The sequence below is a fragment of the Enterobacter sp. TMH.L2 genome (genome assembly GCF_050847315.1).
Lineage (GTDB): Bacteria > Pseudomonadota > Gammaproteobacteria > Enterobacterales > Enterobacteriaceae > Cedecea.
The window spans coordinates 3,021,007-3,482,379 of sequence record NZ_CP193791.1; the positions used below are offsets into that span (position 1 = coordinate 3,021,007).

Annotated in this window: 418 protein-coding genes, 14 tRNA genes, 3 other RNA genes, 3 pseudogenes and 1 riboswitch (2 of these 439 cut by a window edge); of the genes and pseudogenes, 199 read left to right on the forward strand and 239 right to left on the reverse strand. The window is 54.8% G+C overall.

The features are described from left to right. On the forward strand, positions 1-1,175 hold the 3' portion of the coding sequence (gene mdtG / locus ACREYP_RS14605) for a multidrug efflux MFS transporter MdtG (RefSeq protein WP_166993734.1). It extends 52 nt beyond the left edge of the window; only the last 1,175 of its 1,227 coding nucleotides appear in the window; its start codon lies beyond the left edge, outside the window; its stop codon occupies positions 1,173-1,175. 94 nt (positions 1,176-1,269) lie between these two features. Continuing rightward, complete coding sequence (locus tag ACREYP_RS14610; protein ID WP_008453535.1) at positions 1,270-1,644, forward strand: MysB family protein; 375 nt, start codon at positions 1,270-1,272, stop codon at positions 1,642-1,644. A 3-nt stretch (positions 1,645-1,647) separates the two neighbouring features. Here the strand turns inward: ACREYP_RS14610 and ACREYP_RS14615 are convergent, their stop codons facing one another. The 3 genes from ACREYP_RS14615 to mdoG all read right to left on the reverse strand — a co-directional run bounded on the left by ACREYP_RS14615 (position 1,648) and on the right by mdoG (position 6,037). Beyond that, positions 1,648-1,854: a YceK/YidQ family lipoprotein gene (locus ACREYP_RS14615; RefSeq protein ID WP_034807286.1), complete on the reverse strand. Its 207-nt coding sequence runs from the start codon at positions 1,852-1,854 to the stop codon at positions 1,648-1,650. A gap of 123 nt (positions 1,855-1,977) precedes the next feature. After that, positions 1,978-4,509, reverse strand: a complete 2,532-nt coding sequence (gene mdoH / locus ACREYP_RS14620; RefSeq protein ID WP_336817769.1) for a glucans biosynthesis glucosyltransferase MdoH — start codon at positions 4,507-4,509, stop codon at positions 1,978-1,980. Next, positions 4,502-6,037: a glucans biosynthesis protein MdoG gene (mdoG, locus tag ACREYP_RS14625; protein WP_166876537.1), complete on the reverse strand. Its 1,536-nt coding sequence runs from the start codon at positions 6,035-6,037 to the stop codon at positions 4,502-4,504. The genes mdoH and mdoG overlap by 8 nt, the downstream gene beginning before the upstream one ends. A 295-nt stretch (positions 6,038-6,332) precedes the next feature. Between mdoG and mdoC the strand changes: the two genes are divergently transcribed. Next, positions 6,333-7,493 carry a glucans biosynthesis protein MdoC gene (gene mdoC / locus ACREYP_RS14630; RefSeq protein ID WP_008453541.1) on the forward strand — a complete coding sequence of 387 codons (1,161 nt, stop codon included), beginning with the start codon at positions 6,333-6,335 and terminating at the stop codon, positions 7,491-7,493. Positions 7,494-7,587: 94 nt separating this feature from the next. Here mdoC and ymdB read toward each other — a convergent pair whose 3' ends face one another. From ymdB to csgB, 9 genes are all read right to left on the reverse strand, one after another. Continuing rightward, a complete protein-coding gene (gene ymdB, locus ACREYP_RS14635; protein ID WP_008453543.1) occupies positions 7,588-8,118 on the reverse strand; it encodes an O-acetyl-ADP-ribose deacetylase in 531 nt (176 codons plus the stop codon). A 150-nt stretch (positions 8,119-8,268) separates the two neighbouring features. After that, positions 8,269-10,485, reverse strand: a complete 2,217-nt coding sequence (locus tag ACREYP_RS14640) for a TonB-dependent receptor (RefSeq protein WP_336817770.1) — start codon at positions 10,483-10,485, stop codon at positions 8,269-8,271. A gap of 190 nt (positions 10,486-10,675) precedes the next feature. After that, positions 10,676-12,673: a Fe(3+)-hydroxamate ABC transporter permease FhuB gene (fhuB, locus tag ACREYP_RS14645; protein WP_336817771.1), complete on the reverse strand. Its 1,998-nt coding sequence runs from the start codon at positions 12,671-12,673 to the stop codon at positions 10,676-10,678. After that, positions 12,604-13,485: a TroA family protein gene (fhuD, locus tag ACREYP_RS14650; protein WP_498880952.1), complete on the reverse strand. Its 882-nt coding sequence runs from the start codon at positions 13,483-13,485 to the stop codon at positions 12,604-12,606. The genes fhuB and fhuD overlap by 70 nt, the downstream gene beginning before the upstream one ends. Positions 13,486-13,582: 97 nt before the next feature. After that, positions 13,583-14,188 (reverse strand): outer membrane lipoprotein carrier protein LolA, encoded by a 606-nt coding sequence (locus ACREYP_RS14655; RefSeq protein ID WP_498880953.1) that lies wholly within the window; start codon positions 14,186-14,188, stop codon positions 13,583-13,585. A gap of 103 nt (positions 14,189-14,291) precedes the next feature. Further along, positions 14,292-14,600, reverse strand: coding sequence for a YmdA family protein (locus ACREYP_RS14660; RefSeq protein ID WP_008453554.1), 309 nt, complete (start codon positions 14,598-14,600; stop codon positions 14,292-14,294). A gap of 120 nt (positions 14,601-14,720) precedes the next feature. Continuing rightward, the gene (gene csgC / locus ACREYP_RS14665) at positions 14,721-15,050 is read right to left on the reverse strand and encodes a curli assembly chaperone CsgC (protein ID WP_008453555.1); all 330 of its coding nucleotides are present in this window, start codon (positions 15,048-15,050) and stop codon (positions 14,721-14,723) included. 58 nt (positions 15,051-15,108) lie between these two features. After that, the gene (gene csgA, locus ACREYP_RS14670) at positions 15,109-15,522 is read right to left on the reverse strand and encodes a curli major subunit CsgA (protein WP_008453557.1); all 414 of its coding nucleotides are present in this window, start codon (positions 15,520-15,522) and stop codon (positions 15,109-15,111) included. 45 nt (positions 15,523-15,567) lie between these two features. Further along, a complete protein-coding gene (gene csgB, locus ACREYP_RS14675) occupies positions 15,568-16,017 on the reverse strand; it encodes a curli minor subunit CsgB (protein ID WP_008453558.1) in 450 nt (149 codons plus the stop codon). Positions 16,018-16,796: 779 nt separating this feature from the next. Between csgB and csgD the strand changes: the two genes are divergently transcribed. The 4 genes from csgD to csgG are packed head-to-tail and all read left to right on the forward strand — an operon-like array spanning position 16,797 to position 19,126. Next, positions 16,797-17,447, forward strand: coding sequence for a LuxR family transcriptional regulator (csgD, locus tag ACREYP_RS14680; protein ID WP_498880954.1), 651 nt, complete (start codon positions 16,797-16,799; stop codon positions 17,445-17,447). Between the two features lie 4 nt (positions 17,448-17,451). Continuing rightward, entirely contained in the window at positions 17,452-17,838 is a 387-nt protein-coding gene (csgE, locus tag ACREYP_RS14685; RefSeq protein ID WP_498880955.1) for a curli production assembly/transport protein CsgE, read from the forward strand. A gap of 9 nt (positions 17,839-17,847) precedes the next feature. After that, positions 17,848-18,264 (forward strand): curli production assembly/transport protein CsgF, encoded by a 417-nt coding sequence (csgF, locus tag ACREYP_RS14690; protein WP_008453564.1) that lies wholly within the window; start codon positions 17,848-17,850, stop codon positions 18,262-18,264. A 28-nt stretch (positions 18,265-18,292) separates the two neighbouring features. Next, a complete protein-coding gene (gene csgG, locus ACREYP_RS14695; RefSeq protein ID WP_008453567.1) occupies positions 18,293-19,126 on the forward strand; it encodes a curli production assembly/transport protein CsgG in 834 nt (277 codons plus the stop codon). A gap of 42 nt (positions 19,127-19,168) precedes the next feature. Here csgG and ACREYP_RS14700 read toward each other — a convergent pair whose 3' ends face one another. From ACREYP_RS14700 to ghrA, 4 genes are all read right to left on the reverse strand, one after another. Continuing rightward, a complete protein-coding gene (locus ACREYP_RS14700; RefSeq protein WP_498880956.1) occupies positions 19,169-19,657 on the reverse strand; it encodes a DUF1097 domain-containing protein in 489 nt (162 codons plus the stop codon). Positions 19,658-19,760: 103 nt separating this feature from the next. After that, complete coding sequence (locus tag ACREYP_RS14705; RefSeq protein ID WP_498532027.1) at positions 19,761-20,315, reverse strand: TorD/DmsD family molecular chaperone; 555 nt, start codon at positions 20,313-20,315, stop codon at positions 19,761-19,763. Between the two features lie 28 nt (positions 20,316-20,343). Further along, positions 20,344-21,081, reverse strand: coding sequence for a phosphatase (locus ACREYP_RS14710; protein WP_008453572.1), 738 nt, complete (start codon positions 21,079-21,081; stop codon positions 20,344-20,346). A gap of 103 nt (positions 21,082-21,184) precedes the next feature. Further along, positions 21,185-22,126 carry a glyoxylate/hydroxypyruvate reductase GhrA gene (gene ghrA / locus ACREYP_RS14715; RefSeq protein ID WP_336817776.1) on the reverse strand — a complete coding sequence of 314 codons (942 nt, stop codon included), beginning with the start codon at positions 22,124-22,126 and terminating at the stop codon, positions 21,185-21,187. 203 nt (positions 22,127-22,329) lie between these two features. Between ghrA and ACREYP_RS14720 the strand changes: the two genes are divergently transcribed. From ACREYP_RS14720 to ACREYP_RS14730, 3 genes are all read left to right on the forward strand, one after another. Further along, a tRNA-Ser gene (locus ACREYP_RS14720) sits at positions 22,330-22,417 on the forward strand. 471 nt (positions 22,418-22,888) lie between these two features. Continuing rightward, on the forward strand, positions 22,889-23,077 hold the full coding sequence (locus tag ACREYP_RS14725; RefSeq protein WP_498880957.1) for an outer membrane channel protein: 189 nt from the start codon (positions 22,889-22,891) through the stop codon (positions 23,075-23,077). Positions 23,078-23,273: 196 nt separating this feature from the next. After that, a tRNA-Ser gene (locus ACREYP_RS14730) sits at positions 23,274-23,361 on the forward strand. A 448-nt stretch (positions 23,362-23,809) separates the two neighbouring features. Here the strand turns inward: ACREYP_RS14730 and ACREYP_RS14735 are convergent. The 13 genes from ACREYP_RS14735 to putP all read right to left on the reverse strand — a co-directional run bounded on the left by ACREYP_RS14735 (position 23,810) and on the right by putP (position 37,141). After that, complete coding sequence (locus ACREYP_RS14735; RefSeq protein ID WP_008455632.1) at positions 23,810-24,268, reverse strand: NUDIX hydrolase; 459 nt, start codon at positions 24,266-24,268, stop codon at positions 23,810-23,812. Between the two features lie 79 nt (positions 24,269-24,347). After that, positions 24,348-24,695: a nitrous oxide-stimulated promoter family protein gene (locus ACREYP_RS14740; protein WP_336817777.1), complete on the reverse strand. Its 348-nt coding sequence runs from the start codon at positions 24,693-24,695 to the stop codon at positions 24,348-24,350. Between the two features lie 101 nt (positions 24,696-24,796). Beyond that, positions 24,797-25,558, reverse strand: a complete 762-nt coding sequence (gene chbG, locus ACREYP_RS14745; RefSeq protein ID WP_336817778.1) for a chitin disaccharide deacetylase — start codon at positions 25,556-25,558, stop codon at positions 24,797-24,799. A gap of 45 nt (positions 25,559-25,603) precedes the next feature. Beyond that, positions 25,604-26,947: a 6-phospho-beta-glucosidase gene (locus ACREYP_RS14750; protein WP_336817779.1), complete on the reverse strand. Its 1,344-nt coding sequence runs from the start codon at positions 26,945-26,947 to the stop codon at positions 25,604-25,606. Between the two features lie 90 nt (positions 26,948-27,037). Continuing rightward, positions 27,038-27,874, reverse strand: coding sequence for a transcriptional regulator ChbR (gene chbR, locus ACREYP_RS14755; RefSeq protein ID WP_034808027.1), 837 nt, complete (start codon positions 27,872-27,874; stop codon positions 27,038-27,040). Positions 27,875-27,885: 11 nt separating this feature from the next. After that, positions 27,886-28,236: a PTS N,N'-diacetylchitobiose transporter subunit IIA gene (gene chbA / locus ACREYP_RS14760; protein WP_008455638.1), complete on the reverse strand. Its 351-nt coding sequence runs from the start codon at positions 28,234-28,236 to the stop codon at positions 27,886-27,888. 55 nt (positions 28,237-28,291) lie between these two features. After that, a complete protein-coding gene (gene chbC, locus ACREYP_RS14765; RefSeq protein WP_008455639.1) occupies positions 28,292-29,650 on the reverse strand; it encodes a PTS N,N'-diacetylchitobiose transporter subunit IIC in 1,359 nt (452 codons plus the stop codon). Positions 29,651-29,740: 90 nt separating this feature from the next. Beyond that, complete coding sequence (locus ACREYP_RS14770; RefSeq protein WP_008455640.1) at positions 29,741-30,064, reverse strand: PTS sugar transporter subunit IIB; 324 nt, start codon at positions 30,062-30,064, stop codon at positions 29,741-29,743. A gap of 265 nt (positions 30,065-30,329) precedes the next feature. Then, positions 30,330-31,118: a phosphate starvation-inducible protein PhoH gene (gene phoH, locus ACREYP_RS14775; protein ID WP_008455641.1), complete on the reverse strand. Its 789-nt coding sequence runs from the start codon at positions 31,116-31,118 to the stop codon at positions 30,330-30,332. 704 nt (positions 31,119-31,822) lie between these two features. Then, positions 31,823-33,109, reverse strand: coding sequence for a deferrochelatase/peroxidase EfeB (gene efeB, locus ACREYP_RS14780; protein ID WP_498880958.1), 1,287 nt, complete (start codon positions 33,107-33,109; stop codon positions 31,823-31,825). A gap of 5 nt (positions 33,110-33,114) precedes the next feature. After that, positions 33,115-34,239 (reverse strand): iron uptake system protein EfeO, encoded by a 1,125-nt coding sequence (gene efeO, locus ACREYP_RS14785; RefSeq protein WP_166875266.1) that lies wholly within the window; start codon positions 34,237-34,239, stop codon positions 33,115-33,117. 64 nt (positions 34,240-34,303) lie between these two features. Beyond that, positions 34,304-35,137 (reverse strand): iron uptake transporter permease EfeU, encoded by an 834-nt coding sequence (gene efeU / locus ACREYP_RS14790; RefSeq protein ID WP_008455644.1) that lies wholly within the window; start codon positions 35,135-35,137, stop codon positions 34,304-34,306. 495 nt (positions 35,138-35,632) lie between these two features. Continuing rightward, a complete protein-coding gene (gene putP, locus ACREYP_RS14795; RefSeq protein ID WP_166875269.1) occupies positions 35,633-37,141 on the reverse strand; it encodes a sodium/proline symporter PutP in 1,509 nt (502 codons plus the stop codon). Between the two features lie 426 nt (positions 37,142-37,567). On the opposite strand from putP, the gene putA reads away from it, so the two are divergent. Then, the gene (gene putA, locus ACREYP_RS14800) at positions 37,568-41,530 is read left to right on the forward strand and encodes a trifunctional transcriptional regulator/proline dehydrogenase/L-glutamate gamma-semialdehyde dehydrogenase (RefSeq protein WP_498880959.1); all 3,963 of its coding nucleotides are present in this window, start codon (positions 37,568-37,570) and stop codon (positions 41,528-41,530) included. Between the two features lie 61 nt (positions 41,531-41,591). Beyond that, a complete protein-coding gene (locus ACREYP_RS14805; RefSeq protein ID WP_008455648.1) occupies positions 41,592-41,984 on the forward strand; it encodes a lysozyme inhibitor LprI family protein in 393 nt (130 codons plus the stop codon). Positions 41,985-41,990: 6 nt separating this feature from the next. Here the strand turns inward: ACREYP_RS14805 and rutR are convergent, their stop codons facing one another. The 3 genes from rutR to ACREYP_RS14820 form a co-directional block, all read right to left on the reverse strand. Further along, positions 41,991-42,629 (reverse strand): HTH-type transcriptional regulator RutR, encoded by a 639-nt coding sequence (rutR, locus tag ACREYP_RS14810; protein WP_498880960.1) that lies wholly within the window; start codon positions 42,627-42,629, stop codon positions 41,991-41,993. A gap of 37 nt (positions 42,630-42,666) precedes the next feature. Beyond that, positions 42,667-43,602, reverse strand: coding sequence for a DMT family transporter (locus tag ACREYP_RS14815; RefSeq protein WP_008455650.1), 936 nt, complete (start codon positions 43,600-43,602; stop codon positions 42,667-42,669). A 154-nt stretch (positions 43,603-43,756) separates the two neighbouring features. Further along, complete coding sequence (locus ACREYP_RS14820) at positions 43,757-43,930, reverse strand: con-10 family general stress protein (protein WP_008455651.1); 174 nt, start codon at positions 43,928-43,930, stop codon at positions 43,757-43,759. A 377-nt stretch (positions 43,931-44,307) separates the two neighbouring features. Between ACREYP_RS14820 and wrbA the strand changes: the two genes are divergently transcribed. After that, entirely contained in the window at positions 44,308-44,904 is a 597-nt protein-coding gene (gene wrbA / locus ACREYP_RS14825) for an NAD(P)H:quinone oxidoreductase (protein ID WP_166993692.1), read from the forward strand. Between the two features lie 10 nt (positions 44,905-44,914). Further along, positions 44,915-45,134 (forward strand): annotated as a pseudogene (locus tag ACREYP_RS14830) (YccJ family protein). 35 nt (positions 45,135-45,169) lie between these two features. Here the strand turns inward: ACREYP_RS14830 and agp are convergent. Beyond that, positions 45,170-46,414 carry a bifunctional glucose-1-phosphatase/inositol phosphatase gene (agp, locus tag ACREYP_RS14835; protein WP_336817782.1) on the reverse strand — a complete coding sequence of 415 codons (1,245 nt, stop codon included), beginning with the start codon at positions 46,412-46,414 and terminating at the stop codon, positions 45,170-45,172. A 95-nt stretch (positions 46,415-46,509) separates the two neighbouring features. After that, on the reverse strand, positions 46,510-47,391 hold the full coding sequence (locus ACREYP_RS14840; protein ID WP_498880961.1) for an MBL fold metallo-hydrolase: 882 nt from the start codon (positions 47,389-47,391) through the stop codon (positions 46,510-46,512). Positions 47,392-47,465: 74 nt separating this feature from the next. Between ACREYP_RS14840 and ACREYP_RS14845 the strand changes: the two genes are divergently transcribed. From ACREYP_RS14845 to ACREYP_RS14860, 4 genes are all read left to right on the forward strand, one after another. Continuing rightward, entirely contained in the window at positions 47,466-48,368 is a 903-nt protein-coding gene (locus ACREYP_RS14845) for a LysR family transcriptional regulator (protein ID WP_336817903.1), read from the forward strand. A 66-nt stretch (positions 48,369-48,434) separates the two neighbouring features. Then, complete coding sequence (locus ACREYP_RS14850) at positions 48,435-48,884, forward strand: winged helix-turn-helix transcriptional regulator (RefSeq protein WP_008455662.1); 450 nt, start codon at positions 48,435-48,437, stop codon at positions 48,882-48,884. Positions 48,885-49,057: 173 nt separating this feature from the next. Next, positions 49,058-49,846 (forward strand): SDR family NAD(P)-dependent oxidoreductase, encoded by a 789-nt coding sequence (locus tag ACREYP_RS14855; protein ID WP_008455663.1) that lies wholly within the window; start codon positions 49,058-49,060, stop codon positions 49,844-49,846. 94 nt (positions 49,847-49,940) lie between these two features. Further along, a complete protein-coding gene (locus ACREYP_RS14860; protein ID WP_157141384.1) occupies positions 49,941-50,090 on the forward strand; it encodes a hypothetical protein in 150 nt (49 codons plus the stop codon). Here the strand turns inward: ACREYP_RS14860 and ACREYP_RS14865 are convergent. The 6 genes from ACREYP_RS14865 to folE2 are packed head-to-tail and all read right to left on the reverse strand — an operon-like array spanning position 50,087 to position 55,715. Then, positions 50,087-51,436 (reverse strand): dihydroorotase, encoded by a 1,350-nt coding sequence (locus ACREYP_RS14865; RefSeq protein WP_336817784.1) that lies wholly within the window; start codon positions 51,434-51,436, stop codon positions 50,087-50,089. The two genes, ACREYP_RS14860 and ACREYP_RS14865, sit on opposite strands and share 4 nt — an antisense overlap. A gap of 31 nt (positions 51,437-51,467) precedes the next feature. Continuing rightward, positions 51,468-52,466 (reverse strand): FecCD family ABC transporter permease, encoded by a 999-nt coding sequence (locus ACREYP_RS14870; protein ID WP_336817785.1) that lies wholly within the window; start codon positions 52,464-52,466, stop codon positions 51,468-51,470. Next, complete coding sequence (locus tag ACREYP_RS14875) at positions 52,466-53,416, reverse strand: ABC transporter substrate-binding protein (RefSeq protein WP_336817904.1); 951 nt, start codon at positions 53,414-53,416, stop codon at positions 52,466-52,468. Before ACREYP_RS14875 ends, ACREYP_RS14870 begins: the two co-directional genes overlap by 1 nt. Positions 53,417-53,435: 19 nt before the next feature. Continuing rightward, positions 53,436-54,233 (reverse strand): ABC transporter ATP-binding protein, encoded by a 798-nt coding sequence (locus ACREYP_RS14880; RefSeq protein ID WP_008455672.1) that lies wholly within the window; start codon positions 54,231-54,233, stop codon positions 53,436-53,438. Between the two features lie 2 nt (positions 54,234-54,235). Next, on the reverse strand, positions 54,236-54,796 hold the full coding sequence (locus tag ACREYP_RS14885) for an LbetaH domain-containing protein (protein WP_166993678.1): 561 nt from the start codon (positions 54,794-54,796) through the stop codon (positions 54,236-54,238). Next, on the reverse strand, positions 54,786-55,715 hold the full coding sequence (gene folE2, locus ACREYP_RS14890) for a GTP cyclohydrolase FolE2 (protein WP_336817786.1): 930 nt from the start codon (positions 55,713-55,715) through the stop codon (positions 54,786-54,788). Before folE2 ends, ACREYP_RS14885 begins: the two co-directional genes overlap by 11 nt. A 247-nt stretch (positions 55,716-55,962) precedes the next feature. Between folE2 and ACREYP_RS14895 the strand changes: the two genes are divergently transcribed. Then, positions 55,963-56,574 (forward strand): methylthioribulose 1-phosphate dehydratase, encoded by a 612-nt coding sequence (locus ACREYP_RS14895; protein WP_336817787.1) that lies wholly within the window; start codon positions 55,963-55,965, stop codon positions 56,572-56,574. Between the two features lie 28 nt (positions 56,575-56,602). Here ACREYP_RS14895 and ACREYP_RS14900 read toward each other — a convergent pair whose 3' ends face one another. Both ACREYP_RS14900 and ACREYP_RS14905 read right to left on the reverse strand, forming a co-directional pair. Next, the gene (locus ACREYP_RS14900) at positions 56,603-57,790 is read right to left on the reverse strand and encodes a sensor histidine kinase (RefSeq protein ID WP_336817788.1); all 1,188 of its coding nucleotides are present in this window, start codon (positions 57,788-57,790) and stop codon (positions 56,603-56,605) included. Beyond that, the gene (locus tag ACREYP_RS14905) at positions 57,787-58,485 is read right to left on the reverse strand and encodes a response regulator (protein ID WP_336817789.1); all 699 of its coding nucleotides are present in this window, start codon (positions 58,483-58,485) and stop codon (positions 57,787-57,789) included. The genes ACREYP_RS14900 and ACREYP_RS14905 overlap by 4 nt, the downstream gene beginning before the upstream one ends. A gap of 126 nt (positions 58,486-58,611) precedes the next feature. On the opposite strand from ACREYP_RS14905, the gene ACREYP_RS14910 reads away from it, so the two are divergent. The 5 genes and pseudogenes from ACREYP_RS14910 to ACREYP_RS14930 form a co-directional block, all read left to right on the forward strand. Beyond that, positions 58,612-59,400: a MipA/OmpV family protein gene (locus ACREYP_RS14910; protein ID WP_336817790.1), complete on the forward strand. Its 789-nt coding sequence runs from the start codon at positions 58,612-58,614 to the stop codon at positions 59,398-59,400. A gap of 359 nt (positions 59,401-59,759) precedes the next feature. Next, a complete protein-coding gene (locus tag ACREYP_RS14915; protein ID WP_336817905.1) occupies positions 59,760-60,098 on the forward strand; it encodes a RamA family antibiotic efflux transcriptional regulator in 339 nt (112 codons plus the stop codon). Between the two features lie 776 nt (positions 60,099-60,874). After that, the gene (locus ACREYP_RS14920; protein ID WP_336817791.1) at positions 60,875-61,378 is read left to right on the forward strand and encodes a GNAT family N-acetyltransferase; all 504 of its coding nucleotides are present in this window, start codon (positions 60,875-60,877) and stop codon (positions 61,376-61,378) included. Positions 61,379-61,814: 436 nt separating this feature from the next. Next, positions 61,815-61,913, forward strand: coding sequence for a YoaK family small membrane protein (locus ACREYP_RS14925; protein WP_034810062.1), 99 nt, complete (start codon positions 61,815-61,817; stop codon positions 61,911-61,913). Between the two features lie 479 nt (positions 61,914-62,392). Continuing rightward, positions 62,393-62,653, forward strand: a pseudogene (locus tag ACREYP_RS14930) (site-specific integrase); the annotation flags it as partial. Between the two features lie 86 nt (positions 62,654-62,739). Here ACREYP_RS14930 and ACREYP_RS14935 read toward each other — a convergent pair. Beyond that, positions 62,740-62,827 (reverse strand) — tRNA-Ser (locus ACREYP_RS14935). A gap of 156 nt (positions 62,828-62,983) precedes the next feature. Further along, positions 62,984-64,609: an ABC transporter substrate-binding protein gene (locus tag ACREYP_RS14940; RefSeq protein ID WP_166875340.1), complete on the reverse strand. Its 1,626-nt coding sequence runs from the start codon at positions 64,607-64,609 to the stop codon at positions 62,984-62,986. 226 nt (positions 64,610-64,835) lie between these two features. Here ACREYP_RS14940 and yccA point away from each other — a divergent pair, with 226 nt between their 5' ends. Beyond that, positions 64,836-65,495 carry an FtsH protease modulator YccA gene (yccA, locus tag ACREYP_RS14945; protein ID WP_039291604.1) on the forward strand — a complete coding sequence of 220 codons (660 nt, stop codon included), beginning with the start codon at positions 64,836-64,838 and terminating at the stop codon, positions 65,493-65,495. A 135-nt stretch (positions 65,496-65,630) separates the two neighbouring features. Further along, a complete protein-coding gene (gene tusE / locus ACREYP_RS14950; protein WP_008461270.1) occupies positions 65,631-65,960 on the forward strand; it encodes a sulfurtransferase TusE in 330 nt (109 codons plus the stop codon). Here the strand turns inward: tusE and yccX are convergent. Beyond that, positions 65,957-66,247 carry an acylphosphatase gene (yccX, locus tag ACREYP_RS14955; protein ID WP_166995548.1) on the reverse strand — a complete coding sequence of 97 codons (291 nt, stop codon included), beginning with the start codon at positions 66,245-66,247 and terminating at the stop codon, positions 65,957-65,959. The two genes, tusE and yccX, sit on opposite strands and share 4 nt — an antisense overlap. Before the next feature lie 161 nt (positions 66,248-66,408). On the opposite strand from yccX, the gene rlmI reads away from it, so the two are divergent. Together rlmI and hspQ are read left to right on the forward strand one after the other, a co-directional pair. Further along, positions 66,409-67,599 (forward strand): 23S rRNA (cytosine(1962)-C(5))-methyltransferase RlmI, encoded by a 1,191-nt coding sequence (gene rlmI / locus ACREYP_RS14960; protein ID WP_008461267.1) that lies wholly within the window; start codon positions 66,409-66,411, stop codon positions 67,597-67,599. A 61-nt stretch (positions 67,600-67,660) separates the two neighbouring features. Continuing rightward, positions 67,661-67,978 (forward strand): heat shock protein HspQ, encoded by a 318-nt coding sequence (gene hspQ, locus ACREYP_RS14965; protein ID WP_008461265.1) that lies wholly within the window; start codon positions 67,661-67,663, stop codon positions 67,976-67,978. A 29-nt stretch (positions 67,979-68,007) separates the two neighbouring features. Here the strand turns inward: hspQ and ACREYP_RS14970 are convergent, their stop codons facing one another. Beyond that, positions 68,008-68,421, reverse strand: coding sequence for a CoA-binding protein (locus ACREYP_RS14970; protein ID WP_008461263.1), 414 nt, complete (start codon positions 68,419-68,421; stop codon positions 68,008-68,010). A 168-nt stretch (positions 68,422-68,589) separates the two neighbouring features. On the opposite strand from ACREYP_RS14970, the gene csgI reads away from it, so the two are divergent. Next, positions 68,590-69,237, forward strand: a complete 648-nt coding sequence (gene csgI / locus ACREYP_RS14975) for a DUF2057 domain-containing protein (protein WP_498880962.1) — start codon at positions 68,590-68,592, stop codon at positions 69,235-69,237. A gap of 99 nt (positions 69,238-69,336) precedes the next feature. Next, positions 69,337-69,795: a methylglyoxal synthase gene (mgsA, locus tag ACREYP_RS14980; RefSeq protein ID WP_008461260.1), complete on the forward strand. Its 459-nt coding sequence runs from the start codon at positions 69,337-69,339 to the stop codon at positions 69,793-69,795. Here the strand turns inward: mgsA and helD are convergent, their stop codons facing one another. Continuing rightward, positions 69,796-71,850, reverse strand: coding sequence for a DNA helicase IV (gene helD, locus ACREYP_RS14985; RefSeq protein WP_336817832.1), 2,055 nt, complete (start codon positions 71,848-71,850; stop codon positions 69,796-69,798). Between the two features lie 130 nt (positions 71,851-71,980). On the opposite strand from helD, the gene ACREYP_RS14990 reads away from it, so the two are divergent. Both ACREYP_RS14990 and yccS read left to right on the forward strand, forming a co-directional pair. Further along, positions 71,981-72,427: a YccF domain-containing protein gene (locus ACREYP_RS14990; protein ID WP_008461256.1), complete on the forward strand. Its 447-nt coding sequence runs from the start codon at positions 71,981-71,983 to the stop codon at positions 72,425-72,427. A gap of 12 nt (positions 72,428-72,439) precedes the next feature. Then, positions 72,440-74,578 carry a YccS family putative transporter gene (yccS, locus tag ACREYP_RS14995; protein ID WP_336817906.1) on the forward strand — a complete coding sequence of 713 codons (2,139 nt, stop codon included), beginning with the start codon at positions 72,440-72,442 and terminating at the stop codon, positions 74,576-74,578. A 2-nt stretch (positions 74,579-74,580) separates the two neighbouring features. Here the strand turns inward: yccS and ACREYP_RS15000 are convergent, their stop codons facing one another. After that, positions 74,581-75,192, reverse strand: coding sequence for a TfoX/Sxy family DNA transformation protein (locus ACREYP_RS15000; protein WP_498880963.1), 612 nt, complete (start codon positions 75,190-75,192; stop codon positions 74,581-74,583). Positions 75,193-75,409: 217 nt separating this feature from the next. Between ACREYP_RS15000 and sulA the strand changes: the two genes are divergently transcribed. Together sulA and ompA are read left to right on the forward strand one after the other, a co-directional pair. After that, entirely contained in the window at positions 75,410-75,919 is a 510-nt protein-coding gene (gene sulA, locus ACREYP_RS15005) for an SOS-induced cell division inhibitor SulA (protein WP_008461253.1), read from the forward strand. 357 nt (positions 75,920-76,276) lie between these two features. Further along, the gene (ompA, locus tag ACREYP_RS15010; protein ID WP_008461252.1) at positions 76,277-77,332 is read left to right on the forward strand and encodes a porin OmpA; all 1,056 of its coding nucleotides are present in this window, start codon (positions 76,277-76,279) and stop codon (positions 77,330-77,332) included. Between the two features lie 91 nt (positions 77,333-77,423). Here the strand turns inward: ompA and matP are convergent, their stop codons facing one another. Then, the gene (gene matP, locus ACREYP_RS15015) at positions 77,424-77,876 is read right to left on the reverse strand and encodes a macrodomain Ter protein MatP (protein WP_008461251.1); all 453 of its coding nucleotides are present in this window, start codon (positions 77,874-77,876) and stop codon (positions 77,424-77,426) included. Positions 77,877-78,052: 176 nt separating this feature from the next. Between matP and ACREYP_RS15020 the strand changes: the two genes are divergently transcribed. The 5 genes from ACREYP_RS15020 to ACREYP_RS15040 all read left to right on the forward strand — a co-directional run bounded on the left by ACREYP_RS15020 (position 78,053) and on the right by ACREYP_RS15040 (position 84,636). Continuing rightward, positions 78,053-79,807 carry an AAA family ATPase gene (locus ACREYP_RS15020; protein ID WP_336817834.1) on the forward strand — a complete coding sequence of 585 codons (1,755 nt, stop codon included), beginning with the start codon at positions 78,053-78,055 and terminating at the stop codon, positions 79,805-79,807. Between the two features lie 68 nt (positions 79,808-79,875). Next, the gene (gene fabA, locus ACREYP_RS15025) at positions 79,876-80,394 is read left to right on the forward strand and encodes a bifunctional 3-hydroxydecanoyl-ACP dehydratase/trans-2-decenoyl-ACP isomerase (protein ID WP_008461248.1); all 519 of its coding nucleotides are present in this window, start codon (positions 79,876-79,878) and stop codon (positions 80,392-80,394) included. 232 nt (positions 80,395-80,626) lie between these two features. Further along, positions 80,627-81,715 carry an ABC transporter substrate-binding protein gene (locus ACREYP_RS15030; protein WP_336817835.1) on the forward strand — a complete coding sequence of 363 codons (1,089 nt, stop codon included), beginning with the start codon at positions 80,627-80,629 and terminating at the stop codon, positions 81,713-81,715. A gap of 88 nt (positions 81,716-81,803) precedes the next feature. Next, the gene (locus ACREYP_RS15035) at positions 81,804-83,573 is read left to right on the forward strand and encodes an ABC transporter permease (protein ID WP_008461246.1); all 1,770 of its coding nucleotides are present in this window, start codon (positions 81,804-81,806) and stop codon (positions 83,571-83,573) included. Next, on the forward strand, positions 83,566-84,636 hold the full coding sequence (locus tag ACREYP_RS15040) for an ABC transporter ATP-binding protein (RefSeq protein WP_312744035.1): 1,071 nt from the start codon (positions 83,566-83,568) through the stop codon (positions 84,634-84,636). The genes ACREYP_RS15035 and ACREYP_RS15040 overlap by 8 nt, the downstream gene beginning before the upstream one ends. 71 nt (positions 84,637-84,707) lie before the next feature. Here ACREYP_RS15040 and rmf read toward each other — a convergent pair whose 3' ends face one another. From rmf to rlmKL, 6 genes are all read right to left on the reverse strand, one after another. Continuing rightward, positions 84,708-84,875 (reverse strand): ribosome modulation factor, encoded by a 168-nt coding sequence (rmf, locus tag ACREYP_RS15045; protein ID WP_008461244.1) that lies wholly within the window; start codon positions 84,873-84,875, stop codon positions 84,708-84,710. 259 nt (positions 84,876-85,134) lie between these two features. After that, positions 85,135-85,701, reverse strand: a complete 567-nt coding sequence (pqiC, locus tag ACREYP_RS15050; RefSeq protein ID WP_008461243.1) for a membrane integrity-associated transporter subunit PqiC — start codon at positions 85,699-85,701, stop codon at positions 85,135-85,137. Next, positions 85,698-87,338: an intermembrane transport protein PqiB gene (pqiB, locus tag ACREYP_RS15055; RefSeq protein WP_008461242.1), complete on the reverse strand. Its 1,641-nt coding sequence runs from the start codon at positions 87,336-87,338 to the stop codon at positions 85,698-85,700. Before pqiB ends, pqiC begins: the two co-directional genes overlap by 4 nt. Next, complete coding sequence (gene pqiA / locus ACREYP_RS15060; RefSeq protein WP_008461241.1) at positions 87,328-88,596, reverse strand: membrane integrity-associated transporter subunit PqiA; 1,269 nt, start codon at positions 88,594-88,596, stop codon at positions 87,328-87,330. The genes pqiB and pqiA overlap by 11 nt, the downstream gene beginning before the upstream one ends. Before the next feature lie 16 nt (positions 88,597-88,612). Beyond that, a complete protein-coding gene (locus tag ACREYP_RS15065) occupies positions 88,613-90,520 on the reverse strand; it encodes an ABC transporter ATP-binding protein (protein WP_336817836.1) in 1,908 nt (635 codons plus the stop codon). Between the two features lie 5 nt (positions 90,521-90,525). Next, entirely contained in the window at positions 90,526-92,649 is a 2,124-nt protein-coding gene (rlmKL, locus tag ACREYP_RS15070) for a bifunctional 23S rRNA (guanine(2069)-N(7))-methyltransferase RlmK/23S rRNA (guanine(2445)-N(2))-methyltransferase RlmL (protein ID WP_336817837.1), read from the reverse strand. Positions 92,650-92,752: 103 nt separating this feature from the next. Between rlmKL and ACREYP_RS15075 the strand changes: the two genes are divergently transcribed. Continuing rightward, on the forward strand, positions 92,753-93,868 hold the full coding sequence (locus ACREYP_RS15075) for a YcbX family protein (protein WP_336817838.1): 1,116 nt from the start codon (positions 92,753-92,755) through the stop codon (positions 93,866-93,868). Here the strand turns inward: ACREYP_RS15075 and zapC are convergent. Next, complete coding sequence (gene zapC / locus ACREYP_RS15080) at positions 93,865-94,407, reverse strand: cell division protein ZapC (protein WP_008461231.1); 543 nt, start codon at positions 94,405-94,407, stop codon at positions 93,865-93,867. The two genes, ACREYP_RS15075 and zapC, sit on opposite strands and share 4 nt — an antisense overlap. 153 nt (positions 94,408-94,560) lie before the next feature. Further along, positions 94,561-95,571, reverse strand: a complete 1,011-nt coding sequence (gene pyrD / locus ACREYP_RS15085) for a quinone-dependent dihydroorotate dehydrogenase (protein ID WP_008461229.1) — start codon at positions 95,569-95,571, stop codon at positions 94,561-94,563. A 247-nt stretch (positions 95,572-95,818) separates the two neighbouring features. On the opposite strand from pyrD, the gene ssuE reads away from it, so the two are divergent. From ssuE to ssuB, 5 genes are read left to right on the forward strand one after another with little or no spacing between them, the layout of a single operon-like run. Beyond that, on the forward strand, positions 95,819-96,394 hold the full coding sequence (ssuE, locus tag ACREYP_RS15090; protein ID WP_008461226.1) for an NADPH-dependent FMN reductase: 576 nt from the start codon (positions 95,819-95,821) through the stop codon (positions 96,392-96,394). Further along, positions 96,387-97,364 carry a sulfonate ABC transporter substrate-binding protein gene (locus ACREYP_RS15095; RefSeq protein WP_008461224.1) on the forward strand — a complete coding sequence of 326 codons (978 nt, stop codon included), beginning with the start codon at positions 96,387-96,389 and terminating at the stop codon, positions 97,362-97,364. The genes ssuE and ACREYP_RS15095 overlap by 8 nt, the downstream gene beginning before the upstream one ends. Then, a complete protein-coding gene (ssuD, locus tag ACREYP_RS15100) occupies positions 97,361-98,506 on the forward strand; it encodes an FMNH2-dependent alkanesulfonate monooxygenase (RefSeq protein ID WP_008461223.1) in 1,146 nt (381 codons plus the stop codon). The genes ACREYP_RS15095 and ssuD overlap by 4 nt, the downstream gene beginning before the upstream one ends. Positions 98,507-98,515: 9 nt before the next feature. Then, positions 98,516-99,307: an aliphatic sulfonate ABC transporter permease SsuC gene (ssuC, locus tag ACREYP_RS15105; protein WP_213715929.1), complete on the forward strand. Its 792-nt coding sequence runs from the start codon at positions 98,516-98,518 to the stop codon at positions 99,305-99,307. Then, positions 99,304-100,074 carry an aliphatic sulfonates ABC transporter ATP-binding protein gene (gene ssuB, locus ACREYP_RS15110; protein WP_166995518.1) on the forward strand — a complete coding sequence of 257 codons (771 nt, stop codon included), beginning with the start codon at positions 99,304-99,306 and terminating at the stop codon, positions 100,072-100,074. The genes ssuC and ssuB overlap by 4 nt, the downstream gene beginning before the upstream one ends. Positions 100,075-100,111: 37 nt before the next feature. Here the strand turns inward: ssuB and pepN are convergent, their stop codons facing one another. Further along, positions 100,112-102,724, reverse strand: coding sequence for an aminopeptidase N (gene pepN / locus ACREYP_RS15115; RefSeq protein WP_336708478.1), 2,613 nt, complete (start codon positions 102,722-102,724; stop codon positions 100,112-100,114). A gap of 214 nt (positions 102,725-102,938) precedes the next feature. On the opposite strand from pepN, the gene ACREYP_RS15120 reads away from it, so the two are divergent. The 5 genes from ACREYP_RS15120 (at position 102,939) to ACREYP_RS15140 (ending at position 110,303) form a co-directional block, all read left to right on the forward strand. Then, positions 102,939-104,183, forward strand: coding sequence for a hypothetical protein (locus ACREYP_RS15120; protein WP_336817839.1), 1,245 nt, complete (start codon positions 102,939-102,941; stop codon positions 104,181-104,183). 263 nt (positions 104,184-104,446) lie between these two features. Next, positions 104,447-105,649 carry a nicotinate phosphoribosyltransferase gene (pncB, locus tag ACREYP_RS15125; protein ID WP_166875399.1) on the forward strand — a complete coding sequence of 401 codons (1,203 nt, stop codon included), beginning with the start codon at positions 104,447-104,449 and terminating at the stop codon, positions 105,647-105,649. Positions 105,650-105,826: 177 nt separating this feature from the next. After that, a complete protein-coding gene (gene asnS, locus ACREYP_RS15130; protein ID WP_336817840.1) occupies positions 105,827-107,227 on the forward strand; it encodes an asparagine--tRNA ligase in 1,401 nt (466 codons plus the stop codon). Between the two features lie 596 nt (positions 107,228-107,823). After that, complete coding sequence (gene ompF, locus ACREYP_RS15135; RefSeq protein ID WP_336817841.1) at positions 107,824-108,927, forward strand: porin OmpF; 1,104 nt, start codon at positions 107,824-107,826, stop codon at positions 108,925-108,927. A 185-nt stretch (positions 108,928-109,112) separates the two neighbouring features. After that, positions 109,113-110,303 (forward strand): amino acid aminotransferase, encoded by a 1,191-nt coding sequence (locus ACREYP_RS15140; RefSeq protein WP_336817842.1) that lies wholly within the window; start codon positions 109,113-109,115, stop codon positions 110,301-110,303. A gap of 57 nt (positions 110,304-110,360) precedes the next feature. Here ACREYP_RS15140 and ACREYP_RS15145 read toward each other — a convergent pair whose 3' ends face one another. The 7 genes from ACREYP_RS15145 to cmoM form a co-directional block, all read right to left on the reverse strand. Beyond that, positions 110,361-111,008 carry an MBL fold metallo-hydrolase gene (locus ACREYP_RS15145; RefSeq protein WP_008461206.1) on the reverse strand — a complete coding sequence of 216 codons (648 nt, stop codon included), beginning with the start codon at positions 111,006-111,008 and terminating at the stop codon, positions 110,361-110,363. A gap of 39 nt (positions 111,009-111,047) precedes the next feature. Continuing rightward, a complete protein-coding gene (gene mepK / locus ACREYP_RS15150; RefSeq protein ID WP_336817843.1) occupies positions 111,048-111,596 on the reverse strand; it encodes a peptidoglycan L,D-endopeptidase MepK in 549 nt (182 codons plus the stop codon). 184 nt (positions 111,597-111,780) lie between these two features. After that, on the reverse strand, positions 111,781-113,619 hold the full coding sequence (gene ldtD / locus ACREYP_RS15155; RefSeq protein ID WP_336817844.1) for a L,D-transpeptidase: 1,839 nt from the start codon (positions 113,617-113,619) through the stop codon (positions 111,781-111,783). Positions 113,620-113,801: 182 nt separating this feature from the next. Then, a complete protein-coding gene (gene mukB / locus ACREYP_RS15160) occupies positions 113,802-118,259 on the reverse strand; it encodes a chromosome partition protein MukB (protein ID WP_336817845.1) in 4,458 nt (1,485 codons plus the stop codon). After that, positions 118,256-118,972 carry a chromosome partition protein MukE gene (gene mukE / locus ACREYP_RS15165; RefSeq protein WP_008461197.1) on the reverse strand — a complete coding sequence of 239 codons (717 nt, stop codon included), beginning with the start codon at positions 118,970-118,972 and terminating at the stop codon, positions 118,256-118,258. The genes mukB and mukE overlap by 4 nt, the downstream gene beginning before the upstream one ends. Further along, a complete protein-coding gene (mukF, locus tag ACREYP_RS15170) occupies positions 118,953-120,275 on the reverse strand; it encodes a chromosome partition protein MukF (RefSeq protein WP_008461196.1) in 1,323 nt (440 codons plus the stop codon). Before mukF ends, mukE begins: the two co-directional genes overlap by 20 nt. Positions 120,276-120,278: 3 nt before the next feature. Further along, positions 120,279-121,055: a tRNA uridine 5-oxyacetic acid(34) methyltransferase CmoM gene (gene cmoM / locus ACREYP_RS15175; protein ID WP_039301582.1), complete on the reverse strand. Its 777-nt coding sequence runs from the start codon at positions 121,053-121,055 to the stop codon at positions 120,279-120,281. Between the two features lie 132 nt (positions 121,056-121,187). Between cmoM and elyC the strand changes: the two genes are divergently transcribed. Continuing rightward, positions 121,188-121,967 (forward strand): envelope biogenesis factor ElyC, encoded by a 780-nt coding sequence (gene elyC, locus ACREYP_RS15180; RefSeq protein ID WP_336817846.1) that lies wholly within the window; start codon positions 121,188-121,190, stop codon positions 121,965-121,967. Here elyC and ACREYP_RS15185 read toward each other — a convergent pair. From ACREYP_RS15185 to serC, 12 genes are all read right to left on the reverse strand, one after another. Further along, the gene (locus tag ACREYP_RS15185; protein ID WP_336817847.1) at positions 121,944-122,837 is read right to left on the reverse strand and encodes a YcbJ family phosphotransferase; all 894 of its coding nucleotides are present in this window, start codon (positions 122,835-122,837) and stop codon (positions 121,944-121,946) included. The two genes, elyC and ACREYP_RS15185, sit on opposite strands and share 24 nt — an antisense overlap. Before the next feature lie 137 nt (positions 122,838-122,974). Beyond that, positions 122,975-123,721, reverse strand: a complete 747-nt coding sequence (gene kdsB, locus ACREYP_RS15190) for a 3-deoxy-manno-octulosonate cytidylyltransferase (RefSeq protein WP_008461192.1) — start codon at positions 123,719-123,721, stop codon at positions 122,975-122,977. Next, a complete protein-coding gene (locus tag ACREYP_RS15195) occupies positions 123,718-123,900 on the reverse strand; it encodes a Trm112 family protein (protein ID WP_336817848.1) in 183 nt (60 codons plus the stop codon). Before ACREYP_RS15195 ends, kdsB begins: the two co-directional genes overlap by 4 nt. Before the next feature lie 48 nt (positions 123,901-123,948). Continuing rightward, positions 123,949-125,181 (reverse strand): winged helix-turn-helix domain-containing protein, encoded by a 1,233-nt coding sequence (locus ACREYP_RS15200; protein ID WP_336817849.1) that lies wholly within the window; start codon positions 125,179-125,181, stop codon positions 123,949-123,951. Positions 125,182-125,224: 43 nt separating this feature from the next. Continuing rightward, entirely contained in the window at positions 125,225-126,208 is a 984-nt protein-coding gene (gene lpxK, locus ACREYP_RS15205; protein ID WP_336817850.1) for a tetraacyldisaccharide 4'-kinase, read from the reverse strand. After that, positions 126,205-127,953, reverse strand: a complete 1,749-nt coding sequence (msbA, locus tag ACREYP_RS15210) for a lipid A ABC transporter ATP-binding protein/permease MsbA (protein WP_166995496.1) — start codon at positions 127,951-127,953, stop codon at positions 126,205-126,207. The genes lpxK and msbA overlap by 4 nt, the downstream gene beginning before the upstream one ends. A 37-nt stretch (positions 127,954-127,990) precedes the next feature. After that, the gene (locus tag ACREYP_RS15215; protein ID WP_498880964.1) at positions 127,991-130,258 is read right to left on the reverse strand and encodes an MBL fold metallo-hydrolase; all 2,268 of its coding nucleotides are present in this window, start codon (positions 130,256-130,258) and stop codon (positions 127,991-127,993) included. Positions 130,259-130,460: 202 nt separating this feature from the next. Continuing rightward, positions 130,461-130,745 carry an integration host factor subunit beta gene (gene ihfB / locus ACREYP_RS15220; RefSeq protein WP_008461182.1) on the reverse strand — a complete coding sequence of 95 codons (285 nt, stop codon included), beginning with the start codon at positions 130,743-130,745 and terminating at the stop codon, positions 130,461-130,463. 115 nt (positions 130,746-130,860) lie between these two features. Continuing rightward, positions 130,861-132,534, reverse strand: a complete 1,674-nt coding sequence (gene rpsA, locus ACREYP_RS15225; RefSeq protein WP_008461180.1) for a 30S ribosomal protein S1 — start codon at positions 132,532-132,534, stop codon at positions 130,861-130,863. A 114-nt stretch (positions 132,535-132,648) separates the two neighbouring features. Beyond that, positions 132,649-133,332, reverse strand: a complete 684-nt coding sequence (gene cmk / locus ACREYP_RS15230; RefSeq protein ID WP_008461178.1) for a (d)CMP kinase — start codon at positions 133,330-133,332, stop codon at positions 132,649-132,651. A 192-nt stretch (positions 133,333-133,524) separates the two neighbouring features. Then, positions 133,525-134,808 carry a 3-phosphoshikimate 1-carboxyvinyltransferase gene (gene aroA / locus ACREYP_RS15235; RefSeq protein WP_498881403.1) on the reverse strand — a complete coding sequence of 428 codons (1,284 nt, stop codon included), beginning with the start codon at positions 134,806-134,808 and terminating at the stop codon, positions 133,525-133,527. Positions 134,809-134,885: 77 nt separating this feature from the next. Then, positions 134,886-135,971, reverse strand: coding sequence for a 3-phosphoserine/phosphohydroxythreonine transaminase (gene serC, locus ACREYP_RS15240; protein ID WP_166995492.1), 1,086 nt, complete (start codon positions 135,969-135,971; stop codon positions 134,886-134,888). Between the two features lie 338 nt (positions 135,972-136,309). On the opposite strand from serC, the gene ycaO reads away from it, so the two are divergent. From ycaO to pflA, 4 genes are all read left to right on the forward strand, one after another. Further along, positions 136,310-138,073: a 30S ribosomal protein S12 methylthiotransferase accessory factor YcaO gene (ycaO, locus tag ACREYP_RS15245; RefSeq protein ID WP_008461170.1), complete on the forward strand. Its 1,764-nt coding sequence runs from the start codon at positions 136,310-136,312 to the stop codon at positions 138,071-138,073. 401 nt (positions 138,074-138,474) lie between these two features. Then, positions 138,475-139,332, forward strand: coding sequence for a formate transporter FocA (focA, locus tag ACREYP_RS15250; RefSeq protein ID WP_008461168.1), 858 nt, complete (start codon positions 138,475-138,477; stop codon positions 139,330-139,332). Positions 139,333-139,382: 50 nt separating this feature from the next. After that, on the forward strand, positions 139,383-141,665 hold the full coding sequence (gene pflB / locus ACREYP_RS15255; RefSeq protein WP_008461167.1) for a formate C-acetyltransferase: 2,283 nt from the start codon (positions 139,383-139,385) through the stop codon (positions 141,663-141,665). Positions 141,666-141,859: 194 nt separating this feature from the next. After that, entirely contained in the window at positions 141,860-142,600 is a 741-nt protein-coding gene (gene pflA / locus ACREYP_RS15260; protein WP_008461164.1) for a pyruvate formate lyase 1-activating protein, read from the forward strand. Between the two features lie 131 nt (positions 142,601-142,731). Here pflA and ACREYP_RS15265 read toward each other — a convergent pair whose 3' ends face one another. The 9 genes from ACREYP_RS15265 to lrp form a co-directional block, all read right to left on the reverse strand. Further along, on the reverse strand, positions 142,732-143,880 hold the full coding sequence (locus tag ACREYP_RS15265) for an MFS transporter (protein ID WP_008461162.1): 1,149 nt from the start codon (positions 143,878-143,880) through the stop codon (positions 142,732-142,734). Between the two features lie 296 nt (positions 143,881-144,176). After that, positions 144,177-145,037 carry a dimethyl sulfoxide reductase anchor subunit family protein gene (locus tag ACREYP_RS15270; protein ID WP_336817851.1) on the reverse strand — a complete coding sequence of 287 codons (861 nt, stop codon included), beginning with the start codon at positions 145,035-145,037 and terminating at the stop codon, positions 144,177-144,179. A gap of 1 nt (position 145,038) precedes the next feature. Beyond that, positions 145,039-145,656 carry a DMSO/selenate family reductase complex B subunit gene (locus ACREYP_RS15275; protein WP_008461158.1) on the reverse strand — a complete coding sequence of 206 codons (618 nt, stop codon included), beginning with the start codon at positions 145,654-145,656 and terminating at the stop codon, positions 145,039-145,041. A gap of 10 nt (positions 145,657-145,666) precedes the next feature. Continuing rightward, positions 145,667-148,108, reverse strand: a complete 2,442-nt coding sequence (gene dmsA / locus ACREYP_RS15280) for a dimethylsulfoxide reductase subunit A (RefSeq protein WP_498880965.1) — start codon at positions 148,106-148,108, stop codon at positions 145,667-145,669. A gap of 345 nt (positions 148,109-148,453) precedes the next feature. Further along, positions 148,454-149,746 (reverse strand): serine--tRNA ligase, encoded by a 1,293-nt coding sequence (serS, locus tag ACREYP_RS15285; RefSeq protein ID WP_008461154.1) that lies wholly within the window; start codon positions 149,744-149,746, stop codon positions 148,454-148,456. 94 nt (positions 149,747-149,840) lie between these two features. Further along, entirely contained in the window at positions 149,841-151,184 is a 1,344-nt protein-coding gene (locus tag ACREYP_RS15290; protein ID WP_336817853.1) for a replication-associated recombination protein A, read from the reverse strand. A gap of 8 nt (positions 151,185-151,192) precedes the next feature. Beyond that, positions 151,193-151,804 carry an outer membrane lipoprotein periplasmic chaperone LolA gene (lolA, locus tag ACREYP_RS15295; RefSeq protein WP_166995483.1) on the reverse strand — a complete coding sequence of 204 codons (612 nt, stop codon included), beginning with the start codon at positions 151,802-151,804 and terminating at the stop codon, positions 151,193-151,195. 176 nt (positions 151,805-151,980) lie between these two features. Then, positions 151,981-155,694 (reverse strand): DNA translocase FtsK 4TM domain-containing protein, encoded by a 3,714-nt coding sequence (locus ACREYP_RS15300; RefSeq protein WP_498880966.1) that lies wholly within the window; start codon positions 155,692-155,694, stop codon positions 151,981-151,983. Between the two features lie 121 nt (positions 155,695-155,815). Beyond that, the gene (gene lrp, locus ACREYP_RS15305; RefSeq protein WP_000228469.1) at positions 155,816-156,310 is read right to left on the reverse strand and encodes a leucine-responsive transcriptional regulator Lrp; all 495 of its coding nucleotides are present in this window, start codon (positions 156,308-156,310) and stop codon (positions 155,816-155,818) included. Between the two features lie 492 nt (positions 156,311-156,802). Between lrp and trxB the strand changes: the two genes are divergently transcribed. The 5 genes from trxB (at position 156,803) to infA (ending at position 162,632) form a co-directional block, all read left to right on the forward strand. Continuing rightward, complete coding sequence (trxB, locus tag ACREYP_RS15310) at positions 156,803-157,771, forward strand: thioredoxin-disulfide reductase (protein ID WP_336817855.1); 969 nt, start codon at positions 156,803-156,805, stop codon at positions 157,769-157,771. A gap of 113 nt (positions 157,772-157,884) precedes the next feature. Beyond that, complete coding sequence (gene cydD / locus ACREYP_RS15315) at positions 157,885-159,651, forward strand: heme ABC transporter permease/ATP-binding protein CydD (protein ID WP_336817856.1); 1,767 nt, start codon at positions 157,885-157,887, stop codon at positions 159,649-159,651. Beyond that, on the forward strand, positions 159,651-161,372 hold the full coding sequence (gene cydC / locus ACREYP_RS15320) for a heme ABC transporter ATP-binding protein/permease CydC (protein WP_336817857.1): 1,722 nt from the start codon (positions 159,651-159,653) through the stop codon (positions 161,370-161,372). Before cydD ends, cydC begins: the two co-directional genes overlap by 1 nt. Before the next feature lie 61 nt (positions 161,373-161,433). Further along, the gene (aat, locus tag ACREYP_RS15325; RefSeq protein ID WP_008461108.1) at positions 161,434-162,135 is read left to right on the forward strand and encodes a leucyl/phenylalanyl-tRNA--protein transferase; all 702 of its coding nucleotides are present in this window, start codon (positions 161,434-161,436) and stop codon (positions 162,133-162,135) included. 278 nt (positions 162,136-162,413) lie between these two features. Further along, on the forward strand, positions 162,414-162,632 hold the full coding sequence (gene infA, locus ACREYP_RS15330; RefSeq protein ID WP_002211347.1) for a translation initiation factor IF-1: 219 nt from the start codon (positions 162,414-162,416) through the stop codon (positions 162,630-162,632). 97 nt (positions 162,633-162,729) lie between these two features. Here the strand turns inward: infA and clpA are convergent, their stop codons facing one another. Next, positions 162,730-165,003, reverse strand: coding sequence for an ATP-dependent Clp protease ATP-binding subunit ClpA (gene clpA / locus ACREYP_RS15335; RefSeq protein WP_166875461.1), 2,274 nt, complete (start codon positions 165,001-165,003; stop codon positions 162,730-162,732). A gap of 27 nt (positions 165,004-165,030) precedes the next feature. Beyond that, positions 165,031-165,351 (reverse strand): ATP-dependent Clp protease adapter ClpS, encoded by a 321-nt coding sequence (gene clpS / locus ACREYP_RS15340; RefSeq protein ID WP_008461103.1) that lies wholly within the window; start codon positions 165,349-165,351, stop codon positions 165,031-165,033. A gap of 323 nt (positions 165,352-165,674) precedes the next feature. Between clpS and cspD the strand changes: the two genes are divergently transcribed. Continuing rightward, complete coding sequence (cspD, locus tag ACREYP_RS15345; RefSeq protein WP_008461102.1) at positions 165,675-165,896, forward strand: cold shock-like protein CspD; 222 nt, start codon at positions 165,675-165,677, stop codon at positions 165,894-165,896. 77 nt (positions 165,897-165,973) lie between these two features. Here the strand turns inward: cspD and macB are convergent, their stop codons facing one another. Beyond that, on the reverse strand, positions 165,974-167,920 hold the full coding sequence (macB, locus tag ACREYP_RS15350; protein ID WP_336817859.1) for a macrolide ABC transporter ATP-binding protein/permease MacB: 1,947 nt from the start codon (positions 167,918-167,920) through the stop codon (positions 165,974-165,976). Continuing rightward, positions 167,917-169,032 (reverse strand): macrolide transporter subunit MacA, encoded by a 1,116-nt coding sequence (gene macA / locus ACREYP_RS15355; RefSeq protein ID WP_336817860.1) that lies wholly within the window; start codon positions 169,030-169,032, stop codon positions 167,917-167,919. Before macA ends, macB begins: the two co-directional genes overlap by 4 nt. Positions 169,033-169,174: 142 nt before the next feature. Between macA and ACREYP_RS15360 the strand changes: the two genes are divergently transcribed. Beyond that, positions 169,175-170,122, forward strand: coding sequence for a VirK/YbjX family protein (locus ACREYP_RS15360; RefSeq protein ID WP_336817861.1), 948 nt, complete (start codon positions 169,175-169,177; stop codon positions 170,120-170,122). A 21-nt stretch (positions 170,123-170,143) separates the two neighbouring features. Here ACREYP_RS15360 and ACREYP_RS15365 read toward each other — a convergent pair whose 3' ends face one another. Continuing rightward, positions 170,144-171,799, reverse strand: coding sequence for an ATP-dependent endonuclease (locus ACREYP_RS15365; RefSeq protein ID WP_008461098.1), 1,656 nt, complete (start codon positions 171,797-171,799; stop codon positions 170,144-170,146). 410 nt (positions 171,800-172,209) lie between these two features. Between ACREYP_RS15365 and aqpZ the strand changes: the two genes are divergently transcribed. From aqpZ to hcr, 4 genes are all read left to right on the forward strand, one after another. Beyond that, entirely contained in the window at positions 172,210-172,905 is a 696-nt protein-coding gene (aqpZ, locus tag ACREYP_RS15370) for an aquaporin Z (protein ID WP_039291469.1), read from the forward strand. A 144-nt stretch (positions 172,906-173,049) separates the two neighbouring features. Continuing rightward, a complete protein-coding gene (locus tag ACREYP_RS15375; protein ID WP_166995472.1) occupies positions 173,050-173,949 on the forward strand; it encodes a LysO family transporter in 900 nt (299 codons plus the stop codon). A gap of 141 nt (positions 173,950-174,090) precedes the next feature. Continuing rightward, on the forward strand, positions 174,091-175,743 hold the full coding sequence (gene hcp, locus ACREYP_RS15380) for a hydroxylamine reductase (protein WP_008461093.1): 1,653 nt from the start codon (positions 174,091-174,093) through the stop codon (positions 175,741-175,743). A gap of 9 nt (positions 175,744-175,752) precedes the next feature. Continuing rightward, on the forward strand, positions 175,753-176,721 hold the full coding sequence (hcr, locus tag ACREYP_RS15385) for an NADH oxidoreductase (RefSeq protein ID WP_336817862.1): 969 nt from the start codon (positions 175,753-175,755) through the stop codon (positions 176,719-176,721). 35 nt (positions 176,722-176,756) lie between these two features. On the opposite strand, the gene ACREYP_RS15390 is transcribed toward hcr, so the two are convergent. Continuing rightward, positions 176,757-177,188, reverse strand: a complete 432-nt coding sequence (locus tag ACREYP_RS15390; protein ID WP_008461090.1) for a DoxX family protein — start codon at positions 177,186-177,188, stop codon at positions 176,757-176,759. A 150-nt stretch (positions 177,189-177,338) separates the two neighbouring features. Between ACREYP_RS15390 and poxB the strand changes: the two genes are divergently transcribed. The 4 genes from poxB to ACREYP_RS15410 all read left to right on the forward strand — a co-directional run bounded on the left by poxB (position 177,339) and on the right by ACREYP_RS15410 (position 182,693). After that, positions 177,339-179,060: a ubiquinone-dependent pyruvate dehydrogenase gene (poxB, locus tag ACREYP_RS15395; RefSeq protein WP_336817863.1), complete on the forward strand. Its 1,722-nt coding sequence runs from the start codon at positions 177,339-177,341 to the stop codon at positions 179,058-179,060. Positions 179,061-179,125: 65 nt separating this feature from the next. Next, positions 179,126-180,127 (forward strand): low-specificity L-threonine aldolase, encoded by a 1,002-nt coding sequence (gene ltaE, locus ACREYP_RS15400; RefSeq protein ID WP_008461087.1) that lies wholly within the window; start codon positions 179,126-179,128, stop codon positions 180,125-180,127. A 15-nt stretch (positions 180,128-180,142) separates the two neighbouring features. Then, positions 180,143-181,594, forward strand: coding sequence for an SDR family oxidoreductase (locus ACREYP_RS15405; protein ID WP_034810039.1), 1,452 nt, complete (start codon positions 180,143-180,145; stop codon positions 181,592-181,594). Between the two features lie 88 nt (positions 181,595-181,682). Further along, positions 181,683-182,693 carry a 3-beta-hydroxysteroid dehydrogenase gene (locus tag ACREYP_RS15410; protein ID WP_008461085.1) on the forward strand — a complete coding sequence of 337 codons (1,011 nt, stop codon included), beginning with the start codon at positions 181,683-181,685 and terminating at the stop codon, positions 182,691-182,693. On the opposite strand, the gene ACREYP_RS15415 is transcribed toward ACREYP_RS15410, so the two are convergent. Together ACREYP_RS15415 and ACREYP_RS15420 are read right to left on the reverse strand one after the other, a co-directional pair. Then, on the reverse strand, positions 182,690-183,520 hold the full coding sequence (locus ACREYP_RS15415; protein WP_008461084.1) for an N-acetylmuramoyl-L-alanine amidase: 831 nt from the start codon (positions 183,518-183,520) through the stop codon (positions 182,690-182,692). The genes ACREYP_RS15410 and ACREYP_RS15415 overlap by 4 nt on opposite strands. Next, positions 183,517-183,840, reverse strand: coding sequence for a heavy metal-binding domain-containing protein (locus tag ACREYP_RS15420; RefSeq protein ID WP_008461083.1), 324 nt, complete (start codon positions 183,838-183,840; stop codon positions 183,517-183,519). Before ACREYP_RS15420 ends, ACREYP_RS15415 begins: the two co-directional genes overlap by 4 nt. Positions 183,841-183,948: 108 nt before the next feature. Between ACREYP_RS15420 and ACREYP_RS15425 the strand changes: the two genes are divergently transcribed. The 6 genes from ACREYP_RS15425 (at position 183,949) to artJ (ACREYP_RS15450) (ending at position 188,461) form a co-directional block, all read left to right on the forward strand. Further along, the gene (locus ACREYP_RS15425; protein ID WP_008461081.1) at positions 183,949-184,473 is read left to right on the forward strand and encodes a lipoprotein; all 525 of its coding nucleotides are present in this window, start codon (positions 183,949-183,951) and stop codon (positions 184,471-184,473) included. 227 nt (positions 184,474-184,700) lie between these two features. Then, positions 184,701-185,429 carry an arginine ABC transporter ATP-binding protein ArtP gene (artP, locus tag ACREYP_RS15430; protein WP_008461079.1) on the forward strand — a complete coding sequence of 243 codons (729 nt, stop codon included), beginning with the start codon at positions 184,701-184,703 and terminating at the stop codon, positions 185,427-185,429. A 20-nt stretch (positions 185,430-185,449) separates the two neighbouring features. Beyond that, positions 185,450-186,181 (forward strand): arginine ABC transporter substrate-binding protein, encoded by a 732-nt coding sequence (gene artJ, locus ACREYP_RS15435; RefSeq protein WP_008461077.1) that lies wholly within the window; start codon positions 185,450-185,452, stop codon positions 186,179-186,181. An 8-nt stretch (positions 186,182-186,189) separates the two neighbouring features. After that, entirely contained in the window at positions 186,190-186,906 is a 717-nt protein-coding gene (gene artQ / locus ACREYP_RS15440; RefSeq protein ID WP_008461075.1) for an arginine ABC transporter permease ArtQ, read from the forward strand. Next, positions 186,906-187,574, forward strand: a complete 669-nt coding sequence (gene artM / locus ACREYP_RS15445) for an arginine ABC transporter permease ArtM (RefSeq protein WP_008461074.1) — start codon at positions 186,906-186,908, stop codon at positions 187,572-187,574. The genes artQ and artM overlap by 1 nt, the downstream gene beginning before the upstream one ends. 155 nt (positions 187,575-187,729) lie before the next feature. Then, positions 187,730-188,461, forward strand: a complete 732-nt coding sequence (artJ, locus tag ACREYP_RS15450) for an arginine ABC transporter substrate-binding protein ArtJ (protein WP_336817864.1) — start codon at positions 187,730-187,732, stop codon at positions 188,459-188,461. 299 nt (positions 188,462-188,760) lie between these two features. Here artJ (ACREYP_RS15450) and ACREYP_RS15455 read toward each other — a convergent pair whose 3' ends face one another. Continuing rightward, positions 188,761-189,510, reverse strand: a complete 750-nt coding sequence (locus ACREYP_RS15455) for a GntR family transcriptional regulator (RefSeq protein WP_336817865.1) — start codon at positions 189,508-189,510, stop codon at positions 188,761-188,763. Between the two features lie 324 nt (positions 189,511-189,834). Between ACREYP_RS15455 and ACREYP_RS15460 the strand changes: the two genes are divergently transcribed. Then, on the forward strand, positions 189,835-190,764 hold the full coding sequence (locus ACREYP_RS15460; RefSeq protein WP_336817908.1) for a DUF7916 family protein: 930 nt from the start codon (positions 189,835-189,837) through the stop codon (positions 190,762-190,764). 71 nt (positions 190,765-190,835) lie between these two features. Further along, positions 190,836-192,689 carry a glycosyltransferase family protein gene (locus ACREYP_RS15465; RefSeq protein WP_336817866.1) on the forward strand — a complete coding sequence of 618 codons (1,854 nt, stop codon included), beginning with the start codon at positions 190,836-190,838 and terminating at the stop codon, positions 192,687-192,689. A 77-nt stretch (positions 192,690-192,766) separates the two neighbouring features. On the opposite strand, the gene rlmC is transcribed toward ACREYP_RS15465, so the two are convergent. The 13 genes from rlmC to ACREYP_RS15530 all read right to left on the reverse strand — a co-directional run bounded on the left by rlmC (position 192,767) and on the right by ACREYP_RS15530 (position 204,862). Next, positions 192,767-193,894: a 23S rRNA (uracil(747)-C(5))-methyltransferase RlmC gene (gene rlmC, locus ACREYP_RS15470; protein ID WP_008461068.1), complete on the reverse strand. Its 1,128-nt coding sequence runs from the start codon at positions 193,892-193,894 to the stop codon at positions 192,767-192,769. Positions 193,895-193,942: 48 nt separating this feature from the next. Further along, positions 193,943-194,356, reverse strand: a complete 414-nt coding sequence (locus ACREYP_RS15475; protein ID WP_498881404.1) for a YbjO family protein — start codon at positions 194,354-194,356, stop codon at positions 193,943-193,945. A 135-nt stretch (positions 194,357-194,491) separates the two neighbouring features. Continuing rightward, the gene (gene potI / locus ACREYP_RS15480) at positions 194,492-195,337 is read right to left on the reverse strand and encodes a putrescine ABC transporter permease PotI (protein WP_008461065.1); all 846 of its coding nucleotides are present in this window, start codon (positions 195,335-195,337) and stop codon (positions 194,492-194,494) included. Beyond that, positions 195,334-196,296: a putrescine ABC transporter permease PotH gene (gene potH, locus ACREYP_RS15485; RefSeq protein ID WP_498880967.1), complete on the reverse strand. Its 963-nt coding sequence runs from the start codon at positions 196,294-196,296 to the stop codon at positions 195,334-195,336. Before potH ends, potI begins: the two co-directional genes overlap by 4 nt. Positions 196,297-196,305: 9 nt before the next feature. After that, positions 196,306-197,439, reverse strand: coding sequence for a putrescine ABC transporter ATP-binding subunit PotG (potG, locus tag ACREYP_RS15490; RefSeq protein ID WP_008461060.1), 1,134 nt, complete (start codon positions 197,437-197,439; stop codon positions 196,306-196,308). Between the two features lie 141 nt (positions 197,440-197,580). Beyond that, positions 197,581-198,693 (reverse strand): type 2 periplasmic-binding domain-containing protein, encoded by a 1,113-nt coding sequence (potF, locus tag ACREYP_RS15495; protein ID WP_498880968.1) that lies wholly within the window; start codon positions 198,691-198,693, stop codon positions 197,581-197,583. 383 nt (positions 198,694-199,076) lie between these two features. After that, positions 199,077-199,556 carry a YbjN domain-containing protein gene (locus ACREYP_RS15500; protein WP_008461058.1) on the reverse strand — a complete coding sequence of 160 codons (480 nt, stop codon included), beginning with the start codon at positions 199,554-199,556 and terminating at the stop codon, positions 199,077-199,079. A 92-nt stretch (positions 199,557-199,648) separates the two neighbouring features. Further along, positions 199,649-200,551 carry a 30S ribosomal protein S6--L-glutamate ligase gene (rimK, locus tag ACREYP_RS15505; protein ID WP_008461057.1) on the reverse strand — a complete coding sequence of 301 codons (903 nt, stop codon included), beginning with the start codon at positions 200,549-200,551 and terminating at the stop codon, positions 199,649-199,651. A 75-nt stretch (positions 200,552-200,626) separates the two neighbouring features. Further along, positions 200,627-201,532, reverse strand: coding sequence for a LysR family transcriptional regulator (locus ACREYP_RS15510; protein WP_336817867.1), 906 nt, complete (start codon positions 201,530-201,532; stop codon positions 200,627-200,629). A gap of 65 nt (positions 201,533-201,597) precedes the next feature. Further along, positions 201,598-202,854 carry a nucleoside permease gene (locus ACREYP_RS15515; RefSeq protein WP_008461055.1) on the reverse strand — a complete coding sequence of 419 codons (1,257 nt, stop codon included), beginning with the start codon at positions 202,852-202,854 and terminating at the stop codon, positions 201,598-201,600. Positions 202,855-202,882: 28 nt separating this feature from the next. Further along, positions 202,883-203,716 (reverse strand): xanthosine phosphorylase, encoded by an 834-nt coding sequence (xapA, locus tag ACREYP_RS15520; protein WP_336708549.1) that lies wholly within the window; start codon positions 203,714-203,716, stop codon positions 202,883-202,885. A gap of 140 nt (positions 203,717-203,856) precedes the next feature. Continuing rightward, the gene (gene nfsA, locus ACREYP_RS15525; RefSeq protein ID WP_498880969.1) at positions 203,857-204,579 is read right to left on the reverse strand and encodes an NADPH-dependent oxidoreductase; all 723 of its coding nucleotides are present in this window, start codon (positions 204,577-204,579) and stop codon (positions 203,857-203,859) included. Continuing rightward, positions 204,563-204,862 (reverse strand): YbjC family protein, encoded by a 300-nt coding sequence (locus ACREYP_RS15530; RefSeq protein ID WP_008461051.1) that lies wholly within the window; start codon positions 204,860-204,862, stop codon positions 204,563-204,565. Before ACREYP_RS15530 ends, nfsA begins: the two co-directional genes overlap by 17 nt. A gap of 175 nt (positions 204,863-205,037) precedes the next feature. On the opposite strand from ACREYP_RS15530, the gene ACREYP_RS15535 reads away from it, so the two are divergent. Continuing rightward, positions 205,038-205,310, forward strand: a complete 273-nt coding sequence (locus ACREYP_RS15535; protein ID WP_008461049.1) for a GrxA family glutaredoxin — start codon at positions 205,038-205,040, stop codon at positions 205,308-205,310. A gap of 26 nt (positions 205,311-205,336) precedes the next feature. On the opposite strand, the gene ybjM is transcribed toward ACREYP_RS15535, so the two are convergent. Beyond that, on the reverse strand, positions 205,337-205,726 hold the full coding sequence (gene ybjM / locus ACREYP_RS15540) for an inner membrane protein YbjM (protein ID WP_008461048.1): 390 nt from the start codon (positions 205,724-205,726) through the stop codon (positions 205,337-205,339). A 297-nt stretch (positions 205,727-206,023) separates the two neighbouring features. Between ybjM and ACREYP_RS15545 the strand changes: the two genes are divergently transcribed. Then, positions 206,024-207,706: an aspartate:alanine antiporter gene (locus ACREYP_RS15545; RefSeq protein WP_008461047.1), complete on the forward strand. Its 1,683-nt coding sequence runs from the start codon at positions 206,024-206,026 to the stop codon at positions 207,704-207,706. 205 nt (positions 207,707-207,911) lie between these two features. Here ACREYP_RS15545 and ACREYP_RS15550 read toward each other — a convergent pair whose 3' ends face one another. Continuing rightward, the gene (locus ACREYP_RS15550) at positions 207,912-208,472 is read right to left on the reverse strand and encodes a TetR/AcrR family transcriptional regulator (RefSeq protein WP_336817909.1); all 561 of its coding nucleotides are present in this window, start codon (positions 208,470-208,472) and stop codon (positions 207,912-207,914) included. A gap of 110 nt (positions 208,473-208,582) precedes the next feature. Here ACREYP_RS15550 and ACREYP_RS15555 point away from each other — a divergent pair, with 110 nt between their 5' ends. The 3 genes from ACREYP_RS15555 to ACREYP_RS15565 are packed head-to-tail and all read left to right on the forward strand — an operon-like array spanning position 208,583 to position 211,070. After that, complete coding sequence (locus tag ACREYP_RS15555; RefSeq protein ID WP_336817869.1) at positions 208,583-209,788, forward strand: MFS transporter; 1,206 nt, start codon at positions 208,583-208,585, stop codon at positions 209,786-209,788. An 11-nt stretch (positions 209,789-209,799) separates the two neighbouring features. Beyond that, entirely contained in the window at positions 209,800-210,612 is an 813-nt protein-coding gene (locus ACREYP_RS15560) for a Cof-type HAD-IIB family hydrolase (protein WP_336817870.1), read from the forward strand. A gap of 17 nt (positions 210,613-210,629) precedes the next feature. Beyond that, the gene (locus ACREYP_RS15565) at positions 210,630-211,070 is read left to right on the forward strand and encodes an acetyltransferase (protein WP_336817871.1); all 441 of its coding nucleotides are present in this window, start codon (positions 210,630-210,632) and stop codon (positions 211,068-211,070) included. Between the two features lie 60 nt (positions 211,071-211,130). Here ACREYP_RS15565 and ACREYP_RS15570 read toward each other — a convergent pair whose 3' ends face one another. The 3 genes from ACREYP_RS15570 to mntR form a co-directional block, all read right to left on the reverse strand. Then, entirely contained in the window at positions 211,131-212,174 is a 1,044-nt protein-coding gene (locus ACREYP_RS15570; protein ID WP_336817872.1) for an aldo/keto reductase, read from the reverse strand. Between the two features lie 123 nt (positions 212,175-212,297). Next, positions 212,298-213,410 carry an SLC13 family permease gene (locus tag ACREYP_RS15575; RefSeq protein WP_336817873.1) on the reverse strand — a complete coding sequence of 371 codons (1,113 nt, stop codon included), beginning with the start codon at positions 213,408-213,410 and terminating at the stop codon, positions 212,298-212,300. A 2-nt stretch (positions 213,411-213,412) separates the two neighbouring features. Further along, the gene (gene mntR / locus ACREYP_RS15580; RefSeq protein ID WP_008461034.1) at positions 213,413-213,880 is read right to left on the reverse strand and encodes a manganese-binding transcriptional regulator MntR; all 468 of its coding nucleotides are present in this window, start codon (positions 213,878-213,880) and stop codon (positions 213,413-213,415) included. 190 nt (positions 213,881-214,070) lie between these two features. On the opposite strand from mntR, the gene mntS reads away from it, so the two are divergent. Together mntS and ACREYP_RS15590 are read left to right on the forward strand one after the other, a co-directional pair. Continuing rightward, entirely contained in the window at positions 214,071-214,199 is a 129-nt protein-coding gene (gene mntS / locus ACREYP_RS15585) for a manganase accumulation protein MntS (protein ID WP_008461033.1), read from the forward strand. Between the two features lie 321 nt (positions 214,200-214,520). Beyond that, a complete protein-coding gene (locus tag ACREYP_RS15590; protein WP_166995441.1) occupies positions 214,521-216,104 on the forward strand; it encodes a sulfatase-like hydrolase/transferase in 1,584 nt (527 codons plus the stop codon). Between the two features lie 71 nt (positions 216,105-216,175). Here the strand turns inward: ACREYP_RS15590 and ompX are convergent, their stop codons facing one another. Continuing rightward, on the reverse strand, positions 216,176-216,685 hold the full coding sequence (gene ompX, locus ACREYP_RS15595) for an outer membrane protein OmpX (RefSeq protein ID WP_008461031.1): 510 nt from the start codon (positions 216,683-216,685) through the stop codon (positions 216,176-216,178). 371 nt (positions 216,686-217,056) lie between these two features. On the opposite strand from ompX, the gene rhtA reads away from it, so the two are divergent. The 6 genes from rhtA (at position 217,057) to ybiO (ending at position 223,754) form a co-directional block, all read left to right on the forward strand. Next, positions 217,057-217,944 carry a threonine/homoserine exporter RhtA gene (rhtA, locus tag ACREYP_RS15600; protein WP_336817874.1) on the forward strand — a complete coding sequence of 296 codons (888 nt, stop codon included), beginning with the start codon at positions 217,057-217,059 and terminating at the stop codon, positions 217,942-217,944. A gap of 309 nt (positions 217,945-218,253) precedes the next feature. Continuing rightward, on the forward strand, positions 218,254-218,757 hold the full coding sequence (gene dps, locus ACREYP_RS15605; protein WP_336817875.1) for a DNA starvation/stationary phase protection protein Dps: 504 nt from the start codon (positions 218,254-218,256) through the stop codon (positions 218,755-218,757). 361 nt (positions 218,758-219,118) lie between these two features. Continuing rightward, entirely contained in the window at positions 219,119-219,865 is a 747-nt protein-coding gene (gene glnH, locus ACREYP_RS15610; protein ID WP_008461028.1) for a glutamine ABC transporter substrate-binding protein GlnH, read from the forward strand. A gap of 127 nt (positions 219,866-219,992) precedes the next feature. Continuing rightward, the gene (glnP, locus tag ACREYP_RS15615; protein ID WP_008461026.1) at positions 219,993-220,652 is read left to right on the forward strand and encodes a glutamine ABC transporter permease GlnP; all 660 of its coding nucleotides are present in this window, start codon (positions 219,993-219,995) and stop codon (positions 220,650-220,652) included. Next, on the forward strand, positions 220,649-221,371 hold the full coding sequence (glnQ, locus tag ACREYP_RS15620) for a glutamine ABC transporter ATP-binding protein GlnQ (protein ID WP_008461025.1): 723 nt from the start codon (positions 220,649-220,651) through the stop codon (positions 221,369-221,371). Before glnP ends, glnQ begins: the two co-directional genes overlap by 4 nt. Before the next feature lie 127 nt (positions 221,372-221,498). Further along, a complete protein-coding gene (gene ybiO / locus ACREYP_RS15625) occupies positions 221,499-223,754 on the forward strand; it encodes a mechanosensitive channel protein (protein WP_336817876.1) in 2,256 nt (751 codons plus the stop codon). On the opposite strand, the gene rlmF is transcribed toward ybiO, so the two are convergent. Next, a complete protein-coding gene (rlmF, locus tag ACREYP_RS15630; RefSeq protein WP_336817877.1) occupies positions 223,755-224,696 on the reverse strand; it encodes a 23S rRNA (adenine(1618)-N(6))-methyltransferase RlmF in 942 nt (313 codons plus the stop codon). A gap of 102 nt (positions 224,697-224,798) precedes the next feature. On the opposite strand from rlmF, the gene ACREYP_RS15635 reads away from it, so the two are divergent. The 5 genes from ACREYP_RS15635 to ACREYP_RS15655 all read left to right on the forward strand — a co-directional run bounded on the left by ACREYP_RS15635 (position 224,799) and on the right by ACREYP_RS15655 (position 229,790). Continuing rightward, positions 224,799-225,425 (forward strand): flavin reductase family protein, encoded by a 627-nt coding sequence (locus ACREYP_RS15635; protein ID WP_166995436.1) that lies wholly within the window; start codon positions 224,799-224,801, stop codon positions 225,423-225,425. Positions 225,426-225,618: 193 nt separating this feature from the next. Next, positions 225,619-225,876 (forward strand): DUF1471 family periplasmic protein McbA, encoded by a 258-nt coding sequence (gene mcbA / locus ACREYP_RS15640; protein ID WP_008461021.1) that lies wholly within the window; start codon positions 225,619-225,621, stop codon positions 225,874-225,876. A gap of 192 nt (positions 225,877-226,068) precedes the next feature. Next, complete coding sequence (gene celB, locus ACREYP_RS15645; RefSeq protein ID WP_336817878.1) at positions 226,069-227,376, forward strand: PTS cellobiose transporter subunit IIC; 1,308 nt, start codon at positions 226,069-226,071, stop codon at positions 227,374-227,376. Between the two features lie 6 nt (positions 227,377-227,382). Next, positions 227,383-228,351, forward strand: a complete 969-nt coding sequence (locus ACREYP_RS15650; RefSeq protein ID WP_008461018.1) for a glycosylasparaginase — start codon at positions 227,383-227,385, stop codon at positions 228,349-228,351. Then, complete coding sequence (locus ACREYP_RS15655; RefSeq protein ID WP_008461015.1) at positions 228,348-229,790, forward strand: leucyl aminopeptidase family protein; 1,443 nt, start codon at positions 228,348-228,350, stop codon at positions 229,788-229,790. Before ACREYP_RS15650 ends, ACREYP_RS15655 begins: the two co-directional genes overlap by 4 nt. A gap of 34 nt (positions 229,791-229,824) precedes the next feature. Here the strand turns inward: ACREYP_RS15655 and ACREYP_RS15660 are convergent, their stop codons facing one another. Beyond that, the gene (locus tag ACREYP_RS15660) at positions 229,825-230,658 is read right to left on the reverse strand and encodes a helix-turn-helix domain-containing protein (RefSeq protein WP_008461013.1); all 834 of its coding nucleotides are present in this window, start codon (positions 230,656-230,658) and stop codon (positions 229,825-229,827) included. A gap of 361 nt (positions 230,659-231,019) precedes the next feature. Between ACREYP_RS15660 and ybiJ the strand changes: the two genes are divergently transcribed. After that, positions 231,020-231,280 carry a DUF1471 family protein YbiJ gene (gene ybiJ / locus ACREYP_RS15665; protein WP_008461011.1) on the forward strand — a complete coding sequence of 87 codons (261 nt, stop codon included), beginning with the start codon at positions 231,020-231,022 and terminating at the stop codon, positions 231,278-231,280. Between the two features lie 130 nt (positions 231,281-231,410). Here ybiJ and ybiB read toward each other — a convergent pair whose 3' ends face one another. From ybiB to ACREYP_RS15695, 6 genes are all read right to left on the reverse strand, one after another. Continuing rightward, on the reverse strand, positions 231,411-232,373 hold the full coding sequence (gene ybiB, locus ACREYP_RS15670; protein ID WP_008461009.1) for a DNA-binding protein YbiB: 963 nt from the start codon (positions 232,371-232,373) through the stop codon (positions 231,411-231,413). 14 nt (positions 232,374-232,387) lie between these two features. Then, positions 232,388-234,547 (reverse strand): ATP-dependent DNA helicase DinG, encoded by a 2,160-nt coding sequence (gene dinG / locus ACREYP_RS15675; protein WP_336817879.1) that lies wholly within the window; start codon positions 234,545-234,547, stop codon positions 232,388-232,390. A 195-nt stretch (positions 234,548-234,742) separates the two neighbouring features. Next, positions 234,743-235,141 carry a CesT family type III secretion system chaperone gene (locus tag ACREYP_RS15680; protein ID WP_008461007.1) on the reverse strand — a complete coding sequence of 133 codons (399 nt, stop codon included), beginning with the start codon at positions 235,139-235,141 and terminating at the stop codon, positions 234,743-234,745. Between the two features lie 2 nt (positions 235,142-235,143). Continuing rightward, the gene (locus ACREYP_RS15685) at positions 235,144-236,523 is read right to left on the reverse strand and encodes a hypothetical protein (RefSeq protein ID WP_336817880.1); all 1,380 of its coding nucleotides are present in this window, start codon (positions 236,521-236,523) and stop codon (positions 235,144-235,146) included. A 77-nt stretch (positions 236,524-236,600) separates the two neighbouring features. Beyond that, on the reverse strand, positions 236,601-237,236 hold the full coding sequence (xopG, locus tag ACREYP_RS15690) for a XopG/HopH/AvrPtoH family type III secretion system effector (RefSeq protein ID WP_008461005.1): 636 nt from the start codon (positions 237,234-237,236) through the stop codon (positions 236,601-236,603). A gap of 20 nt (positions 237,237-237,256) precedes the next feature. Then, a complete protein-coding gene (locus ACREYP_RS15695; RefSeq protein ID WP_008461004.1) occupies positions 237,257-237,739 on the reverse strand; it encodes a CesT family type III secretion system chaperone in 483 nt (160 codons plus the stop codon). Positions 237,740-237,966: 227 nt separating this feature from the next. Between ACREYP_RS15695 and ACREYP_RS15700 the strand changes: the two genes are divergently transcribed. Next, positions 237,967-238,599 carry a response regulator gene (locus tag ACREYP_RS15700; protein ID WP_008461003.1) on the forward strand — a complete coding sequence of 211 codons (633 nt, stop codon included), beginning with the start codon at positions 237,967-237,969 and terminating at the stop codon, positions 238,597-238,599. Here ACREYP_RS15700 and ACREYP_RS15705 read toward each other — a convergent pair. Together ACREYP_RS15705 and ACREYP_RS15710 are read right to left on the reverse strand one after the other, a co-directional pair. Beyond that, complete coding sequence (locus ACREYP_RS15705; RefSeq protein ID WP_008461002.1) at positions 238,577-240,064, reverse strand: histidine kinase; 1,488 nt, start codon at positions 240,062-240,064, stop codon at positions 238,577-238,579. The two genes, ACREYP_RS15700 and ACREYP_RS15705, sit on opposite strands and share 23 nt — an antisense overlap. Before the next feature lie 45 nt (positions 240,065-240,109). After that, positions 240,110-240,691 (reverse strand): RNA polymerase sigma factor, encoded by a 582-nt coding sequence (locus ACREYP_RS15710; protein WP_336817881.1) that lies wholly within the window; start codon positions 240,689-240,691, stop codon positions 240,110-240,112. A 262-nt stretch (positions 240,692-240,953) separates the two neighbouring features. On the opposite strand from ACREYP_RS15710, the gene sctW reads away from it, so the two are divergent. The 11 genes from sctW to sctU are packed head-to-tail and all read left to right on the forward strand — an operon-like array spanning position 240,954 to position 251,542. After that, on the forward strand, positions 240,954-242,129 hold the full coding sequence (gene sctW / locus ACREYP_RS15715; RefSeq protein ID WP_336817882.1) for a type III secretion system gatekeeper subunit SctW: 1,176 nt from the start codon (positions 240,954-240,956) through the stop codon (positions 242,127-242,129). 27 nt (positions 242,130-242,156) lie between these two features. Beyond that, on the forward strand, positions 242,157-244,253 hold the full coding sequence (gene sctV / locus ACREYP_RS15720; protein WP_213716011.1) for a type III secretion system export apparatus subunit SctV: 2,097 nt from the start codon (positions 242,157-242,159) through the stop codon (positions 244,251-244,253). A gap of 11 nt (positions 244,254-244,264) precedes the next feature. Continuing rightward, the gene (locus ACREYP_RS15725; RefSeq protein ID WP_336817883.1) at positions 244,265-245,209 is read left to right on the forward strand and encodes an FHA domain-containing protein; all 945 of its coding nucleotides are present in this window, start codon (positions 244,265-244,267) and stop codon (positions 245,207-245,209) included. Next, entirely contained in the window at positions 245,203-246,567 is a 1,365-nt protein-coding gene (gene sctN, locus ACREYP_RS15730; protein WP_442892436.1) for a type III secretion system ATPase SctN, read from the forward strand. The genes ACREYP_RS15725 and sctN overlap by 7 nt, the downstream gene beginning before the upstream one ends. After that, positions 246,554-247,021 (forward strand): hypothetical protein, encoded by a 468-nt coding sequence (locus ACREYP_RS15735; RefSeq protein WP_008460992.1) that lies wholly within the window; start codon positions 246,554-246,556, stop codon positions 247,019-247,021. Before sctN ends, ACREYP_RS15735 begins: the two co-directional genes overlap by 14 nt. Beyond that, a complete protein-coding gene (locus tag ACREYP_RS15740; protein ID WP_336817885.1) occupies positions 247,018-247,641 on the forward strand; it encodes a type III secretion system HrpP C-terminal domain-containing protein in 624 nt (207 codons plus the stop codon). Before ACREYP_RS15735 ends, ACREYP_RS15740 begins: the two co-directional genes overlap by 4 nt. Next, positions 247,638-248,690, forward strand: coding sequence for a FliM/FliN family flagellar motor switch protein (locus tag ACREYP_RS15745; protein ID WP_166995411.1), 1,053 nt, complete (start codon positions 247,638-247,640; stop codon positions 248,688-248,690). The genes ACREYP_RS15740 and ACREYP_RS15745 overlap by 4 nt, the downstream gene beginning before the upstream one ends. Further along, entirely contained in the window at positions 248,690-249,355 is a 666-nt protein-coding gene (sctR, locus tag ACREYP_RS15750) for a type III secretion system export apparatus subunit SctR (RefSeq protein ID WP_008460987.1), read from the forward strand. Before ACREYP_RS15745 ends, sctR begins: the two co-directional genes overlap by 1 nt. Positions 249,356-249,362: 7 nt before the next feature. Next, on the forward strand, positions 249,363-249,629 hold the full coding sequence (gene sctS / locus ACREYP_RS15755) for a type III secretion system export apparatus subunit SctS (RefSeq protein ID WP_039291380.1): 267 nt from the start codon (positions 249,363-249,365) through the stop codon (positions 249,627-249,629). After that, entirely contained in the window at positions 249,626-250,435 is an 810-nt protein-coding gene (gene sctT / locus ACREYP_RS15760) for a type III secretion system export apparatus subunit SctT (protein WP_273968951.1), read from the forward strand. Before sctS ends, sctT begins: the two co-directional genes overlap by 4 nt. Before the next feature lie 24 nt (positions 250,436-250,459). Continuing rightward, on the forward strand, positions 250,460-251,542 hold the full coding sequence (gene sctU, locus ACREYP_RS15765; RefSeq protein ID WP_008460983.1) for a type III secretion system export apparatus subunit SctU: 1,083 nt from the start codon (positions 250,460-250,462) through the stop codon (positions 251,540-251,542). A gap of 781 nt (positions 251,543-252,323) precedes the next feature. On the opposite strand, the gene ACREYP_RS15770 is transcribed toward sctU, so the two are convergent. The 11 genes from ACREYP_RS15770 to ACREYP_RS15820 all read right to left on the reverse strand — a co-directional run bounded on the left by ACREYP_RS15770 (position 252,324) and on the right by ACREYP_RS15820 (position 261,816). Then, a complete protein-coding gene (locus ACREYP_RS15770) occupies positions 252,324-253,271 on the reverse strand; it encodes a type III secretion protein (protein WP_336817887.1) in 948 nt (315 codons plus the stop codon). A 177-nt stretch (positions 253,272-253,448) separates the two neighbouring features. Next, a complete protein-coding gene (gene hrpT, locus ACREYP_RS15775; protein ID WP_008460981.1) occupies positions 253,449-253,634 on the reverse strand; it encodes an HrpT family type III secretion system protein in 186 nt (61 codons plus the stop codon). A gap of 9 nt (positions 253,635-253,643) precedes the next feature. Further along, positions 253,644-255,713 (reverse strand): type III secretion system outer membrane ring subunit SctC, encoded by a 2,070-nt coding sequence (gene sctC, locus ACREYP_RS15780; protein ID WP_166995562.1) that lies wholly within the window; start codon positions 255,711-255,713, stop codon positions 253,644-253,646. A gap of 135 nt (positions 255,714-255,848) precedes the next feature. Further along, entirely contained in the window at positions 255,849-256,079 is a 231-nt protein-coding gene (locus tag ACREYP_RS15785) for a hypothetical protein (protein WP_008460979.1), read from the reverse strand. Between the two features lie 103 nt (positions 256,080-256,182). Beyond that, positions 256,183-256,803, reverse strand: a complete 621-nt coding sequence (locus ACREYP_RS15790; RefSeq protein WP_498880970.1) for a FliH/SctL family protein — start codon at positions 256,801-256,803, stop codon at positions 256,183-256,185. A 3-nt stretch (positions 256,804-256,806) separates the two neighbouring features. After that, on the reverse strand, positions 256,807-257,421 hold the full coding sequence (locus ACREYP_RS15795) for a hypothetical protein (RefSeq protein WP_008460976.1): 615 nt from the start codon (positions 257,419-257,421) through the stop codon (positions 256,807-256,809). A gap of 5 nt (positions 257,422-257,426) precedes the next feature. Continuing rightward, positions 257,427-258,227 (reverse strand): type III secretion system inner membrane ring lipoprotein SctJ, encoded by an 801-nt coding sequence (gene sctJ, locus ACREYP_RS15800; protein ID WP_008460974.1) that lies wholly within the window; start codon positions 258,225-258,227, stop codon positions 257,427-257,429. 6 nt (positions 258,228-258,233) lie between these two features. Further along, entirely contained in the window at positions 258,234-258,647 is a 414-nt protein-coding gene (locus tag ACREYP_RS15805; RefSeq protein ID WP_008460972.1) for an EscF/YscF/HrpA family type III secretion system needle major subunit, read from the reverse strand. Positions 258,648-258,712: 65 nt separating this feature from the next. Next, a complete protein-coding gene (locus ACREYP_RS15810; protein WP_008460970.1) occupies positions 258,713-258,922 on the reverse strand; it encodes a hypothetical protein in 210 nt (69 codons plus the stop codon). Positions 258,923-259,016: 94 nt separating this feature from the next. Then, on the reverse strand, positions 259,017-259,991 hold the full coding sequence (locus ACREYP_RS15815; RefSeq protein WP_008460967.1) for a sigma 54-interacting transcriptional regulator: 975 nt from the start codon (positions 259,989-259,991) through the stop codon (positions 259,017-259,019). A gap of 805 nt (positions 259,992-260,796) precedes the next feature. Continuing rightward, the gene (locus ACREYP_RS15820; protein ID WP_008460966.1) at positions 260,797-261,816 is read right to left on the reverse strand and encodes a lytic transglycosylase domain-containing protein; all 1,020 of its coding nucleotides are present in this window, start codon (positions 261,814-261,816) and stop codon (positions 260,797-260,799) included. A 198-nt stretch (positions 261,817-262,014) separates the two neighbouring features. On the opposite strand from ACREYP_RS15820, the gene ACREYP_RS15825 reads away from it, so the two are divergent. Then, on the forward strand, positions 262,015-262,515 hold the full coding sequence (locus ACREYP_RS15825; protein WP_008460965.1) for a lytic transglycosylase domain-containing protein: 501 nt from the start codon (positions 262,015-262,017) through the stop codon (positions 262,513-262,515). A 40-nt stretch (positions 262,516-262,555) separates the two neighbouring features. On the opposite strand, the gene ACREYP_RS15830 is transcribed toward ACREYP_RS15825, so the two are convergent. Together ACREYP_RS15830 and ACREYP_RS15835 are read right to left on the reverse strand one after the other, a co-directional pair. After that, a complete protein-coding gene (locus ACREYP_RS15830; protein WP_008460964.1) occupies positions 262,556-262,981 on the reverse strand; it encodes a type III secretion system chaperone in 426 nt (141 codons plus the stop codon). 4 nt (positions 262,982-262,985) lie between these two features. Continuing rightward, entirely contained in the window at positions 262,986-268,472 is a 5,487-nt protein-coding gene (locus ACREYP_RS15835) for an AvrE-family type 3 secretion system effector (protein ID WP_498880971.1), read from the reverse strand. A gap of 288 nt (positions 268,473-268,760) precedes the next feature. Here ACREYP_RS15835 and ACREYP_RS15840 point away from each other — a divergent pair, with 288 nt between their 5' ends. After that, on the forward strand, positions 268,761-269,882 hold the full coding sequence (locus ACREYP_RS15840) for a ribosomal protein uL16 3-hydroxylase (protein ID WP_008460962.1): 1,122 nt from the start codon (positions 268,761-268,763) through the stop codon (positions 269,880-269,882). A 644-nt stretch (positions 269,883-270,526) separates the two neighbouring features. After that, positions 270,527-271,675 (forward strand): integrase core domain-containing protein, encoded by a 1,149-nt coding sequence (locus ACREYP_RS15845; protein WP_498880972.1) that lies wholly within the window; start codon positions 270,527-270,529, stop codon positions 271,673-271,675. Positions 271,676-272,301: 626 nt separating this feature from the next. On the opposite strand, the gene ACREYP_RS15850 is transcribed toward ACREYP_RS15845, so the two are convergent. Beyond that, entirely contained in the window at positions 272,302-273,723 is a 1,422-nt protein-coding gene (locus ACREYP_RS15850; RefSeq protein ID WP_336819892.1) for an alpha,alpha-trehalose-phosphate synthase (UDP-forming), read from the reverse strand. Positions 273,724-273,765: 42 nt separating this feature from the next. Beyond that, positions 273,766-275,184, reverse strand: coding sequence for a glutamine synthetase family protein (locus ACREYP_RS15855; protein ID WP_336819893.1), 1,419 nt, complete (start codon positions 275,182-275,184; stop codon positions 273,766-273,768). Between the two features lie 260 nt (positions 275,185-275,444). Here ACREYP_RS15855 and osmF point away from each other — a divergent pair, with 260 nt between their 5' ends. The 4 genes from osmF to ACREYP_RS15875 all read left to right on the forward strand — a co-directional run bounded on the left by osmF (position 275,445) and on the right by ACREYP_RS15875 (position 279,288). Next, entirely contained in the window at positions 275,445-276,356 is a 912-nt protein-coding gene (osmF, locus tag ACREYP_RS15860; protein WP_034808011.1) for a glycine betaine ABC transporter substrate-binding protein OsmF, read from the forward strand. Between the two features lie 118 nt (positions 276,357-276,474). After that, on the forward strand, positions 276,475-277,626 hold the full coding sequence (locus tag ACREYP_RS15865) for an ABC transporter permease (RefSeq protein ID WP_336819894.1): 1,152 nt from the start codon (positions 276,475-276,477) through the stop codon (positions 277,624-277,626). Then, positions 277,626-278,573, forward strand: coding sequence for an ABC transporter ATP-binding protein (locus ACREYP_RS15870; protein WP_336819895.1), 948 nt, complete (start codon positions 277,626-277,628; stop codon positions 278,571-278,573). The genes ACREYP_RS15865 and ACREYP_RS15870 overlap by 1 nt, the downstream gene beginning before the upstream one ends. Then, positions 278,557-279,288 carry an ABC transporter permease gene (locus tag ACREYP_RS15875; protein ID WP_039291356.1) on the forward strand — a complete coding sequence of 244 codons (732 nt, stop codon included), beginning with the start codon at positions 278,557-278,559 and terminating at the stop codon, positions 279,286-279,288. The genes ACREYP_RS15870 and ACREYP_RS15875 overlap by 17 nt, the downstream gene beginning before the upstream one ends. Here ACREYP_RS15875 and ACREYP_RS15880 read toward each other — a convergent pair. From ACREYP_RS15880 to ACREYP_RS15895, 4 genes are all read right to left on the reverse strand, one after another. Further along, positions 279,269-279,361 carry a YohO family small membrane protein gene (locus ACREYP_RS15880; protein ID WP_409335219.1) on the reverse strand — a complete coding sequence of 31 codons (93 nt, stop codon included), beginning with the start codon at positions 279,359-279,361 and terminating at the stop codon, positions 279,269-279,271. The two genes, ACREYP_RS15875 and ACREYP_RS15880, sit on opposite strands and share 20 nt — an antisense overlap. Positions 279,362-279,483: 122 nt before the next feature. Continuing rightward, positions 279,484-280,239: a MerR family transcriptional regulator gene (locus ACREYP_RS15885; RefSeq protein ID WP_336819897.1), complete on the reverse strand. Its 756-nt coding sequence runs from the start codon at positions 280,237-280,239 to the stop codon at positions 279,484-279,486. 258 nt (positions 280,240-280,497) lie between these two features. Next, positions 280,498-281,646 carry an integrase core domain-containing protein gene (locus ACREYP_RS15890; RefSeq protein WP_498880972.1) on the reverse strand — a complete coding sequence of 383 codons (1,149 nt, stop codon included), beginning with the start codon at positions 281,644-281,646 and terminating at the stop codon, positions 280,498-280,500. Between the two features lie 245 nt (positions 281,647-281,891). Continuing rightward, positions 281,892-282,458: a YceI family protein gene (locus ACREYP_RS15895; protein ID WP_008456331.1), complete on the reverse strand. Its 567-nt coding sequence runs from the start codon at positions 282,456-282,458 to the stop codon at positions 281,892-281,894. A 277-nt stretch (positions 282,459-282,735) separates the two neighbouring features. On the opposite strand from ACREYP_RS15895, the gene ACREYP_RS15900 reads away from it, so the two are divergent. Further along, positions 282,736-283,599: a dioxygenase family protein gene (locus ACREYP_RS15900; protein WP_008456329.1), complete on the forward strand. Its 864-nt coding sequence runs from the start codon at positions 282,736-282,738 to the stop codon at positions 283,597-283,599. 48 nt (positions 283,600-283,647) lie between these two features. Beyond that, the gene (gene folC / locus ACREYP_RS15905; RefSeq protein ID WP_008456328.1) at positions 283,648-284,931 is read left to right on the forward strand and encodes a bifunctional tetrahydrofolate synthase/dihydrofolate synthase; all 1,284 of its coding nucleotides are present in this window, start codon (positions 283,648-283,650) and stop codon (positions 284,929-284,931) included. 75 nt (positions 284,932-285,006) lie between these two features. On the opposite strand, the gene bglX is transcribed toward folC, so the two are convergent. Further along, on the reverse strand, positions 285,007-287,304 hold the full coding sequence (gene bglX / locus ACREYP_RS15910; RefSeq protein ID WP_336709383.1) for a beta-glucosidase BglX: 2,298 nt from the start codon (positions 287,302-287,304) through the stop codon (positions 285,007-285,009). A gap of 176 nt (positions 287,305-287,480) precedes the next feature. On the opposite strand from bglX, the gene dld reads away from it, so the two are divergent. Next, positions 287,481-289,214 (forward strand): D-lactate dehydrogenase, encoded by a 1,734-nt coding sequence (dld, locus tag ACREYP_RS15915; RefSeq protein ID WP_498880973.1) that lies wholly within the window; start codon positions 287,481-287,483, stop codon positions 289,212-289,214. Positions 289,215-289,327: 113 nt separating this feature from the next. Beyond that, positions 289,328-289,882 carry a GNAT family N-acetyltransferase gene (locus ACREYP_RS15920; protein WP_166995379.1) on the forward strand — a complete coding sequence of 185 codons (555 nt, stop codon included), beginning with the start codon at positions 289,328-289,330 and terminating at the stop codon, positions 289,880-289,882. On the opposite strand, the gene pbpG is transcribed toward ACREYP_RS15920, so the two are convergent. After that, positions 289,883-290,824, reverse strand: a complete 942-nt coding sequence (gene pbpG, locus ACREYP_RS15925; RefSeq protein ID WP_166866045.1) for a D-alanyl-D-alanine endopeptidase — start codon at positions 290,822-290,824, stop codon at positions 289,883-289,885. It abuts the gene before it with no gap. A 161-nt stretch (positions 290,825-290,985) separates the two neighbouring features. Further along, positions 290,986-291,573 (reverse strand): Yip1 family protein, encoded by a 588-nt coding sequence (locus ACREYP_RS15930; RefSeq protein ID WP_008456316.1) that lies wholly within the window; start codon positions 291,571-291,573, stop codon positions 290,986-290,988. A gap of 288 nt (positions 291,574-291,861) precedes the next feature. Between ACREYP_RS15930 and ACREYP_RS15935 the strand changes: the two genes are divergently transcribed. After that, entirely contained in the window at positions 291,862-292,425 is a 564-nt protein-coding gene (locus ACREYP_RS15935) for a DedA family protein (protein WP_008456314.1), read from the forward strand. Here the strand turns inward: ACREYP_RS15935 and ACREYP_RS15940 are convergent. Continuing rightward, positions 292,422-292,991, reverse strand: a complete 570-nt coding sequence (locus tag ACREYP_RS15940; RefSeq protein ID WP_498880974.1) for a TetR/AcrR family transcriptional regulator — start codon at positions 292,989-292,991, stop codon at positions 292,422-292,424. The genes ACREYP_RS15935 and ACREYP_RS15940 overlap by 4 nt on opposite strands. Before the next feature lie 105 nt (positions 292,992-293,096). Between ACREYP_RS15940 and ACREYP_RS15945 the strand changes: the two genes are divergently transcribed. The 3 genes from ACREYP_RS15945 (at position 293,097) to yohP (ending at position 294,588) form a co-directional block, all read left to right on the forward strand. Next, on the forward strand, positions 293,097-293,564 hold the full coding sequence (locus ACREYP_RS15945; protein WP_498880975.1) for a nuclear transport factor 2 family protein: 468 nt from the start codon (positions 293,097-293,099) through the stop codon (positions 293,562-293,564). 91 nt (positions 293,565-293,655) lie between these two features. Then, entirely contained in the window at positions 293,656-294,393 is a 738-nt protein-coding gene (locus tag ACREYP_RS15950; RefSeq protein ID WP_498880976.1) for a class I SAM-dependent methyltransferase, read from the forward strand. Between the two features lie 111 nt (positions 294,394-294,504). Beyond that, positions 294,505-294,588 (forward strand): small membrane protein YohP, encoded by an 84-nt coding sequence (gene yohP, locus ACREYP_RS15955; RefSeq protein ID WP_008456306.1) that lies wholly within the window; start codon positions 294,505-294,507, stop codon positions 294,586-294,588. 38 nt (positions 294,589-294,626) lie between these two features. On the opposite strand, the gene ACREYP_RS15960 is transcribed toward yohP, so the two are convergent. After that, positions 294,627-295,580: an MBL fold metallo-hydrolase gene (locus tag ACREYP_RS15960; RefSeq protein ID WP_498880977.1), complete on the reverse strand. Its 954-nt coding sequence runs from the start codon at positions 295,578-295,580 to the stop codon at positions 294,627-294,629. 78 nt (positions 295,581-295,658) lie between these two features. Here ACREYP_RS15960 and ACREYP_RS15965 point away from each other — a divergent pair, with 78 nt between their 5' ends. Next, entirely contained in the window at positions 295,659-296,579 is a 921-nt protein-coding gene (locus ACREYP_RS15965) for a LysR substrate-binding domain-containing protein (protein ID WP_166995556.1), read from the forward strand. A gap of 75 nt (positions 296,580-296,654) precedes the next feature. On the opposite strand, the gene ACREYP_RS15970 is transcribed toward ACREYP_RS15965, so the two are convergent. From ACREYP_RS15970 to rhlE, 7 genes are all read right to left on the reverse strand, one after another. Continuing rightward, positions 296,655-298,049, reverse strand: coding sequence for a glycoside hydrolase family 1 protein (locus ACREYP_RS15970; RefSeq protein ID WP_008456298.1), 1,395 nt, complete (start codon positions 298,047-298,049; stop codon positions 296,655-296,657). A 15-nt stretch (positions 298,050-298,064) separates the two neighbouring features. Continuing rightward, positions 298,065-299,912, reverse strand: a complete 1,848-nt coding sequence (gene bglF / locus ACREYP_RS15975; RefSeq protein ID WP_498880978.1) for a PTS sugar transporter subunit IIABC family protein — start codon at positions 299,910-299,912, stop codon at positions 298,065-298,067. Positions 299,913-300,048: 136 nt separating this feature from the next. Then, a complete protein-coding gene (gene licT, locus ACREYP_RS15980) occupies positions 300,049-300,888 on the reverse strand; it encodes a BglG family transcription antiterminator LicT (RefSeq protein WP_008456295.1) in 840 nt (279 codons plus the stop codon). A 161-nt stretch (positions 300,889-301,049) separates the two neighbouring features. Further along, positions 301,050-301,940, reverse strand: a complete 891-nt coding sequence (gene surE / locus ACREYP_RS15985; RefSeq protein ID WP_166995365.1) for a 5'/3'-nucleotidase SurE — start codon at positions 301,938-301,940, stop codon at positions 301,050-301,052. A 24-nt stretch (positions 301,941-301,964) separates the two neighbouring features. Next, entirely contained in the window at positions 301,965-303,293 is a 1,329-nt protein-coding gene (locus ACREYP_RS15990; RefSeq protein ID WP_008456292.1) for an OprD family outer membrane porin, read from the reverse strand. 278 nt (positions 303,294-303,571) lie between these two features. After that, positions 303,572-304,507: a tRNA dihydrouridine(16) synthase DusC gene (gene dusC, locus ACREYP_RS15995; RefSeq protein ID WP_498880979.1), complete on the reverse strand. Its 936-nt coding sequence runs from the start codon at positions 304,505-304,507 to the stop codon at positions 303,572-303,574. 174 nt (positions 304,508-304,681) lie between these two features. After that, on the reverse strand, positions 304,682-306,073 hold the full coding sequence (gene rhlE, locus ACREYP_RS16000; protein ID WP_213716704.1) for an ATP-dependent RNA helicase RhlE: 1,392 nt from the start codon (positions 306,071-306,073) through the stop codon (positions 304,682-304,684). A gap of 253 nt (positions 306,074-306,326) precedes the next feature. Between rhlE and cecR the strand changes: the two genes are divergently transcribed. Genes cecR through ACREYP_RS16025 form a run of 5 tightly spaced genes read left to right on the forward strand, consistent with a single transcriptional unit; the run spans position 306,327 to position 311,996 of the window. Further along, positions 306,327-307,022, forward strand: coding sequence for a transcriptional regulator (gene cecR, locus ACREYP_RS16005; RefSeq protein ID WP_498880980.1), 696 nt, complete (start codon positions 306,327-306,329; stop codon positions 307,020-307,022). Next, on the forward strand, positions 307,012-308,019 hold the full coding sequence (hlyD, locus tag ACREYP_RS16010) for a secretion protein HlyD (protein ID WP_008456283.1): 1,008 nt from the start codon (positions 307,012-307,014) through the stop codon (positions 308,017-308,019). Before cecR ends, hlyD begins: the two co-directional genes overlap by 11 nt. Continuing rightward, a complete protein-coding gene (locus ACREYP_RS16015; RefSeq protein WP_498880981.1) occupies positions 308,006-309,754 on the forward strand; it encodes an ATP-binding cassette domain-containing protein in 1,749 nt (582 codons plus the stop codon). Before hlyD ends, ACREYP_RS16015 begins: the two co-directional genes overlap by 14 nt. Next, the gene (locus ACREYP_RS16020) at positions 309,741-310,880 is read left to right on the forward strand and encodes an ATP-binding cassette domain-containing protein (RefSeq protein WP_498880982.1); all 1,140 of its coding nucleotides are present in this window, start codon (positions 309,741-309,743) and stop codon (positions 310,878-310,880) included. Before ACREYP_RS16015 ends, ACREYP_RS16020 begins: the two co-directional genes overlap by 14 nt. 9 nt (positions 310,881-310,889) lie before the next feature. Further along, complete coding sequence (locus ACREYP_RS16025) at positions 310,890-311,996, forward strand: ABC transporter permease (RefSeq protein ID WP_498880983.1); 1,107 nt, start codon at positions 310,890-310,892, stop codon at positions 311,994-311,996. Here ACREYP_RS16025 and ACREYP_RS16030 read toward each other — a convergent pair. From ACREYP_RS16030 to moaA, 7 genes are all read right to left on the reverse strand, one after another. Further along, positions 311,958-312,365: a YbhQ family protein gene (locus tag ACREYP_RS16030; RefSeq protein ID WP_008456275.1), complete on the reverse strand. Its 408-nt coding sequence runs from the start codon at positions 312,363-312,365 to the stop codon at positions 311,958-311,960. The two genes, ACREYP_RS16025 and ACREYP_RS16030, sit on opposite strands and share 39 nt — an antisense overlap. Positions 312,366-312,551: 186 nt before the next feature. Then, complete coding sequence (locus ACREYP_RS16035; protein WP_498880984.1) at positions 312,552-313,262, reverse strand: Bax inhibitor-1/YccA family protein; 711 nt, start codon at positions 313,260-313,262, stop codon at positions 312,552-312,554. 90 nt (positions 313,263-313,352) lie between these two features. After that, on the reverse strand, positions 313,353-313,805 hold the full coding sequence (gene moaE / locus ACREYP_RS16040) for a molybdopterin synthase catalytic subunit MoaE (protein WP_008456271.1): 453 nt from the start codon (positions 313,803-313,805) through the stop codon (positions 313,353-313,355). After that, positions 313,806-314,051, reverse strand: a complete 246-nt coding sequence (gene moaD / locus ACREYP_RS16045) for a molybdopterin synthase sulfur carrier subunit (RefSeq protein ID WP_008456269.1) — start codon at positions 314,049-314,051, stop codon at positions 313,806-313,808. Next, the gene (gene moaC / locus ACREYP_RS16050; protein ID WP_008456267.1) at positions 314,044-314,529 is read right to left on the reverse strand and encodes a cyclic pyranopterin monophosphate synthase MoaC; all 486 of its coding nucleotides are present in this window, start codon (positions 314,527-314,529) and stop codon (positions 314,044-314,046) included. The genes moaD and moaC overlap by 8 nt, the downstream gene beginning before the upstream one ends. 3 nt (positions 314,530-314,532) lie before the next feature. Beyond that, the gene (moaB, locus tag ACREYP_RS16055) at positions 314,533-315,045 is read right to left on the reverse strand and encodes a molybdenum cofactor biosynthesis protein B (protein WP_008456265.1); all 513 of its coding nucleotides are present in this window, start codon (positions 315,043-315,045) and stop codon (positions 314,533-314,535) included. Between the two features lie 24 nt (positions 315,046-315,069). After that, a complete protein-coding gene (moaA, locus tag ACREYP_RS16060; protein WP_166995348.1) occupies positions 315,070-316,092 on the reverse strand; it encodes a GTP 3',8-cyclase MoaA in 1,023 nt (340 codons plus the stop codon). After that, a riboswitch (molybdenum cofactor riboswitch) is annotated at positions 316,048-316,182 on the reverse strand. Its footprint overlaps the gene before it by 45 nt. A 208-nt stretch (positions 316,183-316,390) precedes the next feature. Here moaA and yvcK point away from each other — a divergent pair. Further along, the gene (yvcK, locus tag ACREYP_RS16065) at positions 316,391-317,299 is read left to right on the forward strand and encodes a uridine diphosphate-N-acetylglucosamine-binding protein YvcK (RefSeq protein ID WP_008456260.1); all 909 of its coding nucleotides are present in this window, start codon (positions 316,391-316,393) and stop codon (positions 317,297-317,299) included. A 10-nt stretch (positions 317,300-317,309) separates the two neighbouring features. Here the strand turns inward: yvcK and uvrB are convergent, their stop codons facing one another. Further along, positions 317,310-319,325, reverse strand: a complete 2,016-nt coding sequence (gene uvrB / locus ACREYP_RS16070) for an excinuclease ABC subunit UvrB (protein ID WP_166995346.1) — start codon at positions 319,323-319,325, stop codon at positions 317,310-317,312. Between the two features lie 791 nt (positions 319,326-320,116). On the opposite strand from uvrB, the gene ACREYP_RS16075 reads away from it, so the two are divergent. Then, the gene (locus ACREYP_RS16075; RefSeq protein ID WP_213716680.1) at positions 320,117-320,827 is read left to right on the forward strand and encodes an ABC transporter ATP-binding protein; all 711 of its coding nucleotides are present in this window, start codon (positions 320,117-320,119) and stop codon (positions 320,825-320,827) included. A 12-nt stretch (positions 320,828-320,839) separates the two neighbouring features. Here the strand turns inward: ACREYP_RS16075 and ACREYP_RS16080 are convergent, their stop codons facing one another. From ACREYP_RS16080 to bioB, 6 genes are all read right to left on the reverse strand, one after another. Then, a complete protein-coding gene (locus ACREYP_RS16080) occupies positions 320,840-321,358 on the reverse strand; it encodes a helix-turn-helix transcriptional regulator (RefSeq protein ID WP_008456254.1) in 519 nt (172 codons plus the stop codon). Between the two features lie 15 nt (positions 321,359-321,373). Then, positions 321,374-321,634 (reverse strand): hypothetical protein, encoded by a 261-nt coding sequence (locus tag ACREYP_RS16085; RefSeq protein WP_071530474.1) that lies wholly within the window; start codon positions 321,632-321,634, stop codon positions 321,374-321,376. Positions 321,635-321,811: 177 nt separating this feature from the next. After that, a complete protein-coding gene (gene bioD / locus ACREYP_RS16090; RefSeq protein WP_008456251.1) occupies positions 321,812-322,495 on the reverse strand; it encodes a dethiobiotin synthase in 684 nt (227 codons plus the stop codon). Then, complete coding sequence (gene bioC / locus ACREYP_RS16095) at positions 322,488-323,246, reverse strand: malonyl-ACP O-methyltransferase BioC (RefSeq protein ID WP_498880985.1); 759 nt, start codon at positions 323,244-323,246, stop codon at positions 322,488-322,490. The genes bioD and bioC overlap by 8 nt, the downstream gene beginning before the upstream one ends. Beyond that, positions 323,230-324,381: an 8-amino-7-oxononanoate synthase gene (gene bioF / locus ACREYP_RS16100; protein WP_213716672.1), complete on the reverse strand. Its 1,152-nt coding sequence runs from the start codon at positions 324,379-324,381 to the stop codon at positions 323,230-323,232. Before bioF ends, bioC begins: the two co-directional genes overlap by 17 nt. After that, a complete protein-coding gene (bioB, locus tag ACREYP_RS16105) occupies positions 324,378-325,418 on the reverse strand; it encodes a biotin synthase BioB (protein ID WP_008456235.1) in 1,041 nt (346 codons plus the stop codon). Before bioB ends, bioF begins: the two co-directional genes overlap by 4 nt. A gap of 89 nt (positions 325,419-325,507) precedes the next feature. On the opposite strand from bioB, the gene bioA reads away from it, so the two are divergent. The 3 genes from bioA (at position 325,508) to ACREYP_RS16120 (ending at position 328,611) form a co-directional block, all read left to right on the forward strand. Next, positions 325,508-326,794, forward strand: coding sequence for an adenosylmethionine--8-amino-7-oxononanoate transaminase (gene bioA, locus ACREYP_RS16110; RefSeq protein ID WP_008456232.1), 1,287 nt, complete (start codon positions 325,508-325,510; stop codon positions 326,792-326,794). 163 nt (positions 326,795-326,957) lie between these two features. Continuing rightward, positions 326,958-327,197 carry a hypothetical protein gene (locus tag ACREYP_RS16115; RefSeq protein ID WP_008456230.1) on the forward strand — a complete coding sequence of 80 codons (240 nt, stop codon included), beginning with the start codon at positions 326,958-326,960 and terminating at the stop codon, positions 327,195-327,197. A 145-nt stretch (positions 327,198-327,342) separates the two neighbouring features. Beyond that, a complete protein-coding gene (locus ACREYP_RS16120; protein WP_008456229.1) occupies positions 327,343-328,611 on the forward strand; it encodes a putative acyl-CoA thioester hydrolase in 1,269 nt (422 codons plus the stop codon). Between the two features lie 56 nt (positions 328,612-328,667). On the opposite strand, the gene pgl is transcribed toward ACREYP_RS16120, so the two are convergent. Next, complete coding sequence (pgl, locus tag ACREYP_RS16125; protein ID WP_008456226.1) at positions 328,668-329,666, reverse strand: 6-phosphogluconolactonase; 999 nt, start codon at positions 329,664-329,666, stop codon at positions 328,668-328,670. Positions 329,667-329,794: 128 nt separating this feature from the next. Between pgl and ACREYP_RS16130 the strand changes: the two genes are divergently transcribed. Then, positions 329,795-330,625: an HAD family hydrolase gene (locus ACREYP_RS16130; protein WP_498880986.1), complete on the forward strand. Its 831-nt coding sequence runs from the start codon at positions 329,795-329,797 to the stop codon at positions 330,623-330,625. On the opposite strand, the gene modC is transcribed toward ACREYP_RS16130, so the two are convergent. From modC to ACREYP_RS16155, 5 genes are all read right to left on the reverse strand, one after another. Beyond that, the gene (gene modC, locus ACREYP_RS16135; protein WP_336709390.1) at positions 330,626-331,684 is read right to left on the reverse strand and encodes a molybdenum ABC transporter ATP-binding protein ModC; all 1,059 of its coding nucleotides are present in this window, start codon (positions 331,682-331,684) and stop codon (positions 330,626-330,628) included. Next, a complete protein-coding gene (gene modB, locus ACREYP_RS16140; protein ID WP_008456216.1) occupies positions 331,684-332,376 on the reverse strand; it encodes a molybdate ABC transporter permease subunit in 693 nt (230 codons plus the stop codon). The genes modC and modB overlap by 1 nt, the downstream gene beginning before the upstream one ends. Next, the gene (gene modA, locus ACREYP_RS16145; RefSeq protein WP_008456214.1) at positions 332,373-333,149 is read right to left on the reverse strand and encodes a molybdate ABC transporter substrate-binding protein; all 777 of its coding nucleotides are present in this window, start codon (positions 333,147-333,149) and stop codon (positions 332,373-332,375) included. Before modA ends, modB begins: the two co-directional genes overlap by 4 nt. Positions 333,150-333,336: 187 nt before the next feature. After that, on the reverse strand, positions 333,337-333,489 hold the full coding sequence (locus ACREYP_RS16150) for an AcrZ family multidrug efflux pump-associated protein (RefSeq protein WP_008456213.1): 153 nt from the start codon (positions 333,487-333,489) through the stop codon (positions 333,337-333,339). Positions 333,490-333,580: 91 nt separating this feature from the next. Beyond that, on the reverse strand, positions 333,581-335,143 hold the full coding sequence (locus tag ACREYP_RS16155) for an AbgT family transporter (protein ID WP_166995322.1): 1,563 nt from the start codon (positions 335,141-335,143) through the stop codon (positions 333,581-333,583). 299 nt (positions 335,144-335,442) lie between these two features. On the opposite strand from ACREYP_RS16155, the gene modE reads away from it, so the two are divergent. The 7 genes from modE to gpmA all read left to right on the forward strand — a co-directional run bounded on the left by modE (position 335,443) and on the right by gpmA (position 343,219). Next, positions 335,443-336,234: a molybdenum-dependent transcriptional regulator gene (gene modE / locus ACREYP_RS16160; protein WP_008456206.1), complete on the forward strand. Its 792-nt coding sequence runs from the start codon at positions 335,443-335,445 to the stop codon at positions 336,232-336,234. A 77-nt stretch (positions 336,235-336,311) separates the two neighbouring features. Next, complete coding sequence (gene modF / locus ACREYP_RS16165; protein ID WP_498880987.1) at positions 336,312-337,790, forward strand: molybdate ABC transporter ATP-binding protein ModF; 1,479 nt, start codon at positions 336,312-336,314, stop codon at positions 337,788-337,790. Between the two features lie 209 nt (positions 337,791-337,999). Then, positions 338,000-339,016 carry a UDP-glucose 4-epimerase GalE gene (gene galE, locus ACREYP_RS16170; protein WP_008456192.1) on the forward strand — a complete coding sequence of 339 codons (1,017 nt, stop codon included), beginning with the start codon at positions 338,000-338,002 and terminating at the stop codon, positions 339,014-339,016. A gap of 9 nt (positions 339,017-339,025) precedes the next feature. Next, positions 339,026-340,078, forward strand: coding sequence for a galactose-1-phosphate uridylyltransferase (gene galT / locus ACREYP_RS16175; protein WP_336818611.1), 1,053 nt, complete (start codon positions 339,026-339,028; stop codon positions 340,076-340,078). Then, complete coding sequence (galK, locus tag ACREYP_RS16180) at positions 340,075-341,223, forward strand: galactokinase (protein WP_166995316.1); 1,149 nt, start codon at positions 340,075-340,077, stop codon at positions 341,221-341,223. Before galT ends, galK begins: the two co-directional genes overlap by 4 nt. Beyond that, on the forward strand, positions 341,217-342,257 hold the full coding sequence (gene galM / locus ACREYP_RS16185) for a galactose-1-epimerase (protein ID WP_336709353.1): 1,041 nt from the start codon (positions 341,217-341,219) through the stop codon (positions 342,255-342,257). The genes galK and galM overlap by 7 nt, the downstream gene beginning before the upstream one ends. Before the next feature lie 209 nt (positions 342,258-342,466). Continuing rightward, entirely contained in the window at positions 342,467-343,219 is a 753-nt protein-coding gene (gpmA, locus tag ACREYP_RS16190; protein WP_008456186.1) for a 2,3-diphosphoglycerate-dependent phosphoglycerate mutase, read from the forward strand. Between the two features lie 225 nt (positions 343,220-343,444). Here the strand turns inward: gpmA and aroG are convergent, their stop codons facing one another. Beyond that, positions 343,445-344,497: a 3-deoxy-7-phosphoheptulonate synthase AroG gene (gene aroG / locus ACREYP_RS16195; protein ID WP_008456184.1), complete on the reverse strand. Its 1,053-nt coding sequence runs from the start codon at positions 344,495-344,497 to the stop codon at positions 343,445-343,447. A gap of 332 nt (positions 344,498-344,829) precedes the next feature. Here aroG and zitB point away from each other — a divergent pair, with 332 nt between their 5' ends. After that, the gene (zitB, locus tag ACREYP_RS16200; protein ID WP_008456181.1) at positions 344,830-345,765 is read left to right on the forward strand and encodes a CDF family zinc transporter ZitB; all 936 of its coding nucleotides are present in this window, start codon (positions 344,830-344,832) and stop codon (positions 345,763-345,765) included. Here zitB and pnuC read toward each other — a convergent pair whose 3' ends face one another. The 27 genes from pnuC to sdhC all read right to left on the reverse strand — a co-directional run bounded on the left by pnuC (position 345,766) and on the right by sdhC (position 368,275). Further along, the gene (gene pnuC / locus ACREYP_RS16205; protein WP_166875773.1) at positions 345,766-346,482 is read right to left on the reverse strand and encodes a nicotinamide riboside transporter PnuC; all 717 of its coding nucleotides are present in this window, start codon (positions 346,480-346,482) and stop codon (positions 345,766-345,768) included. A 23-nt stretch (positions 346,483-346,505) separates the two neighbouring features. Next, positions 346,506-347,567 carry a quinolinate synthase NadA gene (gene nadA / locus ACREYP_RS16210; RefSeq protein ID WP_336818634.1) on the reverse strand — a complete coding sequence of 354 codons (1,062 nt, stop codon included), beginning with the start codon at positions 347,565-347,567 and terminating at the stop codon, positions 346,506-346,508. 380 nt (positions 347,568-347,947) lie between these two features. Then, positions 347,948-348,023: transfer RNA gene (locus ACREYP_RS16215), tRNA-Lys, on the reverse strand. 47 nt (positions 348,024-348,070) lie between these two features. Further along, a non-coding RNA gene (locus ACREYP_RS16220) (RtT sRNA) lies at positions 348,071-348,186 on the reverse strand. Positions 348,187-348,199: 13 nt separating this feature from the next. Next, a tRNA-Lys gene (locus ACREYP_RS16225) sits at positions 348,200-348,275 on the reverse strand. Between the two features lie 46 nt (positions 348,276-348,321). Beyond that, positions 348,322-348,437: non-coding RNA, RtT sRNA (locus ACREYP_RS16230), on the reverse strand. 13 nt (positions 348,438-348,450) lie between these two features. Beyond that, a non-coding RNA gene (locus tag ACREYP_RS16235) (RtT sRNA) lies at positions 348,451-348,566 on the reverse strand. A gap of 13 nt (positions 348,567-348,579) precedes the next feature. Continuing rightward, positions 348,580-348,655, reverse strand: a tRNA-Lys gene (locus ACREYP_RS16240). Between the two features lie 164 nt (positions 348,656-348,819). After that, the gene (gene cpoB / locus ACREYP_RS16245) at positions 348,820-349,605 is read right to left on the reverse strand and encodes a cell division protein CpoB (RefSeq protein WP_008456174.1); all 786 of its coding nucleotides are present in this window, start codon (positions 349,603-349,605) and stop codon (positions 348,820-348,822) included. A 9-nt stretch (positions 349,606-349,614) separates the two neighbouring features. Further along, positions 349,615-350,136, reverse strand: a complete 522-nt coding sequence (gene pal / locus ACREYP_RS16250; protein WP_008456172.1) for a peptidoglycan-associated lipoprotein Pal — start codon at positions 350,134-350,136, stop codon at positions 349,615-349,617. Positions 350,137-350,167: 31 nt separating this feature from the next. Further along, complete coding sequence (gene tolB / locus ACREYP_RS16255) at positions 350,168-351,460, reverse strand: Tol-Pal system beta propeller repeat protein TolB (RefSeq protein ID WP_008456170.1); 1,293 nt, start codon at positions 351,458-351,460, stop codon at positions 350,168-350,170. Positions 351,461-351,591: 131 nt separating this feature from the next. After that, positions 351,592-352,911, reverse strand: a complete 1,320-nt coding sequence (tolA, locus tag ACREYP_RS16260) for a cell envelope integrity protein TolA (RefSeq protein ID WP_498880988.1) — start codon at positions 352,909-352,911, stop codon at positions 351,592-351,594. Positions 352,912-352,943: 32 nt separating this feature from the next. Then, complete coding sequence (gene tolR / locus ACREYP_RS16265; protein WP_008456166.1) at positions 352,944-353,369, reverse strand: colicin uptake protein TolR; 426 nt, start codon at positions 353,367-353,369, stop codon at positions 352,944-352,946. 13 nt (positions 353,370-353,382) lie between these two features. Further along, positions 353,383-354,069: a Tol-Pal system protein TolQ gene (gene tolQ, locus ACREYP_RS16270; protein WP_008456164.1), complete on the reverse strand. Its 687-nt coding sequence runs from the start codon at positions 354,067-354,069 to the stop codon at positions 353,383-353,385. Further along, positions 354,066-354,470, reverse strand: coding sequence for a tol-pal system-associated acyl-CoA thioesterase (ybgC, locus tag ACREYP_RS16275; protein WP_008456156.1), 405 nt, complete (start codon positions 354,468-354,470; stop codon positions 354,066-354,068). The genes tolQ and ybgC overlap by 4 nt, the downstream gene beginning before the upstream one ends. 148 nt (positions 354,471-354,618) lie before the next feature. Continuing rightward, positions 354,619-354,912 (reverse strand): cyd operon protein YbgE, encoded by a 294-nt coding sequence (gene ybgE / locus ACREYP_RS16280; RefSeq protein ID WP_008456154.1) that lies wholly within the window; start codon positions 354,910-354,912, stop codon positions 354,619-354,621. Next, a complete protein-coding gene (gene cydX, locus ACREYP_RS16285; RefSeq protein ID WP_008456153.1) occupies positions 354,912-355,025 on the reverse strand; it encodes a cytochrome bd-I oxidase subunit CydX in 114 nt (37 codons plus the stop codon). The genes ybgE and cydX overlap by 1 nt, the downstream gene beginning before the upstream one ends. 13 nt (positions 355,026-355,038) lie before the next feature. Continuing rightward, on the reverse strand, positions 355,039-356,178 hold the full coding sequence (gene cydB / locus ACREYP_RS16290) for a cytochrome d ubiquinol oxidase subunit II (RefSeq protein ID WP_008456151.1): 1,140 nt from the start codon (positions 356,176-356,178) through the stop codon (positions 355,039-355,041). Positions 356,179-356,193: 15 nt separating this feature from the next. Further along, on the reverse strand, positions 356,194-357,762 hold the full coding sequence (gene cydA / locus ACREYP_RS16295) for a cytochrome ubiquinol oxidase subunit I (protein WP_039291231.1): 1,569 nt from the start codon (positions 357,760-357,762) through the stop codon (positions 356,194-356,196). Positions 357,763-358,582: 820 nt separating this feature from the next. Beyond that, positions 358,583-359,455: a succinate--CoA ligase subunit alpha gene (sucD, locus tag ACREYP_RS16300; protein ID WP_008456147.1), complete on the reverse strand. Its 873-nt coding sequence runs from the start codon at positions 359,453-359,455 to the stop codon at positions 358,583-358,585. After that, positions 359,455-360,621 carry an ADP-forming succinate--CoA ligase subunit beta gene (sucC, locus tag ACREYP_RS16305; protein WP_008456146.1) on the reverse strand — a complete coding sequence of 389 codons (1,167 nt, stop codon included), beginning with the start codon at positions 360,619-360,621 and terminating at the stop codon, positions 359,455-359,457. Before sucC ends, sucD begins: the two co-directional genes overlap by 1 nt. A 98-nt stretch (positions 360,622-360,719) precedes the next feature. Beyond that, complete coding sequence (gene odhB / locus ACREYP_RS16310) at positions 360,720-361,946, reverse strand: 2-oxoglutarate dehydrogenase complex dihydrolipoyllysine-residue succinyltransferase (protein ID WP_008456145.1); 1,227 nt, start codon at positions 361,944-361,946, stop codon at positions 360,720-360,722. A gap of 15 nt (positions 361,947-361,961) precedes the next feature. Continuing rightward, positions 361,962-364,769 (reverse strand): 2-oxoglutarate dehydrogenase E1 component, encoded by a 2,808-nt coding sequence (sucA, locus tag ACREYP_RS16315; RefSeq protein ID WP_166875785.1) that lies wholly within the window; start codon positions 364,767-364,769, stop codon positions 361,962-361,964. A 262-nt stretch (positions 364,770-365,031) separates the two neighbouring features. Continuing rightward, positions 365,032-365,748 (reverse strand): succinate dehydrogenase iron-sulfur subunit, encoded by a 717-nt coding sequence (locus ACREYP_RS16320; RefSeq protein WP_498880989.1) that lies wholly within the window; start codon positions 365,746-365,748, stop codon positions 365,032-365,034. Positions 365,749-365,763: 15 nt separating this feature from the next. Continuing rightward, entirely contained in the window at positions 365,764-367,530 is a 1,767-nt protein-coding gene (sdhA, locus tag ACREYP_RS16325; RefSeq protein WP_008456142.1) for a succinate dehydrogenase flavoprotein subunit, read from the reverse strand. Further along, positions 367,530-367,877 (reverse strand): succinate dehydrogenase membrane anchor subunit, encoded by a 348-nt coding sequence (sdhD, locus tag ACREYP_RS16330; protein WP_008456141.1) that lies wholly within the window; start codon positions 367,875-367,877, stop codon positions 367,530-367,532. The genes sdhA and sdhD overlap by 1 nt, the downstream gene beginning before the upstream one ends. Next, positions 367,871-368,275 (reverse strand): succinate dehydrogenase cytochrome b556 subunit, encoded by a 405-nt coding sequence (gene sdhC, locus ACREYP_RS16335; RefSeq protein ID WP_034808195.1) that lies wholly within the window; start codon positions 368,273-368,275, stop codon positions 367,871-367,873. The genes sdhD and sdhC overlap by 7 nt, the downstream gene beginning before the upstream one ends. A 645-nt stretch (positions 368,276-368,920) precedes the next feature. Between sdhC and ACREYP_RS16340 the strand changes: the two genes are divergently transcribed. Next, a complete protein-coding gene (locus ACREYP_RS16340) occupies positions 368,921-370,207 on the forward strand; it encodes a citrate synthase (protein WP_008456139.1) in 1,287 nt (428 codons plus the stop codon). Between the two features lie 46 nt (positions 370,208-370,253). Here the strand turns inward: ACREYP_RS16340 and nei are convergent, their stop codons facing one another. The 6 genes from nei to ACREYP_RS16370 form a co-directional block, all read right to left on the reverse strand. Next, the gene (nei, locus tag ACREYP_RS16345) at positions 370,254-371,045 is read right to left on the reverse strand and encodes an endonuclease VIII (protein WP_008456138.1); all 792 of its coding nucleotides are present in this window, start codon (positions 371,043-371,045) and stop codon (positions 370,254-370,256) included. An 18-nt stretch (positions 371,046-371,063) separates the two neighbouring features. Next, positions 371,064-371,996 (reverse strand): 5-oxoprolinase subunit PxpC, encoded by a 933-nt coding sequence (gene pxpC, locus ACREYP_RS16350; protein WP_008456137.1) that lies wholly within the window; start codon positions 371,994-371,996, stop codon positions 371,064-371,066. Continuing rightward, positions 371,990-372,646, reverse strand: coding sequence for a 5-oxoprolinase subunit PxpB (gene pxpB / locus ACREYP_RS16355; protein WP_336818606.1), 657 nt, complete (start codon positions 372,644-372,646; stop codon positions 371,990-371,992). The genes pxpC and pxpB overlap by 7 nt, the downstream gene beginning before the upstream one ends. Positions 372,647-372,659: 13 nt before the next feature. Next, positions 372,660-373,403: a type 2 GTP cyclohydrolase I gene (locus ACREYP_RS16360; RefSeq protein ID WP_498532644.1), complete on the reverse strand. Its 744-nt coding sequence runs from the start codon at positions 373,401-373,403 to the stop codon at positions 372,660-372,662. Between the two features lie 15 nt (positions 373,404-373,418). Continuing rightward, the gene (phrB, locus tag ACREYP_RS16365; protein ID WP_498880990.1) at positions 373,419-374,828 is read right to left on the reverse strand and encodes a deoxyribodipyrimidine photo-lyase; all 1,410 of its coding nucleotides are present in this window, start codon (positions 374,826-374,828) and stop codon (positions 373,419-373,421) included. A gap of 207 nt (positions 374,829-375,035) precedes the next feature. Beyond that, a complete protein-coding gene (locus ACREYP_RS16370) occupies positions 375,036-375,242 on the reverse strand; it encodes a YbfA family protein (RefSeq protein ID WP_008456133.1) in 207 nt (68 codons plus the stop codon). A gap of 313 nt (positions 375,243-375,555) precedes the next feature. Between ACREYP_RS16370 and kdpF the strand changes: the two genes are divergently transcribed. The 7 genes from kdpF to ACREYP_RS16405 are packed head-to-tail and all read left to right on the forward strand — an operon-like array spanning position 375,556 to position 383,819. After that, positions 375,556-375,645, forward strand: coding sequence for a K(+)-transporting ATPase subunit F (kdpF, locus tag ACREYP_RS16375; RefSeq protein WP_008456132.1), 90 nt, complete (start codon positions 375,556-375,558; stop codon positions 375,643-375,645). Then, the gene (gene kdpA / locus ACREYP_RS16380) at positions 375,645-377,330 is read left to right on the forward strand and encodes a potassium-transporting ATPase subunit KdpA (protein WP_008456127.1); all 1,686 of its coding nucleotides are present in this window, start codon (positions 375,645-375,647) and stop codon (positions 377,328-377,330) included. The genes kdpF and kdpA overlap by 1 nt, the downstream gene beginning before the upstream one ends. 13 nt (positions 377,331-377,343) lie before the next feature. After that, positions 377,344-379,392: a potassium-transporting ATPase subunit KdpB gene (kdpB, locus tag ACREYP_RS16385; protein ID WP_008456125.1), complete on the forward strand. Its 2,049-nt coding sequence runs from the start codon at positions 377,344-377,346 to the stop codon at positions 379,390-379,392. Between the two features lie 12 nt (positions 379,393-379,404). Beyond that, positions 379,405-379,980 carry a potassium-transporting ATPase subunit KdpC gene (kdpC, locus tag ACREYP_RS16390; RefSeq protein ID WP_008456123.1) on the forward strand — a complete coding sequence of 192 codons (576 nt, stop codon included), beginning with the start codon at positions 379,405-379,407 and terminating at the stop codon, positions 379,978-379,980. A 12-nt stretch (positions 379,981-379,992) separates the two neighbouring features. Then, positions 379,993-382,680 (forward strand): two-component system sensor histidine kinase KdpD, encoded by a 2,688-nt coding sequence (kdpD, locus tag ACREYP_RS16395; protein WP_008456121.1) that lies wholly within the window; start codon positions 379,993-379,995, stop codon positions 382,678-382,680. Beyond that, entirely contained in the window at positions 382,677-383,354 is a 678-nt protein-coding gene (kdpE, locus tag ACREYP_RS16400; protein ID WP_008456119.1) for a two-component system response regulator KdpE, read from the forward strand. Before kdpD ends, kdpE begins: the two co-directional genes overlap by 4 nt. A gap of 36 nt (positions 383,355-383,390) precedes the next feature. Further along, the gene (locus tag ACREYP_RS16405) at positions 383,391-383,819 is read left to right on the forward strand and encodes an EamA family transporter (RefSeq protein ID WP_008456117.1); all 429 of its coding nucleotides are present in this window, start codon (positions 383,391-383,393) and stop codon (positions 383,817-383,819) included. Between the two features lie 34 nt (positions 383,820-383,853). On the opposite strand, the gene pgm is transcribed toward ACREYP_RS16405, so the two are convergent. Then, positions 383,854-385,497 (reverse strand): phosphoglucomutase (alpha-D-glucose-1,6-bisphosphate-dependent), encoded by a 1,644-nt coding sequence (gene pgm, locus ACREYP_RS16410; protein ID WP_166994549.1) that lies wholly within the window; start codon positions 385,495-385,497, stop codon positions 383,854-383,856. 27 nt (positions 385,498-385,524) lie between these two features. Further along, positions 385,525-386,073, reverse strand: coding sequence for a replication initiation negative regulator SeqA (gene seqA, locus ACREYP_RS16415; RefSeq protein ID WP_008456114.1), 549 nt, complete (start codon positions 386,071-386,073; stop codon positions 385,525-385,527). A gap of 174 nt (positions 386,074-386,247) precedes the next feature. Between seqA and ybfF the strand changes: the two genes are divergently transcribed. The 4 genes from ybfF to fur all read left to right on the forward strand — a co-directional run bounded on the left by ybfF (position 386,248) and on the right by fur (position 388,871). Then, entirely contained in the window at positions 386,248-387,015 is a 768-nt protein-coding gene (gene ybfF / locus ACREYP_RS16420) for an esterase (RefSeq protein WP_336818603.1), read from the forward strand. Positions 387,016-387,156: 141 nt separating this feature from the next. After that, a complete protein-coding gene (gene ybfE / locus ACREYP_RS16425) occupies positions 387,157-387,435 on the forward strand; it encodes a LexA regulated protein (protein ID WP_008456110.1) in 279 nt (92 codons plus the stop codon). A gap of 179 nt (positions 387,436-387,614) precedes the next feature. Then, positions 387,615-388,145 (forward strand): flavodoxin FldA, encoded by a 531-nt coding sequence (gene fldA / locus ACREYP_RS16430; protein ID WP_008456108.1) that lies wholly within the window; start codon positions 387,615-387,617, stop codon positions 388,143-388,145. 279 nt (positions 388,146-388,424) lie between these two features. Beyond that, entirely contained in the window at positions 388,425-388,871 is a 447-nt protein-coding gene (fur, locus tag ACREYP_RS16435; RefSeq protein WP_008456106.1) for a ferric iron uptake transcriptional regulator, read from the forward strand. 93 nt (positions 388,872-388,964) lie between these two features. Here fur and ACREYP_RS16440 read toward each other — a convergent pair whose 3' ends face one another. From ACREYP_RS16440 to nagE, 4 genes are all read right to left on the reverse strand, one after another. Then, a complete protein-coding gene (locus ACREYP_RS16440; protein ID WP_008456104.1) occupies positions 388,965-389,291 on the reverse strand; it encodes a ChiQ/YbfN family lipoprotein in 327 nt (108 codons plus the stop codon). Between the two features lie 47 nt (positions 389,292-389,338). After that, the gene (chiP, locus tag ACREYP_RS16445; protein WP_008456102.1) at positions 389,339-390,745 is read right to left on the reverse strand and encodes a chitoporin ChiP; all 1,407 of its coding nucleotides are present in this window, start codon (positions 390,743-390,745) and stop codon (positions 389,339-389,341) included. 464 nt (positions 390,746-391,209) lie between these two features. Continuing rightward, a complete protein-coding gene (glnS, locus tag ACREYP_RS16450) occupies positions 391,210-392,877 on the reverse strand; it encodes a glutamine--tRNA ligase (RefSeq protein WP_273968824.1) in 1,668 nt (555 codons plus the stop codon). A gap of 177 nt (positions 392,878-393,054) precedes the next feature. Further along, complete coding sequence (gene nagE, locus ACREYP_RS16455; protein ID WP_008456098.1) at positions 393,055-395,079, reverse strand: N-acetylglucosamine-specific PTS transporter subunit IIBC; 2,025 nt, start codon at positions 395,077-395,079, stop codon at positions 393,055-393,057. 334 nt (positions 395,080-395,413) lie between these two features. Between nagE and nagB the strand changes: the two genes are divergently transcribed. The 12 genes from nagB to ACREYP_RS16515 all read left to right on the forward strand — a co-directional run bounded on the left by nagB (position 395,414) and on the right by ACREYP_RS16515 (position 402,513). Further along, complete coding sequence (gene nagB, locus ACREYP_RS16460) at positions 395,414-396,214, forward strand: glucosamine-6-phosphate deaminase (RefSeq protein ID WP_008456097.1); 801 nt, start codon at positions 395,414-395,416, stop codon at positions 396,212-396,214. Positions 396,215-396,389: 175 nt separating this feature from the next. Then, on the forward strand, positions 396,390-397,538 hold the full coding sequence (gene nagA / locus ACREYP_RS16465) for an N-acetylglucosamine-6-phosphate deacetylase (protein ID WP_166994541.1): 1,149 nt from the start codon (positions 396,390-396,392) through the stop codon (positions 397,536-397,538). Positions 397,539-397,543: 5 nt separating this feature from the next. Next, on the forward strand, positions 397,544-398,764 hold the full coding sequence (gene nagC, locus ACREYP_RS16470) for a DNA-binding transcriptional regulator NagC (protein ID WP_336818602.1): 1,221 nt from the start codon (positions 397,544-397,546) through the stop codon (positions 398,762-398,764). Between the two features lie 62 nt (positions 398,765-398,826). Further along, entirely contained in the window at positions 398,827-399,582 is a 756-nt protein-coding gene (locus tag ACREYP_RS16475; protein WP_008456091.1) for an HAD-IIA family hydrolase, read from the forward strand. A 307-nt stretch (positions 399,583-399,889) separates the two neighbouring features. Next, positions 399,890-401,551, forward strand: coding sequence for an asparagine synthase B (gene asnB / locus ACREYP_RS16480; protein ID WP_166875832.1), 1,662 nt, complete (start codon positions 399,890-399,892; stop codon positions 401,549-401,551). 252 nt (positions 401,552-401,803) lie between these two features. After that, a tRNA-Met gene (locus ACREYP_RS16485) sits at positions 401,804-401,880 on the forward strand. 10 nt (positions 401,881-401,890) lie between these two features. After that, positions 401,891-401,975, forward strand: a tRNA-Leu gene (locus tag ACREYP_RS16490). Between the two features lie 22 nt (positions 401,976-401,997). Beyond that, positions 401,998-402,072 (forward strand) — tRNA-Gln (locus ACREYP_RS16495). A 37-nt stretch (positions 402,073-402,109) separates the two neighbouring features. Beyond that, a tRNA-Gln gene (locus ACREYP_RS16500) sits at positions 402,110-402,184 on the forward strand. 21 nt (positions 402,185-402,205) lie between these two features. Then, positions 402,206-402,282: transfer RNA gene (locus tag ACREYP_RS16505), tRNA-Met, on the forward strand. A 45-nt stretch (positions 402,283-402,327) separates the two neighbouring features. After that, positions 402,328-402,402 (forward strand) — tRNA-Gln (locus ACREYP_RS16510). Between the two features lie 36 nt (positions 402,403-402,438). After that, positions 402,439-402,513, forward strand: a tRNA-Gln gene (locus ACREYP_RS16515). 88 nt (positions 402,514-402,601) lie between these two features. On the opposite strand, the gene ubiF is transcribed toward ACREYP_RS16515, so the two are convergent. Further along, positions 402,602-403,777: a 2-octaprenyl-3-methyl-6-methoxy-1,4-benzoquinol hydroxylase gene (ubiF, locus tag ACREYP_RS16520; RefSeq protein WP_498880991.1), complete on the reverse strand. Its 1,176-nt coding sequence runs from the start codon at positions 403,775-403,777 to the stop codon at positions 402,602-402,604. Between the two features lie 123 nt (positions 403,778-403,900). Between ubiF and miaB the strand changes: the two genes are divergently transcribed. The 5 genes from miaB to lnt all read left to right on the forward strand — a co-directional run bounded on the left by miaB (position 403,901) and on the right by lnt (position 409,588). Next, on the forward strand, positions 403,901-405,325 hold the full coding sequence (miaB, locus tag ACREYP_RS16525; RefSeq protein ID WP_336818600.1) for a tRNA (N6-isopentenyl adenosine(37)-C2)-methylthiotransferase MiaB: 1,425 nt from the start codon (positions 403,901-403,903) through the stop codon (positions 405,323-405,325). A 210-nt stretch (positions 405,326-405,535) separates the two neighbouring features. Continuing rightward, complete coding sequence (locus tag ACREYP_RS16530; RefSeq protein ID WP_008456082.1) at positions 405,536-406,597, forward strand: PhoH family protein; 1,062 nt, start codon at positions 405,536-405,538, stop codon at positions 406,595-406,597. Next, entirely contained in the window at positions 406,594-407,061 is a 468-nt protein-coding gene (gene ybeY, locus ACREYP_RS16535) for an rRNA maturation RNase YbeY (protein ID WP_008456081.1), read from the forward strand. The genes ACREYP_RS16530 and ybeY overlap by 4 nt, the downstream gene beginning before the upstream one ends. Positions 407,062-407,160: 99 nt before the next feature. After that, positions 407,161-408,039, forward strand: a complete 879-nt coding sequence (gene corC, locus ACREYP_RS16540) for a CNNM family magnesium/cobalt transport protein CorC (protein ID WP_008456079.1) — start codon at positions 407,161-407,163, stop codon at positions 408,037-408,039. 7 nt (positions 408,040-408,046) lie between these two features. Beyond that, the gene (lnt, locus tag ACREYP_RS16545; RefSeq protein WP_336818599.1) at positions 408,047-409,588 is read left to right on the forward strand and encodes an apolipoprotein N-acyltransferase; all 1,542 of its coding nucleotides are present in this window, start codon (positions 408,047-408,049) and stop codon (positions 409,586-409,588) included. Between the two features lie 86 nt (positions 409,589-409,674). On the opposite strand, the gene ACREYP_RS16550 is transcribed toward lnt, so the two are convergent. Then, entirely contained in the window at positions 409,675-409,926 is a 252-nt protein-coding gene (locus tag ACREYP_RS16550; protein ID WP_166866189.1) for a hypothetical protein, read from the reverse strand. A 46-nt stretch (positions 409,927-409,972) separates the two neighbouring features. On the opposite strand from ACREYP_RS16550, the gene ACREYP_RS16555 reads away from it, so the two are divergent. The 4 genes from ACREYP_RS16555 to ACREYP_RS16570 all read left to right on the forward strand — a co-directional run bounded on the left by ACREYP_RS16555 (position 409,973) and on the right by ACREYP_RS16570 (position 413,217). After that, positions 409,973-410,878, forward strand: a complete 906-nt coding sequence (locus ACREYP_RS16555) for an amino acid ABC transporter substrate-binding protein (RefSeq protein WP_008456075.1) — start codon at positions 409,973-409,975, stop codon at positions 410,876-410,878. 199 nt (positions 410,879-411,077) lie between these two features. Further along, positions 411,078-411,818 (forward strand): amino acid ABC transporter permease, encoded by a 741-nt coding sequence (locus tag ACREYP_RS16560; RefSeq protein WP_008456073.1) that lies wholly within the window; start codon positions 411,078-411,080, stop codon positions 411,816-411,818. Further along, positions 411,818-412,492 carry a glutamate/aspartate ABC transporter permease GltK gene (gene gltK, locus ACREYP_RS16565; RefSeq protein ID WP_166994531.1) on the forward strand — a complete coding sequence of 225 codons (675 nt, stop codon included), beginning with the start codon at positions 411,818-411,820 and terminating at the stop codon, positions 412,490-412,492. The genes ACREYP_RS16560 and gltK overlap by 1 nt, the downstream gene beginning before the upstream one ends. After that, positions 412,492-413,217 (forward strand): amino acid ABC transporter ATP-binding protein, encoded by a 726-nt coding sequence (locus tag ACREYP_RS16570; RefSeq protein WP_008456069.1) that lies wholly within the window; start codon positions 412,492-412,494, stop codon positions 413,215-413,217. Before gltK ends, ACREYP_RS16570 begins: the two co-directional genes overlap by 1 nt. Positions 413,218-413,425: 208 nt before the next feature. Here ACREYP_RS16570 and ACREYP_RS16575 read toward each other — a convergent pair whose 3' ends face one another. Further along, a complete protein-coding gene (locus ACREYP_RS16575; protein ID WP_008456066.1) occupies positions 413,426-413,908 on the reverse strand; it encodes a zinc ribbon-containing protein in 483 nt (160 codons plus the stop codon). Between the two features lie 264 nt (positions 413,909-414,172). Here ACREYP_RS16575 and leuS point away from each other — a divergent pair, with 264 nt between their 5' ends. The 14 genes from leuS to lipA all read left to right on the forward strand — a co-directional run bounded on the left by leuS (position 414,173) and on the right by lipA (position 429,287). Beyond that, complete coding sequence (gene leuS / locus ACREYP_RS16580; protein ID WP_336708414.1) at positions 414,173-416,755, forward strand: leucine--tRNA ligase; 2,583 nt, start codon at positions 414,173-414,175, stop codon at positions 416,753-416,755. Positions 416,756-416,769: 14 nt separating this feature from the next. Beyond that, positions 416,770-417,381 carry an LPS assembly lipoprotein LptE gene (lptE, locus tag ACREYP_RS16585; protein ID WP_336818598.1) on the forward strand — a complete coding sequence of 204 codons (612 nt, stop codon included), beginning with the start codon at positions 416,770-416,772 and terminating at the stop codon, positions 417,379-417,381. Then, positions 417,378-418,409: a DNA polymerase III subunit delta gene (gene holA / locus ACREYP_RS16590; protein WP_008456061.1), complete on the forward strand. Its 1,032-nt coding sequence runs from the start codon at positions 417,378-417,380 to the stop codon at positions 418,407-418,409. The genes lptE and holA overlap by 4 nt, the downstream gene beginning before the upstream one ends. After that, entirely contained in the window at positions 418,402-419,049 is a 648-nt protein-coding gene (nadD, locus tag ACREYP_RS16595; RefSeq protein WP_008456059.1) for a nicotinate-nucleotide adenylyltransferase, read from the forward strand. Before holA ends, nadD begins: the two co-directional genes overlap by 8 nt. Before the next feature lie 311 nt (positions 419,050-419,360). Beyond that, positions 419,361-419,678, forward strand: coding sequence for a ribosome silencing factor (rsfS, locus tag ACREYP_RS16600; protein WP_008456058.1), 318 nt, complete (start codon positions 419,361-419,363; stop codon positions 419,676-419,678). Positions 419,679-419,681: 3 nt separating this feature from the next. Beyond that, complete coding sequence (gene rlmH, locus ACREYP_RS16605; protein WP_008456055.1) at positions 419,682-420,152, forward strand: 23S rRNA (pseudouridine(1915)-N(3))-methyltransferase RlmH; 471 nt, start codon at positions 419,682-419,684, stop codon at positions 420,150-420,152. A gap of 27 nt (positions 420,153-420,179) precedes the next feature. Next, the gene (gene mrdA, locus ACREYP_RS16610) at positions 420,180-422,081 is read left to right on the forward strand and encodes a peptidoglycan DD-transpeptidase MrdA (RefSeq protein WP_008456052.1); all 1,902 of its coding nucleotides are present in this window, start codon (positions 420,180-420,182) and stop codon (positions 422,079-422,081) included. A 2-nt stretch (positions 422,082-422,083) separates the two neighbouring features. Further along, complete coding sequence (mrdB, locus tag ACREYP_RS16615; RefSeq protein ID WP_008456051.1) at positions 422,084-423,196, forward strand: peptidoglycan glycosyltransferase MrdB; 1,113 nt, start codon at positions 422,084-422,086, stop codon at positions 423,194-423,196. A 16-nt stretch (positions 423,197-423,212) separates the two neighbouring features. Next, positions 423,213-424,433, forward strand: a complete 1,221-nt coding sequence (gene rlpA, locus ACREYP_RS16620) for an endolytic peptidoglycan transglycosylase RlpA (RefSeq protein ID WP_336818597.1) — start codon at positions 423,213-423,215, stop codon at positions 424,431-424,433. 143 nt (positions 424,434-424,576) lie between these two features. Next, positions 424,577-425,788 carry a D-alanyl-D-alanine carboxypeptidase DacA gene (gene dacA / locus ACREYP_RS16625; protein WP_213713334.1) on the forward strand — a complete coding sequence of 404 codons (1,212 nt, stop codon included), beginning with the start codon at positions 424,577-424,579 and terminating at the stop codon, positions 425,786-425,788. 109 nt (positions 425,789-425,897) lie between these two features. Next, entirely contained in the window at positions 425,898-426,161 is a 264-nt protein-coding gene (gene ybeD, locus ACREYP_RS16630; RefSeq protein ID WP_008456041.1) for a DUF493 family protein YbeD, read from the forward strand. Positions 426,162-426,235: 74 nt separating this feature from the next. Continuing rightward, positions 426,236-426,880 (forward strand): lipoyl(octanoyl) transferase LipB, encoded by a 645-nt coding sequence (lipB, locus tag ACREYP_RS16635; protein WP_008456039.1) that lies wholly within the window; start codon positions 426,236-426,238, stop codon positions 426,878-426,880. A gap of 245 nt (positions 426,881-427,125) precedes the next feature. Next, positions 427,126-428,082 (forward strand): YbeF family transcriptional regulator, encoded by a 957-nt coding sequence (locus tag ACREYP_RS16640; RefSeq protein WP_008456036.1) that lies wholly within the window; start codon positions 427,126-427,128, stop codon positions 428,080-428,082. A gap of 239 nt (positions 428,083-428,321) precedes the next feature. Further along, positions 428,322-429,287: a lipoyl synthase gene (gene lipA, locus ACREYP_RS16645; RefSeq protein ID WP_008456035.1), complete on the forward strand. Its 966-nt coding sequence runs from the start codon at positions 428,322-428,324 to the stop codon at positions 429,285-429,287. A gap of 86 nt (positions 429,288-429,373) precedes the next feature. On the opposite strand, the gene tatE is transcribed toward lipA, so the two are convergent. Together tatE and ACREYP_RS16655 are read right to left on the reverse strand one after the other, a co-directional pair. Next, positions 429,374-429,580, reverse strand: coding sequence for a twin-arginine translocase subunit TatE (gene tatE, locus ACREYP_RS16650; protein WP_008456034.1), 207 nt, complete (start codon positions 429,578-429,580; stop codon positions 429,374-429,376). A 129-nt stretch (positions 429,581-429,709) separates the two neighbouring features. Next, positions 429,710-430,498 (reverse strand): deaminated glutathione amidase, encoded by a 789-nt coding sequence (locus ACREYP_RS16655; RefSeq protein ID WP_336818596.1) that lies wholly within the window; start codon positions 430,496-430,498, stop codon positions 429,710-429,712. A 103-nt stretch (positions 430,499-430,601) separates the two neighbouring features. Here ACREYP_RS16655 and crcB point away from each other — a divergent pair, with 103 nt between their 5' ends. After that, on the forward strand, positions 430,602-430,985 hold the full coding sequence (crcB, locus tag ACREYP_RS16660) for a fluoride efflux transporter CrcB (RefSeq protein WP_336818595.1): 384 nt from the start codon (positions 430,602-430,604) through the stop codon (positions 430,983-430,985). A 214-nt stretch (positions 430,986-431,199) separates the two neighbouring features. Here the strand turns inward: crcB and cspE are convergent, their stop codons facing one another. The 7 genes from cspE to ACREYP_RS16695 all read right to left on the reverse strand — a co-directional run bounded on the left by cspE (position 431,200) and on the right by ACREYP_RS16695 (position 439,016). After that, a complete protein-coding gene (gene cspE, locus ACREYP_RS16665; protein ID WP_004100146.1) occupies positions 431,200-431,409 on the reverse strand; it encodes a transcription antiterminator/RNA stability regulator CspE in 210 nt (69 codons plus the stop codon). Between the two features lie 195 nt (positions 431,410-431,604). Next, the gene (pagP, locus tag ACREYP_RS16670; protein WP_008456022.1) at positions 431,605-432,174 is read right to left on the reverse strand and encodes a lipid IV(A) palmitoyltransferase PagP; all 570 of its coding nucleotides are present in this window, start codon (positions 432,172-432,174) and stop codon (positions 431,605-431,607) included. Positions 432,175-432,371: 197 nt separating this feature from the next. Then, the gene (locus ACREYP_RS16675; RefSeq protein ID WP_008456020.1) at positions 432,372-435,491 is read right to left on the reverse strand and encodes an efflux RND transporter permease subunit; all 3,120 of its coding nucleotides are present in this window, start codon (positions 435,489-435,491) and stop codon (positions 432,372-432,374) included. Further along, a complete protein-coding gene (locus ACREYP_RS16680; protein WP_336818594.1) occupies positions 435,488-436,954 on the reverse strand; it encodes an efflux RND transporter periplasmic adaptor subunit in 1,467 nt (488 codons plus the stop codon). The genes ACREYP_RS16675 and ACREYP_RS16680 overlap by 4 nt, the downstream gene beginning before the upstream one ends. Next, positions 436,951-438,207, reverse strand: coding sequence for a TolC family protein (locus ACREYP_RS16685; protein WP_008456017.1), 1,257 nt, complete (start codon positions 438,205-438,207; stop codon positions 436,951-436,953). The genes ACREYP_RS16680 and ACREYP_RS16685 overlap by 4 nt, the downstream gene beginning before the upstream one ends. An 11-nt stretch (positions 438,208-438,218) precedes the next feature. After that, positions 438,219-438,596, reverse strand: a complete 378-nt coding sequence (locus tag ACREYP_RS16690; RefSeq protein ID WP_008456014.1) for a copper-binding protein — start codon at positions 438,594-438,596, stop codon at positions 438,219-438,221. A gap of 66 nt (positions 438,597-438,662) precedes the next feature. Then, a complete protein-coding gene (locus ACREYP_RS16695) occupies positions 438,663-439,016 on the reverse strand; it encodes a hypothetical protein (RefSeq protein WP_336818632.1) in 354 nt (117 codons plus the stop codon). A gap of 467 nt (positions 439,017-439,483) precedes the next feature. Between ACREYP_RS16695 and dcuC the strand changes: the two genes are divergently transcribed. From dcuC to rnk, 5 genes are all read left to right on the forward strand, one after another. Further along, complete coding sequence (gene dcuC / locus ACREYP_RS16700) at positions 439,484-440,860, forward strand: anaerobic C4-dicarboxylate transporter DcuC (protein WP_336818592.1); 1,377 nt, start codon at positions 439,484-439,486, stop codon at positions 440,858-440,860. Positions 440,861-440,947: 87 nt separating this feature from the next. Then, positions 440,948-441,754 (forward strand): ribonuclease I, encoded by an 807-nt coding sequence (rna, locus tag ACREYP_RS16705; RefSeq protein WP_336818591.1) that lies wholly within the window; start codon positions 440,948-440,950, stop codon positions 441,752-441,754. Between the two features lie 91 nt (positions 441,755-441,845). After that, positions 441,846-442,004, forward strand: coding sequence for a hypothetical protein (locus ACREYP_RS16710; protein ID WP_157141387.1), 159 nt, complete (start codon positions 441,846-441,848; stop codon positions 442,002-442,004). Positions 442,005-442,285: 281 nt separating this feature from the next. Beyond that, positions 442,286-443,662 carry a GntP family permease gene (locus tag ACREYP_RS16715; protein WP_008456007.1) on the forward strand — a complete coding sequence of 459 codons (1,377 nt, stop codon included), beginning with the start codon at positions 442,286-442,288 and terminating at the stop codon, positions 443,660-443,662. Positions 443,663-443,823: 161 nt separating this feature from the next. Further along, entirely contained in the window at positions 443,824-444,234 is a 411-nt protein-coding gene (rnk, locus tag ACREYP_RS16720; protein WP_008456004.1) for a nucleoside diphosphate kinase regulator, read from the forward strand. A gap of 156 nt (positions 444,235-444,390) precedes the next feature. Here the strand turns inward: rnk and ACREYP_RS16725 are convergent, their stop codons facing one another. After that, positions 444,391-445,227 (reverse strand): C40 family peptidase, encoded by an 837-nt coding sequence (locus tag ACREYP_RS16725; protein WP_498880992.1) that lies wholly within the window; start codon positions 445,225-445,227, stop codon positions 444,391-444,393. Between the two features lie 17 nt (positions 445,228-445,244). After that, positions 445,245-446,048 (reverse strand): OmpA family protein, encoded by an 804-nt coding sequence (locus tag ACREYP_RS16730; RefSeq protein ID WP_008456000.1) that lies wholly within the window; start codon positions 446,046-446,048, stop codon positions 445,245-445,247. On the opposite strand from ACREYP_RS16730, the pseudogene ACREYP_RS16735 reads away from it, so the two are divergent. Next, a pseudogene (locus ACREYP_RS16735) lies at positions 446,047-447,756 on the forward strand (flagellar biosynthesis protein FlhA); the annotation flags it as partial. The gene ACREYP_RS16730 and the pseudogene ACREYP_RS16735 overlap by 2 nt on opposite strands. A gap of 91 nt (positions 447,757-447,847) precedes the next feature. Here the strand turns inward: ACREYP_RS16735 and ACREYP_RS16740 are convergent. From ACREYP_RS16740 to folD, 5 genes are all read right to left on the reverse strand, one after another. Then, positions 447,848-448,840, reverse strand: coding sequence for a lysozyme inhibitor LprI family protein (locus ACREYP_RS16740; protein WP_034808137.1), 993 nt, complete (start codon positions 448,838-448,840; stop codon positions 447,848-447,850). Between the two features lie 182 nt (positions 448,841-449,022). After that, positions 449,023-450,039 (reverse strand): Mal regulon transcriptional regulator MalI, encoded by a 1,017-nt coding sequence (gene malI / locus ACREYP_RS16745; RefSeq protein WP_008455994.1) that lies wholly within the window; start codon positions 450,037-450,039, stop codon positions 449,023-449,025. A gap of 70 nt (positions 450,040-450,109) precedes the next feature. Next, a complete protein-coding gene (locus tag ACREYP_RS16750; protein WP_008455993.1) occupies positions 450,110-451,609 on the reverse strand; it encodes a PTS transporter subunit EIIC in 1,500 nt (499 codons plus the stop codon). 298 nt (positions 451,610-451,907) lie between these two features. Beyond that, the gene (gene ybcJ, locus ACREYP_RS16755) at positions 451,908-452,120 is read right to left on the reverse strand and encodes a ribosome-associated protein YbcJ (RefSeq protein WP_008455991.1); all 213 of its coding nucleotides are present in this window, start codon (positions 452,118-452,120) and stop codon (positions 451,908-451,910) included. A gap of 2 nt (positions 452,121-452,122) precedes the next feature. Continuing rightward, positions 452,123-452,989 carry a bifunctional methylenetetrahydrofolate dehydrogenase/methenyltetrahydrofolate cyclohydrolase FolD gene (gene folD / locus ACREYP_RS16760; protein WP_008455989.1) on the reverse strand — a complete coding sequence of 289 codons (867 nt, stop codon included), beginning with the start codon at positions 452,987-452,989 and terminating at the stop codon, positions 452,123-452,125. Positions 452,990-453,185: 196 nt separating this feature from the next. Between folD and ACREYP_RS16765 the strand changes: the two genes are divergently transcribed. After that, a tRNA-Arg gene (locus ACREYP_RS16765) sits at positions 453,186-453,262 on the forward strand. A gap of 605 nt (positions 453,263-453,867) precedes the next feature. On the opposite strand, the gene ACREYP_RS16770 is transcribed toward ACREYP_RS16765, so the two are convergent. From ACREYP_RS16770 to ebgR, 5 genes are all read right to left on the reverse strand, one after another. After that, positions 453,868-455,301 (reverse strand): amino acid permease, encoded by a 1,434-nt coding sequence (locus ACREYP_RS16770; RefSeq protein ID WP_336818546.1) that lies wholly within the window; start codon positions 455,299-455,301, stop codon positions 453,868-453,870. Between the two features lie 182 nt (positions 455,302-455,483). Further along, positions 455,484-456,917, reverse strand: a complete 1,434-nt coding sequence (locus tag ACREYP_RS16775) for an amino acid permease (protein WP_008455984.1) — start codon at positions 456,915-456,917, stop codon at positions 455,484-455,486. Between the two features lie 93 nt (positions 456,918-457,010). Continuing rightward, positions 457,011-457,460, reverse strand: a complete 450-nt coding sequence (locus tag ACREYP_RS16780) for a beta-galactosidase subunit beta (protein ID WP_008455981.1) — start codon at positions 457,458-457,460, stop codon at positions 457,011-457,013. Then, the gene (gene ebgA / locus ACREYP_RS16785) at positions 457,457-460,549 is read right to left on the reverse strand and encodes a beta-galactosidase subunit alpha (RefSeq protein ID WP_008455979.1); all 3,093 of its coding nucleotides are present in this window, start codon (positions 460,547-460,549) and stop codon (positions 457,457-457,459) included. The genes ACREYP_RS16780 and ebgA overlap by 4 nt, the downstream gene beginning before the upstream one ends. 176 nt (positions 460,550-460,725) lie before the next feature. Further along, positions 460,726-461,373, reverse strand: partial view of a transcriptional regulator EbgR gene (ebgR, locus tag ACREYP_RS16790; RefSeq protein ID WP_008455976.1) — the 3' portion only. Its footprint extends 336 nt past the window's final position; only the last 648 of its 984 coding nucleotides appear in the window; the start codon falls outside the window, past its right edge; the stop codon is at positions 460,726-460,728.

A 461,373-nucleotide genomic window follows, 5' to 3' on the forward strand; every position in this document is an offset into this window, starting at 1 on the left:
GGGTTGGCTGCTTCCTGACCGGCGCGGCATTCAGCCTGGTCATGCCGTTCCTCCCGCTTTACGTTGAGCAACTCGGCGTCACCGGCCATAGCCAGCTGAACATGTGGTCCGGGCTGGTCTTTAGCATTACCTTCCTGTTTTCTGCCGTGGCATCCCCTTTCTGGGGTGGGCTTGCCGATCGTAAAGGCCGAAAACTTATGCTGCTGCGTTCCGCGCTTGGCATGTCTGTCGTCATGCTGTTGATGGGTCTCGCACAAAACATTTGGCAATTTCTGGCGCTTAGGGCCTTACTTGGCCTGCTGGGTGGGTTTGTGCCGAATGCCAACGCGCTGATAGCCACTCAGATACCGCGCCATAAAAGCGGCTGGGCACTTGGCACGCTGTCTACGGGAGCGGTCAGCGGCGCGCTGCTAGGCCCGCTGATGGGTGGCCTGATGGCGGACAGCTACGGGCTACGCTCGGTGTTCTTCATCACCTCGCTGGTGCTGTTTATCTGCTTCGTGATGACGCTGTTTTTTATTCGCGAGTCGTTCACGCCCGTTTCCAAAAAAGACATGCTGCACGCCCGCCAGGTACTCACCTCATTAAAAAATCCCCGCCTGGTACTGAGTCTGTTTGTCACCACGATGATCATCCAGGTTGCCACCGGTTCTATCGCACCTATCCTGACGCTCTACGTGCGCGATCTGGCCGGTAACGTCAGCAATCTGGCGTTTATTAGCGGGATGATTGCTTCCGTGCCCGGCGTAGCGGCGCTGATCAGTGCCCCAAGACTCGGCAAGCTGGGCGATCGCATTGGGCCGGAAAAGATCCTGATTGGTGCGCTGGTAATTTCCGTTTTGCTGCTCATCCCGATGTCGTTGGTACAAAACCCGTGGCAGCTCGGGGTCTTACGCTTCTTGCTCGGTGCCGCCGACGGGGCGCTGCTCCCCGCCGTGCAAACGCTACTGGTCTATAACTCTTCCAGCCAAATCTCGGGCCGGATTTTCAGCTACAACCAGTCCTTCCGCGATATTGGCAACGTCACCGGCCCGCTGCTCGGCGCCGCCGTTTCCGCCAGCTACGGCTTCCGCACCGTATTCCTGGTCACCGCCAGCGTGGTGCTGTTTAACGCCCTTTACTCATGGATGACGCTGCGCCAGCCTGCCGAACGACTCCGTATTCCGGGGGAATAAATCTCCGACTTGCAGATTTGCCAACAGCGTCAACAATTAACTGGAAATCGTAACGGAGCAGCCGCTCCCCGACCTTTGCCACAAGGAGATAACCATGAGCATGTATGCAACCCTGGAAGAAGCCATTGATGCCGCGCGGGAGCAGTACCTTGCCGATAACCCGAGCGTGGATGAAGAGAGCGCCAGCGTCGAGCAATTCAATTTCCAGAAGTACGTTTTGCAGGATGGTGACATCATGTGGCAGGCCGAGTTCTTTACCGACGACAGCGAGGAAGGCGAATGCCTGCCGATGCTCAGTGGGGAAGCGGCGCAAAGCGTGTTTGACGGTGATTTCGATGAGATTGAACTGCGCCAGGAATGGCTGGAAGAGAATACGTTGCACGAATGGGACGAAGGTGAATTTCAGCTCGAGCCGCCGCTGGACACCGAAGAAGGTCGCACGGCGGCAGACGAGTGGGATGAGCGCTAGCCGTTATTCATACGGCCCGTGGCTGGCGTCAATCGGCAACAGCAACGTGTCAAAGATCAGCGAAAACGGCAGGTCGAGCACGGTAATATAGCGCCATGCGCCCTCGCGTACATCCCAGCGCACGCCGGGGTAATATTGGTTCCCGTGCCCTTGCCCCGGCACCGTCCGGCTAATAATGCTGCCGCAGCCGCTTAGCAGAAACGCCATCATCAGTACCGCAATTATTTTACCCACACATGCACTCCTGTTCAGAACGCGCTGAGTATAACCATCGCCGAATAAAAGGCAAAAAAATGCCGACCCTGAGGTCGGCATTATCACTTCTTTAAGGCCTTACTTTGCCGTCAGCGCCAGCGGGTTTAGCTGCAGCTTTCTGTAGCTCTCCACCCAGGAAGAATAACGCTCCGGGTTCGCCCACACGCGGTAATGCAAGCGCGACATGGTCATCGGGTCGCTCAGCAGAACCAGGCGGCGGTCGCGGTTGAGTTTGTCCGGCGTTTCGTTCAGCGCCTGTTCAACGTGACGGTCGCGGGCAATCTCCAGCACCAGACTCTTACGGTGACGAGCCGTGGCCATTGCCGTGCTCAGGGCGTTAAACGACGGGTTAAATACCGCGTGCATAAAGCCATCGTCCAGCGTACGGCTGCGGTTCAGCTCCAGATAGTTCTCGGTGTCCACCAGCACCTGCGGCGGGGAATACTCTTCCGGGATCAGGAACAGCTTCCAGCGCTTGGTGCGCAGGCCGAGGCTCGCCCGGCTTGAAAGCACGGAGACGAACGGCGACAGGATCAGCGAGAAGACAATCGGTGCCAGCCAGAACAGGAAGCGCAGATCCAGCCAGGCCATGCCCACTGCCCAGACAAGGCCCAGCAGCAGCTGAGAGCCGTGGCGCATAAAGGCTTCACCCCACGGCGTGGAGTCATCGTCACGCTGCGGCGAGTTCCAGACCACTTCCCAGCCCAGGAACGCGCTGACCACAAACACGGTGTGGAACAGCATACGCACCGGTGCCAGCAGCACGGAGAACAGCACTTCAAGCAGCAGTGAACAGGTCACTCGCAGGAAGCCGCCATACTCTTTAGAACCTTTGCACCAGATAAGAATGATGCTCAGCAGCTTAGGCAGGAACAGCAGAACCATGGTCGAGGCAAACAGCGCAATCGCCAGCTCAGGACGCCACTGCGGCCAGACCGGGAACAGCTGTCTAGGCTGGAGGAAGTACTGCGGCTCGGTCAGAGCGTGTACAACCTGCAGCGCGGTAGAGAGCGCCAGGAACATAAACCACAATGGGGCAGACAGATAGGACATGACGCCGGTCAGGAACACCGCCCGGTGAACCGGGTGCATCCCTTTCACCAGGAACAGACGGAAGTTCATCAGGTTACCCTGGCACCAGCGACGGTCGCGTTTCAGCTCGTCCAGCAGGTTCGGCGGCAGTTCTTCGTATGAGCCAGGCAGGTCGTAAGCAATCCACACGCCCCAGCCGGCACGGCGCATCAGCGCGGCTTCGACGAAGTCATGGGAAAGAATCGACCCGGCAAAGTTACCTTCACCCGGCAGCGGCGCCAGCGCACAGTGTTCAATGAACGGCTTCACGCGAATAATGGCGTTGTGGCCCCAGTAGTGGGATTCCCCCAACTGCCAGAAGTGCAGGCCCGCAGTAAAGAGCGGCCCGTAGACACGGGTAGCAAACTGCTGGCAGCGTGCATACAGCGTGTCCATGCCGGAGGCTTTGGGCGAAGACTGAATAATACCGGCCTTCGGGTTCGCTTCCATCAGGCGCACGAGGTTGGTCAGGCAATCACCGCTCATGACGGAGTCGGCGTCCAGCACCACCATGTAGCTGTACTGGTTCCCCCAGCGACGGCAGAAGTCATCGATGTTGCCGCTTTTACGCTTCACGCGGCGACGGCGGCGGCGATAGAAGATCTGCCCTTCGCCCTGCACTTCCGCAATCAGCTCCATCCAGGCTTTTTGCTCCGCAACGCAGATATCCGGGTTGTAGCTGTCGCTCAGGATATACACATCGAAGTGCGCCTGCTGCCCGGTGGCTTTGACGGATTCCCACGTCGCACGCAGGCCGGCAAACACGCGATCGACGTCTTCATTACAAATCGGCATGATAAGCGCGGTACGGTGCTCAGGGTTGATGGGCTCATCCCCCACCGTTGACGCAGAAATACTGTATTTGTCTTTGCCCATCAGCAACTGCAGGAAGCCCATCAGCGCGGTCCAGAAACCGGCAGAGACCCAGCAGAACAGCACGGCAAACAGGATCAGGATGCCGCTTTGCAGAATGTACGGCAGCAGCTGCATAAAGGAGACCCACAGATCCTGTCCCCCCATGTCCGCCGGGTTAATCAGCGCCCAGCCCTGGTACGGAAGGATCGTCTTCATGTACCAGGTTGCGACCACGGTTTGGGCCAGCGTGAGGATCAGCAGAATGTAGCGGCGAATCGTGCCGACGGTACGCCATTTCTGCTCAGAGGCCTCTTCTTCTTTAGACGCGAACTTAGACTTCGTTTCGCGACCAAGCAGGCGATCCCAGAAGCGGCCAATCGGGTTGGTACGCCACGGGTCCGGGAACATAGAAGCACGCGTCGCTTTCGGCATCGCCTGAAGCTGGGTGCGCCCTTCATCATCGGCGATCAGCTGTTCGCCGCCGAGAGACCCCGGCCAGCTCGCCTCGAGACGAGCTTTTACCGAAGCCAGAGGAGAATCATCCGCTCGTTCAAAGTGGTGATGCTGCGCATCAAGCGCCTCATGCACCGCCTGAAGATCGGACGCAGGCAAAGCCGCCTTCTGCTCAGCAGAAAGCGGGAGTGCTTCGATGTAGTCAGGCGAGAATTCAGTAGACTTATTCATTGGCAGGCAGCTGGTAGCTCCAGGTTTCACTCAATGTCTGCTCGCCGTTAACCAGCGCAGCACGCATATCCGTCGTCTTCTTCTCGTCTTTCAGCTTCACGCGCAGCGTTAAACGCCAGCCTTTGTTGACCGGGTTATAGCGCACCTGGCTGTCAACGATCTCACCGTTATCGCCAATGCTGGTCTGTGCGGTGACCGGCGTGTCGGCTGGCAGTTTTTTCATCTCTGCCCCGGTAAAGTCTACCACAAACGCAATGGTGCCGTCCGGCTGGCGGATCAGGTTAGACTGCTTCACATCCCCGGTAGAACGGCGAGTTTGCAACACATACGCGTTATCCGGCGCATGCATTTTGTCTTCGTCGCGGCTAAAGGTGATGGTGTACTTAAAGTTCATCTCTTTGCCTGGGTCCGGCAGCTGATCAGGCGTCCAGTAAGCAACGATGTTGTCATTCGTTTCATCGTTGGTTGGGATTTCAACCAGCTCTACGCGGCCTTTACCCCAATCCCCGACCGGTGCAACCCACGCGCTAGGGCGCTGGTCGTAACGATCGTCTAAATCTTCAAAGCGGGAGAACTGACGGCCACGCTGCAGCAGGCCAAAGCCGACCGGGTTTTCCGTAGCGTAAGAGCTAACGGCCAGGTGTTTCGGGTTGTTCAGCGGACGCCAGATCCATTCCCCGTTACCGGCGTGAATAGACAGGCCGTTGGAGTCATGCAGTTCCGGGCGGAAATTGGTGGTTGGTGAAGGCTGATTTGGCCCGAACAGGAACATACTGGTCAGCGGCGCAACGCCCAGCTTGCCTACCTTGTCACGCAGGTAAACTTTCGACTGCACGTTCACCACGGTATCGCGCCCAGGGGTGATAACGAAACGATAAGCCCCGGTCGCTCGTGGGGAATCAAGCAGTGCATACAGGGTTAACGTTTTATCCGTTGGCTTCGGACGTTCAATCCAGTATTCGCGGAAGCGAGGGAACTCTTCACCAGACGGTAAAGCAGTATCAATCGCCAGTCCTCGGGCAGACAGGCCATACACCTGGCCGGCGCCAATTACGCGGAAGTAACTCGCTCCGAGCATGCTGACAATTTCGTCGTTCTTATCTTTGCTGTTGATCGGATAGAGCACTTTGAACCCGGCGAAACCGAGATCTTTTACGGTATCTTTATCGTGCTTTACATCACCGAAGTTAAAATAGTCCGGATTGTATTTGATCTGGTGCACCGCGGTGGCGGTCACTTCGTTGATGGTTACCGGCGTGTCGAAGTACATACCCTGATGGTAGAACTCGAGCTTGAATGGGGTCTTGATGTTGCTCCAGTAAGCTTTGTCGTGATTAAACTGGATCTGCTGGTAGTCCGCGTATTTCATCTCGCGGAATTGCGAAGGCAGGTTGCTTTTCGGTGCTTCGTAGCTCTTGCCCGCTAAGGTTTTCGCCTGTTTTGCGACATCGTCGATAGTGAACGCCCAAACCGAGGTGGTATAAAGGGACAACATTACCGCAGCGCCAAGCCAGGACACTTTCATCATATTTGCTTTATGTTTCATATTAACCAGCACATCCCCCTTTGTGTGCTTAAATCAATCTATCCATTTTAATGGAAAGTTTTGCTTTCCGACAACCAAATCACCGCTTTGTTCAGCGTACTGGCTCAGGGTTTAAGCAAAATAAAGACAACTGCTTACGCTTTAAGAGTTCATCCTGGCGACAGGATGACATGCTTAGTGTAGGGTTGCCACGAATATGTAGACTGAACTGGACTTTTAGCCTGATGGGATAGGGTCTTAAGGATAAGACGAATAGTCTGAAAATGTCTGGAGTATTATGAGTAACGCACCGCAACAACGTGAGTTTTTCCTGGATTCTATTCGTGCATGGCTGATGCTGTTGGGCATTCCATTCCACATTTCGCTCATCTATTCGAGCCATCACTGGCACGTCAATAGCGCAGAACCCTCCGCGAGCCTGACGCTGTTTAATGATTTTATTCACGCGTTTCGTATGCAGGTGTTCTTCGTTATTTCTGGCTATTTTTCCTACATGTTATTTCTGCGCTACCCGCTGAAACGCTGGTGGACAGTGCGCGTAGAGCGCGTCGGCATCCCGATGCTCACCGCAATACCGCTGCTGACGCTGCCTCAGTTCATGATGCTGCAGTACATCAACGACAAAACTGGCCTGTGGCATACGCTCACCGGCTATCAAAAATACAATACGCTGGTGTGGGAGCTTGTGTCTCACCTGTGGTTTTTACTGGTCCTGGTGATATTAACGACCCTGGGCATGGTTTTGTTTCAAAAAATTAATAATTTTATAATTAGAAACGAACAGAATAATAATTCACCAATTACCCTGGGAAAACTCTCACTTTTATTTCTCGGCTTCGGCATTTTATACGCCGCTATTCGCCGGACTATTTTTATTATCCACGCGCCGTTATTAAGCGACGGGCTGTTTAATTTCGTGGTGATGCAAACGCTGTTTTATCTGCCGTTCTTTATGCTTGGTGCGCTGACTTTCAAACGCGAGTCGCTGAAAATCCTGTTCACCACGCCTTCACGCTGGAGTCAGGTGGGCGCGGTCTTTGCGTTTGCCGCCTATTTATTAAACCAGCGCTACGGCAGCGGCGATGCCTGGATGTACGAAACGGAAAGCGTGATCACCATGCTGATGGGGCTATGGATGGTCAACGTCGTGTTTTCGCTGGGCTATAAAATGCTGAATTTTAAATCCGCGCGAGTGACCTATTTCGTTAATGCATCGCTGTTTATCTATCTGGTACACCATCCGCTCACGCTTTTCTTCGGCGCGTTTATCACGCCGCATATCACGTCCAATATTTTAGGTTTCTTCAGCGGGCTGGTCTTTGTAGTCGGCATCGCGCTGCTGCTGTACGAGCTGCACCTGCGCATTCCCCTGCTTCGTTTCCTGTTTTCAGGCAAGCCGAAGGAGAAGGCGGCGACGCCACAATCATTTGCGGGATAACACACTAAAGGCCGGGTATGAACACCGGCCTTTTTTATCTCTGCGACAGAAATCTTAGCGGCCACAGATTGAAGTTTTATGAAGCTGTCGTGATTTATTTATGACACTCAGCCGCAATCTGCTGATAAATCTGCGTGTTCTCATCATCAAAGCAAACAAATACCACGCGCTCCGGCAGCGGGCGCAGACCAATGTATTTGTAAGCAACATCCCACGCTATGCGTGCGGCCTGCGCTTTTGGAAAGCCATACACGCCGGTGCTGATGGCCGGAAAAGCAATTGAGCGGTAGCCGTTAGCGGCGGCTAAATCCAGGCTGTTACGGTAGGCCAGTTCCAAAAGCTCGGCTTCGTTCTGCTCGCCGCCGTGCCAGACTGGCCCCACGGCGTGGATCACCGCTTTTACCGGAATGTTCCCGGCCTCGGTAATCACCGCCTGACCCGGGGGACATTCGCCCTGCAGCTGGCGTACCGCTTTACAGGCTTCCAGCAGCGCAGGTCCGGCGGCGCGATGTATCGCCCCATCCACTCCCCCACCGCCCATCAGCGAAGGGTTTGCCGCGTTGACAATCACATCGACCTCAATCTGCGTGATGTCTCCCTGGACGACCTGTATGCGTTCACTCATTAACCATTCTCCAACTGTACTTTGCCGTAGTCTATTCTCGTCAGACGGGGCGCGTACATGACTATTATCGTTTCCGGACATTTCAACTTTTGAAAATCTCCGGATATCAGCCACAAAAAACCCCGCCTTCACGGGGCCTTCGTTATTGGATTAGAAATCAACAGTCATGGAAAGTTTCAGGGTACGTGGGTCACTTTGCGTAATATACGCCCCGCTGTCGTCGACAGAAGCCCAGTATTTTTCGTTAGTCACGTTTTCGACGTTGGCGCGCCAGGTCAGCGTCTGTTCGTTAACCTTCGTGCTGTAGCGCACGCCGAGATCGAGGCGAGTCCAGCCGTTTAGCTTAATGCTGTTGTCGGCGTTGGCGTATTGTGACCCGGTGCGCATTAGCGTCCCCGTCGCAGTCAGGTTCTGCACCCAAGGCAGATCCCATTCGCCGCCCACGGACCAGGAGTAACGCGGAACGCCGATCGCATCCTTACCGTCGTTTGTCCCGCCGTTAGTCTTCACCATTTCTGGCTGAAGCCAAAGGGCACTTCCCAACAGGCGCACGCCGTACAGTGGCTCACCAAAGACGTTCAGTTCCATACCGCGGCTGCGCTGTTCGCCATACAGGCCGTAAAGATTGTTGCTGTCGAGCATCCCCACCGGCTTTTCGATCTCAAACAGCGCCAGGCTACCGCCCACGCGGCCGAAGTCCATCTTCATGCCCACTTCGTTCTGCTTCGACTGCACAACCCCGACCACGTTTCCGGCATTGGTTGCTTTAGAGGTTGCTGTCGGCCCAGGCTGCAGCGCTTCAATGTGGTTCGCATAAAAAGAAACCGGCTCCCACGGCTTCACTACCAGGCCATAAACCGGCGTAACCTTGAAAGCATCAAAGCGTGTTTTAGGGTCTTCCACACCGGTATAGCTGTAGTTACGAACCCGCACGTCCTGGCGGCGAGCGCCCACGGTCAACAGCACCTTATCGTCCAGCGCGGAGAGCGTATCGGACAGCGAAACCCCGCTTGTTATCGTGCGGCTCCGCTGGGTCGGATCGTCCATATTGCTACCGGAAGCGACCGTCGGGAAACGGCTCAGGTCGAGATAAGACGGATCGTAGATATTATTCCCAACGGCGGTTTTGCTGGATGACATGGTGTAGGCCGCGCGGGTTTTACGGTAAACGCCGGAATAGCCGAGGTTCACGCTGTGGCCGATAAAGCCGGTATCAAATTTCCCCCGCACGCCGCCCATGCCGGAGAAAGCGTCGGCGATGTATCGCGTAGACAAACGAGTCTGGCTGGTGTTGCCCTTGTTATCAACAAACTTAGGCACGCTGTAATTGCCTCTTTCGTCGGTTTCGCTGGTGCCCAGCGCGCCATAAAGCGTCCAGCTGTTCGCCACATCATACTCGCTGTGCAGCGCAGCAAAGCGAGCGCTCATGTCTGAATAAACCCACGGCTGCCCGTAGTTTGTGCGGTTATCCGGCACATCAGGCATCTGCGTAATAGCGCCAACCCCCACCCCGATACGGCCATTGTGTACCGTCATCTTCTGGTAGCCGCCGTCGAACGACGTCCGCAGCCTGTCGCCTTTGTAATCCAGCCCAACGCTTGCCAACGATGTTCTGTTCTTCTGCTCGCGAACCTCACTCTCGCCTTCACGGTGCAGCAGGTTCACGCGGGCGCCAAACTGGTCGTTATCCCCAAACCTGCGGCCAGTATCCAAAGAGCCTCCAATCTGCGAACGCCCGGTGTAATCCACGCCAAGTTGGGTATGTGGTTCACTGCCTGCACGCTTGGGCTCAATATTAATGGCCCCGCCCACGCCAGACCCGCCCGGAGGAACACCGTTCAGGAAGGCCGTGGAGCCCTTAATCACCTCGACGCGTTCCGCAAGTGCCGTGCTGGTGATCTGCCGCGGCAATACGCCATACAGACCGCCGTAAGAAATATCATCCCCGTCTAACAGGAAACCGCGCACGCGGTACGACTCGCCAAAGTTACCGTAGCTGCGCACGGGCTGAATAGTCGCGTCATTACGGACAATGTCGCTGAGGGTATTGGCCTGCTTATCCTCGATCATTTTGGAGGTATAGCCGATGACGTTAAACGGCACGTTGCGCGCATCCTGCTCACCGAGCATGCCCAGGCGACCGCCATTGGCCACCTGCCCGTCCAGGTAAGCAGGCACCAGCTCGTTACCGCCTTCGCGGAACTGCGTATCTGGGGTCGCCGTGACGGTAATGGTCTCTTCTTTAACTAAAGCTTTTTGCTGAGGATTTTCCTGTGGCGCAGCGGCAACGGGCATACAGGCGGCAGCGATCAACGCTGCGATCAGGCGCGGTTTAAACCCGGCCTGGCGAGGTGGTTGGTGAGGCATTGAAATTTCCTGGTAAAATAAAAACAATTAATGAGAACGATTATGATTTTGATCGTGATTATCGTTTCATCATTAGAAATTGCAAGAAAAATGCCCAGAGGGAGATTGACCAGTAAAAACGCCTGGCCACGTAAATAGAGAGGAACTCAAACAGCAGGCACGCCCGGAACGAGCCTGCTTTTAAGGCCTGTCACGCTTTGCGTAACAGCCAGATAAAGTACGGCGCCCCGCAGAGCGTGGCTAACAATCCTGCCGGGATCTGGAACGGGAAGATAAGGCTTCGGCCCAGCCAGTCGGCCAGCAGCATCAGCCCGGCCCCGATAGCAATAGCCACGATAAGCTGGGGCATTGCGCGGCGGAAGCCGAGCATTCTTGCCATGTGCGGTGCCATCAACCCAACAAAACTTAGTGGCCCCACGCAGAGCGTTGCGGCAGCAACTAGTCCGGCTGACAGCACCAGAATGCTGATGCGCGATTGACTCAGGGCAATGCCCAGGGCCTGAGCCGTCTCACCGCCCAGCGGGAGTATAGCGAGCCAGCGGCGCACCAGGGGCGTAAGCCCAATCAGCGCCAGCGCCATGCCCCCGCTCACCAGCGCCTGCTGCCCGGTTACTTTCCAGGTGGAGCCGGACAGCCACGTCAGCACCGACCCGCTGCGCGGATCTCCGCTGGCCAGATAAAGCGTGAGCAGCGTGGCGAAAACGGTACTCAGCGCCACACCGGTCAGTAAAAGCCTTCCCGGAGCCAGCCCGGAGCGGGCTAAAACGAGCATCACCAGCAGCGTGAGCGCCGCGCCGGCAAAGCCCGCCGGCAGTTGCCAGGCGCTGACGTCGCCGGGGACGAGAAATATCAATAACACGATGGCGCAGGCCGCGCCGGAACTCACGCCCAGCACCTCGGGGTTGGCCATCGGATTACCGGTCATTTTTTGTACCAGCGTACCGGCCGCCGCCAGCATTGCGCCCGCGGCAAGCGCCGACAGCACCCTCGGCCAGCGCCACTGCCACATTTCTTGTATGCCGATAAACCAGCCTGCGCTTTCCCGCCCAACGCCCAGCGCGAGCAAGGCAACCAGCGCCAAAACAGCAATAATCAGCAATACCGTAGCGGGGGAAAGTTGGCGTTCCGCAATCGCGCTGGCATCATCAGAAGCCGCCAAACGCTGATGGCGCAGGCGTGGCAATAACCACAGCATTAACGGTGCCCCCACCAGCGCCGTCACGGCGCCGGTGGGCAGTTCTTGCCAATAGCGTCCAACCCACAGAACCAGTTGATCGCTCAGTAACAGCAGCAATGCCCCCGTCGCCATCGAAGCCAGGAGTTTAGGCAGCAGACGTCTCACGCCAAACATGCCGGCCAGGACCGGAGCAAACAGGCCAATAAATCCGATCACGCCCACCACGCTGACCAGCATCGAACTCAGCAGCAGGGCCAAAATTAGCCCGCCCACGCGCACTAAAGCCAGCTTCATCCCCAGTCCACGTAATACGGTGTCATCCAGGGCCAGCATACCCAGCGGGCGAATCATCAGTACGATGAGTACCAGCACGGCCAGAAGCCTCGGCCAAAGAAACTCCACGCCAGCCCAGTCGTACTGGTTCAACATCCCGCTGCTCCAGATAAACAGATTTTGCAGGCGCTCATGGTTGAACAATACGAGGAAGCTTTTTACGGCCCCGCAATAAAGTCCCAATACCAGGCCGGCAAGGATTAGCGTAACCGGCGACATTCGTTTACCCCAGGCAGCCCCGAGCACAATACTGCCTACGGCCATTGCGCCAGCCAGCGCCGCAAGCTGTTTGCCGGTTTCCCCTGCCCCCGCCAAAAACAGCGTCGCAAGGGTCAGCCCCAGCTGTGCCCCAGCCGCAACGCCAAGGGTGGCCGGTTCGGCCAGAGGATTACGCAGAATATGCTGAAACAGGCAGCCGGCCAGCGCCAGCCCGGCGCCGGTAAGCAGCGCAAGCGCGGTTCGCGGCAGCAGGCTGTAGTGAAACAGCATCTGCGAAACATCGGTCACCTGAGGCAGCGTTATCGCTTGCCACCAGAGCCCGGCAGGCAGCATTTGCTGGAAGTTGTAGCCGGTCAAAAACAGCGTGAAGGCACAGAGTATAAGCAGGATTATGCGCACAGTGCCTCCGGCAGGAGCTGGCAAAAACGCAGCGCCGAGAAGCTGCCGCCGTAAAACCATACCGCTGGCAGCAGGTGTAACTGGCCCTCGCGCACGAAAGGCATAACCTGCCATAGCGCAGATTTCGCCACCGTTTTGACCGGATCGTCATCGCCGTGCATAAAGCAAATTGCCGTGACGTTTTCCAGCCTGACCAGGGTTTCAATGCCCACAATGGCGCTTCCCCAGGCATTGGTTTTCCCGTCCCAGGCGTTACGCATCCCCAGCCGTTCCAGCAGGTCGTTAAACAGGCTGTTGCGGCCAAAGATCATCACCCGGCGGCTATCAAGAAATGAAAACATCACCAGCGGGTTGGGATTACCCGGCAGCTTTGCGCGGGTGGCGGCCATCTGCTGGTGAAAATGGGCCAGATGTTCGGTAGCCTGCTGCTCCCGCCCTAAAAACTGCCCGAGCCTCAGAAGATCTTTTTCCAACAGCGCCAGCGGGCGGCCAGAGGCATCATTAAAGGCCGTCGACCAGCAGGGAGCGATAGATGTTAAATCTGACTCAGCCGGCCCGAAGCCTTTGGAGATGAGAAAAAGAGAAGGAGTGAGACGCTGCATCAGCTCGCGGTTAGGCTCGTTTCTCAGCCCAACGTCAACGACGGTTTCAGGCAACGTTGGCTCCCCTACCCAGCGGTGATAATTACGCTTATCGGCAATCGCCAACGGCATAATCCCGAGCGCCAGCAACATTTCAACCGGTCGCCATTCCAGGGCAATAATACGTGCGACATCAAAGCGGCGGGCATCAGCCTGGCAGGGAAGAATGGCCGCCAGAGGCAGCAGGGAGGCTAGCGCCAGCAGGCGTCGGCGGCTTAAAGAAACGTCCATATAAATAGCAATAGTTATCGTTCTAATTAAGTTTTACACATTATGCCGCCAGCCGCCGCCAACGCAATCAAAAACTCAGCTAGCGGCCGGGCATTATTTAGAAGACAAGGCGTTTGCGCTCTTCCTGACTAAGTCTGCGGGGTTCAAACTGATGGTGCGTAAACGTTATTTCCGTGGCGTCATCCTCCACGTCATTCAGCTCAATTCGGTCCAGCGACTTCTCACCATAAAGCGTAATCGAGCGAAACAGCCCGCTGAGCGTTTTCTCAAAGGGAATTAATACCAGCCGCCATTTTCCCTCCCCCAGGTCGGAAAACTCGCTGATAAAGTCTTTCTCAAGCGCTTTTCGATCGAGATAAAACAGCGTACGCAGCAGTTGGTTGAACTGAAACATTGGCGGATTGTTCTCCGCGGTGATTGCCTGCGGCGGCTGGTTACCCATCACCTGAACCATCCGATTCTCCCCAACAACCAGTCCCATCGGGAAAGGCTGACGCTGCTGCCACCACAGCCCTTTATGCTTTGTCACCACAATCCGCCCGCTGGAATGCAGCAGCTGCGCCATGCCTTTTATCTGGCGCTCCTGCTCAAACTGCACCCGCATTACCGGCACGGCGGCAAATCGCTTTTGGATGTCATCCAGCGTTACCGCCCCGGTCACCTGCGCCACCAGCAGAAGAGAAAGGAGCAAACTTTTTTTCACAGCAATAACCCTATGCGTTCAACTGAAATCGATCCGCGTTAGTTTACTCTGCTATGTGGTCAGAAACCAAAAATACACAGCCCGCGTTAAACGGGCCGTGGCGTTATTGATAGGTAACGTACAGCACTGCTGTTTTGTGCTGTGGGTCGAGGTATTTCACACGGGTTTGCATCGTACTGTCATTATGAAGGGTAATACCATCCAGAGAGCTAAGGGCAACGGTCTGAGTGACGGGTTTGCCTTTTTCGGTGCAGGTCATGGCGACATTGGAGCTGGCCGATGTCCACTGACAGCCGCCTTCTACTATTTCACCTCGAAAATGAATGATGCCAGAGGATGCAGCCTGAGAAAGCGGTGAAACCGCGATGCCCAGCGCCAGACAAAGCAAATACTGCTGAAAACTTGCTTTCACGTTTATTACTCCTCGATTGCTGTCGTCCCTGAAGGTTATCGGCAGAAAATCAAAGATAATTAAACAGTGATCCATGTTTTTTGTTCTTGCAATACTTCCGTCACATATATTTGTTTGCGGTCAAGACTTCCCCGGCTTTTGCCACTGTTGCTCAAGGTGAAAGGCTTTTCCGTCGCTCAGGGTAACAGTGACCGTGACGCTGTCTCCGGGGTCAATATTCAAACTTAGCTGCGACAGATCGACGGCCTGATGTGCTTTTATAAACAGTTCGCTGCTTTGGTGGCTGGAGCTTTTCCCCGACGGGCCGGTTTTGGTTGCCACCAGCGTCAAGGTGCACTGGCAATCCGCCGCCAGCGTCGCGACAGGCGTTATTGTGTAGATGTTTTCCTGCTGCCGGGTATTAAACGTCAGCTGACTTGAGAGTGCGGCAAGCAATACCAGGGTATGCATACAACCTCCAAAGAAAAACAGGGCCGTCGGCCCTGTTCCACGCGATAGCCAGGTCGCTTTAGTACTGAGACGCAGTGGCGTGGTTACCGTTGCCGAACTGGGTGACCGACACCAGAGAGCTGGATGCCGTCTGATTAACCACTGCCCCGTTGTTGGTCCCGAACTGCTGAACATCAATCTGCGCGTTTTTCCCGTTCCACTGGCTGATGGTGGCATTGTTACCGTAGCCATCCTGCAGCAGTTTAATATCGCTGCTGTCAGAGCCCTGGCCAACTTTTGCCCCATTCACCGTGCCCAGCTGTTTAATTTCAGTCTTCGAATAGAACGCATTCGACTGCAGCGCTGTGGCATTATTTCCGTTACCCTGCTGATATATTTTCAAGGTCGAGTGCTGAGCCTGCTGCGGATAGGTCGCCATTGCACCTGCGGAAACAACCAGTGCTGCTAATGCTGCCACTTTGAAAAGATTCATACTAAAATCCCCATCGGATTGATAGTTTCAGCCCAAATATTTTGCTTATCGCTGAATAATGCGAATCGCCATTTGTGACTGGTTTTGCACAACAACTGCTGACTTCTGGGTACCGTACTGGGTAATGTTTGCTTTATTACCAGAACCTCGTTGGATAATAAGCGCCGCATTACCAAATGAATCCTGCTTAATACCCGCCTCGTTGGCGTTACCTTCTTGCGAGATATAAGCCAGGTTATAACTGCCTGATTGTTCGATGTTTGCCCGGTTGCCTGCTCCGCTTTGCGTAACCTCAGAAAGTTGCTTCTGACCCCGCTGAACTACTGCAGCATTATTATTGCTACCAGACTGGCCAATAATGGCCGTTTGATTAAATTGAGGATTGCTCAATTCATTGACAGCAAAATTATACTCAGCAGTGGCGAGATCGTTACTCGCCGCAAAACAATGACTCGCCAGGCCAGCGAACATTATAGAAATAAAATATTTTTTCATTCTGTCACCCTGAACCAGATAATGCCGGAACAATATGACGCGTAACATTCAGGTCAAGTATAACGGACCAACAATAATGTGTTATTGCATCGTTACGCAAATGAGTATGTTACGGCAACAATTAAAAATATCTCATGCCGGGGTGGTATTTTGCATTATAAAATTCACACCAAAGTATTAATACGAAATAAAAACAGACAATCATCACTATTACATCCCCCTGTTCCAGGGATCGGATAATCATTAGCACACTTATTTAAAGTCACCTTAACTCTCACTGACTTAGCACAACTTAAGCGATACTTAGTCAGTTTATGAGAAAACTTCGTCATCACACTCAGTTTTCTTAAGCGAAGCGGTTGAATGCTGGGAACGCGGTTTTTAAAATTATGAATAGAGTGAGTAAAACAAAAAAATAAAAAATAAAATACATAAAATACAATTAGTTAAAATTAAAAATCGAAATTAATTTTCTATACAGAAAGCAAAAAACGTACAACTTTCTGCTTAAAATTAAATAGCGAACACTCTCAATTGAAACATTTTAATATCCAAAGAAACATTTGGTTACATAGTTAACACTTGCGTTAAAATATCCAATCGCTAAATTGGAAACAGTTACCACTTCTTTAGTTAATTTTCTTTTGCTGACCGAAATAAAATCATTTCGGCGATTAAAAATATTTAACATACAGCACCGTCGCGGCACTCGTCACGTTATAGAGAATTAATTCTTATTAATTCAAAAGGTAGCGACATAAACCAGGTGGAGTTTCATCATGTATAATGAAGTCCATGCCCTTCAGGGCCCTACGTTATTGTTAATGACAAAACCCTCTCTCCAGGCTTCAGCCTTATTACAGCACCTGCGCGCCTCGTTAGAAATAAATGGCCGTATTCATAATATTCAACGGCCACTGGATGAATTTCCCGGTAATGCTCTGATTTTATTTGATATGGCGGAAACAGATAAAAAGACCATTCTGTTCTGGCAGGATAAACTAAGTCGTAAAAACTGTCAGATAAAATTGTTGTTACTCAATACGCCGGAGGAGTATCCCTTCCGGGAGATTGAAAGCTGGCCGCACATCAATGGCGTTTTTTATCTTGCTGTAGAAGAGCCCAAAGTCATCGAGGGACTGCGCGGGGTACTGGCTGGCGAATGTTACTTCTCGCAGAAACTGGCCAGTTATCTGATCAACCACTCCGGCAACTACCGGTTTAACAACGCCGAGTCATCCCGCCTGACGCAGCGCGAAAAGGAAATACTGAATAAGCTGCGCGTTGGTTCTTCCAATGTTGAAATCGCGCGTTCGCTGTTTATCAGCGAGAACACGGTCAAAACGCACCTGTATAACCTGTTCAGAAAGATAGCCGTCAAGAACCGAACTCAGGCGGTTTCCTGGGCCAACGATAATCTTCGGCGATAGCCCCATGAAACGTTCAGCTGCATTTACGCTGGCAGCTTGCTGCTGCCTGATAAGCAGTGTCCTGGCCGAAGAAGTCGAGATCCCTGGACTGCTGACAGACCATACCGTCACCTCCGTTGGCCACAGCTTTTATCGCGCCTTCAGCGATAAATGGGAAAGCAACTATACCGGTAATTTAACCATCAACGAGCGCCCCAGCGCCCGCTGGGGGAGCTGGATAACGATTACCGCAGGCCAGGATGTTGTTTATCAGGCTTTTCTTTTCCCCACAAAGCGCGACTTTGACAAAAACGTTGACGTTGCACTGGTCCATACCGGTGAGGCGCTTAAACGCAGGCTGATCGATAAGCAACTCTTGAGCACCAGCGATTTAACCCACGATGAATTCTAGGAGACGATGATGCGTATTTATCATGCCGTACTGCCCGTGCTGTTATTTACGCCGCTGGCCTGGGGCGGGAATATGGTTTTCCAGTTTGTGAACCCCAATTTTGGCGGTAACCCCAATAACGGCGCCTATTTGTTAAATTCGGCCCAGGCGCAAAACTCTTATAAAGATCCCAGCTACAGCAGCGATCTAGGCATTCAAATGCCCAGCGCGCTGGATAACTTCACCCAGGCGCTGCAGTCGCAGGTGCTGGGCGGGCTGCTGACCAATATTAATACCGGTAAACCAGGGCGCATGGTCACCAATGATTTTATCGTCGATATTGCCAACACTGACGGCCAGCTTCAGCTCAACGTCACCGACCGCAAAACCGGCAAAACGTCAACCATTCAGGTATCCGGCCTGCAGGCGAATTCTACGAATTTTTAGTGGCTTAACCTCTGAAAGGATCACTATCATGCAGCGCATACTTCTGATTATGGCGGTGTTTTTATTAAGTGGTTGTTTAACGGCTCCGCCAAAAGAGGCCGCCAAACCAACGTTATTACCGCGCGCGCAAAGCTATCTCGACCTGACGCATTTGCCGGAAGCAAAAGGGAAGCTTTATGTCTCGGTGTATAACATTCAGGACGAAACGGGCCAGTTCAAGCCCTATCCTGCCAGCAACTTTTCTACCGCCGTACCGCAGAGCGCGACGTCTATGCTGGTCACGGCATTGAAGGATTCCCGCTGGTTTATCCCCCTTGAACGCCAGGGGCTGCAAAACCTGCTTAACGAACGCAAAATTATTCGTGCCGCCCAGGAAAATGGCACCGTGGCCGATAATAACCGCGCCCCGCTGCACTCTCTGATGGCGGCCAATGTGATGATTGAAGGCTCGATCATTGGCTACGAGAGTAACGTCAAGTCGGGTGGCGCGGGCGCTCGCTACTTTGGCATTGGGGCCGACACGCAGTACCAGCTTGATCAAATTGCCGTTAATTTAAGGGTGGTGGACGTCAGCACCGGCGAAGTTATGTCGTCCGTCAACACCAGCAAAACGATCCTGTCATACGAGGTGCAAGCCGGCGTCTTCCGGTTTATTGATTATCAGCGTCTGCTGGAAGGTGAAGTGGGCTATACCAGCAACGAGCCGGTCATGCTGTGCCTGATGTCCGCCATTGAAACGGGGGTCATCTATCTGGTCAACGATGGTATCGACCGGGGACTCTGGGATCTACAGAACCCGGCCGATATTAACAATCCGGTGCTGGTGAAATACAAACAGCTCTCAACGCCGCCCGCTTCATGAGGCTCTGTGCATCGATAAAAAAACCAGCTTTCGCTGGTTTTTTTATTCGCTTAGCAATGAGCTGGCTTTCGGTTTTGGCTTGTCCCGCCGGGCAGCGAGCCACAACCCGCTGTTTTTCATGGCAAAGCCAAACACCAGGCCTAAAAGCAACGAAGGTACAACGTTGTGCCACTCATCCTGATTGGCAAAGGTTGCACAGGCGCCGATAAACGTCCCGGGGACAAACGAGAGCAAAATATGGCGCGCCTGAATACACATCAGGAAGGCGACTACGCCGGTCATGATGTAGCCCAGGATTTCCGCCTGCGGCGCCAGCGCGCTGCCGTGAATAATTACCAGCGCCCACAGCACGCCGCTGCACAGCGTACACAGGGAAATAAAAAGCCCCTTCATACCGCCCTGCGGACAGGCAAAATAAGCGGTACAGCCGAGGAAACCGGCCCAGCCCAGCAGGCCGAGGCTCACCGCCACCCAGCCCCAAAGGCCGGAGAGAATACCGGTGGTGATTGCTAATGGAATAAGTGTCTTCATGGCGCCGTATCATAGCAGAGGCCGGGCCAACCACTACGATCTGGCGCACGTTTTTTGCAAATAAGAAATCAGCGTTACATTTTAATTGTGATTAACATCACAATTACTCATCCTCTGATTCCTGCAGCTCATCGCGCATGGCCTGCAGCGCCTCACGGCTGATCGCCGCCAGCGTGCGGTAGAATGGCGTTGTGGCATGGGCTTCAACTTTGCCCAGGAAAGTCCCGCACCACGGCATCAGGTAGTCATCAAACAGCGTCACCTGCGCTTCAAACTCATCTTCCTGAGACTGGTCTTCAAGCCACGAGGCCGCCAGCAATAGCGTCCCAAAATGATCGGCCGGGGACTCACCCAGCGGCATGCCACGCTGCTTCAGGAACTGGCGCACTTCGCCTTCATCGCTGCCCTCTTCCCAGGCGGAACGGAATGGCGGCACGCTGCATTTTTCGCCAACAAACAAAGCGTTAAAGTCGCCCGCCAGCAGCTGCGGATCGCAGCTATTTTGCAGCCGGCCCAACAGCTCATCCTGCTCCAGTGGCCAGCTTGCCGCCAGCTTCCCTTCACGGATCAGCGTAAAAAGAGGCACCAACAGGGGATCCTGCGGCTGGCGATAAAAAAGCGATCCGAGTACGCGGCAAATAATTGAAAATTCATTCATGACTGGCTCTATCCATTACGGGTGTTAATTACAGTGTGGCAAATTCAGCAATTGGCGCCATACCACGGGCTTCCAGGAAGCCCAGCAGGCGCTGCGGAGAGACGTTAAGGATCCGCTCTTCCGGGAAATTGATTTCGTCGAGGATTTTACGGCATTCGGTGAAATCCCCCAGCGTAAAGGCAGTGTGAGAGTCGGATCCTAACGCCAGCCAGCCACCTGCATCGCGCACGGCTTCGGCAATAGCGCGGCAGTTTGGGCCGCTGCCAATACGCGAATGGGTAAACGAAGAATTATTCAGCTCCAGCGCGACGTTATACTTCGCCGCCGCCGCCGCAACAGCTGGGATATCAATCTCAAACTTAGGATTCCCCGGATGGCTGATGATATGTACGTCGCCGTTCGCCATCGTCGCGATCATCGCTTCGGTGTGGGTGGCTTTATCTTTGGGCGGGAACACCGGCTCATGGAAGCCCGCGATAATTAAATCCAGCGCGTCCAGCATCGGGCCGGTGCAGTCTATTTCCCCGGCGGTATTTTTAATGTTCGACTCAATACCGCGCAAAATGCCGACGCCATCGACCAGTCGTGGCCAGATACGCATATTAATAAAGTGCCAGTAATGCGGCGCATCCGCCATATCCGGGCCGTGGTCGGTAATGGCGAACAGCTTGATACCTTTGGCTTTCGCAACGGCAATATAATCGTGGAGGGTACTGTAGGCGTGGGTGCTGGCAACGGTATGCATATGCAGGTCAACGGGATACATGGCTTTCTCCTTTTCTATTTTGAAGTAAGGATACCAGCAATCTATGACAATTTTTAGCCTGCTTCTGGAACGTTATCAGCCCGGCCAGGGCCGGGCTTGATGCTTAATAGCCGTGCTGAAGTGAGACCTCACCTGAAACGGCTTCACCGTTTTCCAGTTGAGTAATCGTTTTTGCTATATAGGCAATCGCCTCATCAGGACGAGTTACCGCTGCAACATGCGGCGTAATTGCCACGCGAGGATGTGCCCATAGCGGATTATTTTCCGGCAGCGGCTCTTTAGAGAAGACGTCCAGCATTGCCCCCTTGAGCTGCCCGGCATCCAGCGCCGCAAGCAGATCGGCTTCGACAAGGTGAACCCCGCGCGCGAGATTTATCACGTAGGACTCTTTAGCCAATTGACTCAACAATTCACGATTGATGATGCCGACGGTTTGCGGCGTATTAGGCAGCAAGTTGATCAACACGCGGGTGCCGCTTAAAAAGGCAGGCAGCGCTTCGCCACCGGCAAAACTTTCTACGCCAGGGAAATCTTTCTTACTGCGGCTCCAGCAGCGAACCGGGAAGCCCCAGGCCACAAGACTTTCAGCGACTTTACCGCCCAGCACGCCTGCACCGAGGATCCCAATGGTGAAATCCTCGCGACGATAATCGTCCAGCGGCTGCCATTGCCCCTGCTGTTTTTGCTTTTGGTAATCGTCAAAACGACGGAACCAGTGCAGCACCTGACTGACCGCATACTCCTGCATCTGCAGCCCCATGCCGGTGTCTTCGAGGCGGAACAGCGGCACGCCGTCAGGCAGCATGTCAGGATGAGCCTGAAGTTTACTGAGGATAGCGTCAACGCCCGCTCCCAGCGCAAATACGCCTTTTAGCCCTTTACGGCCGCTAAGCATTTCCACCGGAGGATGCCAGACAAGGGCATAGTCTGCGGGTTGCTGGTCGCCCTGCTTCCACTGGCGAACGCGAGCGCCAGGCAAAGCCAGCTGAAGGCGATTCAGCCAGTACTCGGTGTCAAAAGTGGGGTGATGAAAAATAATGTCCATACTGCCTCCTTTTTTTCTTAGGCTTGCGCGAATCGACTCGCCATGCAAGCCCCAAAGTAATAAAAAGCAGCATCTTGTGGTGGTTTAAGAATCAAGTTGGACGAAGTTTGGCTAAACGCACCAAAAACATGAAATTAGCATTGACGGCGAAGCCCATTTTCCCTAAATTAGCGCCCGTTCCAGCAGCGCTGGAGCGACAATATGGTGAGGTGTCCGAGTGGCTGAAGGAGCACGCCTGGAAAGTGTGTATACGGCAACGTATCGAGGGTTCGAATCCCTCCCTCACCGCCATATTCGATAAGAGAGCCTGAACTCACGTTCAGGCTTTTTTATTACCCGTAACCCCTTGAGGGACGGATGAGAACCCTCGACCGGGTTCGACAAAACGGCAGGATGACCGTTTTGCATTGCCTTCGCAACCCGTAGGGCGAGCGCCACGGACGGCGCGAGAATCATCCCTCCCTCACCGCCATATTCGATAAGAGAGCCTGAACTCACGTTCAGGCTTTTTTATTGCCCGTAACCCCTTGAGGGACGGATGAGAACCCTCGACCGGGTTCGACAAAACGGCAGGATGACCGTTTTGCATTGCCTTCGGCAACCCGCAGGGCGAGCGCCACGGACGGCGCGAGAATCATCCCTCCCTCACCGCCATATACCCTTCACAATTCACCCAATATTTGTACGTCGACCTTGATTTGATTCCGACAAGAAAACCTTAGCAGGTTAAAAACCAGCAGCCTTGAGCTGGCACAGCAGACGATGTCCAGTGCGGAAGCCTCACTGAAGATAGTGCAAAAACAGCAGCAGATTGGCATCAGCGATTATCTGACAGCCTTAACGGCGCAGCGCACGCTATGGAGCGCTCTCCACTCGCTTATTTCACTGCAGCAAACGGCGCTGGAGAACCGCATTACGCTCTGGCAGTCGCTGGGAGGTAATGCCAGCTAGCGCGATGATTAACCCTCTCCCGCCCACAGGAATTACCCGAGCGGGAGCTTTTTTCGACGAATTTGCCTTAAAACCGCCTCAACCGCTCACACCTTAACCGAACGCGGCATAATCCATAAATTAGGCTTGACCGAAGAGGGCTGACTCCCTATAGTAGCGCCCCGTTGCCCACCTAAGGTGTGCAGCAAAACAATATGGTGAGGTGTCCGAGTGGCTGAAGGAGCACGCCTGGAAAGTGTGTATACGGCAACGTATCGAGGGTTCGAATCCCTCCCTCACCGCCATATTCGATAAGAGAGCCTGAACTCACGTTCAGGCTTTTTTATTACCCGTACCCCCTTGAGGGACGGATGAGAATCCTCGACAGGGTTCGACAAAACGGCAGGACAGCCGTTTTGCATTGCCTTCGGCAACCCGCAGGGCGAGCGCCATGGACGGCGCGAGAATCATCCCTCCCTCACCGCCATATTCGATAAGAGAGCCTGAACTCACGTTCAGGCTTTTTTATTACCCGTAACCCCTTGAGGGACGGATGAGAACCCTCGACAGGGTTCGACAAAACGGCAGGATGGCCGTTTTGCATTGCCTCCGGCAACCCGTAGGGCGAGCGCCATGGACAGCGCGAGAATCATCCCTCCCTCACCGCCATATTTAAAGCAGAGCTCGCATGCAAATGCGGGCTTTTTTTTCGCATGTTTCACTATAAGGGTTGGGTTCGAATATAACCTGCAGTTACTTTTTAGCAACTCTTTGCGCCAGGTAGTAGTTTATATAACCCCTGTATTCATCCTTTGTTTCTGCCGGGATCTCGCTTTCCGCAAAGAAGGTGAGCGCCAGACCTTCTGTAGGGTCACTAATCATACGGCCTGACCAGCTTGTCACTTCGAACAGTGAAGTAATGACGTTAATCCTGTCTTTATTCTCGAGCGTAAACGTATAGTCCGAACCCGAAAAAGTGCCGAGTAAAGTCAGGTCGTGAACATCAAGATTCGTCTCTTCTTTCACTTCACGAATAGCCGTTTCTTCAAAACTTTCACCGGGCTCAAGCAAACCGCCGGGCAATCCCCAGCCGCCATCACGCCGCAGCTGCAACAAAATGCGCTGCTGATCATCGGTGATGATGACATTCGCCCCGGCCAGTAATAAAAGCCGGTGGCCTACCAGCGCCCTCATTTCTTCCACGTATCCCATCGCCTACCCTCCGGGCATAACGCCGCGTTATTGTCAGCGTTTATACACGATTAAGATGAAACCGGCATGACTGACTCCGTCACTCTTTCTTACGCTGGTATTTCTCCGGCAGCGGCGGAACCGGACGGCGATCGTCCATCAAATGAAGCACGGTCAGAATCGGATGGTGAAACAGCATTCGGGGACCACTCCAGCGCATCACCCGCTTCATTTCTTCACGTTTTGCGGGCTGATAGCAGTGGATGGGACATTGCTTGCAGGCGGGCTTTTCTTCGCCAAAAGCGCAGCGATCCAACCTTTTGGCAGCGTAGTCGTATAGCCGTGAGTAGTGGTCTGGATCGGGGCTGGCAGCTGGGTTTTTGCGCTCGTACAGGGCGAGCATTTTAGCGATGGTTTGCTTTTCGCGTTGGATGCGTTTTCCGGACATAGCTGCACCTCGTTAACCGGTACAAACGTCCGGTCAATGATTGTCGATAAGATGCAGCAATAATACACCTTATCGACAGCAGGCCGAAGTACGAATAGGGGTTAGAGATCGCGGAACGTGCCCAGACGGTAGCCTCGCTCGGCAATCGCGTACTTCAACGCCGCGGAGGTAAGCACTTCCAGCTCCGCAAGGCGCGGGTAGCAGTAGTTGCTTTTCAGCAGCGTGTTATCCACAAATGACGGGTGGCACATCACTTCCAGCGAGGCTTCCTCTCGCTTAGCCGAAGCATCCACGCACTCCAGAAGCAGGCTTTCAGAAATCGAATCGCCGTAAAACTCGCTGCTAAACCCTTGCGTAGTCCGCACGCCATCCAGGGAAATGTTGTCCCGGGCTGCGGCATCACGATCGACACGCAGCGGGATCCCTTTCGCGCTGGCAAACGCCGCAACGATGGGGAAAATTTCCGGAATCATATGCACGTGATGATGGCTATCAAGATGGGTTGGTTCAATACCAAAAATCTCGATAAAGCGCTGATACTGGCTTTCCAGTTCGCGTTTGATCTCGTCCCGATCCAACTGCCCCTGCTCGGCCATCTCCCAAATCCATTTACCCAGTACGCCCGTTTCGCGGGTTAGCACCGGCATGTTGGTCAGCGGCTGTCCCAGCGTCAGCACGAAGTGCATGCCGACCCCCAACCCCGGATAGCGTGCGCACAGCCCGGCAGCGTGTTTAATGGCTTCAGCGTTAACCATCGCGGTGGTTGACGTCACCACACCGTGGTGAAAGGCTTCGATGATGCCGTAGTTTTGCGCCTTACTCAGGCCAAAGTCATCGGCGTTGATAATCAGTAAGCGGTCCATAGCATCCCTCTTGAGTGGCCCTCCCCGTCCGGGGAGGGCAAGGCATTACACCAGTTTTTCGATAGTTTTCGCAAAGTTTGGCAGATGGGCTTTATGGGCAAGCAGCATCTCTTTGGCAATCACTTCCGCATCCTTGTCAGAGTGGATAAGCGGGCTCAGGTTCAGCGCCAGCAGCACATCGTTGAATTCACCGCTCAGCGCCGCCTGGCTCGCCGCCACTTCGAAGCCTTTGATGGTATGAATCAGGCCCATCACTTTCTCGTCGAAGTGAGTCACGCGCGGGTGCGGTCTTGCGCCATCACGGCCAATGATGCTGGTCGTTTCGATAGCCCAGTCCGCCGGGATATTGTCCACGTGCCCATGGTGCGGGATGTTCACGTAGTGCTCGGTCTGCTTATCATTGTAGATAGCGCTGATCACTTCGCATGCGGCGTCAGAGTAGTAAGCCCCGCCGCGCAGCTCCAGCTCTTTCGGCTTCACGTCCAGGTTAGGATCTTTATACAGTTCGAACAGCTGTTTCTCGACCTTCTGCACCACGGAAGCACGCGCGCCACCTTTGTAGAACTCGCCCATTTCGATGGCCAGCATCTCTTTCTGCTTGAAGTAGTACAGCAGGTAAGAGCACGGCAGCAGGTTCAGAGAACGGATCAGCCCTTCGCTAAACGGCATATCGAAGATGTTTTTCACCGAGTTAGCGCTCAGTTTACCGCTGGCTACGCCGTCCAGCAGTTCAGCAAAGCGGGATTCGCCGTTCACCAGCACATCTTTGATGAACACCATGTGGTTCAGGCCGAAGAGATCGATCCCCAGGTCATCTTCCGGGGTCAGCTTCAGCACGTCGGTAATAAACATCTTCATGCCAACAGGAATGTTGCACACGCCGATGAATTTTTTGAAGTTGGTGTGGCGGAATACCGCCTCGGTCACCATCCCGGCCGGGTTAGTAAAGTTGATAACCCACGCATCCGGGCAGATTTCCTGCACGTCTTTGATGATGTCGAAAATCACTGGAATGGTGCGCAGCCCTTTGAACAGGCCACCCGCGCCGTTGGTTTCCTGGCCAAGATAACCGTGGCTCAGCGGAATACGCTCATCCAGCTCGCGCGCTTTCAGCTGGCCCACGCGCAGCTGGGTGGTCACGAAGTCCGCGTCTTTCAGCGCTTCACGGCGGTCGAGGCTCTTGTGTACCGTCATCGGCACACCGGCGTGCTCAATCATGCGCTGGCAAAGATTGAAAATAATATCCTGCTTTTCTTTACCGGCTTCGACATCCACCAGCCAAAGTTCGGTAATCGGTAGTTCATGATAGCGCTTAATAAAACCTTCAAGTAATTCTGGGGTATAGCTGCTGCCGCCACCGATAGTAACAACTTTTAATTTCTTAGTCATACAGGCTCCCGTACAGCGCCACGCGCCGTATTTAGAAAATTGAATAAGTTAATAAAAACGCAATATTGACCGTGGTAATTAACCAGCACCTTAATTAATGCTGTACAATTTCTTCCGATAACTATTTGGCGTAAAAGAGGTGACCTTTTTAAAGTTCTTAATAAACATGCTGGGGCTGCTGTAGCCGGACTCAAAGGCAATATCGGTCACCGATGAGTTAGTAATCTCCAGCTGCTTCTTGGCAAAATTAATGCGGATTTCGTTAATAATCTGCATCGGCGTTTTGCCATAATAGCGCTGAGTGGCGCGCGTCAAATATTCCTGCGACTTACCCGAAAGCGCGACCATGTTTAATAAGGCTTTGTCACCAAAACGCATTTTGTCGTGCATCCCTTCAACGGTGGATTTTAACCACAATGGGATATCATCCTGATTTTCCGACTCCCGATAATGGCGCAGTCGATTGACGACATAAAAACTCACCATTTCGAGGAACTCGTTAAATTCCCCTTCGCGGAAATTAAACGAGGCAATCACCGATTCCATAAACGCCAGGAATTCATCCTTAATCTGGTAAACCTGTGAGGCCACCAAATGGGACGGCAGCAGCGGCATATAATGCTGTTCAAAGAACTGCTGACTGATCCCCACGTTAAATAACCGGGTCGCACCAAACTCGTAGAAACTCTGATGATGGGAACCGACCGGAATAAAGACAAAATCGCCTCGCTCCATCAGTACGCGCTTACCGTTAATTTCCTGGTAGTAGCGCCCGGTCAACACGATTGTGAATTCGTAGTAGTCATGCTGGTGCAGCCCGCTCACGCTCTCTTCTTTGGTGTAGATAAACGCATGGAAACACTTGCCGTTAAACAGCTGGCTTTCACGAACAATGTTAATTTCCATATTGTCTATCTCTGGCTGCATATGCTGACCTGCTACTTGTCCATTTTCTCGTGCAATTCAATCAACTCGGTGACCAGCTCACGCGCCAGCATCGAAGTCATCAGGTGGTCCTGCGCGTGTACCAGCACCAGGCTCACTTTGGTTTTGCCTTCGCCCTGGTCGCCTTCAATCAGCTTAGTCTGCACCAGGTGCGCTTCGTTCAGCGCCGTGCGGGACTGGTCCATCATCTCTTTAGCCCCGGCGAAGTCACCCTGCTTGGCCTTTTTGAGCGCGCCGTAGGCTAGGCTGCGGGCCTGGCCTGAATTGATGATTAAGCCCATCACCACTTCTTCGAGATCGTCCACTTCTACTTCAGTTTCAACAACATTATCTAAATCAAACATAAGCGTGCTCCCCGGATTCTGAAAACGGGGGAGGCATGCCCTCCCCCGGCTGAACTTAGAATTTCAGTGCGTTAGCGATATCTTCTTCGCTTTCTTCTTCTTCAATAACCGCCTGTGCCTTGTTGGACAGGATAACGAACGGCATGTACACCAGCGTTGCAACACCCAGGTTGAACAGCGCCACCAGCAGTGCAGCGACGCTGCCGTTACTGTTGAAGAAGGCGCCCAGGCCGGTAGGCATGGTCCACGGTGCCAGGTTGGTGACCGGCGGGATAATGCCCATGGAGTACGCAATCAGGGTGATCGCGGCCAGAATCGGCTGTACCGCCACAAACGGGATGAACATCACCGGGTTCATGATGATCGGCAGACCAAACAGAATCGGTTCGTTAATCTGGAAGATGCCTGACGGCAGCGCCAGCTTAGCCACCTGACGGTGATCGGCGCGGCGAGAGGCGATGAAGATAGCGATAATCAGACCCAGCGTCGCACCGGAACCCCCCAGCAGGATGTAGGAGTCGAGCATTGGTTTCGCCCAGAAGTGGAACTGTTTGCCCGCTTCGATAGCGGCTTCAACAGAACCGTACTGCTGGTACAGCGCCACGTTTTCCAGCGCCCATGGGGTCATGATGCCGTTATCCAGAGCGGTAAGCGCCAGGGAACCGTGAACACCGAAGAACCACAGCAAGGAGTTGAAAATCACGTATGCCCAGCCAACCACGCTCCCCATTGACGCCAGCGGAGTCGAAATGGAGTCCATGATGATCTGGTGGAAGTTGCTGCCGTAGTGAGACAGCGCCCAGGAGATGATCCCGAAGATAGACAGAATCAGGAAGCCTGGAATTAACGCCGAGAACGAGCGGGATACTGAGGCCGGTACGCTGTCCGGCAGGGTAATTACCCAGTTCCGGCGCACAACAAAGGTAAACAGCTCCGCGACAACCAGACCGATAATCATACCGGAAATAATATTCTGGCCGCCTAACCAGTTAGCGCCTACGGCATAGGCTTCGCCTACGCTATATGGCGTAACGGTCATAAAGGCTGCGACGGATAATAAGCCCGCGGCCAAAGGATCGACCTTTCTTTCTTCAGCTAATGCCATGCCAATGAAAAAAGGCGCCATCAGCGACATTATGCCCAACGTACCGTTGTACACATTGCCGCCGATAGCTTTAAACCCATTCAGGGTTTCAATGGTCTCGGGGTCTAAACGGATGCCTAACGAGTAGAAGAATGACCCTGCGCCAAAGCTCAGGAATACGTTGTTGATCAGAACAAACATTGCCCCCGTTAGGGTTAATGGCATTAATTTAATAAAACCGTTTTTAATGGCATTAACGTGAGGCTGCTTTCCTATTTTTACAGCAAAAGGCAGGAGAACCTTCTCAAGTGAATCAATGACTTTACTCATATTATAAATATCCTTGAAAGCCGTAATTACTTACGGCTGTAGGTGTAAGTCGCTCTTTGACGGAAAATTAAACAAAACAAGAATAAAAAATTAACTCTCGGCCGCTGCTTTCTTAATTGCTGCCACAGCCGCTTTCAACACACCCAGCCCATCGACTTTACCGTACAGAGCAGAATCGATAACTTCTACAGGCTTGGTGGGCAACAATTTCTTGATATCTGCCTGCATGTAGGCAATTTGTGGCCCGAGCAATACCAGGTCCGCATGTTTCCCTTTCTCGCTGGCCAAAGACTCAGAGAAAGCTTCAATTTCTACCGGCACTTCATACTTTTCGGCCTGCGCTCGCATTTTGGTCACTAACAGCGAGGTTGACATCCCAGCGGAGCAGAACAGGTAAATTTTTTTCTTTTGCATAAGTTGTTCCTCAAGTCTCAATACGCTGTAACGGACTTCCGTGGCGTATTGTTGCTGTTCCAAAGCGGGTTTGTGGAGAGAGACTATTGTCTCTGCTTGAGGAAAGTATACGGCATGCATTCTGAAGAGAGATAATTCTCATGCCTCATAAATTGTCTCTCCTTGACCTGGTGTTATGACCCCCTTCACAGTTTGGCCAAATAATTCGCGCAAATAAAAAAGCCCAAACCGAAGTTTGGGCTTTTGTCTAAATCGTTGAAGGCGGTCAGTCGTAGGCGTTCAGCGTGCGCTGGCAGAGGGCCGAGCGCACACAATCCTGCTTACCAAAGCGAACAACGCCGACCATGTCATCCTCTTCAAAACGGTTCAGCGCATCGCTTAAACCGGACGGTACGCCTGCAGGTAAATCGCACTGCGTGATATCGCCATTGACGATAACCGTCACGTTTTCCCCGAGGCGGGTGAGGAACATCTTCATTTGCGCTGCGGTGACATTCTGCGCCTCATCCAGAATAACCACGGCATTTTCAAAAGTGCGTCCGCGCATATAGGCGAACGGCGCAATCTCAACCTTACCAATTTCAGGCCGCAGGCAATACTGCATAAAAGACGACCCTAAACGTCGCACCAGGATGTCATACACCGGGCGGAAATACGGGGCGAACTTTTCTGAGATATCACCGGGGAGGAAGCCGAGATCTTCATCGGCCTGCAGCACCGGACGGGTAACAATAATCCTGTCAACATCCTTATGTATCAGGGCCTCAGCGGCTTTTGCCGCGCTGATGAACGTCTTGCCACAGCCGGCTTCGCCGGTAGCAAATATCAGCTGCTTTTTCTCGATGGCATTAAGATAGTGCGCCTGAGCTTCATTCCGCGCTTCGATAGGTGAATGGTCGCGGCTGTCGCGCGCCATGCCTATAGATTCTACGCCGCTCATCTGCACAAGCGTGGTGACCGATTCCTCTTCACGCTGCCGGTGGCTACGCGAATCCCGTCTCAGCACACGTTTTGCTTCGCGACGAGCTTTGATCACAGCTTTCTGTCTTCCCATGGATGGCACCTTACAGTTGGTTTCATTTCCCGCGCCGTCTGGACAGGCGCGATTATGGCCACTAACGGATGAGGTTTGGCTTCCTTGTAAGCCATTAACTGCCGGTTGAGAGGGTGCGTTAAGCGAACGCGAAACGTTGCCTGACGCACCGTTAGGACGCTGATTTGACTCTGAATGGGGAAATTTAGCGGTGAAGATAGCGAAGCCGGAGGAGAGGCCTCCGCGCTGGGTAGTGCGGGTAAAGTGTTTAAGTAACCGTCCAGTACAGGACCCAACCATTCGCGATCTCCGTAGTGATTAAACGTCACAGCAGGGAACTACCGCTCATGCTTTAAGTACACTAAACATCACCCAAAATGCAACATAAATTTCACTTTTAAGTAACGTTTAATCGCAATCCGCTGCTGTGTACCGTTTTCGCACATCAATATTACAGAAATATATCAGCGGGATAGTCATAGGGAATTGTAATGAATAATTGGGGGAGCGAATTGTTAGCAAATGAAAATCTACATAAACCACTCTCGATAAGAACGGCTAAGGTTTCCCTCAGTCACAATGTCGCTTCTGGATTTACCCTCTCCCTGGCAGGGAGAGGGAATAAATAATGCTCCCGTCGACTGTTTTCTCCCTCGCCCCTGTGGGGAGAGGGCCGGGGTGAGGGGAAGATTCGTTCCCGGCTCTCATCACCGGTACGGCAATAATTACGCCTCAATCATCCCCTGCCCCAGATAATGCTGTTTATCCGGCACGCCCGGCAGCGCGAAGAAATACCCACCGCCGATCGGCTTGATGTACTCTTCCAGCGCCTCGCCGTTCAGCCTGCCCTGCACCGTCAGGAAGCCTTTTTCAAGGTCATGCTGGTAGCAGACGAACAGCAGCCCCATGTCGAGCTGACCGGATTTGGTGGCGCCCAGTGAATAGCTGTAGCCCCGCCGCATCATTAGCCCCGACTGCGTCTCTTTGGTCCTTGGATTTGCAAGGCGGATATGGGCATCCAGCGCAATCACATCGCCGTCCGGATCGGCGGCGTAGTCCGGCACATCATGCTCATTTGTCATACCCAGCGGCGCACCGCTGTGTTTCTCTCGCCCGAAGATAGTCTGCTGCTCTTTCAGCGGCGTACGGTCCCAGGACTCAACGTGGAACTGAATAATGCGCACGGCCTGATAGCTTCCGCCGGTAGCCCAGGCTGGCTCCTGCTGTTGCTTCGTTACCCAAACCACGTCGTCCATCAGTGGCTTATCATGGCTGTCCGGGTTGGCCGTGCCGTCTTTGAAGCCTAACAGGTTGATGGGCGTCTCTTTCCCTCGGCTGCGCGCCGCATGGTTGGAGATGAACCCTTCCCGCTTCCAGCGCACGCTGAGGAGATCTGGCGTGTGCTTGATAATATCGCGCAACGCGTGGATCACAGTGTCGTTGGTGTTGGCACAAATCTGCAGCAGCAAATCGCCGTGACACAGGCTGGCATCCAGCGAATCATTCGGGAAACTGGTCATTGGCTGTAGCTTTTTCGGCATCTGCTTTTGCAGGCCAAAACGCTCGTCAAACAGCGAGCTGCTGGCAGACACCGTGATCGTCAGGTTATCCGGGTATATTTCCGCCCCAAGAATGCCAGAGTCCATCGGCGGTAACCGTGGATTTGGCGTTTCCGGTGCCGGGCCGCCGCTGGTCAGGAAGTCAAAGCGGGCGGTCAGCAAGCGGAACAGACGTTCGAGGTCGGCTTTGTCACTGGCCAGCACGTCAAACGCCACGAGCATCATGGCGGCCTGCTGGGGTGTCAGAATCCCGGCCTGGTGTTCGCCATACAGCGGTTGGCTTTCAAGGCGACCATCCGGCGGCAGCGTGCCCGGCGAAGAGGCCGGATTCGCCGCATGGGCCGCCATCGGGCACCCGCCGCCCACGGCAAAAGCGCCCCCAAGGGCGCCCAGTGTTTTCAGCAGCTGGCGGCGCGCCGGTTGGTGCGCGCCGGTGTTGTCCTTATCACTCATGATGCTTAGTCCAGGCCCATCACGCCACGCAGCTGAGACAGGTCTTCCGCAAGCGTCGTGATCGGCCCTTTCAGTGCCTTGCGATCGTTATCCGTCAGCTTGTCGTAGGTTTCAAACCCGTCTTTGGTGCGGTACTTCGCCAGAATGGCGTCAACTTTCTTGAAGTTGGCATCCACTTTCGCCAGCAGCGCCGGGTTCTCTTTGGTCAGTTGAGGACGCAGCAGGTTAACGATTTTCTGCGCGCCGTCGACGTTCGCCTGGAAGTCCCACAGGTCAGTGTGGCTGTAGCGGTCTTCTTCCCCGCTGATTTTGGTCGCAGCGACTTCTTCAATCAAGCCAGCTGCACCGCCAACTACTTTGCTCGGCGGGAAGGCCAGCTCGGAAACACGAGTCTGCAGATCCAGCACGTCGGCGTTCAGCTTGTCGGCAAACTGCGCGGCGTCTTTGGTGGTGTTGTCGCCAAACAGGATCTTCTCCAGACGGTGGAAACCGGTGAATTTCGGGTCATCCGCTTTTTTCTCGAAGTCGTCTTCACGGGCATCAATGCTGCTGTCGAGGTCTGAGAACAGCTCAGCAATCGGCTCAATACGCTCGTAATGCTGACGAGTTGGCGCATACAGGGCTTTGGCTTTCTCTAAATCGCCGGCTTTCACCGCGTCAGTAAAGGCTTTGGTGCCTTTCACCAGCTCAGCCACTTCAGCGGTCACGTAGGCTTTGTATTCGGTGATTGGACCGGTCAGCGCCAGCAGATCGGATTTAGGCGCTTCCTGTTTGCCGGTCGCTTTCACCACCAGCTTGCCTTTCGGGTTGGTCAGCAGACCGCAGGTCATGTCGTATTCACCCGGCTGCAGGTTAGCGGTTAGCTTCTGGGAGAAGCCCGGCGCGATGTTTTCACGCTCTTCCACTACCATCACCCCTTTCAGGATCTCCCACTCCAGCGCTTTCTGGCTGTTATTCTGGATAATGAACTGGGTCTTCCCGGCGTTCACGGTCACATTCATCGGCTCACATTGTTTATCCGTGACGGTGACTTTTACCTGGGGAATGTCCGCCGCCTGCGCGGCAAACGTGGAAGAGACAAGCGCGAGCAGCGCAACGTGCAGTGCCTTCAGACGAAAATGTTTGGTCATGACCTATCCCTATTAAACAATGAGTAGTTATCACTGAACGGCGAGTCGCCCCGCCGGAAATCAATTAACGAGCCGTATTGGTCGCCTGGTTGTTCACGCGTGGCGGCATAAAGAACAGCACCAGCGCCGGAATCAGATAGATGAAGTACATCGCCACTTCGCTCACGGTTGGGGTTTCCTGATAACCAAAAATCCCCTCCAGCAAGGTGCCGGTCAGCGAATGGGTGGAGAGCGTGTTGCTCATATCAAACGCGATGTCCTGGAAGTGGTTCCACAGCCCGGCTTCGTGAAATGCGCGCACGGCACCGGCTGCAAGGCCTGCGGCCACCAGCAGAATAAACAGACTGGTCCATTTAAAGAACGCGCCCAGGTTGAGGCGAATCCCGCCCCAGTAAATAAGGAAGCCTAAAACGATGGCGGTGGCCAGGCCCAGCATCGCCCCCAGCGGTGGCCAAATGCCCACGTCCTGTTGGAAAGCCGCCAGCAGGAAGAACACCGACTCCAGACCTTCACGCGCGACGGCGAAAAAGACCATCATGATCAGCGCCCAGCCGTGGTTGCCTTTGCTGTGCAGCGCGTTATCCACCGCCTGCTCCAGCTGCACCTTGACGTTACGGGACACTTTACGCATCCAGAACACCATCCAGGTCAGAATAAACACGGCAATAACCGCCACGATCCCCTCAAACAGCTCCTGCTCTTTTTGCGGGAACTCGCCGGTGGTTTCATTGATGAAGATACCGAGGCCCAGGCAAAGTGCAGCGGCGGCAAAAACGCCAATCCACATCACGGCTATCCACTGGCCGCGCTGGGTACGCTTCAGATAGCTGGCAATCAGGCTAACGATGAGCGCTGCCTCCAGCCCTTCGCGTAACATGATGAGAAACGGAACAAACATGCCTGACACCTCAGATGTGAATACAAGTCAATTGACGTAAAGAAAAGTAAACCATAACGATTGTGATTATCATTAGCGCTGAAAAGAAAAACAAGAGACGGGGATTACATATTTATGACCAGATGTAAAAAGGGCCGGATTAACCGGCCCTTCAGACTGATGGCAAGCCTCTGACGAAAGAAGAAATATCAGACGGATCGTTAAAAAAACAGGAAAATCAATTCATTGATTTTCGGCTGCTCACCACAAAGAGGGAAAAACCACGCTTTTTTCCTCTTTGTCAGCAACCTATAAAGGGCCGGATTAACCGGCCCTTCAGACTGATGGCAGCCCTCTGACGAGAGAAGAAATATCAGACAGCTCGTTAAAAAAAACAGGAAAATCAATTCATTGATTTTCGGCAACTCACCACAAAGAGGGAAAAATCACGCTTTTTTCCTCTTTGTCAGCAACCTATAAAGGGCCGGATTAACCGGCCCTGTAAAAGATCACCTGTTACTCAGGCTGCAGCTTGCTCGGCGGCGCGGTGTGATAAACCGCATCGGCTTCGGCGAAACGCTTCTGCATGGACGTTGAAGGTGCTTTCCCCAGCAGGCTCACCGCCACAATCGCCAGGCTGGCGAAAGCGAAACCAGGGATAATTTCGTACAGCCCCAGCCAGCCAAACTGCTTCCAGACCAGCACGGTTGCCGCCCCGACAATCATCCCTACCAGCGCCCCGTTGCGGGTCATGCGTGACCACATCACCGAGAACAGCACCACCGGGCCAAACGCCGCGCCAAAACCGGCCCAGGCGTAGCTGACCAGGCCCAGCACGCGGTTTTCCGGGTTAGCGGCCAGGGCAATCGCCACCAGCGCCACCACCAGCACCATCATGCGCCCTACCCACACCAGCTCTTTCTGGCTCGCGCCTTTACGCAGGAAAGCTTTGTACAGATCTTCGGTAATCGCGCTGGAGCACACCAACAGCTGGCAGCTCAGCGTGGACATCACCGCCGCCAGAATCGCGGAGAGCAATACCCCGGCAATCCACGGGTTGAACAGGATTTGCGCCAGCTCGATAAACACCCGTTCGCCGTTTTGCGTCACCGCCCCGGCCTGCTCCGGGTTGTTGTTAAAGTAGGCAATCCCGAAGAAGCCCACCGCGCAGGCACCCGCCAGGCAGAGGATCATCCAGGTCATACTGATGCGCCGTGCGTTCACGATGGTGTGGTGTGAATCCGCCGCCATAAAGCGCGCCAGAATATGCGGCTGGCCAAAGTAGCCCAGGCCCCAGCCCATTAGCGAAACGATAGCGACAAAGTTCAGCCCTTTCAGCATATCGACGTTTTCGATGCTCTTTTGCTTAATCACCATCAGGGAATCATCGAGGCCGCCAACGGCAATGATCACCATCACCGGCGTCAGAATCAGCGCAAAGATCATCAGGCTGGCCTGCACGGTATCCGTCCAGCTCACCGCCAGGAACCCGCCCACAAAGGTATAGAGGATGGTAGCGGCCGCCCCGGCCCACAGCGCCGTTTCGTAGCTCATGCCAAAGGTGCTTTCAAACAGGCGCGCCCCGGCCACGATGCCGGAAGCACAATAAATGGTGAAGAACAGCAGGATCACCAGCGCCGAGATAATCCGCAGCAGGCGACTGGAGTCTTCAAAACGCCCGGTAAAGTAATCCGGCAACGTCAGCGCATTGTTGTTCAATTCCGTGTGAACGCGCAGGCGCCCCGCCACTAATTTCCAGTTGATCCACGCCCCTAAGGTCAGGCCGATGGCGATCCAGCTTTCTGAAATCCCGGAGATAAAGATCGCGCCCGGCAACCCCATTAACAGCCAGCCGCTCATATCCGAGGCGCCCGCCGACAGCGCGGTCACCACGCTCCCGAGGCTACGGCCGCCAAGAATATAGTCGTCAAAGCTGCGGGTTGAACGCCAGGCGATAAAGCCGATGAGAATCATGCCAAAGATATAAACGAGGAAGGTCACCAGCATCGGTGTGCTAATTGTCATTCAGACTTCTCCATAGCTATTACGCCTGCTCTCTCTGACCAGGCTGCTTCGCGCCGGAACGAGGCGCTGTGTTGTTATCGTGATGTAATGGGGAATGCATCCTGCCGGAACCCTTTATTTTTCACAAACGATTTAACACGGCATTTACATCGTTTGCATCTGCCTTAGGTAAGCATTTTTCACCAGGTTGCACTTACTCACACTTTTAGCGGTTGCACCGTTAAAAAGTGTTAACTTCATCAATAAATCTAGCGTTCCGCTTCCCGCTCCGTCAGACGATTTTCTTATCTTACTGGTAACAATTCCTCTTTTTTGCGGGCCCTTTATCGGCTTCGATTTAACAAGGTTGCACAAAGTTGCAACTTCATAGATATTGCTGGCTAACAAAGCACAACCCCGAATCATCATTAACCTGGAGACTGTCGTATGGGCACCACCACGATGGGCGTAAAACTGGATGAAGCGACGCGCGACCGCATTAAAGAAGCCGCCTCACGCATTGACCGCACCCCACACTGGCTGATTAAGCAGGCGATTTTTAATTATCTCGAGCGCCTGGAAAGCAGCGATGAGCTGCCTGAGCTACCAGCCCTGCTGGCCGGGGCGGCCAATGAGAGCGAAGAATCTCCGGTGCAGCCTGAAGAAGTGGCGCAGCCGTTCCTCGATTTTGCCGAGCAGATCCTGCCGCAGTCCGTCAGCCGGGCCGCGATTACCGCCGCGTGGCGTCGCCCTGAAACCGACGCAGTCCCGATGATCCTTGAGCAGGCTCGCCTGGCCCCGGCCATCGCCGAACAAACGCAAAAGCTGGCCTACCAGCTGGCCGACAAGCTGCGCAACCAGAAAACGGCGTCCGGCCGCGCGGGCATGGTTCAGAGCCTGCTGCAGGAGTTCTCCCTGTCTTCCCAGGAAGGCGTGGCGCTGATGTGCCTCGCGGAAGCGCTGCTGCGTATCCCGGATAAAGCCACCCGAGACGCGCTGATCCGCGACAAAATTAGCAACGGGAACTGGCACTCGCACATTGGCCGCAGCCCGTCGCTGTTCGTGAACGCGGCAACCTGGGGCCTGCTGTTTACCGGCCGCCTGGTGTCCACCCATAACGAAGCCAGCCTTTCCCGCTCCCTGAACCGCATCATCAGCAAAAGCGGTGAACCACTGGTGCGTAAAGGCGTGGACATGGCGATGCGCCTGATGGGCGAGCAGTTCGTGACCGGCGAAACCATCGCCGAAGCGCTGGCTAACGCCCGCAAGCTGGAAGAGAAAGGTTTCCGCTACTCCTACGACATGCTGGGCGAAGCTGCGCTGACCGCCGCCGACGCGCAGGCCTATATGGTTTCCTACCAGCAGGCGATTCACGCCATCGGTAAAGCGTCCAACGGCCGCGGGATTTATGAAGGCCCGGGTATTTCCATCAAGCTTTCCGCTCTGCACCCACGTTACAGCCGTGCGCAGTACGACCGCGTGATGGAAGAGCTGTACCCGCGCCTGAAGTCCCTCACGCTGCTGGCTCGCCAGTATGACGTTGGCATTAATATTGACGCCGAAGAGGCAGATCGCCTGGAGATCTCCCTCGATCTGCTGGAAAAACTCTGCTTTGAACCTGAGCTGGCGGGCTGGAACGGCATCGGCTTTGTTATCCAGGCCTACCAAAAGCGCTGCCCGTTTGTGATTGATTACCTGGTTGATCTGGCCACCCGCAGCCGTCGCCGCCTGATGATTCGCCTGGTCAAAGGCGCCTACTGGGACAGCGAAATCAAACGCGCCCAGGTCGACGGTCTGGAAGGGTACCCGGTCTATACCCGCAAGGTGTACACCGACATCTCCTACCTCGCCTGCGCCAAGAAACTGCTGGCCGTGCCGAACCTGATCTATCCGCAGTTTGCGACCCATAACGCCCACACGCTGGCTGCTATCTATAATCTGGCCGGGCAGAACTACTACCCAGGCCAGTACGAGTTCCAGTGCCTGCACGGCATGGGTGAGCCGCTGTATGAGCAGGTGGTGGGGAAAGTCGCAGACGGAAAACTGAACCGCCCTTGCCGCATTTACGCCCCGGTGGGTACGCACGAAACGCTGCTGGCTTACCTGGTGCGTCGCCTGCTGGAAAACGGCGCCAACACCTCTTTCGTCAACCGCATTGCCGACGCCACCCTGCCGCTGGACGAGCTGGTTGCGGACCCGGTGAGCGCGGTGGAAGCCATGGCCGCAAAAGAAGGCCAGCCAGGGTTGCCACATCCTAAAATCGCCCTGCCGAAAGCGCTTTACGGGGCGGAACGCGCCAACTCCAGCGGCCTTGATTTAGCTAACGAACACCGCCTGGCGTCGCTTTCTTCCGCCCTGCTGAACAGCGCTGCACAGAAATGGCACGCCACACCGGTGCTGGAACAGCCGGTTATTGAAGGCGAATTAACGCCGGTGAAAAACCCGGCCGAGCCAACCGACATTGTGGGCTACACCCGTGAAGCCACGAGCGAAGAGGTTTCCCTCGCGCTTGAGAATGCCGTCAACCACGCGCCAATCTGGTTTGCCACCCCGCCGCAGGAGCGTGCCGCTATTCTCGAACGCGCCGCCGTGATGATGGAAAGCCGCATGCAGCAGCTGATCGGCATCCTTGTGCGTGAAGCCGGGAAAACCTTCAGCAACGCCATTGCCGAAGTGCGTGAGGCCGTGGACTTCCTGCATTATTACGCAGGCCAGGTGCGTGACGATTTCGACAATGAAACGCATCGTCCTCTTGGCCCGGTGGTCTGTATCAGCCCGTGGAATTTCCCGTTGGCTATCTTTACCGGCCAGATTGCCGCCGCGCTTGCCGCCGGGAACAGCGTGCTGGCCAAGCCTGCGGAACAAACTCCACTGATCGCCGCCCAGGGCGTGGCGATCCTGCTTGAAGCAGGCGTACCTGCGGGCGTACTCCAGTTGTTGCCCGGCCGCGGTGAAATCGTCGGGGCGCAGCTCACAGGCGACTCCCGCGTACGCGGTGTGATGTTCACCGGCTCAACTGAAGTCGCGTCTCTGCTGCAGCGCAATATCGCCGACCGCCTCGATCCTCAGGGCCGCCCAACGCCGCTGATTGCGGAAACCGGCGGCCTTAACGCGATGATCGTGGACTCCTCCGCGCTAACCGAACAGGTTGTGGTGGACGTGGTTTCCTCCGCCTTCGACAGCGCCGGGCAGCGCTGCTCCGCCCTGCGCGTACTCTGCCTGCAGGAAGACGTGGCTGACCACACGCTGCAAATGCTTCGTGGTGCCATGGCGGAATGCCGCATGGGTAACCCAGGCCGCCTGACCACCGACATTGGGCCAGTGATTGACGCCGAAGCGCAGCAGAATATTGAGAAGCACATCCAGGCGATGCGTGCCAAAGGCCGCACCGTGTTCCAGGCCGTGCGTGAAAACAGCGTGGACGCACGCGAATGGCAGTCCGGCACCTTTGTAGCGCCAACCCTTATCGAGTTGGAAAGCTTCGACGAGATGAAGAAAGAAGTCTTCGGCCCGGTGCTGCACGTGGTGCGCTACAGCCGCAACAATCTTGAATCGCTGATTAAGCAGATCAATGCCGCTGGCTATGGTCTGACGCTCGGCGTGCATACCCGAATCGACGAGACGATTGCCCAGGTCACCGGCTCCGCCCACGTCGGCAACATGTACGTTAACCGCAACATGGTCGGCGCCGTGGTTGGCGTTCAGCCCTTCGGCGGCGAAGGCCTGTCCGGTACCGGCCCTAAAGCCGGTGGTCCGCTGTACCTGTACCGCCTGCTGGCGAATCGCCCTGAAAATGCGCTGCAAACCACTTTCAACCGCCACGATGCGGAAATCCCGGTGGATGCCTCCCTGAAGAGCGATCTGCAGGTTGCCCATCAGGCACTGAGCGAGTGGGCGACCAACCGCGAAGAGCTGAAAGCCGTTTGCCAGCAGTTTGGTGAGCTGGCGCAAAGCGGAACGCTGCGCGTGCTGCCTGGCCCAACCGGAGAGCGCAATACATATGCTCTGCTGCCGCGTGAACGCATTCTTTGCGTCGCCGACGATGAGCGCGATGCGCTAGTACAGTTGGCGGCGGTAACCAGCGTGGGCAGCCGCGTGCTATGGGCGGATGACAGCCTGCATCGCGATCTGGCGAAGCAGTTGCCTAAAGCCGTGCAGCAGCAGGTTGATTTTGCCAAGCCGGAAGATCTGCTGAAGCAGCCGTTTGAGGCGGTGATTTACCACGGCGACTCCGACCAGCTGCGCAAACTTTGCGAAGCCGTCGCGGCTCGCACCGGGGCGATTGTTTCCGTTCAGGGCTTCGCGCGCGGGGAAAGTAACATCCTGATTGAGCGTCTCTACGTGGAGCGTTCTCTGAGCGTGAACACCGCTGCCGCTGGCGGCAACGCCAGCCTGATGACAATCGGTTAACAGTCTGTCAGGATACAAAGGCTCTCGTCATGAGAGCCTTTTTTTTGATGAGGACACCAGAATGAAACGCGTGTGTTTACTTGTTGGCGGGCTGCTGCTGAGCGGGGCCGCCCTGGCCGATGGCTGTGATTCCGCCGCCACCCAGGCCGATATGAACCAGTGCTATGCCGCAGAGTATAAAAAGCAGGACGAGCGGCTGAATAAAACCTATAAAGAAGTGATGTCCCGGGCAACCGACAAGCAAAAAGAACTGCTTAAAAAGGCGCAGAACGCGTGGATTGCCTTCCGCGATGCGGACTGTGATTTTATGAGTTCTGGCGCGGAACAAGGTTCGGTCTACCCGATGGTACGTGCCAACTGCCTGGCGGATAAAACGCTGGAACGTACCGAGCTGCTGAAGGGCACGCTGGAGTGCGAAGAGGGCGACGTAAGCTGCGTCCTGCCCCCTAAGTAAGCGCGATTAGCGCACCCGAATCCCCTCAATAATCATCCGCTGCACGTTTTCCACCGTGCGGCGGAAAAAGTCTTCATCCTGCAGCGTATTGCCGGTAACGGCCTCAACCTGGCTGGCAAAATCCGCGTAGTGCTGGGTCGTGGCCCAAAGCATAAAAATAAGGTGATGCGGGTCAACGGCAGCAAGTTTACCGCTGGCTACCCAACCCGCAACGATCGCCGATTTGTCATCCACCAGGGCCTTCAGGTCGCCCGTCAGCTCGCCTTTCAGCAAAGGCGCCCCCTGCAGCATCTCCAGGCAAAACAGATTCGACGCCTGCGGATAATCCCTTGAAACTTCAAGCTTGAGGCGAATGTATTCCCCAATCGCCACCAGCGGCTGCAAATCTTCCCGAAAGGCACGCAGCGGCGCCAGCCAGATATCCAGGATCTGCTTCAGCACTGCGATGTAGAGCGCTTCTTTGGAAGGGTAGTAATAAAGCAGGTTAGTTTTTGACACTTCGGCCCGCTCTGCAACCTGCTCAAGGCTGGTGCCGTGGATGCCGTATTGCGAAAAAAACGCCAGCGCAGCGTCAAGAATGGCCTGTTTTTTGGCGGCGACGGCTTTCGATCGGCGTCCAGGGGTTTTGATGTCGGTGGCGGCCATGCGAGTTCTCCTTTTTTTCGCTGGCCTGAAGTATAGCTCAGACGCCCTCGCCTTCGGTATCTTCCTGCCAGTCGCGCTTCGCGTTTGCCGCTTTCTTGCGCTTGAGCTTCAGCTCGCTAACCAGCACCCCGAGGACGATCAACGCCCCACCCACCAGCGCAAGCAGCGGGAGGCGCTCGCCCGCCATGCGGCCAAAGATCCCCGCCCAAACCGGCTCGCCGGTATAAATTACCGTGGCTCGTGTCGGCGACACGCTGCGCTGCGCCCAGTTCATCGTCACCTGAATGATGGCGCTGAAAATCCCAAGCCCCAGGGCAATCATCACCAGCCCAGGGCTGAAATGCGGCACGCTTTCCCCGGCAGGGACCATCGCTGCAAACGACACGAGCGAAGCCGTGGCCAGCTGTACTACAGTCACACGTTTGATATCCACTTTCCCCGCCCAGGCGCTGATCAGGATTATCTCAGCGGCAATCGCCACGGCACCGATAAGCGTAATGATTTCCCCGGCCCCCAGCGAGAGGCTGGTGCCTTCCGGCCCGGCAAGAAAAATCAGGCCAACAAAGGCCAGCACGACGCCAATCCAGGACATCAGCCCCGGCATACGGCCAAGGCAAATCCACTGCAGGAGCGGCACAACGGGCACGTACATCGCGGTAATAAAGGCGGATTTGCTGCTGGGAATTGTCTGGAGTCCCCAGGTCTGCATGCTGTAGCCGATGGCAATCGCCACGCCGATCAGCCCCCCCGCTTTGATTTCCAGCCAGGTTAACCCGCGCAGAGATTTCAGCGACAGCAGGCCCACGGCAATGGCGGCGGTGGCGAAGCGCAGACCAACAAAGAAAAACGGGTCGCTCATCGTCATGGCGTACTGCACAGCCAGGAATGTGCCGCCCCAGAACATGGTGATGAGGATAAGCAGCGCTTCCTGCGGCTTAACGGAGAATTTATAACGGCTTAATGGCGCAGACATGAGGGAGACCGGAAAAATCAGGGTGAAAGTCGATGTGCTATAGTGCTTCCAGTCACATTTTGTTGCAATGGGAAAATAGAAAACCGCCGGCTAACCGGCGGTCGGGGTATTTCGGCGCAAGCGTTAATTCGCCCTGCGCTTCACAAAGTCACGGCTATTTATTTTTGCTGCCGTGGCTGTTTTTACCCCCTTTTTGACCAGCTTCTGAGGCGCGCTGCGGATCGTTTTTAAAGTTACCGCCGCTGTGCTGGCCACCTTTACGACCTGCTTCTGATGCTCTTTCACGGTCTTCAGCGAAATTACCTGAACCACCACGATGGTTTGCCATTTCTAACCTCCGGATTTAGGACATCATATTGCATTCAATAAAAGAGAACGCTTTTGCCACGCGGCCAGGCGGGCCTGCCGCCAACGTTACCGCGTGGCTCTAAGCTTAGTGCACCGGCGCGGTCGGGCTTCTGTTCAGACATATCCAGAAACATGCCGGTGAGCTTATCTTTTTATCCTTCCACTGCGGCGCGATAAGCCCCTCTTCTACATGGTCAAAAAACAGCCAGTAAAATGTTAGCTAATGCTACAGGGTCAAAATTTCATCTGCGCTTGTGATGTATCAAGGAAAGGCCATTCAGGTTTGCACTCTGCGCCACAGGTCATATCTTTAAAGGAGTGCAGTAAAACTGCAGTTCAACTGAGGAGTGAAGCAAGATGGCTAAAGTACTGGTGCTTTATTATTCAATGTATGGACACATCGAAACTATGGCTAAAGCCGTGGCGGAAGGTGCACAGAAAGTCGATGGGGCGGAAGTGACGATAAAGCGCGTGCCCGAAACCATGTCCCCGGAAGTCTTTGCTAAAGCCGGGGGCAAAACCCACACCGCGCCGGTCGCTACGCCGCAGGAGCTGGCCGACTACGACGCTATCATCTTCGGTACCCCTACCCGCTTCGGCAATATGGCCGGCCAGATGCGCACCTTCCTCGATCAAACGGGCGGCCTTTGGGCTTCCGGCGCGCTTTACGGCAAACTGGGCAGCGTATTCAGCTCTACCGGCACCGGCGGCGGCCAGGAGCAGACCATCACCTCCACCTGGACCACGCTCGCCCACCACGGGATGGTGATTGTGCCTATCGGCTATGCGGCACAGGAGCTGTTTGATGTTTCTCAGGTTCGCGGCGGCACGCCTTACGGCGCAACAACCATTGCCGGCGGCGACGGCTCACGCCAGCCAAGTCAGGAAGAACTGGCGATCGCCCGCTATCAGGGAGAGCACGTCGCAGGCCTGGCGGTTAAACTGAAAGGTTAAAGGAGGAGTGATGACCACATCCCAGGCAAAAGCCCACCACGTTGGCGAGTCTTCGCCAGACCTCACCAGAAATTGCAGAAGCCATTTTTGAGCTGGCGAAGTATGACGAAAAGCTGGCCGAAAAAATTTGGGAAGAAGGGAGCGATGAAGTCCTGGCGCTCGCCTTTGCTAAAACCGATAAGGACTCGCTCTTCTGGGGCGAACAGACCATCGAGCGCAAAAACGTTTAAGACTTCTGCTGCCCCCTTTCGGGGGCAGCCTCTTCTTACTTCACGGCTTCATTCAGCACTTCGCTAAACTTATCCCATGAGCAGTAGCCGTTGGTGTCCGTCGGGCAGCCTTCCAGCTCCAGCGTCACACGCTTTGGCGGGTGCTTCAGGGTTAATACATCGCCATTGCGCAGCTGCTCGGCGCTCTGGTAAACGTATTCCACTTTCAGCAGGTCGCGGTTGTTGGTCTTATCGTGCCAGCGCTGGAACAGAATATTGCCACCAATCGGGGTGCGCTCGTACTGGCCCGGTAGCTGATAAGGCTTGAACTGCAGCGCGGTCAGCAGCGACGCAATGTTCGAATCATGCCCCACCATTAGCGTCACTTTCGGCCCGGAGGCGGCTTCTTTGGACGTTAACGCGTTCTGAATGTATTTCACCAGCGGAGCCGCGACGTTGCGGGCCACTTCCGGGGAAGTAAACAGCGTGTCCTGATAGCTATTTTTGAGCTGGGAAAGCACGCGCCACTGTTCCGCCGTTTTGATTTTTCCCCACGCGACCTGGTCCATCGGGAAACCTTCGTAATATTGCAGCGTGAACGCATCGACCAGGGCATTGCCCACCTTCAGGGAGCCGTTAACGCCCGGCTCCTGAGTCGCATTGGCGCTAAAGACGTCTTTTGGCCCGTTCAGCTCACATAGCTGCTTCTCTTTGCAGGTTGGCGAGTTTTTATAGCCGACAATGTGCTCCAGCAGTTTATAGCTGTCGGCCAGCTTGTATTCAGTGCGCTGTTTTTCCATCGCCTGAACGGCTTTGGCTTTAAACTCCGGCGAGTCGTTGGTGATCACTGGGTTGAACACCGGGTCCATGGTGCCCATTTTTTCCTGGTGATGTACCGGCACATCGCAGCCAGGGAAAGCCCCGGTAATGAAGAATTGCGCGGTAGCGACGGTGCGCTGAAGGCTGTTGGCATAGGCATAAACGCTTTCCGGTGCCGGGCATTCGCCGCTGGTTACCAGATTCTGGCTCGCCAGCCATTCACGCATGTAATGCCCCATATAGACTTCCAGCACCCCGCCTTTGGTGGTGAGCTGCCCGCCCGGCACATCCCACTCCGGCCATGCCTGCGCGGTAGACTGCTCAAGCACGCTGCCGTTGTTGGCCAGCGGCGCGCGCAGGTTATGACGGCTCATCAGCAAAACCTGCTGCAGCTGGTAGCCGTCCGGCACGGCGTCCGCTTTCGCCAGACCTGGGGCAAGACAGGCGGCGGCCAGCAATGAGGCAACAATTTTTTTCTTCATTACTTATTCCTCAGGGAGTGATTAATAAAATGTGAAGAATATATTGTGACAGAAAAATGACAGCCGACCTGCCTGACGGATCGCAAAAAGCCCTATTATTCCGTTTGTTGTTTCAGCTGCGCTTCAAAGCGCTGGCGAGAGAGATCCACATAGCGTTGTAACCCGTCTCTGTCGATAAAGGCGTTGCTATCTCCGGCGGCAAGCCGGGCCTGTTTCTCCGCCAGACCAAAGCGTTCCCCTTTGTTCGCCACAAAAATGTCCGCTTTTTGTGCCGCGAGCGTGGCAAAACTGTGGCGGATGTCGTTCACCAGCGTCGGGTAATTCTTGTTCGCCACCAGATAATAGTCCGGCGTGGCGAGACTGTCGGCGTAAATAAGCGTGTACCCACCTGGCAGCGCAAACAGCCATGACGTGCTGCCCGGCAGATGCCCTGGTGTCAGCAGCGCTGTCGCGGTTACGCCGCCCAGCTTTAGCGTCTCGTGGTCATGAATGATTTTATCCGTGGTGACCGGTGGAAAGAGCAGCGCATCTCCCAGCGCAAAATCCTCTTTGCCTCCCCGCGCCATTTGGTCAGCATTCTCCCTGCTGGCAACCAGCTTTGCCCCGCTCCACTTTTTCAGTTTGGCAATGCCCCCGGCCTGATCGAGCCGGGCATGGCTGTTGAGGATGAACCGCACGTCGCGAATGTCGAATCCCAAAGAAGCAATATTCTCTTTGATGCCCCTGGCGCTTGCGTCCAGCGCACCGTCGACGAGGATATGCCCCTCAGGCGTGGTAATCAGAATGGACGAGAGATTTTCGGTGCCGACATACCAGACGTCCGCTGCCATACGGAACGGTTTGACCGGTTTGGCCCAGCCTTCAAAAAGCGAATAAGGCGGCGCGGCAGACAGCGGTTGGGTTGGATTTAATGCCGCAGAACTGCCGGCAGAGAAGACTGAAATCATGCAGGTAAATAACAGACTATAACGGTTCACAGGTGGCTCCTTTTGGTCAGGAGGCGCAGTATACTGCCGGGCAATTTAGTCCGATGCAATTGAGAAATGATGGCGTGAATATCCTGCAATTAGACATGAATCTGCTGAAGGTGCTGTACGTGATGTTAACCACCGGCTCGACCAGCCGAACGGCGCAAAAGCTGGCGCTTAGCCCGTCCGCCGTCAGCCATGCTCTCGCCCGCCTGCGTGATGCCCTGGGCGATCCGCTTTTTCGTCGGGAAGGCAATGCCCAGGTTCCCACATCTTTCGCACTCGGTATTAAAGAACGCCTGATCCCGCTCTTCGTGTCCCTGAATGAAGAATTATTTGGCGAAGAGCATGCGGAGGAGCGCCGATTTCGTCTGGTTCTGCCCCCGGCGCTGAATGTGTTGCTCACGCCGGAACTCGCCCGCAAAGGGCATCAGGCCGGGGCCATTATTGAATGCCTGACGTTTGAACGGCGTGCGTGGCGTGATGAGCTGCTGGAGGGACGAATAGATTTGTTGATTGCGATTGGCGATCATCAAAAACGCGTCAGTGCCCTGCATTATGAACGCGTAGGCAGCACGCGCCTGATTGCTGTTTTCGGCGAACCACTGTCCTCCAGACTTAACGGGCGTGAAACTCTGGCCTTTGACGAACTGCCGCAGTTTGATCATTTCTATTGTCACCCCTGGCCGCAGGGCATTAACGAGCTCGATCGCCAGCAGGCACGTGCCGGGCTCGAACGCCGCCTGGCCTTTACCTGTAGCGACTACGGCCAGCTCGCTCCCGCCCTGCGCAATGCCCCGCTGATGGCTATCGTGCCGGCCCCATGGTTTGATACCCTGAATAACAAAGCCCAGCTTTTTACGCTGCCGCTGTCCGGCGACCAGGCTATTGGTAGCCTGTTTTTGCAGTACCGGACCTCCACCGTGGAATGGAAACAGCGTCTGATAGACAGCCTGCGCCGTACGCTGGCCGCCTGGTATCATTGAAATTACCGCTCAGCCTCTCATACAAAAAGTTTTATAATAGAACCCGGCAAACCCATCGGAGGAATGATGAAACGTAAGAGCCTTGAAGACAGCGTCTGTTCGGTTGCCCGCACGCTGGACGTGATCGGCGACTGGTGGTCGTTGCTGATCGTGCGCGATGCGCTGAACGGCATGTCTCGCTTCGGTGAGTTCCAAAAAAACCTCGGCATCGCCAAAAATATGCTGACCGTTCGCCTGAAACAGCTCGTCGATAACGGTATTTTTGAGCTTCGCCCGGCGTCGGACGGCAGCGCCTGGCACGAGTATGTGCTGACGGAAAAAGGCCGGGCGCTGCAGACCGTTTTAGCGGCTCTTTCACAGTGGGGCTGCGAAAACCTCTACGCCAAAGATGAGACACGCAGCGTCCTCGTCGACAGCCAGCAGCATCGCCCTATCCGCAAGCTAACCTTACAGGCCGAAGATGGTCGTGAGCTAAAACCGGACGAAATAATCACTCAGGCACGTTCCTCCTCCTGACCAATAAGCATCTGTTATTCAGGTGCTTATTAATATTTCCTTTAGCAATTCCTGCGCATAACGAAAAAACAGCCCTCATATTGGTTGCATAATAAAACCAACAAATCTACATTCATCTCACAGTTTCATTATGAAACCACATTAACGTTACTCTCCTTCATGTGAGGTGTTTTATGGCTAACTCTCGTTCTATTGCGGTCATTACCGGCGCATCTTCCGGTATTGGTGCGGTTTATGCCGATCGTTTTGCGGCCCGAGGTTTTGATCTGCTGTTGGTTGCCCGGCGCGAAGATCGCCTGCGCGATCTGGCCGCGAAGCTTGAAGCCCGCCACGGCATAACCGTGACTACGCTAAAAGCAGATCTGGTTAACGACCAGGACATTGCCGCCGTTGAGGAGGCCCTGAAAGATCCGCGCATCAGCGTGCTGGTTAACAACGCGGGCACCGCCCACAGCGCAGCGTTTACCGCCGCCAGCGTGGAACAACATCAGGCACTTATCACGCTGAACATCACGGCGTTAACTCGCCTGAGTCATGCCGCCCTGCTTAATTTCCAGCAAAAGAACAGCGGCACGCTGATCAATATCTCGTCGATTCTGGCAGTACAGAGCTGGGTGGGCAGCGCGGTATACAGCGGCACAAAGGGCTATGTATTGAACCTGACGAAAGTTCTGCAGGCCGAAGCTGCCGGCACCGGCATTCGTATTCAGGCGGTGCTGCCCGCGGCTACGGCAACCGAAATTTGGGATCGTGCGGGCGTGTCGGTGGACTCATTGCCGGAAGGTGCGGTCATGAAAGTGGATGATTTGGTGGATTCCGCCCTGGCCGGACTGGACAGCGGGGAAGCTGTCACCATCCCGCCATTGCACGATCTCGGCCTGTGGGAAACCTATGCCACTACGGCGCAGGCGATGTTTGATGCAGCAGGCGTAGGGCAGCCAGCGCCTCGCTACGCCCGCTAATTTTCCCGGGCAGATGTCGCCGGCATCTGCCCATCATTTACTGGCCGCCATGTCTCGCTATAATGAGGCAAATTCCTGCCAATATGATGCTGTGATGAAACTGTTTTACTATTCAGCCGCAGGCATGGTTGCTGCGCTGATTGTGCTCTGGGGAGCGCTGATTGTGGACAGCGCCAATATCCTGCAACAAATGTCCGAGCTGATGCACTACATCGAAGATTTGTTCAAACCTCGCGAACGCTAGCGGTTAAACGCCAGCGCCTGGCCGTAAATCCCCTCGGCAACTGACTCGCCGTCCCAGACGAGGTGCCCGTTCACCAGCGTGCTTTCAACCACGCCGCCCTGCAAGGTGTGCCCTTCGAAGGGTGACCAGCCGCATTTGTAGGCAATATTACTGCCCTCAATGCTGGCGCGTTTCCAGGGGTTGATCACCGCCAGATCGGCCCAGTAACCTTCCCGGATATAGCCGCGATCCTTAATCTGAAAACGTTCGGCTACCGCGTGGCTGGTTTTTCTGACGATAAGTTCAGGCGTGAAAATCCCTCTGGCACACATATCCAGCAGCGCAGGCAGCGCGTGCTGCACCAGCGGCAATCCCGACGGAGCCGAGAAATAATCATTCTGCTTTTCCGCCAGCAAGTGCGGCGCATGGTCGGTCGCAATAATATCAATCACGCCAGTCTTAACTGCCTGCCATAGCGCCCGCTGGTGTTCCTGGCCCTTCACCGATGGGTTGCACTTCAGCCTGTGCCCCAACGCCGCGTAATCATCCTGATTAAAATAGAGGTGATGGATACAGGCTTCCGCCGTGATCGTTTTTCTGCGTAAGGCTTCAAGCGTGGGCGCGGGCTCAAACAACGCCAGCTCATCGGCCGTGGTGATATGCAGCACATGCAGCCGCGTGCCGTGCTTTTTCGCCAGCGCGACCGCCCGGGAAGATGAAAGCAGGCAGGCCTCAACCGAGCGAATAGCTGCGTGTTCTGCGGCCGGGATCTGCTCCCCATATCGCTCTCGCCACAGCGCCTCATTACGTTTGATAGTCGGCGTATCTTCGCAATGCGTGGCCACCAGCCCCGGCGCATGCTGGAAAATAGCCTCCAGAATGCGTTCGTCATCCACCAGCATGTTGCCGGTGGAGGCACCCATAAACACTTTTACGCCGCAGGCGGCATCGGCTGGCAGCGCCTTAAGTTCTTCCAGATTGTCGTTGGTGGCACCGAAATAGAAACTGTAATTGGCCAGTGAACCTTCGGCGGCCCGCTGAAATTTGCCTTCCAGCGCCAGTCTGGTGGTGGTCGGCGGCGAAACGTTGGGCATTTCCATATAGCTGGTGATCCCGCCCATCACCGCCGCGCGTGACTCGCTGGCAATCGTGCCCTTATGCATCAACCCCGGTTCACGAAAATGTACCTGATCGTCTATCATGCCCGGCAGCAGCCACTTCCCGGCAAGATCGCGCACATTCCACGTGGTGCGAGCCGGGATCGCAGCGGCTATTTTTTCAATTCGCCCGTCCACGATGAGCAGATCGCCCTGGTAACGCCGATCCTCATTCATCATCAGCGCGTTGGTCAGTAACAGAGGTTTCATTAGTCGTTTTCTCCGGCTTAAAAAGGCTGCGCTAGCGTCGGGCAACCATCACAACAATAAACAGCCCGCCAATTCCGGCGGTAATAATGCCGATGGGCAGCTCCTGCGGCGCAACCAGCACCCGGCTGACCAGATCGCCGCCGCACAACAAACAGGCCCCGACAAGGGCACACAAAGGCAGCAGCCTGGCGTGCTTAATGGCGGAAAAATGGCGGCAAAGATGCGGCACCATCAGCCCGACAAAGCCAATCACGCCGGTCAGCGATACAAAAATGGCGGTCGAAAAAGCGCAGCACAGAAAAATTTCGGTGCGCAGGCGGGTCACGTTAATGCCCAGCGAAAATGCGGTGCGATCCCCCGCGAGCAATCCATCCAGCGATCGCCATCTCAACAGGCAAAATGCGGCCAGCAGCAGCAAACCGCCAAGCGCAAATCCCAGGTTATCCCATCGCGCCAACCCCAGGCCGCCGAGCGACCAGAATAAAACCGAGCTGGCCGTACGCTGGTCACCGGCGAATATCAGGTAGCTGGTTAACGCCCCGAACAAGAAAGAGACCGCCAGCCCGCAAATAATCAGCGTTTCGGCACCCCGATCGCGTTTGAGCTGGAATAAAGACAGCACCGCAACCGAAGAAAGCAGCCCGCCGCCAAAAGCGGCCGCCGGTAGCGTCCAGACGCCGAAGAAGTCGCCGAAGCGGGTAAAAACCAGCACCGCTCCGGCAGACGCGCCCGAAGAAAGCCCGAACAAAAAAGGGTCCGCCAGCTCATTGCGCGTGGCCGTTTGCAGCAGCGCGCCCACCACCGCCAGCCCCGCGCCGGTCATCAGGGCGAGAAGCGTTCTGGGCAGCCGGATGTCCAGCACGATCCCACGAATCATCGGTGAAATGTCCGTTGCCGTGGGTTGCAGCGCGTTTACCACCTGATTCAGGCTGAGCCGGACCGAGCCTTCCGTTAAGCTAAGCACCGCAAACAATATGACGAGAAACCCCGCCAGGCATGCGGCCCGGCGGTAACTCCAGGCTAAAACCATCACTGTGCCGCGAACAGAACGCGAGCGAGCTTCTCAACCGCGGCGATATTTGCCGGGCCGGGCGTCAACTCGGCGTACTGCAGCTTAAGATAGCGGTGCTGTTTCACCGCCGGGGTGAGCTTCATCAGCGGGTGGCGCTCAAGGAACTGGCGGAGCGAATCAGCGCCCCCGCCGGTCTGGTAATCCAGAAGAATGATGACATCCGGCTCGGCCGACGCAACATTTTCCCAGGAGGTTGTCCCCCAGCTGGTGTCCAGCCCTTCCATGGCGTTTTTACCGCCAGCGGCCTCGATAATGGCCTGCGGCATGGCGTATTTTCCGCTGGTAAACGGTTTGTCTTCCCCGGAGTCATACACAAAGACTTTCAGTGGCCTTGCGCCCGGCAGTGCTTTGGGGAGGGCGGCCAGCCGCGCTTTCCAGCCGTCAACCAGCTTCTGAGCAACCTCCGCCTTACCAAAAATTTTGCCAAGCGTAAGCTCATCGTTATAGAGCAGACCCAGGGTCGCCTTGGTTTTGCTTTCCCCGGAAATCGCGCAGCTTTCGCTGAGCACAAAGGTTTTGATGCCGTATTTGGCAAGACTTTGGGGTGTAACGTCGCCCCCCACTTTCATGCCGTAATTCCAGCCCGCGAAAAAGAAATCTGGATCGGCGGCCAGCAGCGTTTCAAGCGAGGGGTATTTGGGCGCAAGTTCGGGGATCGTCCCCATTTGTCGCTTAAATTCGGGCGTCATTTTGTACCAGCCGGAGATGCCGGTCAGACCCACAATCTGCGGCTGTAAATCCAGAGCAAAAGCCATCTCCGACATGTTCAGGTCGTTGATTACCGCCCGCTTTGGTGCTGCGGTAAAGACAATGGGTTTACCGCAGCTCTCAATGGTCACCGGGAAGCCGGAGGCAAAGGCAGTAAAGGAGGTAAAGGCCAGCCAGAAGCCGGTAGCGATTTTTAACATCATAGCGATCCCTGAAAATTTACCGTGGGCGTGAAGGTTCAAAAAAACGGACTCGTCTGCCTTGCTGGCCTGGATGGTCAACGGTAAAGCTGTCGAGGCCGAAAATGGGGCGAAGTGTTTCGGTATTCAGCGCGGCGTCGGGCACGTTAAAAGCCTGCTGTTGCCCCGCCGACAAAATAAGGACCTTGTCAGCAAACCCTTCGATTAAGTTGAGATCGTGCAGGACGGCGATAACCGTTGTGCCGCGAGCTTTCACCAGCGCTAACAGTTCTTCCCGTGCCGCCAGGTCCAGATGATTAGTCGGCTCATCCAGTAACAGCAACCGGGAGGTTTGCGCCAGCGTTCGCGCCAGAATTGCCCGCTGCCTTTCCCCGCCGGACAGACAGGCCAGCGATTTATGCCGCATCCCGAGCACACCAACCTCTTTCATCGCCCCACACACAATGCAGCGATGTTCTGGCTCCGGCATATCACGGGCAAACGGGAGCCTGCCTAACGCGACATAATCCTCAATGGAGAGACGCAAATCGGGGAGATCGTTTTGCGACATGACCGCCACGAGCTTCGCCCGCAGCTGCGGGTTGAGCTTATTTAAGGGGCGGCCCGCCAGCGTTATTTCCCCCTCGGCCTTTAGTTCCTGGCTCAGCGCCCGCAGCAGCGACGTTTTGCCGCTGCCGTTTGGCCCAATCACGCTGAGCCGCTCACCTTTTCTCAGGTGAAAATTAATCGCCACCGGCCAGGCTGCGCCCTGCGGACGGGCAATCGCCCGCAGGGAAACGCTTAGCTCGGCTGCTGGTTCTCCGGGGGAAAAAGGCATGCTCAGAACTCGTTGCGCAGCAGTTGGTAACCTTCCACCAGCTTGACGTTGGTGTTGGCCACCTCTTCAGAAAACTGCACCGAAGCGGGGTCAACCCGTGAATATTGGCTTAAATCAGAGTCGGGCCCCACGCGCTCGGTGGACGGAATATACGTTTGCTTCGGCAGTGTCACCCCATCAACCACCGCGTTGTAGCGAATGACGCAGCCGGTTTGTACGTGGCAGTTAAAAAGTACGCTGTTAAAGCCGATAAACACCCGCTCGTCGACCCGGCAAGGGCCGTGCACAATCGCCCGGTGCGCAATCGACGTACCGCTGCCAATGGTCACCGGCGCCCCGCTTTTCGAGTGAATAACCACGCCATCCTGAATATTCGAATGGGAATGGATCACGATAGGATCCATGTCGCCTTCGGCGTTCAGCTCATCGGCGCGGATCACCGCGTAAGGCCCGACATAAACATAGTCATGAATAATGACCCGGCCACAAATCACCGCCGTGGGATCGATGTACGCTTTGGGAGAGACCTGTGGCAGATGGCCTGAAGGGTTTTTACGCAGCATGGTGATTTCCTGTCCAATGAATACGGGCCACCGCGTTGTGCGCATGGAGGCTTTCCTGATGCTCAACGCGGAGGGTAAAAGCGGTGCTAAAAGGCGCGTCCTGCATCGCCTTGTTCAGGCGGCGAGCGGCGTCTTCGCAAAACATCAAATTTTGGCCATTGGCCAGGGCGAAGGCCTGCTCGTCGCTACGCTTAACCACCGTTTGCACCGCCGTGCCAAGCGCGGCCTCGCAGCGGTCGATAAGTTCCTCGAAAGGCAACGTAGCAACATCCGGCTTCAGCTGGCAGCTAACCCACGCCCAGCTTCTCTGGCTGTGGGGCGTACCCGGCATGCCCTTCTCGCCCAGCCAGGCCAGCATTTCTTCGACGGACACACCCTCCTTTCGCGAGCCAAAGTCCCGCTGAAACTGCTGCTGCGCGAGATTGCGACTCAGCGCCGCCGAGGCCGGACAGGTAGATGAATACGGGATCCCCACCCGAAGCGTGACCGCAAAACCTTCCCCGCGCTCCGCCAGGATGCGGATGGGGTAAGCCTTCCAGCCAAAGTTGTTTGAGGTTAAAGATTTGCGGGACAGCAGCAGTTCGCCGGTGATTTCCACGCTGGCGCGGTCGCTGCTGCGCTGGTGCGAAACCAAAAATTCGCCCAGTAAACGGCGCAGTACCGCCGGCGTAATTTCACCCTGGGTTAGCTCGTCCAGCAGCAGATAGATCCGGGACATATGAATGCCCTTTTCCGCTTCCGGGGAACGGAGAAGATTGATCCCGGCGTTGACTTTCGCCGTCAGCGGGCGCCCCGCCACCTCCACCGGAAGGTCGATTTGTTCCATGCCAACCCAGGACAGGGCCATGTCGAAATCGTGGCTTCTGAGTGACTGAATATCAGGCAGCATTTTGGGGCATAACATTGGAGTGACCGTCATATTGTACATCGTTTTGCTGTAATTTTGTTACGTTATAACATAACAAAACTCATTTGTGCAAAGCGACATTTTGCCGAAAAGCGAACCCGCCCGATCACCGGAGAAAATTCGGTGTAAAACCGCTGATTGGATCGATATATCTTATCACCCGGCAAGTGTTGCCCGAGTGTTCACACAATGATAGCATCATGTAAACAGCCATTTAGACGGCTAGACAGTTAAACTAAAAAGCATTGAGGAATACCGTATGTGGCAAGAAAGGCTCGCGCAGTTGGTCAGCACCTGTCATTGGATTGGCGCTAAAGGCTGGGCTCCGGCGACCGGCGGCAATATGTCCATTCGCCAGGATGCCGAGTGGTGCTGGCTGAGCGAATCCGGGCGCGACAAAGGCAGCCTGACCAGCGAGGATTTCCTGCAGGTAGACATTGCCACGAATCAGGCGCCGTCGGGGCGTAAACCCTCCGCCGAAACCGGACTGCACACGCTGGTTTATCGGCTTTTTCCTGAAGCAAACGTCGTGCTGCACGTCCACACCGTGAATGCCACCGTGCTGTCGCGGATTGAAAAAGGCCCGGCGTTGAACATCAGCGGCTATGAAATGCAAAAAACCCTGACTGGCCAGCAGACGCACCTCGACACGGTGCCAATTGCTATCTTCGATAACGATCAGGACATCGATGCGCTGGCAAAACGCATTGAACGGCATGCCGAACAGGCTCCCCTGAAATACGGTTTCCTGCTGCGTGGCCACGGCCTGACCTGCTGGGGCAAAGACGTCGCCGAAGCACGTCGTCAGCTTGAAGGGCTTGAATTCCTGTTCGAATGCGAAATGCAGCGCCGCCTGTACGAGCGCGATTAGCAGCGAGTTCGCCAGCAGTACGAGTAAGTCAGGTTTCATCTTCGCTGAGCGGCACGGGCAAATTTATCGTCATCAGCAACCCGCCCTCGGCAGGCAGGCTGGCGTGGATATCCCCGTGGTGCGCATGACAGATTTCTCTGGCAATAGAAAGCCCCAGCCCGCTGCCGCCTGAATCTCTTGCCCGCGAACGCTCCCCGCGGGTGAAACGCTCAAAAATATGCGGCAGATAATCCCCGGCGACGCCAGGCCCGGTATCAAGAAACTGGATTTCAATGCCCTGCTTAAGATGGCGAAAGCGAATGGACATGAGATCGCCCCTGCTGCAATAGCGAAGCATGTTCTCAATGATAATGGTGAAGACCTGCCCCAGTCGGGCTTCATCTCCTGAGTAATAGAATTCATCTTCCGCCTCCACCCAGACGGACATCCCGGCCGCTTCCAGCTGGGGTTTTAGCCATGCTACTCGTTCATTCAGGACTTCAGAAAGCGAGAATACGCCGTGCTGGAGCGAGAGTTGCCCCGCGCTCGCCAGGGAAAGGAAATGCAAATCATCGGTCAGGTGGCTGAGGTTTTTTAGCTGCGTCATCACCATATTCAGCTGTTTTTCATCCGCCGGAAACACATGGTCGATCATGCCCTGCAGCCGCCCCATAGCGGCGGTAAGCGGTGAGCGCAGTTCATGTGCGGCCGCGACGTGCGCGGCCTTAAGCTCGCGTTCGTACAGCGCCAGCTGGCTAATCATTTTATTGAAGTTGCTGGCAAAGCGAGTCACCTCCGCCGGGCATTCATCCACCCGTTTTGCCTGTTGATTGAAATCCCCCTGAGCCACTATCTCCGCGACGTCCGTCAGGCTGCGAAACTGCGCGGCAAGCGGACGCGTGGCGCGTAAACAGCTGACGATCACAAATGGGGTCGCCATGGAAATAAAGATAAACAGCCAGCCCCAGTTGAGAGAGCTGATGGAAGGCGTGCTGTATTCAATTCCCCAGCGGGCATCCACAATTTGATGAAAACGAACAATGTCTAAGTCAGGGTTCGCCCGCAGCGTCAGAAACTCCTGGTAAGCGGCAGGCGACATGTGATGCACAACCCAGTAATACTGAACCGCGTAGATGCTCCACATCGCCAGCACGATGAAAAACAGTACGCTGACGGCCACCACGATGATACGAATCGATATCCACAGCAGGAGCGATTTGCTCTTTTTGTTGTTCATGGTTTGCAGAACCTGTAGCCAATGCCACGCACGTTCAGAATGAGATTATCAACTCCCGCCGCCTCAAGCTTTTTCCTTAAGTTATAGACATGCGTGTCCACCACTCGCTCCAGAGCGTCGCTTTCCGGGAGACACTCTTCGAGCAAAAACTGGCGGCTGAGCGGCCTCGTCGAGGCACGCATTAGCGTTTTCAAAATAGAAAACTCGGTGAGCGTTAAATCCAGGCGCAGGGGAGGATGCCCCTCATGCAACACCTGCGCCGCCAAATTGGTGACATCAACCTCCAGTGGACCCCAGCGTAAAACATCCTCTGCGGGGAGTTGGCTGGCCTGGCTGCGCCTGAGCACGGCCTGCACCCTGGCCATGACTTCGCCGGGATTGTAGGGCTTAACCACATAATCATCGGCGCCATAGCGTAAAGCGCCGATCTTGTCATAGGGTTCGCCCATGGCGGTGATCATGATGACGGACGTATTGCCCTTTCGCCTGACGGCCGCAAGAATTTCCGTGCCGTTCATCCCGGGGAGCATGACGTCCAGCAAAATAAGATCGGGCTTCCAGGTAACCACCGTGTTCATGCCCGCCAGGCCATCCCCGGCCACCGAAACGCTATATCCTTCGCGTTTAAGATAGGCCTCCAACACATTTGCCGCATCAGCGTCGTCTTCAATCACCAGGACCCGTTTATTTTTCATTTAATGTTACCTTGACAGTTTCTTCACAAATCCCTGGTCGTTCATTGATAAGCCCTCAGCATAATCCTTTTACTTACTGAGCTAAGTATGCACAAAAAATATAAACACCTGACGATGAGAATCATTATGTTAACGAAGAAAAGCACAAAATACATAATTGCACCGCTGATAATTTCCAGTATTTCATCATCGTATGCAAGTGAATTTAATTCTGATCAAACCGTGACAACCTTTGGCCTTGGAGCTATATCCTCTCCGCGATACAGCGGAGCTAATGAACAAAACACCAGTGTTATTCCACTGATACACATTCAGATGAGTAATATCTTCTTTGATTCCATGAATGGGCTTGGCATTCATCTTCAAAGCGATAATGGTTTATATTTCGAGCCAACATTGGGTTACGATTCAGGCCGCACGGATAAAAATTCAGGCTGGCGAAAAGGCTCGAATAAACTTAAAGGCATGGGGGATATTTCGTCTACGGTCAATTCGGGTATTGCGCTTGGCTGGGCCGTCGCCCCCTGGCTGGTTTTTGAAGGTAAAACAACGCTGCCGTTAAATGATGGTCAGGGCGTATCTTATTCCACAGCAATAAATTATATCCCGATTATGAACGAAGTTAATACGCTCACATTTCAGGCCAGCGCATTATTTGGCGATGCCCGTTATATGAATACCTGGTACGGCGTCAACGAACAGCAGCACAACCGATCAGGTTTCTCGCGCTACAGTAGCGCCGGTGGGTTTTACGGCACGGATACCAGCCTGATGCTGATCCATCAGTTCAGCGAACACTGGGGAGGCTTGTTTAGCCTGAGCTATGCCTGGCTTGATAAGAAAGCCTCCAACAGCCCCATCGTCATGAGAAAAGACGGTACGACCGGTATGCTTGCCATCAATTATACTTTCTGATTTCTTTTGCCATTGTGTATTCATTACAACAACAGGCCGAAGCACCGTTATGAAGATCGAGCTTATTGTGATTTTCACCTTCGTGGCATTTCTCTCCTCCACGGGAGTTCATGATTTTAAAGCGTGCCTGTACGAAAAGGGTGATTTTAACGTCTGTAATAATACAGACGTTAAAAGCATACATTCAAAACACCCTCCGAAATCACCCTTATATAAAAACAACGTCAGGCGTTGCCATTCAGATAAAACAAAAAACATCGATCGTTATATTTTATCCTGCCATCTTAGAAATTTCATTAAATCACTACTGCAGCGTTCAACGCGTAACTAAGCATTTACTAACACTGAGAGATATCAGCATGAAGATTTCCGCCAAAGTCATAGAAACCATCACCGGCTGGATAGATAATAATATTCATCGTCGATTACGAATAGAGGATATTGCTCGCTATTCTGGCTACTCTAAATGGCACTTCCAGAGAATTTTTTTATATTATAAAGGCGAAAGTATTGGCCGATACATCAGAATCAGAAAATTACAGCTGGCGGCACAGGATCTCAAAAATACCCAGGAGCGAATCGTCGATATTTCGGTGAAGTACGGCTTTGACTCACAGCAGAGCTTTAACCGGCTGTTTACCCGCAGCTTTAAGATGTCGCCAGGAACTTACAGGAAGGCTAAAGGTATACGAGGGTGATGTACAAAGCCTGCACTTGCAGCGCGTTGCTACAGCGCCAAAGCAAAAGGGGCTGCCTTTCGGCAACCCCTTCGAATGTTGGCGGAAGCGCAGAGATTCGAACTCTGGAACCCTTTCGGGTCGCCGGTTTTCAAGACCGCACTATAATTACATTAAATCAATAAGCTAACTTGTAGGCATGGTATAAACAGAAAAAATAGCAATGCTAAAAATCAACAAGTTACCGACTTATAAACACTTAATATACCAACACTTTACTGCCATCCGTCATCGGGGGTCGCACGTTCAGACTCTCATGCAGACCAAATAATCACTGAAAACCAGATCCTTACCACTGACTTTGTGTGACTTGATATACCTAGTTCATATTCGTGGCCTAGGACGATACTAATGACGCAGCACCACATACAAAAAATAATCATAAGATAATGTTTTTTATTGATTATTACTGACTGCCAACTTTTTGTTTTACGCCAAAATCATCATGCACTAACTTGCCGAAACCGCTATCGTTATTTCTAGTTTTGGGGAGAACATTTAGCCATTAATCCTATTTTTTACCTCAGTGTATTCAACATCCTATTGCTAGTGGAAAACCTCAATGGTAACACTTTTAATACCGCTGAGGTCCGCTATGATCCAGGAGCAGACTTCGGCGTCAGCAGGATTACGTTAAGTTGGCAAAGCTATATGTTACATTTTTTTCATAGTGGATTGATGGTTAAGTCGGTAGAGTAGTACTGAGTTTGCTTTATTAGTAAGAGTGAGAGAGTAGATTGAAAACAAAACAATCAAAAATTCTTAAATCAATTTATAGGCCCATGCATTGCGACGAGTTTGACCTCTGGGCAGACCTATCTTCAAATGACTATGTTGAAGACCTGATGACAAATCATCGGTACAGCCGTAAAAAAGCTCAAGTAGAGGCGTCGAAATCATTTAAAACAGCTTTGCCTGCGGGTATGCTTACTCCAAATAACCACTTTAGAACTTATGAACATGACAGTCAGGCTGTGGGATATCTGTGGTTCAGCCTGGAAGATAACTCAGCTTTTTTATCAGATATAATGCTTATTCCAGAATTTCAGGGGAAGGGAATGGGCAGGGATTTTATCCGTGCGTTCCTGAATGAGTTGGCTAGTCAGGGTGCGTTTGAGGTGGAGCTAAGAGTATCACCGGACAACCAAAGGGCTTTAAATTTATATAAAGAGTTTGGTTTTAGGATAACTGGTTTTGATATGAGTCTTTTGCTGGAGCCCGAGTTATCAGTAATCCGTTAATCATAATGTTCGGGAACAATGTTTTACTTCTGATTGCCTGCTCACATCGCCTGTTGGATTCAGGCAAAATGGCTATTAATACCGATTGCCTTACTGTGAATTTTTCTGCCGACTGATCATGGGTTGGTGCTAAAACGTTTGATGAAACACATATTGCCAAACCTCGCCTCCCACTTAATTTGACAATCCTTAAACGGCTATGGGACAAATTGTATACATCTATGCTAATGCCTGCAGAAAGCGCACATGGGTGAACAGGCGATGAACATCCTCATCCGTGGCGTGACAGCCGTCTATATGGCAGTAGCGCCTCACACTGATTAAATCGCCAGGTTATTCCCTCTCCCATTTATCTATACAATTTCAAAGCATAATAGACTGACGAGAAACCAGAATAGCGCCAGTAGCCATAACAACTAACAGGAAGTCACAGCCCATGAAAATAGGATATCTGTTCCCAGTTGCCATCATCGTTTCTGCTGTATTGCTACTGGCATGGTTTATCATCGGTGGTTATGCAATGCCGGTGCAGTGATACGCGCCCGCATGCAAGGCGTTAGAGTAAATAGAGGCCGCAGAAATGCGGCTTTTGTTAGCGAAGGGAAGAGACTCCAGTTCAATCAGTCAGTAATCCGATATGTAAGCGTCTCACATGCACTGTCTTGCGCTTAGTACTAACCGTCCGTGCCCCAAATCCCCTAACTCTGGCAGAGTGGCTGATGCCTGTTTCTGCTAATCGATCTCAGTGCTCCATTTATTTACTAAGATTAATCTAGGCGTGGATTAATCAACGGGGAGCAGGTCACCATACCCGGAGCTTTTGGTTGAGTAGAGTCTCCCTGAGCGCCTGGCTTTACTGGCCCATAGACATTTATGCAGCCACTTAGCAGCAGCACAACAGCAGGTATTAGCTTTCTCATAATGGTTATCGGTAATAAAGTGTCGTGCAGCCTGCCAGACTGATGCACAGGATAGCCAAAAGGAAAAATTTATATCTCATATGTAGGGCCATCAGGGGGCGCCATGAATAAGAAAACGTTCAACACCTGGTGGAATAAGGCAAAGAAAGCCGCAGCTTTAAAACTGGGCCACGCTGTGCCTGGAATATTCCACGACATTAAGGCCAAGGCTATTTCAGATTACGAAGGGAGCAGCAGAGACAAGCAACTCTTCTCAGGCCATAAAACGGAAAGTCAGGTTACGACGTATGACCGAAAAGTGAAAATTTCACCAACACTCGCAGCACCGGTACTGAGCAAAACAGAGAGAAAATGAGAGGGCTAAGAACAAGAATATACCAAGTGAATATACCAACACCCCAAAAACAAAAAGGGTCGCCTTTCGGCAACCCCTTCGAATGTTGGCGGAAGCGCAGAGATTCGAACTCTGGAACCCTTTCGGGTCGCCGGTTTTCAAGACCGGTGCCTTCAACCGCTCGGCCACACTTCCAACGAGGCGAACTATAAACATACCCATACTTCATGTAAAGCACGATTTTGTTCAATCGCCTGAAATTTCATCATATTTGTGTTATTTGCCTGAAACAGCAGCAACATGCTCAGTTTCAAGCCGCTTTTCTGCCCTCCGGAGAGGGCAGCGTCAGCATTAGTGCTTTTTGATGTAGAGATCCTGGGTTAAATATTTGCCCAGCGTGCTCGGTGCATAACCTCCTACGTAAGGTTTCACCAGTTGAACCTTCACATAGTGGTAGATAGGGATGGTCGGGACGTCTTTCGCAAGAATATCTTCGGCCTGCTGATAGTACTTCGCACGCTCTTCCTGGGTAGTGGCCTGTGAAGCTTTAGCGATGATCTCATCGTAGGCAGGATTGCTGTATTTGGAACTGTTCTGGCTATCGCCGGTACGGAAGTTATTCAGGTAGGTCGCCGCATCATCGTAGTCGGCAATCCAGCCGTAGCGCACCAGGTCATAATTGCCGGTACGTTTGGTATCCAGCATGGTTTTCCATTCCTGGTTTTGGAGCTTCGCCTCGACGCCGATGTTCTTCTTCCACATTGAACTGGCCGCAATGGCAATGCGCTGGTGAGATTCAGAGGTGTTATAAAGCAGGTTGAACTGCAACGGATGAGATTCGTTAAAACCCGCCTCTGCCAGCAATTTCTTCGCCTCAGCGACACGCTTATCGTGGCTCCAGCTACCGTACTCCGCAGGCTTAAGCGTTATCCCGCCAATTTTAGGTTGGCTTACCAGCCACGCAGGCTTTTGCCCCTGCCCTAACACCTTACCGGCGATGATATCTTTATCCAGCGCCAGGTTTAATGCCAGACGAACGCGTGGGTCGTTAAACGGCGCTTTGGTGGTATTGAATTCATAATAGTAAGTGGACAGATAAGGCGTGATATGGACCTGGTCCGGAATCGATTTTTTCAGTGAGGCAAACAGCGTTTCCGGCACGGTATAGGTGATGTCGATCTCACCCGCTTTATAGCGGTTTATATCTGCTGTACCGGAAGTCACAGGCAGATAAGTCACCTTATTAATCACCGTATGAGCATCGTCCCAGTACTGCTTATTACGCTCGCCGACGACTTTCTCGTTCACCACCCACTGCGACAGCTTATACGGACCGCTGCTCACGAAGTTGGCCGGCTGGGTCCATTTATCCCCAAATTTTTCTACCGCAGCTTCGCTCACCGGTACCATAGACGTATGGCCAAGCATCAGCAGGAAGGCCGACGTTGGCTGGTCCAGCGTTACCTGAACGGTGTTGGCATCCAGCGCCTTCACACCCAGGCTATCGACCGGCTTTTTGCCTTCGGCAATGTCATTGGCATTTTCGATATGCATCGTGCCGGGATAAGTTGCGTAAGGGGAGCCCGTTTTAGGATCGACTAAACGCTTCCAGCTCCAGACCACGTCCTGCGCAGTGATAGGTTCACCGTTGGACCACTTAATTCCCGGACGCAGATGGAATGTCCAGACCTTGTTGTCCTGATTATCCCATTTTTCGGCCAGATGAGGTTCGATAGAACCATCGTTTTTGACGCGAATCAGGCCGTCAAAAAAGTCGCCGATAATATTACTTTCAACGTCGCTCTCCACTTTGTGGGGATCCAGCGACGCCGGTTCACTGCCGTTGTTACGTACCAGCTCCTGTTTGGCTGCAAGCTCGGTTCCTGGCGGAACGTCTGCTGCCCATGCGCTGGAAATAGCGCTGAGCAGACCCAGAGCAACCAATGATTTTGAGAATGTGTTGTTGTTTGCTTTCATGACCTACGCCTTATTAATGTTATTTAACGACGGTACGGCTAACACTCTTAGTCGGCTTTAGGTAATAAAGCAATATTTTTCAGCCACCTATAAGTGGGTGTTATGGCATTAATTTTTTACAATGTGATAAACTGCACGAGGTAAAGATGGGTAAAAAGGCTTTTGTCTAATAAAGGCGGGCATTATGCTCATGACCATAAAACACCTGTAAAAGAGAGAGTTTAGAATGGATCGCATTATTACCTCCTCGCGTGACCGTTCGTCACTGCTCAGCACCCACAAGGTGCTACGTAATACCTATTTCCTGCTGAGTTTAACGCTGGCATTTTCCGCGTTGACGGCAACCGCCAGCACCGTACTGATGCTGCCTTCTCCAGGGCTGATTCTGACGCTGGTCGGCATGTACGGCCTGATGTTCCTGACCTACAAAACTGCGGATAAACCAGTGGGCATTTTGTCTGCATTCGCCTTTACCGGCTTCCTGGGCTATATCCTGGGGCCAATGCTGAATGCGTATCTGTCCGCAGGCATGGGTGATGTTATTGGCCTGGCGCTGGGTGGTACCGCACTGGTCTTCTTTAGCTGCTCTGCTTATGTGCTGACAACCCGTAAAGACATGTCCTTCCTCGGCGGCATGCTGATGGCGGGCGTGGTGGTTGTGCTGATTGGTATGGTGGCAAACATCTTCCTGCAGCTCCCGGCTCTGCACCTGGCGATTAGCGCGGTGTTTATCCTGATCTCTTCTGGCGCCATCCTGTTTGAGACCAGCAACATTATCCGCGGCGGTGAAACAAACTACATCCGCGCGACCGTAAGCCTGTATGTTTCTCTTTACAACATCTTCGTTAGCCTGCTGAGCATCCTTGGTTTTGCCAGCCGCGACTAACTGATGCCGTAATCCCTAAAAGAGAATGCCTTGTGCATTCTCTTTTTTTGCCCTCAATCCTGCCGCATTCCGCCCTTAAGCCCACAGAGAAAATTTGCTACACTTCGCCCGATTTGACGTAAATAGCGGATAACTATGTTGACCTTTGAAGGCAGAGAAATAGAGACAGATGCCGATGGCTACCTGAAAAATAGCCAAGAGTGGAGCGAGCCGCTGGCGGAAGAGATTGCCGCCAAAGAAGGCATTACCCTGGCGGTAGAGCACTGGGAAGTGGTTCGCTTCGTACGCGAGTTTTATCTGGAGTTTAATACCTCCCCGGCCATTCGCATGCTGGTTAAGGCTATGGCGAACAAGTTCGGCGAAGAGAAAGGCAACAGCCGCTATCTTTATCGCCTGTTCCCGAAAGGCCCCGCCAAACAGGCCACAAAAATCGCTGGTCTGCCAAAACCGGTGAAGTGTATCTAGTAGCGGATACCAAAGTTGATCCATTCGCGTTCGGGTTGATACGGTTCAGTCAGAACTTTATCAACCCTGGCGCTACGTGGCCCGCCGGCTTTTAGCCACGCCAGCAGCTTTTCAACCTGCCCCGCCTCTCCGCAGGCCACCACCTCCACGCTGCCATCATCCAGGTTACGGGCATAGCCGGTTAAGCCAAGCTTTTCCCCCTCACGCTGAGTGCTGTAACGAAAGCCCACGCCCTGAACCATGCCGTGTACCCAACACTTCACGCACTGCTTGTCTGAACTCATCATTGCCTCCGCCTGAACGCTCAAAACAGTTCTAAGTCTAACAAACTCCGTGTTTTTTTCTTTGGCAGTAACCCACTCTGTGAGGCTTTCACGTGAATAAATTGCAATTAGCGGCCCTAAACCGGAAAATGGCGCCCATTTCTTAGCGAAGCAGCAAATAAATTATGAGCGTACGTTTAGTGTTAGCCAAAGGGCGTGAGAAGTCATTATTGCGCCGTCATCCATGGGTTTTCTCTGGGGCTGTTGCACGCCTGGAAGGCAAGGCCAGTCTCGGTGAAACGGTTGATGTGGTGGACAGCCAGGGCAAATGGCTAGCCCGAGCGGCATATTCCCCTGAATCGCAAATCCGCGCCCGCGTCTGGACCTTTGATCAGGCTGAAAGTATCGATATCGCCTTCTTTACTCGCCGCCTGCAGCAGGCCCAGCAGTGGAGAGACTGGCTGGCTAAGCGTGATGGGCTGGACAGCTACCGACTGATCGCCGGTGAATCTGACGGTTTACCGGGCGTGACTATCGATCGTTTTGGCAACTTCCTGGTGCTGCAGCTGTTGTCTGCCGGCGCAGAATATCAGCGCCCGGCACTCGTTGCCGCCCTGCAGTCTCTCTACCCTGAATGCTCTGTTTACGATCGCTCCGATGTGACCGTGCGTAAGAAAGAAGGCATGGCTTTGACTCAGGGGCCGGTCAGCGGTGAACTGCCTCCTGCCCTGCTGCCTATCGAAGAACACGGTATGAAGCTGCTGGTAGACATTCAGGGCGGGCATAAAACGGGCTATTACCTCGATCAGCGCGACAGCCGTTTCGCCACTCGCCGCTACGTTGATAATAAACGCGTCCTGAACTGCTTCTCCTACACCGGTGGTTTTGCCGTTTCTGCGTTGATGGGTAACTGCAGCCAGGTGGTAAGCGTGGATACCTCTCAGGACGCGCTGGATATCGCCAGAAAAAACGTAGAGCTGAACAAGCTTGATCTCAGCAAAGCCGAGTTTCTTCGTGACGATGTGTTCAAACTGCTGCGCAAATATCGCGACCAGGGCGAGAAATTCGACGTCATCGTCATGGACCCGCCTAAATTTGTTGAAAACAAAAACCAGCTGGCGGGCGCCTGCCGGGGCTATAAAGACATCAACATGTTAGCGATTCAGTTACTGAACCCTGGCGGCATTCTGATGACTTTCTCCTGCTCCGGGCTGATGACCACAGATTTATTCCAGAAAATCATCGCCGATGCCGCCGTAGATGCCGGGCGTGATGTACAATTTATAGAACAGTTCCGCCAGGCGGCCGATCACCCGGTGATCGCAACCTACCCGGAAGGGCTGTATCTGAAAGGGTTTGCCTGTCGAGTCATGTAGCTTGAAAAGGCGGAAATTGCCCGCATATTCGTATGCAGAGTAATGTTCCCGGGAGGTGACTATGATTGCCAGCAAATTCGGTATTGGCCAGCAGGTTCGCCATTCTTTACTGGGCTATCTGGGCGTAGTGGTCGACATTGACCCCGAGTATTCGCTCGATGAGCCGCAGGAAGACGATCTGGCCGACAATAGCGCACTCCGCGCGGCGCCGTGGTACCACGTTGTCATGGAAGATGAGGATGGCCAGGCGATTCATACCTATCTCGCCGAAGCTCAGCTCAGTTCTGAAGATGACGACGAGCACCCTGAACAGCCGTCAATGGACGAACTGGCTGCCTCGATACGCCAACAGCTTCAGGCCCCACGCCTGCGTAACTGATTAAAAACCCCGCCGATGCGGGGTTTTTCTTATTTCGCCAGCCCAAGGCGAGGGATTTCAATCGCCGGGCATTTATCCATCACAACGCTTAATCCCGCATTCTGTGCCAGCACCGCAGCCTGCTCATTAATCACGCCAAGCTGCATCCATAGCGTTTTCGCTCCCACGGCGATGGCATCCTGCGCTACGCCCCAGGCGGCCTCAGAATTACGGAACACATCGACCATATCAATTTTCTTCGGTACGTCCGCAAGCGTGGCATAGCCCTGCTGCCCTAACAGCGTTTTACCCGCGACCTTCGGCGACACAGGAATAACCTCATAACCTTGTTTGAGCAGGTAATCCATCACCCGATAACTCGGACGATCGGGCTTGTCGCTGGCCCCCACCAGCGCAATGGTACGGGTGGTTTTCAGGATATTTTCGATATCACTTTGTTTCATAGCGCCCCCTAAGATGTTGTCTGAAGTGTATGCCAAACCCCGTCACCCAGCCATCTTTCTACTGGATACTCAGGCGCGCAATTTCTGAAAATATGTCTATATGTTAATAAACAGGTCTCAGGAAAAACTTTGAAATATCCACTCAGCATGTTCACCAGGGAGAGTGAAATGAGAGCAGGTCTGCCACTTGCAGGGCTAATATTGATGCTGCCAACCCTGGTATGGGGAACCACGCTGCGCCTTTCCGCCGATGTGGATTTACTGGTTCTGGATGGTAAAAGAGTTTCCAGCTCGCTCCTTAAAGGGGCGGACAGCATTGAAATAGATAATGGGCCACATCAGTTGGTTCTGCGCGTTGAAAAAAAAATAAACAACGCACGCAGCCGGTCTTCTGGGGTTTCCCCCCCGACGGTGATCAGTTTTGACACCAAAGAGATAGATCAGGTCAATATTGTTCTACCGCTAAAAGATCCCAATCATTCTGGAGCCGCCTTTCAAATTAAGCTGCAGGACGGACAGGGGCATTCCATTCCCATCCGAACCGATATTTTGGAGATCAAACCCGATCCAACCGGAACGGATTATGAAGAAGAGACACAGCGCTATAACAAATCAGAAAAAAAAGCGTCAATGCCCGGATTCGCAAACCGCATGGCCAACGAAGGTATTCTGCACTTTGCCCAGGCTAATCCAGATCTTCCACCGGCGCAGTCTGAAGTGCTAACAGAGCAACGGCTGAGATACTGGTTCAGTCAGGCCGATAATCCGACACGGGCGCGTTTTCTACGCTGGGCAAATGAGACCCACAACCCATAGCAATGCCTCGAGATGCCTCGCTTTTTTGACGTTCTGCTCTTGCAGCCCCGGGCGCTTTTAGTAATCTGTTAGCAGCCTAAAACTACCCAGGAAAAGAGAATGGAACTAACAACCCGCACCCTTGCGGTAAAAAAACATATCGCACTGGTTGCCCACGATCACTGTAAGGACGCGCTTTTGAAGTGGGTACAGCGCCACAAAGCAACGCTTGCCAACCACACTCTCTATGCCACCGGGACAACGGGTAATTTAATTCAGCGAGCAACAGGGCTTGAAGTCAACGCCATGCTCAGTGGCCCAATGGGGGGCGACCAACAGGTAGGCGCGTTAATTTCCGAAGGTAAAATTGATGTCCTGATTTTCTTCTGGGACCCGCTCAATGCCGTTCCTCACGATCCCGACGTTAAGGCCCTGCTGCGCCTGGCGACCGTCTGGAATATCCCGGTCGCCACCAACCTTTCTACCGCAGACTTTATTATTCACTCTCCGGGCTTCAATGAGAGCGTGGATATTCTTATTCCGGATTACCAACGCTATCTGAATGAACGCCTGAAATAATCACGGGCGATTAGCCGCGGGCACACCCAGCCGCTTAAGTGCCTCAACAAAGACAGAAGGTTCCTGCTTGTTGAACATAAGCCAGACCCGATGACGTGCTCGCGTCAGCGCGACATAAAGTAAACGCCGCTCCTCTGCGTCCGGGAAATCCTCCGGCTGTGGCAGGAGCGCCTGCTCCATGATTGACTCCCGCGCGGGTGCCGGAAAACCTTCTTTTCCTTCCTGCAAACCAAGAATGATCACATAGTCCGCCTGCTGCCCTTTGCTGGCGTGGATAGTCATAAAATCGATGTTGAGCTTAGGCCATCGCGTGGAGGCTTTTTCCAGACTTTCCGGACGCAAATAGTGATACCGCGCGAGCACCAAAATTCGCTGTTCGGGCAAGGCGTACCCACTAAGCTTGTCCAGCAAATCATCGAGCCTGTCATCGGCAAGCAGAGTTACCGCTTTTTTGTCCCCTTTAGAGAGGCTATTGAGCGGCTTACGCAGTTGATACGGATTTTGCTGTACAAAACCGTTAGCAATCTCGCCGATTCGGTCGTTAAAACGATACGTAGTATCCAGAGCGCAGCTGTCACCCTCCCCAAAATGGTGGCTAAATGCAGTGGTGAGCGTCATTTCTGCTCCGCTAAATCGATAGATTGCCTGCCAGTCATCTCCCACGGCATAAAGCGAAGTATGGGAATTCTGCCGTCTTAAAGCAGCCAGTAAGGCGGCCCGCTGGGGGGAAATGTCCTGAAACTCGTCGACAAGGATATGCTTCCACGGGCTGATAAAACGCCCCTTTTCGAGCACATTAATTGCCTGATGAATCAGCCCGGAGAAATCTACCGCCTCTTCGGCTTTCAGGGCGGCTTTCCAGCTTTTTAACAATGGCGCCATCAGCTTAATACGTTTAGTGAAGAGTTCTCTGACCTCTTCTGGCGCGCTGTCTATCATTTCAGCCTGTGAACCTCCGTGCATCCGCATCAGGCCGAGCCAGCGGTCGAGCCGGCTGGCAAGCCGCTTCGCCAGGCGTTTGTCCTGCCAGTATTCACCTTCTGGAACATCCCACTCAAGCTCTTCGCTAAGCCATTGCCGCCAGCCTTTGGCCATCGCCTTCTTTTCCCGGCATTGCTGCTGCCAGCTGTCGATCAGCAACTGATGGCGAGCCGCTGTGTCGCTCTCAAGTTCACTGACTCGAGGGGCTTTTTTGCTCCCCTGTTGAATAATGTGTAGCGCCAGTGAATGGAAAGTTCTGGCAGAAATCGCTTCGGTATTAAGGCGGCTGGCTATACGCTCATCCATTTCCTGCGCGGCCTGACGGCCAAAGGCTAACAGCAGGATTTGCTCCTCTGTTGCTTCAGCGCGCTGTAACAACCATCCGGCACGCGCCACAAGAACGGAGGTTTTGCCGCTACCGGCCCCAGCCAGCACCAGGAGCGAATCTTCTCCATTCACCACGGCCCTGGCCTGAGACGGATTCAGCGGCGAACTTTCAACCTGCTCAAAGAAAGCGGCATATTTTTCCAGCATCCGTTCGGTATAAGCGCTATTACGCTGGTGTCGGCGCTCTTCACCCTGTTCAAGCCAGGCTTTACATATGGCCCACGCTTCCCGGCAATTTTCGAACTCACCAAGTCGGGCATGCGGTAGCGGGAGGGCTGAAATAGCTGCGCGGAGGTTATCCTGTAACGCCTGCATATCACTTCTCCGGAACCACACCTCCTTGCGAGTGCGCTGCGCAATCTCCTCTCGCTGAGCGGTTAATACTTCGGCGGCAACTTCACTCATCTCCGTGCTCCAGTTGAGCCAGAGCGAACTCAGATGATGGAAAAAGCGCTGGGTCTCCGCCCATTCGGTACCGTGCAGGCGAACCACTTTGTCATCTGGAAGAACGAATTCAAGCTCTCCCCAAACCAGGCCACGCTTACAGTTAATCGCGATTAACTGATTGAATGGAATAAGATATTCGTGGCGATCGCCTTTAACCTCAACGCCGGCAGGCAGCAGTTTGACCCGGTTATAAGGGTGTTGAGCCAAATGCTTGCCAAGAGAAGTTGCTTTGAGTTCCATTACGTTGCCCGATCCAATGTAAGAGTTATGGCTCAAGTTTAACTGCCGATGGAATGACGCTCCAGAGTAAAAACGCGTTATAATTTCTGCGGTTAATCACTCTTTATTTTTCTGTCAGGGAAGCGTCACTATGCGTACCGTACTTAATGTTCTGAACTTCGTGCTGGGTGGCTTCTTGACCACCCTCTCCTGGCTATTTGCCACGCTGGTGAGTATTGTGCTGATTTTCACCCTGCCACTGACTCGCTCCTGCTGGGAAATCACCAAGCTTTCCTTTGTGCCCTACGGCAATGAAGCCATTCATGTGGATGAGCTTAATCCACAGGGTAAAAATACGCTGCTAAATACGGGGGGGACCCTGTTGAATGTTCTCTGGCTGATCTTCTTCGGCTGGTGGCTGTGCATTATGCATATCATGGCGGGCATCGCGCAGTGTATTACCGTAATTGGGATCCCTGTAGGAATTGCGAACTTCAAGATTGCTGCCATTGCGTTATGGCCCGTTGGTCGCCGGGTTGTTCCAGTCGAAGTGGCAAGAGCAGCACGCGAATCCAATGCACGTCGCCGTTTCCAGTAAGGAGCCGTTGTGCTGACCCTAAGCCCACTGGTACGTCGTTACACCTGGAACAGCGCCTGGCTTTACAACTTGCGCATATTTATTGCCCTTGCAGGCACTGCGGCACTGCCGTGGTGGCTCGGTGAAGTCAAGCTGACGATCCCCCTCACGCTTGGCGTTGTGGCTGCCGCCCTGGCCGATCTCGACGACCGGGTAAGTGGTAGGCTACGAAATTTACTGATCACTTTAGTCAGCTTTTTCATTGCTTCAGCGTCTGTTGAGCTGCTGTTTCCCTGGCCGTGGCTGTTTGCCGTGGGCTTAACGGTCTCCACCAGCGGATTTATCCTCCTTGGAGGGCTGGGCCAACGCTATGCCACCATTGCCTTTGGTGCATTACTGATTGCTATCTACACGATGCTCGGTATTTCCCTCTACGAGCACTGGTATCAGCAACCACTGTTCCTTTTAGCCGGCGCCGTCTGGTATAACCTCCTGACCTTAGCAGGCCATTTAATTTTCCCGATTCGGCCCCTGCAGGACAACCTGGCACGCTGTTATGAAAGCCTCGCTAGCTTTCTGGAAATTAAAGCCGCACTGTTTGATCCTGATATCGAAGAAGAAAGCCAGGCTCCAATGCTCCAGTTGGCCATGGCTAACAGCCAGTTAGTCACCACGCTAAACCAGACGAAAAGCTCATTACTGACTCGCCTCCGCGGCGATCGGGGGCAGAGAGGGACTCGTCGAACACTTCACTATTATTTCGTAGCCCAGGATATTCACGAGCGGGCGAGCTCGTCTCATATTCAGTACCAGGCCTTACGCGATAAGTTTCGCTATAGCGACGTGATGTTCCGCTTTCAGCGTCTGCTAACGATGCAATCTCATGCCTGCCAGCAGCTCTCTCGATCAATCCTGCTGCGAGTCCCTTATCAGCACGACCCACGGTTTGAACGCGCATTTACCCATCTGGACTCCGCTCTGGACCGAATTCGTGCCAGCCATGCAACCACGTCTGAGATAAAAGCGTTAGGCTTTCTGATTACAAACTTGAGGGCAATTGATGCGCAACTGGCAAACATTGAATCAGAACAGGCGATTGCTGAGCCGCAGAACGATCCCGAGAATCGTCTGGCCGACGACAAGCTGACCGGCTTCGATGATATCTGGCAGCGGCTGAAGCTTAACCTCACGCCTGAATCCGCACTCTTTCGTCACGCGGTGCGGATGTCCCTGGTGCTTTGTGTGGGCTATGCGTTTATTCAGTTTACGGGTTTGCAGCATGGTTACTGGATACTTCTGACCAGCTTGTTTGTCTGCCAGCCCAACTACAGTGCAACCCGGCGACGCTTAGCCCTGCGTATCATCGGCACACTGGTTGGGGTGGCCGTTGGCCTGCCTTTACTTTGGCTTGTCCCGTCTCTCGAAGGCCAGTTGATACTGATCGTCATTACTGGCGTGCTGTTCTTCGCTTTCCGCAATGTGCAATACGCCCACGCCACCATGTTTATTACTCTGCTGGTATTACTGTGTTTTAATCTGCTAGGAGAAGGTTTTGAAGTCGCTCTCCCGCGCGTGATTGATACCCTCTTAGGCTGCGCAATAGCCTGGGCGGCGGTGAGTTTCATCTGGCCTGACTGGCAATTCCGCCGGCTTTCACGGGTCGTTGAACGTGCGTTCAACGCCAATTGTCGCTATCTGGATGCGATTCTTGAGCAGTACCATCAGGGACGTGATAACCGCCTGGAATATCGCATTGCCCGGCGGGATGCCCATAACAGAGACGCCGAGCTGGCCTCCGTGGTTTCAAATATGTCTTCCGAGCCTCGAGTCTCCGCTGAGATGCGTGAAGCGGCGTTCCGTCTGCTTTGCCTGAACCACTCGTTTAACAGCTATATCTCTGCATTAGGTGCGCACAGGGAAAAACTCAACCACGGCGATACGTTAATGTTGCTTGATGACGCCGTCTGCTACGTTGATGACGCACTGCATCACTTGCCTGTCGATGAAGGACGCGTTCAGGCTGCTCTGACAGGGCTCTCCGCCCGCATCTCGCAGCTTGAGACTCGGGCAGACACAAAAGAACCCCTGGTGTTGCAACAAATTGGGTTATTAATTGCGCTTCTGCCAGAGATCTCTCGTCTTCAGCAACAAATCTCTCAGTGCTCAGAATAAGGCTAGCGCCGCTGCTCATAGCGGCGCCACCAGTCCGTCAATTCTTTGCGAACATCAGCAGGCAGTACAGCCTCATGAACACCACGAATAGCGCCTGCAAGCGCGAGCAGTACTTTAATACCTACCGTTTTCCGGGTACTGCGTAATTTTAGCCATGACCGTTTTGCCCCAAAGAGTTGAAGCGTTTGTGGATCATTAATGCCCACCTCACGAAGCATAACTTCAATATTCAGGGAAAGATTGGGGAGATCCTTAAGGCGGCGAGAACGTATCTTAATTTGTGTCTTCTCCCGTTGGGCGCTTCGTAAAGCCAGGGAAGAGAGCTGGACGAGTTTATCGGGATTTTCCCAAAGCTCTTCATCGACACGATAGTAATTCAGTGCGACTGGGAGCCCCCGTTTACTGTACATCAGCGGTGGGGCCGATTTTTGGATGAAATATTCCGCGCACTGTTCACAAGCTCGCAGGTAAAGCTCACCTTCCGCCACCATAGCAAAAACCACACCGTCGACGGTCAGACTATAGCCGCCAAATAACGGTCTGTAGCCGATTTTACCCAGTGACGAAAGATATTTCCGTGATTTATGAATTCTAAGAAATGTCACCTTTTTCATAATATGTCCTTATATATCAACTGGTAAATAGCTTCTTTAGTTACTCATCCTCTTAATCCCTGAAAATAAGTAAGGTTAAAGCTAATGGCAACGACAATTTCATCGGTGTCGCTTTTGCGTACGGAAAATGCGAGACACTTTCCGAAATTCCGGTTGATCTTTGTTCGCACAGACATTACTGTATATGTATACAGTAACCCATTAGGCGGGACTCACTATGCACTCACATAACGCTCAAACTCACTTTCGTCATGTTGCAGTTACTGCGCACACCCCGGCGCAGTCTCTCTCTGATAACAGCGTACAGGGGTTAATCAGTGAAGTGGTCTACAGCGAAGAGAGCCCATGGGTTACGCAGTTTATTCTGCTACCTTTATTACAGCAGTTGGGACAACAATCCCGCTGGCAGCTATGGCTAACGCCGCAGCAAAAACTCAGCCGTACATGGCTGCAGGCGGCTGGGCTGCCGCTGGCAAAAGTGATGCAGGCAAATCAGTTAGATCCTCTCTGCACCGTTGATGCCATGGTGAAAGCTTTGCAGACGGGAAATTACAGCGTAGTCATCGGCTGGCTTACGGAAGAATTAACAGATGAAGAACATTTACGGCTAACAATAGCAGCCGAAGCTGGCAATGCGATGGGCTTTATTATGCGTCCAACCAGCACAGGAACATCCGGTTCAAGACCACGAAATGGCCTAAAAATTCATTCTAGTTTGTATCATTAAGTAAATTTAGGAGAAATCCTGGAATTTTTTACGTATGCCATATAATCCGCTGTCATGATTCAAAAAGTCCCGTCATATGGCGGTTTGACGGGGTTTATTGGATAGGTGCGCCGCTCAAAAAATAGTCCATTCTGTAAAAAAATATGTATGCAAGTCGTTTTTTTTCATATGCCTGACGGACTTCACACTTGTAACTTTCCAACTACGTTGTAGACTTTACCTCGCCAGGGTTGCTCTTCATAACACCGATATATCGGTAGAGTAACAATTGAGCGTAAACCCGGGCGAAGGATTTAACCCTGGGCTTTAAATTGGTTTAGAGCTCATGGCCTTTTGGATGATAATGAGGCGCAAAAAATGAAAAAGACAGCTATCGCGATTGCAGTGGCACTGGCTGGCTTCGCTACCGTAGCGCAGGCCGCACCGAAAGATAACACCTGGTATGCAGGTGGTAAACTGGGCTGGTCTCAGTTCCACGATACCGGCTGGTATAACAAGGACCTGCAAAACAACGGTAACACCCACGAAAGCCAGCTGGGCGCTGGTGCCTTCGGTGGTTATCAGGTTAACCCGTACGTTGGTTTTGAAATGGGTTACGACTGGCTTGGCCGTATGCCTTACAAAGGCAGCGTAACTAGCGGTGCCTTCAAAGCTCAGGGCGTACAGCTGACCACTAAACTGGGTTACCCAATCACTGACGACCTGGACATCTACACCCGTCTGGGCGGCATGGTATGGCGTGCAGACTCTACAAACACCATCGCTGGTAAAAACCACGACACCGGTGTTTCCCCAGTATTCGCTGGTGGTGTTGAGTGGGCAGTTACCCGTGACATCGCTACCCGTCTGGAATACCAGTGGGTTAACAACATCGGTGATGCACAGACCGTTGGCGTTCGTCCTGACAACGGCATGCTGAGCGTAGGTGTTTCCTACCGCTTTGGCCAGCAGGAAGAAGCTGCACCAGTTGTAGCTCCGGCTCCAGCTCCAGCTCCTGAAGTACAGACCAAACACTTCACTCTGAAGTCTGACGTCCTGTTCAACTTCAACAAAGCAACCCTGAAACCAGAAGGTCAGCAGGCACTGGATCAGCTGTACACCCAGCTGAGCAACCTGGATCCTAAAGATGGTTCCGTTGTTGTTCTGGGCTACACCGACCGTATCGGTTCCGAGCAGTACAACCTGAAACTGTCTGAAAAACGTGCACAGAGCGTTGTTGATTACCTGATCTCTAAAGGTATCCCAGCGAACAAAATCTCTCCACGTGGCATGGGCAAAGCTAACCCAGTTACCGGCAACACCTGTGACAAAGTAGCGCCTAAAGCTAAACTGATCGACTGCCTGGCTCCAGATCGTCGCGTTGAGATCGAAGTTAAAGGTATCAAAGAAGTTGTAACTCAGCCTGCGGCATAAGTTACCCTTCCTTGAACAAAAACCCCGCCATGGCGGGGTTTTTTATTGTCTGAGACTTCGCGATGGCGAGGTCGTGCACGCTTTCAGTGCTTTATTTTTTACCGAGCATAGCCTGCAGATCCTGCTTAAGCGTCGACATCTTGCTTTCCACCTTCTCTTTGCGCTCCGCATCTTCAATCAGCTGAACAACCGTTTCCGAAAGCGTATTGCCGCGACGTTGAGCAAGCCCGGCCAGACGTTGCCAGACAAGATATTCCAGATCGATGGATTTCTTGCGGGTATGCTGGTGCTCAGCGTTAAAATGCCTTTTACGCCGTGCACGAATCGTTTGCTTCATGCGGTTATGCAGCGCCGGGTTCATATGCTGATCAATCCAGCTCTGAACCAGAACCGGCACATTCTCCAGCGTCAGGAGCTGCTCTACCGCCTCTTGGGCTGCGCTGGCCTCAATGTATCGCGTGATCAATTCCCCTTCGCGATGCTTCTTAACCAGATACTTCCACTTCCAGCCGCTCTCGAGATTTTCCAACTGTTGATATTTCATTGTGATCTCAGTGTGACCGTGTAACTTAGTTCAGAATAACAGTTTTTCCGCCATTCGCTGAACTGAAAATCAAAGCTGTGAGAGGGATAAAACTGTGTTACTGCTTTATCCGTGTGCTACCCGAGCGATTCTTGTATAATCGCGCCTTTGACATCTCATTAAAAAATATAGCGACTTTGACGACTAATCGACTTGACTGGCGTGCCCTGGTGCCTGATACCGAAAACTATCAGGAAATTTTTGCACAGCCTTATGATACCGACTCCGCCCCTCTTTCTGCGGTTCAACCTCGTTTAGTTTACGGGATTGAGCAACTCAACCTTTCCGTTTCTTCCGTCGATCTAATGCTGATAAAAGCCCCGGAAGAACAAGAGTATCTGGATCTTATCGCCGCGGCCGTTGAAGCATCCCATGATGAAGCCGAAGAAATCATCGGCGGACATTATCTCATTGAAGGTAATCGGGTCACCCTGCGCCCGGCCGGGAACGCTGACGATAACTTTGCGTCCAGCGGAGAAGTTATTGCCGCTGACTGGGTTGAACCGGAGCAACTGTTCGGCTGCGTGCGGCAGTTTGCGGGCGAGGTGTCGTTGGAGCCCGGCCTGATCCATCGCGTGAACGGCGGCGTCCTGGTGCTGTCGATGCGTAGCGTCCTTGCCCAGCCGCTGCTGTGGCTACGCCTGAAACAAATCATGACTCAGGGGCGTTTCGACTGGATTTCACCTGACGAAACTCGTCCGCTGCCGGTAAAAATTCCGTCATTAGCGTTGGATTTCAAACTGGTCCTGGTTGGCGAGCGCGACTCGCTGGCCGATTTCCAAGAAATGGAGATGGATCTGGCTGCAGCCGCTATCTACAGTGAATTTGAAGACAATCTGCAAATTGCTTCTGCCGATGAAATGGCGCTTTGGTGTCAGTGGATCTATGCCATCGCCGCTGAGAAGTCATTGCCAACACCTGCAGCCGATGCCTGGCAACCGCTGATTCGTGAGGCCGTCCGCTACACGGGCGATCAGGAAATGCTGCCACTCTGCCCTTCCTGGATTTCACGCCAGCTGCGTGAAGTCGCGCCGTTTACCGAAGCAGACAGCTTTAACGCCGAACAACTCCAACAAATGCTCGAACAGCGTGAATGGCGCGAAGGTTTCCTGGCCGAGCGCATGCAGGATGAAATCCTGATGGAGCAAATCCTGATTGAAACCGAAGGCGAAATGATCGGCCAGATTAACGCGCTGTCGGTCATTGAATTCCCGGGTCATCCACGGGCGTTTGGTGAACCTTCCCGTATCAGTTGCGTGGTTCACGTCGGTGATGGGGAGTTTACGGACGTAGAGCGCAAGGCAGAACTCGGCGGTAACATTCACGCCAAAGGGATGATGATCATGCAGGCATTTCTGATGTCAGAGCTGCAGCTTGACCAGCAAATCCCGTTTTCGGCGTCCCTTACCTTCGAGCAATCCTACAGCGAAGTTGACGGCGACAGCGCCTCCATGGCTGAGCTTTGCGCCCTGATAAGTGCCCTGGCTAACGTCCCTATTTATCAGCACATTGCGATCACCGGCTCTGTGGATCAGTTCGGCCGTGTACAGCCCGTTGGCGGGCTGAATGAAAAAGTGGAAGGTTTCTTCCGCATTTGTCAGCAGCGTGAGTTTAGCGGTGCCCAGGGTGTTATTATTCCTCTGGCGAACGTACGTCACCTGTCGCTGCATAAAGATGTACTGGAGGCCGTCGAGCAAAATAAATTCTCGATTTGGGCAATTGACGACGTGGCTGATGCCCTGCCGTTATTGACCAATCTCCCGTGGGATGGCGAAGGGCAAAACACCCTGATGCGTGCGGTGCAGGAGCGTATTGCTCAGGCCTCGGCGCCGGATGTTCGCCAGCGCTTTCCGTGGCCGCTACGCTGGCTCAACTGGTTCAACCACAACTGATCGGACTTGTTGAGCGTACACGTGTTAGCTAACCTGCGTGCTTCATTATAAAAAGGCTTACTGTAGACATGGTAGATAAACGCGAATCCTATACGAAAGAAGATCTTCTTGCCTCAGGGCGTGGCGAACTGTTTGGGGCTGAAGGCCCGCAGCTGCCTGCACCTTCCATGCTGATGATGGACCGCGTAGTCAAGATGACCGAGGACGGCGGTAACTTTGATAAAGGTTACGTGGAAGCCGAGCTGGATATTAACCCTGACCTGTGGTTCTTTGGTTGCCACTTTATTGGTGACCCGGTGATGCCTGGCTGTCTGGGGCTTGATGCCATGTGGCAGTTGGTTGGTTTCTACCTCGGCTGGCTCGGTGGCGAAGGCAAAGGCCGCGCGCTGGGCGTGGGCGAAGTGAAATTTACCGGTCAGGTTCTTCCTACCGCGAAGAAAGTTACCTACCGCATTCACTTCAAACGCGTTGTGAATCGCCGCCTGATCATGGGCCTGGCTGACGGTGAAGTACTGGTTGATGGCCGTGTGATCTACACCGCAACCGACCTGAAAGTGGGTCTTTTCAAAGACACGTCTGCTTTCTAATACCGTTTCATCTGGCTTTACCTCGAAAGCATCCATTGTTCGCAGTGGGTGCTTTTTTGTTTCTATCGCCCGCCTGAATGATGCTTTCTTGCCGTGGTTTTTATGGCGTTAATTGCTTAAACAACGTTCGAAATCACAAATTGTGAAGATAAAAAACGCCCCCTCTTGCCTGGAAAACGTTATGCGTTATGTTGATTTTTAGTTTCTCAAATGTAACTAGAGGTTAACAATAATGTCGAATAAGTTACGTATATCTTGCCTTGCTTCTGCCGTGCTGCTCTCTACCTCTGCATTTTCTGCTGTGCCTCAGGGCTATCCGGCGGATTATCAAAAAATCATCGATGCCGCGACCAAAGAAGGCAAAGTGGTGCTCTACTCCACCACCGACACCAAAACCGCGGCCCCGCTTATTCAGGGCTTTGAGGCCGCATATCCGGGCATCAAAGTAGAATATAACGACATGAACAGCACCGAGCTGTACAACCGTTATATCAGCGAACAGGCCGCCGGCGGTACCAGCGGTGACGTGGTCTGGAGTTCTTCCATGGACACGGCATTAAAGCTCGCCACCGACTATGCCCAGGAATACAAATCCCCGGAGCAAGGCCAGTTGCCGAAGTGGGCAGTCTGGAAAGACAAGGCCTACGGTACCACCTATGAGCCGGTCATTTTTATCTATAACAAACGCCTGATCCCGGCCAATGAAGTGCCTGACAGCCATGCAGCGTTGGCCAAACTTATCGCCAGCCAGCCCGAAAAATTCAGCAAAAAAGTCACCACTTACGATATTGAAAAATCCGGTCTCGGTTTTATGCTTTCGGTACAGGATCACAAGGCCGATCCAAATTACTTCCAAACGCTCGCCGATGTAGCCAAAGGCGGCCTTTCGGTTCAGTCCTCAACCGGCACCATGATGGAGCGAGTCTCCTCGGGTGAAAACCTGATTGGCTTCAACATTCTGGGCTCTTACGCCGAAGCCCGTGCCAAAACGGACACCTCCCTCGGTATCGCTTATCCGAAGGACTACACCCTGGTGCTGTCACGCGTCTCCTTTATCAGCAATGAAGCGAAAAACAGCAACGCGGCGAAGCTGTGGATTGACTACGTGCTGTCTGAAAAAGGGCAAAACATCCTCGCTAATCAGGCGGATATTCCTTCCATCCGCAATGATATCGACGGTAACAACGACATCGACGGCATGACCAAAAAACTCGGCAACGCCCTGAAGCCGATTCCGGTGGATGAAACCCTGCTGGAATACCTGCAGCAGAAAAAACGCCTGGACTACATCAAGCAGTGGCGCGAAGCCGCCGCGAAATAATCCTTTGATGAGGCGTGCCGTCCGGCTGCGCCTCGCTTAACCCGAACACATTAGGCTATTCAGGCTAACTGACCTGAGGGATCGTTACATGGATGCATTACGCAGAAAGTGGCAAAGCCTGCCGCGCGGCATTGTGGTGCTGATAACTGCGCTGGTTATCTATATTCCGCTGTCGTTTATCGTTATACAGAGTTTTCTCTCGGCCCCCTTCTTCTCCCCGTCGAAGGAGTGGAGCCTCGAATCTTTTGAATTTATCTTCACCGACTCAGATTTTTACCTGGCGCTGAAGAGCGGCTTTATTCTGGCCTTTGGCCTGGTGGTGATTGCCATCCCGCTGGGCGGCATTCTGGCTTTCCTGATGGTGCGTACTGACCTGCCGGGCAGACGCATCATCGAGCCGCTGATTCTGGTGCCTATTTTTGTGTCGCCGATGGTATTGGGATTTGGCTATGTGGTGGCCGCAGGCCCGGTTGGCTTCTTCTCCCTGTGGGCGCAGTCGCTGCTTGGTTTCGTGCCGTGGAATATCTACGACATGTCGAGCATCGTGGTGATCGCAGGCCTGACGCATGTGCCCCACGCCTATCTTTACATCTCCTCGGCTCTGCGCAGCGTAGGTTCCGACGTAGAGGAAGCGGCTCGCACCGCAGGTGCAACGCCGCTTCAGGTGATGACAGCCGTCAGCCTGCCGATGGTGCGTCCGGCAATGCTATATGCCACCGTGCTGCTGTTCTTCCTCGGGCTGGAAGTTTTCGGTCTGATGCTCGTGCTGGGCGACCCGGAAGGTAACATGGTGCTGGCAACGTATCTCTACAAGCTCACCAATAAGCTCGGGACGCCGTCTTATCATCTGATGGCTGCCGTCGCCGTGGTGCTGATTTGTATCACTATCCCGCTGGTCATGCTGCAGCGCCGACTGATGCGCACGGCAAACCGCTTTGTCACCGTCAAAGGCAAAGCCTCTCAGGCTCGCGCCTTGCCTCTGGGTAAATGGCGCTGGGTCGCAGGCGCCGTCGTGGCGTTCTGGCTGACCGTTACCATCGGGGTGCCGCTGATTGGCGTTATCCTGCGGTCCTTTATCTCCAACTGGGGCGTGGGCGTTTCGCTGTGGGATGAACTGTCGCTCAATACCTTCCGCACTATCTGGGAACAGCCCAACCTGCTGCGGGCCATCGTCAACTCAATGGCGATAGGGGTCATCGGCGGCGCGCTGGCGGTGGTTTGCTACCTGTTTATCGGCATCGCCATGCACAGAAAACCAGACAACGTGACCCGCTTCCTGGACTACAGCGTGCTGGTACCTCGTGCCGTGCCTGGCCTGCTGGCCGGTCTGGCCTTCCTGTGGGTGTTTTTATTCCTGCCGATGTGGCTGGATAACGCGCTGAAGTCCGGCTGGCTTTCCGGTATGCCGTGGTCCCAGTGGCTGCGGGATAACCTTATCGTCTGGCTACGCTCGCTGCGCAGCACAATATTCAGCGTCTGGCTGGCCTATACCGTCGTGTGGATGGCCTATGGCCTGCGCCTTATCTCGTCTACCCTGCTGCAGGTTGGGCCGGAACTGGAAGAGGCCGCCCGCAGCACCGGGGCAAGCCGTGGGCAAATTACCCGCCACGTCACCATCCCGCTGTCGCGCTACGGCCTGATTGGCTCCTGGCTGCTGATGTTCCTGATCTTTGAGCGTGAATATTCTACCGGCGTCTACCTGCTTTCCCCCGGTACGGAAACCATCGGTTCCATGCTGGTTTCGCTGTGGGCCGCGGGCGCCATCGATATTGTCGCCGCACTTTCCTTTATTAATATTCTGTTCGTGGTGTTAGGGCTCGGCATTGCCCTTCGTTTTGGAGTGAAATTACATGATTGAGTTATCGGTCGAGAACCTGCACTTAACCTACGGCGACAACCCCGTGCTGAAAGGCGTTTCCATGGAGCTGAAGCGCGGCGAAGTCGTGTCTTTGCTTGGCCCTTCCGGCAGCGGCAAAACAACGCTGCTGCGCGCCGTCGCCGGGCTGGAAAAACCCACCCAGGGCACAATTGTTATCGGCAAAAGCAACGTTTACGACGGCGCATCCCGCAAAGAGATCCCGGCCGAAGAACGTAATCTTGGCCTGGTCTTCCAGTCTTATGCCCTGTGGCCGCATAAAACCGTCTTTGAAAACGTCGCTTACCCGCTCAAGCTGCGTAAAGTGGCGACGGCGGAAATCAACCAGCGTGTACAGGCCGTTTTGGATCAGTTGGGGCTTGGGCACCTCGGCCAGCGCCACCCTTATCAGCTATCCGGTGGGCAGCAGCAGCGCGTCGCGATTGGCCGGGCGCTGGTTTATAACCCGCCGGTGATTTTACTTGATGAACCGCTTTCCAACCTGGATGCGAAGCTGCGCGAAGAAGCCCGCGTCTTCCTGAGAGAACTGATTATCAAACTAGGGCTGTCGGCGTTAATGGTTACCCACGATCAGAACGAAGCGATGGCCATTTCTGACCGTATTCTGCTGCTGAATAACGGCAAAATTGAGCAACAGGGCACCCCGCAAGAGATGTATGGCTCACCGCAAACGCTGTTCACCGCCGAGTTTATGGGCAGCAATAACCGCCTGAACGGTAAAGTGACTGAGGTTCGCGACGGTAAAGCACGCATTGAGGGCAGCGGCTGGGCGCTCTGGGGCAAAGCTGGGGCTGGCGTCGTGGCCGGGCAGGAAGGGACGGCGGTGATTCGCGTGGAGCGCGTACGGATTGCCGATCTGCCGGGGGAAAACGGCATGACGCTGCCGCTGTTAACCAGCATGTACCTTGGCGATCGCTGGGAATATCTCTTCCGAACCTCTGGAGATGATTTCGTGATTCGCGCCTACGGCAATGATATGCGTGATGCTCAGCCGCATCATCTCCAGTTGCCAGAGCAGCACGTCTGGATTTTCCCTAAACCCTGATCGATGTTACACACGTCCAAAAAGGCGAAACCTCCGCGATGCGGAGGTTTCTTTTTCTAAAGAGACAGTGATTACGCAGTAACCGCCCTGTCTTCCATGGCTTCTCGCCAGCCTCCCATCCAGTAGGACCTCTGATTCAGAGTCTGATATGGACAAATCTCTTTTGAGCGTCCGGCGATACCTGCCTGATAACCACGTTGATGTGCCCGTTCCAGGCGATCTCGTTTTTGTCTCTTCATGCCTCGTTTCCCTCATTACATTGTCTGGTGGAAAAGAAAACAGTGATTACAAAATGTGCAACCACGGATAAGCAATAACGCGAAATTCAGTGAGCGTCAATGCGCAAAATTCACGCCAATGTCACATTTCCGCGATATTATGGTTATCTTTTCGACAAAAACTGAGGCGCGCCTGTCGCTAACCGGTTCAGCAAAAAAGAAAAGCTGCGACCACCCGAAGGTGAAAATCGCAGCTTTTTTGTACCAATCATTTTACCTATCAATTAAGGCGTGTGAGCGCCGAAGCAATACTCTTCGCTTCCTGCTGCCAGCCCTGAGCCAGGGTTTTCACCATGGCATCGTAGCCGTCATCCTGTTGCTTCAGTTCGATATGGAACGGGCGCTTAATAATTTCGCCCTGACGCTTCAGGAGCCACTCTCCGCTGACAATGACCTTGCCATCATAGCGGCCGTGAAAACCGGTCACATTCACGCTGAGCGCATCCTGATCGTGGCCTAGCGGCTGGGAGGCAACCACCCAGCCTGGCAATGCGCTGCTGAGATTACTGACCAGCGCATTGCGCAGCTGCTGGTCAAGCGGGCTGGCCCAAAGATTGCTGGTGGCGATGACATACTGCACATCGGTCGTCTGGTAAACCACCCCTGTGCCGGCGAGGAAATCAGGCACGGTGACCTGATCGACCCACAGTAAGTGGCTTCCAGGCTGGCTCACGGCCTGCATAGCAGGCTGTGAAGTTTGCGGCAGCTGATAGTACGTTTTGCCATTGTCGCTCCCGCTACAGGCGGAAAGCGCTAAGACGGCGGCTAGCGTGAGCCACTTTTTCATGGTTGTGCCCTCTTCGGCTGCGGATCCTTTTTATCCTTCGCTTCAAATATCAGCGAGTTGCTCTTGTCGTTCAGCGTGCGCAATACCGGCTGCAGCTCGCGCAGCACCTGATCAAGACGCTGCATATCCGCCACCATCTTGTTATAGGCCGCCGAGCCCGGCTGGAAGCCCTGCATACTGCGGTTCAGCTCGCGAAGCGTTTTCTGCATATCTTCCGGTAGCTGCTGCATCGACTGACTGGAAGTAATCTTGTTCAGATTGTCCAGCGTCTGCTGCAGGTGGCGCATCGTTTTCTGGCTTTCAGCCAGCGTATTCGTGGCCTGTTCCAGCATCGGGTTAATCGGCAGGTTGTTGATTTTATCCAGCGTCTCCAGCAGTTTTTGCTGAATTTGCGCCAGGCCGCCGCTCACCGTTGGAATAAGCGGGTAGCCCGCGATTTGAGGCAGATCGCCCAGCGCTTTCTCTTTCGGATAGAAATCGAGATCGATAAACAGCGCTCCGGTCACCAGGCTCCCGGTTTTCATCGAGGCACGCAGCCCGCGCTTGATCAATACCTGCAGGTTGGTCGAGATATCCGCGCCATCTTCGAGCATATTTTTCAAGCGTTCTGGCTCGATGCGGATCAGCACCGGAATGCGGAAATCGTCATTCAGGCTTTGGCGCATTTTTTCGTTGAAGAACGGAACCTGTGCCACCGTCCCCAGACGAATGCCGCGGAATTCCACCGGCGCACCTGGCTGCAGACCACGAACAGAATCTTTGAAGAACATCAGGTAATCGATATGGTTGGTATACAGCGAATCCTGAATGCTTTTCTGATCGTCAAACAGCTGGAAGTCAGCACCCGTTTCAACCGGCTTGCCCCACTCCCAGCCTTCAGGCACGTCGAAGCTGACGCCCCCACTAAACAGCGTGGTTAACGACCCCATCTCCACGCGCATCCCCTGGGCAGACATATCCACGGCGATGCCACTGTCTTTCCAGAAACGGACGTTGCTGGTAATCAGCCTGTCGTTTGGCGCCGCAATAAACAGCTGGTAGCTAATCGCTCGCTTATTGGTATCAAAGGTGCTGGTTTCCACCGAGCCTACGCGGTAGCCGCGGAACAGCACCGGATCCCCAGGGGTAAGCTGTCCCGCTTTTTTACTGTCGAGCGTAATGCGAATGCCTTTGGCATCAGGTGGCGCCAGCGGCGGCGCATCCAGCAGAGCATAGTTCTCGGGCTGCTCGCCTTTGGTCCCCGGCTGCAGCTCAATATAGGCGCCGGACAGCAGCGTGCCGAGCCCGGAGATCCCTTCGCGCCCCACCTGCGGTTTTACCACCCAGAACACGGAATCTTTGTGCAGCAGCTTCTCCATCCCGGAATTTAGCCGCGCCTTAATTTCTACATGGTGTAGATCGTCCGTTAGCTGTGCACTCTCCACTACCCCAACGTCTACGCTACGGCTTTTGATGGTGGTTTTACCGCCCTCAATCCCTTCTGCGTTGGCGGTAATCAGGGTCACTTCCGGCCCCTGATGACTGTAGTGATAAAACAGGATCCAGGCGCCAATCAGCGCCGTTACGATGGGAAAGATCCAAACCGGCGACCAGTTTTTTACCTTCTGCACTTTCGCCTCGCCGTGCTTATTTTCCATGTTCGGAAGACTCCTCATCAGTTACATCGTCAGCGCGATCCCATGACAAGCGAGGGTCAAAGGTCATCGCAGCAAACATCGTCAAAATCACTACACAGGCAAACATTAACGCCCCCATAGCCGGGTAGATATTCATCAGCCCGCCCATGCGCACCAGCGCGGAGAGAACGGCAATCACAAATACGTCGATCATCGACCAGCGGCCGACAAACTCAACAACTTCATAAATCAGGTGCATTCGCTCGCTGTCACGCCTGCCGTGCCCTTTTGCATCCCAGCACAGCCAGGCGATGGCGATCATTTTTAGCGTAGGCACCATGATACTGGCGATAAAAATCACCATTGCCACCGGATAAGATCCCTCACTCCAGAGCAGGATCACCCCGGCCAAAATGGTGGAAGGATATTTGCTGCCCAGCATTTCGGTGACCATGATCGGCAAAATGTTTGCCGGCAGATAAAGCATAATGGAGGTGATCAGCAGCGCCAGCGTCCACTGCAGGCTGTGCCTGCGGCGAACGTGGCCGTGTGTCCCGCAGCGTGGGCAGACCAGCGTATCCGCCTCAACGATAGCCGTGCAGCAGGAACAGGAGCGCAGCCCCTGCTTAATCCCCGACACGCCAACTTTTAACGGATGGTGCACTGGCGGCATGGGCGCAATATCATCCCAAAGCCAGCGCCGGTCCACGCACTGGAAGGCTCGAAGCTGCAAAATGCAGAACAGGCACCAGGGAATAAAGCTGCTGCCCACGCCAATGTCCCCATAGGCCATCAGCTTCACGAAGCTAACCAATACCCCGGCGAGGAAGATTTCCGCCATGCCCCAGCTTTTCAACTGAAACAGCACTCGCGCCAGCCAGCGTTTAAGCCCAAAAGGCAATTTTGCCTGGTTGACCAACAGCAGGATGGTTATCAGGCAAAAAGCCGGCACCGCCTGAACAAAAAGCAGAAAGAAGGTGCCGAGGCTGGCGTAATCTTCGGAAAACATCACGCCGGGAATTTGCATCAGCGTGACTTCGCTACTGATCCCGGCCACCTTCATATTGATGAAAGGAAACAGGTTAGCCAGCAGCAGCATAAACAGCCCCGCCAAGGCGTAAGCCGTTGGCCGCTGACGCGGCAAAAACCACTGCGTGACTAACGGAGTGCCACAGCGCGGGCAGGAGGCTTTGTGGCCATCCTGCAGGGCGGGCAGCGCCACCAGCAAATCACATTGTCGACACAAAATATGCGAGCGATGGTGGTGCGTGGCACACATCGTAACTCTCCTTAGATTACGAGCCGTTTTTCAGCGCTTCCAGGTACTCCCAGCGTTCAAATGCTTCTTCCAGAGCCTGTTCCGCCGCGGCCATTTCCGCCAGGACTTTTTGGGTCACATCGTGCGGCTGGTTGAAGAAATCAGCATCGGCGACCTTCGCCTGCAGCGTGCCTAAATCGGCTTCAAGCTGCTCAAGCCGTTGAGGCAACTGCTCTAATTCGCGCTGCAGGTTATAGCTTAGTTTGCTATTGGCACGTTTAACAGGTTCTGCTTTTTGCGATTCGACCTTCTCGGATTTAGCCGCAGCAGCCTGACGCAGCGGCTGAGCGGAACCCTGCTGGCCTTTGGCATCATGGTAGCCACCGACATAGCGACCAATTTTGCCCAGGCCTTCGAAGATCCAGCACTCGGTCACGGTATTGTCGACAAACTGACGATCGTGGCTGACCAGCATCACGGTGCCCTGGTAACCATCAATCAGCTCTTCCAGAAGCTCCAGGGTTTCGACGTCCAGATCGTTGGTTGGTTCATCGAGGATCAGCAGGTTGCTAGGTTTTAAGAACAAACGCGCCAGCAGCAGACGGTTGCGTTCCCCACCGGAAAGCGCACGCACCGGCGTCATCGCGCGTTTGGGATGGAACAGGAAGTCCTGCAGGTAACCCAGCACATGGCGCGGCTTGCCGTTCACCATCACTTCCTGCTTACCTTCCGCCAGGTTATCCATCACGGTACGGTCAGGATCCAGCTCGGCACGGTGCTGATCGAAGTAGGCCACTTCCAGCTTGGTACCGCAGTGTACGCGGCCGCTGTCGGCCTGAAGCTGGCTCAGCATCAGCTTCAGCAGCGTGGTTTTGCCACAGCCGTTCGGCCCTACCAGCGCGATTTTATCGCCACGCAGCACCTGCGCGGAAAAATCACGCACCAGCGTTTTACCGGCAACCTGATAGTTAACGTCTTCCATCTCGAAGACAATTTTGCCTGAGCGACTCGCTTCTTCCACCTGCATCTTCGCGCTGCCCATCACTTCACGACGTTCACCGCGTTCGCGGCGCATCGCTTTCAGGGCACGAACGCGCCCTTCGTTACGGGTGCGACGCGCTTTGATGCCCTGGCGGATCCACACTTCTTCCTGCGCCAGCTTGCGGTCAAACTCGGCGTTCTGTAACTCTTCCACGCGCAGGGCTTCTTCTTTCGCCAGCAGATACTGATCGTAATCGCCAGGGTAAGACACCAGCTTGCCGCGATCGAGATCGACAATGCGGGTGGCCATATTGCGGATAAACGAACGGTCGTGGGAGATAAAGATAATGCTGCCCTGGAACTCTTTCAGGAAGCCTTCCAGCCAGTCGATGGTTTCGATATCGAGGTGGTTAGTCGGTTCGTCCAGCAGCAATACGCGCGGAGAGCTGACCAGCGCACGCCCCAGCGCGGCTTTACGCAGCCAGCCGCCGGACAGCGCAGACAGCTCGGTATCAGCTTCAAGACCAAGCTGCTCCAGCACTTCGTTAATACGGCTATCAAGCTGCCACAGGCCCTGATGATCGAGGATCTCCTGAATGCGAGCCATCTCGTTGAGGTTCTTCTCGCTCGGATCGCTCATTACTTTGTGGGAGATATCATGGTAGGCCTTCAGGTATTCCGCCTGCTCTTCCACCCCTTCCGCTACAAAGTCATACACCGTACCCGCAACGTTACGCGGCGGGTCCTGCTGCAGGCGAGCGACGATCAGATCCTGCTCATAAACCATGCGGCCATCGTCCAGCGGGACTTCGCGGTTGAGGATCTTCATCAGCGTTGATTTGCCCGCGCCGTTACGGCCGACCAGACAGACGCGTTCGTTTTCTTCGATGTGTAATTCGGTGTTATCTAACAGCGGCGCGTCGCTAAACGACAGCCAGGCACCGTGCATACTAATTAATGACATGACTATTAATCCCGGGATTCGTGAGTGACTAACCAGCAGTTATGGATCTGGCGGTTGCGCGCAAAGTCCTGCGACTGCGTTTTTTGTGTAATTTCCTGTGCAACCAGGCCCAGCTCCGCCAGGCCGGCGAAGTCCATTTTGAAGCCACGTTTATTGTTGGAGAACATAATGGTACCGCCGCGACGCAGCAGGCGCTTCAGATCTTTCATCAGCGCAAGGTGGTCACGCTGCACGTCGAAAGAGTCTTCCATACGCTTGGAGTTAGAGAACGTCGGCGGGTCAATAAAGATCAGGTCGAACTGTTCGTCGCTGTCGCGCAGCCAGCCCAGGCAATCCGCCTGCACCAGCCGATGGGCGCGGCCGGTCAAGCCGTTCAGGCGCAGGTTGCGCTCTGCCCATTCAAGATAGGTACGGGACATATCTACCGTAGTAGTGCTTTTCGCCCCACCCAGCCCCGCGTGTACCGTTGCAGTACCGGTATAAGCAAAAAGGTTCAGGAAGTCTTTGCCTTTGCTCATCTGCCCCAGCATGCGGCGGGCAATGCGGTGGTCGAGAAACAGGCCGGTATCCAGATAGTCGGTCAAGTTGACCCACAGGCGAGCGTCATATTCGCTCACTTCCATGAAATCACCCTTTTCACCCATCTTCTGGTACTGGCTTTTCCCTTTCTGACGTTCGCGAGTTTTTAACACCAGCTTGTTCGTCGGCAGCTCAAGCACAGCAAGCGTTGCCGCGATGACGTCAAACAGACGCTGGCGGGCTTTGTTTGGATCGATGGTTTTCGGGGGCGCGTACTCCTGCACCACAACCCAGTCGCCGTAACGGTCAACCGCCACGTTGTAATCAGGCAGATCGCCATCGTACAGGCGATAGCATTCGATGCCTTCCTGACGCGCCCACTTGTCGAGCTTCTTGACGTTTTTACGCAAGCGGTTGGCGTAATCTTCGGCAATCTGGCCGCTGGCCGCGGCAACGCCGGCAGGATTTGCCGCCAGCTGATAGTTTTTCTGTACGCAATCCAACGGGCCGTTTTTGGCTTTAAACTGGCGGTCAGCGCGCAGCTGCAGGCAGCTCAGCAGTTCAGGGGAGGCGCTGAACAGCGACAGATGCCAACCGCCAAACTGGTTTTTCAGGTGGCGACCCAAGAGGCTGTGCAGGGCAATCAGCGCCGGCTCGCTTTCCAGACGTTCGCCGTATGGCGGGTTGCTGATAACCGTCCCCGCCGGGCCTTCCGGCAGCGGATTGACCAGGTTCGCCACATCCTTAACGTCGAAGCTGATCACGTCAGCCAGACCCGCACGGCGGGCGTTGGCACGGGCGCGTTCAATCACGCGACTGTCGTTATCTGAACCATAGAAGCGAGACTGATATTCAGTCAGGCCGCGACGGGCGCGAACCTGGGCTTCGGTTACCACCTCTTTCCAGATATCGGTATCATGCTTCGCCCAGTTCAGGAAGCCCCAATGCTTACGGTGCAGACCCGGCGCACGATCGGTGGCGATCATCGCCCCTTCAATCAGCAAGGTGCCGGAGCCGCACATCGGATCCAACAGCGGCGTGCCATGCTGCCAGCCGGAGCGCATCACGATAGCCGCTGCCAGCGTCTCTTTAATAGGGGCCGCGCCGGTTGCATCGCGGTAGCCGCGCTGGTGCAGGCCTTCGCCGCTGAGATCCAGGGCGATGCTGGCGGTATCTTTATTCAGCCAGACGTTAATGCGCAGATCCGGCTGCTCGCGATCGACATCCGGCCGCGGCAGGTTTTTACGTGTAAAGGAGTCAACGATCGCATCCTTTACCTTCAGCGCCCCGTACTGGCTGTTGCGAATGGTTTCGTTCAGGCCGCTAAAATGCACGGCAAAGGTTGCGCCCGGCCCGAACAGCGCCGGCCAGTCGATCGCCATCACGCCGAGATAAAGATCAAGATCGCTGTAGACTTTACATTCGCTGAGCGGCAGCAAAATGCGCGAAGCCAGGCGGCTCCACATCAGGCTTTGATAGAGTAGACGAGTATCCCCCTGGAAATGTACGCCGCCCTGAACCACCTGGCAGCCCTGGGCCCCCAGGTTTTCTAGTTCAGTTTTTAACAGCTCTTCAAGCCCACGCGCCGTACTGGCAAACAGAGAATTCATATCGTCACTTATCAGGTAAAAAGAAAATTGTGGCGCATTATAGCTAATCCGCAACGCATGTCATAAAGTTGCCCTCTTATATTTACTTCCCACGGAGGGCGCCGTGATTACTTTGTCTCAACTCTTTATTCACCCGGTAAAATCTATGCGCGGCCTGGCGCTCTCCCACGCGCAGGCAACCACCAGCGGCCTGGCCTTTGATCGCATCTTTATGATTACCGAGCTGGATGGCACCTTTATTACCGCCCGCCAGCATCCGCAGATGGTGCTGTTCACTCCCGCATTCGTGCATGACGGCCTTTATTTATCCGCCCCGGACGGCAGCTCGGCCAGCATTCGCTTTGCTGATTTCGCCGCAACGCCTGAGCCGACAGAAGTCTGGGGCACGCACTTTACCGCGCTCATTGCGCCCGATGAAATTAATCAGTGGCTGAGCGGGTTCTTCTCTCGCCCGGTGCAGCTGCGCTGGGTTGGTGAGCAGCCCACCCGCCGGGTGAAACGCCACGAAGAAGTGCCGCTCTCTTTTGCCGACGGTTTCCCTTATTTGCTGACCAACGAAGCTTCGCTGCGCGACCTGCAAAACCGCTGCCCCGCCAGCGTTAAAATGACCCAGTTTCGCCCGAATATCGTGGTGACCGGTGCCTCTGCGTGGGCGGAGGATACCTGGAAAGTCGTGCGTATTGGCGGGGTCACTTTCGACGTGGCTAAACCCTGCAGCCGCTGTATTTTTACGACGGTTAGCCCGGAACGCGGCCTGAAACATCCGAGTGGAGAACCGCTCAAAACGCTGCAGGGGTTCCGCACCGCGCAGGATAATAGCGGCGCAGTCGATTTTGGTCAGAATTTGATTGCCCGTAACAGCGGAGTTATTCGCGTGGGCGACGAGCTGGAGGTGCTGGCCCACAGGCCGGCGAATGTTTATGGCCCCGGCGAAGTGGTGGAAAGCCTCGAACCTCAGAGCCAGCCTGAAAGCAGCGTCAGCATCGACTGGGAAGGCACGACGTTCCGGGGCAATAACCAACAGATTCTTTTGGAACAGCTGGAAAACAAAGGGATTCGCGTCCCCTATTCCTGCCGGGCCGGGATATGCGGAAGCTGTCGGGTTAGGTTGCTGGATGGCGAAGTGAAAGCACTGAAGAAAGGCGCCATTGGCGCGGACGGCACCATTTTATGCTGCAGCTGCGTGCCTACAGGGAATGTGAGCGTGGCGTCGCGCTAAACGGCCTGATCGAGACTGAGGCCGCTGCTTAAAGGCTGTGGTTTCAGCCGGTCATTCATCACTTTAATGGCATCCCCAAGCTGCATCGTGCGGCCAGCTAACGTGAGCCCCTGCTGAGCAAGCAGGCAAAGTGCGGCATTGTCGCCGGTTTCCACCACCAGCAGGTTCACCTGCTGCATATTCTCGCTTAGCCACACGCAGGCCCCTTCCCCTACTTCTGGCTGCCAGCCGTCGCCGTGGGAGACAAAATGCCAGCTTTTTGGCATCTGCGGTTTGAGGAAGCGAATCGCTACCAGGGCGTTGAGCACCAGCTCGGCGCGCTGCTCTTTCCCTAACGGTAAATCACGGCATTTTTCTTCAAAGGAGAAATAAAGCGCCGCATCATCAACACAAAAACCTGAATTTTCAAAGGCATCCGGGGTTAGCATTTTACGAGGAAAGCGCGAACGGAAAAGCATACCATTGGCCAAATCGAGCATCATTCGATCGTGCTCTTCATCGAAATACCAACGCCAGTTATCATCCGGTTTTATTCGCATAATGCTTACCCTTCATTTATCCCGCTGCTGAATTGCCACTCAAATTCTTACCATATTAATAAAAGACCAATATGTTTAAATAAGCAACAGTAGCGGAATATAAAACAACCAGGACCGAAAATAAAGCCCTGGTTGTCTGTAAAAGGTAAATGATCAGAGATGGGTAACGATTTCTTTAATCAGCGGTGGGCCTTTAAAAATGAAGCCTGAGTATATTTGAACCAACGAAGCGCCAGCCGCCATCTTCTCGCGAGCGGCAACCACGGAATCAATCCCTCCTACGCCAATAATCGGCAGGCGGCCATTTAATTCCTGAGACAGGCGGCGAATAATTTCCGTGCTTTTTAATTGTACAGGACGCCCGCTTAAGCCCCCGGTTTCATCGCAGTGTTTCATGCCCTGAACAAGGCTGCGGTCTAAAGTAGTATTGGTTGCAATGACCCCGTCAATATTATGGCGAACTAAACTGTCTGCCACCTGGATCAATTCTTCTTCAGAAAGATCCGGCGCGATCTTCACCGCCACGGGAACATATTTATGGTGGATCTCTTGCAGCGCTTGTTGCTTATTTTTAATGGCGCTTAAAAGATCGTCCAACGCTTCACCATATTGCAAAGTACGCAGCCCTGGCGTATTCGGTGATGAGATATTGATCGCAATATAGCCAGCATATGGATAAATTTTATCCATGCAGATCAGATAATCGTCTTTCCCCTTTTCAACGGGGGTATCTTTGTTCTTGCCGATATTAATCCCGAGCACGCCGTCGAAATGCGCTTTTTTTACGTTTTCGACCAGGTTATCCACCCCGAGATTATTAAACCCCATTCGGTTAATCAGCCCTTCGGCTTCCACCAAACGGAAGATACGTGGCTTGTCGTTCCCCGGCTGCGGACGCGGCGTCACGGTGCCAATCTCAATGGAGCCAAAGCCCATCGCACCGAAGGCATCGATACATTCCCCGTTTTTATCCAGGCCCGCGGCTAAGCCGAGCGGATTCTTGAACGTTAACCCCATGCAGGTCACAGGTTTTGACGGCACGTTCTGACGCACCAGCCACTCAAGCGGCGTTCCGGTGACAAAGCGTAATTGCTGAAAAGTTAACTCATGAGCGCGCTCTGGATCGAGCTGAAAAAGGGCTTTACGAACGAAGGGGTAGTACATGAACTCTCCTGGATTCCCGGTGTGCAGACCGGGGCGTTATTATTCACGATCCGGGGGATGATTGGAATTGACCTGTCGCAAAAAAGCCTGAATAGAGGCAAACGTTTTCTTTCCCGGCGCGCAATATGCGCTTTTTCGCAAATCTATCCCGGAAAAATCACTTAGCCATGGAAATCATCTCTGCGAGTATCACGCTAATTGTTATCAATATTAGATAAAAGCAAACAATTAGTTATAAGGAGTCGTGATGCGTGTGATTACCCTGGCCGGAAGCCCTCGCTACCCGTCCCGTTCCAGCTCGCTGCTGGAGTATGCGCGGGAGAAGCTGAGCGCCCTTGATGTTGAAGTTTATCACTGGCACTTACAGAACTTCGCGCCTGAAGACTTGCTCTATGCAAGGTTCGACAGCCCGGCGCTGCTGGCGCTCACCGAACAACTCAGCACTGCCGATGGCCTGATTATCGCCACGCCGGTTTACAAAGCCTCGTTTTCAGGCGCGCTAAAAACGCTGCTCGATTTGCTCCCCGAACGCGCCTTAGAGAAGAAGGTTGTTCTGCCTCTCGCCACCGGCGGTACCGTGGCGCATATGCTCGCCGTGGACTATGCCCTTAAACCGGTGCTGAATGCGCTCAAAGCACAGGAGATCCTGCACGGCGTTTTCGCCGACGACGGCCAGATAGCCGATTACCAGCACAAACCTCAGTTCACGCCTAACCTACAAAAACGTCTGGACGAAGCGCTGGAAACCTTCTGGCAGGCGCTCCACCGCCGTGACTTTGCGGTACCTTCGCCGTTTAACGCCCGAGGGGTGAGCCATGTTTAATTTGCTTAAACGCCGCTCTCCATGGCTCGCTTTTGCCGGCCTGCTTGCTTTTTCAACCTATAGCAACGCCTCGGACAGCGGCCCGGAACAGCTGCGCATTGGTTACCAAAAAGGCTCCGTCAGTATGGTGTTAGCCAAAAGCCACCAGCTCCTGGAGAAGCAATACCCGAATACCAAAGTCTCGTGGATTGAGTTTCCCGCCGGGCCACAAATGCTGGAGGCACTGAACGTCGGCAGCATCGATTTGGGCAGCACGGGCGATATCCCGCCTATTTTCGCGCAGGCCGCCGGAGCGGATCTGCTGTATGTAGGTGCCGAGCCGCCCAAACCGAAAGCAGAGGTGATTCTGGTCCCCGAAAATAGCCCCCTGAAAACCGTGGCGGATTTAAAAGGCCATAAGATTGCCTTCCAGAAAGGCTCCAGCTCACACAACCTGGTGCTGCGCGCGTTGCAACAAGCCGGACTGAAGTTTTCCGATATTCAACCCGCTTACCTGACCCCCGCCGATGCCCGCGCGGCCTTTCAGCAGGGGAACGTCGATGCCTGGGCTATCTGGGATCCGTACTATTCGGCGGCACTGTTAAACGGCGGCGTTCGCGTCTTAACGGACGGCAGCGAGCTGAATCAAACCGGGTCGTTCTATTTAGCTTCCCGCCCTTATGCAGAAGCGAACGGCCCGTTTCTTCAACAGGTACTGAAAACCTTTAGCGACGCCGACGCGCTCACCCGCACACAGCGGGCAGCAAGCGTAGCGCTTCTCGCCAAAACGATGGGCCTGCCTGAAGCAGTCATCGCCACTTATTTTGACCATCGCCCTCCTTCAGAAATTACGCCGGTCAACGAAGCGACTGCCGCCAAACAGCAAAATACCGCCGACCTGTTTTATGAAAATCGCCTTGTTCCAAAGAAAGTCGATATCCGAACCCGCATCTGGCAACCCGCCGGCACGACACAAGGAGCTAAGTCATGAGTCTGAATCTGTTCTGGTTCTTACCTACACACGGGGATGGGCACTATCTTGGCAGCGACACGGGAGCGCGTCCGGTCGACTATGGCTACCTGCAGCAAATAGCTCAGGCTGCAGACCGCATCGGCTTCACCGGCGTGCTGATCCCGACCGGGCGTTCCTGCGAGGATGCCTGGCTGGTGGCGGCCTCAATGATCCCGGTCACTCAACGGCTTAAGTTCCTGGTCGCACTGCGCCCGAGCGTTGTCTCCCCTACTCTTGCCGCTCGCCAGGCCGCCACGCTGGATCGCCTTTCCAACGGGCGAGCATTGTTTAACCTGGTGACCGGGGGCGACGCTGAAGAACTGGCTGCGGAAGGCGTTTTTCTAAACCATGAAGAGCGCTATGAGGCCTCTGCAGAGTTTACGCACATCTGGCGACGCGTCCTGGAAGGTGAAACCGTCGACTATGACGGCAAACACATCCAGGTCAAAGGCGCGAAGCTGCTTTATCCCCCGGTACAGCAACCTCGCCCACCGCTTTATTTTGGCGGATCGTCCGATGCCGCTCAGGATCTTGCGGCCGAGCAGGTTGACCTTTACCTGACCTGGGGCGAACCTCCACATTTGGTAAAAGAAAAGATCGAGCAAGTTCGGGCGAAAGCTGAAGCGCGGGGGCGGCAAGTTCGCTTTGGTATTCGCCTGCACGTTATTGTGCGCGAAACCAACGAAGAAGCGTGGCAGGCGGCAAACCGGCTTATTTCTCACCTCGATGACATCACCATCGCCAAGGCACAGGCCGCTTTTGCCCGCAGCGACTCCGTCGGGCAACAGCGCATGGCCGCCCTGCACGGCGGTAAGCGAGACAAGCTGGAGATCAGCCCTAATCTTTGGGCCGGTGTCGGTCTGGTTCGTGGTGGGGCTGGCACCGCGCTGGTGGGTGATGGGCCAACCGTCGCGGCCCGCATAAACGAGTACGCCGACCTGGGCATCGACAGCTTTATTCTTTCCGGCTATCCGCATCTGGAAGAAGCCTACCGCGCGGGCGAACTGCTGTTCCCTCACCTTGACGTGGCGATCCCAGAAATTCCTCAGCCGCGACAGGTTCAGGAAAAAGGCGAAGTTATCGCCAACGATTTTATCCCGCGTAAAGTGGCGCAGAGCTAGGGAGGCACCATGCAAGCGTCCGTGCACAAAGTCTTGCTGCGCCTGGCCCCCTGGGCGCTGCCGGTGGCGATTGTGCTTCTCTGGCAATTAGCTTCGTCTGCAGGCTGGCTTTCCACCCGTATTTTGCCCTCTCCCGAGGGCGTCGTGCTGGCTTTCTGGAGCCTCTCAGCCAGCGGTGAACTCTGGCAGCATCTGGCTATCAGCTCCTGGCGTGCCGTGATTGGTTTCAGCATCGGCGGATCGCTGGGCCTGATCTTAGGTCTGATTAGCGGCCTGTCGCGATGGGGCGAACGCCTGCTGGACAGCTCTATTCAGATGCTGCGCAACGTTCCGCACCTGGCGCTGATCCCGCTGGTGATCCTGTGGTTTGGTATCGATGAGACGGCCAAGATCTTTCTGGTGGCGCTCGGGACGCTGTTTCCTATTTACATCAATACCTGGCACGGCATCCGCAATATCGATCGTGGCCTGCTGGAAATGGCGCGCAGCTACGGCCTTTCCGGGTTTAGCCTGTTCGTGCACGTCATTCTGCCGGGTGCGTTGCCGTCCATTATGGTCGGCGTACGTTTTGCCTTAGGCCTGATGTGGCTGACGCTTATTGTCGCCGAAACGATCTCGGCAAATTCAGGGATTGGCTATCTGGCGATGAATGCCAGGGAGTTCCTGCAAACCGACGTGGTGGTGGTGGCCATCGTGCTGTATGCGCTGCTGGGCAAACTCGCCGATGTCAGCGCCCGCCTGCTGGAACGCGTCTGGTTACGCTGGCATCCGGCTTATCAATTAAAGGAGGAGACGGTATGACAACTGCTCGTCTGAACCAGGGCACGCCGCTGTGGCTCAACGGCGTCAGCAAACGCTACGGCGATAAAAGCATTCTCAATCAGCTTGAGCTGCGTATCCCCGCCGGGCAGTTCGTGGCGGTGGTCGGCCGCAGCGGCGGCGGCAAAAGTACCCTACTGCGCCTGCTTGCCGGGCTGGAAACGCCCAATCACGGCGCGCTATTCGCAGGCAGTGCACCGCTGCGGGACAGCCAGGATGATACGCGGCTGATGTTTCAGGACGACAGGCTGCTGCCGTGGAAAACGGTGATAGATAACGTCGGGCTCGGGCTGAAAAATAACTGGCGAGACGCAGCTCTTCAGGCGCTCACCGCCGTTGGGCTTGAAAATCGGGCCAATGAGTGGCCAGCGGCACTTTCCGGCGGGCAAAAGCAACGCGTGGCATTGGCAAGGGCGCTCATTCATCGTCCGCGCCTGCTGTTGCTCGACGAACCGCTGGGCGCGCTGGATGCCCTGACGCGTATTGAGATGCAGGAGCTGATTGTTTCTTTGTGGCAGGAACATGGCTTTACAGTGCTTTTGGTCACTCATGATGTCAGCGAAGCCGTCGCCATGGCCGACCGCGTGTTGCTTATAGAAGAAGGGAAAATTGGCCTGGATCTGACGGTTGATTTACCGCGTCCGCGCCGCCTGGGATCGGTGAAGCTAGCGGAGCTGGAGGCTGAAGTGCTTGCCAGAGTGATGAAACGAGGTTCTGAGGAGCCGGCGCGCCAGGTGCGCACCGGCTGATTTAATACCCTATCCCTGAAAGGGATAGGGGCAAAGATTACGCCAGCGCTTTGGCAATCTTCTCGAACAGATCCCCGGACAGGTTTTCCAACCCTTTCAACTGCTCCAGCGCGGCACGCATCTTAGCCTGACGTTCGGCGTCATAACGCTTCAGGCGAATCAGCGGCTCTACCAGACGAGAGGCAATTTGCGGGTTGCGGCTGTTCAGCTCGGTCAGCATCTCGACCATAAACTGGTAGCCGCTGCCGTCTTTGGCGTGGAACGCGGCCGGGTTGGCTGAAGCAAACGCGCCAATCAGAGAACGTACGCGGTTCGGGTTACCCAGGCTGAAAGAACGGTGGTTCAGCAGCTCGCGAACCTTCGCCAGCGTGTTGCTGCCCGGGCTGGTCGCCTGCAGCACAAACCACTTATCCATGACCAGGCCATCTTTGTGCCATTTCTCATCGTACTCAGCCAGCAGCGCTTCACGGCATGGCAGCTGCGCGGCCACCGCGGCGGACAGTGCGGCAATAGAATCGGTCATATTGTCCGCCTGCTGATACTGCTCGCGTACCAGTTGCTCAGCAAGTTCAACGTCGCCAAACGCCAGATAGCGCAGGCAAGTGTTGCGCAGCGCGCGCTTGCCGATATCACCGTGATCCACGCGATAGCTGTCGAGCTTATTGGCGTTATAGATAGCCAGGAACTCGTCGGCCAGCTCTGCTGCGAGGGTGCGGGTCAGCGCCCCGTGAACTTCAGCAATGGCGATAGGATCGATGGTCTGGAACAGCTCGGCAATTTCATTCTGCGAAGGCAGCGTCAGGATCTCCGCGGCGAGCGCCGGATCGATCTTCTCATCCAGCAGAATGGCGCGGAATGCGTCAGCCACGTGCAGCGGCAGAGAAAGCGGCTGCCCTTGCTGGCTGCGGTTCACGTTGATCTTGATGTAGTTTGCCAGCAGGCTTTGCGCCGCATCCCAACGGGAGAAGTCGTTCCGCGCGTGGCGCATCAGGAACGTCAGCTGCTGGTCGCTCCATTTGTACTCGAGCTTCACCGGCGCAGAGAATTCGCGCAGCAAAGACGGCACCGGCTGGAAGTAGACATTGTCGAAAACAAAGGTCTGTTCGGCCTGGGTCACGTTCAGCACGTGGTGCACCGGGTGACCGTCCTTCTGCAGCGGAATGACCTTCCCTTCGTTATCGTAAAGCTCGATATCAAACGGGATATGCAGCGGGTGTTTTTCCTGCTGTTCAGCGGTCGGCGGCGTCATCTGGCTGATAGTCAGCGTGTAGTGCTCAGTTTCCGGGTTGTAGTCGTCACGCACGGTGACAACCGGCGTCCCGGCCTGGCTGTACCAGCGGCGGAAATGAGACAGGTCAACGTTGGACGCATCTTCCATCGCCTGCACGAAGTCATCGCAGGTCGCCGCGCTGCCGTCATGGCGTTCAAAGTAAAGCTGCATGCCCTTCTGGAAGTTTTCTTCGCCCAGCAGCGTGTGCAGCATACGAATCACTTCTGAGCCCTTCTCATACACCGTCAGGGTATAGAAGTTATTCATTTCGATAACTTTGTCCGGGCGGATCGGGTGCGCCATCGGGCTGGCGTCTTCGGCGAACTGCATCGCGCGCATGGTACGCACGTTCTGAATACGGTTAACTGCGCGAGACCCCAGGTCGGAGCTGAACTCCTGGTCACGGAAGACGGTTAACCCCTCTTTCAGGCTCAGCTGGAACCAGTCGCGGCAGGTGACGCGGTTACCGGTCCAGTTGTGGAAATACTCGTGGCCGATGACGCGTTCAATGTCGAGATAGTCTTTGTCAGTCGCAGTTTCGGCGCGGGCCAGGACATACTTCGAGTTGAAGATATTCAGCCCTTTGTTTTCCATCGCCCCCATATTGAAGAAGTCGACGGCGACGATCATATAGATGTCGAGGTCATACTCCAGGCCGAAACGGGTTTCATCCCACTTCATGGACGCCTTCAGCGAGGTCATCGCCCAGTCAGCGCGATCCAGATTCCCGCGGTCAACAAACAACTCCAGCGCAACGTTACGGCCGGAACGGGTTTTGAAGCTGTCGCGCAGGACGTCAAAATCACCCGCCACCAGCGCAAACAGGTAGCAAGGTTTTGGGAACGGATCCTGCCACTGCACCCAGTGACGGCCATTTTCCAGCTCGCCTTCGGCAATGCGGTTGCCGTTAGCCAGCAGATACGGATATTTGTTTTTGTCGGCGATGACTTTGGTTGTGAAGCGCGCCAGGACGTCCGGGCGGTCCAGGTACCAGGTGATGTGGTGGAAGCCTTCAGCTTCACATTGGGTACATAACGCTTCCCCGGATTGATACAGCCCTTCAAGCGCGGTGTTGGTTGCCGGGCTAATTTCGTTCACAATCGTCAGCGTGAAGGCGTCAGGAACCTGCTCCAGAATGAGCGCGCCATCTTCCTGGCGATAGTGCGGCCAGGCGCTACCGTTTACGGCAATGGAAACCAGCGTGAGGTCTTCACCATCAAGATGCAGCGGAGCGCCCGCTTCGCCCTGACGGACAATTTTGCTGACTGCGGTGACCTGAGTTTTTGCGGCATCAAGGTCAAAGGTCAAATCGATATCGGTTATCGTATAATCCGCCGCGCGATAGTCGTGGCGATATTTGGCTTGTGGCTGTTGTGTCATAAAAAACCTTATACATCGTCCGTAAGATAACGAACTTCAGTCTATTCCTGTTGCCGGAATGTTGCTACGCAGAATCTTCATCTTTGGCGGCCGATAGCCCAAATTTTTTACCGCTTTATGCGGTATTACGCTTTCTCTCCTGCACCTTCCGGCACGGAACTCTTCCTTTTCCTACGCCACTCAATGCAGCCCCTTCCTCCTGAGAGAACTTAATATGCGTATTCCTCCTTCCGGCCCCATGGCTTTTCATCAGGCCGTTGCCCAAAACGATATTGCTACCATCCAGAAGCTAAGGCAGCAGGGTTATAAACCCGTCGCTCTGGACCAGCATGGAAACTCACCGCTGGATGCGCTGGCTAACCGCCGTGATATTGACGGCACTACGCGGGCGCGGCTTTACCACAGCCTTTTGGCTTCGCTGAATCCCAGTGCGCCGTCGGGCTATATCAAGCCGGAAGCTTTTCATGGCTCTCCCTGGGGCTTTGAAATATTGCGCAGCGGCGCGCTGAAAGGCGGCGTGAACGATCCTAAAGGCGGTTCACAGTCGCTGGAGGGAAAAGTGTTTTTCTCAGATCGAACTCGGGAGTCGAGCAACAAATTTGAAACGCGTGAGAACCTTCGCCAGAAACCGCGCGTGTACGCCAAAGGACTGGGCATCAAGCCCACCACGGTGGAGACGCGCTCGAATCTGTATGTATTGAGCAAAGCCATCAATCATGCTTCTTCTGCCAGCCATTTCCCGGCCTCAACGCTGACGCTAAAAAGCAGCAATAATCTGGAAGAGGCGGTTTATGACAGCCTGGTGCGTCTTTTGTCGAATAACGGCTATCGCCTAAAAAAGGAAACGCCGGAGCAAATCCTGCAGCAAACCGGCGTCCCGGCTCATATCAAATTCGTGGATAACAGCCACCCGCCTTCCGGGGAACAAACGCGGAAACTGATCGGTAACGCCTTTAAGCGCATTGAAAATGAAATGATCGGCGGAAAATTACCGTTCCTGAATCTGCTCAACGATGGGCAAACCCTGCCGCTGGTGTTTGGCTTCAGTAAAGTGAACAACCTGAAAACCCATACCATCCATAATTCGTTGAGCAACACCGCCTCGATGTTTAACTACCAGGCTGAAAACCATCCCCTGAGCGGGACAGCTAACGGCGGCAAGCTCAAAGAAATTGAAGTGAAATCCCTGGCCGATCTTGCCACGCTGACGCTTGCCTGTAGGGTACAAAACGTCGCGTTACCGAAAGACGCGCTAATTCGTATCAACCCAACCCCGAATGAAAAAAAACAGCACGGGCTGAAGGCGCTGTATTTGGATGCATCCGCACTCGCCAGATTCAGTCACGCGCTGCTCGGGTCAGGCACAACGAATATGGGCAGGATGACGCTCGAGCAACTTCAATCGCTGAATCACACCCTGCGTGAAAAAGCGGAGAACGGCAGTCTTCGCATTCGTTAGCTGCCAGTAAACATCGGCGGCCATTCGCCGCCGGTGATTTCACCGAGAAAAGGATGTCGCACGTTTTGTTTAGTACTCTAAACACCATTTAATTCAATGTATTGAACTCTATTATAGCGCCAAACATTTCATAAACTGCCCCAGAGCCTGCCCGTCTAATGTTGTGATCCTGCTTCAATAAACAGATAATCAGGGTATACTCCCGCGTCTTAATTTGCCCGGACTGATGGAAACGCTCCTGTGAGAGGATGCTGAAACGCGCCATGACACGACACGCTTCCCCGATTTTGCAAACGCTTCTGGATACTGACGCCTATAAGCTTCATATGCAGCAAGCGGTTTATCACCGCTATTACGACGTAAATGTCGCAGCGGAATTCCGCTGCCGCGGCGACGACCTGCTGGGCATTCATGCCGAGGCTATTCGTGAGCAGGTCGCGGCTATGCAGCACCTGCGCCTCAGCGACGAAGAATTTCACTGGCTGAAAAGCCTGCCCTTTTTCAAAGCCGATTACCTCGACTGGCTGCGTGACTTCCGCTATGACCCTGCTCAGGTTCAGGTGACCAATAATCATGGTCACCTGGATATCCGCCTAAGTGGCCCCTGGCGGGAAGTCATCATGTGGGAAGTTCCCCTGCTGGCGGTAATCAGTGAAGTCGTTCACCAGCATCGCGCCCCCGGCGTGACGCCAAAAATGGCGCTGGATCACCTGGAAACTAAGCTGCAGGAATTTAACACACTGACCGCCGGGCTGGATCTTTCCCATTTCCGCCTGATGGACTTCGGCACCCGCCGCCGTTTCTCTCGGGAAGTGCAGCAGGCGATTGTCGAGCGCCTCAAGCAGGAGCCGTGGTTTATCGGCACCAGCAACTACGATCTGGCCCGCCGGCTTGATCTTACACCGATGGGCACCCAGGCCCACGAGTGGTTCCAGGCGCATCAGCAGATAAGCCCGGACCTGGCGAACAGCCAGCGCGCGGCGCTGCAGGCCTGGCTGGACGAATATCCCGACCAGCTAGGAATAGCCCTGACTGACTGCATCACCATGGATGCCTTCCTGCGTGATTTCGGCAAGGAGTTTGCCACGCGCTACCAGGGGCTACGCCACGATTCAGGTGACCCGGTTGAGTGGGGAGAAAAAGCCATTGCCCACTACCAGAAGCTGGGTATCGATCCGTTAAGCAAAGTGTTGGTATTTTCCGATAACCTGGATTTAAACAAAGCCGTGGAGCTGTACCGCCGCTTCTCATCCCGGGTTAACCTCAGCTTTGGTATCGGCACCCGCCTGACCTGCGACATTCCACAGGTTAAGCCGCTGAACATCGTGATTAAGCTCGTGGAGTGCAACGGTAAGCCGGTGGCTAAGCTTTCGGATAGCCCGGGAAAAACCATCTGCCACGACAAAGCCTTTGTTCGGGCACTGCGCAAAGCCTTTGACCTTCCGCTGGTTAAAAAAGCCAGCTGATTCAGCGATAATCGGTGAATAGCCGCTTCGCTATTCACCGCCCTTCTCTCATTCCTTTATTTCTTCATTAGTAACGCGAATTCTGCTTGTCTGATGGCGCGCGACAGGTAACATAGATAACCCCCATCTGTGGGTTACTATTTTTTTTGTCATTGACCATTTAATAGAGAGAAAACTATGAGCGTTGTGCCTGTAGCCGACGTACTCCAGGGCCGTGCCGCCGTTGACAGCGAAGTCACCGTGCGCGGGTGGGTACGTACTCGAAGAGATTCAAAAGCTGGTATCTCCTTCCTCGCCGTCTACGACGGTTCCTGCTTTGATCCTGTACAGGCCGTCATTAATAATTCTCTGCCCAATTACAATGAAGACGTGCTGCGCCTGACCACCGGCTGCTCCGTGATTGTGACCGGCAAGGTGGTCGAGTCTCAGGGCCAGGGCCAGGCATTCGAACTTCAGGCTACCAAAGTTGAAGTGACCGGCTGGGTTGACGATCCGGATACTTACCCGATGGCGGCCAAACGCCACAGCATCGAATACCTCCGCGAAGTTGCTCACCTGCGTCCGCGTACCAACATGATTGGTGCCGTGGCTCGCGTTCGTCACACGCTGGCTCAGGCGCTGCATCGCTTCTTCCATGAAAATGGTTATTTCTGGGTCTCTACTCCGCTGATCACCGCTTCGGACACCGAAGGTGCCGGTGAGATGTTCCGCGTTTCAACGCTGGATCTGGAAAACCTGCCTCGCACCGCAGAAGGCAAAGTCGATTTTGATAAAGACTTCTTCGGGAAAGAAGCCTTCCTGACCGTTTCCGGCCAGCTGAACGGCGAAACCTACGCGAGCGCGCTGTCCAAGGTTTATACCTTCGGGCCAACCTTCCGTGCAGAAAACTCCAACACCAGCCGCCACCTGGCGGAATTCTGGATGCTGGAACCGGAAGTTGCCTTTGCCAATTTGGACGACGTTGCCGGTCTGGCCGAAGCGATGCTCAAGTACGTCTTTAAGGCTGTTCTGGAAGAACGCATGGATGACATGAAGTTCTTTGCCGAGCGCGTGGACAAAGAGGCCATTGAGCGCCTCGAACGCTTCATCTCCGCAGACTTCGCCCAGGTGAACTACACCGATGCGGTCGACATCTTGCTGAACTGTGGGCATAAGTTCGAAAACCCGGTTTACTGGGGCGTCGATCTCTCCTCCGAGCACGAGCGTTACCTGGCCGAGCAGCACTTCAAGGCACCGGTGGTGGTGAAAAACTACCCGAAAGACATCAAAGCTTTCTATATGCGCCTTAACGAAGACGGTAAGACCGTTGCCGCGATGGACGTCCTGGCGCCAGGCATCGGTGAAATCATCGGTGGTTCCCAGCGTGAAGAACGTCTGGATGTGCTGGATGCGCGCATGGCTGAAATGGGTCTGAATAAAGAAGATTACTGGTGGTACCGCGACCTACGCCGCTACGGCACCGTGCCGCATTCCGGTTTCGGCCTGGGCTTTGAGCGTCTGATCGCCTATGTTACCGGCGTTCAGAACGTGCGCGACGTGATTCCGTTCCCACGTACCCCGCGTAACGCCAGCTTCTAAGCCAACAAAACCAAAGGCCAGCTCTCCGCTGGCCTTTTTTACATTTGAGAATAAAAGGTCTATTTTCTTCAACGCTCATTAAGCAAACGTCAATTTCAACCTCCATTCCCGACTACCCGGTTACCAACTGTTTCTATCTCACACTCTTTAACAAAAATTGCGCTTAAGTTTGCTCGCATTTCAAATCGGTGCTGGGCATAGCACAATCGTTCACTTTTCACACAGACATCTGGACATCCAAAAACAAGTCAAAAAATGAACAATTGTGAGCAAGAAATACCCATTCACTGAGCTTATGCGGATTAAACATAAGTAATTCATATATATATGTTAACAAGCGAATCATTTTTGTTGCGCTAAGAATGAAATTTGAAATGGTTCACAAAGTTCCCTAAAATTAATATTTAGTTACACATATTTTCTTTTTGAAACTCAATGTGCGCATTTGTAGCACTTTCAGGCTAGCGAAACGGTTTCATGGATGGAAAGATGCCTGACAGATACAGAAAGACACCAAACTATCATCAATAGTTCCGTAAAGAATTATTGACGGCAGTGGCAGGTGTCCATAAAAACCACAATGAGGGTAATAAATAATGATGAAGCGCAATATTCTGGCAGTGGTTATCCCTGCTCTGCTGGTAGCCGGTGCAGCTAACGCTGCAGAAATCTACAACAAAGACGGCAACAAAGTTGATCTGTACGGTAAAGCGGTAGGTCTGCACTATTTCGCTAAAGACAATGGCGCACATAGCCCAAATGGCAATGGTGACCAGACTTACGCTCGTCTGGGCTTCAAAGGCGAAACCCAGATCAACAGCCAGCTGACCGGCTACGGCCAGTGGGAATATAACTTCAGCGGCCACAACTCTGAAGGCGGTACTGACTCTCAGGCTGACAACAAAACTCGTCTGGCCTTCGCTGGTCTGAAATTCGGTGACGCAGGCTCCTTCGACTACGGTCGTAACTATGGCCTGGTTTACGATGCAATCGGCGTGACCGATATGCTGCCAGAATTTGGTGGTGATACCGCCAATAGCGACAACTTCTTCTCCAGCCGTAACGGTGGCCTGGCCACTTACCGTAACCACAGCTTCTTCGGCCTGGTTGACGGTCTGGACTTCGGCGTTCAGTACCTGGGTAAAAACGATCGTGGAAACAACAGCGCTGACGATATCATCCGTTCAAACGGTGACGGCTGGGCGACCTCCGCAAGCTACACCGCTGATGGTTTCGGTGTTGTCGGCGCATACGGCGCGGCTAACCGTCTGGCAACGCAGAACAATCTGAAATACGGCAACGGCAACGGTAAAGCTGAGCAGTGGGCAACCGGTCTGAAATATGACGCAAACAACATCTACCTGGCCGCGCTGTACGGTGAAACCCACAACGCAACTCGCCTGAAAATCAACGGCACAAAAGGCTACCTGAACAAAACTCAGGACTTCTCCGTTGTGGCACAGTACCAGTTCGATTTCGGCCTGCGTCCATCCATCGCTTACTACAAATCTAAAGCGAAAGATGTTGAAGGTATCGGCAGCGAAGACTACATCAACTACATTGATATCGGCGCAACCTACTACTTCAACAAAAACATGTCTACCTACGTTGACTACCAGATCAACCAGCTCGACAAAAACAACAAGCTGGGTGTAGGTTACGACGACACCGTTGCGGTTGGTATTGTTTACCAGTTCTAATTTCAGCCATTTGTTTGTCTGAAATGTTTAAAAACAGGGCTTCGGCCCTGTTTTTTTGTGGCAAAAAAGTAGAATAAACCCGATGTTATCGCTAACCGTCTCTTTTTGTCGCAAACGGTTGGCAATTCGTAAAACAGCAGTTAACCTGAAAGCGATTTCCCCCGATATCACTAATGGAACCCGTCATGTTTGAGAACATTACCGCTGCCCCTGCCGATCCTATACTTGGTCTGGCTGACCTGTTTCGCGCCGACGACCGTCCAACCAAAATTAACCTCGGCATCGGGGTCTATAAGGACGAGACCGGTAAAACCCCTGTCCTGACCAGCGTGAAGAAAGCTGAACTTTATCTGCTGGAAAATGAGACCACCAAAAACTATCTGGGCATTGATGGTATTCCAGAGTTTGGCCGCTGCACGCAAGAGCTGCTGTTCGGCAAAAACAACGCGCTTATTGCCGACAAACGCGCCCGTACGGCGCAAACCCCAGGCGGGACCGGTGCGCTGCGCGTTGCCGCTGATTTCCTGGCGAAAAACACCTCAGCAAAACGCGTCTGGGTGAGTAACCCAAGCTGGCCTAACCACAAAAGCGTGTTTAACGCCGCTGGCCTGGAAGTGAAAGAGTACGCCTATTACGATGCGGAAAATCACAGCCTGGACTTTGATGGCCTGATGGCCAGCCTGCAGGCGGCGGAAGCCGGTGACGTGGTGCTGTTCCACGGCTGCTGCCATAACCCAACCGGGATCGATCCTACCGCCGAACAGTGGAAAACGCTGGCGGAGATGTCGCTGGCCAAAGGCTGGCTGCCGCTGTTTGACTTTGCTTACCAGGGCTTTGCTCGTGGTCTGGAAGAAGATGCCGAAGGCCTGCGTCTTTTCGCTGCCGGCCACAAAGAACTGCTGGTGGCCAGCTCCTACTCCAAGAACTTCGGTTTGTATAACGAACGCGTGGGTGCTTTCACACTGGTTGCCGCCGATGCCGACACCGCTGACCGTTCATTCAGCCAGGTGAAATCGGTTATTCGTGCCAACTACTCCAACCCACCGGCACACGGTGCCTCCGTTGTGGCGACTATTCTGAGCAACGATGCGCTGCGTACCATGTGGGAACAAGAGTTGACCGATATGCGTCAGCGTATTCACCGCATGCGTCAGCTGTTTGTGAATACCCTGCAGGAGAAAGGCGCCAACCGCGACTTCAGCTTCATCATTAACCAGAACGGGATGTTCTCGTTCAGCGGCCTGACCAAAGAACAGGTTCTCCGCCTGCGTGAAGAGTTCGGCGTTTACGCCGTCGCATCTGGCCGTGTTAACGTGGCGGGCATGACGCCGGATAACATGGCGCCGCTGTGCGAAGCCATCGTTGCCGTGCTGTAATAGCCACGCATAGCAAAAGAGCCGCATAAGCGGCTCTTTTTTTATTTGAAACCCGTTTTACCAGACCGGCTGCTCATCCTGCAAAAACGGATTATGCAGGCGCTCGTAACCCAGCGTAGACATTGGGCCGTGGCCGGGAATAAAGGTCACATCATCCCCCAGCGGCAGCAGCTTACGTTTGATCGAATCAATCAACGCCGCATGGTCACCACGCGGGAAATCGCTGCGCCCCACTCCGCCTTTAAAGATAACATCGCCCGAAACCAGTAAACGAGAGGCCGCATCGAAGAAAACGATATGGCCAGGCGTATGCCCCGGACAATGCAACACCTGTAAAGTTACATTCCCTACGGAAACACATTCCCCTTCGTTTAACCAGCGGTCCGGCGTCAAAGGCTGACACTCGTCGAGGCCAAACATCCGGCTTTGCTGCGGCAGTCCCTGCAGCCAGAACTCATCTTCTTTTTCCGGCCCCACAACGGGCACGCCGTAATGTGCCGCCAGCTCAGCCGCCGCGCCAACGTGATCGAGATGACCATGCGTCAACAGAATTTGGCTAATCTGCACGCCTTTTTGCGCCACTTCTTGCTTAATGCGCGCCGCATCGCCGCCGGGATCCACCAGCGCTGCCTGCTGCGTTTCCTCGCACCAGATAAGAGAACAGTTCTGGGCAAAAGCCGTGACCGGAATAATGTGATAGTTCATGCTGCTCCATTACCGACAACAAAGCCGGATTCCGTTGTTTTACCAGTGCCTTACCGGCCCGGTATCAATATGCACAAAGTCGCTGCTGGGGTAGTATCCTACACCACCTGCCTGCATAGATAATGCTGCTTTGCGAATATTGCTTAACGAAACGCCTTCAATATGGAAATCCATCGCCTGGCCTTTGGTGTGGTAGCTTTTTTTCGCCACGCCTCGGCTGTGAGCACGGAGTTCATTATTGGTGTCGATGGAACGGTAGCCGGAAACCAGCTGGACCGGTTTGTTAGTCCCCAAAAGCCCCTGCAGGCGATAGAGTTGGTCGAACAGGGAAGGATCGATGGATTTAATCTTGTTCGCCCGGTAGTCCCGGAAGAAATGATTAAGCCTTGCTAATTCATCCTGAATATAGCCTCTGCCATCAAAAAACTCAGCTTTCAGTGACTCTCCAGTATGCAGGTTATTGAGAGTCAAAATACGCGGGCGTGGTGTCGAGAGGGTGGCAAACGACGGCAAAGGCATGAGAGCGGCACCGAAAGCCACGCCCCCCAAAGCCAGTAGCTTGCGGCGATTAGCGTCAAATTTGTCCATGATATCCAGGTCTACAGGTAATAAAATGATGGTTTAATATGCACTTTTGCGCACAGCCATCGCACCATAGCTGCCCGAATCCGGGGAGTCAAGGCACGATAAAACCCAGCAACGGCGGGCCCTGCAGAGGGCCCGGCTGCGTTTTACATTTTATACGACCACTAATTCATTAGAAATGTTGCGTTTAGCGGATTAATAACCCGGCTTTTGCGAGGTTTTGTGCGCCAGATCGCGCGGTGAGATCATAATTGTAAATATCTGTACGAAATTCGGTGCGGCCATCTTTTCCGACAAATGCGGTCAGATAGTAGAGATTAACCGGAATGTTATGCCGGATATTGACGTATTTAGTGTTCCCTTCCTGCAAGGTACTGGATATACGGGAATCATTCCATCCGGCATCCTGCAATAGCATATTTGCCAGCTCAGACGCCTTGTTGACGCGTACACAGCCTGAACTCAGCGCCCTTGCATCCTTCTGGAAGAGGTTATGATTGGGCGTGTCATGCAGGTAGATGGCGTCAGAACTCGGCATATTAAACTTGTAGCGTCCAAGCGAGTTCTGCGTGCCGGGCTTCTGCTGGAAGCGGAACGGCAGATTATTCTCGGTGATCGTCGACCAGTCTACGCGCCACGGATCGATCATCTCCGCATTGTTGCTCCAGCCGCGAATCACGCTATAGCCGTGCTGTTCCAGGTAACCCGGATTCTGGCGAACCTTTGGCAAAATATCTTTTCGCGCCAGCGTTGGCGGCACGTTCCACGGTGGGTTAACCACAACGTTGTTCAGCGCGCTGCTCATCATCGGGGTTTTACGATCCGGGCGCCCAACGATAACGCGAGAAGCCAGCGCCTCGTTCCCGTTAAGGTAATACACCAGCGAATAGTTAGGAATGTTCACCATAATGCCGGTCTCAAGTTTATCCGGCAGCAGGCGTAAACGTTGAATATTCAATGCTACCAGGGCTGCACGCTGCTGAGGCGTGACGTTAAGCCAGTCGCGCGTCAGTTGGCCAATCGCACCGTCCGAGCCTAACCCTTGCCATTGCTGGAAGCGTTTCACGCCATCGACCAGGTCTCGGCTATAAACGCCGCGGGCGGCAACCTGAGATTTTTTCTTGCCAGCCTGAGGAGACGCATCCTCGACGTTAATCGCGGACGGGCTTACGGTGACATCAGCCACGCTGGTCACCCCCGATGGCTTGTCCTGAAGCATGCCGGTTCGGGCAAGAATTTCTCTCAGCGCCCCCACGTCGTTGCTCCACTGCCCTGGCCTTAATGTCTCTTTGCCGGCCATCTGCGGCCACGGACGGGTATCAGCCAACAGATGAATCAGCGACTGATGCAGCTGGGCATACTGCGGATGCTGAGGCGCAAGGCTGTCGATAAAGTTCACCAGAGAGCCCTGATCAACGGCGACCTGCCACTGGTTAATCACCGACAGGGGCGGCGTTTTTAACTTGTAAGGCGTGCTGCTATAAAGCCAGCGATTGCCGTCAATCGGGATGCCCGAAACGAACTGCAGGTAACCCATCATGGCGTCGGAAAGCACCACATCGCGTGCCATACCGGTCACTGCGGGATCGGTCAACAGCTCAACCCACTGGTTAAACTGCGGCTGTATTCCGGCAATGGCCACTTCCGCCAGCTGTTGCTGAAAGGCCTTAGCCGCATCGCGGTTTTCCCACATCGGCTTCATGTCACGCGCAGCATAGAAGGCCGACAGGGCGTTGAGATAAACCGGCGTGTAGCCCGCAGGCAGGCCCGCAATAAGCTGCGACCGGCTTTGTGCCGCCGACATCGTGGAGGTGTTTGTTGGCAAAGTTCCGGCCATCGTGGCCGTCGCCGTAGACTGCGCCAAAGGCTGATTGAGTTCCGTGGGCCGATCGGTCTGGAAAGCAGAACTGTCGGAGGGAACGACGGCAGGCTCGTCGGCCTGGGCCACAAACAGCGGAGCGAAACTGAGCGCCAGGCAGTAACCGACTGCCGATAATCGAAAATCTTTAGCTTTTCTAAGCAACATCCCTTGCCCCCTGTTTATTACTGTGCTCACCGTCAAAGGCGGGAAGTATTCACCACTAGTATATAAACAGTAAAAACCATTTGCCTGACAAAATGTAAAGAAAATTAAAGATTAAGACTGTTCGCGACAAAGAAAAAGCGGGCCTTAGCCCGCTTGATAATATCGCATCCAGTAGCGCTGGTTTACGAGGCGTCAGCCGTTTCCGAACCCTGCTGCGGCTCTGGCAGCGCCGGGGCTGCAAAGCCACGCAGGCCAACAACGTGAACGTGCTCGCTGTTCTGGAAGACCTTACGCACCAGCTTATAGGTGGTGCCTTTTTCCGGGCTGATGTTTTCTGGAGCCGCAATAATTAATTGCATTTCCAGACGTTCACACAGCTCAAACAGCGTGGCGATGGACTTGGCATCCAGTCGCGCCGCTTCGTCAAGGAACAGCAGGCGGCAAGGGGAAATGTCTTTCCCACGCAGGCGCTGCGACTCATCTTCCCAGCTCTGAACAACCATCACCAGGATAGACATCCCGGTCCCGATAGCTTCCCCGGTGGACAACGCCCCGCTCTCTGCACGCAGCCAGCCGTCTGAACCACGGTTTACCTCAACTTCCATTTCCAGGTAGTTACGGTAATCCAGCAGCTCTTCGCCGATGGTCTGCGGCGTGCGCTGGCCCATGTCGATCTGCGGGTTAAGGCGCTGATAAAGCTTCGCCAGCGCTTCGGAGAAGGTCAGGCGATTGCTGTTGAACAGATCCTGATGCTGCTCATGCTGCTCGGAAAGTACGTTCAGCAGCGTTGCGTGAGCCTCGCGCACGTTGACGTTCAGACGAACGCTCTTCACCTGGCCGAAGGAGACGCTTTGCAGGCCCTGGTTGAGCATGCGAATACGGTTCTGCTCGCGCTGAATCGTCTTGCGAATAATATTCGCCACGCTGCGGGAGCTGATCGCCAGTTTCTGCTCGCGTGAAGTCAGCTCTTCCGTCAGGCGACTCAGTTCAATTTCCATCTGTTCGATGGCTTCAACCGGATCGTCGGTACGAATGATGTCCTGGCGAATACGCTCGCGCAGATGCTGATAAACCGCGACGAAGAACTGGATCTTACGTTCAGGGCGCTTAGGATCTTCCGACAGACGAAGTACGTCACGCAGATGTTCGTTGTCGGCCACCGCCAGGCGCAGTGCACCCAACGCCTTATCCGACATGGAGCGCAGATCGTCCCCGGAGAGATAAGCCAGCTCACGACGATGCAGGCGGCGCTCAACGCCGTTGTCTTTCACCATACGCATGACGGCGCACCAGCCTGCTTTCGCCGTCACAACCTGCTCGCGCATTTCAAAGTAACTACGCTCCAGCTGCTTCAGCTTGCGGGTCAGGTTGTTCATCTCCGCTTCGCAGTAAGTCAGCTGCTTCTCAAGCTGATTACGGCGCGAGCGGTTGTTGCTGAGCGCAGTATGCAGCTCATCGCGGCGCACACGTGCTCTTTCCTCCGCCCCGGTATCTGCGCGGACGCCGATATCCTGCAGTTCTTTATGCAGATCCGTCAGCAGCTCTTTTTTGGTATCAAACGAACTTTTCAGCGACGCCAGAAGCTGGTTGTACTGACCCAACTGCTGGGCATGCTGGCGCAGCGCTTCACGGGAACGCGTCCGCTCCACTTCAGCCTGTTCCAGACGCTGGCGCAGCTTCTCATTCAGGTCGCTGTTGCCGTCCAGCATAGCGGCAGAATCGCTGTAGCTGAAGTGGGCGCGACGCTGCACGACTTCGGTCAGCGCAAACGCGCGCTGACGGGCATCACGCTGTATTTGCTGCGCGTGAGCGTAGTCGTCTTTAAGCTGCTCGAACTGTTCAGGGTCGCTCTGCAGCACGCTGGCAACGCCTTCCAGTTTGATTAACTGGTTGCCGTGCTGGTGAATAAAGCGAGCGGATTCTTCGGCTTCATCCAGGAGCTCCTGGATTTCATCGCAGCGATCGGCCAGCGTTTCGTCATTCAGCAGGCTAATGCGCGGCAACAGGCGGTTAAGCTGGGCCACGCCCTCTTTTGCCTGCTCAAACTGCTGGCGCTGCTGCTGATTGTCATTTTCGTGGTTGTTGATCGCCCGCTCAATCTCGCCGCGACGGCTGTTGAGGTGGCGAATTTCCGCCTCAGGATCGTCTTCAAACGCCACGCCCAGATGCTGGCCGATAAAGCGGCTAAACGACTGGTGCAGGCGCTGGTTTTTCTGCACATCGAAAGAAAGCGTGGCGAAGCGCTCGGCCAGTGACTCACGTTCGTTATGCAACGCTTCAAGGCGGTTTTCACGCGCGGCACGGCCAAACAGCGGCAGCTCCGGCAGACGCGAATAGCGCCACTGACGTTCAGCGGTTTTGACGAGTACCGCCGTACCCATCTCTTCAACGGTAAACACGCTGTCATCGAACGAAGACGGGTCCCCTTCAATCAGGTACAGGTCTTCCGGGCAATCTTCCAGATTTTCCAGCTGTTCGCGTACTAAAGAAAGATCGGGCACCACGATGGCGTGACGGGATGGACCATACAGCGCGGAGAAGTACGGTGCATCTTCGAGACCGATATCGTCATAAATTTCAGACAGCAGCACGCCGCCAAAACGTTCGGCCAGCGCGTTGAGGCGCGGGTCTTCGGCACCGCCAGGCTGGCTGAGGCGTTCAATTTCGTCATCTACGGCACGTTTACGCGCCCCGACTTCGTCACGCTCAACGGTGGATTCGCGCTCGCGCTCCAGCAGTTGCTGCATGTACTCAGTCACCTGCTGGCTGGCTTCGAACTGCTCGCCGCTTTGCTCGCACAGCTGAGTCAGGCTGGTTTGCGCCGCAATCCATCTTGGCGCGCGCAGGTTCAGCGTTTTGATGCTGGCCTGAATTTGTTCCAGTTCCTGACGCAGCGCCATGCGCTGCTCGCTTGCTTCGGCTACGGTTTGCTGCAGCGCGCCGATGCGCTCTTCCAGCTCCTCATGCAGCGCTTCAAGCTCTTCCGGATCGAACTGTTTGCCCTGGCGTTTACAGAAGTCAGCGAGCAAGCGCTCAGCTTCCTGCTGTTCTCGCAGGCGCTGTTCCAGCTCGTTGAGACGCATACGCAGCGGCTGGACCTGTTCGGCCAGATGGCGCTGGTTGCTACTGTCGCGCAGTAATTCACGCGCGGTGTCCCAGGCTTCGCTGCGGCTCACCGGGCCACTGATCGCCGTTACCAGTTGGTAAGCATGTTCGAACTGGCTATGCGCCGCCTGAGCCACGCTCATTTTCTGTTCAAGAGACAACAGCTTGTCGGTTGCTTCGATCTCTTTCGCTTTGAAAGTGTCCAGCCATTCATCAGCGCTGTCGGCGGTTAAATCCGGCAGATGGCAAAGCTCACGAGCACGCTCCAGCGCCTGAAGCGCCTGCTGATACTGAATCGCACGGGTCTGCTGCACGTCCAGCGCCTGCTGATAATCGGCAAGCTGACTCTTCAGCTCATCCACTTCCAGCTCGGCGGCTTCGGCCCGGGCCTCGTTTTCTTCCTGCTGCTCGTGCGCTTCGGCAACGATCTCATTTTGCTCTTCAAGACGAATTTGCAGCTCGTCGAGGTCAGCTTCGTAGCGCTTGATCTTTTCCTGCTGGCGAATCGCCGTTTGCACCAGGTTCAGGTGATCGCTTGCGGCCTGGTAATCCGTTTCCAGATCGCCTTCCGCACCGCTGTGTTCACCCAGCTCGCGCGCCATATCAACGTGCTTATATTGTTCGGCGGCCAACTGCTGGCGGCTAATCAACAGTTCGCGACGAAATTCCAGCGCTTTATCCAGGTGAATACGTCGTTCGTTGGCGTGGCGCATGTAGTCTGCCGCCACATAGTCAGTCGCTTCCGAGATTAAGTGCTTAAACAAATCACGGTCGGACTGGGTGACGCGAATCGCTTCCAGCGTCATGCGGTTTTCACGCAGCGCCGCTTCCATGTCCTGGAAGGCTTTACGCACGCCGCCGTTTTCCGGCAGCAGGTAATCACGCAGGGAACGGGTGATCGCGCTGGAAATACCGCCGTACAGCGAGGCTTCAATCAGGCGATAGTATTTGCTACGGTCTGCGGCGCTGCGCAAACGACGGGCAACAATGCCCAGATCGAACATCAGCGAGTGGTAGTCGGTAATGGAGTTGAACTGTTTGAACTGCACGCCTTCAATGGCTTCAACTTTATCCTTAAGCTCCTGCAGGCTGAGTACGCGAGCCTGACGTTCATTCAGCGTTTCAGTCAGTAACTGTGTCGGCTGAATCGAGGTTGGCAAGCCCTGAATTGCAAAGGGTTTAATATCGACTTTACGGTCGCGCCCGGCGACCTGCTGCAGACGAACCCCCACTACAACGCGCTGATGGCGCGAGTTGATGACGTCCAGCGTGGAGTAACACACGCCGGCTTTCAGCTTGCCGTGAAGACCTTTATCGCGAGAGCCTGAGGTGGCCCCCGCCTCCGTGGTGTTGCGGAAGTGCAGCAAGGTTAAGTCCGGGATAAGCGCCGTGACGAAAGCCGCCATAGTGGTGGACTTACCCGCCCCGTTGCCCCCGGAAAGCGTGGTGACCAGCTCATCGAGATCGAAGGTACGCGCGAAGAAACCGTTCCAGTTAACCAGCGTCAGCGAGCGAAATTTTCCGCGTTCAATCATTCTTGTTCATCCTCCGCGTTATCCAGTCCTGGTTGTGGCTCATCGCTCTCATCATTGAGCTGCAGGCGACTTTCGACCGCCATGGCTTCGCCGTCGCGAATCATGCGCAGCTGAGCTTCGCGCGGGTCATCGCCGGTGCGCACATCGGCGCCGAAGCGGAAGACCGATTCGGTGATGCGGAATTTACTGCTGTCGTGGCCCATAAACCAGATCATGCCGAGACGGCGCAGGCGAGTCAGTGAAGCACGAACTTTCTCCTGCAGCTTTTGTCGGTCAAGGTCGGACCCGGTGGAGCGGTTGTTCACCAGCTTCAGCAGCTTGTTTTCATCCGCCAGCGTTAGCAGCTCGTCATAAAGCTCCTGCTGGGTGAAGATCCCTTCGTTGGCCAGACGTTCCGGGCTGAGATAGAGGTAGCACAGAATTTTGCCCACCATCATATCCAGCTCGGAGAGCACAGAACGAGGGATTAGCGTGGTGGAACGTGGACGCAGATAGAAAAATCCTTCTGGCGCACGGATGAGTTCCACGTTATAGCGCGCGTAAAACTCTTCCAGATATTCCTGGAAATCCATCAAGAAGGCGTGGTTGTCCAACTCTTCGAGGCCAATATGACGCCCGGCGCGCAGCTGGCTGTCGAGCGCAGGAAAAAGAGGGTTAGCCAGCGCCTGTGCCAGTTTAACCGGCATCACTTGTTCAATATTTGTTGATGACATGCGCCTGTACCTTGGCTCCGTAATCGTTAATGGTTTGCCACTTAGCCGGCAATCCTGTGAAATCCGCTTCCGCTACGCCCAGACGCACCGCCTGGTCTACAACAATACGCGCCACGTCGAAGTGACGCGCGCGCGGGTATTGCACGAGGTAGTCACGTACCACAACGCCCAAATCAAGAGGAGCTTGTTGGGTTTTGTAGACCTGCAGCGCCGCTTCAATCAGCGCCGCCAGTTGTTCACGAATTTCGTTAAATTCTTCAAACTCGAGTTCACTTGGCAACTCGCCGGTGACCTCTTCATCCCGCAGTGCCATCTCTTCGTCACGCATATCCAGCAGGCGATCGGCGCTGGAGTAGGTCAGCGCCCATGGCGCATCGAAGTAGCTTTGCACCGACTGGCGCAGACGCTGAGCAAAGACGCGGTTTTTATCCATATCGATAGCGGTACGGATAAATTTATGCACGTGGCGGTCGTAGCCAATCCACAGGTCAATGGCCTGCTGGCCCCAGCTGATAATGCGGTCGAGTTTGCTTTGCAGGTCGAACACAAGGCGGTCTACAAAGTGAAGATCGTCGCGCCCCAGGGTTGAGTCCTGAACGCGCAACAGGTTGGCCTGCAGCTTATCCCCCGCGGCTTCGAGCGTATCCTGCAGTTCACGTAGCGTGCCGGATGTCTCTGACAACAGCAGTTCACAGCTTGAAATCGCCGCCCGCCAGTCTTTGTTCAGCAGTTGGGCAATGTCATCTTTTACCTGCTGCTGCTGCTCGTCCATAATGCGCTGGGTAAGATCGATACTGTCGAAAATCTCCGCCACGGAATATTTGAGCGGCGCATAAACATTGCGGTGCCAGTGAAATTCATCGCCATCTTCATCGGCCGCATCAGCGGCGCGCTTAAGCTCGCCCGCAACGATAGAAAGCTGCATAGACAGACGCAGCGTGGAAAACTCACGCTGGCGAATGTAGTAGTCAGTGATGCCAATCCCCAGAGGCGTCAGGCGATAAATGGCATTGCCTTCGGTTAGCTCGCTGACAAAACGATTGAGCAAACGCTGACGGACCATATCGTTGATGGCGTTGTTCGCGCGCACGCTGATGGTTTCGCTCGTTTGTTCAAAACCATCGCTGACGTGACGAAACGCATCAATCAGTTCTCCCTCGCTCAGCTCGCCATCAAGGCGCTCGCCGTTTAAGGTGGCCACGGCCAGCAAAAACGTCAGGCGCTCCGTCGGTAGCGAGATCGAAAAATCATTTTTCCTGGCCCAGGCAACCAGTTCAGGCACTGTCTGGGAAAAATCACTCATAATTTATCCTTGGCTCTGCGGCTTAAACGCGGTTACGTGAATATAGCGGCCGAGACTGATAAACGGCTCCTGCCGACAATAACGCGTCTCCAGCGTCAGCAAATCGTCAAAACCATCTCGTTGTTTGTGTTTATCTCGCAGGTAATCGTGAAACACCCGCACGCCGGTTTTACCGGTAATTTGCCAGCCAATTTGCTCCAGCCAGTGATAAACCTGTTCTGGCTGCAGCGGATTGTCGGGCGAAAGGGTTTTGCGCTTATTTTTTTTCATCCCCTGCAGTACATATTCGAAGTTTCCGACAAACATGTTTCGCATCAGCAGGCCGTTTGCATTGTAGAACATTAGCGACAAAGTGCCGCCGGGACGCAAACAATCCCAAAGTGCTTTTAGCACGGCCTGAGGATCGGTGACCCACTCAAGCACCGCATGAAACAATATCAGATCAACCGGGCTTTCCAAATGTTGAGCCATATCCTGAGCGGCAGATTGTACAAAATGCATGTTGTCGCTCACACCTTTCTCCTGAGCGAGCATTTTTGCACGCGCAATCATTTCGGCGGACACATCGCAAAGCACGACCTCATGCCCTCGCTCAGCAAAACGGGTGGCCGTTTGCCCCTCCCCACCTCCGGCGTCCAACACCTTTAAGGTTGCGGGCTGTGTCGCCAGAAAAGCATCCAGATCCTGCCAGAGAATCGCCTGCCGCAACTGGCCTTTGGTTGTGCCATAGATATTGTGCGAAAACTTCTCGGCAATATCGTCAAAATTGCGGTCACCCATGGGTACAGCTCCGTGGCAAAAGAGGTCATCTGACAAAACCGCTATTTTGGCACAGGCGGGACGAGAATGAACCCATCTGGTGTAATATCACGGGGGTTTACCTGCTGGATGGTTAAAAAGGATCCGAATTTCATGCTTTTTATACTGAAAAAAATCATTGGCGGGCTGCTGCTTCCCCTGCCATTCCTGCTGTTAACCATGGGCGTGGCTCTGGCACTGCTGTGGTTTACCCGCTGGCAAAAAACGGCCAAAGGGTTACTCACGGCCAGCTGGCTGGTGCTTTTTCTGATTAGCCTGCAGCCCGTCGCAGACTGGATGCTAAAGCCTATCGAAGACACCTACGCCACTCGCCAACACGGAGACAACGCCCGCTACATCGTTGTGCTGGGCGGCGGTTATACCTGGAACCCGGACTGGGCCCCCAGCTCAAATCTGATCGACAACAGTTTACCGCGACTCGCCGAAGCGATTCGTCTGAAACAGCTCAATCCGGGGGCAAAACTTATCTTTACCGGAGCCAGAGCAATGACCAACCCCGTCAGTACCGCAGAAGCTGGTGCCAGGGTTGCGGAAAGCCTCGGCGTTGCCAGAGACGACATCATTACGCTGGACACACCAAAAGACACAGAAGAGGAAGCCCATGCCGTCGCGAAGCTGATAGGCCAGCAGCCGTTTATTCTGGTGACGTCAGCTTCTCACCTGCCACGGGCGATGATCTTCTTCACCCGGGCCGGGCTGCATCCTCTCCCTGCCCCAGCTAACCAGTTGGCGATAACCTCTCCGCTGAGTCCGTGGGAAAAGGCTATCCCCGACCCGGTATGGCTGATGCACAGCGAGCGCGTGGGCTATGAAACCCTCGGGCGCCTGTGGCAGTGGCTGAAAGGCCCTTCAGGAGAGCCAGGGCAGCAATGACTTAGAGGCGTTGTCAAACACCGGCCGGTTCAGTCGGCCGGTTTGCAGCAGGTGTGCTACCTCATCCCACAGCACATATAGCCAGCGCCGCCAGAGGAAAGATTCGGCAACCGGGGCGCGCTGCAAATAGTGCCAAAGCAGGCTTTCGGCCTGACCTGGCTCTGCCAGGCGAAACAGCTCATATTCTCGCGGCGCCCAAAGCATTACCCCGGGGTTAACCATCGCCAGCAATTGATCGCTACGAGAATCCTTGAGCATGCTGCGAAGGGAAAAATTGCCGTGAATAAGCACGCAGTTATCGCTGAAGTCTTCGAACATACGCGGCAGACATTCTCGGGTACGAAACAGAATACGTTTATCCTGCATGGTTAACCCGGTGTTCTGATACTGATTGAGCGTAGTCCAGAGCACTTCGATTCGCTGGCGGTACCAGTGCGGCCAGATGTTTTCCTGAGTGCTGTCGACGTTTCCCACACAGCCGCTGCTGTCCACGCGATGCCAGGCTAAGAGCCCCTCAACAATCTGGTCTTTGAGCTGCTCCCAGCGGTTAGGCGTTCGGGTTGGTGCTTCACCGGGAACCCCTCGCAGGCGCTCCATCAGTAAAACGTCCGGGCCAGGATGTTCTTCGTGAGTCAACACGCCGTAGACCACCGGCATGCGGACGGTGCCTGAACGCGCCAGCATCGACATTTTCCAGGCCAACTGAGTCGCCAGGCCCGGCGAGGTAAAGCTTTTGGCGAGCAGCGGCATTGCGTGGCCGCCGCTGTCATAGAGCGACCAAAGTGCAGTTTCCGCATGTTCGCTAATGCACTCAATACGGCTTAACTTCTCACCCAGCAGGTGACTTAGCTCCTTACGCAGCAATTCCATACCGATTTCCCCTGGTAATACTGTTGATTTAATAATGAGCGCACCAGGCGAAGTTGTCACCACTCCAGATCAATTGGGTTTCAGAAAAAGAAAAACCGGCCTGGTTAGCCGGTTTGATTGTTCACACTGAAGGTGAATTAGCGCATTGCGAGACGGACGCGTTCAAGATCTTCGGGCGTATCCACACCAATACTTGGGATGGCCTTCGCCACGGCAACATGTATTTTTTCGCCGTTCCACAAGACGCGCAGCTGTTCAAGCATTTCGATTTGTTCAAGCTGGCTCGGTGCCCAGCTGACGTAGCGACGGATGAAACCAGCGCGGTAGCCATAGATACCTATATGACGCAGGAAGGTATCGCCAATCTCTTCACGTGAAGCGGCAAAACGCTCGCGATCCCACGGAATTGTGGCGCGTGAGAAATAAAGCGCGTAGCCCTGCGCATCCATGACCACTTTTACCGCATTCGGATTAAACGCTTCTTCCGCAGATTCAATGGGTACTGCGAGGGTCGCCATGCCAGCTTTGCTGTTCGCGACGTTGTTAGCAACCTGCTGAATAATCACCGGCGGGATCATTGGCTCATCGCCCTGCACGTTCACGATCACCGTGTCGTCGCTGAAGCCACATTTCTCAATAACTTCTGCCAGGCGTTCAGTGCCGGACTGATGATCGGGGCTGGTCAGGCAGACTTCTCCTCCCGCAGCTTCGACGACTCGTGCAACTTCCGGGTGATCGGTCGCGACAATGATACGCTCAGCACCTGATTCGCGCGCGCGGTCCAGAACATGCAGCACCATTGCTTTGCCGTTAATCTCTTTTAAAGGCTTACCCGGCAGACGCGTGGACGCATAGCGAGCGGGAATAATGGCGACAAAACTCATGGGTTGGTCTCGTCTGAAGTCAGCGTCCGGGCTTCACTTTCCAGCAGAACTGGAATGTCATCACGCAGCGGGTATGCCAGGCCATCAGGCTTGCAGATAAGCTCTTGCTTTTCCTGGTTATAGTAGAGCTTGCCGTTACAGACCGGGCAGGCAATGATTTCAAGTAAACGACTTTCCATAATTACTCCAGATGAGTGCCATCAACGGCACCAGAATAGCATAAATGACTAGCCAGCCGGGGCCATTTCCCAGCCAGTACCCCAGCTTTCTCTTAATTCTGCGGGCAAAATACCCAGGGTAAGATGCGTCGCGGATTGCCAGCGCGCAAATTCCGTCAGTGCACCACGCAGACCTGCCTGCAAGGCGTCGGTGATTTTTATGCCCTCTTCCAGATAGAGGCTTATGACCTCCAGCTCCCCCTGCTTACGGTGCATTTTGGCGTCTATCCTGCCCACCAGCGCTCCTTTGTGCAGCAGCGGTAAAACAAAATAACCATAGCGACGCTTTTCCGCTGGGGTATAGCATTCCAGTCGATAGGAAAAGTTAAACAGCACCTCTGCTCTGCGACGATCCCAAACGACCGGGTCAAACGGTGAAAGCACGGCGCTGTGGGTAGCGTTAAGCTGATTTTGCTGCGCTTTTTCAAGCAGCGGTAGCAGCGAATGATGCAGCAGCATATCGCCCAGTGTATCGGCCTGGACGCGAATGACATTGCCCGATGAAAGCCAGCTTTCTATCAGGGGCTTTAACGCAATATTTTTCAGTCGGTAGTAATCAGCGAGCCATTCCGGACGGAAGATCCCCAGGCTACGGGCGCTGTTTTCCAGCATGAGTAACTCAGCCTCGGGCTGCTCAATCAGATGCAAGGCATCGTTCCAGTGCGGCATAACGCGCTGGGTTAAATCGTAAACTCTTTGAAAATTACGCCGTTCCGTCACCATCACCTGTCCGGCGGTAAATAACCCCTCAAGATGTTTTTTCTGTGGCTTCCATTCCCACCAGCCGCTCGCGCCTTTGCGTGGATGCTCAAAATCAGCTGAACGGACGGGGCCATTGTCTTTGATATAAGCGAGCAGCTGGCTGATATCTTCCGCATGCTCATTCATCCATTCGGGACGGTATTTCCAGCCCATGTTTTCAGGGCTCAGCATCCGGTGGCGAATGAGCGCAAAATCTTTTTTCGGCAAAAAACAGGCTTCATGCGCCCAGTATTCGATTAGCTCACCGCTCACCAGGGCACTATCAAGCCAGCCAGATTCATACTGACCAAGGCGACTGAACAAGACGAGGTAAGGGCTGCGGGCAACAATATTAATGGTGTCAATTTGCAGCAGCGACATGCGGGAAATCGCGTCGGCAACGTCAGAGGGCCGTGCACGACGACGAGGCTTTTGAAGTAATCCCTGGGCCGCAAGGTGGAGATTTCGGGCTGCTCGTAATGAAAGTTGTGAAACGGTCATGGCACACCTGTAATCAACGAACGAAAAACCGGTGCCGCAGAGATTAACGCACCAGTGCCAGTAATTGCTTGAGGAGAGTTTCCGCGAGAGGTGAAGCAAGCTGCGCATCAACCGGCAGATACCACCAGTTTGTATGCCCCCCGGCAAACGCACGGCATTTTACTGCATCTTTTTCCGTCATCAGTACGACTTGTTCCGCCGTCGCGATAGCCAACATATCCTGTTCGGTAATTGCCTGATGATCGGCCAGCGCCACTGTTTTCACCGGCGTAATACCGCATTGCGCAAGCGTGGCAAAGAAACGCGGCGGATGGCCAATACCGGCCATAGCCACAACGTCAGTAAAATCAGTGACCGGCCGGCGTTCACCGGTGAGTACGTTAATGGCGAGCCCGGGCTTCAAGCGCATGGCGATTTCACCAGCCTGCGGTTCTCCACCATTGACGATAATTGCGTCCACGCTGCGCAGACGCCCGGCTCTTTCGCGCATTGGCCCGGCAGGTAACCACCAGCCATTACCGAACCTGCGGGCCCCGTCGATCACAACGATTTCTTTATCACGCCCTAGAGCATAATGCTGCAGGCCATCGTCGGTAATGATGATTTGCGGAGCTTCAGCCGCGATGAGGGCTTTTACAGCCTCGCTACGCTTTGGCGCAACGGCGACGGGCGCTCCGGTGCGTTGAAAAATAAGTACCGGTTCGTCTCCCGCTTCGGAAGGTGTGGTTTTTGCGTCAAGCAGCAAAGGGTACGCTGCCGCTTTTCCGCCGTAGCCCCGGGACACAACGCCAACTCGCACGCCACGCTGCTGTAGCTGTTCCACAAGCCAGATAACAACGGGGGTTTTCCCGTTTCCCCCCGCCGTCAGGTTTCCAACGACCACCACAGGTACAGGGGCACGCCATATGGCACGCAGACCAATACGGTAAGACAGGCGAATAACGCCGCTCACCAGGCCATAAAGCCAGGAAAGCGGCAACAGCAGCAGGTAGAGAGGTGATTTTCCCGACCAGATACGCTCTATCATTCGCCGAATTGCATCTTATGTAGCTGGGCATAGACGCCACGATGGGCCAGCAGCTCCAGGTGAGGCCCGCGTTCGACGATACAACCATCTTCCACCACCACGATTTCATCAGCCTGCTCAATCGTCGACAGACGGTGAGCAATCACCAGTGATGTGCGGTTTTTTTGCAGTTCATCCAGGGCAGATTGAATCGCGCGCTCCGACTCAGTGTCGAGCGCAGAGGTTGCTTCATCCAGGATCAGGATGGGGCTGTCACGCAGCAGCGCGCGAGCGATAGCGATACGCTGACGCTGGCCACCAGACAGCAGCACACCATTTTCACCGATAATGGTATCCAGCCCGTTGTCCATTTTGCTAATGAAGTCCATCGCGTAAGCCATGCGCGCGGCCTTTTCGATATCTTCACGGGAATACTCGCCGGTACGGGCGTAGGCAATATTATTCGCCACGGTATCGTTAAAGAGATGAACATTTTGCGACACCAGCCCCACCTGATTACGCAGAGACGCAAGGGTGTATTCGCGTATGTCGTGCCCGTCAATCAGGATGGCACCTTCCTGCTGCTCGTAGAAACGCGTGATCAGGCTGGCAATCGTCGATTTACCCGAACCTGAACGCCCTACCAGCGCAACGGTTTTTCCTGCTGGAATGGTCAGGTTGATATTGCGCAGCGCCGGGACATCACGGCCTGGATAGGTGAAGGTCACATTGCGGAATTCAACGTCACCTTTAGAACGATCGATGACCAGTTTGCCACCGTCCTTTTCCTGCTCAGAGTCAAGGATAGAGAACAGCGTTTGGCACGCTGCCATCCCGCGCTGGAATTGAGCGTTGACGTTAGTCAGTGACTTAAGCGGACGCATTAGCGCAATCATGGAGGAGAACACCACGGTAATGGTGCCGGCTGTCAGGGTTTCCATCACGCTAGGGAAGCTGGCGGCATAAAGCACAAAGGCCAACGCAAGGGAAGCAATAAGCTGAATAATCGGATCAGAGATAGAAGAGGCTGAAACCAGCTTCATCCCCTGATTACGCATGCGGTTACTGACCTTGTCAAAGCGGTCGGTTTCTACCTGCTGGCCACCGAAAATAAGCACTTCTTTGTGCCCCTTCAGCATCTGCTCTGCGCTGGTTGTCACCTGCCCCATGGTGTTCTGCATGTTTTTGCTGATATTACGGAAGCGCTTAGAGACAAAGCGAATGGCAAAAGACACAACCGGTGCCAACACGATCAGGATCACTGAAAGCTGCCAGCTGTACCAGAACATCAATATAAATAGGCCAATAATTGATGCTCCCTCACGGACAACGGTGATCAGCGCGCCGGAAGAGGAAGAGGCAACCTGCTCAGAATCATAGGTAATACGGGAGAGTAACGTCCCGGTGGACTGCTGGTCGAAGAATGAAACCGGCATCCCCATCATGTGGCTGAACAGTCGGCGACGCATGTTCATGACCACCATACCTGACACCCATGAAATACAGTAGCTTGAAACATAGCTGGTCACGCCGCGCAGCAGCATCAACGCAATCACGGCCACTGGCATCCATAGCAGTACAGAAGAGTCCGTTTTACCAAAACCATCATCCAGTAATGGTTTAAGCAGCGAAAGCATGTAGGTATCACTCGCCGCATTGAGGATTAACGCTATCCCAGCCACAATCAGACCCGTTCTAAAGGGGGAAATCATCGGCCAGAGCCGGCGGAAAGTCTGCCATGTGGAGAGATCTTTATCGTTCTGCATTAAGTCGAACCAGCCTTTTATGAAATAGCCGCATATTCTACCCATTATCTCGGGTGACGCCAAACCACTGATGATACCAACGGGGCAATATTTGTTCTCTGAAGCCAGAGATTTGCCATTTATCACCTTTTATTTCAATTGTCAGCTGCCCTGATTGTGCCGTGTCATGCCACTGATAACCGTATTGCCGGTAACGATGAATAATTGTTGAAGACGGTAAGCGCCAGGCGTTAAACTTGGAAGCAGAAGCCAGTGCCACGCTGCCTGAAACGGCTCTCAGTAAAGGGCCGCTGGACGAAGTTCGGCTCCCGTGATGTGGAACCTGCAGGACGTTTGCTTCTAGCGTTTGCCACCGTTTTCTCAGCATAGCCAATTCTGCATTCGCCTCCAGGTCCCCCGTAAGCAAAAGGCTGAATCCTCCGTGACTAACTTTAACCACACAAGAGCGATTGTTGCTGCTTCCCTCATACTCTTCGGGTGGCCACAGCACATCGAATTGAATCTCCTGCCATGCCCATTGTTGACCACGAAAGCAAGGCTCATGTCCCTTCCAGCGTAAAGGACTACGAATATTTAAAGCAGGCCACTGCTGCTTAAGACTTTTCAAGCCGCCGATATGATCAAGATGTTCATGGCTAATAATGACCTGCTCTGGATGAAGATTTCGCCATTTTAACCAGGGAATAATCACGGTTTTAGCCGCGTCTCCCCCTGGCCATGCGTTGCCCGTGTCGTAGAGTAACGCTTTCCCTTCACGCTCAATAACCACGGCAAGCCCATGGCCCACATCAAGCATATGGACGGCCCAGCTATTGGCCTCCGGCTTACGCCAAAAGGGAAACATCATCATAAGCAACACTGCTGCGGCGGTAGCGAAAGAGCTTCGCCAAAAACCGAATCGCCATATCACTATGGTCCACCAGGCAATGAACGCCAGAAATTGATAACGGCGATCGAGTTCTTTCCACCCATCCGGCAACCCAGCCAGTAACCCGAATACGCCTGCAAGTGATTTATCGGCCAGTGACCAAAGCACCTCGCCAATGACAGGGACTTCTCCGAACACCATACCGGCTAAAATGAAAGGCACGCTAACGAAGGTAATCAACGGCACAGCGAAGAGATTAGCGGCCAGCGAAGTCATACTGATGCCGTGAAATAAAATCACCTGAAGTGGAATGAGCAACAGCGTAATGCCTGTTTGCAAATAAAGCAGATCGGCAAAAGGCCGAAGCCAGCGATTTATCGTCATGCGAGGCAGCGGCACCCACTGGTACCAAAAGATAAGCCCGCATACCGCAAGCGCGGAAAGCCAAAGACTTTCAGACAAAATAGCCATCGGTTCGCTAAACACAATGCCCGCGACGCAGCACAACAACACATCCCAGGATGACCACTTTCTGCCGCTCAGACGTAATATTGCCCAAATGCCCATTCCAACCTGGGTTCTGACCGCCGGCGGATTCATCCCTGACAGCCAGGTGTAAAATAGCGCGACGCTAAAACTCATCCCCAGGGGAAAACGAAACCCTATCATCGAAGCTGGCAGGCAAAATTGCAGAACCCGAGCAAACAGCCAGCCAATCCCACCGGCTAACGCAATATGCAGCCCAGAAATGGCCATCAGATGTGCAGTCCCGGTATCACGCATGATTTTTTTGACGTCTTCGCTGACATCTATTCGCTCCCCAAAGCCCAGAGCGATAATCACACCCTGCCACGGGAGATTAGCGGTAGCATTTTTGGCTTGTTGGAGCCATTTACCTCGAAGATTACAGCCGCCCGATAGAAGGCTTGCTTTCAACACCCGACCACTAAACGGCAGCATCTGCGAAAGCGCATAGCGCTGTCCGTCAAAAATACCTTCATTAAGACGCCCATGTACCGGGCGAAGGCGTAGCGTCATTAACCATGTTTGCCCCTCACAAACAGGCTCAGGCAATACGCTATTTCGCAATACAACGCCTGGCGCAGGAAACAGGTAACGATCATCCCGTTTGACTATCCGCAGTTCATGCCGTTTTTCGCCATCACTTCTCGTAATTTTCACCTGTACGGTCAGCGGTTTCTCCCCAAACTCAGAGAACATATCCAGCATTTGCCGCGCACCCAACAGGTTCCAGCTCAAGAAAAAAAGGCAAAGCACCAGATAGCGCACCCAAACGATACGGCCCCAAAAACAGGCCAATGTCAGTGCAGCCGCCACGAACAGTAAAATCCCATTTTGTTCTGGAATAACCGACAGCCATAACAGTGGTAAAGCGCTAATCAGAACGGCGCCAGCAACGGCAGGAATAGAAAACACATTCACCTCCTTGTTACAGGAAGTGTGCGGGAATCTTGAGATTAAATCAGGAAGCAATTGGAGAAATACGTGATGGCCTGAACTCCGATGAGTCCGGCTTAACAATATTGCGTTAACCTTCAGGAAGGCGCTCGCAAAATAGCAAAATCAGTAAAAAAAATGGCACCTCATTTGAGGTGCCATTTTTGCTAACTCTAAGGAATTAGCCGTAAATATTGGCGCGGTCACGCAACTCTTTGCCTGGCTTAAAGTGTGGAACGTATTTACCTTCCAGATCCACTTTGTCGCCGGTTTTCGGGTTACGTCCGGTGCGAGGAGCGCGATAGTGTAAGGAGAAACTGCCGAAACCCCGGATTTCAATACGTTCACCCTCGGCGAGCGTAGAGGCCATATGCTCCAGCATTTCCTTCACCGCATCTTCTACTGCTTTTGCAGGGATGTGAGATTGCTGGGTTGCAAGTCTTTCGATCAATTCTGACTTGGTCATGATTCCTCCGGTTTCCTTTCAGGAAAATTAGCTTACAGCTCTCAATCGAACAAGGGCGGCCGAAGCCGCCCTGATTTTATACCCTGGCAGAAGCCGGGATACAACGCTCGGACGATTACTCGCCTTTAGCTGCTTTGAATGCTTCAGCCATTGCGTTAGAGAAGTTGCCTTCTTCCTGTTTGTTGTTAACAGTCGCAATTGCATCTTTCTCGTCAGCTTCGTCTTTAGCACGAACAGACAGGCTAACAACACGGTTTTTACGATCAACGCCGGTGAATTTAGCTTCAACGTCGTCGCCAACGTTCAGAACCAGAGTTGCATCTTCAACGCGGTCACGGGAAGCTTCAGAAGCACGCAGGTAGCCTTCTACGCCATCTGCTAATTCAACTGTAGCACCTTTCGCGTCAACTGCCGTTACTTTACCAGTAACGATAGTACCTTTCTTGTTCAGCGCAACGTAGTTGTTGAACGGATCTTCTGCGAGCTGCTTAACGCCCAGGGAGATACGCTCACGCTCTGCGTCAACCTGCAGAACAACGGCTGCAATTTCGTCGCCTTTTTTGTATTCACGTACTGCTTCTTCGCCCGCAACGTTCCAGGAGATGTCAGACAGGTGAACCAGGCCGTCGATGCCGCCGTCCAGGCCGATGAAGATACCGAAGTCAGTGATAGACTTGATTTTACCTTCAACACGGTCACCCTTGTTGTGGGTTTCCGCGAACTGCTGCCATGGGTTGTTTTTGCACTGCTTCAGACCCAGGGAGATACGACGACGTTCTTCGTCGATATCCAGAACCATAACTTCCACTACATCACCAACGTTAACAACTTTGGATGGGTGGATGTTTTTGTTGGTCCAATCCATTTCGGAAACGTGAACCAGGCCTTCAACGCCTTCTTCGATTTCAACGAAGCAGCCGTAGTCGGTCAGGTTGGTCACGCGGCCAGTCAGTTTGGTACCTTCTGGATAACGCTTAGCGATAGCTACCCATGGATCTTCGCCCAGCTGTTTCAGGCCGAGGGAAACACGAGTACGCTCGCGGTCGAACTTCAGCACTTTAACAGTGATTTCGTCGCCAACGTTCACGATTTCGCTTGGATGCTTAACGCGTTTCCATGCCATATCGGTGATGTGCAGCAGGCCATCAACGCCACCCAGGTCAACGAATGCACCGTAGTCAGTGAGGTTCTTAACGATACCTTTAACTTCCATGCCTTCTTGCAGGTTTTCAAGCAGCTGATCGCGCTCTGCGCTGTTCTCAGACTCGATAACCGCACGACGGGAAACAACAACGTTGTTGCGTTTCTGGTCCAGCTTGATCACTTTGAACTCAAGCTCTTTGCCTTCGAGGTGCAGAGTGTCGCGAACTGGACGAACGTCAACCAGGGAACCTGGCAGGAACGCACGAATACCGTTCAGCTCAACAGTGAAGCCACCTTTAACTTTGCCGTTGATAACACCAACCACAGTTTCAGCTTCTTCGTAAGCTTTTTCCAGCGTGATCCAAGCTTCGTGACGTTTAGCTTTTTCACGGGACAGCAGAGTTTCACCGAAGCCGTCTTCTACTGCGTCCAGCGCAACGTCAACTTCGTCACCAACCTGGATTTCCAGTTCGCCGGCTGCGTTTTTGAACTGCTCTGCAGGAATTGCAGATTCAGATTTCAGGCCCGCATCAACCAGAACGACGTCTTTGTCGATAGCAACAACAACACCACGAACGATGGAACCCGGACGGGTTTCGATTGTTTTAAGGGATTCTTCAAATAGTTGAGCAAAAGATTCAGTCATGTTTAATCTTCAAAAGTTAGATTAACGTCCATCTGGCCTCATGCCGGATGGGGTTGTTTTACATACCCGCTCACACTCCATTGCAGCGGGGGTACTACAAAATGGGTCGCTATCTCAAGCGAGCGCCAGCTTTTCGCGGGCGTATTGTAGCGCTTTTTCAATCACTTGCTCAATGCTCATACTGGTTGAATCCAGAACTAAAGCATCTATAGCAGGCACTAACGGCGCTACAGACCGATTACGGTCGCGATCGTCGCGTTCCTTGATCTCGGCCAAAAGGCGCTCAAAGTTAACACTAAAGCCCTTCTCCTGCAACTGTAGCATGCGCCTGTGGGCGCGCTCTTCAGAGGAGGCATCAAGGAAAATTTTCACCGGCGCATCCGGGAACACAACGGTCCCCATATCGCGGCCGTCTGCAATCAGACCCGGCGCTTCACGAAAAGCGCGCTGGCGGCGCAGCAAGGCTTCGCGCACACGCGGGAAAGCGGCCACCTGAGAAGCCGCGTTTGCCACTTCCTGAGTGCGAATTTCAGCGCTAACGTCTTCCCCTTCGAGAATCACTTCCAAATTGCCGTCGGTGGAAATAAACCGAACGTCCAGGTGGGCCGCAAGGGGCACCAGCGCGTCTTCGGAAGCCACATCAACATGGTGATGTAACGCCGCGAGCGCCAGAACGCGATAAATCGCACCAGAGTCCAGCAGATGCCACTGCAGCGCTTCGGCCATGGCCTTACAAAGCGTGCCTTTACCGGCGCCACTTGGGCCATCAATCGTTATTACCGGGGCGGATGCCGTCATCGTTTTCTCCTCTATCGCTGGATTCGCGGGTGGTAAACGCCGCGCATTATACGCCGCAACCGTCAGGACTGTTATCTTTCCAGGCAAATATCCACGGGAATCAGGCTGAGTGTAGAAGAATTGCGCAACGGGCGTTGTAAGGAATCGTAGAGAGAAAGAAAAACCGCATCAGACGATGCGGTTTTACAAACGTTATACAGGCGTACTGATGCGAGCTAACTGCTCGAAATAATCCGGGAAGGTTTTTGCCGTGCAGCCTGGGTCAAGAATCGTCACTGGCGTATCGGACAACGCCACCAGCGAGAAACACATCGCCATACGGTGATCGTTGTAAGTACCGATTTCAGCAAACGTCAGCTTAGCCGGTGGCGTAACGCTAATATAGTCTTCGCCCTCTTCAACTTCTGCACCGACTTTTCGTAATTCCGTCGCCATTGCGCTCAGGCGATCGGTCTCTTTTACGCGCCAGTTATAGATGTTACGCAGCGTGGTCGTGCCTTTAGCAAACAGGGCCGCGGTCGCGATAGTCATTGCCGCATCCGGGATATGGTTCATATCCATGTCGATAGCGTTTAGCTCACCACGTTCACAGCTAATGAAGTCATCGCCCCAGGTCACTTTCGCGCCCATATTCTCAAGTACATCAGCAAAGCGAATATCGCCCTGCACGCTGTTCCGCCCGATGCCGGTAACCTTGACCACGCCACCTTTAATTGCCCCAGCGGCCAGGAAGTAAGAGGCGGAGGAGGCATCACCTTCTACCAGGTAAGCCCCTGGGGATTGATACTGCTGTGCGCCGCGAATCAGGAAACTGCGATAGTCGCGGTTTTCAACTTCCACGCCGAAGGTTTTCATCAGATGCAGCGTGATATCGATATAAGGTTTGGAAACCAGCTCGCCTTTAATGGTGATTTCAGTGTCATGTGCAGCCAGAGGGGCGGTCATCAGTAGCGCGGTCAGGAACTGGCTGGATACGCTGCCGTCCACTTCAACCTTGCCGCCGCCAAAGCCGCCACGCAGACGCAGCGGCGGGTAATTTTCTTGCTCAAGGTACTCAATGTTCGCTCCCCCCTGGCGCAGCGCATCGACAAGATGGCCGATTGGGCGCTCTTTCATGCGCGGCTCGCCGGTCAGCACAATGTTGTTACTGCCGAGGCACAACGCTGCAGCCAGCGGACGCATAGCGGTGCCAGCATTCCCTAAAAAGAGTTCCAGCTCACCTTGTGCCTGCAGAGGGCCGGCCACGCCGGTGACTTCACAACGGGTACGATCCGCCGAAAGCGTATAGCTCACGCCCAACGCCTTCAGCGCGTTAAGCATATGGCGGACATCATCGCTATCCAGCAAATTGGTCAGCACCGTGGTGCCATTGGCCAGCGCGGCCAGGAGCAGCGCGCGGTTAGACACGCTTTTTGAACCTGGCAGATTAATGGTGCCGTCGACCAGCGCGATGGGTTGTAACGTCAGGGATTCCAGCATGGGAAAAATACTCTCAACTCAAACAGAATAAAAACCCCGCAGACGGGCCGCGGGGCGAAGTGCTACTGCATTAATTAACCGTGGCGACGCTCGAAGTCCACCATGAAGTCAGTCAACGCTTTGACGCCATCGAGCGGCATCGCGTTGTAAATCGAGGCGCGCATCCCCCCCACAACGCGGTGACCTTTCAGGGAATGCAGGCCCGCAGCGAAGGACTCGTCAAGGAACACTTTGTCCAGCGCGCTATCCGCAAGTTGGAACGGGACGTTCATCCGGGAGCGGTTAGAAGCCGCAACATCGTTACGATAGAAATCGCTGTTATCAATCACGCCGTACAGCAACTCAGCCTTGGCCTGGTTGATACGATCCATCGAGGCAACGCCGCCCTGCTCTTTCAGCCATTTAAAGACCAGGCCTGCCAGATACCAGGCAAAAGTCGGCGGCGTGTTAAACATTGAGTCATTATCGTTCAGCACGGTGTAATCGATAATCGACGGACACGCTTTGTGCGCCTTGCCTAGCAGATCTTCACGAACAACAACCAGCGTCAGGCCGGCAGGGCCGATGTTTTTCTGTGCGCCAGCATAGATAACGCCGAAACGGCTAACGTCGATAGGGCGAGACAAAATAGTAGAAGAGAAATCGGCGGCAACAACGGTATCACCAAAATCTGGGGTTTCGTCGATTGAGATACCGTCAATTGTCTCGTTCGGACAATAGTGCAGAAACGCGCTGTTATCAGATACCAGCCATTCACTCATTGGCTTAATAGCACGTTTACCGTCCACGGTGATTTTTACGTCATGGGCAACCGGCTGGCAGTATTTTTTCGCTTCTTTAATTGCGCTATTTGCCCAGTAGCCGCCGTCAATGTAGTCGGCGGTGGTTTTGTCACCGAGAATATTCAGCGGCACGCCTGCAAACTGACCGCGCCCGCCGCCGTGGCAGAATAAAACTTTATAGTTGGAGGGGATTTGCAGCAGATCGCGAAAATCTTTTTCCGCCTCTTCAGCGACCTGAATAAACTCTTTACCACGGTGGCTAATTTCCATTACGGAAGTACCCAAGCCGTGCCAGTCGCACAGCTCCTGTTGTGCACGACGAAGTACTTCAGCCGGCAGCATCGCCGGACCAGAACTAAAATTGTATACCTGTGTCATTTCCCCTCACCACGCCTCGAGCAATAAGTTTTTATTACATTATCGGTTTTATCATTCAGCGGCGCAGTGTTGCAATGGTTAATCCCTCGCGGAAGACCAATGTGAGCAAAATCACACAACACAATCTTCCGGCAAGCGAAAAAACTGCCCGATTTCCGACGGCAAGGCAATACGACGGACATGCCCAATGGCGGCCAGTCATTTTACTACCATAACAGCGAGTTACTGTAAGCAGGCATAGCCTGTTATGCTAGCGTCGCCTGCACCGTGCGGAGGATAGCGTCTGCCCGGTAAAACCCGTATCATTGCGCGTTTTGCGTACCATTAAAGTGAACCCCATGACCCAGACATTTATCCCCGGCAAAGATGCCGCCCTGGAAGACTCCATCGCTCGCTTCCAGAAAAAGCTGACCGATCTCGGTTTTAATATCGAAGAAGCCTCCTGGCTTAACCCGGTACCCAACGTTTGGTCAGTGCATATCCGCGACAAAGACAGCGCCCTGTGCTTCACCAACGGTAAAGGTGCGACCAAAAAAGCCGCGCTGGCATCCGCGCTGGGTGAATATTTTGAACGTCTGTCGACTAACTACTTCTTCGCCGACTTCTGGCTGGGCGATACGATTGCGAACGGCCCGTTCGTGCATTACCCGAACGAGAAATGGTTCCCGCTGCCGGAAGATGACCAACTGCCTGAGGGCATCCTCGACGATCGTCTGCGCGCTTTCTACGACCCGGAAAACGAAGTCGGCGCCGGGATGCTGATCGATCTGCAGTCCGGGAACGAAGAGCGCGGTATTTGTGCTCTGCCGTTCACCCGCCAGTCAGACCTGCAAACTGTTTATATCCCGATGAACATCATTGGTAACCTGTACGTCTCCAACGGCATGTCTGCGGGCAACACGGCTAATGAAGCACGGGTCCAGGGTCTGTCTGAAGTCTTCGAGCGTCATATCAAAAACCGCATTATCGCAGAAAGCATCAGCCTGCCAGAGATCCCACAGGATGTGCTGGCCCGCTATCCAGGCGTCGTGGAGTCCATTAAAACGCTTGAAGCTGAAGGCTTCCCTATTTTTGCGTACGACGGTTCTCTGGGCGGTAAGTACCCGGTTATCTGCGTCGTGCTGTTCAATCCGGCCAACGGAACTTGTTTCGCTTCCTTCGGCGCGCACCCTGATTTTGGCGTAGCGCTCGAGCGTACCGTCACCGAGCTGCTGCAGGGGCGCGGTCTGAAAGATCTGGATGTCTTTACGCCGCCAACCTTCGACGATGAAGAAGTCGCTGAACACGCGAACCTGGAAACACACTTCATCGATTCCAGCGGCCTGATTTCCTGGGATATGTTCAAGCAGGATGCAGATTACCCGTTTGCTGACTGGAGCTTTGCTGGCACAACGGAAGAAGAGTTCGCTACCCTGATGGCTATCTTCAAGTCGGAAGATAAAGAAGTGTATATCGCCGACTACGAGCATTTAGACGTTTACGCCTGCCGTATTATCGTCCCAGGCATGTCTGATATTTACCCTGCCGACGACCTGCTGCTGGCCAACAACAGCATGGGCAGCCACCTGCGTGAAACAATTCTTGCGCTGCCGGACAGCGAATGGGAGCAGCAAGACTACCTCGATCTGATTGCCCAACTGGACGACGAAGGCCACGATGATTTCACCCGCGTGCGTGAATTACTGGGCCTGGCTACCGGGAAAGATAACGGCTGGTACACGCTGCGCATTGGCGAACTGAAAGCCATGCTGGCGCTAGCGGGCGGCGATCTTGAGCAGGCACTGATCTGGACCGAATGGACCATGGAGTTCAACGCTTCCATCTTTAGTCCTGAGCGTGCCAACTACTACCGCTGCCTGCAAACTCTGCTTCTGTTGTCACAGGAAGAAGAGCGCGAGCCTCTGCAATACCTGAACGCTTTCGTCCGTATGTACGGGGCTGAAGCCGTGGATGCCGCCAGCGCGGCAATGAGCGGTGAAGCGGCCTTCTATGGGCTGCAGCCAGTGGATAAAGATCTGAAAGCTTTCCCGGCGCATCAGGCGCTGCTTGCCGCGTACGAAAAATTACAGCGCGCTAAAGCCAAATATTGGCAGGTAAAGTAATTTCCTGACAACTTCCTGGTGCGCACGGCACCTTGTCTGAGCTATATTACGGGGCGCTTTTTGCGCCCCTTTTTATTATTGCAACAATAATAATTTATTATGTAATTTTTTGGTTAACTTCAGGTAAATAGTTATTTTTTGACAGCGGCAATAATGTTATCAAAATATAAAAATACCCCATTATAATTAACCAATTTCGCGTAAGGGAGATGCTTAATTCAATTTTATCTATAATTATTAAAATTTATTTTTTCATTTATAATCAATAAATTAAGATGAAAAACAGGTAAAGACCTGCTTTTTCAGTGCCTATTAGCTTGGCGAGATATGATCCACATCAATTTTTACTCTATAATGCTTTGTTAGTATCTCCTCGCCGAATTAAATAAGAGAGAGTTAGTGTGAAAGCTGACAACCCTTTTGATCTAGTACTTCCACCAGCGATGGCAAAAATTGCCGAAGATGCTGGCGTCTATAAAGCAACGAAACAACCGCTAACGACCTTTTACTTAGCGATTACCGCCGGCGTCTTCATTTCGATTGCCTTCGTGTTCTACATCACCGCCACCACAGGCACATCCACGATCCCGTTTGGGATTGCCAAGCTGATTGGCGGCACATGCTTCTCACTGGGTTTAATTCTTTGCGTTATCTGCGGTGCTGACCTTTTCACCTCCACCGTGCTTATCGTCGTAGCCAAAGCCAGCGGCCGTATCACTTGGGGCCAGCTACTGCGTAACTGGGCTAACGTCTACATCGGTAACCTGATCGGTGCTCTACTCTTTGTGCTGCTGATCTGGCTGTCCGGCATGTATATGACCGCCAACGGCGCATGGGGACTGAATGTCCTGCAAACCGCAGATCATAAAATGCACCACACATTTGTTGAGGCCGTCTGCCTTGGCATTCTGGCAAACCTGATGGTGTGTCTCGCCGTCTGGATGAGCTACTCCGGCCGCAGCCTGATGGACAAAATGTTTGCTATGATCCTTCCGGTTGCCATGTTTGTTGCCAGCGGCTTTGAGCACAGCATCGCAAATATGTTCATGATCCCGATGGCTATCGTGGTTCGTGACTTTGCCAGCCCGGAATTCTGGACCGCCGTAGGGTCTTCTCCGGCAAGTTTCTCGCATCTGACCGTGCTGAACTTCATCACCGATAACCTGATTCCAGTCACCATCGGAAACATCATCGGCGGAGGTTTACTGGTTGGGTTGACATACTGGGTAATTTATCTGCGCGGTGGCGACAAGCACTAAGCTCCGTCAGTACGCAGGTTTAAGAACTCCACATTAAAGGTAGGTGTTACATGTCCGAGCAAAATGAAAAGTTAGCCACAGCCTGGGAAGGTTTTGCTAAAGGCGACTGGCAGAATGAAGTTAACGTCCGTGACTTTATTCAGAAAAACTACACCCCGTACGAGGGTGACGAGTCCTTCCTGGCAGGTGCTACCGACGCAACTACCAAACTGTGGGACAGCGTGATGGAAGGCATCAAACTGGAAAACAGCACTCACGCGCCAGTTGACTTCGATACCGACCTCGCGTCTACCATCACCGCTCACGATGCGGGCTACATCAACAAGTCCCTCGAAACTATCGTGGGTCTGCAGACCGATGCTCCTCTGAAACGCGCCATCATTCCTTTCGGCGGCATCAAAATGGTCGAAGGTTCTTGCAAAGTATACGGTCGCGAACTCGACCCAATGCTGAAAAAGATCTTCACCGAATACCGCAAAACCCACAACCAGGGCGTGTTTGACGTTTACACCAAAGACATCCTGAACTGCCGTAAATCCGGTGTTATTACCGGTCTGCCAGATGCCTATGGCCGTGGCCGTATCATCGGTGACTACCGTCGCGTTGCGCTCTACGGTATCGACTACCTGATGAAAGACAAGTTCGCTCAGTTCAACTCACTGCAAACCAAACTGGAAAACGGTGAAGATCTGGAAGCGACTATCCGTCTGCGTGAAGAAATCTCCGAACAGCACCGCGCGCTGGGTCAGATCAAAGAGATGGCCGCCAAATATGGCTACGACATCTCCGGTCCTGCTACCAACGCTCAGGAAGCTATTCAGTGGACTTACTTCGGCTACCTGGCTGCGGTTAAATCTCAGAACGGCGCTGCAATGTCCTTCGGTCGCGTATCCACCTTCCTGGATGCTTACATCGAGCGCGACATCAAAGCAGGCAAAATCAACGAGCAAGACGCTCAGGAAATGATTGACCACCTGGTCATGAAACTGCGTATGGTTCGCTTCCTGCGTACCCCTGAATATGATGAGCTGTTCTCCGGCGACCCAATCTGGGCAACCGAATCTATCGGCGGTATGGGCGTTGATGGCCGTACTCTGGTGACCAAAAACAGCTTCCGCTTCCTGAACACCCTGTACACCATGGGGCCTTCTCCGGAGCCAAACATCACCATTCTGTGGTCTGAAAAACTGCCACTGAACTTCAAAAAATACGCGGCTAAAGTCTCCATCGATACCTCCTCTCTGCAGTACGAGAATGACGATCTGATGCGTCCTGACTTCAACAACGATGACTACGCTATCGCATGCTGCGTAAGCCCGATGATCGTTGGTAAGCAAATGCAGTTCTTCGGGGCTCGTGCAAACCTGGCGAAAACCATGCTGTACGCTATCAACGGCGGCGTTGATGAAAAACTGAAAATGCAGGTTGGTCCTAAAGAAGCCCCCATCACTGCCGACGTTCTGGACTACGACAATGTGTTGGATCGTCTGGATCACTTCATGGACTGGCTGGCTAAACAGTACGTTACCGCGCTGAACATCATTCACTACATGCATGATAAATACAGCTACGAAGCGTCTCTGATGGCTCTGCACGACCGTGACGTTGTTCGCACCATGGCTTGTGGTATCGCTGGCCTGTCCGTTGCGGCTGACTCCCTGTCTGCAATCAAATACGCGAAAGTGAAACCTATCCGCGACGAAGACGGTCTGGCTATCGACTTCGAAATCGAAGGTGAATATCCACAGTTCGGTAACAACGATCCTCGCGTAGATGACATCGCCGTTGACCTGGTAGAACGTTTCATGAAGAAAATTCAGAAACTGACCACCTACCGTGGCGCTATCGCGACCCAGTCTGTTCTGACCATCACCTCTAACGTGGTTTATGGTAAGAAAACCGGTAACACCCCAGACGGTCGTCGTGCAGGTACTCCGTTCGGTCCAGGCGCTAACCCAATGCACGGTCGTGACCAGAAAGGTGCCGTTGCCTCTCTGACCTCCGTCGCTAAACTGCCGTTTGCCTACGCGAAAGATGGTATCTCTTATACCTTCTCCATCGTGCCAAACGCGCTGGGTAAAGACGATGACGTGCGTAAAACCAACCTTGCAGGTCTGATGGATGGTTACTTCCACCACGAAGCAAACATCGAAGGTGGTCAGCACCTGAACGTCAACGTAATGAACCGTGAAATGCTGCTGGATGCGATGGAAAACCCTGAGAAATATCCTCAGCTGACCATTCGCGTATCCGGTTATGCCGTTCGTTTCAACTCGCTGACTAAAGAGCAGCAGCAGGACGTTATTACCCGTACCTTCACTCAGTCCATCTAATTCCTTGTCAGACTGAAGAAGCGTACTATATAAAGGCTCCACTCCCGTGGGGCCTTTTTACTCACCTCCCTACCCTCAGCCTGCTTTGCCAGCTATCTATACTCTGGGTATCTGTCAAAACAGACTTAACACAGCCGGCTTGAGCTGTGCACGACACAGGCCCTGGACGGGCCACATCTGGAGAGATCACCGCAATGTCAGCAATCGGACGAATTCACTCTTTTGAATCCTGCGGTACCGTGGACGGCCCCGGTATCCGTTTTATCACCTTCTTTCAGGGCTGCCTGATGCGCTGCCTTTACTGCCACAACCGCGACACCTGGGACACCCACGGTGGCAAAGAAGTGACGGTAGAAGAGCTGATGAAAGAAGTTGTTACCTATCGCCACTTCATGAATGCCTCGGGCGGCGGCGTTACCGCATCCGGCGGCGAAGCTATTCTGCAGGCCGAGTTCGTACGTGACTGGTTCCGCGCCTGCCGTAAAGAGGGGATTCATACCTGCCTGGACACCAACGGCTTTGTTCGCCGCTACGATCCGGTGATTGATGAGCTGCTGGAAGTCACCGACCTGGTAATGCTCGATCTCAAGCAGATGAACGACGAAATCCACCAAAACCTGGTGGGCGTGTCAAACCACCGCACGCTTGAATTTGCGCAATATCTGTCGAAAAAAGACATTAAAGTGTGGATCCGCTACGTTGTTGTACCGGGCTGGTCTGACGATGACGACTCTGCACATCGACTCGGGGAATTTACCCGCGATATGGGCAACGTTGAAAAAATCGAGCTGCTGCCATACCACGAGCTGGGCAAACACAAGTGGGTGGCGATGGGCGAAGAATACAAGCTGGATGGCGTGCACCCGCCGAAGAAGGAAACGATGGAGCGGGTGAAAGGTATTCTGGAGCAGTACGGCCATAAAGTGATGTACTGATTCGAACCGTGCTCCCCTCTGTGGGAGCACGTATATTTTTCTTTCGGCTCGCTCACTTCTCAGCAGGGCCTCACATAGCTCAACCAGCCACAAACGCCCATGAGATCGGGTCTATAGACGCGGCAAGCTGATTAAGCGTGAGCCACCGGGGTTGGATGATGGCCCGCCTTACGCAGCAGCATCATCAGGTAAACAAATGACACTGCGGCCATCATGATAAACAGCACGTTATCAGAGTAGTTTTGCATCAGCAGCGCAGTCACTGTCGGCCCAATTAAGCTCCCGATGGTGTAGCTCAGCAACAGCGCCTGATTCATCGCCACCAGCTGATGACGCTCAATCCTTTCGCAAGCCCAGGCCATCGCCACCGGGTAGAGCGTGAAACCAAAAGCCCCCAGAACGAATAGCGCAGGCCCCATGGCGGCGTTGCTGAGCATCGCCAGACAGCCGAGAATCACCACAAACACCTGCACACGCAGCACCAGCAGACGGCCATATTTGTCCGCCAGACGCCCCATAGGCCACTGACCAACAATACCCGCGCTGATCATCAGCGCCATCCAGAAGCCAATACCGGAGTCACTCACGCCCTGATGGTTCAAATACAACGGCATCAGACCATACAGAGAGCCGAGTACGATACCTGACATAATGCAGCCGTTCACGCCCAGTCGAGCCTGGCGCAGACGCAGCATCGGCCAGACCGGCGTGTTATCCCGATGCTCATCCCCGTCGCTCACGATATGGGTAAACAGCAATGGTAGAATAGCGGCCAGCACCAGCGCGGTAGCCCAGGGCAGAACGTTCATCAGCTCTGTAGAAAGCTTGCTGACCATCAGTTGGCCGACCACCATCCCGATGTAGTAAACGGTCATATAAGCCGCCAGCAGACGGCCACGGTTGCGGGAAGTCCCGCTGCACATCAGGGCGCTTTCAACCACAACCCAAATCATGGCGCAGCCCACGCCGGCCACAAAGCGCCAGACCATCCAGCTCCAGAAACCAACCATCAGCCCGAGGCCAATACAGCCCACGGCAAAGATAATGGAGGCAAGATAGTAGCTGCGGTTAAACCCGTGACGCTTAATCACCCATCCGGTAATCAATGTCCCGACCAGGTTGCCGGTAAAGTAGGCGGAGCCCACCATCCCGACCTGCCAGGTAGGAAGATTATCGTGAGCCAGCCAAAGCGGGACGAGCGTGTTTAAAACCGCCATCGCCAGAGTCAGCAGCAAAAGCCCGCAAAGCAGGAGCAATACGGGACGGGTATAGGTGGTCATGGGTATCAAACCGTGAGGAAATCAGGAAATTTGTGCGCATCATGCCACCGGTAAATTGATTGTCAATCCAGCAATAATGGGGGGTATGGAGGGTTTGAGCGGGTACGATTTGAAAAACTTATCCTGTTAATAAGTGACCGGAGTCACGTAAATTGTATCTCGCTGTTTTTGATGCGATATAGCGGGAAGCAGGTCAAAATGAGCAATCAAAAATTTCATGGATATTCAGGTGAAATTTTCTTATGCGAGAAGATGAAAAAGCGCGCCCTCAGACGCGCTTATAACTCGATGAAATGTTAGCTCGCTATCGCCATACCAACCGTCATATGCAGCCCGTAGAAAACGCCGCGACCGATAAGTTCACCTGCAATCATCAAGACCATCGCCAACGTCAGCAGACCGACGCCAGGCCGAGAGCCTTTCAGCTGCGGTACAATCCAGCCGACCAGAGCAATCACCAGCAGAACCATCCGCCCGGCCATCAGCGAACCGTACTCCGGCACCAGCGCAGATGCCTGTTGAATAGAGTTATGCAGCGTAGCCAGTTCCATCCCCTGCATCAGCACAACAACCATGCTAACCAGCAAAGCAAGCAGTGAGACGACAGGCAATATACGCATCCCCCAACCGCTAACCCCGGCTGCAGAAAGCAGCAAATAGCCCAGCAGTGGACCACCGATAAACATCGTCAGGAAGAAGCTCAGCGGCGTCCAGACGCTAAACCAGGTCGGAACTGTGTCAATCAGGTAAACCCGACTCATCATCCAGACAAATACCACGCCCAGAATCATGGTGATTACGACCCAGACTTTGCTGAGTGCCTGAGGCATTTTTCCGAGCACGGTCAAAAGCCACCAGAAACCACCCACCGCAAAGAATACCGATCCGCTGGCAATTTCATTGCTCAGCGCTGAACTGCCGAGGCGATTCAGGGAGTTGAACGCTCGCAGCGGCGAACCGAGATGCAGAATTGAGGCAATAAAGCCGATGCCCATCAGGATCCATAGCACCACCATCAGCAATTCGGCGCGCTTGCGAACCGCCTTGTCCTTCACGCCATACAATAGCGCCAATGCCATAGCGATAAACCCGCCCGCAACGCACTGGCCTAACACCGTAAAGACCATCAGCGGCCATTCATGCCATCCGTTTCCCATCTCACACCTCCTTCGGGTTGGCCAGATAACCGCTGGTATCCCCACTTGGGCGGCTGTTGGCGTTAGGTTTAATCACGATATTTGGTTTTGTGAAGTGCGATGCAGGCAGCGGCGCAATGGCGGCCTGAGTCCCGTACTTTTTGCGTAATTCGTCGACAGGCGCTAAATCCAGCGCTCGCAACGGGCAGGATTCCACACAAATCGGCTTTTTCCCCTCGGCAACGCGCTCATAACAGCCGTCGCACTTGGTCATGTGGCCTTTCTCTTCGTTGTACTGCGGCGCACCGTACGGACACGCCATATGGCAGTAGCGGCAGCCGATACAAACCTCTTCGTTCACCACCACAAACCCATCTTCTCGCTTGTGCATGGCGCCGCTCGGGCAGACCTTAGTACAGGCCGGATCTTCACAGTGGTTACAGGAGATAGAAAGGTAGTAGGCGAAAACATCCTGGTGGAAAACACCGTTATCTTCCTGCCAGTTACCGCCCGCATATTCATAAATGCGGCGATAGCTAACTTCCGGACTCAGGTTCTTAAAATCCTTGCACGCCAGTTCGCAGGTTTTGCAGCCGGTGCAGCGACTGGAGTCGATATAAAAGCCATATTGGGTTGTCATTTACTGCTCCTTACGCCTTTTCAACCTGGACCAGGTTACTGTGGGATGGATTGCCTTTTGCCAGCGGTGATGGTCGCTGAGTGGTCAGCACATTGATGCTGCCCCCGCGGTCGACTTTATTGGCATCGGGGCTATACCAGGCGCCTTCCCCTAAGGCGACAACGCCAGGAATGATGCGTGGCGTCACTTTGGCGCTAATGCGCACTTCCCCGCGGTCGTTAAAAATACGGACTTCATCACCATTGGCGATGCCGCGCTGTTTTGCATCAAGCGGGTTGATCCACATCTCCTGGCGACAGGCAGCCTTCAGCACGTCAACGTTGCCATAGGTCGAGTGCGTCCGCGCTTTGTAATGGAAGCCGGTCAGCTGCAGCGGCCATTTCTCCGCCAGCGGATCGCCAACGTTCTCAAAACCAGCGCTATACACCGGCAGCGGGTCGATGACATCCCCTTCCGGCAGTTCCCAGGTGGCGGCAATATCCGCAAGCTGAGCGGAATAGATCTCAATTTTCCCTGACGGCGTCGTTAATGGGTTGGCATGGGGATCTTCACGGAAGGCTTTGTAGGCGACGTGATGCCCTTCCGGGTCACGCTTTTTAAACATCCCCAATTGGCGGAACTCATCAAAGCTCGGCAGCTCAGGGATCGCTGCCTGAGATTGAGCATACAGGTGACGCATCCAGCCTTCCTGCGTCCGTCCTTCCGTGAAACGCTGCTCCACACCCATACGCTTCGCCAGTTCGGTCGTCATTTCATAGATGGTTTTGCATTCAAAACGCGGCTTGATGGCCTGTTCAGCAAAAATCACATAAGACATGTTGCCGCAGGAAGCATCGAGGCAGAAATCCATCTGCTCAGAGGCCGTGCAATCCGGCAGAAGAATATCGGCGTATTTCGCAGAGGACGTCATATGGTTGTCGATCACCACGATCATTTCGCATTTTTTATCATCCTGCAGAATGTCGTGCGTGCGGTTGATCTGAGAATGCTGGTTAATCAGGCAATTCCCGGCATAGTTCCAGACCATTTTAATCGGTACATCCAGTTTCTCTTTACCACGCACGCCGTCGCGGGTGGCTGTCATCTCCGCGCCGCGTTCGATGGCATCGGTCCACATAAACATGGAAATACTGGTTTGAACCGGGTTTTCCAGCGTAGGCATTCGCACAAATGGCAGGCTATAAGAGCCTTCACGCGCCCCGCTGTTGCCCCCGTGAATACCGACGTTACCGGTCAGGATAGAAAGCATGGCGATTGCGCGGGAAACCAGCTCGCCGTTGGAGTGACGCTGCGGCCCCCAACCCTGGCTGATAAAGGCCGGTTTAGCACTGCCAATTTCCCGGGCAAGTTTGATAATACGATCGGTCGGAATACCGGTTATCTGCGAAGCCCATTCAGGCGTCTTGGCAATGCCGTCAGCTCCCTGACCTAGGATATAAGCTTTGTAGTGGCCATTGCGCGGCGCACCGGCCGGGAGCGTTTTTTCATCATAACCCACGCAGTATTTGTCCAGAAAGGCCTGATCTACGAGGTTTTCGTCAATCATGACCCACGCCAGTGCGGAAATCAGCGCCGCATCGGTGCCAGGGCGAATGGGGATCCACTCGTCTTCCCGGCCTGCGCCGGTGTCGGTGTAACGTGGGTCAATAATGATCATTCGGGCATTGGACTTTTGGCGAGCCTGTTCGAGGTAATAAGTTACCCCGCCACCGCTCATCCTCGTTTCGCCCGGATTATTGCCGAACAGCACCACCAGCTTGCTGTTTTCAATATCGGATGGGCTGTTGCCGTCCGCCCAGCCGCCGTAGGTATAATTCAGACCGGCGGCAATCTGTGCGGTGGAATAGTCCCCGTAATGATTGAGGTAGCCCCCGCAGCAGTTCATCAGGCGAGCAATCAGCGTGGAACCCGGCGGCCAGGAACGCGTCATGGTTCCACCCAGCGTACCGGTACCGTAGTTCAGATAAATAGCTTCGTTACCATGCTCTTTAATGATGCTCTGCATGCTGTGGGCAATGGTATCAAACGCTTCATCCCAGCTAATGCGCTCGAACTTCCCTTCGCCACGCGCGCCAACGCGTTTCATCGGGTATTTCAGGCGGTCAGCATTATAGACCCGTCGACGCATAGAGCGACCACGCAGGCAGGCCCGAACCTGGTGTAAACCTTCATAATCGTCATCGCCGGTGTTATCGGTTTCGACATATTTAATTTCGCCATCCACCACATGCATACGCAACGGGCAGCGGCTGCCACAGTTCACCGTACAGGCGCTCCAGACCACTTTTTCACTGCTACCGGGATTAACGGTTTGAGCGGCAAAAGCGAGCCGGGAGAAGGGGAGTGAGAAGGCGCTAGTTGCAGCAGCTAAACCACCGATTGCCGTGGTTTGGACCAGCTTACGACGGCTGACCTCTGCCGCGAGGATCGCGTTAGGGGTTTTATCAGTCATAGTGACCTACTTGTTTTGCTCACAGTTGAAATAAGCCGACAGCGGTCACGCGGGTTGAGAGCCCACATTCCGTTGTGCAGCTAAAGGGTGAAAGGGGTGTCCGGAATATTTTTATTGAAGGATTGACCTGGCCGCGTCACGCCTTGTGAAGCACGGCCGTCAAATGATGATTAGATGTAAGTTTTAATTGAACAATCATCACCCGCTTCCGGTGAGCAATAATACTTCTTTAGGAGTAGGGGTTATTGTCTGGTATCAAGAAAGGCGGTGTTGACGTAAAACCTCGGAATTAGGGTATAAAAAAAGCGCCCTTAGGCGCTTTTTCAATACATCACAAACGGCGGATTACCCGATGTATTCCAGGCCATTCATGTAAGGACGCAGCACTTCTGGTACCTGAATGCGGCCATCAGCCTGCTGGTAGTTTTCCAGGACGGCGACCAGAGTACGGCCAACTGCCAGACCAGAACCGTTCAGGGTGTGAACCAGGCGAGTCTTCTTGTCTGCTTTACTGCGGCAGCGAGCCTGCAGGCGGCGAGCCTGGAAGTCCCAGCAGTTGGAGCAGGAAGAGATCTCACGGTACGTATCCTGTGCCGGCAGCCAGACTTCCAGATCGTAAGTTTTGCGCGCACCGAAACCGATATCACCGCTGCAAAGCAGCACTTTACGGTATGGCAGCCCCAGCAGTTGCAGAACCTTCTCCGCATGGCCGGTCATCTCTTCCAGCGCATCCATAGAGTCTTCAGGGCGAACGATCTGCACCATCTCAACTTTGTCGAACTGGTGCATACGAATCAGCCCGCGAGTATCACGGCCATAGGATCCAGCTTCAGACCGGAAGCACGGCGTGTGCGCAGTCAGCTTCAGCGGCAGGGAATCTTCGTCGATGATCTCGTCGCGAACCAGGTTGGTCAGCGGCACTTCTGCGGTAGGGATCAGCGCATAGTTGCTGCTGTCCGCTTCTTCTTCCAGCGGACGAGTATGGAACAGGTCACCGCCAAACTTAGGCAACTGGCCGGTACCGTACAGCGTGTCCTGGTTAACCAGATACGGAACATAGTTTTCCATGTAACCGTGCTGCTCGGTGTGCAGATCCAGCATAAACTGGCTCAGCGCACGGTGCATACGCGCCACCTGCCCCTGCATTACTACAAAGCGGGAACCGGTGAGTTTAACCGCCGCAGCGAAGTCCAGGCCTTTTGCCATTTCGCCCAGGGTGACGTGATCGCGTACTTCGAAATCAAATTTACGCGGCTCGCCCCAGCGGCTGACTTCGACGTTTTCGCTGTCGTCTTTGCCCAATGGCACGCAGTCATCAGGAATGTTTGGCAATGTCAGCGAGATATCGCGAATTTCTGCCAGCAGAGAATCAAGCTCGTTTTTCGCTGCATCCAGCTCTTCACCCAGCTGGTTAACCTGCAGGCGCAGCGGCTCAATGTCTTCTCCGCGCGCTTTCGCCTGGCCGATGGATTTCGATCGCGAGTTACGTTCAGCCTGCAGATTTTCCGTTTTGACCTGCAGTACTTTACGACGCTCTTCCAGAGAGCGCAGCGTATCTACATCCAGCTTAAAGCCCCGGCGTGCCAGTTTTTCAGCGACTGCGTCTGGCTCTGTACGCAGCAGATTGGGATCGAGCATGCTTATCCTGTGCTTATCGAATTGAATTTATAGGAGTGCGGCCACAGCCTGCGACCGCTTTGATAGTCTTGCTAACCTTACCGCAACGCCTGCATTAGCGGTAGCGTTTTGTGGGGCTTTTCTGATCCTGCTCGGTCAGCCAGGCTAGCTTTTCGCCAATCTTCCCTTCCAGACCTCTGTTGGTCGGCCGATAGTAGCGAGTTTGCGCCATTTCAGGTGGGAAATAGTCTTCCCCGGCGGCATAGGCATTGGGCTCGTCATGGGCGTAACGGTATTCCTGGCCATAGCCCATTTCTTTCATTAATTTCGTTGGGGCGTTACGCAGATGGACGGGCACGTCATAATCGGGGCGTTCGCGCGCATCCGCCATTGCAGCTTTGAACGCGGTATAAACGGCGTTGCTTTTCGGGGCGCAGGCCAGATAAACAATCGCCTGAGCAATAGCCCTCTCCCCTTCCGCTGGCCCTACGCGGGTGAAGCAATCCCAGGCGGCAATGGCCACCTGCATACCTCTGGGATCCGCGTTACCAACGTCTTCAGAGGCAATCGCCAGTAAGCGCCGCGCAACGTAGAGCGGATCGCCACCTGCGCTAATAATACGCGCGTACCAGTAAAGAGCGGCATCCGGGGCAGAACCGCGAATTGATTTATGTACCGCTGAAATCAGATCGTAAAAACGATCGCCTTTATTATCGAAACGCGCACTGCGTTCACCAGCAATCTCCGTTAGCAATTGGGTTTGCAAAATCCGGTTGCCGCTGGCGTCAATTTCAGCCATATCCGCCATCATTTCGAGCGTATTTAACGCCCGGCGCGCATCGCCGTTTACCAGCTCGGCAATGGCTTTACGCGTTTCGTCCGGCAGGATGATATTTTGCCCGCCGTAGCCCCTGGCTTTATCGTTCATCGCCTGATCGAGCACCAGCTCAATATCCGCCACGGTCAGTGATTTCAGTAGATACACGCGGGCACGGGAAAGCAGCGCCGAGTTGAGCTCAAAAGAAGGGTTTTCGGTTGTCGCACCAATAAAAGTAATGGTGCCGTCTTCGATATGCGGCAGGAAGGCATCCTGCTGGCTTTTGTTGAAGCGGTGAACTTCGTCGACAAAAAGAATGGTGCGGCGCCCGGCATTGCGGTTCTGCCGCGCACGTTCGATGGCCTCACGAATATCTTTCACGCCTGAGGTTACCGCAGAAATACGTTCAACATCCGCGCTGGCATAGAGAGCAATCACTTCGGCGAGGGTTGTTTTACCGGTGCCCGGCGGCCCCCAAAGAATCATGGAATGCAGATGACCTGCTTCAATGGCTCGGGGCAGCGGTTTTCCATCAGCCAGCAGATGCTGCTGGCCGATGTACTGCGCCAAATTTTCTGGCCGCATACGCGCGGCCAGCGGCTGGAAGGTATTCTCTGAAAAATCGAGCGACAGATTGCTCACTCAAGCCTCTACTTACGTTGGTCGTCCACCGTGACGCCTTTTGGCGGGGTGAACGTAAACTTACCGGCATCCACTGCGCCGTTTTGCTGAGCCTTCAAAGTATAGCTGCTGCGCTGGTCATCCTGCTCTACGGCGCTGAACTGATGGATAGTGCCGTCTCGGCCGACGTTGATGGTGAATTGCTTCAGGTTACCCGAGCTGCTTTTTGGCGTCAGCACAAAGTCATCGCCGTTCTGCTTAATGTTGTATTGCTTCCAGTCGCTGGACTGGTTGCGGGCAATCAGCATAAACGGCGTATTGCTGGTGGCGTCTTTTAGCCAGGTAGCCGTAACCTGCTCAACGAACGGGTTGTAGAACCACAGGGTTTTACCGTCGGAAACGAGGATGCTTTCATCGGGCTGAGTCATGTGCCAGTTGAACAGGTTTGGGCGCTTAACCCACAGATCCCCCTGGCCTTCCTGCACGGCAGCGCCGCTACCATCGGTGACTTTCTGGGTGAAGCTGGCGTGGAAGCTGCCAACTTTATCAAGGCGACCTTGCAAATCCCCGGCTGCGTCAGCCCAGGCTCCGGTTGCGGTCAGGCCGGCTAACAGCGCACAGGCAATTACGATTTTTTTCATTATGTTCCCTCTGGATTCATTGACCACCTGACGATGGCGCGTCTGCTGCTCACTCTAGTGAAGTCTTCGGCTACCGCAACAGAAGAATAAGCTGATTTTCCGGTAATTTACCCATCTTTGCAAAAAGAGCCGCAGGCGCGGCTCTTTTTTGCTCAATGGACTAGCGCTCGGCCGGATTACTCAAACTGAGGTGGCGCAAGAACCTCTCGGTTACCGTTATGCCCCTGTGGGCTCACGATCCCCTGCGCTTCCATCTGCTCCACGATTCTCGCGGCTCGGTTGTAGCCGATACGGAACTGGCGCTGCACGCCGGAGATGGATGCTTTGCGTTTCTCTACCACGAAAGCGACTGCCTGATCGAACAGCGGATCCAGCTCTTCGTCACCGTCCATCCCGCCGCCACCGCCGTCACCGCTGCCTTCATCATCGGTAATGCCGGTGATGTACTGCGGACGGCCACGTGCTTTCCAGTCCTGCACCACCGCATGCACTTCTTCATCACGCACAAAGGCACCGTGCACACGAATCGGCGTCGTGGAGTTTGGCGCGGAATAAAGCATATCCCCCATGCCGAGAAGTGATTCAGCGCCGCCCTGATCCAGGATTGTGCGTGAGTCAATTTTGCTCGACACCGTAAACGCGATACGGGTTGGGATGTTAGCTTTAATCAGGCCGGTAATGACGTCAACCGATGGACGCTGGGTTGCAAGAACAAGGTGAATACCTGCGGCGCGCGCTTTCTGTGCGAGGCGGGCGATCAGCTCTTCTACTTTTTTGCCTACCGTCATCATCAGGTCGGCAAATTCATCCACCAGCACCACGATATACGGCAGTTTCTCCAGCATCGGGTGGCTCACTTCCATGCTGTCACCAGGTTTCCAGAACGGGTCAGGGATTGGGCGCCCCATGCGCTCAGCTTCCAGCACGCGTTCGTTGTAGCCCGCAAGGTTTCGCACGCCCAGCGCGGACATCAGCTTATAGCGGCGCTCCATCTCATTCACGCTCCAGCGCAGCGCATTCGCGGCGTCTTTCATATCCGTAACCACTTCGGTCAACAGATGCGGAATGCCTTCATACACCGACAGCTCAAGCATTTTCGGGTCGATCATAATGAAGCGAACATCTTCCGGCGTTGCTTTATACAACATGCTGATGATCATGGCGTTTACGCCAACCGACTTACCGGACCCCGTTGTACCGGCTACCAGCAAGTGAGGCATTTTCGCCAGGTCTGCAACGACAGGCTCACCGCCGATATCTTTACCCAGAACCACGGTCAACGGAGAGCCGTTGTCGCGGAATTTAGCGCAGTCGAGCACTTCACGCAGATAAACGGTCTGGCGCTTTTTGTTAGGCAACTCAAGGCCTACGTAAGGTTTACCCGGAATAACCTCAACCACACGCACGGCGACGGTGGAGAGCGAACGCGCCAGGTCGCGGGAAAGGTTAGAGATGCGGGCAGCCTTCACACCCGGAGCCAAATCCAGCTCGAAGCGGGTAATGACTGGGCCAGGGGAATAATCCACTACATCCGCTTTAATGCGGTAATCCGCCAGACGCGCTTCAACCAGGCGCGCCATCTGCTCCATTGCAAAGGTATCTACCGGTTCAACCTCAGTTGGAGGAGAAGTCAGTAGATCCAACGACGGCAGCGGCGTGGTCGGTTTCTGAAGCGGGCGGTCGTCACCATTGCGCATCAAGAACGGGTGGATCAGGCTCTCTTTTGGCTCTGGCGCAGCAGGCTGATGCTGAGCCGCCTGAGCATATTGAGAAGGCTGTGCAGCGGGTTGACTGTGCTGAACTGGCTGCGGGGCCGGTTCAAAGCTCGGGGTAAACAGCGGCTCGCTCGGCGTATCATCCACCAGTTCCTTCAACGATGACTGGAAATCAAAGTCGTCAAGAGAGAACGGCGCATTATTCTGCTGTGGCTGCTCGCTATAGCGCTGTTGCTGCTGTGCAGCAAACTGACGCGCAAGTTCCGCCTCTTCCTCCTCGGCCTGCTGTTCTCCAGACCAGCTTTCGTCTTCGTACTCTTCGCCATAGCGCTGCTGTTGCTGGGCTGCAAACTGGCGGGCCAGTTCGTGCTGCTGCAGCGCATCGCCTTCATCGCCGTAATAGTCTTCAGACTGCTGGTTTTCGGCGAGTCTCGCCTGCTCTTCTGCCATTCGCTGGGAAGGCAGTTTTATGCCATAGGACGCCAGTTCACGACGAGTCGGAACGCGTACCCGGTTTGGACGTGGCAGTTGAGGGCCAATACCTTCTTTTACCTGAGGACGTGGCGCATCGCTGGCGATACTGAACACGGGTGAAAATGCTGCCGCTGCAGCCCCAGCTTTTACTGCCTGCTGAATGCCAGATGCAGTCTGCGTTATATCCGGCACTGGCATTTCTGGTGCCAATAACGGCGTGGAAGCGGGCGCAGATGTCGGTATCAAAGGTTGAACCGGTTCCGGGCTAGCGGATTTTACTGGCGCATAGCTGTAAGGATCAGGCTTTGGCTCATTGACTGGTTGATACCACGCCGCAAGCTGTTCACGTTCCCGGGCTCGCTTCTCTTCCACTTCTTCAAAGTGGTACATCGGCGGGCGAACGTATTTCACCTCTTCTACCGGCTCAGGCACGGACTGTGGTTCAACGGCTGGCTGAGCCACTGGCACAACGGGTTCAGACCAGCTTTGATGCGTCTCAGGCACAACCTGCTGTTGTATGCTTGCCGGGTGCGGCGACGTGTAATGATCCGGGGCAGGCGCAATAACCGGTTCTGGCGTGACCGTTGTCGGTGCCGGTTCCCAGGCAATCGCTGGGGCAGCAAGCTCAGCGTCAACGGCAGGTGCCGGTGTTGATACTGGAGGCATTGAAGCAACCGGCGGTACCGGTGCAGCCCACGACTGGTGAACGGTTGTTGCCGCGGCAGCCGCTGCAATAGGCTCAACGGCAGAGTGTCCACTGAACAGCGGATCGTATTCCTGATCTTCTGGCAAAGTCGCTTTATGCCCGGAGAACAGCACATCGTTCGGATCTGCTTCTACACCACGAGCGCTGAACAACACATCGTCTTCAGCGTCATCCATACGCTTGCCGGAGAACAACGCCGCATCCGTTTTGCGACCATTAGGATTAGCAAACTTCTGCGATAAGCGCTGCTTACGCGCAAGCGCCCCGCGTAAAATACGCGCCCGGCGAGATTCGCGTTTCTCAGCAGAAACCTGCGGCGCTTCGTCTTCGTCATGCTCTTCTTCGTATTCGTCCTCATCCTGCCAGGTGTTATCCCGGCGGGTGCGGTTGCTGGCAAAAGTCAGCACGGTCAGCACCGCGCTGCCAAGTTTCTCAGCAATGCTGACCCAGGACCAGCCGGTGAACAGCGTCAGACCAGCAGCCCAAACGCAAAGCAGCGCAATTGTGCCGCCGCTGCTGTTCAACAGCGGCATCATAGCGGTGCTAAGCAAGCTACCCAGCACGCCGCCCGAAGCGAAGTACCAAATATCGTCCGCATTGATGGCCGCCAGGCCACAAGAGGTCAGCACCATCGCAAGTACGCCGATCAGGCGCAGCGAAACGGCAAAATAATCGATGAATTCTTCACTGTCGCGCTGGCGCCAGGTGAACCAGCAGCCCCCGATGATAATCACCGGAATGGTGTATGCCATCACGCCAAAAATGAAGAACAGCGTATCAGCAAACCACGCTCCCGGCGCACCACCCAGATTATGGATGGGCTCATGCCACGCGGTTTGCGACCAGCTGGGGTCTGAGGGGTTAAAACTTAGCAAGGCTGCCATCAAATAGATGGCGAATAAGGCAACAAGGATCAGCAACGCCTCGAGTAAACGGCGCCCGCTGCTCAGTTTCCGCAATGTTACTTCTTTATCTTCGGTATATTCCTGGCTCAAGAAAGGCTCTCCAGGTCCTTAAACTCAATGGAGACAACAGCACCGGCGGCCTGCCGGAGCTGTTGCTGTATGGATTCCCAGGAGTGTAACCAAAATACGCCAATTTTGCACCTGGCCCGTATTAACGGGTCTTAATGACCAAACGGTTACTCTGTTTGACCTCTTCCATGACAACATAAGTACGGGTGTCGTTCACGCCCGGCAGACGCAGCAGGGTCTCACCTAAGAGTTTACGATACGCCGACATATCCGGCACGCGTGTTTTCAACAGGTAGTCGAAATCACCGGATACGAGATGACACTCTTGAATTTCTTCAAGTTTCTGCACTGCGGCGTTAAATTGCTCAAACACATCCGGGGCGCCACGATTCAGAGTAATCTCAACAAATACCAGCAGCGAGGCATCCAGATAATGCGGGTTTAACAGCGCCGTATAGCCCTGAATAAAACCCTGACGTTCCAGACGACGAACGCGCTCAAGGCACGGCGTCGGCGAAAGCCCAACACGCTTTGAAAGCTCAACGTTAGAAATGCGCCCATCCTTTTGCAATTCGTTGAGAATATTGCGATCGATACGGTCGAGATCTTTGCCCGGGCGCTTCTTGCTATCTACCATTATTATTGTCTCTCTCTATTCCTTCCTTCACCTGCCATAACCCTGGTGACGTCAATGTTCAGGGTGTACGTGAGAAGACCGATGCCTTGCGGCTGCTATCGACATCACGCATAGCGTCTGTCCACGTCATGCGTAAATTTCAATAACTCGGTAAATTTGCATCAGGTTTGCGCGAGAGCACGCGGCTTCCACATCACCAAATGTTTTTCTTCCTCGAATGTTTTCGCAAATGCTTAGGGGATTGTCAAAGCAAAACATCTATTTTTAGTGGAACGTGCCAGATATTCCTTTTGGCTGATGATTATTCATCATTTTCGCACCGTGATTACCGTGCTATTACAATGATTATTTATGCACATGACGGCGATATTCATTGGGCTTATAGGCAGCATCAATGACACACATCGTTAACAACATTGCTGCACTCTTTTTTTACTGCAACGAATTCCCTACAATCCCCCCCATTGTCTGTAAACGTTCAATGAGGATCTCATGGGCACAGCTAAACACAGTAAGCTGCTTATTCTTGGCTCCGGCCCTGCGGGCTATACAGCAGCGGTCTACGCTGCACGCGCCAACTTAAAACCGGTTTTGATTACCGGGATGGAAAAAGGCGGTCAGCTGACCACCACAACCGAAGTCGAAAACTGGCCTGGCGATCCTAACGACCTGACCGGTCCGTTACTGATGGAACGTATGCACGAGCATGCGGCTAAGTTCGAAACTGAAATTCTGTTCGACCACATCACCAGCGTCGATCTGCAGAACCGTCCTTTCCGCCTGGTGGGCGACAGCGGCGAATACACCTGTGACGCGCTGATCATCGCGACCGGCGCATCTGCACGCTACCTTGGCCTGCCTTCCGAAGAAGCCTTCAAAGGCCGCGGCGTTTCTGCCTGCGCCACCTGTGACGGTTTCTTCTACCGCAACCAGAAAGTCGCGGTTATCGGCGGCGGGAATACCGCAGTTGAAGAAGCGCTTTATCTGGCAAACATTGCTTCAGAAGTGCATTTGATCCACCGTCGCGACAGCTTCCGCGCGGAGAAGATCCTGATTAACCGTCTGATGGATAAAGTGCAGAATGGCAACATTGTGCTGCACACCCATCGCACGCTGGAAGAAGTCACAGGCGATCAAATGGGCGTCAGCGGCCTTCGCCTGCGCGACACGCAAAACACCGATGTTACCGAAGAACTGGAAGTTGCAGGGCTGTTCGTGGCTATCGGTCATAGCCCGAACACCGCCATCTTCAACGGCCAGTTGGAGCTGGAAAACGGCTACATTAAAGTGCAGTCCGGTATTCACGGCAACGCTACCCAGACCAGTATTCCAGGCGTATTTGCCGCAGGCGATGTGATGGATCATATTTATCGTCAGGCCATCACTTCTGCCGGAACCGGCTGCATGGCCGCTCTGGACGCCGAGCGCTATCTCGACGGCCTGGCCGAACAGTGTAAATAATCTTAAGATGTTAAAAAAGGCGGCCTTGCTGGTCGCCTTTCTTGTTTCTGCCATGTAACATTGCCTGTCAAAATTGCCTGAGAATTCCTTCTTCTACCAGAATCTGGCACGCGATGAATAAAACCCGTCAGCAAGAACTTAGCCTCTGGCTAAAACAGCAAAGTCTTATCTCTCGCCGTTGGCTCGGCTTGTCACGTCTGCTCGGTTTGGTCAGTGGTTTACTGATTGTGGCCCAGGCCTGGCTGCTCGCCCGCATTCTCCAGCACATGATCATGGAAAATATTCCGCGTGAAGCACTGCTCATGCCGTTTATTTTGCTGGTTCTGGTATTTGTGCTGCGCGCGTGGATCGTGTGGCTGCGCGAAAAGGTCGGATTCCACGCCGGATTGCACATTCGCCAGGAAATTCGCCGCCAGGTACTCGACAGATTACATCAGGCAGGCCCAGCCTGGATTCAGGGCAAACCAGTGGGGAGCTGGGCTACGCTGGTTCTTGAACAAATAGAAGACATGCACGACTACTACGCGCGCTACCTGCCGCAGATGTCGCTGGCGGTCATGGTGCCTTTGCTGATTATTATTGCCATTTTCCCGATCAACTGGGCAGCCGCACTCATTTTGCTGGGCACCGCGCCGCTTATCCCTATTTTCATGGCGCTGGTAGGCATGGGCGCAGCCGATGCGAACCGCCGTAATTTCCAGGCACTGGCAAGGCTCAGCGGACACTTCCTCGATCGTCTTCGCGGGATGGAAACACTTCGTGTATTTAACCGTGGCGCGGCGGAAACTGAAAATATTCGCGCGGCAAGCCAGGACTTTCGTCAGCGCACCATGGAAGTGCTGCGCATGGCCTTTCTTTCTTCCGGCGTGCTGGAGTTTTTCGCCTCGTTATCTATCGCCGTGGTGGCCGTCTATTTCGGTTTCTCTTACCTTGGCGAGCTGAATTTCGGCCATTATGGTGCTGGAGTCTCTTTATTCGCTGGCTTCCTGGCGCTCATTCTTGCCCCTGAATTCTTCCAGCCGCTGCGTGATATGGGCACCTTCTATCACGCCAGGGCTCAGGCCGTAGGCGCGGCAGAGACCCTGAAGACCTTCCTCGACGCGCCGCTGCAACACCCTGAGCAGGGAACCGTGCAGCTTTCGGGCAACGGAACTTTCACTCTTGAAGCCCGAGAGATGACAATTCTGTCCGCAGAGGGGAAAGTGCTGGCCGGGCCGCTGAATTTTATGCTTCCTGCCGGGCAACGCGTGGCACTGGTGGGCCAAAGCGGTGCGGGCAAAAGCTCCCTGCTGAATGTCCTGTCCGGCTTCCTGCCCTATCAGGGGCAGTTGCTGGTCAATGGCGTCGAGCTGGCACAGCTTTCACCTGAATGGTGGCGCACACAGCTTAGTTGGGTGGGGCAAAATCCGCAGCTACCGGCGGCTACCCTACGTGACAACGTACTTCTTGGGATGCCAGAAGCGGACGGCACTCGTTTGCAGGCAGCTCTGGATAAAGCCTCGGTAACAGAGTTTCTGTCGCAGCTGCCAGAAGGTATCGACACCCCAATCGGCGATCAGTCTACCCGTTTATCCGTGGGTCAGGCACAGCGAGTGGCCGTAGCCAGAGCCTTACTCTCCCCTTGCGGTGTTTTATTGCTGGATGAGCCTGCCGCGAGCCTGGATGCCCACAGCGAACAGCGTGTAATGGAAGCGCTCACGGAAGCGTCCCAGAAACAAACCACACTGATGGTGACTCATCAATTGGACTACATCAGCAGTTGGGATCAAATTTGGGTGATGCGGAACGGGCTGATTGTTCAGCAGGGAAACTTCGAACAGCTTTCCGTTGAAGAAGGCCCCTTTGCTCTATTACTGGCCAGTCGCCAGGAGGAGATCTAATGCGCGCATTGCTGCCTTATCTGGCGCTTTATCGCCGCCACAAATGGTTACTGTCTTTAGGCGTTGTTCTGGCGATTATCACGCTGCTTGCCAGCATTGGTCTGTTAACGCTCTCCGGCTGGTTCCTTTCTGCCTCGGCCGTAGTGGGCGTTGCAGGACTCTACAGCTTTAACTACATGCTGCCTGCCGCAGGCGTTCGCGGGGCGGCTATCACCCGCACAGCGGGTCGCTATTTTGAGCGTCTGGTCAGCCACGATGCTACCTTCCGCGTCCTGCAGCATTTACGCGTGTCAACCTTTAGCAAGCTGCTGCCCCTCTCCCCTGCCGGGCTGGCGCGCTTTCGCCAGGGAGAATTGCTCAATCGCGTGGTGGCAGACGTCGATACGCTCGATCACCTTTATTTACGGGTTATCTCCCCGCTCGTCGGCGCTTTTGTCGTTATCCTGGTGGTGACTTTTGGCCTGAGTTTCCTTGATGTTTCCCTTGCCTTAACGCTTGGCGGATTTTTACTCGCGACTCTGCTCCTTCTGCCGCCACTGTTCTACCGCGCCGGGCAGCCAACCGGGGAAGCGCTAACCGTTCAACGCGGTAACTATCGCCAGCAGCTCACCTCCTGGCTGCAAAGCCACGCGGAATTAACCATTTTCGGCGCTGCAAACCGCGCGCGCGAACAGTTAGATGCCACGGAAAACAGCTGGCAGGAAGCGCAACGTCGCCAGGCCGGGTTAACTGCCCTGTCGCAGGCTGTCATGCTGCTTATCAGTGGTATTGCCGTACTGACGATGCTGTGGATGGCATCCGCAGGCGTAGGCGAAAGCCAATCTCCCGGCGCGCTGATTGCCCTGTTCGTCTTTTGTGCCCTGGCGGCATTTGAAGCGATGGCCCCGGTTACCGGCGCCTTTCAGCATCTTGGCCAGGTCATTGCCTCAGCGCTGCGCGTGACGCAAATCACCAGCCAGACACCTGAAGTTATTTTTCCTGAAGCAACGCAGCCCGAGCAACGGCGGGCAACTCTGGACATTCGTGAGCTGAGTTTTACTTATCCAGGCCAGAGTCAGCCTGCACTGAAAGACATTTCACTGTCTGTCAGCGCCGGGCAGAGAATAGCGATCCTCGGTAAAACCGGCTGCGGTAAATCCACTTTACTGCAATTACTGACCCGCGCATGGGATGCTCAGCAGGGCGAAATTCAACTTAACGGCATCGCCCTTAGCGCTTTTGATGAAGTCACTCTGCGCAAAGCAACGAGCGTTGTCCCTCAGCGCGTACACCTGTTTAGCGCCACGCTTCGCGATAACCTTTTACTGGCATCTCCAGAGGCCAGCGATGCCCAACTCAGCACCGCTCTGACTCAGGTAGGACTTGAAAAACTGCTTGAAGACGGCGCGCTTAATAGCTGGCTTGGCGAAGGTGGTCGTCAGCTTTCCGGCGGGGAGCTTCGTCGCCTTGCGATTGCCAGGGCAATATTGCATAACGCCCCTCTTATGCTGCTGGATGAACCTACCGAAGGCCTGGATGCAGAAACAGAGCGCCAAATCCTTGATTTGTTGGCTGAAGTCACCAGAGATAAAACGGTGCTGATGGTCACTCACCGCCTGCGCGGTTTGAACGCTTTTGACAGCATAATTGTGATGGACAACGGGCAAATAATTGAGCAAGGTAATCACGCTGAATTAATGGCGTCCGGCGGACGTTATTATCAATTTCGCCAGCGCCTGTAGGCGTTCTGAATAGACTATTATCAATTTATTATTGCTCTATTGCTCTGGAGTATTGGTCGTCATGCGCCTGGTACAGCTGTCTCGTGACTCGATTGCCTTTCCTTCGCCGGAAGGCGCGTTGCGTGAACCTAATGGGTTATTGGCGCTTGGCGGCGACCTGACCCCCGCACGCCTGCTGATGGCCTATCAGCGAGGTATCTTTCCGTGGTTTTCTCCCGGCGATCCTATTTTGTGGTGGTCGCCCGATCCCCGCGCCATTCTTTACCCGGCGCAGTTTCATCTTAGCCGCAGCATGAAGCGCTTTCATCGCACTTCGCCTTATACCGTCACGCTCAACCACGCTTTTGAGCGCGTACTCTATGGCTGCGCCAGCGACCGAAATGAAGGCACCTGGATCACCGCAGACATTGTAGAAGCTTATTTGCGCCTGCATGAATTAGGCCATGCCCACTCCGTTGAAGTATGGGAAGGAAAAGAGCTGGTAGGCGGCATGTACGGCGTGGCACAGGGAGCATTATTTTGCGGCGAATCTATGTTTAGCCGCCGGGTGAATGCCTCCAAAACGGCGCTGCTGGTTTTCTGTCAGCACTTTATTCGCCATGGCGGTAAATTGATCGACTGCCAGGTATTAAATGAGCATACGGCTTCGCTGGGCGTGATTGAAATTCCTCGTAGAGAGTATCTCCAGGCATTAGCGGAACTTCGCCTCCAGCACTTGGGCTCTCATTGCTGGGTTCCGCAGATGCTGAGCAATAATGTTTAACAACACATTTTATGTGAGGGTGTTATAATTAGCGCCGCTAAGTGGCTTTTGCCTGCTACCCCGCCGTTGTCTGGGATTTATTGTTTAAGGGAATACCCTCTCATTTATCTCCTTGCGTTCTTCGTCGCAGACGTTGCCATGCGGCAAGCTGCTAACCGGCGGGTAATAAGCAAAATGCACTTTCACTGGTGATTTCACCAACAATTCTTTACATGATAAGCGAACTTCGGCATTATCTTGCCGGTTCAAACTACGGTAGTGATACCCCAGAGGATTAGATGGCCAAAGAAGACAATATTGAAATGCAGGGTACCGTACTTGATACGTTACCTAACACCATGTTCCGCGTTGAGCTGGAAAACGGGCACGTGGTTACCGCTCATATCTCCGGTAAAATGCGCAAAAACTACATCCGCATTCTGACGGGCGACAAAGTCACCGTTGAGCTGACCCCGTACGACCTGAGCAAAGGCCGCATTGTCTTCCGTAGCCGTTGATAGTTTTTATTCCGCGGCCTGAGATGGGCGGCGTTGAGTGTTCGTTGTAATAGAAAGGCCGGGCAATGCCCGGCCTTTTTTACATCCTCAGCCAGCGCTAGTGCGCGGCCTCCGGCTTGTGCTTCTGCGCACTCGCAAAGTTGAAGGTCAACTGCTGCTGGTCTTTATCCAGCGCAACCGTAACCTGCCCACCGTCAACAAGGGTGCCGAACAGCAGTTCGTTGGCTAGCGGTTTTTTCAGGTTGTCCTGGATAACACGCGCCATTGGGCGAGCGCCCATCGCGCGGTCATAGCCCTTCTCTGCCAGCCAGTCACGCGCTTCCTGGCTCACTTCCAGCGAAACGCCTTTCTGATCCAGCTGAACCTGTAGCTCGACAATAAACTTATCCACCACCTGATGAATCACCTCGGTAGAGAGGTGGTTGAACCAGATAATGTTGTCGAGACGGTTACGGAACTCCGGCGTAAAGATCTTTTTGATCTCTTCCATTGCATCGGTGCTGTTGTCCTGGCGGATAAGCCCGATAGATTTACGTTCGGTTTCCCGCACCCCGGCGTTGGTGGTCATCACCAGAATCACGTTGCGGAAGTCCGCCTTGCGTCCGTTGTTATCGGTCAGCGTACCGTTGTCCATTACCTGCAGCAGCAGGTTAAAGACATCCGGGTGCGCTTTTTCGATTTCATCAAGCAGCAGAACCGCATGTGGATGCTTAATCACCGCATCCGTCAGCAGCCCACCCTGATCGAAACCAACATAGCCTGGAGGGGCGCCAATCAGGCGGCTCACGGTATGGCGTTCCATATACTCGGACATATCAAAGCGCAGCAGCTCAATGCCCAGCGACTTCGCCAGCTGCACGGTGACTTCCGTCTTACCAACCCCGGTAGGGCCAGCAAACAGGAACGAACCGACAGGTTTATGATCCTGACCCAAACCGGCACGACTCATCTTGATCGCTTCGGTCAGCGCTTCAATCGCTTTATCCTGGCCAAACACCAGCATTTTCAGGCGATCGCCCAGGCTTTTCAGCGTATCGCGATCGCTCGCGGAAACGCTTTTTTCCGGGATGCGCGCAATGCGAGCGACCACGGTTTCGATGTCCGCCACGTTAACTGTTTTCTTACGCTTGCTGACCGGCATCAGGCGGCTACGTGCGCCCGCCTCATCAATGACGTCGATAGCCTTATCCGGCAGATGCCTGTCATTGATGTATTTCACCGCCAGCTCAACCGCCGCGCGAATCGCCTTCGCGGTATAGCGAACGTCGTGGTGCGCTTCGTATTTCGGTTTCAGTCCGTTGATGATCTGCACCGTTTCTTCAACGCTTGGCTCAGTAATATCAATCTTCTGGAAGCGGCGTGCCAGGGCACGATCTTTTTCGAAGATGTTGCTGAACTCCTGATAAGTCGTCGAGCCAATCACCCGAATTTTACCGCCGGAGAGCAGCGGTTTAATCAGGTTAGCGGCGTCGACCTGGCCACCGGAAGCCGCGCCCGCGCCAATAATGGTGTGGATTTCATCGATAAACAGGATGCTGTTTTGATCCTGCTCGAGCTGTTTCAGCAGCGCTTTAAAACGTTTTTCAAAATCGCCGCGGTATTTGGTACCGGCCAGCAGAGAACCGATATCCAGCGAGTAGATGGTGCAGTCGGCCATCACTTCCGGCACATCGCCCTGCACAATTCGCCACGCCAGCCCTTCGGCAATAGCCGTTTTACCCACGCCAGATTCACCGACCAGCAGCGGGTTATTTTTACGGCGACGGCACAGAACCTGGATAGCACGCTCCAGCTCTTTATCGCGGCCAATCAGCGGATCGATCCCGCCCACGCGCGCAAGCTGATTAAGATTGGTGGTGAAGTTTTCCATACGTTCCTCCCCGCCTGCTTGCTCTTCGTTGACCGGATTTTCAGAACCCGATGACTGATTCGGTTCGTCTTTGCGCGTGCCGTGAGAGATAAAGTTCACCACGTCGAGGCGGCTTACTTCATGTTTACGCAGCAGGTAGGCTGCCTGGGATTCCTGTTCGCTGAAAATGGCAACCAGCACGTTGGCGCCGGTCACTTCACTGCGCCCGGAGGACTGCACATGGAACACCGCTCGCTGCAGCACACGCTGGAAGCTTAGCGTCGGCTGCGTGTCGCGCTCTTCAACGTTGGGTGGCAGGACCGGCGTAGTTTGTTCGATGAAGGCTTCGAGCTCCTGCCGCAGCGCCACCATATCCACAGAACACGCTTCCAGCGCTTCGCGGGCAGATGGGTTACTGAGCAATGCCAGTAACAGATGCTCGACGGTCATAAACTCATGTCGGTGCTCGCGCGCTCTGGCGAAAGCCATGTTTAAACTGAGTTCCAGTTCTTGATTGAGCATAGGCACCTCCCCAAATTATCGGCCTTGTCAGGCCTTTTCTAGCGTACACAGCAACGGGTACTCGTTCTCCCTTGCATACTGGTTCACTAACGCCACTTTGGTTTCCGCTACTTCTGCAGTAAAGATGCCACAGATAGCTTTACCCTGATAGTGAACCGTGAGCATCAACTGCGTGGCACGTTCAACATCATAAGAAAAGAACTTTTGCAGTACGTCAATAACAAATTCCATTGGCGTGTAGTCATCGTTCATCAGTATAACTTTATACATGGAGGGCGGTTTTAGCGTTTCGCGCAGTTTATCCGCCGCCATTTGGTCAAAGTCCAACCAGTCGTTCGTCTTACCCATTGCGATTTATCATCGTTTGTTGAAGCCCAACATACTGTCAGGCAAGGCCTTATATTGAGTGTAATACGCTTTTCGCAAACGTATGACAACGTATTCGATCCCGTAACGAATCTCCGTAAGCGAGCTACATCACATTAATAGCAATAGCGTTAACTGCTTCAAATTTTTGACTCATTGTTGCCTTACCTGCCCCGCCAGACGCTTGACGCAGTGTATAAAATATCTACATTGTAGCGGGGTGAGTTGGCGAGGTTTTGAACAGCCCGCCCTTACCCACCGGTTGATTCCATCTCACTATTAAGAGTTACGAAGGATGTCGAAGCATGGAGACGGGTACTGTTAAATGGTTCAATAACGCCAAAGGGTTCGGTTTCATCTGCCCGGAAGGCGGCGGCGAAGACATCTTCGCTCACTACTCCACCATTCAAATGGACGGGTACAGAACGTTAAAAGCCGGACAGCTTGTCAGGTTTGATGTGCATCAGGGACCTAAAGGCAACCATGCCAGCCTGATCGTTCCCCACGAGGCGGAAGCGGTCGCGTAGTTCCCCATTAATTGTGTACATCCCGCAAATAAAATGCCAGCCCATAAGGCTGGCATTTTTATGACCAACCGCCGGGATTACTCACGAGCCAGTGCATCGATGGGGTTCAGGCGCGCCGCGTTTCTGGCCGGCAACCAGCCAAAGAGCACCCCCGTGGCCGTGGAGCAGCCAAACGCGGTCAGCAGTGCCAGCGGCGAGAAACCTATCTGCCAGCCCGGCAGCACCAGCTGCAGCGTGAACGCGATAACCAGCGACAGCGATATCCCCAGCGCGCCACCGACCAGGCAAACCAGCACCGCCTCAATTAAAAACTGCTGCAGTACATCGCTGGCTCGGGCGCCCACCGCCATACGGATACCGATCTCTTTGGTACGTTCAGTGACCGACACCAGCATAATATTCATGACCCCAATCCCCCCAACCAACAGCGAAATAACCGCTACCAGCGTCAGGAACATCTGAAGAGTACGTGTGGTCTTTTCCGCCGTTTTCAACAGCCCGTCCATGTTATAGGTGAAAAAGTCTTTCTTGCCATGACGCAGCGACAGCAGGCGATTAAGCTGCTGCTCGGCTTCGTGGCTGTCGTACCCTTCTTTAACACGTACGGTTATTGAGTTGAGCCAGCTTTGCCCCATCACGCGCCCGGCCATCGTGTTATAAGGCAGCCAGACGCGCAGCACTTTGCTGCTGCCGAACATCGACTGTTTCTCTTCCGCCACGCCAATCACCGTGGCCGGCATATTCCCCACCAGCACAACTTCCCCGACAACATCACTTTTGTTCGGGAAAAGCTGCCTTTTGCTATTGGCGTCCAGCACCACAACCTGAGCACGACCCTTCATCTGCTCGTCGTTAAAGCTTGCGCCCTGGCTCATAGTCATACCGTAAACATCAAAATAGTCGCCGCTGACGCCATTGACGCTGGCCGCCGCATCCACGTTGCCGTAGCGAAGGCGTAAATTGCTGGAAATAGAAGGCGTGGCCGAACTTACCCAGGGCTGCTGGCCGATAGCCAGCAAATCATCATATTTTAATGCCTGCTGGAACTGCGGATTGTCATCACCAAAATCTTTACCGGGGTAGACATCGATCGTATTGGTGCCGATGGAGCGAATATCCTCCAGCACCATCTGCTTGGCGGCATCGCCCACCACGACAATGGAGACCACCGAGGCAATGCCAATAATAATGCCAAGCATAGTCAGCAGCGTGCGCATCTTGTTCGCGGCCATCGCCAGCCAGGCCATGCCGAGCGCCTCGCGGAAACTGCTGATGACTTGCTGTATCGACGAACCGCTTCGCAGCGTTTGATTTTCAACCATGCGCGCCGCAGGCTGATGAACCGGCGGAGGATTACTGATAATTTCTCCGTCGCGAATTTCAATAATACGCTGAGCCTGCGCCGCCACGGCCGGATCGTGAGTCACAATAATCACCGTATGCCCGCGCTCGCGCAGTTGCTTCAGCGTGGCCATCACTTCTTCGCCGGAATGACTGTCCAGCGCACCCGTGGGTTCATCCGCCAGAATCACCTGCCCGCCGTTCATTAACGCACGGGCGATACTGACGCGCTGCTGCTGCCCGCCCGAAAGTTGTGACGGCAGATATTCCACCCGCTCCTTTAGCCCCAAACGCCCAAGCAACTCATGCGCCCGCTGCTGACGCTGGGCTCTCGTTGTCCCGGCGTACACCGCTGGGACTTCAACATTTTGCGAAGCATTCAGATGAGAAAGCAGGTGATAACGCTGGAAGATAAAACCAAAATGCTCGCGACGCAGCGTCGCCAGCGCATCGTTATCCAGCCCCGACACATCCACGCCCGCGACCTTATAACTGCCGCTGCTGGGTTTATCCAGGCAACCGAGGATGTTCATTAGCGTCGATTTACCGGAACCGGACGCACCGACAATCGCCACCATTTCCCCGGCTTCAATCGTCAGGCTGATGCCCTTCAGGACCTCAACCTGCTCTTCACCAGAAGGATAGCTGCGGCGAATGTCCTTTAATTCAAGCAGCGCCGTCATTTGCTACTCCCGGCATTGGCGCGACCAGTCACCACCTCTTCGCCTTCTTCCAGCCCATTAACGACCTGAACCTGGGTGTCGTTTCGCATCCCGATAGTTATTTCACGGGTTTTGGTTTCCCCGTTGCGCAACACCGTGATGTTATAGCGATTATCACCGATCGGTTCGCCCAGCGCGGCCAGCGGAATCGTCAGTACATCTTTTACGCTGCCGAGTTGAATATGCACCTGAGCGGTCATATCCAGGCGCAGAATGCCCTTCGGATTCGGCACCTCAAAACGCGCATTATAGAAAATGGCCTCATTGACTTTGTCTGGCGTCGGCAGGATATCTTTCAGCACGCCTTCATAGCGCGTCATCGGGTCGCCAAGTACCGTAAACCAGGCTTTCAGGCCCGGTTTGAGATGGATAACATCGGCTTCAGAGACCTGCGCTTTCACCAGCACCGTGCTTAAATCCGCCAGCGTCAGAATATTTGGCGCCTGCTGCGCCGCAATCACGGTTTGCCCCTGCAGCGTCGTTATCTGCGTCACTTCCCCCGCCATTGGCGCGACGATACGGGTGAACTCGAGGTTAGTTTTCGCGGTGCTCAAAGAAGCCTGATTGCGCTTAATTTGGGCGTCAATGGTGCCAATCTGAGCCTGTTTTACCGCCAAATCGGTTGCCGCTTTATCAAGATCCTGGCGGGGCACCGCCTGAGTTTTTGCCAGCGTCTGCTGGCGGGAAAGTGTCACCGCGGCAAGCTTACTTTCAGCTTCGGACTGCATACGCTGGGCACGCAGCTCCATCAGCGTGGCCTCAACCTCTTTGACCTGGTTTTCTGCCTGTTCGGGATCGATAACCCCCAAAAGCTGATCTTTTTTTACTTTATCGCCGATGCTAACTGACAGCGTTTTTAACTGCCCGCTCACCTGCGCCCCGACGTCAACTTTGCGCACGGCATCGAGCTTTCCGGTGGCCAGAACGCTTTGTTGAAGCGAAGCCTTACGCACGATCATCGTTTGATATTGTGGGGCTGGCACATGCAAAAACTGCCAAAGCCAGAGGAAAAATATCACCACCAGCAGCGCGTAAAGCCAATAACGTTTTTTAAATTTTCCCTTAATTTTCATATAAATCCTGAAATAGCTAGCGCATGATTAAACGGTTCTTAAACAAACTGCACAATGTGAAGATATGTAACAGTTATTGAACGTCGGTTGACATCCGGCGTGCTGAAATAGTGCCATCTTTCCCGAATATCAGGTTGTTATTATGTCCCAGATCGCTGCCGCGCATGTTACCGAAGCCCTGCCTCAAACAGGCTGGAAACTCTTCCTTTCCCTCGCGACGGGGGAATGGCAGCCGGGAGCATCCTGGGGCAAGAAGGCTTACCGCCGCAAGTTTATTTTACGCTCACTGGCGATGCCTTTGCACACCGTCAGCCTGATGAACAACCTCGCAAGCCAGCCTCATCTTGCCAGCATGCTGAACGCTCAGCCTGGTCTGCCTTGCCGCCTGCATCGCCCTTACCTTGCGCTGCCGCTAAAACGCAAGCATACGCGGGATACTATCGCTTACCACTACCAGAAAATTGCCGAGAAAATGCCGAAAAAAATGCTTAACGGGCATTTCTCTGCAGAAGGTTACCGCCTGGCCACGCTGGTGGGTAAAAACAACGAGCTGATGTTTATCGATCTCACCTCTCACGATATTGAAGGTAAAGAAGGCGAAGCTTTCCTGAACTTCTGTAATGAAGAAGGCGTTCCCCTGGCGCGTATGACCTTTACTCTCAACCAGTTTGAAGGCAAGAACACCTTCTTTATTGGCTGCCTGCAGGGAGCCAAAACCTGGGTGCCTCATGAAGCCATTCAGGCTGCCACAAAGGCTTGCCACGGGCTGTTCCCGAAACGCATGCTGCTTGAGGTTGCCTGTGAACTGGCGAAGCTTCTCGACGCAGAGCGCATTCTGGCCGTCGGCAACGGTACGCATATTTACCGTTCATGGCGCTACGAGAAGAAGAAAAAAGACAGTCTACATGCGGACTATGACAGTTTCTGGCAGTCTATGAGCGGTGAACCTCGCGCCGACGGCCTGTTTACCCTGCCATCCAGCGTGGAACGCAAACCGCTGGAAGACATTGCCAGCAAAAAACGTGCAGAATATCGCCGCCGTTATGAATTGCTCGACGGCATGATGAACAGCATCAACGGTCATTTCTAGATCTGCATTTCCAGCCGGGCGCTAATCCGCCCGGCCACGCGCCAGCCAAAGCACCCGAGAAAACATTTTACGAAACAGCGGCGGAACCGCATCCACGCCGCGACGCCCCGCCTCCAGAGCCACTTCGATAGCTAAATCCGGCTTTGACGAACGATGAATAGCTTTCGTAATAATCCTGCGCAAATTCATCGGCACATTTTCGGGCAACTGAGCCACGCGATGAAACACATCCGAAAATCCCTGCCGATACATAAAGTGTTCCATATCCAGCGCAGGCAGCGCTGTAAGATGATCGCGCTCCTGATCCCGGTCATTGTCCAGCAAGCCGCGTACGGTTGCCGCATATTTTTTACCGGCATCATCCCCGTCCACCAGCACATGCCATTCAATGCCCATCCGGCGAGCGAACTTAATCAGCGGGCGCAGGCCAGATTGTGCAAACTCGATGACCTTCACGCCTTCGGCATCAAAATGGTGCCCACACTGGCGCGCCAGTTCGTTCATCACCCACACTTCGGTCTCGCCTTCCACCAGCAGCCAACAGCGGGCAAAGAGTGACGACGCGCGATTAAAACGAATGTGGAAAGCAATTCTCCGGCTCTCTTCCGCGTTCATACCGCCCGGTCCAAGCCGCCACGCGGCCACTCGGGAGGATTCACGCACCAGCCGGCAAACCTGTTCTACCGGCGTCAGAGAGAGCAGCTCTCCGGAATTGGTCGTGGTAATTTTTTGTAGCGGCAGCAGATTCAGCAGGTGCCAGGCGACAGACAGCATAATCGGATGCAGCCGGGTTTCAGGATCTTCCACCAGCAGCAGCGGGCGAGCGTCCCTGTCGAGCGCAATGCTGCCCTTCGCCTGTAGCAACGTGGAAAACATGCCCAGCAGGATCATGCGGTGCGAACGGCTGCCTGGCTTGTCGATCATCCGGTTGATCACATCCAGATAGCGCCAGCTGCGCTGCTCATCATGAGAACGCCGCCGCATCAGGCGCTGGTGGGCTATCGCGCCCTGCTCAGAGAAATAGTGTTCAAGCAGCTGTACCATGGCCGACAGCCCTTGCCGCAGCTGCGCATCGGTGAGGTTTTGCGGCCTTGATACCAGCTCTCGCGCCAGGAAATCCAGCTGGCGCGCGGTCAGCTCCGTTTCCGGCATTTCGGGCATGCTTCCGTTGCGCAGCCGCCGCATGAATCGGGCATCTCTGAGGCGCAGCACCGGGTTCAGCCGCGTGATATTCATCGCCATATCGTCAATTTCGTCCAGCGCCAGCGGCTGGCCGTGGGCATTGAGAAAGCTTCGCAGCGTTAAAACCGTCCCTTCATCCCCAAGCTCTCCTTCCAGACGGTAATAAATACGATGGAAGCCGTCGTTCCCCGCCACCCAAACCGGGGAAAGGTTACGATACCGCCGCCCTAAATGGTGGCCAGGCGCCGCCTCGCGGAAGGTCAGGATGATTTGCAGGTGACTTTCACGGCCATGCAGCTCGCCGGGGGGAAAATAGAAATCTTCGCGAACAAAATGGTACAGCTCCCGGTGCGGGGAAAGTAGCAAAGTCAGCGCATCTAACAGGCTGGATTTACCCCAGGCATTTTCGCCAATCAGCACGTTGTTTTGCTCAAGCATTAACGACAAACGGTTAATACCGCGAAAACCAACCATCTCAACTCGCTCGAGAAACATACCGCCTCCTGTGCATCCGCTTTCATCCAGCGTCCTTTTCGAGTATAGCGGCAACCCGGAAGGCAATGTAACCACACAATGTCAAAGCGTTACGCGATAAACGCACGCCGCCTTTACCATAATCAATTCGTGCTGAGGCGTATTTTTTTATTATCCGGAATATTCTTACTTCATTCAAAGATAACCTATACTTCTGCTACCTCTCCTCAGAAAAGGAATAACACCTCATTGCCCTAAATCAAAAAACTAGAATTTATTGTACTGGTGGCGAAATGGCGAAATACCTAATATTAACGCGCATTTAATATTACTTTCGTCATTCACTTGATGACGGTGAATTAGCGACAGTCAGGGTCATGTGATTTAGCGCGTGAACCTTGCATTGTTTCTGGCTTTTATCAGAGGTGGTTATGTTTAGAAAATTAGCAGCCGAGTTCTTCGGGACATTCTGGCTGGTATTTGGTGGCTGTGGTAGCGCAGTATTAGCGGCAGCATTCCCGGAATTAGGCATTGGCTTTGTCGGCGTCGCGCTGGCATTTGGTTTAACCGTGCTGACCATGGCTTTTGCAGTCGGCCATATTTCCGGTGGTCACTTTAACCCGGCCGTCACACTTGGCCTCTGGGCCGGTGGCCGCTTCCCGGCTAAAGAAGTGATTGGCTATATTATTGCCCAGGTGATTGGCGGGATTGTCGCTGCCGCTATCCTTTATTTAATCGCCAGCGGTAAAGCAGGCTTTGATGCCGCAGCCAGCGGTTTTGCTTCTAACGGCTACGGCGAACATTCTCCGGGTGGATATTCCATGCTGTCCGCCATTGTGATTGAAATCGTATTAACCTGTGGATTCTTGATTGTTATTCACGGTGCAACGGACAAATTTGCTGCACCGGGTTTTGCGCCAATAGCCATTGGCCTGGCATTAACCTTAATTCACTTAATTAGTATTCCGGTTACCAACACCTCAGTAAACCCTGCGCGCAGTACCGCAGTGGCTATTTTCCAGGGCGGCTGGGCGCTGGATCAACTGTGGCTTTTCTGGGTGATGCCTATTATTGGCGGGATTCTGGGCGGTATTATTTACCGCACCCTGCTGGAAAAACGCAGCTAGGCCCCGAGGCAGGCTTACTCGGGTAAGCCTGCCGTTTTCTTTTCCCCGCATAAACCTTTTTCTTCGCCCCTACTCGACTCAATTCCTTTCTTTCGGTAGTGTGACATCCGTCGTAACATTTTAACTACAAGGACTGTCCCTCCCATGCTGTCAGGATTACTTATTATCCTGGTGCCGTTGCTCGTCGGTTACCTGATTCCGCTGAAACAAATCCACCTGCTCAGGCTGATTCACCGCCTGCTGGGCTGGATTGTTTACGTGATCCTCTTCCTGATGGGCATTAGCCTGGCGTTCCTCGATAATCTCGCCAGCAACCTGCTGACTATCCTGCATTACTCGGTGATAAGCGTCGGGGTGATCCTGCTGTGTAACATCGCCGGCCTCTTGCTGCTGGAACGTGCTCTCCCGTGGCGGCATCAGCACAAACAGGAAAAACTCCCCTCGCGCCTGGCGATGGCCCTGGAGTCCTTACAGCTTTGCGGGGTAGTGGCTTTGGGCTTCCTGCTGGGGCTGACCGGATTTGAGGTGCTTAAATACGCCACAGAGGCCAGCGAATATACGCTTATTTTCCTGCTGCTGCTGGTCGGGATCCAGCTTCGCAACAGCGGCATGACCTTCCGGCAAATCGTTCTCAACCGTCGCGGCATTATTGTCGCCATTGTGGTCGTTTTCAGCTCAATGGTCGCCGGGGCGATCAACGCCCTACTGCTTGGCCTGCCGATAAAAACAGGTCTGGCTATGGCCTCTGGGTTCGGCTGGTATTCGCTGTCCGGGATCCTGATGACCGAGTCCTACGGGCCGGTGATTGGCAGCGCAACCTTCTTTAACGATCTGGTGCGGGAATTACTGGCTATTATGCTTATCCCGGCTTTGGTGCGCCGCAGCCGCTCAACGGCTCTGGGCCTTTGTGGCGCCACCTCGATGGACTTTACCCTGCCGGTGCTGCAGCGCAGCGGCGGTGTGGAAATCGTGCCTGCCGCCATTGTGCACGGATTTATTCTTAGCCTGCTGACCCCGCTGCTCATTGCCTTCTTCGCCGCCTGATACCTCTCTGGCGGTAGCCTGCTGCCGCCAAAGTTGAGCTATATCAATCTCCCTTTAAGTTGCACCAAAAAGTCCTTTTAACCTGTTGAGCCGGAGCCTAACCTTAAACATGTATTTAAAATATAACTTTAAGGTGACATCATGTTTTGTGTGCAGTGTGAACAGACCATTCGTACCCCGGCCGGCGACGGCTGCGCCTATGCCCAGGGCGTCTGCGGTAAAACGGCCCAGACTTCCGATCTACAGGATCTGCTGATCGCGACGTTGCAGGGGCTGTCCGCCTGGGCCGTTGCCGCACGCGAACGCGGTATTATCGACCACGAGATTGATAACTTTGCTCCCCGCGCCTTCTTCTCAACGCTGACCAACGTGAACTTCGACTCCGGCCGCATCGTTGGCTATGCCCGAGATGCCATTGCCATGCGCGAAGATCTGAAAATCCGTACGCTGGCTGTCGATCCTGCGGCCATCGTCACTCACCCGATGGCAGAGCTTCAGTTGGTCAGCAGTGACCTCGGTGAACTTCAGCGCCAGGCCGCTGAATTCACGCCAAATCGTGACAAAGCCGACATTGGCGAAGATATTCTCGGCCTGCGCCTGCTGTGCCTGTACGGCATGAAAGGCGCCGCCGCTTATATGGAACACGCACATGTGCTGGGCCAGTACGACAACGATATTTACGCCCAGTACCACAACATCATGGCGTGGCTCGGCACCTGGCCTGCGGATATGGGCGCGCTGCTGGACTGTTCCATGGAAATCGGCCAGATGAACTTCAAAGTGATGAGCATTCTGGATCAGGGGGAAACCGGCAAATACGGCCATCCAACCCCAACCCAGGTTAACGTACGCCCGGTCGCCGGGAAGTGCATCCTGATTTCCGGCCATGACCTGAAAGATCTCTATAACTTGCTCGAGCAAACCGAAGGCACCGGCGTGAACGTCTACACTCACGGTGAAATGCTCCCGGCGCACGGCTATCCAGAACTGCGGAAATTCAAACACCTGGTCGGCAACTACGGCAGCGGCTGGCAGAACCAGCAAACGGAATTCGCCCGCTTCCCAGGCCCTATTGTCATGACTTCCAACTGCATCATCGACCCAACCGTGGGCTCGTACGATGACCGAATTTGGACCCGCAGCATCGTCGGCTGGCCGGGCGTCAGCCACCTCGAAGGCGACAATTTTAGCCCGGTGATTACCCAGGCCCAGCAAATGGCCGGTTTCCCGTACAGCGAAATCGAACACCTGATCACCGTCGGCTTTGGCCGCCAGACGTTACTGGGTGCGGCAGACACGCTCATCGATCTGGTTAGCCGCGAAAAACTTCGCCACATCTTCCTGGTCGGCGGCTGCGACGGCGCACGCGGAGAACGTAATTACTTCACCGACTTCGCCACCAGCGTGCCGCAGGACTGCCTAATCCTGACCCTGGCCTGCGGTAAATACCGCTTCAACAAGCTGGATTTCGGCAACATCGAAGGGCTGCCGCGCCTGGTGGATGCCGGCCAGTGCAACGATGCATATTCAGCGATCATTCTGGCGGTCACCCTCGCCGAGAAACTGGGCTGCGGCGTGAACGACCTGCCGCTGAGCCTCGTGCTCTCCTGGTTTGAGCAAAAGGCGATTGTAATTCTGCTCACGCTGCTGTCGCTCGGCGTGACTAACATCGTGACCGGTCCGACCGCACCGGGCTTCCTGACGCCAAACCTGCTGGCGGTGCTGAACGAGAAATTTGGCCTGCGCGCCATCACCACCGTTGAGCAAGACATCCAACAGTTAATGAGCGCGTAAGGAGCAGCCATGACCATGCCAACGCCGCTGTGCCCGCACCGTATGCAGGTACACCATATTCACCAGGAAACGCCGGATGTCTGGACGCTGTCGCTGATCAACCACGACTTCTATCCCTACAAAGCCGGGCAATATGCCCTGGTGAGCATTCGCAACGGCAGCGAGACGCTGCGGGCCTATACGATCTCTTCCACTCCGGGTCTGAGTGAGTTCATCACGCTGACGGTACGGCGCATCGACGGCGGCGCGGGCTCAGAGTGGCTGACCGGAGAAGTGAAAATCGGCGACTACCTGTGGCTGTCTGAAGCCCAGGGCGAGTTCAGCTGTGAAAACATCGTGTCGGAGCGCTATCTGCTGCTGGCGGCGGGCTGCGGCGTCACGCCGATTATGGCCATGCGCCGCTGGCTGGCAAAACACCGCCCGCAAGTGGACGTGCAGGTCATCTACAACGTGCGCTCCCCGCAGGACGTGATTTTTGCTGACGAATGGCGGCATTACCCGGTCACGCTGGTGGCAGAAAACAACGCCACCCACGGCTTTATCGCCGGGCGACTGACTCGCGAGATCCTGGCCGCGGTGCCGGATATCGCCAGCCGGACGGTTATGACCTGCGGGCCTGCGCCTTATATGGACATGGTTGAGAAAGAAGTGAAAGCGCTGGGAGTCGCGGCGTTTTATCGGGAAGTGTTCTTCACGCCAGCCGCTGCACCCTCAGCGGGCGGCCTGAAGTTCACCACGCTCCAGCCGATGCGTGAGTTCTACTCACCGGTGGGCAGCACGCTGCTTGCCGCGCTGGAGAGCAACAGCGTGCCTGTGAATGCCGCCTGCCGCGCCGGAGTTTGCGGCTGCTGTAAAACAAAAGTGGTTTCTGGCGACTATACAGTCTCCAGCACCATGACGCTGACGGAAGAAGAAATTGCCAGCGGCTACGTGCTGGCCTGCTCCTGCCATCCACAGAGCGACCTGGTGCTCGCCTGATCTAAACAGGCACCTTCACGGTGCCTTTTCTTTTTCTATCGCCAGGCCGACTTGCCAAACGCGTAACGCCCTGCGCCGCAAAAGACTATCGCCAGCGCGCCGAGGAAAAAGTACATCAGGCTTTCAACGCCCCAGGCCCCGGTTTTATCCAGCATGAAGGTTTCCCCCACGCCCACCAGCAGCCAGGCCACAATCATCGTGCACGCCAGCCCAAGCGCGGACAGGCGAGTGAGGATCCCTAAAATAATCAGCAGCGGGGCAAGCACCTCACCCAGCAGCACGCCATAGGCGACAAACTCCGGGATGCCATGCGCCGCCAGCATTCCCTTAATCCCGTCCACGCCGCCAAACAGCTTGTGCAGGCCGTGAAACAGCATCAGGCCGCCTACCGCCAGACGCAGTAACAATTTTCCCAGATCGTCTTTGTTTAGCGCGCCATTCACTGCATTTAACAATTTAGTAACCATATGAATTGCCACCCTTTTAAAATGATAACGAGAATAATTTACGCTTAATATTTGCTAACAAATAGCCCCAATTTTAGGGAGGCCATTCCCTGCCGTTACACAGAATTGAACTAAGCTTGTAAGCGCTATCACACTGGACAAGGAAAACCGATGAAACAATCCGTAGCGGCCTGGCTGGCCAAAACCCTTGAGAGCGCGGGCGTGAAACGTATCTGGGGCGTCACCGGCGATTCGCTGAACGGCCTCAGCGACAGCCTCAACCGGATGGGCACGATTAAATGGATGCCAACTCGCCATGAAGAAGTGGCCGCTTTCGCCGCCGGGGCCGAAGCGCATCTCACCGGCGAGCTTGCTGTCTGCGCCGGTTCATGCGGGCCAGGTAACCTGCACCTGATTAACGGCCTGTACGATTGCCACCGCAATCACGTGCCCGTTCTCGCCATTGCAGCCCATATTCCCTCCAGCGAAATTGGCAGCGGCTACTTCCAGGAAACGCATCCCGAAGAGCTTTTCCGCGAATGCAGCCACTATTGCGAACTGGTTTCTAACCCGGAGCAGATCCCGCAAGTATTGGCGATTGCCATGCGCAAAGCCATTCTGAACCGGGGCGTTTCCGTGGTGGTACTGCCCGGCGACGTGGCGCTCAAACCCGCGCCAGAGCATGCCACGACGCACTGGTATCCTGCACCGCCGCCCATCGTGGTTCCCCCTCACGATGAGCTTAAAAAACTCGCCCAACTTCTGCGTTACAACGACAATATCGCCCTGATGTGCGGCAGCGGCTGCGCTGGGGCACATACTGAGCTGGTGCAGCTGGCGGCAACCCTGAAAGCGCCCATTGTTCACGCCCTGCGTGGCAAAGAACACGTTGAGTACGACAACCCTTACGACGTTGGCATGACCGGATTAATAGGCTTCTCATCCGGCTTCCACACGATGATGAACGCCGACACGCTGATCCTGCTCGGCACCCAGTTCCCCTACCGCGCGTTCTACCCGACGGACGCAAAAATTATCCAGATTGATATCAACCCCGGCAGCATAGGCGCGCACAGCAAGGTCGACATTGCGCTGGTGGGCGATATCAAAGCCACGCTGTCCGCCCTGCTGCCGATGCTGGAGGAGAAAACCAATCGCAGTTTCCTCGACAAAGCGCTGGAGGATTATCGCAAAGCGCGTGAAGGGCTGGATGAACTGGCCAACCCCTCGGAAGGCAAGCAAATTCACCCGCAATATCTGGCGCAGCAAATAAGCCATTACGCCGCCGATGATGCCATTTTCACCTGCGACGTGGGCACGCCCACCGTCTGGGCCGCGCGCTACCTGAAAATGAACGGCAAACGCCGCCTGCTGGGCTCGTTTAACCACGGCTCAATGGCTAACGCTATGCCGCAGGCGCTGGGCGCCAAAGCCACCGCGCCCGATCGCCAGGTGGTGGCGATGTGCGGCGACGGCGGCTTCAGCATGCTGATGGGCGACTTCCTGTCCGTAGCACAAATGAAGTTGCCGATTAAAATCGTGGTGTTCAACAACAGCGTGCTCGGTTTCGTGGCGATGGAGATGAAAGCCGGGGGCTACCTCACCGACGGTACCGAACTGCACGACACCAACTTTGCCCGTATCGCCGAGGCCTGCGGCATTACCGGCATCCGCGTTGAAAAACCTGAGGAGCTGAACGCTGCGCTGGAACGGGCCTTCAGCATCGATGGCCCGGTGCTGGTCGATGTTGTCGTCGCCAAAGACGAGCTGGCTATCCCGCCGCAGATCAAGCTGGAGCAGGCCAAGGGGTTCAGCCTGTATATGCTGCGCGCCATCATCAGCGGGCGAGGAGATGAAGTGATCGAGCTGGCGAAAACCAACTGGTTCCGGTAAAAAAGAAGGTTGCCTCAGGCGCCCGGATAACCGTCCGGGCGCAGCCTCTCGATAAAGGACCCGTCATGATAGATTTACGCAGCGATACCGTTACCCGCCCTTCCCGCGCCATGCTGGAGCAAATGATGGCCGCCCCGACCGGGGATGATGTTTACGGCGATGACCCCACTGTTAACGAGCTTCAGGCATACGCGGCAAAAATCAGCGGGAAAGAAGCTGCCCTGTTTTTACCTACCGGCACGCAGGCCAACCTCGTAGCTTTGCTCAGCCACTGCGAGCGCGGCGAAGAGTACATCGTTGGCCAGGCCGCACATAACTACCTCTACGAAGCAGGCGGCGCAGCGGTGCTGGGTAGCATTCAGCCTCAGCCCATTGAAGCGGATCGTGACGGCACGCTGCCGCTGGATAAAGTAGCGGCAAAAATTAAACCGGACGACATTCACTTCGCCCGCACTAAATTGCTGAGCCTTGAAAACACCCATAACGGCAAAGTGCTGCCGCGCGAATATCTCCAGCAGGCCTGGGAATTCACCCGCAAGCACAATCTGGCTCTGCACGTAGATGGCGCGCGTATTTTTAACGCCGTGGTGTCCTACGGCTGCCAGTTGGAAGAAATTACTCGCTACTGCGACAGCTTCACCATTTGCCTGTCGAAAGGTCTTGGCACGCCGGTGGGATCCCTGCTGGTGGGCAGTAAAGAGTACATCAAGCGCGCTGTACGCTGGCGCAAGATGACCGGCGGCGGTATGCGTCAGGCCGGTATTCTGGCGGCGGCAGGCCTGTATGCGCTGAAAAATAACGTCGGGCGGCTGAAAGAAGACCACGACAACGCCCACTGGCTGGCAGGCGAGCTGCGCGAAATCGGCGTCGATGTGATGCGTCAGGACACCAACATGGTCTTTGTGCGCATGACGGCGGAAGAAGCAGAAGATTTAGGGCCCTACATGCGTGAGCGCGGCATCATCCTCAGCGCAGGTCCGGCAACTCGGCTGGTCACCCATCTGGACGTCACCCGCAGCCAGCTGGCTGAAGTCGTCGCCCACTGGCGCAGCTTCCTGCAAAACTAACGGGACTCAGGGACGATGGCAGAACCTCAAAGGATAGTGGTCCTCGGCGCCAGCGGCTACATTGGCCAGCATCTGGTGCCGTTACTCGTGGCGGCGGGACATCACGTCACCGCCGCAGCCCGTCGCATTGACTGGCTAAAAAAACAGCCCTGGCCAGGCGTAGAGTGCCGGCACGTAGATTTGCACTGGCCGCACCGCCTGGGTGCCCTGCTCGAAGGGGCGGATACCGTCTACTATCTGATCCACAGCATGGGCGACGGCGATAATTTTATGGAGTTCGAACGCCAGGCGGCGCTGAACATGCGCGACGCGCTGACCGAACATCCGGTCAAGCAGGTCATTTTCCTTAGCTCTTTGCAGGCCAAAAGCGGGCAAACGCATTCAAAGCACCTGAAAGCCCGGCAAATCACCGCGGATATCCTGCGAGATTCCGGCGTGCCTGTCACAGAACTGCGCGCGGGGATTATTGTTGGCGCTGGCTCGGCGGCCTTCGAAGTCATGCGGGATATGGTGTACAACCTGCCGGTGCTGACGCCGCCGCGCTGGGTTCGCTCCCGTACTTCACCCATTGCTTTGGATAATCTGCTGCACTACCTCGTCGCACTGCTGGACCAGCCGGCCACAGAACATCGCCTGTTTGAAGCCGCCGGACCGGAAGTTCTGAGCTATCAGCAGCAGTTCGAGCGCTTTATGGCTATCAGCGGCCGCCGCCGCCCGCTGATCCCCGTGCCACTCCCCACCAGCTGGATTTCCGTGTGGTTTCTGAATGTCATTACCTCGGTGCCGCCCGGTATTGCTAAGGCGCTGATTCAGGGTCTGGAACACGATTTGCTGGCGGATGACCGTAGCCTGCGCGAACGCATCCCGCAGCAGCTCATCAGCTTTGACGACGCCGTGCGCCTGACGCTGGCCAACGAACACCGGCTCGCCAACTCCCAGGACTGGGGCTACGATGCCCAGGCGTTTGCCCGCTGGCGACCTGACTACGGTTTTTTTGCTAAACAGGCGGGCTGCACGCTGGCCACCCAGGCCTCACTCTCTTCGCTCTGGCAGGTGATCAACCAGCTAGGCGGTAAAGAAGGCTACTTTTTTGGCAATGCGCTGTGGAAAACCCGGGCGCTGATGGATTTGCTGGTCGGGCATCGGCTTGCTAAAGGGCGGCCTGATAAAGCCACGCTGGAAGTGGGCGACACCGTCGATAGCTGGAGAGTGATTATCGCTGAACCAGAAAAAGAGCTAACGCTGCTGTTTGGTATGAAGGCCCCAGGCCTGGGGCGGCTGTCGTTCACCTTGCAGGATGATGGCAAGCAGCGTCGGCTGGACGTCAGAGCCTGGTGGCATCCTCACGGCTGCGCCGGTTTGATCTACTGGCTGGCGATGATCCCCGCCCATTTATTTATCTTTAGGGGAATGGCGCGGCGAATTGTTCATTTAGCGGAACAAAACTCGATCAAAAAGAGAAGTTAGCTCCTAATCTTTCAGTATTCCCATTGCATGCGCTGCCGTTTCACGGAAAAATGCGCAGCGTTAATCCAAAACATAACGAGTTGGTCACATGAAGGTACTGGTCACGGGCGCCACCAGCGGTTTAGGCCGAAACGCGGTCGAGTATTTACGCGCCAGAGGCATCAGCGTTCGGGCCACCGGGCGCAACGAAGCGATGGGCAAACTGCTGCAGAAAATGGGCGCTGAATTTGTCCATGCCGACCTGACGGAGCTGGTCTCTTCCCAGGCGAAAGTGATGCTTGCGGACGTCGACACGCTCTGGCACTGCTCCAGCTTCACCTCGCCGTGGGGAACCCAGCAAGCCTTCGACCTCGCCAACGTCCGCGCCACACGCCGTCTGGGCGAATGGGCCGTGGCCTGGGGCGTGCGTGACTTTATTCATATCTCGTCGCCGTCGCTCTACTTCGACTACCACCACCACCGCAACATCAGCGAAGATTTTCGCCCGGTGCGCTTCGCCAACGAATTTGCCCGCAGCAAAGCCGCCAGCGAAGAGGTGATTCAGCTGCTGGCGCAGGCCAACCCGAACACCCGTTTTACCATTCTGCGCCCGCAAAGCCTGTTTGGGCCGCACGACAAAGTGTTTTTCCCGCGCCTTGTGCAGATGATGCGCCACTACGGCAGCGTGCTGCTGCCGCGCGGCGGCGATGCGCTGGTGGATATGACCTATCTGGAAAACGCGGTACACGCGATGTGGCTGGCGACACAGAAACAGAATTTACCTTCTGGCCGCGCCTACAACATCACCAACATGGAAGCCCGCCCGCTGCGGACCATCGTGCAGAAGCTGATCGACGAGCTGGGCATTAAATGCCGCATTCGCTCGGTGCCGTACCCGATGCTGGATATCATCGCCCGCAGCCTGGAGCACTTTGGCAATAAGTCTGCCAAAGAGCCGGTGCTCACGCACTACGGCGTCTCCAAGCTGAACTTCGATTTAACGCTGGACACCACGCGTGCGGAAACGGAGCTGGGCTATCAGCCTATCGTCACCCTTGATGAAGGCATTCGCCGTACCGCGCTGTGGTTGAAAGATCACGGCACGCTGCACCGGGGCTAACCCTGGCCGTATTTCTCCAGTAATGCCTCGGCGATCGCCAGGCTTTCCGCATCCGCCTCGCCGCTGTAGTTGGCCGGGCGGAAGTGCATCTGGAAGGCGGTAATCACTCTTTTCTGCTGCGCCTCAGTCATGCCCGGCAGCACTTCGTAGCCATACCGGGAAAGCACATCCAGCAGCTCGGATTTATCCACGGGCTGCAGCGGGCCGCGGCCGTTAAGATAAAACGCCACTCTAGCGGCGTCCGGCCATGCGCCAATCCCTTTTTCCGCAAATTGCTTCCAGGGGAACAGCGGGCCAGGATCAACCTTGCGCTGCGGCGCGATATCCCCATGAGCGACCACGTTCTGCGGCGCGATGTTATAGCGCGCAATAATCTGCTTCGCTAAATCCTCAAGCACCGCAATCTGCGGCTGGCTGAAGGGGTAAAAGCGCTGAACACCGCCAACCCGGGTATAGCCCTGGTTTTCCAGCTCAATACCTACGGACGTGTCGTTAATCCGCGTAGCCCCTCGCCAGAAACTGACCCCGGCATGCCAGGCCAGCTGCTCTTCCGGCACCAACTGCCAGACAACGGGTTTCCCGCCGGACAGCGGCGGCTCGGCGGGAACAAGATAGTGGGCGCTGACGTTACGATCGGTCAACGTGGAAAGCGAACTTGAAAAATCATCCGCCGTGTAATGGATCACCAGAATTTTCACCCGCGGATAAGCGGCCTGAGCCTGATGCAGGGTGTCCACTTTATAGCTGCCTCGATCGACAATCCCTTTTTGCCCGGCGCAGCCCGCCAGTAACAGCGCCAGGGCAAGCGCTAAGATCCTGGTTTTCATTTGCGCGTTTTCACCGCCGTCCCGCTGACGCAAACCATCAGCATACTGCCGTCCTTGCCGACGGTTTCATAGTCGATATCAATCCCGACCACGGCGTTAGCGCCCAGGCTTTCGGCCTGTTCCTGAATTTCACGAAATGCGATGTCCCGCGCTTTGCGTAACTCTTTTTCATAAGCCCCCGAGCGGCCGCCGACGATATCGCGAACCCCGGCGAAAAAATCGCGGAAAATATTGGCACCCAGGATAGCTTCCCCGGTCACTACGCCGCAATATTCAGTAATGGTGTGGCCTTCCAGGCCTGGCGTCGTTGTAAACTGCATCACGTTCTCCTCTCTTTGCCATCAACATGTTAGCCCGGCAATCGCCACGCGATTTTGAGCCAATACGCTATGCTAAGGTAGTCCTCCTGAGAAAATAAGGAAATAAAAATGCGCAGCTCGGCTTTGGCTCTTCTCCCCTGTGCCCTGGTGTTGTCGGCCTGTACCACCGTCACCCCGGCCTTCAAAGACATCGGCACCCGCAGCGGCCCCTGCGTCAGCGGCGGCCCGGATGACGTCGCCCAGCAGTTCTATGATTACCGTATCGCGCACAAGGGCGAAGGCCTGAGTTCCGTTGCCGCGCTGCGCCCCTATCTGAGCGATTCCCTGTTCCAGCTTCTGCAAAAATCCAGCACCTCTCCGGCGGCGCAAAGCGCGTTTACCCGCAGCGATATCTTCTCCAGCCAGTCTGAAGGCCCTGACAAAGCCAGCGTGACTTCGGCGTCAACTATCCCGAATACCGATGCGCGAAATATTCCTCTGCGCGTCGAGCTGACCCGCGGCAGCCAGACCTGGAAAGATGAAGTGTTGATGGTCCGTGAAGGCCAATGCTGGGCGGTGGACGATGTGCGTTACCTCGGCGCGGCGAGCCATGCGCCAACCGGCACGCTGCGTCAGGCAGTTGAAGGCAAATAGCGGCAATTTATGCTTACGCTATGCGGGTGGAAGAAACGTAACCCCTGTAAATAGTCTGGTATATTCAGGGATCCCGGTTTTTTATACTTAGCCACCACCCGCCTCGCTATTTTGTGCTAATTTTAGGCAAGGTAAGTGGTTGCTTATAAGTTTTAACGCACAAAGATTGCATAACTATTCTGTTAAAGGTACCCTTTGCGGCCTCAATTGCTATTCAACTTCAGCGCATGAGTATTCAACTAGACAGCATTAATTGCTTTTACGGTGCCCATCAGGCGCTGTTCGATATCACACTACATTGCCCGCAGGGCGAGACGCTGGTATTGCTGGGCCCGAGCGGCGCCGGCAAGAGCTCTCTGCTACGCGTCCTTAACCTGCTTGAGATGCCGCGTTCCGGTAAGCTGAGCATTGCGGGCACGACTTTCGACTTCGCCAAAGCCCCCAGCGACAAAGCGATTCGCGATCTGCGCCAGAACGTCGGTATGGTCTTCCAGCAATACAATCTGTGGCCGCATTTAACCGTGCTGCAAAACCTGATTGAAGCGCCGTGCCGCGTGCTCGGATTAAGCAAAGATCGGGCGCGTGAACGCGCCGATAAACTGCTTGAACGCCTGCGCCTGAAGCCCTACATGGACCGCTATCCGCTGCACCTTTCCGGTGGCCAGCAGCAGCGTGTTGCCATTGCCCGCGCCCTGATGATGGAGCCGCAGATTCTGCTGTTTGATGAGCCTACCGCCGCTCTTGATCCGGAAATCACCGCGCAGATCGTCAGCATTATCCGCGAACTGGCGGAAACCAACATTACTCAGGTCATCGTGACCCATGAAGTAGAAGTGGCGCGTAAAACCGCCAGCCGCGTGGTGTATATGGAAAACGGCCACATCATCGAACAAGGTGATGCCAGCTGCTTTGCTAACCCGCAAACCGATGCGTTTAAATTCTATCTCTCTCACTGATGTTGAACGGGAAAACGACAATGAAAAAAGTTTTGCTGGCCACTCTTTTAGCCACTCTGAGCCTTTCTGCTACCGCCGCACAGACTATCCGTTTTGCTACCGAAGCCTCTTACCCTCCGTTTGAGTCTATCGACGCCAACAACAAGATCGTCGGTTTTGACGTTGATCTCGCTAACGCCCTGTGCAAGCAGATCGATGCCACCTGTACCTTCACCAACCAGGCCTTCGACAGCCTGATCCCAAGCCTGAAATTCCGCCGTATTGACGCGGTAATGGCGGGGATGGACATCACCCCTGAGCGTGAAAAACAGGTACTGTTCACTAAACCTTACTATGACAACTCCGCGCTGTTCGTTGGCGTGAAGGGTAAGTACGCTGATATTGCCGCGCTGAAAGGCAAAAAAGTGGGCATCCAGAACGGCACCACCCACCAGAAATACATCACCGACAAACACCCGGAAATCACCACCGTGCCTTACGACAGCTACCAGAACGCTAAGCTGGATCTGCAGAACGGTCGTATCGACGCGGTCTTCGGCGACACTGCCGTGGTGACCGAGTGGCTGAAAGCCAGCCCTGAACTGGTTGCCGTGGGTGACAAAGTGACCGACAAAGATTACTTCGGCACCGGCCTCGGCATCGCCCTGCGCCAGGGCAACACTGACCTGCAGAGCAAATTCAACGCCGCGCTGGATAAAGTGAAACAAGATGGCACCTACAAAGCCATCTACGACAAATGGTTCCAGAAGTAATCGACTCGATGAACGAATTGTTTCCATTAGCAAGCGCCGCCGGGATGACCGTCGGCCTTGCCGTTTGTGCCCTCATCGTCGGCCTCGTGCTGGCGATGATTTTTGCCGTCTGGGAATCCGCCAAATGGCGCCCGGTGGCATGGATAGGCTCCGGGGTAGTCACGCTTTTCCGCGGCCTGCCTGAAATCCTGGTGGTGCTGTTTATCTACTTCGGCTCCTCCCAGCTGCTGCTGATACTCTCTGATGGCTTCACCCTCAACCTCGGTTTTACCGCGATCCCGGTCAAAATGGAGATTGAGAACTTTGACGTCAGCCCGTTTCTCTGCGGCGTGATTGCCCTCTCCCTGCTCTATTCCGCCTACGCGTCACAGACGCTGCGCGGCGCGCTGAAAGCGGTGCCGGTTGGGCAGTGGGAATCGGGCCAGGCGCTGGGTTTATCCAAAACTGCGATTTTCTTCCGGCTGGTCATGCCGCAGATGTGGCGTCACGCGCTGCCGGGCCTCGGTAACCAGTGGCTGGTGCTGCTGAAAGACACCGCGCTGGTGTCGCTTATCAGCGTGAATGACCTGATGCTGCAAACCAAAAGTATCGCCACGCGCACCCAGGAGCCGTTTACCTGGTACGTGATTGCGGCGGCGATTTATCTGGTCATCACCCTGCTGAGTCAGTACATCCTGAAGCGCATTGACCTGCGCGCCACGCGCTTTGAACGGAGACCTGGCTGATGCTCGAGTATTTACCGGAGCTGATGAAGGGTCTGCACACCAGCCTGACGCTCACCGCCGCTTCCATTGCCGTTGCGCTCGTGCTGTCGCTGCTGTTCACCATTGTTCTGACGCTGAAAACGCCGGGGCTGGTGCATATTGTGCGCGCCTACATCACGCTGTTTACCGGCACGCCGCTGCTGGTGCAGATCTTCCTGATTTACTACGGTCCAGGGCAGTTCCCGTCGCTTCAGCATTATCCGGTGCTGTGGCATCTGCTTTCCGAACCGTGGCTGTGCGCGTTGATTGCGCTCTCTCTGAACAGCGCCGCGTACACCACGCAGCTGTTTTACGGGGCAATTCGCGCTATACCGGAAGGTCAGTGGCAGTCCTGCAGCGCCTTAGGGATGAGCAAGAAAGATACGCTGGCCATCCTGTTGCCGTACGCCTTCAAGCGCGCACTCTCTTCTTACTCGAACGAAGTCGTGCTGGTGTTCAAGAGCACCTCGCTGGCCTACACCATTACGCTGATGGAAGTGATGGGCTACGGGCAGCTTCTGTATGGCCGCACCTATGATGTGGCGGTTTTCGGCGCAGCCGGTCTGGTCTACCTCATCGTCAACGGGCTGCTTACGTTGCTGATGCGCCTGATTGAACGCCGGGCACTGGCCTTTGAACACCGCAGCTAGACAAGCTAACAGACAAAGCGGGGCAACCCGCTTTTTTTACGCCCATTTAATTATAAATATACATTTTTATTGCATATAAATTCACTCTTTGGCATGGTGGTTTGACGCCGGGAAACGGCGACTTAAAACAATATTGACAGACAGGAGCAACACGCATGAAAAAGTTACTGTTAGCCGCCATGTTCGCTACAACCGCATTCAGCGCGGCCGCAGCGGAGAAAATCAACTTCGGCTCTTCGGCAACCTATCCTCCTTTTGAATCTCTGGACGCCAGCAATCAGATCGTCGGTTTCGATATCGATCTGGCCAAAGCATTATGCAAACAAATGCAGGCAGAATGTACCTTCACCAACCACGCATTTGACAGCCTGATCCCTTCCCTGAAGTTTCGTAAATACGACGCGGTGATTTCCGGGATGGATATCACACCTGAGCGCGCCAAACAGGTCGCCTTTACCAACCCTTACTACGCCAACTCGGCGGTGGTGATTGCGAAAAAAGGCCAGTTTGCTTCGCTGGACGATCTCAAAGGCAAACGTATCGGGATGGAAAACGGCACCACGCACCAGAAATACCTGCAGGATAAACATCCTGAGATCAAAACCGTCTCCTACGACAGTTACCAGAACGCGATTATTGACCTGAAAAATGGCCGTATTGATGGCGTGTTTGGCGATACCGCCGTGGTGAACGAATGGCTGAAGACCAATCCGCAGCTGGGCACCGTGGGCAAGCATGTGACCGACGCACAGTACTTTGGCACCGGTTTAGGGATTGCGGTTCGCGCGGATAATCAGGCCCTGCTGAAGAAGCTAAACGACGCGCTGGCGGCGATTAAAGCGGATGGGACTTACCAGAAGATCAGCACTCAGTGGTTCCCAGGCTGATAATTCCTGTATTCATTATAAAATGATGGCATTTCGTACCCGGGTATTAGCCTGATCTATATTAGCTATTCTTCTAACCTGAGAGGGTGCAACACACTCTCAGGTTTATCCCTGCTCACATCTGCGAGCCGACACTCATCTAATCGGCAAGCCACATGCTCGACGCTAGTTATTCTGAATACAAAAACATAATCTGAATAATAAAATCCCCTTCTGGATAAATAATATTTATTCATCAGGTAATTTTAAAAAAATAACATTATGCTGGCGCTAGGGTAGCATTTTATTTTCCTGATGGATTATTTACCTGTCGTTTTGAGTTCAATTTTGAAATCGTAATATTCGTTCAGACACCATGTCTGCGTATATTCCACGGGAATATTATTATGGCTATACCCGATACGGGTGACCAATAATATAGGATCGCGTTCCGAGATATTCAGGTAATAGGCCAAGTGCTTATCTGCGGCAACTGCGCTAAATTTTTGGGTGGCTGATAACACCGGGATGCCTTTTTCCTCAAGATAGCGATAGAGCGATTCATTCAATTCGTTGATTTTATTCAGCAACGGCGCGGGTAATATCGCCCTCTGCACCGAAACGACGGTGCCACTAATTTTACGCAGGCGCGTCAGCTCGACAATATCTTTATGACTTTCTGCGAGCTGTAAAAATTGTTGTTCTTTTTCAGTCGCAGCTCGACGAACATAGCCCACCAATTCGCTTTGTGCCTCCCCCCCGCTGGCAAAAGCTATTTCACTGAAGCTCTCCAGCTGGACTAATGACTGGCGAACGTGAGGAGCAACATAGGTCCCGGAGCCAGGATTTCGGACAAGGCTTCGATCCTCGATAAGCTGCTCAATAGCTTTTCTGGTGGTACCCCGAGAAATACCTAACGCCTCCATCAGCGTGCGCTCTGAAGGCAATGCATCTCCAGGGCGAAGCTGACCTTCATCAATCACGCGCTGGATCTCATTCGCCAGTTGCAGATACAGCGGCATGGCATTTGAACCATCGATTTTTAAATCAGCAGGTTGCAACAACTTCATTCTCTTGACGTCCAGTTTACCAGGTAGCGATTCAACTATACCACTTATTAACAACACAAATATCAACGACGTGATTTTTGATCGTTCTGGCGATCTAAAGAGCCGTACAAGATCACAAAAAAGACAAAATAAGTATGAAAATTCCCCTCATTACCATTATGGTACACAAGTGGTACACAACCGGTACATAGTGAACATTTGAATTTGCAAATGGTTTTTATGCAGGAACGTTTATTACGGTGAAATACCGTTTTTTTCCCACACAAATACCCTGCAGAACGCAGGAGGATTTCGTTAACTACTGCGCCAATGAGGAAATCTATGATGACATCGAAACGTTTACTCGACTGCAGCGCTTCTGAGCTGGCTGCGCTCACCAAACCGCAGCTACTTCACGCTATCCGCGCTAGCGAGGGTCGGGTCATGGTCAGTGAAACCATCGCCATCACTCAACCTCTGCTCGCGAACATCACGAATGCTGAACTTGCAGCCTCTCAGGGTGCCGATATTCTGCTGATCAATATGTTCGACTGCCAACAACCTTTGATACAGGGCATGCCGGGTGATATTGATCCGGCACAGACCTTACATGTGCTCCAACAGCTAACCGGCCGCGTAATTGGCGTCAATCTCGAAGCCGTCGATCCACGGTTTGCTACGGAACATGATGAGTTATGGAAAATGAAGCCAGGCCGTGCGGCGACACCTGAGAATGCCCGCAAATTGGTAAAGATGGGGGCAAAAATTTTAGTTCTTACTGGTAACCCAAACAATGGCGTCAGCAATATGGCTCTGGCTCAGTCGGCAGGAAAAATCCGCAGTGCCATTGGCGACGAGGCCGTCATTATCAGTGGAAAAATGCACGGTGCGGGCGTGGTTCAGGAAAGCGGTGCAGCCATTATAAATGAAAGCGATCTCCATGAATTTGCGCGCCAGGGCGTTGATATTGCGCTGATCCCAGCCCCGGGTACTGTACCGGGCATGAGTATTGAGGCAGCCAGCTCACTAATTCGCTGCGCACACTCGGCCGGCATGATGGCAATGACGGCTATTGGTACCTCTCAGGAAGGTGCCGATCGGGATACCGTTCGCCAGATAGCCTTGATGAGCAAAATGGCCGGTGCCGACCTGCATCATATTGGCGATACCGGTTATATGGGGATCGCGCTGCCAGAAAATATTTTCGCCTACGGGATAGCTATCAGAGGAGTCAGGCATACCTACAGCCGAATCGCCCGCTCAGTGAATCGTTAATGATGACTAATTCCGACCGGTACACCGGCTGGAATGCGCCCACAATGAAATATCGATGAGGTACGATAATTATGCCACTTGCTGCATCCTCACTTTCGCGTCTATTAACTCAATTTAATCTGGAAAAAACAACAAAGCTCCTAATCGTCGGCTATTCGCCTACGGGTGGAGGGCATACCGGTCGACTATTACAAATAATCGATCATGCCCTTCAGCAAGACACGCTACCTAAAGACTCCATAGTAATATTTCATGCACCTCCCGCCTGGGAGAATGTCCAGCGCCGGGGAGAACTGCAGACGCTTGCAAATAAGCTGGCAAGCCGAGGAATTCACGTCTTACTGACAGAGTCAACTAAGCCCGTCTACGGTTATCTGGATGATAAAACTGGAGGGTCAGACGATGCAAAAATACTTGAAAGACTGGCCAGTAACCCTTTACGATATCGCAACAATCGTCCCGCCTTACTACCTGATATATCTCATCGTACGCGAACCCTATCCCCGGAAACGTTTCTTAGCAATATCCTCGACATCAATAAACTTCCCGTTATTGAAAGCGCCGATCTTTTTAGCCATCTGAAAAAATATCTCGACATAAAAGCGTTTCAAAAACGTATCTATGTACTTACTGATATGGATTATTCCCTGCAAAAATCAGCCGCCAAAGCTGGCGTGCCGGCTATACACCGTCTGGATCAGCAAAATCACGCCATTCTGCTGGATCCCAAAAATTCGGCAATGAACTTACTGCCAAAATATGCGTTGTTAGCAAAGGTATTGGGCGGTACTTTCGAAAATATTTCTCATATATCCCTTGGCGAAAAAAATACGCTGAGTTCGGTCAAATCTACCGCCGACATGCTGCGGATCACCTCCGCCAGCGGAATAAGAGAAGCACATACGAAAATTATTCAATTGCTGCAGGCTCACGCTCTCCCCTTGAATGCGGTCGCGAGTGCCTTAGGGAGCGGTGCTCTCTTTGCGGGAGTGATAGCAGGGAGCAGATGCATGGCAAACATGGCTCTACGCAACATTGTTTATATTTACGCGCATAAGAAAAGCAATCTCATTGCCCAGCATGTTCTGTCTAAAATCAGTCAGAACGATGAGCATTATTCCCGGCGCATATTTTTATTCTGCGGTGCAAAAGCAGTTGGAAACTATAACGCACTGCATCTGGCCTACCTGGCCGATGCTGATGGCATTACCACCGCAGGGGCTGGTACCAACGGAGAATTCAGTTACTTACATCGTAATACTCCATGTAAATCCCGTCTGCTGGTACTGCCTATTGAAGGACACAACGAACAGTTGGCCAACACCAAATATCTCAGCAGTCATGCCGCTACAAGAGACTTTATCTACCAGTTGGAAGTAAATGAAAAACTTGACGCGGCGCTCGACAAATATGTTTCTACTGAACCTGACGTTATCGATACATCTTTAACGCTGGCCGCATTGATTGAAGCCATATCCTCGCAGGAAACTTATGTTTCAAAGGCACATGACATTTTGTTCAGGCAGCTTCCACTCACCAATGATTCCCTGCGATTGAAAAATTTAGAGGAAAAAATGAATCAGTCGGTGGTATTAAAAGCTACCCGCCGTTATCTAAAAATTGTGCTTCAGGGCATGCAGGCTCTGGCCTCCTCACCCACAGGCAGCATTAGCATCTGGTATAGCGACAAAGCGACCAATCCCGTTCATTTCGCCAGCCCATGGGAACTGGGACTGATGCTTGAAAATAACAAAATGCTCAGCAACGCTATTGAAATTTCTGAAACGGAAATGCCTGAGCTGCCCTTGCGTCAGCAAGTTGCTAAGTTGTTTAAAGATGGTTCAAAAAATTGGAACACATTATTTATCAACGAGATGAGCGTCATTAAACACAGGCTGGGTGATATCATGATCACTGGCTTCTGACAGTCTTAACGGCTACATATAAAAGCGGAAACACGCATCGTGACGGCACCAACCCGGCGGCTTCCGCTTCCCAAATGTTAGTCCCGGACCAGCAGCGTCAACACTTCGTAATGCGAAGTATGCGGGAACATATCAAACAGCTGGGTACGCACCACGCGATAACCCGGCAGCATCTGAATATCCTTCGCCATGGTCTGCGCGTTGCAGCTTGAGTAGACGATAAACGCCGGAGCCATCTGCGTCAGATAATCGCACAGCGCTTTACCGATCCCACGGCGCGGCGGGTTCACCAAAACCAGCTGCGGGATATCCTGCTGGGCGACGGCAAACTGAGTGGAATCCAGCGCCTGAAAATGAATATTATGCAGGCCCAGTTTTTCAGCCGACTGCTGTGCGCTGGCTATCGCCTCCGGGGCAATTTCAATCCCGGTAAGCTTCATCTCCGGCGTGGCGCAGTGCAGGCCAAAACCTCCCACGCCGCAGAACAGATCCCACATATGGTTGACGGGTAGCGCGCGCACCCAGTCACGGGCGGTGGCATACAACCGGGAAGCAACCTGAGGGTTAGTCTGGAAGAAACTTTGCGGACGAATATAGAGCGGTACGCCGTTGAAAACCTCTTCGAGCGCACGCTGTTCGGTCAGCAGAATTTCCTGCTCACCTTCCATAATCGCCATGTGTACGGGCTGAATGTTGGCCGAAATCACCTTGAGCTGAGGGAGTTGCTGCTGTAACCACGGCAGCGCCGCTCGCAACTGCCCCAGCTTGCTTTCCGAACGCAGCACAAAGCGCAGCATCATGCCGCCATCCGCCAGGCTTTCGGTCAGCAGGAGATACTTCAGCTCTCCACGCTTACGCGCCACGTTGTAGGGCGTTAATCCCGCACGGGCAATAAAGGGCTTCAATGTCGCAAAAACAGGCCCAAATGAAACAGGATACAGCGGGCAGTCGGTTAAATCCTCGGGCGTGCCGTCGCGGTGTAACATCCCCAGCAGCGGTTTTTCCACGCTGCCGCTAACCACCATTTTAGCTTTATTGCGAAATGCCTGCTCAGGGCCGCTGACCGGCTGGCACCACTCGCCCACGGCAATGCCTTCCAGCAGTTGCCGGAGATCGGTCATTTTAGCGAGAAGCTGGTCTTCCACCGGTTGTTCAATCCACTGGCAGGAACGACAGCGGCCGGCATCATAGAGCGCGCATTGCATAGAAAAACCCTGAGAAAAAACGAGGGCGCAGATTGTAGCACTCCGCGCTTACTGAAGTCTGAAAAAAAGCCGGCTGCGGGCGGGGATAAACAGCAAAATCAGCACCAGAATATCGGGCAGCTTTTGGGTAAACAGCGAACGGAAGATCTCGCGCTTAGTGCCCCCTGCAACGCTGAATAATTCAGGGTATCCCCAGCCCAGGGAGGACAGAGACAACCAGGTCACGGAAATAATTTGGGTCAGCAGGAACAGCCAGCGTCCCCAGTTACGCCCTTTGACGATGACGAACGCGCAACGCAGTTCGACAAACAGCATCAACAGGCTGCCGAGAAAAACCAGCGTCAGGGGCCAGGTTTGCACGCTGCGATGGACAAAATCCATCACCCCGCTAACCCCGAGCATATTAAACAGCAGCAGCAGGTCGAGGCATCGGGTAGTGACGATGCCGATAGCCGCCACCATCACCAGCGTGGGGACGTTTAATTTTGCATGGGATGACCGCTGTTTCCTGATAATTTCCACAACCTCGCGTTCCTTACGTCACGGTGCCGCGACAAGCGCGGCACCGGAGGCACATCATTGCAGATTTTAGGCGTTTTAACCACGTCTTGCACTCTGGATATCGCGCAGCCGCTGCTTTTCTGCCCGCGCCATAAACCACCATGCAATCAAGCCGATAACGCCCACAACGCCGAGAATAATGGACGCCAGGGCGTTAATTTCCGGGTTAACCCCCATGCGCACGTTCGAGAACACCAGCATCGGCAGCGTGGTCGCACCCGGCCCGGACACGAAGCTGGCGATAACCAGGTCATCAAGCGAAAGCGTGAACGCCAGCAGCCAGCCGGAGATAATGGCAGGCGAGATCATCGGCACGGTGATCACAAAGAACACTTTCAGCGGCGTCGCCCCCAGATCCATTGCCGCTTCTTCAATGGAGCGGTCCAGTTCCCGCAGGCGTGAGCTAATGACAACCGCAACATAGGCGGTGCAGAACGTCACATGCGCCAGCCAGATGGTAAGCATTCCCCTGTCGCTCGGCCAGCCAATCGCGTGCGCCAGCGCCACGAACAACAGCAGTAGCGAAAGCCCGGTGATCACATCCGGCATCACCAGCGGTGCCGTTAGCATAAAGGCAAAGCCGGTTGAGCCACGAAAGCGACCAAAACGCACCATCACCACGGCAGCAATCGTCCCCAGGATAACGGCCATCGTGGCGGCCGCCGCAGCAATGGTCAGGCTCAGGCCAACGGCGTTCATCATCGCCGAATCCCGGAACAGCTCCCCGTACCAGCGCGTTGACCAGCCGGCCCACACCGTCACCAGCTTAGAGCTGTTAAACGAGTAGATAACCAGCATCAGCATGGGCGCATACAGGAAGGTAAAGCCAATCACCAGAATCAAAATACGCCACGGAGAGCGCACAACCGGTAAGTTGTTCATGCGTGGTCCTCCCCCGCTTTGTTCTGGTATTTGTGGAACCACATGATCGGCACGATCAGCAGCAGAAGCATGATAATCGCCACGGCTGAGGCCACAGGCCAGTCGCGGTTATTAAAGAATTCCTGCCACAGGACGCGGCCAATCATGATGCTGTCCGGCCCGCCGAGCAGTTCCGGGATAACAAACTCCCCTACCGCCGGAATAAACACCAGCATCGAACCGGCAATAATCCCGCCTTTGGTCAACGGCACAATCACGCTGAAGAACGTTTTCAGCGGCCGCGCGCCGAGATCTAACGAAGCCTCCACCAGCGAATAATCTATGCGCGTTAGCGCGGTATAAATCGGCAGCACCATGAAAGGCAGGTAGGCATAAACTACCCCGATGTAGACTGCAAGGTTGGTGTGCAGGATCGTCAGCGGCTGGTCGATAACCCCGAGCCAAAGCAGCACGTTATTCAATATGCCGTTGTTTTTCAGGATGCCCATCCACGCATACACGCGGATCAGGAACGAGGTCCATGAAGGCAGGATCACCAGCAACAGCAGGATGTTTCGCGTTGAGGGTTTACTGTGTGCCACCGCCCACGCGAGCGGATAGCCCAGCGCCAGGCAGCACAGCGTTGACACCGCCGCGACCTGCAAAGATTGCAGATAAGCCTCGAAGTAGAGCGGATCGTCCGTCAGCTGGAAGTAGTTCGCCAGATTCAGGGTGATCGACAGCTGGCCATCGGCCCATCTCACCAGATCGCTGTAAGGCGGGATCGCCCGGGCTATTTCCGAAAAACTGATCTTAAAGACGATCAGGAACGGCAGCATAAACAGCAGGATCAGCCACAAATAGGGCAGCGCGATCGCCAGCTTGCGCCCGTGCGCCATCTGCAAACGGGCAAGCAAACGCTTCACGCCCGAGGGCTGAGGAACCGCCGTCTCTGCCGGGCCTTCAGAAAGTGTTGTCATCTTGCCCCCTTAAACCGTCAGAACCACGCAGCTGTCGGCATCCCAGCACAGGCGAACTTCATCCCCCCAGGTAGGCGCTCCTTTACGGTAGCGGTGCTCATTTTGCAGCTGGGCGCTGATCATCTGCCCGCTTTTCAGCCGAACGTGGTAGATGGAGAGATCGCCGAGGTAGGCGATATGCACCACTTCTCCTACGGCAAAGTTATAGCCATCGGCGGGCGGCTCCTCGCAAAGCGTCACCTTTTCCGGGCGCAACGCAACGAAGACCGGTACGCCGTCCACCACGGAAGCATCAGGATCCACCTTCAGCGGATGCACAAGTCCGGGGCTGTCTATCACCAGCCCGTCGTCCTGACGCTCTTTCAGCAGCCCTTCGAAGACGTTTACCGACCCGATAAACTCCGCGCTATAGCGGGTGGTTGGGTGCTCATAAATCTCTTCCGGCTCGCCAATTTGCACGAACTTGCCGCGATTCATTATGGCTATTCGCCCGGCCATGGTCATCGCTTCTTCCTGATCGTGGGTCACCATCACGCAGGTCACGCCGACGCGTTCAAGGATGTCCACTACTTCCAGCTGCATCCGGTCACGGAGCTTTTTATCCAGCGCCCCCATCGGCTCGTCGAGCAGCAATAATTTGGGACGCTTGGCCAGGCTTCGGGCTAACGCCACGCGCTGACGCTGGCCGCCGGACAGCTGGTGAGGCTTGCGCCTGGCGAACTCCTGCATGTGTACCAGGGTCAGCATTTCTGCCACCCGGCTGGTAATTTCCGCCTTCGGCAGTTTGTCCTGCTTCAGGCCAAAGGCGATGTTTTGCTCCACGGTCATGTGCGGGAACAGCGCGTAGGACTGGAACATCATATTGATTGGGCGCTGGTAAGGCGGCACATGCGACAAATCGACGCCATCAAGCATGATTTGCCCGGCACTTGGCTGTTCAAACCCCGCCAGCATGCGCAGCAGCGTGGATTTGCCGCAGCCCGAGGCGCCCAGCAAAGCAAAAATTTCGCCTTTGTAGATGGTCAGACTGACGTCATCCACGGCATGTTGGCCATCAAAAGATTTAGTGAGGTTACGAATTTCCAGCAGCGGCGTCAGCGCTTTGGGTGTTTTGGACTGCGGGCGAGGGATTGCGTCGTTCAATTCTGTTGCTCTCCGGCAAAAGCAAAAAGAAGATACGGCCCGGTTGCCGTACTTTTCGCCATTCTGGAAACAAGGGCTTCCGTTCAGGCTGGGGCGATTGCACAACTCTGGTGCAACCGCCCGGTGCAGGGTGTCACAGGACTATTTGCCTGTTTTAACCTTAGTCCACGCGCGGGTGATAACCCGGTCAATCTTCGCTGGCATCACCGTTTGTGTGAACAACTTGGCACGAATATCCGCCGGCGGGTAAATTCCCGGATTGCTGCGGACCTCTTCGCTCAGTAACGGTGTAGCTTCTTTGTTGGCGTTAGCGTAGTAAATATGATTACTGATGTTGGCGATAACGTCCGGCTTCATCAGGTAGTTCAGGAACTGGTACGCTTCGTCTTTATTCTTCGCATCTACCGGCAGGGCAAACATATCGAAGTAGACCATCGCGCCTTCCTTAGGAATGGAATAAGCAACATTCACGCCATTTTTAGCTTCTTTGGCGCGGTTTGCCGCCTGCAGAATATCCCCGGACCAGCCAATCGCCACGCAGATGTCACCGTTGGCAAGGTCGTTGATGTACTGCGACGAATGGAAGTAACGAATATTTGGCCGCAGCTTCATCAGCAGATCGTTAGCCGCCCCGGTGTAGTCCGCGGCGTTGGTGCTGTTCGGATCTTTGCCCAGGTAGTGCAACACGGTCGCGTAAATTTCACTTGGCGCGTCCAGGAACGACACGCCACAGCTTTTCAGTTTTTCAAGGTTTTCCGGCTTGAAGATCAGATCCCAGCTGTCCACCGGTGCGTCTTTCCCCAGCACGGCTTTCACTTTATCGACGTTGTAGCCGATGCCGGTCGTCACCATCATGTACGGAATGCCGTATTTGTTGTCGTGGTCGTTTTGCGCCACCAGCTTGAGCATTTCCGGGTCGAGGTTTTTATAGTTCAGCAGTTTGCTTTTATCCAGCGGCTCGAAGATGCCGGCCTGCGCCTGGCGCTCAAGGAACTGCGAAGACGGCACCACCAGGTCATAGCCCGTGCTGCCCGCCATCAGCTTCCCTTCCAGCACTTCGTTGGAATCAAACACGTCGTAGACCACTTTGATGCCGGTCTCTTTCGTGAAGTTTGCCAGGGTATCCGGGGCTATATAGTCAGACCAGTTATAAACGTGCAGCGTCTTTTGTTCGGCGGCAGAGCTGGCGGCAGAAGCCACCATCAGCGCGCCAGCAACCATCCCCAACAACCCTTTTTTACGTAGGTAGAGCATAATTTCATTCCTTCTGAATAAAGGCCAAACCAGGCTCGAATGAGCCGAATTTACGCAATGTGGCTTATCCGCATTGACCGCACGCTTTTTTAGCATGCAAAATTCATGCATCTCTATTCATTCTGCTGAAAAAGAATTTGGGTAATCTTCACGCAGACGTTGCTCGTTTTTACGGCCAAGCAAGAATAACTGTAGCCAGGGTTGGCGACTATAGCCCGGATGAAAAAACGCCTTTTATCAACTTTTTAGACATCTTTCGTCTATTCAGGCGGCAAAAACGCGCCTTATGGCAGGGATTTGTCTGGCTGTGACGGCTTTATGACAGAATAAAAACATGCAGAACGCAGCGGCGCTGGTGGCCGCTGCGTTAAAAAAAGAAAGGATCAGTGCAGAGAGTGGGTGTGAATAATTGTGCCGTCGCGCTCTTCTTCTTCGGCCACAAAAAGCAGCTGATTAGCGCAAGCCTCGAGGATCACCATCGAAACCTGCTCTTCGCTCTGCTGAACAAAGGCGGCAAACTGCTCGCGGGTAATGCCCACGGAGGCAGACAACGACTGACACACCACCAGCTTGGGCAGGTTATCATCCTGGATGTCGAGAAACGCTTTCACCGTCAGCGAGCTGGCGTTGATCGAGGAGAGATCGGACGCCAACGGCAGCAGCGCCGACGGCTTAACTTCTGCCAATGCGGAAAACAGAATAATGTTGTCCACGAGATCGATTTTCGCGTCGTATACGCCATCGAAGTTCTGCATATGGGGCAAATGCAATGCCTGGCAGGTATCGCACTCGAAAAAGGTTACGCCAGTTTCATCCAGCCAGCGGCGTAAAGTGTCCAGAGTCGGGACCACGAGTGAATCCATAAACGCAAAAACCTCATTACCTGTTCAAAAATTAACGTGCCATCTTACGCAAAAATGACACGTCATACTATGCATTAGCGCCGATTTGGTAATTATCCCCCGGTTTTAAGACAGTACCCAGGGCGGGCCTGCCGCTCTATCCATTTGATCATCAGCCCGGCGATATCGACCCCGCTCGTGTTTTCTATGCCTTCCAGCCCCGGCGAGGCGTTCACTTCCATCACCAGCGGCCCGCGTTCGGCGCGTAAAATGTCCACCCCGGCAATATCCAGTCCCAGCGTGCTGGCCGCTTTTAGCGCCACTTCTCGCTCAAGATCGGTAATTGTGACCTGATGCGCGACGCCGCCACGGTGCAGGTTTGAGCGGAAATCGCCGGGCTTGGCCTGCCGTTCAATGGCGGCCACAACCTCATCCCCCACCACCAGACAGCGAATATCTCTGCCCTTCGCTTCTTTGATGTATTCCTGCACCAGAATATGGGCGTTAAGACCGCGAAACGCATCAATCACGCTTTCCGCCGCCTGCCGCGTTTCAGCCAGCACCACGCCAATTCCTTGCGTACCTTCAACGAGCTTCACCACCAGCGGCGCGCCACCCACCATATCAATAAGATCGCTGGTGTCGTCCGGCGAGTGGGCAAACCCCGTCACCGGCAAATCAATCCCCTGCTTCGCCAGCAATTGCAGCGAACGCAGCTTATCCCGCGCGCGGGTGATCGCCACCGACTCATTCAGCGGGTAGCTTCCCAGCATTTCGAACTGGCGCAGCACCGCCGTGCCGTAAAAGGTGATAGCCGAGCCAATACGCGGGATAACCGCGTCATAATGCGGCAGTTGACGCCCCTTGTAATGCACGGAAGGCGCGGCCGGATTAATGTTCATATAGCAAGAAAGAGGATCAATGATCTCCACCTGATGACCACGACGCGTTGCCGCCTCGCGCAGGCGCTTGCATGAGTAGAGCGTTCCATCCCGGGATAAAATAGCGATTTTCAACCTGCACCTCTGAGCAACCAGACCAAAATTAACCGCCCGCTAATCATACCACTGCCTTCACCTTTCAACGACGGACTAATCGGTGGGAGACATCTTAAGTGCCTCAATTAATTGCTTTGTGGTCGAGGTGAGATGGACCGGATCAAAAACGGCATACAGGTCGGCGGGTATCGGCCTCGCCGGGGGGCGAAACACCACGCCAGGCCAGTTCATCTGTGCGTAGCTGTCGGCGATGATGGTTAGCCCGAAACCAATGCTCACCAGCGCCAGGACGGTTTGCGGCTCCACCGCCTCACGGACAACCCTCGGGGTAAAACCAGCTTCACGGCAAACACGTTGCAGGAAAGTCCAGTCAGAGTGAATGGCGGTCATCGTCACGAACGCCTCATGCCGCAGTTGGGTAATGTCCACCGTTTGCTGCCGGGCTAGCGGGTGCTGCTCCGGCAGCGCGACCATAAATGTCGCCTCATGCAGCTTTTCGCTCTTAAGGCCACCGGGCGGGCTGGTTTCCATCCGCCAGATCCCGGCATCAATCTCGTGACGTTCAAGCAAAGCAAGCTGATCCCCCGGGGACTTTTCGCGGAAGGTCACATCAATGGCGGGATAGTGCGCAATAAACCGCTGTAGCCCAAGCCGCAGCCCACCCCAAATGGCGGTGCCAACAATCCCTAGCTGAATTCGACCGCCTTCACCACGGCCAATCTGCTCAACCCTGGCCAGCGCAAGGCTTGCGTTGTTCAGCAGCTGTTTTGTCTCTTCCAGCAGGACTTCGCCTGCGTGAGTCAGCGCCACGTGCCGGGAATGGCGGATAAACAGTACCGTCCCCAGCTGAGCTTCCAGTTCTTTGATATGAAAGCTCAGGGGAGGCTGCGACATGTTCAGCCGCGCGGCGGCCCGGCCAAAGTGCAGTTCCTCGGCTACGGCCTGAAAATAGCGCAGCAGCTTAAGATCGGTGCGATAGATACGCTGAGATGTATTCATGAGGCTCCCTGAGTGGCAAGCCTCATAAATTACCATCGCTTACGCTTGCTGTAAGGCCAGGAGCCTTAATGTGCGAGCGATGCCGAAGAATCACTCTGCTGACGGTGGTGATAGTGGAAGCTAAAGTGGAAGACGACGGCAAGCACCAGCGCATAGCCAGCAAAAACCAGCCAGATAGTCGGCCAGTCTTTGGCGCCATCGGTGGTAAAATAATCCACCACATAACCGCTGACAATCGCCCCGAAATACGCCCCAACCCCGTTCACCATCGTCATAAACAGCCCTTGAGCGCTGGCGCGAATACGTGACTCCACCTCTTGCTCAACAAACACGGAGCCGGAGATATTAAAGAAATCAAAGGCGCAGCCGTACACCACCATCGACAGCAACAGCAGCACAAAACCAAAGACAGAAGGATCGCCCCAGGCGAACAGCGCAAAGCGCAGCACCCAGGCGACCATGCTCATCAGCATGACCTGTTTAATGCCAAAACGCCGCAGGAAGAAAGGGATCGTCAAAATAAAGACCACTTCCGACATCTGCGAGACGGACAGCAAAATCGAGGGATACTGCACCACAAAGCTGCTGGCAAACTCAGGCTGACGGGCAAAATCATGCAGGAAAGGGTTACCGAAAGTATTGGTGATTTGCAGCACCGCCCCAAGCAGCATGGCGAACAGGAAAAAAACCGCCATTTGTGGCTTTTTGAACAGCACAAACGCGTCCAGCCCCAGGCGGCTCACCCAGCTGCGCGTGGCCTGGCTTTTTATCACCGGGATAGTCGGCAATGTGAGCGCATACAGCGCCAGCAGACCGGAAGCCCCTGCGGCAATATAGAGCTGCATGCTGCTCAGCTCTATGCGCATCAGGCTAACGGTCCACATCGCCGCAATAAAGCCCACGGTACCGAACACCCTCACAGGCGGGAAATGCGTCACCGTATCCAGTCCGTTTTTTTCCAGGCAGGCGTAAGACACCGTATTGGACAGCGCAATGGTCGGCATAAAGGCCAGGGCATTACCCAGCATTGCCCAAAACATCAACCCCGGCTGGTCGATGCTGGCCGCCCAGACCAGCATCCCCGCCCCCACCAGATGGCAGAGAGAGTACACCCGATTGGCCGGGAGCCATTTATCGGCCACAATGCCGATAAGACCCGGCATCAGCAGCGCCGCAAGCCCTTTGGTACTGTAAACCATGCCAACATCTGCCCCCTTAAAGCCGAGCGTATTGATCATGTAAGATCCCAAAGTGACCAGCCACGCCCCCCAGATGAAGTACTGTAAAAACAGCATGATTTTTAAGCGGAGTTTAATCGCCATCTGTTTTCCCTGCTTTGGTCAGTGAGGATCAGGCCAGTTTGCCGAGGAAACCGCAAATCAGGTTAATGAAGTTCTGCCGCGACAGCGCAGCCGCTTTCAGCGTCTGTTCATGGGAAAGCTGAATACTCCCCAGCCCTTCGGCAAGGTTGGTAATCGCCGAGACGGCAACCACCTTCAGGCCGCAATGGCGGGCGCTGATCACCTCCGGCACAACCGACATCCCCACCACGTGGCCGCCAATGATTTGCATCATGCGAATTTCCGCTGCGGTTTCGAAGTTTGGCCCTGGATAAGAAACAAATACTCCCTCGTGCAGCGGGAACCCCTGCTCATGTGCAACCTGTTGGAGTACAGCGCGATAGTCGGCATCATAGGCGTTTGCCAGCGAGAAAAAGCGCTCACCAAACCGCTCATCATTTGGCCCAACGGTCGGCGTGCCCGGCATCGTATTAATATGATCGCTGAGTGCCACCAGGCTTCCAGGTTCCACTTCCGGGCGCAGAGAACCGGCGGCGTTGGTAGAAAACAGAATTTCGCATCCCAGCAGCTTAAAAGTGCGAATTGCGCTGGTCATCACCGACATTCCACGCCCTTCATAAAAGTGCCCCCGCCCTTTCATACAGGCTACAGGCACGCCAGCCAGCGTGCCGACGACCAGTTCGCCCGCATGGCCGTGGACGGTGCTGACGGGGAACCCGGGCAGCTCTTCGTAGGAAAATGTTACAGGGGAGTCGATTTTTTCCGCCAGCTCCCCCAGCCCGGAGCCCAGAATGAAAGCGATGCGAGGTACCAGACCGTTAATGCGGGCGCGAATAATGTCGGCGGCGTAGAAAGGCGAATTATCAAAAGCAGAGGTTGGCATAGAAGGTTCCTTGTCAGATTGTCGTTATAACTTCAGCAGTTATAACGACTCACCGACGGATGAAACCAATACCGTTTGAGGCCACGATTAATACTGAAAATGTATCGATCGCCGATTTGATGGCCTGGCAGCCGCGTGAATTAGCGTGTCGCCCAGCCCTGCTTGTGCAGGTAATCCAGAATGAAAGGCCGGCTTTCTTTAATGATGGTACGGCTGATGTGGTCGCTCCAGGTGTCGCGCCGTGTATTGCTGTCCCGGCTCAAATAATACTGCGCCAGCTCCTCGTCGTACTCGTCCAGCAGCGGCCTGTTCAGCGGCTGATAGCGGTTTTCATGCACCAGCATCGCAGCGGGCATCCGCGGCTTGATATCCGGCGTGGCAGCAGGCCAGCCCAGGCAAAGGCCAAACAGCGGTAACACGTATTTCGGCACGCCCAACAGCTCTCCCACCGCTTCAATGTTATTGCGTATGCCGCCAATATAGACCCCGCCCAGCCCCAGAGACTCTGCGGCGGTAAACGCATTCTGCGCCAGAATCGCGGTATCGATCGCACCAAGCAGCAGCTGTTCCGCCAGCCCAAGCTGGGCGTCCGGGCAGATTTGAAGATTGCGGTTAAAGTCGGCGCAGAACACCCAAAACTCGGCGGCTTCCGCCACATGCTTTTGCCCGCCGGTCAGCGGCACCAGCTGCTCGCGCAGCGCTTTATCCGTGATGCGAATGATTGAACTGCACTGAAGGAAGCTGGAAGTAGAAGCTGCCTGTGCACTGGCAATAATGGCTTCGCGCTGCTCGTCGGTAATAGGTTCCCCGGTAAAATGACGAATGGAACGGTGGGAACGAAGCAGATCAATGGTCGGCGTCATCGCGATTTTCCTTTGGCTTTTTTATATCAGAGAGTTTTGAAGCAGAATCAGGCTGCATCAGCTGCGGGGCAAGACGTTTAGCAATATGCCACGTCATGATGATTGCCGCCGGCAGCATCAGCCCAAGGCCAATAAATACCATGACTATGGCCGCCGTTGCAGTGGCCACAGGTGCGGGCAGCGTCAGGTATCCCTGCAGCGAGAGAAAAGCTAGCGCCAAAAAACCTATCCCCACCGCTTCCAGCACAATCACCGATTTGGGTAACGATCCGACCGCGCGCATAGCGGCACCTCCTGTGTTCAGGCCAGCTATCATCGAGTCCGCGCCCCTCCCACTGAAAGGAGATAGCCTACGGGCATCGAACTAACAGGCACGACCTTCTTTAAAAATGTGACGGATATCGGCATTATAAGCGCATTCGCCGGTTCGTATCGGCCATAAAAACTGAGGAGAGAGCATGTTTGCAGTAATTTTTGGACGCCCTGGCTGCCCATATTGTGTTCGCGCTAAAGAACTGGCTGAGAAACTGACCGCCGAGCGTGATGACTTCAACTTCCGCTATGTTGACATCCACGCAGAAGGCATCACCAAAGCTGATCTGGAAAAAACCGTGGGTAAACCGGTTGAAACCGTGCCGCAGATCTTCTTGGATCAGAAGCACATTGGTGGCTGCACCGATTTTGAAGCTTACGCAAAAGAACATCTGAACCTGTTCCAGACCGCACAGTAAACTTTACGAATGCAGAAAACCGACTCTCAGTAGTCGGTTTTTTTATGCGTGCGATTCCGGTTCTTACACATAAAAAATAGCAGATAACACAGCGAACCGAGGGACGACCAGAAGACAGCGCTCAGTAGCCAGGCCATTTCTTGCCAGAACGAGCGTGTGACGGGGAAAAACAGGTGGGCAATCAACAGGCAGAACGGCGAAGCAAGCATCGCTCCCACCAGCGGTTTGACCACTCGATCTCCTTGGGAAAAGAAGCTGGCCACGCCACCCGGGAGAAGGAAAAACAGCAGCCCAAGCTCATAGTGCCCGGTGGCAATAAACCGCCCCATCACGTTCAGGCGCAGAGAAAGAAAAACCAGAATAAAGAGCACGAAGCAGCAGGTAATTCCTAACCACTTTTGCGCACGTCTGTGCATTTTACCTCCTGACATCTGCTTTTGCTCGAAAATACCCTGCCGGAAAATTCAGCAGCGTCTTTACCCGATTTGATAATGCCTGGCCATCCGTGCCGATAAAGCATTGCCACATTTAGCACAATATTCTTACTAGCCGCTGATACAGAGAAAGATTAAACTAGCGGCAGAAATTCGGTCGTCGCGTGAGATATTTATATGCGTGATAATTTGCCGGTCGTCGCTGACGGAACCGTCAAAACCTTAGCGCATAACTCTATCTCTTTCAACAGCTTACTGGTAAACAAGAAGTTAGCCTTCGTGAATATAAACGTCGCAGATTTGTTAAACGGGAATTACATCCTTTTGTTATTTGTTGTACTAACGCTCGGACTTTGCCTGGGGAAATTACGCCTCGGTCCGGTGCAACTGGGTAATTCCATTGGTGTTTTAGTGGTCTCTTTATTACTCGGGCAACAGCATTTCTCGATCAATACCGACGCGCTAAATCTGGGTTTTATGCTGTTCATTTTCTGCGTAGGCGTCGAAGCCGGGCCAAACTTTTTTTCTATTTTCTTCCGCGACGGCAAAAATTATCTGATGCTGGCCCTGGTGATGGTTGGCAGCGCCCTGCTGATTGCGCTGGGGCTGGGCAAACTGTTTGGCTGGGACATTGGCCTGACGGCCGGTATGCTCGCCGGCGCCATGACCTCCACGCCCGTGCTGGTCGGCGCGGGCGATACCCTGCGCCATTCAAGCATCCCCGCCGCGCAGCTTGCGACCTCGCTGGATAATCTGAGCCTCGGCTATGCCCTGACCTACCTGATTGGCCTGGTCAGTCTGATTGTTGGGGCTCGCTATTTGCCGAAGCTGCAGCATCAGGATCTGCAGACCAGCGCCCAGCAAATTGCCCGCGAGCGCGGTCTGGATACCGACGCGAGCCGCAAAGTTTATCTCCCGGTGATCCGCGCCTACCGCGTCGGGCCTGAGCTGGTTGCCTGGGCCGACGGTAAAAATCTGCGCGAACTGGGTATTTATCGCCAGACCGGCTGCTACATCGAACGTATTCGCCGCAACGGCATTCTGGCTAACCCGGACGGCGATGCCGTGCTGCAAATGGGCGATGAAATCTCGCTGGTGGGCTACCCGGATTCTCACTCGCGCCTCGACCCAAGCTTCAGAAACGGCAAAGAGGTTTTCGATCGCGATCTGCTGGACATGCGCATCGTCACCGAAGAAATTGTGGTGAAAAACCACAATGCCGTGGGCCGTCGCCTGGCGCAGCTCAAGCTCACCGACCACGGCTGCTTCCTGAACCGCGTGATCCGCAGCCAGATTGAAATGCCCATCGACGACAATATCGTGCTGAACAAAGGCGATGTCCTGCAGGTCAGCGGCGATGCCAGACGCGTGAAAACCGTTGCCGAGCGCATCGGCTTTATCTCCATTCACAGCCAGATAACCGACCTGCTGGCCTTCTGCGCCTTCTTTGTTATTGGCCTGATGGTGGGCATGGTCACCTTCCAGTTCAGCTCGTTCAGCTTCGGCATCGGGAACGCCGCTGGCCTGTTGTTTGCGGGCATCATGCTTGGCTTCCTGCGCGCCAACCACCCCACCTTCGGCTACATTCCGCAGGGGGCGCTAAATATGGTGAAAGAGTTCGGCCTGATGGTATTTATGGCGGGGGTTGGCCTGAGCGCCGGCAGTGGCATCAGCAACGGCCTCGGTGCGGTAGGCGGCCAGATGCTGATTTCCGGGCTTATCGTGAGCCTGGTGCCGGTGATTATCTGCTTCCTGTTCGGCGCCTATGTGCTACGAATGAACCGCGCTCTGCTGTTTGGAGCGATGATGGGGGCACGAACCTGTGCGCCAGCGATGGAAATCATCAGCGACACCGCCCGCAGCAACATTCCTGCGCTGGGGTACGCCGGCACCTACGCTATCGCTAACGTGTTGTTAACACTGGCCGGTACATTAATTGTCGTGATATGGCCAGGTTTGTGATCGCAACCACAGACAAAGAAAAATACTTTTTTTTTATGCCTGAGCGAACTTTCTTTCGGGACGTCAGTCTGAATTAGTGCCACTGCTTTTCTTTGATGTCCCCAATTTGTGGAGCCCATCAACCCCGCCGCTTTCGGTTCAAGGTTGATGGGTTTTTATTTTTTAGGGCTTCAATAACAAACGCTTACTAACCCCTCCACTCGCTTTATTTTGCATCCCCTGTCCCTACAATCCTGCGCACCATCACCCGCATATCATCGCGCCCCATCGGTTCGCGATCGGTGACATAGTGCAGCGTCATGCCTTCCAGGAAAGCATCCAGCGCCCGGGCGGTTAGCGGATCGAAAAACGGCTCCAGCGCCTGCTGGCTGCGAATCATCCACTCCTGCATGATATCTTTTAGCTGCGGATTACAGCTGGCATAAGCATAAAGCTGGTACATCACCTGCATGTTATACGGCGTGGCCACGCAGCCGCCGCAAATCATATCGACAATCGCTTCGCAGGCCTCATCGCGATTGGTGGCCTGCTGCATGCGCTCCCGGTAGCTGTCCGACATCTGGTGGGCAAACAGGGTAAACGCTTCGCAAAGCAGCGATTCAATCCCGGCAAAATAGTAGGTCATTGACCCCAGCGAAACGCCAGCCTCAGCGGCAATTTTGCGGTGCGTGATATCGCTGATGCCGTGCTTTACCACCATATTCAGCGTCGCCTGCAAAATACGCGATCGACGTTCGGGGTCATTCCGGCGCGGGGCTTTGCTCATCATTACCTACCTGAATTTAGAGTATGACAAAGAGTCTATACCGGGATGTGTACAAATGTACACAAGCTTGCTAGTCTGCTCCCCTGTTTCTCTTTCACTGGTTGTTGTTCATGTCTGTTTCACAGAGAAAAGCCCTGCAGCTCCGTACCTGGGCGTTATTCACCTTCTTCTTCCTTCCGGGCCTGGTGATGGCATCCTGGGCCACACGCACGCCCGCCATCCGCGATACGCTCAGCGTCTCGACGGCCGGAATGGGCATCGTATTATTTGGCCTGTCGATAGGATCGATGGGCGGTATTCTCTGTTCCGGCTGGCTGGTGAAACGCTTTGGCACCCGTACCATTATTCGCAGCGGCATGACGCTGATGGTCGCCGGAATGTTAATGATGAGCTTCGCGCTGTACCTCGCCTCCCCGGTGCTGTTTGCCTTCGGCCTGGCGCTGCTCGGCAGCGGGATGGGGTCATCAGAAGTGGCTATGAACGTCGAAGGGGCCATTATCGAGAGCCTGATGAAGAAAACTGTGCTGCCGATGATGCACGGCTTCTTTAGCCTCGGCACGCTCGTTGGCGCCGGGATTGGCCTGACGTTAACCGCGTGGAACGTCGTGTCCTGGGGGCACCTGCTGCTGATTGGTCTGTTGACCATTGCGCCGATTGCCATCGCGCTTATCGCCGTGCCGCACGGCGTGGGCAAAGATAACCCGGAGAACACCGAAGCCCACGAGCCGCACCGACCGTTTTACAAAGATATTCAGCTATTGCTGATTGGTTTTGTCGTGCTGGCGATGGCCTTTGCCGAAGGCTCGGCCAACGACTGGCTGCCGCTGCTGATGGTGGACGGGCACGGCTTTAGCCCAACTTCCGGGTCGCTTATCTACGTAGGCTTTACCCTCGGCATGACGGTCGGGCGCTTCACCGGCGGCTGGTTTATTGACCGCTACAGCCGCGTTATTGTGGTCCGCGCCTGTGCGATCATGGGCATTATTGGCATCGGCACCATTGTGTTTGTCGACAACGCCTTCCTTGCCGGCGTGTCGGTGATTCTGTGGGGGTTGGGCACCTCTTTAGGCTTCCCGCTGACCATTTCAGCGGCGGGTGATACCGGCCCCGATCCGGCCAGCCGCGTCAGCGTCGTTGCCGCTTCGGGCTATGTCGCCTTTTTAGTCGGGCCGCCGCTGCTGGGCTTCCTCGGCGAGCATTACGGGCTGCGCCAGGCCATGTTAGTTGTGCTGACGCTAATGGTGATTGCGGCGCTGGTCGCCCGCGCCGTGGCCAAACCGGGGCAATCTTCCGGCCAGGCTTTAGAAACTGAATAATGGAGAGTTCAATGAGCATCAAACTGATTGCAGTAGACATGGACGGCACTTTTCTTAATGATGAAAAAACCTACAACCGCGAACGCTTTGCCGCGCAATATCAGCAGATGAAAGAGCAAGGCATCCGCTTTGTGGTGGCCAGCGGGAACCAGTATTTCCAGCTTATCTCCTTCTTCCCGGAGATTGCCCACGAGATCTCTTTTGTCGCCGATAACGGCGGCTGGGTGGTCAGCGAAGGCGAAGATCTGTTCAACGGCGAGCTGACCAGACAAGAGTTCAACACGGTGGTCGATCACCTGCTGACCCTGCCGCACGTGGAGATCATCGCCTGCGGCAAGCATAACGGTTATACCCTCAACGGCTATAGTGACGATTTTAAAGCGCTGGCGGCGAAGTACTATCACCGCCTTGAGCACGTGGAAAACTTCTCCGGCCTCGACGACGTGTTCTTCAAGTTCGCCCTGAACCTGCCGGACAGCCAGCTCGATGAAACTATGGACGCCCTGGGCGCAGCGCTGGAAGGCATTATGGTGCCGGTCACCAGCGGGCACGGCTCTATCGACCTGATTATTCCGGGGATTCATAAGGCTAACGGCCTGCGGATCCTGCAGGAAAAATGGGGCATCCAGGACAGCGAAGTGGTGACCTTTGGCGACGGCGGCAACGACATCGAGATGCTGACTCAGGCGCAATACGGGTTTGCGATGGCCAACGCCCCGGACAAAATCAAACGCATTGCCAGCTACCAGGCAGGGCACTGCAATCAACAAGGCGTGCTGGATGCGATCGACAAGATCCTGAAGAAAGAAGCGCCGTTTAACTAACGACCTCTGGAACAAGAATGTTAACGATAAGACAAGCAAACCCGGCGGATTTTGATGCGCTGGCGAAAATCTGGGAGGCGTCCGTTCGCGCCACGCATGATTTTTTACCTGAAGAAAATATCAGGGCGTTAAAGCCGCAGGTACGCGAACTCTACATGCCACAGATCCCGATGCTGCTGGCAGCCAGCGACACCGGCGAGCCACTGGGCTTTATCGGCTGCCACGAAAATCGGATTGAAATGCTGTTTGTTTCGCCTGAAAGCCGTGGCACGGGTGTGGGCAAGCAGCTTCTGCAGTATGCCATTGAACATTTGCAGGTCGATGAGGTGGATGTGAATGAGCAGAACCCGCAGGGCGTGGGCTTTTATCTTCATATGGGGTTCGCACAAACCGGGCGGTCTGAACTCGACGGTGAAGGGAATCCTTTCCCTTTGCTGCATTTGAAGCTGAAACGATAGTTTTATCGCATCGCTTGTTTTCCCCCTCTCCCTCCGGGAGAGGGCTAAATTATTCCCGATTTATGACTGATTCTTCAGCTGTTCCCGGCGATACTCACCCTGCCGCTCAAGCATCCAGCCCGGATATTCGCGCGGCAGCTCACTTACCGCATTCAGCCTGTCAAGCTCGTCCGCGCTAAGCTGAACCCCCGTCGCAGCGATATTATCCTCAAGCTGCTCAATGCGCTTCGCGCCCACGATGACCGTCGTCACTGCCTGCTGATGCAGCAGCCAGGCCAGCGCAATCTGCGCCACAGAAACGCCTTTGGCATCGGCTATGTCACGCATCACATCCACGCAATCAAACGCGCGATCCCTGTTTACCGGTGGAAAATCAAACTCCAGGCGGCGGCTGCCGGTTTCGGCTTTCCCGTCGCGGTCGTACTTGCCGCTGAGCAGCCCGCCCGCGAGCGGACTCCACACCATCAGGCCGACGCCTTCACTTTGCATCATCGGCACCAGCTCTCGCTCCAGATCGCGCCCGGCAAGGGTGTAATAAGCCTGCAGAGAGGCAAAACGTGTCAGTCCCAGGCGTTCGGAAATCCCGAGTGCCTTCATGATTTGCCAGGCCGCCCAGTTGGAAACGCCTATGTAGCGAACCAGCCCCTGCTGTACCAGCGAATCCAGCGCCCGCAGCGTTTCCTCTAGCGGCGTCGCGGGGTCAAAACCGTGCAGTTGGTACAGGTCGATATAGTCGAGCTGTAGCCGCTGCAGGCTCTCTTTGACGCTATTTAGCAGATGAAAACGCGATGAACCTCGAGAGTTCGGCCCGGCGGTGCCTGTTTCGCCGAATGCTTTGGTGGCCACCACCACATTCTCACGCGGCACATTAAGGTTTTTCAGCGCCTGGCCGGTGATGATTTCCGAACGCCCGCCGGAGTAAACATTGGCGGTATCAATAAAGTTAATCCCGGCCTCCAGCGCGCGTCCAACCAGCTTGTCGGCATCATTTTGCGCAAGCTGGCCTATTTTTCCCCATATACCGTCTTCACCACCAAAAGTCATGGTGCCCAGGCAAAGCTCTGAAACAAACAGGCCGGTATTTCCTAATTTTTTATAACGCATAGCGGTACCTCATGTTCAGGATTTCAGGAAGGAAGAGTGCGGACTGCCAGTTATACGCGTCGCCCGCGATTCTGGAATGGGGGATTTCTGCTCATTCCTTGCCTGTTTCTGCCTGAGTGGGCGCTAGCGTAAAAGCAATAATAAGCCGTAGCCGACCAGCGCGGCCCAAAGCAACATAGGGAGAGAATAGAGATGGAACCGCCACCAGATCCGACGGTCGTTGGCCATACGAAGGGCAATCAAGTTCGCCAGCGAACCCGGCAACAGGCCAAAACCGCCGATATTGACCGCGAAGGCCAACAGCAGCGAAGCAGGCACATAGTTCAGCAGTAAAATGGTGGCAGGCACATTGCTGATGAATTGTGACAGCAAAATACCCAGGCCAAACACCCCGCCAGGAGAGAGTTGCGCCACGCCCTGAAGCGAGTGCTGCAGCACCGAAAGTTGGGTGATGAGGTGAACATCAATAAACATCACCATAAATACCACCAGCAGGCTCCAGTCGATACTGAGCAGCACTTTGCGCGCCAGCCCCAGGAACCCAAGCGCAATCAGCCCCAGCCCCCAAAGCTCAAGCTTAAGCTCCAGGGCCAGAATAAAGACGATGTAAAACGCCAGGCAGCACCAGACCAGCTTAGGCTGCCAGCGGCTGTCATTCACTTCGCCGTGGTAACGCAGCGGTTTTGGCTTGAAACAAAGCCATGCCAACACCAGCAAGCTGGCGGTCATGGCCAGCGCCAGCGGCATCATCTGCCAGGTGAAAGCGCCGAAAGAAAGCCCGGAATGCCCCCACAGTAAGATGTTCTGCGGGTTACCGATAGGCGTGAGCAAAGAGCCGGCGTTGACCGCCAGCGCCTCAAAAATAATCAGCTTACTGGCCGGCACCGAGCAGAGTTTTTTCAGCGTGATGGTGAGAGGCACAATGATGAACAGCGCGACATCGTTAGTCAGGAAGGTCGACAGGGCCGCCGCTGCCGTAACCATAAACAGCGCCAGCTGCCGCTCGTTGGCAAACCGCGCCACCATCTTGCGGCCCAGCACCTCGAAATAACCGCTCAGCTCGACGCCCTTGGTCAACATCATCAGCCCGGCCAGGGTAATAATGGTGTGCCAGTCTATGGCGGCGGGCCATAAAGCCGGGCGGAACGGCACCGCCAGGCTCAGGGCGACGCCGATTAACAACAATAAATGCAGGAATCGATCGCGCAGGAACGGCTGCGCAAGACGCAGCAGCATGTTTAACCGATGCCTCGCTCTGCGCTGAATTTGCGGAAAGCCTCCAGCGTCTCTTCGCTGACGTGGTGTTCCACACCTTCGGCATCAATACGCGCGGTCTCCGGGCTGATGCCCAGCGCGAGGAAGAAGTTTTCAACAATCTGGTGCCGTTCCCGGCTCTGCTGCGCCAGTTTTTCACCTTCCGGCGTTAAAAAGACGCCGCGCCATGGGATCTGCTCAATCAGCCCGACTGACGCCAGGCGTTTTAGCATCTTGGCAACCGTCGGCTGGGAAACGCCGAGCCGGGCCGCCATATCTACCTGGCGAACCTCACCCACTTCATGAATCAAATCCGAAATCAGCTCAACATAATCATCAATTAACTCGCGGCGGTGCGCCTCGCGTACCTGCCTGAAGCCCTCAACATGCTCTTCAATATTCGGTAATGGCGTCACTTTTTCGCTGTTCTTTTGCCCTGCCCGACGGCTCATAGTGCTTCCTCTTCCAGTGGCGCGGCGTCGTCATCTGACGACGGAAGGCTTTATTGTAAACCAGCATTGCTCATCCACAAAAAATTAACGAAATAGCCATGGCTATAAAATATAGCCTGTGCTATACCTGTATGTAATGCAGTCAGGCTTGTTTACGGAAAAACGGTCGCACGGCTAACAGGAGGACGCTATGAACGAATTTAAGAGGTGCATCAACGTGTTTACACAATCTCCCTTCCAGGTACGCTTAATGCTGCTGAACATGATTTGTGATTGGGTTGCCGGTAAACCCCAGCAGAAAGAAGAAAAACAACAATAACGCCAGGCCACGTCGCCTGGCGACTTTGTTCAGCGTTCCGCGCGAACGATCATCCTTTTGTCACAATTCCCCTGCAAAATCCCCGTTAATGGCTATTCTGGCCGAGCTTTAACCCCATCATTTGTCGGATTTGCAATCAGCTTCGCAAAACCTCGCTCTGTTATCAGTTGATATTCTTATCTTACGGCTCTATCTTCTTGCAGCCCTGCACATGAAGCGGCTCGCAGATGCGGTGCAATTCCCCTTCGTTTCCGTCTGTCAGGCAGGCTCTGCCCTTATCGCCAGGGTCACCGCATGGCGTTTTGCAAGACCATAATAAAGATGAATGTAACGGTTAAAGATACCCTGACTGCGCGCGGAATCGCGCTGAATCCGTGGGCTGGTTTCTATTTTCTGCAGTCTCTGCTGATAAACTTCGCGCTGGGCTATGCCTTCAGCCTGCTTTACGCCATTGCCTTTAGCTGCGTCCTTATGCTGCTGTGGCGCACCGCTCCCAGCGTCCAGAAAATCTTGCTTGGGCTTTGCAGCCTCGTGGCAGCCATGTACTTCCCGTTCGGCCAGGCCTACGGCTCGCCCAACTTCAATACTCTGCTGGCGCTGCATTCAACCAACTTTGAAGAATCCACGGAAATCATGACCATCTTCCCGTGGTACAGCTACGTGGTTTCTCTCTTTATTCTCGCCCTTGGCGTGATGGCGCTGCGCCGCAAACGTGAAGAAAAACGCGCCTGGGGTCATTTCGATAGCTTATGTCTCGCCGTCAGCGTGGTCTGTTTTTTTGTCACACCGGTAACCAACCTTGCCTACGGCGGCGTGTTTAAATTTAAAGATACTGGCTACCCGGTGGTGCGCTTCGTGAAAGATGTCGTGGTCAACAACCACGAAGTTATCGAGGAGCAGGCGCGCATGAAAGAACTGTCGCAGCAAAAAGATTCCTGGAACGTAGTGTCGGTGCAGCCTAAATACCATACCTACGTCGTAGTGATTGGCGAGAGCGCCCGCCGCGATGCGCTGGGAGCCTTTGGCGGCCACTGGGACAACACGCCCTTTGCAAGCCAGGTCAAAGGCAATCTGTTTATGGACTACGTCTCCGCCAGCGGCTCAACGCAAAAATCGCTGGGGCTGACGCTGAACCGGGTCGTGGACGGCAAACCCCAGTATCAGGACAATTTTGTTACCCTGGCAAACCGCGCGGGCTTCCAGACCTGGTGGTTCTCAAACCAGGGCCAAATCGGCGAATACGATACCGCCATCGCCAGCATCGCCAAACGCGCTGACGAAGTGCAGTTTTTGAAAAATGGGGATTTTGAGGCGGATAAAAACACTCGCGATGAAGCCCTGTTAAAAATGACGGCCCAGGTGTTTGCTACTCAGCGCAACACGCCGCAGCTGATTGTGCTGCATTTGATGGGTTCGCACCCGCAGGCCTGCGATCGCACTCAGGGGAAATACAAAGATTTTGTGCAGTCTAAAGAGACATCCTGCTATCTCTACAGCATGACGCAAACCGACGACTTGCTAAAACAGCTTTATCTGCAGTTACAAAACACCGGGAACAGCTTCTCAATGGTCTATTTCTCCGACCACGGCCTGGCGTTCAAAGAGCGCGGCACCGACGTGCAATATCTGGCGCACGACGATAAGTTCCAGCAAAATTTCCAGGTGCCATTTATGGTGTTGTCGAGCGATGACACCGCGCACCGGCTAATCAAAGCACGCCGCAGCGCCAATGATTTCCTCAACTTCTTCTCTGCGTGGACGGGGATTAAGGCGAAAGAGCTTACGCCGAAGTACAAATTTATTTCCGAGCAAAAGGCCGGGCCCGTCTGGATAACCAACTTCAACCTGAAGAAAGTGGACTATACTCATCTGCAGACGGATATGTTTGAGACCAGGACACGTTAACTTTTGCCGGTTAACCGATAAAAAAAATCCGCCACTTGGGCGGATTTTCTATTTCTATCCCGAAAGGGATATTAGAAGCGGTAACCTACGCCAGCGATCCAGGTGCCAACATCAACGCTACGAATACGGCTCTGCTCGTAGGAGAAGTCCAGAGCAACGTTTTCGATTGGGTTGAACTGCAGGCCAGCACCGTAGGAGAAGCCGTAGTCGCTAACGGAATCGTGAGCGCCTGGGAATTGAGTCGCCTGGAATTTACCGTAGCCAACACCCACTACACCGTAGATGCTTGCCCAGTCGTTGATGCGGTAAGCAGGACCAGCGGTGATGCCGTAGTACTGGCCTTTGGTGTACACGTCGTTAGAAGTGTCACTTTTCTGGGTGTAGGTGAAGGAGCCGATGTAGCCCAGCGGGGTATCATTTTCGTAACGGTATTTCAGGTTGAAACCGCCAGCTTTGTTAGCAACGCCCTGCATATCGCTCTGAGCATAGCCACCGGTTACGGTGCTGGTTGCTGCAGATGCGGTACCTACGGAGACGGCCAGAACACAGGCCAGAGCTGAAAGACATGCAATTTTTTTCATAATATCCACCTCAAATGTGCTTCAAGTAAGTCCTAAGTTTTAAATATAACAAAACCATGACAGAAACTCTTCGCCAATTGTGTTGTCTAACGATCTTTTTCCTGTAACATAACATTTCCACTACATGCTAAACCACTAAAAAATCAGGAAAATACCGCTTCACGACGGCAAATTTTAATCCCTTTAATAACATCGTCATTCAGATAATTCTGGAATTATTTTTGACACAAACTGACAAAAGCCCCCGGATCGTACTCCACGCCATGAGAATTTTTCTTAATGAAAGTTCAACCAGCCATAACTTAATCCTTTAGACTGGGCAGACTTTTATTTTCTTGACCAAACATAGACAAATACTGACAAGGTACAGGATGCCGCAAACCTCCCGTAATATGCCGCGCTGGCTGCCGATCGTAGTTTTACTTATCGCCATGACCTCGATTCAAAGCGGCGCCTCGCTGGCGAAATCATTATTCCCGCTAATCGGTCCCCAGGGCGTCACTTCGCTGCGCCTGTTTTTAGGCACTCTTATTCTCGCGGTGATTTTTAAACCCTGGCGCCTGCGTTTTAAGCCAGAGCAACGCCTGCCTTTACTGTTTTATGGGCTGGCGCTGGGCAGCATGAATTACCTCTTTTATGTCTCTCTGCGCACGGTACCGCTGGGCATCGCGGTGGCGCTGGAGTTTACCGGGCCGCTTGCCGTGGCGCTTTTTGGCTCACGCCGTGCCGTGGACTTTATCTGGGTGGTGCTGGCGGTGGCCGGACTGTGGTTCCTGCTTCCCCTCGGCCAGGACATCTCCCAGGTAGATTTGACCGGTGCTGCCTGCGCCCTCGGGGCCGGTGCCTGCTGGGCTATCTACATTATTGCCGGGCAAAAAGCGGGCGCTGAGCACGGCCCCGCCACGGTCGCGTTTGGTTCTCTGATTGCTGCCGTTATCTTTGTCCCCCTGGGCGCCTGGGAAGCCACCAGCTCGCTGCTGCAGTGGTCGCTGCTGCCCGTCGGCCTGGCCATTGCCGTGCTTTCCACGGCGCTGCCTTATTCGCTGGAGATGATTGCGTTAACCCGACTCCCTACCCGCACCTTTGGCACACTCATGAGCCTCGAGCCGGGCCTTGCGGCGCTGTCAGGTATGCTGTTCCTCGGGGAGCATCTGACGCTAACACAGTGGCTGGCATTGCTCTGCATTATCGCGGCATCCGTGGGATCAACGCTGACCATGAAACGCGAAGCACAGATTAAAAACGTCGACATAAATTAATCTGTTGCCCTGCATTTAATGCGGTGATAATTGCCGCATTAAATGATGTATCCGTAATCAAGCACTTATATTCCCGTCAACTGTAATACTCAATAAGAATTATTTTCTTTTCGCCGTCATATTTATTCATGATTTTTGACATAAATTAAGAACACTCAATAACCAGCTGTTAAATAACAAATTAATCTTTTCCATTTTTCTCTTACTATCGGTTTGATAGGTATTACCCTCACCAGCAAAGTAAAAAAGTGGTGCTATACTTATCCCCGGTAATTCATTGGGACACCAACATCAAGAGGATGAAAGATTATGAGTACCGCTAAACTGGTAAAAACTAAATCTACAAACCTGCTATATACCCGCAATGATGTAAAAGACAGCGAGAAAAAAGCCACCATCGAGCTGCTGAATCGCCAGGTCGTCCAGTTCATCGACTTGTCGCTGATTACCAAGCAGGCTCACTGGAATATGCGCGGAGCTAACTTTATTGCCGTGCACGAAATGCTGGACGGCTTCCGTACGGCGCTGACCGAGCACCTGGACACCATGGCAGAACGTGCCGTGCAGCTTGGCGGCGTGGCGTTGGGCACCACTCAGGTGATCAACAGCAAAACTCCGCTGAAAAGCTATCCGCTGGACATTCACACCGTTCAGGAGCACCTGAAAGAGCTGGCCGATCGCTTTGCCATCGTGGCGAACGATGTGCGTAAAGCCATTGGTGAAGCAAAAGACGAAGATACCGCAGATATTTTCACCGCCGCTTCCCGCGATCTGGACAAATTCCTGTGGTTCATTGAGTCCAATATCGAGTAACCAGAGCATTTTCCTATGGCTCCTCCTCCGCCCGGGGGCGGAGCCTGCACCAAAACAGCGCAGACCATCGATTAATTCATAGCCCAAAGTTAATCAAATGTAATAATCACCTCACACAATCGTTAACGAATGATTGTTTTGTCCACTGATTTCGCGGTAAAACTAACCCCTACCCTGCCGGCTCATTTTGCGCACCAAAATGGTGCACCATAACGGTGCGTTATGACCTGCTTGCAACGCTCAATGTGCAATGTTAAATAATCACATCCTTGCAAAACAGTAAGTTGCAAACTTGGCACGATTCTTTCATGAGTCGCCGCTGACGCAGGGGATCGCCCCGTGGATTAACAAAGGAAATGCTATGAAGTCGATTTTGAAAGTTTCACTGGCTGCACTTACCCTGGCTTTCGCTGTATCTTCCCATGCCGCTGATAAAAAACTGGTCGTTGCGACCGACACCGCGTTCGTTCCTTTTGAATTTAAACAAGGCGATCAGTATGTCGGCTTTGACGTGGATCTGTGGGCGGCTATCGCCAAAGAATTGAAGCTGGACTATACCCTGAAGCCAATGGACTTCAGCGGCATCATCCCTGCCCTGCAAACCAAAAACGTGGACCTGGCACTGGCCGGGATCACCATCACTCCTGAGCGCGAAAAAGCGATCGACTTCTCCGACGGCTACTACAAAAGCGGCCTGCTGGTGATGGTCAAAGCCAATAACAACGACATCAAAAGCGTGAAAGATCTGGACGGTAAAGTGGTTGCTGTTAAAGGCGGCACCGGCTCCGTTGATTACGCAAAAGCTAACATCAAAACCAAAGACCTGCGTCAGTTCCCGAACATCGATAACGCCTACATGGAACTGGGCACCAACCGCGCTGACGCGGTTCTGCACGACACGCCAAACATCCTGTACTTCATCAAAACCGCCGGCAACGGTCAGTTCAAAGCGGTAGGTGAGTCTCTGGAAGCTCAGCAGTACGGTATCGCCCTGCCTAAAGGCAGCGACGAACTGCGCACCAAAATCAACGGCGCGCTGAAAACCCTGAAAGAGAACGGCACGTACAACGAAATCTACAAAAAATGGTTCGGTACCGAGCCTAAATAATAATTCTAAGTATGAGTAAGACCTGAGGGGCGCCTTTCGCCCCTCTTATTATTAAACGCCTCTCACGCTGCAAGGCCCCGGCCTGAAGCCCGAAGAGGTGAACCACGGTAGACAACAGGAACACATCATGCAGTTTGACTGGAGCGCCATTTGGCCTGCAATTCCCATCTTGTTTGAAGGCGCTAAGATGACCCTATGGATTTCTATCCTGGGTCTTTGCGGCGGTTTAGTAATTGGTTTAGTGGCGGGCTTTGCTCGTACCTACGGCGGCTGGATTGCCAACCACGTAGCGCTTGTTTTCATCGAAGTGATTCGCGGCACGCCAATTGTGGTGCAGGTGATGTTTATCTACTTCGCCCTGCCGATGGCCTTTACCGATCTGCGTATCGATCCGTTCAGCGCAGCGGTCGTCACCATCATGATCAACTCCGGAGCCTACATCGCGGAAATCACCCGTGGTGCTGTGCTCTCAATTCATAAAGGCTTCCAGGAAGCGGGCCTTGCACTTGGGCTGTCAAAACGTGAAACCATCCGTCACGTGATTATGCCGCTGGCGCTGCGCCGTATGCTGCCGCCGCTGGGTAACCAGTGGATCATCAGCATCAAAGACACCTCGCTGTTCATCGTTATCGGTGTAGCAGAGCTGACTCGTCAGGGTCAGGAAATTATCGCCGGTAACTTCCGCGCGCTGGAGATTTGGAGCGCCGTTGCGGTCTTCTATCTGATTATTACCCTGGTGCTGAGCTTCGTGCTGCGTCGCCTTGAAAGAAGGATGAAAATCCTGTGATTGAATTTAAAAATGTCTCCAAGCACTTTGGCCAAACCCAGGTGCTGCACAACATTGACCTGAACATCAAACAGGGTGAAGTGGTGGTGATTATCGGGCCAAGCGGCTCCGGCAAATCAACCCTGCTGCGCTGCATCAACAAGCTGGAAGAGATCACCAGCGGCGACCTGATTGTTGACGGCCTGAAAGTGAACGATCCGAAGGTAGACGATCGCCTGATCCGTCAGGAAGCTGGCATGGTGTTCCAGCAGTTCTACCTGTTCCCGCACCTGACGGCGCTGGAAAACGTCGCCTTCGGCCCGATTCGCGTCCGCGGCATGAAAAAAGACGCCGCTGAGAAGCTGGCGAAAGAGCTGCTGGCGAAGGTTGGCCTGGCGGAACGCGCGCATCACTATCCGTCAGAGCTTTCTGGCGGCCAGCAGCAGCGTGTGGCTATTGCCCGTGCCCTTGCCGTGAAGCCGAAGATGATGCTGTTTGATGAACCAACGTCGGCCCTCGACCCGGAACTGCGTCATGAAGTGCTGAAAGTGATGCAGGACCTGGCCGAAGAAGGCATGACCATGGTGATCGTGACCCACGAAGTCGGCTTTGCCGCGAAAGTGGCTTCTCGCCTGATCTTTATCGACAAAGGTCGCGTGGCGGAAGACGGCAACCCACAAGAACTTATCGACAACCCGCCGAGCCCGCGTCTGCGCGAGTTTCTGCAGCACGTCGCATAACGCCTGACTCAGGGCGGCAAATTCCAGCCGCCCTGATTTTTCTGGAATCATCCCGCTTTTCTCCTCGCCAAAATCTCAGCCACTATACTTACTCCTTTGTCAGATTTTCTCAGTCCGGAGGAGCGCTGTGCGATGGATCCTGATATTACTGTTTAACCTGATGAGCCTGCCCGGCCATGCAGTCACCTTACCCGCTGCCGCCGTTGCCGCCTCGGCATCCCAGGGCAGCGCCGCACAAACAGAACCCAGCGTAGAAGAAAAGAAAAAAGCGTACTCGGCGCTCGCCGACGTGCTGGACAACCCAAAGTCCCGGAGTGAACTCATCGAGCAGCTTCGCAAAGTCGCCGCTGACGGCACCTCACACACCATGCCGGTTATTGCCCCACCGGATACGCTCACTGAAGACAAAACCGTGCTCGAAAACGTCACCGACGTCAGCCGCCGCTATGGGGGAGAACTTACGCAGCGTTTTGAGCTGCTCCAGCAAAATATCGCCAGCGCACCGAGGAAAGCCTTTAACCAGCAGACTTTCTTCAATGCGCTGAGCCACTTCGCGATGCTCGCCAGCGCCGTTTTTGTGTTCTATTTCTTGCTTCGCGCCGGCGTCAGGCCGCTGTGGGCCAAAATGGGCGACTGGGGACGAAGAAAAAACCGCGATCATACCAACTGGCTTCACCTGCCGGTGACCATCCTCGGCGCCTTTGCGGTGGACATCCTGCTGCTGGCGTTAACGCTATTCGTCGGGCAGCTCCTGAGTGACAAAATGAACGCAGGCAACGCCACTATCGCGCGCCAGCAGGGGCTATTTCTTAATGCCTTTGGGCTTATCGAGTTCTTCAAGGCTGTTCTGCGCCTCATTTTCAGCCCGCGTTTCCCGGCGCTACGCCCCTTCCCCATCGGCGACCAGGGCGCCCGCTACTGGAGTATTCGCCTTTCCTGGCTAAGTACCATCATCGGCTATGGGTTATTGGTGGTGGTGCCGATTCTCGCCAATCAGGTCAACGCCCAGATCAGCGCCATGGTTAACGTGGTGGTCATGCTACTGATTACCGTCTGGGCGCTATATCTGATTTTTCACAACAAACGCGCCATCCAGCAAAGCCTGATTCACCTGGCAGATCGCTCAATGAGCTTCTTTAGCCTGTTTATTCGTGCTTTTGCGCTCATCTGGCACTGGCTCGCTTGTCTCTATTTTGTGGTGCTGTTTTTCCTTTCGCTTTTCGATCCAGGCAACAGCCTGAAATTTATGATGGGCGCCTCACTGCACAGCCTGACCATCATCGGCGTGGCGGCGTTTATCTCCGGCATGCTTTCGCGCTGGATAGCAAAAACCATCACCCTTTCTCCACAGGTGCAGCGCAATTACCCCGAGCTGCAAAAGCGTCTTAATGGCTGGATCTCCGTCTCGCTGAAGCTGGCACGTATTCTTACCGTTTGCGTCGCAGTCATGCTGCTGCTGGACGCCTGGGGGCTTTTCGATGTCTGGCAATGGCTCACTGAGGGTGCCGGAGAAAAAACCGTCGATATACTGATCCGCATTGTACTGATCCTTTTCTTCTCGGCGGTAGGCTGGACGCTGCTGGCAAGCCTGATCGAAAACCGCCTTGCGTCGGATATCCACGGCCGCCCGATGCCAAGCGCGCGAGCCCGCACGCTGCTAACGCTGTTCCGTAACGCGCTGGCCGTGGTGATCAGCACCATCACCATCATGATCTTGCTTTCTGAAATCGGCGTGAACATCGCACCTCTGCTGGCGGGGGCGGGGGCGCTGGGGCTAGCGATAAGCTTTGGTTCGCAAACCCTGGTGAAGGATATTATTACCGGGATATTCATTCAGTTTGAAAATGGGATGAATACCGGCGACTACGTCACCATCGGCGCGATTACAGGCACAGTCGAGAAAATGTCGATTCGTTCGGTGGGCGTACGCCAGGATACGGGGGCTTACCATATTATTCCGTGGTCATCGATAACGACCTTTGCCAACTTTGTCCGCGGGATTGGCTCTTTCGTCGCGAACTACGACGTCGACAGGCAGGAGGACGTGGACAACGCCAACCGGGTACTGAAAGAAGCCGTGGACGCGCTGATGGGCCAGGAAGATATTCGTCTGCTGGTCATTGGCGAGCCGTTGTTCTCAGGCATTGTGGGGCTGACGAACCAGGCCTTCACAGTACGCGTGACCTTTACCACCCTGCCGCTAAAACAGTGGACGGTGCGCTACGCGCTCGACGGAATGGTCAAAAAACACTTTGATGAAGCGGGCATCAGGCCCCCGGTGCAAACCGTGCAGGTCATGCAGCCGGGTGTCGATGCAGCACAGGCGCTACAGGCGACAGAGGCGGCGGCCGGCGCGCTGCCGCCCACCAGCACAGCCAACTAATTATTTCCCGCGGGTTTTCGCCCAGCGTGCGCGCTGGGCATCATCCATAAAGCTCCAGGCAATAAAACGGCTCTGTTTTTGCCCCTGTGCCATCTCTTTTTTCACCACTTTCACCACGCCGTTTTCCTGCATCACGCGGTACAGCGCAGGCAGGTTTTCACCTTTTGAAACCAGCGACGTAAACCACAGCACCTGGCGGCCAAACGCTTTACTTTCTTTGATCATCTGGCTGACGAAGGCCACTTCGCCACCCTCGCACCACAGCTCCTGCTCACGACCACCAAAGTTCAGCGCGGCGCTTGCGTCCTGGCCAAGATTGCGGCGCTTACGCTCGCTGCCGCTGCGGGCCGCCTCGACTGAATCGTGGAATGGCGGATTACATAGCGTGGCATCATAGGTTTCATTTTTGTGGATGATGCCGTCCAGAATGCAGCCAGCATTTTTCTGGCGACGGAGACGGATCATGCGGCTAAGCCCAGAATTGCCGTCTACAATTTGCTGCGCGCTGCGAAACGCATCGCCGTCCAGCTCAGAGCCGGTAAAGCGCCAGCCGTATTCGTGCTGCCCGATGAGCGGATAAATGCAGTTCGCGCCGACGCCGATATCCAGGACGGAAGCCTGGGCAGGTACAACGCCGCCGTTGCCTTCCGCCAGCAGGTCGGCCAGATGGTGAATATAGTCCGCCCGGCCCGGCACTGGCGGGCAAAGGTACCCTTCGGGGATATCCCACTGCTTAACCTGATAAAAATGCGCCAACAGCGCCTGGTTCAGCGCCTTCACCGCCAGCGGATTTGCGAAGTCAACGGTTGTGTCGCCGTGCGGCCCCGGGCGTAAAAACTCCGCCAGCGCCGGGCTGCTCGCGGTTAATGCGGCAAAGTCATAGCGGCTACGGTGACGGTTACGCGGGTGCAAACCAGGTTTGGTGTCGGCAGGGGTTTTCATTGGGGGCTTCTCCTTGTGTGGCCGCGTAAGATACTCTGCTCTCCGCGTCGGGTAAATACATCGCTGACGATTTGACCTTTCCAACATGAATTCAGGTGCGTAATGAGTAAAAAACGTTATTACTACGAGCCCTCGGAAGGCCACGGTTTACCACACGATCCGCTGAACGCCATTGTCGGGCCGCGCCCAATCGGCTGGATTTCGTCCTGCAACCTGCAGGGCCAGCGCAATCTCGCGCCGTACAGCTTCTTTAACTGCTTTAACTATCGCCCACCGATCATTGGTTTTTCCAGCACCGGCTGGAAAGACAGCGTCCAGAACATCCTCGACACCAAAGAATTCGTCTGGAACCTGGCCACGCGCCCGCTGGCAGAACAGATGAATGAAACCTCCGTCACGCTCCCCAGAGGAGAAGATGAGTTCCAGCGAGCGGGCCTGACGCCAATAGCAGGCACCAAGGTCAGCGCCAGCCTGGTGGCTGAAAGCCCGGTCAACTTTGAATGCCGCCTGTCGCAGTGCATTCGCCTGACCTCTGCCGACGGCGACGAGCTGAACAGCTGGCTGGTGCTGGGGGAAGTGGTTGCCGTACACATCGACGAACACCTGCTTATCGACGGCATCTACCAGACCGCGCTGGCGCAACCCGTGCTGCGGGCCGGAGGGCCAACCGCCTATTACACGGTTGATGAATCACAGCGTTTTGACCTGGTTCGCCCCGACGCGCGCTAAACCAGAAAAAAAACAAATAAAATCAGCCACCTGGTTGTGGCTTTTTTGTCAGCATTTGGTCAAGTTTTATCGTTCAAAAAACACGCACAAGTCCATCAGTTTTTTGCGCCATCGCCTGCCCAAAGGGGAACTAGACTGTAATTGTCAGACAACAAAAAGGTGTTTTGCTCTCAACGCTCAAGAGGATGTAAAGATGAAAAAACTGCTGTATTTCTCTGCGGTTATCTCTCTTGCTGCACTGCCTTTTGCCTCCATGGCAGCCCAGGAAATGAGTAACGCAAACGTCGGACAGATGCAACCTTTTGGTACCGTCACCGCCAAAGCGTCTAACCTTGACGATCTCCAGGCTAAACTGGCTGAAAAAGCGAAGGAACAGGGTGCAACCGGCTATGTAATTAACTCCGCCGGCGGCGATAACCGCCTGTACGGCACCGCCACTATCTACAAATAGCCCGCGTTCCGGCCAACATAATGCCCTGCTTTGCGGGGCATTTTTATGGCACCTTTACCCTCAAACCATTTAAGCAATCATATGATACTTATATGGCTCATCTGTGAATTAACTCACTTTATTAGCCCCGAACAACCACTAAGGTAGAAGCACGCAAGAATTGTCTCTTGTGATTACTTACGGAGCGGTAAAATGAAAAACCTGATGGCCGCATTAGAAGCCCGGCTGATGCCGCTGGCTGCCAAAATGGCGCAGCAGCGCCACCTAGGCGCCATTCGCGACGCCTATATCTCGTTCATGCCGTTTATTATCGTTGGTTCCATTCTGCTGGTAATCTCGTCCTTCCCAAGTACCCATTACCAGCGGTTTATGGCTTCTGTTTTTGGTGAGGGGTGGTCCGCCACCGTTGAGATCCCTTTTAACGCCATCTTCTCTACGATGGCGGTGTTTATCAGTTTTCTGGTGGCCTACCGGCTGGCGGAACGCTACGACATCGACAGAATGTCATCGGGCATTTTGTCCCTCTCCTGCTTTCTGATCCTCACGCCTTTTGCGAAGCACCCGGACGTCGGCAACCTGATCCCGATGGAATGGCTGGGATCGAAGGGGCTGTTTGTGGCGATGCTAGGAGCGCTGGCGAGCACGGAGCTTTTTGCCTGGATGCTGCGCCAGAATTGGGTGATCAAAATGCCGGATGGCGTCCCACCGGCGGTGCAAAAATCCTTTGCCGCCCTCATCCCTTCGCTGCTGATTCTGATTGTCGCCCTGGCGGTTCGCGTGCTGTTTGCCAAAACCGACTACCACACCATTCACCAGTTCGTGTATGAAGTGCTGGCGACGCCGATTCGCCACTTCGGCACCTCTTACATTGGCGCACTGTTCACCTGTTTCAGCATCACCAGCCTGTGGTCGGTGGGGATCAACTCCGGCTCGATGGTCAACGGCATCCTCCGTCCGTTCTGGATGGAAAACCAAATGGATAACCTGGCCGCCACGCAGGCCGGGATGCCTCCCCCGCACGTAGTGACGGAACAGTTCTACGACATGATCTGGATGGGCGGCGCGGGCGCTACATTGTCTCTGGTGATTGCTATGCTGCTGTTTGCCCGCAGCCAGCACATCAAAAACGTTTCGCGCCTGGCCGTCGGCTCCTCCATCTTCAACATTAACGAGCCGGTGCTGTTTGGCCTGCCGGTCATCATGAACCCCGTCATGCTGATCCCGTTCAACCTTGTGCCGCTGGTGCTGGTCACCGTGCAGTACATCGCGATGTCCATTGGCATGGTAGCCACCACCACCGGGGTGTATATCCCCTGGACGCTGCCGCCGGTATTAAGCGGATTTATCGTCACCGGCCACCTGAGCGGTGCGGTTATCCAGATAATCAACCTGTGCATCGGGGCGCTGATTTATCTGCCGTTCCTGAAAGTGGTCGACCGGCAATATCGGGCCAATGAATCACCGGCTCAAGTGACTGAACGTAAACCCGCCACGGAGTAGTTAAACATGACGTTAGCAGCAAACTGGGGAACGATCGCCACCTGGCGTATGGCATGGGAAGGGATAGGTGAAGCGGCTGAACGGCTGCAGCAAGGCAGTTCGGCGAGCGATGCCGTCGTGCACGCGGTGAAATGCGTGGAAGATTACCCCTTCTATAAATCGGTCGGTTATGGCGGCCTGCCGAATGAACAAGGCGAAGTCGAACTCGACGCCGCCTTTATGGACGGTACCAGCCTCGCGCTCGGTGCCGTGGCGGGGGTAAAAAATATTGCCAATCCGATTCTGGTGGCCAAAGCCCTGAGCGAAGAGCGCTTCAACAGTTTTATGGTCGGCCAGGGTGCCGAAGCGTGGGCCAAAGATCGGGGTTTTGAAAGCAAAACCATGCTGACCGAGCGCGCGTACAACCATTACCTGAAGCGCAAGCGCGAAACACTGGATCGCGGCTTAAGCCCGTACACCGGGCACGACACCGTGGGGGTTATCGCCCTTGACGGCCAGCAAAGAATGTCGGTCGCCACCTCCACCAGCGGCCTGTTTATGAAACGCCCTGGCCGGGTGGGCGATTCCCCGGTCTCCGGCTCCGGCTTCTACGCCGACAGCGAAGTGGGTGCCGCGACGGCGACCGGCCTCGGGGAAGACCTGATGAAAGGCTGTATCAGCTATGAAATCGTCAGCCGCATGGCGCGCGGCATGTCTCCCCAGCGCGCGGCTGAGTCCGCCGTGTACGATCTTGAAGCCCGACTGATTGCCCGCTACGGCCGGGCAGGCGACCTGTCCGTCGTCTGCATGAACAACCGGGGCGAATACGGCGCGGCGACAACCATCGACAACTTCTCCTTCTCTGTTGCCACTCCAGCGCAGCCCGCCCAGGTGTTTCTCACTACCAGGGACGGCAACCGCACGGTCATCCGCCCGGCAGACCGCGAGTGGTTGGACGCCTATAAGCAGCGCATCACCGCGGAGGTAATCCAATGAAATGTATACTCGTTTCACCCGATGCAGCCTTTAACAACGCTCATCTTATCTTGTGGGACACTTCCCTAAGCCGCTGGCCAAACGCCCTGCAATCCTTGCTGGAAGAGATGTCAACCCACGATGAACCGCAAACCACCACCTTTGGTTTACGGGGTATCTGTGCGCGGCTGTCGCTGCTGCCTTCAGCAGAAATCACTCAGCCAGCCGTACTTCGCCAGCTGCTTTCCGCCGCCGAAGCGCTGCTGCCCTCCCCTGTTTTGCAGCCCGTGGCGCTGGATCTCGCGGGCTTTAATCTGGCGGATGAAACCACCTTTGTTCGCCTGCGCACGCTGCTGATTGCCCTCCTCAACCGCTTCTATCAGCTGCCGCAGCTGGGCTATCGCGAAGACGAACCGCAAAGCAATGGCGAGCTGTGGCTGATTACCGAACCCAATAATGCGCTGGCTCGCCGTCTGGCTTCCCAGGCCGAAGCCATCGCGCAGGGCATGCTGCTCTCTCGCCAGTTGGCGGATTTACCCGCGCTGAATTGTCGGCCACAGGATGTGGCGCTGCGGGCGGAAACCTGGGCCCGCCAACACCCGCAAACCCAGTGCGAGATTCTGGACGAGCAGGCCATTTTTGACCACGGACTCGGCTGCCTGCACGCCACGGGAAAAGGCAGCGTCAACCCTCCCCGGCTGGTGACGCTGCGCTGGCAGGGTGCCAGCGAAGAAGCGCCAGTTTACGCCCTCGTCGGGAAAGGGATCACCTTCGATACCGGCGGAATGTGGCTGAAAGAAGGTGAAGGCATGCGCACCATGAAATATGACATGTGCGGCGCGGCAGTGGTGTTCGGCATGATGGAAACGGTGAAGCGTCTTAAGCTGCCTATTAACGTCGTGGCCCTTATGGCGCTGGCGGAAAACATGCCCGGCAGCACGGCGATGATGCCGGGTGACGTCGTGCGCTCCTACTCGGGGGCCAGCGTCGAAATTATTAATACCGACGCCGAAGGGCGGCTGGTTCTCGCCGACGCGCTCAGCTACGCCGCAGCGCATTTTAAGCCCGCCGAAATGATCGACGTCGCCACGCTGACCGGCGCGGTGGTCAAAGCGCTGGGCTACGATATTTCGGGCTTAATGAGTAACAATGAAGCCCTAAGCCAGCGCCTGCAGCAGGCAGGTAGCCTGACACAGGATCGCGTCTGGCCGCTGCCGCTGGACGAAAGCTTTGACGGTCAGGTCAAAAGCGTCATTGCCGACTACACCAACACGCCACCCAACAACGCCGCCATTGCGGTGTCCGCCGCCCAGTTCCTGAGTAAGTTCTGCCCCCAGCGTCCGTGGGCACATCTGGACGTCAGCGGCACCGCGCTGTCGCGTGGGAAATTCACCCAGGCCAGCGGCCGCCCGGCACATTTGCTGACGCAGTATTTCTTGTCGCTGTGTGAAGGGAAATAGCGTTGCCATGACTTAAACGCCCCAATGGGGCGCTTTAACGATGGGAATGATGAAGTTTCAGCCACGCCTCGGGCGTCAGGTTTTTCAGCCTGCTGCGGATAATCCTTTTATTGAGCAGATCTTCAAACTCCAGCAGCACCGCCCCCAGCCCCAGCCGCTTATCAAAGCGCTCGCCGTTCAGCAGCGCTTCCAGCGCCTGGTGGTAATTGCCCTGCCCGGCTTTTTCCAGCCAAGCTTCCTGCTCCACAGCCTGTAAAGGCACGCCCAGTTCCCCTGCAAGCTTGTGCGTAAAAGAGCAAGATTTTGCCGTTAAAGAAAGTACGGCGAGCGGCAACCCTTCCCGCAAAAAGCCCACCAGCGGCTCAGCCACCTCTTCACTGCCGCGCTCGCGCAGCGCAACGGCCATATAGCCGGAGGTTCTTTCACTGAACACCAGCAGTTCACCTTGCTTATGGCTAATCGTCTCCGGCAGCGAGAAGGTATCCAGCGTAAAATGGCCCGGCGTCTGGCTGAGCGTTGGCTTAGCCATGCGCGACAGCTGCCAGTTTTGCAGCATACGGCTGACGCTTGCGCGGGAAATCCCCTGCTGAATCAGTAAGCGAGCAGCTTCGAGAAGTTCATCGAGGGAAAGCGCCAGGCGCACGCGCAGGAAGATCAGCATCGATTCCTGCTCGTGACTTAACGCCCGATGAATGGTATTCGGCCGGTGAGATTTGTCGTAACAGTCGGCGCGTTTACGCCAGCGCCGGACGGTATCGACCGAAATGTTCAGCTCCTCCGCCAGCTCGCCGTCCGTTTTCGCGGACTCCTGAATGTACTTTCGCGTACGCGGCGTTGTTGTGGCGTTGGAGTGCAGCTTTATCTCCATCGAACCTCATCCGTCGGGTTAAAAAGGAAAGAGAACAGTATAAAAGCTTCCCTGTCAGCTTACTGCGCAAATCATCAAAGTCAGGCTGAAAAAGAGGCGCAAGCGATTGCACATCAGGTAAGACCAGCGCTGGCAAAAAGAGTAGCAAAATGTGCGCAAACTAAGTGTTTCTAGGGTTAACGTCACGCAACGAAACTATTTACTCCGTAATTATCTTTTATTTCAATACGTTATAACTAATTCAATTTTTTTGATTAAGGTCGTCAATTCTCTTCGATTTATTCTTCCACAAAAAAGTGTGACCATAATCACATCGACGGAACAACGTCACCTTAACAGAACAACCTGCGAGAATTTAGCCATGAAAACCATCAAATATGCTGTAGCTGCAATTGCTCTTTCTACTCTGTCTTTCGGTGCTTTCGCTGCCCAATCCGTAAACGAAGCCCAGGCGCAGAACCTGAATAAAATTGGCGTTGTTTCCGCCACTGGCGCAACAACTCTGGATGGCCTGGAAGCAAAACTGGCCGCTAAAGCAGAAGCCGCTGGCGCAAGCTCTTACGCGATTACTTCTGCCAACACCGAAGGCCAAATGAGCGGCACCGCGGTTATCTACAAATAATCCCGCGCTCAAGTAATACCCTCATCAAGGCTGGTACCCTCATCGGCCTTGATACCACTACCCTTGTTTAACCCTGATGTTACCCTTGTTTGCCCGCGATGCCTGTCGCGGGCTTTTTTTTGTTTAGCATTCAGAATACGTCGGCAACCCGCGCCAGGCCGGCCTCAAGCGTTGCAGCCTCTCCGGTAGCAACTAGGCAACAGGCCATCTGAATTTTCAGCGACTGCGGGACCGGCTCAACGCCCGCCACGCAGCGCTCAATCCAGCGGGCAGTGACTTCAGGATCTTTGCCTGATGGCAGCACGACGCCTTCGTGTTCGGCTTGCCGTTCGCTCACGATGCGGGTGCCCTGTCCATCAATCAGCGTTATTTGCGGGCAGCGCAGCGGGTTGGCGTACACTTCACCTTCGGTGCCGTGCATTAACAGCCCCCGCCCGCCGATATCAGCAAAAAACTTCGCCACTTTCGGCACATATTCCGGGTGAGAAACGCTGGCCAAACGCAGCGCGGCCTCCTCCTCAAACGGCGTGGCCAGCTTCGCCAGCGTGTGCGCGCTGTTACGCACCCCCATGCGCCAGCGCATTGCCAGCTGGTTTTCCATCGGCGGGCAAAGCGCGCTAATCGGCAGATAGACGGGATGATGAGATTCAAGCTTCGCCTGTGCCTGTCCGGCGTGGCGGGTCGGCTCAATGCCCAGCAGCGTAAAGATGGTTTCCGTCAGCACTCGGGTGGGATCTTCACTCACGCCGTGGATCACAACCGGGTAACCCAGTTTGTTGAGCAAAAGCGCCAGCAGCGGCGTGAGGTTAGCCTGCTTGCGGGCGCCGTTATAGGAAGGAATGACAATCGGCATCGGCTTGCCGGGCGGCGGCGTGAGCGTAATGACATGCTGCTTCATCGCCTCATAAAAACCGAGCATCTCCGCTTCGCCTTCGCCCTTAATACGCAGGGCAATCAGCACCCCGCCCAGCTCAAGGTCAGGCACTTCGCCCTTCAGCATGTGGCTATACAGCCCGCGCGCCGTATCAAAATCGAGATCTCTGGCGTGGTTTTTCCCGCGGCCAATTTCTTTAATGATTTTGCGATAGTCCATCCAGACTCTCCTTGCTATTTCTTGCTCACACGTTTGCGCCGTACAGTGTGTTTCGGCGTCGTTATTATCACTTTTGCTTCCGGCGCGTCGGGCTGTTCAATCGGGAACACCGGCAGCGCGGCCAGCAGACGCTCGCCGTAGCGTTTACTCAGCAGGCGGCGGTCGTAAATGACTATCTCACCATAGCAGGCGTGGCTACGAATTAAACGCCCAACTTGTTGAATCAGATTAAAAGAGGCGCTGGGCAAACTCTGCACTTCAAAAGGATAGCGGTTGAGGCTTTTCAGCCACTCCCCTTCGGTGACCACCACCGGGCTGTCTACCGGCGGGAAGGCAATCTTATGGATGTGCACCTGAGTCAGCAGCTCGCCTTTCAGATCCAGCCCTTCGGCAAAAGATTGCAGGCCAATCAACACGCTGGTTTCCCCGGCCTGAACGCGCTGGCGATGCAGCTCTACCAGACGGTAACGGGGCTGATCGCCCTGCACCAGCAGCATCAGCCGCAGATCGGTGACGTGGGTTAAAAACTGCTGCATGGCGCGGCCGCTGGCGAACAGCACCAGCATCGCTTTATGCTCGCCCTGCGCCAGCTGCGCCCGGAAGAAGGCCGCCATCTCGGCAATATGCTGCGCCTCGTGCTCCATCAGCGGCTCAAAGCGCATTTTGGGGATAACGATTTTCCCTTGCTCAATATGATTAAACGGCGAGTCCAGATGGATAAACCGGTCGCCCGCTTTCTCACGCAGGCCGCTCATCTCCTGCAGGCGATCAAAGCGGTTGAGCGAGCGCAGCGTGGCGGAGGTCACAATCACATGCGGCACTTTGCGCCACAGCATTTTTTCCAGCTGATCGCTGACGCGGATCCCCACGCAGTGGAAGAACAGATGCGGCTGCCCCTCGCGGATTTCACGCGTCACCCACTTCGACACCGGCGCGCCGGAGGCCTGCTCCATCGCCGCCAGCTTCCACAGCTTGCTCTGCGCTTCAAAAAAGCCTAGCGCCCGGTTCATTTGCAGCAGCGCCCGGTGCAGGCGCACGATATCGTGGCTGGCGGTTTTTTCGCTCAAATCGTTGAGCAACGCTTCCGACAGGCCGCGCAGCGCCTCCATCAGCTTCGCGAGGCGCTGGCAAATCACCATGATCTCTTCGGGCAGGACGCCCATTTCAAAGCGGTGTTCGCCTTCCCGTTCCCCCGGCAGCCAAAGGCTAACGATCGCGTTAAACGACTGCAGCAGCTCATACACCTCGTCGCAGTGATTGGTCAGACGTTCAGGCACGGTCAGCGGCGGCGGGCTTTTGGGCCGGAACTGCGCCATGCAGGTTTCCACCAGCTTGCTGAACAGGTCGAGCTGCAGGCGGCTGTAGCCCGGCGTTATCTCCGCGCTCATCTCCAGCGCGTCGCGGGCAACGTCCGCCAGATGATGGCCTTCGTCCAGCACCAGCAGCAGATTTTTCGCCTCAGGCAGCACCGCGTCGCTTTCCAGCGCCGCCATCACCAGCGCGTGGTTGGCCACGACCACTTCCGCCTCGTCGATTTCCCGGCGGGCCACAAAGAACGGGCACTCTTTATACCAGTGGCAGTTTCGCCCCAGGCAGCTGGCTTTATCGGTGCTTAGCCGTCGCCAGAGATCGTCGTCAATCGCCTCATCGGTGTGATCCCGCAGCCCGTCCCATTTATAGCCGTCGAGGCTGGCTTTAAGTTTGGCGCAGCGCTGCTGTTCGGCTTTGCTGGTCGGCGACATTTCATCGTCCAGAAACGCCAGCAGATCGCCCTGCGTAAAGTTATCGGTCGCCAGCGCGGCCAGATTGCGCGGGCACACGTAACGCCCGCGGCCAAAGGCGGCGGTAAACTTCAGGTCAGGAATGATTTTGCGCAGCAGCGGCAGATCTTTGCTGTAAATTTGATCCTGCAGCGCCACGTTGGCGGTGCTGACCACCAGCGTTTTTTGATCCCCTCTGGCGATAGCAATGCCGGGGATCAGGTAAGAGAGGGTTTTGCCGACGCCGGTCGGCGCTTCAATAGCCAGATGCCGCCCTTCTTCATCGGCAAGGGTCTTCGCCACCTCGGCGATCATCTGCCGCTGAGGCGCTCGCGGAATAAAATCCGGGATCTGCTGCTGTAGCGCCTTATACCAGGCACCTATTTGCGCTTTTTGCGCCGACGACAAAGCCATAACATCACTTCTTTCTCTGGATAATTTAAGTCACAGAACGGCGTCTGTGGCCCGAATTATGACGAGATACTGTATAAACAGCCACTATTGTTTTACTTTTACTCCCCTAACCCTGCCGTTTTTTGCCTCTTCCTGGAGGTTCATTCAGAAAAACGTTTTAACCGCACGGAGGCGGCTAAAACGTGAGGATCGCGGTTAAACCAACCACGCGGCCAGCTTTTCGGCCTGCTGCGCAAAGCGGTTAAACAGCCGCTTGAGCACTTCCGGCTCCAACTGATGGAACGGCAGACTGCTCCACTGCACCACCTGCTGCTGGTCGGGCAGCAGCCCGGTGAGCACCGGGGGATAATCCATCCCCAGCAGATTAGCCTGCAGCAGCACCGTCAGCGTGTCGGTATCGCTCAGCCGGGTGGGCTGAACGGGCAGCATGCAGCTCAGCAGCAGGTGCCCAACCGGCGATTCGCTGATCTCCAGCGTCACGCCCTCGCCAAGCTCAACGGAATAGCCTTCTGCGTTCTCAAGCTCGACTCTTTGCCCCAGCTCATCGGTCAACAGCGGCTGCAAAACTTGCGCTAATTTTGAAGGTGCGGGCATCGTTAGTTACCTATGATTCGCCGGAAAGCGGCAGTGACTGAGTTAGATCGAGGCCGGGTTCGGGCCGGGGCTGGTGCAGTGCCGTAGACATCCGGCGGAATAACCGGCGGCTCACGGTAAACCGGTCGGCTTGCCATCGCGTGCATGGGCGCATGGGCGTGCACCGGCGGCGGGCCATAGCTGTAAACCGGCGCTGCAGCTGGCGGTGGGCCGTAGCTATAAACCGGTGCAGCCGTTGGCGGCGGGCCGTAGTTGAACGCGGGGGCATGACCCGGCAGCGGAACCGTGCTGTACATCCCTCCAGGCGCGGGAGGCGGTGGGGCATAAATGGGCATCGGGGCCGGACGAATATCGACGGAGTTTGCCCGGCGACGAGGGGCTGCGGGGGGAACCGCATTGGATGCCGTTCTCGGGCGGCGGCCACGGGAAGAAGATTCCGCGGCGAACGATTCCGTGCGCTGACGAGGCCGATCGTTACTGGTGAACGTTGGCGCAGGTGTCCCACGCTGCTGCGCATCTACCGCAGCCTGAGGCCCGATCATTCGGGAACGCATCTGCCCGACGGACAGCGACTGGTCAAAATGTTGCACAACGCCCCGGCTGTCGGTGCCATCGTACTGAATACCCAGGTTGTTGGAGGCGTGCCGCTGCACGTATCCTGGCCCCGCCACCACCGAGTCCCGCAGCTTTTCAGGGCTTAGCTTCGCGAGTTTTGGCGCGGCCTTACGGAACGCTTTATCCACTTCCGCCTGCGTCGCTTTCTCGCCACGCAGCAGCTTCTCGCGGACATCATCGTCCCGGTGGCCAACAGGATACGTATGCAGTACGTGGTAACTGTCGCCGAATTTCGCGTCTTCTATCCGCATGGCTCGGCCAAATTCCGGCCAGGGGTCGGACACCACAGACCGCCCGTTCTCCCGCGGATCGCCGATGATCACAAAAGCGTGGTCGACATCGCGGTTATGCACTACGGAAACCGGCTGTTTGACGCGGGAGTTCGCCAGCAGTAGCGCATTCACCGCCGCCATTTCGCCGCAGTTTCCCGCTCGAAACTTAGAGGCCTCCCAGGCGCGCACGGTGTAGTCCCCGTTGCCCGTTTCCTTCTGCGACAGAAGCGTTCGCTTATAGGATTCGGCCATCGTGGCGCGAACATGGTTTTTTTGGTTACCCGACCCCATGTCCAGAATGCGCCAGGTATCATCTATTGCCTTATTGGCGTAATAGAGCGCGTCAGCCCGGCGCGACGACACGTTCACGGTGCAATCGAAATGCTGAGTATTATTAGGCTCCAGCGCGAGGCGCATGGAAACCCGTCGGTTTGAGTTACCTCTTATCAGGCCTGGATCGACCCTCAGGCTGGTATCAACGTTGTTTAACGGCATGATATCTCCCCACTTTAGTTGTTGCGTCAACAGGTTATGTGGGGAGAGCGGCGCGGTGGTTCCTGCTGCGGAAGAATTTACCCTGCGGCGTACTGCCCGCGCAGCGGCAGGCCGTGCTCATGGCGAATACCGTTTTCGGACAGCGCTTCCCCCGCATACTTGCCGATGCCCACCGCGCGGGATTCCTCCTGCCCGGCCGGCGAGCCCGTATCGTAGCGGTCGGAAGTCCCTCCGGTGTATGTCCCTTTCATCATGCGATAGCCGTGAACCAGCTCATGGGCAAGCGACACAAAAGCCAGCGAGGGATCGTCCAGCAGGCTTGGGCGGCCGTGGGCATCGATAGCCACGGACTGCCGCGGGTTCCAGTCGACGCTGACGCTGGTCCCCTCGCCTTTTTTGCCGAGCGGCTGTTTTTGCGCTAATTGCGTCGCTTTTTTATTGTGCGCCTTATCGTACTCGCTGCCGGAGAGGTGAAACCGGCGGACCTGAGAGTCGGTCAGCACCGGGCGGGCAACCGTATTCGCCATCGCCGTGACTTTCACCTTAACGTACCGGCCCTGGGTACTGAGGTTACGCAGTTCGCCCACCAGGCTTCGACCATTGGGCCGACTGAGCAGCTTATGCAAAGCGCTTTCGGCAGCGAGATAGTCTTCCGGGCGGTGATATTCAATGGCGATATGTGGCGCCACATGGCTGGCAGAAATCGTACTCATCTTTTCCCCTTGGTTGGACGTTAACGTCGCAGCATCAGCGCTTCAATCTGGCGGCGCTGAAGCCGATCTTTTTCTGTCTCCGGTGCAGCCTGGCGCTCACGCGGCGCGGCAGGCTGGCACCAGCGGCCAATCACCGACAGCGTCCAGCTCAACCGCTCCAACAAAGGCAGCAGCGTGTCGAGATGCAGTTCGTCCAGGGGTAACGCCGCCCAGACCACCAGCTGCGCACGCTCTTTATCGGCGGCAACGGTGATGGCTGGCTGCTGGTCAATGTTCAGGTTGGCCTGTAACAGCTCGAGAAGCAGCGCCTCGCCGGGATTATCCGGCAGCGCCAGCAGGCCCATCATCGCCAGCGTCAGGTTTTCCGTCAGCTCCAGGAAAACCTGCTGGCCGCCGTCGAGGGTTAACGAGTAGTAGCCCTGGGCGTTGTACACCATGCCAGGCGCATTCAGCTGTTTAAACAGCGGCTGGAGTTTGTGGTAGAGCTGCTCGGCAATCACCATGATTTCACCTGTCTCGGTCAGGAACATGGGGCGTGAGTGAGCGGCAGGCGAAGTGGGTTCCAGGGGGAACTTGTAACAAGCTGCAACCTTATCGCCCCCGGCAAAGCTAGATTCGCCGCAGCGAGGCTGCTATGTTCATTTAACACGCGTCTTTGCAATTCGTGCGCGATGATTATTCTTATAAAAAAGAACGATTTAATAACTATAAATTATGGATGACAGACGGTATGGCAATCAGACTCCTCCTCGCGGACGATCACATTTTGATGCGCGAGGGCCTGAAACAGATTTTTTCACTGGATAAGAAAATTAAAGTGGTGGCGGAAGCGGGCTGTGGCAAAACGGTGCTGTCGCTGCTGACGGAAATTGACGTCGATGTCCTGCTGCTGGATCTCTCCATGCCCGGCGACTCCGGGCCGGAGCTGGTGCAGCAAATCACCCGCCTGTGGCCGATGCTGCCGGTGCTGGTGCTGAGCATGCACAACGAGCCGCAAATCGCCCAAATGGTCCTCGCCAGCGGCGCCCACGGCTTCATTACTAAAGACCAGGCCCCGCAAACGCTGCTGCACGCCATTCATCGCGTCGCCTCCCGCCAGCGCTACATTGATCCCTCCCTGGCGGAAGCCATCGTCTTTTCAACCCAGGAAAACGACCAGCTTCGCCGCTACGCCACGCTATCCCAGCGTGAGAAGCAGATCCTTCGCCTGCTGAGCAGCGGCGAAAACATCAATGGCATCGCAGAAACCCTAAGCATCAGCAACAAAACGGTCAGCACCCATAAGACCCGGATGATGGAAAAAATGCAGTTCGACAACAACGCCGACATCATCAAGTTTGCTATTCGCTATCATAAACTTTAGCCGGGGCCGGCAGGGCATAAGGGATCTCGATATGCACGCAGCTCCCTTTGCCCGGCGTGCTGTGGATGTTAAACGTCCAGCCTTTCATCATGCAGCGTTCGCGCATACTCAATAACCCAAAGGCCCCGTCGGAGACCTGGCCCGGATCAAACCCCTGCCCGTCATCATTGATACAAATCAGCACGACTTTGCCCTTTGTAAGTACCTTCACCTCCACTTCCCGCGCTTTGGCATGCCGCTGCACATTGGTGAGCGACTCCTGCACCACGCGAAAAATCGCGGTGACCTCATCGTCACACAGCGACACCGGCAGCGGCTGAATCGTCAGCGTACACACGCCGGAACGGTGCTTGTTGAACTGGTCCCGCAGCCAGATAAGCGCGGGTTTCAGCCCCATGTTCAGCACCGCCGGGCGCAGTTGGGTGGCGATATCGCGCACCACTTTGATGGTGCCATCCACCAGCTGCGTCAAAGGTTCAACTTCATGCTGCAGCGCAGGATGATTCTGGCCCAACAGCGAAATCCCCACCCGCAGCGAGGTCAGATGCTGGCCCAGCTCATCATGGATTTCCCGCGCCATATGCTTGCGCTCGTTTTCGACGCTGCTTTGCAGCTTTTGGGTCATCTGCCGCAGCTGTTCGTGAGTCTGCCGCACCTGCTGTTCGGCAAAATATTGCCGGGAGGCAGGACGGGCGATCACCAGCACGGACTTCAGCGTCTGCTGCTGGGTAAATTCAGGAATAAAACGCGCCTGGTAGATTCTCGACACCCGCAGGTCGGATCGCATGCCGTGCAGCACGGCCTCCAGCTGAATATGCTTACTCAGCACCAGCTGCAGCGACCAGCCGATCTGCTCCATCAGCGTCGAATCGCCGATAAGCGAGTTGATCTTCAGCCCGATGGCCGCCGCGCTCTTGGGCATGCACTGCAGCGCCGTTTCGTTGGCATAGAGCAGCCGCTGTTCACTGTCCACGCGCAGAATCGCATCCGGCATATTGTCCAGAATGTCGCGAAGTTCGTTTTCACGATCGTAGTAAAAACGATGAATATCATTGCGATAGCGGGTATCGCACACCACCATCATCACCCAGTTCTGCCGCTGAAACTCGAAGCGGCTCGGGCAAACCTCGACCGGAATAGCCTGCGTTGCCGCCTGAAACCGGGCGTTAATTTTATCGCCGTAAGGCGAATGTTCTGGCCGATCCAGCTGCTGCTCAACCACCGCCAGCAGCGGCAGGTCGCCATAGCCCCGCAGCCGGGTAAAAATATTTTCACCCACCAGATGCCCGGCCCTTGCCTGGCCGGCACCTTCCGGCAGGCAAAGACTGAGCGCCTTGTGGTTGGCAAAAACAATATTGAAATCCCTGTCAACAATGAAAACCAGCTCGCGCATGCTATTGAAAGCGGCGCTCAGCAATGCCTGAGTATCATTGGGCCGTGGGTGCGGCCCGCCGTCTTGTTTCATAGAGTGTGATTCTTCTCGTTCAGGGAGTAACGAAGCACCGCTCGCTCAGTTCAGGCTGTCCCACCCCAGATCCTGTTTCAAAGACTGTCGGAGACGGGAAAGACGGGAACGCACGGTGCCGATAGGAATAGTCATCCGGTCAGCCGCTTCCTGGTAACTGATATCGTGATCAACGATCAGCTGTAATAATTGCTGATAATCTTCAGGGAGTTGCGCAATGCGCTGCAACACTTTCGACAGGATGTCCTTACCCTCAGTGACCCCTTCCGGCTGCTCCGAATGCAGCAGCGTACCGAGCACATCATCGTTTAACTCATCGTGCAGGTAGCTCACTTTGACGGATTTATAGTGATTTTTCACCAGGTTTACCGCAATCCCGAACATCCAGGTTTCCGGGCGCGACGTGCCGCAAAACTTGTGCTTGTTACGAATCACTTCATACCAGGTGTTCTGCACCAGGTCTTCTATATCGGCAAAATTTGCCACGCGTTTACGAATAAAATTGTACAGCCGCTGTTCGTTGTCGCGCATCACGCGCTCCCAGTTAACCACCGGAAACTCGCCCTGCACAAAAGCAGCCTGCGCATCCGGGAAAACCTGTGATTCGAAATCAAACATTGCTGACATAGTGAACACCTTTTTATGGAATAGATTCAGGAGTTCGTCCTATAGCAAGCGCCGTGCCAGCGAAAAACATCAAACCAACACATTGATTAGTAACAATTAATTTTTATTAATCAGATAAATATGAGCAAAAACACACACAGCCCGAAAACGGGTTTGTGCAACTTTTTACACATCCCCAGCGGCGGAAATTTTTTATTTGTCGGGGAACCGCCCCAGGCCTTAGCCCACACACTGACAGGCGAATCGGGTAAGGCACACCGCAATGAACATGAGAATCCCCCAGCACCACCATCACCACAATCTGCGTCTTGAAACCGAACAGGCGGACGCCCTGGTCGATGAGCTAATCAGCGACACTAATAACGATAAGAGCGCGGCGAGCAGTTCCTCGTCCGCCACTCGTGCAGCGCCCGCGCCGCAGCGGCCCGGGGCCGCTCAGGAGTCGATGGCGTCAACTTTTGCGGAAAGCATCGAACAGAAAATCAAACATGAGGAACAGCGCACGCAGGCCACCCAGCTGCGCCGTATCTCCGTGGCGGCAATCAAGGTCACTCACCTTGTAGAGCTGGGGAAACTGCTAGAAAGCCCGTCGGGGAAAGAGCAGGCCGAGCAGGAATCGGCTTTTGAACGAATGCTGTCAGGTGGCGGCGGAAAAAACCCGACGCTGGATGATTTGCTCGAACAGGCCAATCACGACCCGGCTTCTGCATTTGTCACCCTCAGGCTGATGGCGATGCGCCTGCGCAACGGCAGCAACCCGGCGCTGGCGGCACGCGTCGAGCAAATGCTTGCCGACCTGCAGCAGCAGCACCCGGAAAAAATTAACGCCGGGGTGAATACCGCTCCTGCAATTGCCGCCTTCAGCAGCGATCCGGCGCAGAAGCGCGAAATGCGCAAGCTCTATTACAGCGGCGTGATCAACCAGCAGTCTGCCGACAACATCATGGACGTGCTGCTGGACAAGTTTGGCGTCGATGGCTTCGTGCCCGCATTACGTACGCTGCAGCGCGCGCTTTCCGATGACATCGCCGCCCTGGCCCCTTCCGCCCCGCCGACGGCCCTACGCCGCCTGCTTTCCGGGCTGAACGACACCCGCGCCATTACGCACACGCTGTCGGAAGTCGCCCAGTTCCTCGACCGCCTGAAGAGCAAATATTCCCACGTCACGATGGGGGCCGATGTCATGACGCGCTCCTTGCTCAGCATGTGCCGCAACGGCTTCTATTCCCGCGACCTGACCCAGCTTGGGCTGCAGGTGGTGGGCGAAAAACCCCTGCAGCAGTCTCTCTTTTTCAACGGGCTGCTGACGCTGCTCCAGGCGCTGCCGGAGAAAATTTGGGGCGGGAACGATGAAACCCGTAGCAACGCCCTGCTTTTGCTCCGCACCCTCAACGGCGAATACGCCGCGTGGGAAAAACGCAGCCAGCTGGCGCAGTAAACGGACTTTACCAGGATTGAATAGCCCATGAACGCTTTGTTTAACCTTCTAAACCGGCTGGCAATAACCGCCATGCAACGCTCCGAAGTCGTCGGGGCTTTCATCGCGCTGGCGGTGGTGTTCATGCTGATCATCCCGCTGCCGCTGGGGCTGATTGACGTCCTGATTGCGGTCAACATCAGCGTGTCATGCCTGCTTATCATGACGGCGATGTACCTGCCCAAACCGCTGGCGTTCACCACCTTTCCGGCGGTACTGCTGCTGACCACCATGTTCCGCCTCGGGCTGTCTATCTCCACCACGCGCCAGATCCTGCTGCAGCAAAACGCCGGGCATATCGTCACCGCCTTCGGCAACTTTGTGGTCGGCGGCAACCTGGCGGTGGGGCTGGTGGTGTTCCTGATCCTGACGGTGGTGAACTTCCTGGTGATCACCAAAGGCTCAGAGCGCATCGCCGAAGTGGCCGCCCGCTTTACCCTCGATGCCATGCCGGGCAAACAGATGTCTATCGACAGCGACCTGCGCGCCGGGCTGATTAACGTCCAGCAGGCCAAAAGCAAACGTGAAGATCTGGCGAAAGAGAGCCAGCTTTTCGGGGCAATGGACGGCGCCATGAAGTTCGTGAAAGGCGATGCCATTGCCGGGATCGTGATCCTCAGCATCAACATGGTGGGCGGCTTCTGTATTGGTGTGCTGCAGCTGGGCATGGCCGCAGGCGACGCCGCCAATGTCTACTCCATTCTGACCATCGGCGACGGCCTGATTGACCAGATCCCGGCGATGCTTATCTCCCTGACCGCCGGGATGATGATCACCCGCGTGTCGGCCAACGAAGACATTCCCAACAACAACATTGGCCGAGAAATCAGCGACCAGCTAACCAACCAGCCTAAGGCGTGGATTATGTCCGCCATCGGCATGTTCTGCTTCAGCCTGCTGCCGGGCATGCCCACGGCGGTGTTTATCGTGCTCGGGATAATCACCCTGGGCTCGGGGCTGTTTCAGCTGTGGCGCGCCAAACGCGCGGCGGCCACCACCACCGGCGGCGAAATTGTCGCCCCGGAAGCCAACGGCGAAGAAGACATTCGTACCTTCAACCCCAGCCGCCTGTTTGTCCTCAGCTTCTCGTCGGCTCGCGCCGGTGACCCGGCGGCCATGGCGCTTATCGAAGACATTCGCCGCCTGCGTAACCGCATTGTGAACCAGTACGGCTTCACGCTGCCGGTCTTCAACATCGATTTCTCGCCGTACCAGCCTGACGATGAATTTCGTTTTCTGGTGTATGAAGTGCCGAAAGTGATTGGCACCTTCAGCTCAAGCAAGCGGGCGCTGGACTACCGCCTGTTGGCCCAGGAAGAGACCGGCACCGAACTCAGCACGGAAACCTATCCGCAGGAAAAAGGCTGGGCGTGGCTGGAAGAAAACGATCCGCTGCTGGATAAATTCCAGATGGAGTCCTGGAGTTCGCACCAGCTGCTGCTGGCCCGAATGGAAGAAGCGCTCTTTGCCAGCGGCCCGCGCTTTATCGGCCTGCAGGAGACCCGCGCCATTATCTCGTGGCTGGAGATGGACCTGCCGGAGCTGGCGCAGGAATTCCAGCGCATCTTCCCGATCACCCGTCTGAGCGCCGTGCTACAGCGCCTGGTGGCCGAACGAATTTCGCTGCGTTCGGTGCGCAGCATCACCGAATCGCTGATTGTGCACGGCCAGCACGAGCGCGATGTGGGCCTGCTGGTCGACCAGGTTCGCATCGACATCAAAGAACACATTTGCCACCAGTACAGCCACGACGGCGGGATACAGGTTTGGCTGCTGACGCCGGAAACCGAAGAGATCCTGCGCGACAGCCTGCGCCAGACGCAGAACGAAACCTTCTTCGCCCTCAGCCAGGACAAACACGCCCTGCTGCTGGACCAGCTCCGGGAAGTGTTCCCCCTGTTCCAGCGGCAAACCAGCGTGCTGCTGTCCGCCCAGGATTTACGTAGCCCGCTGCGCCTGCTTATCCAGGACGAATTCCATCACGTCCCGGTGCTGTCCTTCGCCGAGCTGCAATTTAACCTGCCGGTCAACGTGCTGGGGCGCATTGATATTCACGAAAACGCGCTTGACGCCTTCACTGCATAAAGGGTGCTGCCATGTATGAGCTGAGAGTATTAAACGGATTACATGAAGGCGCGGCGCTGCCGTTAAGCGGCGAACGCTGGCAGTTGGGCAACGCCGCCGACAGCGATTTGCAGCTCAACGATGGCGGTATTAAAGCCAGCCACGCGCTGCTAAGCCGCAGCGCCGAAGGCTGGATGCTCACGCCGATGGAAGGCACCGTTTGCCACCGCCACGGCGAACGCCTGAGCGCGCAGCAACTCTGGCAGCCCGGTGAAATCTTCGCCGTCGGCGGCGTCTGGCTGACGCTTGCCGCCGCTGACGACGAATGGGATAACCGCCCGCCACCGCCGTTGCCTGCTGTCAGCCCGAGTCAGCCAGAATCCGCTATACGCGAACCCGTCGGCGGGACACAAAGCAAACCAGCGCCGACCGCGCGCCGTTCGCTGCTGGCAAGGATCCTGCCCCGCTGGGCGCAAATCTTCACCTTATCCAGCCTGATGCTGCTGACCTTCACCATCTTCAGTTGGGTGCTGCAGCCCGGCATCGCCCAGCAAAACAGCGACGATGAGCCGCAAATTAAACCGGCGATTACCAATAGCAACGAACTGCGCAGCCTGGTGGAACAGGATCTGCGCGAACGGGAGCTCTATAACAAAGTGCTGCTGACCAGTACGCCGCAGGGCATTACGCTCACCGGGGATTTGCAGGAAAACCAGCTGCCGATTGTCAGCCGCATGGTGGACAGCATCCGCAGCGATTATCAGCTCAAGGTGGCGCTCACAAACCAAACCAAAGTGCGCGAGGCCGTGCTGCCCTTCCACATCGTGCAAATTACCGCCGGGCCTCACGCCAACATCGTGACCGAGGACGGGCAGCGCCTGTTTGTCGGGGACGAACGTAACGGCCTGCGCCTGACCGGCATTACCGGCGACAGCGTGCAGTTTGGCGGCAAAGAAAACATCGCGGTGAAATGGTGATGGGACACTATCAGTCCGACCTCAACGCCTGGTTTGCCCAGCGCCATAGCAGCCTGAGCCAGCTTTCCGCCGTCAGCGCCTACGGGCGCATCACCGGCATCAGCGGCATCCTGCTGGAAAGCAGCTTGCCGCAGGCACGCATCGGCGACCTGTGTCTTATCAGCCGCAGCGGCGACACCGAAGTGATGGCCGAAGTGGTCGGCTTTAACCCCCGCCACACTTTGCTTTCCGCGCTGGGGCCGCTGGACGGCATCGCCCAGGGCGCTCGCATCACGCCGCTGTTTCAGCCCCATTCTATTAGCGTGTCGGACAGCTTATTTGGCAGCGTGCTGGACGGCTTTGGCCGCGCCATCGACGAAGACAGCCTGTCGGCTTTTGCGCTGGCCAGCGAAACACCGGACGCCCGGGGCGTGCTCGGCGACGCGCCACCGCCCACGGACAGGCCGCGCATTGATACTCCGCTGCCGACGGGCATTCGCTCCATTGACGGCGTGCTGACGATTGGCGTAGGCCAGCGCGTGGGCGTCTTCGCCGGGGCTGGCTGCGGCAAAACGACTCTGCTCGCTGAAATGGCGCGCAACACGCCGTGCGATGCCATTGTGTTTGGCCTGATTGGCGAACGTGGCCGCGAACTCCGCGAATTCCTCGACCACGAGCTGGATGCCGAACTGCGCTCACGCACCGTCCTGGTGTGCTCCACCTCTGACCGCAGCAGCATGGAACGCGCCCGCGCGGCGTTTACCGCCACGGCCATTGCCGAAGCGTTCCGTAACAAAGGCAAAAACGTCCTGCTGATTATCGACTCGCTGACGCGTTTTGCCCGCGCCCAGCGTGAAATTGGCCTGGCGCTCGGCGAACCTCCGGGCCGGGGCGGGCTGCCGCCGTCGGTCTATACCCTGCTGCCGGGGCTGCTCGAGCGCGCCGGGAAAACCTCACGCGGCTCCATCACCGCCCTTTATTCGGTGCTGATCGAACAGGACTCGATGAACGATCCCGTGGCCGATGAAGTCCGCTCGCTGATAGACGGCCACATCGTATTGACCCGCCGCCTGGCGGAGCGCGGGCACTACCCTGCCGTGGACGTGCTGGCCAGCCTGAGCCGAACCATGAGCAACGTCGTCCCACGAGAACACATTGCCGAAGCCAGCACGCTGCGCCAGATGATGTCGGCTTACCAGCAGGTCGAAATGCTGATCCGCCTCGGGGAATACCAGCCGGGAAATGACCCGATGACCGACGCCGCAGTGCAATCTCAGTCGGCCATCAACGCGTTTTTACGCCAGGCCAACCACGCCCCGAGCGACTTCGTCGACACCCGCCAGCAGCTACAGGAGGTGATTGCTTATGCGCCGTTATAGCGAGGCGGAAACGCCGCTTTCACCGGACCCGCAGCAGGTTGCTCTGGAACAAGTGCTGACGCTCTTACTGCCCATCCGGCGGCGACGCTTACGCCGCTGTGAAAGCGAGCAGCGCCAGCATGAGCAGCAGCTCCGGCGCTGCCGGCAGGCCGTCGAGCAGGGCGAGCAGCAGCTGGCAGAGCAGAAAATCGGCTATTTGCAGCTGCGCAATAATTTCGTGCCGCAGCACGCGGGCGTCACGCAGCCGCTTAACGACCTGCGGGAGACGCTGGACGTTGAGAAATCCAGCCGCGCGGGCGTGATTCAACAAATTCAGCACACGCACCAGCTACAGGAAGAGGTGCAACAGCAGCAGGAGCGGCTGACCGCCGCGCAGTCAGCCGTACAGCGCTGCCAGCGGGACATCGAAAAAATGGAGTATTTGCTCAACCAAAATCAGGGGAACGCTTTATGATTCACCACGCGCTAAAAAACGCTCACCCGCAGCCCAGGCTTTGGCAGCAGGCCCATCCGGCCCCGCAGCCGCATCACCAGCCCGAGAACGCCCCGCAGGCACCCACGCCTCGTGCACCGCGCACGCCGGGAAATAACACGCCCTTCATGCCGCAGATGCCCGCTCGCAGCACGTCCTCGTCCGGCCGGGCCAGCGATCGCCAGAAGCTGTCGCGGGATGAAAAAGAGTTCAGCGATCTCCTGTCTGACGATGAGCCCGACCCGGTGATGCCCATTCTGGCGCTTAACCTGTTTGATGGCTCGCTCGGCGGCACGGAACAGCCGCAGCAGGCCAGTGAATCCCCGTCTTCCGCCCTGCGGGCGATGCTGGAATCGCACCTGATACAGGGCATTGAACAGCAGGAAAGCCTGCCCGCCCGCTTTAGCCTGCTGCTGCCGGATTTAGGCGAAGTGGTGGCGCAGGTTACCCCGGCCAATGGCGATGGGCTGGATATTGCCCTCGGCTTTTCCGCCGAGGCCTGGGACAAAGTTCGCGGCTTTGAACAGGATGGACAAGGCTCGCTCAGCCGCCGTCTGGGGGAAAAAGTTCGCCTGCGCTTTAAGCGGCGGGAGGCGGTATGAAACGCCTGGCGCTTGCCGCTCAGTCACCGGATGAAGCCCGCCTGCGGCGCTGGACCGGAAGCGGCTGGCGGCTCCCTTTCTTCCGGGAAGCAATAGCCGGAGAACTTCGCCTCCTGCCCTCCCGAGCGCTGATCCAGCCAGATATGCCGGGTGAAGCTTTTCACTGCGCGGCTGGCACGCTGCTTTTTAGCGACCCGCTGCCGGTGCTGGGGCTGCTGGCCGATTGCCCGGCGCTTCCAGGCGTCTCCACCGAGGACAATGCCTGGTACTGGCGCTATTTCAGTCAACAGCTCAGCCCTGAACTGGCCGAACTCTTTGAGTTTCTGCAGCCCGCAGAAGAACGGCAAAAACCTGACGTCACGCTGCGCCTTGAGGTTTTTCTCGGCGAAGCCCAGGCCTGCACGCTGCTGTCGCTCTCCTGGGCCACGCTGCATCGGCTTGCTCAGCATCCGGCCTGGCAGCGGCTGATGGCCCCGCTAAACCCTGAACTCCCACTCCAGTTACCGCTGACCGTTGGCAAGCTCCAGCTTTCCGCCGGTGCCGCCCGCCGTCTGGTTAGCGGAGATTTGCTTTTGCCCTCAGAGACGTTCTTCTCGCCGGAAGGACACGGCGTTATGCCGCTGGCGAGGCGACAATTTCAGGTTCACCTGGAACTGGCGAGCGAAACCACTCACAGAGACTTACTACACATTACGTTTAGCGAGGAGCTAACCATGACTTACCCGAACGCCCCCCTGGAGTACGACGATCAGCAGGACGGCGAAGAAGTGGTACCCGCCGGGGAATGGCAAACAACACGGGGGAGTTTCGACGACTTGTCGCTGGATTTAACCATCCGCTGCGGCAACCTACAGCTGACGCTCGGCGAACTCCAGCAATTGGATGCGGGGTCAACGGTATTGGTTCAGCACGTCACGCCGGGCGAGGCGCTGCTGTGCCACGGCAACAGCCTGCTGGCAAAAGGTGAACTGGTGGACGTTAACGGCACGCTCGGCTTCCAGGTCACCCGCATGCTGCGCCAGACGGGTACGGCCATGGAACCCGTGTGATGGCCGAGAATATCAGCTCATTCAATCCGCTGGCGCTGGCCATCCTGCTGGGAGCCATTTCGCTGCTGCCCCTGCTGCTGATGATCACCACCAGCTTTCTCAAGATTTCGATGGTGCTGATGCTGACGCGAAACGCCATCGGGGTGCAGCAAACGCCGCCCAACATGGCGCTTTACGGCATCGCACTGGCCGCCACGCTGTTCGTGATGGCGCCAGTATTCGACGGGATGCAAACCCGCTTCAAAGAGAAGCCTCTCGATACCACCAGCGCAGAGCGCTTAGAGAACAGCTTACAGTACGGCATTAAGCCGCTGACCGACTTTATGCTGCGCAACAGCGACCCGGACCTTGAAACACACCTGATGGAAAACAGCCAGCGCATGTGGCCGAAAGATCTGTCGGAGAAGGTCGTCCACCAGCGCGACAACCTGCTGATCCTGATCCCGGCATTCGTGCTGTCCGAGCTGCAAAACGGCTTCAAAATTGCCTTTTTAATATTTATCCCTTTCCTGGTGGTGGACCTGATTGTCTCCAACGTGCTGCTGGCGCTGGGGATGCAGATGGTGTCGCCGATGACCATCTCTTTGCCGCTCAAAATTCTGCTTTTTGTCATGGTGAGCGGCTGGACGCGCCTGCTGGACGGCCTGTTCTACAGCTATATGTGAGGACGTTATGGACATGATCTACATGTTTAAGCAGGCGGTGCTGATGGTGGTTGTGCTCTCCGCGCCACCGCTGGTGGTGGCCGTGCTGGTGGGCATTGTGGTGTCCCTGCTACAGGCGGTGTTTCAGCTCCAGGATCAGACCCTGCCCTTCGCCATCAAACTGGTGGCCGTGGGTACCACGCTGGCGCTGAGCGGCCGCTGGATTGGCCTGCAAATGGTGGAGCTGGCGCAGTCCGCCTTCAACATGATGGCCGCGTCCGGAACCCTGCGATGATCGCCGCCGAACTGACGCCCATTTTCAACGGCATGCTGGGGCTGGGGCTGGCAATCGCCCGCATTTACCCGTGCGTGCTGCTGACGCCGCTGTTTGCGTTCTCTGCCCTGAAAGGCATGATCCGCACGGCGGTTGTCGTGCCGCTGGCGCTTTTTGTCACGCCGACTATTGTCCCGATGTTGACCCACGCCCCGCACACGCCGTGGGGCATTGTCGCCATGATGCTGAAAGAAGTGGTGCTGGGGATTTTTCTTGGCTACCTGCTGGCGCTACCCTTCTGGCTGTTTGAGTCGGTGGGCGTGCTGTTTGATAACCAGCGTGGAGCACTCAGCGGCGGCCAGCTTAACCCGGCCCTGGGCGCAGACGAAACGCCGCTCGGCTACATGCTTTTGCAGTGGTCGATGATGGTGCTGATCGTCAACTTTGGCCTGTCCCTCGCCACCCAGGTTATCTGGGACAGCTACCGGCTGTGGCCGGTGGACAGCTGGCTGCCCGACTTCCGCGAGCAGGGGTTCCTGGTGTTTCTCGGCCAGGTAAAGCAGATGTTTATCGACACCATTCTGTACGCTGGCCCGCTGGTGCTGCTCCTGCTGTTCCTCGATTTCGCCGTTGGCGTGCTCAGCATCTACAGTCCGCAGCTGCAGGCCACGGTACTGACCGTGCCGCTAAAATGCATCGCCGGGCTGCTGTTCTTTATCTTTTACCTGCCCACTCTGGAGTATTTCGCCGGCCACCAGTTCAGCGGCCTGCGCGATATGATCCCGCACCTGGCGGATATTCTGCCCGCCCGTCAAACCACCTGGTAACGCCGCTTCGGAGGGTGCCAAGCCGTGAGTGAAAAAACAGAGAAGGCCAGCCCCCATAAACTTCAGGAGGCCCGCAAAAAAGGCCAGGTGAGCCAGAGCCAGGACATCCCCAAACTGCTGATCATGTTCGGCGTCCTGCAGCTGATCTTTTCCATGATGGAGGCCAGCATGGCAAAGCTGCAGGCACTGATGCTCCTGCCGCTGATGCGCCTCAGCAGCCCTTTCAATCAGGCGTTAGGGGAAGTTGGCGGTGCCGCGCTGCTGACCGTCGGGGTGTTTTTTATGATGACGGTGGGCACCGTAATCCTGCTGCGCATTGCCGCAGGCTGGATCCAGTTTGGTCCGCTGTTTGCCATCGCCGCGCTGGCCCCAAAGCTTGAGGCGCTCAACCCGCTGAATAAATTCAAAGAGATGTTTTCGGTAAAGCAGTTTATCCAGATCCTCAACAGCCTGCTGAAGGCCATCACCCTTTCGGTGGTGTTCTGGCTGCTGATCAAACCCCGTCTGTCGCAAATGGCCAACCTTTCAGGCGGCACGCTGGACGGCTTCTGGCATGCGGGCGTGGCGATTCTGGAAACCCTCGCCCACACCATCGTCGGCGTGATGCTGGTGTTTTCGGTAGCCGACTTCGCGCTGCAGAAATACTTCTTCCTCAAGCAGAATCGCATGAGCCACGAGGACGTGAAAAACGAGTACAAGCAGATGGAAGGTGACCCGCACACCAAAGGCCACCGCAAACACGTCGCCCACGAAATCCTCAACGCACCGGCAAAAAAAGTCACCCCGCAGGAGATGGAAAAAGCCGACGTGCTGCTGGTGAACCCGACGCACTACGCCGTGGGGCTGCGCTATCTCCCGGACGAAACGCCGCTGCCGGTGCTGCTGTTTAAAGCGCAGGACGAAGACGCCAAAGCGCTGATTAAACTGGCGCACGCCGCCAATATCCCGGTGGTGCGCTACGTCTGGCTTACCCGCAATCTTTACCGCACCACCGAAGAAGGTGCCTATATCCCACGCGACACGCTAAAAGCGGTGGCCGCTATTTACCGCCTGCTGCGCAAGCTCGAGGGCCGCCTGAAGGGTGAAACGATTGAGTTTGAGGAGTAACGGGGACGATTTTCCCTTACTCTGGGTTCTTTCTTAACCACATTTTACTTGCGAATCCTCCAGGAGATATCTGTCATTCTGCAGTTATTCCATTCACCTATAGATCTTTTTTCCCCGCATGTTCAGAAACGCTAAGCAGCAAGCCCACCGGCTATCACCTAAATATTAGTGAACAACTCGGCCCCTCACCCCGGCCCTCTCCCTTATAGGGAGAAGGTTAGGGTGAGGGTAAAACAACCAGCGACTTTGTAGCTAAGGCAAATGTTAGTCGTAAAGCGAGGCATGGTTCCGGCTTAAATCGCCTCCGTTTTCTCTCCGACTGGCCAGGGTCCGGACGTCGGGAACGGCCGGAGGCTGAGAGCGTCGGGAACGCGTCTCAGCCGACCCAGGACTGGGAGATAAAACGGAGGTCTGCCGCTTCAGCGGTCGATTTATTTGGCCGGGAGTCCGGGGTCTCGGGGGAGTGACGGTGACTCCCCCGAGCCGTTCACGAGTTCAGTGGTGACATATAAAACAGAACTGGAAGTGAACGGAATATTCGCCGCTCCTACATAATCGCAGAGATTTTTGATTAAGAGACAGCTCTTAGGGAGAGAGTCGAATAATTATTCTGTACTGGAAATACACGGGCATGATCGAGACAAAAAAGACCGGTATCCCACGCGATTAGCGCAGAAAAACCGGTCAAATAGAGGGCGAAGAAGAGTTTCGCGAAACACGCGTGGCGAAGTTACCTCGCACCACGCGTCAAAAGAACATCTGTGGATTACAACCCAATCTCTTAGGCCAGCACGGCGCTGGCCAGGCCCATCAGCGCGCCGTGGTGGTGCTTCAGGGCATCTTTGATGATATTGCCGTTAAACAGCTGTGCGTCAGCATTCATCAGCAGGCTGGAAGAGCCGTTGCCCGGTGCCGTGGCGGAACCCGGGATAGAGCCACCCACCATGGAGGTTTTCAGATCGTTTTTCGCGGACTGGAAGGCTTTCAGCGAATCGCCGCTCAGCGGCTTGCTGTTTTTCAGCGCGTCTTCCCAGCTGGATGGGCCTTTACCAACGTGCACCAGGCCCGGTATACCGGCGCCCGCGCTCTGCGGCTTGCCGTAGATTTCCGGGTGCTGATCCATATATTTACCGATTTCAGCACGAGTCTCTTTTGAGCCGCCGTCAACTTTACCGCCGCCGCCCAGCGCGCCACACAGGCCACTGGTGTCTGACTTCACGTCGTCCAGCGCCTGCAGGCCCATTTTGCTGCCCAACTGGCTGCCCATGTTGTTACCCAGCTGGTTAAAGCTGTTCGCGCTGTTGGCGCTGGTGGTGGACAGCGGCAGCTGGACCAGGCCAATGCCGGTAGACGGTGACTGCAGGCCGTTGCTCATGCCGCTGTTGAAAGCGTTCATGTTGCCCGCCCCCGCCTGGCTGTTGAACGGCGTGTTCTGGGAATTCACGCCCATCTGCTGGATCACTTGCTGCAGCATCTGCTGCATGTTGCTCATTGCCAGCGTGTTGCCCATGCTCGCGCCGCCCTGACTCTGCGGAGACATAAAGGTGTTGTTATTGTTACCGTTCATGCCGCCGGAGAAAAGCAGGTTGGTCAGTTTGGATGCAATGTCGTTCACCATCTGATCGCCAACGTTTTTCAACAGGTTAGCGGCCATACCTTCTGGGGTTGCGTTCAGCGCCAGCTGCGGTAATGCAGTGGCCAGATTCAGCATATTTCCAATCGTACTCATTCGATTACCTCACCATGACAACGGGGTTGATACAGGCGACCAGCCCTGCTGGGTCGCAGTATTAAGACGCCTGTTAAGTGAAAAGAAACCGGCTTCGGTTCCACAAAACTGCCTAACATCAGGAAAAAAATGATTTTTTAAAAACAGGCGTGAAAACAGCCACGCCCGCTCTGGCACTCAGCGCACCGGCATCTGCGTGTAATCCTGCACGCCGTTACGCATATCGTTCGGCCACCAGATGGTCAGGTGGTGGCTGTCTGACAGGGGACGACACGTCACGTTGTCACAGCCGTTGTCATTGCGGGTGGCACAGCCGCTAAGCACAAACGCCAGCGCCATCAGTATCAAAATTGAAGGTTTCATCGTGGATCCTTAATGCAGTACGGGGCGCGGCGGCAGAAGATAGCTGCGCGACCTGGATGAATTCACCGGCAATGACGAGGCAGAGCTCAGCAGCGACTGGCGGCTACGGCGCCCTTCTCCCCGCGTGCGGTAGGCGATATACACTTCTGCCGACTGGCCTGGGGCAAGGTTTCCGCCCGGCCAGGCGGCCACGGCAAGCACGTCATCATCGCGGCAGTTGGATTCGTCAAAACGCTGCGGCTTGCCGCTGATATTGCGGATCAGCCCGACGCTGATTTGCACCGATGAATTGCTGTACCACTGGCTATGGGAGCTGTCCGATGACAGCCCTGGCCCCACGTTGCACAGCTGGCCAATACTCACGCCTTCACCGCCTGCCTGGAACCCGGTCGGGACTTTGTCTTCCGCCAGATCCCGCATGGCGTTTTCGATGTCGCCTTTCATCGAGCTGTAGCGCTGGCGGAGCTGTACTTCATTCATCGCCGAAGAAAGCTGCTGGCGATCCTGCTCGTCGATGTAGCGCGTCGGGTCCACCTGATCGCCCACCAGATGCGGCGTGATGATGAACAGCCGCTCGCGCTGCGACGTTTCGTGGCTGGTATATGAGAAGAATTTCCCCAGGTAAGGAATGTCGCCCAGCAGCGGAATACGGTGGTCGGTGTCACCGGTTTCACGGGAATGGAAGCCGCCCATCACCAGTGAACCGTTCTGCTGCACCAGCGCCTGAGTGCTGACCGTGGCACGCTTCGCGCCGGTTGCCACGCCGTCATCGTTGACCTGGACTTTGCCGTCTTCCACATCCACAACTAACTGCACCGTGCTGGTTGGCCCGTTGCCGATGGCGCGCGGGACTACCTGCAGGCTGGTTCCGGCGGTCACCGGTTCAATGGTCGCCACGCGCTCGCCGGTCGCAGTAATGAAAGCGGTGTCGCTCATGTCGATCACTGCGGGCTGGTTTTCCAGCGTCAGAATCGACGGGTTAGCCACGATAGAGGCGTTGCCCTCGCCTTCCATCGCCTGGATCTGGGCAAAGAAGCGGCTGTAGTCGGTCACGAATAACGTGCCTGCCCCCTGCAGCATGGAAGAACCGGCGGTAATGTTGCCGAACGTGCCGCTGAGGTTGCTGGAGAACTTCGAAAACGCGTGGCGATCGACATCAATGATCATGGCGTCAATTTCCACCAGCTTTTGCGGCACGTCGATCTGGGAAATCAGCGCCTGATACTGCTCGCGGCGTTTAGGATCGTCCCGCACCAGCAGGGCGTTGTTGCGCACATCGGCAGACACCAGCGGGTTCATTTCCCCTTCGTCATCACCGCCTGCGCCGCGCAGACGGCTGTCCTGGCCCTGAATCAGCCCGGAGAGAATATTGTCCGATTGTTCCTGGAATGACTTGTTGAGGGCTTCACGCGAGCTGCCTTCTCCGCCGGGTACAATGCCCTGCGAAGAGCGGGTGCTCTTTTTACCCAGCAATTCGTTAAGGATGGTTGCCACGCCGGGCACCAGCAGCGTTTTCTCGCGGTATTTAATCTCGCGGTCAGCCACCGAGGCGTACTTCAGCGGGAACGCCATCATCTCTTTGTTCTGCTTTTTGTCTTTGTCTTTGGCGCTAAAATCCGCCACCAGCGCGACGTACTCCGGCGGCCCGGTGACAATCACCACGCCGTCGTCCGGCAGCTCGCCGTAGCCGAATTTGTCTTCCAGCAGCCCGACATCACGCAGCGCCTGCTTGAGATCCGGCGCGGCATCGGCTGACACGCTGATGCGCTTTGAGGTTTCTGCCGACTGCGGGCTGACGAACAGCGAGCCGTTATAGACAAACCACTGGAAGCGGTACTGCAGCGCCAGGCGATCGAGGAAGGCCACGCCGCTGTCGGAACGCAGGCGTCCATCCACCACGCTGTCGGGCACATCCCCTAAACGCAAATTCACGCCGTGGCTGCTGGCGAAATCCTGCAAGACAGTGCGCAGCGGCGTGCCCTGGGCAGAATAGGCATAGGCGCCATTTTGCCAGTCGGCAGGCGTTTGAGCGCTAACAGTTGCGCTGAAGCAACCAGCGGTAGCGGCCAAAGCAAACATGGCTGAGCGCAGTAAACGTACGTGCTGATTCAACGACTCTTCTCCTGTAATCGACGGCATAAAACGGTAGCCATCCGGGGTGCAAACTGCGTTAAACAACGGCTTATCGATACGAATAAGCCGTTGACGGCATAACTAGTTGATAGAGTCGATAATCTCCTTGCTCAGGCTATGCTTGAGCGACCCCAGCTGGCTGTCGGTGAAGGTCGCCGCCGCCTCTTTCATCAGGGCGTTTTTGAATTCCACCATGTCGCCCATGCTTGGCGCGGGCTGGCCAAGCGTGCTCTGCGCCAGCTCGGCAACCGAGTGGTGCAGACGGGACAGCTGGCTGTCGAGATTGCGCTGAATATCAAAGGAATTGCTCATACGTTTCTCCTCGCGTTGAAATCGCATGATAAGTGGCGGCAGAAAGGCGGCAGTTCCCGACGCGGGAAAATTAACTTCCCGGCGGGACGTTTTTGGCAGTGGGTTAGCTGGCGAGGCGCAGCAAATGCTGCTGGAGCGAAGCCCAGCTAATGCTGAACTCGCCCTGGGCGGTTTGCAGCAACAGCGTTTCGGCCGTCAGCGCGTCGTCGATGCAGCGCGTCCAGCCTAGCTGAGGGCGCGCGGCCAGCCAGCTTGCCAGCGGCGCTTCATACTGTGAGGGGTGATACAGCGTGACGTCCGTTGCCCGAGCGCTTGAACTCTGAAGCTGAGTCAGCAGCGCCGTGAGCTTTTGCTGGTCGCTCAGGCCGCCAAACAGCTGTTCAAACGCGGCCGCAATGAGCGCCTGCGCCTGGCCGACGATTTCGGCACTTTGCGCGTCCCGCTCGGCCCGCCATTCGCTAAAAAAGGGCTCAACCCGCAGCCAGAATTCCCGCTCTGCCTCTTCACAGCGTGTAACGACCAGCCGTTCAGCATCGACCTGCGCCTCGGCGAGCATCTGCTCAGCCTGTTGACGAGCCTCCTCCAGCAGGGCTTCACTCTTGCGCATGGCCTGTTCTACCAGGCTTTGAGCCTGTTGCTGCTCCTGCAAAGCGGAGTGCGGCAACAGTACGCCTTCAATCACCTGGTCGTTCTCTTCTAAGGCAAGTTTACGGCCGACCCACATGGTTTATTGCTCCCGTGAAAAATCATTCAGCGCTGGCATCGCCGAACGTTGAGCCTGCCAGATCGCGCCATCCCACAGCGCCTGCAGGCGATTTAGCGGCACAGGTTCATCCGCCAGCCACGCTTCACATCGCACAATCACAGGCTGAGGGAAACTGAGCCGCAGCCGCAGCCAGGCAGCTGGCGTCAAAATCGGGCGCAGCAGGCAGAGCACGGCGAAACTCGGCTCTCCGCTAAAACTAAGACTTGCGGGCAGCCAGACGCCGGGGCGTAGCCCCCGGGTTAGACGTTCGCACCAGATCCGCTGAGATTCGGTGAGCTGCCCCGCCCCGCTCCCACGCTGACAAACCTCAGCCACCAGCGCAAAAAGCGTTTCGCGCTGGGCTAAGTCAAGCGAAACCAGCGCCAGCAGGCGGGCGTCGGGCGTTTCCGGCAGAGACTCCTCCAGCGCCAGCATAGCCGGCACGGCCTGCGGCGATTTAAGCATCAGGCTCTGGCGTCGCGCCTCGTCCAGGCTGAACCAGGGCAGCCCGAACCAGCTGGCATCCGCCTGCCGCCAGAATCCCTCCTGCCACCAGCGAAGCCAGTTCGCCGCGAGCGCGTAGTCCCAGGCAACCACTGGCGTTACCGCCGCTCTGAGGGCACAACGGCCAGTCCAGTCGAGCCTGAGTTTTTACCGCGCTTCATCGCCTTTAGCTTCGGTAAAAGGGTGAAGATCCCGCCGAGCAGCAGCAACAGGCCCATCAGCGAGAAGAACAGCGTCCTGACCGTGGCATACTGCGAAAGCGTCAGCTGGAAAGGCCCTAAGGTCACCAGTTCCACGCGGTCGTGATAGGCCGCAGCGGGCACAAACACCACGGAAAGCGCCCCGTCATTTTTCCCGGAAAGCCCCGGAATACTCGCGGCGACCAGTCGACGGATCCTGGGCTCAATGCTGTCTGGGTCCATCTCCGGGGTGTATTTAATAAACACCGATGCCGATGCGGGCTGCACCGGCTCGCCGGGCGCCACGCGCTCAGGCAGGACAACGTTCACCCGAGCCACCACCACGCCGTCAATCTGTGAAAGCGTGGACTCCAGCTCCTGGGAAAGCGCATAGATATAGCGGGCGCGCTCTTCGAGCGGGCTGGAAATAATGCCGTTTTTCTGGAACACCTCGCCCAGGTTGGTCCGCGCTTTGTGCGGCAACCCGTTGGCGTTGAGAATGCGGACGGAGCGTTCAATATTGTCCTGAGCCACCAGCACGGTGACGCCGGTTTTATCTATTTGCTTGTCGGCTTCAATCTTGTATTTCGAGAGTTCGGAAATGATGTCATTGGCATCGTTTTCCGTCAGGCCGGTGTTCAGAATGACCTGTGAGTCGCAGCCTGCCAGCAGCAGGACCAGCAGCCAGGGCTGCAGGATTTTTCGCCAGCGTCGTTGCATGATGGATTACTGCAGGTTGGTCAGTTTATCGAGCCCCGAAATGCTCTTCGAGACAATCTTGGCGTTCATCATGCTCTCCAGGTAATAGTTGGAGAGCTGGTCGTCCACCTGGTTAAGCACCAGCGGATCGGTGGAGCGCGCGGCTTTACGCAGCACGTTATTCATCTGTTTCTGGTCGCCTTCCATCTGCTTGAACATGCCGGAGGCTTTTTCAAACATTGCGGCAGGTTTCCCGCCCACGCCGCCCATCGCCGAGGCCGCTTCCGGCTGCTGCAGCGCGGCTGAAAAGAAAGCGGCATCGCTTTGATTCGCGACGCTGTTGCCGAATGGGATGGAAGACTGAGTGGCCGGGCTGGATGCAGCGCCCAGAGACTCGGGTTCTGGCAAAGGCATACCTGTCGCAGGATTAAGAATGTGCATAAGAGAGTTTCCGCCAGCAGAAGTGAAGATCAGGGATTCACGCCGGGGCGAATCCCTGATTAGCATTAGAAGGAAATTTTGTTCTGTGCCAGAGAACTGATCATGGTGGTGGCGGAGTTCTGGTAGCCGGACACGTAGGCGTTCTTACGGTCACGTTCAGCTTTGTCCAGAGAGTCCTGCATGGATTTGTTTTCGATAGAGTCCATCTGGGACTGGAAGCTATCTGCCAGGCTGCTGCTTGCGCCCGCGTTGTTACCGGTGTTTACTGATGCCATGATGTTTACTCCTCGTTAATTAAACAGCAAATGTTGTGTCATTCACGGATTAAGTGGCGCGGCGTAAGCGGCAGTTCCAAAGAAATTTAAAAAATTAATTTTCCTTTTCAGTCAAAGATTTAATTCTCTGGTACAGCGTTCGTCTTGGAATACCCAATTCATGTGCGGCGCTGACAACCCGATTTTCATGCCGCGAAAGGCAATCTTCTATCAGGCTGTATTCTATCCGCCGCAGGCGTTCGCGCAGCCGAACGGAACGCATCTCCGGGTGCGCCACCTGCCCCAGGGCCGGCAGCCCCAGCACAAACCTTTCGGCAGCGCCTTTCAGTTCACGAATATTCCCCGGCCAGCGGTGCATCAACAGTGCTTCGCTGAGGTGCTGCGGCATCGGCGGCATTGGGCGATTCAGCCGAATAGCAGACTCCTGCGCAAAACGGCGGAACAGGGGAATAATGCATTCCACGCGCTCACGCAGCGCCGGAAGCGAGATTTTGACCGTCGTCAGGCGGAAGAAGAGATCCTGGCGGAACAGCTTTTGCTCCATGAGCTGGGCAAGGGGCTTTTGCGAGGCCACAATCACCCGCAGATTAAGCGAAATAGACTGCGTGCTGCCCAGGCGCCCCACGGTGCGGGTTTCTAACACCCGCAGCAGCTTGGCCTGCAGGCTCAGGGACATACTGTCAATTTCATCCAGAAACAGGACACCATTATTGGCGCTTTCAATGTAGCCAGCACGCGAATGTGTCGCGCCGGTGTAGGCCCCCGCCGTCACGCCAAACAGTTCACTTTCTGCCAGCGTTTCGGGGATCGCCGCGCAGTTAATTGGCACAAAAGCGCCACGACAGCCGGAATGGTCGTAGATACGGCGTGCAAAGGTGTCTTTCCCGGTGCCCGTTTCGCCTTCCAGCACCAAATCAACCTTCAGAGGGGCTAACGTTTGCAGCCAGATATCCAGCCCATCGTGCACATTTTCAGACGCGGGTAATGCGGCTGCGGACCGCGGCATATTCAAGTCGATATCGACCGGAATATGTTTTATCTCCCAATGATTCGAACTGTTTTCTTTCATAAATCCCCCGCTGCCTGGCTTATTCAAGGTCTGGCGTATGAGTCCCACTTATGAACCATAAACGTGAACCACAAAATAATTGCCGCCTGCTGCCGTGAATAAAATACGGTAGCACGCTAAATAAATGAGTTTTGTTTATGAGAAGCAGGAACAACCTATCACCGAGCCGCGGTTTCACAATCAGACAAAATTTTAGCCTCATGTAGGAATATCCCTACATAAGAATTCAGGTTTAACTGTTCCGATGTCTGGATAGCAGGTTGTTTTGAGCGGAATAAAATCGTCAGCCGATAGCGTTTGCTGAGATTCATTTCGTGAAGCCGACTGAAAAAAAATGTGAGATTCGCTGAATATTTCCAAATGTATTAATAAGAATCTAAATATATCGCTATTAAACTAAATAAATGATTTTAATGAATAAATTAAATAAAAATAGACAGGCCGTTAATTTTTTACCCTGTTGCGACCAAAAAATGAATTTTTGCCCGACTCACGTATGAAGCCCGACGGATTCTCCGACAGGATTTCCTCACAATCCGCAAAGCCGATAATATATATTTACGATTATTTACATTGAGAGGTCGCTATTGAAACACCCTTTTCTTTTTGAAATATATTTCACTTTTAGTATTTATGTTTAATTGGGAACATTCCTGGACGCATTTACTGCGATTAATCACGCTATTTTAGCTTGTCAAAGAAATAAACTGCTTTGTAACTAAAAAAAGCAGCCACCCTCTTTGGAGACGTGGCCACTGAATTACCCCATTTTGTAAAGAAACAGGCAAAAATTACCGCTCCACAATCAGGCGAATTTCGCCATGTGGCTGTTCACTTCGTTCACGTAGTTAGGGTCGCCTAAAGAGACGCTGGACAGGTTGTGCAGGTTCACCTGATCGTCGCCGGAGTTATAGGCGCGCAGCGCGGCATCATAGCTGCCGAATTTCTCTTTGCCTTCTTTAAGCATCAACGCCGAACACATGATCTGGTTGGCCGGAGAGTTCATGTCGCTGCCGAGCTTGTCCGGGTATTTGCTTTGCATCTCCCGGTAAGTGTCCGGGTTGATCTGGTTCATGCCGCTGTCGGTCAGGCCGTTACCCGGGTTGGTGGATTTGGCGTTTACGTCCCCACCGGATTCCTGCATCGTCAGCGCGGCTAAAAGCTTGGCCGGAACGCCGGTTTCAGCGGAGGCTTTTTCATATTCTCCCCCGAACTGGGAAACAATTTTTTGCAGCGTTGGATCGCTCGTTTTCAGGCTGGTGTCGCCCGGCGGCAGGCTATCCGCAGACGGCCCGGACGCACCGGATGGACCACCAGAAGGCGCGGCCGCGAGGTTATTCAGCGGACGGCCAGCATCCCCGGCGCCATCGCTGCTGCCGCTGTCCATGCCAGAACCGGAGCCGGAACCAATGCCGCTCGCCGGTGAAGAGGAATCGTCGTCACCCTTACTTTGCCCGGTGTTCATGTGGAAGAGCTGCATCAGCTCTTTCAGGAACTGCTGCAGCATCTGCTGGAGTTCCTGCATCATGCTGTCGGCGGAACCGCTGCCGCTGCTTGACGAAGCATTCGCCGGGTTCGTTGCCGGGCTGTTATTACTGGCCGGTGAGTCGCCGAAGTTAATCGCCGAAGGCTTGTCTGCCGCCCCCGTGTTGGCAAAGTTCAGCGCCAGCGGGATCGCCAGCGTGTTCCCGCCGTTATTCAGCAGCAGTTTGGCGGTAATGCTGTTACTGCCGTTCTGTGAGTCAGGTGATGCCCCGTCCAGGCCTGGAAAATGGTTTTCCGGCAAAAGCGGTGAGAACCCGCCCGGTCCTGATGATATCTGCATACAACACACTCCCTAAGTGATACCCAGTAGCAATAACCGGCCGCCGCTTAACCGCGCAATGACGCTTAGTTTTACCCACGCCCGGAATGTTCAACTGAGTGAGAAGCAGGGGTAAAGAGTTCCTTACATGGCAAAAAATGGGAACCCAAGTGCGCTTTTCGCCACACATTGCCTGTAAGAATTAGAGGAGATAACGCGATGCAGACTAAACAATGGCGCTGGGGACTTTTACTGCTTAGCCTGCCGGCCCTCGCCCAGGCCGAATGCTTTACCCGCGTGGGGCATGCCTTTGGGATTGCTCCCGCATTGCTGGAGGCCATCGCCTGGAAAGAGTCGAAATTTAGTCTCTCGTCGGTGAACGCCGCCAACTCGAACCACACCGAAGACGTGTGCATGATGCAGGTGAACAGCGTGCATTTTGGCCGGTTGAAGCAGCTGGGCGTGACGCGTGACAACCTGCTGCACGATCCCTGTACCTGCATCGCCACCGGCGCGTGGGTGTTACACGGGCTGTTCCGCCAGTATGGCCGCTCCTGGAATACCGTCGGCATGTACAATACCGGCCCGTCGGAAAAGCGCCGCCAGCTTCGAAGCCGCTATGCGGATGACGTCCAGCGTATTTATAAGATCCTGCAAAAGCAGCAGCCCGCGCGGCGTGAAGAGGATCTGTTTGCCAGCAACGAGGCTGCAGGCCAATAAAAAAACCGGGACATTTCCCGGTTTTTTATTTCTATCAATATCAGCGCGGCGTGGCGGCCTCCAGCAGCGAAGGCAGCTCGGCAATAAATGCTCTGACCTCGCCGCTCTGGCTGATAAAGGCGTTTAACCAACCCGCAAACCGCTCGGCGTCCAGGACAAACATTTCGCACTGAGTGCAAAGCCGAATGGCATTTTCCCCATCGAGCGCCAGCCAGCAGCCACGCATCGCGTTCATTTCAAAGTTCATCGCCAGCAGGTTCGGCAGCAGCGCCGCATCCTGCCCGGTTAATTCCCCTACCCGGCAGTGCAGCACCGCCGCGCTGCTGTCCGGCGGCAGTTCAATCACCGCCGCCTCTTGCTGCTGCGCATCCGTCAGCAGGCATACGCCTTCTTCCAGACGCAGCGAGATCTTGTGCTGTTTTCCCCAGGCATCAAGCCACTGTTGAAGCTGCTGTTGCATCGTCATTTCCTTATCCTCCTTTCACCATAAATCCCGCCTCGGCGGCGTCTTGCAGCGCCGATTTCACTTCTTTTTCTGCCTGGGCCACGCCACCGTCCACGGTGTAGCTGAGCGGCGCGCTGTCGTCATCGCCGTAGCTAAAGTTGATGGTGCCCAGATTTTCGTTCATCGACAGCGACACGCCGTTAGAGCCGCCGAGTAAAAATGACGGCGTCGAGAACCCATCGGATTTGCTCTGCGTTTTGGTAAACGCGATAGATTTCAGTCGCAGTTTGTCGCGATCTTTTAACAGATCGACAATCGAGTCCTGGGTGACCGTATGGTTTGCCCACTGGTCGACCAGCTTTTCACGCGGCTTGGTTTTCAGCTCAAGGGAGACCACCGCCTGGGAACTGCTGTTATCCTGCAGCCCGCGCAGGAGCGCTTTCAGCCGGTAATCCTCGCCCATCATCTGGGTAATGCGGTCGGCGTTACTCGGCGAAAACTCACCTTCCATAAAGTGGCGCATAAAGTGGAACAAGCCGTTGTTGTCGATGCGCGAAAGGTTCTTATAGGTGGACTGGTATTCCGCCTTGTTCACCAGCTGCTGCTGGTTGAGCACCGCATTTTGCTGGCGCACGGTTTGCTGCAGCGACTGTAGCGCCGCCTGCGGGCCGTTGCCCGTCAGCTCGTGGTGCCGCGACGGCGGAATAAAGCGGGCAAAGTGGGTTTCCAGCTTGCCCAGCCGCTCTCCGGCTGACATCGGCAGGCGTGGAGCCCCTTCCGCCGGCGTGAGTTCATCCAGAAGTTGGCGGCTGGCGAGGTCGGTAAACTCGCCGCGTAGCCCGGTGATAAGCGCATCCACCTCGGCATTGGTCGGTTCGGGCTGCGTATTCTGCACGGAAAGCGAGTCGGCCTGCTGCTGCCGGGCGGTCAGCTGCTGCAGCGTGTCGAGCAGCGGACGGCGCGCCTTCGCGTTATCGGCAGGCGGATACCAGCGTGTAAAATGGGCATCCAGCTGGCTGAGCTTATCGGCCACGGAGATCGGCAGTTCCCCTTCTTTCGGCTCCTCTTTCAGTTTGGCCAGCAGCTGCGTGGAGGCGCTGTCGGTAAACTGCTTGCCCAGCGTGGTCATCAGTTTTTCCAGGTGAACGCCCTCCACCGGTTGGGCATTTTTTAAGTCTACGGTGAGGCTGTGCGTCGTCCGGTTGTTGATTGACAGCTGCACGCTGGCCCCGACGCCGACGCCCACCGAGAAGGGATCTTTGTGCTTCGGCTGAAGGGTGGTGCTGACCGGAATGGCGATGTTAGCCCCGGCGCTCATCTGGTTAAATGCCCTCAGGCGGTGGTCGCTGTGGCTGACGCCCTGCCCTTCGGCGTTGCGTGAGTCCGTTCGTTCGCGGCTGCCCGCCAGCAGATTAGTGTTGGCATAGACGCCGCCGCCGAGGCGGGCGCTGGTCGGGAAATCTTTCTCGTGGCTGTCGGTAAACGGGAAGCCAACGCTCGCCAGCGCGGCGGCGTTGATGTCCACGCTGAAGCTCTGGGTTGCGCCACTTTTCACGCTGTGGTTGGCACCCCGGTTCAAAAACTCCAGCGGATCCAGCGTGCCGCTGCTCAGCTGTTCGATAAAACCGGGGATTTCGTGCTCCGCCAGTTCAAACGAGACACCGTGCTGGGACTGAAGCTGCCCGCCCAGCGTGACGCCGCCGCCCAGGCGAACGCCCTGCGACAGCGGGTGCTTATGGTCGCCGTCGAGATAGACTTTGTGGGTTTTGTTGTAGTCGGTCAGCACGTTGTAGCCGACGCCCACGATGCCGGTTGCCGACACGGCACCGGTGCGCCCGAAGCTGACGTTAATTCCCGTATCGCCGCGTGAAAAGCTCATGGTGTAGCCACGATCTGCACCCACTTTGCCGCCAACGCCCGCCACAACCTGAGTGCCCGGCGCCACCGTGGCGGTGGCAGACGCCCCATAGGTGCGGCTGAACGCCAGGTTTTCGCCGCTCTCCAGCGAGAGCACGGTGGAGACCATTTTGTCCTGCATTTCGCGCTGGTTTTCCGCCTGCATCACGGTTTTGGTATTGATGTTAACGCCGTGGTTTTCTTTGCTGAACGCCTTGGTCATTGCCTTGATGGCGTCATAGTTGGCCTCCAGCGACTTGTGGTTGCCGAAGCCCTGAGTGGTGACCGTTTTAATCACGTTCCCGCCCCATTCGCTGTCCCTTAGCCGGGCCACGTTGGCGGCAATTTCCGTCATTTTGGCTGAACGCTGAGGTTCGCCCAGCAACGAGGCCTGCTGCAGCTCATCCACCGAATCATGCAGGGATTTCAGCGCCAGCACGTCCAGCATTACCCTGGATTTCACCAGCCCGATATCGTCATGGATATCGCGCTGGCGCCCCATCGGGACCTGTTCTTTCTGGTGGTTAAGGGTTATTTTCCGCGCTTCCAGCTCGGCAATAATCGCCCCGGCGTGGTTGCTTTTATCGGCCGGATAGCGCCGCAGCAATTCGTTCAGTTGCCCGGTCAGGTTATCCTGGCGGCTGCTCGACGGGTTCAGCGCCCCGCTTTGGCTATGGTTCAGCCCAAAACGAGAAGGCGTGGCCTCCTGGCGGCGTTCGTCACGCACGCCATAGTGCTGGCCGATTTGCTCGCAGTAATGCGTGCTGCTGTCGGAAAGCTGGCGTGCAAAGCTGCTCATTTCTTCCAGCAGCGCCTTTTCCTGCGGCTGCCACTGGCGCGCCGTTTCCCCGCTCATGATTTCGAGACGCTGGCTTAAGCCTGGGCGCGGAGCCGCTCTGCCCGGCTGCTGCGAGAGCGCCTTCAGCCGCTGGGTCAAATCCCCCTGCTGCTGGTAGACGTCTTTCAACCCTTCACGCCCGGCGTAGCGGTGCTGAATAGAATAGGCGGCGGTTTTTATCGGGCGCGGCCATTCCAGCGACGGACGGAAGACAAACGTGCTGAGACGAGTGCGGAACGAGGTCCGAACCTGCTTGCCGTCCTGCCCGGTCTGGCCGAGGAAGTTTACCTCGCGTTTGAAGGTGATCCCGGTACCCGGCAGGCGCCAGTCTTTTGACGCTTTCGTCAGGCGCTCGTAGTGCTGGCGAGCCATGTTGGGTTCCGCCACCGGCGCGGTCGCCGGGTCGCCTTTTTCCCAGGCTCCGGCTTTGAAGACAAACGTATTGCCCTGCTTGTCGAGGGCGCTGACTTGCCCCTTAGCCGAGGTTTGCAGCGCGGTGAGTTCAGGCTGGCTGCCGTCCTCGTTTGCCGGCAGAGTGACTTTCGCTAACCCGTCGGCTTTGCCGCTGTTCCAGCCGTTTTCCGGCAGGCTGAACAGGCTCCCCTCTTTGCTTAACAGCCAAAGCTGCTTGTCTTCACCGAGGGCGAGATCGCTGACTTTTGCCGCATCCTCTTTCCCCGCGCTGCCGAGTACCAGCTTCTCAATTTGCTGCTGCAGAGCCGCCTGACTGAGCGTCTGGGTAGCACGCTGATTGCGGCGAGTGGTGGTGTCTATGTGGTGGAAGCCGATATCGCCTTTTTCGTTCACCGCCAGATAGCGGCGGCTGTCGATCGCCGTGAATGCCTGCGCTTTCTCGGCTTTGTCCAACCCGGCCGTGGCCAGATCGGCGCTTACGCTTTTGGTCACCTGCGGCAGCGCAAAGACGTTGCTGCCGTGGTCAACTTTGTTACTGCTCAGGTTGACCTTGAGGCGCTTCAGCTCGCCGTCTTTCATCAGCCACGGCTGGCCGTCCAGGCCGCACTGCAGCTTGTCCGCTTTTTCGTCGGAAGCGGCCCACAGGCCGGTGGTTTCGTTGAAGTAGTGCACTTTGCCGTCGTGCAAAGCCAGCTTGCCGAGCCGCCCGAGATCCACCACATCATGGGCGGCAGGCGTGACCTGCGGCAGCCCTTTTTGGTAGTCGAGCACCAGGCTGTCGCTGAGGTTCCAGCTGCTCTGCGGCTTGAGGTCGCCGCCGTGCCAGTGGAAGGTAATGGCGTGCTTCTGGTCGTACTTATCCTTCACGATAAGGTGCAGGCGATCGGTTTCATCGGCCAGCATATCTTCGATTCGCGCGCCATCTTCAACGGTCGCGGCCACGTATTGCGTGATGTTATCCAGCAGCGGCTTGTGCCGGGCTTCTCCAAAGGTCAGCGCCGTGCTTTGTGCATCAGGTTTGTCGCCGCAGTGCAGCCGGCCATTGTTGTCCAGCGCAAACAGCAGCGGGCCGTGCAGCGCCGTTTTCTTCAGCGTCATGTTCTCGGGCAGCGTCAGCATTTTAGGCTGAGGATCGGTTGCCGCCAGGTTGGCCACATAGGCCACCTGCGGCTTCTTCTCGTCGTCGCTCAGCAGCACCAGAGCATCGCGCTTCGGGCCTACCGCATAGTGATCGATTTTGTGCTCAAAATTGACCTTGATCGTGTCACCCACGGCGCTGCCAAGCTGTTTGTCGTCGTTCACTCGCCACAGCATGCCGTCACTCTGGCGCGACAGGGAGGAGAGTTTATCGTCCTCGCCGGAGAGCGATTGCCAGGCGTTGGCGGCGCTGTCAAAGCTAAAGAGTTTTTTGTCGTGCAGGCGGTAACGCGTGCCGTCGCCGTCGGTAACGCTGTCCGTCAGGCGGTCGCGGATGCCCGTTTCCGGCAGACGCACTTTCTCACCGCCAATCTCGACGGTCTGGCGGTCGTGCCAGGAAAGATGCTGCCCGGCGGGCGCCAGGCTTTGGCGGCGCATAAATCCCCGATGGGGAGGATGTACTTCCCGCCACTCCACTTTTTGCTGACTGTGGCTGAGGGCAATAAACACGCCGGGCTGGCTGCGCAGCGTCATCAACCGCCCTTCTTTATCCAGCAAAACATGCTGATGGCCGTCGTCGCTGGCCAGGTGATTTTGATAACGCAGGCGGTCATGGCCGATGGTTTTTTCCATCAGGGCATGTAGAGGCGCAGAGGTTGCGGGCGTATCGATCTCCAGCCGCCCTTTTTTATCGAGCGATAGCCGGGTTTCCAGCAGCATGTTTTTTTCAGGCTCAATCTCCAGCGGCAGCTCGGCAAAGTGGCTGCCAGGCGTTCCGACTTCATTACTGGGGATTGCGTTCGGGTCGGACACATCCGGCTGACTATAAACGCTGGCGGAACTGGCACTGGGCTGGCTGTAAAGGCTTGGGCTAGTGGCACGAGAAGCGCTGGCCTGGCTATAGAGACTTGGGCTGCTGGCGCGAGAAGCGCTTGCCGTGGCGGGAATCGTAATTTGCGCGGCATCTTGTCCGTTGCGATGCCGTCCTAAAAAACGGCTGAACATTCCTTTTTGCGGCGTCTGCGTATTTGCCGCACTCTGCCTTAGTCCACCGGGGGGCAGCGTAGCTCCGGCCTCGGCGTGCAGTGACCCCGACGCGATTTGCGTGGGCGGCGCTTTGCTTTGTTTTATCGCTGAGGCGCGTGACCGCCCCTGCTGTAAATCGGTAATTTCACGGTCGCTAATGGCTCGCCCTGGCTTGATAAAAGCCGATATTCCTAATCCCATGCTGTTACCCCTTAACAGTCAAACACGTTCTCCGCTTAGTCAGTGGTAAGAATTCAGTTCCGGTTCCAGGCTAAATTTTCTTTAACTCTGTGTAAAACCAGAAAAAACCAGCCACAGCAAGGGCAGCAGCCCGGTTGAACGTTAAAATAAAATCAGAAAAAACCGATAGCCCCGGCGTTTTCTGGCCGGAGAAAAAGCGGGAATGTAGCGGCAGATTGACCCATGACAAGGTCGGCGGCGGACGCCGCTCTCTATAATCGGCCTCCTTCCGCACAGGGGTAAATAACCGTGGATTATCAACTTAATTTCAACTGGCCAGCGTTTATGGAAACGTACTGGCAGAAAAAGCCGGTGGTGCTCAAAAACGCACTGCCTAATTTTGTCGACCCTATAACGCCCGACGAACTTGCCGGCCTTGCAATGGAAAATGAAGTCGACAGCAGGCTGGTCAGTTTTAAAGAGGGAAAATGGCACGCCAGCAATGGCCCCTTTGAACACTTTGATAATCTCGGCGAGACCGGCTGGTCGCTGCTGGCCCAGGCCGTTAATCACTGGCACGAACCCGCCGCCGCGCTGGTGCGCCCTTTCCGCGTGTTGCCGGACTGGCGGCTGGATGATTTGATGATTTCGTTTTCCGTACCGGGCGGCGGCGTTGGCCCGCATATCGACAACTATGACGTGTTTATTATCCAGGGGATGGGCAGCCGCCGCTGGCGCGTGGGCGATAAGCTGCCGCTGAAGCAGTTTTGCCCGCACCCAGCGCTGCTGCACGTTGAGCCGTTCACGCCGATCATCGATGAAGATTTAGCCCCCGGCGATATCCTCTACATTCCGCCTGGCTTCCCGCACGACGGCTTTACCCATGAAACGGCGCTGAACTATTCGGTTGGCTTCCGCGGGCCAAACAGCCGCGACTTAATCAGCAGCTTTGCCGATTACGTGCTGGAAAATGACCTCGGCGGCGATCACTACAGCGACCCGGATCTCACCTGCCGCGTAAACCCTGGCAAAGTAGAAAACTACGAGCTGGAACGCCTGCGCGACATGATGACGGCGTTGATTAGCCAGCCGGAAGCGTTCAACCAGTGGTTCGGCAGCTTTGTGACCACGCCGCGGCACGAGCTGGATATTGCATCTGCAGAGCCGCCCTACGAGCCTGAAGAAGTGGCCGCAGCGCTGGCTGGCGGAGAAGAGCTGATTCGCCTGAGCGGGCTGCGGGTATTGCAGGTTGGCGAGGGTTTCTTCGTCAACAGTGAACCGCTGGACGTTAGCCATCAGGCCGCCGCCGTGTCAATGTGCCGCTATACCCGGCTGACCAAAACGGAGCTGGGTGCCGCCGTGGAGGATGACGAATTTATCCGCCAGCTGACGGCGCTGATTAACCAGGGGTACTGGTACTTCGAGGATTAAGCCGGTCCAGAGCTGTCTCTTAGTCATAAATAGGCGTTATGAAAGACTGGCTAATATTCCGTTCACTTTGAGTCCTGTTTTATATGCAGCCCCCGCACCGGTGAACGTCTTAGGGGAGTCACCGTCACTCCCCTAAGAACCCGGACTCCCGGCAAAATAAATCGACCGCGTGAGCGGCAGACCTCCGTTTTATCTCCCAGTCCTGGGTCGGCTGAGATGCGTTCCCGACGCTCTCAGCCTCCGGCCGCGGAGGCTGGCCAGTCGGAGAGAAAACGCAGGCGATTTAAGCCGGAACCGTGCCTCGCTTCAATCCCGCAGCCACTCTGAACGTTTGGGTAGCTGTAAGTCTCACAGCCACGCCCTTGTCCCCGGCTCTCATCGCCCCCGGCTATGACCCAACTCAGACGGGGTTGAGCTGCCGGGAGCAGCGAAAGAGAGCGATCGTCGGGAACGAATCGCGAACGACCCCGAATGTTTGGGTGATAGCCGCTGGGTTTACCGCTTCAGCGGCGATGAGCTCGCCGGGCGCCGGGGGTTGTCAGGGGGCATGGCGTTGTATGAACTGGCACATAGGTAACACTTTAAACCGGGCACATGGGTAACAGGTTATAACTGGTACGGTAAACTGAGTGAGGAGGTTTATCGTGCCCTGGCTTGAGACTGTTACCATGCAACGAATGCAATTTGTCATGGCATGCCTTGTAGACGGATTATCTGTCAGCGATGCCTGTCGCAGATTCAATATCAGCCGTAAAACGGGCTATAAGTGGTTAGCTCGTTTTTCAGGCGAAGATGTTAACTCTCTGGCTGACCGTTCCAGGGCACGCCATCATCAAAACACCATTCCTGAGTCGATGGTTCAGTTGCTGCTGAAAACTAAAAAGCAGTACATGCTGTGGGGGCCAGAAAAAATCAGGCAATATCTGCTCAATCTGGATACTCCCGGTGTCCCTGCCGCAAGCACTGTCGGCCAGATATTCAAGTCTCATGGATTGGTAAAAGCACGCCCCCCTGTTCGATTCAAGCCGACACAGCCCCATGTTCTGTATGAGGTCAAAGAGCCCAATGATGTCTGGAGTGCTGATTTTAAAGGGAAATTTAAACATGCTAACGGGAAATGGTGTTACCCGCTCACGCTGACGGATAACTGCAGCCGGATCATCCTCGCCAGTGAGGCGACCTATTCCCCTAATAATGCCTTTGTCGTTTCCTGCCTCGAGCGCATTTTTATTGAAAACGGCATGCCCCAATTATTACGGACTGATAACGGTGCACCCTTTGCCGGACATGGGGTGTGGGGGTTGAGTGTCATGTCCGTCTGGTTATTAAAATGTGGCATTATTCCTGAACGTATCCGGCCAGGTAAACCGACTGAAAACGGGCGTCACGAAAGAATGCACCGGACAATGAAGGAAGCGCTCAACCAACATTGCTCATTTTCTTCTCTGGAAGAACAGCAACAATGGTTTGACAGATGGCGAAAGGAATTCAACGAGATAAGGCCGCATAAAGCGCTTCAGGGTAAAACGCCGGCCTCGGTCTGGAAACCTTCGGAAAGACAGTTTACGGGGCCACGAACAGAAATGCCTGTCCCGGATAATGCCAGAATGTTGAGAGTCGCGCAGAGAGGAGATTTATGGTTCAACAGTACCCGAATATTTCTGAGTGAAGCGCTACGAAATGAGTGGGTCTGGATGAAACCGTTGAATGAGCAATGCGACGAAATAGGATTTGGTGAACTGATACTGGCGCATTACGACAGAATCAATCACCGTATCCTGAGGTTAGATTGAGAGAAAGGTGTAACCCATGTGACCGGTCAGTTCTGTAACCCATGTGACCGGTTCATACAACGCCATGCCCCCTGACAACCCCCGGCGCCCGGCGAGCTCATCGCCGCTGAAGCGGTAAACCCACCGGTTATCACCCAAACATTCGGGGTCGTTCGCGATTCGTTCCCGACGATCGCTCTCTTTCGCTGTTCCCGACAGCTCAACCCCGCCTGAGTTGGGTCATCACCGGGGGCGCTGAGAGCCGGGAACAAGGGCGTGGCTTTGAGACCTGAAGCAACGTTAACGTTCCGTGTGGCTGCGGGTATAAAGCGAGGCACGGTTCCGGCTTAAATCGCCTTCGTTTTCTCTCCGACTGGCCAGGGTCCGGACGTCGGGAGCGGCCGGAGGCTGAGAGCGTCGGGAACGCGTCTCAGCCGACCCAGGACTGGGAGATAAAACGGAGGTCTGCCGCTTCAGCGGTCGATTTATTTGGCCGGGAGTCCGGGGTCTCGGGGGAGTGACGGTGGCTCCCCCGAGCCGTTCACCGTCTCTGTGATGGCATATCAAACCGAACTGGAAGTGAACGGGACCTTAGCCGACCCTGCATAATCACGGGTATTTGCTGCCATAAGCCTGACCGGAAACCATCAATACAAATTCTGCGGCGTAAAAATCCCGTGGTGGGAAGTGCGTAAAGGAATCACTGTGGCAGGCGCTGGGGCAGGCGCAGCGCTGAGCGAATCAATAAAAGCTCTGGCCCACCACTGGCTGTCGTACCTTTCCACTTTGGCCAGCAGCTGCTGGTGGCGGCGTTTCCGCTCGTGCAGCGGCATCGTCAGCGCGGAATAAAGCGCATGGCTTGCTTCGTTGGCATCGTAGGGGTTGATCAACACCGCATCCGTCAGCTGTTCCGCCGTGCCGGTCAGGGCCGACAGCATCAGTACGCCGGGGTCTTCGGCATCCTGCGCGAGAACAAAAGCTTTCGCCTCCAGACTCATCCCCTCAGAAAGTGGGGTGAACATCGCCACGTGGGCGTTACGGTAAAACGCGTGAATCAAATCGGAGTGGCAAAGATGGTTGCGAATATAGTTGATGGGGTACCAGGTCGCATCCCCAAAGCGAGCGTTAATTTCTGCGCACTGGTGTTCCAGCTGGTCGCAGAGATCCCGCGCCGACCAAGAATAGCCCCTTGAAGCGTCAGAAATTTGCAAAAGGCTGACGTCACGCAGGTACTCCGGGTGCGAACTTAGAAACGTTTCCATCGTATTCAGGTGGCAGTGCACGCCGCTGATATCGCTGATCGTGTCGTTGCTGATCACAATCTGGCGAGGGTAGTTCCGCACCGCTTCGGCGTTGGTGTGCGAAAGCGGTGGCAGAGTTTTATCCACGCCGCAGGGGAAAATCCCCAGCCGGATAATGTGCCCGTTGAGCTGAATAAGATTATCCGCCAGCCGCTCCACGCGGTAAAACCGCAGCGCATAGGCGAGGAAATTATTCACATCTCCGCTCGACTGAAAGCCGAGCAGATCGTAGCTGAACAGCGCCTGCATCAGGCTGTCGTGTTCAGGTACCGAACGCAGCACATCGCCTGGCGGGAAGGGCTGATGCAGGAAAAAGCCGCAGCGGTTGGTGTAGCCATCCTCTTTGAGCATCTTGCCGGTGAACAACAGATGGTAGTCCTGCACCCAGACGAGATCGTCAGGCTCGATTTTGGCGGCCACCCGCGCTTTCACGTCATGGTTATAGTTTTTCCAGGTGGTGAAATACTCTTTTTTATAGTGGATCAAATCCGGGCGATTGTGGAAAACCGGCCACAGCACCTGATGAATATAGCCCTGGTAAAAGTTGTCATACTCGTTGGTGGTCAGCGCCCAGCTGTATTGCTGGTAGCCCGACTGACTGAAAAAACGCTCTTTTCTCTGCTTGCTCCCTGCGGCTATTTCACCGTTCCAGCCAAACCACAGGCCCGAATGTTTCTTCAGAACGGCATGAAGTACCGGAAGCAGAGGATCGCCGCGCTGCCCGCGTTCTGGTTCGCAGCGATTAGACAGCATGATAAGACGAGACATACATCACCTCAGGTTAGCATTCAGGTTAAGAGCACACGGGCGTTAGCGGGACAGCACCGCTTCTTCCTGGGTCACGATAGTTTCAAACCACGCCAGTTCCGACAGCTTGTGGGTCACCCACTGGCGGGAGAACGCTTCCCCCAGGCTTTCGGCCATGTAATGACTTTGCTGAAACTCATCGATTGCGACGTGCTGGAACAGCGGCAGCTCAGGGGCAAACAGGGCTGAATTTTTCAGGGTATCGCTGTCGATATTTTCCAGGCCGTAAAGCATGCCGGTCAGAATGGCGGCCATCGCCAGATACGGGTTCACGTCGGCCCCGGCGAGGCGGTACTCAATGCGGCGGTTGCCGTCGTCAGAGCAGGGAATGCGCAGGGCGGCGCTGCGCTTGTTGTAGCCCCAGGAACTGAACAGCGGCTCGGTAAGGTTTTTGCGCAGCCGCCTGAAAGAGTTGACGTGCGGGGCAATAATGGCCACGGCGGCGGGCATTGTTTGCAGCATCCCCGCCAGGCAGAGCTGGGTCATTTCGTTCAGATTTTCCGCCGGGGAGGCAAAAACGTTGTCGCCTTTGCGGTCGTTCAGGCTGATATGAAAATGCAGGCCGTTTCCGGCCAGGTGCGAAAACGGCTTCGCCATAAAGTTGGCCTGATAGCCAAACTTATCGGCCACGATGCTGGTCAGGCGGCGTAGCGCCAGCACGCTTTCGCACACGCCGACGATGTCTTTGCCATGCTTCAGGTTCAGCTCAAACTGCCCGGCTTCCGCTTCGCAGACGATACCGCTCAGCGGCAGCTTTTGATCGGCGGCGGCCTGCTCCAGCGCTTCAATAAAAGCGGTGTAATCGGAAGGGACGGGCATATAAAAGCAGCCCTGGGCCGGCACGTCCTGCTGGGCTTTGCTGACCAGGTAAAACTCTATTTCCGGCGCGGCGACCGGGTACAGGCCGTGGTAATGAAACTTCTGCAGGACATTTTCCAGCACCACTCTGGGTTCCATCGCGTAGCCGCTGCCGTCGCTCTGCTTCATGGTTAACAGCAGCTGCGCGTTGTGCTTCGGGTCGTGGGCGCAGGGCCGCAGCGTCCCCGCCACTGGCAGGCAAAGCCCGTCGGGCTCGTCGTATTCCACGCTGGCTGATGCCTGGCTAAAAGGTTTACCCTCGTGATCCATCGCGTAAACGGACTGCGGGAAATAGCAGCCGGCAGAGAGCGACAGCAGGCTGTCTACCGCGATGCGCTTGCCGCGAAAAGCTCCGTTGACGTCATTGAGGTAAATATCAACGTGCTTTGTGTCGGGGTGACGCTGCAGGTAGCGCTGTACCTCTTCGGCAAACTCTTTAGCTCGCTCCGCCGCTGGCTTTTGCCCCACTGACTGGCCGACGGATTCTTCATTGGATGAAGCCTGCGGCAAAGCGAAAAGCGTAAAAATGTTTTTAACGAGTGAGTGGTGAATGAGTGAGTTCATGGCGGTCTTTTTCTAAGCCTCTCGGCGACGAAAAGAGCATATTCACTGGCGTATAAAAAGAAGGTAAAAAAGCCCAGGCGGTGGGTAAAAAAAGTATAAATGGCAATAAGTGTGGGGATTTAGCCCGGCACCTGCGGCTGTCCGCCTGTCCAAACGAGTTCGCATATCATATACCGCTTAGTGCTTTCCCCAGCCGATTCAAACTCGGCTATTCTTTGTTTACTGCATGATTTTTAAGTAAAGAACAACGAGGAATAACTATGAACATATCAACACGTTGGGGTTTGGCAGGGTTAGTGATGTTGGCAACAGGCGCGCAGGCGGCGGAATCGGTGAAAGTCGGCTCTAAAATTGACACCGAAGGCTCTTTGCTCGGCAATATTATTTTGCAGGTGCTGGAAAGCCACGATGTAAAAACCGTGAATAAAGTCCAACTCGGCACCACCCCGGTTGTGCGCGGGGCGATTACCTCCGGCGAGCTGGATATTTACCCGGAATACACAGGCAACGGCGCGTTCTTCTTTAAAACTGAAAACGATCCGGCCTGGAAAGATGCCCAGAAGGGCTATGAAAAAGTTAAGCAACTGGATTACGACAAAAATCACCTGGTCTGGCTGACGCCGGCCCCGGCCAACAACACTTACACCATCGCGGTACGTAAGGACCTGGCGGAGAAAAACCACCTGGTTTCCCTGGCGGATCTTAGCGAATACCTGAAAAAGGGCGGCACCTTTAAGCTGGCGGCTTCCGCCGAGTTTATCGAGCGCTCCGACGCGCTGCCGGCCTTCGAAAAAGCCTACGGCTTTAAGCTGGAACAAAGCCAGCTGCTTTCCCTGGCCGGGGGCGACACCGCAGTAACCATTAAAGCAGCGGCACAGCAAACCTCCGGCGTTAATGCCGCGATGGCCTACGGCACCGATGGCCCGGTTGCGGCCCTGGGCCTGGAAACGCTCACCGACCCGAAAGGCGTGCAGGCCGTTTCTGCGCCAACCGCCGTAGTGCGTGAGGCCGTGCTGAAAGAGTACCCGCAAATTGGCGACTGGCTGAAACCGGTCTTTATTTCCCTCGACCAGAAAACGCTGCAGCAACTGAATGCTAAGATTGCCGTGGAAGGTCAGGATGCCAAAAAAGTAGCCGCTGATTATTTAAAGCAAAAAGGCTTTGTTAAATAGCCTGCTGGCGGCGTGCATTGTGCTTCAAAGCCCGAAATGCACGTCGTTATTTGGTCTGCCTCAAACAGTCGACAACGCCGGTTGTCGGCTGTTTGTCATCAATCTGCTGGAATGACGTTTGCTAAAAATTCATAACAGGGTACTGCTGCTGCTGGTGTTACTGCTGGCGGCCGCCTTGATGTTACTCCCGATCATCAACAACGCGCCTAACCGCCTGGTTTCCGGCGAGCCGCTGGGCATCACCCAGTTGCCCGGCACGCTGTATTACTGGCTGGCGATTCCTTTTCTGATGCTGGCTGGCCTGACGCTGGCCCCCGCCCGCGCCATCACTCAGCTGGTGATTATTGCCAGCGGCGAGCTGCTGTTTATCGGCCTGCTGTTACTGCTGGGACACACCGCGAGCCAGCTTGCCCTGGAGGGCAGTTCCCTCGCGCGTACTTCCCCCGGCAGCGGGCTGTGGCTGATGCTGGCGGTTTGCCTGCTGCTTTGCGCCGATGCGGCTAACAGACTCACGGCCAGCCCTTTGTGGCGGCTCTTGCTGAATCTCCAGGTCTGGGTCGTCCCCGTCGCGCTGCTGGCAACCGGCTACTTCAGCGATCTTTCGCTGATGAAGGAGTACGTCAACCGCCAGGACGTGTTTGACGATGCCCTGAGCCGCCACCTGGCCCTGCTGGCGGGTACTCTGGCTCCGGCGCTGCTGATTGGCGTCCCGCTGGGACTTCTTTGCTATCGCCGCCCGGCCTGGCAATCTGGCGTGTTTTCTCTGCTCAACGTGATCCAGACGGTGCCTTCCGTGGCGCTGTTTGGCCTGCTTATTGCGCCGCTGGCGGGTCTTGCCGCCTGGCTGCCGTGGCTGGGGAAAATGGGCGTGAGCGGGATTGGCGTCGCGCCTGCGCTGATTGCGCTGGTGCTTTATGCGCTCTTGCCGCTGGTGCGTGGCGTGGTGGCGGGTTTGCAGCAGGTACCGCGCAACATCGTGGAAAGCGCGCTGGGCATGGGCATGTCGCGGGCGCAAATTTTCTGGCGAGCGGAAGTGCCGCTGGCGTTGCCGGTGCTGCTCCGCAGCCTGCGTGTGGTCTGCGTGCAGACTATCGGCATGGCGGTTATCGCCGCGCTGATTGGCGCAGGTGGATTTGGCTCGATTATTTTCCAGGGGCTGTTGAGCAGCGCGCTGGATCTGGTTCTGCTTGGCGTGATGCCGGTTATCGCCCTGGCGGTGATCGTCGACGCGCTGTTTAAGCTGTTTATTTCTCTGCTGGAGGCAAAATAATGATCGAGTTCGATCGCGTCAGCAAATACTTCCACGGCGAAGCGGCGGTCAGTGATTTGACGCTGAACATCCTTGAAGGGCAATTCACCGTGCTGATCGGCACCTCCGGCTCAGGCAAGTCCACCACGCTGAAGATGATCAACCGCCTGGTAGAGCACGACGAAGGGCGCATTCGCTTTGCCGGGGAAGAAATCCGCAGCTTTGACCCGAAGGCGCTTCGCCGCCGCATGGGCTACGCCATTCAGTCCATCGGCCTGTTCCCGCACTGGACGGTGGCGCAGAACATCGCCACGGTGCCTGAGCTGCTGAAGTGGCCGAAGGCGAGAGTGGCCGAACGTATCGACGAGCTGCTGGAGCTGTTAGGCCTGGACGCCGCGCAGTTCCGCGACCGCTATCCGCACCAGCTTTCCGGCGGGCAGCAGCAGCGCGTGGGCGTGGCCCGTGCGCTGGCGGCCGACCCGGAGGTGCTGCTGATGGACGAGCCTTTTGGTGCGCTGGACCCGGTCACCCGCGCGACGCTGCAGCAGGAGATGATCCGCATTCATCAACTGCTGGGGCGCACCATCGTGCTGGTGACGCATGACATTGACGAGGCCTTAACGCTTGCCGACAACATCGTGCTGATGGACGGCGGCAAAGTTATCCAGCAGGGAACGCCGCTGGAGCTGCTGACCAACCCGGCCAACGACTTTGTGCGTGATTTCTTTGGCCGCAGTGAGCTTGGCGTCCGGCTGCTTTCACTGCGCCACGTCGCAGACAGCATTCGCGCCGATGAACGTCTGGAAGGGGAACCTATCCGGGCAGACATGACGCTGCGCGAAGCGCTCTCGCTGTTTATCGACCGTCAGTGCGAAAAACTGCCGGTGGTGGATGCCCAGAATAAGCCCTGCGGCGTGCTGCACTTTAGCGACCTGGTCAGGAGGAGAGAACATGCGCCTGCTGCGTGATCCTCTGCTGTGGCTTATCGCGCTTTTTGCTGCGCTGCTGGTGCTGCTGCCCTACACCAGCGGGCTGTTTAGCTGGCTGTTCCCGCAGCTGACGAGGCCGATGTACCAGCAGGACAGCTTTGTCTCTCTGGCGCTGGCGCACTTAACGCTGGTGGGTATTTCCAGCGTGGTTGCGGTGGTGATTGGCGTGGGGCTGGGGATTCTGGTCACGCGTCCGGCGGGGGAAGAGTTTCGTTCGCTGGTGGAGACCATTACCGCCGCCGGGCAAACTTTTCCGCCGGTGGCCGTCTTAGCCGTGGCGGTGCCGGTGATGGGGTTCGGGCAAGAACCGGCGATCATCGCGCTGGTGATTTACGGCCTGCTGCCGATTTTACAGGGGACGCTGGCGGGGATTGGGGCGGTGCCTGAATCCGCGCGCGAGATTGCGCTTGGCATCGGTATGAGCCGCGGGCAAATGCTGCGGAAAGTGGAACTGCCGCTCGCCGCGCCGGTTATTCTGGCGGGCATCAGGACATCGGTGATTATTAATATCGGCACCGCGACGATCGCGTCTACCGTGGGCGCTAACACGCTCGGGTCACCGATTATTATCGGGCTAAGCGGCTTTAATACCGCCTATGTGATTCAGGGCGCGGTGCTGGTGGCGCTGGCGGCAATTGTTACTGACCGCCTGTTTGAGCGCCTGGAAAGTTACGTCACGCGCCATGCAAAATAACGATGTAGCCGACCAGCATCACGCCGCCAATGCCGCCGATCGCCATAACCAGCATTCCGCCCACAAGGGCCATTTTTGACAGTTTCATCCGTTGCTCCGTTTGTTAACGAAGCGATTATAAAGGGAAGCGGGGTTGTTAATGAACCTTTGATTGTGACGAAGAGGGAAAAAGGCCATTTTCACTCTTTATTGCCGTCAGTCCGTGGGCTGTCTGCGCTCAACGTTACCCAGCACAAAAACGGGCAGCCCTGCGCTGCGCCACGATTCAATCTGGTCTATTTGCCGTTCTCCGGGGCAGTCACCGCACCAGACCAGCAGCGTTTGCCGGTCAAAAATCTCCGGTTTCAGGCTGCTCAGCGAATTAGCCAGCACGTCGACCCGCCAGCCTTGCTGGCTGGCAATCCACGCCGCCATCCACAGCCGCGTTGTGTCCTGCACGTTCCAGCCCACGACTAAAGCATCTCTGCCATTTTGCTTGCGCGCGGCGGCAATACACATCGCGATATAGTTGATCAGAGCGCCGTCCAGCAGGCTAAGCAGCGCGCACAGCGCAATTTGCTGCCCGTAAAGGCGGCGACGCAGCGGAAGATAGAGATGTTGCACCAGCGTGTGCGCCGGATAGATACGCCCAATGTCGGCTATCCAGGCGCGGAGCAGGTTGGGGTTGCCGCTTTGCAGATGGCGGAGCAGCGTTTCCTGCCGCTCTCCCCAGGCGTGTTCTTTTTCCCGGTTTTCACCGCTGAGTAGGCCTTTGACTTTGCTGACCTGCACGCCTTGCTCGATCCAGGTTTGGATCTCGCGGATCCGCTCGATGTCGGCGGAATCAAACAGGCGATGCCCGCCGTCGCTTCGCTTAGGTTTGAGCAACCCGTAACGCCGCTGCCAGGCCCGGAGGGTTACCGGATTAATATTGCAAAGCACAGCCACTTCTCCGATGGAATAAAGCGCCATAACGTCACCTGATACCTTAAGGGGAGGCCCTTACTAACTGTAGTAAGTTCTGGTGAGTTTGGCTTCATTGGGCGAGATTTCTTGGGGGATTGGCGTTGTTGCTTAATCACATTTCTCTTTCAAATCTTCCACAGATATCTTTCGCTCCGCAGTTATGCCGTTCACCGATAATTCAGTTTCCCTTGTACTTTCAGAGCACGTGAACGTGTCAGGGGGCATTACGCTGTATGAACCGGTCACATGGGTTACACCTTTCTCTCAATCTAACCTCAGGATACGGTGATTGATTCTGTCGTAATGCGCCAGTATCAGTTCACCAAATCCTATTTCGTCGCATTGCTCATTCAACGGTTTCATCCAGACCCACTCATTTCGTAGCGCTTCACTCAGAAATATTCGGGTACTGTTGAACCATAAATCTCCTCTCTGCGCGACTCTCAACATTCTGGCATTATCCGGGACAGGCATTTCTGTTCGTGGCCCCGTAAACTGTCTTTCCGAAGGTTTCCAGACCGAGGCCGGCGTTTTACCCTGAAGCGCTTTATGCGGCCTTATCTCGTTGAATTCCTTTCGCCATCTGTCAAACCATTGTTGCTGTTCTTCCAGAGAAGAAAATGAGCAATGTTGGTTGAGCGCTTCCTTCATTGTCCGGTGCATTCTTTCGTGACGCCCGTTTTCAGTCGGTTTACCTGGCCGGATACGTTCAGGAATAATGCCACATTTTAATAACCAGACGGACATGACACTCAACCCCCACACCCCATGTCCGGCAAAGGGTGCACCGTTATCAGTCCGTAATAATTGGGGCATGCCGTTTTCAATAAAAATGCGCTCGAGGCAGGAAACGACAAAGGCATTATTAGGGGAATAGGTCGCCTCACTGGCGAGGATGATCCGGCTGCAGTTATCCGTCAGCGTGAGCGGGTAACACCATTTCCCGTTAGCATGTTTAAATTTCCCTTTAAAATCAGCACTCCAGACATCATTGGGCTCTTTGACCTCATACAGAACATGGGGCTGTGTCGGCTTGAATCGAACAGGGGGGCGTGCTTTTACCAATCCATGAGACTTGAATATCTGGCCGACAGTGCTTGCGGCAGGGACACCGGGAGTATCCAGATTGAGCAGATATTGCCTGATTTTTTCTGGCCCCCACAGCATGTACTGCTTTTTAGTTTTCAGCAGCAACTGAACCATCGACTCAGGAATGGTGTTTTGATGATGGCGTGCCCTGGAACGGTCAGCCAGAGAGTTAACATCTTCGCCTGAAAAACGAGCTAACCACTTATAGCCCGTTTTACGGCTGATATTGAATCTGCGACAGGCATCGCTGACAGATAATCCGTCTACAAGGCATGCCATGACAAATTGCATTCGTTGCATGGTAACAGTCTCAAGCCAGGGCACGATAAACCTCCTCACTCAGTTTACCGTACCAGTTATAACCTGTTACCCATGTGCCCGGTTTAAAGTGTTACCTATGTGCCAGTTCATACAGCGTAGTGCCCCCTGACACGTTCACCGTGATCTGAGCGTATATGGGAAATCGATCCACGGGTGAACGGAAAATTGAAAGGTTAAAATAGGGACACCAACCACCTCAAAGAATAAGCAATTAAATACAAATACAACAAATACTTACATTAAAAAACCTAGCTAATCCTCGCGCGGATTTTAATCTCAATCGCAATACTGTCATCCACCACGGCCTCAAATTTATCCATATTAAAGGCGGCGCGGGAGATAACCGTTGTGGCACGTAATGAGAGGGCATTTTGGCCTGAAGTTAATGCGGGGGCGTTATCCAGACTCGCTTCCAAAACCACCGGACGCTGAACATTTTTTACCTGCAGCAGACCGAAAATCCGGTAACGCCCGGCCCCCTGGGCCACAACCCTGGTGCTGCTAAACGAGAGCGTCGGGTAATGTGCGGTATCAAAGAATAGCCCGCTCTGCAGTTGATAAGTCAGCAGGCTGTTTGAAGCCTGCAGCGTTGCGGCTGGGATGCGTACGCTGATGCTGTCGTGCATGTCGTTCCCTGCATCCAGCAAAAGTGAGCCAGTGACGCCGTCGAGGTGCGCCTGAGAAGTCCCGCCAAACGCGCGCCATGAAAGTTCTATCGCCGTTTGCGGCGTAAGGACGCTGTAGCTTTCCGGCGCGGCATAAAGCCAGGGGCTAATCGACAGCCCGAGGATTATTTTGAGAAGAATACGAAGCATGGAGTATTTCCGGTAGCGGACATACTCAGCTAACGTTTCACTGTCGCATTTTATTCATATTTATTTTTATTAATTTTTTGTTGATGCAATAAACTATAAAAACCAGACAAGCTCGTGAAGTTAGATGTCTAAGTTCTTAATAACCCCACAAAAATAATTAAACCAAAATTAATACACTTGATTACATTATTTCCAGAAGAAGATATTTAAAGTTTAAAAAGTCAGTGTCACATTGTGTGTCCCTACCCTACTCCTCGTGGCAACGAGACATAATAAAATGTTAAACATTGATGATAAAAATATTACCCAAGAAGTGCTTTCCAAAATTTCAATTCCCACCGACGACCGTATGCATACGATTTTTACTGGCCTGATCGAGCATTTGCATTCTTTTGCCCGGGATGTCCAGCTGACGGAGCAGGAGTGGGAGAAAGGCATCGAGTTTCTTACCCAGGTTGGAAAATATTGCAGCCCCGAGCGCCAGGAGTTTATTTTGCTTTCCGATGTGCTGGGATTATCTTCTTTGGTCATTGCGCAAAATAATCGCAAACCCGCCGGATGCACGGAATCTACCGTATTTGGGCCTTTTCATGTGGCAGAAGCCCCACGGCTTGAACCGGGAGAAGATTTTTCACAGGGCGCGCCGGGCACACCGTGGTTTGTAAGAGGCAAAGTAACCGGGATCGGCGGGGAAACCGTTGCCAATGCAACGATTGATATCTGGCATGCCGACGGCGAGGGCCAATACGATGTGCAGGCAGCGGATATTCACGGACTTCGGTGCCGCGGCGTCATGAAAGCGGATTTACAGGGAAACTTCTTTTTTAGAACAGTGGTTCCTGAGGCTTACGAGATCCCCAGCGACGGTCCGGTTGGCAGCCTGCTCGCCGCCCAGGGGAGGGCCGCGTGGCGCCCGGCGCATCTGCACTTCATGATCAATGCCGAGGGATACCAGCGTTTAATTACGCATGTCTTTAATAAAGAGGATGAATACCTCACTTCGGACAGCGTATTTGGCGTCAGAGCCTCATTGATTGCCGACTGGGTTAAGCACGCGCCGGGCATAGCGCCTGACGGTACGTTTTGCCCGCAATCTTTCTGCACCCTGGACTTCAATTTCGTCCTGAACCCGGCCAGCTAAAGCGGCAACCCCACCCCGCAGAGTTTAGTTTTAACCAAGGAATATTTGATGAGCAACCGCGCCAACATACCCGATCTCACCGCAGACTTACCCCGCTGGCTGGCTTACATCGACAGCCTTCATTCGCAGGTCATTGATATGAGCCTGGGCAGAATCAGGGACGTGGCAGCCAAACTGAATGTCTTACGGCCCGCCCCTTTTGTCTTTTTGGTCGGCGGGACCAACGGCAAAGGCACCACCTGCCATACCCTTGAAAAAGTGCTGATGCTGTCAGGGCACAAAGTGGGCGTCTTCAGCTCCCCCCACATGATGCATTATAAAGAGACCGTGCGCATTCAGGGCCAGGAGCTGTCGGACGCCGCCCACATTGCTGCTTTTGTTGAAATTGAAAAAGCGCGCGAGGCCACGACGCTCACGCCTTTCGAGTTCAATACGCTAGGCGCATTTTGCCTGATGAAATGGGCTCAGGTTGATGTCGCCATCATTGAGGTCGGCATGGGCGGCCGGGACGATGCGACCAACATTCTCACGCCGGATGTCTCTGTGATTACCAACGTGGCACTGGACCATGAAGACTGGCTGGGGAAAGGCGCCGAAGCCATCGGCGAAATCAAAGCGGGCATCTTCCGTAGTGGACGTCCGGCGGTGATTGGGCAAGTTCAGGCACCGGCATCATTGCTCCGCTATGCGGAACAGATTGGCGCGATTCCCCATCAGCGTGGAGTCAACTGGCAAGTAACAGACCGTAGAGATGCATGGGCGTTTAGCGATAACCTCGGCGAAATTGCGCCGCTGAGCCAGCCTAAAATGCCACGCGATAACGTGGCTACCGCACTAGCGGCTCTGCGCGTCAGCGGGCTTAAATTTGATCTTACCGCGCTGAGTGACGTCATTGATAAAGCCAATTTGCCGGGCCGTTTTCAAGTCATTAGCCATCAACCGACGGTGATTTTAGATGTGGCGCATAATCCGCATGCTGCGGCATATTTAGCGGAAAGATTGCGTAACTTCCCCATAAAGGGAAAGTGCCTTTTTGTAATCGGTATGCTTATTAATAAAGATATCAACGGCACTATTGAACAGTTAAAAGATCTCAACGGAGAGTGGTATTGCTGTGGTATTCAGGCGGGCCCCAGAAGCTCTAAAGCTGAAGATATTGCTCAGTATTTACCGAAGGCAAAAAACTTCCCGGATATTTTATCCGGCTGGGAAGCGGCTAAAGCTGACGCCAGTGCCGACGATGTGATTGTCGTTTGCGGCTCATTCTATTCTGTTGCGCCAGTATTAAACGAGCTAAATCTTGCCAGCGAAAATAATCAGGGAATACGCTAATCTTCAGCGAAGCATTGATTACACCTAAAAAAACAGCCACCTTTAAAGGTGGCTGCATTCTAATAATGCTCTGCTTTATTTCAGCTCAAATTCACCCTGCTGCACGCGGGCAGAATCGAGGCCGATAAACACGTTGAACTTGCCCGGCTCCGCATCGTACTTCATCTTCGCGTTCCAGAACTTCAGGGCGCTGATGTCGATTGGGAAGCTGACCGTCTGGCTTTCACCCGCTTTCAGCGCCACTTTCTTAAAGCCTTTCAGCTCTTTTACCGGGCGGCTCATGGAAGCGGTCACGTCCTGCAGGTACATCTGCACCACGGTTTCCCCTGCGCGGTCGCCGGTGTTGGTAACGGTAACCGACGCTTCAACTTTGCCGTCGCGCTTCATGCTTGGGGCGGAAAGCTTCACATCACCGACTTTAAAGGTGGTGTAGCTCAGGCCGTAGCCAAACGGATACAGCGGCCCGTTGGCTTCATCGAAGTAGCGGGAGGTATATTTGTTCGGTTTTTCCGGATCGTACGGGCGGCCGGTATTCAGGTGGCTGTAGTACGTTGGAATTTGCCCCACGGAGCGTGGGAAGGACATAGGCAGTTTGCCGGACGGGTTGTAGTCGCCGAACAGGATATCAGCGACGGCGTTACCGCCTTCCGTGCCGCCGTACCAGGCTTCCAGCATTGCGTCCGCCTGCTGATCTTCTTTCACCAGCGCCAGAGGACGACCGTTCATCAGCACCAGCACCAGCGGTTTACCGGTAGCCTTCAGGGCGGCAATCAGGTCACGCTGGCTCTGCGGCAACGTCAGGTTGGTGCGGCTGGACGCTTCGTGCGCCATGCCCTGGGCTTCACCGACCACGGCCACGACTACATCGGCGTTTTTCGCCGTCTTCACCGCTTCGTCGATCATCGCCTGCGGCGTGCGCGGGTCAACGGTGACCGCCGGTTCGTACTGGTTCAGGAACTCGACGATATCTTTTTCATCAGTAACGTTCGCGCCTTTCGCAAACACCACTTTGCCCTGCTGGCCGACGGCATTTTTGATGCCCTCCAGCGGGGTGACAGACTGCGCGGCCACGCCTGCGGCAGACCAGCTGCCCATCGCGTCACGCTTGCTGTCCGCCAGGGGACCAATCACCGCAATGGTGGAGGTCTTTTTCAGCGGCAGAGTCTGCAGGCGGTTTTTCAGCAGCACCATGCTCTCACGCGCCACTTCACGCGCTTCTTTGCGGTGCAGGCGGCTTTCCGCGTTGGTATCGACCGGGTCAGAATCCTTCGGCCCCAGGTGACTGTACGGATCGTTGAACAGCCCCATGTCGTATTTGACGTTCAGCACGTGGCGAGCGGCGTCATCCAGCTCTTTCATCGGCACCGCACCGCTTTTCACCAGCTCCGGCAGGTACTTGCTGTAATACTCGTCGCTCATGCTCATGTTGATGCCGGAATTGAGCGCAATGCGCACCGCGTCTTTCGGGTCGCTGGCTACGCCGTGCTTGATAAGCTCTTTAATCGCGCCGTGATCGGAGATGGTGATGCCTTTGAATTTCCATTCGTCGCGCAGCAAATCCTTCAGCAACCAGCTGTCGGCGGAAGCCGGCGTACCGTTCAGAGAGTTCAGCGCCACCATCACGCCGCCGCTGCCCGCGTCCAGCGCGGCTTTGTACGGCGGCATGTAGTCGTTGAACAGGCGCTGAGGGCTCATGTCGACGGTGTTGTACTCTTTCCCGCCCTCGACCGCGCCATAGGCGGCGAAGTGTTTCACGCTGGTCATCACCGAGTAGCGATCCGCCGGGCTTTTGCCCTGCATCGCTTCCACCATGGTGCGCCCCATCATCGAGGTCAGGTAGGTGTCTTCACCAAAGCCTTCGGACACGCGGCCCCAGCGCGGATCGCGCGAGACGTCCACCATTGGCGCCCAGGTCATGTTCAGGCCGTCGTCGGCGGCTTCATAGGCGGAAATCCGGCCCACGGTTTTGACCGCATCAAGGTTGAACGAGGACGCCAGGCCGAGGCTTATCGGGAAAACGGTACGCTGGCCGTGCACCACATCGTAGGCGAAGAAGAGAGGAATTTTCAGGCGGCTGAGCTGCATCACCTGGTCCTGCATGATGCGAATGTCTTCGCGGGTGACGGTGTTGAAAATGGCTCCCACCTGCCCGGCTTTGATCATTTCGCGGATGGCTTCTTTCGGGTTATCCGGGCCGACGCTTATCAAACGCAGCTGACCGATTTTTTCATCGGTGGTCATTTTTTTCAGCAGGTCGGTGACGTAGGCATCACGCGCTTCCGGCGTTAAAGGGTGCGGGCCAAACATTTCGTCGGCCAGCGCAGGCTGCAGCGCCAGGCTTACGGCAATCCCTACAGAACAGAGCCATTTCATCGGATTCACTCTCACAAGCTTTTGTTAAGGCGTGCAGTTTGCCACATCGCCATCACGGTAAGAAGAGCGTAGCCAAACCTGGCTGCTGATTTCGTGGAGATTTCCTCGTTACGCTCACGTTTTTCGGCGCTATGCTTAACGACAGGCTTTTTGATGCCATCACAAGGAGTGGATCCATGTCTGTTTTGATGACTTCCGATAATAAAACGCTGATAAACGAACTCTCTCGCCACGTTGGCTCGCACCATGTTTTAACCGACCCGGCCAAAACGGCCCGCTACCGCAAAGGCTTCCGTTCCGGCCTGGGGGAAGCGCTGGCCGTGGTCTTCCCCGGCTCTCTGCTGGAGCTGTGGCGCGTATTAAGCGCCTGCGTCGCGGCGGATAAAATCATTATTATGCAAGCCGCCAACACCGGCCTGACCGAAGGCTCAACGCCCAGCGGCAGCGATTACGATCGCGATATTGTGATTATCAGCACGCTGCGCCTCGACAAGCTGCATCTGCTGGATAAGGGCGAGCAGGTGCTAGCCTACCCAGGCACCACGCTTTACTCGCTGGAAAAAGCGCTGAAACCGCTCGGGCGCGAGCCGCACTCGGTGATTGGATCATCCTGTATTGGCGCTTCGGTAATCGGCGGGATTTGCAACAACTCCGGCGGGTCGCTGGTGCAGCGCGGTCCGGCATACACCGAGATGTCGCTTTTCGCGCGCATTGATGAAAGCGGCAAGCTGCAGTTGGTAAACCATCTGGGGATTAACCTTGGCACCACGCCGGAACAAATTCTTGGCGCGCTCGACGATGAGCGCGTGAAAGACAGCGACGTGCAGCACGATGGCCGCCACGCTCACGACCACGATTATGTCACCCGCGTGCGCGACGTGGAGGCCGACACGCCCGCGCGTTATAACGCAGATCCGGACCGCCTGTTTGAATCCTCCGGCTGCGCGGGCAAACTGGCGGTCTTCGCCGTCCGCCTCGACACCTTCCAGGCGGAAAAGCGCCAGCAGGTGTTTTACATCGGCACCAACCAGCCCCGCGTGCTGGGCGAAATCCGCCGCCATATTCTGGCCAACTTCGAAAATCTGCCGGTTGCCGGGGAGTATATGCACCGCGATATTTACGACATCGCGGAGAAGTACGGCAAAGACACGTTCCTGATGATCGACAAGCTCGGCACCGACAAAATGCCGTTCTTCTTCACCATGAAAGGACGCACCGATGCGATGCTCGATAAGGTGTCGCTGTTTAAGCCGCACTTTACCGACCGCTTTATGCAGAAACTCGGCGGCGTTTTCCCGGCGCACCTGCCGGAACGGATGAAAACCTGGCGGGATAAATATCCTCACCACCTGCTGCTGAAAATGGCCGGGGACGGGATCGATGAAGCCAAAGCATGGCTGAGCGAATATTTTAAAACCGCCGAAGGCGACTTCTTCGTTTGTACTGCGGAGGAAGGCAGCAAAGCCTTCCTGCACCGCTTTGCCGCCGCCGGGGCCGCCATCCGCTATCACGCCGTGCATGCGGATGAAGTAGAAGATATTCTGGCGCTGGATATCGCGCTGCGCCGCAACGACGAAGACTGGTTCGAAGAGCTGCCGCCGGAGATCGGCGATAAGCTGATCCACCGTCTCTATTACGGCCACTTTATGTGCCATGTCTTCCACCAGGATTACATCGTCAAAAAAGGCGTGGACGTGCACGAGCTGAAAGAGCAGATGCTGGCGCTGTTGCACGAACGCGGGGCGCAGTACCCCGCCGAGCATAACGTAGGCCATCTCTACAAAGCGCCGGAAACGCTGAAGCAGTTCTACAAGGCCAACGACCCGACCAACAGCATGAATCCTGGAATTGGCAAAACAACCCGGCGTAAAAGCTGGGCCGAAGACGACAGCGTGCAGGAGCACGGCTGACAGAGATAAGTTTCTCCTATGACGGGCAAACTATGTTTCACGCTTTTTTGGGCATAGATTAATGACGCAGGGTGAAGGCTATCTTCACCCTTTTTCTGCCCAAGGAGCGAAAGATGTCCGCAGTAGAAACTCTGCCTTTCCCTGCCGTACTCATCAGGGAAGCCACCCCCGACGATATCCCCGCGATGACAACGATTTATGCCTGGCACGTGCTGCACGGCAAAGGATCGTTTGAAGAAACCCCGCCTGATGGAAAACAGATGACCGAGCGGCTGGCGGCGGTTCGCGCTCATGGCCTGCCCTGGCTGGTTGCAGTGATTGACAATCAAGTGGTGGGCTACTGCTACGCTACGGTGTACCGCCCTCGCCCCGGCTACCGCTACACGGTAGAAGATTCGGTGTATATCGACGCCGCAATGACCGGACGCGGCATTGGCAAAGCCCTGTTGAGCCAGCTCATCGCGCTGTGTGAAAAAGGGCCCTGGCGGCAGATGATTGCGGTGATTGGCGACGGGGAAAATAATACCGGATCGTGCAAATTACACAGCCAGCACGGGTTTGAAACCGTCGGATGTTTGCGAAGCGTTGGCTTTAAGCTGGGAGACTGGCGGGACACGGTGATGATGCAGCGCCCCCTCAACGGTGGAGACGGGACGCTGCCGGACTGATTACTCTTCTTCTGAACCTGCTGCGGTGTTGCTGGCCATTTGCGCCGCTTTAGAGCGCTTGTAGCTTAACGCCGCCGCCGGAACAGGGGTTACTTTGCCGGTTTCCAGGAAGGAACGCAGGCGGTTGGCGTCGGCGAAGTGGGTGTATTTCCCGAACGCGTCCAGCACCACCAGCGCCACTGGGCGGCCGTTGATGACCGTGCGCATGACCAGGCAGTGGCCTGCGTTATTGGTAAAGCCAGTCTTCGTCAGCTGAATATTCCAGTTTTCACGGTACACCAGATGGTTGGTGTTGCGGAACGGCAGCGTATAAGCCGGGTTGCGGAAGGTGGCCATATCTTCATGCGTGGTGCTGAGCTGGCCCAGCAGAGGGTATTTCTGCGTCGCCACCAGCAGTTTGGTCAGATCGCTCGCGGTTGAGACGTTTTCAATCGACAGGCCGGTCGGCTCCACATAGCGGGTGTGGGTCATGCCGAGGGACTTCGCCTTCGCATTCATCGCGCGAATAAACGCGTCGTAGCCGCCAGGGTAGTGATGTGCCAGGCTCGCCGCCGCACGGTTTTCTGACGACATCAGCGCCAGCAGCATCATGTTTTTGCGGCTGATTTCGCTGTTCAGGCGAACGCGAGAGTAAACGCCCTTCATTTCAGGCGTGTGGCTGATGTCCACTTTCAGCATTTCATCCATCGGCAGATGGGCGTCCAGCACCACCATCGCGGTCATCAGCTTGGTGATGGAGGCAATAGGACGAACCAGATCCGGATGGCTGGAATAGAGAATCTTGTTAGTTTGCAGATCGACAATCATGGCGCTGCCGGAGGCAATCTCCTGACCGGCGCTGGCCGCGTGGGTGGCGACCTTACTGGCCTCTGCCTGCGGGGCAAAAGGCACAGTCATCATCAGCGCAAGGCTGAACAACGATAAACGGATTTTTGTCGGCATGGTGACACTTCTGTAATGATTCCGGAAAAGTAGAGGCTCACCGCTAAGCGTCATCGGGATGACATAAACGTGCGGGGCGCCGGAATCATACTCCGCCGCCCCGCTTGACTGCCAGTTAAGAATCGTAACGTTATATCAAAACTTTCTGTTAATTCGCCCCGTCAGAACAAACGGTAGCCATAACCCCACAGAATCACCGCGACGGCCAGCAGTACTTCTAGCACCAGCACGCCAATGGCCAGGGTTGAGCTGGAAAAACTCATCCCCTCTTCTTTGTCGATGCCGAGGAAGTCCGGCACGCCAACGTAGAGCAGATAGCCGGTGTAGACCAGCGCCAGGGCGCCTACCGCCACGCACAGCCAGACCAGCGGATAAAGCGCCACAATCCCGCTTAAGAACAGCGGCGTGGCCACGTACCCTGCGAAAACCATACAGCGGGCAAGCGACGGACGCTGCGGATAGTTACGCGCCATCCACCAGATAACCCGGCCCATCACCGCGACGCCGCCGAGCATCAGAGCGTAGAAAAGAATGCCCAGATACAGGCCGGTAAACATAGAGAGCTGAACGTAGGTGCCGTCCCCGAAGTTCCAGCCGATTTGCGTGGTGCCGATAAACGCGCAGATGACGGGAATGGCCGCCATCAACAGCACATGGTGAGTGTAGTGATGCGAGACGGATTCGTTCTCGCGCTTAATTTCCTGCATTTCCCGATTAGGATGGGAAAACAATCCCCAGACATGGCTCATACAACCTCCGGACCTGCGGCGCAAATGCTTGCGATACTCCAAGTATAATTCACCTTCAGGTTATTATTTAACCAGACGAAAAATATCTCCGATTCTGTACTAGCCTGGCGGCGATGAGTTGTATGCTTTAGGGAAAATTTCATACCCTAAATAATTCGAGTTGCAGGAAGACGGCAAGGCCGGGAATCCTCAGGAGCATAGCTAACTATGTGACTGAGGTGAGCGGATGCAGCCAACGCACCTGCCACTTGAAGTATGACGGGTATACATGGAGGAGAGTCCAGCTTAATGGATATCAATGGCTTAATAGAACAGTATGGCTACGCCGCGCTGATTATCGGCAGTATGGCAGAGGGGGAAACCATTACCCTGCTAGGCGGCGTGGCCGCGCATCAGGGGCTTTTAACCTTCCCATTAGTCGTCCTGTCTGTCGCACTGGGCGGCATGATTGGCGATCAGGTGCTGTTCCTGGTCGGCAGGCATTTCGGCAGCGCCCTGCTGGCTCGCTTTAAGAAGCATCAAAAGAAAGTGGCCAAGGCGCAGGCGCTGATCAACCGCCATCCCTATTTGTTCGTGATTGGCAGCCGCTTTATGTACGGGTTTCGCATCGTCGGGCCGATTATCATCGGCGCCAGCAAGCTGCCGCCAAAGCTGTTTATCCCGCTGAATATCTGCGGGGCTATCCTGTGGGCCACGCTGTTTACGACGCTTGGCTATCTCGGCGGTGAAGTCGTCGGCCCGTGGCTGCACAGCCTGGATACGCACCTGCGCCACTGGATTTGGCTTATTGTTGCCGTGGTGCTGGTCGTGGCCGTCCGCCTGTGGTTCAAGTACCGGCAAAAAGAGGATTAACCCTCTGCTGCGGGCAGCAGCGCCAGCCACGCCCGCAGCAGCAGAAGCGCCTCTTCGCCGCGGCCATCGCGCTGGGCTTTGACTATCGCCCCGTCAATCACCAGCGCCAGCATTGCTGCCTGCTTCCTGCCCTCGGCATTATCGGGCAAATAACCCGCCAGACATTCCACCATCGCCTGCTTGTGGGCCCGGGCAATCGGCAGCGTATCCGGCAGCGCCTCGGCCATTTCCACCGCCGAGTTGATAAACGCACAGCCGCGAAATGCCTCGTCGTCAAACCAGTTTTGCAAGGTGGCCGCTAACGCTTCCATCACCCCTTTCCCTTCTCCGGTTTGCGCTTCCAGCGTGCGGCTAAACCACGTCATCCAGCGCTGATGGCGGTAGTCCAGAAAGGCACGGATCAGGTCGTCTTTGGCCGGAAAATGCCGGTAGAAGGTCACTTTGGTGACGCTGGCTTCTTTGATGATTCGGTCTATGCCGGTGGCACGAATACCGTCGCGGTAAAACAAGTCGTGCGCGGTGTGCAAAATACGGTCGCGGGCGCCGGGGGTCGCAGCAGTAGGCATGATTTCTCCTGTTAAAAATCTATCATGACGTATGTAGACAAATCTGTCTACCCAGGGTAACCTGGAAGAGTAGACAGACCTGTCTACATTTCACAGGAGCAGACCATGACAGTAAAACCCCCGGTTCCCCCGTTTACGCTCGAGACGGCAAAACAAAAAGTTCGCCTGGCGGAGGACGCCTGGAACAGCCGGGATCCTGAACGCGTCTCGCAGGTTTACGCCCTGAATACCCACTGGCGCAACCGCGCCGAGTTTGTTGCTGGCCGTGAAGCCGTCGTCGGTTTTTTAACCCGCAAATGGCAGCGGGAGCTGGACTACCGGCTGATCAAAGAGATCTGGGCACACGACGGGAACCGCATTGCGGTGCGCTTCGCCTACGAATGGCACGATGATTCCGGCAACTGGTTCCGCAGCTTTGGCAACGAAAACTGGGAATTTGATGAACAGGGCCTGATGATTAACCGCCACGCCTGTATCAACGACACGCCAATCAAAGAGAGCGAGCGTGCCTTTTTCTGGCCGCAGGGCCGCCGCCCGGACGATCATCCTGAGCTCAGTCATTTCGGTTTTTAACGGTTTTGCCGCCGGAGCCGGTTTTCTTTCCGGCGGCGTCGCGTCTAAAATTCCTGCTGGCCAATGATGGCCTCAGTGATTAAGAGGATTTATGACGCAAAATATCTATGACGACCCGGCCTTTTTTGCCGGCTATGCCACGCTGGACCGCTCTGTTAAAGGTCTGGATGGCGCGCCTGAATGGGCAAAAGTTCAGGCGATGCTGCCGCCACTGGCGGGCAAGCAGGTGCTGGATTTAGGCTGCGGCTACGGCTGGTTTTGCCGCTATGCAAGAGATGCCGGCGCGGCAAAAACGGTCGGGCTGGATGTATCGACGCTCATGCTCGCCAAAGCTCGTGAAATGACCGAAGGCCCCGGGATCGAATATCGCCTGGAGGATCTTTCCGCCCTGCAACTGCCGGCAAACAGTCTCGATCTGGCCTACAGTTCGCTGGCGCTTCACTACCTGGAAGACATTCGCCCGCTGTTTGCCACGCTTGAACAGGCGCTGATGCCGGGCGGCAAGCTGGTCTTTACCGCCGAGCACCCGATCTATACCGCCCCCGCGACGCAGGCCTGGCTGCAGGATCGGGCCGGGCAACGCAGCTGGCCGGTGAATCATTATCAGCAGGAAGGCGAGCGTCTCAGCAACTGGTTTGCCGAAGGCGTGAAGAAGCAGCACCGCAAGCTGGCCACCTGGATTAATGCCCTGATTGAAAGCGGCTTTGTGATTGAAAAGCTCGACGAATGGGGCCCGGAAGCCGAACAAATTGCCCTCAACCCCGGGCTGGCAGAAGAGGCCGAACGGCCAATGATCTTCCTGCTCGCGGCAGGTAAACCCCAACGCTAAAGCGCAGTCGTACCCTTTTTTTCGATTATTCCGTCTACGGGGAGGCAACTCCCCCGTCTTCGTATCCTTGCCTATACTCAAAAAGAACCAACTAAAAGGTAAGGAGCGCTAATGAAAATTATTTTATGGGCCATTCTGATTATCTTCCTCATCGGTCTGCTGGTGGTGACCGGCGTATTCAAAATGATCTTTTAAAAACGCGTGGCGCCACGTTGTTGTGGCGCCTTTAGTTATCAATCCGATCGGCTGCTGTAGTTTACCGGCACCCAGCGCCAGGCTTTGCCTTCTTGTTTCACATGACCAATTCCCGGGAAAGCAATGTGCGCCGCCGCGACCCAGTCGCCTTCCTGAGCCGCCAGTTTTAACACTTTCTCACGCGTGGCAACCGCCTGCTGCTGGTTAACATCGAAATGAATCGCCACTTCGGGATCGGGCATCTGCACCGCTTTAGCATGAATAATATCGCCCCACATCAGCATGTTTTGGCCGCCACGGCTAACACGATAAATCACGCTGCCCGGCGTGTGCCCTGCGGCAGGAATGGCTTCGATGCCCGGAAGGATTTCAGTGGGTGCATGAAAAGTGGTGAGTTTACCGGCGTCAATGACCGGGCGAAGCGAACGTTCAGATTCAGCAAAGGTGTGCCGCTGGCCCGGCTCAACGTCGCTGAGGTGTGCGGGGTTGAGCCAGAAATCGACATCTTTCTGCTCCACGCGAACCCTCGCGTTGGGGAAAGCAGGCTTGCCGCGGTATTCCACCCCGCCGGAATGATCGGCATGAATATGGGTCAGCAGCACCAGAGAAATATCTTCAGGGGCAATACCTGCCGCCCGTAAATTCTCCAGCAGGTGCCCACCCGCAGAGCCAAATAATTCCCCGGCTCCCGTATCAACCAGAATCAGTTCGCGCCCCGTATTGATAACAAAGGCATTGATCGACGTTTCTGCGGCGGGCGTCATTGCGTCCTCCGCCATACGCTCGCGTAACTTCTGCGGCGTGATATGCGTCAGCAGTTTATCCAGCGGTACGACTACTGTGCCGTCCGACACCGCCGTAATTTGCCAATCCCCCAGCATCATGCGGTAATATCCAGGCGATTGCTGCTGCGTTATAGCCTGCGGCGTGGCAAGGACAGAAACGGATATTGTGCCGCCTAAAAGCGTTAGCAACATGAGGAAAGTTTTCATTTTATTCTCCAGGCAGGTGTTCAACTTGCCGCCAGTATCCCGTCGGGCGTATCATCACGCCAATTGATTGGAGAAATGATGACTATCAAAGAAAATGATTTCCGCAAAATCGATCTCAACCTGCTGATCGCTTTTGCCGTGCTGTTCCGCGAGCAAAGCGTCTCGCTGGCAGCCGACAAGCTGCACCTCGGGCAGCCTGCGGTCAGCGGCGCGCTGGCAAGATTGCGGGATATGTTCGACGACCCGCTGTTTATTCGCAGCGGCCACCGCATGCAGCCCACCGCGCGCGCAAGCGAACTGCACACCGAGCTGATGCCTCTGCTGGAGCAGCTGCAAAGCGCTCTTTTCCAGCAGGCTGAGTTTTGCCCGGCCAGCGCCAAAGCGACCGTGACCATCGGCATGACCGACTGGGTGGAAATGTGGCTGATGCCAAAACTCATTCCCGCGCTGAAGCAGGACGCGCCGGGAATGCGCATTAACGTTGTCGCCAGCGACCCGTTTACCGACGCCCAAAGGCTGGAAGGTGGCGAGCTGGATATGGCGATCAGCGTGGCGAACCAAAGCGCCCGCTGGCTGGAGCGTGAAGTGTTGACCAGCATGAATTTTGTGACGCTCTGGCACCCACAGCACATCGAGGCCAGTGCACCGCTGCCGCTGGAAGAATATGTCGCCCATCAGCACGTGCTGGTCAGCTATCGTGAAGCCAACAGCAGCCAGATAGACACCCTGCTGGCAAAGCTCGGGCAGACACGCCATATCAGCTACACCACCCCGCATTTTGCTGCGCTGCCGGGATTGCTGATGCAAATGCCCGCGCTGGCAACCGTGCCGGCAGGATTATCAGCCAGTTGGCAGAAAACCTGGGGTTTGGCTGCAAGCCCGGTTCCGGTAGACGTTCCGCCGTTTGAGGTTGCTTTATTGTGGCATCAGCGCCATAACAGCGATGCCGCGCTGATGTGGCTGCGCGGGTTTATTCAGCGGCTGGTGAATGTGGCGTAATAGAGCAGAAAGGGAAGAGGGAAAACGTATTTTCCCTCTTTTAGTCTGACGACAAACTGGCTTTATTTCCGCGGCTTAGCGCTTAAGGCTGCCGCCATTCGTGGCAATCACCTCTTTATACCAGTGGAAGCTTTTCTTTCTCGATCGCGCAAGCGTGCCGTGCCCCTGGTCATCGCGATCAACGTAGATAAACCCGTAGCGTTTCGACAGTTCGGCTTTCGACGCACTAACCAGATCGATTGGCCCCCAGCTGGTGTAGCCCATCACGTCTACGCCGTCCTCAATCGCCTCGCCCACCTGCACCAGATGATCGTTCAAATAGCTGATGCGGTAATCGTCGTTGATCGTGCCGTCAGCTTCGGGCTTATCTTTCGCCCCCAGGCCGTTTTCGACAATAAACAGCGGTTTCTGGTAGCGATCCCACAGCATATTGAGCAGGATGCGCATGCCGGTCGGGTCAATTTGCCAGCCCCATTCAGACGCTGGCAAATGCGGGTTTGGCACCATACTGAGAATATTGCTGCGGGATTTCGCGTTAAGCTCTGCATCTGCCGTCACGCAGCCGGTCATGTAATAGCTGAATGAGATAAAATCGACGGTGTTTTTCAGAATTTCGCGGTCGTTCTCGCTGATTTCAAGCTGAATGCCGTTATCGCGGAAATAGCGCTGCATATAGCCAGGATAAAGGCCCCGACACTGGACGTCGCCGAAGAACAGCCAGCTGCGGTTTTCCTGCAGCGTTTCCAGCACGTCTTCCGGTTTACAGGTGAGCGGGTACATCAGGCCGCCCAGCAGCATATTGCCGATTTTCGCATCCGGGATAATTTCGTGGCAGGCTTTCACCGCCAGGCTGCTGGCAACCAGCTGATGATGGATAGCCTGATAAATTTCGCCTTTGTTCGGCTCGCCTTCCAGCCCGACGCCGGTCAGCGGCGCATGAAGCGACATGTTGATTTCATTGAAGGTCAGCCACAGCTTCACTTTATGCTGATAGCGGGTGAAAACACAGCGGGCGTAACGCTCAAAGTAGTCAATGACTTTGCGATTGCCCCAGCCGCCGTATTGCTTCACCAGCCACCACGGCATTTCGTAGTGAGACAAGGTCACCATCGGCTGAATCCCGTGCTGCGCCAGCTCATCAAACAGTTTGTCGTAATACGCCAGCCCGGCTTCATTTGGCTCAGACTCGTCGCCCTGCGGAAAAATGCGCGTCCAGGCGATGGAAATACGCAGGCAGCTAAACCCCATTTCGGCAAACAGCGCAATGTCCTGCGGGTAGCGGTGGTAAAAATCGATGGCGATATCTTTAATGCCGCTGTCTCCCGGCACGCGCTCCTTCAATGGGCCAAATACCCCCTGCTGCATGACATCCGAGGTAGAAATGCCCTTTCCGCCCTCCTGCCACGCGCCTTCAACCTGGTTTGCGGCGATAGCCCCGCCCCACAGAAATGTCTTCGGAAATGCTGTCATGTCACTCTCCTTTGCTTAACGTTCTACCGTCAGGAACGGCATACCTGAATTGATGCTGGACTGCTGCGTCACACGGGTGACTGCCCGGTAATCCTCGCTATTGCTGACAATTATCGGCGTAGAGAGGTCGTACCCGGCGGCGAGGATGGCCTCGCGGTCAAAGGTAATGAGCAGATCGCCGGGTTTAATTTTGTCTCCCGGCTGGACGTGGGCAGTGAAGTGCTGCCCCTCCAGCTTCACCGTGTCGATGCCAATATGGATTAATACTTCAATGCCACTGTCGCTCAGCAAGCCAATGGCATGCCGGGTCTGAAATAGCGAGGCGACTTCGCCGTAAAACGGCGCTCGGACTTCGTTTGTCAGTGGAATAATGGCCGCGCCCTTACCCAACAGCCCCTCTGCAAACGTAGCATCAGGGACCTGGTCCATCGCCAGTACCGTGCCGCTCATCGGTGACAGAATGTCTTCATCTCCGGCAATGGCCGTGGGTGATGATGAAGCTGGCGCGCTGCGCGGCAGACCAAAAGCCCAGGTCAGCGCGCAGGCCAGCAGCAGTGATAACAGAGTACCGATGATGGCCCCCCACACGGTGCTGTCCATGCCGCCCGGTGGAAGCATCTGCGCCAGGCTGAAAATACTCGCCAGCCCGAAGGAATAAAGATGGCTTTGGCTAAAGCCGACAATGGCCCCGCCAATACCTCCGGCGATGCAGCCAAAAATAAAGGGACGGCGGTTAGGCAGCGTCACGCCATACACCGCAGGTTCGGTGATACCGAAGATCCCCGCAGTCACCGCTGAGCCCGACAGAACTTTGAGCTTTGTATCACGCGTAGAGAGAAAGACCCCCAGCGCGGCACCTACCTGCCCCATTACCGCCGGCAGCAGGAGCGGCATCAGCGTGTCCTGCCCCAGTACGCTGAGGTTGTTGATCATGATAGGGACCAGGCCCCAGTGCAGGCCAAAGATCACGCAGACCTGCCAGATAGCCCCCATGACGGTGCCCGCCAGCCACGGCGCAAAGGCATAAATGGCCTGATAGCCGTGGGCCAGCATTTGGCTCAGCCAGGTTGCTGCCGGCCCAATAATCAGGAAAGTCAGCGGCACTACGGCGCCCAGGCAAACCAGAGGCGTGAAAAAGTTCTTCATGGCTGCCGGGAATACCTTATTGCAACGTTTTTCCAGCCAGCAACTCACCCAGGCGGCAAAGATAATTGGGATCACCGAGGAGCTGTAGTTGATAAAGGTGACGGGCAGATCAAGAAAACGTTCAGACTGAGAGGCAGATTCGAAAGCCTGCATAATCAGCGGATGCGTAAGTGCGCCCCCGATGGCCATGGTCAAAAAGGGACTGCCACCAAATTTTTTCCCGGCCGTGTAACCGAGTACCAACGGGAAGAAGTAAAACAGCGAATCGCTGGCAGCGAACCAGATTTTATAGGTCGCAGACTCGGCATTTAGCCAGCCGCAAACAACGCTGAGCGCCAGCATCCCTTTCAGGATACCCGAGGCGGCCATCACGCCCAGGAAAGGGGTAAAAATTGCCGAGACGATATCGATAAGCCGGTTCAATAAGTTGCTTTTTTCGCCCTGTATTTCTTTTGTTACGGCCTCTTCGCTGATGCCTGCCGCAACGCAGACCGCCGTATAAACATCGTGAACGTGGTTGCCAATCACAACCTGGAATTGCCCCCCGCTCTCCACCACCGTGATAACACCCGGGTTGCTCTTCAGCGCCTGAGGCTCTGCGAGCGAGGAGTCATTCAGTTTGAAACGCAGCCTGGTCGCACAGTGCACCAGACTGACGATGTTTTCCTTGCCACCGACATGTTTCAGGATAGCCTGCGCCAGCCCTTGATAGTCCATAACCCTGTTCCTTTTACGTCCCGCCCGCGGGCGATGTCTGCTGAGTAAAGTTAAAAAAAAACCTGAGCCAGCCGCCCCGCAGGGAAGCTAACGCTCAGGTTTTGCCTGCCGAAGCAGTCACAATCCGTTTTGTTATTTAAGCCTTGCGGCTCTCTTTGCGCACTCGCTCAATATGGATAGCGAGGAACATAATTTCTTCGTTGGTCAGCTCGCGCTGGTAGCTTTTGGCCAGATGCCGCTGAAGTTTCTCTGCACAGCGCCACGCCAACGGGTAGTTATCTTTCACCGCCGCATGCAGAGCTTCATCATCATCCGCCACGGTGGTGCGGTTCAGCATTCTTTGAGCAAAAAACTTCAAATGCGTGACAAAGCGCTGGTAGCTCAGACTCTCGGTCTGGTATTCAATTTGCAGCTGGTACTTCACGATATGCAGGATCTCCTGCATTACGCGGGTGATATCCATCACCTCCGGCATTTCGCCTTCAAGCTGGGCGGTCACCAGATGCAGCGCGATAAACCCCGCTTCATCTTCAGCAAGCAGTACGCCGAGACGCCGGTGAATAATGCCAATGGCTTCCAGCCCGAGAGCAAACTCTTTGGGATATAACCGCTTGATTTCCCACAACAGCACGTTGCGTATCGCCATGCCTTTTTTCTGCCGCTCAATCGCGAAGTGGCAGTGATCCGTCAGCGAAATATAGAGACTTTCCTGTAGCTTACCGAGGCGTTCGCGTGCCAGTTGAATAATACGATCGCAGGCGGTCATCACCTCCAGTGGGATCTGGTTTAGCAGCTCGCTTAATCTCGCCACCAGCTCATCGCTTTGCAGGGCAAATACTTTTTCTATTTGGCTGCGATCGAGGTTATCTCCTGGTTTTTTTTGGAAGCCCAGCCCCTTCCCCATCACCACCTGTTCGCGCTGGTGCTCGTCGAGAATAACCACTACGTTATTGTTCAGTATCTTGGCGATTTCCATGGTTACCCCAGAAACAAAAAAACCTGACCTCTGGCAGAGCCAGATGATCAGGTTTTGCCTGCTAAGCGCAGTAACAATCCAACATATGCACTCTATCACGGAGGATATATCGCTCAAGCTCGTAGGGCGAAAACCGTGATAGCGATCGCGACACTGCCTGACTAGTTAGCCGCGGTTTCTGCTGCAAACAGTTTGCGATACTGTTCGTCAAACTGCGGCGCATTCCACTCTCCGTCAAAGACGGTCCAGGTAATATATCCACGGTTTAGCCAGCCGGTATCGGTATCTGCGTCCACCGGCGTCAACACTTTCTCACTCATGATTTGCTGTGCTTTACCGTCAGGCAACAGTTTGTAGTAGTGCTGAGGCACCGGATTTTGCTCATTTTCAACAAATTTCATGCCCTTAATGGCCTGCTTTTCTAACGGCGGATAGTTAATGCTTAACCCCGAACCGGCGGGTAGCAGCGGCTGACCCGGTTGCCAGGTTTTCGCGAGCGTATCCACAAGGCCAACCACGTAGTCGACTGAGTCCGGCCAGAATTTATGCGTACTTGGCCACCCGGCCTTCATCTCCTGCTCGTTGAGAATATAGCCAATACTGGCGGCAATCGACGGATAACCATACCGAACCGCGCGGGCTGCGGCACCGATGGTGCCAGAGTTCAGCTGCGCAACGCCGGTATTGGGACCGTCGTTCACGCCGGAGATAACCAGGTCCGGTGGCGTATCTTTCATCACGCCCAGCACGCCGAAGTCAAGGGCGTCGGCGGGGGTGCCAGGGAAGCAGTAGCGCTTGTCGGCCACCTTTTTAACGTCGAATATTTTATTCGGCTTAAAGGTAATGGCCGAACCAATACCACTTTGATTGGTGGACGGTGCCACCATCCAGACGTCATATCCTTTGGCCGCCAGCTTCTCCTGCAGTGAGGTTGTCCCAACCGACTCACAGCCATCATCATTGACGACCAGAATACGCATGGGGCGTTCAGCGGCAAAAGCGGAACCTGCAACTAACGTGAGCACCAGCCCGGCGATGATGTTCTTTTTCATATTCACTCCTTATTTATGACGTAATCAAAATAAATTAAACCGATATTCAACGCGTACGCTTCCCCCTACGCCTTTCGCACGGCGGAAACTATGATTGTTTTCGTCCAGGGATGGCATTCTACCAGGCGTTAATTTCCAGCTATAGCTCGGCCCAAATCCGGCGAATACGTTCAGACCTTTAACCTGCGGGCTATGCCAGAGAAAATAACCCCCATACTCCCACTCTTTTAAATCAACACCTTTGTATTGCATGCCAAAACCGTAATTGCCGTAGATGCCCACTAATAATTCAGGCAAGATCTGATACTGGCTGTATAAATACAGCATTTGTTCACCGTCATTAATGTAGTCATTGCCCTCGCCATCGGCTTTGCTATTAAAGGCACCCCGGGTGTTTTTACCAAAGTGCCAATAAAAATGACCTAAGCCGTTATCCAGCGGCGCTCGGGTGTATGACCAACCGAGGCCAGATTCCGCTCGTCCGTATTGATAGCCGACAAGGGCAAAAAGATGTTGTGCGCTGCGGCTGAACCCTCGAGCCCCCTCCCAATCGCTGAGGCCCCGAGCATAGTAGTAAGTGCTTCGTGCCAGGAGATTGAAATCTTTACTAAGCGGCACCACGGCATTCGCTTCAAGCCCGTGGCGGAGAAGATAGCTGTCGCTCTCGGCGGCAATGTAGCTGATTTTGCTACCTTTTTCCGGAGACCAGCTCAGTTCACTGGTCGCAATGTAGTCAATTTGCTTGTTAGTTTTGAGGGTACGAAAGCGGCGTTTTTCTGGCTCATCGCGCTCAGAAAAGCGGTTCACAACGGCGGCCTTTGCGCTAAAATCGTCCCACGCAAACTCGGCGCTAACGCCTTCCCAGGTACTGGGGGCGGCACGGCTGCGGGTGACGTTTAACGCGCCGAATTTATAGAGTTGACGCCAGCCAGCCCAAAGAGAGAGATGCCGCTCAGCGTCGCCCCATCGCGCTTTGGCGTACAGTTGCCCAAGCTTATTGAAGCCTTGCGCTTTGCCGTTTTTGTCCCGCAACAAGTCTCTGCCATAGAAGGCATCGTTGGCGTACAGCTTCGCTACGCCATACCACGAGGCATCGACCCCTACGTGATCCCACAGCCAGCCGCTTTGCCAGTCCAGATGCACCGCCTGAGCCCAGGCGTTCTGATCGCCAATCCCCTGGTCCGCCATTGCATCGGTTGTATTCAACATCCAGACATTTTTTAAGGTGGCATCGAGATGGCTGTTCGTCAGCAGGCCACTGTCATAGTGAGCATAGCTCGCCAACGCATCGGGCATACCTCCCAAGGCAAACAGCAGCATCATGCCACCGGTTATTTTTGTGCGTGAGTACATGATAAACGTCCCTTGTTTTAATAAAAAAAAGCAAAAAAAAACCTAAATTCATTTCCCGACACGCGGAGAATGAATTTAGGTTTTGCCTGTTAAACAGTAGCAATCCTTGGTGTAATTTTCGGGGCTATAGTGGCATCATGCTGAAACCAGCTCCAGCACTAAATAAAATAAAAATGAAATTTTGTGAACTCTATTCAGGAAATAATGAAAGAAGATAAATTAATTTAGAGAAAATGCCCGCCAATTAAAAGTTCAATTAACGGGTTATCTAAAAGAAATTATTTTAACGCGCCAATAACATTGGCGATTTCACCGGACGTTTTTAACGTGCGAATGAGGGTAAACAGCTCCGTTGCTTCGGCGTATTCTTTACGCAAATAACCAAGCCACTGTTTAATCCTTGCCACGTGATACAGCCCGGTATCGCCCTGCTTTTCGAGACGGCTGTATTTTTGCAACAGCGTAACAACCTCGGCCCACGGCATTCGCGCTTCGTTGTATTTGATAACCCGGCTCAGGTTTGGCACATTCAGCGCCCCGCGCCCAATCATCACCGAATCACATCCCGTAGCCGCAAGGCAATCCTGTGCGCTTTGCCAGTCCCAGATTTCGCCGTTGGCGATGACCGGGATCGACAGCCGCTGACGAATCTCACCGATGGCACCCCAGTTGATAAGCTCCGCTTTGTAGCCGTCTTCTTTAGTACGTCCGTGAACCACCAATTCTGTCGCCCCCGCCTGCTGCACGGCATCAGCAATTTCAAACTGACGCGCACCGCTGTCCCAGCCGAGGCGAATTTTTACCGTGACCGGCAAATGCGCTGGCACAGCCTCACGCATGGCTTTCGCGCCGCGGTAAATGAGCTCGGGATCTTTGAGCAAAGTCGCCCCGCCGCCACTGCCGTTAACCAGCTTTGACGGGCAGCCGCAGTTTAAGTCCACGCCCCAGGAGCCGAGTTCGACCGCACGAGCTGCGTTTTCAGCCAGCCACTGCGGGTATTGCCCAAGAAGCTGGACGCGAACCAGCGTACCGGATGGCGTGCGGCTGCCATGATCGAGCTCGGGGCAAAGTTTGAGGAAAGATTTAACCGGCAACAGCTGATCGACCACGCGAAGAAATTCGGTGATACAGAGATCGTAGTCGTTAACCTCGGTAAGAAGTTCGCGAACTAACGAGTCGAGAACGCCTTCCATCGGGGCAAGAAGAACACGCATGACGCATCCGATAATATGTGTGGAGTTTTCCCCTCGCCCCGACTCTCTCCCCAGAGGGGAGAGGCGGAAAACCTGGGATTCCGCTAGTTCCCACCTTCAAAGAAGCAGAAGAAATGCGGGGGTCTTTAATCCCCTCTCCCTTTAAGGGAGAGGGTTAGGGTGAGGGTATGAAACTTACTGCGCTGCCGCTGGTTTACGCGGTGGGCGACGGCGACGGGTATTATCCCCTGCCGGCTTCGCAGCACCTTCGCCCTGCGGTTTACCGCTGCGACGCGGGCCGTTGTTACGCTCACCGGAAGCATTCGCGTTTCCGCCGTTGCCACTGCGACGCTGGCCCTGGCTTTGACCACCGCGACCACCCTGGCCGCCACGACCACCGCCGCCACGCTGCTGACGACCGTTGACGATTGGCTCGGCCGGAATGGATGGATCAACATCAAAACCTGGCAATGCGATACGTGGGATCTCGCGCTTCAGCAGACGCTCGATGTCGCGCAGCAGCTTATGCTCGTCCACGCACACCAAAGAAAGTGCTTCACCGGTGGCTGCCGCACGACCGGTACGGCCAATACGGTGCACGTAGTCTTCCGGCACGTTCGGCAACTCATAGTTAACAACGTGCGGCAGTTCTTCAATGTCCAGGCCGCGAGCCGCGATATCAGTCGCCACCAGCACGCGAATACCGCCGCTTTTGAAGTCCGCCAGCGCGCGTGTACGAGCGCCCTGGCTCTTGTTGCCGTGGATTGCCGCCGCGGTGATACCGTCTTTTTGCAGCTGCTCTGCCAGATGGTTAGCGCCGTGTTTGGTGCGGGTGAACACCAGCACTTGCTGCCAGTTGCCTTCGCCAATCATCTGCGACAGCAGTTCCCGCTTGCGCTTTTTGTCCACAAAGTGAACGTGCTGCGTGACCTGCTCAGACGCCGTGTTGCGGCGAGCCACTTCCACTTCTTCCGGGTTGTGCAGCAGCTTCTCAGCCAGCGCTTTAATGTCGTCGGAGAAGGTTGCGGAGAACAGCAGGTTCTGGCGGCGTGCAGGCAGTTTAGCCAATACGCGACGAATGTCATGAATGAAGCCCATATCCAGCATGCGGTCGGCTTCGTCCAGCACCAGAATCTCGATCTGATCGAGTTTCACCGCATTCTGATGCTCAAGATCCAGCAGACGGCCTGGGGTTGCTACCAGCACATCCACGCCGCCGCGCAGCTTCATCATCTGCGGGTTAATGCTCACGCCGCCAAAGACAACCAGCGAGCGGATATTTAAATATTTGCTGTAGTCGCGGACGTTCTCACCAATCTGCGCCGCCAGTTCGCGGGTTGGGGTGAGGATCAGCGCACGCACCGGGCGACGGCCCTTCAGGTGAGGCGCGCTGTCGGTCAGACGCTGTAACAGCGGCAGGGTAAAGCCTGCGGTTTTGCCGGTGCCGGTTTGGGCACTGGCCATCAGGTCACGGCCTGATAAGACTACCGGGATTGCCTGGCGCTGAATTGGGGTAGGCTCACGATAGCCCTGCTCTTCCACCGCACGCAAAATATCGGCATTCAGGCCGAGAGAATCAAAAGACATAGGAACTCCAGAACCGCCCTGACCGCATTGTGCGGTGTAGTTTCCAGGGGGAACATCACGCGCCAGCGCTAAGCTGGCGAAGAGAGGAGGCGCAAACCACGGCGCCGTTCGCGTGCAGTGTAGCAGTTTTTGTGATCTTCCGCATAAATTCTCATTTTCCTCTCCGCAAGCAGAATAAAGCCTTGTACTGGACAGGGTTGATAACTTTGCTTACTCTTAATCAATCGATTGATTAACATTTTAAGAGGTCGGTATGACACCTTCGCCGACGCCGGTCACCAGCCGCGGAGAGCAGGCTAAAAATACGCTCATCACCGCCGCCATCGCGCAGTTCGCTGAATATGGCATGCACGCCACCACGCGAGATATCGCCGCCCAGGCTGGGCAAAATATTGCCGCGATCACCTACTACTTTGGCTCCAAAGAAGCGCTGTATATGGCTTCCGCTCAGTGGATTGCCGATTTCATCAGCGGTAACTTTCACGAGCATGTTGTCCACGCAGAAGCCCTTCTTTGCCAGCCCGAACCGGACAAAGAGAAAATACGTCATCTTATTCATACCGCGCTCGGGCAAATGATCGCCCTGCTGACCGCCGACGACACGCTCAACCTGAGCAAATTTATCTCCCGCGAGCAACTTTCCCCGACCGCCGCTTATCAGCTTATTCACCAGCAGGTTATCGACCCGATGCACACTCTGCTGACCACGCTGGTGGCGCATTACACCGGGCGAGATCCTTTTGATACCGACACTATTTTGCATACCCACACGCTGCTCGGCCAGGTGCTGGCCTTCCGGCTTGGGCGAGAAACGATTCTGTTGCGCACCGGCTGGCCTCAGTTTGACCAGGCCAAAGTGCAGCAAATAAGCCGCGTGGTGCTGAGCCACGTTGATTTCATCCTGCAGGGATTATCCGTAAACAGAGGAAAAGCTAGTGATGAACAATAAGAAGCCGGTGATTGCCGTCATTGTGATTCTAGTGCTCGTGGCCGCGGCGTTTGGCGGCTGGAAATGGTATCAGAGCCAGCAAAACAGCGAGCTAACGCTTTACGGCAACGTGGATATCCGCACCGTTAACCTTAGCTTCCGCGTGGGAGGGCGACTCGCGGCGCTTGAGGTAGATGAAGGCGATGCAATCAAAACCGGTGAACCGCTGGGGCTGATAGATAAAGCACCGTATGAAAACGCTTTGCGCCAGGCCGAAGCCAACGTTGCGGCCGCCCAGGCTAAGTACGATTTGATTATTGCGGGCTACCGTGACGAAGAAATAGCCCAGGCTGCAGCGCAGGTTAACCAGGCGCAGGCGGCCTATGATTACGCGCAAAACTTCTACCAGCGCCAGCAGGGATTGTGGGCGACCAAAACCATCTCGGCGAATGATTTAGCCAACGCCCGCTCGTCCAGCGACCAGGCAAAAGCCACGCTGAAAGCGGCCCAGGATAAGCTCAGTCAGTACCGCAGCGGCAACCGCCCGCAGGAAATCGCTCAGGCGCAGGCCAGCCTTCAGCAAGCCAAAGCACAGCTGGCTCAGTCGCAGCTAGATCTGCAGGACACCACTCTGATTGCGCCTTCTGACGGCACGTTGCTGACCCGTGCCGTTGAACCCGGCAGCATGCTTAACGCAGGCAGCACGGTACTCACCCTGTCGCTCACTCGCCCGGTGTGGGTTCGCGCCTATATCGACGAAACCAACCTCGGGCAGGCCAAACCCGGCAGCGAACTGCTGATTTACACCGATGGCCGCCCGGACAAGCCATACCACGGCAAAGTGGGATTTGTGTCTCCAACGGCGGAGTTCACGCCAAAAACGGTTGAAACTCCCGATTTGCGCACGGATTTAGTCTACCGCTTACGCATTATCGTGACCGATGCAGATGACGCGCTGCGTCAGGGCATGCCCGTTACGGTGAAATTCAACGGTGGAAGTCAGCATGAGCAGCAATGACGCGGTCATTCATCTGCAGGGGCTGGTGAAGCGTTTCCCTGGCCTTGAAAAACCGGCCGTCGCCAGCCTGGATTGCGAAATTCATGCCGGGGCAGTCACCGGCCTGGTCGGCCCGGACGGCGCGGGGAAAACCACGCTCATGAGGATGCTGGCTGGATTGCTGCAGCCAAGCGAAGGCGCAGCCTCGGTGATCGGCCTCGACCCGATTAAAGACGATCGCGCTTTGCACGCTGAACTGGGCTACATGCCGCAGAAATTTGGCCTGTACGAAGATTTGACGGTAATGGAAAACCTGATGCTTTATGCCGACCTGCGCGGCGTGACCGGGGAGCAGCGTAAAAGCACCTTTGCCCGACTGCTGGAATTCACCTCTCTCGGGCCGTTTACCGAGCGGCTGGCGGGCAAACTCTCAGGCGGAATGAAGCAAAAGCTTGGTCTCGCCTGTACGCTCGTCGGCCAGCCGAAAGTCCTTTTGCTGGATGAACCTGGCGTAGGCGTAGACCCCATATCCCGGCGTGAACTGTGGCAAATGGTGCACGAGCTGGCGGGCGAAGGCATGCTGATCCTCTGGAGCACATCGTATCTCGATGAGGCCGAGCAGTGCCGAGAAATCCTGCTGATGAACGAAGGCGAGCTGCTTTATCACGGTGCGCCGAAAGCGCTGACGCAGAAGATGGCCGGGCGTTCACTGCTGGTCAGCCACGAGCAGGAGAATAATCGCCAGCTACTTCAGCGCGCGCTGAAGCTGCCGCAGGTCAGCGACGGCGTGATTCAGGGGCGCTCTGTGCGGCTGATCCTTGCCAAAGAGGCGAAAGTGAACGATCTGGCAAATGCCCTGCACGTGCCCGAGTCCAGCCTGAAAGAAACTGACCCGCGCTTTGAAGACGCGTTTATTGATTTACTGGGTGGCGCCGCCGCGAACGAATCGCCGCTGGGCGATATTCTTCATACCGTTGACGGCAAGTCAGGTGAGACGGTGATTCAGGCCGAAGAGCTAACCAAAAAATTCGGCGACTTTGCCGCCACCGACCACGTTAACTTTGCCGTTAAGCGCGGTGAAATCTTCGGGCTGCTTGGCCCTAACGGCGCCGGCAAGTCCACCACCTTCAAGATGATGTGTGGTTTGTTAGTCCCCACTTCGGGCAAAGCACTGGTGCTGGACATGGATTTGAAAACCAGCTCCGGCAAAGCACGCCAACACCTGGGCTACATGGCGCAAAAATTCTCCCTCTACGGCAACCTGACGGTGGCACAAAATCTCCGTTTCTTCTCCGGTGTTTATGGCCTTCGCGGGCGCGTTCAGCAGGACAAAATTGCCCGCATGAGCGAGGCGTTTGCGCTGCAGCCTATCGCCAATAGCACGACAGATTCTCTGCCGCTGGGTTTTAAGCAGAGGCTGGCGCTTGCCTGCTCGCTGATGCATGAACCGGATATTCTGTTTCTCGACGAACCAACGTCCGGCGTGGATCCCATTACCCGCCGCGAGTTCTGGCTGCATATTAACAGCATGGTAGAGAAGGGCGTGACGGTGATGGTGACCACTCACTTTATGGATGAGGCAGAATACTGCGACCGCATCGGGCTGGTCTACCGAGGCAAGCTGATTGCCAGCGGCACGCCGGACGACCTAAAACAGCAGATAGCGGATGACGACACGCCCGACCCCACCATGGAGCAGGCGTTTATCGGGCTGATTCACGAGTGGGATAAGGAGCACAGCGATGAGCGAACATAGCCAAAGGATATCGTGGCGCCGCGTCCGCGCCCTGTGCGTGAAAGAAACCCGGCAAATCGTGCGCGACCCCAGCAGTTGGTTAATCGCCGTGGTTATCCCGCTTCTGCTGCTGTTTATCTTCGGCTACGGCATTAATCTCGATTCCAGCCGCCTCCACGTCGGCGTGCTGATCGAGCAGCAGAGCGAAGACGCGCTGGATTTCACCCACGCCATCAGCGCCTCGCCGTTTATTGAGCCCACCATCAGCGATAACCGCGAGCAGCTGATTCAGCTCATGCAGGCCGGGAAAATTCGCGGCATGGTGACAATTCCGCCCGACTTTGCGCAGAACATGGCCCGCCCCGGCGCAACGGCCCCGATTCAGGTGATCACCGACGGCAGCGAGCCCAATACGGCTAACTTTGTTCAGGGCTATATGCAGGGGATCTGGCAGCTTTGGCAGCAACAGCGGGCGGAAGATCGCGGGGAGCACTTTGAGCCTTTAATCGAGGTGCAGCTGCGCTATTGGTTTAACCCCGCTGCCATCAGCCAGCACTTTATTATTCCCGGCGCGGTGACCATCATCATGACGGTCATTGGCGCAATACTGACGTCTCTGGTCGTGGCCCGGGAATGGGAGCGCGGCACCATGGAGGCTCTGCTTTCCACGCAGGTGACAAAGACTGAACTGCTGCTCTGCAAGCTGGTGCCCTATTATGTTTTGGGGATGTTAGCCATGCTGCTTTGTATGCTGGTGACGGTGTTTATTCTCGGCGTACCGTGGCGCGGCTCGCTGTTACTACTGTTTCTGATCACCAGCCTGTTTTTACTTAGCACGCTGGGCATGGGGCTGCTGATCTCCACCATTACACGCAACCAGTTTAACGCCGCGCAGGTCGCGCTGAACGCCGCATTTTTACCGTCCATCATGCTGTCCGGCTTTATTTTCCAGATAGACAGTATGCCGGCGATTATCAGGGCGGTGACCTACGTCATCCCGGCGCGCTACTTCGTCAGCACCCTGCAAAGCCTGTTCCTGGCGGGGAATATCACCTCGGTGTTGATCGTCAACACGCTGTTTTTGATTGCCTCGGCGGTGATGTTTATCGGCCTGACGGCGCTGAAAACCAAACGTCGGCTCGATTAGGGAGAAAGCATGTTTTATCGTTTATGGACGTTGATTCGCAAAGAGCTGCAGTCGCTGCTACGCGAGCCGCAGACCCGCGCCATCCTGATTTTGCCGGTGCTGCTGCAGGTGCTTTTGTTCCCGTTTGCCGCCACGCTTGAGGTCACCAATGCCACCATCGCTATTTATAACGAAGACAACGGTAACCATTCGATTGAGCTGACCCAGCGCTTTGCCCGTGCCAGCGCCTTCAGCCACGTGCTGCTGCTGAAAAGCCCGCAGGAAATACAGCCGACGATAGACAACCAAAAAGCCCTGCTGCTGATTCGTTTCCCGGCAAATTTCTCGCGCGATATTGCCAGTCAGAATCCGGCGAAGCTGCAGATTCTGCTCGACGGGCGTAACTCAAACAGCGCGCAGATTGCCGCGAATTACCTCCAGCAAATCGTCAATAACTATCAGCAAGAGCTGATGACCGACCTGCCAAAACCCAACAACAGCGAGCTGACTATTCGCAACTGGTATAACCCTAACCTCGATTACAAATGGTTTGTGGTGCCGTCGCTGATTGCGATGATTACCACCATCGGCGTGATGATTGTAACGTCCCTCTCCGTGGCCCGGGAACGCGAGCAAGGCACGCTCGATCAGCTGTTGGTTTCGCCCCTGGCCACCTGGCAAATCTTTATTGGCAAAGCGGTTCCCGCGCAGATTGTCGCGTTGGTGCAGGCCACCATTGTGCTGGCGGTAGGAATTTGGGGCTACCACATCCCCTTCTCCGGCTCGCTGCTGCTGTTTTACTTCACGATGATTATCTACGGGCTGTCTCTGGTGGGGTTCGGGCTGCTGATTTCCGCCCTCTGCTCAACCCAGCAGCAGGCGTTTATTGGCGTGTTTGTCTTTATGATGCCGGCGATCCTGCTCTCCGGCTATGTCTCACCGGTGGAAAACATGCCGGTGTGGCTGCAGGATTTGACGTGGATAAACCCGATTCGTCATTTTACCGATATCACCAAGCAGATTTACCTGAAGGATGCGAGCTTTGGGATTGTCTGGCAGAGTTTGTGGCCGCTGCTGGTGATTGCGGCCACAACGGGTTCAGCGGCGTACTGGATGTTTAGGCGTAAGATTGCGTGATTTGTCTTTCGCGAGCAGAGAGAAGATAGCTGGCCCGGCGAGCATTGCCAGGCCGGCGAGCGCCAGAAGAAGGTGACTCTGTACCACTCGAGACAGTAGCCACAGCGCAATCATTGCGTTGCCGAAATACCATGTAGTAGTCAGCTCTTCAAGAAAATCACCTATATCGCGCAGCAAACCGGTGTGAAAACGCTGGAAGATAAACATCAGCACCACAGTGGCGACATAAAGCAGGCACAGCCCTACGCCCACGGGGATCAGGGTCGCGGTTTTCCAGCCAACGAGCAGCGCAGCGACCACCGCAAGATGCAGCATAATCTGCCAGCAACCCAGTCCGGTTCTCACTCTTACACGTTGTTGCCACTTCATGCTTTATCTCCTGGAGTATTTCTTCCTGTTAATCAGAGTACGCAAGTGTACGGAAATTTCCTCAATACGCCCCCTTTTTGTGACAGATATTGCAATTTATTTCCGTTCAGGCAGGTAAAAGTCGCGCGAGGAAAAGCAAAACTGCGGGGAAAACTCCCTCCCCGCGAAGGGGAGGGAATATATAGATTAGCGGCGGTTACCGAAGATACGCAGCAGCATCAGGAACAGGTTGATGAAGTCCAGATACAGCGTCAGGGCACCCAGAATTGAGTACTTACGCAGCATTTGCGCGTCGCGGGTATCAATTTGCTCGCCGATGTTTTTCAGTTTCTGCGTGTCGTATGCGGTCAGGCCCACAAAAACCACCACGCCGATGTAGGTGATGGCCCACATGAGCGCATCGCTTTTCAGCCAGAAATTAACCAGCGAAGCCAGTACAATCCCGATCAGCGCCATAAAAAACATGTTGCCGAAGCCGCTCAGGTCACGTTTGGTGGTATAGCCATAGAGGCTCATGGCACCAAACATCCCGCCTGCCACCACAAATGTGCTGGCGATGGACGAATAGGTATAAACCAGGAAAATGCTCGCCATGGTCAACCCGGTCAGCGCCGAGTAAAGCATAAACAGCGACGTCGCCACGCCAGCGCTCAGCTTGTGCACCATGCCGGAGAGCACAAAGACCAGCCCCAGTTGAACGATGATCAGACCAAAGAAAGTGATTTTACTGGAGAAGACAAACTCCATCACCGCCGGGGTATTCGCCGCGTACCACGCGATAAAGGCGGTTAAAAGTAGACCGCAGGTCATCCAGCCGTAAACTTGCGCCATAAAGGTCTGAAGGCCCGTATTGGCACGCTGCACGATAGTCTCATTGGGACGCGGGAATCGGTCCATGATGCTTCCTCTGTGTTGTGAATTAAACTTCTGACGCGAGCTGTTTGGCTCACCCGCTTTAAGATTAACACATCCCGCAGACCGCGTAGCCTACCAGCGTTTAGCCGCCTGCTTATCGCTGTCCCGGGCTTCGACCCAGCGGTCGCCTTCGGCGGTCGCTTCACGTTTCCAGAACGGGGCGCGAGTTTTCAGGTAATCCATGATGAACTGGGCGGCTTCAAACGCTGAGCTGCGGTGCGCGCCCGTCACGCCGACAAAGACAATTTCATCGCCTGGCCACAGTTCGCCGATGCGGTGAATCACCGTCACGCGCTGCAGCGGCCAACGGCTTCTGGCCTCGGCGACAATTTCAGCCAGCGCTTTTTCGGTCATGCCCGGATAATGTTCAAGCGTCAGGGCGCTAACGCTGTCGCCAAGGTTGTGATTGCGAACTTTACCGGTGAAGGTCACGACCGCACCGTCTTCATCGCACTGAGAAAGCCACTGATACTCTTCGCCGACGTTGAAATTCTCGCGGCCAACAATAATACGGGTGCTGTCCACTTAACCTCCGGTCACCGGTGGGAAAAAGGCCACTTCGTCACCCTTCGCCAGCGGATGATCAAAGCTCACCAGCGTTTGATTGACCGCGGCCAGCAGCTTGCCGGACTCCAGCGCCAGCGCCCACCGGCTGCCTCTGTCGGCCAATGCCGCACGCAGTTGCTCCACATCGCCGTAGGCTTCATCCAGCGCCAGGCTGTCGCAGCCGACCAGTTCGCGTACCTGGGCAAAAAACAGAACATTAAGCATCGTTTGCCACCTTAAAATCGCCGGATTTTCCGCCGCTCTTTTCCAGCAGACGGACAGGGCCGATGACCATGTCTTTTTGTACGGCTTTGCACATGTCATAAATGGTCAACGCGGCGACGGAGGCCGCAGTTAATGCCTCCATTTCTACGCCGGTTTTTCCCGTCAGGCGGCACACGGACTCGATGCGAACTCGGTTTTGCTCAGTCTGAGCCTCAAGCTGCACTTCTACTTTGCTCAGTAAAAGCGGATGGCACAGCGGAATCAGTTCCCAGGTGCGTTTAGCGGCCTGGATCCCCGCGATACGTGCGGTGGCAAAAACGTCACCTTTGTGGTGGCTGCCGTCAACAATCATCGCCAGCGTTGCCGGCTGCATGGTCACAAACGCTTCGGCGCGGGCCTCACGAACCGTCTCAGCCTTGGCGGACACGTCCACCATATGTGCTTCCCCGGCGGCGTTAATATGGGTCAAATGCGACATAACTTACTTCTTAATATGTGGGTGGAAATTGCACGGGCGCTGACGGGCATCCAGTTGAGGCTGAATGATATTTTCCCAGGCGGTTCGGCAGGCCTTCGTTGAGCCCGGCATGGCGAAAATCAGCGTTTTGTTCGCCATGCCCGCAACGGCGCGTGACTGCAGCGTAGAGGTGCCAATCTCTTCAAAGGAGAGCATACGAAACAGCTCGCCGAAACCTTCAACTTCCCGGTCAAACAGCGGGAGAAGCGCCTCCGGCGTCTGGTCTCCGTCGGTAAACCCGGTGCCGCCGTTGATCAACACCACCTGAACCTGCTCATCGGCAATCCACTGCGAAACTGCGGCCCGGATGGCATAACGGTTTTCTTTGACGATAGCTTTGTCTACCACCTGATGCCCCGCTTCCGTGGCGACTTCACTCAGATAATGACCCGAAGTGTCGTCATCTTCACCACGACGGCTGGACACCGTCAAAATAGCAATACGTGCCGGGATAAACTCTGCGCTTACCTGACTCATCGATATTCTCCTTGTGGGCAGGCTCTAGCCGCCGATATACGACAGATTTTGGGTGATGCCGGTGTTACCGTCATGCAGGAAATGGGTTTGCTTTTTCTGCGCCAGCGCAGAAGAGATACGTCCCTCCAGTTCGCTTTGCTGGGCGTCATCCGCCAACAGATCCCGCAGCGCAATTCCCTGCTCGCCAAACAGGCAGAGGTGCAGGTTACCGACGGACGAAACTCGCAGCCGGTTGCAGCTGGCACAGAAATCTTTCTCATACGGCATGATGAGCCCGATTTCGCCTTTGTAGTCGGGATGGCAGAACACCTGGGCAGGGCCATCGCTGCGCTGACGCAATTGGTGAACCCAGCCTCGCTCAAGCAGCTGGTCGCGAATGGTTTTACCGGAAATATGGTGTTTGCGGAAAAGCGAGCCGCCGTCGCCGGTTTCCATCAGCTCAATAAAGCGGAGCTGGATGGGGCGAGGTTTGATCCAGGCAAGGAAGGTCTCGAGCTGATTGTGGTTTACGTCGCGCATCAGCACGGTGTTCACTTTTACTCGCTCAAACCCCGCGTTGAAAGCCGCGTCAATGCCATCCATCACCTGCCGAAATTTATCCTGGCCGGTAATGGCATGAAACTGACGAGCGTCCAGGCTGTCGACGCTAACGTTCAGGGCGGTCAGCCCCGCATCACGCCAGGCGTTAACATCCCGGGCCAGGCGATAGCCGTTGGTCGTCACCGCAAGCTGGCGAATAGACGTGTTTTCACGCACCGCGGCGATGATTTCGGTAAAGTCGCGGCGCAAAGAAGGTTCCCCGCCCGTCAGGCGCACCTTTTCGGTACCCAGAGCAGCAAAAGCCCGGGTAACGCGACGAATTTCATCGACGTTGAGGAAGCTTTTATTGGCCACGCCGTGCGGCTTATAGCCGTCGGGCAGGCAATAGCTGCAGCGAAAGTTGCAGACGTCGGTAATTGATAAGCGCAAGTAATAGAACTTACGCGCAAAAGCATCGGTAAGCTGGGACACTGAATACACCTTTCCAAATACGGGAGATGCAGTCATTTCTTCCTGCACCCTGGCAACCTCAGGGGCTGCGGCCAGGGCACCTTATCTTGTGACTTAGGTACCATGGCTTGAGTGTGTGTTACTGCGATAGTAGCGCGACATCTGGCTTCGCGCTATATCAGTTTTCGCTATATAAATCTATACATAACGAGATAATTGCTTAATTTCGCTACAGAGTACTTAAAAAGCTAACTTTTACTTTGATATGTATCATTATCCACAGAGCAAGAATCGTCTTTTTGGCGCTTTTACGCTACCTTAAGCGCCTGTATGCCTCTTAAGGATTATCTTTTCTATGCGTAATCGCACGCTTGCAGATCTTGATCGGGTTGTCGCGCTGGGCGGTGGGCACGGCCTGGGTCGCGTCATGTCATCCCTTTCATCCCTCGGCTCACGTTTAACCGGCATCGTCACCACCACCGACAACGGCGGCTCAACCGGACGTATTCGACGCTCTGAGGGCGGGATTGCCTGGGGAGATATGCGCAACTGCCTGAATCAGCTGATCACTGAACCAAGCGTGGCATCAACAATGTTTGAGTATCGTTTTGGCGGTAACGGCGAACTTTCAGGCCATAACCTCGGAAATCTAATGTTAAAGGCGCTGGATCACCTCAGCGTGCGCCCGCTGGAGGCAATCAATTTAATTCGCAACCTGCTAAAGGTCGATGCGCAGCTGATTCCGATGTCGGAGCATCCGGTCGATTTAATGGCTACCGACGACCAGGGCAACGCCGTGTATGGCGAAGTAAGTATCGACCAGTTGCTCAATCCACCGCAGGATCTGGCGGTCTACCCGAAAGTCCCGGCCACGCGTGAAGCCTTAGAAGCCATCGCTGAAGCCGATTTAATTTTGATTGGCCCCGGCAGCTTTTACACCAGCCTGATGCCGATTTTGCTGCTTGAAGAGATGGATCAGGCGCTGCGCCGCACGCCAGCGCCGATGGTGTATATCGGCAACCTGGGCAAAGAGCTAAGCCCTGCCGCAGCCAGCCTTTCCCTGCGCCAAAAGCTTGAATTGATGGAGCAGCATATCGGAAAACGCGTTATCGATGCCGTGCTGGTTGGCCCACACGTTGAGGCCAGCGAAGTGGGCGACAGGTTGGTTATTCAACAGCCGCTGGAAGCCAGTGACATTCGGTATCGCCACGACCGCCAGCTGCTGCGGGCAGCCCTCGAACAGGCCGTGCAGCAGCTCGGGTAAACCTCGCCGCTTATGAGGCGGCGATAAAGAGTTCGCGCAGCTTGTGAAGCTGGTCGCGAATCTGCGCCGCCTCTTCAAACTCCAGATTTTGCGCGTGTTCCAGCATATTCGCTTCAAGCTGATGAATTTTCTGCTGCAGCGCTTTCGGCGTCAGCACAACTTCATCATCTTCAATCACGCTGCGTGCTTTGGTTTTAACCCGCCCTTTGGTCTTCGCCATGCCTTCGCCAAGCTGCAGAACGTCCACGACTCGTTTGTTCAGGCCCTGCGGCGTAATGCCATTTTCTTCGTTGTAGCGCTGCTGCTTCTCACGGCGGCGTTCGGTTTCACCAATCGCTTTGGCCATTGACGGCGTGATTTTATCACCGTAGAGAATCGCCTTACCGTTAACGTTACGCGCCGCACGGCCGATGGTCTGAATAAGCGAGCGCTCGGAACGTAGAAAACCTTCTTTGTCCGCATCCAGAATGGCAACCAGCGACACTTCCGGCATATCAAGACCTTCTCGCAGCAGGTTGATCCCCACCAGAACGTCAAATTCACCGAGGCGCAAATCACGGATAATCTCCATGCGTTCCACGGTGTCGATATCCGAGTGCAGGTAGCGTACACGTTCACCATGCTCCTCTAAATATTCAGTCAGGTCTTCCGCCATCCGCTTGGTTAATGTCGTCACCAGCACGCGTTCATTGATGGCCACACGTTTACGAATTTCAGAAAGCAAATCGTCTACCTGCGTTGCCACCGGACGCACTTCAATCACCGGATCGAGCAGCCCCGTAGGACGAACAACCTGGTCAACGATGTCCTCGCCAGATTTTTCCAGCTCATAGTTGCCCGGCGTCGCTGAAACGTAGATGGTCTGCGGGGCCAGCGCTTCAAACTCTTCAAATTTTAACGGGCGGTTGTCCAGCGCCGACGGCAGGCGGAAACCATATTCCACCAGCGTTTCTTTACGGGCGCGGTCGCCACGATACATGCCGCCAATTTGCGGAATGGTGACGTGGGATTCATCCACCACCAGCAGGCCATCTGCCGGAAGATAGTCAAAAAGCGTTGGGGGCGGTTCGCCAGGCCCTCGCCCGGAGAGGAAGCGCGAGTAGTTTTCAATGCCCGAACAATAACCCAGCTCGTTCATCATCTCGAGATCAAACTGGGTACGCTGGGCAATTCGCTGCTCTTCCAGCAGTTTATTATTTTCCAGCAGGAACTTGCGGCGCTCGGCCAGCTCAACTTTGATATCTTCCATCGCCTGCACAATACGCTCGCGCGGCGTAACGTAGTGCGATTTAGGGTAAATAGTAAAACGCTGAATAGTTTGATCGATTTGCCCGGTCAGTGGATCGAACAGCGACAGCCTCTCAACCTCTTCGTCGAACAACTCTACGCGCAGCGCAAGATCGTCTGATTCAGCCGGGAAGATATCGACCACCTCCCCTCTTACGCGGAACGTACCGCGCTGGAATGCCTGATCGTTGCGGGTGTATTGTAACTCCGTAAGACGGCGCAGGATCGCCCGCTGATCGATGATCATACCCTTCGTCAGGTGAAGCATCATCTTCAGGTACAGGTCCGGGTCACCCAGACCGTAGATCGCCGACACGGATGCCACCACGATGACGTCCCGCCGCTCAAGCAACGCTTTGGTCGCCGACAGACGCATCTGCTCAATGTGTTCGTTCACCGACGCATCTTTTTCAATGAAGGTGTCCGAGCTTGGCACATAAGCTTCAGGCTGATAGTAATCGTAGTAAGAGACAAAAAACTCAACGGCGTTGTCCGGGAAGAACTCTTTCATTTCACCGTAAAGCTGCGCCGCCAGCGTTTTATTTGGCGCCAGTACCATCGTGGGGCGCTGAAGGTCGGCTATCACGTTTGCTACCGTGAAGGTTTTACCCGATCCCGTTACGCCCAGCAGCGTCTGGTGCGCCAGCCCGTTTTCAAGCCCGTCTTTCAGGCGAAGGATTGCTTCAGGCTGGTCGCCAGAAGGTTTAAATGCGGAATTCAGTTTGAACGCTTTACTCATGAACGGGCTACCTGATGAAGAAACGAGCGGGCCGGAGAGTAATTTTACCCGGCAGCGGGATTTTTGCCAGTATAAAAACTGTATAAAACACCAGTTCTCATTTTTACTACGCCTGCTAACGACTGCTTTTTGCCACTTTGTTTGCCCAGAATTTGCCCCTTCACCAGATAAATCTCCAGCCACGACCGGTTATCCCCAAATTTTTTCGCCTTTTAACATTTGTCAAGGGAGGTAAGGATCCCTCGGGCCGAATGTTTGACAGTTTTATTGCAGCTGTTGCTTTTATTTAACAACTTGAATTCAAATGAATATTTCACAAAGACCGGTTTCGCGCCAATTTGGCCGCAGGCCGCGCCCGCTCTCGCTTTCGTCAAGTTTTCTAACTCTAATGCACAAGGTTATCCACAGGAATGGTGGATAACTGCAGCAAGCCCTTTTGCTTAGCCACTCGGAAAAATCCCTGATCTTCCTGTGCCAGGGGCGAAAAAAAAATTTCGCTAATTTTTTTGCTTTTATTCATTCGATTTCGCTATACCCGGCCATATTGAGCAAGATCCCGAAATCGAGATATATCCTGAGGTTAAAAGGCATTTTATTGCACCAAATTCGTACTTTTTAGCACCCGTCGAGTGCAGCAAGATCTCATCTTGCGCATCGGCTTTATCCTTTCAGGAAACCGATACTCAGTTTTATCCTGAATAGCGTGATGCTTTCAGGCATTATCACCAAGCTGGCAAGCTAATTGCAGCATATCCAGGAGGGAAACGACTCCCCAACCCAGGAGATGAGCCATGCTTAGCTTACGTGCTGTTAATCAGTTTTACGGTGACCACCACATACTGTGGAACCTCGACCTCGAGCTGACCCCGGGAGAATGCACCTGCGTGCTTGGCGCGCCAGGGCAGGGCAAAACCACGCTCGTAAACTGCATTACCGGCTATTTGCCAGTACAAAGCGGCAGTATGCTGTGGCAACAGGCGGGACAGCCGCCTGAAGACCTGGTGAATAAACCCGTGGAGCGCAGAACTGCGCTTGGGATCGGCTACGTTCCCCAGGACAGGCGCATCTTCTCCCAGCTTAGCGTTGAGGAAAATCTTCAGATAGCGATGATGGCGGGACATCATCGACCCCGGGTCATTCCTGCGCTGATTGATGACCTTTTTCCCGAGCTCTATAGCCTTCGGCAGGTAAAAAGCGGCGAACTTAGCGGGGATATGCAGCAACAGTTAGCGCTTGCCCGGGCACTGGTTTTAGAGCCCAGACTGCTGATACTGGATGAACCCACTCTCGGCGGAGGGCACCGCTTTATCACAGAAATGGGCAACCTCATCCGGCGCTTAAACCGCGACTTCGGCCTGACCATTTTACTGGTCGAACAGCGGCTGCCTTTTATACGCCGGGTTGCAGACAAGTTTTGCCTGTTGCATAAAGGCCGAAATGTCGCGCAAGGGAATGTCTCCCAGCTGGACGACAAGCTCGTGGCGGGCTGGTTAGATCCCTGAACGCAGTCTCTACTACAAATTTTTCAATTTTTCCTGAAAAACCGGGTTGAGCTCCGTCATCGCCCGATGCAGGTTGCACTGCCGCGTCACTTTCGCGATATCCAGCAAAGGCGAAGGTATGGACTTCACGCCAGAACTGTTCATCCAGCGTAAAACAGCGTCGAGATTCCATAGTGCAGTTTTCCCGTCATGTACCGGCGCTGGAAACGCCTCCCGGGAAACCATAACTTTGCGAATATACTGCCGGGACACCCCTAGCAGTTCCGCTACGTCACTCAACCCCACTAAATCAGGGGCAGCTTCAACCAATAACGCGCCTTGAATAATGCCTGAAACGTCCTTCAGCGCGCTCAGTAAGGCTTCTTCTGCTGTGTCGGCCTCGCGGATGAAATTCAGAGCAATACGCCCCGTCACACCGATGCCAACGAGGGCATCATCACACCCTCCTGCGCCCAGAGCAGCAACCCACTTCTCCGGATCTTTTTTCCCTTCTGGTAGAGTAAAAACAAGCGTGAACGTGTATTCCGCCATGGAGCCTTCTCCTTGTTAATGCAGGACGCTACGTGATGCCCTATTGGCGCATCCATCCACAAGCCTGCGAATTTGTCTGGCATGGTTCTCTGCGTTGCGAGGCGTGCTCCAGACACAGCTGATACAAAACTCGCCGCACCGGCATGTTTTATCGTTCCAGGGGCAATACATTTTTCCCCAGCAATGCGAACCGCCCTCTTTGACCCGCCAACCCTGGCATTCTGCGTAGCTTAATGCCGCCTCTATCTCTTTTTGCGGGTGCCGTTTTCTGGCCATATCTCCTCCGGCTAAAAAAGCATCTCATAAAAGGTTGTCATATGACAACTAAAAGTATGAAATACTCTATAGACGTTGCAGCCTGGAATGAATCTTTGTCTGTGGGGAAAAGGTTAAAGCGGGAGCCAGCCCGAGGCTTTGCTGCGGGCCTGGCTTTTGTTGCAGTCGCCTTGCGGCTTAGATCGTAATAACGGAGAGATCGAGGTAGTGACCAAGCTCGGTTTGATCGCTGATACCCTTAAGCCAGGGAATTTCCCCCAGCAGCGGGGCCGGCAGCCGCTGTTTGAGCGTGGCAAGATATTCCGCATGCCTTTTTCCTGCGGGTTGAACACCGTTTGCTACCCAGCCCGCCAGCGGTAAACCGGCGGCCAGCACCGCCTGTACCGTGAGCATTGCATGATTAATGCAGCCAAGTTTCACGCCCACCACTAAAATAACCGGCAGTTGCTCGCTGATGGCCCATTCGGCAAATGTCGTGGTGTCAGACAGCGGGGTAAACCAGCCTCCAGCCCCCTCAACCTGAACCCAGTCGGCTTTTCCGGTAAGATTCTTTAGACCTTCAGACATAGCAGAAAAAGTAATGGGGCGCTGCTCTTCAGCACTAATGATGTGCGGGGAGGTCGGCTCAAGAAAAGCCAACGGATTGATCTCCTCATACGGCAATTTAACCGAACTATTGCGCTGCAGCGCTAACGCATCACTGTTGCGAATGCCTTCAGGGGTCATTTCACTGCCAGAGGCCACAGGCTTATAGCCCACAGAGCGATACCCCGCAGTATTCGCCGCCTGAAGCAGCGCGCAGCTGGCGATGGTCTTCCCAACTTCAGTGTCGGTGCCGGTCACAAACCATTTTTTAATCACGTTCAATTACTCCAAAAATTATCTGCCAGCTAAGAAAGAACTGCCCGTCTTGCCGGGGCCACGCTTCGCTGAGCCGCTGCAGTTGCCCACGCGTCAGCAGAGTGTTTTTGCGACCATCGTGCAGGTGTGTTGCCCCAACGCCTTTTAGCGAACGCATGGCGCTCATGACGTCAGGAAAACGCTGGCTGACGGTGCGGCTGGTTAATACGTAACGCCATGGGCGACACGCCTGGTCAATTTCGGCCAGGGATAAAAACTGGTTGGCATGCGCCCGTTCGTCTACCCCACGCCAGGCCTCGCGCAGTTCAGACAGTGAACCTGCCGCAAGCGTGCTGAACGCAATGCACCCACCCGGTTTCGTCACGCGATAAAGCTCGGATAAGCCTTGCTGCAGATCGCTGCACCACTGAACGGCAAGATTACTCCAGGCCAGATCCACCTGGTCATCCGCCAGCGGAATAGACTCGATATCCCCCTCAAGAAAGCGATGCGCCGACTGGGTTTGCTGGCACCGCTCAAGCATCGCTTTCGAGATGTCCAGCGCCAGCACTTCGCTTCCTTTGTCCCGCCAAATTCGGCTGTACCAGCCGGTACCGCAGCCTGCATCCAGCACGCTTACGGCACGGCGGTTTTCCAGCTCGGCCAGCAGGTTATCACCGCAGATACGCTGCAGCTCGGCGAAACGCTCGTAGCTGCCTGCCGCCCGGCTAAACGCTGCGGCGACGGCGGCTTTATCAACAAGCTGCGTCATAAAGCGCCTCCAGCAATGCGTCTATGTCGCCAGAAGTATGCGCGGCCGTAAGGGTGATGCGCAGGCGGGCGCTGCCGGGGGGAACGGTAGGCGGGCGAATGGCTGTTAACCAGAAGCCCCGCTCTTTCAGGCGGGAGGCGAGATCCAGCGTGCGCTGATTCTCCCCCACAATCAGAGGTTGTATCGCGCTACCTGAATCCGCCAGATTCAGCGAGAGTCGGGCAGCACCCTGCCGAAAACGCAGAATATTTTCAGCAAGCCTTGCTCTGTACTCATCGCCATGCTGAACCACCTTTAACGCGGCCTGAAGCGACACGGCCTGCGCCGGCGGCATCGCGGTGCTGTATATCAAGTGGCGGGCAAACTGCAGCAGGTAAGTTGCAACGTCTTCGTCGCACAATACCGCCGCACCGCTGCCGCCAAACGCTTTGCCAAAGGTGACGACAAGAATATCCGGTTTGATTTTTTGCCGATCGCAACTGCCACGCCCCTCTTTGCCGAGGACACCAATACCGTGCGCGTCGTCGACCATTAACCAACCGTCTGCTTGTCTTGTTGCCTGTGCTATTTCAGCCAGCGGCGCGCTGTCCCCGTCCATGCTGAAGATGCCTTCGGTCAGGACAAGCCGTTCACCTTCATGCGGTTTACCGAGCTGCGTGGCAAGGGCCTGAACGTCGTTGTGATGAAATCTGCGTAGCTGAGCCGGACTTTGCATCGCCGCTTCCATCATTGAGGCATGGCAAAGTTTATCGGCGATAAGCGTGTCCGTTTTTTGCGCCAGCGCGGAGATCACCGCCTGGTTTGCGCTGTAGCCGGAGATAAACAACAGCGCTCGCTCAAAGCCGAGCCAATCCGCCAGCTGTTCCTCAAACGCCTGATGTGCACGGCTATACCCCGTGACGTGGCCAGACCCGCCGCTGCCAACGCCGAACTGCGTCGCGCCTTTTTGCCAGGCCTCCGTAATCTGCGGGTGATGACTCAGTCCCAGATAATCGTTGCTGGAAAAATTCAAATATTCCCGACCGTTGGCCGAAAAAATACGCCCGTTACCGAGCGTATTGGCCTGTCGGGTGCGAAGGCTGGCGCTGGTCCGCCGTTCGCTTAAAGCCCCGGAGATTCGCTGTGGCCAGCTCATACCGCCGCCGCGTTGTAGTAATTGTCGGTATCGGCGTTCAGGATCTGCCCGGCGAGCTGCTCCTGCTGTTCGTTGTCACCCATTTCGGTGGTGGTTTGCTGCGGATTAAGCCCCAGCTTGCGGAACAGCTGCAGATCTTTGTCCTCTTCTGGGTTCGGCGTCGTCAGCAGTTTGCAGCCGTAGAAAATAGAGTTTGCACCGGCCATAAAACACATTGCCTGCGTCTGCTCGCTCATCTGCTCGCGGCCTGCGGAAAGGCGCACGTAGGAGGTTGGCATCATGATGCGGGCCACCGCGATGGTACGAATAAAATCAAAGGCATCCACGTCTTCGTTATCCGCCAGAGGCGTGCCTTTCACTTTCACCAGCATGTTGATAGGGACGCTTTCTGGTGGCGTTGGCAAATTCGCTAATTGCAGCAGCAGTCCGGCGCGGTCGGTGACGGTTTCGCCCAGGCCGACAATCCCACCGGAGCAAACTTTGATCCCTGCATCACGAACTTTATCCAGCGTGTCCAGACGTTCCTGATAGGTTCGGGTCGTGATGATGTTGCCGTAAAATTCCGGGGAGGTGTCCAGATTGTGGTTGTAATAGTCCAGCCCAGCGGAGGCCAGGCGCTGCGCCTGTTCATTGGTTAGCGTACCGAGCGTCATACAGGTTTCCAGCCCCATAGCGCGAACGCCCTGCACCATCTGCTCAAGGTAAGGCATATCGCGCTCATGCGGGTTCTTCCAGGCGGCCCCCATACAAAAACGTGTCGAACCTGCGTTTTTAGCCTTGCGGGCGGAGTCCAGCACCTGCTCAACTTCCATCAGGCGTTCAGACTCCAGGCCTGTTTTATATCTGGCGCTTTGTGGGCAATATTTACAGTCTTCCGGGCAAGCACCGGTTTTTATAGACAGCAAGGTGCTGACCTGTACCTGTCGGGGATCGAAATGCTGGCGATGCGTCTGCTGCGCTTCAAACAACAGATCCAACAAAGGTTTTTGAAATAAAGCAGTGACCTGCGACATTGTCCAGCGTGCGTGGTGAGCCATGGGGCCTCTCCAAAAGGGGTGTTATGGGAAATCGATTGACGTTATACTCGTAAACCTAAATGTTTTTCAAATGGTTTACAAGTCACCCTATGACCCCTGATGATTTAGCGTTCGACCAGCGACATATCTGGCACCCGTACACCTCGATGAGCCAGCCGCTCCCGGTTTATCCCGTTGTGGCCGCGGCGGGCTGTGAGCTGCAGTTGGCTGACGGACGCATGCTCGTCGACGGCATGTCCTCCTGGTGGGCGGCTATTCATGGCTACAACCACCCGCGACTGAATCAGGCCATGAAGCGACAGATCGATAGCATGTCACACGTGATGTTCGGCGGTATTACGCACCCACCTGCCGTTGAGCTGTGCCGCAAGCTGGTCGCGATGACACCTGACCCGCTGGAATGTGTGTTTCTGGCGGACTCCGGTTCCGTCGCCGTTGAGGTCGCCATGAAAATGGCGCTGCAGTACTGGCACGCCAGGGGACAGCCTCGCCAGCGTTTTCTGACCTTCCGCAATGGCTATCACGGCGATACGTTTGGTGCGATGTCAGTCTGCGATCCTGATAACTCGATGCACAGCCTGTGGCAGGGCTATTTGCCTGAGCATCTTTTTGCCCCTGCTCCGCAGTGCGGCTTTGGTGATGAATGGAACGAAATGGATATCGTGCCGTTTGCCCGCCTGATGGCTGCACATCGCGAAGAGATTGCCGCCGTTATTCTGGAGCCTGTCGTCCAGGGCGCGGGGGGCATGCGTTTTTACCACCCTGAATGGCTGCGCCGCCTCCGCCGCATGTGCGACCGGGAGGGGATTCTGCTGATCGCCGACGAGATCGCGACAGGTTTTGGCCGCACCGGGAAACTGTTTGCCTGCGACCACGCGGATATTTCACCGGATATTATGTGTCTCGGCAAAGCGCTAACCGGCGGCACAATGACGCTCTCCGCAACACTTGCCACCCGCCATGTCGCAGAAACCATCAGCGACGGTGAAGCCGGCTGCTTTATGCACGGCCCAACTTTTATGGGGAACCCGCTCGCCTGCGCGGTTGCCAGTGAAAGCCTGGCGCTCCTGGCGGAAGGAGACTGGCAGCAGCAGGTTCTGGCGATTGAGCAGCAGCTTCGGGAAGGTTTGCTGCCGCTGACGGCGAACGAAAACGTAGCCGACGTGCGCGTACTGGGCGCTATTGGCGTGGTGGAAACACGCCGGCCTGTAGATATGGCCGCTTTGCAGCGTTTCTTTGTCGAACAGGGCGTGTGGATCCGGCCGTTTGGCCGCCTGATCTACCTGATGCCGCCTTATATCATCGGCCCTGAACAGCTGGATAAATTAATTGTGGCCGTCGCGCAGGCGGTAAAAAATCCTGAGTTTTTCCACTAGTTTCTGTTTCAACCGGGTCGGTATCGCTTGCCGGCCTGGTCTGCCCTTCCGCTAATCGATTTCTGGAATGAATTTACTCAAATAAATCCAGTTAAGTTATTAATCCCTTCCCGTCTCGCTGCCGATTAACCTTTCACCAGATTCACATCACAGAGAGACAGAAATGAAGAGAACCGTTGTACTCAGCTTCTGCCTGATGGCAGGCAGCGCCCTGGCCGATACCGGCTCGCCCCAGCTAAAGGCGGAGACACAGTCAGTGATTCGCCAGGCGGGTTATCAGTGCGATACCGTGAACAGCGTGTACCCCGCCGCATTCGGAGGTTCACTTACGGTCTCCTGCGATGATGACCACAAATATATTATTCGCAAAAAAAACGGTCAGTACGAAGTAGAAAAAGAATAACAAATCGCTTTTTCATCGCCGAAAAATACCCTCACCCCCCTTTCTGAAGCCGATTTGCACAAATCGGCTTCCCGTTTCGCTCAACTTAGTATAAAAAGCAGGTTTTGAAATAACCCTCTATTCCACCGTACAGCAAGGAGCAACCTTGAACACATTATCGGTTTCTCGTCGCGCCGCAGCCCTGGCTTTCGCCGTGGCGCTGAGTGCATGTAGCTCAACCCCACCCCAGGACAAACCGTCTACTCAGGTGGCGCCGGGAACCCAGTCCCGCCCGATCCTGGCGGCTGACGAAGCACAGAATTTTGTGGCAGCGCGCTACTTCACCGCGATGAACCCAAATGAAGCCCCGTGGACGCCGTCCTCGATTCGCACGCCTCAGCAGCCTGATTTCGTGGTTGGCCCTGCCGGTACGCCTGGCGTCACCCACACATCAGTCCAGGCCGCGGTGGACGCTGCTATTATCAAGCACAGCAGCTCTCGCCTGTATATCGCCATCATGCCGGGTCAATATGAAGGTACGGTGTATATTCCTGCGGCTTCCGGTAGCGTGACGCTGTACGGTACTTCCGGCAACGCAGATGATGTCAAAATCGGCCTGACGCTGGACTCTGAAATCGACCCGACAACCTGGCGTCGCACCGTTAACCCGGGCGGGAAATACATGCCAGGGAAACCCGCCTGGTACATGTTCGATAACTGCCAGAGCCGCCGCGGCGCGACCGTGGGCGTGATGTGTTCCGCTGCCGTTTGGTCACAGAATAATGGCTTGCAGCTCCAGAACCTGACCATCCAGAACACCCTGGGTGACAGCGTGGACGCCGGCAATCACCAGGCCGTGGCGCTGCGCAGCGATGGCGATAAAGTACAGCTGAATAACGTTCACCTGCTGGGCCGCCAGAACACCTTCTTCGTCACCAACAGCGATGTTCAGAACCGCATGTTGACCAATCGTCAGCCGCGTACGCTGGTAACCAACAGCTACATTGAAGGTGATGTGGATGTGGTCGCAGGCCGCGGTGCCGTGGTGTTTGATAACACTGATTTCCGCCTGGTGAACAGCCGCACCAAAGAAGGTTCCGTGTTCGCACCAGCCACGCTGCCAAACATCTACTACGGCTTCCTGGCAATCAACAGCCGCTTTACCGCAGCCGGTGACGCTCAGTTGGGTCGCTCATGGGATTTAGGCCAGGCCGCAAATGGCCAGGTTGTGATCCGCGACAGCGTGATCAACGAAGGTTTCAACACGGCTAAACCGTGGGGCGATGCGCTGGAGTCCAAGCGTCCGTTCGCGGGCAACATTGGCACCAAAGACGATAAAGGCGCGATCAAACGCGATCTGAATGACCCGAGCTTCAACCGCATGTGGGAGTTCAATAACCGTGGTGTAGGCAGCCCGGTCGTCGAAGAGAAGTAATTTTTAGTTCAGTAAGAAAAAACCTCGCCGCGGCGAGGTTTTTTTATGGCTGACAATCAGTGCGCGTTAATCACAACCCACATTGGGCCCTGCCCGACGGCGTAGCGGCCTTTTTCTTCCAGCAGCCCCTGCTCGCCGTTAATTTTGTACACGGCGGCATGATGGGATTTCTGCCCAACGGCAACCAGGTACTTACCGCTGTGGTCAACGTTGAAGCCGCGAGGCTGCTCTTCCGTAGGCTGGTAGCCTTCGATATTCAGCACGCTGCCATCTTCGGAAACGCTGAAGACGGTAATGATGCTGGCGGTGCGGTCACAGGCATAAAGATGGCGACCGTCCGGGGTGATGTGGATATCGGCAGCCCAGCGGGTACCGGTGAAACCTGGCGGCATAAAGTCCAGCGTCTGCACGCATTCAATTTTGCCGTGAGGGTCGCGCAGTTCCCAGACATCAACGGTGCTGTTCAGCTCGTTCACGCAATACACATACTGCTGGTTCGGGTGAAATGCCATGTGGCGCGGGCCTGCGCCCTCAACCGTCGTGACCTCAGCAGGCGTTTGCGCCACCAGCTTGCCGTCATCGGACAGCGTGAACAGGCAGATACGATCCTGCTTCAGCGCAGGCGTCCAGAGCGTGCGGTTATCCGGGGAAATATTCGCTGAGTGGCAGCCGTCCAGCCCTTCAACCACATCGACGGTTTCGCCCGGCAGGCCATCGTTTTCAAGGCTAATCACCGCCACGTTTGCCGCGTTGTATGACGCGCTGAACAGAAAGCGGCCTTTGCGATCGGTAGAAATGTGGGTTGGGCTGCCCGGCAGAGGTGCCACGCCAGCCTCTGTCAGAGAGCCATCATCCGGCGTAATGCGGTAAGCCACTACGCGAAACTCGGGGCGCACGCCAACGTAAAGGAAGCGTTTATCCGGGCTGATAACCATCGGCTGAACTTGCCCTGGGGCATCAACCACCTGCACAAGGGTCATTTCACCGCTGGCATGCAGCGTCCAGACGTGGATCTGCTGGCTTTCCGGGCTGGCGGTATAAACTGTCTGTTTCATGACTTTACTTTCCTCCTGACGTCGTAAGTAAGCATCATAAGGCCGGCTCACGGCGCGAGCTATTTTGCGCTATAGCGTGAGCGGTGTACCATCGGAACGAACCTTATGAATAATGACTGGAACCCTAAATGAGTTATCGCGTAATTGCTCTCGATCTCGATGGCACCCTACTGACCCCGCAAAAAACCATTCTCCCGGAGTCCATTACGGCCCTTCAGCAAGCTCGCGAAGCGGGCGTGAAAGTGGTTATCGTAACGGGTCGCCATCATGTCGCCATACATCCTTTTTATCAGGCACTGGCTTTGGATACACCTGCAATTTGCTGTAATGGCACTTATTTGTATGATTATCATGCAAAAAAGGTTCTGGCGTCCGATCCTCTTCGCCCGGAGCAGGCCGCACAAATGGTGGATTTACTGGCAGCTCACCGGGTACATGGCCTGATGTACGTCGACGATGCGATGCTTTATCTCGAAAGCTCAGAACACGTCAAGGCCCACGTCGCCCGCACCCAAACCTGGGCGCAATCATTACCTGAACAGCAGCGGCCGGTTTTCCGTAGCGTGCCTTCACTCAAAGAGGCGGCTCAGGATGTGGAGGCTATCTGGAAATTCGCCCTGACGGATTCAGATATTCCTAAGCTCAAGCAGTTTACCGTTGAGGTAGAGCGCGAACTGGATCTCTCCTGCGAGTGGTCGTGGCACGATCAGGTTGACGTCGCCCAGCGAGGCAACTGTAAAGGCGCCCGTCTGGCTCAGTGGGTAGCGTCTCAGGGTCTGGCCATGGATCAGGTGATTGCGTTCGGTGACAACTACAACGATCTGAGCATGCTGGAAAGCGCCGGGATGGGCGTGGCCATGGGCAATGCTGACGACGCAATTAAATCCCGCGCCGATATAACTATCGGCACGAATCTGGAAACCGGAATCGCCGAAACGCTTTATAAGTACGTGCTGTAATCAGGTTGCGATCGACACGCTTTTCACTTGCGCATACAGCCACTGGCCGGGTTTTACCGCCAGTTCGTCCCGGGCCCAGGGGCTGATGCGCGCCCACAGCGTGCGGGAGCCCACTTCGAGCTGAACCTCCACCTGCCCTTCGTCGTCAAAGCACTGGGCAACCCTTGCCCGCAGCACGTTACGAATACTACTGTTAACCGGCGGCTGAAGCACCAGCGAGACGTCAGAAGCCTGGATGCGAATGCGCAGTGGGGCCTGCACCGGTTTGTCGATTTTGTTCACCCACAGGTGCTGATCGCCAAGCGCCAGCGCCGTCATAGCGTAATGAGGATGATGCTCGAGCACGGTCACTTTCAGCACGCTGCTTTGCTGCTCTTTAGGCAGCCACGGATGCATCACGCTGCTGCCCCAAACCTCTTCAAGGTTACCAAACGCTTTAACATTTCCCGCATCCAGCACCAGCACTTTATCCGCCAGATGTAAGATTTCCTCCAGCGAGTGGCTCACGTACAGCATGGGAATATTGATCTCGCGGGCGAGCCGCTGGAGATAAGGTAACAATTCACGTTTACGGGGAATATCCAGAGAGGCTAGCGGCTCGTCCAGCAGCAGCAGTTCCGGCGCGGTCAGAAGTGCCCGTCCAATGGCAACACGCTGCTTTTCACCGCCGGAAAGGCTCCAGGGAAAACGCTCCAGCAACTCTTCGATGCCGAGCAATGCCACCAGCTTATCAAACTGGCCGGCCATGCTTTTTGCCATGCCGTATTTTAAATTGCCGCGAACTCGGTAGTGCGGGAACAGGCGCGCATCCTGGAAGACATAGCCCACCCGGCGTTTTTCCGGCGGCAGATAAAGCTGTTTTTCGGCATCGCTCAGAACGCGATCGTTCAGCACGATACGCCCCTTCTCCGGCTTAGTCAGGCCGCTAATCGCATTGATTAATGAGGTTTTCCCTGCCCCAGAAACGCCAAAAACAGCCGTGATGCCCTGGCCCGGCAGGGTTTCGTTGATTTCCAGCCGGTGCGTACCCAGCGTCTGAACGAAGTTAAGTTCCAGCATCAGTTTGCCCCCATACGCTTGCGGCTGACTCTCGCCAGCCATTCGGCCACCAGCAGCGAGGCCATCGCCAGCGCGATAGCGATCAGGCACAAACGTGCGGCGGCGCTTTCTCCGCCGGGGGTTTGAATCAGGGTATACATGGCCGAAGGCAGCGTTCGGGTTTCACCGGGAATGTTGGACACAAAAGTAATTGTCGCGCCAAACTCGCCCAGCGAGCGGGCAAAGGCCAGCACGGTACCCGCAATAATACCCGGCAACGTTAACGGCAAAGTAATGGTGCAAAAGACACGCCAGCGCCCTGCGCCCAGCGTTCTGGCGGCCTGCTCAAGACGGAGATCAACCCCTTCCAGCGCAAGGCGGATTGCCCTGACCATCAGCGGGAAAGACATAACCGCCGCCGCCAGCACCGCCCCTCGCCAGCTAAAGGCGAAGGTAATGCCAAACCAGTCATACAGCCAGGCACCAATAAAACCGCGACGGCCAAAAGCCACCAAGAGCAAATAGCCCACCACCACCGGCGGCAGGACTAAGGGAAGATGAATCAGGCTATCGAGCAAGGCTTTGCCCGGGAAGCGGCAACGAACCAACACCCAGGCAAAGAAGATCCCGACAGGAAGGCTGAAGAGTACCGCAATAGATGAGACTTTTAGGCTTAGCAGTACCGCCTGCCACTCGGGATCGCTCAATATCATTGTTTCGTCGTAAATCCGTATTTTTGGAAGACTTTCGCCGCTTCCGGTCCTTTCAGATAGCTATAGAACGCGGTCACTGACGGGTTATCGTGGCCTTTCACAATCGCAATCGGGTATTCCACTTTCTTGTGGGAATCTTCCGGGAAGGTGCCCACGACTTTTACGCCTTTTCCAGCGACGGCGTCAGAACCGTAAACGATGCCCAGCGGCGCTTCGTCGCGCTCAACCAGCGCCAGCGCACCACGGACATCTTCCGCCGGAGCAAGTTTACTGGATAAACTGTCCCATGCGCCCAGCTTTTGCAGCGCCTCTTTGGCGTAAATCCCCGCAGGAACATGATCGGGATCGCCCACGGCCAGACGGCCACCTTTCAGCAGCGATGCCCAGTCGGTTTTCGCATCAATGGTGATGTCGCCCTGCTTGCTGGCGGTTGGCGCGACGACAACCAGGCTGTTACCCAGTAGCGTTTCGCGAGTGTCCGTTTTGATGGTGTCTTTCTCAACAGCATAATCCATCCATTTCTGATCGGCAGAAATAAAAAGATCGGCCGGCGCCCCCGCTTCAATCTGGCGAGCGAGCGTGGAAGAAGAGGCAAAAGAAGCAGCAATCTCAACTTTCTTCTCTTTCTGATATTGCGTGGCAATATCCTGCATCGCATTGGTTAACGACGCCGCCGCAAAGACGGTAATTTTACTACTTTCAGCCAGTGCCTGGCCTGCCAGAGAAACAGATAATGCCGCACCCAGGGCGAGGCGAACCCAACGTTGATTCATGTTTTCACTCCGTTTGTTTCGTTATGTAACGTGAAATATAACGATTGCAATGCGGAAGATACAGAATTTATCGGCAGAAAGAAGAAGGGCTTTAAAGTTCTTGACGGAGATCAACGGAAAGAGCGTATGTAGAGGGCGCTAAGGCGGCAGAAAGAGAAAACCCGGCAAATGCCGGGCCTTCAGGGAATCAGTGATGCTGTTTCGGCTGTTGGTCGCGATGACCGACTTTTGAAAAGACGTTAAACACTTCACCCAATCCGTAGATGAGACCGAGGATCACTGCCATCACAACCGGCACCATGACCACGGCAAACACCAGGCTTTTCAATAACTCGAACATAGTTGCCTCCGGCAAAAGCGAGAGTGATTATTCTAGCGTCAGTTGAGAAAAACGCACTCTCCTTTTGTGCCATTTGCCCGCCCGCCTCGGCTTATCCGGCTGACCAGGTATAAGGTGCCGCAATACCAAGCGGCATTTCAAGCCCCCACCATACCAGCAGGAAGAGGCTCCAGCTCACCAGGAAGGCGATAGAATAAGGCATCATCATCGACACCAGCGTGCCCACGCCAGCGCCTTTCACATAGCGCTGGCAGTAAATCACGATCAGCGGGAAGAACACCATCATCGGCGTGATAATGTTTGTGGAAGAATCACCGATGCGGAATGCCGCCTGCGTAAGCTCTGGCGATATCCCAACGGCCATAAGCATCGGTACCATAATAGGCGACAGCAGCGCCCATTTTGCCGAAGCCGAACCAATCAGCAGATTAACCAGCGCCGTCAGCAGCACCATACCGATGATTGTCGCCTCTCCCGGCAGCGCCATGGCTTTCAGGCCGTCCGCCCCCGCCAGCGCCACCAGCGTACCAATATTCGAATCGCTGAAGGCTTTGATAAACAGCGCACAGAAAAACGCCATCACCATATAAGAACCCATTTTGCTCATTGAGTCGTTCATCGCCCCAATGACGTCTTTCCCCGATTTAAAGGTACCTGCCGCAAAACCATAGACAATGCCCGGCAGGATAAAAATAAGGAAGATAAGCGGCACGATTGACTTCATGATAGGCGCGCCGAAGTCGGTTAACGCGCCTTCAGGGCTGCGCAGCGTTGAGCTTTCAGGCCAGGCGACAGCGGCAAGCCCCAGCAAACTAAGGAGCATCACCAGCCCCGCACGACGGAATGCCCGGCTCTCTTCTGGCGTGACGCTGGACATATCTTCATCATGCTTAAAGTCGCCATCAACCGCCATTTTACTGACCCGGGGCTCGACGATTTTCTCCGTCACCCACCAGCCAACGAGAGTAATCAATATTGTTGAGCCGATCCCGAAGAACAGATTACACAGCGTGTTCACGGTATACGTTGAGTCGAGCAGCTGAGCCGCGGCCTGGGTGAAACCTTGCAGCAGCGCGTCGTTCCCCGTTGGCACCATATTGGCCGCAAAGCCACCGGATACGCCGGAAAATGCCGCCGCGATCCCCACCAAAGGATGGCGCCCGGCAGACATAAAAATAATGGCACCGAGAGGGATCACCAGCACATATCCCGCATCCGCCGCGACGTGGCTAAACATAGCGACAAAAATCAGCATCGGCGTCAGCAGTTTTTTCGGCGTAACGCGCAGCATTTTTTTCAGCGCAACGTTAATAAAGCCGGAGCTTTCGGCAACGCCGACGCCCAGCATCGCCACCAGAACAATGCCTAAAGGAGCAAAGCTGGTAAAAGTGGTCACCATCGTAGAAAGCGTAAGCGTTAACGCCTCGGCGGAAAGCAGGTTATTGACCTGCACGGCCTGCTGCGTTACCGGATTAACGATGTCAAACTCCAGCTGTGACAGCACGGCGGACAGCCCCATCACAACCAGTAAAAAATAGAAGAAAATCAGCGCGGGTTCCGGCAGTCGGTTACCAGCTTTTTCGATGGCGTTAAGAAAACCGTTCAGTAAGCGGTTATCTTTTGCCTCATTTCCTTTTGTTGTCGACGTACTCATAGTTGCCCCCAATCCCGACAAATGTCTGTGCTGTCATCCAATGTACGGCAGGGATAATAAAGGTAATGACACGATGAAACTATTCTTTTAATGAAATTAATCTCTGAATAAGACCGGGTTAATAAAAATTAAAATCTAATAAACAGACAAAAACTGGTTATTAATTCGATATAATCGAACAGTAACCATGAAATCGCTGTGCTCAATCAGGAACGATTTGTCCCCTGGCGGCGAGCTGATATAATTTTCCCCATGATTACAAAGGGAAACGCTGAGCCGGTTTGCGGCGCGGAGAAACTATGCAGGCTGAAATTTTATTAACGCTGAAACTCCAGCAACGGCTGTTCGCCGACCCGCGACGCATTGCGCTGCTTAAACAAATTCGCCACACGGGCTCCATTAGCCAGGGTGCAAAACTGGCGGGTATCAGTTACAAAAGCGCCTGGGATGCCATTAACGAAATGAACCAGTTGGCAGAATCAAGCCTGGTTGATCGCGCCACCGGCGGCAAAGGCGGCGGCGGTGCCGTCCTGACACGATACGGCGAGCGCCTTATTCAGCTTTACGATCTGCTCGCGCAAATTCAACAAAAGGCCTTTGATGTTCTGCAGGATGATGCCCTGCCTTTAGACAGTCTGCTCGCCGCCATTTCCCGCTTTTCGCTGCAAACAAGCGCCCGCAATCAGCTGTTTGGTACGGTACTTAAACGCGATGACGAACAGGTTCAGCAGCACGTCGATATTCTGCTGGCTGACGGTGAAACTCGTCTGAAAGCGGCGATTACCCGCCAAAGCGCAGAGCGGCTTGGGCTGGACGAAGGCAAAGAGGTATTGGTGCTTATCAAAGCGCCGTGGATAGACGTCACCACTGATGCTAATGCGGCGGGCAATGCCGATAACCAGTTGCCGGGCAAAATCAGCAGCATTGAGCAGGGCAAAGAACAAAGTGAAGTGCTGGTTCAGTTGGCGGATGGCCAGACGCTGTGCGCCACCCTGCCGAATATCCACGTAGAACAACAGGCGCTGGCAGAAGGTGCTAAGGTCACAGCATATTTCAATGCAGACAGGGTGATTGTCGCGACACTCTGCTAAAAGTCCGCTTCTCATTGACATCAGCGCAGACACGCCGTATTTCTGTAGCCTCATCGCTGCAAAAAATGGGATAAAACATGTCTGCGTTGCAAATTTCGCAAGGTACGTTTCACCTTAGCGACATAAAAACCCTTACCCTGAACGACCTTACCCTTCGCGCCGGAGAAAGCTGGGCCTTTGTTGGGGCGAACGGCAGCGGCAAATCCGCTCTTGCCCGTGCGCTGGCCGGTAGCCTGCCCATCATGAAGGGCGAACGCCACTGCGGCTTCACCCTCATTGCTCATCTCTCTTTTGAACAGTTGCAAAAGCTGGTCAGCGACGAATGGCAGCGTAATAACACCGATATGCTAAGCGCCGACGAAGACGACACCGGTCGCACCACCGCAGAAATTATACAGGAAGAGGTGGTCGATGAGGCTCGTTGCGGCGAACTGGCCGCGCTGTTTGGCATTGAACATTTGCTCACTCGCCGCTTTAAATACCTGTCGACGGGGGAAACGCGCAAAACGCTGCTTTGCCAGGCGTTGATGTCAGAGCCAGAACTGCTGATCCTGGATGAGCCGTTCGACGGGCTGGACGTGAAATCCCGCCAGCAGTTGGCAAGCCTTCTCGAGCAGCTTAGCGCCCAGGGCTACACCCTGGTTCTGGTCCTGAACCGATTCGATGAAATCCCGGATTTTGTGCAATTTGCCGGCGTGCTGGCGGACTGCACGCTGACAGAAAGCGGTAAAAAGCAGGCGCTACTTGAGCAGGCGCTCATCGCTCAGTTGGCCCACAGCGAGAAGCTGGCGGGCGTGGCGCTCCCGGAAGCTGACGATCCGTCCGCTCGCTATACGCTGCCGGAAAACCAGCCTCGTATTGTGCTTAACGATGGCGTGGTGGAATACAACGATCGCCCTATCCTGCACAAACTTAGCTGGTCAGTGAATCCCGGCGAGCACTGGCAAATTGTCGGCCCTAACGGCGCAGGAAAATCAACGCTACTCAGCCTGATCACTGGCGATCATCCGCAGGGCTACAGCAACGACCTGACGCTGTTTGGCCGCCGCCGGGGCAGCGGCGAGACAATCTGGGATATTAAAAAGCACATTGGGTACGTCAGCAGCAGTCTGCATCTGGATTACCGCGTGAGCACCACCGTGCGAAACGTTATTCTGTCGGGCTATTTTGACTCCATTGGGATCTACCAGGCCGTTTCGGATCGTCAACAGAAGCTGACCCGCGAATGGCTGCATATGTTAGGGATGGATAACGCCACCGCCGATGCGCCATTCCATAGTTTGTCCTGGGGGCAGCAGCGCCTGGCGTTAATCGCCCGCGCACTGGTCAAGCACCCCACATTGCTGATCCTCGATGAGCCTCTGCAAGGGCTGGATCCGCTCAACCGGCAGCTGATACGCCGCTTTGTCGATATTTTGATTGGCGAGGGAGAAACGCAGCTGCTGTTTGTGTCCCACCACGCCGAAGATGCGCCGCAGTGCATTACCCATCGGCTGACGTTCATACCCGACGGCGACAAATACGGCTACCAGCTGGAAAAAATTCTTCCCGCATAATCTCGCAACACGCGGCGGCTATTCCTGACCTGACTTTCGGAATAGCCGTACGCTTTTATTCTACCTGTCTGTTTTACAATACCTTGTATACTGCTTTAGCCATATTATTGACGCAGTGTAAACGATACCACTAATCTGGTGTATATCACATTTTTCAGCCATCTGTTATGCTATGGTTATCTTAACCCATAGGCTATATGGAGCGAAAAATGAGAGTTTTGGTCACAGGTGGTAGCGGTTACATTGGAAGTCATACCTGCGTACAATTGCTGCAAAACGGTCATGACGTGGTGATCCTCGATAACCTCTGCAACAGCAAACGCAGCGTACTGCCAGAAATTGAACGTCTGGGCGGCAAGCATCCGCTGTTTATCAACGGTGATATCCGCGACGAAGCCCTGCTGGCAGAAATTTTCCACGATCATCGTATTGACGCCGTAATCCATTTTGCCGGTCTGAAAGCCGTCGGCGAATCGGTGAATAAGCCGCTGGAGTATTACGACAACAACGTGACCGGCACCCTGAAGCTTATCGCCGCCATGCGCGCGGCAAATGTCACTAACTTTATCTTCAGCTCTTCCGCTACCGTTTACGGCGACCAGCCTCAAATCCCTTATGTAGAAAGTTTCCCTACCGGTAAACCCGCCAGCCCTTACGGCCAAAGCAAGCTGATGGTTGAGCAAATTCTTACCGACCTGCAAAAAGCCCAGCCAAACTGGAGCGTTGCGCTGCTGCGCTACTTCAACCCGGTTGGCGCCCATCCGTCGGGCGATATGGGTGAAGATCCTCAGGGCATCCCAAATAACCTGATGCCGTACATCGCGCAGGTTGCCGTAGGCCGCCGTGACTCGCTGGCAATCTTTGGTAACGATTACCCAACCGAAGATGGCACCGGCGTGCGTGATTACATCCACGTGATGGATCTCGCCGACGGCCACGTCGCCGCTATGCAGGCACTGAACGGTAAACCAGGCGTCCATATTTACAACCTGGGCGCAGGCGTCGGCAGCAGCGTGCTCGACGTGGTGAACGCCTTCAGCAAAGCCTGCGGTAAACCGGTGAACTACCACTTTGCCCCTCGTCGTGATGGCGATCTGCCGGCCTACTGGGCCGACGCCACCAAAGCCGACAAAGAACTCAACTGGCGTGTCAGCCGTTCGCTGCAGGAAATGGCAGACGATACCTGGCGCTGGCAGTCACGCCATCCCCAAGGTTATGAAGATTAAGGATATGTGATGGAGCAGTTTAACCCGGTCGATCACCCGCATCGCCGCTATAACCCGCTAACGGGTCAATGGATTTTAGTTTCGCCACATCGGGCGAAACGCCCCTGGCAGGGCGCGCAGGAAACCCCTGCGCAAGAAAAACTTCCGGCACACGATCCGGACTGTTTTCTTTGCCCAGGGAATACGCGCGTTACCGGGGATAAAAATCCCGAGTACACCGGCACTTTCGTTTTTACCAACGATTTTGCGGCGCTGATGACGAACACGCCCGATGCCCCAGCGAACCACGATCCCTTGATGCGTTGCGAAAGCGCGCGCGGTACCAGCCGGGTTATCTGCTTCTCTCCCGACCACAGTAAAACATTGCCAGAGCTTACGCTTCCCGCTCTGGAAGAAGTCGTACAAACCTGGCAACAGCAGACCGCTGAGCTGGGGCAGACATACCCGTGGGTTCAGGTATTTGAAAACAAAGGCGCGGCCATGGGCTGCTCCAACCCACATCCTCACGGACAGGTTTGGGCAAACAGCTTTTTGCCTAATGAGGTCGCCCGTGAAGATGCCCTACAACGTGAATATTTCGCCCACCAGGACACCCCAATGCTGCTGGACTACGTGCAGCGTGAACGGTCGGACGGTAGCCGCACCGTGGTTGAAACCGAACACTGGCTGGCCGTCGTCCCTTACTGGGCAGCCTGGCCGTTCGAAACGCTGCTGCTGCCCAAAACCCACGTCCTGCGTATCACCGACCTCAGTGCAGAACAACGTGCTGACCTGGCGTTAGCGCTGAAAAAACTCACCAGCCGCTATGACAATCTCTTCCAGTGCTCCTTCCCCTACTCAATGGGCTGGCACGGCGCGCCGTTCAACGGTGAAAGCAATCAGCACTGGCAGCTTCACGCGCATTTCTACCCGCCGCTGCTGCGCAGCGCCACGGTACGTAAATTTATGGTCGGCTATGAAATGCTGGCCGAAACCCAACGCGATTTAACCGCAGAGCAAGCCGCAGAACGCTTGCGTGCCGTCAGTGATATCCATTTCCGCCAGTCAGGAGCGTCATTATGAGTCTGAAAGAGAAAACCCAGCGTCTGTTCGCTGAACAATTTGGCTACCCGGCCACCCACGCTATTCAGGCCCCTGGCCGTGTAAACCTGATTGGTGAACACACCGATTACAACGATGGTTTCGTGCTGCCCTGCGCCATTGATTACCAGACGGTTATCAGCTGTGCCAAACGAGACGACCGTATCGTGCGAGTTGTTGCCGCCGATTATGACAATCAACAGGACAGCTTCTCCCTTGATGCCCCTATCGTCTCGCATAACACGCAACAGTGGGCTAACTATGTTCGCGGCGTAGTGAAGCATCTGCAAAAGCGAGATAAAAACTTTTCCGGCGTGGATATGGTGATCGGCGGGAATGTGCCGCAGGGCGCAGGGTTAAGCTCGTCAGCCTCGCTGGAAGTCGCGGTCGGCAAAGTCTTCCAGCATCTGTACCACCTGCCTCTGGATGGCGCTCAGCTGGCCCTCAATGGCCAGGAAGCAGAGAACCAGTTTGTCGGCTGCAACTGCGGCATTATGGATCAGCTGATTTCCGCCCTTGGCAAGAAAGACCACGCCCTGCTGATTGATTGCCGCTCCCTCGGAACGAAAGCGGTATCCATGCCAAAAGGCGCTGCAGTAGTCATCATCAACAGTAACTTCAAGCGCACGCTGGTGGGTAGCGAATACAACACCCGCCGCGAACAGTGTGAAACCGGTGCCCGTTTCTTTAGCCAGAAAGCCCTGCGCGACGTTGAGCTGGCAAAATTCAATGCCGTAGCGCACGAGCTGGATCCAATTGTTGCCAAACGTGTTCGTCATGTGCTGACCGAAAATATCCGTACCGTGGAAGCCGCAGATGCACTTGCCAAAGGTGACCTGGTTCGCATGGGCCAGCTGATGGCCGAATCTCACGCCTCCATGCGCGATGATTTCGAAATCACCGTGCCACAAATCGATACTCTGGTAGAGATCGTCAAAGCGACGATTGGCGAGAAAGGTGGCGTACGTATGACCGGCGGTGGTTTTGGGGGCTGTATTGTCGCCCTGGTGCCCGATGATCTCGTTCCGGCCGTGAAACAGGCTGTGGAAGAACAGTACGAGAGCAAAACCGGGATTAAAGAAACCTTCTACGTTTGCAAAGCCTCCGAAGGAGCAGGTCAATGCTAAAAGAGACGCCGCAGCTGGCGCCGGACGGCCAGCCGTTTCGGCTTACCACCCTGCGCAATAGCGCGGGGATGGTTGTCACCCTGATGGACTGGGGCGCGACCTTGCTTTCCTGTCGGGTGCCGCTCAAAGACGGTAGCGTGCGGGAAACGCTGCTGGGCTGCGCTTCGCCTGAGCAGTATTTACAGCAAAGTGCCTTTATGGGTGCGACCGTCGGGCGCTACGCTAACCGTATTGCCGGAGGGAAGCTTACCGTTGGCGGTGAAATGCTCCAGCTTGAGATTAACCAGGGCGAAAATCAGCTTCACGGCGGGCCGGAAGGCTTCGACAAACGCCGCTGGCGCATTGCCGTGCAAAATGAGCAGGCTGTGACGTACGCGCTGGATTCCTGCGACGGCGATCAGGGTTTCCCCGGTAAATTACACACCACGGCGCGCTATGCCTTAACGGAAGATAACCGCATCAGCATCGAGCTTCGTGCCACCGTCGATAAGCCGTGCCCGGTCGGTCTCACCAATCACGCCTACTTCAATCTTGACCGCGTTCAAAGCGATGTGCGGCAGCATAAACTTCAATTGCTGGCCGACAGCTATTTACCGGTCAACGCCAGCGGCTTGCCTGCTGGAGACCTGAAAGAAGTAGTCGACACCAGCTTTGACTTTCGTGAACCTAAAACGCTTGCACAAGATTTTCTGGCCGACGCCGATCAGCAAATCACCAAAGGCTACGACCATGCTTTCCTGCTGCAGGCCAAAGGCGATCTCAGCCAACCCGTGGCACGACTCTGGTCCACCGACGGTGCGCTGGAAATGAACGTGTTTACGACGGCGCCCGCGCTACAGGTCTATAGCGGAAACTATCTGGCGGGCACCCCTGCACGCGATCAAGAAAGCTACAGCGACTGGAACGGTCTGGCGCTGGAGAGCGGCTTCCTGCCGGACAGCCCAAATAACCCGGAATGGCCGCAGCCGGACTGCTGGTTAAAACCGGATGAGACGTATCTCAGCATTACGGAATACCAGTTTCAGCCCCATTAAAACCCATTGCCCTTTTCATTAAGGGCAATTTCTCACCAAATCGCTGACTTTCCCGCCAGATCGAGCCAAAAATATAACAACCTTTTACAACCATCTTACACTCCACGCGCTTTTTCGCTATGTTAAACGTTTATCATTGCCGTGGCTTATGGCGCGGCAATATAATGATAATTGTTATCATTAATCCCAGGCTCATTAAGGAGTAAATCATGGCTGTTACTAAGCTGGTACTGGTTCGTCACGGCGAAAGCCAGTGGAACAACGAAAACCGCTTCACTGGTTGGTATGATGTTGATCTGTCTGATAAAGGTCGTACCGAAGCTAAGGCTGCCGGTAAGCTTCTGAAGGATGAAGGCTTCACTTTCGACTTCGCTTACACCTCTGTGCTGAAACGTGCCATCCACACTCTGTGGAACATCCTCGATGAACTGGACCAGGCCTGGCTGCCGGTCGAGAAATCCTGGAAACTGAACGAGCGTCACTACGGCGCCCTGCAGGGTCTGAACAAAGCGGAAACCGCTGAAAAATACGGTGACGAGCAGGTTAAACAGTGGCGTCGCGGCTTCGCGATCACCCCACCAGAGCTGTCTAAAGACGACGAGCGCTTCCCTGGCCACGATCCACGTTACGCTAAACTGACCGACAGCGAACTGCCAACTACCGAAAGCCTGGCGCTGACCATCGACCGCGTAACGCCTTTCTGGAATGAGTCTATTCTGCCACGCATGAAATCCGGCGAGCGCGTTATCGTTGCGGCTCACGGTAACTCCCTGCGCGCACTGGTTAAATACCTGGATAACCTGAGCGAAGATGAGATCCTCGAGCTGAACATCCCTACCGGCGTGCCGCTGGTTTATGAGTTCGATGAGAACTTCAAACCGCTGAAACGTTACTACCTGGGCAACGCTGACGAAATCGCAGCGAAAGCCGCCGCAGTAGCCAACCAGGGCAAAGCGAAGTAATTCTCCGCCCATGAAAAAAGGCGTGGTAAGCACCACGCCCCAAGACTGCTGACAAACCTATGGTTATAGAAGAAATACCAGAAGGCTTGTTGAAAAAGAGGAAAATCAATTCATTGATTTTCGGCTGATAACCACAAAGAGGGAAAAACCAAGATTTTTCCCTCTTTGTCAGCAAACAAAAGGCGTGGTAAGCACCACGCCTTTTTTATTGCTCAAATCAGGCCATTAGCCGCGACGAGCTTTTACCGCAGCAGCAAGCTGACGCAGCGCCACTTCTGTATCATCCCAGCCAATGCAGGCGTCGGTAACGCTTTTGCCGTAGACCAGCGGCTCGCCGCTCTCCAGGCTTTGGTTGCCTTCTACCAGATGGCTTTCAATCATCACGCCGATGATAGCCTTTTCGCCGCCGGCAATTTGGCCGCAAACGTCGGCAGAAACATCCATCTGCTTTTTAAACTGTTTGCTGCTGTTGGCGTGGCTGAAATCGATCATCACCTGTGGCTCAAGCCCCGCTTTAACCAGACCAGCTTTGACCTCTTCCACATGCTTCGCGCTGTAGTTAGGCTCTTTGCCGCCACGCAGAATAATGTGGCAGTCACCGTTCCCGCTAGTGTTGACGATAGCGGAATGGCCCCACTTTGTTACGGACAGGAAGCAGTGCGGTGCTCCAGCGGCGTTGATGGCATCAATCGCAACTTTGATCGTGCCGTCGGTGCCGTTTTTAAAGCCAACCGGGCAAGAGAGGCCGGAAGCCAGTTCGCGGTGTACCTGTGATTCAGTGGTACGCGCGCCGATAGCGCCCCAGCTCATCAGATCCGCCAGATACTGAGGCGTGATCATATCGAGGAATTCCCCCGCTGCTGGCAGGCCGGAATCGTTGATATCCAGCAGCAGTTTACGCGCAATACGCAGACCGTCGTTAATCTGGTAGCTGCTGTCCATGTGCGGATCGTTAATCAGACCTTTCCAGCCCACGGTGGTGCGCGGCTTTTCGAAATATACGCGCATCACCACTTCCAGTTCGCCCTGAAGCTCTTCACGCAATGCCAGCAGGCGCGCGCCGTACTCTTTGGCGGCTTTGGTGTCGTGGATGGAGCAAGGCCCGATCACCACCAGCAGGCGATCGTCGCTGCCTTTAAGGATTTTATGGATCGCTTTACGCGCCTGAGAGACAGTGTGGGCGGCTTTTTCAGTGGCGGGGAATTTTTCCAACAGCGCTACAGGGGGGAGAAGCTCGTTGATCTCTTTAATTCTTAAGTCGTCGTTCTGATAATTCATGATATTTCCGGGGTCATCCTGATATTTTTCTTCGTTGCAATCCTTTCAATCTAACTCGCATAACCACAAGTGTAAACGGGCTTTTACACTTCTAATAAATTAATCCTGAAAACTCGAAAAAAACAGTGAAAACAGAATGAGAATCGATGGATTAACGCCATTTTTCAATGTTTACCACTGAAGGATGTTAAATTTTCAATATTGAATGCTATTTTGAAAATTAAGGTCCCATTCCCATTTTTGACTCGCAGGATTTTTCAGCCTCTTTCAACCAGTTGAAACCATGGAGCGGTTATAATTAGCCCACCGGGATTAATTTTTTGCGAGAGATCATGGCGCATTCACACCAAAATACCTCTGCTGATAGCAACGTAAAACGCCTGCTGTTTGCCTTTCTCATCACGGCAATTTTTATGGTTGCCGAAGTTATCGGCGGCCTGCTTTCCGGCTCGCTGGCTCTGCTGGCCGATGCCGGCCATATGCTCACCGACGCAGCAGCGCTGCTGTTTGCTTTGTTGGCCGTGCATTTTGCTCGTCGGCCGCCCAACGCCCGGCATACCTTTGGCTGGCTGCGCCTGACGACGCTTGCCGCTTTTGTAAACGCTATCGCTTTGGTGGTTATCACCATACTTATCGTCTGGGAAGCGATTCAGCGCTTCTCAAATCCTCAACCTATTGCAGGCTGGGCAATGCTGACTATTGCGATCGCCGGGCTGCTGGCGAACCTGGTCTCTTTCTGGATCCTGCACAGCGGCAGCGGAGAGAAAAACCTCAACGTCCGTGCGGCAGCGCTGCATGTTCTGGGTGATTTGCTGGGTTCAGTGGGGGCAATTGTGGCCGCGGTGGTGATCCTCTGGACCGGCTGGACGCCGATTGACCCAATCCTGTCGGTGCTGGTGTCCTGCCTGGTGCTACGCAGCGCCTGGAGTTTGTTGAAAGAGAGCGTCAATGAGCTATTAGAAGGTGCGCCGGGCGCCATCGACATTGCAGCCCTGAAGCGCAATCTTTCCCGCTCGATACCAGAAGTGCGTAACGTGCATCACGTCCATATCTGGCTGGTAGGTGAAAAACCGCTGATGACGCTGCATGTTCAGGTTGTACCGCCCCACGATCATGATGCTTTGCTGGCGCGCATACATCACTTCCTCGAGCACGAGTATCAGATAGAGCATGCCACGGTACAGATGGAGTATCAGGTTTGTCACGGCCCGGACTGCGACCTGAATGAGCATGACCACAGCGCTGGTCATGCCCATCATCACCATTGATCAGGAGAAGGCGCGCGAGCCGGACTGCCGCGCGCTGTTAATCCACATCCGGCTGCCATTCAGCGCAATGAACGTCAGAATGAGGTATTCCAGCGACATCGCGTAAACGCCCTGCAGGGCAAAGATAACCACGCTGATGACGTTAATGACCGTCCACAGCAGCCAGTTTTCCACGTATTTCCGGGTCATAAGAATCATCGCCACAATCGACAGCACCATCATGCACGAGTCCCAGAACGGATAGGCGTCTGGCTGTAGTTCCGGCAAGGTGACGTTCAGCCCCAGACTCTGCATCACAGACACCGCAACCCGGGTCAGGAAGGCAAAGACCGGATCGATAAACAGCGTCATCAACCCAATCGCTGCGACGATAATCACCAGCCATGCAATTGCCTTAGGCAAAGGTAGCCAGCGAATTTGCAGCAGGGATTGATGGTTACTGCTTTGCCGCGACCAGGCGTACCAGCCGTAAATGTTCGCCACAAAAAAGAACAGCTGCAAAAGAAGGCTGGCGTAGAGCTGAATCTGAAAGAAAATGATGGCAAACAGCGTGACGTTAATTAACCCGAAGGCATAGTTGCCTATCTTCTCCAGGCTGGCAAGCCAGATACATAGCAATCCCGCCAGCGTTCCCACGGCTTCAATCCATGATAAGTCATACCCGCCCGCCCCAATGGGGATGTGGACGAGAATGTTCTGCGTGCTAAAAAAATCCATGAACTCCCCAGAGCGTAATACTGTTACGCGTTGCCTTTAATCTTTCGACGCAATTCTGCCGCAAAGTCTAGCATGCGATTAAGTGGAACCAGCGCGCCTTCACGCAGCGCCGCATCCACTTCAATCGTGTGTGCGGCCCCGCCCTGCTCCAGCCCCTCAGCAATCGCTTTAAGCCCGTTCATTGCCATCCACGGGCAATGTGCACAGCTGCGGCAGGTTGCCCCTTCTCCTGCGGTTGGCGCCTCCAGTAGCTCTTTGTCCGGACACGCCTGCTGCATTTTATAAAATATCCCGCGATCTGTAGCCACAATAAGCTGCTGGTGAGGCAGAGTTTTAGCCGCATTGATCAGTTGGCTGGTCGAGCCTACAGCATCGGCCATATCCACCACGGCCTGCGGTGATTCAGGATGAACCAGCACCGCTGCATTCGGATACAGCGCCTTCATCCGCGCCAGCGCCTGAGTTTTAAATTCATCATGCACGATGCAGGCACCCTGCCAGCACAGCACATCGGCACCGGTCTGCTTTTGCACGTAGCTGCCAAGGTGGCGATCCGGTGCCCAAATGATTTTCTCACCCAGGCTGTCGAGATGCTCAATCAGTTCTACCGCAATACTGGACGTCACGACCCAGTCCGCCCGGGCTTTTACCGCCGCAGAGGTATTAGCATAGACGACCACCGTGCGATCCGGGTGCTGGTCGCAGAAAGCGTTGAACGCCTCAATCGGGCAGCCGAGATCCAGTGAGCATTCGGCATTGAGGGTAGGCATTAAAATGGTTTTTTCGGGGCTAAGGATTTTCGCCGTTTCGCCCATGAAACGAACCCCTGCGACCAGTAACGTGGACGCCGGATGGGTAGCGCCGAAGCGAGCCATCTCGAGCGAGTCAGAAATACACCCGCCGGTCTCTTCCGCAAGAGACTGGATTTCCGGGTCGGTGTAGTAGTGCGCCACCATCACCGCATCCCGCTCTTTAAGCAGGCGCTTGATTTTTTCACGATAAAATTGTTTTTCATCCCTGCTCAAAGGCGTGGGTTTCGGTGGGAAGGGATAAATCGCAGTTTCCGGGTCAAACATTACGCTCATCATGCAATCTCGTTTTACTGACTTAACATTACAGGCCAAATCAAACGTAATTTACGCCATCTTTGGCACTCATTGTTTTATATGCTAAACAAGATAGCGAAATTTAGTCGAAATGTCGTGGGTTATTGCTCGATGCGCAGAGAGAAACAGAGCAGTGGGGAATGAGTGCCGGGAATAACAGGGTTTTCAAATCGCAGATAGCAGAAAGGCGCCTTTAGGGCGCCTTTCTACACTGGTGGGTCGTGCAGGATGATTTCACCCTACGGGTCGTCGCAAGCGACGGGCAAAATCAAAAAGCGATTTTGTCGAACCTGCTGCAGGCTCGAACCCTGCCCGAATTCAGAATAGCAAAAAGGCGCCTTTAGGGCGCCTTTCTACACTGGTGGGTCGTGCAGGATTCGAACCTGCGACCAATTGATTAAAAGTCAACTGCTCTACCAACTGAGCTAACGACCCGCTTTATGCGGTTACTACTAACTTCTTTACTGTTTACTACTTTAAAGTGGTGGGTCGTGCAGGATGACTATCACCCTTCGGGCCGTTGTTATCACAACGTTGTTTCGCTCTCGCTCAACTCAAACCTGCTGCAGGTTCGAACCCTTCACGCCTTGCTACTGCTTACTACTTTAAAGTGGTGGGTCGTGCAGGATTCGAACCTGCGACCAATTGATTAAAAGTCAACTGCTCTACCAACTGAGCTAACGACCCGCTGTGCGGCTTGCTGCAAACTTCTTTACTGCTTACTACTTTAAAGTGGTGGGTCGTGCAGGATGACTATCACCCTTCGGGCCGTTGTTATCACAACGTTGTTTCGCTTTCGCTCAACTCAAACCTGCTACAGGTTCGAACCCTTCACGCCTTGCTACTGCTTACTACTTTAAAGTGGTGGGTCGTGCAGGATGACTATCACCCTTCGGGCCGTTGTTATCACAACGTTGTTTCGCTCTCGCTCAACTCAAACCTGCTGCAGGTTCGAACCCTTCACGCCTTGCTACTGCTTACTACTTTAAAGTGGTGGGTCGTGCAGGATTCGAACCTGCGACCAATTGATTAAAAGTCAACTGCTCTACCAACTGAGCTAACGACCCACTTTTGCGTCACTTTGGGTTTGTTTAGTATCCCTTGGCAACGGCGGCATATATTACTGATTTAAGATTTTGACGCAACAATAATTTTGACGCAGATCGCTCAACTGCTTATGTTTCGCACGGCAAGACCAGAAAAGCGACGATATCTGGTCAGGCCGCACGCATTATTGCGCATTCAGACGTTTTTGAGCCTGCTTTGCACCGTCAGTATTGGGATACTGTTTAACGACCTGCTGGTAGACGGCTTTCGCTTTTGCAGCGTCGCCTTTGTCCTGCATGATCACGCCAACCTTAAACATGGCGTCCGGCGCTTTAGGGGATTTCGGGTAGTTTTTCACCACGGAGGCAAAATAAAACGCCGCATCGTCCTTTTTGCCTTTGTTGTAATTCAACTGACCCAGCCAGTAATTGGCGTTAGGCAGATAAGTTGAATCCGGATACTTCTTCACAAAGGACTGAAACGCATTGATAGCATCGTCCTGGCGCGATTTATCCTGCACCAGCGCGATAGCAGCGTTGTAATCGCTATTAGCATCACCGCCTTGCACTGGGGCAGCAGGCGCCGCGTTAGAGGCCCCTGCGTCCGGCGTGGCAGTCTGGGATGCACCGGCAGCAGGCTGTTGCCCTGCTCCCGCCGCAGCGCCGCTAAGGCTATCCATCTGCAGCAAAATTTGCTTTTGACGTTCCACAACCTGATTCAGCTGATACTGACTTTCCTGGATCTGACCACGCAGGGAATCAATATCATTCTGGTTATCGGAGAGTTGCTGCTGGAGTTGGGTCAAAAGCTGACTGTGAGCGTTAGAAATACGCTCGAGTTGAGTGACACGGTCTTCGACCGAGCCTGAGCCGACACTACTGATTGGCGCCTGAGCAGTAGCGGCCCAAGGGGCCGCTATGCCAACCAGTAACGACAGACTCAACAAGTGATGTCTGAAGTTACTGCTCATGCGATTCTCTTAGTAAACCAGTACGGCACGACGGTTTTTAGCGTAAGCCGCTTCGTCATGACCCAGTACTGCAGGTTTTTCTTTACCGTAAGAAACGATGGAGATCTGGTCTGCAGAAACGCCTTTACCTTGCAGGTACATTTTAACAGCGTTAGCACGACGTTCGCCCAGTGCGATGTTGTACTCTGGGGTACCGCGCTCATCCGCATGACCTTCTACGGTCACTTTGTAAGACGGGTTGCTACGCAGGAAGTTAGCGTGTGCATCCAGCATTGCAGCGAATTCAGAGCTAACATCGTATTTGTCCAGACCGAAGTAAACGATGTTGTTCTGCTGCAGCTGTTGCATCTGCAGACGAGCCTGCTCTTCAGAAGACATGTTGCCGTGGCCGTTAGCGTCCATACCAGTGCCGGCACCCAGCATACCTTCACCGCTCTGACCATTGTTGGCGCTCTTGTTAGAAGAACACGCCGCGATAGCCATAACCGGCAGAGCAATCATCAGCCCTTTCAGCACTTTGTTCAGTTGCATTTCTTTGATCCTTTAATAATCAATATTGTTATCACAGATACGGCGACCAGGCAGGGAATTTGACCTGTCCATCAGTTGCCGGAAGACGCGCTTTGAAACGCCCATCTGTTGAAACCAAATTCAGCACGGATCCCATCCCCTGAGAAGAGCTGTAGATTACCATAGTGCCGTTAGGTGCCAGACTTGGCGTTTCATCCAGGAACGTTGACGATAAAGTTGTTACGCCACCCGCTACCAGATCCTGTTTGGCAATGTGCTGCTGACCGCTTGCGGAGCTGACCATCACCATAATTTTACCGTCGGCACTGACATCGGCATCCTGGTTCTGAGAACCTTCCCAGGACAGACGCTGCGGAGCACCGCCACTAATACTGACTTTATAAATCTGTGGACGACCCGCCTGGTCAGAGGTATAGGCCAGGGTTTGGTTGTCCGGGAACCAGGTCGGTTCGGTGTTGTTGCTGCGACCTTCAGTTACCTGACGAATCTGGCCAGAGCCCAGGTCCATCACGTACAGCTGCAGGCTGCCGGTTTTAGACAGCGCGAACGCCAGCTTAGAACCGTCCGGAGAGAACGCCGGTGCACCGTTGTGCTGCGGGAACGAAGCAATCTGACGTACTGCACCGTTAGCCAGCGTCTGCACAACCAGCGCAGAACGGCCGCTTTCGAAGGTCACATAAGCCAGTTTACTGCCGTCCGGAGACCAGGCTGGAGACATCAGCGGCTGCGGAGAACGGTGTACCACAAACTGGTTGTAGCCATCGTAATCAGACACGCGAAGCTCATACGGGAACTGGCCGCCATTGGTCTGTACAACGTAAGCAATACGGGTACGGAATGCGCCTTTAATTCCGGTCAGCTTCTCAAACACTTCATCGCTGGCGGTATGGCCGGCATAGCGCAGCCACTGTTTGTTCACTTTATAGGAGTTCTGCGCCAGCACCGTGCCCGGTGCACCAGAGGTGTCAACCAGCTGGTAAGCCACGGTGTAACTGCCGTCGCCGTTTGGCGTAACCTGACCTACCACGACGGCGTCAATACCGAGCGCGGTCCAGGCAGCAGGCTGAACTTCCTGAGCAGAACCCGGCTGCTGTGGCAGGCGAGATCTGTCGAGCGGGTTGAATTTACCGCTGTTACGCAGGTCAGCGGCAACAATACCGCCGATATCTTCAGGCGCGGCGCCAGGGCCTGCCCAGGTGAACGGAACCACACCGATTGGACGAGCAGAATCCACGCCCTGGGTGATCTCGATACGAACTTCTGCGTGCAGCACTGCTGCCCACAGCATTAAGAAACTTAACGCTACACGAAATGCCTGCTTCATCATATCTCCCTTATCCGGGCGAAAAGCCCACGATAATTTAGCAGAATGTTAACAAACCCAAATACACAAAACTACCAAAACCCTGTAACTCAGCTTAGTGTGCTTTCCCCGTCGTGACGGGGAAAACCGCGTTAAGGCTTAAAGTCGATCGGTGCGTTCTTGAAGACTTCATAAACAGCTTCACTTGGCGGCTTCGGAATCTTCGCCAGACGCGCTGCCGCAACGGCAGCCTGACAAAGTGCTGGATCACCGCCTTCTGGCTTGATATCAAGCAGAAGGCCGTCTGGTGCCAACTTGATCCGCAGCGAACAGGTCTTACCAGCAAACGAAGGATCGTTATAGAACTTACTCTCGATCGCTGCCTTTATCTGACCAGCATAGCCGTTGATCTCCGCGCCACTAGCGCCGTTGTTCTTATTATTCCCTTTTCCAGCGGCAGTTGCGGCATTACCTTTCGCCCCACCGCCCGTTTTCGGTGCATTCTTACCTGAGCTTAAATCACCGAATAAATCGTCGACGCCCTGCGCTGCGGCCTTGTCAGAAGCAGCTTTCTCAGCAGCAGCCTTTTTCTTCGCGTCGGCGGCCGCTTTCTTATCTGCGGCGGCTTTCGCTGCGGCAGCCTTGTCAGCAGCGGCCTTCTCGGCAGCTTTTTCTGCCGCTGCCTTTTCTGCAGCAGCCTGTTTCGCAGCTTCAGCTTTTTCAGCAGCAGCCTGCTTAGCTGCTTCAGCGGCGGCTTTCTTCTCCGCATCCTGCGCAGCCTTCTTAGCGGAAGCATCTGCAGCTTTCTTCTCAGCATCCTGCTGAGCTTTTTTCGCTGCAGCAGCAGCGTCAGCGGCGGCTTTTTTCTCAGCGTCAGCTGCTTTCTTAGCAGCTTCTTCAGTGGCTTTCTTCTGAGCATCCGCAGCCGCTTTCTTCGCGGCTTCTTCCGCAGCTTTGGCCTGGGCATCAGCCTGAGCTTTTGCCTGCGCGTCAGCCTGGGCTTTCGCCTGAGCATCCGCTTTTGCCTTCGCCGCTGCGGCCGCAGCTTCGGCCTGTTTTTGCTGCTCTTGAGCCTGCTTCGCTGCCGCTTCAGCCTGTTTCTGCTGTTCGGCCTGCGCTTTTGCCTGCTCCTGGGCGGCTAAACGCTCCTTCTCCAGCTCTTTCAGGCGCTGTTGTTCCGCCGCCTGTTTTTGCTGAAGCTCTTCTGCCTGCTGCTGCGCCTGTTTTTCACGCTGTTCAGCGGCGCGCTTGCTGCTTGCCTGCTGCTGCTGTTGGCGATTGTAGTTTTCCACTACCGCACCCGGGTCAACCATCACCGCGTCAATAGAAGAACCACCGCCACCGCCAGCGGATGCATCAATGTGCTCATCAAACGAGCTCCAGATCAGGATGGCAATCAAAATGATATGCAGCACCACTGAAACGATGATCGCCCGTTTTAATTTAGCGTTCTCTTCGGTTGCCTTTGACACTCTCGGTTCCCAAACGGTTTAAGCGAAATGGATCAGATTGGCTGTGTCATCAAACCAACGGACTTCACGCCCGCCTGATGCAACAGATTCAGCGCCTTGATGATCTCGTCATACGGAACATCTTTTGCGCCGCCGATCAAAAAGACCGTTTTTGGATTCGCCTGCAGACGGCGCTGCGCTTCGGCAACAACCTGCTCTGACGGCAACTGATCCATGCGATCTTTTTCAACCACTACGCTGTACTGCCCTACCCCGGACACTTCAATAATGACCGGCGGTTCATCGTTACTGCTGACGGTCTGAGAATCTGTCGCATCCGGCAGATCCACCTCGACGCTCTGGGTGATGATCGGCGCTGTTGCCATAAAGATCAGCAGCAGCACCAGCAGCACGTCCAGCAATGGAACGATGTTAATTTCTGACTTCAGCTCACGACGACCACGTCCGCGTCTGGCCATGACTTACCCCTTGTTACTGCTTTTCGCTGCTGGTAAAAGCCTGACGGTGCAGGATAGCCGTGAACTCTTCCATGAAGTTGTCGTAATTCAATTCCAGTTTGTTCACGCGTTGGTTAAGGCGGTTGTACGCCATAACGGCCGGAATAGCAGCAAACAGACCAATCGCAGTCGCGATCAGCGCTTCGGCAATCCCTGGCGCAACCATCTGCAGCGTCGCCTGCTTCACCGCGCCCAGGGCGATAAACGCATGCATGATCCCCCACACCGTACCAAACAGGCCGATATACGGGCTGATGGAACCAACGGTGCCGAGGAAAGGAATATGGGTTTCCAGCGTTTCCAGCTCGCGGCTCATCGAGATACGCATCGCACGAGATGCCCCCTCAACCACAGCTTCTGGCGCATGGGTATTGGCGCGATGCAGTCGCGCGAACTCTTTAAAACCGGAATAGAAGATCTGCTCAGAACCGCTCAAGCTGTCGCGGCGGCCCTGGCTCTCCTGATACAGGCGAGACAGTTCGATACCGGACCAGAACTTGTCTTCAAACGCCTCAGCTTCACGGCTGGCGGCATTAAGGATACGCGTTCGCTGAATGATGATTGCCCATGATGCGATGGAAAAACCAATCAAAATCAACATGATAAATTTGACCAGAAGGCTTGCCTTCAGGAACAAATCAAGGATATTCATGTCAGTCACTGCTTGAACTCCGCGACAATAGACTTGGGAAGCGCACGAGGCTTCATAAGGTGTGGATCAACGCAAACAATCAGCACTTCAGCTTGGTTAAGCAACTGATTTTCAGCGTTGACTATTCGCTGCGTAAACACCATAGAAGTGCCGCGCATCGATGTAATTTCACTTTGGATTTCGAGTAAATCGTCGAGTCGGGCAGGCGCAAGATAATCAACCGTCATCCTGCGTACGACAAAGGCGACACGCTCCGCCAACAAGGAATGCTGATTAAAGTTGTGCTGGCGCAGCATCTCTGTGCGTGCTCTTTCATAAAAAGCAACATAACTGGCATGGTAAACCATACCACCGGCGTCTGTGTCTTCGTAGTAAACACGGACCGGCCATCGAAACAGCGTTGTACTCACTTTACATCCCGGTAATGCAATTAAACGCTGCTTACTATACGCAAGAGAATGAGGGTTTGGAATGGATTGTTTTAAACGTTAAGTAAATTTTTATGGGCTTGTTAAAGCCCATAATTTCTGCTTCAGGCGGGGGAATGTACGCAGTCATTCAGAAGAAGAAAAACAGCAGGCCAGCGATGAGCACTAAATCGGCAACCAGCGGGCAGAAAATGCCCTGCCAGAGCACTTTGGTTGGGCGGAAACCCACGCCGTGAATGATCCCAGCACAAACGCCCCACATCAGCAGGAAGCCATGCCAAATCTCCAGCTCACTCGTTTTGGCGGCAAAACGAGACGGGTCCCAAAAAATACACCCAGCCAGCACCAGCGCCATCACTAAGGAAAGAGCCCGCAAGGGGCTCTTGTCCATTACCGCGTACAGTTTCGCGATAACGTATTCCATCAGTGCTCTTCTTTTCCGGCTTTGCTCGCCTCAACGTGCTCGAGAGCCAGCGCGGTAATAATCCCGAATGCACACGCCAGAAGCGTGCCCAGAATCCATGCAAAGTACCACATAATCAGCTCCTTATTAGTACAGAGAGGTGGAGTTGCTTTCGATGTGCTCTTTCGTGATACGACCGAACATTTTCCAGTAACACCAGGTGGTGTAGAGAAGAATGATTGGCACGAACACGATGGCAACATAGGTCATCACATTCAGCGTCAGCTGGCTGGATGTCGCATCCCACATGGTCAGGCTAGCGTTCATCATGGTGCTGGAAGGCATCACGAACGGGAACATCGCGATACCGGCCGTCAGGATCACACAGGCCAACGTCAGCGAAGAGAAGATAAACGCCAGAGCGCCTTTCTCCAGACGAGACATGAGGATGGTCAGCAGCGGCAGCACAACACCCAGAGCAGGAATCAACCACAGCGCTGGCGTATTGTTGAAGTTCACCAGCCAGGCACCCGCCTGACGCGCGACTTCTTTGGTCAGCGGGTTAGATGCAGCATGATGATCCAGAGCAGAAGTCACCACATAGCCATCAATGCCGTAGATCACCCAGACACCGGCCAGCGCGAAGCAAACCATCATCACCAGCGCAGCAATCTGAGCCGCCGCTTTAGCACGCAGATGTAACTCACCTACGGTACGCATCTGCAGATAGGTTGCGCCCTGGGCCACGATCATCGACACGCTAACAACGCCTGCCAACAGGCCAAACGGATTTAGCAGTTGGAAGAAGTTACCGGTGTAGTAAAGGCGCAGGTAGTCATCAACGTGGAACGGAACGCCCTGCAGCAGGTTGCCGAAAGCGACACCTATCACCAGCGGTGGTACGAAGCTACCAATGAAAATGCCCCAGTCCCACATGTTGCGCCAGCGGGTATCTTCGATCTTCGAGCGGTAGTCGAACCCTACCGGACGGAAGAACAAAGAAGCCAGCACCAGAATCATCGCGACATAGAAGCCGGAGAAGGCAGCGGCATAAACCATTGGCCAGGCAGCAAACAAAGCCCCGCCCGCGGTGATCAGCCAAACCTGGTTCCCGTCCCAGTGCGGCGCGATGGAGTTAACCATGATGCGGCGTTCAACGTCAGTACGGCCAATCACGCGCGACAGCATGCCCACGCCCATATCGAAGCCGTCGGTGACGGCAAAGCCAATCAGCAGAACGCCGACCAGCAGCCACCAGATAAAACGCAATACTTCATAATCGATCATTTGACGACTCCTGTCTTAGCGTGCCGGCTGAGAAGCCACGTTGGACTGCTCAAAGTGATAGCGCCCTGTTTTCAGACTGCTCGGCCCAAGGCGAGCAAATTTGAACATCAGGAACAGTTCCGCCACCATAAACAGCGTGTAAAGGCCGCAAATCAGTATCATGGAGAACAGCAGGTCGCCCACGCTCAATGACGAGTTTGCCACTGCCGTCGGCAGAACCTCACCCACCGCCCAAGGCTGACGCCCGTATTCCGCGACAAACCAGCCGGATTCGATAGCGATCCAAGGCAGTGGAATACCGTACAGCGCGGCACGCAGCAGCCATTTTTTCGAACCAATGGCGTTACGGGTCACGGTCCAGAAGGACACAGCGATAATGAACAGCATCAGGAAGCCACAGGCCACCATAATACGGAACGCGAAGTACAGCGGTGCTACGCGAGGAATAGAGTCTTTGGTTGCTTTCTGAATCTGCTCTTCGGTCGCGTCAGTGACGTTTTCCGTGTAGCGCTTCAGCAACAGACCATAGCCCAGGTCTTTTTTCACGTGGTTGAAGCTATCACGCACGCTTTGATCGGTTGAACCACTGCGCAGTTGCTCCAGCAGGCTGTAAGCCTTCATCCCGTTACGGATACGCTCTTCGTGCTGCACCATCAGCTCTTTCAGGCCCGTAACCGGCTTATCTACCGAGCGGGTAGCGATGATGCCCAGCGCGTAAGGAATTTGAATGGCGAAGCGGTTTTCTTGTTTATCCTGGTCAGGAATACCAAACAGGGTAAACGCCGCCGGCGCTGGCTGAGTTTCCCATTCGGCTTCAATCGCGGCCAGTTTGGTTTTCTGCACGTCACCCATTTCGTAGCCAGACTCATCGCCCAGTACGATAACGGAGAGAATAGCGGCCATACCGAAGCTCGCGGCAATCGCGAAGGAACGCTTCGCAAAAGCGACGTCGCGGCCTTTCAGCAGGTAGTAGGAGCTGATACCGAGCACGAACATCGCGCCACAAACATAGCCGGACGCTACGGTGTGTACGAATTTAACCTGCGCAACCGGGTTCAGGACCAGCTCGGCAAAGCTGACCATTTCCATACGCATGGTTTCGAAGTTGAAATCGGAAGCGATAGGGTTTTGCATCCAGCCGTTAGCGACCAGAATCCACAGCGCGGAGAGGTTGGAGCCCAATGCCACCAGCCAGGTGACGGCCATATGTTGAACTTTGCCGAGGCGATCCCAGCCAAAGAAGAACAGACCAACAAAGGTAGATTCGAGGAAGAATGCCATCAGGCCTTCGATCGCCAGCGGCGCACCGAAGATATCCCCTACATAGTGAGAATAGTAAGACCAGTTAGTCCCAAACTGGAACTCCATGGTCAAACCGGTTGCCACCCCCAGCGCAAAGTTGATTGCAAACAACTTGCCCCAGAATTTGGTCATATCTTTATAAATCTGCTTACCTGACAGCACATAGACCGTTTCCATGATGGCCAGCAAGAACGCCATACCTAGCGTCAGCGGCACAAACAGGAAGTGGTACATCGCGGTCAAGGCAAACTGTAAGCGCGACAGTTCGACAATATCAAACATCTTGACTCCTTGCTCTTCGCATGAAGACTTCGACTGTGGTTCACCGGGTGGTTCACCACAAGCATGCCCTAATACAAATACATTCGCTTCCAGTCCCCTTTTTCTCGCCCACTTTATTCAAATGTGAAATCAAAAGGTGAAAGGTTACAAACACGTTAATTAAATCAAAAATAACCCGTAATTATATTACCCTGCAATTCCCTTACAATAAACAGGTCTTTGCTTAATGTTTTTTACGTTTTACGACGGCGATCAATTTATAGCTAAAACACCGTTATTCAGCCAGTTTGATCTGCAGCAATTTTGCCCCTTTATACCCCACAACGCCAGCTTTAAACATTGATCCAAAACAATTTACATTGGCAATGTTAATTATTTTTCAATAGAGAATTAATCGTGAATTTGTTGTTAATGATATGTTCCAACGCTTCGTTTGAGGTTAATTTAATGACGCTTATTCTCAACATAAAGCCGATATTTAAAGCTGAAGCTTAAATTTCCCCCATGCACGCCAGGTCATCTTTACACTATTTATCGGGCATCTTTTTCCGTAGTTTTGGCTCCCTCCTTTTAATATTCACAAATAATTCACTTTTGACATAAATTAAATTAACAAATCATTATTTTTTATAAGGTTACATCGAGAAAATATTGCAGAGAGAAATTATTCAGGAAAAGAATAAGTGCGTGGGCATGCGCGATACAACGTAAGAAGAGGCAGGGTTATCAAAGCCGAAACATAAAAAAAGGCCACCCAGGGTGGCCAACCATGTCGAACACTTATTATTACTGTTTCCCCCGCTTGCGCGGGGGCATCTGCTTACTGCGGCAGAATAGCTTTCAGCGCATCGCCAATGTCGGCGAGGCTGCGAACGGTTTTCACGCCAGCGGCTTCCAGAGCAGCGAATTTCTCATCCGCCGTCCCCTTCCCGCCCGCGATGATGGCGCCCGCGTGGCCCATACGCTTGCCTTTAGGCGCGGTAACGCCGGCAATGTAGCCCACAACAGGTTTGGTCACGTGCTCTTTGATATAGGCCGCAGCTTCTTCTTCTGCGCTCCCGCCGATTTCACCGATCATCACAATGGCTTCGGTTTTCGGGTCTGCCTGGAACATCTTCAGGATATCAATGAAGTTGGAGCCAGGAATCGGGTCACCGCCGATACCAACGCAGGTTGACTGGCCGAGGCCGATGTCAGTTGTCTGCTTAACGGCTTCATAGGTCAGCGTCCCGGAACGGGAAACGATGCCTACTTTGCCCGGCAGATGAATGTGGCCCGGCATGATGCCGATTTTGCATTCGCCTGGGGTGATAACGCCCGGGCAGTTTGGCCCGATCATGCGCACGCCAGCTTCATCCAGCGCCACTTTCACGGTCAGCATATCCAGCGTAGGGATACCTTCAGTGATGGTGATAATCAGCTTAATACCCGCATCAATCGCTTCCAGGATGGAGTCTTTGCAGAACGGAGCTGGAACGTAAATCACGGAAGCAGTCGCGCCGGTAGCTTCAACGGCTTCACGCACGGTATTGAATACCGGCAGACCCAGATGTTCAGTACCGCCTTTGCCTGGCGTCACGCCGCCAACCATTTGCGTACCGTAGGCAATCGCCTGTTCGGAGTGGAAAGTCCCCTGGCTGCCGGTAAAGCCCTGGCAAATTACCTTGGTGTTTTTATCGATCAAAATGGACATTATTTCCCCTCCACGGCAGCAACAACCTGCTGTGCTGCGTCCGTCAGACTTTTCGCTGCAATGATGTTCAGGCCGCTATCTGCCAGTTTTTTCGCGCCCAGTTCGGCGTTGTTACCTTCCAGACGCACCACCACCGGCACGTTAACGCCCACTTCAGCTACCGCACCAATGATACCGTCGGCAATCAGGTCGCAGCGGACAATACCGCCGAAGATGTTCACCAGAACGGCTTTGACTTTGTCGTCGGACAGGATGATTTTGAACGCTTCGGTAACGCGCTCTTTGGTCGCACCGCCGCCCACGTCGAGGAAGTTAGCCGGCTCGCCGCCGTGCAGCTTAACGATGTCCATGGTGCCCATTGCCAGGCCCGCACCGTTAACCATACAGCCGATATTGCCGTCCAGCGCCACGTAGTTCAGTTCCCACTGTGCAGCCTGAGCTTCACGCGGGTCTTCCTGAGACTGGTCGCGCATTTCACGCAGATCCGGCTGGCGGAAAAGCGCGTTACCGTCAGCGCCCAGTTTGCCGTCGAGGCAGATCAGGTCGCCCTGCTTAGTGATCACCAGCGGGTTGATTTCGATCAGCGCCAGGTCGCGCTCGAGGAAGATAGTCGCCAGCCCCATAAAGATCTTGGTGAACTGCTGAACCTGTTTACCTTCCAGACCCAGTTTGAACGCCAGCTCACGACCCTGGTAAGGCATTGGGCCCGCCAGCGGATCCAGCGCAACTTTGTGGATCAGGTGCGGCGTTTCTTCCGCTACTTTTTCGATTTCCACGCCGCCTTCGGTGGAGGCCATGAAGACCACGCGGCGAGAGCTACGGTCAACTACCGCGCCCAGATACAGCTCTTTGTCGATGTCGGTTGCAGCTTCAACCAGAATCTGGTGTACAGGCTGGCCAGTAGCGTCCGTTTGGTAAGTCACCAGACGTTTGCCCAGCCAGTGCTCGGCAAAAGCACGAATGTCTTCTTTGCTGTTAACCACTTTCACACCGCCCGCTTTACCGCGGCCACCGGCATGAACCTGACATTTCACCACCCAAGGACCCGCGCCAATTTTAGAGGCGGCTTCTTCCGCTTCACGCGGTGTGGTGCAGGCGTAACCGACGGGTGCCGGCAAACCATACCGAGCAAACAACTGTTTCGCCTGATATTCGTGTAAGTTCATGAGTTCTATCCATCCAGATAAAGAGCATTAATGCTCGGGGTAAGGTTAGATTTGGTTGTAGGGGCGGGTGTCATAGCACCCGCCAGAGTCTTGTTCGACTACACGTCCAGCAGCAGACGAGTTGGATCTTCCAGCAGCTCTTTAATGGCTACCAGATAACCCACGGACTCGCGGCCATCGATCAGACGGTGATCGTAAGAGAGCGCCAGGTACATCATCGGCAGGATCTCAACTTTACCGTCCACCGCCATTGGGCGGTCTTTGATGGCGTGCATACCCAGGATCGCGCTCTGCGGTGGGTTGATGATTGGCGTAGACATCAGGGAGCCGAAGACGCCACCGTTGGTGATGGTGAAGTTACCGCCGGTCAGCTCTTCCACGGTCAGTTTGCCGTCACGGCCTTTCACCGCCAGCTCTTTGATGCGTTTTTCAATGTCGGCCATGCCCAAGGTATCAACGTCTTTCAGCACTGGGGTCACCAGGCCACGCGGGGTAGAAACCGCGATGCTGACATCGAAGTAGTTGTGGTAAACCACGTCTTCGCCGTCGATGGAAGCATTCACTTCCGGATAGCGTTTCAGCGCTTCAACAACCGCTTTAATGTAGAAGGACATGAAGCCCAGACGCACGCCGTGGCGTTTTTCAAACGCTTCACCGTACTGCTTACGCAGTTCCATGATTGGCTTCATGTTCACTTCGTTGAACGTAGTGAGCATGGCGGTAGAGTTTTTCGCTTCCAGCAGACGTTCGGCCACGCGCTTGCGCAGACGGGTCATCGGCACGCGTTTTTCGCTGCGGCCAGCCAGTGGCGCAACCGGCGCCTGAGTGGCTTCGGCGGCTTTCGCCTGCGCAGGTTGTTTCGCTTTCGCTTCGCTCAGGTGTTTTTCAACATCTTCACGAGTGAGACGGCCACCTACGCCGCTGCCTTTAATAGCGCTGGCGTCGAGGTCGTTCTCTGCGATCAGGCGGCGGATAGCCGGGCTGAGGGCATCATTGCTCTGCTCTTCCAGAGAAGCCTGCTGGCGCTGAGCCGGAGTAGACTCTTTGCTGTCAGCTTTTGCGGAGGTTTCTTTCCCGCCGCTGTTGCCTTCACGCAGACGGCCCAGAATCTGACGAGAGGTCACGGTCGTGCCTTCGTCTTCCAGTACCGCATCCAGAACGCCGTCCGCAGACGCGGGGACTTCCAGTACCACTTTGTCAGTTTCGATTTCAACCAGTACTTCGTCACGTTTGACGCTGTCGCCCGGTTTTTTATGCCAGGTTGCCACTGTCGCGTCGGCTACGGACTCAGGCAGGTCAGGAACTAGAATATCTACGCTACTCATTATTTATCCTTTAATTTATTCGACGTTCAGCGCGTCATTAACCAGATCTTGCTGTTGCTTCTGGTGAACGGACATATACCCTACCGCCGGAGAGGCGGAGGCCGGGCGACCTGCATAACGCAGAGCGGACCCAAACGGAATCACTTCGCGGAAGTGGTGCTGGCTGCAGTACCAGGCGCCCTGGTTCAGCGGCTCTTCCTGGCACCAGACGAAGTCGTGTACGTGTGCGAACGGCTTCAGCGCTTCCTGTACCGCCTGGTGCGGGAACGGATAGAGCTGTTCGATACGGACAATCGCCACATCCTTCTGCTCATTCTTACGGCGCTGCTCAAGCAGGTCGTAGTACACCTTACCGGAACACAGAACAACGCGCTTCACGCCTTTCGGATCCAGTTCGTCAATCTCACCAATTGCCGGCTGGAACGTGCCGTTGGCCAGTTCGTCGAGGCTGGATACCGCCAGCGGATGGCGCAGCAGAGATTTCGGTGACATAACGACCAGTGGACGGCGCATCCCGCGCAGCGCCTGACGACGCAGCATGTGGTAAACCTGAGCCGGAGTCGACGGCACGCAAACCTGCATGTTCTGCTCGGCGCACAGCTGGAGGTAACGCTCCAGACGCGCGGAGGAGTGCTCTGGGCCCTGGCCTTCATAGCCGTGTGGCAGCAGCATGACCAGGCCACACATACGGCCCCATTTCTGCTCGCCGGAGCTGATGAACTGGTCAATCACAACCTGTGCCCCGTTGGCGAAGTCGCCGAACTGCGCTTCCCAAATGGTCAGGGTGCGAGGTTCTGCCGTGGCATAGCCGTACTCAAAGGCCAGAACCGCTTCTTCAGACAACACGGAATCCCAGACTTTGAAGATGCCCTGGCTGTTGTGGACGTGCGCCAGCGGCGTATAGGTAGAGCCGTTGGTTTGGTTGTGGATCACGGCGTGGCGGTGGAAGAAGGTCCCACGGCCAGCATCTTCACCGGACAGACGAACGGACACGCCTTCATCTACCAGCGTTGCATAAGCCAGGTTTTCCGCTGCACCCCAGTCGAACAGTTTGTTGCCGTTCGCCATGTCCTGACGGTCGCTGTAGATTTTCGCCACGCGGGACTGCATTTCTACAGCTTCCGGCACGGTGCTGATGCGCTTAGCCAGTTCCTGAACGCGCTTCATCTCAACCTTGTTCGGGTAGCTTTCGTCCCACTCGTGGTTGAGGTACGGCGACCAGGTAAAGGAGTGCATGTTCATCGGACGCCACTCTTGCACGACACATTCGCCGGCATCCAGCGCATCGCGGTACAGATTCACCATTTCGGTGGCATCTTCCAGCGTGGCCAGTTTGTCCTGCTCCAGCTTGTCAGCATAGATCTTACGCGGGGTCGGATGTTTTTTGATTTTCTGGTACATCACCGGCTGCGTTGCGCTTGGCTCGTCAGCTTCGTTATGGCCGTGGCGGCGGTAGCAAACCAGGTCGATAAACACATCACGCTTGAAGGTATTACGGAAGTCCAGCGCCAGACGGGTAACGAAAGCTACGGCTTCCGGATCATCCGCATTAACGTGGAAAATCGGCGCCATGACCATCTTACCGATGTCGGTACAGTATGGCGTGGAGCGCGCATCCAGCGGGTTAGAGGTGGTGAAACCAATCTGGTTGTTGATCACGATACGCACGGTACCGCCCACTTCGTAACCACGCGCTTTGGACATGTTCAGGGTTTCCTGAACCACGCCCTGCCCGGCTACCGCGGCATCACCATGAATGGTGATCGGCAGTACCTGGTTGCTGCCTGGCTTATCCAGACGATCCAGACGCGCACGCACGGAACCGATAACCACCGGGCTAACGATTTCCAGGTGAGACGGGTTAAACGCCAGCGCCAGGTGAACCAGGCCGCCTTCGGTTTCAACATCGGAAGAGAAGCCCATGTGGTACTTCACGTCGCCGGTGCCGAGATGTTCTTTATGTTTGCCCGCAAATTCGTCAAACAGATCCTGCGGTTTTTTACCCAGCACGTTGATCAGCACGTTAAGACGACCGCGGTGCGCCATACCCAGCACCACTTCGCGCGTGCCGCTCTTACCGGCGTGGCGAATCATCTCTTTGAGCATCGGTACCAGCGCGTCGCCGCCTTCCAGCGAGAAGCGTTTCGCCCCAGGGAATTTAGCCCCCAGATAGCGCTCCAGCCCTTCCGCCGCAGTCAGCTCGCTCAGGAAACGTTTTTTCTCTTCCTGAGTAAAGCTTGAACGCCCGGCTACCGATTCGATGCGCTGCTGGATCCAGCGTTTTTCTTCGGTATTGGTGATGTGCATGTATTCCGCACCGATCGACCCACCGTAGGTTTGCTTCAGCGCAGCGATCAGGTCGGCAAGCTTCATGGTCTCTTTGCCGATGGCAAACGATCCCACGTTGAAACTCTGCTGCAAATCTTCTTCGGTCAGGTTATGGAACGCCGGATCCAGATCGGCAACCGTTTCCTGCTGCCAAAGCCCGAGCGGATCGAGATTAGCAGCCTGATGGCCGCGGAAACGCCAGGCGTTGATCAGCTGCAACACTTTTACCTGTTTGGCATCGGTGTCAGGATCGGTGACTGCGGTGGAGTAACGTGAGGCATCCTTCGCCAGACGACGGAAATAATCACGCGTTTTTGAATGGAATTGATCCGGTCTGGCTCCGGTGCCAGGTAACTGCTGGAACATCGTGCGCCAGTGCGCATCAACAGAGTCAGGATCGGTTAAGAAGTCTTCATAGAGCTGCTCTATGTAGGACTGGTTTGCGCCCGCCAGCCAGGAAGAGTCCAGCCAGGGCTTCATCGCGCCGTTCTGCATCGTGATCCCTTAAGCATTTTATGCTTATTTCGCCGTGGATAACTATAACGCACACCGTAGGGTATACAGGTATACGTTCCAGGGTTCACTTTCTTCGAGCCTGTTGCCGTGGAGGGCGGCCCGCGAAGGAACCTTTAGAAACTGTCTTAAGGGTTTCCCCTCACCCCTTCCCCTTATATAGAGAGGGAAGATCGTCGGCAGTTTTTAAAGATTTCCTGCAATTTGCACCCTCTCCCCTGCAAGGAGAGGGTACTTTTCTGACTTAAGCGCTTTTTTGCAACAGCATCGACTTAATATGGCCGATAGCTTTCGTCGGGTTCAGCCCCTTAGGACAAACGCTGACGCAGTTCATAATGCTGTGGCAGCGGAATACGCTGAAAGCATCGCTCAGGCCGTCCAGACGCGCGTCCGTTTCGGTGTCGCGGCTGTCGATCAGGAAGCGATACGCAGCCAGCAAACCGGCCGGGCCGATAAACTTGTCCGGGTTCCACCAGAACGACGGACAAGAAGTCGAGCAGCAAGCGCAAAGAATGCACTCGTACAAACCATCCAGCTTTTCACGCTGTTCAGGCGACTGCAAATGCTCGCGAGCGGGTGGATTTTGCCCATTATTCAACAAGTAAGGCTTAATCTTCTCATATTGAGCATAGAATTGCCCCATGTCTACCACCAGATCGCGGATCACCGGCAGGCCAGGCAGAGGACGGATGACTATCTTCTGCTTACCGTTGCCGAGCGCTGAGATTGGCGTGATACAGGCCAGCCCGTTTTTGCCGTTCATGTTCAGGCCGTCGGAGCCACAAACGCCTTCACGGCAAGAGCGACGGAATGACAGACTAGGATCTTTTTCTTTCAGCTGCATTAAAGCGTCAAGCAGCATCATGTCGCGACCCTCTTCCGCTTCCAGGGTGTAATCCTGCATGCGCGGAGCTTCGTCTACATCCGGGTTATAACGATAAACTGAGAATTCGAGTTTCATTGTCCTGTCTCCGCATTAATAAGTACGAATCTTCGGCGGGAACGCCGGACGCAGTTTCGGTTCCATGTTAACGCTACGACGCGTCATGGATTCCGTCTCTGGCAGATACAGGGAATGGCACAGCCAGTTTTCGTCATCACGCTCCGGGAAGTCGAAGCGGCTATGCGCGCCACGGCTCTCGGTACGGAAGTTTGCCGACACCGCAGTGGCGTAAGCGGTTTCCATCAGGTTATCCAGCTCCAGGCACTCAACGCGCTGGGTGTTGAACTCGCTGGAAGTGTCGTCCAGACGGGCATTTTTCAGGCGCTCGCGGATTGCTTTCAGCTGCTCAAGCCCTTTGGCCATCGCGTCACCTTCGCGGAATACCGAGAAGTTGTGCTGCATACATTCCTGCAGCGCTTTGCGGATTTCCACCGGATCTTCACCGTTACGGTTGCCGTTCCAGCGGTTAAGGCGCTCAAGGGAGGCGTCGATTTCAGCGTCGGTTGCGTCAAGCAGATCGCCCTGCTCGGCAATGGATTCCTGCAGGTGCAGGCCAACAGCACGCCCGAACACCACCAGGTCAAGCAGGGAGTTGCCGCCCAGACGGTTCGCACCGTGTACGGAAACACAGGCAATTTCGCCCACGGCGAACAAACCAGGGATAACCACATCTTCGCCCTGCTCGTTCACGGTCAGCGCCTGGCCGGTCACTTTGGTCGGAATACCGCCCATCATATAGTGGCAGGTTGGGATAACCGGGATCGGCTCTTTCACCGGATCGACGTGGGCGAAGGTACGGGACAGTTCCAGAATGCCCGGCAGGCGGGATTCCAGCACTTCTTTACCCAGGTGGTCGAGTTTCAGTTTGGCGTGTGGCCCCCACGGACCATCACAGCCGCGGCCTTCACGGATTTCGATCATGATGGAGCGCGCCACCACGTCACGACCCGCCAAGTCTTTCGCGTTCGGGGCATAACGCTCCATGAAGCGTTCGCCGTGTTTGTTCAGCAGGTAACCGCCTTCACCACGGCAGCCTTCTGTGACCAGAACCCCTGCCCCGGCAATGCCGGTTGGGTGGAACTGCCACATTTCCATATCCTGCACCGGCACGCCAGCGCGGATAGCCATACCAACGCCGTCACCGGTGTTGATGTGGGCGTTGGTGGTGGATTGATAAATACGGCCTGCGCCGCCGGTTGCCAGCACGGTTGCGCGGGCTTTGAAGTAAACGACTTCACCGGTTTCGATGCACAGTGCGGTACAGCCAACCACTGCGCCATCGGCGTTTTTCACCAGATCCAGCGCATACCACTCGGAGAAGATGGTGGTGTGGTTTTTCAGGTTCTGCTGATACAGCGTGTGCAGTAAAGCGTGGCCGGTACGGTCAGCTGCTGCCGCAGTACGCGCCGCCTGCTCGCCGCCGAAGTCTTTCGACTGGCCGCCGAACGGACGTTGATAAATGGTGCCGTTTTCCAGACGGGAGAAAGGCAGGCCCATGTGGTCCAGTTCCAGAATCGCTTCCGGGCCGGTTTTACACATGTATTCGATGGCGTCCTGGTCACCGATATAATCGGAACCTTTTACCGTGTCATACATGTGCCATTCCCAGTTATCTTCATGGGTATTACCCAGCGCCACGGTGATACCACCCTGCGCAGATACGGTATGGGAACGAGTTGGGAACACTTTAGAAAGCAGCGCACAGGTCTGGCCGCTCTGGGAAATCTGTAGCGCCGCGCGCATACCTGCGCCGCCGGCACCAATCACTACAGCATCAAATTCTCTGACTGGCAGTTTCATTACACACCCCACACCACAACGAATCCATAAATGACGTAAACCAACAGCGCGACAACAATCAGCAGCTGTAAAGGAAGGCGAATCGCCAGTGGTTTAACGTAGTCGGTCAACACCTGCCACATGCCAATCCAGGCATGGATCAAAATAGAGAACAGTGCCAGCAGGGTGAAAACTTTGGTGAAGGCAGAGGCAAAGAAGCCGTGCCAGACGTCGTAGGTCAGCTCGCCGGTAACAGCGAAGAAGCCAATCATGTAGATGATGTACAGGGTGAGTACGATGGCGGTAGCGCGAACCAGCACATAATCGTGCACGCCATTGCGACCCAATGCGGAGGCATTGCTTACCATACGAGGACTCCTGCAAGAATTGAAAGCACGACAGTAATAACAAAGGCGATATGTGCGGATCGTTTGCCCGCTACAAAGGTCTCTTCCAGATAGCCAAAGTCCATCAGCAGATGGCGAATACCCACCACCACGTGATAGGCCAGAGCCGTCAGAATGCCCCACATTATAAATTTAACGATAAAGCTGCTCATCACGGCGGACGCGGTCAGAAAACCTTCCGGGGAGGAGAGTGACAGTCCCAGCAACCAAAGCAGAATGCCGACCGCCACAAATGTGATCACGCCGGAAACGCGGTGGAGGATGGAAGCGATTGCAGTGACGGGGAACCGGATCGTTTTCAGATCCAGATTGACAGGTCGTTGTTTTTTCACGTTTCTTATCATGAATAGCGCCCACATGCTCTTCTTATTGTTTCCTTCCTCCGGATCTGCATTCGGGGTCAGACAGCGCTAACTTTCTATAACTGTGCGTCATGCAAAAAACAGCTACATACAGAGGCCAGGGATCTGGCTACAACGCTGGGTGGCTCCCGGTAGCAGGTTGTTCCGGAGACCTGGCGGCAGTATAGGCTCTTCACAAAATCATTACAATTAACCCACATAATGTTTGAAGGGTTTTGCTCGGAACAGTGAGCAGGATCACGATAACAACATTATTTTAAATTTTAATCATCTGATTTGACAAAAGTTAAACATTCTTGTTACAAACAGGGCCAGAAAAGCCGTATAATTCGTAAAAGTTATAGGGTCAGCCTTTCACCTGAGTAATAGTTATGTAACAGTGGATGGGTATTGACCCGAGAGATCAGGACAGTTATTAGTGATATACAGGTTTGAATGATACTGATTGCTAAGACGCTGATTTGCTGTAGTTTCGCCCCCAAAGCGAGTGTTACCTGCAAGCGCCCATCGCTCTGTACCCTGGTTGTACTCCTCTAAACAGAGCCGCGAGCCAATTAAAAAACTGGTAACCAACCATTGTGGGTTCGAATGCAAATCGGACGCCCGGCAGTCTTATGAAATAAGGCGCTAAGGAGACCGTAAATGGCTGATACTAAAGCAAACCTCACCCTTAATGGTGACGATGCTCTCGAACTTGATGTGCTAAAGGGCACGCTAGGTCAGGATGTAATTGATATCCGTAGTCTTGGTTCTAAAGGTGTATTTACTTTTGACCCAGGTTTCACCTCTACCGCATCCTGCGAATCCAAAATCACTTATATCGACGGTGACGAAGGCATTCTGTTGCACCGCGGTTTCCCGATTGACCAACTGGCCACCGAATCCAGCTACCTGGAAGTGTGCTACATCCTGCTGAACGGCGAAAAACCGACGCAGGAGCAGTTCGACGAATTCAAAACTACCGTTACCCGCCACACCATGATTCACGAGCAGATCACCCGTCTGTTCCACGGCTTCCGTCGCGACTCACATCCGATGGCCGTGCTGTGCGGCGTAACCGGCGCGCTGGCGGCCTTCTACCACGACTCCCTTGACGTGAATAACCCACGTCACCGTGAAATCGCGGCATTCCGTCTGCTCTCCAAAATGCCAACCGTAGCGGCAATGTGTTACAAGTATTCGATTGGCCAGCCGTTTGTTTACCCACGCAACGACCTCTCCTACTCGGCTAACTTCCTGAACATGATGTTCTCCACGCCGTGCGAAGAGTACAAAGTTAACCCAATTCTGGAGCGAGCAATGGATCGTATTCTGATCCTGCACGCTGACCACGAGCAGAACGCATCGACGTCGACCGTGCGTACCGCAGGTTCTTCCGGCGCTAACCCATTTGCGTGTATCGCGGCGGGGATCGCTTCCCTGTGGGGACCGGCTCACGGCGGCGCGAACGAAGCTGCGCTGAAGATGCTGGAAGAAATCAGCACCGTGGAGCACATTCCAGAATTTATCCGTCGTGCCAAAGACAAGAACGACTCGTTCCGCCTGATGGGCTTCGGCCACCGCGTGTACAAAAACTACGACCCGCGCGCCACCGTGATGCGTGAAACCTGTCACGAAGTGCTGAAAGAGCTGAACCTGAAGGATAACAACCTGCTGGAAGTGGCGATGGAGCTGGAACACATCGCGCTGAACGACCCGTACTTCATCGAGAAGAAACTCTACCCGAACGTAGACTTCTACTCCGGCATCATCCTGAAGGCGATGGGCATTCCTTCCTCCATGTTTACCGTTATCTTCGCGATGGCGCGTACCGTGGGCTGGATTGCACACTGGAACGAAATGCACGACGACGGCATTAAAATTGCCCGTCCACGTCAGCTGTACACCGGCTACGACAAACGTGATTTCAAATCCGATCTCAAAAAGTAATATTTCTTACTTGATGAGTAAAAAACGCGCCCTGTGGCGCGTTTTTTTATTTCTGGCAGCGAGGGCACCAGTAAAACGGTCTTGAAGAGAAGTTGGTTCTTTCAATAATCCCTCCACATCGTTCGCACGGTTCACCCGCCCGGTGAAACACCCTAAAGCTGAAAACAGCCCCGTGATGTTTGTTCTCATCTCCCTGGCCTCGCGTCTGATAAGAAAGCCGTGGAATCGCCAGCAAAGCAGTCGCTAACCGCTCAATCTGCTCTTCGCTTAAATCCTCCGCGCGGTGCTGCGGCGCAAGTTCCGCTTCCCAAAGGATTTCCACTCGCAGGTAATTCCCCAAACCGGCAAGAAAAGCCTGGTCGAGCAGTAACCCGCTGAACTGCCGACGGCGAAACTTTGGCGACAGCAAACGTGCTTTGACCAGATCCACCGTCAGCGTTTCATCCAGCACATCCGGCCCCACGCGCTGCAAGAAAGGCTGTTGTTCAAGCTGCCCCTGGTCGAGGATTTCGATGTCCGAGGCGCTGTAAAGAAGAATGGCTTTTTTAGCCGTTTGCAGCCTGACACGCAGCACACGGTTCGTTTCTGCTACTTTACCTACGTCAGCCACTCGCCATACGCCGTAAAGCTGATTATGACTGTACAAGGTTAAGCCGTTGGAAAAATGCGTCAGCATTGCTTTTCCCCGGGTTTCGATACGACCGATGGTTTTCCCCACCAGCATCGCTTCAAACGGCTTAAGCTCTTCAAAAGCAAACCAGGCTTCGGTTAACGGCTCCCCGCCCACGGCGGCTTCCAGCTTGTCCGCCGCGCGGCGAATCTCCGGTCCTTCCGGCATACTAAACTCCCTGAAACGTTATGCTTCCTGTGCCAGTTGCCAGGCAATCTGCTCGAGATAAATAGCCTGTTCGCGGCGCGCTTTGAGCGCCTCCGCCAGCGTACACGGCACAAAATGAATGGGTTCCCCCAGCCTGACCTGAGCCAGATGATAAAGATCGGCCTCAATCACGCAGGCAATGCGAGGATAGCCCCCGGTTGTCTGGGCATCGTTCATTAACACAATCGGCTGGCCGTTATGCGGTACCTGAATCACGCCCGGCAGCAGGCCATGGGACAGCATTTCTCGCTGGGTCGTCCGCTCCAGCTCTGGCCCCTGAAGCCTGTAGCCCATCCGGTTACTCTGCGGGCTAATTTGCCAGGCCAATCGCCAGAAACTCTCCTGAGATGCCAGGCTGAATTCCTGATACTCCGGCCCGGTCACGGCGCGAATGCGATTTCCCCAAAGCAGTTGTTTTACGCCGCGGGGATGCTGAAATTTACGTTGAGGTTTACGCAAAGCTAAACGGTCACCATCCCGCAGCAAACGGCCATGATGACCGCCGATCCCGGCTTTAAGATCGGTGCTGTAAGACCCCATCACTTCCGGCACATCCAGGCCACCGTCGACGGCAAGGTAGCTGCGCATACCGTGCGTAGGTTTTTTCAGCGTCAGCCTTTGGCCTTTTTTGACAGGCAGTCGCCAGCCCGTCCACACGGCGTTGCCATCCAGCTCCGCATGGCAGCCTGCCCCGGTAAGCGCAAACCAGCCGCTACGCCCGAATTCAATCACGCACTGTCCAAGGGTGATTTCCAGCGCGGGGGCATCTGGCGCATTCCCAACCAGTAAATTGGCGACGGAGATGGCGGGGGTATCGAGCGCGCCGCAGCGGCTCACGCCCAAATGACGCTGCCCTTCCCGGCCCGTATCCTGCACGCTGGTTTGTATCCCGGCGCGAATAATATTCAGCATATGCCCCCCTGCTGCGGGACGAAACGCACGGTATCACCCGGCAACAATAAAGTGGGTGATGAGCCGTTGGGGTTAAACAAATCGAGTGAGGTGCGGCCGATGATTTGCCAGCCTCCCGGCGTCACCAGCGGATAAATGCCGGTTTGACTGCCACCAATGCCTACAGAGCCAGCGGCAACCTGCAGCCGGGGTTCTGCCCGGCGGGGCGTAGCGAGGACTTCAGGCAGTCCCCCCAGATAAGCAAAGCCCGGCTGGAAGCCAAGGAAGTAGACGATGTACTCCGCGTCAGAATGCAGGGCAACAACCTGTTCGGGCGTTAAGTTATTCTGGCGAGCCACGACATCAAGATCGGGTCCCACCTCACCGCCGTATACGACCGGAATATCAATCTTACGAGGCGGAGGGATCACAGCCTCACTTTCTTCCCACCAGCGCTGGAGCCATTCAATGCCATCCAGCGCAAGCCGCTGAGGATCTTTCAGCACCACGGTGATGTTATTCATGCCCGGAATGGCCTCGCTCACCTCGTCAGAGGTATTCAGGCGCTGCAGCAGTCCCCAAATGCGCTGCTGGCTGGCAAGCCTGACAGGAGGATCCAGCTCCAGAACCACCGCTTTTTCACCCAATAAATAACAGCGAGCTCGTTGCACAGCTCCTCCGGTATCAGGCAGGATTAGGGATATCGATAAAGATAACGTCGAGATCGGTTTCGCTGTTTAGCCAGTCGCTAAGCGCCTGGATCCCACCCCGCTCGGTGGCATGGTGACCCGCGGCGTAGAAATGCAGCCCCTGTTCGCGGGCGGAATGAATCGTCTGCTCGGAAACTTCGCCGGTAATAAACGCATCCACACCAAAGCGCGCCGCGCTATCGATAAAGCCCTGCCCGCCGCCCGTGCACCACGCCACGCGGCGGATCTGATCCGGGCCGGTGTCTCCACACCACAGCGGCGTGCGGCCTAAGCGCATTTCAATCCAGGAAGCCAGCTCCACGCCGGAAAGCGGCGTCGGGAATTCACCCCACGGGACCAGCGGCTCAACTTCCCCTTTCGTTTCAATCCCCAGCAGCGCGCCAAGTTGGGCGTTATTCCCCAACTGCGGATGGGCATCAAGCGGCAAATGCCAGCCGTAAAGGTTGATGTCGTTCGCCAGCAGCGTTTTCAGGCGGTTGCGCTTCATGCCGCGGATCACCGGCGATTCATTTTTCCAGAAATAACCGTGGTGGACGATCACCGCATCGGCCTGCTGGCGCACAGCTTCGTCCAGCAGCGCCTGACTGGCAGTAACCCCAGTAACAATCTTGCGGATCGCTTCCCGGCCTTCAACCTGCAGGCCATTCGGGGCGTAATCACTAATTGCCGCGCTGTTCAGCTTGTCATTAATCAGGCGTTCCAGTTCACTGTTTTTCATCATTATTCTCTTTGGTTATTGTCTTGCCGCTTCATAAGCCGCAAGCGTATTCAGTCGGGCCTGCCTATGGTCAACAATCGGGCGCGGGTAGTCCAGCGTTTGCTTTTGTTTATCAGCCCAGTCCCACGGCGAATGAATCTGTTTCCCTGGCACAGTTTTCAGTTCAGGTAGCCAGTGGCGAATAAAATCCCCTTCAGCATCAAAGCGTTCACCCTGAGTTGTCGGGTTAAAAATGCGAAAATAAGGCGCGGCGTCGGTGCCCGTAGAAGCCGCCCACTGCCAGCCGCCGTTGTTCGCCGCCAGATCTCCGTCAATCAGCTGCGACATAAAATAGCGCTCGCCCTGCCGCCAGTCGATCAGCAAATCCTTCACCAGAAAACTCGCCACGACCATACGTAAACGGTTATGCATCCAGCCCGTTTGGTTCAGCTGCCGCATCGCCGCATCGACAATGGGGTAACCCGTTTTACCCTGCTGCCAGGCTTCAAGCCATGCATTATTTCCGCTCCAGCGAACTTTATCCGTCCAGGCAATAAACGACTGGTGACGGCAAAGTTTTGGGTACGCGACCATCAGATGGCGGTAAAACTCGCGCCAGATGAGTTCGTTGAGCCAGGTAGCTCCGGCTTCGCCCTCCAGCGCTTTAGGGTGCTCTTTTAGCAGACGATGCAGGCACTGGCGCGGAGACAAAACGCCGGTGGCCAGATAAGGTGACAGCCGGCTGGTGCCTTCTATCGCCGGGAAATCACGTTGTTCCGGGTAGTCGGCAGCGGGCTGCAGGCAAAATTTACGCAGCATGCCAATGGCCTCCGGCTCACCCACCGGGAAGAGTTCGCGGTCAAACGCCTCACGGGGCATATCAAACGCAAAGCGTTCATTGAAGTCGCACTCTCCACGGGTTTTGGGCGCAGGCACGCATTCCGGCAGCCCTTCCTGCAAGCGCCGAATAAACGCCTTGCTGAACGGGGTAAAGACTTTGTACATCTCGTGGTTGCCGGTAGTGACGCTGCCCGGTGCAAGCAGCAGGCTATCATCAAATCCCTGCACGGTAACGTCCACATTCAGAGCTTTTTCCAGCGCGGCGTCACGGGCACGCTCGTTAACTTCATACTGGTAGTTGTAAAAAAGCGCATCGACTTTTTGTTCAACGCAGAACGCTTTTATACAGTCTATCGACGCGGCAAAATCCGCAGCCTGTTGGATATGAAGTTCAATCCCACGCCCGGCCAGGGCATGACCCAATGCCCGTAAATGCTCAAAGATAAATTCGACCTGTTTGGGTGCCATGACGTGCTGCCGCCATTGTTCGGGCGTCACGACAAAAAATCCGATGACTTTTGCATCGGGATTAAGGCAGGCGGCGTGTAAGGCGTAGTTATCGTGAATACGTAGATCGTTGCGGAACCAGACCAGATGGGTAGGCATAACTCTCCCTGGATTCATTACCTGACCGCCGCCATTGCGCGTTGGCGACGGTTCAATATTGGAAGTTATTCCGGGCAGCAGAAGTATACCAATGCCAGACTAAGCGACATCGCTGGCTGCCCGCGTCTCAGTTGTTAACTCAGTGTAGCAAGACGCAGGCAACAAAAAAGCTACCCGGAGGTAGCTTTCGTCAAATCGATTCAGCTTTTAGTAATAATCGAAGGCGGCGGCTTCAGATTGCGCCATCCACACCGGCTTGTCGCTGGTTTTGGACCAGACGCGGTGCAGGTAGCTGTAAAAACGCGCGCGATCTTTCCAGAACAGCATTACAGGCAGCGCCAGCACACCGGCAGCGACTGCGAAAGTGCGACGCAGGATGACCTGATGCGCAGGGTATTCTTTGTATAAAGACATAGGCTTCTCCTCATAATGTGTGACCGACACCGCATGTCGGAAAATCGAAACTTGTTATCTGGTCAAAATACTATCTCATTGTTTGAAAGTTTACTACTCCTCCGACCAGATAAATGCACTTTTTTGTGCGCTATTTATCTTTTTACCTGTAATTAAGTTACAAAATGGTTAAATAAATACTAACCATTAGTTAACTAATGGCTTTTGCCATTTTTATACTTTTTTTACACCCCGCCCCCGGACTTTTACGACATCTTTTCACCCGAAATCCTATTCTGCCGCGAAATGCTTAACGCACCGTTGGAGGTGGATTGTGAGTGCAGGCGTCATAACCGGCATCGTGCTGGTCTTCTTGCTGTTGGGTTACCTGGTTTATGCCCTGATTAAAGCGGAGGCGTTTTAATGGCTGCGTCCGGATTTTTACTGATCGCCAGCTTCCTGCTGGTGCTCTTTGCCCTTGCGAAACCGCTGGGCGCCGTGCTGGCACGACTGATCGACGGCGAACCGCTGCCGATCGTGGGCCGCATTGAGCCCATTTTGTGGTCCCTGATGGGCAGCAAAGGTGAAGAAATGGGCTGGAAACGCTATCTGATGGCGATTCTGGCATTTAACGTTTTTGGGCTGATCCTGCTGTTCGCGATGCTGCTGTTCCAGGACAGTTTGCCGCTTAACCCGCAGCATCTGCCGGGCCTCTCCTGGCATCTGGCGCTGAACACTGCCGTCAGTTTTGTCTCCAACACTAACTGGCAGTCTTACGGCGGCGAAACCACGCTGAGCTACTTCAGCCAGATGGTGGGCCTGACGGTACAAAACTTCGTTTCTGCCGCCACCGGCATTGCCGTAGTGTTTGCGCTGATCCGTGGTTTCTCTCGCCATTCCACCAGCACGCTGGGCAACGCCTGGGTCGATTTAACCCGCGTTACGCTGTACATCCTGCTGCCAATCTCGCTGGTGATGGCGCTGTTCTTTATCAGCCAGGGTTCGCTGCAGAACTTTTCTGCTTACCAGCCTTACACCACCATTGAAGGCGTTCAGCACCTGCTGCCGATGGGGCCGGTGGCTTCTCAGGAAGCAATAAAAATGCTGGGGACCAACGGCGGGGGCTTCTTCAACGCTAACTCCTCTCACCCGTTTGAGAACCCTACGGCGCTGACCAACTTCGTGCAGATGGTTTCCATCTTCCTGATCCCGGCCGCGCTCTGCTTCGCCTTTGGTGAAGCCGTGGGTGACCGCCGTCAGGGCCGCGCGCTGCTTTGGGCGATGACCATTATCTTCGTGGTCTGCGTGGTGGTAGTGATGTGGGCCGAGCTGCAGGGCAACCCGCACTTTATCCAGTTGGGTGCCAACAGCAGCATCAACATGGAAGGCAAAGAGAGCCGCTTCGGCATTCTGAATAGCAGCCTGTTCGCGGTGATTACTACCGCCGCATCCTGCGGGGCGGTCAACGCCATGCATGACTCCTTTACGGCGCTGGGCGGCATGGTGCCAATGTGGCTGATGCAGATTGGTGAAGTGGTCTTCGGCGGCGTAGGCGCTGGCCTGTACGGCATGCTGCTGTTCGTCCTGCTGGCCGTGTTTATCGCCGGGCTGATGATTGGGCGTACCCCGGAATACCTGGGTAAGAAAATTGACGTGCCGGAGATGAAGATGACTTCGCTGGCCATTCTTATCACCCCTGCCCTGGTGCTGCTCGGCACCGCGCTGGCGATGATGACGGATGCAGGCCGCAGCGGCATGGCAAACCCTGGGATCCACGGCTTCAGCGAGGTGCTGTATGCGGTTTCTTCCGCCGCAAACAATAACGGTAGCGCCTTCGCCGGCCTGAGCACCAACACGCCGTTCTGGAACGTTCTGCTGGCCGTATGCATGTGGTTTGGTCGCTTTGGGGTGATTATCCCGGTAATGGCTATTGCCGGTTCCCTGGCCGCGAAAAAATCCCAGGCCGTCAGCATCGGTACGCTGCCAACGCACGGCCCGCTGTTTATCGGTTTACTGATTGGGACAGTGCTGCTGGTTGGCGCCCTGACCTTTATCCCCGCCCTCGCTTTAGGCCCGGTTGCGGAACACCTTTCTCTGGTTAATTTCTGATTACGAGGCTTCCATGAGTCGCAAGCAACAGGCGCTGTTTGAACCTGGTCTGATCCGTCAGGCGCTAATTGATTCTTTTAAAAAGCTCGCCCCGCAGGTGCAGTGGCGCAACCCGGTGATGTTTATCGTCTGGGTGGGGAGCATCATCACTACCCTGCTCGGGATAGCGATGTTCACCGGCCTGCAGCAGGGGGATGCCCTCTTCACGCTCGCCATCAGCCTGTGGCTGTGGTTTACCGTGCTGTTCGCCAACTTTGCTGAAGCGCTGGCAGAAGGCCGCAGCAAGGCCCAGGCGAACAGCCTGAAAGGGGTGAAAAAAACCAGTTGGGCGCGCAAACTGCGCAGCCCGCAGCATGATGCGCAGGTGGACCACATTCCGGCGGCCGATCTGCGTAAAGGCGACGTCGTGCTGGTGGAAGCCGGGGACATCATCCCTTGCGATGGCGAAGTCCTTGAGGGCGGCGCGTCGGTGGATGAAAGCGCCATCACCGGGGAATCTGCCCCGGTTATCCGTGAATCCGGCGGCGACTTTGCCTCGGTGACCGGCGGGACGCGCATTCTGTCCGACTGGCTGGTCATCCAGTGCAGCGTTAACCCAGGGGAAACCTTCCTCGACCGCATGATTGCCATGGTAGAAAGCGCCCAGCGTCGTAAAACGCCGAACGAAATCGCCCTGACTATCCTGCTGGTGGCGCTGACAATCGTCCTGCTGCTGGCGACCGCAACTCTGTGGCCGTTCTCTGCCTACGGCGGCCAGGCGGCTAGCGTAACCGTACTGGTAGCCCTGCTGGTCTGCCTGATCCCAACCACCATCGGCGGCCTGCTTTCCGCCATCGGTGTGGCCGGGATGAGCCGCATGCTGGGTGCGAACGTGATCGCTACCAGCGGCCGGGCGGTAGAAGCCGCCGGGGATATCGACGTCCTGCTGCTGGATAAAACCGGCACCATCACGCTCGGTAACCGCCAGGCCTCCGCCTTCCTCCCTGCCCCTGGCGTGGATGAAAAAGAGCTGGCCGATGCCGCGCAGCTGGCCTCACTGGCGGATGAAACGCCAGAAGGCCGCAGTATCGTGGTGCTGGCAAAACAGCGCTTTAACCTGCGTGAACGCGACGTGCAGAACCTGCAGGCAACTTTTGTGCCGTTTACCGCGCAAACCCGTATGAGCGGCATCAATATTCAGGACCGCATGATCCGCAAAGGTTCTGTGGATGCCATCCGCCGCCACGTAGAAGTGAACAACGGTCACTTCCCGGCCCAGGTCGACACGCTGGTTGAAGGCGTGGCTCGCCAGGGCGGTACGCCGCTGGTTGTTGCCGAAGGCGCTAACGTGCTGGGCGTAATCGCGCTGAAAGACATCGTGAAAGGCGGCATTAAAGAGCGTTTCGCACAGCTGCGCCAGATGGGCATCAAAACGGTGATGATCACCGGGGATAACCGCCTGACAGCCGCGGCGATTGCCGCCGAAGCCGGGGTGGATGACTTCCTTTCTGAAGCCACACCGGAAGCCAAGCTGGCACTGATTCGCCAGTATCAGGCCGAAGGTCGTCTGGTGGCGATGACCGGCGACGGCACCAACGACGCCCCTGCCCTGGCGCAGGCCGACGTAGCGGTAGCCATGAACTCCGGGACTCAGGCAGCGAAGGAGGCCGGGAACATGGTTGACCTGGACTCTAACCCAACCAAGCTGATTGAAGTGGTGCACATCGGGAAACAAATGCTAATGACTCGCGGGTCACTGACCACCTTCAGTATTGCTAACGACGTAGCGAAATACTTCGCCATTATCCCGGCGGCGTTTGCGGTGACTTACCCGCAGCTGAACGCGCTGAACGTGATGCACCTGCACTCCCCGGCTTCGGCCATCTTGAGCGCGGTGATCTTCAATGCGCTGATCATCATCTGCCTCATTCCGCTGGCGCTAAAAGGCATTAGCTACAAGCCGCTGAGCGCTGCCGCGATGCTGCGCCGCAACCTGTGGATCTATGGCCTGGGCGGCATCGTCGTGCCGTTTATTGGTATCAAAGTGATTGACGTGATCCTGACCGTACTCGGTCTGGTCTAAGAGGAAAAGAACATGGCTACGTTACGCCCCGCTTTATTACTGCTGATTATCCTGACGCTGATTACCGGAGGGGTTTATCCCCTCCTCGCCACGCTGCTGGGGCAATGGTGGTTCCCGGCTCAGGCCAACGGCTCGTTAATCGTTGAAGACGGCAAGGTTCGCGGTTCAGAACTGATTGGTCAGGACTTCACTAACGCAAAATATTTCCAGGGCCGCCCCTCTGCCACCTCGGATAGCCCCTATAATCCAATGGCATCCGGCGGCAGCAACCTTGCGGCCAGCAACCCGGAGCTGGACAAAGAGGTTAAGGCTCGCGTTAGTACGCTGCGTGCGGCTAACCCGGAGGCTAATCCAGCGGTACCCGTTGACTTAGTCACCACCTCCGCCAGCGGCCTGGACGGGCAGCTTTCTCCTGAGGCGACCGCGTGGCAAATCCCGCGGGTAGCGAAAGCCAGAAATCTGCCGGTGGAGCAAATCGCTCGCCTGGTGGCGGAAAACACCACCACGCCGCTGGTGAATTTTATCGGCATGCCGGTAGTGAATATCGTTAAGCTGAACCTGGCGCTGGACCATCTCCAGGCGAAGTAAAAAGGACGTGTTATGACCGAGGAGCCGCTGCGCCCCAACCCCGATAAGCTGCTGGAGAAAGTCAACCGCCAGCCGCGTGGGAAACTGAAAATCTTCTTCGGCGCCTGTGCAGGCGTCGGGAAAACCTACGCGATGCTTCAGGAGGCGCAGCGCCTGCGGGCGCAGGGCCTCGATGTGCTGGTAGGTGTGGTGGAAACCCACGGCCGCCAGGAAACTGCCGAACTGTTAAAGGGGCTGACGATTCAGCCCCCTCGTCGTATTCACCACCGGGGGCGTCTGGTCCAGGAGTTTGACCTGGACGCCGCCCTCGCCCGCAACCCTGCCCTGATTCTGATGGACGAACTGGCGCACAGTAACGCGCCAGGCTCGCGCCACCCCAAACGCTGGCAGGACGTGGAAGAGCTGCTTGAGGCCGGGATCGACGTCCTGACCTCCGTTAACGTTCAGCATCTGGAAAGCCTGAATGATGTGGTGGGCGGAGTCACCGGGATTCAGGTACGCGAAACCGTCCCCGACCCTATTTTCGACGCCGCCGACGAAGTCGTGCTGGTTGACCTGCCGCCGGACGACCTCCGCCAGCGCCTGCACGAAGGCAAAGTTTATATCTCCGGCCAGGCCGAACGCGCCATCGAGCACTTCTTCCGTAAAGGCAACCTGATAGCGCTGCGAGAGCTGGCCTTGCGACGCACAGCCGACCGCGTTGACGATCAGATGCGCGCCTGGCGGGACAACCAGGGACAGGAAAAAGTCTGGCACACGCGGGACGCCATTCTGCTGTGCATCGGCCATAGCAACGGCAATGAAAAACTGGTTCGCACCGCCGCTCGCCTTGCCGCCAAGCTCGGCAGCGTCTGGCACGCCGTCTACGTCGAAACGCCGCAGCTTCACCGCCTGCCGGAACATCAGCGCCGGACCATTTTAAGCGCTCTGCGGCTCGCTCAGGAGCTGGGAGCCGAAACCGCCACGCTTGCCGACCCTAATGAAGAAAAAGCGGTGTTGCGCTACGCCCGCGAACACAATCTCGGCAAAATCATTATTGGCCGCCATACCACGCGCCGCTGGTGGCACCGTACTTCTTTTGCCGACCGGTTAGCCAAACGCGCCCCGGACCTCGATCTGGTGATTGTGGCGCTGGATGAAAAACCGCTCCCCTCCCCGACCAGAGCACCGGACACCAGAACGCTAAGCGAGAAATGGCGCATTCAACTGCGCGGCTGCGCCGTGGCGGTGGTGCTCTGTGCGTTTATTACCTTTATCGCCAATCAGTGGCTGGTGGCCTTTGATGCCGCCAACCTGGTGATGATCTACCTGCTTGGCGTGGTGATGGTCGCGCTGTTTTATGGCCGCTGGCCGTCCGTCCTCGCGACGGTCATCAACGTGATTAGCTTCGACCTGTTCTTTATTGCGCCGCGAGGCACGCTCGCCGTGTCGGATGTTCAGTATCTGCTGACCTTCGGCGTAATGCTCACCGTCGGGCTGGTGATCGGTAATCTGACCGCCGGGGTACGTTATCAGGCACGCATCGCCCGCTACCGGGAACAGCGCACCCGTCATCTGTATGAAATGTCTAAAGCTCTGGCCGATGACCGCACGCCGCAGGACGTCGCCGCCACCAGCGTGCAGTTTATTAACAACACCTTCCAGGCCCGCAGCCTGCTGCTGCTGCCGGACGATCACGGGAAACTCAGCCGTATCGCAGCCGAAGGGGAACCCGCTCAGTGGGATGAAGCGATTGCCCGCTGGAGCTTTGATAAAGGCCAGCCCGCCGGTGCCGGAACGGATACGCTGCCGGGCGTGCCCTACCGCATCCTGCCGCTTAGCACCACGGAAAGGACCCTGGGTCTGCTGGTCGTTGAGCCGGAGAATCTGCGCCAGCTGATGATCCCCGAACAGCAGCGCCTGCTGGAAACCTTTACCCTGCTGGTGGCCACCGCGCTCGACAGGCTGCTGCTCACCGCCAGCGAAGAACAGGCCCGGCTTTCCAGCGAACGGGAGCAAATCCGCAACTCGCTGCTGGCCGCGCTTTCGCACGACCTGCGCACGCCGCTGACCGTGCTGTTTGGCCAGGCAGAAATCCTCACGCTGGATCTCGCCAGTGAGGGATCAAAACATGCCCCGCAGGCCAACGAAATCCGTCAGCATGTGCTGAACACCACCCGGCTGGTGAATAATCTGCTGGATATGGCCCGCATTCAGTCGGGCGGTTTTAACCTTCGCAAGGAGTGGCTGACGCTAGAGGAAGTCGTCGGCAGCGCGCTGAAGATGCTCGAACCGGGCCTCGGCGGCCGCCATATCGCCCTTAATTTGCCTGATCCGCTGATGCTGATTGAAGTCGACGGCCCGCTGTTCGAACGCGTGCTGATCAACCTGCTGGAGAATGCGGTTAAATATGCCGGTTATAAAGCCAACATCGGTATTAAAGCGACCTCGACAGCAGACAAGCTGGACCTGGAAGTTTGGGACAGCGGCCCGGGGGTTCCCGCTGGTAAAGAGCTGCTGATTTTTGATAAATTTGCCCGCGGTAACAAAGAGTCAGCTATTCCAGGCGTTGGGCTTGGGCTGGCTATCTGCCGGGCGATTGTTGAAGTTCACGGCGGCACAATTTATGCGCTTAACCGCCCGGAAGGCGGTGCCAGCTTCCACGTTGTGCTACCTTTATCGCCTCCCCCCGAACTCCCTGAAATGATTGAGGTGCTGTGACAACGGTTCTGATAATTGAGGATGAAAAAGAGATCCGCCGCTTTCTGCGCACCGCGCTGGAAGATGAATCGTTGCGCGTGTTTGATGCCGAAACCCTGCAGCGCGGCCTGATTGAAGCCGCCACCCGCAAGCCGGATCTGGTGATTCTGGATCTCGGCCTGCCGGACGGCGACGGCATCGATTTTATTCGTGACTTTCGCCAGTGGAGCCAGACGCCGGTCATCGTCCTGTCGGCCCGGAGTGACGAGCAGGCGAAGATTGCCGCCCTGGATGCTGGCGCAGACGATTTTCTCAGCAAGCCGTTTGGCATCGGTGAACTGCAGGCCAGGCTTCGCGTCGCCCTGCGCCGCCACGCCAGCACCGTTCAGCCCGATCCGGTTTATCAGTTTTCCGAAATTCGGGTCGACCTCGCCTCGCGCCGTATTACCCGCGGCGAAGAGGAAATTCACCTGACCCCCATTGAGTTCCGCCTGCTGGCAACCCTGCTGAATAATCACGGCAAAGTCCTGACCCAGCGCCAGTTGCTTAATCAGGTTTGGGGCCCGAATGCCGTGGAACACAGCCACTATCTGCGCATTTATATGGGCCACCTGCGCCAGAAGCTGGAGAGCGACCCCGCTCGCCCTCGCCATCTGCTCACCGAAACCGGGATCGGCTACCGTTTTATGCTCTGAAGGAGTAATCTCTGGCTCGTTCAAGAGGAGCCCGTTATGAGCGCATGGTTAGTCTACGCCCTGTTGTCTGCCGCTACGGCAGCGCTGGTCGCTATTTTTGGCAAAGTTGGTTTGCAGCATCTGGATGCCAATACCGCCACAGCCGTTCGCGCTGTGGTCATGGCGTTATTTTTAGTTGGGGTGGTCGTCGTTCAGGGAAAACTGAATCTTGTTAGTACGGTGTTTGCCGATAAAAAAGCGCTGCTGTTTATTTTGTTAAGCGGCGTGGCCGGGGCGCTGTCCTGGCTGTTCTATTTTATGGCGATCAAAAGTGGTGACGTGTCGAAGGTCGCCCCTATCGATAAGCTGAGCGTGGTGTTCGCGGTGATTCTGGCGGTGATTCTGTTTGGTGAGAAAGTGTCGCTGATTGCCGGGATAGGCGTGGCGCTTATCACCTGCGGCGCACTGATGGTGGCTTTGGGTTAAAAGAGAAAGGCTCCCTGGGGAGCCTTTTTGCATATTACTTCGCGCTTTTCAGCACTTCGCTGACAATCTCTACCGCTTCTTTCTCGATCTGCTCGCGGTGCTCTGCGCCGAGGAAGCTTTCACAGTAAATCTTGTAGGCGTCTTCGGTGCCGGACGGACGAGCGGCAAACCAGCCGTTCTTGGTCATCACCTTCAGGCCGCCAATGGAAGCGCCGTTGCCCGGAGCCGCCGTCAGACGCGCGGTGATCGGGTCACCTGCCAGCGTGTCTGCACTCACCATTTCAGGTGACAGCTTGGACAGCGCGGCTTTCTGTGCAGAAGTGGCTGGTGCCTGAATACGGTTATAGCTCGGTGCGCCAAAGCGCGCGGCTAACTCATCGTAATGCTGCTGCGGGTTTTTGCCCGTCACGGCGGTGATTTCTGCCGCCAGCAGACACATGATGATACCGTCTTTGTCGGTCGACCATGGGGTGCCGTTGAAGCGCAGGAACGATGCCCCGGCGCTCTCTTCGCCCCCGAAGCCGAAGCTGCCGTCGAACAGGCCGTCAACGAACCACTTAAAGCCAACCGGGACTTCCACCAGCTTGCGGCCCAGATCTTCTACCACGCGGTCAATCATCGCGGAGGAAACCAGGGTTTTACCGACGGCCACATCTTTGCCCCACAGCGGACGGTGCTGGAACAGATAGTTAATAGCCACAGCCAGGTAATGGTTCGGGTTCATCAGGCCCGCTGGCGTGACGATGCCGTGGCGGTCGTAATCCGGGTCGTTGGCAAACGCCAGATCGAATTTGTCGCGCAGCGCCAGCAGGCCCGCCATCGCACATTCGGAGGAGCAGTCCATGCGAATTGCGCCGTCTTTATCCAGGTGCATAAAGCGGAAGGTCTGGTCGACCTGATCGTTCACGATGGTCAGATCGAGGTTGTAATGCTTCGCGATACGGTGCCAGTATTCGATCCCGGAACCGCCGAGAGGATCAACCCCCAGCTTCAGGCCCGCTTTTTGAATCGCGGCCATGTCGACGATATCCACCAGCCCTTCGATGAACGGCTGAATCAGATCCTGCGCCTGAACGTGACCGCTTTCCCAGGCTTTATCCAGCGTAATGCGCTTCACGCCTTTCAGGCCGTCGGCCAGCAACGCGTTAGCGCGATCTTCAACGACTTTGGTGACGTTAGTATCAGCCGGGCCACCGTTTGGTGGGTTGTACTTGATGCCGCCGTCGTCCGGTGGGTTGTGGGATGGCGTGATAACAATCCCGTCCGCCTGAGGGCCGCCCTTTTGGTTATGCACCAGGATGGCGTTAGAAATCGCAGGCGTCGGCGTATAGCCGTTATCCTGCTGCACAATGACGTCCACGCCGTTAGCGGCCAGCACTTCCAGCACGGAGATAAACGCAGGTTCGGACAGCGCGTGGGTGTCTTTGCCCACATAGCATGGACCGGTGATCCCATTCTTTGCGCGTTCTTCAGCGATAGCTTGCGCAATCGCCAGAATATGAGGTTCGTTAAAGCTATGCCGTGCTGCACTGCCGCGGTGGCCGGAGGTCCCGAATTTCACCGCGTGTTCGCTATTCCCCACCACTGGCTTAAGCACGTAATACTGCGCCGTAAGCTGGGCTACGTTAATCAAGTCGCTCTGTTGTGCAGGTTGGCCCGCACGATCGTGGTTAGCCATTGGCTCTTCCTTACTGACGCCAGGTTTTTAAATAGTGCCGCAAACCTTTTCAATCAGCTCCGCAGGGAACTGCATTGACTGCATGATGTGTTCGATCATGCTGCATTTACGACCAGTATTCGTATTGGTGATCACCCAGTATGGGGTGCCCGGAACATGTTTCGGCTTGGTTTGATTGCCGTTTGCCAGCAGAGTTTGCTCATCGCCAGCAAAATAGACGCGGGTGCGACCATGCAGCGATTCAGTGGCTTCGCCAAAGGTTTTTGCATCCAGCATATACAGCGTGGACAGCACCATCATAAAGCGGTTTACGGCTTTATTCTGGGCAGCGTACTCGTCGGAAAGCAGCAGCTCACGAACGGCACGCACGCGATTACGAGCCGTGTTCGCAGGTTTTTCTTCAACAACGGGAGCCGCAGCGCGCTCAGGCGCAGCGGGCGTAGAAGTGGCTGCTGGTGTTTGCCCGGCGGTAAATTTAAGCATACGCCGTAAAATGTCTGACGCGCTCTCGCCGATGTGTTTAGTCTGGCTGGCAATATAGCGGTAAAGCTCGTCATCAACTTCGATTGTTTTCATCTTAATCCAGTGCGATATCTTTTCTGAATACAAGTCGTTGGGATTATAGGGTCAAATCCCAACAGCGAACAGGAGAGGCGACTCAAAGTCAGAGTAAACTGAATATTTGCCGCACGCCCGCGAGAATGCCAACATGATACCCTAACCAAACGAACCAAAATAAAGAACTTTGCCATGAAATTAAATGCTCGCCTGCAAACTGCGCAACAATTGAATAGCAATTCCCCTATCGTACTGATCCACGGCCTGTTCGGCAGCCTGGATAACCTGGGTGTCCTGGCACGTGATCTGGGTAAAGATCATGCGTTGCTGCAGATCGATCTGCGCAATCACGGGCTGTCACCGCGCAGTGATGATATGAGCTATGCCGCAATGGCCGGGGACGTTCTGGACACGCTGGACGAATACGGCATCGAGAAGGCCACATTTATTGGCCATTCCATGGGCGGCAAAGTGGTGATGGCGCTTACCGCAATAGCCCCTCAGCGTATTGATAAGCTTGTGATGATAGATATTGCGCCGGTTAACTATCAGGTTCGCCGTCACGACGAAATTTTCGCGGCTATTCGCGCGGTCACCGAAGCGGGCGTAAAAACTCGCCAGCAGGCGGCGCAAATCATGCGCGACCACGTAGCTGAGGAAGGCGTCATTCAGTTTCTGCTGAAATCCTTTGCTGACGGCGAGTGGAAGTTCAACGTGCCCGTGCTTTGGCAGCAATACGAAACTATCGTTGGCTGGCGGCCTGTTCCGGCCTGGCCATATCCTGCACTATTTATTCGCGGCGGGAATTCTCCATATGTTGATGAAAGCCACCGCGAGGCGCTGCTAAGTCAGTTCCCACAGGCCCGTGCTCACGTCATCGCTGGAGCGGGTCATTGGGTTCATGCGGAAAAACCGGATGCCGTTCTACGGGCGATCCACCGATTTATCGACGCAGAGTAGAAAAACTGATTAAAAACAGACCGACCGGGCAGCTGAAGTCGCTAACGCGTTGGCGCGAATGGCGCGCTGATGTATGATGGCGCGCTTAATTGCACCGGCACCCTGCCCCTGCAGCCAGAATTTCCTGTCAGTATTCTAATCATGGCAAAAGAACAAACGGACCGTACTACATTAGATCTGTTCGCGGACGAGCGTCGCCCCGGGCGGCCGAAAACTAATCCGCTCTCGCGCGATGAGCAATTGCGTATCAATAAGCGCAATCAGCTGAAGCGCGATAAAGTGCGTGGTTTGAAGCGGGTTGAGCTAAAACTGAACAACGAGGCGGTCGATGCCCTCAACCAGCTGGCTGACGCCCGTAACATCAGCCGCAGCGAACTGATCGAAGAGATGCTGCTCGAGCAGCTTAAAAATCTCGGGTAACGCCTTCAGCCACCCTGCGGGTTATCTGAAATCTCAAAAGGGTGAGCAAAACCATGTTGCAGACTGTGCACCCGGGCGTGATAGCTGTTTCCGCTGCTGGAGCTGTTCTGCTATGATTGCCCTATACGTGGGCATTGAACGGCCAGCATACTATTAAGTTTCAAGAGGTTATTTTACTCATGGCAATCGTAGGCATTTTTTTCGGCAGCGACACCGGTAACACCGAAAATATCGCGAAAATGATTCAAAAACAGCTCGGTAAAGACGTTGCTGAGGTGCATGACATTGCTAAAAGCAGCAAAGAAGATCTCGAAGGTTTCGACATTCTCTTGCTCGGCATCCCGACCTGGTACTACGGCGAAGCCCAGTGCGACTGGGATGACTTCTTCCCTACGCTTGAAGAAGTCGATTTCAACGGTAAACTGGTGGCGCTGTTCGGCTGCGGCGACCAGGAAGACTACGCGGAATATTTCTGTGATGCGCTGGGCACCATTCGCGACATTATCGAACCGCGCGGCGCGGCGATTGTGGGCCACTGGCCAACCGCGGGCTACCACTTCGAAGCCTCCAAAGGCCTGGCGGATGACGACAATTTTGTCGGCCTGGCCATCGATGAAGATCGCCAGCCGGAACTGACCGCTGAGCGCGTTGAGAAGTGGGTTAAACAGGTTTCTGAAGAACTGAATCTGTCGGATATCATTAACGCCTGATTTCTCTGGCGCAAATACAGCATTTGCGCCATCTTGATAGCTTGTAGCAATGAAAATAATTGCTACAAGTTTGTAACTTTCTCGTACATCCCTGTACAATGTCTTCCTGATAGCTTGGCTGATAATTACTGTAAATGGCGACGCCGCCACGATTTTTCAGCCTTATTTTGCACCATACTTGCGGTTCCCATTTAGAAGTAGCAGTTCTATAATGAGACGCATTACTCTTTACGCTCACTGCAGTTTGAGCGAATCGTTAAGCAACAGGACACTTTCCGCATGACTGACAACAATACCGCATTAAAGAAGGCCGGCTTGAAAGTCACGCTTCCGCGATTAAAAATCCTCGAAGTGCTGCAAGAGCCGGTAAATCATCACGTCAGCGCGGAAGACTTATATAAACGTCTGATCGACATGGGCGAAGAAATCGGCCTGGCGACCGTCTATCGCGTGCTGAACCAGTTTGATGATGCAGGGATCGTGACCCGCCATAATTTTGAAGGCGGCAAGTCCGTTTTTGAGTTGACCCAGCAGCATCACCACGACCACCTGATCTGCCTCGACTGCGGTAAAGTGATCGAGTTCAGCGATGATTCTATTGAATCCCGCCAGCGTGAAATTGCCACGCGCCACGGCATCCGCCTGACTAACCACAGCCTCTATCTGTACGGACACTGTGCTGAAGGTGACTGCCGCGAAGACGACACGGCCCACGATCCTAAATAAGTAATCCGCATTAACAAACGCTGCTTCGGTGGCGTTTAAAAGCAAAAACCGGCAGGTTTCCCTTGCCGGTTTTTTATTGACTGAAAAAGGCTATCAGCTGTTATTGGCGCGAATCTCCTGCCAAATCTTATCGCAGCGTACCTTCGCGGCTTCATCATTGCCGCTCTTTCTTGCCTGGATACATTTCTGGTAATCCAGCACGTTCACCGTCTCTTTCTCAACAAACGCTTTATGCTGTTTTTCCTGGCGCAGTACGTTCAGCACGCTCTGGCAGGCTTCAATTTTATCCGGATTGCCTTCCGCCGTATTGATACAGGCGCTATAGGCCTGCTTCAGGCGTGAATCTTCCGGAGGTGCAGGAGGTTGAACGCAGGCAGACAGCGTGAATACAGCGGCGGTAATCAGCAGAATCTTTTTCATGTTCGGTTCCTTATAAAAAAACGGGCGCTTGCGCGCCCGGTTTCACATCAGAAGATGGTGAACGGAGCAATCACGATGAATTTCACGTCACGCTCATCCTGGAAGATGTTGCCGTACCCACCGCCCCAGCTTGGGATGTCGGAGTGGTTGTCGTACTGAGTGAAGTGCAGTTTGAACAGCGTGCCTTTCGCACGGCCTTCCTGCACGGTATACATGGCGTCGAGGCTGTAAGAAGACTCTTTGATCTTGTTAGAAGCGAGATCCTGGCGGTTACCGGAAGCATCAAGCGCCCATGTAGATGGTTTTGCGTCCCATGCATAAACGTAAGAAGCACCCACTGCCCAACCCGGCAGGTTCCAGTTGCTCAGGTCATACATTGCACCGAAGAACACGGCTTTTTCACCGTTGGCGTTGAAGTCAGAGCGGTTATCCCACCACACATCCAGACGACCGTTGGAAGACGCGTAGGTTGGCGTCATACGCTGCAGGAAGTAACCCTGCTGGCCTTCTGCCTTCACCATGGTCCCTTCCAGACGCAGGTCGACCTGGCCAATTTTATAGCCAAATGTCAGCGCCTGGAGCCATGCGGTGCCATCGTAGATATCATTGATGGTATTGTTCGCGGCTTTATCACGGGTGCCGTAGAACTGGTAGCTGGTGCTCAGCGGGCTGCCTGCAACGTCGAATTTGTAGCTGGCTTTAGCAAAGTACTGATCAACAAAGCCCTGAGCCTGACCGAATGCGGCTTCCAGAATCAGATCGTTTTTGAAGTCATACTTCGCGCCGATGGAGTGCAGATAGTCAACTTTGGTCTTTTTATCGTTCTGGTAGAACTTATCGGTTTCAAGGTGCCATGGCGCCTTGTACTCGTTAGTCCACATGTAGGAGAAGCTCAGCGCACCGGCATCACCGTAGTCAAATGCAGCTCCCGCTTCAGCCCCCTGATAAGTACCAGGCATGAAGCTCCAGTGTGGTGCTAACAGCGTTTGACCGGTTGGCTGAATGTAACCTGCGCGAGCCCAAACCGGGCCGTATTTGAATTTGGCCGCCGCTTTATAAAGGCTGATGCCACCTTTATCGCCGGAGTAGTCTTCGTCGTAGGTTTTATTTTTAGAGGAGAATGCGATTTCGTTCGGGTGACCGCTGGCGCTGTCTTCGGCCATTTCAATGGCGGTGAAAGCGGCAATATCAAAACCAAACATATCGGCCGCATAGCCAGACTGGAAGTCGAGGTTGGCGTTCCAGGTTGAGTGCGACAGGTTAGTTTTGTACTTACCGTCGGACACGTCTTTACGGTCACGTTCACGCTGCCAGTAATAGATGCCGCCGGTCAGCGTGGAGTCATCAACAAAGCCCGCGGCGCTAGCCTGCGGAGCCACGACAAAACCTGAAAGAGCGGTAACGCTTGCAATAGCAAGAGCAAGCGCACTACGTTTGCCACTAAACGTACGCATAGTTAAATTCCTCTTTGACGTAAAAATCATCGCCTGACGTGAAAAGCGCCAATGACGAAAAAAAGTAAAATTGCCTGACGGCTAAAAGCGGTTTTTGCCTAACACACCCGCATTACTGCTGCTTATAGACTATTTTTCGCGACGCGAATTATCAATGACTTTGTATCAGAGATTTCCTGGAGTATGACAGAGAGCACATAATCTATGTGCATTTGTAACAAAATTGCGCAGCAGATTATTAACCCTGATTACGATTGATTTTAAGAATAAAACTTCATTGAGAGCGCTTTCATTATAAGCATCAGGAGATTACGGGGAAGGCATGACTTCCTGTGAGGAAATTTTCACAGAAATGTGAATGAGAATTAATTCGCATCGCGAATGTGTATATAAGGTTAATGACTGGTAATCAAAAAGAAAAAACGCCGCATTTAGCGGCGTTTTCATCAGGCAATAAACGGCAATTATTCGCCGATTTTAGCCCAGGTATCACGCAGGCCAACGGTGCGGTTAAACACCAGTTTTTCCGCCGTCGCATAGCGGCTGTCCAGGCAGAAGTAACCTTCACGCTCGAACTGATATGCCTTACTTTTTTCCGCGTTCTGCAGACTAGGCTCAGCGAAGCCCTGGCGAATGACCAGAGAATCCGCATTAATGGTAGACAGGAAGTCTTCCGCAGCCCCTGGGTTCGCGACGCTAAACAAGCGGTCGTACAGACGAATTTCAACCGGCAGCGCGTGTGCCGCGCTCACCCAATGAATAACACCCTTCACCTTGCGACCGTCCGCCGGATCCTTGCTCAGGGTTTCCGGATCGTAGGTGCAGTAAAGTTCGGTGATATTACCTTCTGCATCTTTTTCTACGCGTTCGGCTTTGATCACATAGGCATTACGCAGGCGAACTTCTTTACCCAGCACCAGGCGCTTGTACTGCTTGTTTGCTTCTTCGCGGAAGTCAGCGCGATCGATATAGATCTCGCGGCTGAACGGCACTTCACGGCTACCCATTTCAGGTTTGTTAGGATGATTCGGCATGGTAACCGTCTCTTCTTCACCTTCAGGGTAGTTAGTGATAATAACTTTTACCGGATCCAGCACGGCCATTGCACGCGGCGCATTCTCGTTAAGATCGTCACGGATGCAGGATTCCAGAGAAGCCATTTCAACGGTGTTGTCCTGCTTGGTTACGCCAATGCGCTTACAGAACTCGCGAATGGATGCTGCGGTATAGCCGCGGCGACGCAGGCCGGAGATAGTCGGCATACGCGGGTCGTCCCAGCCTTCTACAATCTTCTCGGTCACCAGCAGGTTCAGCTTACGCTTGGACATGATGGCGTATTCGAGATTCAGGCGAGAAAATTCGTACTGACGCGGGTGAGCAGGAATGGTGATGTTATCCAGCACCCAATCATACAGACGGCGGTTGTCCTGGAACTCCAGGGTACACAGCGAGTGCGTAATGCCTTCCAGCGCATCGGAAATACAGTGGGTGAAGTCGTACATCGGGTAGATGCACCACTTGTTGCCGGTCTGGTGGTGATCGGCAAATTTAATGCGGTACAGCACCGGGTCGCGCATAACGATGAACGGCGAGGCCATATCGATTTTGGCACGCAGGCAGGCGGTACCCTCGGCAAACTCACCGTTGCGCATTTTCTCGAACAGCGCGAGGTTTTCCTCAACGCTACGATCGCGGAACGGGCTATTTTTACCGGGCGCAGTCAGAGAGCCACGGTATTCACGAATTTGTTCCGGACTCAGCTCATCAACATACGCCAGTCCTTTATTTATCAGCTCAACGGCATAATTAAAAAGCTGGTCAAAATAGTCAGACGAATAACGCACGTTGCCGGACCAGTGGAAGCCCAGCCATTCAACGTCGTGCTTGATGGACTCTACGTATTCGATGTCTTCTTTTACCGGGTTTGTGTCATCGAAACGCAGGTTGCATTGCCCCTGGTAATCCTGGGCGATGCCAAAGTTCAGGCAAATAGACTTGGCGTGACCAATATGCAGATAGCCATTTGGCTCAGGCGGAAAACGGGTGCAAATACTGGTGTGCTTACCGTTCGCCAGGTCTTCATCAATAATCTGACGAATAAAGTTAGTTGGGCGGGCTTCAGCCTCACTCATCGCGGGTTCCTCAAAGCGTGTACCTTAGTTAACGGCGTATGATCTAATAAGCGGCCTCGGGAAACAACCTTTAGTTGCATAAATTAGGGTTATCCATATCGGCTAACGGCACGCAATAAAAAAGCGGCTGACGATTTACGTCAGCCGCTTAAGGCACAAATGCTTACTCAGGAGCGATTATTTGCCTTTAATCTCATACAGTGGCGTTTGGCCTGCAACCACCTGACCTTTAGCCTGGATAACCAGACCGCTGAAGTCGTCGATGTTGCTGCAAACTACCGGGCTAATCATGGAGCGCGCGTTGGCGTTCAGGAAATCGAGATCCATTTCCAGAATCGGCTGGCCGGCAACCACTTCGGCCCCTTCTTCCACCAGACGCGTGAAGCCTTTTCCACCCAGAGCAACGGTATCGATGCCCATGTGAACCACAATCTCTGCACCTTTTTCTGTTTCAAGGCAGAACGCGTGGTTGGTGTTGAAGATTTTCACGATGGTCCCGGCGGCAGGAGAAACCACGGTTTTGTCCGTTGGCTTAACGGCTACGCCATCACCGACTGCTTTGCTGGCGAAAGCTTCGTCAGGCACCTGATCCAGCTCAACCACGTCGCCAGTGACTGGAGAAACCAAAGCGGCAATAGTTGTGCTGGTCGCGTTTGGAACAGCCTGTGGTTTAGCCGCAGGAGCCGGTGCCGCAGCAGCAACAGGCGCCGCTGCTTCTACAGTGCCAGCTGTTTTCATTGCGTTAGCAATTTTTTCTGCCGCAAAGCCAACGATGATTTGCACGCTGGTTTTGTTCAGGCGAATAACGCCTGTCGCACCGAGACGCTTAGCCAGCGCTTCGTTAACAACGGAAGAGTCTTTCACGCTCAGGCGCAGACGAGTGATACAGGCATCAATACCGGTCAGGTTTGCAGAGCCACCTACCGCAGAGATGTACTGACGAGCCAGACCAGAAACGTCCTGGTTTGCGTCACCGCTCACGTTCACGTCCTGACCATCAGCTTCGTCACCGGCTACAGCCAGTTCACGGCCTGGCGTCAGCAGGTTGAATTTGGTGATAGTGAAACGGAACACCACGTAGTAGAGAACGAAGAACACCAGACCCTGAGGGATCAGCATCCACCAGTGGGTTGCCAGCGGGTTACGGGAAGAAAGCACCATATCCACCAGGCCCGCGGAGAAGCCAAAGCCCGCAATCCAGTGCATGCTTGCTGCGATAAATACGGAGATACCGGTCAGCACTGCGTGAATCACGTACAGTACCGGCGCAACGAACATGAAGGAGAACTCCAGCGGTTCGGTGATACCGGTGAAGAACGCAGCGAAAGCAGCGGCCATCATGATACCGGCAACTTTTGCTTTGTTTTCAGGACGTGCACAGTGGTAGATGGCCAGCGCTGCACCCGGCAGACCGAACATCATGATTGGGAAGAAGCCCGCCTGGTAGCGACCGGTGATACCGACAACCGCTTTACCTGCTTCGATGGACTGAGCGCCACCCAGGAAGTTAGGGATGTCGTTAATCCCTGCCACGTCAAACCAGAACACGGAGTTCAGAGCGTGGTGCAGGCCAACCGGGATCAGCAGACGGTTGAAGAAGGCGTAGATACCTGCGCCCGCAGAACCCAGCTTCTGAATGTGCTCCCCGAAGTTCACCAGACCGTCGAAGATCATCGGCCAGACGTACATCATGATGAAGGCAACAACAATCATCAGGAAGGAGGTGAGGATAGGAACCAAACGGCGACCGCTGAAGAACGAAAGCGCTTTCGGCAGCTCAACGCCGCTGAAGCGATTGTACAATTCCGCAGAGATAATACCGACCAGAATACCTACGAACTGGTTTTCAATTTTACCAAATGCCGCCGGAACCTGATCCACCGGAATTTTCTGGATCATAGCAACCGCTGCCGGTGAGCAGAGGGTGGTCAGAACCAGGAAGCCAACAAAGCCGGTCAGTGCCGCGGCACCGTCTTTGTCTTTGGACATACCGTAAGCGACGCCGATGGCGAACAACACGGACATGTGATCGATAATGGCGGAACCGGATTTAATGAAGAGCGCGGCTAACGCGTTGTCTCCACCCCAACTAACTGGGTCAATCCAGTAACCAACCCCCATTAATATTGCTGCTGCTGGCAGTGTAGCCACCGGCACCATAAGTGCCCGGCCCACGCGCTGTAGATAACCTAGAATACTCACTTTATTCCCCCTATGAGACCCCGTTAAGGCTCGCTCAAGCAGTGTTTTTATTGTCTTACTTACATTGAATACACGGCGACGATTCACATCACACGGTGAAGTGTGAAAAAAATTAATTCGTACCGCAAATTAAACGCACCTTTTTTGTGATATTTATCACCAAATATCGCTTCAACCCTCCCCCTTCACTGGCTATCTCCGAAAACTTATTTTATGATTCAAAAAATCGAGGCGGATTGATCCCTGTCGGTTCAGTATAAAAGTGGTTTACCCTTATGCTTATCGAGATCGATTCAGCTAACCCTATTTTTACTCTTAAACTACGAGGTGAATGATGAGACTGATTCCCCTGGCTACCCCGGCACAAGTCGGCAAATGGGCAGCTCGCCATATTGTAAATCGCATCAATGCATTCAAACCGACCGCGGACCGTCCTTTTGTTCTGGGTCTGCCAACCGGCGGCACGCCGCTGGAAGCTTACAAAGCTCTGGTTGAGATGCATAAAGCAGGCCAGGTTAGCTTTAAGAACGTCGTTACCTTCAACATGGATGAATACGTCGGCCTGCCGAAAGAACACCCGGAAAGTTATTATACTTTCATGCACCGCAACTTCTTTGATCACGTTGATATCCCTGCAGAAAATATCAACCTGCTGAACGGCAATGCGGAAGACGTTGATGCAGAGTGCCGCCGCTACGAAGAGAAAATTCGCTCCTACGGCAAAATTCACCTGTTCATGGGCGGCGTGGGTAACGACGGTCATATCGCGTTCAACGAACCAGCGTCTTCTCTGGCTTCCCGCACCCGTATTAAAACCCTGACCCATGACACACGCGTGGCAAACTCCCGCTTCTTCGGCGGCGACGTGACTCAGGTACCTAAATACGCGCTGACCGTTGGCGTAGGCACCCTGCTGGATGCAGAAGAAGTGATGATTCTGGTGCTGGGCGGCGTCAAAGCGCTGGCGCTGCAGGCGGCCGTGGAAGGCAACGTTAACCATATGTGGACTATCACCTGCCTGCAGCTGCATCCGAAGGCGGTGATCGTGTGTGACGAGCCGTCCACCATGGAGCTGAAGGTGAAAACGTTGAAATATTTCAACGAGCTGGAAGCAGAAAACATTAAAGGCCTTTAAGGCCTGGTCGGCCACTGATGCGCCTCAAACGGCAACCGCTGAGGGCGTCAGTAGCTCTGGAAAATCAATGCATTGGTTTTCTAAAGTCAGTCATAAAGAGGAAGGTGTTTCGGCTTTTCCTCTTTATTAGCGATCTTACAGTCTTAAAGCACGACGTTATTACCGGGGGTAGGATATGTATGCATTAATCCACGGTCGGATTTATACCGGCCACGAAATTTTGGATGACCACGCGGTAGTTATTGCCGATGGCCTGATTGAGCGCGTTTGCCCTGTTGATGCACTGCCAGCAGGTATCGAAACGCGCGATGTGGGCGGAGCCGTCATTGCCCCCGGTTTTATTGATGTACAGCTGAACGGCTGCGGCGGCGTGCAGTTTAACGACACAGCAGAAGCCGTTTCCGTTGAAACGCTGGAAATCATGCAGAAAGCAAACGAACGCTCAGGCTGCACCAGCTACCTGCCAACGCTTATCACCACCAGCGACGAGCTGATGATGCAGGGCGTGAAAGTCATGCGCGACTATCTGGCGAAATACAGCCATCAGGCGCTGGGCTTGCACCTTGAAGGGCCGTGGCTCAACATCGTGAAAAAAGGGACGCACAACCCAGGCTTCGTCCGCAAGCCGGATGCGAAGCTGGTTGATTTCCTCTGCCAGAATGCCGATGTGATCACCAAAATCACCCTCGCACCTGAAATGGTTGAGCCAGAAGTCATTCAGAAACTGGTGGCAGCAGGCATCATCGTTTCTGCGGGTCATTCCAATGCAACGATTAAAGAAGCCAAAATTGGCTTCCGCGCAGGGATCACCTTCGCAACCCACCTTTTCAACGCGATGCCTTATATTACCGGCCGTGAACCTGGCCTTGCGGGCGCAATTTTTGATGAAGCCGACGTTTACTGTGGCATCATTGCTGATGGTTTACATGTGGATTATGCGAACATCCGCACCGCAAAACGTGTGAAGGGCGATAAACTGTGCCTGGTTACCGACGCAACCGCGCCGGCAGGTGCCAACATCGATCAGTTCATTTTTGCTGGCAAAACAATATACTACCGTGACGGTCTGTGCGTAGATGAGAACGGTACGCTGAGTGGGTCTGCATTGACCATGATTCAAGGCGTTCGCAATTTGGTGGAGCACGCGGCCATCGCACTGGATGAAGTTCTGCGGATGGCAACCCTCTACCCTGCTCGCGCCATGGGCGTGGATAAACACCTGGGCGCAATCGAAGCCGGTAAAGTGGCCAACCTCACCGTGTTTAACCGCGACTATAAAATTATCAAGACCATCGTTAATGGTAACGAGGTCGTAACTGAGTAAATAGCATGACGACTGGCGGACAAGCCCAAATTGGTAACGTTGACCTGGTAAAACAGCTGAATAGCGCGGCGGTCTACCGCCTGATTGATCAGCACGGTCCTATCTCGCGCATCCAGATTGCCGAACAAAGCCAGCTTGCGCCCGCCAGCGTCACAAAAATTACTCGCCAGCTTATTGAGCGAGGCCTGATAAAAGAAGTTGATCAGCAGGCCTCCACCGGCGGCCGCCGCGCTATCTCTATTACGACTGAAACACGTAACTTCCACGCTATTGGCGTGCGTCTTGGTCGCCACGACGCCACTATCACCCTGTTCGACCTGAGCGCGAAATCCATCGCCGAAGAGCACTATCCGCTGCCGGAACGCACGCAGGAAACGCTCGAGCATGCGCTGCTTAAAGCCATTAGCCACTTCATCGAAACCTGGCAGCGTAAAACCCGCGAACTTATCGCTATTTCCGTCATCCTGCCAGGGCTGGTTGACCCCGAAAGCGGCGTGATCCGCTACATGCCGCACATCGCCGTCAACAACTGGGCGCTGGTCGACAGCCTGGAAAAACGTTTCAAGGTGACCTGTTTTGTCGGCCATGATATTCGCAGCCTGGCGCTGGCCGAGCACTACTTCGGTGCAACCCAAGACTGCGAAGACTCTATTTTGGTGCGAGTCCACCGCGGCACCGGGGCGGGAATTCTGTCAAACGGGCGGATTTTTATCGGCCGTAATGGGAACGTGGGTGAGATTGGCCACATTCAGGTCGATCCGCTGGGCGAACGCTGCCACTGCGGTAATTTTGGCTGCCTGGAAACCATTGCCGCGAACGCCGCCATTGAAAAACGCGTCCGCCATTTGCTGGAGCAAGGCTACAACAGCCGCCTGACGCTGGATGATTGTAGTATTCAGGCCATCTGCAAAGCGGCCAATAAAGGCGATGCGCTGGCCTGTGAAGTGCTGGAACATGTTGGCCGCCATCTGGGGAAAGCCATCTCCATCGCCATTAACCTGTTTAACCCGCAAAAAGTCGTCCTTGCCGGCGAGATAATCGAAGCCGAAAAAGTGCTGCTGCCTGCCATCGAAGGCTGCATCAACACCCAGGTATTGAATGCCTTCCGTAAAAACTTGCCTATCGTCTGCTCAAAGCTGGACGACCGGTCGGCAATTGGCGCCTTTGCGCTGGTTAAGCGCTCAATGCTAAACGGCGTCTTGCTTCAGCATTTGCTGGAAAGTTAATGCTGCCCAGGCAGCATTTTACGCTATAGTTACCGACTTCATTCCGTGAGCCAGAGTTGTTAATGACCACCATCCAGAACGTAATTTGTGATATCGACGGCGTGCTAATGCACGACAACGTCGCCGTGCCGGGCGCTAATGAATTTCTGGCACGTATTCTTGAAAAAGAAATGCCGCTGGTGCTGCTAACCAACTACCCTTCCCAGACCAGCCAGGATCTTGCCAACCGCTTTGCCTCCGCGGGCATCGACGTGCCGGAGAGCGTGTTTTACACCTCGGCCATGGCCACGGCTGATTTCCTCCGTCGTCAGGAAGGTAAGAAAGCCTACGTCGTCGGTGAAGGGGCGCTGATTCACGAGCTCTATAAAGCTGGATTTACCATTACCGACATTAATCCCGACTTTGTCATCGTCGGTGAAACCCGCTCTTTTAACTGGGAGATGATGCATAAAGCCGCTTACTTTGTGGCAAACGGGGCGCGTTTTATTGCCACCAACCCTGACAGCCACGGCCACGGATTTAGCCCGGCCTGCGGCGCGCTTTGCGCTGGCATTGAGAAAATCTCCGGGCGCGAGCCGTTTTATGTCGGCAAACCAAGCCCGTGGATTATCCGCGCGGCGCTTAACAAAATGCAGGCGCATTCCGAGCAAACCGTTATCGTCGGCGATAACCTGCGGACGGATATTCTCGCGGGCTTCCAGGCCGGTCTTGAAACCATCCTTGTGCTGTCTGGCGTCTCCAGCCTGAACAACGTTGACGATATGCCCTTCAGGCCGAGCTGGATTTACCCCTCTGTGGCTGAAATCGATATCTTCTAATTCAGAATGCCGGCCCAGAGCCGGCATTTTTATATCGATAAAAAATCGCCGCGTAGCAGAAACAAACCTCAGTGCAAATTGTTAAAAATTGACGATCCGTTAATTTTAACGCCCAAAACATCGTCATTTTTCATCAATCAGCAATCCTCACTGCACTATTTATTAGTTGAAAGCTAAAAGCCTTGCATTCCCTTCAGCGATTGAGCATTTTCATTACTAAGCAACGCAGCAAAGCCGCAGTAAAAGCAAAAATCGGCAACGCAGCACCACAACTCAAATCGCTCAGGCAAGTGTACGGAGAAGTTATATGTGTTCTATCTTTGGCGTTCTGGATATCAAAACTGATGCAGTTGAATTGCGCAAAAAAGCGCTGGAATTATCGCGCCTGATGCGCCACCGTGGCCCGGACTGGTCGGGTGTTTACGCCAGCGATAAAGCGATTCTTGTGCACGAACGTCTGTCCATCGTTGACGTCAACGCGGGCGCTCAGCCGCTGTACAACACCGAAAAAACTCATGCCCTGGCGGTTAACGGCGAAATCTACAACCACCAGGCTCTGCGCGCCGAATACGGCGACCGCTATACCTTCCAGACCGGTTCAGACTGTGAAGTCATCCTGGCGCTGTATCAGGAAAAAGGCCCTGACTTCCTTGATGAGCTGCAGGGGATGTTCGCCTTCGCACTTTACGACAGCGAGAAAGACGCTTACCTGATTGGCCGTGACCACATTGGTATTATCCCGCTGTATATGGGCCACGATGAACACGGCAACCTGTACGTCGCTTCAGAAATGAAAGCCCTTGTGCCTGTTTGCCGCACCATCAAAGAGTTCCCGGCGGGCAGCTACCTGTGGAGCAAAGACGGCGAGATTCGCAGCTACTACCAGCGCGACTGGTTCAGCTACGAAGAAGTAAAAGACAACGTCACGGACAAAAACGCGCTGCGCCAGGCGCTGGAAGATTCCGTCAAGAGCCACCTGATGTCCGACGTGCCTTATGGTGTTCTGCTGTCCGGCGGGCTGGACTCTTCCGTGATTTCCGCGATCACCAAGAAATTTGCCGCACGTCGCGTAGAAGATGAAGAGCGCAGCGAAGCGTGGTGGCCGCAGCTGCACTCCTTCGCCGTCGGCCTCGAAGGTTCTCCTGACCTGAAAGCCGCGCAGGAAGTCGCTAACCACCTGGGCACGGTTCACCACGAGATCCATTTCACCGTGCAGGAAGGTCTGGATGCTATCCGCGATGTTATCTATCACATCGAAACTTACGATGTGACAACGATCCGCGCTTCAACACCGATGTACCTGATGTCGCGTAAGATTAAAGCGATGGGCATCAAAATGGTGTTGTCCGGGGAAGGCTCTGATGAGGTATTCGGCGGTTACCTGTACTTCCACAAAGCGCCAAATGCCAAAGAACTGCATGAAGAAACCGTGCGTAAACTGCAGGCTCTGCACATGTTTGACTGTGCCCGTGCGAACAAGGCGATGTCTGCCTGGGGCGTTGAAGCCCGCGTCCCGTTCCTGGATAAAAAATTCCTCGACGTGGCAATGCGCATCAACCCGCAGGACAAAATGTGCGGCAACGGCAAAATGGAGAAGCATGTCCTGCGCGAGTGCTTCGAATCCTACCTGCCTGCAAGCGTGGCGTGGCGCCAGAAAGAGCAGTTCTCTGACGGCGTGGGCTACAGCTGGATCGATACGCTGAAAGAAGTGGCCGCTGAACAGATTAGCGACCAGCAGTTGGCGACCGCCGCCTACCGCTTCCCGTACAACACTCCGGGCTCGAAAGAAGCCTATTTGTACCGCGAAATCTTTGAAGAGCTATTCCCGCTGCAAAGCGCGGCAGAATGCGTACCTGGCGGCCCGTCAGTAGCCTGTTCTTCCGCAAAAGCAATCGAATGGGATGAGTCGTTCAAAACCATGAACGATCCATCAGGACGCGCGGTAGGTGTGCACCAGGCCGCCTATTAATCGCTGATTTAGCTTAAAACAACGGGCCTTATGGCCCGTTGTCGTTTCTGTATTCCTGTCGCGGCTTTATCCCTGTTTTTAAGCGGAATTAAAAACAAAAACGTGCGTTATTGTCGATATTTCAAGCAAGCTGTTCGCAAGTCATTCAAACGAGCATTCTGAGCGGGTTTTCGGGAAAAAACTAGTTGACGCTGTAGAGTCAACTCAGCATAATGCGCCCCGCAACGCCGATAAGGTAGCGCGTAAAAAGATGGCTACGTAGCTCAGCTGGTTAGAGCACATCACTCATAATGATGGGGTCACAGGTTCGAATCCCGTCGTAGCCACCATCTTTTTTATGCGGGAGTGGCGAAATTGGTAGACGCACCAGATTTAGGTTCTGGCGCCGCAAGGTGTGCGAGTTCAAGTCTCGCCTCCCGCACCATTTATCTCTCGCGTTGCACGGATGGGGTATCGCCAAGCGGTAAGGCACCGGTTTTTGATACCGGCATTCCCTGGTTCGAATCCAGGTACCCCAGCCATTATTTTTCGATACATGCGGTTCACCGCGACGGTTATTGGGGTATCGCCAAGCGGTAAGGCACCGGTTTTTGATACCGGCATTCCCTGGTTCGAATCCAGGTACCCCAGCCATCGAAAAATATGATAGAGTTTGGCTACGTAGCTCAGCTGGTTAGAGCACATCACTCATAATGATGGGGTCACAGGTTCGAATCCCGTCGTAGCCACCATACAAAGGAATTATTGATTAACTTCGATAAATCCAAAAAAATTGTTGGGGTATCGCCAAGCGGTAAGGCTCTGGTTTCTGATACCAGCATTCCGAGGTTCGAATCCTCGTACCCCAGCCAATTTCAAAAGTCGTTCACTCTGTGAGCGCACCCTGTTGGGGTATCGCCAAGCGGTAAGGCTCTGGTTTCTGATACCAGCATTCCGAGGTTCGAATCCTCGTACCCCAGCCACACACTGAAAAGCCCGCGCAAGCGGGCTTTTTGCTATCTGGCATTTAGCTAGCATGAGCAGAGCGGGAAACCGCCCTGCTCATCTTCATTATAATCCCAGGGCGTATTTCAGCGCTTTACGCTTCAGGCCACCGGCTCTTTCCGCCGCCATCAGCCCAATATTTCGCACCACGCGCAGCGGCCCCAGGTTATTGCTGAATCCCGCATAGAACAGATCCATTCCACTCTGCATCAGGAAGTTATCCGCCTGACGGCGCCTCTGATAACGTTTCAGTATAGCCTCGCTCGCCCAGGCTTCCGCATGGCTACGGGCACCGATCAGGACATCAAGCAAAGCATCCACGTCACGATATCCCAGATTAACGCCCTGCCCGGCCAAAGGATGAATCGTATGCGCTGCGTCCCCTATCAGCGCCAGCCCTGGCTGGACGTACTGCAAAGCGTGTCGACGAGTCAGCGGAAATGCCCCACTGGCAACCGGCGTAACCGCCCCGAGTCGCTGAGGGAAAGCGGCCGTAATCGCTTTTTGCAGCTGGGGCATGTTCATTCCCTGCAGCTGCCGAATACGTGCCGGGGTGTCATACCAAACCAGAGAGGCCCAGTTATCGAACAGCGGCAGGAAAGCGTGCGGCCCTGTCGGCGTGAAATGCTGCCAGGTATTATCCCCCGGTTCAAACTCGCATTTAACGGTAATCAGCATACAGGCCTGACGATACTGCCAGGCATGTACGCCAATCCCCGCCCATTTTCTGACCTGGGAATTCGCGCCATCCGCACCAATCACCATTTCAGCATTGAGTGAAGCGCCGTCATCAAACTCGAGCGTCCAACCTGCTGCCTGGCGATGGATTTGCCGCAGCCTCGCCGGGCAGCGTAAAGAGATATTCGGATGCGCCTCAAGCGCTTGCCAAAGCACGCGCTGCAGCACGTTATTCTCGACCATGAAGCCCAGCTCGGGTAAACCCAGTTCTTCGGCATTAAAGCTAACGTGTGCGCTCTCCCATTCCCAGGTTTCCAGCCGGCGATAAGGATGTGCGCGCATCGCTAAAACGCTGTCCCAGACGCCAAGAGACTTGAGCAGGCCAACCGTTGCGCTGCTGATGGCCGAAATGCGGACGTCAGGCTGGCTACCTGGAACAAAAGCCTCAGGGGCATGATGTTCAATCACCGCCACACGGAAACCATGCTGTGCCAGCCCCAGCGCTGCCGCCGCGCCGACCATACCGCCGCCAACAACGGCTACTTCAATTGGTTGATTTACCATAAGTCTCTTTCCTTCATTCATCTTTGCTGATTCTACTGGCTTTTCCCAGGCTGGTCACATCCATAGCAAAGCATTACACTATCCGGCTTAATTCCTGACTTCACCTTGAGCAATGGCAAGTCGATGACAAAAAAACTCCATATAAAAACCTGGGGCTGCCAGATGAACGAATACGATTCATCGAAGATGGCCGACCTGCTGGACAGCACCCACGGCTTTACGCTGACCGATAACGCGAATGAAGCGGACGTTCTGCTGCTGAACACTTGTTCTATTCGCGAAAAAGCCCAGGAAAAGGTGTTTCACCTGCTGGGGCGCTGGAAGCATATCAAAGCCAAACGCCCGGACGTGATCATTGGCGTCGGCGGCTGCGTTGCCTCTCAGGAAGGAAAAAAAATTCGCCAGCGGGCGCACTATGTAGATATCGTCTTTGGGCCACAAACCCTGCACCGCCTGCCGGAAATGATCAACCAGGTTCGCGGCACCCGCAGCCCGGTGGTGGACGTCAGCTTTCCGGAAATCGAAAAATTTGACCGCCTGCCGGAGCCAAAGGCCGACGGCCCGACCGCCTACGTCTCCATCATGGAAGGCTGCAACAAATATTGCACCTATTGCGTGGTGCCTTATACCCGTGGCGAAGAAGTGAGCCGCCCTTGCGACGATATTCTGTTTGAAATCGCTCAACTGGCGGAACAGGGTGTGCGTGAAGTTAACCTGCTGGGTCAAAACGTTAACGCATACCGCGGCGCGGCTTATGACGGCGGCATCTGCTCGTTTGCCGAACTCCTGCGTCTGGTTGCAGCGATTGACGGTATCGACCGCATTCGCTTCACCACCAGCCACCCGATTGAATTCACCGATGACATTATCGAAGTCTACCGCGACACGCCGGAGCTGGTGAGTTTCCTGCACCTGCCGATTCAAAGCGGCGCCGACCGTGTGCTGAATATGATGGGGCGCACGCATACCGCGCTGGAGTATAAATCGACTATCCGCAAGCTGCGCGCTGCGCGCCCGGACATCCAGATCAGCTCAGACTTTATCGTCGGCTTCCCAGGCGAAACCAGCCAGGACTTCGAGCAAACCATGAAGCTGATTGCTGACGTCAACTTTGACACCAGCTTTAGCTTTATTTTCTCCGCTCGTCCGGGCACCCCGGCGGCCGACCTGGTTGATGACGTGCAGGAAGAAGAGAAAAAACAGCGCCTTTATATCCTGCAGGATCGTATTAACCAGCAGGTAATGGAATGGAGCCGTAAAATGCTGGGTACGGTACAGCGTATTCTGGTGGAAGGGACTTCGCGTAAAAGCATTATGCAGCTGTCCGGCCGTACCGAAAATAACCGTGTGGTGAACTTCGAAGGGACGCCGGATATGGTAGGGAAATTCGTGGATGTCGAAATCACCGAAGTCCTGACTAACTCCCTGCGCGCGAAGCTGGTGCGCACAGAAAGCGAAATGGGCCTGCGTATTGCTGAAACCCCGGCTTCCGTTATTGCTCGTACCCGCAAAGAGAATGACATTGGCGTTGGGACTTACCAGCCTTAATTCTCTCCACGGCCTGCCGGAACGCTAATTCCACGTCCCGGCAGGCTGTCTCATTGTTTGCACTTGCATTCTGAAGGCATCACCCAAATATCAATTGTGACGCTTGCGCCATCACGCTGCGGGATAAATAATTTCCCTGTAGCCGAACCGTATTTTCGGCTACGCGAGACCGTTTACTCTAACTGGCCCCGAGTGACCAAGAGGATAAGTTTGAATATCGAAACACGTGAATTAACGCTGGAACCGGCGGATAACGCCCGTCTGCTTAGTCTGTGCGGCCCTTTTGATGACAACATCAAACAGCTGGAACGCCGACTGGGGATTGAAATCAACCGCCGTGACAATCACTTCAGGCTCACCGGTCGTGAGCTTTCCGTTAACGCCGCGGCGGATATTCTGCGACATCTGTACGTAGACACCGCGCCAATGCGCGGCCAAAGCCAGGATATCGACCCGGAACAAATTCATCTGGCTATTAAAGAAAGCCGGGTGCTGGAGCAAACGGCCGACAGCGTGCCGGATTACGGTAAAGCTATCCATATTAAAACTAAGCGTGGCGTCATTAAGCCGCGTACGCCTAATCAGGCGCAGTACATCGCGAATATTCTCGACCACGACATCACATTCGGCATAGGGCCGGCAGGGACAGGGAAAACCTATCTTGCCGTTGCCGCCGCGGTTGATGCGCTGGAGCGCCAGGAGATCCGCCGCATTCTGCTGACCCGCCCGGCGGTTGAAGCGGGCGAAAAACTGGGCTTCCTGCCCGGCGATTTAAGCCAGAAGGTTGACCCATACCTGCGCCCGCTGTACGACGCGCTGTTTGAAATGCTGGGCTTCGAGAAAGTCGAAAAGCTGATTGAGCGCAACGTTATCGAAGTGGCCCCGCTCGCCTACATGCGTGGCCGAACCCTGAACGATGCCTTTGTCATTCTCGATGAAAGTCAGAACACCACCACCGAACAGATGAAAATGTTCCTGACCCGTATAGGCTTCAACTCCAAGGCGGTGATTACCGGCGATGTGACGCAGATAGACCTGCCACGTAACCTCAAGTCCGGCTTACGTCATGCTATCGACGTCCTGTCCGAGGTGGATGAAATCAGCTTCAACTTCCTTAACAGCGAAGACGTGGTACGCCACCCGGTTGTGGCCCGCATTGTTAACGCCTATGAAGCCTGGGAAGCCGCCGATCAAAAACGCAAAGACGAGCTTGCCGCCGAGCGTAAACGCGAAGCCCTTGCCCTGCAGGCTACCGCTCAGGAGAGCAAATGAGTCAGGTTATTTTAGATTTACAGGTTGCCTGCGAAGCAGAAAGCGGCCTGCCGGATGAAGCACAAATTCAGCGCTGGCTGGATGCGGTTATTCCTCAGTTTCAGCCAGAGTCTGAGGTCACCGTTCGTCTGGTAGACGAAGCCGAAAGCCACGACCTGAACCTGACCTATCGCGGGAAAGATAAGTCCACCAACGTGCTTTCTTTTCCGTTTGAAGCCCCGCCAGGGATCGAGCTTCCGCTGCTGGGCGATCTGATCATCTGCCGTCAGGTGGTTGAGCAGGAAGCCAAAGAACAAGAGAAGCCGCTGGAGGCCCACTGGGCACATATGGTTGTACACGGCAGCCTGCATCTGCTCGGTTACGACCACATCGAAGACGATGAAGCCGAAGAGATGGAAGCGCTGGAAACAGAGATAATGCTTGCTCTTGGGTATGCCGATCCGTACATTGCCGAGAAAGAGTAGTCGGCTCAGGGCTTTCCCTTTGCCGCCGTCACGCGCAGGCAGTGCACCATCAGGCTGCCTGTTAGTTTTTGATTTATATGAGGCCTAAAACCTAACGCCATGAGCGACGACAATTCACAGAATAGTGACACGCCGGAAGCCAAAAAGGGATTCTTCTCCCTCATTCTCAACCAGCTGTTTCACGGTGAACCGAAAAACCGTGACGATCTGCTGACGCTTATTCGTGATTCTGAGCAAAACTCTCTGATAGACCAGGACACCCGCGACATGCTCGAAGGGGTGATGGATATCGCCGACCAGCGCGTCCGCGATATCATGATCCCGCGTTCGCAGATGGTGACGCTCAAACACAACCAGACGCTGGACGAGTGCCTCGATGTCATTATCGATTCCGCTCACTCCCGTTTCCCGGTGATAAGCGAAGACAAAGATCACATCGAAGGGATTCTGATGGCGAAAGATCTGCTGCCGTTCATGCGCAGCGACTCTGAGCCTTTCAGCATGGAAAAAGTGTTACGTCAGGTGGTTGTCGTGCCTGAAAGCAAACGGGTTGACCGCATGCTGAAAGAGTTTCGTCAGCAGCGCTATCATATGGCGATTGTCATTGATGAATTTGGCGGCGTTTCAGGTCTCGTGACGATCGAAGATATTCTCGAACTGATTGTCGGGGAAATCGAAGATGAGTACGACGACGAGGAAGACGGTGATTTCCGTCAGCTGAGCCGCCATACGTGGACGGTGCGCGCCCTCGCCTCTATTGAAGACTTCAACGAAACCTTCGACACGCACTTTAGCGATGAAGAAGTCGACACCATCGGTGGTCTGGTGATGCAAGCCTTTGGGCACCTGCCAGCCCGTGGCGAAACCATTGAAATAGATGGTTACCAGTTCAAAGTCGCCATGGCCGATAGCCGTCGTATTATTCAGGTTCATGTCAGAATTCCGGACGACTCGCCGCAACCTAAACTGGACGAATAACTCAGCTATGGCTATAGCTCAACTTCTTCAACGCCAGCGCGTTCGCCTGCTGCTGGCGCTTTTCTTTGGGGCCTGCGGAACGCTGGCTTTTTCCCCTTATGATTTCTGGCCTGCAGCTATTGTTTCTCTTGCTGGCTTGCAGGGCCTGACGCTTAACCGTCGCCCGGTACAAAGCGCCGCGATTGGCTTCTTCTGGGGGCTTGGGCTGTTCGGCAGCGGGGTCAACTGGGTCTATGTCAGCATCGCACAGTTTGGCGGCATGCCGGGCCCGGTGAACGTGTTCCTGGTGGTTCTGCTGGCCGCTTATTTGTCGCTCTACACAGGTTTGTTCGCCGGTATTCTCAGCAGGCTGTGGCCAAAAACAACGTGGTGGCGCGTAGCTATTGCCGCGCCGGTCGTCTGGCAAATTACCGAATTCCTGCGTGGCTGGGTACTGACCGGCTTCCCCTGGCTGCAGTTTGGCTACAGCCAGATCGATGGCCCACTAAAAGGCATCGCGCCGATTTTGGGCGTCGACACCATTACCTTCCTACTGATGATTATCAGTGGCCTTCTGGTGTACGCCCTGCAGGCACGGAAATGGGCTCCTGCGGTGGTTTCTGCGGCTTTACTGTTATTACCCTGGCCACTGCGCAACATTCAATGGTTCCAGCCTCTGCCAGAGCGTTCCGTTGACGTAGCGATGGTACAAGGCAACATTCCCCAGTCTCTGAAGTGGAATGAAAGCCAGCTGCTGGACACGCTGAAAATTTATCTGGATAAAACAGAGCCGGAGATGGGCAAAGCCAAGCTTATCATCTGGCCGGAATCGGCTATCTCCGATCTGGAAATTAATCAGCAGCAGTTCCTCGCCATGATGGATGACCTGCTGCGGGCAAAACACAGCTCATTAATTACCGGTATCGTCGATGCGCGTCTGAATAAGCAAAACAGGTACGATACCTACAACACCATTATCACGCTCGGTGAAGGTAGCCCTTACAGCTACACCAGCAGCAATCGCTACAACAAAAACCACCTTGTGCCATTCGGTGAGTTTGTGCCGCTTGAATCGATTCTGCGCCCACTGGCCCCGTTCTTCGATCTGCCCATGTCATCATTCAGCCGTGGGCCCTATGTTCAGCCGCAATTGCTCTCTAACGGCGTCAAGCTGACGGCGGCAATCTGCTACGAAATTATCCTGGGTGAACAAGTTCGGGACAATTTCCGGCCAGACACTGACTTCCTGCTAACTATCTCCAACGATGCCTGGTTCGGTAAATCCATCGGCCCATGGCAGCACCTGCAAATGGCGCGTATGCGCTCGCTGGAGCTGGGGCGGCCTTTGCTGCGCAGCACCAATAACGGCGTAACTGCGGTGGTCAACGCCGAAGGTGATATCACTAATATCATCCCGCAGTTCACTCGCGAAGTGCTGGAAGCGAAAGTCACACCGACCACTGGCTTAACGCCTTATGCACGCTTCGGCTTCTGGCCGCTGTGGATGGTGACCGCTTTATTCGGTTTCACCGCACTGGTGATAAGCCTGCGTAACCGCAGCAAAAAGTAGCACACCCTTCTCGCTCATAGAGGCCGGCAAATTTGCTGGCCTTTTTCATTTCTGGCACAAGCTTTGCTAGATATAAACAGTTGAAATCAAATAGCTGGCGCAAAGACGCCCTGTGGCCTGGCTGTATCGGGCAGTGAAAAATGCATGCACCAAAAAGCGACATCGCAAGCACCGTTATAGTGCACTGGCATATCTTTGCCTTTAAATGGTGCGGCGCGCTTCGCAAAAATAAACATCTTATTAGCAATTTCTTTACATTCAGCTAGGTTAGATGCTAACAAAAGGGCATTGCATGACGCTTTTAGCAGCATGAAAAAACAACAAAACACAACACTCACATCGGATACCGGTGCCTCCTCTGGCACTAAGATTAAGGAGTTGGATATGCAACTACGTAAACTGGCCACGGCAATGCTGGTGATGGGCATGAGCGCCACAATGGTTCATGCAGAAGACGCGACGCCTCAGCAGTCAACGCTGGATAAAATCAAAGCCAACGGCGTTATCGTGGTCGGCCACCGTGAATCATCTGTACCTTTCTCTTACTACGACAATCAGCAAAAAGTGGTTGGCTACTCTCAGGACTACTCTAATGCCATCGTAGAAGCGGTGAAAAAGCAGCTGAATAAGCCCGATCTGCAGGTAAAACTCATTCCTATCACCTCTCAGAACCGTATTCCGCTGCTGCAAAACGGCACTTTCGATTTTGAATGTGGTTCCACCACCAACAACGTAGAACGTCAAAAGCAAGCCGCATTCTCCGACACCATCTTCGTTGTCGGCACCCGTTTGCTGGTGAAAAAAGGCGGCCCAATTAAAGACTTCCCTGATCTGAAAGGGAAAACCGTTGTTGTGACCTCTGGCACCACTTCCGAAATCCTGCTCAACAAGCTGAACGACGAGCAGAAAATGGGCATGCGTATTATCAGCGCCAAAGACCACGGTGACTCCTTCCGTACCCTGGAAAGCGGCCGTGCCGTTGCCTTTATGATGGATGATGCCCTGCTGGCCGGTGAACGTGCGAAAGCTAAACAGCCGGATAACTGGGAGATCGTCGGCAAGCCACAGTCCCAGGAAGCCTACGGCTGTATGCTGCGTAAAAATGACCCAGAGTTTAAAAAGCTGATGGATACCACCATTGCGCAGGCACAAACCTCCGGTGAAGCCGCGAAATGGTTCGATAAATGGTTTAAACAGCCAATTCCACCGAAAAACCTCAACATGAACTTCGACCTTTCTGACGAAATGAAAGCGCTGTTCAAGGAACCAAACGACAAAGCTCTCAACTAATTAGAAACACAGGGGCTGGAAAAATCCGCCCTCCCGATTGACGAACTGAAGCCAGGACAGACTATGCGTTGGTGGGTCGTTCCCCCACCAGCGTGAAGGTGCCCAAAAATGCAGACAAAGATCTGCTTCAGGGCACCGGCTTCTCATCAATCTTCGAGGGTAGCCTGCGCTACCCTCTTTTTTTATCTCGGAGTAAGTTATGTCTATAGACTGGAACTGGGGAATCTTTTTACAGCCCGCCCCGTTCGGCAACACAACCTATCTGGGCTGGATTTGGAATGGCTTCCAGGTCACCGTCGCCCTGTCAATAACCGCATGGATCATTGCTTTTCTGGTGGGGTCTCTGTTTGGTATTTTGCGTACGGTCCCTAACAAATTCCTGTCCGGGCTAGGTACGCTCTACGTTGAACTCTTTCGCAACGTTCCCCTGATCGTCCAATTCTTTACCTGGTATCTGGTGGTGCCTGAACTGCTGCCGGAAAACATTGGCATGTGGTTTAAGTCCGAGCTGGATCCCAACATTCAGTTCTTCCTCTCGTCAATGATTTGCCTCGGGCTGTTTACCGCCGCTCGCGTTTGTGAACAGGTACGAGCCGCCATTCAATCCCTGCCTCGCGGCCAGAAGAACGCGGCTCTGGCAATGGGACTGACGCTGCCTCAGGCCTATCGCTACGTGCTGTTGCCTAATGCCTATCGCGTTATTGTGCCGCCGATGACCTCCGAAATGATGAACCTGGTGAAGAACTCGGCCATCGCTTCAACCATTGGTCTGGTGGATATGGCGGCGCAGGCTGGCAAGCTGCTGGATTACTCGGCACACGCCTATGAATCCTTTACGGCGATTACCCTTGCCTATGTACTGATCAACGCCGTCATCATGGGCGTGATGTATGTGGTAGAACGTAAAATTCGCCTGCCTGGCAATATGGGGGGCAAATAATGCTCAATCTTGACTGGAGTTCTATTCTTCCTGCCCTGCCTTACTTAATGCAGGGGCTGGTCATTACGCTCAAAATCACCGTTACCGCCGTGGTGATCGGTATTGTCTGGGGCACGCTGCTGGCCGTCATGCGCCTGTCGAGCTTCAAGCCGATCGCGTGGTTTGCTACCGCTTACGTGAACGTTTTCCGCTCCGTGCCGCTGGTGATGGTACTGCTGTGGTTCTATCTGGTGGTGCCTGGCTTCCTGCAGTCGGTGCTTGGCCTGTCGCCAAAAACCGATATCCGCCTGATTTCCGCGATGGTCGCCTTCTCCATGTTTGAAGCCGCCTACTATTCGGAAATCATTCGCGCCGGTATTCAGAGTATTTCCAGAGGGCAGTCAAATGCCGCCCTGGCGCTGGGCATGACCCACTGGCAGTCGATGAAACTCATCATCCTGCCGCAGGCCTTCCGCGCGATGGTGCCGCTGCTGTTAACCCAGGGCATCGTTTTGTTCCAGGATACCTCGCTGGTGTACGTTTTAAGCCTGGCAGACTTCTTCCGCACCGCCTCCACCATTGGCGAGCGTGACGGTACACAGGTCGAGATGATCCTGTTTGCCGGCCTGGTCTATTTTGTGATTAGCCTCAGTGCATCGCTGTTGGTCAGCTACTTGAAGAAAAGGACTGTGTAATGATTACCCTGAAAAATGTTTCTAAATGGTATGGTCACTTTCAGGTGCTGACCGAGTGCTCCACCGAAGTGAAGAAAGGCGAAGTAGTCGTCGTGTGCGGGCCTTCTGGTTCAGGCAAATCCACGCTGATTAAAACCGTCAACGGCCTTGAGCCCGTACAGAAAGGCGAAATCCTGGTGAACGGCACCCAGGTGAACGACAAGAAAACCAATCTGGCGCAGCTCCGCTCCCACGTTGGCATGGTGTTCCAGCACTTCGAGCTGTTCCCTCACCTGTCGATTATCGAAAACCTGACGCTTGCCCAGGTCAAAGTGCTGAAACGTGATAAAGCCGCTTCCCGCGCCAAAGGGTTAAAATTACTTGAGCGCGTAGGGCTGGCCGCACACGCCGATAAATATCCGGCGCAGCTTTCCGGCGGCCAGCAGCAGCGTGTGGCGATTGCCCGCGCCCTGTGCATGGATCCGATCGCAATGCTGTTTGACGAACCAACCTCAGCGCTCGATCCGGAAATGATCAACGAAGTACTGGACGTTATGGTTGAGCTGGCCAATGAGGGCATGACCATGATGGTGGTGACCCACGAAATGGGCTTTGCCCGCAAAGTGGCAAACCGCGTGATCTTTATGGATGAAGGGAAAATTGTCGAAGACTCAAACAAAGACGACTTCTTCAATAATCCTCAGTCTGAACGTGCCAAAGACTTCCTGGCGAAAATCCTGCACTAAACGTAACACGCCACAGTAAAAAGCCTTCCCTGCGGAAGGCTTTAATGTTGATGACAAAGAGGAAAAAAGCGTGGTTTTTCCCTCTTTGTGGTTATCAGCCGAAAATCAATGAATTGATTTTCCAGTTGTTTAACGAGCCGCCGGCTGTTTTTTCTCTCGCCAGAGGTTTGCCATTCGTCTGAAAGCCTTCCTTACGGAAGGCTTTTTTTTAAGGCTCAAACGGCCGACGATGAAACTGATTATGGCCGCATTTCGGGCAAACCGGCAGCACATCAGGCGTGTAAATCGCAATGTGATGATGACAGTTTTCACACACCAGATTGCCTAACCCAACAACTTCCCCGCTGTGATACACCCCGTGATGGCTGAGATCTTTAAACACTTCCCGCCACTCAAGCTGCGTTTTGTCGGTAATGTCCGCCAGCTCCTGCCATAAACTCTCTTTAATCACCCGCATAAAAACGCTGTCGGTGAACTCTTCCTGACTTTCCCCGTAGCTACGAGCAAACTCTTCAAGGTCACGGCGCACCGCACGCGTTACCTCTTCTATCTCCGTTCGGGTCAGCTCGCCTGTATCATTCATCTGCTTACGGGCGCTGGCAACCAGCGCATCAATATCGCGCTCACCCTTGCGTAGCCGTTCACTTAGCGATTCGACCAGTTCCCGATAAAATTGAGCAACCTTGTTCATCGTTAGCCTGCCTCCTTGAAGGATTCCCGCGTTTGCGGCGTGGTAACTGACTCTAATAGTAGACGTTAATCCGGCAACGCTTTGTTAGATTAGCCACACCCTGGGTAAAAAACTGCAAGCGTTACGGAACGGTGAAATGGTTACTGAGGGCGTTGAAAGGCTGTTTTGCCGCTGTCGAATCGGCTATGCTATGGCGATCTAAACTCGAATTCATTAAAGGCTACGTTTCGTAGCCGTCTTTCATACACAGGACTACTGGCTGCCATGCAAGAGCAATACCGCCCGGAAGAGATAGAATCCAATGTCCAGCAACACTGGCAAGAGAACCGTACTTTTGAAGTGACCGAAGACGAAGGCAAAGAGAAATACTACTGCCTCTCCATGTTGCCCTATCCTTCCGGCCGACTACATATGGGCCATGTCCGTAACTACACCATCGGCGACGTTATCGCACGCTACCAGCGTATGCTGGGTAAAAACGTCCTGCAGCCGATCGGCTGGGATGCCTTCGGCCTGCCGGCTGAAGGCGCCGCGGTAAAAAACAACACCGCGCCAGCCCCGTGGACCTACGACAACATCAATTACATGAAGAACCAGCTGAAAACGCTGGGCTTCGGTTACGACTGGAGCCGTGAACTGGCTACCTGTACGCCTGAATACTATCGCTGGGAACAACAGTTCTTCACTCAGCTGTACAACAAAGGTCTGGTTTACAAAAAAACCTCCGCGGTTAACTGGTGCCCGAACGATCAGACCGTGCTGGCGAATGAGCAGGTTATCGACGGCTGCTGCTGGCGCTGCGACACCAAAGTTGAGCGCAAAGAGATCCCGCAGTGGTTCATCAAAATCACCGCCTACGCCGACGAACTGCTGAACGACCTGGATACGCTGGATCACTGGCCGGATCAGGTTAAAACCATGCAGCGCAACTGGATTGGCCGTTCCGAAGGCGTGGAAATCACCTTCGACGTACAAAACAGCGCCGAGAAGCTGACCGTTTACACAACTCGCCCTGATACCTTTATGGGTGTGACTTATCTGGCCGTTGCCGCCGGTCACCCTCTGGCGCAGCAGGCTGCAGTCAATAACCCTACCCTTACCGAATTCATTGAAGAATGCCGTAACACCAAAGTAGCCGAAGCCGACATGGCGACCATGGAGAAGAAAGGCGTCGCCACCGGCATTAACGCCATTCATCCGCTGACCGGCGAAAGCGTTCCGGTTTGGGTGGCCAACTTCGTGCTGATGGAATATGGCACAGGTGCCGTGATGGCCGTTCCAGGCCACGATCAGCGTGACTGGGAATTCGCCACAAAATACAGCCTGCCAATCAAGCCGGTAATTCTGAATGCCGACGGCAGCGAGCCGGATCTTTCCGCCTCCGCAATGACCGAAAAAGGCGCGCTGTTTAACTCTGGCGAGTTCGACGGTCTGGACTTCCAGCAGGCGTTTAACGCCATTGCCGATAAGCTGGCCGCTAAAGGCGTGGGCGAGCGTAAAGTGAACTTCCGTCTGCGCGACTGGGGCGTTTCCCGTCAGCGTTACTGGGGCGCCCCCATCCCAATGGTCACCCTGGAAGACGGCACAGTGATGCCAACCCCGGAAGATCAGCTGCCGGTTATTCTGCCGGAAGATGTGGTCATGGACGGTATCACCAGCCCGATTAAAGCCGATCCTGAGTGGGCGAAAACCACCGTCAACGGCATGCCTGCGCTGCGTGAAACCGACACCTTCGACACCTTTATGGAGTCCTCCTGGTACTACGCGCGCTACACCTGCCCTCAGTACGACAAAGGCATGCTGGATTCCAAAGCTGCTAACTACTGGCTGCCGGTGGATATCTACATCGGCGGGATTGAACACGCCATCATGCACCTGCTTTACTTCCGCTTCTTCCACAAGCTGATGCGCGATGCGGGCATGGTGACGTCCAATGAACCAGCCAAACAGCTGCTTTGCCAGGGCATGGTGCTGGCGGACGCCTTCTATTACACCGGCGTTAACGGCGAGCGTAACTGGGTTTCCCCGGTCGACGCTATCGTTGAGCGCGATGATAAAGGCCGCATTGTCAAAGCCCGTGACGCAGAAGGCCGTGAACTGGTCTATGCTGGCATGAGCAAAATGTCGAAGTCGAAAAACAACGGCATCGACCCACAGGTCATGGTTGAACGCTACGGCGCGGATACCGTGCGTCTGTTTATGATGTTTGCTTCACCTGCAGACATGACGCTTGAGTGGCAAGAATCCGGCGTTGAAGGCGCCAACCGCTTCCTGAAACGCGTCTGGAAACTGGTCTACGAACACACCAACCGTGGTGCTGCGCCAGCGCTGGACATTGCTGCCCTGGGCGAAGATCAAAAAGCCCTGCGTCGCGATGTGCATAAAACCATTGCTAAAGTGACCGACGATATCGGCCGCCGTCAGACCTTCAACACCGCCATCGCTGCCATCATGGAGCTGATGAACAAACTGGCAAAAGCACCGCAGGACGGCGAACAGGATCGTGCGTTGCTGAACGAAGCGCTGCTGGCCGTTGTACGTATGCTGTATCCGTTCACCCCGCACGTTTGTTTCGATATGTGGCAGTCTCTGGGCGGTGAAGGTGATGTGGATAACGCGCCGTGGCCGCAGGCTGACGAAAAGGCAATGGTCGAAGACTCTCGCCTGGTGGTCGTTCAGGTTAACGGTAAAGTACGCGGTAAAGTCACCGTACCTGCCGATGCCACTGAAGAACAAGTGCGCGAGCGCGCCGGTCAGGAACATCTGGTCGCGAAATATCTTGAGGGTGTAACCGTACGTAAAGTGATTTACGTTCCGGGTAAACTGCTCAACCTGGTTGTGGGCTAAGCGCAGGAGGAAGCGTGCGACATCCCTTTATCACCCTGTTAGTAACCCTGGCGGTGCTGGTCACCGCTGGATGTGGTTTTCACCTGCGTGGCAACACGCAGGTCCCCTCAGAGATGAAGACGCTGATCCTCAACTCTGGCGATCCTAACGGTCCGCTAACGCGTGAAATTCGTAAACAGTTGCGCTTAAACGGCGTCACGATTGTTGACGATACCGGCACTGGCGTGCGTAAGGATATTCCGTCCCTGCGCGTGGGCGCCTACGGTCTTAGCCAGGACACCGCTTCAGTATTCCAGAACGGCCAGACCGCGGAATACCAGATGGTGATGGTTGTTAATGCTCAGGTCCTGATCCCAGGGCACGACATTTATCCGATCAGCGCGAAGACCTACCGTTCGTTCTTTGATAACCCACTGACTGCCCTGGCAAAAGACGCCGAGCAGGATTTGATTATCAAAGAGATGTACACCAACGTTGCCCAACAGCTGATCCGTAAACTGATGGCAGTACACGCGGCCGATCTTGCAGCAACGAAAGACGAAGTAAAGCCCGTTAGCGCAGAGAAACCAGCCGTACCTGCAGGCCGGGTGTCCACCACTCTGCCGTCAACCTCTGGTAGCAAATGATCCGAGTGTATCCGGAACAACTCCACGCGCAGCTCAATGAAGGGCTGCGCGCGGCGTATCTGCTGTTAGGTAACGATCCTCTCTTATTACAGGAAAGCCAGGATGCGGTGCGCAAACACGCCCAGCAAAACGGCTTTGAAGAACATCACGCCGTTCAGATAGATGCCTCCACTGACTGGCAGGCTCTGTTTGCTATTTGCCAGGCGCTCAGTCTGTTTGCCAGCCGCCAGACGCTGCTCTTATTGCTGCCGGAAAACGGCCCAAATGCCGCCATTAACGCTCAGCTAGAAACGCTGGTGAGCCTGCTTCACGACGATATTCTGTTACTGGTTCGCGGCAACAAACTGACCAAAGCGCAGGAAAATGCCGCCTGGTTTACCCAACTGGCAAACCGCTCCGTGCTGGTGACCTGCCAGACGCCAGAACAGGCCAATCTGCCCCGCTGGGTATCTCAGCGCGCAAAACAGATGAATCTGACGCTGGACGAGGCTGCTAATCAGCTGCTCTGCTACTGCTATGAGGGCAATTTGCTGGCGCTTTCTCAGGCATTAGAGAGGCTGTCGCTCATCTGGACAGACGGTAAATTGACGCTACCGCGCGTTGAGCAAGCCGTAAACGATGCCGCCCATTTCACGCCTTTTCACTGGGTAGATGCGCTGCTTGCCGGAAAGAGCAAACGAGCACTGCATATATTGCAGCAGCTTCGTCTGGAAGCCAGCGAGCCGGTCATTCTGCTGCGAACCCTGCAGCGGGAACTGCTGCAACTGGTCAATCTCAAACGTCAGTCGGCAACGACGCCCTTACGGACGCTGTTCGATCAGCAACGCGTGTGGCAAAACCGCCGCCAGTTGGTTACTGAAGCGCTCAATCGCGTTTCTTCGGAACAGCTTTATCAGGCCGTTCGTTTACTGACGCGTATCGAACTGACGCTGAAGCAGGACTACGGGCAGTCAGTCTGGGACGAACTCGAAGGCCTTTCTCTGCTGATCTGCCATAAAGCCTTACCGGAAATCTTTATTGATGCCTGATTCATCTCTTCTGGCGCTGTATGGCGGCACCTTTGATCCTATCCACTACGGTCATCTGAAATCCGTTGAAGCCCTTGCCAGGTTGGTGAAGCTGAAAAGCGTCACCATCATGCCCAATAATGTGCCGCCGCATCGCCCACAGCCGGAAGCGAGCAGCGCGCAGCGCAAAGAGATGATTGAGCTAGCAATAGCAGGCAACCCGCTTTTCACGCTGGATGACCGGGAGCTTAGCCGGTCGACACCGTCATGGACCGTGGAAACGCTGGAGCAGATTCGCGCCGAGCTGGGGCCAAAACAGCCGCTGGCCTTTATTATTGGCCAGGACTCATTGCTCAGCCTGCACCGCTGGCACCGCTGGGAAACGCTGCTCACGCTGTGCCACCTGTTGGTCACCCAGCGGCCCGGCTATCCGCTAACCATGGAAACGCCCGAACAGCAAACGTGGCTCGCGCAAAACGTCACTGATTCAGTCGTAACGCTGCACCAGCAGCCCGCCGGGAAAGTCTTTCTAGCCCCAACCCCGCTCTACGATATCTCCGCAACCACCATTCGCCATCGGCTTGAGAGCAATCAGCCCTGCGACGATCTGCTCCCGCCTGATGTACTGGCTTTTATTCTCCAGCACGGGCTTTATCGCTAAGCGTTGGGCTCGTCTAAATTACGGGAGGAGAACAGTGAAGCGCACTGGATTACGCTATTATGATTCACCGGGAAAGCCAGCCATTGACACCACTTCTCAGGCTGTTATGCTCCGCTGCCATAATTTCCTGCCCGTAATCCGGCTTTTCTGAAATAGTTTTACAAAAATGGCAATGCAAACTCCGGCGCGCAATGGGATGATAGCCCGCGATTCACGCTGGTCGGCCAATTTTTCAGCCAAAGCCGCCTGCCCTGCTGGTCCAGGGTTATTACGGGCTAAACCAAACACTCTCATTCTCTCAGGGGGAACACTTGCAGGGTAAAGCACTTCAGGATTTCATTGTCGATAAAATCGACGACCTCAAAGCCCAGGACATCATCGCAATTGATGTTAAAGGCAAATCCAGCATCACCGATTGCATGGTTATCTGCACCGGGACATCCAACCGCCACGTCATGTCAATTGCTGAACACGTTGTGCAGTCCTCCCGCGAAGTTGGCCTGTCGCCGATGGGCGTGAAAGGCATCAACGCTTCCGACTGGGTTGTTGTCGATCTTGGCGAAATTATCGTTCACGTCATGCAGGAAGAGAGCCGTCAGCTGTACGAACTGGAAAAACTCTGGAGCTAACGGGTGAAGCTGCAACTGGTGGCCGTTGGAACCAAAATGCCTGACTGGGTGCAGACAGGCTTTACCGAGTACCTGCGTCGCTTCCCGAAAGATATGCCTTTTGAGCTGGTAGAAATTCCGGCTGGAAAACGCGGCAAAAATGCCGATATCAAACGTATCCTCGAAAAAGAGGGTGAAATGATGCTGGCCGCCGCGGGCAAAGGTAATCGAATCGTGACGCTGGATATTCCCGGTCAACCGTGGGATACCCCCCAGCTTGCCACGCAGCTCGAGCGCTGGAAGCAGGATGGCCGCGATGTCAGCCTGTTAATCGGTGGCCCCGAAGGATTAGCACCAGCCTGTAAGGCCGCTGCCGAGCAAAGCTGGTCGCTCTCCACGCTAACCATGCCTCATCCGCTGGTCAGAGTGCTGGTGGCGGAAAGTCTCTATCGGGCGTGGAGCATTACCACCAACCACCCTTACCATCGTGAGTAAACCTGAGCGGGTAATACTAAGCAGCGAATGAAATTACAGAATTCTTTTCGCGACTATACTGCTGAGTCTGCGCTCTTTGTGCGCCGGGCGCTGGTCGCTTTTATCGGCATTTTGCTGCTTACCGGCGTGCTGATCGCCAACCTTTATAATCTGCAAATCGTTCGCTTTAACGACTATCAGACGCGGTCCAATGAAAACCGCATCAAGCTGGTGCCCATCCCGCCCAGCCGCGGCATTATTTACGATCGTAACGGCACCCCGCTGGCGCTAAACCGCACCATCTATCAAATCGAGATGATGCCGGAGAAAGTCGATAACGTTCAGGATACGCTGGAGGCGCTGCGCCCGGTGGTTGACCTGACCGATGACGACATCGCGAATTTCAAGAAAGAGCGTGCCCGCTCGCACCGCTTCACCTCCATTGCGGTCAAAACTAACCTGACGGAAGTTCAGGTTGCCCGCTTTGCCGTAAACCAGTACCGCTTCCCGGGTGTGGAAGTGAAAGGCTACAAACGCCGCTTCTATCCTTATGGCTCCGCGCTAACCCACGTCATTGGCTACGTTTCTAAAATCAACGACAAAGACGTTGAGCGCCTGGATAAAGAAGGCAAGCTGGCCAACTACGCCTCGACCCACGACATCGGCAAGCTCGGTATCGAGCGCTATTACGAAGATGTCCTGCACGGGCAAACGGGCTACGAAGAGGTTGAGGTTAACAACCGTGGCCGCGTCATCCGCCAGCTTAAAGAAGTGCCGCCTCAGGCCGGGCATGACATTTATCTGACCCTCGATCTGAAACTGCAAACCTACATCGAAACCCTGCTCGCAGGGAGTCGTGCTGCGGTGGTCGTTACCGATCCGCGTACGGGCGGCATTCTGGCGCTGGTTTCTATGCCAAGCTATAACCCGAACCTGTTCGTCGACGGTATCTCCAGCAAAGACTACTCTGGCCTGCTAAACGACCCGAACACGCCGTTAATTAACCGTGCGACTCAGGGTGTGTATCCACCGGCCTCTACCGTGAAGCCTTATATGGCAGTTTCTGCATTGAGCGCCGGAGTGATCACCCGCAACACCTCGCTGTTTGACCCCGGCTGGTGGCAACTGCCCGGCTCGGAAAAACGCTACCGCGACTGGAAAAAATGGGGCCACGGCCGCCTGAACGTCACAAAATCCCTGGAAGAATCGGCGGATACCTTCTTCTATCAGGTCGCCTATGACATGGGGATCGACCGCATTGGCGAATGGATGAGTAAGTTTGGCTACGGTCACCTGACGGGCATCGACCTTTCAGAAGAGCGCGCGGGCAATATGCCGACGCGCGAGTGGAAGCTGAAGCGCTTTAAAAAACCGTGGTATCAGGGTGACACCATTCCGGTCGGTATCGGCCAGGGTTACTGGACGGCCACGCCAATCCAGATGAGCAAGGCGATGATGATCCTGATCAACGACGGCATCGTTCGCGTTCCGCACCTGCTGATGAGCACCACCGAAAACGGTAAACAGGTTCCCTGGCAGCAGCCGACTGAAGCGCCGGTGGGCGACATCCACTCGGGCTATTGGGAAATTGCCAAAGATGGGATGTATGGCGTAGCCAACAGGCCTAACGGTACTGCACATAAATACTTCGCGAATGCGCCTTATAAAGTGGCAGCAAAATCAGGTACTGCGCAGGTCTTTGGCCTGAAAGCCAACGAAACGTATAACGCGCATAAAATTGCCGAACGCCTACGTGACCACAAGCTGATGACAGCATTTGCGCCGTATGACAACCCACAGTACGCCGTGACCATGATTCTGGAGAACGGCGGTGCAGGCCCGGCCGTCGGGAGCATCATGCGTCAGATCCTCGACCACGTCATGTTAGGGGATAACAACACGGTACTGCCGTCGGAAGCACCGGCCGCCTCGGCCGCAGAGGATCAATAAGCATGACTGACAATCCTAATAAAAAAACAATTTGGGATAAGGTTCACCTCGACCCGACCTTCCTGGTGACCATCCTCGCGCTGCTGGTGTTCAGCGCCCTGGTGGTATGGAGCGCCAGCGGCCAGGATATGGGCATGATGGAGCGTAAAATCGGCCAGATCCTGATGGGGCTGGTGATCATGGTCGTCATGGCGCAAATTCCGCCTCGCGTCTACGAAGGCTGGGCGCCCTATCTCTATATCTTCTGTATTATTCTGCTGGTGGCGGTTGATGCCTTCGGGGCCATTTCAAAAGGGGCCCAGCGCTGGCTCGATCTGGGCTTCGTGCGTTTCCAGCCTTCGGAAATCGCCAAGATTGCCGTTCCGCTAATGGTTGCCCGCTTTATTAACCGCGACGTTTGCCCGCCCACGCTGAAAAACACCGGCATTGCGCTCGTCCTGATCTTCATGCCGACCCTGCTGGTCGCCGCCCAGCCGGACCTGGGTACCTCCATTCTGGTCGCCGCATCGGGCCTGTTTGTGCTGTTCCTTTCCGGCATGAGCTGGCGACTTATTCTGGTTGCCGTTCTGCTGGTAGCCGCCTTCGTGCCGATCCTGTGGTTCTTCCTGATGCATGACTACCAGCGTGCGCGCGTGATGATGCTGTTAGATCCAGAAAGCGATCCGCTCGGCGCGGGCTATCATATAATTCAGTCCAAAATCGCCATCGGCTCCGGGGGCCTGCGCGGCAAGGGCTGGCTGCACGGCACGCAGTCGCAGCTAGAGTTCTTGCCCGAACGTCATACGGACTTTATTTTCGCGGTGCTTGCGGAAGAGCTAGGCTTAGTCGGCATTCTGGTGCTGCTGGCGCTCTATCTGCTGCTGATCATGCGCGGCCTGTTTATTGCCGCTCGGGCACAGACCACCTTTGGCCGCGTAATGGCCGGCGGGCTGATGCTGATCCTGTTCGTCTATGTATTTGTAAATATTGGCATGGTTAGTGGTATCTTACCGGTGGTCGGCGTACCGCTGCCGCTCGTCAGCTACGGGGGGTCGGCGCTAATCGTGCTGATGGCCGGGTTTGGTATCGTCATGTCGATACATACTCACAGAAAAATGTTATCAAAAAGCGTGTAACTGGATGAGGTGCGCAATGGGTAAGCAAAAACGGTGGGCTGGCGTCTGCATCGCAGCAGCGTTACTGGCAGCATGTTCGTCAAATGATGAGAGTCAGCAGCCGGTTAATCAGGCGCCACAGCCGGCCGTGTGCAACGGTCCAGTCGTGGAAATCAGCGGCGCCGAGCCACGTTACGAGCCGCTGAATCCGTCAGTTAACAAGGATTACCAGAACAACGGCAAAAGCTACAAAATTGTTCAGAATCCGGCAAACTTCAGCCAGGCAGGCTTCGCGGCTATCTACGACGCCGAACCGGGCAGCAACCTGACCGCCTCTGGCGAAGCGTTCGATCCTAATGCGCTGACCGCAGCACACCCAACGCTGCCTATTCCAAGCTATGCGCGAGTCACTAACCTCGCGAATGGCCGCATGATTGTGGTTCGCATCAACGATCGCGGCCCTTACGGCAACGATCGGGTGATCTCGCTGTCTCGCGCGGCAGCAGACAGGCTGAACACCTCAAACAATACTAAAGTCCGTATCGACCCTATTATCGTTGCACAGGATGGCACCATGTCCGGTCCAGGTACGGCCTGTACGACTATCGCCAAACAGACCTATGCGCTGCCGGCCCGTCCGGATCTTAGCGGCGGCATGGGAAGCGCCTCCTCCCCTTCTCAGCCAGCGGCACCACAGGGCGATGTGCGCGCCATCAGCAACTCGACGCTGCAAAGCGCAGATACCACCGGCGCACCTGTTCAGAGCAGCGGTTTTCTCGGTGCTCCTACGCCACTTGCGGCAGGCGTGATAGAAACACCTGATGCTCCGGCCACGGCTGCAGCAGCCCCCGCGACGCAGCAACCTGTCGCGGCACCAGCCGTGGCGCCTACTCCGCCAGTAGCCCCACAGCCAGCGCCGATCGTTGAGCAGCCAGCGCCTGCCGTTTCTGCGCCAGTCACCGCACCTGGTTCAACTCAAGGTCACGTTCAGCGCAGTGCAGCTACAGCAAGCGTACCCGCAAGCAGCGGCCGTTACGTTGTTCAGGTCGGTGCCGTGAGCGACGGCGCACGCGCCAGCCAGTGGCAGCAAAAGTTAAGCCAGCAGTTTGGCGTGCCGGGCGCAGTGTCTCATAACGGCACCGTGTATCGCGTTCAGCTTGGCCCGTTCAGCAGCCGCACTGAAGCCACCGCCCTTCAGCAGCGCCTGATGTCGGAAGCGCAACAGCAGTCATTTGTGACCAACGCTCCCGCTATGTAAAGCTATGACTGGCCTGTTTCTTGCCCGTAAATTTGTGTAAAGACCATTAACAAACTCACGCGCAAAGTCAGATGCCAGTCAAAAATGCTTTTGCTATAGTAAGGCACTTTTTTTAATTCCATCACGGACGTCGTAGTTCCATCATGAATACAGCTCCTTCTGCACGTTTTGTTAAGCGCCTGGCGCTCACCTCGGCTTTCGCTCTTGCGGCTATGGCCTCTGCTCAAGCTGACGACCTCAACATTAAAACTATGATCCCGGGCGTCCCGCAGATTGATGCAGAAGCGTATATCCTGATTGACTACAACTCAGGCAAAGTGCTGGCCGAATCAAATGCTGACGCACGCCGCGACCCGGCCAGCCTCACCAAGATGATGACCAGCTATGTCATTGGCCAGGCGATGAAAGCCGGTAAATTCGACGACAATGCGATGGTCACCATCGGCAAAGATGCCTGGGCCACCGGTAACCCGGTGTTTAAAGGCTCCTCGCTGATGTTCCTGCAGCCGGGTATGCAGGTACCGGTCAACAAACTGGTTCGCGGTATTAACCTGCAGTCAGGTAACGACGCCTGTGTGGCGATGGCCGACTTCGTCGCCGGCAGCCAGGATGCTTTCGTAAGCCTGATGAACGGCTACGTTTCTGCCCTGGGCCTGAAAAACACCCACTTCCAGACCGTGCACGGCCTGGACGCTGAAGGTCAGTACAGCTCCGCGCGTGATATGGCGCTGATCGGCCAGGCGCTGATCCGTGATGTGCCGAACGAATACGCTATCTACAAAGAAAAAGAGTTCACCTTCAACAACATTCGTCAGACCAACCGTAACGGTCTGCTGTGGGATACCAGCCTCAACGTTGACGGCATTAAAACCGGCCACACCGATGCCGCAGGCTATAACCTCGTGGCTTCCGCTACCGAAGGCCAGATGCGCCTGATCTCTGCGGTTCTTGGCGGGCACACTTACAAAGGCCGTGAAACAGAAAGCAAAAAGCTGCTGACCTGGGGCTTCCGCTTCTTTGAAACGGTTTCTCCGCTGAAAGCCGGCAAAGAGTTTGCTTCTGAGCCAGCCTGGTTTGGCGATAACGACCGTGTTTCTCTCGGCGTGGATAAAGACGTTTACCTGACCATTCCTCGCGGCCGCATGAAAGATCTGAAAGCCAGCTACGTGCTGACCACCACTGAACTGCATGCCCCGCTGCAGAAAAACCAGGTTGTGGGCACCATCAACTTCCAGTTGGACGGTAAAACCATCGAGCAGCGTCCGTTAGTTGTGTTGCAGGAAATGCCGGAAGGGAATTTCTTCAGCCGAATCATTGATTACATCAAGCTGATGTTCCACCACTGGTTCGGTTAATTATTGAACACTTGAAAGTGTCGAACCTGACCCCATATACTTAGCATCAAAGCAACTCCCGCCCGCCGGCGGGAGTTATTATTTTTATTGCCGTAACGCTGGAGCTACCATGAAAACCAAACTGAACGAACTGCTCGAATTCCCCACCTCTTTTACTTACAAAGTAATGGGCCTGGCGAAACCGGAGCTGGTTGATCTGGTCGTTGAGGTGGTGCAGCGCCACGCCCCTGGTGACTACACGCCGCAGGTTAAACCAAGCAGCAAAGGGAACTACCACTCAGTTTCTATTACCATCAATGCCACCCACATTGAGCAGGTTGAAACCCTGTATGAAGAATTAGGCAACATCGAAATCGTTCGTATGGTGCTGTAATCTGATAACCCGGCTCAGGCCGGGTTTTAGCTGTGATATACTTCCCGCCACCCTTTTCTCCCGGAGACGTTGTTTTGTCTCAAGACACTATCCTGATCCGCACCCTTGGCCTGCAGCCTTATGAACCTGTCTCGCAGGCAATGCATGACTTTACCGACACCCGTGATGAGACGACGGCCGACGAGATCTGGCTGGTTGAGCATCCTCAGGTTTTCACCCAGGGCCAGGCCGGTAAAGCCGAGCACGTCCTGATGCCGGGCGATATTCCCGTTGTGCAAAGCGATCGCGGCGGCCAGGTGACCTTTCACGGCCCTGGCCAGCAGGTTATGTATTTCCTGCTGAACTTAAAACGACGCAAGTTGGGCGTACGGGAACTGGTCACCATGCTGGAACAGACCGTGGTGAACACGCTGGCAGAATATGATATTGAGGCTTACCCCCGCGCCGACGCGCCGGGCGTGTATGTCGACGGACGCAAAATTTGCTCTCTGGGGCTTCGTATTCGGAGGGGATGTTCCTTCCACGGTCTGGCGTTAAACATCAACATGGATTTATCCCCTTTTTTGCGGATTAACCCCTGCGGCTACGCCGGGCTGGAGATGACCCAGGTCAGCCATTTTGCAGAAGGCATCACCGTAGCGGATATCCAGCCCCGGCTGGTAGAAAACTTTATCTCCCTGCTAAACCATCCGCCATACGAATACCGCGAAGTGGAGTAAACGTCAGGCCTGCCTCCCGCAGGCCTGATATTGTCTTTTTATCACTTTTTCGCCCATCGGTTATAATCACTAATTGGATAATTCAGAAACGTCATTATTTAAATAATATGACAGCTGGGAATAGCTTCTGAGGCTTAATTTTTCTCATTCGTGCTTGGGTTGGCAAAATAACTATGCTAATTCCCCCAAACGGTCTATTTGTATCTATAAATATAATATTCTTTATTTTTTAGCGGAGACCTGACATGGGGCAAAACCCACTGTCTGAGAAAAAAATCGTGGATCGCGATGGTGAAAACAACTATCCCGTATTCAAGACATTACGCAACATAGATTTAAACTTGCTGACCATTTTTGAAGCTGTCTACATTCATAAAGGCATCGTCAATGCAGCCAGAGTGCTAAATCTCACGCCCTCGGCTATCAGCCAGTCTATCCAAAAGTTGCGCTATATTTTTCCCGATCCTTTATTCATTCGCAAAGGCCAGGGCGTCACGCCGACGGCGTATGCGGCACACCTGCACGAATATATCAGCCAGGGCCTGGAATCCATTCTCGGCGCGTTGGATTTCAACAACAGCAATGACCAGCAGCGCACCATCACCATTGCCACCCAGCCGTCTATTGGGGCTTTAGTTATCCCCAAAGTCTATTCGGCGATCCGCAAGGTCAATCCAAATCTGCTTATTCGCAATGTGCCCATTAACGATGGTGAGTCCCAGCTCAGCCAGTTTCAAACCGATTTGATTATTGACACCAGTCGCCACTATGCACGCACCATCACCAGCGTGCCGCTGTATCAGGAAAGTATCGCCGTGGTCTGCCGGGAAGGTCATCCCTGTCTTGAACAGCGGCTCACTCGCGAAGATCTGCAAAACATGGAGCACACCTTCCTGATCATGCAGGATGATTTGCTGCGCGACCTACGCCAGGAGATCAGCGAGCGGCTGCCCAACAGGCAGATAGCGTTTAGCAGCTACAACTATGTCACCCTGTCTTCATTACTTGGCAGCAGCGATTTGCTGGGCTTCATGCCCTGGCGGCTGTACGAAATGTTCAAAGAGACCTGGAACCTGCGAGCCGTTGACTGCGATCTGTTTGCTGATAAAACAATGGAAACCAGCATGCATTTTAACAAGCTAAGCATCCGGGACACGGTTCTGCAGGAGATAATCAAAGCCATTCACACCGAGTTCGCTTGATCCTCAGTGGTTTTCACCTCTTGCCGGACGTTTCAGAGGTGAACACCATGCCCGTTAACCTCGTATTTAGCACAAAACAACAACCCATTTACAATTCTTTCTCCATTTCACGTTGGGGTATACTGATTCTCCCTGGCCGTGATGATATACTTCCGGCCATTAATTCAAAAATAGTTGATAGATCCTAACTTAGCTTGAATTAGCCTGACTTCATTATCCGCAACTGGAACACGCACCCTATGAGCAAACCCATTGTGATGGAACGCGGCGTTAAATACCGCGACGCCGATAAAATGGCTCTGATCCCGGTTAAAAACGTGGCGACAGAGCGCCAGGAGCTGTTGAGAAAACCAGAATGGATGAAAATCAAACTCCCGTCTGACTCAACCCGTATCCAGGGCATTAAAGCGGCGATGCGCAAAAATGGTCTGCACTCCGTTTGCGAAGAAGCTTCCTGCCCTAACCTCGCTGAATGTTTTAACCACGGCACCGCGACCTTCATGATTCTGGGCGCCATTTGTACCCGCCGCTGCCCATTCTGCGACGTCGCACACGGTCGCCCTGTTGCGCCAGATGCTAACGAGCCCGAAAAACTGGCACAGACCATCGCCGATATGGGTCTGCGTTACGTCGTAATTACCTCCGTTGACCGGGACGATCTTCGCGACGGCGGTGCCCAGCACTTTGCTGACTGCATCCGCGCTATTCGCGAAAAGAACCCGACCATCAAAATCGAGACGCTGGTGCCTGACTTCCGTGGGCGTATGGACCGTGCGCTGGATATTCTGACCGCAACGCCGCCGGACGTGTTCAACCACAACCTGGAAAACGTACCGCGCGTCTACCGCAACGTTCGCCCAGGTGCTGACTACAACTGGTCTCTGAAGCTGCTTGAGCGCTTTAAAGAAGCTCATCCGAATATTCCAACCAAGTCCGGCCTGATGGTGGGCCTGGGTGAAACGAACGAAGAGATCATCGAAGTGATGCGCGACCTGCGTCGTCACGGCGTAACCATGCTGACGCTGGGCCAGTATCTCCAGCCAAGTCGTCACCACTTGCCGGTACAGCGTTACGTTAGCCCGGATGAGTTTGAAGAGATGAAAGCCGAAGCGCTGGCAATGGGCTTCACTCACGCCGCCTGTGGCCCGTTTGTTCGCTCCTCTTACCATGCGGACCTGCAGGCAAAAGGGATGGAAGTGAAGTAAGACTGGTTACATCTTGTTACTTATAAACTGACATTCATAAAAAAACCGGCCATTCTGAGCCGGTTTTTTTATTTTGCCGTCGTCGTTCAGTCTTTATGAACGATGCGTTGCTCTGCAGCGGCTTCAGCTTCGGTATCGGGCTTTTTGCCATTGTCGTCTTCAGCCATCGCTTTCTTAAAGCCTTTGATGGCAGAACCGAGATCGCCGCCCAGCGTGCGCAGCTTCTTGGTACCAAACAGCAATACGATCAGCGCGCCGACAACCAGCAGCTTAGTAATACTAATCTCTCCCATACCTACCTTCTTTTGTGATGCGTGCCGTGGCAACGGCGAATAAAAGACCTGATTGCATTAACGGACATTTGTCCGCGCGACACAATAGCAATCTGTAACAAGGTGAATCAAGATTTGATTAAAAAAACATCATAACATTTGCGGTGGCGCAAACCGCCGGTTACGCAGCACCGGCAGCATTTGCCTTACGTCCAGCACTCGCTCTGCTGTCATCTCGGCAAAAATCAGCGCAGGCACCTCGGCTGCAGCCGCAACGGTCACGCCCAGCGGGTCAATGATTCGGCTCTGGCCGATATTTTTATTGCCGCACTCCCCGGAAGCAACCATGTAGCAGGTTGAATCCAGCGCGCGAGCGGCGAGCAGTGTCGCCCAGTGAGCCTCTTTATGCGGGCCTTTTAGCCACGCTGCAGGCAAAACCAGCACTTCTGCTCCGCTAAGCGCCAGGCTCAATGCCATATCAGGAAAACGAAGATCGTAGCAGGTCATCAGCCCGACGTTCATGCCGGCAACCTTAATCAAGGGGGCCAGGCTTGCTCCGGCATCCACCTGCTTAGATTCCTGCACGCTGAAAGCGTCATACAGATGAACCTTCTGGTAGTTCGCCACAATCTCACCGCCACGAATGGCCAGCAAAGTGTTTGCCGCCCGTCCATCACGGGTAGGGACATGCAGCGTTAGCACCGTTGTCATCTCGTTCTTCCGGCTTTCAGCCCGCAGCTGTTGTACATAGCCGTCATCCAGCTTCTGCGCGGACTTGACTGACATATCCGGGTCAGTATCACTCCGGGCTAGCACCGCTTCGGGTAAGACTAACAAATCGGCCTCTTTGGCCGCCGCTTGCGCCATAAGACTGACGCAGGTCGTCGCATTTTCCTGCCAGACTGGCCCCACCACAAACTGCCCGACCGCCACCTTCATATTCGCCTCGCCGTTCAAAGGATTAATTACAGCACATTGGGTATAAATCTCCCGACCTGAACGCTACACTTTTCCCATTGTTGATGTTTAATAAGGATTAACCGTGATTCAGATGCTATTCGCCGTCTTTATCGGCGGCGGGATGGGCAGCGTAGCACGCTGGTTTCTTAGTATGAAGTTCAATCCCCTGCATATGGGGATCCCCATCGGGACGCTAATCGCTAACCTGACCGGGGCGTTTATCATCGGCCTTGGGCTGGCGCTGTTCAGCCGCTTCAGCAACGTCGATCCGATGTGGAAGCTGCTGATAACCACCGGTTTCTGCGGCGGCCTGACCACGTTTTCGACGTTTTCTGCGGAAGTGATTTTGCTGCTGCAGGATGGGCGATTGATGTGGGCCAGCATGAACGCCCTGCTCAACCTGGCCGGCTCGTTTATCATGACCGCGCTCGCATTTTGGCTGGTTTCTCTCTTCGTGACCCAATAAGCCCTGAAGCGTTAATGTTAGCTTAATTTTTCTCTGCCACTATCCCAGCCATATCTTTGGGGGAGCGGGCAATGAAAGAGCAAATAACCGGCTGGGCGAGCGTGCTGATAAGCGTCGTTATCGTTGGGCTGTTTTTGAAAACTTATCTGTTTGCCTAAAATCACAGGAAAAAAAAACCCGCCTTGGCGGGTTTTTATATTCTACTGGTAATGACTTAGATAGGCATTACGTTTGCAGCAGAAGGGCCTTTGGCACCGTTAGTGATTTCAAACTCAACGCGCTGGCCTTCAGCCAGGGTTTTGAAACCATTGCTCTGGATTGCAGAGAAGTGTACGAACACGTCTTTGCTGCCATCTTCCGGAGTAATGAAGCCGAAGCCTTTGGATTCATTAAACCACTTAACGTTACCTTTAATCTTAGACATCAAAATTACCTTTACATGAAAAAACGACACAAATGCTGTGTCGGGCATCAGTACAACAATTGTGGTGGCTTTTGTCCAGTCCAGAATTGCTAAAAAGTGATAAAAGTCGCTAACTTTTTACTAGCTTGCGCATTACACCTTGTTTTTTAAGGGGTATAAAAACCCTCAGTTTTCACCGGCTTCAGGCCGACAAAATCAGAACTGGAAACGCATCCACGCGAAGTAGACGTTACCGTTGTTATAGGTGCCTGGAATGTAGGTCATCTGGAAGGTTGCCGGGCCGTAGCCAATAGACGCCAGCGGCAGCACTACCGGGATTGGGATGTATTTCCAGTTGTCGCGAGCAGTAACCCCGACGGTGTACCCCAACCCTAAATGGAAATTATCATCGCTCAGCGGGCGCCAGGTTTTCTCCCAACCATAGCCGCCGATTGGCTCCCACTTATTGAAGGAGTCCTTGAACGCCATCAAATAGATGCCGTTCCAGTTACCATTCTCATCCCAACGGGACTGGCCAAAACCCGCGCCCCACGGCCGCTCGTTGTAGCGATCCGTTTTTTCTTTGTCATAGGCAAAGCGGGCGTGCCAGGTAATCGCCGGCACGTAAAGATCGTAGTGTTCTGGCTCACTCCAGGTTTTAGACACCTGGCCCGAGAAAGTTTCCCATGCATTGCTGAAAAAGCCGCCTTCCGCAGCGGCAGAAGCGCTCAACCCAAGCGTGCAAACAAAAATCAAAATTGAGAACAGTTTATTTGCGTAAGTCACGTCTTTATTACCATATTAAAATTCGACAGGTACCTTACTGAATTATATCTCAATGAAAGCTAAATCAGCACATGACTTGTAAAGAAAATTGTCCACTGCCTGTTGTCAATACGCTGAATTCCCAAATAGATGTCAGACAACGTTGAATAAAATTGCAAGCCGGAGCGCATAACTATATCCGCTCCGGCGAACAACACTTATTTCCGTTTTTTAATCAGCATATATACCGCAGGGATAACCAGCATCGACAGCAATGGCGCCGTCACCATCCCCCCAATCATCGGGGCGGCAATACGTCGCATCACTTCCGATCCGGTCCCGTTGCCCCACATAATCGGCAGTAAACCCGCCATAATAGTGGCCACCGTCATCACCTTCGGCCTGACGCGCAGGACAGCCCCCTCGTGAATGGCACGCCGCAGCATACCGTCATCCTGTACCTCATCGGCTTTTTGATGCTTAGTCAGTGCCTGATTTAAATAAAGTACCATGATCACGCCAAATTCAGCGGCAACCCCCGCCAGGGCAATAAAGCCTACGGCTCCGGCCACCGACAGGTTATATCCCAACAGGTAAAGCAGCCACACGCCGCCAATTAGCGAGAACGGTAAAGTCCCCATAATTAATAGCGCATCCTTCACTCGCGAGAAGGTGACATATAACAGTACAAATATGATTAACAAGGTAAAAGGCAGAACAACTTTTAATTTCGCCGTCGCACGTTCCAGGTATTCAAACTGCCCTGACCATGAAAGAGAAACGCCTTCTGGTAATTTCACCTGCTCGGCCACCGCACGCTGCATATCCTCCACGGCGGACTTCAAATCACGGCCACGCAGATCGACATAGATCCAGTTTGAAAGACGCGCATTTTCGCTTTTCAGCATCGGCGGCCCTTCTGTAATCGCAATATTTGCCAGCTCAGAAAGCGCCACCTGGCTGCCGTTGGAGGTAATAACCGGTAAATCACGCAGTTTCTGCAGGTTATCGCGCAGTTCACGCGGGTAGCGCACATTTATTGGGAAACGCTCACGCCCTTCGATAGTTTCACCCATGTTTTCCCCCCCGATAACCGTGGCAACCAGCGACTGCAGTTCTTTAACCGAAACGCCATAGCGCGCCGCTTTACGCCTGTCGATGTCAATGTCCACATAGCGCCCGCCGCCCAGGCGCTCAGCCAGCGCGGACGTCACACCCGGCACCTGCTTGACCACATGTTCAATCTGCTCGGCAACCGACTCAATGGCGGCAATATTATTGCCGTTCACCTTTATCCCTACCGGACTTTTAATCCCGGTGGCCAGCATGTCCAGTCGGTTACGAATAGGCGGCACCCACACGTTGGCAATGCCCGGCACCTTCACCACGCTGTCCAGCTCATTCACCAGCTTGTCCATCGTCATTCCCGGCCGCCACTGGTCGCGTGGCTTAAAGCGAATGGTGGTTTCAATCATTGTTAGCGGCGCAGGGTCGGTGGCCGTTTCGGCGCGTCCCGCTTTGCCAAAAACGGTTTCAACTTCCGGCACCGTTTTGATCAGGCGATCGGTCTGCTGCAGCAATCGTCCTGCCTCACGCGCCGAAATACCTGGCAACGTGGAAGGCATATACAGTAAATCCCCCTCATCCAGCGGCGGCATAAATTCGCTGCCCAGTTTGCTCAGCGGCCAAAGCGTGGCGACCAGCAACACACCGGCTACCGCAAGCGTGGTTTTCGGCCTGTCGAGCACCTTTTCCAGTACAGGCTCGTAGGCCGCAATCAGCCAGCGGTTAATCGGGTTGGCCTTTTCATCGGGGATCTTGCCGCGAATAAACCAGCCCATCAGCACCGGCACCAGCGTAATTCCCAGCCCCGCGGCCACCGCCATAGAATAAGTCTTGGTGAAGGCCAGCGGCGAAAACATCCTTCCCTCCTGCGCTTCAAGAGAGAACACCGGGATAAACGACAGGGTAATAATCAGCAGGCTGCAAAATAATGCCGGCCCCACTTCTACCGCCGCCTGCTGGGAAATTTGCCAGTAATCTTCGCTGCGCGGCTGCTCTCCCGGATGATCGTGCCGCCACTGCTCAAGCACTTTGTGCATGTTTTCAATCATCACTATCGCCGCGTCGACCATCGCGCCAATGGCAATTGCTATCCCGCCCAGCGACATGATATTGGCGTTCACGCCCTGGTAATGCATGACGATAAACGCCCCTAAAATCCCCAGCGGCAAAGTAATAATCGCCACCAGCGCAGAGCGGAAGTGGAACAGGAACAGCGAACAAATAATGGCGACCACGATAAACTCTTCCAGCAGCTTGTGGGAGAGCGTTTCAATCGCGCTTTCAATCAGGTGCGAGCGGTCGTACACCGGCACAATTTCAACGCCGGCGGGCAAACTCTTCTGCAACTGAGCCAGCTTTGCTTTTACCGCGTTAATCGTTTCAAGGGCGTTTTTGCCGTAGCGCATCACGATAATGCCACCCGCGACTTCGCCTTCACCGTTAAACTCCGCCACGCCCCGACGAATTTCAGGCCCAAGCCTCACGGAAGCGACATCGGAAAGCAGCACCGGCACGCCGTCCCGGCTGGTGATAACAACCTGCTTGAAGTCATCCAGATTTTTGAGATAGCCAGAGGTCCGCACCATATACTCGGCTTCGCCCATCTCGATCACCGAACCGCCGCCTTCCTGGTTGGCGCTTTTCACCGCGTTAATAATCTGCTCATGGGTAATATTCAGCGCCTTCATGCGCTCCGGATCGAGCACAATCTGGTACTGACGCACCATGCCGCCGACGCTTGCCACCTCAGAGACGTTGGGCACGGTTTTCAACTCAAACTTCAGCGTCCAGTCCTGAAGAGCTCGCAGATCCGCCAGGCTGTGCTTGCCGGTTCTGTCCACCAACGCATATTCGTATACCCAGCCAACCCCGGTAGCATCTGGCCCCAGCGAGGCTTTAGCCTCCGGCGGCAGCTGAGACTGCACCTGGCTCAGGTATTCAAGTACCCTGGAGCGCGCCCAGTAAGGATCTGTCCCATCGTCGAACAGAATGTAGACATAAGAATCGCCAAACATGGAGAAGCCACGTACCGTTTTGGCTCCCGGAACGGACAGCATGGTGGTGGTCAGCGGATAGGTGACCTGATCCTCCACGATTTGTGGCGCTTTGCCCGGGTAGCTGACCCGCACAATCACCTGCACGTCGGAGAGATCCGGCAGCGCATCCAGCGGCGCTCTCTGCAGCGACCAAAGCCCCCACGCCGCCATAATAATGGCGGCCAGCACCACCAGCAGACGATTTTTAAGCGACCAGCGAATAACGGCGGCAATCATTTGTGCGCCCCCGCCATCGGCATCAGGTGAGTAATAACGGCCCCTTTTTCATCATCCATTGTAAAGCTGAACATGACTGCATCACCCGGTTTCAGGCTGGTCGGCGATGTCAGCGCGAAAGGCATCACCATAGCGCCCCAGTTCAGCGCGGGGATAGGATGATGGGCAATAGTAATAGCGTCCGCGCTCACCGCTTTGACCACGCCTTCGCCGTCGTAGGTTTTTGCTGCAGGCGACGCTTTTGGCTGAGCGTCTGTTTCAGGCAACGCGCTGCGCAGGCTCGCCTCTGAGTCGATAAGGAACTGGCCGGAAGTGACCACTTTCTCGCCCTCATTCAGCCCGGAACGAATCTCCACCCAGCCCTTGTCGCTGATGCCCGGCACCACGTTCACCGGGCGGAAATGGCCGCCGTCTTCGGCAACCAGCACGCGGCTTTGGCTTCCGGTTTCAATCAGCGACTCCTCCGGCACGGCCAGAACCGCGGCGCGGGGCTGCTGATTTGCCAGATGCACACTGAGGTACATGCCGGGCTTGAGCTTCATTTGCGGATTATCCAGCACAATGCGCGCCTTCAGCGTGCGGGTGGTGGTTTCGAGGTTCGGCAGCAGTTCGCTTACTCGCCCGTGGAATACCTCTCCAGGCCAGCTGTCGGCGGTCGCCACAATCTCGCTTCCCGGCTGCAATGCCTGAGCCTGAGACTGCGGGTAATCCACCACAATCCAGACGGAATCAAGGCTTGCCACTTCGAACAGCGGGGCATTCGCGGTCACCTGCTGCCCTTCCCGCGCCTCCAGTTTATTTACATACCCGGCAAGCTTTGCGCGAACGGTAACGCGGGTTTGCGGCTTGCCGCTACGCTCAACCTGGCGAATCACTTCCGTGGGCATAAACTGCAGCTGAAGCCGCTCTCTGGCCGCCGCGGTTAAAGCGCTGTCTCCAAGCTTGCGCACCGCCAGAAACTCCTGCTGTGCGGCGGTCCATTCCGGGAACCACAGCTGCGCCAACGGTTCCCCGGCTTTCACGTACTGCTGAGGGGCTTTGACATACAGCGTTTCCACAATACCGTTAGCGCTGGCCGGGATGATTTGTACGCTGCGTTCGTCCAGCGTTACGGTGGCAAAAGCGGCGAATGGCACGCTCAGAGCCTTGCGCTCAACGGCGGCAGTCTTAATGCCCAGGTTTTGCTGCTGGCGGTTGCTGACCGTCACGCCGCCATCGTTGGCCACTTCATCGGCATAGCGCGGGACCAGCGCCATATCCATAAACGGCGATTTCCCCGGCTTGTCGAACCGCTGACCGGGCACCATAGGATCGTACCAATAAAGCACTTTGCGGCCGCTTTCCTGCTGGGGCTGAGCTTCGGCATGTTGGTGAAAGGTTGGCTGCTTCCCGGCGTAATATCCCGCGGCCAGCGCGGCAACAACCGCCCCTGCTAACAGGGAAAAAGTGAGTGATTTTTTCATTGGTTAACGTCCTGAGGCGTAAGGTAGCGGATCGCCGCCCAGTTGGTGGCCACGGCTTTTTCCGCACTGCTGGCGGTCAGCTCGGTGTCCAGAAGATCCCGGCGAGCGGCCAGCAGCTCAGTCAGAGAGGATTGTCCGGCGCGGTACTGCGACGCCAGCAGAGACAGGCGTTGGCGCTGAAGCGGTAAAGCCTGATCCTGCTGCCGCTGCCAGACGCTTTGCGCAGCCTGGTAATTAGCCACCAGCGAGTGAACCAGCGCAACACGCTCCCGACGAGCCAGTGCCAGTTGATCGTTCGCTTCCATCGCACGGGAAACGTCGGCGGAGTAATCTTTATCCTGCCGCTGAGGCTTAAACAGAGGCAGATCGACGGTGAACATCACGCCCGCCATATCGTCATAACCTTCAGCGCGGCGTCCGTAATACACCTCAATCCCAACATCAGGTTTAGCGGCTACGGCGGACTGGGCTGATTTCGCACGAGCAACGTCGGCTTCACGGGCGGCTTCAATCACCTCCGGATGCTGCATCACGCCTTCTTCAAGCACTGCCGGATCGGCCGGTAACCGCTGGTAGCGGGGCAATGTCCCCACCACGCTATCGACCGTCTGCCCGGTCAGCTGCAGAAGCCGGGTCTGCGCCAGGGTGACATCCCGCTCGGCAAGCGTGACTTTGTCCTGCATGGAGAGCAGCGTCATACGAATATCTACCACGCCGGAAGCGGGAGAGCTGCCGCTGGCCACGGTGGCTTTCTGGACGCCAATCTGCCGCTCGGTTTCGCTCACCAGCTTACGGGCAGCCGTCAGCACTCGCTCAGATAAAGCAAGATCCAGCCACGCCTGCGCGGTATCGCGCTGAAGGTTGGCGCGAATCACCTCCGCTTTGGCCTGGCTACTGGCCGACTGCGCCAGAATAGTGTCCGCTTTACGGTCGCGTTTATCTTCGCTGACGTAGTCCTGCATGATGCCGATACGCTGCATGGTCATGCCGTCACGGCTAAAGCGATGGTTATTACTTCCCCCCACCGGCACGTTTTCGATACCAAACTTCAGCTTTGGATCGGGCAATTGCCGGGCAGAGTCAGCCATGGCGTTCAGCGCATCGCTCTGATTACGGTTGGCGGACAGCGCCGCAGAATAGTGCTCGGCGGCCAGCAGAGTCTGTTGCAGGCTGAGCTCCGCCGCCTGAGCGGCGGAGACAGACGTAGCCAACAGCACTCCACCAAGCCAGAGGCTCAGGGTGTGTTGTTTCATAGCAACCTCGGTTAGTTAAGCGGGGTTGCGGAAGCCAGCTGATACCCGGCCGCATGCTGGGTGAAAGAGAAGGCAATCTTCTCCCCCACCTTAAACGCCGGCAGCGAACCGTCTTTCGGCAAAGTGAACGTCATCGTCATGGCTGGCCAGCCAAGCTCGGCGACGGGATGATGGGCAATAGACACGCTATCGGCGGTGATGGTCTTCACCACGCCTTCGGTTTTGTAGACCTTGATCGCCGAACTCGCATCAGAAGACATCGTCATGCCAGGCATGTCAGACATCCCCTTCATAGAGGACATATCGTGGGAAGTTTCAGCGGAAAAAGCAGGGAAAGCGGCAACAACAAGCAGCGCACCGGCCGCAGCAGAACGAATAGCGTTAAACATGATTTATCTCCAAAACACAGTCAAAAAGGGAATGGGCAAAGCCCCAAAACATTGACGGTGCTGGAGTTATTCTCTAAAGCGGCAAAAACGAATGGTTGCCGGAGGTCCTGTTGCGGGAGGGGTAACATAAGGGGCGGATTCAACGACCGTTGAACACTGAGGCTCAACCAGCGCAAGGGTATCTGCAACCGGTAACGCCACCAGCGAGCTATGCCCGTTGTCTTTTTGCATTACGTCAGGCACGCAGTGTTTTTCACACAGCGGGTTACTGAGTTTCGCCTGCATCGCCTTGTCAGGCATCTGCATGGTGTCGGCATGCGGGGCTGCCATGGGGCCAGCGGTCATATCAACCGGGCAATCGTAGGATGCTATCGCCACCTGACTGTTGACAAAAAACCAGCCCAACGCCAACAGCAGCATCAAAAGATGCTTCCTGATAAAGCGCCAGCGGCTTGTCGACCAGAGGGAGGTGTGCAGCATAAAAACCCCGACATAAAAGAGATCGGCAGTATAGGCGGCAGCCTGTCGCGTTTTAAAGTTTTTTTTAACTGCTTTACGAAAAAGCCATTCGTTAACAATCAGGCAAAACAATCATTGTTTTTACATAACCGATCGCCGGTTATACCGCCAAAACTCGCACAATTTTTATGCCTTATTTTTTATCGGCCACGTCGATAAATGTAATGCAGCCAACAAAAGCTTTGCCTAAAGTTGATCCGTTGCAACGAAAGTTGATGCTTATCAGAAACTCCAAACGGGTTCTGAGGCAAATTCTTAGCCCTTTACAGTCGCCTGTAAAAAATCACTATTTTAATTTCTGAGAGAAAACCACTTACAGCCGCAAGCGTAAGGACGCCGAAGAGCGCCTTAGCGTATCAGGGGATATCATGCTTACCATTCTGGAACTTATTATCGGGGTCGTGGTGATTGTGGGCGTTGCCCGCTACATCATCAAAGGCTATTCCGCCACCGGCGTGCTGTTCGTCGGCGGGTTATTGTTACTTATCGTCAGCGCGTTGATGGGGCATAAAGTGTTGCCCGCCAGCGTGGAAAGCACCGGCTACACCGCCACGGACATCTTTGAATACGTCAAAATCCTGCTGATGAGCCGCGGCGGCGATCTTGGCATGATGATCATGATGCTCTGCGGGTTTGCCGCCTACATGACCCATATCGGCGCCAACGATGTGGTGGTCAAACTGGCCTCTAAGCCGCTGAAATTCATCAACTCGCCTTACTTACTGATGATTGCCGCCTACTTCGTCGCCTGCCTGATGTCGCTGGCGGTCTCTTCCGCAACCGGGCTTGGGGTGTTGTTAATGGCTACGCTGTTCCCGGTCATGGTCAATGTCGGTATCAGCCGCGGAGCTGCCGCAGCCATTTGCGCTTCTCCGGCGGCGATTATTCTGGCTCCAACGTCCGGAGACGTGGTGCTGGCCGCTCAGGCTTCTGAAATGTCGCTGGTCGACTTTGCCTTTAAAACGACCATTCCTATCTCCATCGCTGCCATCATCAGCATGGCCATCGCGCATTTCTTCTGGCAGCGCTATCTCGACAAGAAAGAGCACATCAACCACGAAATGCTGGACGTGAGTGAAATTCAGACTTCCGCGCCCGCTTTCTACGCCATCCTGCCGTTTACGCCGATTGTCGGGGTACTCATTTTCGACGGCAAATGGGGCCCGCAGCTGCATATCATTACTATCCTGGTGATATGTATTCTGATTGCCGCGCTGATTGAGTTTTTCCGCAGCTTCAATACGCAGCACGTCTTCTCCGGGATGGAAGTTTGCTATCGCGGCATGGCGGACGCCTTTGCCAACGTGGTGATGCTGCTGGTTGCCGCCGGCGTTTTTGCCCAGGGCTTAAGCACCATCGGCTTTATTCAAAGCCTGATCTCTATTGCCACCTCGTTTGGTTCCGCAAGCATTATTCTGATGCTGGTGCTGGTGGTGCTGACCATGCTGGCGGCCATGACCACCGGCTCCGGTAACGCACCGTTCTATGCCTTCGTCGAAATGATCCCGAAACTGGCTCACTCTTCCGGGATTAACCCGGCATACCTGACCATTCCGATGCTGCAGGCTTCCAACTTGGGCCGCACCATTTCTCCAGTTTCCGGCGTGGTAGTGGCCGTTGCCGGGATGGCAAAAATCTCACCTTTCGAAGTGGTGAAGCGTACCTCTGTGCCGGTCGCCGTCGGTCTTATTGTGGTGATTATCGCCACGGAGATTCTGGTTCCTGCAGCAGCGATCGTTCACTAACCCGCAGCAATCATTGTTTCAAGCGCCTGCATCAGGCGCTTTTTTTATGCCTATAATAAGCCCGCCTCCAGGACAGATAAGAGAATAATGATGAATTTCACACCGCGACATTTACTGCTTTGCACGCCGCTTTTACTTAGTCCACTTGCGTTTGCCGACGCCCTGCAGCCCAGCCAGTACGGGGATTTTGATCGCTACGTACTGGCGCTCTCCTGGCAAACCGGCTTCTGTCAGAGCATGCACGACCACAATCGCAACGAACCTGCGGAGTGTAAAGCCCAGCAGGAACAGGCGGATAAAAGTGCCTTCCTGACCGTTCACGGCCTCTGGCCCGGTCTGCCAAAATCTGTCGCGTCACGCGGCGTCGATGAAAAACGCTGGATGCGCTACGGCTGCGCCACTCGCCCGGTGCCGAATATGGCCGAAGCCAGGGCTTCAAACAAATGCGCCGCGCCGGATACCGGGCTTTCCGTTGAAATGGCCTCAAAGCTGGCCGGCGTGATGCCCGGCGCCGGGGGGCAATCCTGCCTGGAGCGCTACGAATACGCCAAGCATGGCGTTTGCTTTGGCTTTAACCCCGACGATTACTTCGGCACGATGGTGCGCCTGAATGGAGAAGTGAAACACAGCGCTTTTGGCCAGTTCCTGGCTCAGCACTACGGCCAGGTGGTGACGCGTAAGGCGTTTAACCAAGCCGTGAAGCAAACCTGGGGCAGCGATGCGGTGAATGCTATCAAGCTAACCTGTGACGGTAATCCCGCCTACCTCACGGAAATGCAGATTTCCCTGCTGGCAGACAAGATTAACCAACCACTGCAAACTGCCTCCTTTGCCCCGCAAAAACACCCCGGCAACTGCGGGAAGAGCTTCCGCCTGGACGCAGTTGGCTACTGACAGAATAAATACTGAAGTCAAAAATTAATCGCATCACTATTTGTTCCGGTTTTTTGGTTATAGCCTTCAGGTAACGAACCTGGAGGTGACCATGAACAGAACAAAACGGTACTTACTGCAGCTGAGGGCGCAGTTCGAGCGTGAAGGCAGCCAGCAAAAACTGCTGGGGTTTATCTGGCTCTCGCCGCAGCAGCGCTATGAAATTCTCAAAGAGCTCTTGTTGCCGATAGCGGAACACCCTGCTCGTTAAAAGCAGCCGGGCCCCGTGCTACACGGTGGCCCCCGCAGTATTTCGCTCCCTGATGGTGTAAGTCAGGCGCGTGTCAGACTTTTCCCAGCCAAACAATTCCCCCGCTCACCTTTCGCACTGATTATTTTGATTGTTTGAACTTCGTCCCAGAATGTTAACAAACATTACAGAGTTCATTTACAGGCAACCGGATGTTACCGATATCATGTTACCGGTATCAGCATCACCCAATAACACGCTTTTGGTGCATTCATCTGAGAATTTGCCACTGGGGAAATAAAATGACCGAAATAACAACAAGTTTAGGCGCAGGAAGCCTGCTGGGTATTGCCGCCTGTTCCGTCGTGCTCCTGCTCGTATTGATCATGCGCTTTCGCGTACATGCCTTCCTGGCGCTGACCCTGGTCAGCGTCATTGTGGCACTCGTCACAGGCGTGCCGTTCGACAAAATTGTACCCACGATCCTGGGTGGCTTTGGCAGCACCCTGGCAGGCGTCGCTTTATTAGTTGGGCTCGGCGCCATGATTGGCCGCCTGTTGGAAATTTCCGGCGGCGCAAAGGTGCTGGCGGACACCCTGGTTGGGACCTTTGGCGCTCACCGGGCACCTTTTGCCCTTGGCGTCGCGTCACTGCTTTTTGGCTTCCCGATCTTCTTTGACGCGGGTCTGGTGGTGATGCTGCCGATCATCTTCAGCGTCGCCAAGCAATTCGGCGGCTCAACGCTGAAATATGCGCTCCCGGCGGCCGGTGCTTTTGCGGTGATGCACGCGCTTCTGCCGCCGCATCCAGGCCCGGTGGCCGCCAGCGAACTGCTGGGGGCGAACATCGGCCTGCTGGTTGTGGTAGGGCTGATTATCGCCATCCCGACCTGGTATCTCGGGGCCTATCTCTTCGGGCTGTATGCCGGGAAGAAATTCGATATTCCTCTGCCGAGTTCTTTCCTCGGTAAAGTCGAAGTGGATCAGAATCACCAGCCGCCGTCATTCGGCATGGTCATGACAATTTTACTGATGCCGCTGGTGCTGATCTTCCTCGATACCGGCCTCAACACCGCCACTGTGCTCGGCTGGGTCAGCGCCGACAATACGCTGGTGAACTTCTTGCGCATGCTGGGCAAAACGCCTATTGCGCTACTGATTACCGTCTTTTTTGCCCTGATGGTCTTCAGCGGCAAACATAGCCGCCAGCATCTTGAAAAGGTATGTGACGGCGCACTCGGCCCGATTTGCGGCATTATCCTGGTGACCGGAGCGGGCGGTATGTTCGGCGGCGTGCTACGCGCAAGCGGCATTGGTGACGCGTTGGCTGGCGTCCTCTCAGACACCGGCATGCCGGTTATCGTTGCCGCCTTTGTTATCTCGACTGCGCTTCGCGTTGCTCAAGGGTCAGCCACCGTTGCCCTGACTACTACCGCCGCGCTGGTCTCACCGATGGTCGAAGCCACCACGGGCCTGAGCCAGTTTGACCTGTGCTTTATCGTTATCGCGATTGCCGGGGGCGCTACCGTCCTGTCTCACGTGAATGACTCCGGTTTCTGGCTGGTGGGGCGTTTCCTGGAAATGGATGAGAAAACGACGCTGAAAACCTGGACCGTGATGGAAACGCTGATCGGCACCATCGCCTTCCTGCTGGCGGCGCTGGGGAGCGTGATTCTGTAAGGGAATCGGGGGAAGTCAAAATGTGACTGATCTCGCTTTCAACTCCGGGCTAAGCTCAGTATCATCGGTCCTACGTGAACAACCCTCGCCGGTTTCGGTGGGGGTTTTTCTTTGTACGATTTCAGCACATGAGTGCCCTGCTTTTTTACACGGAGAGAACTATGTCCAGACCTGCCATCATCATTAACGAACTAGACGCCGAACGCCTTGACCGCCTGCTGGAACAGCCGCAGTACGCCAAAGCCCCGGTGGCAGAGGCGCTCAACGCCGAACTGGATCGCGCGGAGATGTGCAGCCCGGAGAAGATGCCGTCGGATGTGGTGTCCATGAACAGCCGCGTAGAGTTTCGCGATTTAAGCACTCAGGAAGTCCACGTACGCACGCTGGTTTACCCGGCGAACCTGACCGACAGCGATAACCAGCTTTCTGTTATGGCTCCAGTCGGTGCCGCGCTGCTCGGCCTGCGGGTTGGCGATAGTATCAACTGGACGTTGCCAAACGGCAGTCAGACTCACCTTGAAGTGCTCGCTTTGCATTACCAGCCTGAATCTGCCGGTGAATTTCATCGCTAATTCAATTCGCGGCTGCGGTCTCTCTTTCGGGAGGGACGGCTTCTTACCCTCACCCTAACTCTCTCCCTAAAAGGGAGAGGGGAAAGATTGCGTCCTGTCCCGCCCTGTTATTTTCCCCCTCTCCCTCTGGGAGAGGGCCGGGTGAGGGGTCTGACCTCACAGAACCGCCTCCTCGGTCAAAATACGCTTCGCCCCCAGGTAATGATCCTGCCAGTAATTGTCTGCCAGTTGGCTGATGCGGATATTCAGCCCGGTTCTGGGCGCCTCGATAAACTGCCCTTCTCCCAAATAAACCCCGACGTGATCGGCGCGATCCTGGCTTTTGATACTGAAAAACACCAGATCGCCACGCTGAAGCTGGCGCTGACTTATTCGCTTTAATCGCCGATCCTGAAACATACCGTTGGCGGTACGCGGCAGCTTTTGGCTAAGCAGCTTGTTATAGGTGTAATAGATTAGCCCGCTGCAGTCGAAGCCCTGCTCGGGCGTCTGTCCACCCCAGACATAGGGTTTGCCCAACTGTTGCTTGAGCCGCGCTATCACTTTGTGGAGAGTGGCTTCCACACGCGGGCTTACCATCTCAGCCATAAGCGCTTCGGTCGCCAACGGCCACAGACCTTCTGAGCCCCCCATCAGCCCAGGACGCCAGCGAGTGTGCATGGCGAGCTGCTCACGGTTCAGGGCACGAGCGACCAGTTTTTCAGCAGCCTGACGCTTTTTCTGTTCGGGCGTAGGCGGGACAACTGCAAGGCGATTTTTGGCACGGGTAAGCAGCCTTGCACGATTTTTCATCCGTTCACGGGCTTCTTTACTCTGCGGCTGCGCGATCTGTGTGCGCTTCACGCTTGCTTTAGACTTTTTCGCGGGTGAAGCCCAGGCCTGGGACGAAAACAGGACGAATAGCAGCAGAAAAAAAAATCCCGCCCTACGCCGGGAGAGTTCGGACGCAGGCGAAAAAGTGGAGACAATTGAGGTGGAAATAGACTTAAGCAACACAAATACCTGAAAACTTAGCGTGCCGCGGAGGGCTGCTGCGCCACGCGCTCGGCCAGCGGCTTAAGCACTTTTTCGCCATGCTGACCAAAGAATTGATACAGCGAAGCGCTAGCGGAATGGGTCAACACCATGATTTCAATACGGCGGTTGGCCGAACTGAGCGGATGGTCAGGATCGAGCAACATCTGGTCAGCCATCCCGCTAACCTGCAGCACTTTTCCGGTATCCAGCCCGCCCTTCGCCAGCGCTTTGCGCGCCTGCATGGCACGCTCGCCGGAAAGGTTCCAGTTGTTGTAAAGCTCCTGGTCACGAAAACGCGTCGCATCGGTGTGTCCGGTAATAATAATTTTGTTGTCAATGGCGTTCAGCGCCGTAGCAAACTCCGTCAGTAGGCGGTTAAAAAAGGGAGTCAGAATGGCGCTGCTGCGCTGGAACATTTCTCGTTTTTGATCATCCTGCACCAGAATACGCAGCCCCTGCGGCACGATCTCGATTTGCAGATTAGACTGCGCCTCATAGGCTGAAGTGATCTTCATGATCACCCGGGCCAAATCTTCAATTTCCTGCTCTGAGCGGCGGTTCACGTCTTCCAGACTTTCCCCCTGGCTTGCCGCATTGGTCAATGCCTGTAGCGCAGCAACATCCTGCTGAATAGCCTGGCTGGCATCATCCGGCTTTGGCTTCCCGGCCAGAACAGTAACGCTGCCTCCGGAGCCGTTTAGCTGGGTAATCGGCATCCCGGACATGCCGTCAAACAGCGAGTCGCTGTTAAGCAAAGAGACAATCTCTTTCCGCTCTTCTTCGGTGACCGCCCCCATAATTAACTTCGTGGTGGTCACCAAAGGCGCAGAACGTATTTCTGAAGTGTCCGCCCGCTTTACCCTTGCCGCCCTGCCCGGCAAACAGATGGCGATCGATGCCGACCTGAATGCCGGATTAATCAATCAGCAACAGGCCAAAACCCGGCGTAAAGACGTTGCCAACGAAGCCGATTTCTACGGCGCGATGGACGGGGCCTCAAAGTTCGTGCGCGGCGACGCCATTGCCGGGATCATGGTGCTTATCATCAACGTGATCGGCGGGATTTGTATTGGTATTTTTAAATACGATCTTGATGCCAGCCACGCCTTCCAGCAGTACGTGTTGCTGACGATTGGTGATGGCCTGGTCGCGCAGATCCCATCCCTGCTGCTGGCGACTGCGGCCGCTATTATCGTGACCCGAGTAAGCGACGACGCCGACGTTAGCCACGAAATTAAAACGCAATTGCTCGCCCGCCCGAACGTACTTTATACCGCTGCGTTCGTGATGTTTATTCTGGCCATCGTGCCGGGTATGCCGCATATCGCCTTCCTGAGCTTTACCGCTCTGCTGCTGTTTGCCGCCTGGCGGCAGAGCAAAGTGGTACAGCCTGCGCAGCAGCAGGATGATGACATTCTGGCGATTCAGGAGGCGCTCAGCCCCGACACGGAACCTACCGTCAGTTGGGACAGCATTCCGCTGGTCGAGCCGATTGGTCTGAACCTTGGCTACAAGCTGGTTTCGCTGGTGGATACCGCCAAAGGCAGCCCGCTTTCGCAGCGTATTCGCGGGGCGCGACAGGTTATCTCTGAGACCTGCGGCGTGCTGTTGCCAGAGATCCGCATCCGTGAGAACTTCCGCCTCAAACCCGCCCAGTACGCCATCCACATCAATGGTATTCGAGTGGCGCTGGGGGAAGTGAACTCGGAAAAACTGATGGCGATCCCCGGCAGCGAACTGTACGGCGAGATTGACGGCGTGCTGGATACCGATCCGGCTTACGGCATGGCTATCGTCTGGATTGATCCCGACCAAAAAGCGCGGGCGTTAAATCTTGGCTATCAGGTGGTGGATTGCGCCAGCGTGGTGGCCACGCACGTCAACAAAGTGGCGCGCCAGCATTTGCCCGATCTGTTTAATTATGACGATATCACGCATCTCCATGCGCGCCTGGCGCTGCAGGCTCCCAAGCTTGCGGAAGACTTAAATGCTGCGCTGAATTTCAGCCAGTTGCTGAAAGTGTACCGGCAGCTTCTGCTGGAACAGGTGTCGCTGAAAGACATTGTCACCATTGCCGCCACGCTGCTGGAAAGCGCCGCGGTGACCAAAGATCCGCAGCTGCTGTGTGCCGATGTGCGTTACGCCCTGCGGCGCGCTATTTTGCATAACATCAACGGCGACCGCGGTCAGCTTGCCGCCTACACCATGGATAACGAGCTGGAAAACCTGCTGCTGAACGCCCTGAATCAGGCCCAACAGGCCGGGAAAGTGGCACTGGACAGCTTCCCGGTTGACCCCAATATTCTGTCGCAGCTGCAAAATACCATGCCGATGATTTACGAGCAGATGAGGGCGAAAAGCCTGCCGCCTTTGCTGCTGGTTACCCCACAGCTTCGCCCGATTCTGGCGCGCTATGGCCGCCTGTTTAGCACCGGGCTGCATGTGTTGTCTTATAACGAGGTGCCGGACGACAGTGATTTGAAGATTGTCGGGACATTGGGGTGATTTCCCCCTCACCCCGGCCCTCTCCCTTCCAGGGTGAGGGTAACGACCTGAAGCGACGTTAAGTTTGAAAGAAGTGGCGGCTTGAGCAAAGCTACTTATCTAAAAACCGCAGCTTCCAGCCCCGGATAGTGCGCGGCAGCGGGTCTGCCTCATTGCTCTTCGAGCGGTAAAACTTGGCTTCCTGCCCCCCTTTTTTACCCGGCGACGTTCGCGCCGCCCACATTTTACCTTCCGGGGTGTACATGATAATTGCCGTATGGCGATTGGCTTCACCCCGTACCCACATGGCAATCACCTTCGCGCCAATATTATCTATATCATCCTGATAGATATAGACATTTGCGGCATCCACAAAATTCTGGTAGTCATTGCCCACCATCTCTCTGAAGCGATTGTCGGTTTCAACATCCGGGAATATACCAATGGACAGCAACGTGGCTTTCGGACGTGGGTCCTTGGCGCTTTTCACATAGCGTCCGTCAACAAATACCCCCACCGGCATCGACAATTTACAGCCCCATTCGCCATTACTGTGCACCTGGATTGAGCCATTCTGCCTCGGGATAAGCAGCAGTTTACAGTTACTGGTGCTTTGTACTTTCTCCACTATCACCATGCCGTATATTTTCTGGGCCTCAGCGGTGAAGTCGTCATGGTTTATGCCAGCCCAGGCTCTGATATCAAGGGTTAATGACCATTCTGCATTACGGCTAAAGGTTAATTTGCCCCCGCTTCGATTAGCTGCCGTGATGTTCCACCATGTACCCTGCCAGTCAAAGCCCTCTTTCACCCCGGAAATTCGGCTGATGCCTTCATAGTAGGCTCGTTCAATACAGCCGTCGGTGGTACAGTTTTCAAGCGATTTTTCCCACTCCAGATAGTCTTTATGCACCTGCGCGCCATTACCCTTCACCAGCATAGAGCGATAAATGGCGCCCATCGTGCTGTCCAGCCAGTGCAGGGTGTCGTTATTGCAGATGGTGTTTTCCAGCGGCCTGGCCGCTCGCTGGCAATCAACCGCCAGCGCGTTTCCGGTATAAAAACCCAGCATTAATAATAGAGAGAGAAGAATTCGCTTGAGCATATTTAAGAGAAAATTCTGAAAGAGAAGCGACTATTCTGACCAGAATATATGCGGTTTGCAATCTCAGGCTGATTTCATGATTAATTGAAATAAAAATGAAAATAATGCGTTAATAATATGCCATTAATGTGGGTGGAAGGGATTAATAGCATAATAATAACGGACGGATAATATACTTCCCGTTATGCAGATTCGCGCGGCACCAGTTCACCAGAAATGATAATTCTCTGGGCAGGAAGTTCCGGCTGTTTAATTTTGCTGACAATTAATGCGGCGGCTTGTCGCCCGGTCTCTTCACTGGAGGCAGAAACATAGGTAAAGCTCGGCGAGGTCAGATTAATGTACATCATATCCTCAAAACCAATCAGCGAGACCTGCTGCGTTAAGAAAACGTCTTTCCCAACGGTACGACCCACTTGCTGAATACCGGTGATGGCGCCAATGATCGCCGCCGGAGAATGACACAGCATGGCGGTAATTTGGTTGCTCTTTTCCAGCATCAGGCGCGTGGCAAAAGCCGAAGCCGATGTGTCGTCCGCACATTCCGGCGCCCACTCTTCTCTGAACGGCAAGCCATACTGCTGCAGGGCGCTGCGGTAGCCAGACAGCCGCTCGGCGCGGATGAGACAGCTTTTTGTGCCTCCCAGCCAGGCAATATTGCGGTGGCCGCGCTCAATGAGAAAACGCGTGGCCTGGTTACCGGCCTGACGATTATCCCGCCCAATCACATCGCGGGTGCTGGTAATGGTTGATTCAGAGATAACCACCGTGGGCAGAGGGCAGTCGGTAATGGCCTGGGGAACCTCAGCGGAGTGGCAGTCGGCGGCCAGATAAATGACCCCGGCTACGCCCTGCTGGCTAAACGAGGTCAGACAGTTGCGCAGCTGTTGCTCTCCGTCGCGCGGCTGGCCAAGAAACACCATGTAGCCTTGTTTTTCGAGCTGCTGAACAACGCTCGCGGTGACGTTGACGGAGAAAGAGTTGTTAAAGTCACGAATAATCAGGCCAATCAGGTTAGAGGTGCTGGAACGAAGGTTGGCGGCGGCAACGTTATGCACATAGCCGAGTTCCTTGATAGCGGCATTGACCTTATCAATGGTCGCCTCAGAGATCTTGCCCTTCTGGCGAAGCACCAGCGAAACCGTCGAAACCGATACGCCCGCAAGCTCAGCGACATCAATGATGTTGACCTTTTTCATTCCACCCCTGTAACCGCACATCCATAAATTTCAGCCCCCTGAAACATACAGGAGGCCGAAAGGTATTACATTATTTACCGATCATCGTCGACATTGTCTGTGCAATAAATTGCGCTCTGGCACCAAATATGACCTGGATACCCGAATCGCCGACGAATACCACGCCGCGAGCGCCCAGGCTGTTCAGGCCGTCCTTGTCGACCATCGAACTGTCGTCCACTTCAAGGCGCAGGCGGGTAATGCAGGAGCCCACAGAGTTGATGTTTGGTGCCCCGCCCAGCAGGCCGATGATATCGCCCGCCAGTTCGGTGTCGGTTTTGTCTCCCGCGTTAGCGGTGACTTCGGTACGGCCCGGCGTTTTCACGTCGAAACGGCGAATCACGAAGCGGAAAGTGAAGTAGTAAATCAGCGCCATCGGCACGCCCACGACCACCGCCATCAGGAAGTTAGTCTGGTAGCCGTTGAACGACGGCAGGATCCCGAAGGAGATGTAGTCGATCATCCCGGCGGAGAACGATTTGGCGATATGGGCATGCAGCAGGTACATGCACATATAAGACAGGCCGGCCATCACCGCGTTGAACACATACAGAATCGGAGCCACGAAGATGAAGGTGAACTCAACGGGCTCGGTGATCCCGGTGAGGAAGCAGGTCAGCGCCGCGGAGAACAGAATACCGGAGGCAATTTTCTTATTCTTGGTGTTGGCTTCATGGTACATCGCCAGACAGGCCGCAGGCAGCGCGAACAGCATCAGCGGGAACTCGCCCTGCATGAATTTACCCGCATTCTGGTAGCTGTCGCTGCTGAAGGACTTCACGCCCTCTTCCAGCATTTTGAACCAAATCGTCTGGTCGCCGTGAATCACCTGCCCTGTATGGGTGGTGTATTCCCCGAAGGAGTACCAGAAGGACGGATACCAGATGTGGTGCAGACCCAGCGGGATTAAAGCGCGCTCAACCAGCCCGAAGATAAAGGTTGATGCGGCCTGATTATCCCCATTAACCACCACCGACAGCGCATCAATACCGGACTGAATGTACGACCACACCCACGGCAACACCATCCCCAACAGGAAGGAGAGAAACGCCGTCGCGATGGCGACAAAACGCTTGCCGGAGAAGAAGCCGAGGAATTCCGGCAATTGCATGGTGTGGAATTTGTTGTAGCACCACGCCGCCAGGATACCGGAGATTAGCCCGCCAAAAACGCCCATTTGCAGCGTCGGGATGCCGACCACCATGGCATATTTCCCGCCCGCAGAGGCCATTTCCGGCGTGATGTGCATGACGGTGCCAATGGTAATGTTGATGATAAACACCGACACCGCCGCCGACAGCGCGGCAATACCCGATTCTGCAGCAAGACCCACGGCAGAACCGATGGCAAACAGCATTGGCAGGTTATCGAAGATAACCCCGCCCGCATTCATCATCAGCGGTAAGTGAAACTTATCGCCGAACGCCAGCAGTAAACCTGCGGCAGGCAGCAGAGAGATAGGCAGCATTAACGCACGGCCAATCATGGAAAGCTTTGATAACGATTTAACAACACTGGACAACAGACTCATGGACGTTTCCCCCGGTGCAGACGCAGTAACCGCGTTTTGTCTGTTCACGCGTTTTTATGGTAGGTAGAACGTTCTAGTAGAACGTTCTACCTAGAGTGCCGAAACGGTTTTTGCCCCGCAACTGAATTCTGCGCTGTTGCCATATTGTTATCGAATATTTGAAGTGACGCAGGTTTTTAAGCCTGGTATTGATAAGGTAATTTGGTTCTGAGGCGGGAAAGGCTCTGCAACTCTCCTTCACCCAAACGGCAAGGAGAGTTGATGCCAGCCCTTTTCGTTCTGAAAAGGGCGCGCGCGATTAAGGCTGAACGGTAATGCTCAGGCTCTCAAAGACGACGGTCTGCCCCGCCACAATTTTGCAGCGCTTGCGGGTTTCAACTTCACCGTCCACCTTCACGAGGCCTTCGGCAATCACCGCTTTTGCCTGCGCGCCGCTTTCACACCAGCCTTCCAGCTTGAGCAAGTCGCACAGTTCAACGTGAGGGTGTTTACCTAATGAGAAGGTCGCCATTATTACTCTCCATCAACATCATGATATTCCTCGCAGGCCTGCAAGGTATTCTGAATTAGGGTGGCAACCGTCATTGGGCCTACGCCACCCGGAACCGGCGTAATATACGAGGCTTTGGCGGCTGCTTCATCATAAATTACGTCCCCGACCACTTTCCCGCTTTCCAGACGGTTGATGCCGACGTCCACCACAATAGCGCCTTCTTTAATCCATTCACCCGGAATAAAGCCAGGTTTGCCCACGGCGACAATCACCAGGTCGGCGTTCTCAACGTGCTGGCGAAGGTTTTTGGTGAAACGGTGCGTTACGGTCGTGGTGCAACCGGCCAGCAGCAGTTCCATGCTCATCGGGCGACCCACGATGTTGGACGCGCCAATGATGACCGCGTTCAGGCCGTAGGTGTCGATGTTGTAGCGCTCAAGCAGCGTCACGATACCGCGCGGGGTACACGGACGCAGGCGCGGCGCACGCTGGCACAGGCGGCCAATGTTGTATGGATGGAAGCCATCCACGTCTTTGTCCGGGTCGATACGCTCAAGCACTTTGACGTTATCGATCCCGGCAGGCAGCGGCAGCTGTACCAGAATGCCGTCAATCTCGGCGTCCGCGTTTAGCGCATCGATCAGCCCTAACAGCTCCGCTTCGCTGGTGGTTTCCGGCAAATCATAAGAGCGGGAGACAAAACCAACCTCTTCGCAGGCTTTGCGTTTGTTCGCGACATAAATCTGGGACGCAGGGTTCGCTCCCACCAATACAACGGCCAGACCAGGGGCACGTTTTCCTGCAGCAACTCGGGCTTTTACTTTTTCAGCAACTTCAAGCCGGACCTGCTGCGCAATCGTTTTACCGTCAATAATCTTTGCTGCCATCAGAGAGAGAATTCCATCTGTAAACTTAAAGGAAGGGGGTTGCTGCTATTTTGTCAGATGCGCGGCCCGCTGTCAGGCACTGATGTAGGTTTATGCTCATTTGTCGCGCAGGTGGTTGAAAAGCCATTGACTCAAGAGGTGCTGACCGTATAATCCACCCCGCATCAAGCCGTAATGTTTCTCTGCATTACTCCGTGCGCCCTTAGCTCAGCTGGATAGAGCAACGGCCTTCTAAGCCGTAGGTCACAGGTTCGAACCCTGTAGGGCGTACCATTTTGACGTCAACACACCTCTACTGAATTCTTTTTTTTCTCTGCCCCATTATCGTTCAGGCTCCCTTGTTGCAAGTCACTGTGAAACAACACCACCACCGCATTGTCCATTCTTTTTTGCCAGAACGTCCTGCTGCATGGCCTTGTTAAGGCTCAAGCCTGCCCCCCTATTTAAGGCGAAAATTTTCCTCTTAGAGCAACCTATATGTTTCCGTTCTGAAGGAGAGTGAGACGTTTCCATTCTTACCCACCCGGCATTGAATTAAAAAGCAAGAACCAGGGTTTTTATTGCACAACCCGAACACAGGCTTACGGATAACCCGTTGAAATCATCCGACGACACACATCAGGAAAATTAACAGAAAGATTCATATTGAGATTCGGAATTTCATGAATGAAATGGGGAACGTTATGAAGTTACTTGCCGGTAAAGTCGTTGCTATTACTGAGCCTTCGGCCGGGCGGTTGCCGTTTTGTTTGCCCTGCCGGTTTGTCAGTTTTGATTAATGATGTTCCGACCCAGTATTTCAAACCGCCCCCGGCTATTCTGGCCGGGGGCATCCAGCCTTTATGGAAACCAGCGTCTGCGATGACGTGCCGTTGAGATCAGACCGTATGCACCACCGGCCTGGCTTCCTTTACTTGCTCTTCTGTAGTTAATCCTTTGATGTATCTGTTGTATTTCCACCATGCGAAGCCCAGGAAAATCACTATTCCCCCCACGTTATAGAAAACGATCGTCAATATATTGCCGCCGGTTGGGAACGTGGAGGCGATAAAACCGACGGTGAAAATCGCAATGAGCATTGAGACGATGGCCATGCCGGTTCTCTGCGATCCCATTTTAAAATCACGCGGCAGATGATCGTATTTACGGCGTAAATTGAGATACGCCAGCATGATGAACAGCGGGGGTAACATGGAAGCAGCGGCTGTCATGTTGATTATGGTGTTCATTAAATCCTGGACGGTGCTGGAGCCCAGCATGGGGATAATCATCAGCGGGATCACAATCAGGAACTGAATCCAGGCGGCACGCGCGGGCACGCCGTTTTTATTTAGCGCCACGGTTTTTTCACCAAAAATACCGCCGGGGATTTCCGAGAAGAAGATTTTCACCGGCGTTGCCGTCCACATCAGCAGCGACCCAAACATCGCGGTAAATGACACCAGGCCCACGAAGCGGTTGACCACGATTTCCGGGAGACCGAAATAGACCGCCATGCCGTGGAAAACCTGTACCGATCCCCCGGTAAATTTCAGCTCTTTACTGCTGATAAAAACATTAATCAGCACCGAGGAGACGGAATACAGTACGCCGATAAATATTCCGGCCAGGATTATCACTTTCACAAAGGATTTAGACCCGCCTTTCACGTCGTTGACGTACACGGCCACCGATTCGGCCCCGCCCGCCGCCATAAATATCCAGGTTGTGATCCCAAGAAATGCCCAGTTAAAGTTGGGAATCATCGCCTCTACGGAGATGGGGTCTGCCGGTTGAATACCGCCCACCAGCGCCGCCCCTGACAATAAGACATAGGAGAGCGTCAGCAGTAGCATCAGGGAAGATGTCACCGAGGTGATTGGCCCCAGCATTTTTGCCCCATTGGTTGAAACCCACGTTGATAAGGCGAACAGCGCCATGCTCAGCACCGTGGTGGCGACCGGCGTCAGCATGTATTCATACCCGAGGAACGCGTAGGATGCATAGGCGATAACACGCGGCAGCAGAGAAGTGAAAAAGAACAGGTTAACAAACCAGTAAGTGTAGGCCGTAATAAAAGCCCAGCGCCCCCCCAGCGCGCTTTTAACCCAGGCATAAACCCCGGCCTCCGAGTTTTTATTCAGCGAAACAAACTCGGCGATGATTAAACAGAACGGAATGAAATAAAGCAGCGTGGCCAGGAAAAACATCGGCGCCGACGCTAACCCAAGCTCGATATTGTTATTAATGACGTTATTAAAACTGTACACGGCCGCGAACGTCAGGGAGAGCAGACCGAATTTACCGATAGTATTACGCTTCGTCTCAGACATAACACATCTCCACGCAGTCTTCAGGGCTGCGTTCTTTTGTAGGGAAGAGGACGTTAATTTTTAGAATTTATTTTGGTAAAAATTTAGTAAAAAACAAAAAACCAGTTTGCTTTAACCCCATCGCGAAAATGGCGGGAGGGTGAAGGCTTAGCCAGCCGCAAAACGGCTGGCCAGGGGCGGAATTATTTCGATGGTCGGGAGGCGAAATCCGGGCTGCTCTGCCGCTTTGCCTTCTGTTTATTCTCAAAGCGACTGATCCACCACCAGGCCAGGCCCGAGAATACTGCCGTCATAAAGACGTTAATAAAGAACGCGTTGACCAGATCGACCCCCGGTGGGAATGCCGAGGCGGTCATGCTGACGACAAAGATCAGCATCAGCATGGAGACAACGCCCATCCCCACTTTTCTTGACCCCATACGGAAATCTCGCGGCGTGTCATCGTGTTTCCAACGGAAGACAAAGTAAGCCGCCATAATAAATATTGGCGGCAGCATGGCCGTGCCCGCCGTCAGGTTAATGGCCGTGTTCATCATTTGCTGGACGCTGGCGGAGCCGAAGCCGTTGACGATAAGCATTAACAGTACGAAGACAAACTGCCACCAGGCCGCCCGTACCGGCACGCCGTGCTCATTCAGCTCAGTGGTTTTCTTGCCATAAATGCCTTCCGGAATTTCCGAGAAATGGATTTTGACCGGCGCGGCAGTCCACATCATCATGCTGCCGAAAATGGCAATAAACAGAATAATGCCGACAAATCGCCCCATTAATGCTTCAGAAACATGGAAATATGCGCCCAGGCCGGTGAAGATTTCTACCATACCGGCCGCATAAGTGAGATCTTCCCGCGCGACAAAAACGTTCACCAACAGCGAGCCCAGCGCGTACATGCCGCCAATCAGCACTCCGGCGGTAATGATCACTTTGATGAAGGATTTCTGGCCCCCTTTGGTGTCATTCAGATACGCCGCAACGGTTTCTGCCCCGCCTGCCGCCTGAAAAATCCAGCACATAATGCCCAAGGTGGCCCAGTTGATGGTTGGTGCCATCGCTTCCAGCGTGATCGGCTGCGCAGGAACGTGCCCGCTGCCCAACGCCGTTAATGCCCCGACCACGTAGATAGCAAACAGCGCAAAGACACCATAGGCCACGCACTCTGAGATTTTCCCCAGCCACGTCGCCCCTTTGGTCGAGATATGCGTCGCCATCGCAAACAGCACAATCGAAATCAACGACGTGATCATCGGTGAGAACGGAATGGCGTAGCCCATGATGGCGTAGGAGGCATAGGCCACCACGTTTGGCAGCAGCGACAGGAAAAAGAACAGGTTCACAAACCAGTAAAGAAACGACCCCAGATAGGCCGCCCGCGTGCCCAGCGGCTGTTTCAGCCAGGCGTACATGCCTGATTCAGAATTTTTATTCGCCGAAACAAATTCGGCGATGATAAAGACGAAGGGAATGAAGTACACCACCGTCGCAAATAAGAAAATCGGCGCCGAGCTTAGGCCTAACTCAATGTTGTTATTGACGATGTTTCGTACGTTAAAGACCGCCGTAAACGCCATCGACAGCAGGGCAAACTTGCCTATTTTTGCCCGAATGGATGTGGACATACGTCCTCCGAAAATTCACATCCCCGTCATGGGGAGGGTACAGGGAAGACCAGCGGAGTATACCGCTGGCCGTGGTACGCATCGAAACTGGCGTTATTTATTAAGGAAATAGCCGTCTTCAATCGTGACTCTGAGGACCACTTTTTTTACCCACTCATCGCTGATGAAACGGTAAGCTTCCTCGGGGTCGCAGATCACCATCTGCCCTTCGGTCACCGTCACGATGTCGCCGATGCCTTTCAGGTATTCCCGGTCGGTTTCGTCCCGGTAGCAGGCCACCGTTTTCAACTGCTCTTTCGGCGCAAACTCAATTTTTTGCCGACCCTGCAGGTAGTAGTGCACGTCAAAATAGCGACGACTCCCCACAAACAGCGCGTCGGTGCAGCTGTCGGTACTCACCCGGTATGAGAGGGAATCACCAATGGAATGGGCCACGCCGGGACGAATGTTGTCGACGTTATTGATAGCTTCCACGCAGCGCTGCCACTTCCGGCCGCTGTGATAGATCTGCTTAAACTGTTCTAAATTCTCGAGAACTCTCATTGTTCAGCCTCGCTATGTGAAACAGGAGAAAAGAAATCTGCGCCGAAATCGTGATTAACCAGCGCCTGCGAGGTGTTACGCCCGCCTTCCAGCGGCAACAGCGTAAAACCGTAGCTGAAGGCGTGGAGCCACACGCGCCAGCTGTCCAGCACCTCGCTTCCCCACGAGTTGGAGCCGAGTCCGAGCAGTTGAACGTCAAGGTTTAGCGTGATGTCGTCGCTGCGCTGCAGCGCATTGCAGTGCTGCGCGGCATGCAGATTTTCAGCGGTGTAATGCCAGGCACTGAGGTTGATAGGCTGGCGCGGCACAACCAGCAGGCCGCTGCCGTGGCGATCGGTCAATGAAGCCCAGCGCACGTGCTGGCGATTGCCGTTATTCTGTGGGAAGGGATAATTGACGAACATGTCGTCCACGGTGGTATGCCAGAGGTCAATGATGTTGCTTTGCTGGCTGTCGGCGTAGTTCTCGCCCGGGCCACGGCCGTAATAATCCACCTGTTCAAAGGCGCCGTTAATCCCTAACGTAAAGCCAATGCACGGCACGATATGCGGGTAATCACCGTAGCGCTCGCCCTGCACTTCGACGTTGATATGCCCTTGCGGGGTGACCTGCCAGCGGTAGGTACAGCGCATACCAAAATCAAACACCGGCGGGGCGATGATAGTCTGCGTAACGATCGTCACGGCATCGCCGTGCATTTCAGCGCTGAATCCGCGTAAATGCTCCTGCATAATCGGCAAATGTGCCGGCTGCCACAGCCCCTCGAACTCCTGCTTGTGGTTATCTATCATGGGCTTGAAGAAGTTAATCTTCGGCTCACGCGTCACCTGTTCGACCCCATTGACCAGCCACGCCGTAAGCTTGCCGCTGACTTTTGAGAACACAGCCTGGAAATTGTGGCCGATGACACGATAGCTCAGGCGGTCATCAACGATTTGCAGCGGCGTCGCGCTGGTATTGCAGTGCGGTACTTTTGCCAACGTGCTCGCTTTTAACGGGAACTGATAAACCGCAATCGGGTGGTTGGCTTCGCTATAGAGCGTGCGGCAGTCTTTGGTCACGGTGATATTGACGAAGGTTTCGCGTTCGTCGAGCGCCGGCAATGTTATGGCTACATCGCGGCCGCTGTTGGCCGCCAGCCCCTCAACTTTTAGCCGCTGGCTGGAAAGTGTCTGGCCTTCGGCGCGCACTTCGACGTTCAGGGTGTAATCGTCCAGGCTTGAGAACCACAGTTTATTTTCAACGTGCAGCAAGCCGCGCGGAAGATCTTCGGCCCGGACTTTAACCGGCGCAATAACCTGTTTGTATTCCTGCAGCCCCGGCCCGGGCGTTTGATCGGAGAAAATCAGCCCGTCCAGGCAGAAGTTATAGTTGTTAGGGTAATCCCCATAGTCACCGCCGTAGTTGTACCGCACCGCGCCAGTTTCATCGGTGGCCTGGATACCATGATCGCACCATTCCCAGACGTAATGCCCCTGGATACTTTCGTGCTGATAAAAGACGTTCTGGTACTCCGTTAACCCACCGGGCCCGTTGCCCATGGCGTGGGCGTATTCACAGATAATGCGTGGTTTGGCATGGGGATATTCGCCAAACTCATTCATCAGCGGAACGCGGGTATACATGGTCGAGATAATATCGACGACCTCCGCATCACGATCTTCTTCGTAATGCACAAGCCGGGTGTCATCCAGCGCCTTTGTGGCGCGATACATCGCGCGAATATTGCAGCCGTAGCCAGATTCATTTCCCAGTGACCAGATGATGATCGACGGGTGGTTCTTCTGGGCATGGACGTGACGCACAATGCGCTCTACGTAGATGTGCTCCCAGGCGGGGTCGTCCGTGATGCGGCTCAGGTCACCGACGTTGGCAAAACCGTGCGATTCCACATCCGTTTCCGCCATGACGAACAGGCCATAGATGTCACACAGCTCATAGAAACGTGGATCGTTTGGATAATGTGCCGTTCGCACTGAGTTGATGTTGTACTGCTTCATTAGCTGCAGGTCTTTTTCAACGCGATCCATCCCCACGGCCCGGCCTTTGAGGTGATCATTGTCGTGGCGGTTAACGCCGTGCAGCATCACATAGTGATTGTTGATGTAGAAAAGGCCATCGCGCACCTTGATATCGCGGAATCCCACGCGCTGGGGAATGATTTCCAGCACCTCACCCATCGCATTTTTGAGCGTTATCACCAGTTGGTAAAGATAAGGATTTTCCGCCGACCACTGCTGAGGTGCTTTGACGTCAATCGAAAAGTCGATATTGAGCTGCCGATCAACCGTTAAATGCTCTTTCACCCCGCGATAAAGCGCGGTGTCGCCATCAAACAAGGTGTATTCCAGCGTGGCTCCTGCAGCCTGGGTTGTGAGGTTTTCCAGCATCAACTGGCAGGCAAGGGTCGCGTTGCGGTAGTCGTCGCTGAAATCGGTACGCAGCGTGAAATCCTGAACATGCAGGGGATGCTTCCCAACCAGGTAAACATCGCGGAAAATCCCCGCCGTCCACCACATGTCCTGGTCTTCAATATAGGTCGAGTCCGCCCACTGCATGACGCGGACAGCCAGCAGGTTATCGCCGGTTTTCACCGCCGCGCTGATATCAAACTCGGCCGTCAGGCGGCTCCCTTTGCTGAACCCAACGTACCGGCCATTCACGTAGACTTCAAAGTAAGTTTCTACGCCATCAAATTTGATAATCGTTTGTTTATCCTGCCAGTTTTCGCCCAGCGTAAACATCCGCTGGTACGCCCCCGTTGGGTTATCGCTCGGCACAAACGGCACATCAATAGGGAAAGGAAAACCTTCGTCGGTGTACTGCAGCTGGCCGTGGCCTTCCATCTGCCACATTCCCGGCACGGTAATCGTGCCCCACTCCGCCATCAACTCTGTGCTAAATGCCTCTGGAACTAAGAGCGGATTAGTAAAGAAACGGAAGTTCCACTGCCCGCTAAGGGACAAAAAGTGGCTACTGTTTTCACGTACAAACGAGCGGGCCTTCGCCAGTGAATCATAAGCGAAGAAATAGGCGCGCGGCGGCAGCCTGTTTTCATGAGTAAGTTGCAGATTTTCCCAGCGATTCATCTCGCCTCCCTGTACTGACTAAATAATTACGCTTAATTTTAGTAAAATTTTTACTAAATAAAACGAGCGAAGGCGATTTGCTTTAACTCGATCACAAAATGAGCGTTCAGGACAGGGGGATATCGACAGACCAGGGAGACCACCGGAAAACGATTGTTCTCCGGCGTGAAAGTAAGCTAGTGCGTGGTACCGCGTAGTTTAAGCACGCTGGGAACAAAGACATTGAGCGGCAGGGCTCGGCCATCACGGGCTTTTTCAACCAGCAGATTAACGCCCTGGCTGCCCATCATTTCGGAATGGATACGCACCGTGGAAAGCGGCGGGAAGGTAAAACGTGCGGTGGGGATATCGTTCACGCTGATCAGCGAAATATCGTCCGGGATCTTTAGTCCGCGCTCGTGAATGGCACGTAATACGCCAATCGCAATGGAATCAGATGCCACAAATAGCGCAGAGGGGTAATCTTCCTGGGCGAGCATCGCTTTTGCCAGTTCGTAACCTGATGAGCTCGAGAAACCACCGCGCCAGATGTCGTTCTCGGACACCACTCCCTTCAGGCGGCCATATTCAGCAAATGCTATCTCACGAATATCGGCTTTTCCCGGCCTATCCTGACCGCCAATAAAACCGATGCGCGACATGCCCTGGGCAATAAAGAAATCGATCACCTCTTTAGCAATACGCACCAGGTCAATGTCTACGGCATCGTACTGGCTACCCGGTTCATGGAAGTCAATAAAGCAGAGATTATCTGTCATCGCGCGCAAGGTTTCGCGCGTCGCGTCGGAAGGCTGGCCCACCACCAGGACGCCGGTCACCTTTTT

Bases quoted from the DNA above. Each gene is read 5' to 3' on its own strand.
- ACREYP_RS14610 (WP_008453535.1), top strand. From the start codon at position 1,270: ATGAGCATGTATGCAACCCTGGAAGAAGCCATTGATGCCGCGCGGGAG.
- ACREYP_RS14615 (WP_034807286.1), bottom strand. From the start codon at position 1,854: ATGATGGCGTTTCTGCTAAGCGGCTGCGGCAGCATTATTAGCCGGACG.
- mdoH (WP_336817769.1), bottom strand. From the start codon at position 4,509: ATGAATAAGTCTACTGAATTCTCGCCTGACTACATCGAAGCACTCCCG.
- mdoG (WP_166876537.1), bottom strand. From the start codon at position 6,037: ATGATGAAAGTGTCCTGGCTTGGCGCTGCGGTAATGTTGTCCCTTTAT.
- mdoC (WP_008453541.1), top strand. From the start codon at position 6,333: ATGAGTAACGCACCGCAACAACGTGAGTTTTTCCTGGATTCTATTCGT.
- ymdB (WP_008453543.1), bottom strand. From the start codon at position 8,118: ATGAGTGAACGCATACAGGTCGTCCAGGGAGACATCACGCAGATTGAG.
- ACREYP_RS14640 (WP_336817770.1), bottom strand. From the start codon at position 10,485: ATGCCTCACCAACCACCTCGCCAGGCCGGGTTTAAACCGCGCCTGATC.
- fhuB (WP_336817771.1), bottom strand. From the start codon at position 12,673: ATGGTTTTACGGCGGCAGCTTCTCGGCGCTGCGTTTTTGCCAGCTCCT.
- fhuD (WP_498880952.1), bottom strand. From the start codon at position 13,485: ATGGACGTTTCTTTAAGCCGCCGACGCCTGCTGGCGCTAGCCTCCCTG.
- csgC (WP_008453555.1), bottom strand. From the start codon at position 15,050: ATGCATACCCTGGTATTGCTTGCCGCACTCTCAAGTCAGCTGACGTTT.
- csgA (WP_008453557.1), bottom strand. From the start codon at position 15,522: ATGAATCTTTTCAAAGTGGCAGCATTAGCAGCACTGGTTGTTTCCGCA.
- csgB (WP_008453558.1), bottom strand. From the start codon at position 16,017: ATGAAAAAATATTTTATTTCTATAATGTTCGCTGGCCTGGCGAGTCAT.
- csgD (WP_498880954.1), top strand. From the start codon at position 16,797: ATGTATAATGAAGTCCATGCCCTTCAGGGCCCTACGTTATTGTTAATG.
- csgE (WP_498880955.1), top strand. From the start codon at position 17,452: ATGAAACGTTCAGCTGCATTTACGCTGGCAGCTTGCTGCTGCCTGATA.
- csgF (WP_008453564.1), top strand. From the start codon at position 17,848: ATGCGTATTTATCATGCCGTACTGCCCGTGCTGTTATTTACGCCGCTG.
- csgG (WP_008453567.1), top strand. From the start codon at position 18,293: ATGCAGCGCATACTTCTGATTATGGCGGTGTTTTTATTAAGTGGTTGT.
- ACREYP_RS14700 (WP_498880956.1), bottom strand. From the start codon at position 19,657: ATGAAGACACTTATTCCATTAGCAATCACCACCGGTATTCTCTCCGGC.
- ACREYP_RS14705 (WP_498532027.1), bottom strand. From the start codon at position 20,315: ATGAATGAATTTTCAATTATTTGCCGCGTACTCGGATCGCTTTTTTAT.
- ACREYP_RS14710 (WP_008453572.1), bottom strand. From the start codon at position 21,081: ATGTATCCCGTTGACCTGCATATGCATACCGTTGCCAGCACCCACGCC.
- ghrA (WP_336817776.1), bottom strand. From the start codon at position 22,126: ATGGACATTATTTTTCATCACCCCACTTTTGACACCGAGTACTGGCTG.
- ACREYP_RS14725 (WP_498880957.1), top strand. From the start codon at position 22,889: ATGTCCAGTGCGGAAGCCTCACTGAAGATAGTGCAAAAACAGCAGCAG.
- ACREYP_RS14735 (WP_008455632.1), bottom strand. From the start codon at position 24,268: ATGGGATACGTGGAAGAAATGAGGGCGCTGGTAGGCCACCGGCTTTTA.
- ACREYP_RS14740 (WP_336817777.1), bottom strand. From the start codon at position 24,695: ATGTCCGGAAAACGCATCCAACGCGAAAAGCAAACCATCGCTAAAATG.
- chbG (WP_336817778.1), bottom strand. From the start codon at position 25,558: ATGGACCGCTTACTGATTATCAACGCCGATGACTTTGGCCTGAGTAAG.
- ACREYP_RS14750 (WP_336817779.1), bottom strand. From the start codon at position 26,947: ATGACTAAGAAATTAAAAGTTGTTACTATCGGTGGCGGCAGCAGCTAT.
- chbR (WP_034808027.1), bottom strand. From the start codon at position 27,874: ATGCAGCCAGAGATAGACAATATGGAAATTAACATTGTTCGTGAAAGC.
- chbA (WP_008455638.1), bottom strand. From the start codon at position 28,236: ATGTTTGATTTAGATAATGTTGTTGAAACTGAAGTAGAAGTGGACGAT.
- chbC (WP_008455639.1), bottom strand. From the start codon at position 29,650: ATGAGTAAAGTCATTGATTCACTTGAGAAGGTTCTCCTGCCTTTTGCT.
- ACREYP_RS14770 (WP_008455640.1), bottom strand. From the start codon at position 30,064: ATGCAAAAGAAAAAAATTTACCTGTTCTGCTCCGCTGGGATGTCAACC.
- phoH (WP_008455641.1), bottom strand. From the start codon at position 31,118: ATGGGAAGACAGAAAGCTGTGATCAAAGCTCGTCGCGAAGCAAAACGT.
- efeB (WP_498880958.1), bottom strand. From the start codon at position 33,109: ATGAGTGATAAGGACAACACCGGCGCGCACCAACCGGCGCGCCGCCAG.
- efeO (WP_166875266.1), bottom strand. From the start codon at position 34,239: ATGACCAAACATTTTCGTCTGAAGGCACTGCACGTTGCGCTGCTCGCG.
- efeU (WP_008455644.1), bottom strand. From the start codon at position 35,137: ATGTTTGTTCCGTTTCTCATCATGTTACGCGAAGGGCTGGAGGCAGCG.
- putP (WP_166875269.1), bottom strand. From the start codon at position 37,141: ATGACAATTAGCACACCGATGCTGGTGACCTTCCTCGTTTATATCTTT.
- putA (WP_498880959.1), top strand. From the start codon at position 37,568: ATGGGCACCACCACGATGGGCGTAAAACTGGATGAAGCGACGCGCGAC.
- ACREYP_RS14805 (WP_008455648.1), top strand. From the start codon at position 41,592: ATGAAACGCGTGTGTTTACTTGTTGGCGGGCTGCTGCTGAGCGGGGCC.
- rutR (WP_498880960.1), bottom strand. From the start codon at position 42,629: ATGGCCGCCACCGACATCAAAACCCCTGGACGCCGATCGAAAGCCGTC.
- ACREYP_RS14815 (WP_008455650.1), bottom strand. From the start codon at position 43,602: ATGTCTGCGCCATTAAGCCGTTATAAATTCTCCGTTAAGCCGCAGGAA.
- ACREYP_RS14820 (WP_008455651.1), bottom strand. From the start codon at position 43,930: ATGGCAAACCATCGTGGTGGTTCAGGTAATTTCGCTGAAGACCGTGAA.
- wrbA (WP_166993692.1), top strand. From the start codon at position 44,308: ATGGCTAAAGTACTGGTGCTTTATTATTCAATGTATGGACACATCGAA.
- agp (WP_336817782.1), bottom strand. From the start codon at position 46,414: ATGAAGAAAAAAATTGTTGCCTCATTGCTGGCCGCCGCCTGTCTTGCC.
- ACREYP_RS14850 (WP_008455662.1), top strand. From the start codon at position 48,435: ATGAAACGTAAGAGCCTTGAAGACAGCGTCTGTTCGGTTGCCCGCACG.
- ACREYP_RS14855 (WP_008455663.1), top strand. From the start codon at position 49,058: ATGGCTAACTCTCGTTCTATTGCGGTCATTACCGGCGCATCTTCCGGT.
- ACREYP_RS14860 (WP_157141384.1), top strand. From the start codon at position 49,941: ATGAAACTGTTTTACTATTCAGCCGCAGGCATGGTTGCTGCGCTGATT.
- ACREYP_RS14865 (WP_336817784.1), bottom strand. From the start codon at position 51,436: ATGAAACCTCTGTTACTGACCAACGCGCTGATGATGAATGAGGATCGG.
- ACREYP_RS14870 (WP_336817785.1), bottom strand. From the start codon at position 52,466: ATGGTTTTAGCCTGGAGTTACCGCCGGGCCGCATGCCTGGCGGGGTTT.
- ACREYP_RS14875 (WP_336817904.1), bottom strand. From the start codon at position 53,416: ATGTTAAAAATCGCTACCGGCTTCTGGCTGGCCTTTACCTCCTTTACT.
- ACREYP_RS14880 (WP_008455672.1), bottom strand. From the start codon at position 54,233: ATGCCTTTTTCCCCCGGAGAACCAGCAGCCGAGCTAAGCGTTTCCCTG.
- ACREYP_RS14885 (WP_166993678.1), bottom strand. From the start codon at position 54,796: ATGCTGCGTAAAAACCCTTCAGGCCATCTGCCACAGGTCTCTCCCAAA.
- folE2 (WP_336817786.1), bottom strand. From the start codon at position 55,715: ATGACGGTCACTCCAATGTTATGCCCCAAAATGCTGCCTGATATTCAG.
- ACREYP_RS14895 (WP_336817787.1), top strand. From the start codon at position 55,963: ATGTGGCAAGAAAGGCTCGCGCAGTTGGTCAGCACCTGTCATTGGATT.
- ACREYP_RS14900 (WP_336817788.1), bottom strand. From the start codon at position 57,790: ATGAACAACAAAAAGAGCAAATCGCTCCTGCTGTGGATATCGATTCGT.
- ACREYP_RS14905 (WP_336817789.1), bottom strand. From the start codon at position 58,485: ATGAAAAATAAACGGGTCCTGGTGATTGAAGACGACGCTGATGCGGCA.
- ACREYP_RS14910 (WP_336817790.1), top strand. From the start codon at position 58,612: ATGTTAACGAAGAAAAGCACAAAATACATAATTGCACCGCTGATAATT.
- ACREYP_RS14915 (WP_336817905.1), top strand. From the start codon at position 59,760: ATGAAGATTTCCGCCAAAGTCATAGAAACCATCACCGGCTGGATAGAT.
- ACREYP_RS14925 (WP_034810062.1), top strand. From the start codon at position 61,815: ATGAAAATAGGATATCTGTTCCCAGTTGCCATCATCGTTTCTGCTGTA.
- ACREYP_RS14940 (WP_166875340.1), bottom strand. From the start codon at position 64,609: ATGAAAGCAAACAACAACACATTCTCAAAATCATTGGTTGCTCTGGGT.
- yccA (WP_039291604.1), top strand. From the start codon at position 64,836: ATGGATCGCATTATTACCTCCTCGCGTGACCGTTCGTCACTGCTCAGC.
- tusE (WP_008461270.1), top strand. From the start codon at position 65,631: ATGTTGACCTTTGAAGGCAGAGAAATAGAGACAGATGCCGATGGCTAC.
- yccX (WP_166995548.1), bottom strand. From the start codon at position 66,247: ATGATGAGTTCAGACAAGCAGTGCGTGAAGTGTTGGGTACACGGCATG.
- rlmI (WP_008461267.1), top strand. From the start codon at position 66,409: ATGAGCGTACGTTTAGTGTTAGCCAAAGGGCGTGAGAAGTCATTATTG.
- hspQ (WP_008461265.1), top strand. From the start codon at position 67,661: ATGATTGCCAGCAAATTCGGTATTGGCCAGCAGGTTCGCCATTCTTTA.
- ACREYP_RS14970 (WP_008461263.1), bottom strand. From the start codon at position 68,421: ATGAAACAAAGTGATATCGAAAATATCCTGAAAACCACCCGTACCATT.
- csgI (WP_498880962.1), top strand. From the start codon at position 68,590: ATGAGAGCAGGTCTGCCACTTGCAGGGCTAATATTGATGCTGCCAACC.
- mgsA (WP_008461260.1), top strand. From the start codon at position 69,337: ATGGAACTAACAACCCGCACCCTTGCGGTAAAAAAACATATCGCACTG.
- helD (WP_336817832.1), bottom strand. From the start codon at position 71,850: ATGGAACTCAAAGCAACTTCTCTTGGCAAGCATTTGGCTCAACACCCT.
- ACREYP_RS14990 (WP_008461256.1), top strand. From the start codon at position 71,981: ATGCGTACCGTACTTAATGTTCTGAACTTCGTGCTGGGTGGCTTCTTG.
- ACREYP_RS15000 (WP_498880963.1), bottom strand. From the start codon at position 75,192: ATGAAAAAGGTGACATTTCTTAGAATTCATAAATCACGGAAATATCTT.
- sulA (WP_008461253.1), top strand. From the start codon at position 75,410: ATGCACTCACATAACGCTCAAACTCACTTTCGTCATGTTGCAGTTACT.
- ompA (WP_008461252.1), top strand. From the start codon at position 76,277: ATGAAAAAGACAGCTATCGCGATTGCAGTGGCACTGGCTGGCTTCGCT.
- matP (WP_008461251.1), bottom strand. From the start codon at position 77,876: ATGAAATATCAACAGTTGGAAAATCTCGAGAGCGGCTGGAAGTGGAAG.
- fabA (WP_008461248.1), top strand. From the start codon at position 79,876: ATGGTAGATAAACGCGAATCCTATACGAAAGAAGATCTTCTTGCCTCA.
- ACREYP_RS15030 (WP_336817835.1), top strand. From the start codon at position 80,627: ATGTCGAATAAGTTACGTATATCTTGCCTTGCTTCTGCCGTGCTGCTC.
- ACREYP_RS15035 (WP_008461246.1), top strand. From the start codon at position 81,804: ATGGATGCATTACGCAGAAAGTGGCAAAGCCTGCCGCGCGGCATTGTG.
- ACREYP_RS15040 (WP_312744035.1), top strand. From the start codon at position 83,566: ATGATTGAGTTATCGGTCGAGAACCTGCACTTAACCTACGGCGACAAC.
- rmf (WP_008461244.1), bottom strand. From the start codon at position 84,875: ATGAAGAGACAAAAACGAGATCGCCTGGAACGGGCACATCAACGTGGT.
- pqiC (WP_008461243.1), bottom strand. From the start codon at position 85,701: ATGAAAAAGTGGCTCACGCTAGCCGCCGTCTTAGCGCTTTCCGCCTGT.
- pqiB (WP_008461242.1), bottom strand. From the start codon at position 87,338: ATGGAAAATAAGCACGGCGAGGCGAAAGTGCAGAAGGTAAAAAACTGG.
- pqiA (WP_008461241.1), bottom strand. From the start codon at position 88,596: ATGTGTGCCACGCACCACCATCGCTCGCATATTTTGTGTCGACAATGT.
- ACREYP_RS15065 (WP_336817836.1), bottom strand. From the start codon at position 90,520: ATGTCATTAATTAGTATGCACGGTGCCTGGCTGTCGTTTAGCGACGCG.
- rlmKL (WP_336817837.1), bottom strand. From the start codon at position 92,649: ATGAATTCTCTGTTTGCCAGTACGGCGCGTGGGCTTGAAGAGCTGTTA.
- zapC (WP_008461231.1), bottom strand. From the start codon at position 94,407: ATGCGAATAAAACCGGATGATAACTGGCGTTGGTATTTCGATGAAGAG.
- pyrD (WP_008461229.1), bottom strand. From the start codon at position 95,571: ATGTACTACCCCTTCGTTCGTAAAGCCCTTTTTCAGCTCGATCCAGAG.
- ssuE (WP_008461226.1), top strand. From the start codon at position 95,819: ATGCGTGTGATTACCCTGGCCGGAAGCCCTCGCTACCCGTCCCGTTCC.
- ACREYP_RS15095 (WP_008461224.1), top strand. From the start codon at position 96,387: ATGTTTAATTTGCTTAAACGCCGCTCTCCATGGCTCGCTTTTGCCGGC.
- ssuD (WP_008461223.1), top strand. From the start codon at position 97,361: ATGAGTCTGAATCTGTTCTGGTTCTTACCTACACACGGGGATGGGCAC.
- ssuC (WP_213715929.1), top strand. From the start codon at position 98,516: ATGCAAGCGTCCGTGCACAAAGTCTTGCTGCGCCTGGCCCCCTGGGCG.
- ssuB (WP_166995518.1), top strand. From the start codon at position 99,304: ATGACAACTGCTCGTCTGAACCAGGGCACGCCGCTGTGGCTCAACGGC.
- pepN (WP_336708478.1), bottom strand. From the start codon at position 102,724: ATGACACAACAGCCACAAGCCAAATATCGCCACGACTATCGCGCGGCG.
- ACREYP_RS15120 (WP_336817839.1), top strand. From the start codon at position 102,939: ATGCGTATTCCTCCTTCCGGCCCCATGGCTTTTCATCAGGCCGTTGCC.
- pncB (WP_166875399.1), top strand. From the start codon at position 104,447: ATGACACGACACGCTTCCCCGATTTTGCAAACGCTTCTGGATACTGAC.
- asnS (WP_336817840.1), top strand. From the start codon at position 105,827: ATGAGCGTTGTGCCTGTAGCCGACGTACTCCAGGGCCGTGCCGCCGTT.
- ompF (WP_336817841.1), top strand. From the start codon at position 107,824: ATGATGAAGCGCAATATTCTGGCAGTGGTTATCCCTGCTCTGCTGGTA.
- ACREYP_RS15140 (WP_336817842.1), top strand. From the start codon at position 109,113: ATGTTTGAGAACATTACCGCTGCCCCTGCCGATCCTATACTTGGTCTG.
- ACREYP_RS15145 (WP_008461206.1), bottom strand. From the start codon at position 111,008: ATGAACTATCACATTATTCCGGTCACGGCTTTTGCCCAGAACTGTTCT.
- mepK (WP_336817843.1), bottom strand. From the start codon at position 111,596: ATGGACAAATTTGACGCTAATCGCCGCAAGCTACTGGCTTTGGGGGGC.
- ldtD (WP_336817844.1), bottom strand. From the start codon at position 113,619: ATGTTGCTTAGAAAAGCTAAAGATTTTCGATTATCGGCAGTCGGTTAC.
- mukB (WP_336817845.1), bottom strand. From the start codon at position 118,259: ATGATTGAACGCGGAAAATTTCGCTCGCTGACGCTGGTTAACTGGAAC.
- mukE (WP_008461197.1), bottom strand. From the start codon at position 118,972: ATGTCATCAACAAATATTGAACAAGTGATGCCGGTTAAACTGGCACAG.
- mukF (WP_008461196.1), bottom strand. From the start codon at position 120,275: ATGAGTGATTTTTCCCAGACAGTGCCTGAACTGGTTGCCTGGGCCAGG.
- cmoM (WP_039301582.1), bottom strand. From the start codon at position 121,055: ATGGGTGACCGCAATTTTGACGATATTGCCGAGAAGTTTTCGCACAAT.
- elyC (WP_336817846.1), top strand. From the start codon at position 121,188: ATGCTTTTTATACTGAAAAAAATCATTGGCGGGCTGCTGCTTCCCCTG.
- ACREYP_RS15185 (WP_336817847.1), bottom strand. From the start codon at position 122,837: ATGGAATTGCTGCGTAAGGAGCTAAGTCACCTGCTGGGTGAGAAGTTA.
- kdsB (WP_008461192.1), bottom strand. From the start codon at position 123,721: ATGAGTTTTGTCGCCATTATTCCCGCTCGCTATGCGTCCACGCGTCTG.
- ACREYP_RS15195 (WP_336817848.1), bottom strand. From the start codon at position 123,900: ATGGAAAGTCGTTTACTTGAAATCATTGCCTGCCCGGTCTGTAACGGC.
- ACREYP_RS15200 (WP_336817849.1), bottom strand. From the start codon at position 125,181: ATGACCGTTTCACAACTTTCATTACGAGCAGCCCGAAATCTCCACCTT.
- lpxK (WP_336817850.1), bottom strand. From the start codon at position 126,208: ATGATAGAGCGTATCTGGTCGGGAAAATCACCTCTCTACCTGCTGCTG.
- msbA (WP_166995496.1), bottom strand. From the start codon at position 127,953: ATGCAGAACGATAAAGATCTCTCCACATGGCAGACTTTCCGCCGGCTC.
- ihfB (WP_008461182.1), bottom strand. From the start codon at position 130,745: ATGACCAAGTCAGAATTGATCGAAAGACTTGCAACCCAGCAATCTCAC.
- rpsA (WP_008461180.1), bottom strand. From the start codon at position 132,534: ATGACTGAATCTTTTGCTCAACTATTTGAAGAATCCCTTAAAACAATC.
- cmk (WP_008461178.1), bottom strand. From the start codon at position 133,332: ATGACGGCATCCGCCCCGGTAATAACGATTGATGGCCCAAGTGGCGCC.
- serC (WP_166995492.1), bottom strand. From the start codon at position 135,971: ATGACACAGGTATACAATTTTAGTTCTGGTCCGGCGATGCTGCCGGCT.
- ycaO (WP_008461170.1), top strand. From the start codon at position 136,310: ATGACCCAGACATTTATCCCCGGCAAAGATGCCGCCCTGGAAGACTCC.
- pflB (WP_008461167.1), top strand. From the start codon at position 139,383: ATGTCCGAGCAAAATGAAAAGTTAGCCACAGCCTGGGAAGGTTTTGCT.
- pflA (WP_008461164.1), top strand. From the start codon at position 141,860: ATGTCAGCAATCGGACGAATTCACTCTTTTGAATCCTGCGGTACCGTG.
- ACREYP_RS15265 (WP_008461162.1), bottom strand. From the start codon at position 143,880: ATGACCACCTATACCCGTCCCGTATTGCTCCTGCTTTGCGGGCTTTTG.
- ACREYP_RS15270 (WP_336817851.1), bottom strand. From the start codon at position 145,037: ATGGGAAACGGATGGCATGAATGGCCGCTGATGGTCTTTACGGTGTTA.
- ACREYP_RS15275 (WP_008461158.1), bottom strand. From the start codon at position 145,656: ATGACAACCCAATATGGCTTTTATATCGACTCCAGTCGCTGCACCGGC.
- dmsA (WP_498880965.1), bottom strand. From the start codon at position 148,108: ATGACTGATAAAACCCCTAACGCGATCCTCGCGGCAGAGGTCAGCCGT.
- serS (WP_008461154.1), bottom strand. From the start codon at position 149,746: ATGCTCGATCCCAATCTGCTGCGTACAGAGCCAGACGCAGTCGCTGAA.
- lolA (WP_166995483.1), bottom strand. From the start codon at position 151,804: ATGAAAAAAATCGTAATTGCCTGTGCGCTGTTAGCCGGCCTGACCGCA.
- lrp (WP_000228469.1), bottom strand. From the start codon at position 156,310: ATGGTAGATAGCAAGAAGCGCCCGGGCAAAGATCTCGACCGTATCGAT.
- trxB (WP_336817855.1), top strand. From the start codon at position 156,803: ATGGGCACAGCTAAACACAGTAAGCTGCTTATTCTTGGCTCCGGCCCT.
- cydD (WP_336817856.1), top strand. From the start codon at position 157,885: ATGAATAAAACCCGTCAGCAAGAACTTAGCCTCTGGCTAAAACAGCAA.
- cydC (WP_336817857.1), top strand. From the start codon at position 159,651: ATGCGCGCATTGCTGCCTTATCTGGCGCTTTATCGCCGCCACAAATGG.
- aat (WP_008461108.1), top strand. From the start codon at position 161,434: ATGCGCCTGGTACAGCTGTCTCGTGACTCGATTGCCTTTCCTTCGCCG.
- infA (WP_002211347.1), top strand. From the start codon at position 162,414: ATGGCCAAAGAAGACAATATTGAAATGCAGGGTACCGTACTTGATACG.
- clpA (WP_166875461.1), bottom strand. From the start codon at position 165,003: ATGCTCAATCAAGAACTGGAACTCAGTTTAAACATGGCTTTCGCCAGA.
- clpS (WP_008461103.1), bottom strand. From the start codon at position 165,351: ATGGGTAAGACGAACGACTGGTTGGACTTTGACCAAATGGCGGCGGAT.
- cspD (WP_008461102.1), top strand. From the start codon at position 165,675: ATGGAGACGGGTACTGTTAAATGGTTCAATAACGCCAAAGGGTTCGGT.
- macB (WP_336817859.1), bottom strand. From the start codon at position 167,920: ATGACGGCGCTGCTTGAATTAAAGGACATTCGCCGCAGCTATCCTTCT.
- macA (WP_336817860.1), bottom strand. From the start codon at position 169,032: ATGAAAATTAAGGGAAAATTTAAAAAACGTTATTGGCTTTACGCGCTG.
- ACREYP_RS15360 (WP_336817861.1), top strand. From the start codon at position 169,175: ATGTCCCAGATCGCTGCCGCGCATGTTACCGAAGCCCTGCCTCAAACA.
- ACREYP_RS15365 (WP_008461098.1), bottom strand. From the start codon at position 171,799: ATGTTTCTCGAGCGAGTTGAGATGGTTGGTTTTCGCGGTATTAACCGT.
- aqpZ (WP_039291469.1), top strand. From the start codon at position 172,210: ATGTTTAGAAAATTAGCAGCCGAGTTCTTCGGGACATTCTGGCTGGTA.
- ACREYP_RS15375 (WP_166995472.1), top strand. From the start codon at position 173,050: ATGCTGTCAGGATTACTTATTATCCTGGTGCCGTTGCTCGTCGGTTAC.
- hcp (WP_008461093.1), top strand. From the start codon at position 174,091: ATGTTTTGTGTGCAGTGTGAACAGACCATTCGTACCCCGGCCGGCGAC.
- hcr (WP_336817862.1), top strand. From the start codon at position 175,753: ATGACCATGCCAACGCCGCTGTGCCCGCACCGTATGCAGGTACACCAT.
- ACREYP_RS15390 (WP_008461090.1), bottom strand. From the start codon at position 177,188: ATGGTTACTAAATTGTTAAATGCAGTGAATGGCGCGCTAAACAAAGAC.
- poxB (WP_336817863.1), top strand. From the start codon at position 177,339: ATGAAACAATCCGTAGCGGCCTGGCTGGCCAAAACCCTTGAGAGCGCG.
- ltaE (WP_008461087.1), top strand. From the start codon at position 179,126: ATGATAGATTTACGCAGCGATACCGTTACCCGCCCTTCCCGCGCCATG.
- ACREYP_RS15405 (WP_034810039.1), top strand. From the start codon at position 180,143: ATGGCAGAACCTCAAAGGATAGTGGTCCTCGGCGCCAGCGGCTACATT.
- ACREYP_RS15410 (WP_008461085.1), top strand. From the start codon at position 181,683: ATGAAGGTACTGGTCACGGGCGCCACCAGCGGTTTAGGCCGAAACGCG.
- ACREYP_RS15415 (WP_008461084.1), bottom strand. From the start codon at position 183,520: ATGAAAACCAGGATCTTAGCGCTTGCCCTGGCGCTGTTACTGGCGGGC.
- ACREYP_RS15420 (WP_008461083.1), bottom strand. From the start codon at position 183,840: ATGCAGTTTACAACGACGCCAGGCCTGGAAGGCCACACCATTACTGAA.
- ACREYP_RS15425 (WP_008461081.1), top strand. From the start codon at position 183,949: ATGCGCAGCTCGGCTTTGGCTCTTCTCCCCTGTGCCCTGGTGTTGTCG.
- artP (WP_008461079.1), top strand. From the start codon at position 184,701: ATGAGTATTCAACTAGACAGCATTAATTGCTTTTACGGTGCCCATCAG.
- artJ (WP_008461077.1), top strand. From the start codon at position 185,450: ATGAAAAAAGTTTTGCTGGCCACTCTTTTAGCCACTCTGAGCCTTTCT.
- artQ (WP_008461075.1), top strand. From the start codon at position 186,190: ATGAACGAATTGTTTCCATTAGCAAGCGCCGCCGGGATGACCGTCGGC.
- artM (WP_008461074.1), top strand. From the start codon at position 186,906: ATGCTCGAGTATTTACCGGAGCTGATGAAGGGTCTGCACACCAGCCTG.
- artJ (WP_336817864.1), top strand. From the start codon at position 187,730: ATGAAAAAGTTACTGTTAGCCGCCATGTTCGCTACAACCGCATTCAGC.
- ACREYP_RS15455 (WP_336817865.1), bottom strand. From the start codon at position 189,510: ATGAAGTTGTTGCAACCTGCTGATTTAAAAATCGATGGTTCAAATGCC.
- ACREYP_RS15460 (WP_336817908.1), top strand. From the start codon at position 189,835: ATGACATCGAAACGTTTACTCGACTGCAGCGCTTCTGAGCTGGCTGCG.
- ACREYP_RS15465 (WP_336817866.1), top strand. From the start codon at position 190,836: ATGCCACTTGCTGCATCCTCACTTTCGCGTCTATTAACTCAATTTAAT.
- rlmC (WP_008461068.1), bottom strand. From the start codon at position 193,894: ATGCAATGCGCGCTCTATGATGCCGGCCGCTGTCGTTCCTGCCAGTGG.
- ACREYP_RS15475 (WP_498881404.1), bottom strand. From the start codon at position 194,356: ATGGTGGCGGCTATCGGCATCGTCACTACCCGATGCCTCGACCTGCTG.
- potI (WP_008461065.1), bottom strand. From the start codon at position 195,337: ATGAACAACTTACCGGTTGTGCGCTCTCCGTGGCGTATTTTGATTCTG.
- potH (WP_498880967.1), bottom strand. From the start codon at position 196,296: ATGACAACACTTTCTGAAGGCCCGGCAGAGACGGCGGTTCCTCAGCCC.
- potF (WP_498880968.1), bottom strand. From the start codon at position 198,693: ATGCTCTACCTACGTAAAAAAGGGTTGTTGGGGATGGTTGCTGGCGCG.
- ACREYP_RS15500 (WP_008461058.1), bottom strand. From the start codon at position 199,556: ATGGATTCACTCGTGGTCCCGACTCTGGACACTTTACGCCGCTGGCTG.
- ACREYP_RS15510 (WP_336817867.1), bottom strand. From the start codon at position 201,532: ATGAATACATCTCAGCGTATCTATCGCACCGATCTTAAGCTGCTGCGC.
- ACREYP_RS15515 (WP_008461055.1), bottom strand. From the start codon at position 202,854: ATGGCGATTAAACTCCGCTTAAAAATCATGCTGTTTTTACAGTACTTC.
- xapA (WP_336708549.1), bottom strand. From the start codon at position 203,716: ATGCCAACCTCTGCTTTTGATAATTCGCCTTTCTACGCCGCCGACATT.
- nfsA (WP_498880969.1), bottom strand. From the start codon at position 204,579: ATGACGCCGACCATTGATCTGCTTCGTTCCCACCGTTCCATTCGTCAT.
- ACREYP_RS15530 (WP_008461051.1), bottom strand. From the start codon at position 204,862: ATGCGCGCGGTCGGATCGTTACCCAAATCGGTGATTGTGCTGGAAGCG.
- ACREYP_RS15535 (WP_008461049.1), top strand. From the start codon at position 205,038: ATGTTTGCAGTAATTTTTGGACGCCCTGGCTGCCCATATTGTGTTCGC.
- ybjM (WP_008461048.1), bottom strand. From the start codon at position 205,726: ATGCACAGACGTGCGCAAAAGTGGTTAGGAATTACCTGCTGCTTCGTG.
- ACREYP_RS15550 (WP_336817909.1), bottom strand. From the start codon at position 208,472: ATGAGCAAAGCCCCGCGCCGGAATGACCCCGAACGTCGATCGCGTATT.
- ACREYP_RS15555 (WP_336817869.1), top strand. From the start codon at position 208,583: ATGTCTGTTTCACAGAGAAAAGCCCTGCAGCTCCGTACCTGGGCGTTA.
- ACREYP_RS15560 (WP_336817870.1), top strand. From the start codon at position 209,800: ATGAGCATCAAACTGATTGCAGTAGACATGGACGGCACTTTTCTTAAT.
- ACREYP_RS15565 (WP_336817871.1), top strand. From the start codon at position 210,630: ATGTTAACGATAAGACAAGCAAACCCGGCGGATTTTGATGCGCTGGCG.
- ACREYP_RS15570 (WP_336817872.1), bottom strand. From the start codon at position 212,174: ATGCGTTATAAAAAATTAGGAAATACCGGCCTGTTTGTTTCAGAGCTT.
- ACREYP_RS15575 (WP_336817873.1), bottom strand. From the start codon at position 213,410: ATGCTGCTGCGTCTTGCGCAGCCGTTCCTGCGCGATCGATTCCTGCAT.
- mntR (WP_008461034.1), bottom strand. From the start codon at position 213,880: ATGAGCCGTCGGGCAGGGCAAAAGAACAGCGAAAAAGTGACGCCATTA.
- mntS (WP_008461033.1), top strand. From the start codon at position 214,071: ATGAACGAATTTAAGAGGTGCATCAACGTGTTTACACAATCTCCCTTC.
- ACREYP_RS15590 (WP_166995441.1), top strand. From the start codon at position 214,521: ATGAATGTAACGGTTAAAGATACCCTGACTGCGCGCGGAATCGCGCTG.
- ompX (WP_008461031.1), bottom strand. From the start codon at position 216,685: ATGAAAAAAATTGCATGTCTTTCAGCTCTGGCCTGTGTTCTGGCCGTC.
- rhtA (WP_336817874.1), top strand. From the start codon at position 217,057: ATGCCGCAAACCTCCCGTAATATGCCGCGCTGGCTGCCGATCGTAGTT.
- dps (WP_336817875.1), top strand. From the start codon at position 218,254: ATGAGTACCGCTAAACTGGTAAAAACTAAATCTACAAACCTGCTATAT.
- glnH (WP_008461028.1), top strand. From the start codon at position 219,119: ATGAAGTCGATTTTGAAAGTTTCACTGGCTGCACTTACCCTGGCTTTC.
- glnP (WP_008461026.1), top strand. From the start codon at position 219,993: ATGCAGTTTGACTGGAGCGCCATTTGGCCTGCAATTCCCATCTTGTTT.
- rlmF (WP_336817877.1), bottom strand. From the start codon at position 224,696: ATGAAAACCCCTGCCGACACCAAACCTGGTTTGCACCCGCGTAACCGT.
- ACREYP_RS15635 (WP_166995436.1), top strand. From the start codon at position 224,799: ATGAGTAAAAAACGTTATTACTACGAGCCCTCGGAAGGCCACGGTTTA.
- mcbA (WP_008461021.1), top strand. From the start codon at position 225,619: ATGAAAAAACTGCTGTATTTCTCTGCGGTTATCTCTCTTGCTGCACTG.
- celB (WP_336817878.1), top strand. From the start codon at position 226,069: ATGAAAAACCTGATGGCCGCATTAGAAGCCCGGCTGATGCCGCTGGCT.
- ACREYP_RS15650 (WP_008461018.1), top strand. From the start codon at position 227,383: ATGACGTTAGCAGCAAACTGGGGAACGATCGCCACCTGGCGTATGGCA.
- ACREYP_RS15655 (WP_008461015.1), top strand. From the start codon at position 228,348: ATGAAATGTATACTCGTTTCACCCGATGCAGCCTTTAACAACGCTCAT.
- ACREYP_RS15660 (WP_008461013.1), bottom strand. From the start codon at position 230,658: ATGGAGATAAAGCTGCACTCCAACGCCACAACAACGCCGCGTACGCGA.
- ybiJ (WP_008461011.1), top strand. From the start codon at position 231,020: ATGAAAACCATCAAATATGCTGTAGCTGCAATTGCTCTTTCTACTCTG.
- ybiB (WP_008461009.1), bottom strand. From the start codon at position 232,373: ATGGACTATCGCAAAATCATTAAAGAAATTGGCCGCGGGAAAAACCAC.
- dinG (WP_336817879.1), bottom strand. From the start codon at position 234,547: ATGGCTTTGTCGTCGGCGCAAAAAGCGCAAATAGGTGCCTGGTATAAG.
- ACREYP_RS15680 (WP_008461007.1), bottom strand. From the start codon at position 235,141: ATGCCCGCACCTTCAAAATTAGCGCAAGTTTTGCAGCCGCTGTTGACC.
- ACREYP_RS15685 (WP_336817880.1), bottom strand. From the start codon at position 236,523: ATGCCGTTAAACAACGTTGATACCAGCCTGAGGGTCGATCCAGGCCTG.
- xopG (WP_008461005.1), bottom strand. From the start codon at position 237,236: ATGAGTACGATTTCTGCCAGCCATGTGGCGCCACATATCGCCATTGAA.
- ACREYP_RS15695 (WP_008461004.1), bottom strand. From the start codon at position 237,739: ATGGTGATTGCCGAGCAGCTCTACCACAAACTCCAGCCGCTGTTTAAA.
- ACREYP_RS15700 (WP_008461003.1), top strand. From the start codon at position 237,967: ATGGCAATCAGACTCCTCCTCGCGGACGATCACATTTTGATGCGCGAG.
- ACREYP_RS15705 (WP_008461002.1), bottom strand. From the start codon at position 240,064: ATGAAACAAGACGGCGGGCCGCACCCACGGCCCAATGATACTCAGGCA.
- ACREYP_RS15710 (WP_336817881.1), bottom strand. From the start codon at position 240,691: ATGTCAGCAATGTTTGATTTCGAATCACAGGTTTTCCCGGATGCGCAG.
- sctW (WP_336817882.1), top strand. From the start codon at position 240,954: ATGAACATGAGAATCCCCCAGCACCACCATCACCACAATCTGCGTCTT.
- sctV (WP_213716011.1), top strand. From the start codon at position 242,157: ATGAACGCTTTGTTTAACCTTCTAAACCGGCTGGCAATAACCGCCATG.
- ACREYP_RS15725 (WP_336817883.1), top strand. From the start codon at position 244,265: ATGTATGAGCTGAGAGTATTAAACGGATTACATGAAGGCGCGGCGCTG.
- sctN (WP_442892436.1), top strand. From the start codon at position 245,203: ATGGTGATGGGACACTATCAGTCCGACCTCAACGCCTGGTTTGCCCAG.
- ACREYP_RS15735 (WP_008460992.1), top strand. From the start codon at position 246,554: ATGCGCCGTTATAGCGAGGCGGAAACGCCGCTTTCACCGGACCCGCAG.
- ACREYP_RS15740 (WP_336817885.1), top strand. From the start codon at position 247,018: ATGATTCACCACGCGCTAAAAAACGCTCACCCGCAGCCCAGGCTTTGG.
- ACREYP_RS15745 (WP_166995411.1), top strand. From the start codon at position 247,638: ATGAAACGCCTGGCGCTTGCCGCTCAGTCACCGGATGAAGCCCGCCTG.
- sctR (WP_008460987.1), top strand. From the start codon at position 248,690: ATGGCCGAGAATATCAGCTCATTCAATCCGCTGGCGCTGGCCATCCTG.
- sctS (WP_039291380.1), top strand. From the start codon at position 249,363: ATGGACATGATCTACATGTTTAAGCAGGCGGTGCTGATGGTGGTTGTG.
- sctT (WP_273968951.1), top strand. From the start codon at position 249,626: ATGATCGCCGCCGAACTGACGCCCATTTTCAACGGCATGCTGGGGCTG.
- ACREYP_RS15770 (WP_336817887.1), bottom strand. From the start codon at position 253,271: ATGAGTACGATTGGAAATATGCTGAATCTGGCCACTGCATTACCGCAG.
- hrpT (WP_008460981.1), bottom strand. From the start codon at position 253,634: ATGAAACCTTCAATTTTGATACTGATGGCGCTGGCGTTTGTGCTTAGC.
- sctC (WP_166995562.1), bottom strand. From the start codon at position 255,713: ATGTTTGCTTTGGCCGCTACCGCTGGTTGCTTCAGCGCAACTGTTAGC.
- ACREYP_RS15785 (WP_008460979.1), bottom strand. From the start codon at position 256,079: ATGAGCAATTCCTTTGATATTCAGCGCAATCTCGACAGCCAGCTGTCC.
- ACREYP_RS15790 (WP_498880970.1), bottom strand. From the start codon at position 256,803: ATGTGGGTCGGCCGTAAACTTGCCTTAGAAGAGAACGACCAGGTGATT.
- sctJ (WP_008460974.1), bottom strand. From the start codon at position 258,227: ATGCAACGACGCTGGCGAAAAATCCTGCAGCCCTGGCTGCTGGTCCTG.
- ACREYP_RS15805 (WP_008460972.1), bottom strand. From the start codon at position 258,647: ATGCACATTCTTAATCCTGCGACAGGTATGCCTTTGCCAGAACCCGAG.
- ACREYP_RS15810 (WP_008460970.1), bottom strand. From the start codon at position 258,922: ATGGCATCAGTAAACACCGGTAACAACGCGGGCGCAAGCAGCAGCCTG.
- ACREYP_RS15815 (WP_008460967.1), bottom strand. From the start codon at position 259,991: ATGAAAGAAAACAGTTCGAATCATTGGGAGATAAAACATATTCCGGTC.
- ACREYP_RS15820 (WP_008460966.1), bottom strand. From the start codon at position 261,816: ATGCAGATATCATCAGGACCGGGCGGGTTCTCACCGCTTTTGCCGGAA.
- ACREYP_RS15825 (WP_008460965.1), top strand. From the start codon at position 262,015: ATGCAGACTAAACAATGGCGCTGGGGACTTTTACTGCTTAGCCTGCCG.
- ACREYP_RS15830 (WP_008460964.1), bottom strand. From the start codon at position 262,981: ATGACGATGCAACAGCAGCTTCAACAGTGGCTTGATGCCTGGGGAAAA.
- ACREYP_RS15835 (WP_498880971.1), bottom strand. From the start codon at position 268,472: ATGGGATTAGGAATATCGGCTTTTATCAAGCCAGGGCGAGCCATTAGC.
- ACREYP_RS15850 (WP_336819892.1), bottom strand. From the start codon at position 273,723: ATGTCTCGTCTTATCATGCTGTCTAATCGCTGCGAACCAGAACGCGGG.
- ACREYP_RS15855 (WP_336819893.1), bottom strand. From the start codon at position 275,184: ATGAACTCACTCATTCACCACTCACTCGTTAAAAACATTTTTACGCTT.
- osmF (WP_034808011.1), top strand. From the start codon at position 275,445: ATGAACATATCAACACGTTGGGGTTTGGCAGGGTTAGTGATGTTGGCA.
- ACREYP_RS15870 (WP_336819895.1), top strand. From the start codon at position 277,626: ATGATCGAGTTCGATCGCGTCAGCAAATACTTCCACGGCGAAGCGGCG.
- ACREYP_RS15875 (WP_039291356.1), top strand. From the start codon at position 278,557: ATGCGCCTGCTGCGTGATCCTCTGCTGTGGCTTATCGCGCTTTTTGCT.
- ACREYP_RS15880 (WP_409335219.1), bottom strand. From the start codon at position 279,361: ATGGCCCTTGTGGGCGGAATGCTGGTTATGGCGATCGGCGGCATTGGC.
- ACREYP_RS15885 (WP_336819897.1), bottom strand. From the start codon at position 280,239: ATGGCGCTTTATTCCATCGGAGAAGTGGCTGTGCTTTGCAATATTAAT.
- ACREYP_RS15895 (WP_008456331.1), bottom strand. From the start codon at position 282,458: ATGCTTCGTATTCTTCTCAAAATAATCCTCGGGCTGTCGATTAGCCCC.
- ACREYP_RS15900 (WP_008456329.1), top strand. From the start codon at position 282,736: ATGTTAAACATTGATGATAAAAATATTACCCAAGAAGTGCTTTCCAAA.
- folC (WP_008456328.1), top strand. From the start codon at position 283,648: ATGAGCAACCGCGCCAACATACCCGATCTCACCGCAGACTTACCCCGC.
- bglX (WP_336709383.1), bottom strand. From the start codon at position 287,304: ATGAAATGGCTCTGTTCTGTAGGGATTGCCGTAAGCCTGGCGCTGCAG.
- dld (WP_498880973.1), top strand. From the start codon at position 287,481: ATGTCTGTTTTGATGACTTCCGATAATAAAACGCTGATAAACGAACTC.
- ACREYP_RS15920 (WP_166995379.1), top strand. From the start codon at position 289,328: ATGTCCGCAGTAGAAACTCTGCCTTTCCCTGCCGTACTCATCAGGGAA.
- pbpG (WP_166866045.1), bottom strand. From the start codon at position 290,824: ATGCCGACAAAAATCCGTTTATCGTTGTTCAGCCTTGCGCTGATGATG.
- ACREYP_RS15930 (WP_008456316.1), bottom strand. From the start codon at position 291,573: ATGAGCCATGTCTGGGGATTGTTTTCCCATCCTAATCGGGAAATGCAG.
- ACREYP_RS15935 (WP_008456314.1), top strand. From the start codon at position 291,862: ATGGATATCAATGGCTTAATAGAACAGTATGGCTACGCCGCGCTGATT.
- ACREYP_RS15940 (WP_498880974.1), bottom strand. From the start codon at position 292,991: ATGCCTACTGCTGCGACCCCCGGCGCCCGCGACCGTATTTTGCACACC.
- ACREYP_RS15945 (WP_498880975.1), top strand. From the start codon at position 293,097: ATGACAGTAAAACCCCCGGTTCCCCCGTTTACGCTCGAGACGGCAAAA.
- ACREYP_RS15950 (WP_498880976.1), top strand. From the start codon at position 293,656: ATGACGCAAAATATCTATGACGACCCGGCCTTTTTTGCCGGCTATGCC.
- yohP (WP_008456306.1), top strand. From the start codon at position 294,505: ATGAAAATTATTTTATGGGCCATTCTGATTATCTTCCTCATCGGTCTG.
- ACREYP_RS15960 (WP_498880977.1), bottom strand. From the start codon at position 295,580: ATGAAAACTTTCCTCATGTTGCTAACGCTTTTAGGCGGCACAATATCC.
- ACREYP_RS15965 (WP_166995556.1), top strand. From the start codon at position 295,659: ATGACTATCAAAGAAAATGATTTCCGCAAAATCGATCTCAACCTGCTG.
- ACREYP_RS15970 (WP_008456298.1), bottom strand. From the start codon at position 298,049: ATGACAGCATTTCCGAAGACATTTCTGTGGGGCGGGGCTATCGCCGCA.
- bglF (WP_498880978.1), bottom strand. From the start codon at position 299,912: ATGGACTATCAAGGGCTGGCGCAGGCTATCCTGAAACATGTCGGTGGC.
- licT (WP_008456295.1), bottom strand. From the start codon at position 300,888: ATGGAAATCGCCAAGATACTGAACAATAACGTAGTGGTTATTCTCGAC.
- surE (WP_166995365.1), bottom strand. From the start codon at position 301,940: ATGAAAAAGAACATCATCGCCGGGCTGGTGCTCACGTTAGTTGCAGGT.
- ACREYP_RS15990 (WP_008456292.1), bottom strand. From the start codon at position 303,293: ATGTACTCACGCACAAAAATAACCGGTGGCATGATGCTGCTGTTTGCC.
- dusC (WP_498880979.1), bottom strand. From the start codon at position 304,507: ATGCGTGTTCTTCTTGCCCCGATGGAAGGCGTTCTCGACTCGTTAGTT.
- rhlE (WP_213716704.1), bottom strand. From the start codon at position 306,073: ATGTCTTTTGATTCTCTCGGCCTGAATGCCGATATTTTGCGTGCGGTG.
- cecR (WP_498880980.1), top strand. From the start codon at position 306,327: ATGACACCTTCGCCGACGCCGGTCACCAGCCGCGGAGAGCAGGCTAAA.
- hlyD (WP_008456283.1), top strand. From the start codon at position 307,012: ATGAACAATAAGAAGCCGGTGATTGCCGTCATTGTGATTCTAGTGCTC.
- ACREYP_RS16015 (WP_498880981.1), top strand. From the start codon at position 308,006: ATGAGCAGCAATGACGCGGTCATTCATCTGCAGGGGCTGGTGAAGCGT.
- ACREYP_RS16020 (WP_498880982.1), top strand. From the start codon at position 309,741: ATGAGCGAACATAGCCAAAGGATATCGTGGCGCCGCGTCCGCGCCCTG.
- ACREYP_RS16025 (WP_498880983.1), top strand. From the start codon at position 310,890: ATGTTTTATCGTTTATGGACGTTGATTCGCAAAGAGCTGCAGTCGCTG.
- ACREYP_RS16030 (WP_008456275.1), bottom strand. From the start codon at position 312,365: ATGAAGTGGCAACAACGTGTAAGAGTGAGAACCGGACTGGGTTGCTGG.
- ACREYP_RS16035 (WP_498880984.1), bottom strand. From the start codon at position 313,262: ATGGACCGATTCCCGCGTCCCAATGAGACTATCGTGCAGCGTGCCAAT.
- moaD (WP_008456269.1), bottom strand. From the start codon at position 314,051: ATGCTTAATGTTCTGTTTTTTGCCCAGGTACGCGAACTGGTCGGCTGC.
- moaC (WP_008456267.1), bottom strand. From the start codon at position 314,529: ATGTCGCATTTGACCCATATTAACGCCGCCGGGGAAGCACATATGGTG.
- moaB (WP_008456265.1), bottom strand. From the start codon at position 315,045: ATGAGTCAGGTAAGCGCAGAGTTTATCCCGGCACGTATTGCTATTTTG.
- moaA (WP_166995348.1), bottom strand. From the start codon at position 316,092: ATGACTGCATCTCCCGTATTTGGAAAGGTGTATTCAGTGTCCCAGCTT.
- yvcK (WP_008456260.1), top strand. From the start codon at position 316,391: ATGCGTAATCGCACGCTTGCAGATCTTGATCGGGTTGTCGCGCTGGGC.
- uvrB (WP_166995346.1), bottom strand. From the start codon at position 319,325: ATGAGTAAAGCGTTCAAACTGAATTCCGCATTTAAACCTTCTGGCGAC.
- ACREYP_RS16075 (WP_213716680.1), top strand. From the start codon at position 320,117: ATGCTTAGCTTACGTGCTGTTAATCAGTTTTACGGTGACCACCACATA.
- ACREYP_RS16080 (WP_008456254.1), bottom strand. From the start codon at position 321,358: ATGGCGGAATACACGTTCACGCTTGTTTTTACTCTACCAGAAGGGAAA.
- ACREYP_RS16085 (WP_071530474.1), bottom strand. From the start codon at position 321,634: ATGGCCAGAAAACGGCACCCGCAAAAAGAGATAGAGGCGGCATTAAGC.
- bioC (WP_498880985.1), bottom strand. From the start codon at position 323,246: ATGACGCAGCTTGTTGATAAAGCCGCCGTCGCCGCAGCGTTTAGCCGG.
- bioF (WP_213716672.1), bottom strand. From the start codon at position 324,381: ATGAGCTGGCCACAGCGAATCTCCGGGGCTTTAAGCGAACGGCGGACC.
- bioB (WP_008456235.1), bottom strand. From the start codon at position 325,418: ATGGCTCACCACGCACGCTGGACAATGTCGCAGGTCACTGCTTTATTT.
- bioA (WP_008456232.1), top strand. From the start codon at position 325,508: ATGACCCCTGATGATTTAGCGTTCGACCAGCGACATATCTGGCACCCG.
- ACREYP_RS16115 (WP_008456230.1), top strand. From the start codon at position 326,958: ATGAAGAGAACCGTTGTACTCAGCTTCTGCCTGATGGCAGGCAGCGCC.
- pgl (WP_008456226.1), bottom strand. From the start codon at position 329,666: ATGAAACAGACAGTTTATACCGCCAGCCCGGAAAGCCAGCAGATCCAC.
- ACREYP_RS16130 (WP_498880986.1), top strand. From the start codon at position 329,795: ATGAGTTATCGCGTAATTGCTCTCGATCTCGATGGCACCCTACTGACC.
- modC (WP_336709390.1), bottom strand. From the start codon at position 331,684: ATGCTGGAACTTAACTTCGTTCAGACGCTGGGTACGCACCGGCTGGAA.
- modB (WP_008456216.1), bottom strand. From the start codon at position 332,376: ATGATATTGAGCGATCCCGAGTGGCAGGCGGTACTGCTAAGCCTAAAA.
- modA (WP_008456214.1), bottom strand. From the start codon at position 333,149: ATGAATCAACGTTGGGTTCGCCTCGCCCTGGGTGCGGCATTATCTGTT.
- ACREYP_RS16150 (WP_008456213.1), bottom strand. From the start codon at position 333,489: ATGTTCGAGTTATTGAAAAGCCTGGTGTTTGCCGTGGTCATGGTGCCG.
- ACREYP_RS16155 (WP_166995322.1), bottom strand. From the start codon at position 335,143: ATGAGTACGTCGACAACAAAAGGAAATGAGGCAAAAGATAACCGCTTA.
- modE (WP_008456206.1), top strand. From the start codon at position 335,443: ATGCAGGCTGAAATTTTATTAACGCTGAAACTCCAGCAACGGCTGTTC.
- modF (WP_498880987.1), top strand. From the start codon at position 336,312: ATGTCTGCGTTGCAAATTTCGCAAGGTACGTTTCACCTTAGCGACATA.
- galE (WP_008456192.1), top strand. From the start codon at position 338,000: ATGAGAGTTTTGGTCACAGGTGGTAGCGGTTACATTGGAAGTCATACC.
- galT (WP_336818611.1), top strand. From the start codon at position 339,026: ATGGAGCAGTTTAACCCGGTCGATCACCCGCATCGCCGCTATAACCCG.
- galK (WP_166995316.1), top strand. From the start codon at position 340,075: ATGAGTCTGAAAGAGAAAACCCAGCGTCTGTTCGCTGAACAATTTGGC.
- galM (WP_336709353.1), top strand. From the start codon at position 341,217: ATGCTAAAAGAGACGCCGCAGCTGGCGCCGGACGGCCAGCCGTTTCGG.
- gpmA (WP_008456186.1), top strand. From the start codon at position 342,467: ATGGCTGTTACTAAGCTGGTACTGGTTCGTCACGGCGAAAGCCAGTGG.
- aroG (WP_008456184.1), bottom strand. From the start codon at position 344,497: ATGAATTATCAGAACGACGACTTAAGAATTAAAGAGATCAACGAGCTT.
- zitB (WP_008456181.1), top strand. From the start codon at position 344,830: ATGGCGCATTCACACCAAAATACCTCTGCTGATAGCAACGTAAAACGC.
- pnuC (WP_166875773.1), bottom strand. From the start codon at position 346,482: ATGGATTTTTTTAGCACGCAGAACATTCTCGTCCACATCCCCATTGGG.
- nadA (WP_336818634.1), bottom strand. From the start codon at position 347,567: ATGAGCGTAATGTTTGACCCGGAAACTGCGATTTATCCCTTCCCACCG.
- cpoB (WP_008456174.1), bottom strand. From the start codon at position 349,605: ATGAGCAGTAACTTCAGACATCACTTGTTGAGTCTGTCGTTACTGGTT.
- pal (WP_008456172.1), bottom strand. From the start codon at position 350,136: ATGCAACTGAACAAAGTGCTGAAAGGGCTGATGATTGCTCTGCCGGTT.
- tolB (WP_008456170.1), bottom strand. From the start codon at position 351,460: ATGAAGCAGGCATTTCGTGTAGCGTTAAGTTTCTTAATGCTGTGGGCA.
- tolR (WP_008456166.1), bottom strand. From the start codon at position 353,369: ATGGCCAGACGCGGACGTGGTCGTCGTGAGCTGAAGTCAGAAATTAAC.
- ybgE (WP_008456154.1), bottom strand. From the start codon at position 354,912: ATGGAATACGTTATCGCGAAACTGTACGCGGTAATGGACAAGAGCCCC.
- cydX (WP_008456153.1), bottom strand. From the start codon at position 355,025: ATGTGGTACTTTGCATGGATTCTGGGCACGCTTCTGGCGTGTGCATTC.
- cydB (WP_008456151.1), bottom strand. From the start codon at position 356,178: ATGATCGATTATGAAGTATTGCGTTTTATCTGGTGGCTGCTGGTCGGC.
- cydA (WP_039291231.1), bottom strand. From the start codon at position 357,762: ATGTTTGATATTGTCGAACTGTCGCGCTTACAGTTTGCCTTGACCGCG.
- sucD (WP_008456147.1), bottom strand. From the start codon at position 359,455: ATGTCCATTTTGATCGATAAAAACACCAAGGTAATTTGCCAGGGCTTT.
- sucC (WP_008456146.1), bottom strand. From the start codon at position 360,621: ATGAACTTACACGAATATCAGGCGAAACAGTTGTTTGCTCGGTATGGT.
- odhB (WP_008456145.1), bottom strand. From the start codon at position 361,946: ATGAGTAGCGTAGATATTCTAGTTCCTGACCTGCCTGAGTCCGTAGCC.
- sucA (WP_166875785.1), bottom strand. From the start codon at position 364,769: ATGCAGAACGGCGCGATGAAGCCCTGGCTGGACTCTTCCTGGCTGGCG.
- ACREYP_RS16320 (WP_498880989.1), bottom strand. From the start codon at position 365,748: ATGAAACTCGAATTCTCAGTTTATCGTTATAACCCGGATGTAGACGAA.
- sdhA (WP_008456142.1), bottom strand. From the start codon at position 367,530: ATGAAACTGCCAGTCAGAGAATTTGATGCTGTAGTGATTGGTGCCGGC.
- sdhD (WP_008456141.1), bottom strand. From the start codon at position 367,877: ATGGTAAGCAATGCCTCCGCATTGGGTCGCAATGGCGTGCACGATTAT.
- sdhC (WP_034808195.1), bottom strand. From the start codon at position 368,275: ATGTGGGCGCTATTCATGATAAGAAACGTGAAAAAACAACGACCTGTC.
- ACREYP_RS16340 (WP_008456139.1), top strand. From the start codon at position 368,921: ATGGCTGATACTAAAGCAAACCTCACCCTTAATGGTGACGATGCTCTC.
- nei (WP_008456138.1), bottom strand. From the start codon at position 371,045: ATGCCGGAAGGACCGGAGATTCGCCGCGCGGCGGACAAGCTGGAAGCC.
- pxpC (WP_008456137.1), bottom strand. From the start codon at position 371,996: ATGCTGAATATTATTCGCGCCGGGATACAAACCAGCGTGCAGGATACG.
- ACREYP_RS16360 (WP_498532644.1), bottom strand. From the start codon at position 373,403: ATGAAAAACAGTGAACTGGAACGCCTGATTAATGACAAGCTGAACAGC.
- phrB (WP_498880990.1), bottom strand. From the start codon at position 374,828: ATGCCTACCCATCTGGTCTGGTTCCGCAACGATCTACGTATTCACGAT.
- ACREYP_RS16370 (WP_008456133.1), bottom strand. From the start codon at position 375,242: ATGTCTTTATACAAAGAATACCCTGCGCATCAGGTCATCCTGCGTCGC.
- kdpA (WP_008456127.1), top strand. From the start codon at position 375,645: ATGGCTGCGTCCGGATTTTTACTGATCGCCAGCTTCCTGCTGGTGCTC.
- kdpB (WP_008456125.1), top strand. From the start codon at position 377,344: ATGAGTCGCAAGCAACAGGCGCTGTTTGAACCTGGTCTGATCCGTCAG.
- kdpC (WP_008456123.1), top strand. From the start codon at position 379,405: ATGGCTACGTTACGCCCCGCTTTATTACTGCTGATTATCCTGACGCTG.
- kdpD (WP_008456121.1), top strand. From the start codon at position 379,993: ATGACCGAGGAGCCGCTGCGCCCCAACCCCGATAAGCTGCTGGAGAAA.
- ACREYP_RS16405 (WP_008456117.1), top strand. From the start codon at position 383,391: ATGAGCGCATGGTTAGTCTACGCCCTGTTGTCTGCCGCTACGGCAGCG.
- pgm (WP_166994549.1), bottom strand. From the start codon at position 385,497: ATGGCTAACCACGATCGTGCGGGCCAACCTGCACAACAGAGCGACTTG.
- seqA (WP_008456114.1), bottom strand. From the start codon at position 386,073: ATGAAAACAATCGAAGTTGATGACGAGCTTTACCGCTATATTGCCAGC.
- ybfF (WP_336818603.1), top strand. From the start codon at position 386,248: ATGAAATTAAATGCTCGCCTGCAAACTGCGCAACAATTGAATAGCAAT.
- ybfE (WP_008456110.1), top strand. From the start codon at position 387,157: ATGGCAAAAGAACAAACGGACCGTACTACATTAGATCTGTTCGCGGAC.
- fldA (WP_008456108.1), top strand. From the start codon at position 387,615: ATGGCAATCGTAGGCATTTTTTTCGGCAGCGACACCGGTAACACCGAA.
- fur (WP_008456106.1), top strand. From the start codon at position 388,425: ATGACTGACAACAATACCGCATTAAAGAAGGCCGGCTTGAAAGTCACG.
- ACREYP_RS16440 (WP_008456104.1), bottom strand. From the start codon at position 389,291: ATGAAAAAGATTCTGCTGATTACCGCCGCTGTATTCACGCTGTCTGCC.
- chiP (WP_008456102.1), bottom strand. From the start codon at position 390,745: ATGCGTACGTTTAGTGGCAAACGTAGTGCGCTTGCTCTTGCTATTGCA.
- glnS (WP_273968824.1), bottom strand. From the start codon at position 392,877: ATGAGTGAGGCTGAAGCCCGCCCAACTAACTTTATTCGTCAGATTATT.
- nagB (WP_008456097.1), top strand. From the start codon at position 395,414: ATGAGACTGATTCCCCTGGCTACCCCGGCACAAGTCGGCAAATGGGCA.
- nagA (WP_166994541.1), top strand. From the start codon at position 396,390: ATGTATGCATTAATCCACGGTCGGATTTATACCGGCCACGAAATTTTG.
- nagC (WP_336818602.1), top strand. From the start codon at position 397,544: ATGACGACTGGCGGACAAGCCCAAATTGGTAACGTTGACCTGGTAAAA.
- ACREYP_RS16475 (WP_008456091.1), top strand. From the start codon at position 398,827: ATGACCACCATCCAGAACGTAATTTGTGATATCGACGGCGTGCTAATG.
- asnB (WP_166875832.1), top strand. From the start codon at position 399,890: ATGTGTTCTATCTTTGGCGTTCTGGATATCAAAACTGATGCAGTTGAA.
- ubiF (WP_498880991.1), bottom strand. From the start codon at position 403,777: ATGGTAAATCAACCAATTGAAGTAGCCGTTGTTGGCGGCGGTATGGTC.
- miaB (WP_336818600.1), top strand. From the start codon at position 403,901: ATGACAAAAAAACTCCATATAAAAACCTGGGGCTGCCAGATGAACGAA.
- ybeY (WP_008456081.1), top strand. From the start codon at position 406,594: ATGAGTCAGGTTATTTTAGATTTACAGGTTGCCTGCGAAGCAGAAAGC.
- corC (WP_008456079.1), top strand. From the start codon at position 407,161: ATGAGCGACGACAATTCACAGAATAGTGACACGCCGGAAGCCAAAAAG.
- lnt (WP_336818599.1), top strand. From the start codon at position 408,047: ATGGCTATAGCTCAACTTCTTCAACGCCAGCGCGTTCGCCTGCTGCTG.
- ACREYP_RS16555 (WP_008456075.1), top strand. From the start codon at position 409,973: ATGCAACTACGTAAACTGGCCACGGCAATGCTGGTGATGGGCATGAGC.
- ACREYP_RS16560 (WP_008456073.1), top strand. From the start codon at position 411,078: ATGTCTATAGACTGGAACTGGGGAATCTTTTTACAGCCCGCCCCGTTC.
- gltK (WP_166994531.1), top strand. From the start codon at position 411,818: ATGCTCAATCTTGACTGGAGTTCTATTCTTCCTGCCCTGCCTTACTTA.
- ACREYP_RS16570 (WP_008456069.1), top strand. From the start codon at position 412,492: ATGATTACCCTGAAAAATGTTTCTAAATGGTATGGTCACTTTCAGGTG.
- ACREYP_RS16575 (WP_008456066.1), bottom strand. From the start codon at position 413,908: ATGAACAAGGTTGCTCAATTTTATCGGGAACTGGTCGAATCGCTAAGT.
- leuS (WP_336708414.1), top strand. From the start codon at position 414,173: ATGCAAGAGCAATACCGCCCGGAAGAGATAGAATCCAATGTCCAGCAA.
- holA (WP_008456061.1), top strand. From the start codon at position 417,378: ATGATCCGAGTGTATCCGGAACAACTCCACGCGCAGCTCAATGAAGGG.
- nadD (WP_008456059.1), top strand. From the start codon at position 418,402: ATGCCTGATTCATCTCTTCTGGCGCTGTATGGCGGCACCTTTGATCCT.
- mrdA (WP_008456052.1), top strand. From the start codon at position 420,180: ATGAAATTACAGAATTCTTTTCGCGACTATACTGCTGAGTCTGCGCTC.
- mrdB (WP_008456051.1), top strand. From the start codon at position 422,084: ATGACTGACAATCCTAATAAAAAAACAATTTGGGATAAGGTTCACCTC.
- rlpA (WP_336818597.1), top strand. From the start codon at position 423,213: ATGGGTAAGCAAAAACGGTGGGCTGGCGTCTGCATCGCAGCAGCGTTA.
- dacA (WP_213713334.1), top strand. From the start codon at position 424,577: ATGAATACAGCTCCTTCTGCACGTTTTGTTAAGCGCCTGGCGCTCACC.
- ybeD (WP_008456041.1), top strand. From the start codon at position 425,898: ATGAAAACCAAACTGAACGAACTGCTCGAATTCCCCACCTCTTTTACT.
- ACREYP_RS16640 (WP_008456036.1), top strand. From the start codon at position 427,126: ATGGGGCAAAACCCACTGTCTGAGAAAAAAATCGTGGATCGCGATGGT.
- lipA (WP_008456035.1), top strand. From the start codon at position 428,322: ATGAGCAAACCCATTGTGATGGAACGCGGCGTTAAATACCGCGACGCC.
- tatE (WP_008456034.1), bottom strand. From the start codon at position 429,580: ATGGGAGAGATTAGTATTACTAAGCTGCTGGTTGTCGGCGCGCTGATC.
- ACREYP_RS16655 (WP_336818596.1), bottom strand. From the start codon at position 430,498: ATGAAGGTGGCGGTCGGGCAGTTTGTGGTGGGGCCAGTCTGGCAGGAA.
- cspE (WP_004100146.1), bottom strand. From the start codon at position 431,409: ATGTCTAAGATTAAAGGTAACGTTAAGTGGTTTAATGAATCCAAAGGC.
- ACREYP_RS16675 (WP_008456020.1), bottom strand. From the start codon at position 435,491: ATGATTGCCGCCGTTATTCGCTGGTCGCTTAAAAATCGTCTGCTGGTG.
- ACREYP_RS16680 (WP_336818594.1), bottom strand. From the start codon at position 436,954: ATGAAAAAATCACTCACTTTTTCCCTGTTAGCAGGGGCGGTTGTTGCC.
- ACREYP_RS16685 (WP_008456017.1), bottom strand. From the start codon at position 438,207: ATGAAACAACACACCCTGAGCCTCTGGCTTGGTGGAGTGCTGTTGGCT.
- ACREYP_RS16690 (WP_008456014.1), bottom strand. From the start codon at position 438,596: ATGTTTAACGCTATTCGTTCTGCTGCGGCCGGTGCGCTGCTTGTTGTT.
- ACREYP_RS16695 (WP_336818632.1), bottom strand. From the start codon at position 439,016: ATGCTGCTGTTGGCGTTGGGCTGGTTTTTTGTCAACAGTCAGGTGGCG.
- dcuC (WP_336818592.1), top strand. From the start codon at position 439,484: ATGCTTACCATTCTGGAACTTATTATCGGGGTCGTGGTGATTGTGGGC.
- rna (WP_336818591.1), top strand. From the start codon at position 440,948: ATGATGAATTTCACACCGCGACATTTACTGCTTTGCACGCCGCTTTTA.
- ACREYP_RS16710 (WP_157141387.1), top strand. From the start codon at position 441,846: ATGAACAGAACAAAACGGTACTTACTGCAGCTGAGGGCGCAGTTCGAG.
- ACREYP_RS16715 (WP_008456007.1), top strand. From the start codon at position 442,286: ATGACCGAAATAACAACAAGTTTAGGCGCAGGAAGCCTGCTGGGTATT.
- rnk (WP_008456004.1), top strand. From the start codon at position 443,824: ATGTCCAGACCTGCCATCATCATTAACGAACTAGACGCCGAACGCCTT.
- ACREYP_RS16730 (WP_008456000.1), bottom strand. From the start codon at position 446,048: ATGGGGGCGGTCACCGAAGAAGAGCGGAAAGAGATTGTCTCTTTGCTT.
- ACREYP_RS16740 (WP_034808137.1), bottom strand. From the start codon at position 448,840: ATGCTCAAGCGAATTCTTCTCTCTCTATTATTAATGCTGGGTTTTTAT.
- malI (WP_008455994.1), bottom strand. From the start codon at position 450,039: ATGAAAAAGGTCAACATCATTGATGTCGCTGAGCTTGCGGGCGTATCG.
- ACREYP_RS16750 (WP_008455993.1), bottom strand. From the start codon at position 451,609: ATGAGTCTGTTGTCCAGTGTTGTTAAATCGTTATCAAAGCTTTCCATG.
- ybcJ (WP_008455991.1), bottom strand. From the start codon at position 452,120: ATGGCGACCTTCTCATTAGGTAAACACCCTCACGTTGAACTGTGCGAC.
- folD (WP_008455989.1), bottom strand. From the start codon at position 452,989: ATGGCAGCAAAGATTATTGACGGTAAAACGATTGCGCAGCAGGTCCGG.
- ACREYP_RS16770 (WP_336818546.1), bottom strand. From the start codon at position 455,301: ATGTCTGAGACGAAGCGTAATACTATCGGTAAATTCGGTCTGCTCTCC.
- ACREYP_RS16775 (WP_008455984.1), bottom strand. From the start codon at position 456,917: ATGTCCACATCCATTCGGGCAAAAATAGGCAAGTTTGCCCTGCTGTCG.
- ACREYP_RS16780 (WP_008455981.1), bottom strand. From the start codon at position 457,460: ATGAGAGTTCTCGAGAATTTAGAACAGTTTAAGCAGATCTATCACAGC.
- ebgA (WP_008455979.1), bottom strand. From the start codon at position 460,549: ATGAATCGCTGGGAAAATCTGCAACTTACTCATGAAAACAGGCTGCCG.